The sequence below is a fragment of the Pseudomonas sp. AE27 genome (assembly GCF_037113495.1).
GTDB classification, from domain to species: Bacteria; Pseudomonadota; Gammaproteobacteria; order Pseudomonadales; family Pseudomonadaceae; genus Aquipseudomonas; species Aquipseudomonas palmensis.
The window spans coordinates 454328-915700 of the sequence record NZ_CP146966.1 but is presented as its reverse complement, the minus strand read 5'-3'; the positions used below and the strand labels follow the sequence as shown (position 1 = coordinate 915700).

Annotated in this window: 424 protein-coding genes, 17 tRNA genes, 5 pseudogenes and 1 riboswitch (1 of these 447 running past the window's edge); of the genes and pseudogenes, 194 read left to right on the top strand and 252 right to left on the bottom strand. The window is 62.8% G+C overall.

Translation table 11 applies throughout. The annotated features are described in order from the left end of the window. The 3 genes from V9K84_RS04330 to V9K84_RS04320 all read left to right on the top strand — a co-directional run. Positions 1–300, top strand: the 3' portion of a protein-coding gene (locus V9K84_RS04330) for a hypothetical protein (RefSeq protein WP_338794051.1). 309 nt of this gene lie to the left of the window's left edge; 300 of the gene's 609 nt are visible here — the last part of the coding sequence; its start codon lies off the left edge, out of view; it ends in the stop codon at positions 298–300. Between the two features lie 435 nt (positions 301–735). Then, the gene (locus tag V9K84_RS04325) at positions 736–900 is read left to right on the top strand and encodes a hypothetical protein (RefSeq protein WP_338794049.1); all 165 of its coding nucleotides are present in this window, start codon (positions 736–738) and stop codon (positions 898–900) included. 57 nt (positions 901–957) lie between these two features. After that, positions 958–1230, top strand: coding sequence for a hypothetical protein (locus V9K84_RS04320; RefSeq protein WP_254506344.1), 273 nt, complete (start codon positions 958–960; stop codon positions 1228–1230). 311 nt (positions 1231–1541) lie between these two features. On the opposite strand, the gene V9K84_RS04315 is transcribed toward V9K84_RS04320, so the two are convergent. After that, positions 1542–1790 carry a hypothetical protein gene (locus tag V9K84_RS04315; RefSeq protein ID WP_338794044.1) on the bottom strand — a complete coding sequence of 83 codons (249 nt, stop codon included), beginning with the start codon at positions 1788–1790 and terminating at the stop codon, positions 1542–1544. A 17-nt stretch (positions 1791–1807) separates the two neighbouring features. Here V9K84_RS04315 and V9K84_RS04310 point away from each other — a divergent pair, with 17 nt between their 5' ends. From V9K84_RS04310 to V9K84_RS04220, 19 genes are all read left to right on the top strand, one after another. Continuing rightward, complete coding sequence (locus V9K84_RS04310) at positions 1808–2092, top strand: hypothetical protein (RefSeq protein WP_338794043.1); 285 nt, start codon at positions 1808–1810, stop codon at positions 2090–2092. Between the two features lie 20 nt (positions 2093–2112). Beyond that, on the top strand, positions 2113–2367 hold the full coding sequence (locus tag V9K84_RS04305) for a hypothetical protein (RefSeq protein WP_338794041.1): 255 nt from the start codon (positions 2113–2115) through the stop codon (positions 2365–2367). Beyond that, positions 2364–2810, top strand: a complete 447-nt coding sequence (locus V9K84_RS04300; RefSeq protein WP_338794039.1) for a hypothetical protein — start codon at positions 2364–2366, stop codon at positions 2808–2810. Before V9K84_RS04305 ends, V9K84_RS04300 begins: the two co-directional genes overlap by 4 nt. 286 nt (positions 2811–3096) lie before the next feature. Beyond that, positions 3097–4221, top strand: coding sequence for a hypothetical protein (locus tag V9K84_RS04295; protein WP_338794037.1), 1125 nt, complete (start codon positions 3097–3099; stop codon positions 4219–4221). A gap of 8 nt (positions 4222–4229) precedes the next feature. After that, positions 4230–5045, top strand: a complete 816-nt coding sequence (locus tag V9K84_RS04290) for an ERF family protein (protein ID WP_338794035.1) — start codon at positions 4230–4232, stop codon at positions 5043–5045. Further along, a complete protein-coding gene (locus V9K84_RS04285; RefSeq protein WP_338794033.1) occupies positions 5042–5809 on the top strand; it encodes a lambda exonuclease family protein in 768 nt (255 codons plus the stop codon). Before V9K84_RS04290 ends, V9K84_RS04285 begins: the two co-directional genes overlap by 4 nt. Continuing rightward, positions 5806–6312, top strand: a complete 507-nt coding sequence (locus V9K84_RS04280) for a hypothetical protein (protein ID WP_338794031.1) — start codon at positions 5806–5808, stop codon at positions 6310–6312. The genes V9K84_RS04285 and V9K84_RS04280 overlap by 4 nt, the downstream gene beginning before the upstream one ends. Before the next feature lie 81 nt (positions 6313–6393). After that, positions 6394–6753 (top strand): hypothetical protein, encoded by a 360-nt coding sequence (locus V9K84_RS04275; protein WP_338794029.1) that lies wholly within the window; start codon positions 6394–6396, stop codon positions 6751–6753. 62 nt (positions 6754–6815) lie between these two features. Continuing rightward, a complete protein-coding gene (locus V9K84_RS04270; RefSeq protein ID WP_338794027.1) occupies positions 6816–7397 on the top strand; it encodes a DUF1566 domain-containing protein in 582 nt (193 codons plus the stop codon). Between the two features lie 66 nt (positions 7398–7463). Beyond that, a complete protein-coding gene (locus tag V9K84_RS04265) occupies positions 7464–8084 on the top strand; it encodes a DUF1566 domain-containing protein (protein ID WP_338794025.1) in 621 nt (206 codons plus the stop codon). A 52-nt stretch (positions 8085–8136) separates the two neighbouring features. Further along, on the top strand, positions 8137–8493 hold the full coding sequence (locus V9K84_RS04260) for a four helix bundle protein (RefSeq protein WP_210014837.1): 357 nt from the start codon (positions 8137–8139) through the stop codon (positions 8491–8493). Positions 8494–8695: 202 nt separating this feature from the next. Further along, positions 8696–9850, top strand: a complete 1155-nt coding sequence (locus V9K84_RS04255) for an RNA-directed DNA polymerase (RefSeq protein ID WP_338794021.1) — start codon at positions 8696–8698, stop codon at positions 9848–9850. A 49-nt stretch (positions 9851–9899) separates the two neighbouring features. Continuing rightward, positions 9900–10409, top strand: coding sequence for a hypothetical protein (locus V9K84_RS04250; protein WP_256582830.1), 510 nt, complete (start codon positions 9900–9902; stop codon positions 10407–10409). Continuing rightward, the gene (locus V9K84_RS04245) at positions 10406–10675 is read left to right on the top strand and encodes a hypothetical protein (RefSeq protein ID WP_088514775.1); all 270 of its coding nucleotides are present in this window, start codon (positions 10406–10408) and stop codon (positions 10673–10675) included. Before V9K84_RS04250 ends, V9K84_RS04245 begins: the two co-directional genes overlap by 4 nt. Continuing rightward, positions 10672–10995, top strand: coding sequence for a hypothetical protein (locus tag V9K84_RS04240; RefSeq protein ID WP_088514776.1), 324 nt, complete (start codon positions 10672–10674; stop codon positions 10993–10995). Before V9K84_RS04245 ends, V9K84_RS04240 begins: the two co-directional genes overlap by 4 nt. Then, positions 10992–11384: a phage protein NinX family protein gene (locus tag V9K84_RS04235; RefSeq protein ID WP_338794015.1), complete on the top strand. Its 393-nt coding sequence runs from the start codon at positions 10992–10994 to the stop codon at positions 11382–11384. The genes V9K84_RS04240 and V9K84_RS04235 overlap by 4 nt, the downstream gene beginning before the upstream one ends. A gap of 43 nt (positions 11385–11427) precedes the next feature. Further along, on the top strand, positions 11428–11913 hold the full coding sequence (locus V9K84_RS04230; protein WP_338794013.1) for an SAM-dependent methyltransferase: 486 nt from the start codon (positions 11428–11430) through the stop codon (positions 11911–11913). A 50-nt stretch (positions 11914–11963) separates the two neighbouring features. Beyond that, positions 11964–12320 (top strand): DUF5406 family protein, encoded by a 357-nt coding sequence (locus V9K84_RS04225; protein ID WP_054915259.1) that lies wholly within the window; start codon positions 11964–11966, stop codon positions 12318–12320. Positions 12321–12567: 247 nt separating this feature from the next. Then, positions 12568–13659: a site-specific integrase gene (locus V9K84_RS04220; protein WP_338794010.1), complete on the top strand. Its 1092-nt coding sequence runs from the start codon at positions 12568–12570 to the stop codon at positions 13657–13659. Between the two features lie 9 nt (positions 13660–13668). Here the strand turns inward: V9K84_RS04220 and V9K84_RS04215 are convergent. The 3 genes from V9K84_RS04215 to V9K84_RS04205 form a co-directional block, all read right to left on the bottom strand. Continuing rightward, a tRNA-Leu gene (locus V9K84_RS04215) sits at positions 13669–13753 on the bottom strand. A 53-nt stretch (positions 13754–13806) separates the two neighbouring features. Then, a tRNA-His gene (locus tag V9K84_RS04210) sits at positions 13807–13882 on the bottom strand. Between the two features lie 41 nt (positions 13883–13923). After that, positions 13924–14000 (bottom strand) — tRNA-Arg (locus V9K84_RS04205). A 285-nt stretch (positions 14001–14285) separates the two neighbouring features. Between V9K84_RS04205 and folD the strand changes: the two genes are divergently transcribed. From folD to V9K84_RS04150, 11 genes are all read left to right on the top strand, one after another. Beyond that, the gene (folD, locus tag V9K84_RS04200) at positions 14286–15140 is read left to right on the top strand and encodes a bifunctional methylenetetrahydrofolate dehydrogenase/methenyltetrahydrofolate cyclohydrolase FolD (protein ID WP_043864505.1); all 855 of its coding nucleotides are present in this window, start codon (positions 14286–14288) and stop codon (positions 15138–15140) included. 118 nt (positions 15141–15258) lie between these two features. Continuing rightward, positions 15259–15461: riboswitch (cobalamin riboswitch) on the top strand. A 120-nt stretch (positions 15462–15581) separates the two neighbouring features. Then, positions 15582–17516, top strand: a complete 1935-nt coding sequence (locus tag V9K84_RS04195) for a TonB-dependent receptor (protein ID WP_058541314.1) — start codon at positions 15582–15584, stop codon at positions 17514–17516. A 98-nt stretch (positions 17517–17614) separates the two neighbouring features. Further along, positions 17615–17956 (top strand): (2Fe-2S) ferredoxin domain-containing protein, encoded by a 342-nt coding sequence (locus V9K84_RS04190; protein WP_043864507.1) that lies wholly within the window; start codon positions 17615–17617, stop codon positions 17954–17956. Further along, positions 17953–18879 carry an ABC transporter substrate-binding protein gene (locus V9K84_RS04185; protein ID WP_088515234.1) on the top strand — a complete coding sequence of 309 codons (927 nt, stop codon included), beginning with the start codon at positions 17953–17955 and terminating at the stop codon, positions 18877–18879. The genes V9K84_RS04190 and V9K84_RS04185 overlap by 4 nt, the downstream gene beginning before the upstream one ends. A gap of 133 nt (positions 18880–19012) precedes the next feature. Further along, entirely contained in the window at positions 19013–19930 is a 918-nt protein-coding gene (locus V9K84_RS04180; protein ID WP_054915323.1) for an arginine deiminase-related protein, read from the top strand. A gap of 23 nt (positions 19931–19953) precedes the next feature. Continuing rightward, positions 19954–21000 carry an ornithine cyclodeaminase gene (locus V9K84_RS04175; protein WP_043864509.1) on the top strand — a complete coding sequence of 349 codons (1047 nt, stop codon included), beginning with the start codon at positions 19954–19956 and terminating at the stop codon, positions 20998–21000. Between the two features lie 274 nt (positions 21001–21274). Next, positions 21275–22054: an ABC transporter substrate-binding protein gene (locus tag V9K84_RS04170; protein WP_088515235.1), complete on the top strand. Its 780-nt coding sequence runs from the start codon at positions 21275–21277 to the stop codon at positions 22052–22054. A 155-nt stretch (positions 22055–22209) separates the two neighbouring features. Beyond that, a complete protein-coding gene (locus tag V9K84_RS04165; RefSeq protein WP_229589447.1) occupies positions 22210–22854 on the top strand; it encodes an ABC transporter permease subunit in 645 nt (214 codons plus the stop codon). Next, on the top strand, positions 22851–23564 hold the full coding sequence (locus tag V9K84_RS04160; RefSeq protein WP_043864512.1) for an ABC transporter permease: 714 nt from the start codon (positions 22851–22853) through the stop codon (positions 23562–23564). The genes V9K84_RS04165 and V9K84_RS04160 overlap by 4 nt, the downstream gene beginning before the upstream one ends. A gap of 3 nt (positions 23565–23567) precedes the next feature. After that, positions 23568–24410, top strand: a complete 843-nt coding sequence (locus V9K84_RS04155; protein WP_256582853.1) for an ATP-binding cassette domain-containing protein — start codon at positions 23568–23570, stop codon at positions 24408–24410. A 12-nt stretch (positions 24411–24422) separates the two neighbouring features. Next, positions 24423–24917, top strand: coding sequence for an Lrp/AsnC family transcriptional regulator (locus tag V9K84_RS04150; RefSeq protein WP_043864513.1), 495 nt, complete (start codon positions 24423–24425; stop codon positions 24915–24917). A gap of 49 nt (positions 24918–24966) precedes the next feature. Here V9K84_RS04150 and V9K84_RS04145 read toward each other — a convergent pair whose 3' ends face one another. Both V9K84_RS04145 and V9K84_RS04140 read right to left on the bottom strand, forming a co-directional pair. Continuing rightward, complete coding sequence (locus V9K84_RS04145) at positions 24967–26664, bottom strand: GGDEF domain-containing phosphodiesterase (protein ID WP_088515236.1); 1698 nt, start codon at positions 26662–26664, stop codon at positions 24967–24969. Positions 26665–26685: 21 nt separating this feature from the next. Continuing rightward, on the bottom strand, positions 26686–28251 hold the full coding sequence (locus tag V9K84_RS04140; RefSeq protein WP_088515237.1) for a PAS domain-containing methyl-accepting chemotaxis protein: 1566 nt from the start codon (positions 28249–28251) through the stop codon (positions 26686–26688). Positions 28252–28437: 186 nt separating this feature from the next. Here V9K84_RS04140 and V9K84_RS04135 point away from each other — a divergent pair, with 186 nt between their 5' ends. The 5 genes from V9K84_RS04135 (at position 28438) to V9K84_RS04115 (ending at position 32271) form a co-directional block, all read left to right on the top strand. Next, on the top strand, positions 28438–28752 hold the full coding sequence (locus V9K84_RS04135) for a helix-turn-helix transcriptional regulator (protein ID WP_043864657.1): 315 nt from the start codon (positions 28438–28440) through the stop codon (positions 28750–28752). 251 nt (positions 28753–29003) lie between these two features. Continuing rightward, positions 29004–30317: a C4-dicarboxylate transporter DctA gene (locus V9K84_RS04130; protein WP_043864516.1), complete on the top strand. Its 1314-nt coding sequence runs from the start codon at positions 29004–29006 to the stop codon at positions 30315–30317. 36 nt (positions 30318–30353) lie between these two features. Beyond that, positions 30354–31058, top strand: a complete 705-nt coding sequence (locus V9K84_RS04125) for a FadR/GntR family transcriptional regulator (protein ID WP_043864517.1) — start codon at positions 30354–30356, stop codon at positions 31056–31058. Positions 31059–31072: 14 nt separating this feature from the next. Continuing rightward, a complete protein-coding gene (locus V9K84_RS04120) occupies positions 31073–31759 on the top strand; it encodes a GntR family transcriptional regulator (RefSeq protein WP_043864518.1) in 687 nt (228 codons plus the stop codon). A 146-nt stretch (positions 31760–31905) separates the two neighbouring features. Continuing rightward, the gene (locus tag V9K84_RS04115; protein ID WP_063612014.1) at positions 31906–32271 is read left to right on the top strand and encodes a hypothetical protein; all 366 of its coding nucleotides are present in this window, start codon (positions 31906–31908) and stop codon (positions 32269–32271) included. A 17-nt stretch (positions 32272–32288) separates the two neighbouring features. On the opposite strand, the gene V9K84_RS04110 is transcribed toward V9K84_RS04115, so the two are convergent. From V9K84_RS04110 to V9K84_RS04095, 4 genes are all read right to left on the bottom strand, one after another. Beyond that, complete coding sequence (locus V9K84_RS04110; RefSeq protein WP_088515252.1) at positions 32289–34640, bottom strand: TonB-dependent siderophore receptor; 2352 nt, start codon at positions 34638–34640, stop codon at positions 32289–32291. Positions 34641–34813: 173 nt separating this feature from the next. Further along, entirely contained in the window at positions 34814–35788 is a 975-nt protein-coding gene (locus tag V9K84_RS04105) for a FecR domain-containing protein (protein WP_088515238.1), read from the bottom strand. Between the two features lie 4 nt (positions 35789–35792). Then, positions 35793–36323 carry a sigma-70 family RNA polymerase sigma factor gene (locus tag V9K84_RS04100; protein WP_043864521.1) on the bottom strand — a complete coding sequence of 177 codons (531 nt, stop codon included), beginning with the start codon at positions 36321–36323 and terminating at the stop codon, positions 35793–35795. An 84-nt stretch (positions 36324–36407) separates the two neighbouring features. Further along, positions 36408–36848 (bottom strand): PACE efflux transporter, encoded by a 441-nt coding sequence (locus V9K84_RS04095; protein WP_043864659.1) that lies wholly within the window; start codon positions 36846–36848, stop codon positions 36408–36410. Between the two features lie 99 nt (positions 36849–36947). Between V9K84_RS04095 and V9K84_RS04090 the strand changes: the two genes are divergently transcribed. From V9K84_RS04090 to V9K84_RS04040, 11 genes are all read left to right on the top strand, one after another. Beyond that, entirely contained in the window at positions 36948–37838 is an 891-nt protein-coding gene (locus V9K84_RS04090; RefSeq protein ID WP_043864522.1) for a LysR family transcriptional regulator, read from the top strand. Positions 37839–37982: 144 nt separating this feature from the next. Beyond that, on the top strand, positions 37983–39863 hold the full coding sequence (locus V9K84_RS04085; protein WP_058541318.1) for a methyl-accepting chemotaxis protein: 1881 nt from the start codon (positions 37983–37985) through the stop codon (positions 39861–39863). 155 nt (positions 39864–40018) lie between these two features. Then, complete coding sequence (locus V9K84_RS04080) at positions 40019–40804, top strand: sulfite exporter TauE/SafE family protein (protein ID WP_043864524.1); 786 nt, start codon at positions 40019–40021, stop codon at positions 40802–40804. A 479-nt stretch (positions 40805–41283) separates the two neighbouring features. Beyond that, the gene (locus tag V9K84_RS04075) at positions 41284–41610 is read left to right on the top strand and encodes a DUF485 domain-containing protein (RefSeq protein ID WP_088515239.1); all 327 of its coding nucleotides are present in this window, start codon (positions 41284–41286) and stop codon (positions 41608–41610) included. Continuing rightward, complete coding sequence (locus V9K84_RS04070; RefSeq protein ID WP_088515240.1) at positions 41607–43265, top strand: cation acetate symporter; 1659 nt, start codon at positions 41607–41609, stop codon at positions 43263–43265. Before V9K84_RS04075 ends, V9K84_RS04070 begins: the two co-directional genes overlap by 4 nt. 84 nt (positions 43266–43349) lie before the next feature. Further along, positions 43350–44618 (top strand): OprD family porin, encoded by a 1269-nt coding sequence (locus tag V9K84_RS04065; protein ID WP_088515241.1) that lies wholly within the window; start codon positions 43350–43352, stop codon positions 44616–44618. A gap of 134 nt (positions 44619–44752) precedes the next feature. Further along, entirely contained in the window at positions 44753–45055 is a 303-nt protein-coding gene (locus V9K84_RS04060) for a type II toxin-antitoxin system HigB family toxin (protein WP_054915303.1), read from the top strand. A 4-nt stretch (positions 45056–45059) separates the two neighbouring features. Then, positions 45060–45449, top strand: a complete 390-nt coding sequence (locus tag V9K84_RS04055) for a transcriptional regulator (RefSeq protein WP_043864529.1) — start codon at positions 45060–45062, stop codon at positions 45447–45449. A gap of 37 nt (positions 45450–45486) precedes the next feature. Further along, on the top strand, positions 45487–46191 hold the full coding sequence (locus tag V9K84_RS04050) for a hypothetical protein (RefSeq protein ID WP_043864530.1): 705 nt from the start codon (positions 45487–45489) through the stop codon (positions 46189–46191). 38 nt (positions 46192–46229) lie between these two features. Then, positions 46230–48107 (top strand): DUF294 nucleotidyltransferase-like domain-containing protein, encoded by a 1878-nt coding sequence (locus V9K84_RS04045; protein WP_088515242.1) that lies wholly within the window; start codon positions 46230–46232, stop codon positions 48105–48107. Beyond that, a complete protein-coding gene (locus tag V9K84_RS04040; RefSeq protein WP_043864532.1) occupies positions 48104–48814 on the top strand; it encodes a 3'-5' exonuclease in 711 nt (236 codons plus the stop codon). Before V9K84_RS04045 ends, V9K84_RS04040 begins: the two co-directional genes overlap by 4 nt. A gap of 139 nt (positions 48815–48953) precedes the next feature. Here the strand turns inward: V9K84_RS04040 and V9K84_RS04035 are convergent, their stop codons facing one another. After that, positions 48954–50624: a BCCT family transporter gene (locus V9K84_RS04035; RefSeq protein WP_054915306.1), complete on the bottom strand. Its 1671-nt coding sequence runs from the start codon at positions 50622–50624 to the stop codon at positions 48954–48956. 203 nt (positions 50625–50827) lie between these two features. Here V9K84_RS04035 and V9K84_RS04030 point away from each other — a divergent pair, with 203 nt between their 5' ends. Further along, positions 50828–51175: a hypothetical protein gene (locus tag V9K84_RS04030; RefSeq protein ID WP_058541323.1), complete on the top strand. Its 348-nt coding sequence runs from the start codon at positions 50828–50830 to the stop codon at positions 51173–51175. A gap of 6 nt (positions 51176–51181) precedes the next feature. Here the strand turns inward: V9K84_RS04030 and V9K84_RS04025 are convergent, their stop codons facing one another. Further along, positions 51182–52147: a GlxA family transcriptional regulator gene (locus tag V9K84_RS04025; RefSeq protein ID WP_054915308.1), complete on the bottom strand. Its 966-nt coding sequence runs from the start codon at positions 52145–52147 to the stop codon at positions 51182–51184. Between the two features lie 127 nt (positions 52148–52274). Here V9K84_RS04025 and V9K84_RS04020 point away from each other — a divergent pair, with 127 nt between their 5' ends. Then, positions 52275–52916 (top strand): HD domain-containing protein, encoded by a 642-nt coding sequence (locus V9K84_RS04020; protein ID WP_088515243.1) that lies wholly within the window; start codon positions 52275–52277, stop codon positions 52914–52916. Positions 52917–52925: 9 nt separating this feature from the next. On the opposite strand, the gene V9K84_RS04015 is transcribed toward V9K84_RS04020, so the two are convergent. Then, complete coding sequence (locus tag V9K84_RS04015; RefSeq protein ID WP_256582854.1) at positions 52926–54164, bottom strand: divalent metal cation transporter; 1239 nt, start codon at positions 54162–54164, stop codon at positions 52926–52928. Positions 54165–54606: 442 nt separating this feature from the next. Here V9K84_RS04015 and V9K84_RS04010 point away from each other — a divergent pair, with 442 nt between their 5' ends. The 9 genes and pseudogenes from V9K84_RS04010 to V9K84_RS03970 all read left to right on the top strand — a co-directional run bounded on the left by V9K84_RS04010 (position 54607) and on the right by V9K84_RS03970 (position 69817). Next, positions 54607–56511 (top strand): hypothetical protein, encoded by a 1905-nt coding sequence (locus V9K84_RS04010; protein WP_143516657.1) that lies wholly within the window; start codon positions 54607–54609, stop codon positions 56509–56511. Between the two features lie 639 nt (positions 56512–57150). Next, on the top strand, positions 57151–58161 hold the full coding sequence (gene dusA, locus V9K84_RS04005) for a tRNA dihydrouridine(20/20a) synthase DusA (protein WP_088515245.1): 1011 nt from the start codon (positions 57151–57153) through the stop codon (positions 58159–58161). Between the two features lie 120 nt (positions 58162–58281). Continuing rightward, positions 58282–59208 (top strand): transaldolase, encoded by a 927-nt coding sequence (gene tal / locus V9K84_RS04000; RefSeq protein ID WP_043864539.1) that lies wholly within the window; start codon positions 58282–58284, stop codon positions 59206–59208. Between the two features lie 174 nt (positions 59209–59382). Further along, positions 59383–60315: pseudogene (locus V9K84_RS03995) on the top strand (alkaline phosphatase family protein); the annotation flags it as partial. Between the two features lie 1675 nt (positions 60316–61990). Further along, a complete protein-coding gene (locus V9K84_RS03990) occupies positions 61991–63253 on the top strand; it encodes a TolC family protein (RefSeq protein WP_004574340.1) in 1263 nt (420 codons plus the stop codon). Further along, positions 63250–64710 (top strand): efflux RND transporter periplasmic adaptor subunit, encoded by a 1461-nt coding sequence (locus tag V9K84_RS03985; protein ID WP_004374629.1) that lies wholly within the window; start codon positions 63250–63252, stop codon positions 64708–64710. The genes V9K84_RS03990 and V9K84_RS03985 overlap by 4 nt, the downstream gene beginning before the upstream one ends. Continuing rightward, positions 64707–67856 carry an efflux RND transporter permease subunit gene (locus tag V9K84_RS03980; protein ID WP_004374632.1) on the top strand — a complete coding sequence of 1050 codons (3150 nt, stop codon included), beginning with the start codon at positions 64707–64709 and terminating at the stop codon, positions 67854–67856. Before V9K84_RS03985 ends, V9K84_RS03980 begins: the two co-directional genes overlap by 4 nt. A 145-nt stretch (positions 67857–68001) precedes the next feature. After that, positions 68002–68334: a DUF2790 domain-containing protein gene (locus tag V9K84_RS03975; RefSeq protein ID WP_004574339.1), complete on the top strand. Its 333-nt coding sequence runs from the start codon at positions 68002–68004 to the stop codon at positions 68332–68334. 157 nt (positions 68335–68491) lie between these two features. After that, positions 68492–69817 (top strand): OprD family porin, encoded by a 1326-nt coding sequence (locus V9K84_RS03970; protein WP_024616830.1) that lies wholly within the window; start codon positions 68492–68494, stop codon positions 69815–69817. 177 nt (positions 69818–69994) lie between these two features. On the opposite strand, the gene V9K84_RS03965 is transcribed toward V9K84_RS03970, so the two are convergent. The 6 genes from V9K84_RS03965 to V9K84_RS03940 all read right to left on the bottom strand — a co-directional run bounded on the left by V9K84_RS03965 (position 69995) and on the right by V9K84_RS03940 (position 74911). Next, complete coding sequence (locus V9K84_RS03965) at positions 69995–70438, bottom strand: DUF411 domain-containing protein (protein ID WP_024616829.1); 444 nt, start codon at positions 70436–70438, stop codon at positions 69995–69997. Further along, on the bottom strand, positions 70428–71270 hold the full coding sequence (locus tag V9K84_RS03960; RefSeq protein WP_024616828.1) for a cytochrome c: 843 nt from the start codon (positions 71268–71270) through the stop codon (positions 70428–70430). The genes V9K84_RS03965 and V9K84_RS03960 overlap by 11 nt, the downstream gene beginning before the upstream one ends. Before the next feature lie 9 nt (positions 71271–71279). Beyond that, positions 71280–72371, bottom strand: a complete 1092-nt coding sequence (locus tag V9K84_RS03955; RefSeq protein ID WP_024616827.1) for a copper resistance protein B — start codon at positions 72369–72371, stop codon at positions 71280–71282. Next, entirely contained in the window at positions 72361–72675 is a 315-nt protein-coding gene (locus tag V9K84_RS03950; protein ID WP_024616826.1) for a hypothetical protein, read from the bottom strand. Before V9K84_RS03950 ends, V9K84_RS03955 begins: the two co-directional genes overlap by 11 nt. A gap of 12 nt (positions 72676–72687) precedes the next feature. Next, positions 72688–74511 (bottom strand): copper resistance system multicopper oxidase, encoded by a 1824-nt coding sequence (locus V9K84_RS03945; RefSeq protein ID WP_024616825.1) that lies wholly within the window; start codon positions 74509–74511, stop codon positions 72688–72690. 193 nt (positions 74512–74704) lie between these two features. Next, entirely contained in the window at positions 74705–74911 is a 207-nt protein-coding gene (locus V9K84_RS03940; RefSeq protein WP_003139535.1) for a co-regulatory protein PtrA N-terminal domain-containing protein, read from the bottom strand. Positions 74912–75201: 290 nt separating this feature from the next. On the opposite strand from V9K84_RS03940, the gene V9K84_RS03935 reads away from it, so the two are divergent. From V9K84_RS03935 to V9K84_RS03920, 4 genes are read left to right on the top strand one after another with little or no spacing between them, the layout of a single operon-like run. Next, the gene (locus tag V9K84_RS03935; protein WP_004577564.1) at positions 75202–75462 is read left to right on the top strand and encodes a membrane protein; all 261 of its coding nucleotides are present in this window, start codon (positions 75202–75204) and stop codon (positions 75460–75462) included. A gap of 44 nt (positions 75463–75506) precedes the next feature. Next, positions 75507–76343 (top strand): DUF692 domain-containing protein, encoded by an 837-nt coding sequence (locus V9K84_RS03930; RefSeq protein WP_024616824.1) that lies wholly within the window; start codon positions 75507–75509, stop codon positions 76341–76343. Continuing rightward, complete coding sequence (locus V9K84_RS03925) at positions 76340–77131, top strand: DNA-binding domain-containing protein (RefSeq protein WP_024616823.1); 792 nt, start codon at positions 76340–76342, stop codon at positions 77129–77131. The genes V9K84_RS03930 and V9K84_RS03925 overlap by 4 nt, the downstream gene beginning before the upstream one ends. Before the next feature lie 51 nt (positions 77132–77182). Next, positions 77183–77536, top strand: coding sequence for a hypothetical protein (locus tag V9K84_RS03920; RefSeq protein WP_075044229.1), 354 nt, complete (start codon positions 77183–77185; stop codon positions 77534–77536). On the opposite strand, the gene V9K84_RS03915 is transcribed toward V9K84_RS03920, so the two are convergent. Genes V9K84_RS03915 through V9K84_RS03905 form a run of 3 tightly spaced genes read right to left on the bottom strand, consistent with a single transcriptional unit; the run spans position 77505 to position 80228 of the window. Then, positions 77505–78794 carry an ISL3-like element ISPpu12 family transposase gene (locus V9K84_RS03915; RefSeq protein WP_004574636.1) on the bottom strand — a complete coding sequence of 430 codons (1290 nt, stop codon included), beginning with the start codon at positions 78792–78794 and terminating at the stop codon, positions 77505–77507. The two genes, V9K84_RS03920 and V9K84_RS03915, sit on opposite strands and share 32 nt — an antisense overlap. Before the next feature lie 21 nt (positions 78795–78815). Next, positions 78816–79328 (bottom strand): signal peptidase II, encoded by a 513-nt coding sequence (lspA, locus tag V9K84_RS03910; RefSeq protein ID WP_003821921.1) that lies wholly within the window; start codon positions 79326–79328, stop codon positions 78816–78818. 3 nt (positions 79329–79331) lie between these two features. After that, positions 79332–80228 (bottom strand): cation transporter, encoded by an 897-nt coding sequence (locus V9K84_RS03905; protein WP_004364974.1) that lies wholly within the window; start codon positions 80226–80228, stop codon positions 79332–79334. A gap of 95 nt (positions 80229–80323) precedes the next feature. On the opposite strand from V9K84_RS03905, the gene cadR (V9K84_RS03900) reads away from it, so the two are divergent. Continuing rightward, entirely contained in the window at positions 80324–80731 is a 408-nt protein-coding gene (gene cadR / locus V9K84_RS03900) for a Cd(II)/Pb(II)-responsive transcriptional regulator (RefSeq protein ID WP_010794431.1), read from the top strand. Between the two features lie 273 nt (positions 80732–81004). Here the strand turns inward: cadR (V9K84_RS03900) and tnpC are convergent, their stop codons facing one another. The 9 genes and pseudogenes from tnpC to V9K84_RS03855 all read right to left on the bottom strand — a co-directional run bounded on the left by tnpC (position 81005) and on the right by V9K84_RS03855 (position 92017). Beyond that, a complete protein-coding gene (gene tnpC / locus V9K84_RS03895; protein WP_017849612.1) occupies positions 81005–81367 on the bottom strand; it encodes a Tn3 family transposase post-transcriptional regulator TnpC in 363 nt (120 codons plus the stop codon). Continuing rightward, positions 81367–84384 (bottom strand): Tn3 family transposase, encoded by a 3018-nt coding sequence (locus tag V9K84_RS03890; protein WP_046787890.1) that lies wholly within the window; start codon positions 84382–84384, stop codon positions 81367–81369. The genes tnpC and V9K84_RS03890 overlap by 1 nt, the downstream gene beginning before the upstream one ends. A gap of 152 nt (positions 84385–84536) precedes the next feature. Then, positions 84537–85664, bottom strand: a pseudogene (locus tag V9K84_RS03885) (UvrD-helicase domain-containing protein); the annotation flags it as partial. After that, positions 85654–87381, bottom strand: a complete 1728-nt coding sequence (locus V9K84_RS03880) for an ATP-binding protein (protein ID WP_046787889.1) — start codon at positions 87379–87381, stop codon at positions 85654–85656. The pseudogene V9K84_RS03885 and the gene V9K84_RS03880, both read right to left, overlap by 11 nt. A 173-nt stretch (positions 87382–87554) precedes the next feature. Beyond that, a complete protein-coding gene (locus tag V9K84_RS03875; protein ID WP_168186813.1) occupies positions 87555–89918 on the bottom strand; it encodes a heavy metal translocating P-type ATPase in 2364 nt (787 codons plus the stop codon). A 5-nt stretch (positions 89919–89923) separates the two neighbouring features. Continuing rightward, positions 89924–90172, bottom strand: coding sequence for a DUF2933 domain-containing protein (locus tag V9K84_RS03870; RefSeq protein ID WP_003246761.1), 249 nt, complete (start codon positions 90170–90172; stop codon positions 89924–89926). Positions 90173–90251: 79 nt separating this feature from the next. After that, a complete protein-coding gene (locus V9K84_RS03865) occupies positions 90252–90785 on the bottom strand; it encodes a cupredoxin family protein (protein WP_003246762.1) in 534 nt (177 codons plus the stop codon). Between the two features lie 147 nt (positions 90786–90932). Further along, positions 90933–91490 carry a plastocyanin/azurin family copper-binding protein gene (locus V9K84_RS03860; protein WP_024616818.1) on the bottom strand — a complete coding sequence of 186 codons (558 nt, stop codon included), beginning with the start codon at positions 91488–91490 and terminating at the stop codon, positions 90933–90935. Positions 91491–91657: 167 nt separating this feature from the next. Then, complete coding sequence (locus V9K84_RS03855; RefSeq protein WP_024616817.1) at positions 91658–92017, bottom strand: co-regulatory protein PtrA N-terminal domain-containing protein; 360 nt, start codon at positions 92015–92017, stop codon at positions 91658–91660. 207 nt (positions 92018–92224) lie between these two features. Between V9K84_RS03855 and V9K84_RS03850 the strand changes: the two genes are divergently transcribed. Together V9K84_RS03850 and V9K84_RS03845 are read left to right on the top strand one after the other, a co-directional pair. Further along, positions 92225–92902 (top strand): heavy metal response regulator transcription factor, encoded by a 678-nt coding sequence (locus V9K84_RS03850; RefSeq protein WP_004374688.1) that lies wholly within the window; start codon positions 92225–92227, stop codon positions 92900–92902. 2 nt (positions 92903–92904) lie between these two features. Continuing rightward, positions 92905–94281: a heavy metal sensor histidine kinase gene (locus tag V9K84_RS03845; RefSeq protein ID WP_016487036.1), complete on the top strand. Its 1377-nt coding sequence runs from the start codon at positions 92905–92907 to the stop codon at positions 94279–94281. Between the two features lie 36 nt (positions 94282–94317). On the opposite strand, the gene V9K84_RS03840 is transcribed toward V9K84_RS03845, so the two are convergent. Next, positions 94318–94932 (bottom strand): DUF6088 family protein, encoded by a 615-nt coding sequence (locus tag V9K84_RS03840; RefSeq protein ID WP_046787888.1) that lies wholly within the window; start codon positions 94930–94932, stop codon positions 94318–94320. Between the two features lie 315 nt (positions 94933–95247). Here V9K84_RS03840 and V9K84_RS03835 point away from each other — a divergent pair, with 315 nt between their 5' ends. Continuing rightward, positions 95248–95535: a hypothetical protein gene (locus V9K84_RS03835; protein ID WP_016487034.1), complete on the top strand. Its 288-nt coding sequence runs from the start codon at positions 95248–95250 to the stop codon at positions 95533–95535. 28 nt (positions 95536–95563) lie between these two features. Here the strand turns inward: V9K84_RS03835 and V9K84_RS03830 are convergent, their stop codons facing one another. Continuing rightward, positions 95564–96523 (bottom strand): site-specific integrase, encoded by a 960-nt coding sequence (locus V9K84_RS03830; protein WP_004374696.1) that lies wholly within the window; start codon positions 96521–96523, stop codon positions 95564–95566. A 181-nt stretch (positions 96524–96704) separates the two neighbouring features. Between V9K84_RS03830 and V9K84_RS03825 the strand changes: the two genes are divergently transcribed. The 8 genes and pseudogenes from V9K84_RS03825 to V9K84_RS03790 all read left to right on the top strand — a co-directional run. After that, on the top strand, positions 96705–97607 hold the full coding sequence (locus tag V9K84_RS03825; protein WP_046787887.1) for a DNA-binding protein: 903 nt from the start codon (positions 96705–96707) through the stop codon (positions 97605–97607). Between the two features lie 134 nt (positions 97608–97741). Then, on the top strand, positions 97742–98386 hold the full coding sequence (locus tag V9K84_RS03820) for a DUF6036 family nucleotidyltransferase (RefSeq protein ID WP_004577577.1): 645 nt from the start codon (positions 97742–97744) through the stop codon (positions 98384–98386). Next, entirely contained in the window at positions 98367–98846 is a 480-nt protein-coding gene (locus V9K84_RS03815) for a hypothetical protein (protein WP_004374702.1), read from the top strand. The genes V9K84_RS03820 and V9K84_RS03815 overlap by 20 nt, the downstream gene beginning before the upstream one ends. 572 nt (positions 98847–99418) lie before the next feature. Next, positions 99419–100000 (top strand): annotated as a pseudogene (locus V9K84_RS03810) (thiamine pyrophosphate-dependent enzyme); the annotation flags it as partial. Between the two features lie 264 nt (positions 100001–100264). Continuing rightward, a complete protein-coding gene (locus V9K84_RS03805; RefSeq protein ID WP_046787886.1) occupies positions 100265–100570 on the top strand; it encodes a hypothetical protein in 306 nt (101 codons plus the stop codon). Positions 100571–101235: 665 nt separating this feature from the next. Next, positions 101236–101370 carry a hypothetical protein gene (locus V9K84_RS03800; RefSeq protein WP_256212454.1) on the top strand — a complete coding sequence of 45 codons (135 nt, stop codon included), beginning with the start codon at positions 101236–101238 and terminating at the stop codon, positions 101368–101370. Between the two features lie 588 nt (positions 101371–101958). Next, positions 101959–103109 (top strand): IS3 family transposase gene (locus V9K84_RS03795; RefSeq protein WP_095160079.1). Its coding sequence is split into 2 segments (ribosomal slippage): positions 101959–102202 and positions 102202–103109, totalling 1152 coding nucleotides; the frame shifts between segments, so codons are not numbered across the junction. Positions 103110–103405: 296 nt separating this feature from the next. After that, positions 103406–104365, top strand: a pseudogene (locus tag V9K84_RS03790) (alkaline phosphatase family protein); the annotation flags it as partial. Between the two features lie 40 nt (positions 104366–104405). Here the strand turns inward: V9K84_RS03790 and rssC are convergent. Both rssC and rssB read right to left on the bottom strand, forming a co-directional pair. Beyond that, positions 104406–104888: an anti-sigma factor antagonist RssC gene (rssC, locus tag V9K84_RS03785; RefSeq protein WP_043864541.1), complete on the bottom strand. Its 483-nt coding sequence runs from the start codon at positions 104886–104888 to the stop codon at positions 104406–104408. Further along, positions 104885–106069, bottom strand: a complete 1185-nt coding sequence (gene rssB / locus V9K84_RS03780; protein ID WP_043864542.1) for a two-component system response regulator RssB — start codon at positions 106067–106069, stop codon at positions 104885–104887. The genes rssC and rssB overlap by 4 nt, the downstream gene beginning before the upstream one ends. Before the next feature lie 270 nt (positions 106070–106339). Between rssB and V9K84_RS03775 the strand changes: the two genes are divergently transcribed. Further along, the gene (locus V9K84_RS03775; protein WP_043864543.1) at positions 106340–106639 is read left to right on the top strand and encodes a PilZ domain-containing protein; all 300 of its coding nucleotides are present in this window, start codon (positions 106340–106342) and stop codon (positions 106637–106639) included. Between the two features lie 50 nt (positions 106640–106689). On the opposite strand, the gene V9K84_RS03770 is transcribed toward V9K84_RS03775, so the two are convergent. After that, complete coding sequence (locus V9K84_RS03770; RefSeq protein WP_043864544.1) at positions 106690–107394, bottom strand: VacJ family lipoprotein; 705 nt, start codon at positions 107392–107394, stop codon at positions 106690–106692. Between the two features lie 206 nt (positions 107395–107600). On the opposite strand from V9K84_RS03770, the gene V9K84_RS03765 reads away from it, so the two are divergent. Together V9K84_RS03765 and V9K84_RS03760 are read left to right on the top strand one after the other, a co-directional pair. Beyond that, positions 107601–108188 carry a hypothetical protein gene (locus tag V9K84_RS03765; RefSeq protein WP_054916180.1) on the top strand — a complete coding sequence of 196 codons (588 nt, stop codon included), beginning with the start codon at positions 107601–107603 and terminating at the stop codon, positions 108186–108188. Positions 108189–108312: 124 nt separating this feature from the next. Then, positions 108313–108576 carry a DUF4404 family protein gene (locus tag V9K84_RS03760; RefSeq protein WP_043864546.1) on the top strand — a complete coding sequence of 88 codons (264 nt, stop codon included), beginning with the start codon at positions 108313–108315 and terminating at the stop codon, positions 108574–108576. Between the two features lie 49 nt (positions 108577–108625). Here the strand turns inward: V9K84_RS03760 and queF are convergent, their stop codons facing one another. Continuing rightward, the gene (gene queF / locus V9K84_RS03755; RefSeq protein ID WP_088514226.1) at positions 108626–109456 is read right to left on the bottom strand and encodes an NADPH-dependent 7-cyano-7-deazaguanine reductase QueF; all 831 of its coding nucleotides are present in this window, start codon (positions 109454–109456) and stop codon (positions 108626–108628) included. Positions 109457–109513: 57 nt separating this feature from the next. After that, positions 109514–110035: a cupredoxin family protein gene (locus V9K84_RS03750; RefSeq protein ID WP_088514227.1), complete on the bottom strand. Its 522-nt coding sequence runs from the start codon at positions 110033–110035 to the stop codon at positions 109514–109516. Positions 110036–110187: 152 nt separating this feature from the next. Here V9K84_RS03750 and V9K84_RS03745 point away from each other — a divergent pair, with 152 nt between their 5' ends. Both V9K84_RS03745 and V9K84_RS03740 read left to right on the top strand, forming a co-directional pair. Continuing rightward, a complete protein-coding gene (locus V9K84_RS03745) occupies positions 110188–110868 on the top strand; it encodes a heavy metal response regulator transcription factor (protein ID WP_043864549.1) in 681 nt (226 codons plus the stop codon). Beyond that, complete coding sequence (locus V9K84_RS03740; protein ID WP_088514228.1) at positions 110865–112223, top strand: heavy metal sensor histidine kinase; 1359 nt, start codon at positions 110865–110867, stop codon at positions 112221–112223. The genes V9K84_RS03745 and V9K84_RS03740 overlap by 4 nt, the downstream gene beginning before the upstream one ends. A gap of 102 nt (positions 112224–112325) precedes the next feature. Here V9K84_RS03740 and V9K84_RS03735 read toward each other — a convergent pair whose 3' ends face one another. The 3 genes from V9K84_RS03735 to V9K84_RS03725 form a co-directional block, all read right to left on the bottom strand. Next, on the bottom strand, positions 112326–113570 hold the full coding sequence (locus V9K84_RS03735; protein ID WP_043864660.1) for a lipoprotein-releasing ABC transporter permease subunit: 1245 nt from the start codon (positions 113568–113570) through the stop codon (positions 112326–112328). Positions 113571–113642: 72 nt separating this feature from the next. Continuing rightward, a complete protein-coding gene (gene lolD, locus V9K84_RS03730) occupies positions 113643–114326 on the bottom strand; it encodes a lipoprotein-releasing ABC transporter ATP-binding protein LolD (protein ID WP_173925058.1) in 684 nt (227 codons plus the stop codon). Between the two features lie 7 nt (positions 114327–114333). Further along, positions 114334–115584 carry a lipoprotein-releasing ABC transporter permease subunit gene (locus V9K84_RS03725; RefSeq protein ID WP_054916186.1) on the bottom strand — a complete coding sequence of 417 codons (1251 nt, stop codon included), beginning with the start codon at positions 115582–115584 and terminating at the stop codon, positions 114334–114336. Between the two features lie 94 nt (positions 115585–115678). Here V9K84_RS03725 and V9K84_RS03720 point away from each other — a divergent pair, with 94 nt between their 5' ends. Together V9K84_RS03720 and V9K84_RS03715 are read left to right on the top strand one after the other, a co-directional pair. Next, the gene (locus V9K84_RS03720) at positions 115679–116266 is read left to right on the top strand and encodes a PilZ domain-containing protein (protein ID WP_043864553.1); all 588 of its coding nucleotides are present in this window, start codon (positions 115679–115681) and stop codon (positions 116264–116266) included. Between the two features lie 27 nt (positions 116267–116293). Further along, a complete protein-coding gene (locus V9K84_RS03715; RefSeq protein ID WP_043864554.1) occupies positions 116294–117016 on the top strand; it encodes a glycerophosphodiester phosphodiesterase in 723 nt (240 codons plus the stop codon). Between the two features lie 42 nt (positions 117017–117058). Here the strand turns inward: V9K84_RS03715 and sthA are convergent, their stop codons facing one another. The 3 genes from sthA to V9K84_RS03700 form a co-directional block, all read right to left on the bottom strand. Next, positions 117059–118453 (bottom strand): Si-specific NAD(P)(+) transhydrogenase, encoded by a 1395-nt coding sequence (gene sthA / locus V9K84_RS03710; protein ID WP_043864555.1) that lies wholly within the window; start codon positions 118451–118453, stop codon positions 117059–117061. A 187-nt stretch (positions 118454–118640) separates the two neighbouring features. Further along, positions 118641–119552: an FAD:protein FMN transferase gene (locus tag V9K84_RS03705; RefSeq protein ID WP_080922958.1), complete on the bottom strand. Its 912-nt coding sequence runs from the start codon at positions 119550–119552 to the stop codon at positions 118641–118643. 166 nt (positions 119553–119718) lie between these two features. Next, positions 119719–121182 (bottom strand): glyceraldehyde-3-phosphate dehydrogenase, encoded by a 1464-nt coding sequence (locus V9K84_RS03700; RefSeq protein ID WP_043864557.1) that lies wholly within the window; start codon positions 121180–121182, stop codon positions 119719–119721. 180 nt (positions 121183–121362) lie between these two features. On the opposite strand from V9K84_RS03700, the gene mfd reads away from it, so the two are divergent. The 3 genes from mfd to V9K84_RS03685 are packed head-to-tail and all read left to right on the top strand — an operon-like array spanning position 121363 to position 128054. Then, complete coding sequence (mfd, locus tag V9K84_RS03695) at positions 121363–124812, top strand: transcription-repair coupling factor (protein ID WP_043864558.1); 3450 nt, start codon at positions 121363–121365, stop codon at positions 124810–124812. 10 nt (positions 124813–124822) lie between these two features. After that, complete coding sequence (locus tag V9K84_RS03690; protein WP_088514229.1) at positions 124823–125395, top strand: CsiV family protein; 573 nt, start codon at positions 124823–124825, stop codon at positions 125393–125395. A gap of 4 nt (positions 125396–125399) precedes the next feature. Next, positions 125400–128054 (top strand): DEAD/DEAH box helicase, encoded by a 2655-nt coding sequence (locus V9K84_RS03685; protein ID WP_088514230.1) that lies wholly within the window; start codon positions 125400–125402, stop codon positions 128052–128054. A 73-nt stretch (positions 128055–128127) separates the two neighbouring features. Here the strand turns inward: V9K84_RS03685 and nagZ are convergent, their stop codons facing one another. Genes nagZ through V9K84_RS03670 form a run of 3 tightly spaced genes read right to left on the bottom strand, consistent with a single transcriptional unit; the run spans position 128128 to position 130432 of the window. Continuing rightward, positions 128128–129126, bottom strand: coding sequence for a beta-N-acetylhexosaminidase (nagZ, locus tag V9K84_RS03680; RefSeq protein ID WP_173925092.1), 999 nt, complete (start codon positions 129124–129126; stop codon positions 128128–128130). 22 nt (positions 129127–129148) lie between these two features. Next, the gene (locus V9K84_RS03675) at positions 129149–129673 is read right to left on the bottom strand and encodes a L,D-transpeptidase (RefSeq protein ID WP_178075059.1); all 525 of its coding nucleotides are present in this window, start codon (positions 129671–129673) and stop codon (positions 129149–129151) included. Positions 129674–129718: 45 nt separating this feature from the next. Further along, the gene (locus V9K84_RS03670; protein ID WP_043864562.1) at positions 129719–130432 is read right to left on the bottom strand and encodes a TetR/AcrR family transcriptional regulator; all 714 of its coding nucleotides are present in this window, start codon (positions 130430–130432) and stop codon (positions 129719–129721) included. A gap of 228 nt (positions 130433–130660) precedes the next feature. Here V9K84_RS03670 and lexA point away from each other — a divergent pair, with 228 nt between their 5' ends. Next, positions 130661–131269, top strand: coding sequence for a transcriptional repressor LexA (gene lexA, locus V9K84_RS03665; RefSeq protein ID WP_043864563.1), 609 nt, complete (start codon positions 130661–130663; stop codon positions 131267–131269). Between the two features lie 18 nt (positions 131270–131287). Further along, the gene (sulA, locus tag V9K84_RS03660; protein ID WP_054916190.1) at positions 131288–131770 is read left to right on the top strand and encodes an SOS-induced cell division inhibitor SulA; all 483 of its coding nucleotides are present in this window, start codon (positions 131288–131290) and stop codon (positions 131768–131770) included. Between the two features lie 66 nt (positions 131771–131836). On the opposite strand, the gene V9K84_RS03655 is transcribed toward sulA, so the two are convergent. From V9K84_RS03655 to V9K84_RS03620, 8 genes are all read right to left on the bottom strand, one after another. Then, positions 131837–132073 (bottom strand): hypothetical protein, encoded by a 237-nt coding sequence (locus tag V9K84_RS03655; protein ID WP_043864565.1) that lies wholly within the window; start codon positions 132071–132073, stop codon positions 131837–131839. Between the two features lie 50 nt (positions 132074–132123). Continuing rightward, complete coding sequence (locus tag V9K84_RS03650) at positions 132124–132645, bottom strand: DUF6586 family protein (RefSeq protein ID WP_054916191.1); 522 nt, start codon at positions 132643–132645, stop codon at positions 132124–132126. Positions 132646–132734: 89 nt separating this feature from the next. After that, the gene (locus V9K84_RS03645; protein ID WP_078479602.1) at positions 132735–133487 is read right to left on the bottom strand and encodes an HAD-IB family hydrolase; all 753 of its coding nucleotides are present in this window, start codon (positions 133485–133487) and stop codon (positions 132735–132737) included. Between the two features lie 139 nt (positions 133488–133626). Next, complete coding sequence (gene topA / locus V9K84_RS03640) at positions 133627–136233, bottom strand: type I DNA topoisomerase (RefSeq protein WP_043864567.1); 2607 nt, start codon at positions 136231–136233, stop codon at positions 133627–133629. A 100-nt stretch (positions 136234–136333) separates the two neighbouring features. Next, a complete protein-coding gene (locus tag V9K84_RS03635) occupies positions 136334–136585 on the bottom strand; it encodes a DUF1653 domain-containing protein (protein WP_043864568.1) in 252 nt (83 codons plus the stop codon). A 79-nt stretch (positions 136586–136664) separates the two neighbouring features. Next, positions 136665–137840: an acetyl-CoA C-acyltransferase FadA gene (fadA, locus tag V9K84_RS03630; RefSeq protein WP_043864569.1), complete on the bottom strand. Its 1176-nt coding sequence runs from the start codon at positions 137838–137840 to the stop codon at positions 136665–136667. 29 nt (positions 137841–137869) lie between these two features. After that, the gene (fadB, locus tag V9K84_RS03625) at positions 137870–140017 is read right to left on the bottom strand and encodes a fatty acid oxidation complex subunit alpha FadB (protein ID WP_043864570.1); all 2148 of its coding nucleotides are present in this window, start codon (positions 140015–140017) and stop codon (positions 137870–137872) included. A gap of 438 nt (positions 140018–140455) precedes the next feature. After that, positions 140456–140893, bottom strand: coding sequence for a hypothetical protein (locus V9K84_RS03620; RefSeq protein WP_088514231.1), 438 nt, complete (start codon positions 140891–140893; stop codon positions 140456–140458). A gap of 108 nt (positions 140894–141001) precedes the next feature. Between V9K84_RS03620 and V9K84_RS03615 the strand changes: the two genes are divergently transcribed. After that, complete coding sequence (locus V9K84_RS03615) at positions 141002–141445, top strand: universal stress protein (protein ID WP_043864572.1); 444 nt, start codon at positions 141002–141004, stop codon at positions 141443–141445. A gap of 42 nt (positions 141446–141487) precedes the next feature. Here V9K84_RS03615 and V9K84_RS03610 read toward each other — a convergent pair whose 3' ends face one another. Further along, complete coding sequence (locus tag V9K84_RS03610) at positions 141488–143407, bottom strand: ATP-binding cassette domain-containing protein (RefSeq protein ID WP_043864573.1); 1920 nt, start codon at positions 143405–143407, stop codon at positions 141488–141490. Between the two features lie 210 nt (positions 143408–143617). On the opposite strand from V9K84_RS03610, the gene V9K84_RS03605 reads away from it, so the two are divergent. After that, a complete protein-coding gene (locus V9K84_RS03605) occupies positions 143618–145546 on the top strand; it encodes a transglycosylase SLT domain-containing protein (protein WP_043864574.1) in 1929 nt (642 codons plus the stop codon). Positions 145547–145627: 81 nt separating this feature from the next. On the opposite strand, the gene V9K84_RS03600 is transcribed toward V9K84_RS03605, so the two are convergent. Together V9K84_RS03600 and V9K84_RS03595 are read right to left on the bottom strand one after the other, a co-directional pair. Next, positions 145628–146431: an MOSC domain-containing protein gene (locus V9K84_RS03600; RefSeq protein WP_088514232.1), complete on the bottom strand. Its 804-nt coding sequence runs from the start codon at positions 146429–146431 to the stop codon at positions 145628–145630. A gap of 75 nt (positions 146432–146506) precedes the next feature. After that, complete coding sequence (locus tag V9K84_RS03595) at positions 146507–147442, bottom strand: chemotaxis protein CheV (protein ID WP_043864576.1); 936 nt, start codon at positions 147440–147442, stop codon at positions 146507–146509. 397 nt (positions 147443–147839) lie between these two features. On the opposite strand from V9K84_RS03595, the gene V9K84_RS03590 reads away from it, so the two are divergent. The 3 genes from V9K84_RS03590 to V9K84_RS03580 all read left to right on the top strand — a co-directional run bounded on the left by V9K84_RS03590 (position 147840) and on the right by V9K84_RS03580 (position 150306). Then, entirely contained in the window at positions 147840–148301 is a 462-nt protein-coding gene (locus V9K84_RS03590; protein WP_043864577.1) for a hypothetical protein, read from the top strand. Positions 148302–148760: 459 nt separating this feature from the next. Then, entirely contained in the window at positions 148761–149657 is an 897-nt protein-coding gene (locus tag V9K84_RS03585) for a sensor histidine kinase (protein WP_043864578.1), read from the top strand. Further along, positions 149647–150306, top strand: a complete 660-nt coding sequence (locus tag V9K84_RS03580; RefSeq protein WP_043864579.1) for a response regulator transcription factor — start codon at positions 149647–149649, stop codon at positions 150304–150306. The genes V9K84_RS03585 and V9K84_RS03580 overlap by 11 nt, the downstream gene beginning before the upstream one ends. Here the strand turns inward: V9K84_RS03580 and yegS are convergent. Further along, the gene (gene yegS / locus V9K84_RS03575) at positions 150290–151189 is read right to left on the bottom strand and encodes a lipid kinase YegS (RefSeq protein WP_043864580.1); all 900 of its coding nucleotides are present in this window, start codon (positions 151187–151189) and stop codon (positions 150290–150292) included. The genes V9K84_RS03580 and yegS overlap by 17 nt on opposite strands. A 299-nt stretch (positions 151190–151488) precedes the next feature. Here yegS and V9K84_RS03570 point away from each other — a divergent pair, with 299 nt between their 5' ends. After that, positions 151489–152943 carry a mannose-1-phosphate guanylyltransferase/mannose-6-phosphate isomerase gene (locus tag V9K84_RS03570; protein WP_088514233.1) on the top strand — a complete coding sequence of 485 codons (1455 nt, stop codon included), beginning with the start codon at positions 151489–151491 and terminating at the stop codon, positions 152941–152943. A 65-nt stretch (positions 152944–153008) separates the two neighbouring features. Continuing rightward, the gene (locus tag V9K84_RS03565; RefSeq protein ID WP_043864582.1) at positions 153009–154253 is read left to right on the top strand and encodes a glycosyltransferase family 4 protein; all 1245 of its coding nucleotides are present in this window, start codon (positions 153009–153011) and stop codon (positions 154251–154253) included. Here V9K84_RS03565 and glp read toward each other — a convergent pair. Continuing rightward, positions 154242–155468: a gephyrin-like molybdotransferase Glp gene (gene glp / locus V9K84_RS03560; RefSeq protein ID WP_088514234.1), complete on the bottom strand. Its 1227-nt coding sequence runs from the start codon at positions 155466–155468 to the stop codon at positions 154242–154244. The two genes, V9K84_RS03565 and glp, sit on opposite strands and share 12 nt — an antisense overlap. Continuing rightward, positions 155452–155991, bottom strand: coding sequence for a molybdenum cofactor biosynthesis protein B (gene moaB, locus V9K84_RS03555; protein ID WP_043864584.1), 540 nt, complete (start codon positions 155989–155991; stop codon positions 155452–155454). The genes glp and moaB overlap by 17 nt, the downstream gene beginning before the upstream one ends. 200 nt (positions 155992–156191) lie before the next feature. Between moaB and V9K84_RS03550 the strand changes: the two genes are divergently transcribed. After that, positions 156192–156413 (top strand): YgdI/YgdR family lipoprotein, encoded by a 222-nt coding sequence (locus tag V9K84_RS03550; RefSeq protein ID WP_043864585.1) that lies wholly within the window; start codon positions 156192–156194, stop codon positions 156411–156413. Positions 156414–156492: 79 nt separating this feature from the next. After that, positions 156493–156569, top strand: a tRNA-Pro gene (locus V9K84_RS03545). A 142-nt stretch (positions 156570–156711) separates the two neighbouring features. Here the strand turns inward: V9K84_RS03545 and mqo are convergent. The 3 genes from mqo to V9K84_RS03530 all read right to left on the bottom strand — a co-directional run bounded on the left by mqo (position 156712) and on the right by V9K84_RS03530 (position 162261). After that, positions 156712–158298 (bottom strand): malate dehydrogenase (quinone), encoded by a 1587-nt coding sequence (mqo, locus tag V9K84_RS03540; RefSeq protein ID WP_054916197.1) that lies wholly within the window; start codon positions 158296–158298, stop codon positions 156712–156714. 363 nt (positions 158299–158661) lie between these two features. Further along, positions 158662–160287: a methyl-accepting chemotaxis protein gene (locus V9K84_RS03535; RefSeq protein ID WP_058541334.1), complete on the bottom strand. Its 1626-nt coding sequence runs from the start codon at positions 160285–160287 to the stop codon at positions 158662–158664. Between the two features lie 210 nt (positions 160288–160497). Next, positions 160498–162261, bottom strand: coding sequence for an ABC transporter transmembrane domain-containing protein (locus tag V9K84_RS03530; protein WP_088514235.1), 1764 nt, complete (start codon positions 162259–162261; stop codon positions 160498–160500). A 248-nt stretch (positions 162262–162509) separates the two neighbouring features. Here V9K84_RS03530 and V9K84_RS03525 point away from each other — a divergent pair, with 248 nt between their 5' ends. After that, positions 162510–162680, top strand: coding sequence for a PA1571 family protein (locus tag V9K84_RS03525; RefSeq protein WP_167400204.1), 171 nt, complete (start codon positions 162510–162512; stop codon positions 162678–162680). A gap of 119 nt (positions 162681–162799) precedes the next feature. Here the strand turns inward: V9K84_RS03525 and pdxB are convergent, their stop codons facing one another. Continuing rightward, positions 162800–163942 (bottom strand): 4-phosphoerythronate dehydrogenase PdxB, encoded by a 1143-nt coding sequence (gene pdxB / locus V9K84_RS03520; protein ID WP_088514236.1) that lies wholly within the window; start codon positions 163940–163942, stop codon positions 162800–162802. A gap of 136 nt (positions 163943–164078) precedes the next feature. On the opposite strand from pdxB, the gene V9K84_RS03515 reads away from it, so the two are divergent. Next, positions 164079–165488: an MATE family efflux transporter gene (locus tag V9K84_RS03515; protein ID WP_088514259.1), complete on the top strand. Its 1410-nt coding sequence runs from the start codon at positions 164079–164081 to the stop codon at positions 165486–165488. Here the strand turns inward: V9K84_RS03515 and tusA are convergent. After that, positions 165485–165727, bottom strand: coding sequence for a sulfurtransferase TusA (gene tusA / locus V9K84_RS03510; RefSeq protein WP_043864590.1), 243 nt, complete (start codon positions 165725–165727; stop codon positions 165485–165487). The genes V9K84_RS03515 and tusA overlap by 4 nt on opposite strands. Before the next feature lie 59 nt (positions 165728–165786). Continuing rightward, positions 165787–166851: a 23S rRNA (cytidine(2498)-2'-O)-methyltransferase RlmM gene (gene rlmM / locus V9K84_RS03505; RefSeq protein WP_088514237.1), complete on the bottom strand. Its 1065-nt coding sequence runs from the start codon at positions 166849–166851 to the stop codon at positions 165787–165789. Positions 166852–167102: 251 nt separating this feature from the next. Between rlmM and acnA the strand changes: the two genes are divergently transcribed. Together acnA and V9K84_RS03495 are read left to right on the top strand one after the other, a co-directional pair. Then, on the top strand, positions 167103–169844 hold the full coding sequence (gene acnA / locus V9K84_RS03500) for an aconitate hydratase AcnA (protein WP_088514238.1): 2742 nt from the start codon (positions 167103–167105) through the stop codon (positions 169842–169844). Positions 169845–170156: 312 nt separating this feature from the next. Next, positions 170157–171722 (top strand): PAS domain-containing methyl-accepting chemotaxis protein, encoded by a 1566-nt coding sequence (locus V9K84_RS03495; protein WP_043864593.1) that lies wholly within the window; start codon positions 170157–170159, stop codon positions 171720–171722. Between the two features lie 40 nt (positions 171723–171762). Here V9K84_RS03495 and V9K84_RS03490 read toward each other — a convergent pair whose 3' ends face one another. The 4 genes from V9K84_RS03490 to V9K84_RS03475 form a co-directional block, all read right to left on the bottom strand. After that, positions 171763–172647: a pseudouridine synthase gene (locus V9K84_RS03490; RefSeq protein ID WP_043864664.1), complete on the bottom strand. Its 885-nt coding sequence runs from the start codon at positions 172645–172647 to the stop codon at positions 171763–171765. Positions 172648–172697: 50 nt separating this feature from the next. Next, positions 172698–173009 carry a hypothetical protein gene (locus V9K84_RS03485; protein WP_043864594.1) on the bottom strand — a complete coding sequence of 104 codons (312 nt, stop codon included), beginning with the start codon at positions 173007–173009 and terminating at the stop codon, positions 172698–172700. Between the two features lie 70 nt (positions 173010–173079). After that, positions 173080–173511 carry a D-Ala-D-Ala carboxypeptidase family metallohydrolase gene (locus tag V9K84_RS03480; RefSeq protein WP_058541337.1) on the bottom strand — a complete coding sequence of 144 codons (432 nt, stop codon included), beginning with the start codon at positions 173509–173511 and terminating at the stop codon, positions 173080–173082. A 126-nt stretch (positions 173512–173637) separates the two neighbouring features. Further along, positions 173638–173874, bottom strand: coding sequence for a glutaredoxin family protein (locus V9K84_RS03475; protein ID WP_043864595.1), 237 nt, complete (start codon positions 173872–173874; stop codon positions 173638–173640). A 160-nt stretch (positions 173875–174034) separates the two neighbouring features. Here V9K84_RS03475 and V9K84_RS03470 point away from each other — a divergent pair, with 160 nt between their 5' ends. The 8 genes from V9K84_RS03470 (at position 174035) to V9K84_RS03435 (ending at position 184452) form a co-directional block, all read left to right on the top strand. Continuing rightward, positions 174035–175993: a monovalent cation:proton antiporter family protein gene (locus tag V9K84_RS03470; protein ID WP_043864596.1), complete on the top strand. Its 1959-nt coding sequence runs from the start codon at positions 174035–174037 to the stop codon at positions 175991–175993. A 261-nt stretch (positions 175994–176254) separates the two neighbouring features. Next, complete coding sequence (locus V9K84_RS03465) at positions 176255–176560, top strand: YqjD family protein (RefSeq protein ID WP_043864597.1); 306 nt, start codon at positions 176255–176257, stop codon at positions 176558–176560. A 10-nt stretch (positions 176561–176570) separates the two neighbouring features. Next, positions 176571–176939: a phage holin family protein gene (locus V9K84_RS03460; RefSeq protein ID WP_043864598.1), complete on the top strand. Its 369-nt coding sequence runs from the start codon at positions 176571–176573 to the stop codon at positions 176937–176939. Then, positions 176936–177271, top strand: a complete 336-nt coding sequence (locus V9K84_RS03455) for a hypothetical protein (RefSeq protein WP_043864599.1) — start codon at positions 176936–176938, stop codon at positions 177269–177271. Before V9K84_RS03460 ends, V9K84_RS03455 begins: the two co-directional genes overlap by 4 nt. Before the next feature lie 97 nt (positions 177272–177368). Further along, entirely contained in the window at positions 177369–178532 is a 1164-nt protein-coding gene (locus V9K84_RS03450; protein WP_088514239.1) for an EAL domain-containing protein, read from the top strand. 62 nt (positions 178533–178594) lie between these two features. Then, positions 178595–179926: a deoxyguanosinetriphosphate triphosphohydrolase gene (locus V9K84_RS03445; RefSeq protein WP_088514240.1), complete on the top strand. Its 1332-nt coding sequence runs from the start codon at positions 178595–178597 to the stop codon at positions 179924–179926. A gap of 237 nt (positions 179927–180163) precedes the next feature. Next, on the top strand, positions 180164–180790 hold the full coding sequence (locus V9K84_RS03440; RefSeq protein ID WP_043864602.1) for a response regulator transcription factor: 627 nt from the start codon (positions 180164–180166) through the stop codon (positions 180788–180790). An 8-nt stretch (positions 180791–180798) separates the two neighbouring features. Then, a complete protein-coding gene (locus V9K84_RS03435; RefSeq protein WP_088514241.1) occupies positions 180799–184452 on the top strand; it encodes a transporter substrate-binding domain-containing protein in 3654 nt (1217 codons plus the stop codon). Between the two features lie 42 nt (positions 184453–184494). Here the strand turns inward: V9K84_RS03435 and V9K84_RS03430 are convergent, their stop codons facing one another. Next, complete coding sequence (locus V9K84_RS03430; RefSeq protein ID WP_043864604.1) at positions 184495–184839, bottom strand: YggL family protein; 345 nt, start codon at positions 184837–184839, stop codon at positions 184495–184497. Between the two features lie 215 nt (positions 184840–185054). Between V9K84_RS03430 and dacB the strand changes: the two genes are divergently transcribed. Continuing rightward, on the top strand, positions 185055–186518 hold the full coding sequence (gene dacB, locus V9K84_RS03425) for a D-alanyl-D-alanine carboxypeptidase/D-alanyl-D-alanine-endopeptidase (protein WP_043864605.1): 1464 nt from the start codon (positions 185055–185057) through the stop codon (positions 186516–186518). A gap of 84 nt (positions 186519–186602) precedes the next feature. Here dacB and rlmKL read toward each other — a convergent pair whose 3' ends face one another. Further along, positions 186603–188801, bottom strand: coding sequence for a bifunctional 23S rRNA (guanine(2069)-N(7))-methyltransferase RlmK/23S rRNA (guanine(2445)-N(2))-methyltransferase RlmL (gene rlmKL / locus V9K84_RS03420; RefSeq protein WP_078479588.1), 2199 nt, complete (start codon positions 188799–188801; stop codon positions 186603–186605). 540 nt (positions 188802–189341) lie between these two features. On the opposite strand from rlmKL, the gene V9K84_RS03415 reads away from it, so the two are divergent. After that, a complete protein-coding gene (locus V9K84_RS03415) occupies positions 189342–189557 on the top strand; it encodes a ribosome modulation factor (RefSeq protein WP_078479587.1) in 216 nt (71 codons plus the stop codon). A 93-nt stretch (positions 189558–189650) separates the two neighbouring features. Here the strand turns inward: V9K84_RS03415 and V9K84_RS03410 are convergent, their stop codons facing one another. From V9K84_RS03410 to ppsA, 9 genes are all read right to left on the bottom strand, one after another. Next, complete coding sequence (locus tag V9K84_RS03410) at positions 189651–190676, bottom strand: quinone-dependent dihydroorotate dehydrogenase (protein ID WP_043864607.1); 1026 nt, start codon at positions 190674–190676, stop codon at positions 189651–189653. A 154-nt stretch (positions 190677–190830) separates the two neighbouring features. Beyond that, a complete protein-coding gene (locus V9K84_RS03405; RefSeq protein ID WP_043864608.1) occupies positions 190831–191874 on the bottom strand; it encodes an OmpA family protein in 1044 nt (347 codons plus the stop codon). Between the two features lie 109 nt (positions 191875–191983). Beyond that, positions 191984–192574 carry an RNA polymerase sigma factor SigX gene (gene sigX / locus V9K84_RS03400; protein ID WP_026001337.1) on the bottom strand — a complete coding sequence of 197 codons (591 nt, stop codon included), beginning with the start codon at positions 192572–192574 and terminating at the stop codon, positions 191984–191986. Between the two features lie 88 nt (positions 192575–192662). Further along, positions 192663–193487 carry a mechanosensitive ion channel domain-containing protein gene (locus V9K84_RS03395; protein WP_043864609.1) on the bottom strand — a complete coding sequence of 275 codons (825 nt, stop codon included), beginning with the start codon at positions 193485–193487 and terminating at the stop codon, positions 192663–192665. 2 nt (positions 193488–193489) lie between these two features. After that, on the bottom strand, positions 193490–193744 hold the full coding sequence (locus tag V9K84_RS03390) for a CrfX protein (RefSeq protein WP_173925061.1): 255 nt from the start codon (positions 193742–193744) through the stop codon (positions 193490–193492). A gap of 92 nt (positions 193745–193836) precedes the next feature. Next, positions 193837–194832 (bottom strand): zinc transporter ZntB, encoded by a 996-nt coding sequence (locus tag V9K84_RS03385; RefSeq protein ID WP_043864611.1) that lies wholly within the window; start codon positions 194830–194832, stop codon positions 193837–193839. 27 nt (positions 194833–194859) lie between these two features. After that, a complete protein-coding gene (gene rraA, locus V9K84_RS03380; RefSeq protein ID WP_043864612.1) occupies positions 194860–195348 on the bottom strand; it encodes a ribonuclease E activity regulator RraA in 489 nt (162 codons plus the stop codon). A gap of 91 nt (positions 195349–195439) precedes the next feature. Next, positions 195440–196432 carry an alpha/beta fold hydrolase gene (locus V9K84_RS03375; protein WP_043864613.1) on the bottom strand — a complete coding sequence of 331 codons (993 nt, stop codon included), beginning with the start codon at positions 196430–196432 and terminating at the stop codon, positions 195440–195442. A gap of 108 nt (positions 196433–196540) precedes the next feature. Continuing rightward, positions 196541–198916, bottom strand: coding sequence for a phosphoenolpyruvate synthase (gene ppsA / locus V9K84_RS03370; protein WP_043864614.1), 2376 nt, complete (start codon positions 198914–198916; stop codon positions 196541–196543). Between the two features lie 177 nt (positions 198917–199093). Between ppsA and V9K84_RS03365 the strand changes: the two genes are divergently transcribed. Continuing rightward, the gene (locus V9K84_RS03365) at positions 199094–199912 is read left to right on the top strand and encodes a pyruvate, water dikinase regulatory protein (protein ID WP_043864615.1); all 819 of its coding nucleotides are present in this window, start codon (positions 199094–199096) and stop codon (positions 199910–199912) included. A 90-nt stretch (positions 199913–200002) separates the two neighbouring features. Here V9K84_RS03365 and V9K84_RS03360 read toward each other — a convergent pair whose 3' ends face one another. Then, positions 200003–204868, bottom strand: a complete 4866-nt coding sequence (locus V9K84_RS03360; protein WP_054916210.1) for an NAD-glutamate dehydrogenase — start codon at positions 204866–204868, stop codon at positions 200003–200005. A gap of 248 nt (positions 204869–205116) precedes the next feature. Between V9K84_RS03360 and V9K84_RS03355 the strand changes: the two genes are divergently transcribed. The 14 genes from V9K84_RS03355 to V9K84_RS03290 all read left to right on the top strand — a co-directional run bounded on the left by V9K84_RS03355 (position 205117) and on the right by V9K84_RS03290 (position 222278). After that, complete coding sequence (locus V9K84_RS03355; RefSeq protein WP_043864617.1) at positions 205117–205470, top strand: hypothetical protein; 354 nt, start codon at positions 205117–205119, stop codon at positions 205468–205470. Positions 205471–205488: 18 nt separating this feature from the next. Then, a complete protein-coding gene (locus V9K84_RS03350) occupies positions 205489–206256 on the top strand; it encodes an amidohydrolase family protein (RefSeq protein WP_088514243.1) in 768 nt (255 codons plus the stop codon). A 56-nt stretch (positions 206257–206312) separates the two neighbouring features. Further along, positions 206313–207023, top strand: coding sequence for a FadR/GntR family transcriptional regulator (locus tag V9K84_RS03345; RefSeq protein WP_043864619.1), 711 nt, complete (start codon positions 206313–206315; stop codon positions 207021–207023). A gap of 97 nt (positions 207024–207120) precedes the next feature. After that, a complete protein-coding gene (lhgO, locus tag V9K84_RS03340) occupies positions 207121–208314 on the top strand; it encodes an L-2-hydroxyglutarate oxidase (protein WP_088514244.1) in 1194 nt (397 codons plus the stop codon). 69 nt (positions 208315–208383) lie between these two features. Next, a complete protein-coding gene (locus V9K84_RS03335) occupies positions 208384–209712 on the top strand; it encodes an MFS transporter (protein WP_043864621.1) in 1329 nt (442 codons plus the stop codon). A 195-nt stretch (positions 209713–209907) separates the two neighbouring features. After that, positions 209908–210867, top strand: a complete 960-nt coding sequence (locus V9K84_RS03330; protein ID WP_043864622.1) for a MoxR family ATPase — start codon at positions 209908–209910, stop codon at positions 210865–210867. A gap of 4 nt (positions 210868–210871) precedes the next feature. After that, positions 210872–211816: a DUF58 domain-containing protein gene (locus V9K84_RS03325; protein WP_054916213.1), complete on the top strand. Its 945-nt coding sequence runs from the start codon at positions 210872–210874 to the stop codon at positions 211814–211816. Beyond that, the gene (locus V9K84_RS03320; RefSeq protein WP_043864624.1) at positions 211813–212307 is read left to right on the top strand and encodes a DUF4381 domain-containing protein; all 495 of its coding nucleotides are present in this window, start codon (positions 211813–211815) and stop codon (positions 212305–212307) included. Before V9K84_RS03325 ends, V9K84_RS03320 begins: the two co-directional genes overlap by 4 nt. After that, positions 212300–213376, top strand: coding sequence for a VWA domain-containing protein (locus V9K84_RS03315; protein WP_054916214.1), 1077 nt, complete (start codon positions 212300–212302; stop codon positions 213374–213376). The genes V9K84_RS03320 and V9K84_RS03315 overlap by 8 nt, the downstream gene beginning before the upstream one ends. Further along, positions 213373–215091 carry a tetratricopeptide repeat protein gene (locus V9K84_RS03310; protein ID WP_088514245.1) on the top strand — a complete coding sequence of 573 codons (1719 nt, stop codon included), beginning with the start codon at positions 213373–213375 and terminating at the stop codon, positions 215089–215091. The genes V9K84_RS03315 and V9K84_RS03310 overlap by 4 nt, the downstream gene beginning before the upstream one ends. Continuing rightward, positions 215088–216710: a BatD family protein gene (locus V9K84_RS03305; protein WP_088514246.1), complete on the top strand. Its 1623-nt coding sequence runs from the start codon at positions 215088–215090 to the stop codon at positions 216708–216710. Before V9K84_RS03310 ends, V9K84_RS03305 begins: the two co-directional genes overlap by 4 nt. A gap of 92 nt (positions 216711–216802) precedes the next feature. Beyond that, on the top strand, positions 216803–218044 hold the full coding sequence (locus V9K84_RS03300) for an exonuclease SbcCD subunit D C-terminal domain-containing protein (protein ID WP_078479577.1): 1242 nt from the start codon (positions 216803–216805) through the stop codon (positions 218042–218044). Continuing rightward, complete coding sequence (locus V9K84_RS03295) at positions 218041–221688, top strand: AAA family ATPase (RefSeq protein WP_088514247.1); 3648 nt, start codon at positions 218041–218043, stop codon at positions 221686–221688. The genes V9K84_RS03300 and V9K84_RS03295 overlap by 4 nt, the downstream gene beginning before the upstream one ends. Next, on the top strand, positions 221685–222278 hold the full coding sequence (locus tag V9K84_RS03290) for a glutathione S-transferase (protein WP_043864630.1): 594 nt from the start codon (positions 221685–221687) through the stop codon (positions 222276–222278). Before V9K84_RS03295 ends, V9K84_RS03290 begins: the two co-directional genes overlap by 4 nt. A gap of 48 nt (positions 222279–222326) precedes the next feature. Here the strand turns inward: V9K84_RS03290 and V9K84_RS03285 are convergent, their stop codons facing one another. The 11 genes from V9K84_RS03285 to V9K84_RS03235 form a co-directional block, all read right to left on the bottom strand. After that, positions 222327–222506 (bottom strand): hypothetical protein, encoded by a 180-nt coding sequence (locus V9K84_RS03285; protein WP_043864631.1) that lies wholly within the window; start codon positions 222504–222506, stop codon positions 222327–222329. Positions 222507–222627: 121 nt separating this feature from the next. Next, on the bottom strand, positions 222628–223746 hold the full coding sequence (locus tag V9K84_RS03280) for a lactonase family protein (protein ID WP_088514248.1): 1119 nt from the start codon (positions 223744–223746) through the stop codon (positions 222628–222630). After that, positions 223712–224002, bottom strand: a complete 291-nt coding sequence (locus tag V9K84_RS03275; protein ID WP_088514249.1) for a DUF5629 family protein — start codon at positions 224000–224002, stop codon at positions 223712–223714. Before V9K84_RS03275 ends, V9K84_RS03280 begins: the two co-directional genes overlap by 35 nt. A gap of 131 nt (positions 224003–224133) precedes the next feature. Next, positions 224134–226530 carry an RND family transporter gene (locus V9K84_RS03270; protein ID WP_043864634.1) on the bottom strand — a complete coding sequence of 799 codons (2397 nt, stop codon included), beginning with the start codon at positions 226528–226530 and terminating at the stop codon, positions 224134–224136. Then, positions 226527–227540, bottom strand: a complete 1014-nt coding sequence (locus V9K84_RS03265; RefSeq protein ID WP_256582772.1) for a YCF48-related protein — start codon at positions 227538–227540, stop codon at positions 226527–226529. The genes V9K84_RS03270 and V9K84_RS03265 overlap by 4 nt, the downstream gene beginning before the upstream one ends. A gap of 241 nt (positions 227541–227781) precedes the next feature. Continuing rightward, the gene (gene pepN / locus V9K84_RS03260; protein WP_088514251.1) at positions 227782–230439 is read right to left on the bottom strand and encodes an aminopeptidase N; all 2658 of its coding nucleotides are present in this window, start codon (positions 230437–230439) and stop codon (positions 227782–227784) included. A 12-nt stretch (positions 230440–230451) separates the two neighbouring features. Next, a complete protein-coding gene (locus V9K84_RS03255; RefSeq protein ID WP_058541350.1) occupies positions 230452–231282 on the bottom strand; it encodes a DUF2797 domain-containing protein in 831 nt (276 codons plus the stop codon). Continuing rightward, complete coding sequence (locus tag V9K84_RS03250; RefSeq protein ID WP_054916681.1) at positions 231279–231539, bottom strand: DUF1315 family protein; 261 nt, start codon at positions 231537–231539, stop codon at positions 231279–231281. Before V9K84_RS03250 ends, V9K84_RS03255 begins: the two co-directional genes overlap by 4 nt. 14 nt (positions 231540–231553) lie before the next feature. Continuing rightward, positions 231554–232426, bottom strand: a complete 873-nt coding sequence (locus V9K84_RS03245; RefSeq protein ID WP_088514252.1) for a rhomboid family intramembrane serine protease — start codon at positions 232424–232426, stop codon at positions 231554–231556. Then, positions 232423–233397 carry a metallophosphoesterase gene (locus V9K84_RS03240; RefSeq protein WP_173925093.1) on the bottom strand — a complete coding sequence of 325 codons (975 nt, stop codon included), beginning with the start codon at positions 233395–233397 and terminating at the stop codon, positions 232423–232425. Before V9K84_RS03240 ends, V9K84_RS03245 begins: the two co-directional genes overlap by 4 nt. Further along, on the bottom strand, positions 233394–234284 hold the full coding sequence (locus V9K84_RS03235) for an NAD(+) kinase (RefSeq protein ID WP_043864641.1): 891 nt from the start codon (positions 234282–234284) through the stop codon (positions 233394–233396). The genes V9K84_RS03240 and V9K84_RS03235 overlap by 4 nt, the downstream gene beginning before the upstream one ends. 134 nt (positions 234285–234418) lie before the next feature. Between V9K84_RS03235 and V9K84_RS03230 the strand changes: the two genes are divergently transcribed. The 3 genes from V9K84_RS03230 to cybB all read left to right on the top strand — a co-directional run bounded on the left by V9K84_RS03230 (position 234419) and on the right by cybB (position 237028). Beyond that, positions 234419–235363 (top strand): DUF1853 family protein, encoded by a 945-nt coding sequence (locus tag V9K84_RS03230; RefSeq protein WP_088514260.1) that lies wholly within the window; start codon positions 234419–234421, stop codon positions 235361–235363. Positions 235364–235499: 136 nt separating this feature from the next. Beyond that, positions 235500–236363, top strand: coding sequence for a hypothetical protein (locus V9K84_RS03225; RefSeq protein ID WP_088514253.1), 864 nt, complete (start codon positions 235500–235502; stop codon positions 236361–236363). A 113-nt stretch (positions 236364–236476) separates the two neighbouring features. After that, entirely contained in the window at positions 236477–237028 is a 552-nt protein-coding gene (gene cybB, locus V9K84_RS03220) for a cytochrome b561 (RefSeq protein WP_058541353.1), read from the top strand. Here cybB and V9K84_RS03215 read toward each other — a convergent pair whose 3' ends face one another. The 11 genes from V9K84_RS03215 to V9K84_RS03165 all read right to left on the bottom strand — a co-directional run bounded on the left by V9K84_RS03215 (position 237029) and on the right by V9K84_RS03165 (position 252221). Then, on the bottom strand, positions 237029–237925 hold the full coding sequence (locus tag V9K84_RS03215) for a pyridoxal-phosphate dependent enzyme (RefSeq protein ID WP_054916685.1): 897 nt from the start codon (positions 237923–237925) through the stop codon (positions 237029–237031). Positions 237926–237982: 57 nt separating this feature from the next. Next, entirely contained in the window at positions 237983–240019 is a 2037-nt protein-coding gene (locus tag V9K84_RS03210; RefSeq protein WP_088514254.1) for an NADPH-dependent 2,4-dienoyl-CoA reductase, read from the bottom strand. Positions 240020–240184: 165 nt separating this feature from the next. Next, complete coding sequence (locus tag V9K84_RS03205; RefSeq protein WP_058541355.1) at positions 240185–240685, bottom strand: DUF2199 domain-containing protein; 501 nt, start codon at positions 240683–240685, stop codon at positions 240185–240187. Positions 240686–240750: 65 nt separating this feature from the next. Then, a complete protein-coding gene (locus tag V9K84_RS03200; protein WP_088514255.1) occupies positions 240751–241524 on the bottom strand; it encodes an alpha/beta hydrolase in 774 nt (257 codons plus the stop codon). Between the two features lie 111 nt (positions 241525–241635). Beyond that, positions 241636–241935 carry a hypothetical protein gene (locus tag V9K84_RS03195; protein ID WP_054916689.1) on the bottom strand — a complete coding sequence of 100 codons (300 nt, stop codon included), beginning with the start codon at positions 241933–241935 and terminating at the stop codon, positions 241636–241638. Positions 241936–242236: 301 nt separating this feature from the next. Continuing rightward, positions 242237–242521 (bottom strand): hypothetical protein, encoded by a 285-nt coding sequence (locus tag V9K84_RS03190; protein ID WP_143516621.1) that lies wholly within the window; start codon positions 242519–242521, stop codon positions 242237–242239. Positions 242522–242745: 224 nt separating this feature from the next. Beyond that, positions 242746–243045 carry a hypothetical protein gene (locus V9K84_RS03185; RefSeq protein ID WP_143516622.1) on the bottom strand — a complete coding sequence of 100 codons (300 nt, stop codon included), beginning with the start codon at positions 243043–243045 and terminating at the stop codon, positions 242746–242748. A 388-nt stretch (positions 243046–243433) separates the two neighbouring features. Further along, positions 243434–243901, bottom strand: coding sequence for a DUF6714 family protein (locus V9K84_RS03180; protein ID WP_088514257.1), 468 nt, complete (start codon positions 243899–243901; stop codon positions 243434–243436). Further along, on the bottom strand, positions 243898–248661 hold the full coding sequence (locus V9K84_RS03175; RefSeq protein WP_338793862.1) for an RHS repeat-associated core domain-containing protein: 4764 nt from the start codon (positions 248659–248661) through the stop codon (positions 243898–243900). The genes V9K84_RS03180 and V9K84_RS03175 overlap by 4 nt, the downstream gene beginning before the upstream one ends. Next, entirely contained in the window at positions 248658–251615 is a 2958-nt protein-coding gene (gene tssI / locus V9K84_RS03170; protein WP_338793860.1) for a type VI secretion system tip protein TssI/VgrG, read from the bottom strand. The genes V9K84_RS03175 and tssI overlap by 4 nt, the downstream gene beginning before the upstream one ends. Positions 251616–251702: 87 nt before the next feature. Further along, a complete protein-coding gene (locus V9K84_RS03165) occupies positions 251703–252221 on the bottom strand; it encodes an Hcp family type VI secretion system effector (RefSeq protein ID WP_043859617.1) in 519 nt (172 codons plus the stop codon). Positions 252222–252688: 467 nt separating this feature from the next. Here V9K84_RS03165 and V9K84_RS03160 point away from each other — a divergent pair, with 467 nt between their 5' ends. From V9K84_RS03160 to V9K84_RS03150, 3 genes are all read left to right on the top strand, one after another. Further along, the gene (locus tag V9K84_RS03160) at positions 252689–253069 is read left to right on the top strand and encodes a RidA family protein (protein WP_043862834.1); all 381 of its coding nucleotides are present in this window, start codon (positions 252689–252691) and stop codon (positions 253067–253069) included. A gap of 170 nt (positions 253070–253239) precedes the next feature. Further along, a complete protein-coding gene (locus V9K84_RS03155; protein WP_088514335.1) occupies positions 253240–254361 on the top strand; it encodes a carbon-nitrogen hydrolase family protein in 1122 nt (373 codons plus the stop codon). Between the two features lie 3 nt (positions 254362–254364). Next, positions 254365–255405: an AraC family transcriptional regulator gene (locus V9K84_RS03150; RefSeq protein ID WP_043862838.1), complete on the top strand. Its 1041-nt coding sequence runs from the start codon at positions 254365–254367 to the stop codon at positions 255403–255405. Positions 255406–255692: 287 nt separating this feature from the next. Here the strand turns inward: V9K84_RS03150 and V9K84_RS03145 are convergent, their stop codons facing one another. Continuing rightward, positions 255693–256571: a DUF2242 domain-containing protein gene (locus V9K84_RS03145; RefSeq protein WP_088514334.1), complete on the bottom strand. Its 879-nt coding sequence runs from the start codon at positions 256569–256571 to the stop codon at positions 255693–255695. Between the two features lie 303 nt (positions 256572–256874). On the opposite strand from V9K84_RS03145, the gene V9K84_RS03140 reads away from it, so the two are divergent. Continuing rightward, positions 256875–258752: a methyl-accepting chemotaxis protein gene (locus tag V9K84_RS03140; protein ID WP_088514333.1), complete on the top strand. Its 1878-nt coding sequence runs from the start codon at positions 256875–256877 to the stop codon at positions 258750–258752. Positions 258753–258910: 158 nt separating this feature from the next. Here the strand turns inward: V9K84_RS03140 and V9K84_RS03135 are convergent. From V9K84_RS03135 to leuC, 19 genes are all read right to left on the bottom strand, one after another. Continuing rightward, positions 258911–258987: transfer RNA gene (locus V9K84_RS03135), tRNA-Asp, on the bottom strand. A gap of 95 nt (positions 258988–259082) precedes the next feature. Then, positions 259083–259159: transfer RNA gene (locus V9K84_RS03130), tRNA-Asp, on the bottom strand. A 77-nt stretch (positions 259160–259236) separates the two neighbouring features. Further along, positions 259237–259312: transfer RNA gene (locus V9K84_RS03125), tRNA-Val, on the bottom strand. A 181-nt stretch (positions 259313–259493) separates the two neighbouring features. Next, entirely contained in the window at positions 259494–260252 is a 759-nt protein-coding gene (locus tag V9K84_RS03120; protein ID WP_167400232.1) for an SDR family oxidoreductase, read from the bottom strand. A gap of 11 nt (positions 260253–260263) precedes the next feature. Further along, a complete protein-coding gene (locus V9K84_RS03115; protein WP_043862841.1) occupies positions 260264–261475 on the bottom strand; it encodes an O-succinylhomoserine sulfhydrylase in 1212 nt (403 codons plus the stop codon). Positions 261476–261491: 16 nt separating this feature from the next. Continuing rightward, on the bottom strand, positions 261492–262997 hold the full coding sequence (gene purF / locus V9K84_RS03110; RefSeq protein ID WP_043862842.1) for an amidophosphoribosyltransferase: 1506 nt from the start codon (positions 262995–262997) through the stop codon (positions 261492–261494). Between the two features lie 41 nt (positions 262998–263038). Further along, positions 263039–263593, bottom strand: coding sequence for a CvpA family protein (locus tag V9K84_RS03105; protein WP_043862843.1), 555 nt, complete (start codon positions 263591–263593; stop codon positions 263039–263041). 101 nt (positions 263594–263694) lie between these two features. Further along, positions 263695–264339 (bottom strand): SPOR domain-containing protein, encoded by a 645-nt coding sequence (locus V9K84_RS03100; RefSeq protein ID WP_043862844.1) that lies wholly within the window; start codon positions 264337–264339, stop codon positions 263695–263697. Beyond that, positions 264323–265630, bottom strand: a complete 1308-nt coding sequence (gene folC, locus V9K84_RS03095; protein WP_088514332.1) for a bifunctional tetrahydrofolate synthase/dihydrofolate synthase — start codon at positions 265628–265630, stop codon at positions 264323–264325. The genes V9K84_RS03100 and folC overlap by 17 nt, the downstream gene beginning before the upstream one ends. Further along, positions 265627–266547: an acetyl-CoA carboxylase, carboxyltransferase subunit beta gene (gene accD, locus V9K84_RS03090; RefSeq protein WP_043862846.1), complete on the bottom strand. Its 921-nt coding sequence runs from the start codon at positions 266545–266547 to the stop codon at positions 265627–265629. Before accD ends, folC begins: the two co-directional genes overlap by 4 nt. Before the next feature lie 283 nt (positions 266548–266830). Continuing rightward, complete coding sequence (locus tag V9K84_RS03085; RefSeq protein WP_088514331.1) at positions 266831–267451, bottom strand: phosphoribosylanthranilate isomerase; 621 nt, start codon at positions 267449–267451, stop codon at positions 266831–266833. 38 nt (positions 267452–267489) lie between these two features. Further along, positions 267490–268335, bottom strand: a complete 846-nt coding sequence (gene truA / locus V9K84_RS03080; RefSeq protein WP_054916657.1) for a tRNA pseudouridine(38-40) synthase TruA — start codon at positions 268333–268335, stop codon at positions 267490–267492. 119 nt (positions 268336–268454) lie between these two features. Beyond that, on the bottom strand, positions 268455–271331 hold the full coding sequence (locus tag V9K84_RS03075; protein WP_088514330.1) for a FimV/HubP family polar landmark protein: 2877 nt from the start codon (positions 271329–271331) through the stop codon (positions 268455–268457). A gap of 175 nt (positions 271332–271506) precedes the next feature. Beyond that, positions 271507–272517 carry an aspartate-semialdehyde dehydrogenase gene (locus V9K84_RS03070; RefSeq protein WP_043862849.1) on the bottom strand — a complete coding sequence of 337 codons (1011 nt, stop codon included), beginning with the start codon at positions 272515–272517 and terminating at the stop codon, positions 271507–271509. A gap of 148 nt (positions 272518–272665) precedes the next feature. Continuing rightward, positions 272666–273778: an aspartate-semialdehyde dehydrogenase gene (asd, locus tag V9K84_RS03065; protein WP_043862850.1), complete on the bottom strand. Its 1113-nt coding sequence runs from the start codon at positions 273776–273778 to the stop codon at positions 272666–272668. A 64-nt stretch (positions 273779–273842) separates the two neighbouring features. Then, the gene (gene leuB / locus V9K84_RS03060; RefSeq protein WP_043862851.1) at positions 273843–274925 is read right to left on the bottom strand and encodes a 3-isopropylmalate dehydrogenase; all 1083 of its coding nucleotides are present in this window, start codon (positions 274923–274925) and stop codon (positions 273843–273845) included. Between the two features lie 55 nt (positions 274926–274980). Continuing rightward, positions 274981–275748: a class I SAM-dependent methyltransferase gene (locus V9K84_RS03055; RefSeq protein WP_043862852.1), complete on the bottom strand. Its 768-nt coding sequence runs from the start codon at positions 275746–275748 to the stop codon at positions 274981–274983. 44 nt (positions 275749–275792) lie between these two features. Beyond that, positions 275793–276437 (bottom strand): 3-isopropylmalate dehydratase small subunit, encoded by a 645-nt coding sequence (gene leuD, locus V9K84_RS03050; protein ID WP_043862853.1) that lies wholly within the window; start codon positions 276435–276437, stop codon positions 275793–275795. After that, positions 276434–277867, bottom strand: coding sequence for a 3-isopropylmalate dehydratase large subunit (gene leuC / locus V9K84_RS03045; protein WP_043862854.1), 1434 nt, complete (start codon positions 277865–277867; stop codon positions 276434–276436). The genes leuD and leuC overlap by 4 nt, the downstream gene beginning before the upstream one ends. Positions 277868–278009: 142 nt before the next feature. On the opposite strand from leuC, the gene V9K84_RS03040 reads away from it, so the two are divergent. Together V9K84_RS03040 and V9K84_RS03035 are read left to right on the top strand one after the other, a co-directional pair. After that, a complete protein-coding gene (locus tag V9K84_RS03040) occupies positions 278010–278888 on the top strand; it encodes a LysR family transcriptional regulator (protein WP_043862855.1) in 879 nt (292 codons plus the stop codon). A 62-nt stretch (positions 278889–278950) separates the two neighbouring features. Further along, positions 278951–282247, top strand: coding sequence for a PAS domain S-box protein (locus V9K84_RS03035; protein ID WP_088514329.1), 3297 nt, complete (start codon positions 278951–278953; stop codon positions 282245–282247). 110 nt (positions 282248–282357) lie between these two features. Here V9K84_RS03035 and V9K84_RS03030 read toward each other — a convergent pair whose 3' ends face one another. From V9K84_RS03030 to gltX, 10 genes are all read right to left on the bottom strand, one after another. Continuing rightward, positions 282358–282801: an Hsp20 family protein gene (locus tag V9K84_RS03030; protein WP_043862857.1), complete on the bottom strand. Its 444-nt coding sequence runs from the start codon at positions 282799–282801 to the stop codon at positions 282358–282360. 115 nt (positions 282802–282916) lie between these two features. Then, on the bottom strand, positions 282917–283876 hold the full coding sequence (locus tag V9K84_RS03025) for a tRNA-dihydrouridine synthase family protein (protein ID WP_088514328.1): 960 nt from the start codon (positions 283874–283876) through the stop codon (positions 282917–282919). 49 nt (positions 283877–283925) lie between these two features. Beyond that, positions 283926–284363 (bottom strand): thioesterase family protein, encoded by a 438-nt coding sequence (locus V9K84_RS03020; protein WP_043862859.1) that lies wholly within the window; start codon positions 284361–284363, stop codon positions 283926–283928. A gap of 44 nt (positions 284364–284407) precedes the next feature. Then, entirely contained in the window at positions 284408–285241 is an 834-nt protein-coding gene (locus tag V9K84_RS03015) for an alpha/beta fold hydrolase (RefSeq protein WP_088514327.1), read from the bottom strand. A gap of 14 nt (positions 285242–285255) precedes the next feature. After that, entirely contained in the window at positions 285256–285795 is a 540-nt protein-coding gene (locus V9K84_RS03010) for a TetR/AcrR family transcriptional regulator (RefSeq protein WP_078479730.1), read from the bottom strand. 161 nt (positions 285796–285956) lie between these two features. After that, positions 285957–286032 (bottom strand) — tRNA-Glu (locus tag V9K84_RS03005). A 44-nt stretch (positions 286033–286076) separates the two neighbouring features. After that, positions 286077–286152: transfer RNA gene (locus V9K84_RS03000), tRNA-Ala, on the bottom strand. 53 nt (positions 286153–286205) lie between these two features. After that, positions 286206–286281, bottom strand: a tRNA-Glu gene (locus V9K84_RS02995). 78 nt (positions 286282–286359) lie between these two features. Further along, a tRNA-Ala gene (locus V9K84_RS02990) sits at positions 286360–286435 on the bottom strand. Between the two features lie 297 nt (positions 286436–286732). Further along, a complete protein-coding gene (gltX, locus tag V9K84_RS02985; RefSeq protein WP_088514326.1) occupies positions 286733–288214 on the bottom strand; it encodes a glutamate--tRNA ligase in 1482 nt (493 codons plus the stop codon). Positions 288215–288357: 143 nt separating this feature from the next. On the opposite strand from gltX, the gene V9K84_RS02980 reads away from it, so the two are divergent. Together V9K84_RS02980 and V9K84_RS02975 are read left to right on the top strand one after the other, a co-directional pair. Then, positions 288358–289398: an HlyD family secretion protein gene (locus V9K84_RS02980; RefSeq protein ID WP_043862863.1), complete on the top strand. Its 1041-nt coding sequence runs from the start codon at positions 288358–288360 to the stop codon at positions 289396–289398. A 49-nt stretch (positions 289399–289447) separates the two neighbouring features. Beyond that, positions 289448–290938, top strand: coding sequence for an MDR family MFS transporter (locus tag V9K84_RS02975; protein WP_173925078.1), 1491 nt, complete (start codon positions 289448–289450; stop codon positions 290936–290938). Positions 290939–291041: 103 nt separating this feature from the next. Here the strand turns inward: V9K84_RS02975 and uvrB are convergent, their stop codons facing one another. Then, positions 291042–293057, bottom strand: a complete 2016-nt coding sequence (gene uvrB, locus V9K84_RS02970) for an excinuclease ABC subunit UvrB (protein ID WP_088514325.1) — start codon at positions 293055–293057, stop codon at positions 291042–291044. Between the two features lie 294 nt (positions 293058–293351). Here uvrB and V9K84_RS02965 point away from each other — a divergent pair, with 294 nt between their 5' ends. Together V9K84_RS02965 and V9K84_RS02960 are read left to right on the top strand one after the other, a co-directional pair. Beyond that, positions 293352–294548, top strand: coding sequence for an amino acid aminotransferase (locus V9K84_RS02965; protein WP_043862866.1), 1197 nt, complete (start codon positions 293352–293354; stop codon positions 294546–294548). Positions 294549–294609: 61 nt separating this feature from the next. Next, positions 294610–294685, top strand: a tRNA-Asn gene (locus V9K84_RS02960). A 124-nt stretch (positions 294686–294809) separates the two neighbouring features. On the opposite strand, the gene V9K84_RS02955 is transcribed toward V9K84_RS02960, so the two are convergent. The 16 genes from V9K84_RS02955 to V9K84_RS02880 form a co-directional block, all read right to left on the bottom strand. Further along, the gene (locus tag V9K84_RS02955; RefSeq protein ID WP_043862867.1) at positions 294810–295370 is read right to left on the bottom strand and encodes a DUF1285 domain-containing protein; all 561 of its coding nucleotides are present in this window, start codon (positions 295368–295370) and stop codon (positions 294810–294812) included. A 10-nt stretch (positions 295371–295380) separates the two neighbouring features. Further along, positions 295381–295983, bottom strand: a complete 603-nt coding sequence (locus tag V9K84_RS02950; RefSeq protein ID WP_043862868.1) for a DUF4823 domain-containing protein — start codon at positions 295981–295983, stop codon at positions 295381–295383. 78 nt (positions 295984–296061) lie between these two features. Continuing rightward, on the bottom strand, positions 296062–297030 hold the full coding sequence (locus V9K84_RS02945) for a radical SAM protein (protein ID WP_043862869.1): 969 nt from the start codon (positions 297028–297030) through the stop codon (positions 296062–296064). Between the two features lie 105 nt (positions 297031–297135). Beyond that, positions 297136–297774 carry a TetR/AcrR family transcriptional regulator gene (locus V9K84_RS02940; protein ID WP_054915804.1) on the bottom strand — a complete coding sequence of 213 codons (639 nt, stop codon included), beginning with the start codon at positions 297772–297774 and terminating at the stop codon, positions 297136–297138. A 434-nt stretch (positions 297775–298208) separates the two neighbouring features. Then, on the bottom strand, positions 298209–298997 hold the full coding sequence (locus V9K84_RS02935; protein ID WP_054915805.1) for a TatD family hydrolase: 789 nt from the start codon (positions 298995–298997) through the stop codon (positions 298209–298211). Between the two features lie 43 nt (positions 298998–299040). Then, on the bottom strand, positions 299041–300027 hold the full coding sequence (locus V9K84_RS02930; RefSeq protein ID WP_058541076.1) for a DNA polymerase III subunit delta': 987 nt from the start codon (positions 300025–300027) through the stop codon (positions 299041–299043). Continuing rightward, a complete protein-coding gene (gene tmk / locus V9K84_RS02925) occupies positions 300020–300652 on the bottom strand; it encodes a dTMP kinase (RefSeq protein ID WP_054915807.1) in 633 nt (210 codons plus the stop codon). Before tmk ends, V9K84_RS02930 begins: the two co-directional genes overlap by 8 nt. A 19-nt stretch (positions 300653–300671) precedes the next feature. Beyond that, positions 300672–301823 (bottom strand): endolytic transglycosylase MltG, encoded by a 1152-nt coding sequence (gene mltG, locus V9K84_RS02920; RefSeq protein ID WP_054915808.1) that lies wholly within the window; start codon positions 301821–301823, stop codon positions 300672–300674. Between the two features lie 3 nt (positions 301824–301826). Next, positions 301827–302642, bottom strand: a complete 816-nt coding sequence (gene pabC, locus V9K84_RS02915) for an aminodeoxychorismate lyase (protein ID WP_088514324.1) — start codon at positions 302640–302642, stop codon at positions 301827–301829. Continuing rightward, a complete protein-coding gene (gene fabF, locus V9K84_RS02910; RefSeq protein WP_043862876.1) occupies positions 302642–303886 on the bottom strand; it encodes a beta-ketoacyl-ACP synthase II in 1245 nt (414 codons plus the stop codon). Before fabF ends, pabC begins: the two co-directional genes overlap by 1 nt. A 104-nt stretch (positions 303887–303990) precedes the next feature. Continuing rightward, entirely contained in the window at positions 303991–304227 is a 237-nt protein-coding gene (acpP, locus tag V9K84_RS02905; RefSeq protein WP_003175607.1) for an acyl carrier protein, read from the bottom strand. A 195-nt stretch (positions 304228–304422) separates the two neighbouring features. Beyond that, complete coding sequence (gene fabG, locus V9K84_RS02900) at positions 304423–305163, bottom strand: 3-oxoacyl-ACP reductase FabG (protein ID WP_043862877.1); 741 nt, start codon at positions 305161–305163, stop codon at positions 304423–304425. Positions 305164–305179: 16 nt separating this feature from the next. Further along, complete coding sequence (gene fabD / locus V9K84_RS02895; RefSeq protein WP_088514323.1) at positions 305180–306118, bottom strand: ACP S-malonyltransferase; 939 nt, start codon at positions 306116–306118, stop codon at positions 305180–305182. Positions 306119–306244: 126 nt separating this feature from the next. After that, positions 306245–307225 carry a phosphate acyltransferase PlsX gene (gene plsX / locus V9K84_RS02890; RefSeq protein WP_043862879.1) on the bottom strand — a complete coding sequence of 327 codons (981 nt, stop codon included), beginning with the start codon at positions 307223–307225 and terminating at the stop codon, positions 306245–306247. A 30-nt stretch (positions 307226–307255) separates the two neighbouring features. Next, entirely contained in the window at positions 307256–307438 is a 183-nt protein-coding gene (rpmF, locus tag V9K84_RS02885) for a 50S ribosomal protein L32 (protein ID WP_010223221.1), read from the bottom strand. Between the two features lie 13 nt (positions 307439–307451). Further along, positions 307452–307979 (bottom strand): YceD family protein, encoded by a 528-nt coding sequence (locus tag V9K84_RS02880; protein WP_054915811.1) that lies wholly within the window; start codon positions 307977–307979, stop codon positions 307452–307454. Positions 307980–308074: 95 nt separating this feature from the next. Between V9K84_RS02880 and V9K84_RS02875 the strand changes: the two genes are divergently transcribed. Then, positions 308075–308653: a nucleoside triphosphate pyrophosphatase gene (locus V9K84_RS02875; protein ID WP_058541072.1), complete on the top strand. Its 579-nt coding sequence runs from the start codon at positions 308075–308077 to the stop codon at positions 308651–308653. A gap of 64 nt (positions 308654–308717) precedes the next feature. Here the strand turns inward: V9K84_RS02875 and sppA are convergent, their stop codons facing one another. From sppA to rluC, 3 genes are read right to left on the bottom strand one after another with little or no spacing between them, the layout of a single operon-like run. After that, complete coding sequence (gene sppA / locus V9K84_RS02870; RefSeq protein WP_088514337.1) at positions 308718–309701, bottom strand: signal peptide peptidase SppA; 984 nt, start codon at positions 309699–309701, stop codon at positions 308718–308720. A gap of 6 nt (positions 309702–309707) precedes the next feature. Next, complete coding sequence (locus V9K84_RS02865; RefSeq protein ID WP_054915813.1) at positions 309708–310385, bottom strand: HAD-IA family hydrolase; 678 nt, start codon at positions 310383–310385, stop codon at positions 309708–309710. Continuing rightward, a complete protein-coding gene (gene rluC, locus V9K84_RS02860; RefSeq protein ID WP_088514322.1) occupies positions 310375–311331 on the bottom strand; it encodes a 23S rRNA pseudouridine(955/2504/2580) synthase RluC in 957 nt (318 codons plus the stop codon). The genes V9K84_RS02865 and rluC overlap by 11 nt, the downstream gene beginning before the upstream one ends. Before the next feature lie 743 nt (positions 311332–312074). Here rluC and rne point away from each other — a divergent pair. Further along, positions 312075–315287 carry a ribonuclease E gene (gene rne / locus V9K84_RS02855; protein ID WP_088514321.1) on the top strand — a complete coding sequence of 1071 codons (3213 nt, stop codon included), beginning with the start codon at positions 312075–312077 and terminating at the stop codon, positions 315285–315287. Between the two features lie 127 nt (positions 315288–315414). Here rne and murB read toward each other — a convergent pair whose 3' ends face one another. The 8 genes from murB to V9K84_RS02815 all read right to left on the bottom strand — a co-directional run bounded on the left by murB (position 315415) and on the right by V9K84_RS02815 (position 322237). Continuing rightward, positions 315415–316434 (bottom strand): UDP-N-acetylmuramate dehydrogenase, encoded by a 1020-nt coding sequence (murB, locus tag V9K84_RS02850; protein WP_088514320.1) that lies wholly within the window; start codon positions 316432–316434, stop codon positions 315415–315417. After that, complete coding sequence (locus tag V9K84_RS02845) at positions 316431–316895, bottom strand: low molecular weight protein-tyrosine-phosphatase (RefSeq protein ID WP_054915815.1); 465 nt, start codon at positions 316893–316895, stop codon at positions 316431–316433. Before V9K84_RS02845 ends, murB begins: the two co-directional genes overlap by 4 nt. Beyond that, on the bottom strand, positions 316895–317659 hold the full coding sequence (gene kdsB / locus V9K84_RS02840) for a 3-deoxy-manno-octulosonate cytidylyltransferase (RefSeq protein WP_043862888.1): 765 nt from the start codon (positions 317657–317659) through the stop codon (positions 316895–316897). Before kdsB ends, V9K84_RS02845 begins: the two co-directional genes overlap by 1 nt. Beyond that, complete coding sequence (locus V9K84_RS02835; RefSeq protein ID WP_003247142.1) at positions 317656–317841, bottom strand: Trm112 family protein; 186 nt, start codon at positions 317839–317841, stop codon at positions 317656–317658. The genes kdsB and V9K84_RS02835 overlap by 4 nt, the downstream gene beginning before the upstream one ends. 37 nt (positions 317842–317878) lie before the next feature. Beyond that, on the bottom strand, positions 317879–318889 hold the full coding sequence (lpxK, locus tag V9K84_RS02830) for a tetraacyldisaccharide 4'-kinase (protein WP_088514319.1): 1011 nt from the start codon (positions 318887–318889) through the stop codon (positions 317879–317881). Continuing rightward, on the bottom strand, positions 318889–319320 hold the full coding sequence (locus V9K84_RS02825; protein ID WP_054915817.1) for a biopolymer transporter ExbD: 432 nt from the start codon (positions 319318–319320) through the stop codon (positions 318889–318891). Before V9K84_RS02825 ends, lpxK begins: the two co-directional genes overlap by 1 nt. Continuing rightward, positions 319317–319952, bottom strand: coding sequence for a MotA/TolQ/ExbB proton channel family protein (locus tag V9K84_RS02820; RefSeq protein ID WP_162484877.1), 636 nt, complete (start codon positions 319950–319952; stop codon positions 319317–319319). Before V9K84_RS02820 ends, V9K84_RS02825 begins: the two co-directional genes overlap by 4 nt. A gap of 62 nt (positions 319953–320014) precedes the next feature. Next, a complete protein-coding gene (locus V9K84_RS02815) occupies positions 320015–322237 on the bottom strand; it encodes a DNA internalization-related competence protein ComEC/Rec2 (RefSeq protein WP_178075061.1) in 2223 nt (740 codons plus the stop codon). A 140-nt stretch (positions 322238–322377) separates the two neighbouring features. On the opposite strand from V9K84_RS02815, the gene V9K84_RS02810 reads away from it, so the two are divergent. After that, on the top strand, positions 322378–322917 hold the full coding sequence (locus tag V9K84_RS02810; RefSeq protein ID WP_043862892.1) for a DUF2062 domain-containing protein: 540 nt from the start codon (positions 322378–322380) through the stop codon (positions 322915–322917). On the opposite strand, the gene V9K84_RS02805 is transcribed toward V9K84_RS02810, so the two are convergent. The 3 genes from V9K84_RS02805 to V9K84_RS02795 all read right to left on the bottom strand — a co-directional run bounded on the left by V9K84_RS02805 (position 322885) and on the right by V9K84_RS02795 (position 325361). Further along, complete coding sequence (locus tag V9K84_RS02805; RefSeq protein ID WP_058541067.1) at positions 322885–323664, bottom strand: ABC transporter permease; 780 nt, start codon at positions 323662–323664, stop codon at positions 322885–322887. The genes V9K84_RS02810 and V9K84_RS02805 overlap by 33 nt on opposite strands. Then, positions 323661–324593, bottom strand: coding sequence for an ABC transporter ATP-binding protein (locus V9K84_RS02800; RefSeq protein ID WP_043862894.1), 933 nt, complete (start codon positions 324591–324593; stop codon positions 323661–323663). The genes V9K84_RS02805 and V9K84_RS02800 overlap by 4 nt, the downstream gene beginning before the upstream one ends. 144 nt (positions 324594–324737) lie before the next feature. Then, entirely contained in the window at positions 324738–325361 is a 624-nt protein-coding gene (locus tag V9K84_RS02795; RefSeq protein ID WP_058541066.1) for a glutathione S-transferase, read from the bottom strand. 187 nt (positions 325362–325548) lie between these two features. Between V9K84_RS02795 and V9K84_RS02790 the strand changes: the two genes are divergently transcribed. After that, complete coding sequence (locus V9K84_RS02790; RefSeq protein ID WP_088514317.1) at positions 325549–327996, top strand: acyl-CoA dehydrogenase; 2448 nt, start codon at positions 325549–325551, stop codon at positions 327994–327996. Between the two features lie 76 nt (positions 327997–328072). Continuing rightward, the gene (locus V9K84_RS02785; protein ID WP_043862897.1) at positions 328073–328486 is read left to right on the top strand and encodes a PA2817 family protein; all 414 of its coding nucleotides are present in this window, start codon (positions 328073–328075) and stop codon (positions 328484–328486) included. A 192-nt stretch (positions 328487–328678) separates the two neighbouring features. Here the strand turns inward: V9K84_RS02785 and V9K84_RS02780 are convergent, their stop codons facing one another. The 11 genes from V9K84_RS02780 to V9K84_RS02730 form a co-directional block, all read right to left on the bottom strand. Continuing rightward, the gene (locus tag V9K84_RS02780) at positions 328679–330676 is read right to left on the bottom strand and encodes a nucleoside-diphosphate sugar epimerase/dehydratase (RefSeq protein ID WP_088514336.1); all 1998 of its coding nucleotides are present in this window, start codon (positions 330674–330676) and stop codon (positions 328679–328681) included. A gap of 103 nt (positions 330677–330779) precedes the next feature. After that, a complete protein-coding gene (locus tag V9K84_RS02775; protein WP_143516623.1) occupies positions 330780–332078 on the bottom strand; it encodes a UDP-glycosyltransferase in 1299 nt (432 codons plus the stop codon). Between the two features lie 152 nt (positions 332079–332230). Continuing rightward, positions 332231–333226, bottom strand: a complete 996-nt coding sequence (locus V9K84_RS02770; RefSeq protein WP_088514315.1) for a hypothetical protein — start codon at positions 333224–333226, stop codon at positions 332231–332233. 10 nt (positions 333227–333236) lie between these two features. After that, the gene (gene asnB, locus V9K84_RS02765; protein WP_043862899.1) at positions 333237–334991 is read right to left on the bottom strand and encodes an asparagine synthase (glutamine-hydrolyzing); all 1755 of its coding nucleotides are present in this window, start codon (positions 334989–334991) and stop codon (positions 333237–333239) included. A gap of 1 nt (position 334992) precedes the next feature. Next, complete coding sequence (locus tag V9K84_RS02760) at positions 334993–335547, bottom strand: sugar transferase (protein ID WP_052504286.1); 555 nt, start codon at positions 335545–335547, stop codon at positions 334993–334995. Position 335548: 1 nt separating this feature from the next. Continuing rightward, a complete protein-coding gene (locus tag V9K84_RS02755; RefSeq protein WP_088514314.1) occupies positions 335549–337072 on the bottom strand; it encodes a lipid II flippase MurJ in 1524 nt (507 codons plus the stop codon). After that, positions 337073–337906 (bottom strand): aldolase/citrate lyase family protein, encoded by an 834-nt coding sequence (locus V9K84_RS02750; protein WP_088514313.1) that lies wholly within the window; start codon positions 337904–337906, stop codon positions 337073–337075. A gap of 349 nt (positions 337907–338255) precedes the next feature. Continuing rightward, a tRNA-Gly gene (locus V9K84_RS02745) sits at positions 338256–338331 on the bottom strand. Positions 338332–338334: 3 nt separating this feature from the next. Next, a tRNA-Glu gene (locus V9K84_RS02740) sits at positions 338335–338410 on the bottom strand. Between the two features lie 102 nt (positions 338411–338512). After that, positions 338513–338588 (bottom strand) — tRNA-Gly (locus V9K84_RS02735). A gap of 2 nt (positions 338589–338590) precedes the next feature. Then, positions 338591–338666 (bottom strand) — tRNA-Glu (locus V9K84_RS02730). A gap of 333 nt (positions 338667–338999) precedes the next feature. On the opposite strand from V9K84_RS02730, the gene V9K84_RS02725 reads away from it, so the two are divergent. Continuing rightward, a complete protein-coding gene (locus V9K84_RS02725) occupies positions 339000–339767 on the top strand; it encodes a hypothetical protein (protein ID WP_043862749.1) in 768 nt (255 codons plus the stop codon). Positions 339768–339841: 74 nt separating this feature from the next. On the opposite strand, the gene V9K84_RS02720 is transcribed toward V9K84_RS02725, so the two are convergent. Both V9K84_RS02720 and V9K84_RS02715 read right to left on the bottom strand, forming a co-directional pair. After that, positions 339842–340324, bottom strand: coding sequence for a GAF domain-containing protein (locus tag V9K84_RS02720; protein ID WP_054915824.1), 483 nt, complete (start codon positions 340322–340324; stop codon positions 339842–339844). Further along, positions 340324–341211: an ATP-binding protein gene (locus V9K84_RS02715; protein WP_088514082.1), complete on the bottom strand. Its 888-nt coding sequence runs from the start codon at positions 341209–341211 to the stop codon at positions 340324–340326. The genes V9K84_RS02720 and V9K84_RS02715 overlap by 1 nt, the downstream gene beginning before the upstream one ends. A 76-nt stretch (positions 341212–341287) precedes the next feature. On the opposite strand from V9K84_RS02715, the gene V9K84_RS02710 reads away from it, so the two are divergent. Continuing rightward, positions 341288–343654 (top strand): response regulator, encoded by a 2367-nt coding sequence (locus V9K84_RS02710; RefSeq protein ID WP_081315148.1) that lies wholly within the window; start codon positions 341288–341290, stop codon positions 343652–343654. Here the strand turns inward: V9K84_RS02710 and V9K84_RS02705 are convergent. Together V9K84_RS02705 and msrB are read right to left on the bottom strand one after the other, a co-directional pair. Further along, entirely contained in the window at positions 343651–344139 is a 489-nt protein-coding gene (locus V9K84_RS02705; protein ID WP_043862745.1) for a glutathione peroxidase, read from the bottom strand. The genes V9K84_RS02710 and V9K84_RS02705 overlap by 4 nt on opposite strands. Positions 344140–344165: 26 nt before the next feature. After that, positions 344166–344561 carry a peptide-methionine (R)-S-oxide reductase MsrB gene (gene msrB, locus V9K84_RS02700; protein ID WP_043862744.1) on the bottom strand — a complete coding sequence of 132 codons (396 nt, stop codon included), beginning with the start codon at positions 344559–344561 and terminating at the stop codon, positions 344166–344168. 165 nt (positions 344562–344726) lie between these two features. On the opposite strand from msrB, the gene V9K84_RS02695 reads away from it, so the two are divergent. Both V9K84_RS02695 and htpX read left to right on the top strand, forming a co-directional pair. After that, positions 344727–345938, top strand: a complete 1212-nt coding sequence (locus V9K84_RS02695) for a pyridoxal phosphate-dependent aminotransferase (protein ID WP_043862743.1) — start codon at positions 344727–344729, stop codon at positions 345936–345938. 203 nt (positions 345939–346141) lie between these two features. Beyond that, a complete protein-coding gene (gene htpX, locus V9K84_RS02690) occupies positions 346142–347029 on the top strand; it encodes a protease HtpX (protein ID WP_043862742.1) in 888 nt (295 codons plus the stop codon). 51 nt (positions 347030–347080) lie between these two features. Here htpX and V9K84_RS02685 read toward each other — a convergent pair whose 3' ends face one another. Further along, complete coding sequence (locus tag V9K84_RS02685) at positions 347081–347734, bottom strand: thiopurine S-methyltransferase (RefSeq protein WP_088514081.1); 654 nt, start codon at positions 347732–347734, stop codon at positions 347081–347083. 105 nt (positions 347735–347839) lie between these two features. Here V9K84_RS02685 and V9K84_RS02680 point away from each other — a divergent pair, with 105 nt between their 5' ends. Further along, positions 347840–348607 (top strand): class III extradiol ring-cleavage dioxygenase, encoded by a 768-nt coding sequence (locus V9K84_RS02680; protein WP_088514080.1) that lies wholly within the window; start codon positions 347840–347842, stop codon positions 348605–348607. Positions 348608–348712: 105 nt separating this feature from the next. On the opposite strand, the pseudogene V9K84_RS02675 reads toward V9K84_RS02680, so the two are convergent. Both V9K84_RS02675 and V9K84_RS02670 read right to left on the bottom strand, forming a co-directional pair. Continuing rightward, positions 348713–350414 (bottom strand): annotated as a pseudogene (locus tag V9K84_RS02675) (DEAD/DEAH box helicase). Between the two features lie 322 nt (positions 350415–350736). Then, the gene (locus tag V9K84_RS02670; protein ID WP_043862738.1) at positions 350737–351492 is read right to left on the bottom strand and encodes a spermidine synthase; all 756 of its coding nucleotides are present in this window, start codon (positions 351490–351492) and stop codon (positions 350737–350739) included. Positions 351493–351620: 128 nt separating this feature from the next. On the opposite strand from V9K84_RS02670, the gene V9K84_RS02665 reads away from it, so the two are divergent. Continuing rightward, on the top strand, positions 351621–352967 hold the full coding sequence (locus tag V9K84_RS02665; protein ID WP_054915827.1) for a 3-deoxy-7-phosphoheptulonate synthase class II: 1347 nt from the start codon (positions 351621–351623) through the stop codon (positions 352965–352967). Positions 352968–353015: 48 nt separating this feature from the next. On the opposite strand, the gene V9K84_RS02660 is transcribed toward V9K84_RS02665, so the two are convergent. Further along, entirely contained in the window at positions 353016–353765 is a 750-nt protein-coding gene (locus V9K84_RS02660) for a sulfite exporter TauE/SafE family protein (protein ID WP_043862736.1), read from the bottom strand. 105 nt (positions 353766–353870) lie between these two features. On the opposite strand from V9K84_RS02660, the gene V9K84_RS02655 reads away from it, so the two are divergent. Both V9K84_RS02655 and V9K84_RS02650 read left to right on the top strand, forming a co-directional pair. Continuing rightward, positions 353871–354827: a LysR family transcriptional regulator gene (locus V9K84_RS02655; protein ID WP_054915829.1), complete on the top strand. Its 957-nt coding sequence runs from the start codon at positions 353871–353873 to the stop codon at positions 354825–354827. 51 nt (positions 354828–354878) lie between these two features. Continuing rightward, positions 354879–355337, top strand: coding sequence for a MarR family transcriptional regulator (locus V9K84_RS02650; protein ID WP_043862734.1), 459 nt, complete (start codon positions 354879–354881; stop codon positions 355335–355337). Positions 355338–355415: 78 nt separating this feature from the next. Here the strand turns inward: V9K84_RS02650 and V9K84_RS02645 are convergent, their stop codons facing one another. Further along, a complete protein-coding gene (locus V9K84_RS02645; RefSeq protein WP_043862733.1) occupies positions 355416–355988 on the bottom strand; it encodes an elongation factor P in 573 nt (190 codons plus the stop codon). 48 nt (positions 355989–356036) lie between these two features. Beyond that, positions 356037–357170: an elongation factor P maturation arginine rhamnosyltransferase EarP gene (earP, locus tag V9K84_RS02640; protein WP_043862732.1), complete on the bottom strand. Its 1134-nt coding sequence runs from the start codon at positions 357168–357170 to the stop codon at positions 356037–356039. A 137-nt stretch (positions 357171–357307) separates the two neighbouring features. Here earP and V9K84_RS02635 point away from each other — a divergent pair, with 137 nt between their 5' ends. Next, positions 357308–357700 (top strand): hypothetical protein, encoded by a 393-nt coding sequence (locus tag V9K84_RS02635; RefSeq protein ID WP_043862731.1) that lies wholly within the window; start codon positions 357308–357310, stop codon positions 357698–357700. A 1-nt stretch (position 357701) separates the two neighbouring features. Continuing rightward, positions 357702–358184 (top strand): GreA/GreB family elongation factor, encoded by a 483-nt coding sequence (locus V9K84_RS02630; protein WP_043862730.1) that lies wholly within the window; start codon positions 357702–357704, stop codon positions 358182–358184. A 38-nt stretch (positions 358185–358222) separates the two neighbouring features. On the opposite strand, the gene V9K84_RS02625 is transcribed toward V9K84_RS02630, so the two are convergent. Then, the gene (locus V9K84_RS02625) at positions 358223–359110 is read right to left on the bottom strand and encodes a LysR family transcriptional regulator (RefSeq protein WP_054915830.1); all 888 of its coding nucleotides are present in this window, start codon (positions 359108–359110) and stop codon (positions 358223–358225) included. A gap of 106 nt (positions 359111–359216) precedes the next feature. Between V9K84_RS02625 and V9K84_RS02620 the strand changes: the two genes are divergently transcribed. After that, entirely contained in the window at positions 359217–360407 is a 1191-nt protein-coding gene (locus tag V9K84_RS02620; RefSeq protein WP_088514079.1) for an MFS transporter, read from the top strand. Positions 360408–360510: 103 nt separating this feature from the next. Next, positions 360511–362670 carry a TonB-dependent siderophore receptor gene (locus tag V9K84_RS02615; RefSeq protein WP_088514078.1) on the top strand — a complete coding sequence of 720 codons (2160 nt, stop codon included), beginning with the start codon at positions 360511–360513 and terminating at the stop codon, positions 362668–362670. 88 nt (positions 362671–362758) lie between these two features. Here V9K84_RS02615 and V9K84_RS02610 read toward each other — a convergent pair whose 3' ends face one another. The 3 genes from V9K84_RS02610 to V9K84_RS02600 all read right to left on the bottom strand — a co-directional run bounded on the left by V9K84_RS02610 (position 362759) and on the right by V9K84_RS02600 (position 363635). Further along, positions 362759–363274, bottom strand: coding sequence for a hypothetical protein (locus V9K84_RS02610; RefSeq protein ID WP_088514077.1), 516 nt, complete (start codon positions 363272–363274; stop codon positions 362759–362761). A gap of 78 nt (positions 363275–363352) precedes the next feature. Further along, positions 363353–363442 (bottom strand) — tRNA-Ser (locus tag V9K84_RS02605). Then, entirely contained in the window at positions 363438–363635 is a 198-nt protein-coding gene (locus tag V9K84_RS02600) for a hypothetical protein (RefSeq protein WP_143516616.1), read from the bottom strand. Before V9K84_RS02600 ends, V9K84_RS02605 begins: the two co-directional genes overlap by 5 nt. 75 nt (positions 363636–363710) lie before the next feature. On the opposite strand from V9K84_RS02600, the gene V9K84_RS02595 reads away from it, so the two are divergent. The 3 genes from V9K84_RS02595 (at position 363711) to V9K84_RS02585 (ending at position 366305) form a co-directional block, all read left to right on the top strand. Further along, positions 363711–364400, top strand: a complete 690-nt coding sequence (locus tag V9K84_RS02595) for a crotonase/enoyl-CoA hydratase family protein (RefSeq protein WP_043862725.1) — start codon at positions 363711–363713, stop codon at positions 364398–364400. Positions 364401–364546: 146 nt separating this feature from the next. Next, positions 364547–365290, top strand: coding sequence for a 1-acylglycerol-3-phosphate O-acyltransferase (locus tag V9K84_RS02590; RefSeq protein ID WP_043862724.1), 744 nt, complete (start codon positions 364547–364549; stop codon positions 365288–365290). A gap of 43 nt (positions 365291–365333) precedes the next feature. Further along, positions 365334–366305, top strand: a complete 972-nt coding sequence (locus tag V9K84_RS02585; RefSeq protein ID WP_043862723.1) for a magnesium and cobalt transport protein CorA — start codon at positions 365334–365336, stop codon at positions 366303–366305. A gap of 3 nt (positions 366306–366308) precedes the next feature. Here V9K84_RS02585 and V9K84_RS02580 read toward each other — a convergent pair whose 3' ends face one another. After that, entirely contained in the window at positions 366309–367037 is a 729-nt protein-coding gene (locus V9K84_RS02580) for an amidotransferase (RefSeq protein ID WP_043862722.1), read from the bottom strand. A 547-nt stretch (positions 367038–367584) separates the two neighbouring features. Here V9K84_RS02580 and V9K84_RS02575 point away from each other — a divergent pair. After that, the gene (locus V9K84_RS02575) at positions 367585–368400 is read left to right on the top strand and encodes a cytochrome c (RefSeq protein WP_078479747.1); all 816 of its coding nucleotides are present in this window, start codon (positions 367585–367587) and stop codon (positions 368398–368400) included. 42 nt (positions 368401–368442) lie between these two features. Here V9K84_RS02575 and V9K84_RS02570 read toward each other — a convergent pair whose 3' ends face one another. The 6 genes from V9K84_RS02570 to V9K84_RS02545 form a co-directional block, all read right to left on the bottom strand. After that, positions 368443–368772 carry a ribonuclease E inhibitor RraB gene (locus V9K84_RS02570; protein ID WP_088514076.1) on the bottom strand — a complete coding sequence of 110 codons (330 nt, stop codon included), beginning with the start codon at positions 368770–368772 and terminating at the stop codon, positions 368443–368445. Positions 368773–368970: 198 nt separating this feature from the next. Beyond that, positions 368971–369207 carry a hypothetical protein gene (locus V9K84_RS02565; RefSeq protein WP_043862719.1) on the bottom strand — a complete coding sequence of 79 codons (237 nt, stop codon included), beginning with the start codon at positions 369205–369207 and terminating at the stop codon, positions 368971–368973. 73 nt (positions 369208–369280) lie between these two features. Continuing rightward, positions 369281–370615 (bottom strand): T6SS immunity protein Tli4 family protein, encoded by a 1335-nt coding sequence (locus V9K84_RS02560; protein ID WP_088514075.1) that lies wholly within the window; start codon positions 370613–370615, stop codon positions 369281–369283. Beyond that, on the bottom strand, positions 370612–371670 hold the full coding sequence (locus V9K84_RS02555; RefSeq protein WP_088514074.1) for a hypothetical protein: 1059 nt from the start codon (positions 371668–371670) through the stop codon (positions 370612–370614). The genes V9K84_RS02560 and V9K84_RS02555 overlap by 4 nt, the downstream gene beginning before the upstream one ends. After that, a complete protein-coding gene (locus V9K84_RS02550; RefSeq protein ID WP_088514073.1) occupies positions 371648–371944 on the bottom strand; it encodes a hypothetical protein in 297 nt (98 codons plus the stop codon). The genes V9K84_RS02555 and V9K84_RS02550 overlap by 23 nt, the downstream gene beginning before the upstream one ends. A 125-nt stretch (positions 371945–372069) precedes the next feature. Beyond that, positions 372070–374157 (bottom strand): LTA synthase family protein, encoded by a 2088-nt coding sequence (locus V9K84_RS02545; RefSeq protein ID WP_088514072.1) that lies wholly within the window; start codon positions 374155–374157, stop codon positions 372070–372072. 186 nt (positions 374158–374343) lie between these two features. On the opposite strand from V9K84_RS02545, the gene V9K84_RS02540 reads away from it, so the two are divergent. Further along, positions 374344–374817: a methylated-DNA--[protein]-cysteine S-methyltransferase gene (locus V9K84_RS02540; protein ID WP_054915836.1), complete on the top strand. Its 474-nt coding sequence runs from the start codon at positions 374344–374346 to the stop codon at positions 374815–374817. A 49-nt stretch (positions 374818–374866) separates the two neighbouring features. Here V9K84_RS02540 and V9K84_RS02535 read toward each other — a convergent pair whose 3' ends face one another. Further along, entirely contained in the window at positions 374867–375058 is a 192-nt protein-coding gene (locus tag V9K84_RS02535; RefSeq protein ID WP_043862715.1) for a PLDc N-terminal domain-containing protein, read from the bottom strand. Between the two features lie 129 nt (positions 375059–375187). Between V9K84_RS02535 and V9K84_RS02530 the strand changes: the two genes are divergently transcribed. Beyond that, the gene (locus V9K84_RS02530; RefSeq protein ID WP_043862714.1) at positions 375188–376129 is read left to right on the top strand and encodes a ZIP family metal transporter; all 942 of its coding nucleotides are present in this window, start codon (positions 375188–375190) and stop codon (positions 376127–376129) included. Here the strand turns inward: V9K84_RS02530 and V9K84_RS02525 are convergent. After that, positions 376126–376656 (bottom strand): hypothetical protein, encoded by a 531-nt coding sequence (locus tag V9K84_RS02525; RefSeq protein WP_043862713.1) that lies wholly within the window; start codon positions 376654–376656, stop codon positions 376126–376128. The genes V9K84_RS02530 and V9K84_RS02525 overlap by 4 nt on opposite strands. A gap of 59 nt (positions 376657–376715) precedes the next feature. Beyond that, positions 376716–377240 carry an ankyrin repeat domain-containing protein gene (locus tag V9K84_RS02520; RefSeq protein WP_054915837.1) on the bottom strand — a complete coding sequence of 175 codons (525 nt, stop codon included), beginning with the start codon at positions 377238–377240 and terminating at the stop codon, positions 376716–376718. A 273-nt stretch (positions 377241–377513) separates the two neighbouring features. On the opposite strand from V9K84_RS02520, the gene V9K84_RS02515 reads away from it, so the two are divergent. Further along, positions 377514–377786 carry a DUF3509 domain-containing protein gene (locus tag V9K84_RS02515; protein ID WP_043862711.1) on the top strand — a complete coding sequence of 91 codons (273 nt, stop codon included), beginning with the start codon at positions 377514–377516 and terminating at the stop codon, positions 377784–377786. Between the two features lie 92 nt (positions 377787–377878). Here the strand turns inward: V9K84_RS02515 and V9K84_RS02510 are convergent, their stop codons facing one another. Genes V9K84_RS02510 through aroC form a run of 3 tightly spaced genes read right to left on the bottom strand, consistent with a single transcriptional unit; the run spans position 377879 to position 380684 of the window. After that, entirely contained in the window at positions 377879–378406 is a 528-nt protein-coding gene (locus V9K84_RS02510) for an acireductone dioxygenase (RefSeq protein WP_088514070.1), read from the bottom strand. Continuing rightward, the gene (locus V9K84_RS02505) at positions 378403–379554 is read right to left on the bottom strand and encodes an MFS transporter (protein ID WP_088514069.1); all 1152 of its coding nucleotides are present in this window, start codon (positions 379552–379554) and stop codon (positions 378403–378405) included. Before V9K84_RS02505 ends, V9K84_RS02510 begins: the two co-directional genes overlap by 4 nt. Before the next feature lie 38 nt (positions 379555–379592). After that, positions 379593–380684 carry a chorismate synthase gene (gene aroC, locus V9K84_RS02500; protein WP_043862708.1) on the bottom strand — a complete coding sequence of 364 codons (1092 nt, stop codon included), beginning with the start codon at positions 380682–380684 and terminating at the stop codon, positions 379593–379595. A gap of 145 nt (positions 380685–380829) precedes the next feature. Between aroC and V9K84_RS02495 the strand changes: the two genes are divergently transcribed. Together V9K84_RS02495 and V9K84_RS02490 are read left to right on the top strand one after the other, a co-directional pair. Next, positions 380830–381792, top strand: coding sequence for an alpha/beta fold hydrolase (locus V9K84_RS02495; RefSeq protein WP_088514068.1), 963 nt, complete (start codon positions 380830–380832; stop codon positions 381790–381792). A gap of 106 nt (positions 381793–381898) precedes the next feature. Further along, positions 381899–382696: a hypothetical protein gene (locus V9K84_RS02490; RefSeq protein ID WP_088514067.1), complete on the top strand. Its 798-nt coding sequence runs from the start codon at positions 381899–381901 to the stop codon at positions 382694–382696. An 87-nt stretch (positions 382697–382783) separates the two neighbouring features. Here the strand turns inward: V9K84_RS02490 and prmB are convergent, their stop codons facing one another. Next, positions 382784–383692 carry a 50S ribosomal protein L3 N(5)-glutamine methyltransferase gene (gene prmB, locus V9K84_RS02485; protein ID WP_054915841.1) on the bottom strand — a complete coding sequence of 303 codons (909 nt, stop codon included), beginning with the start codon at positions 383690–383692 and terminating at the stop codon, positions 382784–382786. 190 nt (positions 383693–383882) lie between these two features. On the opposite strand from prmB, the gene V9K84_RS02480 reads away from it, so the two are divergent. The 5 genes from V9K84_RS02480 to V9K84_RS02460 all read left to right on the top strand — a co-directional run bounded on the left by V9K84_RS02480 (position 383883) and on the right by V9K84_RS02460 (position 386522). After that, positions 383883–384473: a cysteine hydrolase family protein gene (locus V9K84_RS02480; RefSeq protein ID WP_054915842.1), complete on the top strand. Its 591-nt coding sequence runs from the start codon at positions 383883–383885 to the stop codon at positions 384471–384473. A 73-nt stretch (positions 384474–384546) separates the two neighbouring features. Then, positions 384547–384864 carry a hypothetical protein gene (locus tag V9K84_RS02475; RefSeq protein WP_043862703.1) on the top strand — a complete coding sequence of 106 codons (318 nt, stop codon included), beginning with the start codon at positions 384547–384549 and terminating at the stop codon, positions 384862–384864. A gap of 52 nt (positions 384865–384916) precedes the next feature. Next, positions 384917–385474, top strand: coding sequence for a Smr/MutS family protein (locus V9K84_RS02470; RefSeq protein ID WP_043862702.1), 558 nt, complete (start codon positions 384917–384919; stop codon positions 385472–385474). 69 nt (positions 385475–385543) lie between these two features. After that, positions 385544–386089: a GTP cyclohydrolase I FolE gene (folE, locus tag V9K84_RS02465; RefSeq protein ID WP_054915843.1), complete on the top strand. Its 546-nt coding sequence runs from the start codon at positions 385544–385546 to the stop codon at positions 386087–386089. Between the two features lie 61 nt (positions 386090–386150). After that, the gene (locus V9K84_RS02460; protein WP_088514066.1) at positions 386151–386522 is read left to right on the top strand and encodes a glutathione S-transferase N-terminal domain-containing protein; all 372 of its coding nucleotides are present in this window, start codon (positions 386151–386153) and stop codon (positions 386520–386522) included. 43 nt (positions 386523–386565) lie between these two features. Here V9K84_RS02460 and V9K84_RS02455 read toward each other — a convergent pair whose 3' ends face one another. After that, entirely contained in the window at positions 386566–387168 is a 603-nt protein-coding gene (locus V9K84_RS02455; RefSeq protein ID WP_043862699.1) for a glutathione S-transferase family protein, read from the bottom strand. Between the two features lie 145 nt (positions 387169–387313). On the opposite strand from V9K84_RS02455, the gene V9K84_RS02450 reads away from it, so the two are divergent. Continuing rightward, the gene (locus V9K84_RS02450; RefSeq protein WP_043862698.1) at positions 387314–388507 is read left to right on the top strand and encodes a benzoate/H(+) symporter BenE family transporter; all 1194 of its coding nucleotides are present in this window, start codon (positions 387314–387316) and stop codon (positions 388505–388507) included. Between the two features lie 38 nt (positions 388508–388545). On the opposite strand, the gene V9K84_RS02445 is transcribed toward V9K84_RS02450, so the two are convergent. Continuing rightward, positions 388546–389307: an SDR family oxidoreductase gene (locus tag V9K84_RS02445; RefSeq protein WP_088514065.1), complete on the bottom strand. Its 762-nt coding sequence runs from the start codon at positions 389305–389307 to the stop codon at positions 388546–388548. 228 nt (positions 389308–389535) lie between these two features. Here V9K84_RS02445 and V9K84_RS02440 point away from each other — a divergent pair, with 228 nt between their 5' ends. Then, positions 389536–390540 (top strand): NADP-dependent oxidoreductase, encoded by a 1005-nt coding sequence (locus tag V9K84_RS02440; RefSeq protein WP_088514064.1) that lies wholly within the window; start codon positions 389536–389538, stop codon positions 390538–390540. Between the two features lie 72 nt (positions 390541–390612). Here V9K84_RS02440 and pyrF read toward each other — a convergent pair whose 3' ends face one another. Further along, positions 390613–391314: an orotidine-5'-phosphate decarboxylase gene (gene pyrF, locus V9K84_RS02435; protein WP_054915847.1), complete on the bottom strand. Its 702-nt coding sequence runs from the start codon at positions 391312–391314 to the stop codon at positions 390613–390615. 181 nt (positions 391315–391495) lie between these two features. On the opposite strand from pyrF, the gene V9K84_RS02430 reads away from it, so the two are divergent. Next, positions 391496–391663, top strand: coding sequence for a DUF2897 family protein (locus tag V9K84_RS02430; RefSeq protein WP_078479756.1), 168 nt, complete (start codon positions 391496–391498; stop codon positions 391661–391663). Between the two features lie 107 nt (positions 391664–391770). Here V9K84_RS02430 and V9K84_RS02425 read toward each other — a convergent pair whose 3' ends face one another. After that, the gene (locus tag V9K84_RS02425) at positions 391771–392097 is read right to left on the bottom strand and encodes a helix-hairpin-helix domain-containing protein (protein WP_088514063.1); all 327 of its coding nucleotides are present in this window, start codon (positions 392095–392097) and stop codon (positions 391771–391773) included. 197 nt (positions 392098–392294) lie between these two features. Between V9K84_RS02425 and V9K84_RS02420 the strand changes: the two genes are divergently transcribed. Both V9K84_RS02420 and V9K84_RS02415 read left to right on the top strand, forming a co-directional pair. After that, on the top strand, positions 392295–393143 hold the full coding sequence (locus V9K84_RS02420) for a lipopolysaccharide kinase InaA family protein (protein WP_088514062.1): 849 nt from the start codon (positions 392295–392297) through the stop codon (positions 393141–393143). Positions 393144–393196: 53 nt separating this feature from the next. After that, the gene (locus tag V9K84_RS02415) at positions 393197–393910 is read left to right on the top strand and encodes a metallophosphoesterase (protein ID WP_235384284.1); all 714 of its coding nucleotides are present in this window, start codon (positions 393197–393199) and stop codon (positions 393908–393910) included. 53 nt (positions 393911–393963) lie between these two features. Here the strand turns inward: V9K84_RS02415 and V9K84_RS02410 are convergent, their stop codons facing one another. From V9K84_RS02410 to V9K84_RS02320, 19 genes are all read right to left on the bottom strand, one after another. Continuing rightward, positions 393964–395958: a nucleoside-diphosphate sugar epimerase/dehydratase gene (locus V9K84_RS02410; RefSeq protein ID WP_088514061.1), complete on the bottom strand. Its 1995-nt coding sequence runs from the start codon at positions 395956–395958 to the stop codon at positions 393964–393966. A gap of 165 nt (positions 395959–396123) precedes the next feature. Beyond that, positions 396124–396843 (bottom strand): acylneuraminate cytidylyltransferase family protein, encoded by a 720-nt coding sequence (locus V9K84_RS02405; protein ID WP_088514060.1) that lies wholly within the window; start codon positions 396841–396843, stop codon positions 396124–396126. Next, positions 396840–397490 (bottom strand): imidazole glycerol phosphate synthase subunit HisH, encoded by a 651-nt coding sequence (hisH, locus tag V9K84_RS02400; protein WP_088514059.1) that lies wholly within the window; start codon positions 397488–397490, stop codon positions 396840–396842. Before hisH ends, V9K84_RS02405 begins: the two co-directional genes overlap by 4 nt. After that, entirely contained in the window at positions 397483–398244 is a 762-nt protein-coding gene (locus tag V9K84_RS02395; RefSeq protein WP_088514058.1) for an imidazole glycerol phosphate synthase cyclase subunit, read from the bottom strand. Before V9K84_RS02395 ends, hisH begins: the two co-directional genes overlap by 8 nt. Next, entirely contained in the window at positions 398244–399554 is a 1311-nt protein-coding gene (locus tag V9K84_RS02390) for an N-acetyl sugar amidotransferase (protein ID WP_043862689.1), read from the bottom strand. The genes V9K84_RS02395 and V9K84_RS02390 overlap by 1 nt, the downstream gene beginning before the upstream one ends. Positions 399555–399582: 28 nt before the next feature. Next, a complete protein-coding gene (locus V9K84_RS02385; RefSeq protein WP_043862688.1) occupies positions 399583–400638 on the bottom strand; it encodes a nucleotidyltransferase family protein in 1056 nt (351 codons plus the stop codon). After that, on the bottom strand, positions 400635–401327 hold the full coding sequence (locus tag V9K84_RS02380; protein ID WP_088514057.1) for an acetyltransferase: 693 nt from the start codon (positions 401325–401327) through the stop codon (positions 400635–400637). Before V9K84_RS02380 ends, V9K84_RS02385 begins: the two co-directional genes overlap by 4 nt. Further along, on the bottom strand, positions 401324–402409 hold the full coding sequence (gene neuB / locus V9K84_RS02375) for an N-acetylneuraminate synthase (protein ID WP_088514056.1): 1086 nt from the start codon (positions 402407–402409) through the stop codon (positions 401324–401326). The genes V9K84_RS02380 and neuB overlap by 4 nt, the downstream gene beginning before the upstream one ends. A gap of 3 nt (positions 402410–402412) precedes the next feature. Then, positions 402413–403567 carry a UDP-N-acetylglucosamine 2-epimerase gene (gene neuC / locus V9K84_RS02370; RefSeq protein ID WP_088514055.1) on the bottom strand — a complete coding sequence of 385 codons (1155 nt, stop codon included), beginning with the start codon at positions 403565–403567 and terminating at the stop codon, positions 402413–402415. Further along, a complete protein-coding gene (locus V9K84_RS02365) occupies positions 403564–404715 on the bottom strand; it encodes a LegC family aminotransferase (protein WP_088514054.1) in 1152 nt (383 codons plus the stop codon). Before V9K84_RS02365 ends, neuC begins: the two co-directional genes overlap by 4 nt. Positions 404716–404723: 8 nt before the next feature. After that, the gene (locus V9K84_RS02360; RefSeq protein WP_088514053.1) at positions 404724–405704 is read right to left on the bottom strand and encodes an NAD-dependent 4,6-dehydratase LegB; all 981 of its coding nucleotides are present in this window, start codon (positions 405702–405704) and stop codon (positions 404724–404726) included. A 692-nt stretch (positions 405705–406396) separates the two neighbouring features. Beyond that, positions 406397–407740: a Wzz/FepE/Etk N-terminal domain-containing protein gene (locus V9K84_RS02355; protein ID WP_178075057.1), complete on the bottom strand. Its 1344-nt coding sequence runs from the start codon at positions 407738–407740 to the stop codon at positions 406397–406399. A 172-nt stretch (positions 407741–407912) separates the two neighbouring features. Continuing rightward, complete coding sequence (locus tag V9K84_RS02350; protein WP_088514051.1) at positions 407913–408965, bottom strand: Wzz/FepE/Etk N-terminal domain-containing protein; 1053 nt, start codon at positions 408963–408965, stop codon at positions 407913–407915. A 45-nt stretch (positions 408966–409010) separates the two neighbouring features. Beyond that, positions 409011–409226, bottom strand: a complete 216-nt coding sequence (locus tag V9K84_RS02345) for a hypothetical protein (RefSeq protein ID WP_143516615.1) — start codon at positions 409224–409226, stop codon at positions 409011–409013. A 398-nt stretch (positions 409227–409624) separates the two neighbouring features. After that, positions 409625–409867: a lipopolysaccharide assembly protein LapA domain-containing protein gene (locus V9K84_RS02340; RefSeq protein ID WP_088514050.1), complete on the bottom strand. Its 243-nt coding sequence runs from the start codon at positions 409865–409867 to the stop codon at positions 409625–409627. A 24-nt stretch (positions 409868–409891) separates the two neighbouring features. Next, positions 409892–410185, bottom strand: coding sequence for an integration host factor subunit beta (gene ihfB / locus V9K84_RS02335; protein ID WP_043862681.1), 294 nt, complete (start codon positions 410183–410185; stop codon positions 409892–409894). 156 nt (positions 410186–410341) lie between these two features. Beyond that, positions 410342–411631: an ISL3-like element ISPpu12 family transposase gene (locus tag V9K84_RS02330; RefSeq protein WP_004574636.1), complete on the bottom strand. Its 1290-nt coding sequence runs from the start codon at positions 411629–411631 to the stop codon at positions 410342–410344. Between the two features lie 21 nt (positions 411632–411652). Continuing rightward, complete coding sequence (gene lspA / locus V9K84_RS02325; protein WP_003821921.1) at positions 411653–412165, bottom strand: signal peptidase II; 513 nt, start codon at positions 412163–412165, stop codon at positions 411653–411655. A 3-nt stretch (positions 412166–412168) separates the two neighbouring features. Beyond that, positions 412169–413065, bottom strand: a complete 897-nt coding sequence (locus V9K84_RS02320) for a cation transporter (protein ID WP_004364974.1) — start codon at positions 413063–413065, stop codon at positions 412169–412171. Positions 413066–413160: 95 nt separating this feature from the next. On the opposite strand from V9K84_RS02320, the gene cadR (V9K84_RS02315) reads away from it, so the two are divergent. Then, positions 413161–413568 carry a Cd(II)/Pb(II)-responsive transcriptional regulator gene (gene cadR, locus V9K84_RS02315; protein WP_010794431.1) on the top strand — a complete coding sequence of 136 codons (408 nt, stop codon included), beginning with the start codon at positions 413161–413163 and terminating at the stop codon, positions 413566–413568. Between the two features lie 313 nt (positions 413569–413881). On the opposite strand, the gene rpsA is transcribed toward cadR (V9K84_RS02315), so the two are convergent. From rpsA to mtnA, 7 genes are all read right to left on the bottom strand, one after another. Next, the gene (gene rpsA, locus V9K84_RS02310; protein ID WP_043862680.1) at positions 413882–415558 is read right to left on the bottom strand and encodes a 30S ribosomal protein S1; all 1677 of its coding nucleotides are present in this window, start codon (positions 415556–415558) and stop codon (positions 413882–413884) included. A 124-nt stretch (positions 415559–415682) separates the two neighbouring features. Continuing rightward, on the bottom strand, positions 415683–416369 hold the full coding sequence (gene cmk / locus V9K84_RS02305) for a (d)CMP kinase (protein ID WP_088514049.1): 687 nt from the start codon (positions 416367–416369) through the stop codon (positions 415683–415685). Further along, positions 416366–418603 carry a bifunctional prephenate dehydrogenase/3-phosphoshikimate 1-carboxyvinyltransferase gene (locus V9K84_RS02300; RefSeq protein WP_043862678.1) on the bottom strand — a complete coding sequence of 746 codons (2238 nt, stop codon included), beginning with the start codon at positions 418601–418603 and terminating at the stop codon, positions 416366–416368. Before V9K84_RS02300 ends, cmk begins: the two co-directional genes overlap by 4 nt. Positions 418604–418643: 40 nt before the next feature. Continuing rightward, a complete protein-coding gene (pheA, locus tag V9K84_RS02295) occupies positions 418644–419738 on the bottom strand; it encodes a prephenate dehydratase (RefSeq protein WP_088514048.1) in 1095 nt (364 codons plus the stop codon). Further along, complete coding sequence (gene serC / locus V9K84_RS02290) at positions 419738–420823, bottom strand: 3-phosphoserine/phosphohydroxythreonine transaminase (RefSeq protein ID WP_043862751.1); 1086 nt, start codon at positions 420821–420823, stop codon at positions 419738–419740. The genes pheA and serC overlap by 1 nt, the downstream gene beginning before the upstream one ends. Positions 420824–420922: 99 nt before the next feature. Beyond that, on the bottom strand, positions 420923–423562 hold the full coding sequence (gene gyrA, locus V9K84_RS02285) for a DNA gyrase subunit A (protein ID WP_054915857.1): 2640 nt from the start codon (positions 423560–423562) through the stop codon (positions 420923–420925). 257 nt (positions 423563–423819) lie between these two features. Then, positions 423820–424896 (bottom strand): S-methyl-5-thioribose-1-phosphate isomerase, encoded by a 1077-nt coding sequence (mtnA, locus tag V9K84_RS02280; RefSeq protein ID WP_078479774.1) that lies wholly within the window; start codon positions 424894–424896, stop codon positions 423820–423822. A 109-nt stretch (positions 424897–425005) separates the two neighbouring features. On the opposite strand from mtnA, the gene V9K84_RS02275 reads away from it, so the two are divergent. The 4 genes from V9K84_RS02275 (at position 425006) to V9K84_RS02260 (ending at position 428625) form a co-directional block, all read left to right on the top strand. Further along, on the top strand, positions 425006–426337 hold the full coding sequence (locus V9K84_RS02275) for a TRZ/ATZ family hydrolase (RefSeq protein ID WP_088514047.1): 1332 nt from the start codon (positions 425006–425008) through the stop codon (positions 426335–426337). Between the two features lie 61 nt (positions 426338–426398). Beyond that, complete coding sequence (gene ubiG, locus V9K84_RS02270) at positions 426399–427097, top strand: bifunctional 2-polyprenyl-6-hydroxyphenol methylase/3-demethylubiquinol 3-O-methyltransferase UbiG (RefSeq protein ID WP_043862673.1); 699 nt, start codon at positions 426399–426401, stop codon at positions 427095–427097. A gap of 2 nt (positions 427098–427099) precedes the next feature. Then, positions 427100–427771 carry an N-acetylmuramic acid 6-phosphate phosphatase MupP gene (mupP, locus tag V9K84_RS02265; RefSeq protein WP_043862672.1) on the top strand — a complete coding sequence of 224 codons (672 nt, stop codon included), beginning with the start codon at positions 427100–427102 and terminating at the stop codon, positions 427769–427771. 113 nt (positions 427772–427884) lie between these two features. Beyond that, positions 427885–428625, top strand: coding sequence for a YciK family oxidoreductase (locus V9K84_RS02260; RefSeq protein WP_088514046.1), 741 nt, complete (start codon positions 427885–427887; stop codon positions 428623–428625). A gap of 3 nt (positions 428626–428628) precedes the next feature. On the opposite strand, the gene V9K84_RS02255 is transcribed toward V9K84_RS02260, so the two are convergent. The 7 genes from V9K84_RS02255 to V9K84_RS02225 form a co-directional block, all read right to left on the bottom strand. Then, positions 428629–429432 carry an iron-containing redox enzyme family protein gene (locus V9K84_RS02255; protein WP_088514083.1) on the bottom strand — a complete coding sequence of 268 codons (804 nt, stop codon included), beginning with the start codon at positions 429430–429432 and terminating at the stop codon, positions 428629–428631. Between the two features lie 38 nt (positions 429433–429470). After that, positions 429471–431930: an EAL domain-containing protein gene (locus V9K84_RS02250; protein ID WP_088514045.1), complete on the bottom strand. Its 2460-nt coding sequence runs from the start codon at positions 431928–431930 to the stop codon at positions 429471–429473. A gap of 122 nt (positions 431931–432052) precedes the next feature. Then, complete coding sequence (locus V9K84_RS02245; RefSeq protein WP_043862669.1) at positions 432053–433885, bottom strand: ABC transporter ATP-binding protein; 1833 nt, start codon at positions 433883–433885, stop codon at positions 432053–432055. Next, positions 433878–434510, bottom strand: coding sequence for a DsbA family protein (locus V9K84_RS02240; RefSeq protein ID WP_088514044.1), 633 nt, complete (start codon positions 434508–434510; stop codon positions 433878–433880). Before V9K84_RS02240 ends, V9K84_RS02245 begins: the two co-directional genes overlap by 8 nt. 3 nt (positions 434511–434513) lie before the next feature. Next, on the bottom strand, positions 434514–435449 hold the full coding sequence (locus V9K84_RS02235; RefSeq protein WP_088514043.1) for a rhodanese-related sulfurtransferase: 936 nt from the start codon (positions 435447–435449) through the stop codon (positions 434514–434516). Positions 435450–435558: 109 nt separating this feature from the next. Beyond that, complete coding sequence (locus V9K84_RS02230) at positions 435559–435858, bottom strand: BolA family protein (protein WP_043862666.1); 300 nt, start codon at positions 435856–435858, stop codon at positions 435559–435561. 12 nt (positions 435859–435870) lie between these two features. Next, a complete protein-coding gene (locus tag V9K84_RS02225) occupies positions 435871–436398 on the bottom strand; it encodes a DUF2059 domain-containing protein (RefSeq protein WP_043862665.1) in 528 nt (175 codons plus the stop codon). Positions 436399–436552: 154 nt separating this feature from the next. Between V9K84_RS02225 and V9K84_RS02220 the strand changes: the two genes are divergently transcribed. Beyond that, positions 436553–437947 (top strand): class II fumarate hydratase, encoded by a 1395-nt coding sequence (locus V9K84_RS02220; RefSeq protein ID WP_088514042.1) that lies wholly within the window; start codon positions 436553–436555, stop codon positions 437945–437947. A gap of 97 nt (positions 437948–438044) precedes the next feature. Here V9K84_RS02220 and pap read toward each other — a convergent pair whose 3' ends face one another. Continuing rightward, positions 438045–439535, bottom strand: coding sequence for a polyphosphate:AMP phosphotransferase (gene pap / locus V9K84_RS02215; protein WP_088514041.1), 1491 nt, complete (start codon positions 439533–439535; stop codon positions 438045–438047). Positions 439536–439635: 100 nt separating this feature from the next. Between pap and mnmC the strand changes: the two genes are divergently transcribed. The 5 genes from mnmC (at position 439636) to V9K84_RS02190 (ending at position 446794) form a co-directional block, all read left to right on the top strand. Beyond that, the gene (mnmC, locus tag V9K84_RS02210; RefSeq protein WP_088514040.1) at positions 439636–441639 is read left to right on the top strand and encodes a bifunctional tRNA (5-methylaminomethyl-2-thiouridine)(34)-methyltransferase MnmD/FAD-dependent 5-carboxymethylaminomethyl-2-thiouridine(34) oxidoreductase MnmC; all 2004 of its coding nucleotides are present in this window, start codon (positions 439636–439638) and stop codon (positions 441637–441639) included. Between the two features lie 104 nt (positions 441640–441743). After that, positions 441744–443531 carry an N-acetylglutaminylglutamine amidotransferase gene (locus V9K84_RS02205; RefSeq protein WP_088514039.1) on the top strand — a complete coding sequence of 596 codons (1788 nt, stop codon included), beginning with the start codon at positions 441744–441746 and terminating at the stop codon, positions 443529–443531. A 3-nt stretch (positions 443532–443534) separates the two neighbouring features. Then, the gene (gene ngg, locus V9K84_RS02200; protein WP_058541030.1) at positions 443535–445280 is read left to right on the top strand and encodes an N-acetylglutaminylglutamine synthetase; all 1746 of its coding nucleotides are present in this window, start codon (positions 443535–443537) and stop codon (positions 445278–445280) included. A gap of 22 nt (positions 445281–445302) precedes the next feature. Next, a complete protein-coding gene (locus V9K84_RS02195; protein ID WP_043862659.1) occupies positions 445303–446487 on the top strand; it encodes an osmoprotectant NAGGN system M42 family peptidase in 1185 nt (394 codons plus the stop codon). A 73-nt stretch (positions 446488–446560) separates the two neighbouring features. Next, on the top strand, positions 446561–446794 hold the full coding sequence (locus V9K84_RS02190; protein ID WP_043862658.1) for a YheU family protein: 234 nt from the start codon (positions 446561–446563) through the stop codon (positions 446792–446794). Here the strand turns inward: V9K84_RS02190 and csrA are convergent, their stop codons facing one another. The 3 genes from csrA to V9K84_RS02175 all read right to left on the bottom strand — a co-directional run bounded on the left by csrA (position 446795) and on the right by V9K84_RS02175 (position 448305). Next, positions 446795–446983, bottom strand: coding sequence for a carbon storage regulator CsrA (gene csrA / locus V9K84_RS02185; RefSeq protein WP_043862657.1), 189 nt, complete (start codon positions 446981–446983; stop codon positions 446795–446797). 125 nt (positions 446984–447108) lie between these two features. Continuing rightward, positions 447109–447441 (bottom strand): YnfA family protein, encoded by a 333-nt coding sequence (locus V9K84_RS02180; protein WP_054915866.1) that lies wholly within the window; start codon positions 447439–447441, stop codon positions 447109–447111. A gap of 48 nt (positions 447442–447489) precedes the next feature. Next, positions 447490–448305 carry an SDR family oxidoreductase gene (locus V9K84_RS02175; protein ID WP_088514037.1) on the bottom strand — a complete coding sequence of 272 codons (816 nt, stop codon included), beginning with the start codon at positions 448303–448305 and terminating at the stop codon, positions 447490–447492. 221 nt (positions 448306–448526) lie between these two features. Here V9K84_RS02175 and V9K84_RS02170 point away from each other — a divergent pair, with 221 nt between their 5' ends. Then, positions 448527–448679 (top strand): DUF3309 family protein, encoded by a 153-nt coding sequence (locus tag V9K84_RS02170; RefSeq protein WP_010224169.1) that lies wholly within the window; start codon positions 448527–448529, stop codon positions 448677–448679. Between the two features lie 68 nt (positions 448680–448747). On the opposite strand, the gene V9K84_RS02165 is transcribed toward V9K84_RS02170, so the two are convergent. The 3 genes from V9K84_RS02165 to V9K84_RS02155 form a co-directional block, all read right to left on the bottom strand. Beyond that, positions 448748–450406, bottom strand: coding sequence for a cation acetate symporter (locus V9K84_RS02165; RefSeq protein ID WP_043862654.1), 1659 nt, complete (start codon positions 450404–450406; stop codon positions 448748–448750). Next, positions 450403–450714 (bottom strand): DUF485 domain-containing protein, encoded by a 312-nt coding sequence (locus V9K84_RS02160; RefSeq protein ID WP_043862653.1) that lies wholly within the window; start codon positions 450712–450714, stop codon positions 450403–450405. The genes V9K84_RS02165 and V9K84_RS02160 overlap by 4 nt, the downstream gene beginning before the upstream one ends. Before the next feature lie 191 nt (positions 450715–450905). Further along, a complete protein-coding gene (locus V9K84_RS02155) occupies positions 450906–451754 on the bottom strand; it encodes a glycine betaine ABC transporter substrate-binding protein (protein ID WP_054915868.1) in 849 nt (282 codons plus the stop codon). 176 nt (positions 451755–451930) lie between these two features. On the opposite strand from V9K84_RS02155, the gene V9K84_RS02150 reads away from it, so the two are divergent. Beyond that, positions 451931–453484, top strand: coding sequence for a beta (1-6) glucans synthase (locus tag V9K84_RS02150; RefSeq protein WP_088514036.1), 1554 nt, complete (start codon positions 451931–451933; stop codon positions 453482–453484). 91 nt (positions 453485–453575) lie between these two features. Here the strand turns inward: V9K84_RS02150 and V9K84_RS02145 are convergent, their stop codons facing one another. Continuing rightward, a complete protein-coding gene (locus V9K84_RS02145) occupies positions 453576–453938 on the bottom strand; it encodes a hypothetical protein (RefSeq protein ID WP_043862650.1) in 363 nt (120 codons plus the stop codon). Positions 453939–454178: 240 nt separating this feature from the next. Here V9K84_RS02145 and V9K84_RS02140 point away from each other — a divergent pair, with 240 nt between their 5' ends. Both V9K84_RS02140 and V9K84_RS02135 read left to right on the top strand, forming a co-directional pair. Continuing rightward, complete coding sequence (locus V9K84_RS02140) at positions 454179–455477, top strand: serine/threonine protein kinase (protein WP_043862649.1); 1299 nt, start codon at positions 454179–454181, stop codon at positions 455475–455477. Next, positions 455470–456255: a VacJ family lipoprotein gene (locus V9K84_RS02135; protein ID WP_054915870.1), complete on the top strand. Its 786-nt coding sequence runs from the start codon at positions 455470–455472 to the stop codon at positions 456253–456255. The genes V9K84_RS02140 and V9K84_RS02135 overlap by 8 nt, the downstream gene beginning before the upstream one ends. A gap of 3 nt (positions 456256–456258) precedes the next feature. On the opposite strand, the gene V9K84_RS02130 is transcribed toward V9K84_RS02135, so the two are convergent. Next, positions 456259–457425 carry a patatin-like phospholipase family protein gene (locus tag V9K84_RS02130; protein WP_088514035.1) on the bottom strand — a complete coding sequence of 389 codons (1167 nt, stop codon included), beginning with the start codon at positions 457423–457425 and terminating at the stop codon, positions 456259–456261. 114 nt (positions 457426–457539) lie between these two features. Further along, positions 457540–458460, bottom strand: a complete 921-nt coding sequence (locus V9K84_RS02125; protein WP_043862646.1) for a lipid A biosynthesis lauroyl acyltransferase — start codon at positions 458458–458460, stop codon at positions 457540–457542. 111 nt (positions 458461–458571) lie between these two features. Between V9K84_RS02125 and minC the strand changes: the two genes are divergently transcribed. The 4 genes from minC (at position 458572) to V9K84_RS02105 (ending at position 461240) form a co-directional block, all read left to right on the top strand. After that, positions 458572–459339 carry a septum site-determining protein MinC gene (gene minC / locus V9K84_RS02120; RefSeq protein WP_054915872.1) on the top strand — a complete coding sequence of 256 codons (768 nt, stop codon included), beginning with the start codon at positions 458572–458574 and terminating at the stop codon, positions 459337–459339. Positions 459340–459437: 98 nt separating this feature from the next. Further along, on the top strand, positions 459438–460250 hold the full coding sequence (gene minD / locus V9K84_RS02115; RefSeq protein WP_043862644.1) for a septum site-determining protein MinD: 813 nt from the start codon (positions 459438–459440) through the stop codon (positions 460248–460250). Positions 460251–460253: 3 nt separating this feature from the next. Continuing rightward, positions 460254–460508 (top strand): cell division topological specificity factor MinE, encoded by a 255-nt coding sequence (gene minE, locus V9K84_RS02110; RefSeq protein WP_019693048.1) that lies wholly within the window; start codon positions 460254–460256, stop codon positions 460506–460508. Between the two features lie 96 nt (positions 460509–460604). Next, positions 460605–461240, top strand: a complete 636-nt coding sequence (locus V9K84_RS02105) for an RluA family pseudouridine synthase (RefSeq protein ID WP_054914663.1) — start codon at positions 460605–460607, stop codon at positions 461238–461240. Positions 461241–461373: the final 133 nt, after the last annotated feature.

Genomic DNA, 461373 nt, shown 5'->3' with positions numbered 1-461373 from the left:
AAATACATGGACACTTCGCTGCGCGATGGCGAGTGCACGCCATGCATCGTCATATCCACAAGCTCTTCCAAGGAATCGGGGTCATTTGCTGTCATTGACTATCCAACTGGTGATGGGCTAAAGCGTGGAATTGCCACGTTCCCGAGCGAGCGTGTTCCCCAGGGCGTAGCCGGAAAATTATGCGCCGCCCTGATCGGGCCGCCTGTCGATGCCTTAGGGCCGCCTGCTTTTCTGGTCTTCGCAGAGCTTGAGCCAAGCTGGATAGATGGAGCTTGGCAAATCAAGACCAGGTTTAGTTAATCTCGCCGAATTCCCACAGCCCGCCTAGCGCGGGCTTTTTCATGCCTTCCGAAAAAATATCAACCTGAGGTTGTTGACTTTCATCAACCGCTGGTTGATATTTGCCTCACAGCCGGCGCACACCACCCGGCCAGGCCCTCACCGGCCGCCGCTCTTTAACAACCCGAAGACGAGCCACCAGGCGCCGAGTGAATCCGGCCGTTGAGCCCTGGTGGACAGTACGCAACACAGCAGACTCCCTTGCTCGACATGTCGGCTCGCTGGTCTGTTGAGAGTTACCAAATTCAGCTGCTGCGCCCGGCACGCCGACGCAGCGGCCAGTAAAGACAGAACGATTTGAGCCAGCGACCGACGCCAGTAGCGGGTCGCGGCAGATTTCCTCGGTGCCCTTCTCGCGAGGGGCATCAGGGAAATCAACCGAAAGAGGCATCCAGCATGTGGCCGAAACACCCAAGCGTAGAGTTCCTGATCCGTAACTTCAGCAAGGCACGAGTTCTGGTTGCGGCGCCAGCAAACCCTGTTGCCAAGCAGCTCGGCATTCAGCGCGAAATTACTGACGCCGACGCGGTAAACGCAATGGTGAAGAAGTACGCGAAATGACTTCGCCGGCTGGCCTTGGCGACAGGGCCAGACGGGAAATCAACCGAGGAACGCAGCATGCAGATCAACCAGCAAAAAACGGTTCAGGTCGATGTGACCGAGCTACGCCTTCACATCAAGGTGCGCGATGGCTTTGCCGCAGGCCTACAGGACGCTCAGGGCGAAGAGGTGGGCAGCTACGAGGGCTACGTGCCCGACTTCTTCCCGGGTGACCACTACGGCGATTACCTGATCCTGAACATCGACCTTGAGACAGGCCAGATCAAAAACTGGAAGAAGCCGGTCGCCGCCGACATCGAAAAGATGCTGGCCCAGGGCGAAGACGACTGAACAACCAGCGCCACGTCAGCCTGACGTTAACTGCCCGATGCCCTGCTCCCCATCGCAGGCTGCATCGGAGTGTGAACTGAATCCTGCCGCCAAGCAGCACAGCTTCTATCCAGCGAGATCGGGAGGAACGAACACCGGTCGATGCAGAGATTGGCTCCTGCCAGTTCACACCCCGATGCATCCCGCATCCCCTTCCCTTCACATACGACCGCATTAGGCAGGTGCCAGGCCACCTTTCAAGGTGGGTTTGGTCACCCGCGCCTGGCTCCTGGCCAATGCGGTTGGCTACCGAGGTTCACGCTATGAGCGAATCACCACTTATGGTCACCTGCCCTGACTGCGGCGGTGACGGCAAGGAGACTTGCCACAACCCCGATCACGGCCTGATAGGCGCTCTGGGATTCCACGACATTGGACGGATCGGCTGCCCCTGCTGCGGTCACGATGAGCGCCACAAGGTCAAAAATGGCGGTGCTTGCGACACGTGCGCCGGAGAGAAGCAGGTTACGGAAGGGGTCGCCCGCCAGTTCTGCCAGGACCTTGATTACGACTTCGAGCACGTGATGGGGATGCTGGCATGAGCGGCTGGCAGCCGATCACTTCGGCTCCACGCGACGGCACTGAGGTGCTGCTTGCATCGATTGGCCAGAAGTTTGACGGCGTGCTTATCCCAGATCGGGTGACGCTGGGGCATTACACCGTAGGCGACGAGCTTCTGAAGCACGTAGGCGACTGCGGCGGTGTGTGCCGCTGCCCTGAGTACGAAGACATCGAGCCCTTCTGGATGTCATGGGACGGTGGTTTCACCGACGAGAACCCGCCTACCCACTGGATGCCACTTCCGGCACCACCCACCGAGTAACCCACCACCTGGAGGCGACCATGCACCCAAGCATCCAAACCCGGCGCGACATTCTTTCCGTGCTCAAGGAGCGCTCTGTGATTGCCACTGCCGAGTTCTACGAGAAGGTTGGCCGGGTGATGCCGGTGATCCTGTTCCGGCTCCAGGTGAAGCCTGCGGGCCGGGACTTCTTTCATGTGGTGGACAGTGCCAGCGGCAAGGTTGTTGGCTTCCGCCGAGATCACAATGAGGCCTGTGCGTTGGCGCGCCGGCTGGAGACGGAGACAAGGTCATGAGCAACTTCCTCGAAACGCCGGAAGGCCCGAACTGGCTGCACGACTCGATCAACAAGCTGATCTGCGGCGAGAACGTCACGGCGCCGCGCCCGTTTGGCAAAGAGGTCTCGCTGGTAACCCCCCAGTCACTATACGAGGCCCTCGCGGAGCACTTGGGCGCACAGGAGCACATCGCGCCGCTGCTGACCGACAACCGCGAGTACCCGATTGAGCGGATGATCTGTGAGGTCATCGCCGACGGTCGCGGTATTCACCGCAAGGCGCACGATCTTGCCTGCGAGGCGGTAGGCCCATCCAAAGCGGGCCACCCTACTGCCCTGCATGACGTGGCCGAAGCCCTGATTCGGCCGTGGGCCAATGAGTATGGCCGGGCCCTAGCCGAAGAGGTCGCTGCTGACCTGGCTATCGATCGGTACGAGCAGGCCAAGGCTGACGCAGCATGACAGGTCTTCAGCGCGCCCGCCGCTTCGCCTTCTGGCGCGGCAGCTTCACCACCCTCTTCATCTGCACTGCCTGGATGCTCGCAAGCGCCCTGGCCGGCACCCTCACTTCCTGAATTCACACCCGGCGCACGGCGGGCCTTCGGGATAACCGTACCCCTCCGGGAGCGTAAGCGGCGAGAGCGCGCAACCATCCACCGCAGCCAGGGCCTGGAGCGTACCTCCAATCTGGGTGACCTGGCATTTCCCTATTCCAACTGACGGCGCCGGCCTGGCGCGAGGTTTTCCAATGTCCGCAGAACAGAAACTGATCGCGATCGAAGAGATCAGCGAGGCGAACGCCCCGGCCATCTACGTGGCCGGCGGCCTGCAGCAATTCATCGACCTGGTGAAGGGTGAGGTGCTGGGCGAGGTTCCCGACCTGAAAACCCGCAAGGGCCGGGAGCGCATCGCCAGCCTGGCCGCCAAGGTCAGCAAGTCGAAGACCGCCGTCGAGAAGCCCGGGCGCGACTACCTGCGGCGACTCAAGGAAATGCCGAAGGTGGTCGAGGCTGAGCTTCGCGACTTCGTGACCAAGATGGACACGCTGCGGGATGAAACGCGCCGGCCGCTCACCGAGTGGGAAGCTGCCGAGGATGCTCGGATCGATCGCCACAACGACGCCATCGACCACATGAAGGGGCTGTCCACCGAACTGGGCGCGCTGGATGCCGAGCAGCTGCAGGCTCGCATCACCGAGCTGTCCGCATTCCAGTTGGGCGAAGCTTGGGAGGAATTCGAAGCTGAGGCGGCCCGGGTCAAAGAGTCGTCTATGAGCGCCATCCAGGCAGCAATCACAGCCCGGCAGAAGTACGACACCGAGCAAGCCGAACTGGCCCGCCTGCGCCGTGAAGCAGAAGAGCGCGCCGAGCAAGACCGCATCCGTCTGGCACAGGAAGCCGCCGTCGAGGCAGAGCGCGAGCGCGTGGCTCAGGCGCAGCAGGCCGAGCGTGAAGCCGCCGCCCGCCGCGAGCAGGAGCTGATCGACCAGGCCGCCGCACAAGAGCGCGAAGCCGAGAACCAGCGCCTGCAACTCAAGCTGCAAGCCGAACAAGCCGAGCGCGCCCGGATTCAGGCAGAGGCCGACCGCGTTGCTACCGAGCAGCGGATGGAGCAGGAGCGCCAGGACGCCGCTCGACGGCAAGAAGAGGCAGCCGAGCAGGCGCGCCAGGAAGAACGCCGCCGCGCCGATGCCGCTGCAGCCGAGATCCTCCGGAAGCAGGAAGCCCGCGAGCGCGACGAGGCCCACCGACGCAGCATCAACCGTTCAGCGCTGGAAGCTTTCATCGCCGGCGGCATGCCAGAAGCCTGCGCAAAGCAAGCGGTCACCCTGATCGCGCAGCGCAAGATCCCGAACATCGCCATTTCCTACTGAGGTACGCCATGAGCGCCACAGCTATCGCCGAGCACCGCGAGTCTCGCCAAATCGCCGCGGCTGCGGCCACCCCTGAAGCCACCGCCATGCTGACCATGGTCCAGCGCGCGGCTACCGACCCTTCGTTCGATACCGAGAAGATGCAGGCCATGATGGCCATGTATGAGCGGTACACCGACCGATCTGCTGCGGCCGCCTTCAACGCTGCCATGGTGCGCGCCCAGTCCGATATCGGGCCGGTCTTCCGCGACAAGTACAACAGCCAGACCAACAGCTCCTACGCCGCCCTGGAGTCGATCGACAAGAAGATCGCGCCAACCTACACCCTTCACGGCTTTTCGCTGTCGTTCGGCACCGATGACAGCCCGCTGGCCGGGCACATCCGGACAGTTTGCGACTGCATGCACGAGGCAGGGCACACCAAGCGCTACCACGTCGACTTGCCCATCGACTCGACGGGCATCAAGGGCAGCGTCAACAAGACTGGCGTGCACGCCAATGGCTCCACCTACAGCTACGCCAGGCGATACCTGACGATGATGATCTTCAACGTCGTGCTGACGAACGAGGACAACGACGGGAACGGCGACGGTGACCAGCCTCAAAGCCTCGGCGAGCTGATGAATGAGTGGGTCCCGAAGGCCTACGCAGCTGAATCCAAAGATTCGCTCACGGCCGTCTGGCAAGCGGGCGTCAAGTTCGCCCAAGACCTAAAGGCCACTGACAAGAAGACGGCCGACGAGCTGTACGAGGCCTTGAAAGTAGCGGTTAGCGCTCGAGGCTCTCAGCTCAGCGCGGCCCCACAAGCAGGAGCAAGCCAATGATCATCGTCAATTGCACCCAAGGGTCTCCCGAGTGGCTGCAAGCCCGCGCTGGAGTGATCACTGCCAGCATGTTCAGCACCGCCCGCTCCAAGGTGAACGGCTTGACCGCGCAACAGCGCACCTACGTTGACGCTATCTTGGCCGGGCACAGCGAAGCCAAAGCACGCGACGTTGCCGGATACAAGGCAGGGCCGAAGGCGGAGGTGGTTCAGAGGGCGCTGGATGGGGAAAAGGTCGGAGAGCCATCAAATGCCGCCCTCACCTACGCCTTCGAACTGGCGGTCGAGCGTATTGGTGGTGCCCCTCTCGATGGCGGGTTCGAGACCTGGCAGATGCGCCGCGGCCACGAACTGGAGCCGGAAGCCCGTATGGAGCATGAAATTCAGACGGGCCTGATCGTCAGGCAGGTCGGCCTGGTCAAAACAGACGACGGCTCGTTCGGCGCCAGCGCGGACGGCTTCATCGGTGAGGATGGCGGCAGCGAGTACAAATGCTTCCTGGCCCCGGACAAGCTCCGAGCATTCCACATCGACAACGACGCCAGTGATGTTATCGACCAGGTGCAGGGTTGCATGTGGATCACCGGCAGGAAGTGGTGGCATATCGGGATGTACTGCCCGCTCCTGAAGCCCGTCGGGCGCCAGCTTTGGTTGCAAGAGTTCAAGCGTGATGACGACTACATCGAGAAGCTCGAAGAAGACCTCTGGCAGTTCAAGCTGCTGGTCGACCAGTACGAGACCAAGCTGAGGAGCAAGGCAGCATGATCGATAACCATATCATCACCGGCGCCCAGCGCCAGGCAGAACTGGAGGCAGCCAAGGCTGCCTTCTTCGCATCTGGCGGCCGGGTGGTCGAGCTCCAAGGGTTCAACTACAAGCCCCGCCCGCCCAAGGCAGCTGGCTCCGATCAGATCTTTTCCATCAAGTCGGAGGCCCAGAAGAAGCGCGCGGCAGAAGCCAGGCGAATCGCGGAAATCCGCGAAATGTCGAAAACCATGACGCAGGCCGAAGTGATGGAGGCCACCGGGTTATCCAGGAAGCAGCTGTTCAAGCTCTCTGAAAAGTACGGCATCGCTTTTCAGTCGGCCAAGGCCCGAGAGCACGAAGAATGCCGGCGGCGCCGGGAAGCGCTTTCAGGCTTCGTGCGGTACTGCGCCGAAGAGCAGGGCATGAACAAAACTGATACCGCCGAGGCACTGGGCGTCAGCCGGGCACTGATCTCGACCATCCAGAAAGAGTTCGACATCAAATTCCAGGCGGCCCAATGAGGCGCATCAACAACCGAGTGCAGCAGCGCCGCCGGCAGCTGCACATTCACTTGCCGCCCAGCGGCTTGAAAGAGGTGCCGTATGGCGATGACGCCGCAAGAGCGCGACGAGAAGCGCAGAAAGAAAGAGGCCAAAGTCGGCATTGAAGACCTGCGGATGAAGGCCGGCCAAGGCACCCGCCAGGCCCTGGCCGAAATCATGGAGTGGGCCGAGGTCGAGGAAAACGGCGAGGCAATGACCCTGCTGATCCACCGCATCCATGAATTAGGGCCTGAAGCGGCCCGCCACTTCCTCAGTGCTCCGCGCCACGAAATCAAGCTTTCGAGTTCCGTGGTGCGCAAGCTCGACCGGTTCCGACTGAGCCGCGAACTGCGCGCGCCGGACCTTCTGCTGGGCGATGACCCCGACGACACCGGCCTGTTATTGCTCGGCAACGGCTGAACAAAAACTTCACTTACCCATATGCCGCCCCAGGCAGGGCTGCTCACTCCTGAGAGATGCTCATGAAATCTGAAATGGTAAAGCTTGAACACAACGGTCTGCACTTCAAGGTGGCCCGCCCGAAGCTCGCCGAACTTGCCCTGGTTAGCGCTCTGGCCGGCCTGTCGTCCGCCAACGCCCCGAGCAACATCGCTGTGCCGCCAGTCGGCCAGCCTTGGCCGGGCCAGGGCGGTATCAACGGAGGATTCGTGCCGGCCATCGGTGACGTGCCGGCGCACTACCTCATTTTCGCCCACGAAGACATCGGTGAGCACGAGTGGGGCGGCCGCAATACTGAGTCGAAAGCCACCAGTCGGCACGACGGCAAGGCCAACACTGACATCCTGATAGCAGAGGGCGGCCATCCTGCCTCTGAAGCAGCCCGGGCATACCGCGCTGACGGACATGCCGACTTCGACCTTCCGGCCGCATCTCAGCTCTACCAGGCTTGGGTCCACGGACTGATCACCGAAGGGGCTTACTGGAGCAGTTCGCAGCGCTCCGCCCACTACGCATTCGGCATGAGCTTCGATGATGGCTGTCAGAGCACCGGCGGCAAGGGCGGCGAGCTCCGTGTCCGCCCCGTCCGCAGATTCTTTATTTGATCCTTCATTCATTCGAACAAGGGCGCATCAGCGCCTTTTTTGTTGCCTGCACACAAGGAGCAGCACATGAGCGCAGTTGAGAAAGCAGCACAGCCCGCCAACATCCCCGCCATCGGCGAGGCCTACGGCGGTGGCTTCGTTACTGGCATCGCTCGCGACCAAGATACCGGCGCGCGTCACCTGTGGATCACCGCCGGCGCCGAACATGAGCTTCAAGGGCGCTGGGGAGAGTACGGCGTGAAGATCGAAGGCGTCGACAGCTTCACCAACAGTCGCGCCAACACCGAGGCTATGGCCGCATCTGGCAGCGAGCTGGCCAAGCAGGTCCTGGCTCTGGAGATCGATGGCTTCACAGACTGGGCCATCCCAGCGCGCGACGTGCAGGAGCTGCAGTACCGCCACTTCAAGCCGACCACCGAAGAGAACTGGGCCGGCCGGCGCGACGGTGACAACCCTCACAGCGAGCCAGTAGGCCTGCTGTACAGCGAGGAAGACCCCAAACAGACCGCTCACGAAGCTTTCCAGGCCGGCGGCCCCGAGGCGTTCCGCGATACCTGGTACTGGTCGAGTTCGCAGCGCTCCGCCTACCACGCATTCGGCATGTACTTCGGTGATGGCTCTCAGGGCTACGGCGACAAGAGCGGCGAGCTCCGTGTCCGCCCCGTCCGCAGCGAGCTTATTCAGTAATTTTTTCATTTAACCGGCCGCTTGCGGCCGGCCGCCCAAGGAGGGGCATGACATGGCAATGCACACCGAGCTTTCGATCTACAGGGCCGCCAGCGGCCTTTTGCAGATGGCCACGAACCTCACCAGGAACATCCCGCGCGAGCTCAAGCAGTCGCTGGGCCGGCGCGTGATCGACGAGTGCATTGACGTGCTCATGCTCATTGCCCGGGCAAACGCGACGCAGGACAAGCGTCCACACCTGTCGGTACTGGTCGAAAAGGTCCAGGTGATCGAACTGCTCATGCGCCTCTTCAAGGACAACCGCTTCATCAGCGCTGACCAGCACGCCAGAACGATGGAGGTCACCACATCGATCGGCAAGCAGGCCAACGCCTGGAAACGCTTCACCCCATCCGCGCCCGCTGCCTGAAGGTTACGGCTTCCAGGCCTGTGCGAATTGAATCTGGTCGTGCCGCTGACCTTGGGTCACCGCCATGCGCACCATGGATACCGCCGGTCTAAAGCGTCCGTGTAGGTCCAGCGCAGTTTGTCCGCCGAGCAATCGGCAGGCCGACGTAGATAGCACGACAGGTCGCAGCGCTCCGCCAACAACGCATTCAACATGAACTTCGATGATGGCTATCAGAACAACAACGACAAGAACAACGAGCTCCGTGTCCGCCCCGTCCGCAGATTCAACGCCCTACCCGTTCAGCGAACTGGTCCAGGCCTACTACGACTGCCGGCGCTCCAAGCGCAACAGCAACAGCGCGCTGGCATTCGAAGTGAACCTGGAGCGGAACCTGACGGAGCTGCACCGCGCCCTGGTCACCGGCCAATACCGGCCAGGCCGCTCTATCTGCTTTGTGGTCACCCGGCCAAAAGCCCGCGAGGTGTGGGCCGCCGACTTCCGCGACCGCATCGTGCACCACCTGCTGTACAACCGCATCGGCCCCGGCATCGAAAGCAGCTTCATAGTGGACAGCTGCGCCTGTATCCCAGGTAGAGGCACGCTGTACGCCGGCAAGCGCCTTGAGGCGAAGATCCGGAGCCAGACGCAGAACTGGTCGAGGCCTGGCTTCTACCTGAAGTGCGACCTGGCAAACTTCTTCGTCGCGATCGACAAGCGCGTGCTGGGCCGCCAGTTGGTAGCCAGGGTCACCGATCCATGGTGGCAGCAGCTGGCCCTGCAGGTGCTCACGCACGATCCGCGCGAGAACTACGACGTGCGCAGCCCGGCGCACTTGTTCAACCGGGTACCGCAACACAAGCGACTGACCGCGCAGCCAGCCCACCTGGGCCTGCCCATCGGTAACCTGTCCTCGCAGTTCTTCGCCAACGTCTACCTCGACGCGCTGGACCAGTTCTGCAAGCACGAACTGCGCGCTAAGCACTACATCCGCTACGTCGACGACTTCGTGCTGCTGCACGACTCAGCGCAGCAGCTGAACGAGTGGCTGCACAGGATCGAGCAGTTCCTGCCAAGCCTGGGCGCAAGGCTCAACCCGTCGAAAACGATCCTGCAGCCAATTGACCGCGGCGTTGATTTCGTCGGGCACATGATCAAGCCGTGGCGCCGAACCACACGTAAGAGATCAGTGGCCCAGGCCATGAAGCGCACCGCAGCCGCGCCGGCTGAAGAGCTGCGCGAGACGGCCAACAGCTACTTCGGTTTACTCAGCCAGGCCAGCCACAGCCAGAAAGACCGCGCAGCGCTGGCGAACCTGATCCTGCGCCGGGGCCATTCGGTCAACGGCGACCTGACAAAAACCTACCTCAAGCGATAACCCCTCTCCCCTCTATTCACTGCCGCGATATGGCGGCCAAGGAATCCGTATGCCCAGCGCACAAACGGCGGCACGTTGGTGCCCGGACGAATGCCCGATAACAGGGCGCAAGTTCTTCATGTGGATTGAGCACCCCGATGGCGGGATGGTGCCGACCTATGGCGGCCCTTTCGACAGCTACACGATCCCGACCCGCGACGGCGAAGAAGGCTTCTTCTGTGAACGATACGACCACGATTACGGTGGTTGGCGCGACGACGAAATGGTCGGCTTGAAGCTGATCGATGACCAAAGCGACGAATGCGAGCACGGCCAGGTTGCCGAGCTGCGGGAAGAAATTGAACGACTCAAGGGTCAGAGCCGCACCATTACGCTCTCCGGCTGCGAGTTCACCGAAGACGATCTGCTCCGCACTGCGGTCCGCATGGTGCGTGGCACCACCAGAATGAAGCAGCCACGCTGGGTGCTCATGAAGGATGCCTTCTGCTGTGGTTCTGGCGTGGCGCACGCGCTGTGCCGGCGTTTCGGCTTCGACCCAGACGAGGGCCTGCGCAAATGACCCGCCTCGCCCTCTGCCTCCTGCTGCTGGCCACCGGCGCCAGCGCAACCGAACTGCCGTCAGGTGTCTGGTACTTCGAGGACAAGCCCCGCGGCGTCGTGTGCTACGTCATGAACTCGCTGGGCAACAACGCCATCAGCTGCGTGAAGGTCTGGCTGCCGCAAGTGGCCGGCAACCAGCGCCAGCTCTCCCCGCACGAAACACAACCCGAGCATACACCCGCACTGGCGCCTGGGCGCTGGATTGATGAGAGGTATCAGCTGTGAGCAAGAAGAAAACGAGCTTCACCATCGTATCCAGTGATGAACTGGAAGAGCTGCGCCGCGACCGCGACAGGCTTAGCGCCCTGGAGTCGTGCTGCTGGGATGTTCGTTTCGAGAGTCATTCGAATGGCATGGACGGCGACTACACGATCGGCATTGAGATCATCGGCCATTACATGGGCAAGCCATGCGCTCGGGTGCTGGGCGAGAACTACAACGAGGACCTGCGCGCCGCCATCGACCAGGCGCTCACCGCTGAGGCATATCCGCCAGAGCGCCCGGAGTACGACCTGTATGGTAATCCCGAACGGAGGCGCGCATGACCGACCTAATCGAAGTGAAGACGGCCGACCTGGTGGGCGAGCAGTTGGCCTGGGCGGTCGCCAAGGCCGAGGGGCTGGATGTGCATGTGGCCAAGCCGCACTACGGCGCGCCGGCCAGGGTGTTCGTGAACTATCGCGGCGAGGCAACCGAGCGGTGCGAGCGGTACAATCCGCAAGAGAGCTGGGCGCTTGGAGGGCCGCTTGTCGAGAAATACAAGCTGGATCTTGGTGCACCAATGGAAACGAAGCTGGGCCCCTGGAACGCCAACACTGAATGGGGGCACCCGCTTGGCATGAAAGGAGAGACCGCTCTGATCGCTTCATGCCGCGCAATCGTCGCCGCCAGACTAGGAGACCCAGTCCAGGTGCCGAAGGAACTGATGCCATGATCGCCCTCGCCTATATGGCCTACCTGATCTACAGGGGGCCGCGATGAGCGCCGCAGCCAAAGTGCTCGATCCGTGCAGCGCCAGCCGCATGATGTGGTTCGACAAGCAAGACCAGCGCGCTTTGTTCGGCGACATCCGCGACGAGGAGCACCTGCTCTGCGACGGCCGGGTGCTCAAGGTTGAGCCGGATGTGCTGATGGACTTCCGGCAGTTGCCCTTCGAGGATTCGGCCTTCCGCCTGGTGGTGTTCGATCCGCCGCACCTCACCCGCGCCGGTGTCGACAGTTGGATGCGCGCCAAGTACGGTCTGCTCACCAGCGACTGGCGCGAAGACATCCGGCAGGGGTTCGCCGAGTGTTTCAGGGTACTGGAACCTGAAGGAATCCTGATCTTCAAGTGGAACGAAACCCAGGTGCTGGTCAGCGAACTGTTGGCCCTCACCGATGAAAAGCCCCTGTTTGGCCACAAGTCCGGCAAGCGCGAAAAGACGCACTGGATGACCTTCATGAAGCGCCCCGCTTCAGCCTAACCCCCCCCCTACAACTCAAGCCCGCCGACATGCGCGGGCGAGGATTCCCTATGTCCGCAATCATGAACTACGACCCCAATCTGACCTGCAGTGGCAGCATGGCCAGCCAAACAGTTCGCCTCACATTCGCACTGTGGCAATACCGCGCGCAAGCCGAGGTGATCATCGGCGGAAACTGCACCGGCCTGGAGGTGATATCCGCAGCGGTGGGTTCCGTTTACGAAAAGCTCGAGCAGCGGTCCATCTACAACAGCGCTGACACCTACGCGGTGCTTTTGATGGCAGATCCGAATGATCCGACTCAGACGCTCGAGTGTGGCGATGACGACCCTGATGGCGCGACAGGCGACGACTGGCTGAGCAACATGCTAATAGCCGCCGAGATCATTGCCATCGCGCCGAGGTAACAACCAACCTGCCGCCACCGGCGGCGTGGAGACCATCCATGAACCTGCGACTGATTTCAGTCACCCAGGCGGCTGAGATGCTGGGAATCGGTCGCTCAACTGCCTATCGCCTCGCGAAGGACGGAAAAATTCCATGCGTGCGGGGCTTCGGGCCGCTGCGCGTTCACTATCAAAAGCTCGTTGAGATGATCGAGGCTGGCATCCCTGCTACCCTCGCCGCCGCGGGCGTCGTATCCGAGGAGAGGATATGCCGTACAAACGAGGAAAGGTGTGGTGGATCAGCTACACCGCGTCAGATGGAACGTACGTTAGACGCTCTTCTGGCACCGAGGACCATGCCGCAGCCAAGGCTTTAGAGCAGGAACAGCGGAGCCAGGCGTGGCGGGAAAAGGAGATGGGGGTCGATCGCCAGCGGACGTTTGAGGAAGTGATGGTTGAGTACCTGAACCATGCGGCCCAGACGCAGCGCAGTTTCGAAACCACGCAGCACCGGGTGAAAGCACTTCGCACGTTCTTCGCCGGCCGAATCATGAACGACTTGGCCGGTAAGGACATTCGGGAGTACTCGTCCCTTCGGATCAAGGCCGGGAAGTCGCCGGCCACCATCAACCGGGAGCTGGCCGCGCTGTCTGCGGCAATCAACTGGGGCATCACTGAACTGGAGTGGGGTCTTCCCAACCCGGTGAAGGGTCGAACGATGCGGGAGCCAGAAGGCCGGGTGCGCTGGATTACTAGATCGGAGGTTGACGCCCTGTGCCGCGTGGCCAGATCGCAGCGCCATGGAGATGTGCTGGACGACTTCATCCGCCTGGCGGTAAACACCGGCTGCCGCAAAGAAGAGATGCTCGGGCTTGAATGGCGACGGGTGGACATGGCCAACCGGCTGATTTTCCTGGAGGGGGAAAGAACGAAGGCCAAGAAACGCCGCAGCATCCCGCTGAACGAGGCCGCTATGGCGGTGATGCGCAGCAGGATGGCCGATCGGGCCGAGCACTGCCCATCTTCACCCTGGGTGTTCTCGCGTCGCAATGGGGAAAGGGTCGCTGATCCGTCTACCGGGTTCGATTCAGCAACAAAGAAGGCAGGCATTACCGACTTCACCATCCACGACCTGCGGCATACATGCGCAGCTTGGCTGGTGACAGCTGGGGTACCGATGATGGAGATAAGGGATTTGCTAGGGCATTCGTCGGTGCAGATGACCGAGAAATATGCGCACCTCGCACCGGCCAGGGTGCGAGATGCGGTCAGTGTGCTCGACAAGCCAATGTCACAATCTCGCTACACTGATAATCCAGCGTGTCGAGCGGAGGGCGCTCTAAAGCTGGTAAGTACTTGATTTACAAGGTGGTGCGGACGAAGAGACTCGAACTCTTACAGCTTGCGCCGCTGGAACCTAAATCCAGTGTGTCTACCAATTTCACCACGTCCGCGTGAAGCTTTTAAAGCAAAGGCGCCGGATTTTCATCGGGCGCCTTTTAGAATATGGGGTGGACGATGGGGATCGAACCCACGACAACAGGAGTCACAATCCTGTGCTCTACCAACTGAGCTACGCCCACCATATTGCTTTACTGCTTTTACTTGTGCCAGCTGCCTGTATTGGCGCACCCGGCAGGACTCGAACCTGCGACCATCCGCTTAGAAGGCGGATGCTCTATCCAGCTGAGCTACGGGCGCATATTTAATCTGCTTTCTGTTAGGATTACAAATTAACTTTTAGTCATACCGAACAAGCTATCAAAACCACTCATTCTGCCTGACCTTGCTAACCAGTGCTAGGCTCTGCCCGACAAGTGCGATGAATGTTATAGACGAGCGGCAAAGACGTCAACACCTTTTTGAAAAAAATTCATTTTATTTAAGGGGTTAGGGGAATTGCCAGACCAAGCGCCTTTGCCCTGCGCCCCGGTCATGCGAGAATGCGCGCTCTTTTTATTCCCTCTCGATGGTTAATCACGCGTCATGACTGCACAACTTATCGACGGCAAGGCGATCGCCGCCAGCCTGCGCCAGCAGATCGCCCAACGTGTCGCGCAACGTCGCGAGCAAGGCCTGCGCACCCCCGGCCTGGCAGTGATCCTGGTAGGCAGCGACCCCGCCTCCCAAGTCTATGTTTCGCACAAGCGTAAAGACTGTGAAGAGGTCGGCTTCAACTCCCAGGCCTATGACCTGCCCAGCGACACCACCCAGCAGGCGCTGACCGACCTGATCGACCGCCTAAATGAAGACGCCGACATCGACGGCATCCTGCTGCAACTGCCACTGCCGGCGCACCTGGATGCCTCGCTGCTGCTCGAGCGCATTCGCCCCGACAAGGACGTGGACGGTTTCCACCCTTATAACGTAGGCCGCCTGGCCCAGCGCATCCCGCTGCTGCGCCCGTGCACCCCCAAAGGCATCATGACCCTGCTGCACAGCACCGGTCAGGACCTGTACGGCATGAATGCGGTGGTAGTGGGCGCCTCGAACATCGTCGGCCGCCCCATGGCCATGGAGCTGCTGCTGGCCGGCTGCACCGTGACCGTGACCCACCGCTTCACCAAGGACCTGGCCGGCCACGTCGGTCGCGCCGACCTGGTGGTGGTGGCTGCCGGCAAGCCGGGGCTGGTCAAGGGTGAATGGATCAAGGAAGGCGCCATCGTCATCGACGTGGGCATCAACCGCCAGGAAGACGGCAAGCTGGTGGGCGACGTGGTCTACGAGACCGCCCTGCCCCGCGCCGGCTGGATCACTCCGGTGCCAGGCGGCGTCGGGCCGATGACCCGGGCGTGCCTGCTGGAGAACACCTTGTATGCGGCCGAAGAGCTGCACAAGTAAGGCTCGATCGGCAGCATCAGATAACGGCACCTGAGAAGGTGCCGTTTTTTTTGGCCTGAAACAAACGCACGCTCGTCAGCAAAGGCCGTCAGGTTGACGAACTGTCATGACAATGGTCAGATGCGGCCCAGTTTCAGGTGCCTGCTGCCGCCGTGCAGCAGGTGAAACGGGAAGCCGGTGCGTCTTGCATGACTAGTCCGGCGCTGCCCCCGCAACGGTAAGCGAGTGAAGCATCCAACGGCCACTGTGCGCAACGCATGGGAAGGCGGATGACTTCGAGCCTCGCAAGCCCGGAGACCGGCCTGCAAACCCACGACTGTTGAAAGGATGCGTTCAGTCATTTTGGCAAACCTGCGGTGGGCGGGCACGAGCCGGTATTCTGGCGCGCGTTCGCCGGAACCCTCCTGTGCGCTTCCCGAAAAATCCTTTTTCGAGAAGTAGATGAAGACACGTCGTTTTACCCTGATCGGTTGCCTGATCGGCAGCCCGGCCCTGGCGGCCAGCGAACCCCTGACCCTCGACCAGCAGATCGTTTCCGCACCCTCGGTGGAGTCCACCACGGTGGCCGAGATGGCGCGCTATGGCAGCAAGGTGGAGGTCGTGGACCGCGAGCAGATCGAGCGCGCCGGCCCCAGCGCCGACATCACCCGCGTGCTGCAGATGTTCGTGCCCGGCCTGTATGTGGCGCCCAAGCAGGGGCCGTTCGACTATGGCACCTATTCGCTGCTGGGCGGGCGCAACGACGACACGCTGATCATGCTCGACGGGGTGCGCCTGAACAACCGCCTCTACGGGGGCATCTATATAGACACCCTGCCCGCCGCCGCCATCGAGCGCATCGAGGTACTCAAGGGCGGCCAGAGCCTGCTGTTCGGCACCCAGGCCGTGGCCGGGGTCATCAACATCGTCACCCGTTCGGCCCATAGCCGCGACCCCTCGGGCCAGGTCAACCTGGGCGTCGACAGCTTCATGGGGCGCAACGGCGATGCCCGTATCGAGCGCATCTTCAGCAACGGCCTGGGCGACCTGGGGCTGCTGGCCTACGTCAGCCACAACGTGTCCGAGGGCTATCAGCCCTACCACAGCAGCCAGATCACCTCGACGGTCAGCGACAAGAAGCGCAGCTACGAGGTCAACACCTTCGGCGCCAAGGCCGCACAAAGCCTGGGCGATGACAGCCGCCTGGAGCTGTTCTACCAGTACAGCGCCGCCAACCTGGACTTCCTGCGCCCGGACGCCAACCGCCGTACCACCAACGACCGCGTGCAGCAGATCGCCACGGCCACCTTCGAGCAGCGCCTGAACCCCGGCTTCAGCTACTTCGTCAAAGGCCACATGAACGATTGGGATACGCGCTACACCCGCATCTACAACAACACCGACGGCAGCACCCGCACCCTCAACCACGATGACTACTGGGGCTTCAGCGACTGGGGCATGCAGGCCGAAGGCAAGGCCGTGCTCCCCGGCGAGCACACCCTGGTGTTCGGTACCGACAACCAGTGGTTCAAGGGCAAGGACGACGTGCTCAAGATCGACAACAACCAGGCCGAGGCCCATGCGCTGTATGTGCAGCTGCGCCCTGTCATCGACGCCCTGCCTGACTGGCACCCCAGCATCGGCGTGCGCCGCGAGCACCTGAGCGGCGGTGACAGTGCCACGGTGGGCATGCTCACCTCGCTCTACGACCTGACCGACCAGCTCAAGCTGCGCGGCCAGTTCGGCACCGCCTACAAGCTGCCCAACGCCGAGCAACTGTACGTCAACGAGCCGGGCGACGAGATGGGCAACCCCAACCTCAAGCCAGAGAAGAGCCGCAATGCCGAACTGGGCCTGGACTACACCGGCCTGATCCAGGGCCAGCCTTACAGCCTGAGCGGTACGCTGTTCACCCGGCGCATCGAGGACCTGATCACCATCGTGGATGCACAATGGGTCAACGGCGATGGCGAGATCCAGGTGCGCGGCGTCGAGGTCAACGGGCAGTTCCAGCTCAGTGACCGCTGGCAGCTGGCGGCAGACATGACGCGCAACCTGAGCGAGTCGCGCAACGGCGCCACCCTCAACAACATTCCCGGGTTCTTTGCACGCAGCCGGCTGGGGTACGAGTCGGGTGACCGGATGTGGGGCGCAGGCGCGGCGGTGCGCTACATCGGCACGGTGAAAAGCCCGCGGGATGTGGACTACGGGCATTACACCGTGGTGGACGCCGATGCCTACCGCTACCTGGACGGCGCCCGCCAGCATCGCCTGAGCCTGCTGCTGGAGAACCTGCTGGACCGCGACTACACCACCAGCATGGACAGCGGCGCGCGCAAGGTGCAGAACCTGGGAAGGCCGTTCACCAGCGAAGTGCGTTACACCTACAGCTTCTAGAAGCAGCGCGGGTCAAGCCCGCTCCCACAGGCTCATCCGTCACCTGTGGGAGCGGGCTTGACCCGCGAAAGCCGCACCACGGACTCAAGGACAAGCCCATGCCCATCCCCAGCAAACCCGAGTGGTCGCACATTCCCGCCCACGCCCGCCACGTGATGCTGTGCACCGGCCCGCGCTGCACCCAGCGCGGCGCGCAGCAGGTGTGGAAAGTGGTGCGCAACGAACTGCTCGCCGCCCAGCGCATGGAAACCGCCGACGGCGTGCTGCTGACCCGCACCCACTGCCAGTTCCCGTGCAACCTGGGCCCGGTCGCCACCGTCTACCCCGAGCGCTGCTGGTACCGCATCGCCAGCGCCGACGATGCCCGCCGCCTGGTGCGCGAGCACCTGGTCGCAGGTACCCCGGTCAGCGCACTGCTGCTCAATGGTGATACCCCATGACGCGCCTGCTCTGCCTGCTGTTGTGCCTGCTCGGCACCACGGCCCACGCCCAGACCTACCGTAACTGCGGCCAGGACTGGACCCTGCCGCACGCCCCGCCGCAGCGCATCCTGGCGCTCAACCAGCATGCCGCCGACCTGCTGCTGGCCCTGCAGGTCGGCCCGTCGCTGGTTGCGGTGAGCTACATCGATGACGACCCCGAGGCGCTGGCCTCCCGGCGCTACCGCGGCGTGCCCCTGCTGTCGCGGCTATATCCCTCGCCGGAGGTGTTCTATGCCCAGCGCTACGACCTGGTGGTCGGCGGTTTCGCCAGCGCCTTTCGCGATGGCGTGGGCGCCCGTACCCACCTGACCCGCAATGGCATCGGCAGCTATCTGCTGGAGAACGCCTGCGACCCGCGCCCGGCCTCCGGTTTCGCGGCCATCGAAGACGACCTGCGCAGCCTGGGCAAGCTGCTGCAGCGCGAATCCCAGGCCGCTCGGCTGATCGCGCAGCAACGAGCAGACCTGGACCGCGCCCGCCAGCTCGCCGCGCAGCATGCCCCGCTTTCGGTGTTCTACCTGGACAGCGAGCACCAGGGCCTCGACAGCGAGGGCAGCCGCGGCTTCATCACCCAACTGATCCAGGTTGCCGGTGGGCGCAACCTGTTCGCCGACGTCGACCTGCACCGCGTGACCGTCGACCCCGAAACCCTGCTGCAACGCGACCCGGACGTGATCATCCTGGCCGACGCCGTCTGGTCGCCGGCCCGGCGCAAGCGCGAGTACCTGCACAACCACCCGGCCCTCTCGAAGTTGCGTGCGGTGCGCGAGGGCCGGCTGATCGACCTGCCCTTCACGCACCTGGTGGCAGGCGAACACAGCGCCCGTGCTGCCGTCGCGCTGGCCAACCAGTTGCGTGACATGGCCGAGCACCTGCCCTGAACCGGCACAGCCGATTACGCTGCAATACCCCGCTTTTCAGCTTTCCCCGCTGAGCGCCCCGCGCGCTTCAGCCGGGATTGCAGCGCCACTGCATCGACAATAGACGCACTGCCAACCCCGGATGCGTGCCTCGATGCAAACCACCAATACAGTCTTGATGATCCGCCCCGCGCGGTTCGCCTTCAACCCGGACACCGCACTCAACAACCGCTTCCAGCAGCCTGCGCTGGACCCCGACCAGGCACAGCATAAAGCGCTGGAAGAGTTCGACGGCTATGTGGACACCCTGCGCCAGCATGGCGTCGAGGTGCTGGTGGTGCAGGACACGCCGGCCCCGCACACGCCTGACTCGATCTTCCCCAACAACTGGTGGAGCAGCCACGCCGACGGCAGCCTGGTGCTCTACCCGATGGAGGGCCACAACCGCCGGCTGGAACGCGACAAGGGCGTGCTGCAGGTGCTCGCCGACCGTTTCAGCATTCACAACACCATCGACCTGAGCCCGCTGGAGCAACAGAGCATGTTCCTGGAAGGCACCGGCAGCATGGTGCTCGACCGCGAACACCGCATCAGCTACGCCTGCCACTCCGGGCGCACCCACACCGAAGCACTGCGCCAGTTCGCCGACAGGCTCGACTACCGCCTGTGCCTGTTTCACGCCGTCGACCGGCACCGGGCGCCCATCTATCACTGCAACGTGATGATGAGCGTGGGCCGCGGGCTGTCGGTGGTGTGCCTCAAGGCACTGCCCGATGCCGACGAGCGCCGTACCCTGGAACACAGCCTGCGCGCCACCGGCAAGGACATCCTGGCCCTGGACTTCGACCAGCTCGAAGGCTTCGCCGGCAACATGCTCGAAGTGCACGACAAGCAAGGCCAGCCGCTGCTGGTGATGTCGCGCAGTGCCTGGCGCTCGCTGCACCCCCAGCAGCGCCGCCAGGTCGAGCGGCACACCCACCCGGTGGTGGTGAACATCGACAACATCGAACGCATCGGCGGCGGCAGCGCGCGCTGCATGCTCGCCGAAGTGCACCTGCCGGTGCGCAATTGACCGACCACAAGAAGGAGCTCCCCATGACCCGTTACATCGACGTCAACGACCTCAGCCAACTGGTCGCCCGCAAGGGCCTCACTACCTGCCTGGAAGAAATGGCCGAGTACATCCGCCAGGACTACCTGCGCTGGCACGACTTCGAAAAGTGCGCGCGCCTGGCCAACCACTCGCCAGACGGGGTGATCGAGCTGATGCCGGCCTCCGACGCCAACCTCTACGCCTTCAAGTACGTCAACGGCCACCCGAAGAACACCCAGCGCGGCATGCTCACCGTGATGGCGTTCGGTGCGCTGGGCGATGTCGACACCGGCGCGCCATTGCTGCTCAGCGAAATGACCCTGACCACCGCGATCCGCACCGCCGCCACCTCGGCCCTGGCCGCACGCTACCTGGCGCGCCCCGACAGCCGCAGCATGGCGCTGATCGGCAACGGTTCGCAGAGCGAGTTCCAGGCCATCGCCTTCCACGCGCTGGTGGGCATCGAGGAAATCCGCCTGTACGACCTGGACCCACAAGCCACGGCCAAACTGGCCGCGAACCTTCGCGCCTTCCCGGCGATCAAGGTGGTACTGGCCAGCTCCGTGGCCGATGCGGTACGCGGCGCCGACATCGTCACCACGGTCACCGCCGACAAGGCCTACGCCACCATCCTGACCGCCGACATGATCGAGCCGGGCATGCACCTGAACGCGGTGGGTGGCGACTGTCCGGGCAAGACCGAGCTGCACCGCGACATCGTCGACGCCGCACGGGTGATCGTCGAGTACGAACCGCAGAGCCGCATCGAGGGCGAGATCCAGCAGATGCCAGCCGACTCGCCGATCACCGAGTTCTGGCAAGTGGTCAACGGCCAGGTGCTCGGCCGCGAGAACGACACCCAGGTCACCCTGTTCGACTCGGTGGGCTTTGCCATCGAAGACTACTCGGCCCTGCGCTATGTGCTGGATGTGGCCAAGGCCCTGGATATCGGCCATGAAATCGACCTGGTGCCGGCCCTGGAAAACCCCAAGGACCTGTTTGCACGGCTGCTGCCCAAGGTTCAGGCGGTGCACAAGAAACGCGCCTAGACCGGGCCTGCACGTCAATCCAGGCGGCCGTGCACCTTGCACGGCCGTACACAGCAAGCTGCCCCGAAGCCAAAACAGGAGGTCATGCAGCCGATTCGGCTGACACCGAATCGCCAACAGCAGAATCCGGCAGCCAGCGCCGGCCCAAACGACACAAAAAAAATGCTGCCTTCACGCATTCTGACGCCAGACCGAAGAGTCACACACAGACCAAGGCTCAGGCCAACGAAGCGTTCACTGCCCTACATCAACTACAAGACACAGGGATACCTTTATGACCTCGCTGCGAAAGCTGCTCAGCGTGCTGCTCCTGCCCATGTGCGCGAGCACAGTCCAGGCCCAGGAATGGAAAGAAATCCGTTTCGGCGTGTTCCCCGAATACCCGCCCTTCGAATCCGTCGCCGCCGATGGCAGCCTGCAAGGTCTCGACATCGAGCTGGGCAATGCCATCTGTGAAAAGCTGCAGGTCAAGTGCACCTGGGTGCACAACGAATTCGACGGCATGATCCCGGCCCTGCGTGCACGCAAGTTCGACGCAATCATGTCGTCCATGGCGGTGACGCCGGCCCGTCAGAAGCAGATCGAGTTTTCCGATCGCCTGTTCCTCAGCCCCACCTCGGTGATCGTGCGCAAGGGCGCCGACTTCGGCGACACCCCCGAATCGCTCGAGGGCAAGACCGTTGGCGTGTTGCAAGGCTCGCTGCAAGAGGCCTACGCCCGCGCCAAGCTGGCGCCGCTGGGCGCCCGGGTCAAAGCCTACCAGGCCCAGAACCAGAACTATGCCGACCTCATGAACGGGCGCCTGGACGCCACCCTCACCGACAAGCTCGAAGCGCAGCTGAACTTCCTCAACACCCCCGAAGGCGCCGACTTCAAGAGCGGCCCGGCAATCAAGGACCCCACCCTGCCCCTGGACATCGCCATGGGCCTGCGCAAGAACGACGCCGAGCTCAAGGCGCTGATCGACAAGGGCATCGCCGCGGTGCTGGCCGATGGCACCTTCGCCAGGATCCAGCAGAAGTACGTCGGCGACCTCGATATCTACAACGAGTAATCGCCTGCAGAGCCCGGGCCTGCACGGCCCGGTGCGCTGTCGCACCCGCCTTTGGTCCTACCGAGAGTTTTCCCGTGAACGACTTCCTCACCTCCACCGGCTTGCAGGCGCTGAGCCTGCAGGGCTTCGGCCCGCTGTTGCTGCAAGGAACCTGGATGACCCTGCAACTGGCCTTTCTGTCACTGGGCCTGAGCCTGCTGCTGGGCCTGATCGGCGCCAGCGCCAAGCTGTCCTCGCTGCGCCTGCTGCGCATTCCCGCCACCCTCTACACCACGCTGATTCGCAGCGTGCCCGACCTGGTGCTGATCCTGCTGATCTTCTACACCCTGCAGCTGTGGCTCAACGACCTGACCGAGCTGCTTGGCTGGGATTACGTCGAGATCAACCCGTTCATGGCCGGCGTGATCACCCTGGGCTTCATCTATGGCGCCTACTTCACCGAGAACTTTCGCGCAGCGATCCTCAGCGTGCCCCATGGCCAGCTGGAAGCGGCTACCGCCTACGGGCTGAGCCGCGTGCAGCGCTTCCAGCTGGTGCTGTTCCCGCAACTGATGCGCTTCGCCCTGCCGGGGCTGGGCAACAACTGGCTGGTGCTGCTCAAGTCCACCGCGTTGGTGTCGATCATCGGCCTCTCCGACCTGGTAAAGGCTGCGCAGAACGCCGGCAAGACCACCAATGAGCCGTTGTACTTTCTGCTGTTCGCGGGGCTGGTCTACCTGCTTATCACCACCCTTTCCAATCGCCTGTTCAAGGTGCTGGAACGGCGCTACAACACCGGCATCAAGGGGTTGGCATCATGATCGAACTGCTTCAGGAATACGGCCGGGCCTACCTGTACAGCGATGGCGCGGGCATGTCGGGGCTGGCCATGACGCTGTGGCTGTTCATCGTGACCATGGTGCTGGGTTTGGTGCTGTCGTTGCCACTGGCGCTGGCGCGGGTGTCGCGCAAGCGCTGGCTGCGCTGGCCTGTAGAGCTGTACACCTTCGTGTTTCGCGGCACCCCGCTGTATATCCAGTTGTTGATCTGCTACACCGGGCTGTACGGGCTGGAGGTGGTGCGTGACAACGCGCTGCTCGACCAGTTCTTGCGCAATGCGCTCAACTGCACGCTGCTGGCCTTTGTGCTCAACACCTGCGCCTACACCGTGGAGATCTTCGCCGGGGCCATTCGCAACATTCCCCATGGCGAGATCGAGGCCGCCCAGGCCTACGGCCTGCATGGCTGGCGCCTGAACCTGTTCGTGGTGCTGCCGGCAGCCCTGCGCCGTGCGCTGCCGGTGTACAGCAACGAGCTGATCCTGATGCTGCATGCCACCTCGCTGGCGTTCACCGCCACCGTCGCCGACGTCCTCAAAGTGGCCCGCGACGCCAACGCCGCGACCTTTCTGACGTTCCAGGCCTTCGGCATCGCGGCCATTCTGTACATGCTGCTGTCCTTCGCGCTGGTCGGGCTGTTTCGCCTGGCCGAACGCCGCTGGATGCGTTTCCTTGTTCCTGCCCGAGGCTGACCCATGACCCTTTGCGCACACCCCCTGCCGGCCCATGGCCAGGCCCTGTACGAAACCCCCACCGCCCCGCGCGTCAGCAGCGCCGCCATCAAACTGAGCGTGGATGCCCTGCACAAGAGCTATGGCGATCACCAGGTACTCAAGGGCGTCTCGCTGCAGGCGCGCAAGGGCGGCGTGATCAGCCTGATCGGCGCCAGCGGCTCGGGCAAGAGCACCATGCTGCGGTGCATCAACTTTCTCGAACAGCCGGACTCGGGCGTGATCACCCTCGACGACCAGAGCATCGAGATGCACCAGGGCCGCGCCGGCACCCGCGCGCCGAACCCGGCCCAGCTGCAGAACCTGCGCACGCGCCTGGCCATGGTGTTCCAGCACTTCAACCTGTGGAGCCACATGACCGTGCTGGAGAACATCTGCCTGGCGCCGCGCCGCGTGCTTGGGGTGAGCCCGCGCGAAGCCGAGGCCCGCGCCCGCGCCTACCTGGACAAGGTCGGCTTGCCAGGGCGCGCGGCCGATCAGTACCCGGCATTCCTGTCTGGCGGGCAACAGCAGCGCGTGGCCATTGCCCGGGCGCTGGCGATGGAACCGGAGATCATCCTGTTCGACGAACCGACCTCGGCACTGGACCCGGAACTGGTTGGCGAAGTGCTCAAGGTGATACAGACGCTGGCCGAGGAAGGCCGTACCATGCTGATGGTCACCCACGAGATGGGCTTTGCCCGCCAGGTGTCTAGCCAGGTACTGTTCCTGCACCAGGGCCGGGTCGAGGAACAGGGCGGCCCGCAGATGCTCGACCAGCCGCAGAGCGAACGCCTGCAGCAATTTCTTTCCAACCGTTTGAAGTGAACCGACGCCACCATGGACACCAAGGCCAACCGCTTGCATGACACGCCGCCTCTGGATCGGATCGACGAGGCGATCATCGACGTACTGCGTCACAACGGGCGCATCACCTACGAGAAGCTGTCTTCGCTGGTGCACCTGACGCCCAGGCCTTGCCTGGAGCGGGTGCGCAAACTGGAGCGACGCGGGGTGATACGTGGTTATGGCGCGATCATCGATGTGCAGCGGGTGTCGCCAGGGTTGTCGCTGCTGGTGCTGGTGGCGTTGTCCAACCAGAGCGGGCGCTCGGCCCAGCGGGCCTTCGAGGCCTGCATGAAGGCCTGCCCGCAGGTATTCGAGTGCCAGCTCATCAGCGGGCATTTCGACTACAGCCTGCGCATGCGCTGCCGGGACATGGAGCATTACCGGGTGCTGAGCGAAACCTGGATGAACAACGACGAGCTGCACATCGACAAGCTGGTGGCGCACCCGGAACTGGCGGTGGTGAAGAACACGGCGCCGCAGTTGTAGCGCCGGCCCTGCAGGAGCCGGCCTTGCCGGCCAAGGGCCCGATGCGGCATTACGCCTGGCGCAACACCACCCACTCATGCGGCTGCACATACTCGCGCACCCATCCCACCACCTCCGCCGCCGGCATCGGCCGGGCGATGCCGTAGCCCTGCGCCACATCGCAGCCAAGCCCCATCAGCACCTCGCCATGCTCCACCGTCTCCACCCCCTCGGCGATCACCTGGCGCCCGAAGGCCCGTGCCAGGCCGATCACCGCGCGGGTCAGGGCCAGGTCATCCTGGTCATGCAGGATGTCGCGCACGAACGACTTGTCGATCTTGATCGCCTGGGTGGGCAGGCGCTTGAGATAGCTCAGCGACGAGTAGCCGGTGCCAAAGTCATCCAGTGAAAACTGCACCCCCAACTGCTGACACGCCTCCAGGCATTCGCTGACCCGCTTGATGTTCTCGATTGCCACCGACTCGACGATCTCAAGGTCGAGCATGCGCGGCGCAACCCCGTCATGACGCACAAGCAACAGGCGCAGGCGCTCGACGAAGTCAGACCGTTGAAAGTGGCGCGCCGCGATGTTCACGCTCACCGACCAGCGATACCCGGCGTCCTGCCAATGCTGCATCTGCGCCATCGCGCGGTCGATCACCCACTCGCCGATGTCCACGATCAGGTCGGTCTGCTCGATCAACGGCAGGAACTCCGCTGGCGGCACCAGCCCCTTGACCGGGTGCTGCCAGCGCAGCAAGGCCTCGAAGCCCAGCACCTCGCCACTGCGCATGTTCACCTTGGGCTGGTAGAACAGGCGCAGCTCGCCATTCTTCATGGCGCGGCGGACCCGCTCAACCGTCTGGTGCGTGGCCTTCACTTCCTGGTCCAGCGATACGTCGAACAGGTGGAAGCGGTTGCGTCCGCTCTGCTTGGCCACGTACATCGCCTGGTCGGCATGGCGCAGCAGGGTGTCGGCATCATCGTTGTCGGCCGGGTACAGGGTCACGCCGATACTGGCGCTGACACTGATCTGCTGGCCACGAATCGAATACGGCGCCGCCACCGCCGACAGCACCCGCCCCAGCACCGTGCGCAACTGCGCCTGGCCCTCGACATGGCGCAGAATCAGCACGAACTCGTCACCAGACAACCGCGCAACCGCATCGCCGCCACGCAGTATGCCCTTGAGCCGCGCCGCCACCTCGACCAGCAGCAGGTCGCCGCAGGCATGCCCATAGCCGTCGTTGACCGCCTTGAAGCCGTCCAGATCGAGCATGCACACCGCCAGCGGGAACTGCTCGGTGCGCGAGAATTCCAGGGCCTGGTTCAGCAGGTCCGAAAGGAATGCGCGGTTGGGCAGCCCGGTGAGCACGTCATGCCCCACGCGCCATTGCAGGGTGTGCACCAGCTGGCGTTTCTCGCTGACGTCGAAGCGGATCGACACATACTTGCGGACCTTGCCGGTGGCCGGGTCCAGCAGTGGCACCATGGTGCTGTCGACCCAGTACAACGAGCCGTTCTTGGCGCGGTTGCAGATCTCGCCCTTCCAGACCTTGCCGGCTACCAGCGATGCCCACATGCTCTCGAAGAAGTCACTGCCGTGCAGGCCGGAATTGAGGATGCGGTGGTTGGCCCCCAGCAGCTCTTCACGGCTGTAGCCGGAGATGCTGCAGAACTGCTGGTTGACGTAGGTGATGCGTCCGGCGAGGTCGGTTTCGGAAAAGATCGCGGCCGCGTCGACGGCCGCGCGGTAGTTGTCATCCATGCTCGTTCACTCGCCTGGCGGCTATCGGTTGAAGCGTTCAACCAAGGCACGCAGGCCGCTGGAAATATGCTCAAGCTCGCCACCACGGGTGGCGGCGGCATTGGCGTTGTCGGCAGTCTTCTGCACCGTGCCGGCTACCCGATTGATCTGCTGCGACACGTCCTCCGCCACGTAGGACTGCTCCTGCGAGGCGGCCGCCATCTGCTGGGTCATATCGGTGATGCGTGCCACCGCCTCGCGAATGCCTTGTAGTGCGCGTTGCGCCTCGACCACCTGCGCCACGCCCTGCTCGGCCTCCTGGATGCCCAGGTTGGCGATGCTCACCGCGTCATCGGCGCCGCTGCGCAGGGTCTCGATGATGCCCTGGATCTGCTGGGTCGACTGGCGGGTCTTGCCCGCCAGGGCGCGCACCTCATCGGCCACCACGGCAAATCCGCGGCCCTGCTCGCCAGCACGCGCCGCTTCGATGGCAGCGTTGAGCGCCAGCAGGTTGGTCTGGTCGGCAATCGCCTGGATCACGCTGGCAGCCAGCATGATGTCCTGGGTCTGCCCGGCCAGGTGGCCGACCGCCTGGTTGATCTGGGTGACGGTGCTGGCCAGCAGCTGGATCGCCTCGCGCGAGGTACCGGCCACCTGGCTGCCCTGTTCGGCCAGCTGGTTGGCCGTGCCGGCCTCGCTGGCGGTCTGCTGTACATGCACCGCCACTTCGGCGATGGATGCCGCCATCTCGGTCATCGCCGCCGCGGTCATGTCGGTTTCGGCGCGCTGGTCGAGCAGCGCCAGCTCGGTGGCATTGGACAGCCGGCTGGAATCGCTGGCGGCCACGGCCATCTGGTTGGCCAGGTCGCTCAGGCGCGTCAGCGCGGTTTTCAGGCGCGCCTCTTCACTGATCAATACCATCTGCAGTTGCGCGGTCGGCCCCAGCGCTTCGCTGTAGGCCAGCGCACTGATCGGGTCGGAGAACGTGTTGGGGGTGCTGCGCACGATCTGGCGCACTTCATGGCGCAGGCGATTGTGCCCCCACAGGCCCACCGCCACGAACAGCGCCAGCGTGATGCCCTGCCCGCCCCAGCCCGGCAACAGCCGGTTGGCGCCCATGGCCAAAGCGGCTGCCAGCAACGGCAGCGCAAGCACGCGGCCCTGCAGGGCCAGGCGACGCCCGAAGGGCACGGGGGGCTTGCCTTCACGCAGACGGGCATACAGCGCTTCGGCGCGCTGCACCTGATCGCGAGTGGGCTTGACCCGTACCGATTCGTAGCCGACCAGGCGGCCGTGCTCGAGCACCGGTGTGACGTAGGCGCTGACCCAGTAGAAGTTGCCGTTCTTGCAGCGGTTCTTGACGATGCCCATCCAGCTCTGGCCGGCCTTGAGGTACTGCCACATCAGGGCAAATACGGCAGGTGGCATGTCCGGGTGGCGCACCAGGTTGTGCGTGCTGCCGATCAGTTCCGCCTGGCTGAAGCCACTCATGGCGGCGAATTCGGCATTGCAATAGGTGATGTTACTGTCGGTATCGGTGGCGGAAATCAGCCGCTGATGGTCCGGAAAGGTCTGTTCGACAGCCGTGACCGGCAGATTGAGACGCACGTTAAAACTCCCTGAAGCGCACGCTAAAGCCTTGTCCAGCGGCCCTGAAACCTGCAGCGTAAATGTCGGTCCAAGTGAACGATTCTACGAAATACATCACATTTTGCAAGGAAAGGTGATGAAACGTGGCGTTGTGCAATGCCAATATTTATCGTTAAGTTCTTGATTCTAAATGGGAATCGAGCGATGGAATTATCTAGTTTGGGTCCAGCCATCAGACGCTATCGCAAGGTAGCCGGGCTTACTCAGGCTGAACTTGGCGAAAAAACCGGTTTTGACCCCAAAACCATAAGCCGCTTTGAAACCGGCACCTACACCCCCAGTGTCGAAGCGCTGTTCACCTTTGCCGACGTGCTGGGCGTCAAGCTCAATGCCTTTTTCGCCGACCTGGAAGATGCGGACGAGCAACGTGCCTACTTGTTCGGTGTTATTCACAAAGCTCCACCCAAGGACCTGGGAAAGCTGATTGCAGCGGTAGACCTGGCCCTTTCCAAGCCTTGATCACTGCCCTCGCAAAAGCGTGACAGGCGCCTGCCACTGTTGCTTGAAGCGCTTTTGTCGTCGATAAGTACTGCAACTGGTCAGACCGGTAAAACCGATCTGATGCCCTGGATTCGCGAAATACTTGCAAACCCGCAAAAACCCCGCATACACTGCGCCTGCACTGGACATACCGGTAAGACCACAATAATTAAGTCTGTCGCTCGGCGCTTGTTGCCAGAAGCACGGACACCGACCAGAGATCCCTCCCCATGCTCAAATGGTGCTCGCGTTCGATCTTCCTCCAAGTGGTGCTCGGCCTGATGCTCGGCATCGCCTGCGGCCTGAGCTTTCCTGAAGTTTCCCTCCAACTCAAACCCCTCGGTGACGGCTTCATCAAGCTGATCAAGATGCTCATCGGGCTGATTGTGTTCTGCGTGGTGGTCAGCGGCATTTCCGGTGCCGGCGACCTCAAGAAGGTTGGCCGCATCGGCCTCAAGTCGGTGATCTACTTCGAAGTGCTGACCACCATTGCGCTGGTGCTGGGGCTGGTACTGGCATTCACCTCAGGCATCGGTACCGGTGCCAACATCCACCTCGACCAGTTGTCGACCGCCGATGCCGGCGCGCTGGCCGAGCGTGGCCAGCATATCCAGGGTACGGCAGCGTTCCTCATGGGCCTGATACCCAATTCGGTGCTCGGCGCCTTCGCCGACAACAACATCCTCCAGGTGCTGCTGTTCTCGGTGCTGTTCGGCAGCGCCCTGAACCTGGTGGGCGAGGCCGCGTCGGGCATCACCCGGCTGATAAACGAACTGAGCCATGTGATCTTCCGCATCATGGGCATGATCGTGCGCCTGGCGCCGATCGGCGTGTTCGGCGCCATCGCCTTCACCACCAGCCAGTACGGCCTGGACTCGCTGCAACACCTGGGCGGCCTGGTGGCGCTGTTCTACGTGACCTGTGCAGGCTTCGTGCTGGTGATCCTGGGGACAGTGATGCGCGTCTCGGGCCTGAAGCTGTTCCCGTTCCTCAAGTACATGCGCGAAGAACTGGGCATCGTGCTGGGTACTGCTTCGTCCGATGCGGTCCTGCCGCAGATCATGCGCAAGCTCGAACACCTGGGCATCGGCAGCTCCACCGTCGGCCTGGTGATCCCCACGGGCTACTCCTTCAATCTGGACGGGTTCTCGATCTACCTCACCCTGGCCATCGTGTTCATCGCCAACGCCACCGGCACGCCGCTGGCCATGACCGACCTGCTGACCATCCTGCTGGTGTCGCTGATCACCTCCAAGGGCGCCCACGGCATTCCGGGGTCGGCGCTGGTGATTCTGGCCGCCACCCTCACGGCAGTACCGGCCATCCCGGTGGTGGGCCTGGTGCTGGTGCTGGCGGTGGACTGGTTCATGGGCATCGGCCGCGCGCTGACCAACCTGATCGGCAACTGCGTGGCCACCGTGGCCATCGCCCGCTGGGAAAAGGACATTGATCTGGAACGCGCCAACAACGTACTCAACGGCAAGCAGGGCTTCAGCTTCCAGACGCGCAAGCTGCCCACCCCTGCCCATCAACAGGAATTCTAGGCAACGACGTATGCATGTGTTTTCAGGGAGCAAACAGTGATTACCTCATCGACGGTAGTGAATGCGGTAGTGGAGAAACTGCGCCAGGCACTGGCCCGTGGCCAGTGGCGCTCGGGCGAGATGCTCCCGGGTCAGCGAGAACTGGCCGAGCAACTGGGCATCAGCCGGCCAAGCCTGCGCGAGGCGGTCACGGTGCTGGAGACCCTCGGCCTGGTGCGTTCCATGCCAGGCAAGGGAGTGCTGGTGCTCGACCCCGGTACCCAGGAGCTGGTACAGGCCCCCGCGGCCGTGGCCGGAGCCAGCCTGGAGGACGTACTGCAGCTGCGTTACACGCTGGAGCCGTTCATTGTCGGGCTAGTGGCGCAGTCGGTCAGCAGCAAGGAAATCGGCCAGTTGCGCCTGACCCTGATGGACATGCGCGAGGCCCTGGAGGCCTGCGACAGCGAAGCCGGGGTGCGCGCCTACCTGGCATTTCACGAAGAGCTGTTCGCACTGACCGCCAACCCGATTTTCCAGAGTGTGGTGCAGCAGACCAGCAATGCCCTCAAGCAGAGCGCCCAGGTGCTGCACAACTCGCCCGAGCACCTGGCCGCGCGCCTGGAAGAGAACGAGGCGGTGGTGCGCGCCATCCGCAACAAGGACAGCGCCCAGGCCAGTGCGCAGATGCGCCGGCACATTCTGCAGGAAGGCCTGCGCATGGGCATCGAATTGACCATTCCGGATGAACACCCGGGCAACTGACCAGGAGAGCGACCATGAACGCCTGCCCTGCTACCCCGTCCGCGATCGCCCTGCCCGCGCTGCTGGCGGCCGGCGAGCAGCGCCTGAGCGCTGACGAGATCTACCCGCGCCTGTTCGATGCGATCCTCGAACAGCGCCTGGCGCCAGGTACCGCGCTGACCGAGCAGGCGCTGGGCCAGGCCTTCGGCGTGAGCCGCACGGTGATCCGCCGCGTGCTGGGGCGCCTGTCCGACCAGCAGGTGGTGGTACAACGCCCGGCGCACACCGCCCGGCTGGCCGCACCCGACCCGCAGCAGGCGCGCCAGGTGCTCAGTGCCCGGCGCCTGGCTGAAACCACGCTGATCGGGCTGGCGGCGCGGCGCACCAGTGCCCCACGCATCCGCCAGTTGCGCGAGCTGATTGCCCGCGAGCGCAAGCACCACGAGCAGGGCCATCGGTGCACGGCGATTCGTCTGGGGGGCGAGTTTCACCTGAAGCTGGCGGAGATGGCCGACAATGCCCCGTTGACGCGGTTTCTCAACGGGCTGGTGCCCATGACGTCGCTGATCATTGCCCAGTACGAGACCCAGCCTTGCGAACACTGCGCCTGGCAGGAACATGCAGCCCTGGTGGACGCACTGGAGGACGGCGACAGCGAGGCGGCGCTGCAGTTGATGCACCAGCACCTGGACCGCATCGAGGCCAAGCTGAGCCTGGATTGAGAATGGCGGTGCGCCTTTCGCCGGCAAGGCCGGCTCCTGCAGGAGGTGTTGTGCAGGAGCCGACCTTGCCGGCGAAGGGTCTTGCTGCGCTTGACCTGCCAACGACAAACCGCGCAGCATCGGGCATCCCCACAAGAGCCCGCCCCGTGACCCCAGAACAACGCCACAACGTCCGCGCCCTGCTCTCCGAGTCGTTCGTCGACAGCTGGGTGGACTACGCCTGGATCGCCCGCGAACTCGAACCCTTCGACCTGGCCGAGCTCAAGCGCATCTTCTACGAGGAAGTCGCGCCGGTCTGCTACTACAACATCGTGGCACCGGTACCACCGGTATGGACCGGTTTCGAGCCGGTATCGCTCAACGAAGAAATCGAAGAGCTGCTGGAGGCGCGCCGACGCAACCCGTTGCGCCGGCATTGGGACCGACTGTGGGCCGCCACCTGGATCCGCCTGTGGAGCCAGGAATGCTGGGACGCGATCCACCAGGCCTGCCTCGCCCAACGGCAGGCCTGACACCTCGGCACGCTGGCTCAGAAGTCCCAGCGAGTGGTCACCATCACGTTGCGCGGGTCGCCATAAGAGGCCGAGTTGTAGAAGCCGATATTGGTGAAGTAGGCCTTGTCGAACACGTTGTTGACGTTCAGCGTGGCCGACAGCTGCTCGCTGATCTGGTAACGCGCCATCAGGTCCACCAGCCAGTAAGGGTCCTGGGCAAACTCTTCGTCGCGCTTCTTGACGTTGTTCGACAACACCTGCCAGCCCTTGCCCTGCCAACGCGCACCACCGCCGATGGTCAAGCGGTCGAGCGCCCCCTTGAGCTTGTAGCTGGTGTAGAAACTGACCTGGTCCTCGGGCTCCCAGGTCGACACCTTCTTGCCCTGGTCATCGCGGATCACCTTGTGGGTGTAACCCCCCTGCAGTTGCCAGCCCTCAGCCAGTTCGCCGGAGATCTCTGCCTCATAACCCTTGGTCTTGGCCTTGATGCCTTCGTAGGCATACTCGACCGCCGGGTTGGTCGGGTTGCCGTTGTAGGCCCGGTCCTCTTCGCCCCGGCTGCTCTGGTGAATCTCGAAATACGCCAGGCTCGCATTCAGGCGCCCGTCCAGGAACTCACCCTTCAGGCCCACCTCGTAGTTCTGCCCTTCATCCGGGTCGAGCAGGCGGTTGTTGCGGTCGCGGTACCAGGCATCCTGCGGCATGAAGATATCGGTGTAGCTGGCGTACAGCGACAGGTAGTCATTGAGGTCGTACACCGCCCCCAGGTAGGGCAGCAGGCGATCGTCCTCGCGGCCGTTGGCGGTCACGCCGTTGATGCGGTAGTTGGCCAGGCGTGCACCGAGCAGCAGCGTCAGGTCGTCGGTGGGGTGCAGGCGGGTGGTCACGTAGGTGCCGGTCTGACGCACGCGGTCATCCACGGTCTGGGTCTGCTCCCCCCAGTCCGGTTCGGGGGTGTTGCCGTTCCAGCTGCCGTAGTCGACGGAGTTGCCATTGGGGTACCGGGCGCTCCACCAGCCCTTGCCTTCCCAGTGAGACTGGGCAAACGAGGTACCGATCACCAGTTCGTGCTCACGCCCCAGCAGCTCGAACGGCCCGCTGGCGTAGAGGTCGGCCGAATTGCTCACCGTCTCGCCCGTGTATTTGGCCGAATAGAGGCTGGCGGTGCCGTCGGCGCGCGGGTAGTAACCCTGGATCGAGCCCAGCGGCGCGTCATAGCCGTTGATCTTGTGGTCCAGCTGCGCCTTGGCAACCCAGCCGTTGGCCAGGTGATGCTCCAGGCTGGCAAACACGGTGCGGGTGTACTGGTTCCAGTGGCTCCACTTGGCGCCGTTGTTGAAGTGGCGTGGCAGGTCGTTGCGGTTGCCCTGGGCATCGAACAGCGGAATGCTGCCCGACCAGCTCGAGCCTTCCGGCTTGTTGTCCTGGTAGTCACCGCCCACGGTGAGCAGGGTGTCCGGGCTCAGGTCGAATTCGAGGATGCCGTAGTAGACGTTGGTCTTGCGCTGGTAGTGGTCCATGAACGAGTGCTTGTCCTGGTAGGCCGCCACCGCACGGCCGCGCACGTTGCCGCTGTCGGTCAGCGGGCCGCCCACGTCGAGTTCGCTGCGATAGTTGTCCCAGCTGCCGGCGCCCAGGGTGAAATGCCCCTTGAAATCGGCAGTCGGCTTCTTGCGCACCAGGTTGATCGTGGCCCCCAGCGACCCCGCGCCGGTGAGCAGGCCGGTAGCGCCCTTGAGCACTTCCACGCGGTCATAGATGGCCATGTCGCTCAAGGTGTTGCCGGCCGAATAGCCGACGTTGCGCGCCGTCGAGGGGATGCCGTCGTACTGGAAGTTGTTGATCGAGAAGCCGCGGGCATAGTAGCTGGTGCGGTCGCTGTCGAAGGCCGACACGGTGATGCCCGGGGTATGGCGCATCACATCGTCGATGTTGTTGAGCCCGAAATCGTCCATGTGCTGACGGGTGACCACGGTGATGGTCTGGGGCGTTTCGCGCGGTGTCAGCACCAGCCGTGTGGCGGTGGCGATGGTGCCTGGCGTGTAGGAGCCGCTGTCTTCGGTGATGGTACCCAACTGGTTGCTGGTGACTTCGGTCACGCCCAGGTTCAGCGCCCCGGCAGTTTGCGGCAGCGGGGCCAGGCTGTAGCGCCCGTCGTCTTCACGCACGGCCATCAGGCCATTGCCCTCGAGCAACGCCTGCAGGCCCTGATCGACACTGTAACGCCCGTGCAGGCCGGCGCTGGTCTTGCCCGCGGTCAGGCTCGGTGCGAACGACAGCACCACGCCGGCCTGGGCGGCGAAGCGGTTCAGAACCTGACCCAGGTCGCCATGGTCGAGGTTGTATTCGGTCGGTGTGGTGCTGTCGGCGTGCGCAATGCCCGGCATCGCCAGCGGCCACAGCAGGGTGGAGCACAACAGCGTGGTACGCAGCCTTGCCGCGACCGGTGATCGGGTATTCATCGGTTCTTTTCTCTTCTGGTTGGCAGTCAGGCCATCACGCCTGCATGCCTAGAAGTCGAACGAAGGAGCGAATACCTATCATTTACGAAAAATATTTTTCAGGTCGTGAGGGGTTCGATGCTTACCCAGTATTTTGTGCGCCGCTCGACCCGCACCGGCAGGGTCTTGCCGATGGCGCGCAGAATCTGCTCGGTGTCGTCGAGCTTGAAGGTACCGCTGATACGCAGGCTGGAAACCTCGTTGGCACATTTGAGCCAACCGGCGCGATAACGCCGCAGCTCGGCGATGAATACCCCCAGCATCTGGTCGTTGGCAATCAGCAGCCCCCTGCGCCAGGCATCGCGGTCGGGCTCCAGTGGCGAGCCAAGCACGAACTTGGGGTGTGAAAACCGCACCTGATCCCCGGCATCGACCACCGCCCCCCCCATGCCATCGCGCGGCATCACGCCCACCTGGCCCTGGTACACCGCCAGTTGCGTGCTGCTGGCGTCGCTGTCGCGGCGCACCAGAAAGCGCGTGCCCAGCGCTTCGACGGTGCCGTTGACGGTCTGCACCCGCAACGGGCGCCCGGCCTTGTCGGCGGCGCTGGTGATCATCACCTCGCCCTGGCGCAGTACCAGCAGGCGCTGCTGGTTGTCGTAGCGCACATCCAGGGCAGTGTCGGTGTTGAGTTCGAGCCGGGTGCCATCGGCAAGGGTCAATGCCTGACGCTTGCCGACGCGGGTATGGTAGTCCGCCGTCCACGGCCCGCTGCTCAGCTCTCGGTAGCCGGCCCAGCCCAGGCCGCTGGTGCCGGCCAGCACCAGTATGCCCTTGAGCACGCCGCGCCGCGGGATCGCGGCAGGCTGCCCGGCGATGTCCAGGGTACGCCCGGCCAGCCCGCCAGATAGCTGGCCAAGCCGCTGCTGAACCTGGACGACCTGTTGCCAGGCCCAGCGATGCTGGTCGTGGGCGTCCAGCCAGGTCTGCCACGCTTGCCGGTCGGTATCATCCACGGCATCAGCATTGAGGCGGGCGCGCCAAAGCGCAGCCTGTTCCAGCGCGGCGCGCTGGAGAGGGTCGAGAGTAGCCATGGGGTCACGAGTCGGCTTGCAGGCTGTACAGCGTACAGTGGTGAAAGGCCTTGGCGATATAGCGGGTGACCGTCACCTCGGAAACCCCCAGCTCCTCGCCAATCAGCCTGTAGGTCATGCCATCGAGCTGCGACAGCAGAAAGGCCCGGCGTATGCGCGGGCCGAGCCCCGCCAGCATGGCATCCAGCTCGCACAGGGTCTGCAGCAGGATCAGCCGCTCCTGCTCGGATATCTCCACCGCTTCGGGCTGCTCGGCCAGTGCCTGCAACCAGGCCCGCTCGAGGCGGGCACGGCGAAAGTAGTCGATCATCAAACGTCGCGCGATGGTGGCCAGGTAGCCGCGTGGTTCGCGTACCGCGCCGAGCCGGTCGCTGGCGTCCGGGGCGCTGAGCACCCGCACGAACACGTCCTGCATCAGGTCGGCCGCCAGGTGCCGACAGGCCACCCGCGGACGCAGCCAGCCCTGCAACCAGCGGTGGTGGTCCTGATAGATACGGCTGACCTGTTCGCGCAACGCGGGATCGGGAGTGGACATGGGCGACCGGGGGTACGAATGAGAATTCCTATCATTCTATGCCTAGCCGACGCTCAGAAGCAAAGCATCGCGGGCCTGCACGACCTACACGGCGGGCGATACCTGTGCCGATGCCGAACTCGGCAGCCCGAACACCCGATCGAACAGCCAGTTGTAGAGGAACGTGTAGCACGGGATCAGGATGATGAACGCCAGGTCCACCACGAAGGCCTCCCACAGCGAAATCCCCAGCCACCAGGCAATCAGCGGGATCAGGTACACCACCAGGGTCAGCTGGAACCCGATCGCGTGCGCCACGCGCCGGGCCACGCTGCGCCCCCGTGTGGCCTGGCGGCTCTCCCAGTACTCGAACAGGGTGTTGTAGATGAAATTCCATACCATCGCGATGGTGGTGATCATCACGGCCAGCGGCCCGGTGTTGCTGGGCGCGGTGCCGGACAGCAGCGCCAGCCCGAGTGTCGACAGGCACAGCCCGATACCTTCATAGGCCGTTACATACACCAGCTTGCGTTTCAGACCTTGCACCTTTTCACCCCTCGGCAAATCAAATTCGGCCGGCAGGATGCGTCAATCTTCTTGACAGAAAAAGTCAGCAGCTATCAGATCTACTGAAAGGAGAGGCTGATGAATTTTTCCAGCGACACTATCGAACTGTTTCTTGCAGTGCTCGACCGCGGCTCGTTCTCGGCTGCCGCCCGGGCATTGGGGCGGGTACCCTCGGCAGTCAGCATGGCCATCGCCAACCTGGAGGCGGAGCTAGGCTTTGCCCTGTTCGAGCGTACCCACCGTGAAACCCGCCCCACCCCGCTGGCTCTGGCGCTGGAGCCCCATGCCCGGCTGATCGCCGACCAGCTGACGCAGCTTCAGGTGCACGCCATCGAGCTTTCCCAGGGCCTGGAAAGCACCCTGGCCATCGGCGTGGTGCCCGACATCGATCACCAGCCGCTGCTCCAGGCCATCGGCCAGATCAGCCAGCGCCACCCGCTGCTGCAGGTGGAGGTGCTCAGCGCCCCGCAGGAAGATGCGCTGCACCTGCTGCACGAGGGTCGCGTGCAGCTGTGCCTGGCGTTTGCCGGGCTGACGGTCGACCCGCGCCAGCGCTTCGAACAGGTCGGCATGGAGTCGCTGACCGCCACCCTCTCGCCCCATCACCCCGCGCTGGGCGAGCAGGTGCGCTACCTCGAAGACCTGGTCAACGTGCGCCAGATCGTGGTGGCCAGCCGCGATTTGCCGATGCTCGACCCCCGCGTGCTGATCGGTGCCTCGCACTGGCGCACCGATAGCCTGAGCATGGCCATCGAGATGGTCGAGGCCGGGCTTGGCTGGGGCGACTTCCCGCTGTCGCGCATTGCCCCGCTGCTCAAGGCCGGGCGACTGGTGCAACTGGATTTTCGCAACACCCGCAATGAACTGCGCCTGCCGGTGCATGCCTTCTGGCTCAAGCAGCAGCCGCTGCAACGCGCTGCCCAGGAGCTGGTGAGGTTGCTGAGACAGACCGCAGCCCTGGCCGACTGACCCCGCGTCAAAATGGTACGTAAATATTTCGTGGTTTCAGCCGATACCTGAAAGGTCAGTCGCGTGCAATTCACGATGGCGGTGCTCACAAGGCTCCGACCCGTGACGCCGTCACTTCCCCTATCTGGCTAAAGGTCTCGAAACATGAACCTGAAATTTCGCCACAAGATCCTGCTCAGCGCCGGCGCAGTCGTCGTGCTGGCCTTTGCACTGTTCACCCTCTACAACGATTACCTGCAACGCAACACCATCCGCCAGAACATCGAATCGTCGGTCAACCAAGCCGGCGCGCTGACAGCCAGCAGTGTGCAGAACTGGATGAGCGGGCGCATCCTGGTGCTGGAAAACCTGGCCCAGAACATCGCCCACCAGGGCGCCAATGCCGACTTCCCAGGGCTGGTCGACCAGCCCGCCTTCACATCGAACTTCCAGTTCACCTATGTGGGCCAGACCAACGGCGTGTTCACCCAGCGCCCGGACGCGAAAATGCCCGACGGCTACGACCCGCGCCAGCGTCCCTGGTACACCGCCGCTGTCGCCGCCGGCAAACCCATGCTCACCCCACCCTACCTGGCGGCTGTCGGCGGGCTGGTGGTGACCATTGCGATGCCGGTCAAGAGCAACGGCGAACTGGTCGGCGTGGTGGGCGGCGACCTGAGCCTGGCCACCCTGGTGGACATCATCAATGCCGTGGACTTCGGCGGTATCGGCCACGCCTTCCTGGTCGACCGCGACGGGCAGATGATCGTCAGCCCGGACAGCGACCAGGCCATGAAGAACCTCAAGGACATCTACCCCGGCAGCAACCTGCAGGTCGCCGCCGGCCTGCACGACGTGACCCTCAACGGCGAACAGCGGATCATCTCGTTCGCCCCGGTCAGCGGCCTGCCGTCGGCCGACTGGTACATCGGCCTGTCCATCGACAAGGCAAAGGCCTACGCCCCGCTGAGCCAGTTCCGCACCTCGGCCATCATCGCCATGCTGATCGCCGTGGCCGCCATCGCCGGCCTGCTGAGCCTGCTGATTCCGGTGCTGATGCGCCCCCTCACCACCATGGGCCGCGCCATGCAGGACATCGCCCAGGGCGAAGGCGACCTGACCCGGCGCCTGACCGTGGAAAACAAGGATGAATTCGGCGAACTGGCCGGTGCCTTCAACCAGTTCGTGGAGCGCATCCATGCATCGATTTCCGAAGTGGCCTCGGCCACCCGCCAGGTGCACGACCTGTCGGAACGCGTGATGAGCGCCTCCAACGCCTCGATCATCGGCTCCGAGGAACAGAGCCTGCGCACCAACAGCGTGGCCGCTGCAATCAACGAACTGGGCGCCGCCACCCAGGAGATCGCGCGCAACGCCGCCGATGCCTCGCAACATGCCAGCGGTGCCAGCGACCAGGCCAACGATGGTCGCCAGGTGATGCAGGAGACCATCAGCGCGATGACGGCGCTGTCGCAGAAGATCAGCGAGTCGTGCGAGCAGATCGAAACCCTCAACGCCAGCACCGATGACATCGGCCAGATCCTCGACGTGATCAAGGGCATCTCGCAGCAGACCAACCTGCTGGCACTCAACGCCGCCATCGAGGCAGCACGGGCCGGTGAAGCCGGTCGCGGCTTTGCCGTAGTGGCCGACGAAGTGCGCAACCTGGCGCACCGTACCCAGGAATCGGCCGAAGAGATCCACAAGATGATCACCACCCTGCAGGTGGGGTCGCGCGAGGCAGTGCACAACATGAACGCCAGCCAGGTGTCCAGCGAGCAGAGCGTGCAGGTCGCCAACCAGGCCGGCGAACGCCTGACCAGCGTGACCCTGCGCATTGGCGAGATCGACGGCATGAACCAGTCGGTAGCAGCCGCCACCGAGGAACAGACCGCCGTGGTCGAGAGCCTGAACCTGGACATCACCCAGATCAACGTGCTCAACCAGCAGGGTGTGGCCAACCTCAACGACACCCTCAAGCACTGCGATGACCTGGCGCGTCAGGCCGGGCGCCTCAAGCAACTGGTAGACAGCTTCAAGATCTGACCCCCGCCCTCGCCCATCGGCCGCCCAGGCGGTCGATGGCACCCTCGCCTGCTGCGTTACGGTTATAAACTAATAACGAACAAGTCTATTTGGCTATAAAAAAACCTTTATGCTGGCGCCATCCGATCACGGGCTCGCTGGGTGTTTAGGTATTTATGGATGTAGGTTCTTTTGGTTTCACCATCGCAGGCCTGGTTGTTGGGTTCATTGTCGGCATGACCGGCGTTGGCGGTGGTTCGTTGATGACCCCGATCCTGCTCTGGTTCGGCATCAACCCGGCCACTGCAGTGGGCACCGACCTGTTGTATGCGGCCATCACCAAGGCCAGTGGCGTCTGGGTGCACAGCAAGCAAAAGAACATCGACTGGAAGATCACCGGGCTGCTGGCCATGGGCAGCGTGCCAGCGGCGGCCTTGACCCTGTGGTTTCTGAGCACCCTGCATACCGACACCCAGACGCTCAACGGCGTGATCAAGCAGGGCCTGGCGGTGGTGCTGATCCTCACGGCGCTGGCCATCCTGTTCAAGTCGCGGTTGCAGGCGTTTGCCAGCAAGCACGCCGGTGACCGCTACCACCTCAGCGAACGCAGCCTCAACGCCCTGACCGTGGTCACTGGCGTGGTGCTGGGCGTGATGGTGTCACTGACCTCGATTGGCGCGGGCGCCCTGGGCACTGTCGCGCTGTTTCTGCTGTACCCGTACCTGGTCACCCGGCGCCTGGTGGGCACCGAGATCGCCCACGCCGTACCTCTGACCCTGGTCGCCGGCCTGGGCCATGCGAGCATGGGCAACATGGACTGGTCGTTGCTGGGCTACCTGCTGCTGGGCTCGTTGCCGGGGATCTACCTGGGCAGCCACCTGACCGGGCGCATTTCCGACAACGTACTGCGCCCTTGCCTGGCGGGGATGCTGTTGCTGATCGGGTACAAGCTCGCGTTCTGAGCGCATCTTTCCGACAGCGCGTCGACGCCATTCGCCGGCAAGGCCGGCTCCTACCGTGATCATGTAGGAGCCGGCCTTGCCGGCGAAGCTTTTTTATGACGCAACGTATAGTAGTATTACCATACGTCGCAGGTAGTACTTCCATAACAACCCGACATTGTTATATAAGATGCCCGGAGCCATCTGCGCTGCCGCCACCGACAAGGGGGCAGCTGACATCAAGAGCTAACAATCAGCCAACGGGTGCCACACATGTCGAATTCTCACCAGGGCCTCGCCCCTGCCTGTACGAGCCTGCTCAACCTCGGCTCACCCCCGCGCACGTTACCCCGCCCCGCGACCTGATCGCGGCGCGCCGGCGCCTGCCCCACCGCATTTACCGTCTGGCTGCGAGCCCTGCCCGCCGCCCTGACGCCCCACACCCGCAACAAAGTCGATGGCCCGCCCCAGGCAATAAAAACAACAAAGGAGCCCCACCCATGACGCACGCCCCAACCGATCACGCGCAGAGTTGCGACCGCATCCGCGCCAACCCCAAATTCCAGCAACTGGTGCGCACCCGATCGCGCCTGGCCTGGTCACTCAGCGCCGCAGTGCTGGGTGCCTACTACCTGTTCATGCTGGTGGTGGCGTTCTACCCGCAGGTGCTGCACACACCGCTGGGGGACGGTCGCCAACTGACCCTCGGCATTCCCGTGGCCTCGGCACTGATCGTGCTGTCGTGGCTGCTGACCGGCTGGTACGTGCGCAGAGCCAATACCCGCTTCGACAGCCTCAGCGCACAGGTACTGGAGGAGTCGAAATGAACCGCACCGCACTGCTAGTGCTGAGCAGCCTGCTGCTGACCCCGGCGGCTTTCGCGGCGCCGCTGGTGGCCGACAAACAACCGGTCAACCTGCACGCCATCGCGATGTTCTTCGTGTTCGTGCTGGGCACCCTGGCGATCACCTGGAGGGCCGCGCGCCAGACCCGCTCCACCTCCGACTTCTACACCGCCGGCGGCGGCATCAGCGGTTTTCAGAACGGCCTGGCGATTGCCGGCGACTACATGTCGGCGGCCACCCTGCTGGGCCTGTCGAGCCTGGTGTTCGCCAAGGGCTACGACGGCTTCATCTACACCGTGGCGTTCTTCGTCGGCTGGCCGATCATCACCTTCCTGATGGCCGAGCGCCTGCGCAACCTGGGGCGCTACACCTTTGCCGACATCGTGTCGTACCGCCTGGACCAGACCCGCATCCGCACCTTCGCCGCCTTCGGCTCGCTGACCGTGGTGTGCTGCTACCTGGTGGTGCAGATGGTGGGTGCCGGGCAACTGATCAAGCTGCTGTTCGGCCTGGACTACAGCACCGCAGTGATGGTGGTGGGCGCCCTGATGCTGGTGTACGTGATCTTCGGCGGCATGATCGCCACCACCTGGGTGCAGATCATCAAGGCCGTGCTGTTGCTGGCCGGTGGCACCACCCTGGCGCTGCTGGCCATGGCCGAGTTCGGCTTCAGCCTGGAAACCCTGGCCAGCCGCGCAGTGAACGTGCACAGCACAGGCTGGAGCATCATGGGCCCCGGCTCGATGCTGGCCGACCCGATCAACGCCGCGTCGCTGTCGCTGGGGCTGGTGTTCGGCATCGCCGGGCTGCCGCATATCCTGATGCGCTTTTTCACCGTGCCCAACGCCAAGGAAGCACGCAAGTCGGTGTTCTACGCCACCGGCTTCATCGGTTTCTTCTTTCTGGTGGTGATGGTGCTGGGCTACGCGGCCATCGTCATCGTCGGCACCGACCCGCAGTTCTACGTGGACGGCGACCTCAAGGGCGCGCTGATCGGTGGCGGCAACATGGTCGCCATGCACCTTGCAAAGGCGGTGGGCGGCAACCTGTTCCTGGGCTTCCTGTCGGCGGTGGCCTTCGCCACCATTCTCGCGGTGGTGTCGGGCCTGGCACTGGCCGGTGCGTCGGCCATCTCCCATGACCTCTACGCCACCGTGTGGAAAAAGGGCACCGCCAGCGAAAAGGACGAGATGCGCGTGACCCGTATCGCCACCGTCGGCCTGGGCATCATCGCGATCCTGCTGGGCATCCTGTTCGAGAAGCAGAACGTGGCCTTCCTGGTGGGCCTGACCTTCGGTATCGCGGCCTCCACCAACTTCCCGGTGCTGATCATGGCCATGTACTGGAAAGGCCTGACCACCCGCGGCGCGCTGGCCGGCGGCTTTGCCGGGCTGATCACCGCGCTGGGGCTGGTGATCCTGTCGCCGGCGGTGTGGGTGTCGGTGCTGGGCAACGCCCAGGCGATCTATCCCTATGACCATCCGGCACTGTTTTCCATGCCGCTGGCGTTCCTGGTCACGGTGATTGTGTCCAGGCTCGACCGCAGCGCCCGCGCAGCCCGCGAACGTGCGGCCTTCGACGACCAGTTCGTGCGCGCACAGACTGGCCTGGGCGCCGCTACCGCCGTCAGCCACTGAACCACTGCAACCCCTGTCACGGGCCGCTACGGCGGCCCGTGCGGGCATCGCTGCACCTCATAAAAACAAAAAAGAGGATTTACCATGCACCGCACTTTCCCACCGTTCAGCCTTGGCCTGCTGGCCACGGCAACACTCGCCGGCGTTTGCAGCACGGCCAACGCGGCCTTTGTCGATGACAGCAAGGCCAGCGTGGAACTGCGCAACTTCTACTTCAACCGCGACTTTCGCCAGCACGAGGCCCCGCAGTCCAAGGCCGAGGAATGGGCCCAGGGCTTTGTGCTGCGCTACGAGTCCGGCTTTACCGAGGGCACCCTGGGCGTTGGGGTGGACGCCATCGGCCTGCTCGGGCTCAAGCTCGATTCCAGCCCCGAACGCAGTGGTAGCGGCCTGCTGCAGCGTGACCGCGAGGCACCGCGCCGTGCCCAGGGCGAGTACAGCGAGCTGGGCCTGACCGCCAAGGTGCGCGCCAGTCACAGCGTGTTGAAGGTCGGCACCCTGATACCCAGGCTGCCGGTGCTGATGCCCAACGACTCGCGCCTGTTGCCGCAGACCTTTTCCGGCGGGCAGTTGAACGTGCAGGAGCTGGAGAACCTGAACCTCGACATCGGCCGGCTGCGCCAGGTCAACCAGCGCGACTCCACCGACTACGAGGACATGGGCGTGACCACGGGCGCGGCAAAAAACATCGTGGCCCGGCGCAGCGACAGCGATCGCTTCGACTTCGCCAGCCTTAGCTACAAGTGGACCGACAGCCTGACTACCAGCTACAGCTACGGTGCGCTCGACAACCTCTACCGCCAGCACTTCGTGGGCCTGAACCACACCTGGGCGCTGGGCGAGGGGCAGTCGCTCAAAAGCGATGTCCGGTTCGCCCGCTCCAGCGACGACGGCGCCAGCAACGTCGACAACAAGGCGCTGGGGGCGATGTTCACCTATGGCATACAGGGCCACGCCTTCGGTGTGGGCTACCAGCGCATGCGCGGCGACACCGGCTTTGCCTACCTCAACGGTGCCGATGCCTACCTGGTGAACTTCGTGCAGATCGGCGACTTCGCCAACAAGGACGAAACCTCGTGGCAGGCCCGCTACGACTTCAACTTCGCCAGCGTGGGCCTGCCGGGGCTGACCTTCATGACCCGCTACCTGCGCGGCGACGGCATCGACCTGGGTGCGGGGCGGCCCGATGGCAAGGAGTGGGAGCGCGACACCGATATCGGCTACGTGGTGCAAAGCGGCCCGCTGAAAAACGTCGGCGTGAAGTGGCGCAACGCCACGGTACGCTCCACGCATTTCGGCAACGACCTGGACGAGAACCGGCTGATCCTGTCGTACACCGTTGCACTCTGGTAATTGAACATTGGCCATTCGCCGATAACACTCAGGCGTTGCTCGTGGTCCAGAGGGCAACGTCTGACGTCATCAAGCGACGAACAACTGGAAGTCGCGCTTGAAAAAGTCCCACCTTGGGACCAGAATGGGGCCTTATGAGAATCATTGCCATCAGTCACCTGAAAGCATTTTCCGAGAAGCATCCTGCATCCAAGCAACCCTTGCTCTCATGGATTGACGAAGCCAGGCAGGCAAGATGGTCCACGCCTGCGGATATCAAGGCGCAGTTCGGCAATGCCAGCATCCTCAAAAGTCGCAGAGTGGTGTTCAATATCAAAGGCAATGACTATCGGATCGTGGCTGCCGTGGCCTATCGCTTCGAAGCCATCTACATCAAGTTTGTCGGTACTCACGAACAATACGATGGCATTGACGCCGACACCGTTGAGATGGAGTGATCCTGTGAACATTCACCCAATTCATACCGAGCAGGACTACAAGGCCGCGTTGAACGCAGTGTCCGAGCTGTTCGACAACGAGCCGGAACCCGGCACGCCCGAAGGTGATTACTTCGATGTCATGGTCACGCTGATAGAGGCGTATGAGACCAAGCAGTTTCCGCTCGACCTGCCCGACCCCATCGAGGCTATTCGCTTCAGAATGGAGCAGTCCGGCCTGAGCGCCGCCGACCTGGTACCGGCAATCGGCCGGAAGAACCGGGTCTACGAAGTACTCAATGGAACGAGAGCGCTGACACTGCCGATGATATGGCGGTTGCACGAAATGTTCGGAATTCCGGCGCAAAGCCTGATAAAACCTCGACAAGTACAGGGCGTCGACACTACACGTTGACTGCTTGCGCAGAGCTATCGAGCCATGGAGGCCCGGCATGTTGCACGTTCTGTTCCACCGCTTTCCTCTTGCCCTTGCCCTGAGCGCCCTGCTCGTCGCCTGCGTGCCCTACCCGCGAGAGCGCCCGGCCTATGCCGACCTGTGCGAGTCGCGCCAGGTGTTCGAGGTGCCGACCGCGCACGGGGTCAAGACCTTCTACCTGTACACCTACCTCTACGACCATGCGCTGATGTGGAGAGATCGACCCTACACGCAGGGTTACTTCAGCGTGCCCCATGGCTCGCCACAGCGCGAGTTCTACGTGCAGGTGATCGGCTTCAACAAGAATCGCCAGCAGCCTCTCAAGCCAGGGTCGGGCGAAGCGCCCATCCCCATGCTGTACGACAGCCGCAAGGCCTACCTGACCTTCGAGAATGGCCAGCGCCTGGCGGCCCGCCCGGACCTTTACCTGGGCGCGCTGAACAACGACTTCCCGCTTTCGGGCAAGGACTACGTGCGCCCCTCGCCGTTCGACATCAACAGTGACGAGGTGCACCGGCGCATTCCCAAGCTCACCAACAACAGCCGCTATGGCTCGGTCTACGTCGCGTTCAACACCCCGGACTTCAACGCCGACGCCAAGTGGACGATCAACCTGGGCACGTTGGAAATCGACGGGCAGTCGGTTACCGTGGCGCCACTGCAACTGTGCCACCACCCGAAAAAATCCTGGATCGGCGTCGAGCCGTTGATGCGGCCCTGAGCCCCGGTCCACTTCACGCCCACATTCAGCGAGGTTGCATGCAGATCGAGCTTCTGGAGGTTCGCGATCACCTCCACCGTTTCGCCCCTTTCGACGCCCTGCCCGAAGAAACCCTCAACGGCATTGCGCCACGAATCCAGGTGAGCTATTTCAAGGCCGGTAGCACCATCCTGGAAGCAGGCGCCAGCATCCAGGACCTGCACTACGTGCGCAGCGGTGCGGTGGAGATCTACCGGCGCAACGGCGAGCTCTACAACCGCCTGGGCGAAGGCGACATCTTCGGCCAGGCCGGGTTGCTGCGCAGCAACAAGGTGCGTTTCCCGGCCAAGGCGCTGGAAGACAGCCTGATCTACTTCATTCCGGCAGACCTGTTTGCCGAACTGTGCGAGCAGCACGACAGCTTTGCCGAGTTCGTCGAGGCCGAAGGGCATTCGCGCCTCAAGTCCGCTGTCGAAGGCCAGGGCCGCGCCAGCGAGCTGATCCAGCTCAAGGCACGCACCCTGCTCTCGCGCAGCCTGGTGTGGGTGAGCCAGGACACTTCGATTCTGGACGCGGCGCGCCTGATGGCCGCCGAAAGCGTGTCGTGCGTGGCAGTGGTCGAACCGGTACCGGATGCCCCCGACAGACTGCTGGGGCTGGTCACCGACCGGGACCTGCGCACCCGCGTGCTGGCCGCCGACCTCAGCAGCAGCCTGCCCATCAGCACGGTGATGTCGAGCGATCCGGTGGTGATCCAGGCCAACGACTCGGTGTTCGAAGCCATGCTGTGCATGCTGCGGCGCAACATCCACCACCTGCCGGTGGTGCACAAGGGCCGCACGCTGGGGCTGATCAACCTGTCGGACATCATCCGCCACGAGTCTCAGAGCAGCCTGCACCTGGTCAACAGCATCTCCAACCAGAACAGCGTGGCTGGCCTGCGCTCGCTGCTGCGCGACCTGCGCGGCACCTATGTGCGCATGGTGCGCGATGGCGCCACGGCGCACATGATCGGCAGCGCGATTTCCGGCATCGGGCGCGCCTTCACCCAGCGCCTGCTGGAACTGGCCGAACGCGACCTGGGCCCGCCGCCAGTGCCGTACTGCTTCATGGCGCTGGGCTCGATGGCGCGGGACGAACAGTTGCTGGTCACCGACCAGGACAACGCCCTGGTGCTGGACGACAGCTTCGACCCGGTGCAGCACGACGCCTACTTCCTCAAACTCGCCACCTTCGTCAGCGACGGCCTGGCCGCGTGCGGCTACAGCTACTGCAAGGGCGGGATCATGGCCACCAACGACCAGTGGCGCCAGCCGCTGCGGGTATGGAAGGGCTACTTCACCCAGTGGATCGACAAACCCAACGCGGCCACCCTGCTCAACAGCAGCATCTTCTTCGACCTCGACGGGGTGTATGGCCAGCTGGAACTGGTGGAAACCCTCAAGACCCTGTGCGCGCAGAAGTCCAGCGCCAGCCCCGCCTTTCTTACCGCCATGGCGCGCAATGCACTGAACCGTACGCCGCCGCTGGGGTTCTTCCGCACCTTCGTGATGGAAACCGACGGCCGCCAGAAACAGATCATCAACCTCAAGGGCCGCGGCACCGCACCGCTCACCGACCTGATTCGCGTACATGCCCTGGCCTGCGCCAGTACCGCGCAGAACTCGGTCGAGCGCCTGGAAGCCATCAGCGCCACCAAGCTGATGCAGCCGGCGGCCATCGAGCACCTGCGTTATGCGCTGGAGTTCCTGTCGATGGTGCGCATTCGGCACCAGGTGGACGCCCTCGAAAACGGCCAGCAGCCAGACAACTACATCGAGCCCGAGCGCTTCTCCAGCAGCGAGCGACACAACCTCAAGGAAGCGTTCCAGGTGCTGAGCCATGCGCAGAAGTTCCTGCGCTTTCGCTACCCTGGCATCGTGCGGCACTCGCGATGAAGCCGCGTGGTATCGACCGTATCGACTGGGCAACGCGCTTTCAGGCACTGGCAGCCCAGGCGCGCAACCCGCTGCTGAAGAACTTCTACGCCGCCGGCGTGGTGCCGGCTGGCACTCCCCTGGAGCAGGTGCCGTTGCTGGCGCTGGATGTGGAAACCACCGGGCTGGATGCGCAGAAGGACGCCATTGTCAGCATTGGCCTGATGCCCTTCACCCTGCAGCGCATCCGCTGCGCCGAGGCGCGTTACTGGGTGGTTAAACCGCGCACCGAACTGAGCGACGAGTCGGTGACCTTCCACCACATCACCCACAGCGACATCCGCCATGCGCCCACCCTGCCCCATGTGCTCAACGCGTTGCTGGGGGCCATGGCCGGGCATGTGATGGTGGTGCATTACCGCAACCTGGAGCGCGGGTTTCTCGACAATGCGGTGCGACGGCACCTGGGTGAGGGGCTGGAGTTTCCGGTGATCGACACCATGCAGCTGGAAGCGCTGCTGCACCGTGGCAAACGCAGTTGGCGGGACCGCCTGCTGCGCCGGCCGCCAGCCTCCATACGCCTGGCCGACAGCCGCGCACGCTATCACCTGCCGCCCTATCACGCGCACCATGCCCTGACCGATGCGTTGGCCACGGCCGAGCTGTTGCAGGCACAGGTGGCACATCGGTTCGAAGCGGGAATGGAAATCGGGCGGCTGTGGGATTGAACGCCAGCAAACTGGCTTTGTGCAGAAGCCAGCCTTGCTGGCGATGCCCGGCTACGCCGGGCCAGGGGCGCCATGCACGCCATCGCCGGCAAGGCCGGCTGCTACGCCCCCACAATAAAGTTGCTGCGCCGGGCGGGCTTTAACCGCGCGGCTCCGACATCAGTCCCTTGACCAGCGACACACAGCCGAGCAGCAACACGATGGCGAACGGCAGGCCGGTCGACACCGCCATCGCCTGCAGCGCAATCAAGCCGCCACCGAGCAAAAGCGCAATCGCGATCACGCCCTGCATCACCGCCCAGAACACCCGCTGCGGCACCGGTGCATCCACCTTGCCACCGGCGGTGATGGTATCGATCACCAGCGAGCCGGAGTCGGACGAGGTGATGAAGAACACCGCCACCAGCACGATGCCGATGAACGAGGTGATCTCCTTGAGCGGCAGGCCGCTGAGCATCGCGAACAGCTTGAGCTCCAGCACCGCATCGGTCACGCCGGCAAAGTGCTGGTTCACGGTCTGATCGATGGCGGTGCCGCCGAAAGTGGTCATCCACAGCACCGACACCAGCGAGGGCACCAGCAACACGGCGATGAGAAACTCGCGCACCGTGCGGCCACGGCTGACACGGGCGATGAACATGCCCACGAACGGCGACCAGCTGATCCACCAGGCCCAGTAGAAGGCAGTCCAGCCCTGGGTGAACTCGGCATCCTCGCGCCCCACCGGGTTGGACAACGCCGGCAGGTACTCGATGTAGGCCGTGAGGTTTCTGAAGAAGCCGGTGAAGATCGCCAGGGTCGGCCCGACCACGATGATGAACACCAGCAGCAGCAACGCCAGGCCCATGTTCACCTGGGACAGCATCTTCACGCCCTTGTCCATGCCGGCCAGCACCGAGCCCAGGGCGATGATGCTGATGCCGATGATCAGCAGCACCTTGCTGACATTGGTCGAGGGGATCGCGAACAGGTATTCGAGCCCGGCTGCCGCCTGCTCGGCACCGATCCCGAGGGAAGTGGCCAGGCCGAACAGCGTGGCGAACACCGCCAGGATATCGATCACATGCCCCGGCCAGCCCCACACGCGCTCACCCAGCAACGGGTAGAACACCGAGCGGATCGACAGCGGCAAGCCCTTGTTGTAGGTGAACAGCGCCAGCGACAACGCAACGATCGCGTAGATCGCCCACGGGTGCAGGCCCCAGTGGTAGATGGTGGCCGCCATCGCCATGTCGGCCGCCACCTTGGCATCACCGCCTGCACCGCCCAGCGGCGCCCAGTCGGTACGCACGCCGTTGGCGTCGAGGGTGACCCCGCCCATGGCGGCCGAGAAGTGCGACATCGGTTCGGCCACGCCATAGAACATCAGGCCGATACCCATGCCGGCGGCGAACAGCATCGAGAACCAGCCCACATAGGAATGGTCCGGCACCGCTTCGCGCCCGCCCAGGCGCACCTTGCCCAACGGCGAAACGATCAGGCCCAGGCACAGCAGTACGAAGATGTTCGCGGTGCTCATGAAGAACCACGCCAGGTTGGCGGTCAACCAGCTGCGCATGGCGCTGAACACCGGCTCGACTTCGTTCTGCAAGGCCAGGGTGAGGATGACGAACAGGAAGATGGTGGCGGCAGAGATGAGGAACACCTTGCCGTGGATGTCCAGCGAGAAGGAAAACTCGCCCTTGAAATTGTCCTGGCCGACGACGTAGTCGGTATCGATCAGGTTTACTTCACCGCTGGGAGCTGGAATGCCGTCGACGGTCGGCGGCTGAGAATGCCCGGGTGTGTCGTTGGAGGGGGTTCTTCCCACGAAATAGCTCCTTGAATTGCTGGCACGCTTCGACGTGCAGTGATCTGATAGCCCCGCTGTTCCTATGGCAAAACGAGAAATGTGAAGGCCACAGGGTAGCAGGCCTGAGGTCGGACCGCCGCACCCGTCATCGGTTCAAGGCTTTTTGCCATTATTTGCATTCACCTTGCCGGCCCTTTATTGCACGACTCAAGCGAGCCCCCATGTCCCGATACGCCATCGCCGTCACCGCCGCCGACCACAAGCCAGGGATCGTCAAGCTGCTGCGCCAGTGGTCTGCCGACAGCATCGGCGAGCTGATGCGCAAGGTGGGCACGCAAACGCCGGTCGTGCTGTTCGATACCACGGACTTCGCCCTGGAGGTGCCCAGCGAGCAAGGCACGGTGACGCAGCAGCAAACGCTGCTGGCAATCATCGATGCGCTGGAGCAGGCCGGCGCCAGCCTGCGCATCACCCACCATGCGGGCACGCTGGTGGAGCCGCTGACGCGTGAGATGCTGGAGAACCTGTTCGAAAGCGAGCTGCTCTACCTGGGCCAGGAGCACGACTGAGCGTTGCTACGCCCCGCCGTGCCCGTAACGCTTGCGGTACTCGGCAGGTGTCACCCCCACGTGCTTGAAGAACGCTCGGCGCAAGGTGTCGGCGTTGGCGAAGCCGCATTTGGCGGCGACCTGCTTGGGCGCATCACCACCGGCCTCCAGCAGGGCGCGTGCAGCGGCCACCCGCGCCGACTCCACCCAGGCCGCGGGGGTGACCCCCACCTCGGCATGAAACAGCCGGGCAAAATGCCGGGGGCTGAGGCCGGCATGTTCGGCCAGTGCCTCGACTGTCAGCGCCAGCTGCGGGTTGGCGGCCACCCAGCGCTGCACTTGCTGCAACACCGAACGCCCGGCTGGCTGCGCCTCGCCCTTGCGGCTGAACTGCAACTGCCCGCCCGGGCGCTTGAAGAACATCACCAGTTGCGCCGCTACCCGCAGCGCGATTTCACGGCCCAGGTCTTCCTCCACCAGCATCAGCGCCAGGTCCAGCCCGGCAGTGACCCCGGCGGCTGTGCGCAGCTTGCCGTCGCGCACATACAGCGCATCCTCTTCCACGCTCAGGCTCGGGTAACGCTGTGCCAGGGCCTGTGCCGCGGCCCAGTGCGTGGTCACCCGCCGCCCATCCAGCAACCCGCTGGCCGCCAGCGCGAAGGCGCCGGTGCACACCGAGCCGAAGCGGCGCGACTGGCCCGCGCAGTCGCGGATCCAGGCCAGCAGCGTGTTGTTCAGTTGCATCCGCGCCGCATCCGGTGCCCCGGCCACCAGCAAGGTGTCGAAGCACTGCCCGGGCTCACCTGCCACCAGGTCGGGCAACAGCCGCGCACCGGACGAGCTGTGAATGGGCCCTGGCTCGCACGCCACCACCTGCAACGTGTAGACCTGCCGACCCGCCTCGACATTGGCCTGGGCGAACACATCCAGCGGGCCCGACACATCGAGCAGCTGAACACCGGGCAGCGCCAGTACGGCAATGGTTCTGGTCATGGCGAAGGGGCGAACCTCAAGGCGTCGTGATTTCACGTGAAATGGCAGTATATGGCGTATCACGCCATTTGAGGACAGCAGTGTCGAGCCTGACAATGAAGGCGAACCCCAACCCGGAGCCTGCCCCATGACACTCGACATCCACGGCATCAAGATCCCCGACAGCCACCTTGCCCGCGAAATCACCGAGGTGGTACGCGATACGGCCTCGCCCCTGCTGTTCCACCATTCCAGCCGCGTGTTCTACTTCGCCGCCCTGGCGGGCCAGAAGCGCGGCCTGAAGTTCGACGCCGAGCTGCTGTACTGCGGCTGCATGTTCCACGACATGGGCCTGACCCATCAGCACAGCAGCGCCTGCGAGCGTTTCGAAGTGGATGGCGCCAATGCCGCACGCGACTTCCTGTGCGGCCACGGCATCGCCCAGCAGGACATCGATACGGTATGGACCGCCATCGCTCTGCACACCACCCCAGGCATACCCGAGCACATGCACCCGGTGGTGGCGCTGGTGACAGCAGGGGTCGAGATGGACGTGCTGGGGCTGACCCACGGCCAATACAGCGCTGCCGAGCGCGAAGCCATCGTCAGCGCCCACCCGCGGGGCGAGCACTTCAAGGAAGACATCATCCAGGCCTTCTACGACGGCATCCGCCACAAGCCGCAGACCACCTTCGGCAACGTCAAGGCGGATGTGCTGGCCGACAAGGACCCCGCCTTCAAGCCCGGGAATTTCTGTGCGGTGATTCGCGGCTCGAAGTGGGCGAGCTAGGCACCTGCTCTACAGCGTCACCAGCATGCAGGCCACGGTGATGGCCATGACCCCGGTGGCAATCCACCCAAGCCAGCGCAACCGCGGCCTGATCACGTGCTCGCCCATCGTTTGCGGTCGCGATGCCAGCAGCATCATGACCACCATGATGGGCACGGCGATCACGCCGTTGAGCACTGCCGACCAGAACAGCTCCTTCACAGGGTCGGTGGGCGTGAAGCACAGGATCACCCCGCCGACGGTCGCGGCGGCGATCAAGGTGTAGAACGCACGCCCTTCGCCCCTGTCCAACCGCGCGCTGAGGCTGCCCGACCACCCCGCTGCTTCGGCCACGGCATAGGCGGCCGACCCCGCCAGCACCGGCACCGCCAGCAGCCCGGTGCCGATGATGCCCAGGCTGAAGATCAGAAAGGCAAAGTCCCCCGCGAGCGGGCGCAGCGCCTCGGCCGCCTGGGCCGAGGTCTGGATATCCGTGATACCGGCGGCACGCAGGGTTGCCGCCGTGCTCAGGATGATGAAGAACGCGATCAGATTGGAAAACGTCATGCCCACCACCGTATCGACCCGGATGCGCAGCAGGTGCCGGCGCACCTCGCGCCTTGCCGGCACCTGCTGGCCCGTGGTGGCGTCTTCCATTTCCTGTGCGGCCTGCCAGAAGAACAGGTAGGGGCTGATGGTGGTACCCAGTACCGCCACCACCATCAGCAGGGTGTCATGGTTGAATGCGATATCGGGGAACACGATACCCCGCGCTACCGCGCTCCAGTCCACGTGCACCATGAACGCCACCGCCACGTACGACAGCAGCGCCAGGGTCAGCCATTTGAGCCAGCTGACGTAGGCGCGGTACGGCATGAACACCTGTAGCACCAGGCACAGCAGGCCGAACGTGACGGCATAGATATGCGCCGACCCGCCCACCAGCAAGCGAAGGGCCTCGGCCATGGCTGCGATGTCGGCCGCCAGGTTCAGCGTATTGGCCACCAGCAGCATGCCCACCACGGCCCACAGCACGCTGGCGGGAAAGCTCTGCTTTATATTGGCGGCCAGTCCGCGACGGGTGATGTAGCCGATGCGTGCGCTCACCAGCTGAATCGCGATCATCAGGGGCAGGGTCAGCACCACGGTCCACAGCATGGAGAAGCCAAACTGTGCGCCGGCTTGCGAATAGGTGGCGATACCGCTCGGATCGTCGTCGGCGGCGCCGGTGATCAACCCGGGCCCAAGCCGTCGCAGGCTGCGGCGCAATCCGATTTTCCTGACAGGCTTCATGGCCGCGCCTCGATTCACCTGCGGGGGTGGGCCGAACATTGCGCAGGGGATAGCAACAGACTAGCCCGCCCACGGCCGTTTGGGCGCCGGCATGACAGGCTTGCAGGCGAAGCTTGCAGACTCTTGGTAAACTGGCGCACTTGTTTTTTTGGGGCTGGCCGTGTGACGCGGTGTCAGCGCAGAACGCCCATCGCCCGAAACATCCGTGGACCCCGCTGGCTTATCGGATTGTCTCAGCGATCACTACTTCAAGAGCCACGCCGAATGCCCTCCGCCTTCGTCATACCTTGGGTGGTGACCGGAGTGTTCGCAGTAGGACGATTCGTACTTCTCTCATGCGCCACAACAGTCCATTACCGTATTCATAATCACCCCGAAATTTGATACGATTTCTAGTTAATCCAAGGTAGGACCATTAATGAAAAAGCTACTATTTGCATCGGTTTTAGTTCTGAGCGGCTGCGGAGACACCGCACCGAAAGGCATAATTTTGGGTGATGTAATATTTGGTATTGATTCTTCCAAGCCAATGCCAGTAGAAAACGCAAGGCTTAATTACCCGGAAGACGCAGTGGAAGCACGTGATGGGACTATCTATGTTTCGGATACGCACTTGCACGTGATCAGAAAAATCAAAGACGGCGTAGTGGAAAACTTCGCAGGCACTTTTGAATCAGGATTCAATGGTGATGGGCCCAGAGAATCTGTCATGCTCAATCTTCCTACGGCGTTGCTTATCTCCGACGACCAGAAGTATCTGAATTTCGCAGACAGCGGCAACAATCTAATTAGAAGAATAAACATAGAAAGCGGTGAAGTCTCAACAATTGCCGGAATTCGTGGCGGAGAAGAGCTGCCTAACGTTGGCACAGCAGCCACCGCCTCTCCAATTGGATACACAGCCTCTCTAAAATATGATGAAAATGGCAATTTATGTTTTCCCTCAACCCGCATGATAAACGGAATTTCTGTTGAGGGTGGCATTTTCTGCATCGACAAATCTCAGACAATAATATCCAACACCACGACAGCTACTCAAAAATTCGAAAAAGCAAAAGACATCCTGATAGGAGAGAATGAATCCTATGTTACGGAACTGAACAAACTCTACAAATTCAAGCAAGATAAAGAGACAGAAGTTCTTACAATGCAAAGTGGGTACGGAAAGGGGCTTGCGAAACTTGGCGACACTCTTTTCGTAGGAAACCATACATTGCTTTACGCGGTAGACGAGAACTTTAACTCAAAAATTGCAGCATCTGGGTTTGCTAACATCTCAAATGTCAAACCCTACCATGGCGGTTTACTGATTACCGACTCCGACCAAGGTGTTATCTATTCGTTCGATGGTGTAAACAAAACCCAGCTCACTGGCACGAGCGCTAATGCGATAGGTGCTCTTACCAGTGTTGCACAGTATGGTGAAGGGAAGCTTTTAATACTCGACAATCAGCGACCAAGAATTTTTATACTTGATATAGCTACGGGCGAGTCGTCCGTTTGGGCTGGTACTGGAGAGCAGGGCTGGGCATCGATTAACGTAGATAAACTAAATACGAAATTTTACTACCCTACTACACTGGCAGTAGACAAGAACCTCAATGTGTTTGTATCAGAACAACATCGAATCATGAAGATTGATGCAAACGGGCAGGTAAGCAGATTCGCTGGCCATGACTCCTACGGCGATATTGACGATGACAACCCTGAAAATGCTCGCTTCAAATCTATTGCTGGAATGTCATTCGGTGCAGATGGGACCCTCTACGTAACGGATACATATAACCACAAGATTCGAAAGATAAGCCCTACCGGTAAAGTTACTACGTTGATAGGAACTGGAAGTGCAGGCGTTCCTGTCATAGGGGGCGCGGCAAATACTTCAAAGCTAAATCACCCTCTCGGTGCTATTGCGCTGAAGAACGGTGATGTGTTGATCGCGGACGGCTGGAACAACTCCGTGCTGAGAGTCGATACAAATGGAATAGTACATAGCTTTGCCGGGAAACAAAAATATTCAATTTATCAAGGCATGGGGTCTTTCGCTGGTGACAATGGCTTGGCTGTGGATGCCGAGCTTAATACGCCAACCAAACTTGCCGCAGATGAACATGGAAACGTGTTTATCACAGACCAGTTCAATCACAAAATCAGGATGGTCACTGGCACTGGAAAAATCTTGACAATTGCTGGCGAAGCACAAGGCTTTGCACCTCACGGAAAAAGGCTGAACTTCCCTAATGGCATTCAGGTCATTGATGGATATCTCTACGTGGCAGATAGCGGAAACCGAGTGACACTGAAGTACAAAATAGGTAAGTAGCAAGCGACAAAAATAATGGCAAGATATAATAATCTTGCCATTTTTAAAGCCTGAACATATCTGTCAGTGCTTATCTGAGCGTTTGTGCGATGGGTAGTTATTACATATACCCAGCCGATTGAACTACTGGGCGCGGTGTAGAAGCGTTTGGATTGCCTTTAGGCGGTTTTGACAGCTTGCGTCAAGGGCCACATCCTGAGCCACCAATCCTACACCGCCCGCCTGTAAGTGCAGGCTTGACCTCGTCATCACCTTGATGGGGTTGAGAGTAGCCCGCTTGGTATTTCCCAACGCAGCTTCTCGTGGTTCAGGTGCCGCTCGCTCGTCTCCTTGATCGTTACACCCGCCCAACTAGCCTTCTCGATACCTCTTGGCTCGTACAGTTTCGCCTCGCGCTTACTGATCCAGGCTTGGGGTCGTTGCATCCGATCGAGGGTTTGGGTTTCCTGATAGACTGTCTCACCCTTTTTCACGGTCCGGATCTGCACGGTATTCGCTGTCGATCCGTCCTTGCGCTTGCGCTGCGTGATGGTTCCCGGGGTTTTGCTACATGACTGCTTGAGGCTACTACCTTGTAACAACAAGCAAAGCAAAACCAGCAAGAACCGGAATAATTCGGCATCAATCAGAGATACAGAAATGCAACAGATTCAAGCGGAAAACCCAACAGCCCCAGGCAATACGGTCGTCAGGAGGTTTTCTGTTGCACCCATGATGGACTGGACCGACCGCCACTGCCGCTTCTTCCTGCGCCTGCTGTCGCGCAATGCCTTGCTCTACACCGAAATGGTCACCACCGGCGCCCTGCTGCATGGCGACGCCGAGCGTTTTCTGCGCCATGACGAAGCCGAGTACCCGCTGGCCCTGCAACTGGGTGGCAGCGTGCCGGCGGACTTGGCCGCCTGCGCCGTACTCGCGCAAAACGCCGGCTACAACGAAGTGAACCTCAACGTCGGCTGCCCCAGCGACCGCGTGCAGAACAACATGATCGGCGCCTGCCTGATGGGCCATCCGGGGTTGGTGGGCGATTGTGTGAAGGCCATGCTCGACGCAGTGCAGATCCCGGTCACGGTCAAGCACCGCATCGGCATCAATGGCCGCGACAGCTACGCCGAGCTCTGCGACTTCGTCGGCCAGGTACGCGACGCAGGCTGCCGCAGCTTCACCGTACACGCGCGCATCGCCATCCTCGAGGGCCTCTCGCCCAAGGAGAACCGCGAGATCCCGCCACTGCGCTATGACGTCGCCGCGCAGCTCAAGGCCGACTTCCCGGACCTGGAGTTCATTCTCAATGGCGGCATCAAGACCCTCGCCGAATGCCAGCAGCACCTGCAGACCTTCGACGGCGTGATGCTCGGCCGCGAGGCGTACCACAACCCTTATGTACTGGCCGAAGTCGACCAGCAGCTGTTCGGCAGCGACGCCCCGGTGATCAGCCGCAGCGAAGCGCTGGCCAGGCTGCGCCCGTACATCGCCCAGCACCTGCAGAACGGCGGCGCCATGCATCATGTCACCCGGCATATCCTCGGCCTGGGCCAGGGCTTCCCCGGCGCTCGCAAGTTCCGCCAGCTGCTGTCGGTGGACATCCACAAGAGCACCGACCCCCTGGGCCTGCTCGACCAGGCGGGGCTGCTGCTGGAAGGACGCTAGGAACCTGCGCGCGGCTGGACACTCCAATCGTTACCCTCCCCCGATAGCCTGCCGCACAGCCCTTGAGCGGCCGGCAGCGCTCGGGTAATGTCGTCCAACCGCACAGGACAGAGCACGCTCATGACTTCCAAGCTGGAACAACTCAAGCAGTTCACCACGGTCGTCGCCGACACCGGCGATATCGATGCGATCAGCCGGCTCAAGCCGGTCGACGCCACCACCAACCCGTCCCTGTTGCTCAAGGCCGCCGCCATGCCCGGCTATGCCGAGCTGCTCGATGACGCGCTCAAGCACAGCAAGGGCGACCTGGGCCTTGCCTGCGATGCATTCGCGGTATCGGTGGGCAGCGGAATTCTCAAGGTGATCCCGGGCCGTATTTCCACGGAAGTGGACGCCCGACTGTCCTTCGACCAACCTGCCCTGCTGTCCAAGGCGCGCCAATTGATCGAGTTGTACGACAAGGCCGGCATCGGCCGCGACCGCGTGCTGATCAAGCTGGCCTCCACCTGGGAGGGCATCCGCGCCGCCGAGGTGCTGGAAAAGGAAGGCATCCAGACCAACCTGACCCTGCTGTTTTCCTTCGCCCAGGCGGCTGCCTGTGCCGATGCCGGGGTGTTCCTGATTTCGCCGTTCGTGGGCCGTATCTACGACTGGTACAAGAAATCGACCGGCAAGGAGTATGTCGGGGCCGAAGACCCGGGCGTGAAGTCGGTCACGCGTATTTACGATTACTACAAGGCCAACGGCTACGACACCGTGGTCATGGGCGCCAGCTTCCGCAACATCGGCCAGATCGAGCAGTTGGCCGGCTGCGACCGCCTGACCATCAGCCCTGAGTTGCTGCAGCAGCTCAGCGATGACCAGGGCACCCTGGCGCGCAAGCTCACCCCGGGCAAGGCTGGCGAGCCACGCCTGACACTCGACGAAAGCCAGTTCCGCTGGCTCTCCAACGAAGATGCCATGGCCACCGAGAAACTCGCCGAGGGCATCCGCCAATTTGCGCGGGATCAGGAGAAACTCGAGGCGTTGTTGGCTGCAAAGGCCTGATACAAATACGGTTTGCCAGGCAAGGTGTGAAGGCGGAGCATTAGCGGTTTTGCACGCTGGATCTTGCAGACCTCTTCGCCGGCAACGCCGACTCCTACAGGGCTGCACGATACTGTAGGAGCCGGCATTGCCGGCGAAGCGCCGAAGGCGCACCCATCCATCTTCGAGTAATCAATGCCCGAAAACACCCCGCTGCCCCTGGTACTGGCCGGCCCGTTGCTGCGCCGCCTGGAGCCTGCGCGCATGGTCCTGTGGCTGGTCGGCTCACAGCCGTTGCAGCCCGAACTGCACCTGCAACACTCCACCGAATACACCCTGAGCTGTCAGGTCATCCCCATCGGCCAGCACGCCTTCGTGCACCTGCTCGATATCCAGCTGCACACTCCACTGCCCACCGACGTGCAGATCGACTACGACGTGCTGATCGGCGGCCAGGGCATCGCCACCTGGGCCCCACACCTGTTGTATGAAGGCGCCCGCCTGCCCAACTTCGTGATACGCGAGCGCCTCGACCAGTTGTTGCATGGCTCGTGCCGCAAGCCGCACCACCCCGCCGCCGATGGCCTGTTGTGCGCCGACCGCCTGCTGGCCGCGCCCCACGCACCCGCCGAGCGCCCGGCGCTGCTGATGATGAGCGGCGACCAGGTGTACGCCGACGATGTCGCCGGCCCCATGCTGCGGGCCATCCACGGGCTGATCGAACGGCTGGGCCTGTACCACGAGCACCTGGAAGGCGCCGTGGTGCAGAACAGCGCCGAGCTGTACCGCCACCCGGCCAGCTACTATCACCGTGCCGACCTGCTGCCAGCCCTGGAAAGCAACGAAACCCTGCGCGAGCGCTTTTTCGGCGGCACGCGCAAACCCATCTTCACCAGCAGCAACGCCGACAACCACCTGGTAACCCTGGCCGAGATCATGGCCATGTACCTGCTGGTCTGGTCGCCTGTGCCCTGGACCTTGGTCGACACCCCCATGCCATCAGGCCTGACCACCCAGCGCCAGGCCCGCTACCAGCGCGAACAGCACTGCCTGAAGGGCTTCGTCGAAGGGCTGGACGGCGTGGCGCGGATACTGGCGCACCTGCCCAGCCTGATGATCTTCGATGATAGTCCGAACGTAGGGGTGCGGGCAGCGTAATCCGAACGTACAGCAGTTATGGACACCATCTAATCTCTGCCTCTCTGGGAAAGACCTTCAACGTCCTGATTTCCATCCATGCGAACATGAGTGACTACAACTACGTTAAGTCGGTGAACGTCTAGAAATGCTTCGGCTAGCCTACGCTCCGTCCTGGAGCCTGTATGCTGAAAGCGAAAGTCAGGGGCATTTGTAGGAATCAGCGATGAAAATAACCGGAAGAGCTGAGGTCGAGACCGTTACAGACGTCGTGTGCGATGTATGCAGTTGCTCCACCCGCTTGGATACTGACGGGCATCAGTTCGGCACACTGGGGCTATGGCACTGCCCATGATGGGGAGCGCTATGAGCTGCACAGCTGTCATACCCATATTGAATGGAGCCCACTGCAGGAGCCAAGCTACTCTGGCTGGCGTAACCAGGGATTACGAGATCCTCTCAGTTGTAACTGGTGCCCCAGGCCCTACGGGCGGAGATATGCGATGAAGGGTCGACGGAAAATAAAGACTGACAGATGGCTTCTAAAATCGACAATTGAAGACGGCGCACGAGAGATTCTGCTTGCTCGGTCTGAGAAACAAGGAAGATTGCTCGACATTGCCGCGCAAAGTGGCAAAAAAATGGAGCCCGCTGGGCGACTGTGTGGCTGAAAGGCAGGATTCACCTTTGAGGGGTGCAACATGAACAAAACTGAAATAATCGCGTTTTGCCCCATTGCACCATTGGGTTGCTGGAGCTTCGTCCATCGGTGTTTCGTTGGAAGGTGCCAGCAGGCATTAGCACTAGCTACGCATGTGCTTGGATCTCGAACGCTTGCCGTACTCTGGCTGTACAAGCCCGCCATCGGATTAGCACATCAAGTGCCTTGCAGCATACTGATGACTAGATCGGGCTATGAGCAAGTGAACACGCTTTTGGGGCGAATTGAACATTGTGTATACATTTAACGCCTTCAGCCCGGGGCAGACGCGCAATGAGCTCTTCTATGGCGCCGACTCGTCCAGCGGCAGCCTATGGCCTTAACCAAGTGGATCAATGGATCGAGCTCAGTCATTTACAAATTTCAGCAATCGACACGTAGTACACGTCCGCATCATTACGACCTCAACCTCCCACACATGTCACACGCTTGCGGGGCACGTCGAAGTGCACTCATGCCTCGAGGCAATCTGCTATAGTCGCCCTATAGCCCCGCTTGGTGAATTGCTGTGCGTCGGATTGGATTGATCCTGGTAATGATTGCTAGCCTCGTGCTGCCGACCTTCGGCGGTATGGCTTTCAGCATGCCGGCACAACCTTGCCCGATGCAGAGCGCCGATCATCAGGACCATGCAACGGCCGATGCTCCGTGCTGCGAGCAAATGGACACGTCTGATGGGGTGGCCAATAAGTCTCCCTGCAAATCCGGCCAGGAATGCAAGACCGGAGGACTTCTCCAGACCAATGTGATCAAGAGCATATCCCCTCTTCCCTCACGCCCCGAAATATTGCTGACACAGTCGGTGATTAAGCGAGAGCCAGCAGGACTCTGGCGCCCTCCTCGTTTCGTCTAATGCAGTGATCATCCCGCGCCTTACAGTCAGGCGCATCGTCGCGGCCACGTTTCGTAGCTGCGACCTCGATCAATCGCATTGGAGGCGAAAGCATGTCCGCTTTCCTTTTTCCACGCCGTGGCTATCTCGGTGTGTTGGCTGCCGCATTCTGGGCAGCTCCCTGGCTTGCCGCGCAGGCGCAGCCCCTAACCTTCGAACGAGCCCAAGCTCTGGCCGAGCAGAGTGCCCCTGAGAACCTCGCGCGCCAGGCGCAGGTGGCTTCGGCACAACAGGCTGTAGGGCCCGCAGACGCCCTGCCCGATCCCAAGCTGATTCTAGGCATCGACAACCTGCCGATCGAAGGCCCTGACCGTTACACACTTAATCGTGACTCCATGACCATGCGCCGCATTGGGCTCATGCAGGAAGTCCCCAACAGTGACAAGCGTCAGGCTCGGCGCCAGGTGGCCGAGGCTTCAGTTGTCCGAGCCGAGGCCGAGCAGCGTGCCATGCAGTTGGAGATCAAGCGCCAGACAGCAGTGAGCTGGCTGGACGTGTACTACGCCGAACGCAGTGTTGGCCTCTTCGATCAACTGGACCGTCAGATCGAGATGCTCCGCTCGACCGTGCAATCGCTGATTGCCGGCGGTAGTGCTCAGCCTGGCGAGCTGTTGCAGGCCGACCAGGAAGCTTTGGCGTTACAAGATCGGCGAGATGAACTGAATCGCGATGTGGCAGTAGCTCGTGCCAAGCTGCGCCGCTGGATAGGCAACGAGGCTGACCAGCCTTTGCAAGGAGGTGTTCCCAATCTGAACCTGGTGGTACCGCACCTGCAGCAACGCATTGCCTCACACCCTGAGTTGCGCGCTGCCTCCGCCCGAGTCGGCGAGGCTAGCGCCGAGCTGAACGAGGCCATCGCCGAGAAGACCCCCGACTGGGGTGTTGAGTTTGCCTACAACAATCGCGACAACCAATTCGGCGATATGGTGATGGTGCAATTTACCTTCGACCTGCCGTTGTTCGTAGGCACACGTCAGGGGCCCAAGATCAACGCCAGACAACAAAGCGTGTCGCAGATGGAAGCCGAGCAGGAAGCATTACTGCGCGCCCATCAGGCTGAGCTGGAAGGCGGTATTGCCGAGCTTGAGCAACTGCGCAGGACCTTGTCACGCACCGAAAAAACCTTGATCCCGCTTGCAAGCAAACGTGCCGATCTCGAACTTGCCGCTTACCAGGCCGGCAACAGCCAGCTGACATCCGTCCTCACCGCCCAGCGCGACCTGATCGAGGCTCAGCTACGGCAGATTGAACAGCAGCGCAAGCTGAGCCAGCTCTCCGCAAGCCTGTACTACGCCTATGTGGAGGGACTGAAATGAAGATATCGGCATTTGGTTTTGCGGTCGCCTTGCTGGCCGTGGGCATTGGCGCGGCGGGCGGTGGCTACTGGCTGGCCCAGCGGCAAGCCAAACACGAGATCCTGCCTAGCTCCGCACCGACGGACGAGCGCAAGGTGCTCTATTGGTACGACCCGATGCAGCCTGAGCAGCGCTTCGATAAGCCGGGCAAGTCACCTTTCATGGATATGGAACTTGTCCCTAAATACGCAGGATCCGAGCAGGATCCGTCTGTCCTGAGCATCCCCGCTCAAGCCGTGCAGAACCTCGGAATGCGAACCTCGATGGTGATCCGAGGTGTACTGCCCTCGGATATCGAGGCGGTGGGTTCCCTGGCCTATAACCAGCGAGAAGTGGCGAACCTCCAGGCCCGCGCCGGCGGATTCGTCGAGCGGGTTTACGGTCGCGCCCCGGGCGATGTGCTGCCTGCCGGAGCCCCCCTGGTCGACCTGCTGATTCCCGAATGGTCCGCCGCGCAGTTGGAGTTCCTGGCGGTACTGCGTACCGCTGACACTCGCTTGATAAGTGCGGCCCAAGAGCGCCTGCGCCTGCTTGGCATGCCTCAAACGTTGATCGAGCAGGTCCGCCGCAGCGGCAGACCACGGGCGGTGCAAACCCTCACCACACCTATCAGCGGCGAGCTCCAAGCCTTGCAGGTACGCGCCGGGATGACCGTCGAAGCCGGGCAGGATCTGGCGTTGATTAACGGGCTATCCAGTGTCTGGCTCGATGCGGCGATACCCGAGGCCATGGCCGGAAGTATCCAGGTCGGGGACGAGATCCGCGCCAACCTGACGGCCTTTCCTGATCGACCGCTGCTGGGCCGCGTCATAGCCTTGCTGCCGAGTGCCGATCCGCAAACACGCACGCTCACGGTACGCAGCGAGCTACCCAACCCTGCCGGTAAGTTGCGCCCCGGCATGTTCGCCGCCGTACGCCTGAACAGTGCCGTCGAACAATCCACGCTTCTTGTGCCGAGTGAAGCCGTGATTCGCACCGGGAAGCGTGCGTTGGTGATGCTGGTAGAAGGCGATGGGCGCTACCGCCCCCTGGAAATAACCTTGGGCCGCGAGGCTGATGGGCGTCTGGAGGTGTTGTCCGGTCTTGAGGAGGGTCAGGCGGTCGTTACCTCCGGCCAGTTCCTCATCGATTCGGAGGCCAGCCTACAGGGTGTCATGGCCAGCCATGCCGAGCAGGACAATAAGAAGGAACTACATGAGGCCCATGGTGTGATTCGTGCTCTGGACGCGGAGTCAGTCACCCTGGAGCACGGGCCCTTCGAGAGCCTGAATATGCCAGGTATGACCATGGCTTTTCCATTGGTCAGCTCAGAAGTAGCTGTGGGACTTAAGCCAGGAGATCACGTACGTATCGGCGCCCGCCAGAAAAACTCCGGCCTGATGATCGAGCAGCTCAGCAAGGAAGGAGACCAGCCATGATCGCACGCCTGATCCACTGGTCTATCGGCAATCGCTTTCTGGTGCTGCTGGCGACCCTGTTCATCACCGCCCTGGGCATCTGGTCGCTGCGCAACACGCCGTTGGATGCACTGCCGGATCTGTCCGACACCCAGGTCATCATCCGCACAAGCTTCCCCGGGCAGGCACCGCAGATTGTCGAGAACCAGGTGACCTACCCGCTGGCCACCACCATGCTCTCGGTGCCGGGGGCGAAGACAGTGCGCGGCTACTCGTTCTTCGGCGACTCCTTCGTTTATGTGCTGTTCGAGGACGATACCGACCTCTACTGGGCACGCTCGCGGGTGCTGGAGTACCTCAACCAGGCGCAGGAACGCCTGCCCGAGGGTGTTACCACCACCCTTGGGCCGGATGCCACCGGCGTGGGCTGGATCTACCAGTACGCCTTGGTCGACCGCAGCGGCCAGCATGATCTTGCCCAGCTGCGGGCACTGCAGGACTGGTTCCTTAAGTACGAACTCAAGGGCCTGCCCAACGTAGCCGAAGTGGCCACCCTCGGCGGCATGGTCAAGCAATACCAAGTGCTGCTCGATCCCCAGAAGCTGGTGGCTTATGGGGTAACTCAGCAGGAGGTCGAAGCGGCGCTGAAGAGCGCCAATCAGGAAACCGGCGGCGCCATCCTGGAGCTGGCAGAGCGCGAGTACATGGTCCGGGCTTCAGGCTATCTAGAGAGCCTGGCGGATTTCCGCAATGTGCCGCTGCGGGCTTCGGCCAGCGGAGTTCCGGTGCTGCTGGGTCAGGTGGCCACCATTCAGTTGGGGCCAGAGATGCGTCGTGGCATTGCCGAGCTGGATGGCCAGGGTGAAGTTGTAGGTGGCGTGGTCATCTTGCGCTCCGGAAAGAATGCCCGCGATACCATCGCCGCGGTGAAGACCAAGCTGGACAGCCTGAAGGGCAGCTTGCCGGCCGGCGTCGAGGTGGTCACCACCTATGACCGTTCGCAATTGATCGACCGCGCCATCGATAACCTCAGCTACAAGCTGCTGGAAGAGTTCGCGGTGGTTGCCCTGGTTTGCCTGATCTTCCTCTGGCACCTGCGCTCGTCGCTGGTCGCGATCATCACCCTGCCCCTGGGCATCCTGATGGCCTTCATCGTCATGCGCTACCAGGGCGTCAATGCCAACATCATGTCGCTCGGCGGGATCGCAATCGCCATCGGCGCCATGGTCGATGCCGCCGTGGTGATGATCGAGAACGCGCACAAGCACATCGAGGCCTGGAAGGCTCGACACCCCGGTGAACCGCTTCAGGGCGAGGCGCACTGGCGGGTGATCGGCGAAGCTGCGGCCGAGGTCGGGCCGGCGCTGTTCTTCAGCCTTTTGATCATCACCCTGTCTTTCCTCCCGGTCTTCACCCTGGAGGCCCAGGAGGGTCGCTTGTTTGGCCCGCTGGCATTCACCAAGACCTATGCCATGGCTGCCGCTGCTGGCCTCTCGATCACCTTGGTACCGGTGCTGATGGGCTATTGGATTCGTGGGCATATCCCCAGCGAACAACAGAACCCCTTGAATCGTTGGCTGATCGGTGCATACCGGCCGGTGCTGGAGTGGGTGCTGGCTTGGCCTAAGGTGACCCTAGCGCTGGCCTTGCTAGTGTTTTTGTCCAGTCTCTGGCCCCTCAGCAGACTCGGAGGAGAGTTTCTACCGCCGATGGACGAGGGCGACCTGTTGTACATGCCATCAGCCCTGCCCGGCTTGCCGGCCAGCAAGGCCACCCAGCTGCTGCAGCAAACCAACCGGATGATCCTCACGGTGCCCGAAGTGGCACGGGTATTCGGCAAGGCCGGGCGAGCAGAGACCGCCACCGATCCAGCACCGCTGGAAATGTTCGAGACCACGGTGCAGTTCAAACCACGCGATCAATGGCGCGCGGGGATGACACCCGAAAAGCTGATCGAGGAACTGGATCGCGCGGTAAAAGTTCCGGGGCTGTCCAATATCTGGGTGCCGCCCATCCGCAACCGCATCGACATGCTGGCGACGGGGATCAAGAGCCCCATTGGGGTGAAAGTGTCCGGAACCTCCTTGGTCGACATCGAGCGCATAACGCGCGATATCGAGGCCGTGGCCAAAGAGGTGCCTGGGGTGAGTTCGGCCTTGGCAGAACGCCTTACTGGCGGCCGTTACGTGGACATCCAGATCGATCGACTGGCCGCGGCGCGCTATGGCCTGAGCATCGCCGATGTGCAGGCGGTGGTATCGGGCGCCATCGGCGGCAGCAATATTGGTGAGACGGTTGAAGGACTGGCCCGCTTCCCGATCAACCTGCGCTATCCCAAGGAGTGGCGAGACAGTCCGCAGGCACTACGGCGTATGCCGATCCTCACGCAAGCCGGCCAGCAGATCACCTTGGGCACCGTCGCCCAGGTTAGTCTGACCGAAGGGCCGCCAATGCTGCGCAGCGAGAACGGGCGTCTGTCCGGTTGGGTCTATGTCGATGTCCGTGGGCGCGACCTGGCATCGACCGTGCGCGAGTTGCAGCAACGCGTAGCTGAGCAGGTACAACTCGATGCTGGCATGACCGTCTCCTACTCCGGTCAGTTCGAGTTCCTGGAGCGCGCCAATGCACGGCTGGCCTGGGTGGTACCGGCGACCTTGTTGATCATCTTCGTGCTGCTTTACCTGACCTTCAGCCGCTTCGGTGAGGCCCTACTGATCATGGCAACCCTGCCCTTCGCCCTATCGGGCGGCATCTGGCTGCTCTACTGGTTCGGCTTCAACCTGTCGGTTGCCACTGGGGTCGGCTTTATCGCCTTGGCCGGCGTCTCGGCGGAATTTGGGGTGATCATGCTGCTGTACCTGAAGAATGCCTGGCATGCACGTATGGATGCCGGGCGCAGCGGTGACCCGGCACTACTGGAGGCAATTCGTGAAGGCGCAGTGCTGCGCGTGCGGCCCAAGGTGATGACGGTGGCCGTGATCATCGCCGGCCTGTTGCCAATCCTCTGGGGCGGAGGTGCCGGATCTGAGGTGATGAAGCGCATCGCCGCGCCCATGGTCGGCGGCATGATTACCGCGCCGCTGATGTCCATGTTGGTTTTGCCGGCCGCGTACTGGCTGATGCGAAGGCAGCGTACACAGAAGGTTCGCGCACCGCAGGAGCTATAGCTTTACAAACCCGGGCAAGCCACGCGCCAAGCTGACTCGCCCGGGTAACGCGGCAGGAAGCATTACGGCGATGTAACTTTGACTTCATTTTTATGACAGGTTGAGCGGATATATTTTAATCACCACCTTGAAGGAGTGATTAAACATGAAAAGCCTCAAAGTTATTGCAGCCCTTGCCGCTATGGTTGTTTCCTCTGCCACTCTGGCAGAAGGCGGCGCTGATCGTGTTTATGGTCGGATGATTCAGGCCAATGAGCAGGCCATGCAAGAGTATGCTGCCGCTAACGGAAAGAATCCGCCTGAAGTTATTCATTACCGCTACGGCATGAAACTCGATATCGCCAGGGTCGTGGCCACTACCCCGACGGACTCTAGCTGCGGTGTGATGCCGGCCCAGATGACCTACGAGGACTCCAATGGCGATCTGAATATTCTTGAATACCGGGCAGCCGGGACAGGTTGCCGTAATCAAAACTAGATAAATGACATCGCGCTGACTGAAATGTAATTTCCAAGTCACCCTGACGTTATTTGGCATGTGGAAATATGACCAAGGCGTGCCTGGCTATGCCCGGCGCGCTTGGCACATATATGCGACCACACAATGACAACTGCCAATAACATCAGGAGCATTTATGAATAACAGAACCCTGTTAGGACTTTCTCTGCTCACTCTGAGCGTCAGTACCGGGCAAGCTGCAATGGCCGCCGGCGAGAAAGGCGAGGGATTTATCGAAGGCAGCAGCCTGACCATTCTCAATCGAAATCTCTACTTCAACCGCGATTTCCGTAAAGGCCAGTCCAGCAGCTCGGGTAATGGCTATTCGGAAGAGTGGGCGCATGGCGTGATAGGCAGATTCGAGTCTGGTTTCACCGAGGGCACCATAGGCTTTGGTGTCGATGCCTTTGCCATGCTAGGGCTCAAGCTTGACACCGGCGACGGCCGTTCTGGAGCAGGCGGCTCAGTCGACGTGATGCCTTACAACAGCCTCGGGCAGGCTGAGGACAACTACTCAAAACTGGGGGGCGCGGTGAAAACTCGGTTCATGGATACCGAGATCAAGGTAGGCGACGTCTTTCCCGTCAGCCCGGTCGTCCAATACGGTGATGCACGGCTTTTACCGGAGAGTTTCCGAGGTGTCACCGTGGTCAACAGCAGCGTGGAAGGACTGTCGCTTCAGGGCGGTCGCCTCCACTCGATGAGCCAACCCAATACCAGCAGCATGCGCGACGGCTTCGCTACCTTCTACGCGGGCGAAGTGGACTCGCCATGGATCGCCTATTTCGGTGGTGATTACACGCTTAATGACAACGTCGGCTTTAGTCTCTACACCAGCCGCCTCAAGGATGCCTGGAATCAATATTACGCGGGCACCACGCTGAGCTACCCGCTTGCGGACGATGTCGCCTTGATCGGCGGGCTGAACTACTACAAGGCGGTCGATGAAGGGAGGCAGCTCCTCGGGAGCTTCGATAACAACATCTGGAGCGGCAAGGTCGGCATCCAATTCGGCGCTCATACAGTGCTGGTGGGTCTCCAGCGCAACAATGGCGATGATGACTTCGACTACTTGCGCCAATCGGACTCCATCTACCTCGACAACTCCATCCAGTACAGCGACTTCAACTCGCCGAAGGAGAAGTCATGGCAAGTGCGCTATGACCTGGATATGGAGCCTTTCGGTGTGCCTGGATTGAGCTTCATGACTCGATATGCCCAGGGCTGGGATGCCGACTACAGCAACGCCAACGAAGTCTATATGCGCCGTGATGACAACGGCGATCCGTTGACCAACCAGAAGCGCTGGGAGCGGGACATCGAGGCCAAGTACGTTGTGCAGTCTGGGTCGTTGAAGGACATGTCCTTTCGCATTCGACAAGCCACGACTCGCGCCACCGACTTCGAGTCGGATTTGGATGAGTTCCGCCTGATTGTCGAGTACCCGCTGGAAGTTCTCTAACCCTGGCAAGCGAGCGGGTTGATTGCCCGCTCGCTCCTTGGTCCTGCTGTCCCCTCGTAGTGCTCCTTTGGTTTGGAGACAGCCCTTGGCGCCCTAGGGCGCCTTTTTTACTTAGGTTAAAGGACGTATGAAAATGAGTCGGCCACTACACACAAGCGGCCGTGCTGGCAGGCAGTACTACTGGGCGGGATATTCTGCAACGACCTGATCAGAACCCGTCTTGGTCAAGCCAATGACCTGGTAGGCATGCTGTACGCCATCGACTTCCATGCCGGGGGAGCCCGCCGGCATCCCGGGAACAGCGATGCCCAGCAGATCATCGCGCTTGGTGAGTTCGATGACCTGAGCCGCCGGCACATGACCTTCGACGAACTTGCCGTCAATCACCGCGGTGTGACAAGACGCCAACCGCGGCGCAACGCCCAGACTTTGCTTCACTGCCGTCATGTTGCTTTCGACATGGTCGACGACTTTGAAGCCATTCGCTTCGAGGTGTGAGATCCACTTCTTGCAACATCCGCAATTAGCATCACGATGGACATCAATCGTCAGGGCATCAGCGGCTTGAACTGCAGATGTGACGGAGAGAGCGGCCAGCAAGGCCAGATATTTAGCTTTCATGCACGTGCTCTTTGCCATCGGCGTGGGTATGGGTCTTGGGCGAGGCATTCGGAGTTTGCTCGGAATGATGGTCTCCGCCGCTTGGGGCGGCCTCATCCCCGGCATGGTGGTCATCGCTACTCATGTCCGAATGGTGACCTGCCTCAGGTGCGGAGCCACCCTCGCTATCAGTAGCCGCGGCATCGTGATGGCCAGGCTCTCCGGCATCACCTGTTCCATGATGGTCTTCGCCACCGCCGCTATTGCCATGATGGCCAGGCTTGTTGTCGCCGTGCTGACCTTCATGATTGTGCATTTGCGTTTCCCCACCACCATGCTGATGGCCGCCACTGGATGCGACGAGTGCTTGGTATTGCTTGGCATCCATCGCCGGCAATTGGTCAAGGAAGGCAACCATGCCCCAGATGTACTCATCGCCCATGCTCTTGCCCCACGCAGGCATACCCGTTGCCTTGATGCCATGCTTGATCACCCAGAACGCTGCTGACGGATTGCCATCGACACCGATTTTGGCGAGGTTGGGAGGCGCAGGATAAAGCGATTGGCTTAGCTCGGTCTCCGCCACACCTGGCGCCAAATGACAGCCGATACACATGGAGTTGTAGTTGCCCGCACCGGCGCGAATAAGAGCTTGATCATCCAGGTTGGGAACCTCGATGTTCCGCGAACGGACTTCGATAGAGCGGTCACGGGCCATCGTGAGAAACGCATGCACTGCAGGAAAATGGGGATCGTCGGCCCCCACGTTGACCACGCCAAAGTAGGCACCGGCCAGGACAGCTGTGCTACCGACCACGCCGGCCGCCACCAAAGTTTTAATTGTTCTTTTCATGTCAGGTTCTCAAAACCACATCCGGATACCGGCGACAAAACGCGCCTCGTCTACATCACCGCCCTCGTCGCGCACCATGTCTGCCGTGTTGCCATAGGAGCGGCTCCAAGAAACCCCGATATAGGGGGCAAACTGCCGGACAATCTCGTAACGCAGACGTAAACCGAGCTCGGTATTGGCCAACCCGGACCCCACACCTCGCTCAGGATCGTTCTTGCCGTAGAAGTTCATTTCGGCAGTTGGCTGGAGAATCAGCCGGTTGGTCAGCAGAATGTCGTACTCGCCCTCCAGTCGGGCAGCAGTTTGGCCATTCTCGCCGACGAAGGCCGTGGCTTCGGCCTCAAAGGCGTAAAGCGCCATGCCCTGGATACCGAAGGCGGCCCAAGTCTGCGGCGACTCCGGTTTGAAGTCCTGGCGGACGCCCGCGACGACATCCCACCAAGGGCCGATCGAGCGGCCGTACAGCAGCTGTAATTCAGCGTCCTCGGTAACGCCGTTGGTACGCTCGCCTTCGGAGCGGAACCAGACCCGGTTGATATCACCGCCTACCCAACCCGACGCATCCCAGGCCAGGGTGCTGCCCTCATCTGCGTCTTGGTATTCGAGCTGATCGAGCAGGAAAAAGCTGTTGATGGCGCTGTCATGCACCTTGTGGCCAGGCAGTGGCGGGAAAGCCGCTTGGCGATCAGCATCCGTCAGAACGGGAATCGGCGTACGACTGGTAGTTCTCGGGGCTTCAGCGGAGCCATGGTTCATCTTCGAATGATCCATGCCCTCCATCTGTCCCTGCATGGTGCCGTGTCCCATCTTGCTGTGGTCCATGGCTGGGGCCTTCTCTTGGCTCTGGCTGTGGCCCATCTGGCTATGGTCCATGCTGCCCGATTCGCTCTGCATGGCACCATGATCCATCTTGCTGTGATCCATGCCCTCCATCGGCGCTTTGGCGGAACCGTGGCCCATCTGGCTGTGGTCCATCGACATGGAGCCGTGCCCCATTGCCGAATGATCCATTTCTTCCGCAGCCTGGGTAACGCCGCCGCTGAGTGCACTCAGCGACACGACCAGCGCTATGAGGGACGGGCGTGAAAACCTAGTGGTCATGGTTCGAACCTGCTTCGGCTTCGGTGCCGCCATGCTTATCCATCATCTTCTCGTGCCCCATATCGTCATGGTTCATGCCCTCATGATCCATGGTGCCATGATCCATCTGCTGGCCAGCGGCCTTGCCTTTCGATTGATCTGCAGGCTTGTCACTGATGGCCTCGGGCGCAGCCGACTCGGCAGCATGTTGTTCGTGCTCGCTGTGCCCCTCACCTGCCAATGACGTCGGCGCGTACAAAGCAGCCAAAAAACTGAACATCGCTGCGCTGCCAAACAGGGCATTACGCTTCATAAAAGTACTCATCAGAAATCTCCTTTACTCATCCACACGGACTTCACGGAACATGCCCATTTCCATGTGGAGCAACAGGTGGCAGTGGTAGGCCCAACGCCCCAACGCATCGGCGGTCACCCGATAGCTGCGCTTGGAACCTGGCGGCATGTCGATGGTGTGTTTACGCACCAGGAAATTGCCGTTCGCATCCTCCAGATCACTCCACATGCCATGAAGATGGATCGGGTGAGTCATCATGGTGTCGTTGACCAGCGTGATGCGAACACGCTCGCCGTACTTGAGGCGTAGAGGCTCGGCGTCAGAGAACTTGATTCCATCGAAGGACCAGGAGAATTTCTCCATATGCCCGGTGAGGTGCAGCTCGATGGTGCGACTTGGCTCACGCCCGTCCGGATCAGGGAAGGTGCTGCGCAGGTCAGAGTACGTCAGCACGCGCCGGCCGTTATCACGCAGGCCGATACCTGGGTCGTCCAGCTTGTGCGTCGGCGTCATGGTCTGCATGTCGACCAAAGGATTGTTGGTCTCTGAGGCCGGGTGTGCCTGCATGTTGCCAGCCATGCCAGCCATGCCAGCCATGCCAGCCATGTTTGAATGATCCATTCCGGCCATCTGGCTGTGATCCATACCAGCCATGCCACCCTGCATGCTGCCATGATCCATTCCCGCCATATTGCCCTGATCCATCCCGGCCATGTTCCCGTGATCCATACCGCCCATGCTGCCGTGATCCATACCCATGTCGCCCATGGCAATCAGCGGACGCGGGTCGGGGCTGGGTACTGGTGCACTCAACCCCTCCTGTACAGCAAGGGTGCCGCGCGCATAGCCAGTGCGATCCATGGATTGTGCAAACACGGTATACGCCTGTTCGCTGTCTGGTTCGACGATCACGTCGTAGGTCTCGGCCACGGCGATACGGAACTCGTCGACGCTGACCGGTTTGACGTGCAGACCATCGGCCGCAACCACAGTCATCTTCAGGCCCGGGATGCGCACATCGAAATAGGTCATCGCCGAGGCGTTGATGAAGCGCAGGCGGATCTTTTCGCCTGGTTTGAATATGCCGGTCCAGTTGCCATCAGGTGCCTGGCCGTTCATCAGGTAGGTGTAGGTGTAGCCACTGACGTCGGCGAGATCAGTCGGGCTCATCTTCATTTCGGCCCACATCTTACGGTCGGCTACGGCGGCGGACCAACCCATCTCGCTTACGTCATCGATGAAGTCACCAACGGTGCGTTTGTGCTGGTTGTAGTAGTCCGACTGTTTCTTGAGCTTGGCCAGTACCCGCGTTGGATTTTCATCCGTCCAGTCGCTCAGCAACACGACGTAATCACGGTCGTAACTGAAGGGCTCGGGCTCCTTGGCATCGATGACCAGCGCACCGTATACGCCGACCTGCTCCTGGAGCCCAGAATGGCTGTGATACCAGTAGGTGCCGTTCTGGTTGACCTTGAACTTGTACTCATACATGCCATCAGGGGCGATGCCATGGAAGCTCAGGCCAGGAACGCCATCCATGTTCGCCGGCAGGATGATGCCGTGCCAATGGATGGAGGTGTCCTCCTTGAGGCGGTTGCGCACGCGCAATGTGACGGTATCGCCTTCGCGCCAACGAAGAATCGGCCCAGGGAGCGAGCCGTTGATGGTCATGGCCGTGCGCGCTGCGCCGGTGATGTTCACCGGGGTTTCACCGATGAATAGGTCGAATTCGTTACCAGTCAGTACGTTGGGCTGGCCGGGGCTGTTCACCGCCCAGACCGGCGTGCGCCACAGGCCAAGTCCGCCGATAATACCGGTGGCTGCCAGGCCTTTGACGAAGGTGCGCCTTGTGGTTTTGCTTTGCATGCCGTTTTGTCCAATCCGTCAAATGAGCCGGTGATGGTGTGCCCGGTCTCGGGTTCATGGCTGCTTCAATGTCGGGGATTTACCCCTCAACTTTCCACGTCGGTGCATTGCACAAGCCTTACCGACGATGAGCAGTATGAAACTGCCATATCCCAACCATCCGGGTGATTACATTTCTGTAAGGTAGATGACTTCAGCAGTTGGTGTGCTCTGCTTGCTCGGTTGGACTGCTGGCTACAGGAGCCTCAACTTTCTGCTGCTGGGCCACCCGGTAGGCCTCCAGAGACGTCTGGCGTGCCTGCTCCATGCGCGCGAAGGTTCGGTCAGCACCACCTTCAGCCATTGCCAAGCTGGAGATGCTCAGAGCAGTAACTACAAGCAGAGCTTTGATCGATTTCATTTTGGGTATTCCTCGTAAGTTAAGTGGTCCCTGCAACTGCAGAGGCCGAGCTTTAGGCTCGATGTCACGTTAACTAAGAGGGCCTGTCAGCAACCTGAGCCGAACATTACAGTTCTGTCAGGTTGCTATTTCTTTCTTGTAGCCCATCCAGAAGGCTCGGTACTGTCTTTCATGCCCTCATAAAGCCTTGCGAATTTCTTGAGAGGGCATGCTCGGCAGCGATGCCTAAGCTACTCAGGGTCATTCGCACCCGCGGATAAGACCACCAACAATTAAGAGAGATTGTCACTATGTCGAATAAATCCAACGTCGCTACCGGTGCCGCTCTGGCTCTCGTGGCCGCCAGCCTGTTTGCTACCCTGCCTGTCCAGGCCGCCCAGGACACCAAAGCAGCTGAAGTGAAGTGCTTCGGCGTCAACGGTTGCAAGGGCCAGAACGACTGCATGACCGCCAAAAATGCCTGCAAAGGCCAGGGAGAATGTAAAGGCCAGGGTTTCAAGCTGATGACTCAGGCCAAGTGCGATGAGGCCGGTGGTAAGACCAGCGAATAATGCCGTTGCGGGGAGTGCCTGCCACTCCCCTGCTGGAGTCTTGAATGAGTAAGCACAAAACACTGGGGTTCGGTCTTGGCCTTCGCAGTGAGTATTACCAGCAGATTCTTGAACAGCGACCTGCGGTCGACTGGTTTGAGATCATTTCCGAGAATTACCTGGTGGGCGGTGGCAAGGCCCTCTACTTTCTCGATGCGATTGGCGAGCAATACCCGTTGGTGATGCACGGAGTATCGCTGTCGATCGGCGGTTCACATAACCTGGACATGGGCTACCTACGACAGCTCAAGCAACTGGCGGACCGGATACAGCCCCAGTGGGTTTCCGACCACTTGTGCTGGAGTCGCGGCAACGCCCATCAACTCCACGACCTGCTGCCGCTGCCATTTACCCAAGAAAGCCTGCTGCATGTCGCCGCGCGGGTGCGTCTAGTGCAGGATGTTCTGGAACGTCCCATTGTGCTGGAGAACGTTTCCTCTTACGTGCAGTGGAAGACGTCCAGCATGAGCGAATCGCAGTTTCTCTCGGAACTGAGTTTCCTGACCGGTTGCGAATTGCTCCTTGACGTGAACAACGTCTACGTCAGCGCACGAAATCAGGATTTTGACCCATGGCAGTTCATCTTGGAATTGCCGCACGAGCGGATTCGTCAAATTCATCTGGCCGGGCATAGCGATTACGGGCAATACCTCATCGACACCCACGACCAGCCCATCGCTGACCCGGTTTGGGCGCTCTACAGCAAGACTTTGAGCTACTTGGGTCCAACGTCGACGTTGATCGAGCGGGATGATCATTTTCCACCGTTCGAGGATCTGTTATCCGAGTTGGAGCATGCCCGAGCTATCGCCAATGGCGTGATATCGAGGGCAACCCTTTGAGCCTGAGCGCCTTACAGACTGCATTTGAAACTTACCTGACAGATGGTGCCCTGCCCTCCAACGAGCTTTTGGAGCAAGTCCGGGGTTGCACTGCGCTGAGTGCCCTCGAAGGCCTGCGGATCTACCATAACGCCTATCGCTCGCGCCTGCTGGCGGTGCTGCGCGAGGATTTCCCGGCGCTGCAGCAATGGCTGGGAGAAGAGTCGTTCGAGCAACTCGCACTGGCCTATTTCACCGCCTGGCCACCACGGCATTTCAGCATTCGCTGGCTTGGTGAGAAGCTGCCCGAGTTTATTGGCAGCTACATTGCGGAACCTCAACTTTCACCGATTCGCGAACTCGCGGAGCTTGAGTGGGCTTTTACACTGGCTTTCGATGCGCAGGACGTCGAAGCGCTTTCACTGCAGGCCATCAGTGAGTTTTCGGCTGAAGACTGGGTTTCATTCAGGGTTTCCCTGACTCCATCTGCCAGATGGCTGCGATTGCAGTACAACACCCTGGCGCTGTGGAAGGCTGCCAAGTCTGGGGATCTGCTTCCCGTTGCCACCCAACCAGCCGGGAATCGAGACTGTCTGGTCTGGCGTCATAACCTCGTATGCCAGTACCGAAGCCTGGAGCCAGAAGAGGCGTCAGCATTGCGGTTTTTCGTCGAGGGTGGATCGTTCGCCGAACTCTGCGAGTCATTGAGCGCAACACATGGAGAGCAAGCCCCCCTGCAGGCCGCAACTTGGTTGAAATTGTGGGTCAACGAAGGTTTGCTAAAGCTCAGGGCAACTATTCACGAATGACCCGGAACCTATAGGCTAGCGACTTCTCTTTGGCCACTCCCGAGCGCGTCTATGACACACCGCATCATTCATTTCAAACAGCAAGCCTTGCTGGACCCAGAGACTTACCAGGCGATGCTGGCCGACGGCGTAGGTCATTGGGAGGCGCTTGTAGGAAAAGTCGTCGGAATAGAAGACGAGAAAAGCCACGAGTTCGCCGCATTGAAAAGCCTGTTCAAGCGAAAGCGCTACTCCTATGACACGCTGGAAATGCGCGAGCCAGGCAATCACTCAAACTGGCTTCGCGGCCGAGATGGGGAAGAAGGTATTACTAACGGGTATACGGATTTAATGGTTGATGGGGCACCTTCACCCCATCAATCTGATACCACCCTCAGATGGTTGATAGATCGACTCCGTAGTTGAGTTCCTCTGCGAAGTCCGGCAGTCCGTAACCGATGGTTTTCTTGTAGAAAGGAGAGACCTTCGCAGTCGGTGCCTTCTTCTTGTGCTTCGTGGTGTAGAGCATTCGTGCCCGCATCACCTCGAAGGAGTAACCGCGCCCTTCACGGTTCTTGTCCTTGGCCAGTCGGTTGATGGACTCCGTGTAAGCGTTGGTGACGGGCATGTCCGTCTCGAAGTAGGTCATGGTCTCTTCGCGCCAGTTTCCCACTGCCCTGACCAGATCGCTCCAGACTTCCTTTTGGCCCTTCGGGATGGTGGCTATCCACTCGTCCAGGGCGGCTTCTGCCTGGAGCCGTGTGGTGGCGTCCCAGATGCCGTAGAAGCGCTCCTTGTGCTCGTAGGCGGCCAGCAGTTGCGGGAACGCGCCTGTCCAGGTCTCCATGATGAGGCGCTCCCGGTCTGAGACTTCGTGAGCGCGTTTCAGCAGGATTTTCCGGTCTCCCTTGAGAGTCCGGCTCTGGGACGGTTTCAGCTCCTTTCTGAGGCCCTTGCGCACTCTCTCTAGGGCATCGTTGGCCATGCGCACCACATGGAACTTATCGACCACGATACGGGCCTGGGGCAGCACAGCCTTGACCGCTGCCCGGTAGGGGTTCCACATGTCCATGCTGACGATCTCGACCTTCTGCCGGTCTTTCAGCTTCATCAGGTAGTTGGTCACCACGTCCTGGCGGCGGGTGGCCAGCAGGTCGAGCAGGGTTCGCTCCTCAATGTTGGTCAGAATGCAGCGGTAGCGCTTGTTCAGGTATAGCTCGTCAATGCCCAGGATGCGGGGCGTCTCGAAGCGGTGCCAGCGCCCCAGGAACTCGGCGCGGGCGTTGAAGATGTCGCGCACCGTCTTCTCGTCCAGGCCGGTCTGTGCCGCCACAAAGGTGTAGGGGTGGTTGAAGGATTCCTTCTCCACGTACTCATGCAGCCGCAGTGTCATACGGAATCCGTCCACCATCTCCGGTAGCTGGGGCCTGAATGTTGTCTTGCAGGCCCGGCAGGTGTATCGGCGGCGGACCACCCAGAGAGTGACCCGCTTGCCGTGGATGGGCAGATCACGATAGGGAACGTCACGCTTGCCGAACCGTACGAACTCACCCTGCACGCCGCATTCCTCGCAGGCGATGGGATCGGGCACGTCCACCTGGAAGTGCATTTCGTCGTCGGTTGATTTGCAGCCCAGTACTTGGTATTGCGGCAGGTGAAGGATGTTGTCGGGAAGTTCGGTCATGGTGTTGTATAGGCGTAGGTGTCAGTCAGATCCATCCGACTCGGCATTGGTGTTTGCTTTTTTACCCAACAAGCTGCTGGAAACGAAAAGTAAGGCACCGAGGACAATTGCAATATCAGCCAGGTTGAAGGCCGGCCAATGCCAGTCTCGCCAATAGAAATCAAAGGAATCCACAACATAGCCGCGAAAGACCCGGTCAATCAGGTTGCCCATGGCGCCACCGAGGATAAGACTGTAAGCGATGGCTTCTCCTTTATGACGATTTTCAAGGATCAGCTTGATCAGAAAAATCGAGACCACTACCGCGATTCCGATAAAAAAGTAGCGCTGCCAGCCTCCACCATTCGCAAAAAGACTGAATGCGGCACCGGTGTTCCATAGGTGCACCCAGTTAAAGAACGGGGTCACCGAAACATACTCGCCATAGGCCATTGATTGCTGCACCAGCCACTTTACAGCCTGATCAGACGCTGCCAGCAGGCCCGATATGGACAATAGGGCATACGGCGAGAGCTTTTTGCCAATAATGAGCATTATTTAACCCTTCAACGCCAAAATGCGTCTGGCACCGTTAAGTACAATGCCCCCCGCGATGGTGCCGATAATCAGATCCGGATAATTGGAACCGGTCCACGCGACCAGGGCGCCGGCGGTGATGACCCCCAGGTTGATCACCACGTCGTTGGCCGAGAATATCCAGCTTGCCTTCATGTGCGCCCCGCCTTCCCGATGTTTGGATATGAGCAGCAGACAACTGGTATTGGCAATCAATGCGACGAATGCGATAGCCATCATCACCAGCGATTCAGGCTCACTACCGAATACAAAGCGTCTCACCACCTCTACGAGCACGCCCACAGCCAAGATCAGTTGCAGTACACCAGCAAGATGCGCGGCACGTACCTGCATTTTCACGCTATGTCCAACCGCATAAAGGGCAAGCCCGTACACCGCCGCATCGGCAAAATTGTCCAGGGATTCTCCAATCAGGCCGGTGGACCGGGCGATCAGACCGGCAGTCATTTCCACCACGAACAGAAGTGCATTGATGCCGAGCAACCAGCGCAGGGTCCCGGATTCTTGCTTAGCAGAAGCTGCCGAAAACTCGGCGGCCTTGATGGTCTCCGGATTTGCAGCGACGGTTTCCTGAAGCGAGGCGCCTAGCCCCAAGGTCTTCAGTTTCGAGGTGACGGGCTCGACCTCGCCGTCATGCACGACCTTCAGCCGGCGGTTCGACAAGTCGAAGGACAGCGCCCGAATCTCCTCAAAGCCGTTCAGGGCTAGGCGAATCATTCGTTCTTCTGATGGACAGTCCATCTTCGGCACGGCATAAACACTGACCCATCTCCCTGGCGCCTCGGAGGAGGCCTGTATATCGGTATCCGCTGCGGACGTTGCATCACCGCCACAGGCGCCACCACAGGATTTGCTCATGATACGACTCCACTTGAACAATGTTGTGGTACCATTTAAAACTATAAAGCTACTATAAGGTCAATAGAGTAAAGAATCCGTTGGGGAGGAGGCTGATGCGCATTGGTCAGTTGGCGCAGTTGGTAGGGGTCGAAACACAGACGATCCGCTTCTATGAACAGCAGGGCTTGTTGCCGCCGCCTGATCGGCAGGACAACGGTTACCGTGTCTATACCGAGAAACACGTTGAGCGGCTGGCCTTTATTCGTCGCTGCCGCATCCTGGATCTGTCACTGGCAGAAATTCACGAACTAAAGCGCTATCAGGACGACCCTCATCAGCCTTGTACCGCCGTCAACGCCTTGCTCGATGATCACATCTCTCATGTGCGGTCGCAGATAACCGCTCTGCAAGCGCTTGAGAAACAACTCGTTTCACTGAGAGCGAGTTGCAACGATGACCGGGAAGTTGAGGCGTGTGGGGTTCTTGCTGGAATTAGCGAAGGAAACATGCACCAGCAGTAGGTGAAGCATCAACCAGATAATCCGATGAGATGCCGGTCTGTCTCACTCTCATGCAAAGGTAAGATCAACCATTTAATCCGCTTACCCGTTTTATCTAGGCCGATGCCCGGGAGGATGGCAGCGTGCCTACAGGGCGTCAAAACCGGCTACCCAGAGTCAAATTCACCCCACAGTACAGCGATGCTATAGAGTTACTCGTCAGTCCTGCAGCATCAGTTTTACTCTGCACCTCCATTGTATTCAGTCTGCCGGCAGCCCATTTGCACGAATAGTCTAGTCCTGATAGTCAGGAGCAAGCGCTGCCAAAGGAGCAACGTGTTTAGAACCCGCCTGCAAGCATGAACATAAAGCAGAAATATCCTCTTGAAGGGCCATCGCCTGCGCCCAAATACTGTCGACATCACTGGTAGCCACAGTGAGGGGGAAACCTTCCAGTACCGTCATGGCCATGCCATGCAGGCGTAGGAAGTCTTCTCGAATGCTGCCGACCCCTCCGATTTCAGCAAGGCAGGCATCCAGCCGGTCGACCAAGTTGAGCAACTGAGCGGTGTCGTAGCTTGCACGCAGAGAGTCGAGTACCTTGGTATCGACGTCCCCATAAGGTGTCACGCGGAACGAAGCTGGCGGGATATGCATCAGTTCGTCACCTCAACGTTGCTGTCAGACATCTGTTTCGCACGCATTGATCCCGCAGCCTGCTGGAAAATGGAATCCTTGATCCAGGGTTCCGGTGGGCGTTTGAGTTTCAGGTTGAACTCCCCAAAACGTTTGACATTGCTGGTTAGGTAGGGGCTGAGAAACGATACGTCGTCGTCAGTGAACTGCCAGCCATCACGGGCGAGCTTCTGCAGGATGCGCATCATGTCCACGGTGTTCTGCAGGATCACCGACGAGGCCACCATGTCGTTGTAGCGCAGGCGTTTCTGTTGCTCGTCCGGATCGTTTTCGGCGATCACGTCACCGCCAAAGGACAGCCACTTAGAGAAGCCGTTGTAGGACTCGATCTTATTGGTGTTGGCGGTGACTTCCTGGCGCAACTCGCGGCTGCCGATCCAGTTGAGTAGGAAGATCGTCCGGATCACGCTGCCCAGCGCTTGCGCGGCATGATAGAGCTTGTTGCGCCGACTGTAGGAGCCAAGTTTGCGCAGCAGCATAGGTGAGGAAATCTTGCCGGCCTGGATTGACAACGCGACCTGCATCAGATCCTGCCAGTGGGTTTCGATCAGGTGCCAGTCGGCGGTGTCGGTGAACAGACGGTTGATGTGTTTATACGAAACGCCGCGATCTGGCCGGCACATCACCAGGTCGCGCCAGTTGCGGATACGCGGCATCAGATTGATGCCCAGCAGATGAGTGAAGGCGAACACCGTGGCCGACTGGCCCTGGGTGTCAGAGTACACCGTATCGGGTTCGACGCTGAGGTCGACCTTGAGCAACCCCTCAATCACATAGATTGCCTCCCAGATACCAGGCGGGATGAAGTGCTGGAACACCGCGATGTAGTTATTGGCCACGTGTCGGTACGCCACGGCCCCCATCTTGCGATAGCGGAAGTGGTAGCCGGCCAGCAGATTGTCGTCATAGAAGTCGAACTGCGTACCGTCCGCGGCCACCGCCTTGCCATCGCCCCAGAGCTTGGGCAGGTCAAGTTGCAGATAGAGTTCCACCAGCTCGCGGTTAGCCTTGTCTAACTTCTCAAGCGAGAGATGGCGGCGATTCGTATAGGACAGCATGTGCGGCGTGACATTACCGGCCAGATGCCGTGCGGCCTGGTTGGGGCCAAGGTTGCAGCCCATGGCGAAGATCGTCATCAGGTAGCGCTCGGCCGGTTCTTTGAGCTTTGGCTCGTTGCCGGACATCGGCCCGAAATGCCGAGTGAACTGAATCCAATGCTCAATGTTGGCCATGATGTCGAGCACGTGCCTGGCCGGCATGCGCTGCATAAGCGCCGTCTGTAGCGAGATGGCCGAAGGCGGGATGTCCCGCGCTATCACTCGGCGTAGCACCGGTTCGCCGGCTTCATTGATCGATACGTCACCTCGGCAAGAAGGGAATTTTTCATCCAGATGCTGCGCGGTTTCCTCCAGCTGAATCTTGAGGGAGGCGACAAACTCCTTCGCCGTGCCAGGCAGCCCCACCTTTTCGCAGTAGGCCGGTAGACGATGGAAACATTCTTCCCAGGGCAGCAACTGCTTACGGTAGTCGGCGAAAGATTCCGACCCCAGCACGCACATATCACCCGAGCGCAGCTCACTGGCCAGGTAAGAGAACACGCAGACTTCCAGATAGCGCCGGTTGGTAGGTGGCCCTTCACTGGCAGGACGACGCACGACCTTAACCCAGCGCTCCGACGCAAACGACAAGTCGACATGCTCGTCGATCCACTCGCGGTGTAGATTTTCGCTGTCCTGGATGAGCTGAAGCGCCTGGATAAGTGAGCGATCCTGAGTCGTGGGTTCCAGTTGAAGAAGGTGGCTCAGACGGAACAACAGCGAGCGATGGGACTTGAAGTGCTTCCAGATCAGCGGCAGGTAGTTGTTACCGCCCGTAGCCTGGACTTCGGCGCAAGTCTCGCGCAACCGATCCAGGTTGCCATCGGGAGAGAGGAATTCCCGGATCAGACTGCCAGCCTCCTGGTCATCCGGTTCCTGAACAAGAATCTGCACCACGCCATCCAGGGTGGCCGCCAGTTGCTCCAGCTTCTGGCGTTGCCGCGCCTGGATTTGCTCCAACTCCTCCTTGGCGCGTTTGTGGATCGTCGAAATCCGTCGGATGAACATCTCGGCCAGGTGATCCCGAGTTCGCACCCGCATCCGATAGATCAAGGCCAGCATCAGTGTGTAGCGTTTCGGCAGCGAGCAGTCCTTCAGCTCGGCGACGTCCGACGCGGCGGCTTGGGTGGCGAAGTGGCGGATCTTAGCATCGACGACCCCCTCAAGAATGGCATCCAGATCTCCGAAGCTCTCTAACCACGCCAGGTGGTCGATCAACACCTCCAGGTGCTTGCGGGAAGGCTTCTTGGGTGCCTGCTTGAGTGCGTTGAAGTCACTCTGCCGACGCCCGAAATCCGTGTCGAGCAGCTCCTTTAGCTTGTAGATCACCTCGATTGGCGCTCGGAGCACGATCAGGTTGAAGGTAACTTCCTGAGCACTCGCCAAAGCGGTTTCTGCGATGTTGTTGAGCGTCGAATAAGCCGGAAGCTCATAGCCACGCTGAATCAGCTCATCAAGCATGGCATTAATGAGATCGACTCGCTGCTCAAGCACTACAGCGCAGTCACGTGCGATTTCCTCAGTGATCGCTAGCCCGTCGCTGCTATAGAAGGGTGTAACCTGCAGGTACTGCCGAACCGCCGCTTGGTGTCGGTAAAGGGTGCGGGGGTTGCTGTAGCGCGGAGCTATTCGTGCGCCGTAGCGAAGGCATTGTCGGACATGACTGATGAGCTCCTGAGGAAGCTCCTCGAACGGAACAAAATAGTGTAGCTGCTGAAACACCTTTAGTTGGATTGCCAGCCCAATCGATAGCGCTGGACTCTTAGCGGTGTTATTGACCCATTCGATCTCTGAATCAGACAGGGAATAGCATCGATGCAGCTCCTTAGCTGGCAACTGACTGGGCAAGAGCCGGTAGGCTGTCCTTTCCACCGAAGCCATTGAGTTCATCCCCCAAGTAAGGCAAAACATCAGCATAGACGGCTAGTCAGGCGGGGGATGACCAGCAATCAAGAACTCAATAAATTTCCTTTTAGTTCAATATCTTGCAGAACGAATGTCCTAATTTTTGCCTTATCTCGGCATAACCCCTACACCCGTGCCCCCGGCTGTTCGGCGAGGGCGTTGAGCACAAGGAGTGCTCGCTGCGGTGTTGGCTCCCCGACGAATGCGACGGCCTCGGCCTCGGCCGGGGTCGGTGGCGTTCGGGCACGTCCTGTGCGCAGAGACTCCACACGCGTTCGCAGGTTTGCTGCACCTACCCCCGTCATCACGCTTGAAGCAAATTCCGCAAGTTGTGCCAGAGCATTGGCACCCTGCAGGTTAAAGTTCCTGGCGAAGTTGACGAGGTCCCTTAGGTCGACGGCTTCGACGGCCATGGCGCCGGGTGTCTGGCTCGTGAGCTGATGGCGACCTTGCACGTTGATGGAGTCCCCGATGATGAGGACGCTGCCCCGAGCGTTGGGTGACTCGGTTCTAGCGGCCACCAGCCGCTGCTGGACTTCGGTCCCGGCGTTGAGCTGCACCCAGCGCACTTCAGCCGGAGCCGTGCGCAGATCCACCGGCTGGCCAGCTTGAAGTTGTTGCCGTATGGCGAGCAGCCACTGCCCGAGGTTCTCAGCGCCGGCCAGTCGCCAGCGCCACGGCGTCCCCAGTTCTCCCGCTGCCGGGAATTGGGGTAGTACCTCGTTCGTCCAATGCACCAGTCGGTTGCCACGGAAGTCGAAGATGGCTTGCATTGGATCACCGAGCACGCAGGTCGGAAGCACCTGGGCTAAACCTGAAACGATAGCGTGCTGGACCACATTGCAGTCTTGGTACTCGTCGACAAGCAACCGCGCGTAGGTGGCACGGAGAGACTGAGCAAGGTGGCCAGCGTGCAGTAACTGCCTGGCAGCCTCTCGAATTGCAGGGTAGTCAGTGTTGGGCTGGTGGAGCTCCAAGATTTGCGGGTTATGGCCGCTTCGCGCCGGGAACTTGGCGATGAGGCGCATCGAGAATCCGTCGATGGTGGATACTCGATAGGCGGAGCTAGGGACGCCGGCGCGTCTCAGGCGTGCCCGTAAGGCCGCAACGCCTGCGTTCGTATGCGTTAGTACGAGGATGGGTTTGCTCTGTCTATGCGCGATGAGCGTCTCGGCAATCAATTGCGTTTTTCCACAACCTGCGGGGGCTGTTATGGAGCCACGCTCGATAGCAAAAAGATCAATCTCAAGGGGCACTTGTAAACGTCCAGAGCTGATTCGTGACTGCCATGAAGCCCGGGTCGGCGTTCTGTAGAGACGGGCCGACGATGTCCCTTGCAACCTCCTGATAGGTTGTCAACGACTTGAACCACCCGCTGTTGCGGATACGAGATGCAGCTCCCAACAGCTCTCGCGTCGCGGGCGAGTAGCCCTGAATAAATCTTTCAGATTTGATGTCATGTAGTGTCACACGTCCTTGGGACTTCGACTGGATGTGTGCGTTCATCAGCTCTGCACCCACTATTGCTTCGGCTTTCGCCAGAAGTGCATCGAGTGCTTGGTCACTGAGATGGCGGAAGATCTCGTCCTCCAAAGTGAGGCTTGGTCGCCATGTAAGAATTTGTCCGCCTGCGGCCAAGAATGCTTCAGGGAGCCCCGCGGTCGAAGGCTTGTCGGCGTCTACAAAAACCATCACGCGATAGCCTAGGTTCTGAAGTGCTGTTCCACGGATAAGACTGTTATCGGGACTTCCTCCGCCGGCGTCCACATAAGCGCCGCCATGAGCCAGGAATGAGGTAGCGCCAAGACTGACCCACCATTGATCAAGGCCACGCGCGAAGCCAACCTCGCTGGCACCCTCGCAAACGATAATGGATTTGGCGAGGAATGCCTCTGGGTCCTTCCGAAGGGTACTTTGTACTTCGTTGGCCTCCCCTGCCGCCATAACGCTGTGGCGTTGAGGCCCAGACCGAACAACGAATAACTGGCTGCCGGACAATTCGCGCAGCGCGACCGGTGAGTGAGTCGTCATGAAGACCTGCAGCGGAGCGGCAGCGTCCTTTGCGCCCAGGGAGTCCAAGAATCGCATGAGCCGATGAGGTTCAAGCCCATATTCCACCTCATCGACAAGAGCAATTGGCGCGGCGCTAGCTGCAGCTCTTTGCAACCCTGCCACTAGCAATCGCGACGAGCCCGTGCCAAGGGAGCGAAGGGGAATGCCTGTGTCGCTGTGCAGCGCGATCGCACCCTCGCCAATCGACACAGAATGTGCGTCAAGGAGTGCTTGTGGCATCGCTCCAACCGAAACCCCAAGATGCTGAGCCGTGCGTTGCACCACCTCAAGCGTCTGAGTTAGATGTCCGGCGGCTTGATTGCCAAAGTTCGCTCTTGCTTGCCTCGCGGCGCGCGCAAGTTCGGCACCTAGCTCTGCACGCTCGTCAGTAAGTCGATTGAGCACTGAGCCACGACTCCACGACAAGTTCGAACTCGCAAAGCTGCCGATACGGGCGGGTGCTAGTGCCGCTCGTTCCTTCCAGGGAAGAGTGCGTTCGAGTTGCTGCTGCTCCGCACGCTCAGAAAAAAGTGTCCAGGTAGGTTCCAAATCGGCACCAACTTGCAGAAGCAAGGTGATAACGGTCTCCAGCCCCGCTCGCGGTTCGTCGTCGACTTCTCCCGTTCCTGGATTGAATCCACGCAAGAACTCGCCGTAAACATCGATATCCATCAGCGATACCGGCAAATCGCCAAGCGTCACACTGATGGTGATGGGTGTTTCGACGTTCAGAGCGAAGAAGTCCATGTCGCCGAACGTGCCGCCCCGGCGGGCACCGACGCAAAGGTCAATCGCATCTAGAATGCTGGACTTTCCACTATCGCCAGGACCTATGAGGCAGTTAATTCCTGGGGCCGGCACCCAGTCGAGCGCCTGGATAGATCGGAAGTTGCTGATAATCAGTCTGCGAATGCGGGCCACGGAGAGTCCTCATGGGTTAACGACGACCAGTCTCCTACCCGCAGCGGCAACAGTCCATAGAACGTCACCTCGTCACTATGTGTTGCGACAGATAGGTCGGACCGGAAACTACCGTACGGCATTTTCCGGTCAGATGCGCTTCTGAATAATCACCTGGTCGGTGGTATGGAAGCCTATCCCATGTCCGTTGATTTCAACCTCAGAGCATTGAAGACCACCGACGCCGAGCTGACACTCATCGCCAGCGCAGCAATCAAGGGCGACAGAAGATGCCCCGTCAGCGGGTACAGCAGCCCCGCTGCTAGCGGGATTCCCATCGCGTTGTAGATGAACGCAAAGGCGAGGTTCTGCCTCATGTTTTTCACGGTTGCCACTGACAGGGTGCGCGCTCGCAGGATGCCGATCAGATCTCCCTTGACCAGCGTCACTTGGGCGCTGTTCATCGCCACATCGGTACCGGTGCCCATGGCGATACCTACGTCAGACCTGGCCAGGGCGGGCGCATCGTTGATACCGTCACCCGCCATGGCGACACGACGGCCATAGCCCTGCAAATCGGCGACTAGTTTCTCCTTATCCTGCGGTTTGACCTCACCATGCACTTCCTCGATTCCGAGCTGCTGCGCCACGGCTCTTGCTGTGGTGAGGCCATCACCAGTGGCCATGATGACCTTTACGTCTTCGCTTTGAAGCTTGGAGACAGCCTGTTGAGAAGTAGGCTTGATCGGATCGGAAACGGCCAGTAGTCCCGCCAGGCGGCCATCAACGGCCAAATAGATGATGCTGATGCCTCCCAGACGCAGTTGCTCGGCGCGATTGCGCAGCGGGGTAATATCGACGCCCGCCTCGTCCATCAGTGCGGTGTTGCCGAGCTGCAGCTGATAGTCATCGACCTGGCCGCGCACACCAATACCCGAGCCAGATTCGAAAGTGTCCGGTTTGACCAGTGCAATGCCCTGACCGCGCGCATGATCGACTATGGCATGAGCCAGCGGGTGCTCACTACCCTGGTCGAGACTAGCAGCCAGGCGCAGCACTTCATTGGAGTCGTAACCGCCTGTCCCTTCCGCACTATGGAATACGGGACGCCCCTCAGTCAGGGTTCCAGTCTTGTCGACGATGAGCGTGTCGATCTTGCATAGATTTTCGATGGCGCTGGCATCGCGGAACAACACACCGCTGCTAGCGGCCTTGCCAGTCGCAACCATGACGGACATCGGGGTTGCCAGACCCAGAGCGCAGGGACACGCAATGATTAGCACCGCCACCGCATTGATCAGGCCAAATACCCAGCCTGATTCCGGCCCTAATAGCCCCCAGCCGAAGAGGGTCAGAATCGCGATCAGGATCACCCCGACCACGAAATACCCTGCCACCGCATCAGCCATACGCTGCATGGGGGCCTTGGAACGTTGGGCTCTGGCCACCATCTGAACGATCTGCGACAGCATGGTCTCGGCACCGACCTTCTGCGCCTCCATCACCAGGCTTCCATGGGTGTTCATGGTGGCACCGATAAGGGCATCCCCTACCCGCTTGGTCACGGGTAACGGTTCTCCGGTAAGCATCGACTCGTCGACGGCGCTCTCCCCCTCTAGAACCGTACCGTCCACCGGGACTTTCTCTCCCGGCCGGACACGTAGGTGGTCGCCCTGATGGACATGTGTCAGCGGAATATCTTCTTCCTGGCCATCGTGCTTGATGCGACGCGCAGTCTTTGGTGCCAGCCTCAGCAGTGACTTGATGGCTGCCGAAGTCTGCGAGCGGGCCTTGAGTTCGAGCATTTGGCCCAACAGCGTGAGTGAGATAATCACTGCGGCTGCTTCAAAATAGACGCCGATACGTCCGTCCTGGGCAAAGGCCGCCGGAAACCACTGCGGAACCAAGGTAGCGGCCACGCTGTAGAGGTAGGCAGCGGCCGTTCCCAAACCGATCAGGGTCCACATGTTGGGGCTGCGGTGGCGGATGGAGTCAATGCCGCGGGTGAAGAATACCCAGCCACCCCATAGCGTCACGGGCGTCGCCAGAGCCAGCTCGACCCAGTTCTGGGTCGTGCCATGAAACAGTTGCAAGGAATGGCCGGCCATCGCCAATACGGTCACGATGACGGTCAACGGTAGGGTCCACCAGAACCGCAGCGAGAAGTCCTTCAGCTCTGGATTTTCCTCCTCTTCCAGCTCCGGGATGACAGGTTCCAGCGTCATCCCGCAGATCGGGCAGTTTCCGGGAGCCGGTTGACGGATTTCTGGATGCATCGGGCAGGTGTATTCAGCACCTACAGGTGTCGATGTGGGTGCTGGAGTCGCGTGCTGGTGATGCTCCCCATGAGACTGATGGCTCATGTACTGATGAGGATCTGCTTGGAATTTCTCTAGGCACTTCGCACTGCAGAAATGATAGGCCTTCCCTTCAAAGCTCTCGCGATAAGGGCCATCAGGTTTGACCTCCATGCCACACACCGGGTCGCGCTGGCTCTCGGAGTGGGCGTGCGAGTTATGTGAATGATCCTGGTCATGATGGCAGGAGGTCTTTTGCATGCGATCTATGTCCTTTCTTCGTCCTTGGAAACAGCGGTGCTGCTGGAGTGGGAGTGCCCGCCGTGATTGTGGCCAAACAGATGCATCAGCGGGCATAGCAGCAGGATGAGGTACGGCAGGGCCTGCGAAAGATGACCGTAATGCTCACGCGCTACATAGAAGATGCCGATTACGGCCAGCATGATCAGCGCAATGCCAATCTTGCTCTTCCAAAAAGGCGGCTCAGTGGTACTGGTGTGATGGGTATGGTCCACGACAATAGCCTCGTTTCAATGGCGGCCGGATCAGTATAGGTGTCTCAGACTGGACGGAGTTGGCGAGTATCAATAAACGTCAGCGTACGGTCACCTTACCGACCATTCCCGACTGATAATGTCCTGGAATATTGCAGGCGAACTCCAGTTCGGTGGCGGCGGAGAAGGTCCAGATCAACTCTTCGCGTGCTCCAGGTTCGACAAGAACACTGTTGGGGTCATCGTGTTCCATACCGACCATCTTCATGCCGCCCATGGCATGGCCCATATTGCTCATGTCATGTGCACCTGTAGGGGACAGCGTGCCGTTCTGAAACATCGCGGCCATCTCTTTCTGGTGCGCGGCATGAGATGCCGCTTTGCCAAGATTGAATTCGTGTAGCAGTGCACCGTCATTTTTCAGGACGAAGCGAACTGTCTCGCCTGCTTTGATCTCCATTGCTTTGGGTTCGAAGAAGATGTCCCCCATCCGGACTTCGATGGTGCGATCTACTGCCTGACCGTCTCCCGGTTGCCCAATACTGTCTTTCTTGTGGCCCGGGCTGGCCAGCGCATTGGCAGCACTGAGCAGCAAGCCAAGGGTGGTGATTATGAAAGCGGGTCTGAGTTTCATGGTGTGCCTCTGAGGTGTTGAGGAGGGATGAGTCCCGATGCTAATGAGGTGCAGCTGGCGGTACGCTGACGTGAAAACTACATCGCAGTAAGGTTCGTCAGATCGGTGCTACCCAGCCCGCTGCCAACGGGTAGCACCGATGCCGGACTAACGCAGAGCAAACTCACCGACCATCCCCGCCTGGTAATGCCCAGGCAATGTACAGGCGAAGCTCAAACTGCCCGCCTTAGGGAAGGTCCACACGAACTCTTTGGTTGTGCCGGGCTCGACGAGAACCGCGTTCGGGTCGTCATGCTTGGCTTTGATGACTTCCGGATAGCCTGGAGGGTTGGAGTCTCCCGTGCCATAACGCTCATGCCAGACAATGCGCTCGGCCATGCCGGTCGGGGTCAGTGTGCCGTCCTTGAACAAGGACGCCATCTTGCGCTGGTGCTCCAGCTGGGACGCTGCCTGCCCGATGTTGAACTCGTGCATCAACGCGCCCTCGTTCTTCAGAACGAAGCGCACGGTTTCACCTGGCTTCACATCGATCGTTTTCTGGCTGTAGTTGATGTCGTCCATCTTTACCAAGATGGTACGAGTCGCTGGCGTCGCCTGGGCCTGCTGCCCAATGCCATTGCTACTGTCGCTGGTCTCGGCAAATGCCGGAAAAGTGGTGCTGATGAACAGTGTGCTGATCAGCAGCTTAAGAGGGATGCGTTTCATGGTGAGACCTCGCTAGGTAGGCTGGAAATCTCATGCTATTCCCCGCTTCCTGCCAGGCCGCTGACCCCAAAACTACAATTGCGTCAGCTGGAAAAAAGCACGGCGCCATTGAGGCGCCGCTAGGCCAAAGGAGCAATCACGGAAGGCCTGGAAGATGGGGGAAACTCTTACTTATGGCACTCTTTGTCGGCCATCATCAGCTTGTGCTCGCGAATCATTTGACCCAGCACGTCGTCTACTAACTTGTCGTGTTTTTCCATCCAGGCCAAATGATCTTCGGCAGACATGCCTGGAGCAGGATGTTCATTGTGCAGCTGACTCATGAGGTCTTCGAGCATGTTCATGTGCTCCTTCATATGCACATGCCGCTCGCCGACTGGGGCCTTCTCTGCCTGGATCAGCACGGCTTCCGCTTTGTCGCGCATCTGCTGCATGCGCTCAAAGGTACGATCACCCCCCCCTTCGGCCCAGACCATAGAAGAAAGCAGCAGCGAACCAACCAGAAGTAAAGGTTTCAGCGATTTCATGGGGCAGTCTCCATCAGTGCTAACTATGGCCGGCACCTCTGCTTTTGGTCTGTCGAGGGCCGAGAGCACAACCTAGTGCTCATGCTTGCACCCTAGACAAGCCACCCTGTCAGTGAGCTGAAGTCAGAATTACATTTTCGTAAGCTTCTGGTTGGGGCCGCGGTTTGCCTGCAAACTCAGGCCACCCGACTTTTGGAGTCTGCACACATGAAACTACTGGTAGCTGAAGACGAACCCAAAACCGGTACGTACCTCCAGCAAGGTCTCACCGAGGCTGGGTTCAATGTCGACCGGGTTATGACCGGTACAGATGCCCTTCAGCATGCACTTAGCGAAGCCTATGACCTGCTAATTCTGGATGTAATGATGCCTGGGCTGGACGGTTGGGAAGTGCTGCGCATGTTGCGCGCAGCAGGAAAAGACGTCCCCGTACTGTTCTTGACGGCACGCGATGGTGTGGAAGACCGCGTTAAAGGGTTGGAGCTGGGTGCGGACGACTACCTGATCAAGCCATTTGCTTTCTCAGAGCTTCTGGCCAGGGTCAGAACGCTGTTGCGCAGAGGTAATGGTTCGCCGACGCAGACCACCATGAAAATTGCCGATCTGGAAGTCGATCTGATGAAGCGGCGTGCGATCCGTGGCGGGAAAAGAATTGACCTGACCGCGAAGGAGTTTTCACTGCTGGAACTGCTACTGCGCCGGCGCGGCGAGGTGCTCCCGAAGTCGCTGATTGCCTCTCAGGTTTGGGACATGAATTTCGACAGCGACACCAATGTCATTGAGGTTGCGGTACGCCGGCTACGCGCAAAAATCGATGACGATTTCGATCTCAAGCTGATTCATACCGCCCGCGGCATGGGATACATGATGGATGCGCCGGAGTGAATATGAAGCACCTTTCGCTGACAGCACGCATGAGCCTGATGTTCATGTCCGCGGTAATTGCAGTCCTGACGGTAGCAGGGCTGAGTTTCAATATGCTCAGCCAGCACCACTTCAAGATGCTGGATCGGCAGGCCCTGGTGGAGAAACTCGAATCCGCCAAACATATCCTCAACAATGCTCGCGGTGAAGCGAGCCTTTCGGAAGAATTACCGCAGTTGCGAGCCTTGCTGGGAGCCCATCAGGATCTGGCGGCCACTATCCTGGCCAGTGACGGTTCTGTACTGTTCTCCGACCCCAGAGCAGTCGAAGTACCAGAGCGTTTCAGACGTGAAAATGAGCAGAGCATGTGGGAGTGGCAGAACGGCCAACACATGTACCGCGGCATGACGGCGCAAATCTCGGTAGCCGATCAGGCTGAGCCGCTCACAGCTTTGCTGATTCTTGACGTCACCAATCACACACACTTTTTCGACACGCTGCAACGATGGTTCTGGATTGGATTGGTCATCAGTGCCCTGTTCAGTGCCGCGCTCGGCTGGGTGGTTGCTCGCAGCGGCCTTAGGCCTCTGCGGCAAGTCACTCATGTGGCCTCCGGGATGTCCGCTCGCTCGTTACAGGAACGAATCCCTCTCGAACCAGTGCCGCGGGAACTTCAGCAACTGGTTCTATCCTTCAATGCGATGTTGGCTCGGCTAGAGGATGCCTTCGTTAGGCTCTCCAATTTTTCGGCCGACATTGCCCACGAGCTACGCACGCCCGTTAGCAACCTGATGACCCACACCGAGGTCGTGCTGAGCAAGAAACGCGATATCAATGCCTATGAAGAGAATCTCTACTCCAACCTGGAGGACTTGAAGCGCATGTCTCGGATGATTGATGACATGCTTTTCTTGGCCAAGGCTGATAATGGCCTGATCATCCCCGAGCAGGCCAGGATCGAACTGGCTGACGTAGTCTTCAAGCTGTTTGACTACTACCACCTTCTGGCCGAAGAACATGGCATTGAACTATCGCTCACAGGCACAGGCCAAGTGCTGGGAGATCGGCTGATGCTTGATCGTGCACTTTCCAACTTGCTGTCCAATGCACTGCGCTACACGCCGGTGGGACATACAATTTCGGTTTTGATCCGCGAGACAGCGGACTCCACAACCTTCAGCATCGAGAACCCAGGGGACACAATTAGCTCAGAGCATTTAGAGAAGCTCTTCGACCGCTTTTACCGGGTCGACCCCGCTCGGCGGGAGGGAAGCCCGAGCAACGCCGGGCTCGGACTTGCCATCACCCGATCCATCATTGAGGCTCACAAAGGCCGCATCTGGTGCACCTCAGCCGCCGGCCTCACGGGCTTTCACATCGAATTGCCCCATTCCAGATGATGCCGATCTGGCGGTAAGTAGGCTACAGCTAAACCGCTAGCCCAACTTGACAGGGTGGGTGCAACTCGACTGAGCGCAGATTGCATTCGCCATCCGGATAGGTAACGAGCGGTGAGCTGACACCAGATCACCCCATTCGCTCTCGGGTAGTAGTTTATGAAGTTTGAAAACGGCATACCCCACGCTTGCCTCGCCAATCCAATCCAATGCTCGAATGGCTTCCCCCGCTCCAGTAGCGCCTAGAGCCATCAACCATCGAGGCGCATACCGAATCGACACGGTGGTCTTGCCTACCTGAAGCTCCCTAGAGCGTCCGTCGGTTAGAAAGACATAGCGAACTGGAACCTGTGTGCTCAGCCCTAATTTATTCGCGGCACGAGCCCCGTGGTCGACCAGCACTTCACCCAGCGCATTAGCCAGCGAGTGGACAACCTTCTCCGGTGCCGGCGGGCGCACGCCGAACCGAGTTTCGACTGCGGCAACATAAATGCCCCGAGCAACGCGAAACAGCTTTCCACCTTCGACCAGGCGAGAGAGTCCTCGCTGCACAGCATGGCGAGAACCATGATGCAGGAATCTGCTAGGTGTCAGAACCTCACCTTCTGGAAGCTGTTGAATGATGTCCAGGATTTTCTCGGGAAGAGCCTTCATTGTCCTGTCAAACCTCGTGAGTGGCCCTGCCAAGAACCACCAGAGGTGGCGACCATCTCATGCGGGACACATCATCGAACAATAGACCTGGTGCTTGGCTCCGTCCTGTGAGTACAGGCAATCTCTGTGCGAGTAGGTCTGGCCTGATGCCGTTTGGAAGTCGTAGCCCAAGACTCGTTCGTCCCGGTCATAGACCCTTATCAGCTCGGTCAGCTTCTCCATCGTCCAGTCATTGGATCCATTCAGCCTCGCAGGCAGTACAACCTGGACTGCCTCGACCAGCGTTCCCTCAGCGCGTCTTTGTAGCATGAACACTTGACCATTTCACTCAACGCGGGCGAATGGGAAGAGAAAAAACTAACGCCTTACCAGGTGGTCGTCCTTTGGAGCGAGTGGTCAGCAGCTGCCCGCGGGCGACTGAAAAATGAGCTGGAAATAGCCCGGCAAGAGAACATAAAAGCCAAAAAAGACAAGCAGGCATCCCGCAGTTACCTCTTCTTTGTGGGTGCCCAGGATGCCAAGAACCCTGCAATTTTCCATGTGCTGGATCATCGACTCATTTGCACCGCACATGACGAGCTGGTGTTCCCAGTGCGCAGCTAGGTGCAGATCGGGGCCGCGGAAGGCGGTCTTATGGCAGTCCCTCGGGCCAGTTTGAGATGTGTTGTAGCGCACTCAGTTGCCCAGGGAACACTCCTGTGCTCTCGACATAGCGCAATGCGGATTGCCCATCGCTCCAGCCTACGTACTGCATCAGCGCTTTGATATCCCAGCCGCTGCGGGTGGCCCAGGTGGCAAACCCGCGGCGCAGCGAGTGGCTACTGTACAGCTCCGAAGGCAGCCCTGCTGCCTGCAGTACGGCGCGCATGAGTGGGACAACGCTATTTGGGTGCAAGCCCTGCTCACCTAAGTGCCCCCAGCGATCAATTCCACGGAATACCGGCCCGCGTGCGATACCCGCAAGACTGATCCAGTCGACGTAGGCTTGTACTGGGCACAGCCTGGCCAGCGCCGGCGCGTTGAAGGTCTGGCCTTGGTTGTCCCGATCACCTTTGCTCCAGGGCAGGAACAGTTGCATGCCCTCCCCGGTCCGCACCTGGATGTGCTCGACCTGTAGGCGACATAGCTCATCACTGCGAAAGGCCCGCCAGAAGCCGATCAGTATCAGAGCGCGATCGCGGCAACAGCGCAGTAGCCGTGGCAAGTCGTCTTCCGCGCGGGCCTGCTCCAAAGCTTGTTCCAGCCACAACACGCACTGTTCGAGCTGGCGCAGCTGCAAAGGTTCGGCCTGCTTCTCTTGGCGTGGGTGCAAAGTACGAATGCCCTTGAGGATCTGGCGGACCAGCGGAGTCTTGGTCGGATCCGGGAAGCCTTGGCTGACATGCCACTGCGCCAACGCCGCGAGGCGCAACTTCAAGGTATTGCTGGACAGGGTGGCGGCGTGATCGACCAGATAGCGCACGACTGTATCGCTAGTCGCCGGCAGAAAGCCACCCCACGTCACCTCGAAGTGCTCAAGCGCCTGCTGATAGCTCCGCCGGGTGTTGGCACGAGTGCCGGCCTGCAGGTACCGCTCGATCTCCTGGCTCATCTGAGCGCATCCCCTTGGTGTACCGGTGAGCGACTGCCAAACGACAAAAACACCGCATCACCTTGGATAATTCATGATTATCCAATTCTAGAATACGAGCGGAAAAAAACGAAGTTCTTGATAATATGCTATGTATTTACATAGTACATACCACAGAACGAAATCGTCAGGAGTTCCACTTATGGCCCGCGGTGGCATCAACAAAGCAATCGTGCAGAAAGCCCGGAATTCTCTACTCGCCCGCGGTATCCACCCCAGTATTGATGCGGTGCGCATCGAGCTGGGCAATACCGGTTCAAAGACCACCATTCACCGCTACCTGAAAGAGCTTGAAGACGCCGAGCGCGGCCGGGATGCGGCCTTGATCCCGCTCAGCGAACAGTTGGCCAATCTGGTCAGCCAACTGGCAGATCAGCTAGAGGAGGAGGCGCAGGCCGCCGTGGCCCAGGAGCGCGAACAACTGGCCCGCGAACGGCTCGATTACCAGCATCGGTTTCGACAGGCCGAAAACCGCATCCAACAACTGGAAGGCCAGACCGCGCTCGACGCGGAACGACTTGAGACCACTCATCACGAGTTGCAGCAGGCACGCGAGCAACGGCAGCAGGCCGAGATCGAGAACGCCCGCCTACAGCAGGCTAATCGCGACCTGGAGGAGCGGCACAAGGATCGCGACGCACAGATCCACTCGCTGGAGGAAAAACACCGACATGCGCGCGACACCCTGGAGCACTACCGGCAGGCCAGCAAGGAACAGCGTGAGCAGGAACAACGCCGACACGAGTCGCAGATACAACAATTGCAACTAGAACTGCGGCAACTGCAGCAGACCTTGATAATCAAGCAGGACGAACTGACGCAACTGAACCGCGACAATGCACGCTTGCTCACCGAGGCGCGGCAGTTGCAAAAAGAGCGACATGCACAGCAACAGCTAGTGGCGCAGAAAACTCAGGCCCTGGAGGCTCTGCAGAGCACGCTGGCCGGCTCCGAACGCTCGAATGAAGCCCTTGAACAGCGTTGTCGCACATTGCAGGAGGAGGTGTCCCGGCTGAGCGAAGCATCCGCGCTTCAGGTGCAGTAGACGCAGGGCCTGCAGGAGCGCTTGGTCGAAGCCACTACACAGCTAAAGCTACTCGGGGTGCCGCTTGTGAACAGCGATGGCGCACGTAGCACATGAACCGGCACACTGAGCCTATGCACTGAGCGGAGGTGGAGATGACACTACTTGAGACTGCCGATGAGGGGGCTGCGGAACCTGTCCGGCTGACTACGCCGCTGGGCCAGGCCATTGGTAATCTGTTCGCCCGGGCCTTGCCGCTACTGGATGGCAATCCGCCAGGCTCACTCAAGGTCTTCGTCTTCGGCGGCTGCGCGGTGCACCTGCTCACCCATGCGCGTGGTAGTGCGGACATCGATGCGGAGATCGAGGCGGCCCGTGTGCTGCGTAAGGACGAGATCATGGCCGTCTACACACCGCCAGAGGGATATGAGGACGGCGACGGCCGCGACTTGCAGGTGTACCTGGACCAGAACTACACCAATGCCCTCGGGCCACTGCACGAGGATTACCGCGAGCGCGCCATCCCCATGGAGGGTTTCGAGGGTGAGCAGCCGCTACATATCTTCGTTGCCGCCGGCGTGGATCTGGCCATCTCCAAGCTCGGCCGCTTTACGGAAAACGATCAATCTGATATCGAACAGCTCATCGAATGTGGCCGTGTCGATGTCGGCCAGTTTGTTACACTAGCAACAGAGGCAATCGATTATGCCGTGGGCAACCGAAGTGCAATGCTAGGCTGCCTGAAACTGGTCACAGCGAAGTACCTGGAGGATGGGCGAGATGCCACGTCTGGATCGTAAACAAAGCTTTGGCACGCTTCTGGAGACTGTCACCCAGCAGCGTCTTAGCCAAGTTGCGTCCGATGCTCTTGTGGAGCTCGCCAAGCAGTTGTGGTACGAAGAGCGCGACCTCGTGCCAGTACTGCAGCGTGAAGTGGCAGGCAAGCTGCGCGAGCCTGAACAGAAGCTGCGTGCCCTCTATCTCGTCGACCTGCTGCGTCGCTTTCCCTGTGTATCAACGGACAAAGCCGCGCGCCTAAAAGGCTTTGTCAGCAGTTGGTCAAACCTGAAACCAGCAGAGCGCTCACCGCGTGCGACCCAGCTTGTCTCTCGCTACCAACTCGACAAGCTGGCCTATGAATGGGGGCTTGAAGAGGACGTCAGCAAGCAGATGCAGGATGTCCTGGCTTTCCAAACCCGCCATTACGCGGCCACCCAGGGCGTGAAGACGGGCTATTCAGAGCCAACGCCCGTCAGCTAGCAGCAGAGCACGGCAAAATGGACGGGGAATGGCCAATTCAATAAATCACGACCAACGACTCGCTGATCTAACACGCGAGGCATTGGCCGACGTGAGCGAGGGTTTGGTGATCGATCACGCATTGGTCGAGACTTGGGCTCAGAGCCTTGATACCGACACCCCAGTACCTTTGCCAACTCCAGATCGGCCTACTTAATTCGCAGCAGGCCGAACTGATCCTCAGCGGTATCTGGCTGAAGCCATTACGCTAAGCGCGCCTTCGCTTGAGCAGGATTTCCAATCTGTTCGTTTAAGTGCGGCAAGTTACAGAGCGAATGCCCTAATTTTTGCCTTATCTCGGCACGCCCTCTTGTCGAAATAAACTCATTAATAACAATGAGTTACAGGACAAATGAGTGAATTTCCCCCTTGCCTCGGCATAACCTCAATCAGGCGTTCAGAGCCGTTTCTATAATTGACTATAAAAGCCTATAAAGCCCACCCTGAGCAGCTCAGCGACGCTAGAAAAATATTTAAATACAATCAGTTGCAGCGCGTATGTCCTAATTTTCCTTTATCTCGGCATGACCCCTTTCCCGATCTATCCGCAACGCCTGGTCGCCGATATCCGCCGTGTACTGCCCCCCGAAGGCATTGTTGCCCTGGACAACGGCATCTACAAGATCTGGTTCGCCCGCAACTACAAGGCGCACAACCCGAACACCGTGCTGCTGGACAACGCGCTGGCAACCATGGGAGCCGGCCTGCCATCGGCGATGGCGGCGCACCTGGTGCACCCGGACCGTCCAGTGATCTCGGTCTGCGGCGATGGTGGTTTCATGATGAACAGCCAGGAACTGGAAACCGCCGTCCGTATGGGCATGCACATCACCGTGGTGATCCTGCGCGACGACGGCTACGGCATGATCCGCTGGAAGCAAGCCAACATGGGCTTCACCGATTTCGGCCTGGACTATGGGAACCCGGACTTCGTTAAATACGCCGAGTCCTACGGCGCCAACGGTTACCGTGTAGAAAGCGCTGATGCTTTGCTACCGCTGCTCGATCGCTGCATTTCCAACCCAGGCGTGCACGTGATCGACTGTCCAGTCGACTATAGCGAAAACGATCGAATTTTGAATACCGAACTCCGAGAGCGGGCAGTAGCAATCTGACCACGACGGCTTCCGCGTGCGAGCAATATTCGCAGAGAGATCTCTCACAGGCCATCGACAGCCACCTTCGCCAAACCCGGCTAGCGATCTTGCGCAGTAGACTGCGTTCGCCCGGCACAGCGCCCGAGGTGCAACCACTTCTCAGCGTAGCGGTGAGCCGCTGCGCAGCCTGACCTGTAAGGCCTTAGGCCTTGCGACCGATGGCCCAGTGCGCAAGCCGCCAACTTCTACGCTTAAAGTTACGCTGACGAACGAGATAACCTCATGAAGATCCTGGGACGCGTGGAACAGGAGGCCGTGACCGATTTGCGCTGTGATATCTGTGATGAGTCCACTCGGCAGGCGAGCGGCAACCTGCAGTTCGGGACGTTGGAAGCTCAGTGGGGTTATGGGACGGCGCACGACGGCGAGCGCTATGAAGTGCACCTGTGCGAGCGCTGCTTCTTTACCCCCCTCGCCTGTCTCAAACAGGAGCGGCGGACAGCGCATCTGTTCGAAAGCAACCCCATCCCCAGCGAAGTGGAACTGGGCCTGGCCAGCCGGAACGATTGGTTCCGCGACGGTGAATGACGGGTTTTTCCTAGACCCACCATGCCTTGATTTAGTCGTATACGGTGTGGCAAACCAGCAGCAAGCACCCCACTGGCCCCCAGTTGTCGCCAAACTGGAGTATGCTATGAGGGCTGGCTCCGAGATTTGTTGGCGCTCCGCCTCCCCTTGGAGACAATTGATAAGCCCGCCGATTTCGGCGGGCTTTTTACTTTGACCGCTCGCCAGAATTAGAGCCAAAGGCGACCGCCTGGAAACGTCAGTGACTGTCGTAGGTGCCTTGCGCTAGTGTGGATCTGGTACCTCGAGGCTCGCCATCAATTGCTGTAGGCACAACCCAATGCGGCGCACCAAGCAATTGCTCGCCTGGCTGACAGCCGATACCGGGTAAAGGTAAGCACTCATAATGCTGATGAACTGCATGACGTGCCGGCAGTCAGCGCGTCGTGTATCTGCATGGCAGTCTGATGACGCCCAAATGATTCGCCTCTCGTCGTACCGCCGCCCTCAGCAACGTTGAGCAGATCGTCACCCTGGACGGCTAACTGGCCGAGCCGTCGCGCTGTATCCACTGCAATGGCCAACTGCGTCTGGCATGGTGTGGTACGGCGAGGCCCTGGAAGGCCGGCACGCAGCCGACGCGGCATTTTGTCACTCTGCTGGCGATTGTCTCCTCAAGGGGAGTCATGCAAGCCGCCTGTTTTTCCGACCTCGCATTGGCGGCGTGCGTCGTGGTCATCCACATCAACCCGATCGACTGCAGCATAGATAAGCCCAAGGAACTGATGCTGATTGACAAAGCCGCTCAACTTTTACTATGACTTGTGGAAACTTTCGACGAAGGCTTCCTCCTAGGACCGTTTGCCCCCGTGATGCAATTTACAATTTGGTTCGGCTTATGATCAGTCGAATCAACCTCGAACAATCATATTTACTCTACCGTTACGACAAGCGGAATGCTTCATGGCACGTTCCGGCATCAATAGACACCAGTGCAGAGAGTACTGGACCACTACGCCCTCTGTTGGAAAAATCAGCATCACATCAAGCCAACGTTGCCGTCTCCGTAACATAGCCCATTGCATCCCAAATTCAAGCTATCAATAAAGGAACGCCTGAGAATATTGGCACTTATAAACCGTTTAGAACAGAGCCAGCCCGGTATATTCACCAGCCCTACATGCCAGTTTGCGCCTAGCCATATTTTGAATCAGAAATATATATTTGCATGGAAAAACCCAGAGTGAATACAGCAGCTCACGGAGCGGGTTTATCAACATCGCTAACCCCCTGAATTACAGACGCGGCCTATGATATCCAGATGTGCTCAAACCATACTGCATGCATGAATCGCCCCTAGTTTCGTAGACACCTCCAAGCCTCATAATGAGGCCCAAATAGGAGGAGCCATGAGTCGTCAGCGTTACCCCGAAGAATTCAAGATCGAAGCGGTCAAGCAAGTGACCGAGAAAGGCAAACCTGTCGCCGATGTCGCCCAGCGCCTGGGTATGTCCGTGCACAGCCTTTACGCCTGGATCAAGGTCTACAGCAAGCCCCAAGAGCAGCGTCAGCAAGACGACGATCAGCAGGCCGAACTGCGCAAGCTACGCGCTGAACTCAAGCGCGTGACGGAAGAGCGAGACATCTTAAAAAAGGCCGCCGCGTACTTTGCCAAGGAGTGCGGCTGAAGTACGCCTTCATCAAGAAGCACTCGACTGATTACCCGGTGCGGCGCCTTTGCCATACCCTCAAGGTGCACCCCAGCGGTTATTACGCCTGGCTGGCCGAGCCTCAATCTTCCCGAGCAAAAGAAGATCAACGTCTGCTTGGCTTGATCAAACACGCTTGGCTGGAAAGCGGAGGTGTATACGGCTACCGCAAAATTCACGATGACCTGCGTGAGCTGGGAGAGGAATGCGGTCGAAATCGAGTCGGGCGCTTGATGCAGGCGGAGGGGCTGCGTTCTCAAACGGGCTATCGGCGGCGTCCAGGGTTCTATGGTGGAAAACCAACAGTGGCCTCGCCCAACCACCTCGCGCGGCAGTTCAAGGTCAGTGAGCCGAACAAGGTCTGGGTGACAGATATCACTTACATCCGCACCTATGAAGGGTGGCTCTACCTCGCGGTAGTGCTGGATCTGTTCTCACGCCAAGTAATTGGTTGGTCAATGAAGCCAAGGATGAGCAGCGACCTAGCTATCGACGCGATGTTGATGGCTGTTTGGCGACGCAAGCCTCAGCAGCAAGTGATGATTCACTCAGATCAAGGCAGTCAGTTCAGTAGCTCGGATTGGCAAAGTTTCTTGAAGGCCAACAATGTAATCAGCAGCATGAGCCGGCGGGGAAACTGCCACGACAATGCCGTAGCCGAGAGCTTTTTCCAGCTTTTGAAGCGGGAGCGAGTCCGACGAAAGATCTACACAACCCGTGAAGAAGCCCGAAGTGATATTTTCGATTACATCGAGATGTTCTATAACCCTAAACGCCGACACAGCAGTGCTATGCAGCTGTCTCCAGTAGAGTATGAGAAACGCTATTTCCTGAGCTTGGAGAGTGTCTAGGAAACCAGGGGCGATTCAGACTCAATCCTGACAAATGCCAAATCAGACTAACCAACCGGAGGCTTTGGCGAATGCGAAATCCCCCACCATAGGTAGGCTGCAACGGAATGCTTTTGTACTAGCGCAGATTCCCGTAGCGAGTGACCACTGCTCTGAGCGAGGCAGAGCCCCTATGGACAATTCTGTAAAAAATGTCCATATTTGAGCTAGTCCATATGGACTAGCTGTGATTTCGACGGAAACGCTGCATTTTCTAGCTTCCAGTTGCTGTCCATACTCCTCAGGCTTCCGACTGAGACGCCCACGACATCACCGACGACTGGAACCTCTCGGCCCAATGGGAAGAAACCGCCTACGGGCACGCCTTCTCGCGGCGCATCATCGGCAACGCGCTGATCGGCTACATGCTCTGCCAGGGCTGGGGCAACAACCCGGACGTGTTTGGCGAGCTGCTGCAAAGCTGCCAGGCCCTGAGCCACAGCGCCGATGACGACGGCTATTTCGACCGCGCTGCGCAAGATGGCCTGATCAAACAGCTGCTGCGCTTTCAGGAATGGCACTTCGTGCTGCCCACCCAGCCTGCGCTGCTGGTACTCGATACCCGCACACGTCGCTGGCGCAGCGAGAGCAAGCTGCAAAAGCCCTCCGGGCTGCTGGACTGGGAAGCGCTGTGCGAACTACAGCAGGCCTTGCTGGACCACCCCTCGGCCATCATCGTCTCCCCCGCCCCGCTGTTTGGCGTGAAGCTGATCGAAACCATCCAGCGCGTGTTCAGCTGGTGCGGCTATCCGCTGCTGGTGGACGCCGAGAACTGGATGGCGCACCGGGGGGCGGCACAGGTGATCCTGAATATCTTCCGTCACTCGCGCACGCCAGGGCATTACGTGATCCTCTCGGGCGACGTGCACTATTCTTTCGTTTACGAGGTAATGATTCGTCACAAACGCGGCGCCCCGCACCTGTGGCAGATCACCAGCAGCGGCATCAAGAACGAATTCCCGCGCCGGCTGCTCGATGTGTTCGACCGACTCAATCGCTGGCTCTACGCCCCACGATCACCGTTGAACTGGTTCACCAAGCGCCGCCTGATGCAGGTGGTGCCGCGTACACCCGCGCACAGCAAGGCCGGCGAGCGCCTGTGGAACAGCGCCGGGCTGGGCCAGGTGTTCTTCAACGCGCAGGGGCAGCCCGAGCGCATCTTCCAGCTCAACGCCAACGGCGCGCCGCCCACGGAGTTTCCCCGCGAGGCTGAATGAAAAGGTGAGTTCGGCGCCCGCTACAGGGCGCCAGGATCGATCAGGTCCGCTCCAGGGCGTTGACCAGGTCGTGGAAGGCTTCGCGGTTGGAGTCGTTCAGGCCCATGAGGATCTTGTGCGCTTCCAGCACCTTGGCGCGCACTACCTCTTCGTTCTGGTCCTGGGACGGCAGATCGGTCAGGCACTCGGGGCACGGGATTGGACGATCGACGATGTTGAACACCTGATCGAACCCCATCGACTGCAGAAGCCGGGTGATATCGGCATGGGTAGTCACCACCGTGGGCAGCAGGCCGACCTTCTGCCGCGACAGGATCGACAACTTGGCCAGCAGGCCCAGAGTGGTGCTGTCGATACTGTTGGTTTCGGTAAGATCGATGACGATCGCCGAGAAATTCAGCGCCGTGAAGATCTTTTCAATCGTTGCATCCAGCGCCGAACACAGGGTCAGACGCACTTCACCGACGAACTTCAGAACAAAGGTGCCATTCTGCTCGGCAAACTGGATTCTTCCAGTACTCATTGAAGGTTCCTGCTCAACACCATTAGGGCGATATCATCCGGCATCTCCCCAAGCGTAGCCAATTCGAATCGTTGGCGCAGCCCATCCAGGCTGCCACCTGCTGCCTTGATGATTTCAGGCAAGGCAGCCTCCTTATCTTTGAGTGTGTCGCCAGGCAAAAGGTCCAGAATGCCATCAGACAGCAATGTGAGGCTGAACTGCGGCGGCAACTCCAGAACGTGATCCTGGTAGGTGGCCTCGTCGAACAGCCCCACCGGCAGGCCGCGCCCTTCGAGGTACCGGGTGTCGTCCGGGGTGTACAGCACCGGCAACGGCAGATGGCCGCCGATGCTGTAGGTCATCAGGCCGGTGTGCTCGTCGATCACGCCGCCCACCATGGTCACGTGCTTGCCCAGCCTGCAATTGATCAGGCCGCGGTTGATATGCCCGAGCACCTCGGACGGCTTGAACTCGGGCAAGGTGCCGGCGCGCTTGAATTCGAACAGCAGGCGCGTGGTCATGAACTTGAGCAGCACAGTCACGAACGCCGAGGAGGCACCATGGCCGGACACGTCGGCCAGGTAGAACGCCACGCGTCGCTCGTCGACACGAAAGTAATCGGTGAAATCGCCAGACAGGTACAGAGACGGAATGATCTGGTGTTCGAAACGCAGGTCTCCGGCCTTCCAGGGGTTCTCCGGCAGCATGTTCATCTGCACCTGGCGCCCGGCAGTCTGGTCTTCCTGCAGCAGGTGCAGGCTGGCCTCCAGCTCACGGTTGGCGGTTTCGAGCTTGTCGCGGTAACGCTGGTTTTCCAGTACCAGATGCGCCCGATCCAACGCCCGGCGAACCGAGTGCTCCAGCACTGCCAGGTCTTCCAGGGGCTTGATCAGGTAGTCGGCAGCACCCAGGCGCAACGCTTCGACGGCATCGTTCATCACGCCCGCGCCCGACACCACGATCACCGGCAGGTCGGGGGCACGCTCGGTAACCTGGCGAATCAGCTCCAGGCCGCCCATTTGCGGCATGCGCAGATCGCAGATCACCAGATCAGGCTGTTCCTGCTCGAAGACCTGGAGACCCTGCTGGCCGTTGCTTGCCTGCAGGACGCTGAAGCCGCTGTCTTCCAGGTAGGCGGCGAGGCTCGCACGCACTACATCGTCATCATCGATTATCAGCAGCGTTGCACTGTTTTTCTGCATGTGGGCAAACGGCGCCAGAAATAGGTTGGGGTAGGCGGCCAGGCAAAACGAGGCCCGCTTACTGGATTCACTTCTAGCCACTCTTGCATTTCAGGTGTAGGACAAAAGGCCTGCCCGGCAAATGTCAGAGGTGCCCTGTAAGGCGCAGACGGTACTCCCATCCGCCGGGGGTTTCAAGCATGCACCGATGGTCGCCTGTGCTCTTTACAGCACAAATCACCGGGAGTTATAAAAACCCCTTCTATCGCAACCCAATGGAAGGATGCAGGCATGAGCCAGAACCACGCCGACTATAGCGAGAAGCGTGATTTCATCAGGATGCGGGTAGATACCGACGTTACCCTGATACATGCCGAGCAAGTGATTGCGGCGGTGTGCCTGGACCTCTCGAGCAGCGGCATGCAGGTACAGGCAGCGAAAACCTTTCAGGTTGGAGACAACCTCAGCGTCAGCATCGATTCGGACCACCCTTCACTCAAGGGCCTGCACGCCACAACGCAAGTGGTGTGGATTGCCGATCAGCCCCAGGGCCAGCAGAAGCTGGGCCTCAAGATCCTTGCGATGAGCTGAACAGCAGGCATGAAAAAGGCGGCCATGGCCGCCTTTTTCATGCATCACGATCAGAAATCGTCTTTTACATCCCCGTCCTTGACCTTGAACTCGCGGTTCTGCAGGTAGGCGTTGCGGATGAAGCTGTACTTGTCGCCACGGATCATCTTCTCGGCTGACAGCAGGCTGGCACGGGTGTCCACCACGTCCACCGCGATTGCGGTGTTGCGGGTGGGCACATGGTCCATGTAGCGGTAGGGTTCGGTGTAGGTGTCCGGGTACTTGGCGATCGCATCGCGCACGGTGCTCGGCCCAAGCAGCGGCAGCATCACGTACGGGCCACTGCCTACACCCCAGTAGCCGAGGGTCTGGCCGAAGTCCTCGTCGCTGCGCTGCAGGCCCATCTTGGTACCCACATCGAAGAAGCCGGCCAGGCCGAAGGTGGTGTTGACGATCAACCGCGCGGTATCCACGCCGGCTGCGTGGGGCTTGAGCTGCAACACGTTGTTGGCAAGGTTGGTCACGTCACCGAGGTTGCGGAACATGTTGTGGATGCCGTCCTCGAGAAACTGCGGCGTCACCCACTGGTAGCCCTGGGCCAGCGGCTTGAGCGCGTAGGTATCGATCGTGTCGTTGAACCGGAAGATCGGCCGGTTGATGCTCTCCCACGGGTCTTCCTCGGTCGCCGCCTGGGCCAGTACCGGCGCCAGCAGCAGGCTCGCGCAGACACAGGCACGGGTCATACGATCGATCACGCCAGCACCGATCCCACGCATAAAATTTCTCCTAGGCAAACATTGCACTGCGCCGGCATCAGGCCGTCGACAGCCAAAAGGAAACAAGTATAAAGCCTCTCTGGCAGATTAGGCAGCTTCCTCCAACCTGCGTCGATATTTTGTGAAAGCCGCCTGAAGGTCATCAAAGCGTCACGCCACGGTCACACCCCGACGTTAGGCTTGCTGGTTATTTCAGGGACGTTGCCATGCCCCATTCCCCCGCCTTCACCGCCGTGCTGTTCGGCCTGCGCGGCTGCCTGGTCGACTTCGGCGCACGATGCCAGGCGCCCGGCAACGCACCGGCCAGGCCTACACCAGGCGCCCTGCCCGCCCTGCACTGGCTGCGGGAACACGGCGTGCCCTGTGCCTGGCTCGACGAACTGCCGGCTGCCCTGGGCCAGCACCTGAGCCAGGCGCTGCCCGCCTGGGTGCGCCGACCGGATACCACCGGCCACGCGCCCTGGCCCGCGCCGGATGCCTGCTGGCACGCCCTGATGCAGCTCAAGGCCGACCGGCTCGATGGCTGCGTGCTGGTCAGCGGCGAGCCGCGCCTGCTGCAGGCCGGGCTCAACGCCGGGCTGTGGACCGTGGGCCTGGCCTCGTGCGGCTCGCTGTGCGGGCTGGACGAGGCTACCTGGCAGGCACTGGAGGAACGCGAGCGCGAACTCAAGCGAGGCAAGGCTACCGTTCACCTGTTCGGGCTGGGGGTGCATTCGGTGATCGACCAGCTGGAACAACTGGCCGATTGCCTGGCCGATATCGGCCTGCGCCGCCTCAAGGGCGAAAAACCCTGATACAGGCACATTGATCAGGGTCATGCAAAGCGGCGCCGGGTGGATTAACCTGAACAGCGAGGCACGGACCTTTCGCCCGCGCGCGGGGTCCATGTCTGAGCCTATTCATAGAGGGAGAACACCCATGCCTGCCCGCGAACTTCAAGCGCAACTCGACGCCCTGCGCGAGCAACTGGAGCAAAACCCACCGCTCTCGGAACAGGAGCGTGTCGAGCTGCACGAACTGATGGCGCAGATCCAAGCAAAAATCGAACTGGAGGCCGTAACCCCGGACAACAACCTGGTCGACGGCGTCAACCTCGCCGTCGAACGTTTCGAGGTCGAGCACCCGGGCCTGACCGCCACCCTGCGCAACATCGTTCAGAGCCTGCAAAGCATGGGCATCTGAACCCCGCGGCAAAAACGAAAGCCCCGTCACACTGGACGGGGCTTTTTCGTTACTGGCGAACCAGGCGCAGGTTCTTCAGGGTGACCGGCCCGGTGCTGCGGTACGGGTTGATGTCCAGCCCGCCCCGGCGCACGTAGCGCGCATACACCGTGAGGGTTTCGGGGTTGAGCAGGCGCTTGAGGTCCAGGTAGATACGTTCCACGCATTGCTCGTGGAAGTCGGCATGCTGACGGAAGCTGATCAGGTAGGTCAGCAGGCTGGCATGGTCCAGCGCCGCGCCACGGTAATGGACGGTCACGCTGCCCCAGTCCGGCTGCCCGGTCACCGGGCAGTTGGATTTGAGCAGATGGCTGTGCAGGGTCTCTTCCACCACACGCTCGGCATCGCAGCACAGCAGCTCCGGTTGGGGCTGCTCGTAGTTGCTGATGCTGACCTCCAGGTCATCGATGCAGGTGCCCGGCAGCGCCATCACACCCTCGCGCTGAACCTCGGCCAGGCTGCGGATACGCACCCCTACCGGCTTGCCGGCTGCCGCAGACAGGTCCTTGACCAGACAGGCCTGCACCGCCTGCGCCGAGGCGAACTCGGTCTGGTTCAGCGAGTTCAGGTACAGCTTGAACGACTTGGACTCGATGATGGCCGGCGAATCGGCCGGGATGGCGAACTCGCCGATGGCCACCACCGGCTTGCCCGAAGGCAGCAGCCAGGACAGCTCGAAGCAGTTCCAGTAATCCACACCCGACCACGGCAACGTTTGCGCGGTGACCCCAAGCTCGGCCCATTTGGCTGCACGCGGGATGGGGAACAGCAGCGACGGCGTGTAGGTGCTGATGTATTCACTGGACTTGCCCAGTGGCGAATGTTCGGCGGCGGGATGCATGGCTCAAACCTGAAGGACGAAATTGGTCTAGTTTATCGGGTTTGCGCGCTGCATTGGTCATTTGGCGATAGTCAGCTTGCCCACCATGCCAGCCTGGTAATGCCCCGGCACGTTGCAGGCGAACTCGATCGGCGTGCTCTGGCTGAAGGTCCAGGTCAGTTCGGCGCGCTTGCCCGGCGCCACCATCACCATGTTCGGGTCGTCATGCTGCATGTCGCCGCTACCCATCGCACCATGATCATCACCGCCATGATTCATGCCGCCATGTCCCATTGCCGAATGATCCATCTGCCCCTGCATGGCGAGCATCTCCTGCTGGTGCCGGGCGTGCATGGCCGCATCCCCCAGGTTGAACTCGTGGGGCACCTGGCCGTTGTTCACCAGCACGAAACGCACCGTTTCGCCGGCCTTGACCTGCAGCGCGCGCGGCTCGAAGTACATGTCGCCCATCACGACCTCCACCGTGCGCGTGGCCTGCGCCGCCGCAGCCGGCTTGCCGAAGGCGTACTCGTGCCCGGGTGCCGCCAGCAGCGGCAAGCTCCACAGCGCCAGGGCGCTCGCGATCATCAAGCGTTTCATCGTGCATCCTCTATCATGTGCAAGCTCATGCCCCGCACTGTAGAAAACTGCCGCTGGCAACCACCTGACGAAAACATTACAACTTTGTCAGCTTTGCCCCGCGCACCCTGCCACAGGGTATAAACCCAGCCCCCAACGCTGCCGAGAAGCCCATGAAACTGTTGATCGTCGAAGACCAGCCCAAGACCGGCCTCTACCTGCGCCAGGGCCTCAACGAAGCCGGCTTCAGCACCGAACTGGCCACCGACGGCGATACCGGTCAGCACCTGGCCCTGAGCGGCGACTACGACCTGCTGATTCTCGACGTGATGCTCCCCGGGCGTGACGGCTGGCAGATTCTGCAGGCCGTGCGCGAGGCCGGCTTCGACACCCCGGTGCTGTTCCTCACGGCCCGCGATGCGGTAGAGGACCGCGTGCATGGCCTGGAACTGGGCGCCGACGACTACCTGATCAAACCCTTTGCGTTCTCCGAACTGCTGGCGCGGGTCCGCACCCTGCTGCGCCGCGGCGCCAGCCCGCCCCAGGAAACCACCCTGAACCTGGCCGACCTGCGCCTGGACCTGATTCGCCGCCGGGTGGAACGCGCCGGGGCACGCATCGACCTCACCGCCAAGGAGTTCGCCCTGCTCGAACTGCTGCTGCGCCGCCAGGGCGAGGTGCTGCCCAAATCGCTGATCGCCTCGCAGGTGTGGGACATGAACTTCGACAGCGACACCAACGTGATCGAAGTGGCGATCCGGCGCCTGCGCCTGAAGGTCGACGATGGCCACGACAACAAGCTGATCCACACCGTGCGCGGCATGGGCTACGTGCTCGAGGAGCGCCCGGCGTGATGCGCAGATTGTCCCTGGGCGCACGCCTGGCGCTGTTGTTCGCCGCCTGCACGGCGGCGGTATCACTGGCGGCGGGGCTCCTGTTCAGCCGGGCCAGCGAGGCCCACTTCATCGAGCTCGATCAGCAGTTGCTCGACAGTCGCCTGTCGGTACTGCGCCAGGCACTTGTCGGCGTGCACGACCGCCCGAGCCTGGCAGCGCGGCTACCGCTGCTGCGCGGCGAGCTGAGCCACCAGGCCGACCTTGCACTGCGCATTCGTGGCAGCGACGGGGCGCAGTGGTTTGCCAGCCGCCCCGGCCTGCCTGACGCACCCGACACACCGGGCCTGAGCACCCTGCGCAGCGAGGGCATGGATTTTCGCAGCCTGTGCGTGGTGCTTGAAGGCGGCAGCCGGCTCACCCTGTTTCTGGATATCACCCACCACCAGCACTTTCTGCAACGCATGCAGCGCCTGATCTGGCTGACGATGGGCCTTTCGGCGCTGGCCACCGCGCTGCTCGGTGCCTGGGCCGTGCGCCGTGGCTTGCGTCCGCTGCGCCGGATGGGCGAGGTGGCAGCCGGCGTTTCGGCGCGCTCGCTGACCACACGCCTGCCCCAGGCCCAGATGCCGCCAGAGCTGGCGCAACTGGCCGGCACCATGAATGCCATGCTCGAACGTCTGGACGATGCCTTCCAGCGCCTGTCGGCCTTCTCGGCCGACATTGCCCACGAGCTGCGCACGCCGCTGTCCAACCTGCTGACCCACACCCAGGTCACCCTCACCCGCCCGCGCAGCCTGGAGGAGTATCGCGAGGCATTGCACGGCAACCTCGAGGAACTGCAATGGATGGCGCAACTGGTCAACGACATGCTGTACCTGGCCAAGGCTGACCACGGCCTGCTGATGCCCAATCGCGAGCCCCTGGCGCTGGACCAGGAGGCCGATGCCTTGATCGAGTACTACGCGCCATTGGCCGAGGATGCACAGATCAGCCTGAGCCGCGAAGGGCTGGCCGAGCTGACGGGAGACCGCAACATGCTGCGACGGGCCCTGTCCAACCTGCTGGACAACGCGCTGCGCTTTACCCCGGCACAGGGCGAGATACGGGTCGAGATTGCGCAGGGTGATGGCAGGGTTCGCCTGGTGGTGGCCAATCGCGGGGCGCCGATCGATGCAGCGCTATTGCCGCGGCTGTTCGACCGGTTCTACCGGGCCGACCCGGCACGCCGGGAAGGCAGCAGCGAACATGCGGGGCTGGGGCTGGCGATCACCCGTTCGATCGTGCAGGCGCACGGTGGGGTGATCAGTGCCGAATCGGCGCAGGGGTGGACGCGGTTCCTGATCGACTTGCCGGAACACAACGCAGCCCTGTAGGAGCCGGCGTTGCCGGCGAATCGGCGCATGCGACATGCCTGAACATGGCCAGGCAGTGTGTCCGCTTCGCCGGAAACGCCGGCTCCTACAAGAGCGGTGGCATCACTCGTACCGCAAGGCGTACGCCGGCTCGACCTGCGAAGCACGCCACGCCGGATACAGGGTGGCCAGAAAGCTCATCACCAACCCCGCCGTGCAGATCAGCGCCACATCGCCCCATTGCAGTTCCGATGGCAGCGTACTGATGAAGTACACGTCCGAGGTAAAGATATGCTGCCCGCTGACCCGCTCCAGCCAGCCGACGATCTGGCTCACATTGAGCGCCGCGATCACGCCGAGCACACCACCGATCAAGGTGCCCACCACACCGATCAGGCTGCCCTGCACCATGAACGTACCCATTATCTGCGCCGGCGTCGCGCCGATGGTACGCAGGATGGCGATGTCCGCGCCCTTGTCGTTCACCACCATGATCAGGGTGGCGATGATGTTGAACGCCGCCACCGCAATGATCATCATCAGCAGCAGGCCGATCATGGTCTTTTCCATCTTCATGGCACTGAACAGGCTGCCCTGGGTGTGGGTCCAGTCATCGGCACGGTACTGCTCGCCCAGTTCGCCCACTATCGCCCTGGACACCTGCGGCGCGGCATACAGGTCCTTGACCTTGAGCCGCACGCCCTGCACCTGGTTTGGCGCCCAGCGCTGCATGCTCGCCGCATCGGCCATGTGGATCAGGCCCATGGAGCCATCCAGCTCGGCGCCCACCTTGAACACGCCGACCACGTTGAGGCGCTGCATGCGCGGGGTGATGCCGCCAGGCGCGGTGCTCACCTCGGGCACGATCAGGGTCAGCTTGTCACCGACCCTGAGGCCAAACCGACGCGCCGTCATCTCGCCTACCACCACGCCGAACTCGCCCGGCTTTAGGTCGTCGAGCCGGCCCTGAACGATGTGGTCGGCCACGATCGAGACCTTGCCTTCCTGCGCAGGGTCGATGCCGCTGATCTGGATCGGCTGCATCGCGCCCTTGTAGGAGAGCATGCCTTCCATCTCGGTCAGCGGCGCAGCGGCCAGCACTTCGGGGTTCTTCAACGCGGCATCGGCCACCGCCTGCCAGTTGTCCAGCGGCTGGGCGCCCAGCACGGCGGCATGCGGCACCATGCCCAGGATCCGCGCACTCATTTCACGCTGGAAGCCGTTCATCACCGACAGCACCACGATCATCGCCAGCACGCCCAGGGACAGGCCGATCATCGAGGTCATCGAGATGAACGAGATGAAATGGTTGCGGCGCTTGGCACGGGTGTAACGCGCACCGATGAAAATTGACAAGGGTCTGAACATGAACTGAAGCACCCAGGTAAAGAAAAGAGACAAGGGGCCCGCCATGCACGGCGGGCCACCTGTACTGCCAGGTCAGATCGAAACCAGACGCCCGTCTTCCAGGCGCAGCACACGGTCCATCTGCCGCGCCAGGTTGAGGTCGTGGGTCACCACCAGGAACGCGGTCTGCGAGGAGCTGCTCAGCTCCTGCATCAGGTCCTGGATGCCCTGTGCGGTGTGGTGGTCGAGGTTGCCGGTAGGCTCGTCGAGCATCACCAGCCCGGGCCGGTTGACCAGCGCCCGGGCAATCGCCACGCGCTGACGCTCGCCGCCGGACAGCTCGGATGGCTTGTGCGTCAGGCGATGGCCCAGGCCGACACGCGTGAGCAGCGCCTCGGCACGTTCGCGCGCCTCGGGGATCGGCGTGCGGCCGATCAGCAGCGGCATGCACACGTTCTCCAGCGCGGTGAACTCCGGCAGCAGGTGGTGGAACTGGTAGACGAAGCCCAGTGCGCGGTTGCGCAGCAGGCCACGTGCACGCTCGCCCAGCGCCGACAGCTCTTCACCGGCCAGCCATACGCTGCCCTGGGTCGGGGTATCGAGGCCACCCAGCAGGTTGAGCAAGGTACTCTTGCCCGACCCTGAACTGCCGACGATCGCCACGCGCTCACCCGGGTGCAGCTCCAGCTGCAGGCCCGACAACACTTGCACCGACTCCGGGCCTTCCTCGTAGGACTTGCCCAGGTTGCGGCAACTCAGCACTGCTTTATCACTCATGCCCAACTCACTCATAACGTAGCGCCTCCGCAGGCTGGGTGCGCGCCGCACGCCAGGCCGGATACAGGGTGGCGAGGAAACTCAGGACCAGCGCCGCACCGCAGACCATCCACACGTCTTCGGCCATGACCTGGGACGGCAGGTAGTCGATGAAGTACACGTCGGCGTTGAGGAACTTGTGCCCCATCAACCGCTCGAGGCCGGCAATCGCTGCACTCACGTTGAGCGCGGCGGCGATGCCGACCACGGCGCCGATCAGGGTGCCGACCACGCCGATCACGGTGCCCTGCACCATGAAGATGGCCATGATCTGACCCGGCGTGGAGCCCAGCGTGCGCAAGATGGCGATGTCGCCCTTCTTGTCGTTGACCACCATCACCAGGGTGGAAATGATGTTGAACGCCGCCACCGCGACAATCAGCAGCAACAGCAGGCCGATCATGGCTTTTTCCATGCGGATGGCCTGGTACAGGTTGCCATGGCTGCGGGTCCAGTCACGGGCGTAGAACTCGTGCTCGCCCAGCTTCTGGGCGATGTTCCAGGCCTCGCGGGGTGCCTGGAACAGGTCGTCGAACTTCAGGCGCAGGCCCTGCACCTGGTCGGCCTTCCAGCGGTGCAGGCGCGACAGGTCCGACAGGTTGGTCAGGCCAAGGTAGCCGTCGATCTCGCCGGCGCCCACGTGGAAGATGCCGACCACGGTGAAGCGCTTCATGCGCGGGAACATGCCGGCCGGGGTCACGGTGACCTCGGGGGCGACGAAGGTCAGCTTGTCGCCGATGCCCACGCCCAGCTTGGCTGCGGCCTTGTCGCCGATCATGATGCCGAAGCTGCCCGGCGCCAGCGCGTCGAGCTTACCCTCGCGCACGAAGTCGTCGATGATCGACACCTTGCGCTCTTGCGCCGGGTCAATACCGTTGAGCAGCACCTTCTGTACCTTGCCGTCATGGGTAAGCAGGCCCTGCATCTGGGTGAACGGCGCCACCGCCAGCACCGCCGGGTTCTGCTTTACTGTATCGGCAAGGGCTGGCCAGTCGCTGATCGGCTGTCCGGTCTCGAGGGTGGCATGGGGCACCATGCCCAATACGCGGGTACGCATTTCATGATCGAAGCCATTCATCACCGACAGCACCACGATCATCACCACCACGCCCAGGGCGAGGCCGATCATCGAGGTCAGCGAAATGAACGAGACGAAGTGATTGCGACGTTTGGCACGGGTGTAACGCGTACCGATAAATACGAAAAGAGGTCTGAACATGTCGGGGCTTGTTCGGAGGAAAGAGGAACGTCCTTGTGGCGGGGCTTGAATAGCAGCTTTACACTCAGACCACCGCCGCTACCATGGGTTCGCCATGTCGACATTAGATGAAGAAGATCGCCGCGAATACTACCGTATCGAGGACAGGATCGCACTGGAAATTACCCCTCTGAGCGCCGCCGAGGCCTTGGGCGGCGAGTTGTTGCAAGATGCTTCACCACTCTTCAACCTGCTCAGCGAACTGCACCTGAGCGAGTTCGAGTCCCAGCACCTGCTGCGCCAGCTCAGTGACAAGGACCGCACCCTGGCAGCTTTTCTCAAGGCCCAGAACAAACGCATCGACCTGCTCAGCGCCGTGGTTGCGCAAACCCTGCTGGGGCAGATCGGCGAGGCGCGCCCGGTGACTCTCTCCGAAGGTGGCGTCGAGGTGCACCAGGCCCAGGCCATCACCGCCGGCAGCCGCGTCTCGGTGAAGATGGTGCTGATGCCCCAGGCCCTGGGCCTGCTGCTGCGGGCCAAGGTGACCCACTGCGACAAGGCCGCTGATGGCCTGTTCGACATCGGCGCCGAATTCGTCGAGATGACCGACGCCCAGCGCCAGTTGCTGGCGCGCTATATCCTGCAGAAACAGGCACTGCAACGCCGCCAGGCACTGGAACAGAACACCCCGCCTGCCTCCTGATTTTCCGTCTTGCTTGAAGGAACGAACGTGACCCTGATTTACGGCCACCGCGGCGCCAAGGGCGAAGCCCCCGAGAATACCCTGACCAGTTTCCAGCAATGCCTGAGCCACGGCGTTCGCCGTTGCGAGCTGGACCTGCACCTGTCCTCCGACAACGAGCTGATGGTCATTCATGACCCCAGCCTCAAGCGCACCACCGGCCGTGGCGGCAAGGTGGTGGAGCACAGCGCCGCCGACCTGGTGACCTACGATGCGCGCAAGGGCGGCCCGGGCTGGGTCAACCCCTGCCCGATCCCACGCCTGGAAGAGCTGTTCGAGAAATGTGATTTCGACCACTGGCAGCTGGAGGTCAAGAGTGCCTCGCGCACCCGCGCTGCCACCACGGTGCTGGCGATTCGCGAAATGGCCCAGCGCTTCGGCCTGCTGGACAAGGTCACCATCACCTCAAGCTCGCGGGAGGTGCTGGGCGCCGCCCTGGAGCTGACCCCGGACGTGTCCCGCGGGCTGGTCGCGGAATACACCTGGCTCGACCCGTTGAAGGTCGCGCAGAACTACGGTTGCGAACTGCTGGCGCTGAACTGGACGCACTGCACCCCCGAGCGCCTGGCCAAGGCCCAGCGCCAGGGGTTGCATGTGTCGGTGTGGACAGTCAACGAGCCGGCGCTGATGCTCCGACTCGCCGACTTCGGCGTAGACAGCCTGATTACAGACTTTCCCGGTTTGGCCAGCGCCACCCTCGAGAATCGCTGAAATCGGTCTCCCCGGCCGGCTCAGGCCACCGGCCGGAGCCGCTCAAAAAAGCCGGTTGAGACCGTCGTAGGCGGCAACCCGATAGGCTTCGGCCATGGTCGGGTAGTTGAAGGTGGTGTTGACGAAGTACTTCAGGGTGTTCTGCTCGCCCGGCTGGCCCATGATCGCCTGACCGATGTGCACGATCTCCGAGGCCTGGTAGCCGAAGCAGTGCACGCCGAGGATCTGCAGCGTCTCGCGGTGGAACAGGATCTTGAGCATGCCTTGCGGCTCGCCGGCGATCTGCGCCCGGGCCATGCCCTTGAAGAACGCCTTGCCCACTTCGTACGGCACCTTGGCCTGGGTCAGCTCCTGCTCGTTCTTGCCGATCGAGCTGATCTCCGGAATGGTGTAGATGCCGGTCGGCACGTCGTTGACGAAGCGCCAGCTGCCATTGTCGACGATGCTGCCGGCGGCCGAGCGGCCCTGGTCGTGGGCGGCACTGGCCAGGCTTGGCCAGCCGATCACGTCACCGGCACCATAGATGTTCGGCACGCAGGTGCGGTAGGCCTCGTCCACTTCGATCTGGCCACGGCTGTTGACCTTCACGCCGATGTTTTCCAGGCCCAGGCGGTCGGTGTTGCCGGTACGCCCGTTGCACCACAGCAAGGCGTCGGCCTTGATCTTCTTGCCCGACTTCAGGTGCAGGATCACACCGTTGTCCAGGCCTTCGACGCGCTCGTACTCTTCGTTGTGGCGCACGGTGATGTTGTTGTTGCTGAAGTGATAGCTCAGGGCCTGGGAGATTTCCGAGTCCAGGAAGCTCAGCAGCTGGCCGCGGTTGTCCACCAGCTCCACCAGCACGCCCAGGCCGCTGAAGATCGAGGCGTACTCGCAGCCGATCACGCCGGCGCCGTACACGATCAGTTTGCGCGGGGTGTGACCCAGGCTCAGGATGGTGTCGCTATCGTAGATGCGCGGGTGGTGGAAATCGATATCGGCCGGGCGATACGGGCGCGAGCCGGTGGCGATGATGATGTGCTTGGCTACCAGCTTCTCGACCACACCGTTGGCGCAGACCACTTCGATGGTCTGCTCGTCGGCGAAGCTGCCGGTGCCGAAGAACACGTCAACGCGGTTGCGGGCGTAGTAGCCAGTGCGCGAGGCGACCTGCTTGGAGATGACCTTCTCGGCGCTTTTGAGCACGTCGGGGAAGGAGAACCAGCGCGGCTCACCGATGGCCCGGAACATCGGGTTGGTGTTGAACTGCATGATCTGGCGCACCGAGTGACGCAGGGCCTTGGACGGGATGGTGCCCAGATGGGTGCAGTTACCGCCGACCTGGCGACGGCTATCGACCATCGCTACCTTGCGTCCTGCTTTGGCGGCGTTCATTGCCGCCCCTTCTCCTGCCGGGCCGGAACCCAGCACCACTACGTCGTAGTTGTAGACAGCCATGCGTACTCCTTCAGAACAGGCCCGGACGCCAGATTGACCTCCGGGGCTACATCATGCCGCCATCGGCGCCATGCAAAAATTCGGGTGCAGTCTAATCAAGCTTGAACGCCGCGCACATTAACCCTTGGTCGCGTCGTAGGCTATTTTTCTCTGCACTACATGTAGGCCGCCTTGCTGGCGAAGCCTTTCATTTCCCCGCAATGCTGTTGAATGCTGGCGTGGCCCGGGAAACGAACCCACCCTCGACCCGATTCACGAACACTGCCGCAATCCGATGCTCGACCGCGAAGCGCCAACCCTGCTCCGGGCCCAGGATCAGCAACAGGGTCGAGTACCCGTCAGCCATCAGCGCAGTGGGCGCCAGCACCGTCACCGCCGCCAGCGCATGGGCCACCGGGGTGCCCAGGCGCGCATCGAAGGTATGCGAATAACGCTGGCCATTCTCCTCGAAATAATTGCGGTAGTCACCCGACGTGGACACCCCGTACCCCTCCAGCGGCAACACCTGCTGGGCTATCTGCAGATCGTCGCGCGGCAGTTCGAGTGCAATGCGCCAGGCACTGCCATCGGGTTTGCGCCCCATTGCCTTGAGCTCACCGGTAGCTTCCACCAGAAAGCTTTCGACCCCCAGAGCTTGCATCCGTGCCACGATCAGGTCGACCGCATGCCCGGCGGCGATGCTGTTGAAGTCGACCTCGACGCCAGCGTCCTTGCACAGTTGCTGGCCTTCGATACGCAAGTGGGTATACCCCACCCGCTCGCGCACCTGCGCCAGCCGCCGGGCATCGGGCACCTTCTCTTCACGCGCCTGGGGGCCGAAGCCCCACAGGTCGAGCAGCGGCTCCACCGTGAGATCGAAGGCCCCGTCACTCTGGCGCGAGAGCTGCTCACCTACCCGCACAAGCTGCAGCACGTCGGCCGGCATCGCCTGGCAGCGGTGGGCGGGCAACTGGTTGAACTGCCCCACCAGTGAATCGCTGCGGTAGGTGGAGAAGCGCTGGTCGATGCCCTGCAGGATCGCCTCGACCTCCTGCTGCACCTGCCCAGGCGTCGGGCCGCCGGCCTTGCGCACGTACTGCACGGTGTAGCTGCTGCCCATGGTCGGGCCACTGATGCGCTCGATCGAATCCCTGTGCTCGCAACCGACCAGCAATGCCACCAGGGCAGGCAGCGCAGCCCATCCCTTTTTCACACGACGCCTCCTTTTCTGAAGCCAAAAAAAACGGGAACCCGCAGGCTCCCGTTCTTTCAACGCAACGTGATGCTTAGCGTGGGAACGCTGGCGGGTTGACCCCGGCCATGTCTTCCATCACGCGCACTACCTGGCAGCTGTAACCGAACTCGTTGTCGTACCAAACGTACAGTACAACGCGGTTGTCGTTGCAGATGGTGGCCTCGGCATCGACCACACCGGCGTGACGCGAGCCGACGAAGTCGCTGGAAACCACTTCCTGCGAGCTGACGAAGTCGATCTGCTTGTGCAGGTCCGAGTGCATGGCCATCTGGCGCAGGTACTCGTTGATCTCGTCGCGGCTGGTGGCCTTTTCCAGGTTCAGGTTCAGGATCGCCATCGAGACGTTCGGCGTCGGAACGCGGATCGCGTTACCGGTCAGCTTGCCCTTGAGCACTGGCAGCGCCTTGGCGGCGGCAGTGGCGGCGCCGGTCTCGGTGATGACCATGTTCAGCGCAGCGGAACGACCACGGCGGCTGCCCTTGTGGAAGTTGTCGATCAGGTTCTGGTCGTTGGTGTACGAGTGAACGGTTTCGACGTGACCGTTGACGATGCCGAACTTGTCGTTGACTGCCTTGAGCACCGGCACGATGGCGTTGGTGGTGCAGGAAGCCGCCGAGATGATCTTGTCGTCAGGGCTGATGTCGGCGTGGTTGATACCGTGCACGATGTTCTTCAGCGCGCCCTTGCCCGGTGCGGTGAGGATAACGCGTGCGGCACCCGGGCAGGCCAGGTGCTGGCCCAGGCCGTCGGCATCGCGCCAGACGCCGGTGTTGTCGACCACCAGGGCGTTCTCGATACCGTACTGGGTATAGTCGACTTCGCTCGGGTTCTTCGCGTAGATAACCTGGATCAGGTTGCCGTTGGCGGTGATGGTGTTGTTTTCTTCGTCGATGGTGATGGTGCCATCGAACGGACCGTGCACCGAGTCACGACGCAGCAGGCTGGCACGCTTGATCAGGTCGTTCTCGGCGCCCTTGCGTACCACGATGGCACGCAGGCGCAGGCCGTCGCCACCACCGGTCTTCTCGATCAGGATACGCGCCAGCAGACGGCCGATACGACCGAAGCCGTACAGGACCACGTCGGTGCCCTTGCGTGCGGAGGCGTTCTGCTGGCCAACCACGTCGGCCATTTCTTCACGCACGAACTGCTCGGCGCTGCGGCCGTTGCCTTCTTGCTTGAACTTGTTGGCCAGCTTGCCCAGGTCGACCGAAGCGGCGCCCAGCTTGAGCTCGCTCATGGCCTTGAGCAGCGGGAATGTCTCGTGGACAGACAGTTCGGTTTCGTCGGTCTGGCGATGACGGGCAAAGCGGTGGGCTTTGAGGATCGCGATCACCGAACGGTTGATCAGGCTACGGCCATAGATCGAGCTCACCACATTGTTATTGCGGTAGAGCTGACCGATAAGCGGGATCATCGCTTCTGCAAGCGCTTCACGATCGATCCACTCACCAAGACACTGGTCGGGCTTCTGAGTCACGGGAACCTTCCACATGTAGGGACAGAAAAAAGGGGCTACATTATGACGCCCCGCGTCGCTTCGAGCAATGAGCGCCTGTCGCCGGCGCCGCACGGCATGATCCAGGCCCCACATTCAGGCGGCTGAAACCTGACAGCAATGCCCCGCGCCCGGTACAATCGGCGTTTTGTCGCAACGCTTGGAGCTCGACCTCCCGTGCCTGTTCTGCGTCTACCTCACCTGCCGGCCAGTGCCGGCAAACACACCTGGGGCAACCTGCCCGGTGCCGCCCTGAGCCTGGCCATCGCCGAGGCCGCCAGCGCCGCGAAGCGCTTCACCCTGCTGCTGACCGCCGACAGCCAGAGCGCCGACCGGCTGGAGCAGGAGCTGCGTTTCTTCGCCCCGGAACTGGCCGTGCTGCCGTTCCCCGACTGGGAAACCCTGCCCTACGACCTGTTCTCGCCGCACCAGGACATCATTTCGCAGCGGATCGCCAGCCTGTACCGGTTGCCGGAGCTGGACCACGGCATCCTCGTGGTGCCGATCACCACCGCACTGCACCGCCTGGCGCCCACGCGCTTTCTGCTGGGCAGCAGCCTGGTGCTGGACATCGGCCAGAAGCTGGATGTGGAACAGATGCGCACGCGCCTGGAGGCCAGCGGCTACCGCTGCGTCGACACCGTGTACGAGCATGGCGAGTTCGCGGTGCGCGGTGCCCTGATCGACCTGTTCCCGATGGGCAGCAAGCTGCCGTACCGCATCGACCTGTTCGATGACGAGATCGAGACCCTGCGCACCTTCGACCCGGAGAGCCAGCGCTCGATCGACAAGGTCGACTCGGTACGCCTGCTGCCGGCCCGCGAGTTCCCGCTGCAAAAAGACGAAGTCACCCGTTTCAAAGCGCGCTTTCGCGAGCGCTTCGACGTGGATTTTCGCCGCAGCCCGATCTTCCAGGACCTGAGCAGCGGTATCGTGCCGGCCGGCATCGAGTACTACCTGCCGCTGTTTTTCGAGGAAACCTCGACCCTGTTCGACTACCTGCCGGAAAACACCCAGGTGTTCTCCCTGCCCGGCGTGGAACAGGCCGCCGAGCACTTCTGGAGCGATGTACGCAACCGCTATGAAGAGCGGCGCATCGACCCTAACCGCCCTCTGCTGCCGCCTGCCGAGCTGTTCATGCCGGTGGAAGACTGCTTCGCCCGGCTCAAGGGCTGGCCACGGGTGGTGGTCAGCCAGGACGACATCGACGCCGGCCCCGGCCGCGAGCGCTTTGCCGCGCAGACGCTGCCCAACCTCGCCATCGAAGCCAAGGCCAACCAGCCCCTGGCGGCGCTGTCGGGGTTCCTCGAGCAATTCCCCGGTCGTGTGCTGTTCACCGCCGAATCGGCCGGGCGCCGCGAAGTACTGCTGGAACTGCTCGAACGCCTGAAACTGCGCCCGCAAACCGTCGATGGCTGGCACGAGTTCGTCGCCAGCAAGCAGCGCCTGGCAATCACCATCGCACCACTGGACGACGGCCTGCTGCTGGACGATCCGGCCCTGGCGCTGGTTGCCGAGAGCCCGCTGTTCGGCCAGCGCGTGATGCAGCGGCGGCGCCGCGAGAAGCGCAGCGACGTCAACAACGACGCGGTGATCAAGAACCTTACCGAGCTGCGCGAAGGCGCCCCGGTGGTGCATATCGACCATGGCGTGGGCCGCTACCTGGGCCTGGCGACACTGGAGATCGATGGCCAGGCCGCCGAGTTTCTCACCCTTGAATACGCCGAAGGCGCCAAGCTGTACGTGCCGGTGGCCAACCTGCACCTGATCGCGCGCTACACCGGCAGCGACGATGCGCTGGCACCGCTGCACCGTCTGGGCTCCGAGACCTGGCAGAAGGCCAAGCGCAAGGCGGCCGAACAAGTGCGCGACGTGGCTGCCGAGCTGCTCGACATCTATGCCCGGCGCGCCGCGCGCAAGGGCTATGCGTTTGCCGACCCGTCGGTAGACTACGCCACCTTCAGTGCCGGCTTCCCGTTCGAGGAAACCCCGGACCAGCAGTCGGCCATCGAAGCGGTACGCGAGGACATGCTCGCCGCCAAGCCGATGGACCGCCTGGTGTGCGGCGATGTCGGCTTCGGCAAGACCGAAGTGGCCATGCGCGCCGCCTTCATCGCCGTGCACGGCGGGCGCCAGGTCGCGATACTGGTGCCCACCACCCTGCTCGCCCAGCAGCACTACAACAGCTTCCGCGACCGCTTTGCCGACTGGCCGGTAACCGTCGAAGTGATGAGCCGCTTCAAGTCGGCCAAGGAAGTCGGTGCCGCCGTGGCGGACCTTGCCGAAGGCAAGATCGACATCGTCATCGGCACCCACAAGCTGCTGCAGGACGACGTCAAGTTCAAGGACCTGGGCCTGGTCATCATCGACGAGGAACACCGGTTCGGCGTGCGCCAGAAAGAGCAGCTCAAGGCGCTGCGCAGCGAAGTCGACATCCTGACCCTGACCGCCACGCCGATCCCGCGCACGCTGAACATGGCGGTGGCGGGCATGCGCGACCTGTCGATCATCGCCACCCCGCCGGCACGCCGGCTGTCGGTGCGCACCTTCGTGATGGAGCAGAACAAGAGCACCATCAAGGAGGCGCTGCTGCGCGAACTGCTGCGTGGCGGCCAGGTGTACTACCTGCACAACGACGTGAAGAGCATCGAGAAGTGCGCCGCCGACCTCGCCGAACTGGTACCCGAGGCGCGCATCGGTATCGGCCACGGGCAGATGCGCGAACGCGAACTCGAACAGGTGATGAGCGACTTCTACCACAAGCGCTTCAACGTGCTGATCGCCTCGACCATCATCGAGACCGGCATCGACGTGCCCAGCGCCAACACCATCATCATCGAGCGTGCCGACAAGTTCGGCCTGGCCCAGCTGCACCAGTTGCGCGGCCGCGTGGGGCGCAGCCACCACCAGGCCTATGCCTACCTGCTGACGCCCCCACGCCAGCAGATCACCCCCGACGCCGAAAAGCGCCTGGAGGCCATCGCCAATACCCAGGACCTGGGCGCAGGCTTCGTGCTGGCCACCAACGACCTGGAGATCCGCGGCGCCGGTGAACTGCTGGGCGAAGGCCAGAGCGGGCAGATCCAGGCGGTGGGCTTCACCCTCTACATGGAAATGCTCGAACGCGCCGTCAAGGCGATTCGCAAGGGTACCCAGCCCAACCTCGACCAGCCCCTGGGCGGCGGCCCGGAGATCAACCTGCGCGTACCGGCACTGATCCCCGAGGACTACCTGCCCGACGTGCATGCGCGCCTGATCCTGTACAAGCGCATCGCCTCGGCGGTGGACGAAGATGGCCTGAAGGATCTGCAGGTGGAGATGATCGACCGTTTCGGGCTGCTGCCCGAGCCGACCAAGAACCTGGTGCGCCTGACCCTGCTCAAGCTGCAGGCCGAGAAGCTGGGCATCAAGAAGGTCGACGCCGGCCCGCAAGGCGGACGGGTGGAATTCGAGGCCGAGACCCCGGTCGACCCGCTGGTGCTGATCAAGCTGATCCAGGGCCAGCCCAAGCGCTACAAGTTCGAAGGCGCGACGATGTTCAAGTTCATGGTGCCCATGGAACGCGCCGATGAACGCTTTACTACAGTGGAGGCGCTGTTCGAACGACTCGCCCCGAAACCCGCTTGAAGGATGATCCATGCGTGCAATTCGTAGCTTGACCCTGCTGCTGGCGCTGATTGCGCCGGCCGCCTTTGCCGACAGCCAGTACCAGGTCGAGATGTTCCTGCTGCGCCAGAATGCGGTGCCCGCGATCACCAGCCAGTTCGCCCCGGAAGACTGGCGCCAGGGCGCCAAGGCCCCCAGCGACTACGACGTGCGCAAGCCGGTGCTGACTGCACAGGCCGAAAAGCTGGCCGCCGACAGTAACTACACCGTGCTGCTGCACAGGGCCTGGCAGCAGCAGGTAGGCAGTGAACCGTCGCGGGTTGCCATCAGCGAGGGCCAGGAGCAGTTCGGCCACTTCCCGGTCGAAGGCAATGTCAGCCTCAGGCAGGGCCGTTTCATCGAAGTGCAGGCCAACTTCTGGGTCAACCAGCTCGATGGCAATGGCAGCGTGATCCAGAGCGAACAGCTCAGGCAGGTCAACAGCACGGTGAAGAACAACGAACTGACCTTCCTCGATGGCGGGCACCTGGCGGTCCTGTTCAAAGTGATCGCCGCCGGCACACGCACCACCTCTCCTGCTGAAGCGGAGATGATGGAACAGTAGAGCCATGTCGACCACACTGCAGCGCGCGCTCAAGAGCAAGCTCTGGCGCGAACAATTCGGCCCCAAGACCCTCACCCGAGGGCTTGACTATGCAGACAACAAGCGCGTCAGGCTCGTTTCGGTTGACGACAAGGGCGCGACAACCCTGTGCCACGGGTCCGGCGGCAACCTCTACCGTCAGACCCTGCTGATCGAAGGCGACGTTCACCCCCTCCTGATCGCCACCTGCAGCTGCCCTGTCCGCCAGAACTGCAAGCATTGCGCAGCGGCGCTGTACACCCTGACGGAGCGGCTGACGGCCAACGACTTTCCGCCGCCTCCAGCCACGGCGACCTACCAGAACCAGGTCATCGAAAATGTACCGGCTGTTGCGCACCTCACCCTGGGCAGCTACGAATTCACCGCCTACATGCCCAAGACCGGCAAGATGCAGCGCCAGTTGCAACACCGTGCGGCACTGGCGTTCACCTATGACGGGCAGCGCACCAGCGACAAGAGCAGCAGCGAAGTCATCCGTATCGACGGCAACGTCCGCCAGCGTATCCAGCGTCAGCCAGACGCCGAAAAGGCGCTGCGCCAGACCTTGAAGAAAATGGGCTTCAGCGTTGCCACGCGCCAGAGCAAGGCATTGCCCGACAGCGCCGGCGAAATGCTGCAGATGGCCGACGACCAGGCCTGGCTGCAGTTCGCCCGCACCGGCATCGATACCCTGCGTGCAGCCGGCTGGGAGGTGGAAGTGAGGCCCGACTTCGCCTTCAACCTGCATGACATCGACGACTGGTACGCCGATGTCGAGGAAGCGCCGGGGCGCGAATGGTTCGACCTGGAGCTGGGCATCGTGGTCAACGGCCAGCGCCACAGCCTGCTGCCGATCGTGCTGCACCTGCTGCGCAGCAACCCCGAACTGCTGCGCCCCAGCGAACTGGCCCGGCGCAGCGACGACGAGTACCTGCTGATCGACCTGAACCGCGCCCGCCATGACAGCCCGGCGCTGCGCGTGGCCTTGCCCTACGCACGCATCAAGCCGCTGATGGCCACCCTGGGCGAGCTGTACCTGGGCAATGACAGCGGGCCTTCGCTGCGCCTGGCAGCGCCGGATGCCGCGCGCCTGAGCAGCATCGACGACATGGCGCTGACCTGGCGCGGCGGCGACCGGGTACGCGACTTTGCCCGCCGCCTGCGCGAGTCCAGGCGTACCGACATCGCCGCCCCCGAGGGCCTGAACGCCACGCTGCGACCCTACCAGCTCGAAGGCCTGAACTGGTTGCAGACCCTGCGCGAACTGGAGGTCGGCGGGATCCTAGGCGACGACATGGGCCTGGGCAAGACCCTGCAGACCCTGGCGCACCTGCTCACCGAAAAGAACGCGGGGCGCCTGCAGCGCCCTGCCCTGGCCGTGATGCCGACCAGCCTGATCCCCAACTGGCTCGACGAGGCGCAGCACTTCACCCCGCAGCTGCGCGTGCTGGCCCTGCATGGCCCCGGCCGCACCCGACACTTCGCCGACCTTGACCAGTACGACCTGGTACTGACCACCTACGCCCTGCTGCCCCGCGACCTGGCTCACTTCACCGCGCAGCCCTGGCACCTGCTGATTCTGGATGAAGCGCAGAACATCAAGAACGCCAACAGCAAGGCCGCCGAAGCGGCGCGCGAGATCCAGGCCAACCAGCGCCTGTGCCTGACCGGCACACCGATGGAAAACAACCTGGGCGAACTGTGGTCGATCTTCCACTTCCTGCTACCCGGCTGGCTGGGCGACAGCAAGGCCTTCAGCCGCGATTACCGCACCCCTGTCGAACGCCATGGCGACGTCGAGCGCATGGCGCATCTTGCCGCGCGCATCAAGCCATTCCTGCTGCGCCGCACCAAGGAACAGGTGGCCCGCGAACTGCCGGCCAAGACCGAGATCGTGCATTGGGTGGAGCTGAGCGACGCGCAGCGCGACACCTACGAAACGGTGCGGGTGGCGATGGACAGGAAGGTCCGCGAGGAAATCACCCGCAACGGCGCGGCACGCAGCCAGATCGTGATTCTGGATGCGTTGCTCAAGCTGCGTCAGGTGTGCTGCGATCTGCGCCTGGTCAAAAGCATTGCGCCAAGAACCACCCATTCGGACAAGGGCAAGCTGGGCAGCCTGATGCAGATGCTCGACGAACTGCTCAGCGAAGGGCGACGCATCCTGCTGTTCTCGCAGTTCACCTCGATGCTCGAACTGATCGAGCAGGAGCTGCACAAGCGTGGCGTCCGCTACAGCCTGCTGACCGGTGAAACCCGCGACCGGCGCACCCCGGTGCAGCAGTTCCAGAGCCTGCAGACGCCACTGTTTCTGATCAGCCTCAAAGCGGGCGGCACCGGCCTCAACCTCACCGCGGCCGACACGGTGATCCACTATGACCCGTGGTGGAACCCGGCCACCGAAAACCAGGCCACCGACCGCGCCTACCGCATCGGCCAGGACAAGCCGGTGTTCGTCTACAAGCTGATTACACGGGGCACGGTGGAAGAGAAGATCCAGAAGTTGCAACAGGAGAAGGCAGCGCTGGCTGCAGGCTTGCTGGAGGGGCGTCAGGCGGGGGACTGGAAGCTGGCGGATGAAGACATTGATGCGCTGTTTGCGCCGTTGCCCGGGAAGCGGCAGGCCGCGAAAATTAGTTGAGCCTTTCGCCGGCAAGGCCGGCTCCTACAGGTATCGCAGCACCTGCAGGAGCCAGCCTTGCCGGCGCAGGACCTCAGTCGATCAGTTGTGCATCCTTCAGCGCGCCAAGCGCCTCCAGCCAGCGGGGCTGCTGGCGGTAATCGGTACGCGCAAAACCCTGCCCGCGCATCTGCGCGATCCGCGGCGACGGCCTCACCCTCAACCGCTGCGCCGCGGACAACGCAAGCTCGGCAGCCGCCCGATCATTGCACACCAGGCCCATGTCGCAACCGGCACTCAGCGCCGCCTCGATACGGCTGGCGGCGTCCCCCACCACATGCGCACCGGCCATCGACAGGTCATCGCTGAAGATCACCCCGTCAAAGCCCAACTCGCCACGCAGAATCTCCTGCAGCCAGCGCCGCGAGAAGCCGGCCGGCTGGTTGTCGACCTGTGGATAGATCACATGCGCCGGCATCACCGCCGCCAACTGCCCGCTCAGGCGCGTGAACGGCACCAGGTCGGCTGCGCGGATCTGCTCCAGGCTGCGCTCGTCTGTGGGTATCGCCACATGCGAATCCGCCTCGGCCCAGCCATGCCCCGGGAAGTGCTTGCCGCAGGCCGCCATGCCCGCCGCGTTCATGCCGCGAATGAAGGCACCGGCAAGCAAGGTGGCGCGCTGCGGGTCACCCTCGAAGGCGCGACTGCCAACCACCGCGCTGCGCTGGTGGTCAAGGTCCAGCACCGGGGCAAAGCTCAAGTCGAGCCCTACCGCCAGCACTTCGGTTGCCATCAGCCAGCCGCAGTGTTCGGCCAGGCGCTCGGCATTGGGGTTGTCGGCAATCGCACGCATCGCGGGCAAGCGCACGAAGCCCTGGCGCAGGCGCTGTACGCGACCACCCTCCTGGTCCACGGCCAGGATCAGGTCCGGGCGCACGGCACGGATCGACGCACTCAGTTCGCGCACCTGGCGCGGGCATTCGATGTTGCGGGCAAAGATGATCAGGCCGGCCACTTCGGGCTGACGCAGCAGGTGGCGGTCTTCGGCAGTCAGCCAGGTGCCGGCCACGTCGACCATCAGGGAGCCTTGCAGGCGGGTACTCATAAATGATCCTTCAGTTGAGGGGCGCGCTCGCCCACTGGGGGCAGGCGGCTTCTTCGATCTGTACCGGGCAATGCACAGACACCCGGTCGAACAGCGCTACCAGGTCGGCGTTGCGCAGGCGTATGCAGCCGTGGGACAACGGCACACCCATGGGTTCGCTGTCGGGCGTGCCGTGCAGGTAGATATAGCGGCGGAACGTATCCACCGGCCCGAGGCGGTTGCGCCCCGGCTCGCGACCGCTGAGCCAGAGAATGCGCGAGAGGATCCAGTCGCGCCCAGGGAACTGCGCGTGCAGGTCGGGCGTCCAGACCTCGCCGGTCCAGCGACGCCCGCGCAGCACCGCGCCCTGGGGCAAGCCCGCGCCGATCTTCGCACGCACCTGATGCAGCCCGCGCGGTGTACAACCGGAGCCGTTGTGCTCGCCCGGGCCATTGAGTGCGGTGGACACCGCAAGACGCACCGCCAGTCGCCCCTGGGCGAACCCATAAAGGCACTGGTCGGCGATGGAAATGTGCAGCAAATCGAGAATAGGCATGGGCGCTAGCTTAGCCGAAGCCGGCTGTGCCGCCCAGCCGGGGAATCAGGCCTTTGCCGGCACCGGGGCGTGGCTGGTCTTGCTGCGCGGACGCAACTGCGCCGCCGCCATCGCCTCGTCCGTGACCCCGCTGTCGGCACGCATGCCGGCGGCCAGGAACGGCACCATCAGGCGCATGACCTGCTCGATCGAGGTATTGACCCCGAAATCGGTCTCGGCAATCGCGCGCAGGGCCTTGATGCCCGACATGCTGAACGCTGCAGCGCCGAGCATGAAATGCACGCGCCAGAACAGTTCAAGGGGAGGAATCTGCGGCGCGGCCTCGTTGACCAGCAGCATGTAGCGGCGGAACACCTTGCCGTACATGTCTTCGAGGTAACGACGCAAGTGGCCCTGGCTCTGGCTGAAGGCCAGGCCCAGCAGGCGCATGAAGATCGACAGGTCATTGCCGCTGCGCGGCTGCACCACCAGCGCCTGCTCGACCAGCATCTCCAGCAGTTCTTCAAGGCTGGGCTTGTGCTCGGGGCGCGCCTGGCGCCGCTCGAGCTCACGCTCCAGGCTCTGGCAGAACGGCCCTAGAAAACGCGAGAAGACCGCCTGAATCAGCGCCTTCTTCGAACCGAAATGGTAGTTCACCGCCGCCAGGTTGACGCCGGCCTTGCTGGTGATCAGCCGCAATGAGGTTTCGGCAAAACCTTTTTCCGCGAACAGCTGCTCGGCAGCATCGAGAATGCGTTCAACGGTTTCCGACTGGGCCATGACTACTCCGCGAGACAAACACTTGTTTGAAACATACGTTTCAAGGCAGGGTTCTGTCAAGTACGCACGGGCGTTTTGTGCCCGGCCGGTCATGGTATTGAAGGCAGCGACAAGCCACAAGCCGGAAGCGGCAGGCAACTGCGGGCACGCTTGGAGCTTGCCGCTTGTAGCTTGCCGCTATCACTGTATATAATCCCAGTCACTGTATAAAAAGACAGAGCGATCGACATGCTAAAACTGACGCCACGCCAAGCTGAGATTCTGGCTTTCATCAAGCGCTGCCTCGAAGACAACGGCTTCCCGCCCACCCGCGCGGAAATCGCCCAGGAACTGGGGTTCAAATCCCCCAACGCCGCCGAAGAGCATCTGAAGGCACTGGCCCGCAAGGGTGCAATCGAGATGACCCCTGGTGCCTCGCGCGGCATCCGCATTCCGGGGCTCGAGAGCAAGCCCGATGAAAACGCCCTGCCCATCATTGGCCGCGTGGCCGCGGGTGCCCCTATCCTCGCCCAGCAGCACATCGAGGAATCCTGCGCCATCAACCCGGCCTTCTTCCACCCCCGCGCCGACTACCTGCTGCGCGTGCACGGCATGAGCATGAAGGACGTCGGCATCGTCGACGGCGACCTGCTGGCCGTACACACCTGCCGCGAAGCGCGCAATGGTCAGATCGTCGTAGCCCGCCTGGGTGACGAAGTCACGGTCAAGCGCTTCAAACGGGAAGGCAACAAGGTCTGGCTGATCGCCGAGAACCCCGAATTCGCCCCTATCGAAGTCAACCTGAAAGAGCAGGACCTGGTCATCGAGGGCTTGAGCGTCGGCGTTATCCGCCGCTAATGCTAATAAGGAGGCGTCATGCAGTTCCCCCACGTACCACAGCAAGCACAGTTGCCCTTGTTCGAAGCATTCCTGGCCCAGCCGGTACTGCCGCGGGTCAAAACCAGGCAGCCCGCCCGGCAAAGCAACAAGCCGCAGGCATTCAGCGAGCTGTCCTTGCGTGGCGCGCTGGAGCACTGCCAAAGCCTGCTGGCACCGGTGCTACGCGACCTGAGCGAGCTGAGTGAAGAGCATGACGCCCGCTGGCTTACCCTGATCGCCCCACCCGGTAGCCTCACCCAGGCCTGGCTGAGGGACGCAGGGCTCAACCGCGAACGCATACTGCTGCTGCAGCCTCGCGGCAACCAGAGTGCGCTGCAACTGGCCTGTGACGCCCTGCGCCTGGGGCGCAGCCATACGGTGGTCACCTGGTTCAATCCGGTCAGCAACGGCGCCCGCCTGCAACTGACCAATGCTGCCCGTGCGGGTGACGCACAAAGCCTGAATATCCGCCTGGGCTGATACTCGCTGAACGCTCGAAGGGTATGCAGCAGGCTTCCTCAGGACGAGGAAGCCGGATACTGACGGTCAGTGCAGAACCCGTGGGCCTGCATGTTCCTGTTCGATCTCGCCTTCAACCAACTTGCCGGCCATCTGCACACCAACGCTGAGCATGGCCTTGGCCACCTCGACGTGTTGGCCCTGCAGGAACGCCTTGGCATCTTCCGAAAAATCCAGGGTTACCAACGACCCCTCGTCCTCGGCGCGGCGCAACTCGATGCGACCGTCAGGCAACTCTACAATTTCTAGAAAGGACGTGGGCATAAAAGACTGTTCTCCAGGAAAGGCCGGCATTGTACCAGCCACTGGCAGGATCAGCACTCACTCAGACCTTCGCGAAAACGCACCACGAGGCGTTTGAGATTCTGCCGCCAGCTCTCCAGTTCTTCGCGCGACAGCGCTGGCGCCTCGGGTTCATCCAAGCTCACGGCCTGAATCAACGGTTGGGTCACATCACCTTTGGGCGCCTTGCTCGCGACAGGTGGTCGGAACAAATCGGCATAAGCCCTGAGCAGTTGCGCCAGCCAGGTTTCAGGCTGTTCGGCGAGTTCGACCAGTTCAGCCAGCTCGGGAATGGCGATGGTCGCCAGTACTTCACGGCTCAGCAGTTGCTCGGCACGCAGCGCGCCGGCCTGGGGCAAGCGATAATAGCCACCGATCTCATGACACAGCCCCAACAGCGCACCATACAGGTGAAACAGCGCAGACTCCCGCTCGGCCTGGGTCTGCGCCTGGGCGTTCATGGCGCGACTGTCCTGCGCCTTGCCCAGTGCCTCCAGGGCCAGACCGGCGAAATAGATCTTCTGGTTGGTACGGGTATAGAGTTCCTGGGCCATCGAGGCGCGCTCCGAGGGAGTGTGAGGCGGGGGCTCAGTTTCTGTGATGGATCGCAGGCGCGCAAGCTGAATCACCGCAGGCGTGAGGCTCAACCGCCCTTGCGGTCATCGTTGCGCGGCAAACCGCCAACCGTGGTTGCAGCCGACTCTTTCGACGTGGCCGGGGTGACCGGGCCGTAGATCTTTTCGATGCGCAGGCGGCCACGCTGCCACGCGGGATGAAAGTGCCGCCAGTGTGCGTCCTGAGCCGCGGCCAGCAGCTCATGGTCGCCCCGCGTGTCGCCCCAGGCGCGCATGCGGTACTGCGTCAGCACCCCGTAAACCGCCTCCAGGCGCAGAACCTTGGCTTCGCAGCGGCAGTTGTCGCCACTGATCCTGCCGGTCAGCACGCCATCGATCACCTCCAGCTCGGTGCCGATCAGCTTGATGCCCAACTGTTCGGCAAAGGGCTTGAGCACCAGCGCCGGCGATGCCGAACAGATCGTCACCTCAGCACCAGAGGCCAGTTCCTGTTTCACCGAAATCACGCCCTGCGGGCGCATGAGCCGGGCCCACGCCTGCGACTTGAACGCCACCGCCTTCTGCGCGACCCATTGCTCTTTCACACCCGCAAGAAACGTCTGGATCAACTGGGCCTTGAGTTCATCGCGGCTGATCCGCCGCCCCATATAGCGCAGGCTTGGCCAGATCATCCGCAGCATGCGGCGAGCAAAAAAGCCGTTGCCGAAAGCGAATCTCAAAAAAGGTACAAAGCTGTCACGGCGGGTCAGCGTGCCATCGAAATCGAACACCGACAGGATTCTGGCCGACTGCGGCCCTGCTTCCAACATTTCCTGACTCATCTGCTTGCCTCTGCTCGATGGTGTACAGCCCTGGCGGAGAAACGTCCCGATCAAACCTCACAACCGTTCGCTGACCTGACTAAAAAAAAGGCTGCGTCCAGGATCACCAGATGCAGCCTCTTGTAGCCGATTCTATCGCTTAGCGCTTGTCTTCCACCTTCCACGCCTTGCCGTCATAGAACGCTCGCCAGCCGGTCGGCTTGCCGTCGACCTCGGTCTGCACATACTGCTCCTTGGTCTTGCGGCTGTAGCGGATCACCGTCGGGCGACCGTCCGGGTCCTTCTTCGGCGCTTCACAGAGGAAGTGATACTTCGGATCGATCTCGTCCTTGTGCGGCACGATCTCCATCACCAGGGGGGCGCGGGTCTCGCGGTTCTTCGGGAACTGGCTGGCGGCCAGGAACAGGCCCGAAGCCCCGTCACGCAACACATAGGTGTCGTTGACCTTCTCGCACTTGAGCTCCGGCATCTTCACCGCGTCCATCTTCGGCGGCGCCGCCTCGCCGCTCTTGAGCAGCTTGCGGGTGTTCTTGCACTCCGGGTTGGTACAGCCGAAGAACTTGCCGAAACGACCGGTCTTGAGCTGCATCTCGCTGCCGCACTTGTCGCACTCAAGGCTCGGGCCCTCGTAGCCCTTGATGCGGTAGCTGCCTTCCTCGATCTCGTAGCCCGTGCAATCGGGGTTGTTGCCGCAGATGTGCAGCTTGTGTTTCTCATCGAGCAGGTAGGCGTCCATCGCCGTGGCGCAGATCGGGCAGCGGTGCTTGCCCAACAGCACGCGCGACTCGGACTCGCCCTCGTCGTCGGCGGCAATCTCGTCACCTGGCACCAGGTTCACGGTGGCCTTGCAACGCTCTTTGGGCGGCAGGCTGTAGCCCGAGCAACCGAGGAACACACCCGTGGAGGCTGTGCGGATCATCATGTGCCTGCCGCATTCCTTGCAGGCAATGTTGGTCGGGGTCGGCTGGTTGGCACGCATGCCCTTTTCGGCATCTTCAGCCAGTTGCAGCTTCTTGCTGAAGTCGCCATAGAACTCGTCCAGCACGTTTTTCCAGTCGCGCTCGCCCTGGGCCACATCGTCGAGGTTCTCTTCCATGCCGGCGGTGAAGCCATAGTCCATCAGGTTGGAAAAGCTCTCGGACAGACGCTCGGTCACGATGTCGCCCATCTTCTCGGAGTAGAAGCGGCGGTTGTGCAGGGTCACATAGCCACGGTCCTGGATGGTGGAGATGATCGCCGCGTAGGTCGATGGGCGACCGATACCGCGTTTTTCCATTTCCTTGACCAGGCTCGCTTCCGAGAAACGTGCTGGCGGCTTGGTGAAGTGCTGGCTCGGGTCGAGCTTGATGAGCTTGAGCACTTCGCCCTGGTTCATTTCCGGCAGTACATCGTCATCGCCCGGCTTGCTCTGCTGCGGCAACACACGGGTGTAACCGTCGAACTTGAGGATACGGCCCTTGGCACGCAACTCGAACTCGCCCGCCGTGACGCTGACGGTGGTCGACAGGTACTGCGCCGGCGGCATCTGGCAGGCCAGGAACTGGCGCCAGATCAGCTCGTACAGACGCTCGGCATCACGCTCCATGCCGCTGAGCTTGGTCGGGTGCGTGGCCACATCCGAAGGTCGGATCGCTTCGTGCGCTTCCTGTGCGCCTTCCTTGCTGCCGTAGACGATCGGCGCTTCTGGCAGGTACTTCTTGCCGAACTCGCTTTCGATGTAGCTGCGCGCCATTTCCACCGCATCGACCGAAAGGTTGGTCGAGTCGGTACGCATGTAGGTGATGTAGCCGGCTTCGTACAGACGCTGGGCCATCATCATGGTCTTCTTCACCCCGAAGCCGAGGCGATTGCTCGCCGCCTGCTGCAGGGTCGAGGTGATGAACGGCGCCGAGGGCTTGCTGCTGGTCGGGCGGTCTTCACGCTTGGCAATGGTGTAGCTGGAAGCCTTGAGCTTCTCCAGCGCGGCCATGGCCTGGGCTTCGTTGAGCGGCTTGAAGGCCTCGCCGTTCTGGCGAGCCACCTCGAAGCGCACCTTGGCGTCCTTGGCAGTACCCAGGTCGGCGTGCACTTCCCAGTACTCTTCGGGGATGAATGCGCGAATCTCGCGCTCACGCTCCACCACCAGCTTCACGGCCACCGACTGCACCCGGCCGGCCGACAGGCCACGGGCGATCTTCTGCCACAGCAGTGGCGAGACCATGTAGCCCACCACGCGGTCGAGGAAGCGACGCGCCTGCTGTGCATTGACACGGTCGATGTCCAGCTCGCCCGGCTGGGAGAAGGCCTCCTGGATGGCCTTCTTGGTGATTTCGTTGAACACCACGCGCTTGTAGCGGCTGTCATCCCCACCGATGGCTTCGCGCAGGTGCCAGGCAATGGCTTCCCCCTCGCGATCCAAGTCGGTTGCGAGATAGATGGTGTCGGCATCCTTGGCCAGGCGGCGCAACTCCTCGATGACCTTTTCCTTGCCCGGAAGGATCTCGTACTTGGCCTTCCAGCCGTGGTCCGGGTCGACGCCCATGCGCGCCACCAGTTGCTTGCGCGCCTTTTCTTTCGGCGACAGCGCGGGTGCCTCGCCGGCAGCAGCCTTGCCGCGCTTGGCAGCAGGCTCCTTGCTGGCGGAACCGCTGGTGGGCAGGTCTCGGATATGGCCGATACTCGACTTCACCACGTACTGGTTGCCCAGGTACTTGTTGATGGTCTTGGCCTTAGCCGGGGATTCCACAATGACCAGCGATTTGCCCATGGATCGGAAAATTCCTGAATAACGAAAATAAAAACACGGCAGGTACCTGACGTGGCACCGCTATATATAGTGGCAACAGAGTGAGGTCAAGCGCCGAAGGTTAGCCCACTTGCGCATCGGCACGCGAAAACCGCTCGGGTTCGGCCTCGACCAAAGCAAAGCGCGGCACGTGCTCGCCGTCAACCTCGACCGACTCGGTGAACATCGAAAGCGGGCGTACCCACAGGCCGAAATCGCCGTACAGGGCCTGGTAGAACACCACCCACTCCTCGGTCTCGGAATGGCGCGCGGCACCGAATACACGATACTCAGGCCCTTTGTAATGCCGGTATACGCCTGGTTGTATCTGCATGCTGCCAACCCTCTTGAAAAAAAATCTGCAAAAAGCAAAAAACCGGGGCACAAGGCCCCGGCTTCCGACAACGAAACGCTTAGATGCGTTCGAAGACGGTGGTGATCCCCTGACCAAGGCCGACGCACATGGTCGAAACACCCAGGGTACCGCCATTCTGCTTCATGACATTGAGCAGAGTGCCGGAAATCCGCGCACCGGAGCAACCGAAAGGGTGACCCAGGGCGATTGCGCCGCCGTGCAGGTTAACCTTCTCATCCATCTTGTCGAGCACTTTCAGATCCTTGAGCACCGGCAGGGCCTGTGCAGCGAAGGCTTCGTTGAGCTCGAAGAAGTCGATATCGGCAATGCTCAGGCCCGCACGCTTGAGGGCTTTCTGGGTTGCCGGCACCGGGCCGTAGCCCATGATCGCAGGGTCCACGCCGGCCACCGCCATCGAGCGGATCACCGCCAGCGGCTGGATGCCCAGGTCCTGGGCACGCTGGGCCGACATCACGATCATGCACGAGGCGCCGTCGGTGATCTGCGAGGAGGTACCCGCTGTCACGGTGCCGCCCTTGGGGTTGAACGCCGGCTTCAACGCCGCCAGGCTTTCCAGGGTGGTGTCCGGGCGAATGGTTTCGTCGTAGTCGAAGACCTTGAGGAAGCCGTTCTCGTCATAGCCCTGCATCGGGATGATTTCGTCCTTGAACTTGCCTTCGACCGTCGCCTTGTGGGCGAGCTGGTGCGAACGCAGACCGAAGGCGTCCTGCTGCTCACGGCTGATGCCATGCATCTTGCCCAGCATCTCGGCGGTCAGGCCCATCATGCCCGAGGCCTTGGCCGCATACAGCGACATGTGCGGGTTGGGGTCCACGCCGTGCATCATGCTCACGTGGCCCATGTGCTCGACACCGCCGACCACGAACACATCGCCGTTGCCGGTCATGATCGCCTGGGCAGCCGTGTGCAGCGCGCTCATCGACGAACCGCACAGGCGGCTGACAGTCTGGCCGGCCGCAGTGTGCGGGATCTGGGTCATCAGCGAAGCCATGCGCGCGATGTTCCAGCCCTGCTCCAGGGTCTGGTTCACGCAGCCCCAGATCACGTCCTCGACTTCACTCGGGTCGACCTTGACGTTGCGCTCCAGCAGCTTGCTGATCAGGTGCGCCGACATGTCTTCGGCGCGGGTGTTGCGGTGCATGCCGCCCTTGGAGCGGCCCATCGGCGTACGACCGAAGTCGACGATCACGACGTCTCTTGGATTCAAGCTCATACAATATTCTCGCTCTAGTCGTTGGGCGCTTAACCGAAGAAGCTCTGGCCGTTCTTGGCCATCTCGCGCAGCTTCTCGGTGGGGTGGTACAGCGCGCCCAGGTCGGCGTACTGGTCAGCCAGGGCAACGAACGCGGCCACACCGATCGAATCGATGTAGCGCAGTGCACCGCCACGGAACGGAGGGAAACCGATGCCGTAGACCAGGCCCATGTCGGCCTCGGCCGCCGTCTCGACGATGCCGTCTTCCAGGCAGCGCACGGTCTCCAGGCACAGCGGGATCATCATCCAGTTGATGATGTCCTCGTCGCTGACTTCACGCTGCTCGTAGACAATCGGCTTGAGCACTTCGAGCACCGACGGGTCGGCAACCTTCTTCTGCTTGCCGCGCTTGTCGGCCTCGTAGGCATAGAAACCTTTGCCGTTCTTCTGGCCCAGGCGCTTGGCTTCGTAGAGCACGTCGATGGCCGAACGACGGTCATCCTTCATGCGGTCCGGGAAGCCCTCGGCCATCACGTCGCGGCCATGGTGGCCGGTGTCGATGCCGACCACGTCCATCAGGTACGCCGGGCCCATCGGCCAGCCGAATTTTTCCATGATCTTGTCGATGCGCACGAAGTCCACACCGGCGCTCACCAGCTTGGCGAAACCGCCGAAGTACGGGAACAGCACGCGGTTGACCAGAAAGCCCGGGCAGTCGTTGACCACGATCGGGTTCTTGCCCATCTTCTTGGCATAGGCAACGGTAGTGGCCACCGCCAGTTCGCTGGACTTCTCGCCACGGATCACTTCCACCAGCGGCATCATGTGCACCGGGTTGAAGAAGTGCATGCCGACGAAGTTTTCCGGACGCTTGAGGGCCTTGGCCAGCAGGCTGATGGAAATGGTCGAGGTGTTGGAAGCCAGGATGGTGTCCGCCTTGACCTGGTCTTCGACCTCGGCCAGCACGGCCTGCTTGACCTTGGGGTTTTCGACCACGGCTTCCACCACCAGGTCCACATGACCGAAGTCGCCGTAGGACAGGGTCGGACGGATGCCGTTGAGCACTTCAGCCATTTTCGCGGCGGTCATGCGACCCTTGTCGACGCGGCTGACCAGCAGCTTGGCGGCTTCGGCCAGGCCCTGCTCGATACCGTGCTCGTTGATGTCCTTCATCAGGATCGGCGTGCCTTTGGAGGCCGACTGATAGGCGATGCCGCCACCCATGATGCCGGCGCCGAGTACGGCGGCCTGCTTCACGTCCTGGGCGATCTCGTCGTAGGCCTTGGCCTTTTTCTTCAGTTCCTGATCGTTCAGGAACAGGCCGATCAGGCTCTGGGCTGCCGAGGTCTTGGCCAGTTTGACGAAGCCGGCGGCCTCGACTTCCAGTGCCTTGTCACGCCCGAAGTTGGCGGCTTTCTGAATGGTCTTGATGGCTTCGACCGGCGCCGGATAGTTCGGGCCTGCCTGACCTGCCACGAAACCCTTGGCGGTCTCGAAGGCCATCATCTGCTCGATGGCGTTGAGCTTGAGCTTTTCCAGCTTCGGCTGGCGCTTGGCCTTGTGGTCGAGCTCGCCGCTGATGGCGCGCTTGATCAGTTCCAGGGCAGCTTCCTGAAGTTTCTCCGGGACCACCACTGCATCGACGGCACCGACTTTCAGTGCGTCTTCAGGGCGGTTCTCCTTGCCGGCGGCAATCCATTCGATGGCATTGTCGGCGCCGATCAGGCGCGGCAGGCGTACGGTACCGCCGAAGCCCGGGTAGATACCCAGCTTGACTTCAGGCAGGCCGATCTTGGCTTTGGTCGACATGACGCGGAAGTCGGCCGCCAGGCACATTTCCAGGCCGCCGCCCAGCGCGATGCCGTTGATGGCGGCAACGGTCGGTACATCGAGATCTTCGAAATCGCTGAAGATTCTGTTGGCTTCGAGGTTGCCTGCAACCAGCTCCGCATCCGGCAGCTTGAAGTTGTCGACGAATTCGGTGATGTCGGCGCCGACAATGAACACGTCCTTGCCGCTGCTGACGATCACACCTTTGATCGACGCATCTGCCTTGATGGTGTCTACGGCCTGACGCAATTCATTCAGGGTAAGACGGTTGAACTTGTTGACGGACTCACCCTTGAGGTCGAACTTCAGTTCGACGATGCCGCTTTCAAGAGCCTTAACCGTGATGGCTTTACCTTCGTAAATCATCAACTGATCTCCACGATATGGAAGCTGAACTGTACACGCCGAACGCTGGCACGAAATTCGGCACCAGGCACACCCGTCAGCGCGATAGTCGGGATTCTGCGAGCGTCATGTGACATACAAACGCTCAATTCATACGCCCGTTTGATTTGGGTACGGACACATTCACCGAAAAGCCTGCCGTTGTCAAATACCCAAAAGCACGAGCAAAACGCGACTTTACGGTCATTTTGAGCGAAGGGGTGCGGGTTCAGCCTGTAGGTGATTGGCCATCATTCATGCAGGTGATCGGCCATGGATACGCATGAGAGAAGCAGCGAAGGGATAAAGCGCAGCTACACTGAGGGCATCGAAGAAGTTTCCGGCCTGCCTGGCCTTTTTTATTCAGTTGCCGGCCCCGCCATGGGGCTGGCCCTGGCGTTCAATCACACGACTCACGGGTCACGCCAGCGCCTTGAGCAACCGGGCAATGTCCTGCAACACTGCGGCATCCCCCTTCTCTCCCCAGCACAACGCGATCATCTGCGGGTTGGCCTCGACCTTGTAGACACTCGCCGGCAGGCGCGACAGGTGCTCGAGCACGCGCGCATCCTCGCAGGGCTCGCGCCACTGGTTGAGCCACACCCCTGGTGTCACCTGCCAGTAGCTCCAGCTGTCGGCATGCCCGCGACGGCGCGCACAATGATACTGCGCGCAGGTGTGCGGCGGCTCTTCGGGCAGCCAGTGCGGCCAGGTTTGCGGGGTAAGCTGCATGGCCAGCCCCATGCGCCGCGCCTCCAGGCGCAGGGCCATGCGCCCGCTGGTGCGACGCGAGGGCAACAGCCAGACCATGGGGCTGAGCATCAGCGCAAGGATTGACACTACTACCCAGAACGTCATATCTGTTATTCCTATAAAGACTTTGCAAATGAGCTGGTTAGCCGACATCGATGCGATCAGCCTGAAACCGACCATACTTTAACTATCGCGATTGTCAGGAGAGCCCTCATGCCCTACGAACACATTCTGGTCGCCGTCGACCTGACCGAAGAATGCGACCCGGTGATCAAGCGCGCTCGCGAGCTGGCCACGCCCAACGGCACCAAGGTTTCCCTGGTACATATCGTCGAGCCCATGGCCATGGCCTTCGGCGGCGACGTGCCGATGGACCTGTCGCAACTGCAGCAGCAACAGTTCGACCAGGCCAAGGAGCGCATGGACCGCCTGTTCAACAAGTATCCGGAGATCAACCGCGGCGATTCCCACCTGACCTACGGCCAGCCTCGCCAGGAGATTCACCAGTTGGCCAAGGACCAGAAGTGCGACCTGATCGTGGTCGGCAGCCATGGCCGCCACGGCCTGGCGCTGCTGCTGGGCTCCACCGCCAATGACGTGCTGCACGGCGCACCGTGCGATGTGCTGGCGGTACGCCTGCAGAAGAAGGCCGACTGATACCAGAAGGCCCGCTGTTGGACACAGCGGGCCTTCTTCATATCAGCTGTCGAGCTCGGCCCAACGCTCCACCAGTGTGTCCAGCTCGCCCTGCAGCTTCTCGAGGCTGGCCAGCACGGCGGTGGTCTGGTCGATTGGCCGCTGATAGAAGCCTGCATCGGAAATCTCCGCCTGCACCGCAGCCATCTTCTGCTCCAGGGCATCGATCTGCCCCGGCAGAGCCTCCAGCTCGCGCTGCAGCTTGTAGCTGAGCTTCTTCTTGCCTTCATTGACCACCGGCGCTGCCGCAGGCTCGGGTGCAACGGCCTCGACCACCGCACTGTTGAGCTCGGACTTGCCCGACTTGCTTTCGGTCACGCCGAGCAGCTTGGGCGAACCGCCCTGGCGAATCCAATCCTGATAGCCGCCCACGTACTCACGCACCTTGCCCTCGCCTTCGAACACCAGGGTGCTGGTGACCACGTTGTCGAGGAACGCCCGGTCGTGACTGACCATCAGCACGGTGCCCTTGAAACCCGCCAGCACCTCTTCGAGCAGCTCCAGGGTTTCCACGTCCAGGTCGTTGGTCGGCTCGTCGAGCACCAGCAGGTTGGCCGGCTTGCTGAACAGCTTGGCCAGCAGCAGGCGCGCACGCTCGCCACCGGACAACGCCTTGACCGGCGTGCGTGCACGCTGGGGGCTGAACAGGAAGTCGCCCAGGTAGCTCAGTACGTGACGGTTCTGCCCATCGATCTCGATGAAGTCACGGCCTTCGGCCATGTTCTCGATCACGGTCTTTTCCAGGTCAAGCTGATGGCGCAACTGGTCGAAGTAGGCCACTTCGAGACGCGTGCCCGACTCCACCTTGCCCGAGCTTGGCTCCAGGTCGCCCAGCATCAGCTTGAGCAGCGTGGTCTTGCCGGTACCGTTGGCACCCAGCAGGCCGATACGGTCCTCGCGCTGCAGGACCATCGAGAAATCCTTGACCAGGTAAGGGCCATCGGGGTGGGCGAAGCTGACGTTTTCCAGCACCATCACCTGCTTGCCGGACTTTTCCGCCACGTCGAGCAGGATGTTGGCCTTGCCCTGGCGCTCGCGACGCTCGCTGCGTTCCACACGCAGTGCCTTCAGGGCGCGCACGCGGCCTTCGTTGCGGGTACGCCGGGCCTTGATGCCCTGGCGGATCCACACCTCTTCCTGGGCCAGTTTCTTGTCGAACAGCGCGTTGGCAGTCTCTTCGGCAGCCAACGCAGCTTCCTTGTGCACCAGGAAGCTGGCGTAGTCGCCGTTCCAGTCGATCAACCCGCCTCGGTCCAGTTCGAGGATGCGCGTGGCCAGGTTCTGCAGGAAGGAACGGTCGTGGGTAATGAACAGCACGGCGCCGCCAAAACCGCTCAGGGCATCTTCAAGCCAGGCGATGGCACCGATGTCCAGGTGGTTGGTCGGTTCGTCGAGCAGCAGCAGGTCGGGCTCGGACACCAGCGCCTGGGCCAGCAGCACACGCCGACGCCAACCACCGGACAGCTCGGCCAGGGTCTTGTCGGCCGGCAGCTGCAGGCGGCTCAGGGTGCTGTCGACCAGTTGCTGCAAGCGCCAGCCATCGCGCGCCTCAAGGTCGCTCTGCACGTGCATGAGCTTTTCCAGGTCGGCGTCGGTGTGAATGTTCTGGCTCAGGTGGTGATACTCGGCGAGCAATGCACCGACACCGTCCAGGCCTTCGGCAACCACATCGAACACGGTGCGCCCGTCGGCCACCGGCAGTTCCTGCGGCAGCTCGCCGATCTTCAGGCCCGGGGCACGCCACACATCGCCTTCGTCGGGCTTCTGGTCGCCCTTGACCAGGCGCAGCATGCTCGACTTGCCCGTGCCGTTGCGGCCGATGATGCAGACCCGCTCACCACGGGCGATCTGCCAGGACACCTTGTCCAGCAACGGCATGGCGCCGAACGCAAGGGACACATCGCTTAATTTGAGCAGGGTCATGATCTTCTCCAAAAACCGGGGGCGCATTCTACCTGAGTTGCGCCTGCTTCACATTAAGCGCGACCGGCGTGCCGACCGCAGTCCTGCATTACATGCCGATACAAGCACAATGCTTTCTTCCGCCCCCGGCAAACGGCTAAGCTTAAGCACGTAATCCCACCAGTGCTGGCGCCGCCGACACTCGTTTTGGTCAAACTGTCCGGAAGTATCATGCGCCGCAGCCTGCTCAGCCTCGTATCCTGTCTGCTTTTTTCCGCCACCGCGGCCAGCACCGTCCAGGCCGCCGATCTCACCCAGCAACGCCAGTACTACGATGAAGCCAAGCGTGCCCTGGCCAAGGGCGACAGCGGCCCTTACCGCCGTTACGAACAGGCCCTGCGTGATTATCCGCTGGAGCCCTACCTGGCCTACGACGAACTGACGGCGCGCCTCAAGAGCGCCAGCAACGCCGAGATCGAGAAGTTTCTTGCCGAGCATGGCGACCTGCCCCAGGCCAACTGGATGAAACTGCGCTGGTTGCGCTGGCTGGCAGAGCGCGGCGACTGGCAACCCTTCGTCAAGTACTACGACCCCAAGCTGAACTTCACCGAGCTCGACTGCCTCAACGGCCAGTATCAGCTCAGCCACAACCTGCGCGCCGAGGGCTATGCCACCGCCGACAAGCTGTGGCTGGTGGGCAAGTCTCAGCCGGCGGCCTGCGACGTGCTGTTCGACCGCTGGGCCGCCGAGGGCCAGCTGACCGAACAGAAGCGCTGGGAGCGCATCAAGCTCGCGGCCCAGGCGCGCAACTACGCCCTGGCCAACACCCTGATCAAAGGCCTGAATACCCTGGGCCCGCAAGGCCGCCTGCTGGTGGATGTGGCGCAGAAGCCCGAACTGCTCAACAACCCCGGGCGCTTCACCCCGGTCAACGAAGCGATGTCCGACGTGGTCAGCCTGGGCCTGCGCCGCCTGGCGCGCCAGGACCCGGAGCGGGCCATGGCGCTGCTCGACGACTACGCCAATCGCATGCATTTCTCCCGCGACGAGAAGGTGGCGATCGCCCGCGAAATCGGCCTTACCCTGGCACGGCGCTACGACCCCCGCGCCCTGGGCCTGATGACCCAGTACGACCCCGAGCTGCGCGACAACACCGTGACCGAATGGCGCCTGCGCCTGCTGCTGCGCCTGGGCCGCTGGGAAGATGCCTACGAGCTGACCAAACGCCTGCCCCAGGACCTGGCCACCACCAACCGCTGGCGCTACTGGCAGGCGCGCAGCCTGGAGCTGGCGCAGCCGAAGAACCCGCAGATTCCACTGTTGTACAAGACGGTAGCGCGAGAGCGCGACTTCTACGGGTTCCTGGCCGCCGATCGTGCACAGACCCCCTACCAGCTCAACAACAAGCCGCTGGTGCTCAGCCAGCAACTGATCAACAAGGTACGCAACACGCCCGGCGTGCGGCGCGCGCTGGAATTCCATGCCCGCGGCCAGATCGTTGACGGGCGCCGCGAGTGGTACCACGTCAGCCGTCATTTCAGCCGCGACGAGATGGTCGCCCAGGCGCGCCTGGCCTATGAAATGCGCTGGTACTTCCCGGCCATCCGCACCATCAGCCAGGCCCAGTACTGGGACGACCTGGATATCCGCTTCCCGATGGCCCACCGCGACACCCTGGTACGCGAAGCCAAGGTACGCGGCCTGCACTCGAGCTGGGTATTCGCGATCACCCGCCAGGAAAGCGCCTTCATGGACGATGCCCGTTCCCACGTGGGTGCCAGCGGCCTGATGCAGCTGATGCCGGCCACCGCCAAGGAGACGGCGCGCAAGTTCAACATCCCGCTGGCTTCGCCGGCGCAGGTACTGAACCCGGACAAGAACATCCAGCTGGGCGCCGCCTACCTGAGCCAGGTGCACGGCCAGTTCAACGGCAACCGGGTGCTGGCCTCGGCCGCCTACAACGCCGGCCCCGGACGCGTGCGCCAGTGGCTGCGCGGCGCCGATCACCTGAGCTTCGACGTATGGGTGGAGTCGATTCCGTTCGACGAGACCCGCCAGTACGTGCAGAACGTGCTGTCGTATTCGGTGATCTACGGGCAGAAACTCAATTCACCGCAGCCACTGGTGGATTGGCACGAGCGGTTTTTCGACGATCAGTAAGCGGTGATCAGCGCTTCGCCGGCAACGTCGAAGCGCAACCTTGTGGAGGCGACGGTGCGTGTGCAGGGGCCCGGCCCGTCGCTATTCCAGCACCTCGACCGCCATCCCCACCTCCAGCACGCCCTCGCCGTCGGCCACCAGGTTCTGGCCGAACAGCACATCCCCCTCCTTCTGCCGATAGGTCTTGAGCGTGGTCAAGGGTTCGCGATCGGGGCTGCGCTCGCCGGTCTGCGGGTCGAGGGTGGTGAGGATGCAGCGCGTGCACGGGGAAAGCACCCGAAAGGTCTGCTGGCCAATGCGAATGCGCTTCCAGCCATCCTCGGCATATGCCGCACTGCCCTCGACCACCAGATTGGGCCGAAAGCGCAGCATCTCCAAGGGGCGCCCAACCCGCTGTACCAGGTCGTCGAGCGACGCCTGGCCGATCAGCAGCAAGGGGAAACCATCGGCGAAGGCCACACGGTCGCTGTTCTCACCGTAGCCGGCCGGCAGATAGCGGGTACGCGGCTCGGGCACATGCACCAGGCGCACCGGCTTGCCGATGAAGCGGCTCAACCAGTCGGCCGCCGCATCGCCTGCATCCGGTACGCGCAGGGTGTCGCGCCAGATGGTCGCCCCACGCAGATTGGCGTCCGCTTGCGGCACCGCCACCGGCAAGGGGTCAAAACCCGGGGCACTGAGCACCAGCCCGCCATCGGCGTCGTACAGCGCCGATAACTGGCTCATCTGCGGGTAGGCGCGCTGGGTCAGGAAACGTCCGTTGTCCTGCTCCACCAGCATCCAGCGCCGGTCACCCAGCAAGCCCAGCAGGCCGCACGGCGACTGGCCCATGGCTTGCGCCTGGGCCGACTTGAGTGGGTAACGATACAACGCGCTCAGACGCATGGGCCGGCTCCGGATGATAAAGGCGCAAGCTTACACCGAGGGCCGGGCAACCGCTGCCCGGCAGTCGATAACGGCTCAGACGGTCGCTTCGTCCAGCATCAGGCGCTGGCGTACCACATCCACCAGCTTGTCGGGCTGGAACTTGGACAAAAAGTTGTCACAACCGACCTTCTTCACCATCGATTCGTTGAAGCTGCCCGACAAGGACGTGTGCAGTACCACGTACAGGCTGCGCAGGCGCGGGTCGTTGCGGATCTCGGTGGTCAGGCGGTAGCCGTCCATTTCCGGCATTTCGGCATCGGTGAAGACCATCAGCAACTTCGAGCACACGTCCTCACCGGCATCCGCCCAGCCCTTGAGCAGGTTGAGTGCCTTGAGGCCATCGCTGGCCACATGCATCTTCACCCCCAGCTGGCTCAGGGTTTCACGCAACTGCGCCAGGGCCACGGTGGAGTCGTCCACCAGCAGCACCTCCCGCCCTCGCGCCTGCGCCAGTACTGGGTCTTCCAGCTTGTCGCGGGACACCTTGGCGTTGTACGGCACGATTTCGGCCAGTACTTTCTCCACGTCGATGATTTCTACCAGTTGCTCGTCGACCTTGCTGATGGCCGTCAGGTAATGCTGACGCCCGGCACTGGTGGGCGGCGGCATGATCGCCTCCCAGTTCATGTTGACGATACGATCCACGCCTCCCACCAGGAACGCCTGCACCGAGCGGTTGTACTCGGTGACGATGATGGTGCTGTTGGGCCCCGGCTCCAGTGGGCGCATGCCGATGGCCTGGGACAGGTCGATCACCGGCAGGGTCTGCCCACGCAGGTTGACCACGCCGCACACATACGCATGGCGTTGCGGCATCAGGGTCAACTTGGGCATCTGCAGCACTTCCTGCACCTTGAACACGTTGATCGCGAACAATTGGCGCCCGGCCAGGCGAAACATGAGGATTTCCAGACGGTTCTCGCCTACCAGCTGCGTCCTTTGGTCTACCGTGTCGAGAATGCCAGCCATTAAACAACCCCCAGGCGTGTCGCAAAAATTGAATTATCAACCGTGTATCGGCCGCGTTCGTCTTGGCTTGACCCCCCAAAATAAAATGCTGCGGGGGGCATTGATGTCACTTTAGCATCATGGTTTACTGCGCTGACAGTTTTGCAGTCGCGGCAGGTCATCAGCGATCACACCAAGCCAATGCCATCAGGGAAACCCCTAGCCACAATCGGGCGAGACCTGATGTTCGCAATATCCTTTAGCCATTAATGTGACGCCATTCTCATTGCATGAATGGAGTCAGGCTTTTGCTCGCTACTGCCTTGTTGTCCACAACCAATGCTAGCGTCTTGCCAAAACACCGGCTCCAGGGCGTTTCAGCCCCCATCCGCAGTCTGCGCCTGGCAGGAAACGACTGATGTCCGACACCACTGCGGACATCAGCGCCCTACACGACTTTCAGGTCGATGCCCACGTACTGCTGACCCGCGCTCAGGAGTGCCTGTCGCACCTTGACCTGATCGGCCACGATACCGACGCGTGCGACTGCCTGCTGAACACCCTCGGCACACTGGCCGAGCGTGCCCACCTGCAGGCCCAGACGCAGATCGCCGACTTCTGTCGCCAACTCTGTCATGTGCTCGAACCGCAGCAATGCCGCGCGCGCCTTCACGCTGCACTGCCCAAGCTGAAAGCCTGCCTGAGCCTGCTGGCCTGGCAGCTTGAACTGATCGACCCGCACACCGGCCAATTGAACCTGGACCCCCAGGAGCAACTGGCCTTGCTGGAGGAACTGGAACAGACCTTCCGGCAGTTGCACGCAGAACCGGCCAAGGCGACCGCCACACCCGCCGCCCCTGCACCCGCCCTGGGCGCATGAAGTTGCACAACTAACCGGCGTGGGAAATTTCCCCGCCGCACATCATTTCAAAGCACTTTCCCACAACACTAAGCATTAACTTACGCGTGGGCGGCGAGTTTCTGTCAGCTGTATACAAAAACAATATCAGCGCATATAGGACAAGTTGTGTATCGCCACCAGTGATAGCAAAGTGCTAGACTTTGCGCCATCCGGAACGACCGTACCAGCCCGTAAAACTGACAGTTCGGACATCTTTCACGCCCCGCGACCATTTCCAAGCGAAGTGATACTATGCCCGACGCAAATTGCACACCGACAATGCACGGTGCTGAAGTTTGGCGTTTTCAGCACACTTGAAATCGTCTGATTCCAGTGTTGGCAAAACTGCACAAAGTTAAATCCAGGCGTTGCCCCAAACGTCTGTTGGGCGATATTCGACCGGCTTTCAACAGCGATACTTCAGTGGCTTCATTCCCTATGCTCTCAAGCCTCAAGACACTCAAGCGCGGCCCTCCGGGCGCTTCTCTGCTGCATTGGCTGAGCGCCCTGCTGTGCCTGGTGTCGGCGGCGGCCAACCTGTACCTGTACCTGCGTGCGGCACCGATGCCCGGCAGCCTGCTGGCACTGCAGCTGGCCGCCCTGCTCGGAATTGGCTGGCAATTGCGCCAGGCCGCGCGCTCGATCGCCATGCGCCCCCAGGAGCTGGCCCACCGCCTGCTCGAGGTGCAGGAGAGCGAACGCCAGCGTCTGAGCCGCGAACTGCATGACGATATCGGCCAACTGCTGACAGCCGCCAAGCTGCAGGCAGACTGGCTGCAACGGCGCATGCCGGCCGACCTGCAGGAACACTGCGCCACATTGCGCAGCACCCTGGACGACACCCTGGCCAATGTGCGTGATGTGTCGGCGATCCTCAACCCACGCCAACTGGCCAGCCTGGGGCTTGAAGCGAGCCTGCGCGCGCACCTGCTGCGCACCCTGGAAAACACCGACGTGCACTGGAGCCTGGAGTGCAGGCAGCGCCTGGGTGGCATTCCGGAAGACATGGCCATCGCTGCCTTTCGCATTACCCAGGAAGCCGTCACCAACATTCTGCGACACGCCCGGGCGCGCAACCTGAGCGTGCGCATCGAGCGCACCCCCGAAGGCCTGGCGCTATCGATCAGCGACGACGGCCAGGGCTTCACGCCTGCTGCCGCCCCCGGCGAGGAGGGCCAGCGCGGCATGGCCGGCATGAGCGAACGGGTCAACCTGCTCAATGGCCGGCTGAGCGTGAACAGCCAACCCGGCCAGGGCACCCACATCGACGTACTGTTCCCCTGGCCACCGCGTGCCCGTGAACGCGCCAATACAAGTAAACCCCATGATCTGTAATCTGTTGCTGGTGGATGACCACTCCCTGATTCGCGCCGGCGTACGCGCCCTGGTCGCCGACATACCCGGCTACGCCGTGGTCGGCGAGGCCAACGACGGTAGCCAACTGCTCGAACTGGTGCAGCGCCTGGACCCGGATATCGTGCTGCTGGACATCTCGATGCGCTCGACCGGGGGCCTGGAGGCCCTGGGCCGCCTGAAGGCTGCCGGCTGTCGCAGCAAGGTGCTGATCCTGTCGATGCACACCGACCCCGAGCTGATCATGCGCGCACTGGAAATCGGCGCCCATGGCTACCTGCTCAAGGACACCACCGCCACCGAACTGGAGCAGGCACTGGCCGCGCTGCGCAGCGACGAGCGCTACCTGAGCCCGGCCATCGCGCATACCGTGATCAACCAGGCGTTACTGCGCGCCCAGAGCAGCAAGCCCGAGGCCGTCGAGAACCACAACCTCACGGCGCGCCAGCTGGAAATCCTGCGCCTGATCGTGCGCGGCAAATCCACCCGTGAAATCGCCAACGGCCTGGGCCTGAGCATCAAGACCGTCGAGACCCACCGCTCGCAGATCATGAAACGCCTGCAGATCTACGACGTGGCGGGCCTGGTGCTGTTCGCCGTGCGCGAACAGATCATCAGCCTGGACGACTGAGCAGCGGCGACTCGGCGGGCAGGTGCACGCGCAGCGCCCCCGGCAGCGCACTGAAGCGCCAGCTGTCGCCTTGAAGCGGCTCGCCATCGAGGTTGATGTCCAGGCCTTCGGCGCTCTTGATCTCGACCCACGGCAGGCGCGCGCGAACAAACAGATTGTCCAGCCCCAGGCCCTCGCTCAGCAGGTCACGCAAAGTGCCGACCACCTCCTGCGGCGCCGGCAGGATGCTGATATCGAGCAGCCCGTCGTCCACCTGCGCCTGCGGGCACAGCACATGCCCGCCGCCGGCCTGGCGGCCGTTGCCGATTCCCAGGGCCAGCAACTGACCTTGCCAGTGAAAATCCGGACCTTGCAGCTCCACCGAGGCCGCACGCAGCTCGCTGAAACGCGACAGCCCGGTGAACAGATAGGCCGCGGCACCGATCACCTTCTTCAGGTCCTCGGAAGTGCTGGCCGTGACCTGGCTGCCGAAACCGCCGGTGGCCATGTTGAGGAACACCTGCCCGCCCACCTCGCCCAGGTCGATCGCCCGCGCCGGCAACTCCAGCAGGTTCAGAGCCTGGTCCGGCTCCAGCGGCACACCGGCAGCCCGTGCGAAATCGTTGGCGGTACCCAGCGGCAATAGCGCCAGGCTGGCATCACCCCGGGCCTGGGCCAGCGCCTCTGCCACATCGCGCAGGGTACCGTCGCCACCACCGGCCACCAGATGCGGGTACCCCGCCGCCAGCGCCTCGTGCACCAGGCGCTGGGCATCGCCCCCCTCCCAGGTGAGTCGAACATCGAGCTGCCAGCCGCGCTCGCGCAAGCCCATTACCGCCGCGCGCACCTCGTCGTTCATGGCCTGCTTGCCATGCAGAATCAACAATGCCCTGCGCTCACCCATAACTGCTCCCCCGCATTGATCACCGCCGACGGCGGTGCCGCGTCAGATGACGCCCGTGTATATCGACCGATTACAACACGGTTCCGTTGCATGCGGACCACGTCAAAAACAGCGCTTTCACACAATTGCCATTGAAAGATTCTCAATCGATGTGCATCATTCGACAAATATTTGGCCTTCACGGACGATGCCAGTGATAAAAGTCACTTTTTTGACTCATTGAGCAAAGCGCCTGCCAGGTTCACCTTTTCCCTGTTATCACACCGCCTAGCGGTGCCCAGAACACGAGGCTGAGTGAAATGAGCACACTGATCCCTTGCATCATTGCCGGTGGAGCCGGCACCCGATTGTGGCCGGTTTCACGCGAGGCCATGCCCAAGCCCTTCATGCGCATGCCCGATGGCCAGAGCCTGCTGCAGAAAACCTTCCTGCGTGCCTGCGCACTCAAGGATGTGGCCCGCGTACTCACCGTCACCAATCGCGAAGTGTTCTTCCGCACCCAGGATGAATACCGCCAGCTCAAACAGCCCGGCATCGCGCTGGACTTCATTCTCGAGCCCTGCGGGCGCAACACGGCCCCGGCGATTGCCGCCGCCGCCCTGCACTGTGCCCGTGAATACGGCGAAGACGCCCACCTGCTGGTGCTGCCCGCCGACCACCTGATCACCGACCAGGCAGCCTTCGAAGAGGCCGTGGAACGCGCCCGCGCCCTGGCCGAGCAAGGCTGGCTGACCACCTTCGGCCTGGTGCCCACCCAACCGGAAACCGGCTTCGGCTACATCGAGAAGGGCCAGGCCCTGGATGCCCATGGCTATCGCGTGGAGCGCTTCGTCGAAAAGCCGAACGCAGAGATCGCCCAGCGCTATGTCGAGGGCGGCCAGCACCTGTGGAACGCCGGCATGTTCTGCATGCGTGCAGATGCCATCCTGCGCGAGCTGCAGCAGCACGCACCGCAGGTTCTGGATGCGGTCGGCGAATGCCTGGGGCTGAGCCAGAGCAAACAGGGCAACAACAGCCTGCAACTGGAACTGGATGCCACCAGCTTCGCGCAGGTTGCCGACATCTCCATCGACTACGCCGTGATGGAGCGTTCCACCCAGGTGGCAGTGCTGCCCAGCCAGTTGGGCTGGAGTGACATCGGCTGCTGGCGGGCGGTGCGCAGCCTGGCCCAGGGCGATGCCCAGGGCAACCAGTGCAACGGCGAGACCGTGCTGCACGACGTGAGCAACTGCTACATCGATTCGCCTCGCCGCCTGGTGGGCGCCATCGGCCTGGACAACCTGATCATCATCGACACCCCCGACGCCCTGCTGATCGCCGACGCGAGCCGCAGCCAGGAGGTCAAGCTGATTGCCCAGCAGCTCAAGCGCCAGGACCACGACGCCTATCGCCTGCACCGCACCGTGACGCGCCCCTGGGGCACCTACACCGTGCTCGAGGAAGGCCCGCGCTTCAAGATCAAGCGCATCATGGTACGCCCGCAGGCCTGCCTGTCCCTGCAGATGCACCATCACCGCAGCGAACACTGGATCGTGGTCAGCGGCATGGCCTGCGTGACCAACGGCGAAGAGGAATTTCTGCTCGACACCAACGAGTCGACCTTCATCAAGCCGGGGCGCGAGCATCGCCTGAGCAACCCCGGGGTGATCGATCTGGTAATGATCGAGGTGCAAAGCGGCGAATACCTGGGCGAGGACGACATCGTGCGCTTTACTGATATCTATGGACGCGCCCCGGCAGCAGCGATCGGCTGAGGCCCGCCAGGCGCGTTTTCGCATTCAGCCTGTCGACGCCGCTGCGGCAAGAGAGGAAGTGGGTCATGCGCGTACTCTGGACACTGCCTTACCTGCCCTGGCCCACCACCAGCGGCAGCAAGGCCCGGCAATACCACCTGTTGCGTGGCCTGGCTGAACGCGGGCACAGGATCACGCTGCTGGTGCACTCGAAAGTTCCGCTTGGCGAGGCAGCCCGACAGGCACTGGAGCCACTGCTCGAGCGACTGATCGTGTTGCCGCGAAGGCCTTTGCGCAGCCCGCTCAACCTGCTGGCGGCGCTGTACGTCGGCTACCCGATGCGGGCCAGCACCAACGGCCTGGCGCCCCACCTGCGCCACTGCTTCGAAACGTTGCTGCGCGAGCAGTGGGATGTGATCCAGATCGAGCACAGCTACAGTTTCCAACCCTTCGAAAAGGCCCTGCAAGCCAGCGGCCTGCCTTTCATGGTCAGCGAGCATCATGTGGAGTCGGACACCGGCGCGGTGTGCCAGGACCGCCTGCCTCTGTGGCTGCGCCCGTTCAACAGCTTCGACCGCTGGCGCTACCGGCGCTGGGAGTCGCGGGTGCTGCGCCAGGCCAGCGAAGTGGTGGCCGTCAACCCGCGCGATGCCGAACAGATCCGCCAGTTCACCGGCCGCCCTGCCGAGGTGGTGATCAACGGCGTGGACTACGAGTACTACCAGCACATCAGCGCCTGCCCGCACAGCCAGCGCCTGCTGCTGGTGGGCAACTTCGAGTACGGCGCCAACCTGGAGGCGCTGGAGTGGGCGCTGGAGGAGATCCTGCCGCAGGTATGGCTGAGCAACCCGGCCGTGCGCCTGGCGGTGGTCGGACATGCCCTGCCCACCCAGTGGAAGCTGCGCTGGAACGACCCACGCATCGAATGGATCGGCTACCTGCCCGACCTGCGTGAGCTGCAACGCCACTCGGCGCTGTTCTTTGCCCCGCTGCGTCATGCCGGTGGGTGCAAGATCAAGTTGCTCGAGGCCATGGCCGCAGGCCTGCCGGTGGTCACCACCACCCAGGGCGCAGCGGGGTTGGCAGTGCGCAACGGCGAGCATTACCTGGGTGGGGACGACACCGACACGCTGGCACTGATCATCACCCGCCTGCTGAGCCACCCGACACGCATGCAGCAGTTGTCCGATGCCGCGCGCCAGTTCGTGCGCGAGCAGCATGACTGGAGCAGGGCCGCCGCGCAGCTGGAGAGCGTGTATGCGCGCCTCGCCGCGCAGGCCCCACTGGGCAACGACCGGGTTGCCCGGGGCCTGCTGCCGTCAGCCGAGTAGCTCGCTGAGGGGGATGAACTGCACGCTGTCGCCCTTGCCGGGCGCAGTGCCCTCGCGCACCTCCACCAGGCCCTCGGCCCACGCGGCGCTGCGCAGCACACCCGAGCTCTGGTTCTTGTAGATCAGCGCCTGGCCCTGCTCCATGCGCGCGCGCAGGTATTCGCGGCGATTGCCTGGCTTGGGCCAGTCGAAACCGGCAGGCACGCTGAACTGCAGCGGTGTCACGTCGTGCACACCCTGGCGGCGCAACAGGTACGGTCGGGTGAGCAGGCCGAAGGTGACCAGGGTCGACGCCGGGTTGCCTGGCAGGCCGATCACCGGCACCCCGCGAAAATGCCCGAAGGTCAGCGGCTTGCCGGGCTTGATCGCAAGCTTCCACAGCGACAGCTCACCTTCTTCGCGCAGGGCGATACCCAGGTAATCGGCCTCGCCCACCGATACACCACCGGTGGACAGAATCAGGTCCACGTCCTTGAGCTGGCCCAGGCGCTCACGGGTCAACGCCAGATCATCGGGCAGGATGCCGGCGTCCTTCACCTCGCAGCCCAGGCGCTGCAGCCAGCTGACCAGCAGGCGCCGGTTGCTGTTGTAGATCTGCCCGGGGCCCAGGGGCAGCCCCGGCTCGACCAGTTCGTCGCCGGTGGAAAGCACCGCCACCCGCACCTTGCGCACTACCGACAGCACCGCGCAGCCGAGCGAGGCAGCCAGGCCCAGCTCGACCGGCCCGAGGCGGGTCCCGGCGTCCAGCACGGTTTCACCTGCCCGGGTTTCCTGGCCCTGCGGGCGCACGTTGAGCCCGGCACTGAGCGGCTCGGTGAAACACACGCGTTGATCGGGCTGAACGTCGGCGTTCTCCTGCATCTCGACGCAGTCGGCCCCTGCCGGCAGCGGCGCACCGGTAAAGATGCGCGCACAGGTACCCGGCTCCAGAGGCGCAGGCGCCTGCCCGGCCTGAATGCGCTGGCTCACCACCAGCGGCGTGCCCTGCCAGTCGGCGTGGTGCAGTGCGTAGCCGTCCATGGCGCTGTTGGGCCAGGGCGGCAGATCAAGGCCGGCGACCAGCGCCGTGGCCAGCACACGGCCCTCGGCAGCAGCCAGTGGCACCTCTTCGCAGTCTTCGATGCGCGCCGCTTCGGCCAGCGCCAGCAAGCGCTCCAGTGCCTGCTCCACGGGCAGCAGCGGCTTTGCCGCAACAGGCTCAGCCACGGCTTTCACACGGCGCCGCCTGCTTGAGGTGCGCGACGAAATTGCACGGGCGATGGCGTACATCCAGTTGCTCGGCAAGAATCCCGTCCCAGCCGGTGCGTACCGCGTTGGTCGAGCCGGGCAGGCAGCACACCAGCGTACCGTTGGCCAGCCCGGCCAGGGCGCGGGACTGCACGGTGGAGGTGCCGATATCGGCCAGGGAGATATGCCGGAACAGTTCACCGAAGCCGTCGACCTGCTTGTCGAGCAGGCAACCGACCGCCTCGGGGGTGCTGTCGCGGCCGGTGAAGCCGGTGCCGCCCGTGATCAGTACCACCTGCACCTGCTCGTCGGCGATCCAGGTGGCGACCTGCGCGCGAATCTTGTAGAGGTCGTCCTTGAGCAGTACACGGGCGGCCAGCGCGTGGCCGGCAGCAGTCAGGCGGTCGACGAACACCTGGCCGGAGGTATCGGTTTCCAGGGTGCGGGTATCGCTGACGGTCAGCACTGCAATGTTCAGCGGCACGAACGGTACATCAGCCTTGGCTTTCATGAGGAAGGTGAATCCATGACAGGGAAAGAATGCCGCCAGTTATATCACAGCCCTCCCCGCGCCCGCCCGCCAGCGGCCGATTGCATTGTTCCCGATCAATGACGCGGTTCAGCCGCTATGCTCAAGTTGCGAGGAACTTGCTGGGACGCGATGCGTCTCAATGACATGACCCGCAACTTCCCCCTCAATGGAGAAAGAATATGATTCAACGGACCCTCCCCGCTTTCCTGCTCGCCCTGGGCCTGGGCACCCTCGCCGGGTGTGCTTCGCCTACCGTGATCACGCTGAATGACGGACGTGAGATCCAGGCGGTCGACACCCCCAAGTACGATGAAGATTCGGGCTTCTATGAAATCGAACAGCTCGACGGCAAGAGCACCCGGATCAACAAGGACCAGGTCCGCACCGTGAAAGAGCTGTAAAAGGCAGTACAGACGGCAAGCTTCAGGCCCCTCGCCGGGGCTTGCCGGTCGCGTTTTTTTTTGAGTAGAATTTTGTCATCGGAGTGTAGCGCAGCCAGGTAGCGCGTCTCGTTCGGGACGAGAAGGCCGCAGGTTCGAATCCTGTCTCTCCGACCAGATCGGCAAAAACCACAAAGCCCGCTTTTGCGGGCTTTGTGGTTTCTGGCTGTACTGCATCCGCTGTGGCTCAAACCCGCCCCCACAAGGATGTCAATCATCCGATGGGGGCGGGCTCGATCCGCGAAGCGTCAACCCGACGTTACTGCGCGGCCACCGCCGTCTCGTCCGGCAGCACCGGCACGAACAGCAGGTTCAGGCGCGAGCTGCTCCACTCACGGGTCTTGTTGGTCAGCTCGAGGTTGTTGTTGAGCTTCTGACCATAGGTCGGCACGATCTGCTTCAGCTTGGCCTGCCATTCAGGGGTCTTGATACGGTCCTTGAAGGTCTTTTCCAGCACGGTCAGCATGATCGGTGCGGCGGTGGAGGCACCTGGCGAGGCGCCCAGCAGCGCGGCGATGGTGCCGTCCTGCGAAGCCACCACCTCGGTACCGAACTGCAGGATGCCACCGTGCTCGGGATCCTTCTTGATCACCTGGACGCGCTGGCCGGCCTGCAGCAGTTTCCAGTCTTCGTTCCTGGCGTTGGGGAAGTACTCGCGCAGGGCATGCATGCGGTCTTCGAAGCTCAGCATCAACTGGCCCATCAGGTAGGTGCTCAGGTCGATGTTGTCGATACCGGCATGGGTCATCGGCATGATGTTGTGGGTGGTCAGTGCCGAGAACATGTCCAGCAGCGAACCGTTTTTCAGGAACTTGGTGGAGAAGGTCGCGAACGGGCCGAACAGCAGCACTTCCTTGCCATCGATGACACGGGTGTCCAGGTGCGGTACAGACATCGGCGGCGCACCGACCGAGGCCTTGCCGTACAGCTTGGCCTTGTGGCGTTTGACGATGTCCTGGTTGTCGGTCATCAGGAACTGGCCGCCCACCGGGAAGCCGGCATAGCCGTCAGCTTCCGGGATGCCCGACTTCTGCAGCAGCTTGAGCGCGCCACCACCGGCACCGATGAACACGAACTTGGCCTTGACGCTGGTTTCGACGCCCTTGTTGGCGAGGTCGGCGACCACCACGGTCCAGGTGTTGTCGGCGTTGCGCACGATGTCGCGCACTTCGTGCGAGGTGTGCAGCTTGACGTTGTCATGCTGGGTCAGCGAAGCGAACAGCTGGCGGGTGATCTCGCCGAAGTTCACGTCGGTACCGATCGGCATGCGCGTTGCGGCAATCTTCTGGTCGGCGGCACGGCCTTCCATCACGATCGGCACCCACTTCTGGATCTGCGCGTGGTCTTCGGAGTACTCCATGCCACGGAACAGCGAACTGTGCTGCAGGGCCGCATGACGTTTCTTGAGGAACTCGACGTTCTTGTCGCCCCACACAAAGCTCATGTGCGGCACGTTGTTGATGAACGAGGTCGGGTTGTTCAGCACCTTCTGCTCGACCTGGTAGGCCCAGAACTGCTTGGAGATCTCGAACTGCTCGTTGACGCCCACCGCCTTGCTGATGTCCATCGAACCGTCAGCCGCTTCGCTGGTGTAGTTCAGCTCGCAGAACGCAGAGTGGCCGGTACCGGCGTTGTTCCAGGCGTTGGAGCTTTCCTCGGCCACCTTGTCCATGCGCTCGTACACGTCGATGGACCAATCCGGCTCCAACTCGTTGAGGTAGGTCCCCAGGCTTGCACTCATGATGCCGCCGCCGATCAGCAGCACGTCGACGGTCTTTTCCGGTTCACTGGGCTTGGAGCAACCCATGACGCTCAGGCACAGGAGCGTCAGCAGGATTTTTTTCATAGTTCAATCCAATTGAAGTGAAGTGATTGGCAATGACCATCACGCCCGCAGTGCACGCCCGTCTCTTGTGGTTCTGCGCGCGCAGGCCATGGCTCAAGGCATGGCGTCCAGGCCTTCGAGGCTGGCTGGCGGCTGGGGTATCGAGGGTGCGGGGAACGGTCTGACGCCATGGCTGCCGTAGCAGCCCTGAATGTTTCGCAAGGCTTAAGCCTGGGTCGCCTTAAGCAGAAAGCGGGCCAACTTTCACAAGACCAACGGCTAATAGCTAGGACCTGTGGTCGCACCCCATCGTTGATGGTTTTGCTGGCGACAATCCGCCACATTGCCCGACATAAAGGCCGGCAGGTGGCGGATTTCCCCCGGTCAGGCCCGCAGGCGCGCCGTCACCTCGCCCAACCGACCCGACAGGTCGTGCAAGTGCTGCCCGGCCTGCTCGGTCCGCTGCACGGCGCCCTGATTGGCGGTGGCGATGCGGGTGATTTCCACCAGGTTGCAGGACATGTCTTCGGCCACGCTGGTCTGTTCCTCGGCGGCGGTGGCGATCTGGCGGTTCATGTCGCGGATGGCCTCCACCGCCTGGGTGATGCGCTGCAACATGGCACCGGCACGCTGTACCTGGTCGGCCCCCTCCTCGCTGCGGGCCTGGCCGTTCTCGATGGCCTTGACCGCCTCCAGCGCGCCCGACTGCACGGCGCTGATGATCTGGTTGATCTCGGCGGTGGACGCCGCCGTGCGCTGGGCCAGGTTGCGCACCTCGTCGGCCACCACCGCGAACCCGCGACCGGCCTGGCCGGCACGGGCCGCCTCGATGGCAGCATTGAGCGCCAGCAGGTTGGTCTGCTCGGCGATAGCGCGGATCACCTCCAGCACCTTGCCGATACGGGCGCTGTCCTGTTCCAGATGGCGAATCACCGCCGCCGTGCCGGCGATGTCCCGGTTGACCGCGTCGATGGTGGCAATGGTCGACTGCATCACCTGTTCGCCGGCCTGGGCACTGTGGTCGGCATCATCCGCGGCGCGCGCCGCGTCCGCTGCATGGCGGGCCACCTCCTGGGCAGTGGCGGACATTTCCTGCATGGCCGTGGCCACCTGGTCGGTCCGCTGGAACTGGTCTTCGGTGCCCCGCGCCATGCCGCCGGCCAGGCTGCGCAGCTCGCCGCTGGCGGACTCCAGCTCCCGGGCGTTGTCCTGCAGGCGCCCTACCGTGTCGGCCAGAAAATCGCGCAGGGTATTGGCAGCCACCGCCAGGCGCCCCAGCTCGTCATGGCGTCCGCAGGCCACGCGGGCATCGAAGCGGCCCTGGCTCAGGTGTGCCACGTATTCGATCAGGCGTCGAATCGGCTCGATCAGGCTGCGATCAACCAGCCACAGGCTCAGCAGCGCAATCAGCAGCGCCGAGCCGAGCATCACCAGCAGCCCCAGCCACACCGTACGCTGCGCGCGGGCATCGATGGCCGCCGCCTGCACCTGGGCATCGGCACGCAACTGGCTGACCAGTTCGCTCATCTGTTCGCTGGCCGCGCGGTCCACGCCCTTCACTGCCTGGTCCCCGACAGCGGGGTCGGCCCCTGCCGCGATGAACGCATCGCGACCGCGGGCATAGGCAGCACCCAGTTGCGCGTGGCTGTCCTTGAGCGCCTGCAGACGCGCTCTGAGCCCCGCATCGTCGGCGTTGGCCCGCACCAGCTGGGCCAGCAGCGCCTGCACCTGCTGTTCACGCGCCGAAAACTGCTGCCAGTACTTGTCCCGCTCGACCGGCTGCTTGCCGCGCAGCAATACGTTCTTCCATTCCTGCACCTGCACCTTGAACTGCAGGTTGGCTTCGTCGATCAGTTGCGAAGCCAGTATCGGCCCCTCCACCAGCTGGCCATAGCCACGCACGCTGGCCGACAGGAACTGAAAGCACACCAGGGCGATCAGCAACATCGCCAGCAGGCTGCCAGCCAGCAGGGCGAGAATTTGCAGCCGCAGGGATTTACGCACGAACATCGCAAGGGTCTCGGAACAAGAGGATAGGAAAGCTGGCGCGCCACCTGCCGCACCAGTCAAAGACATCCTTGTCCTCGTTCACCGGGCAAAAAAAAGCTGCCATCGAGCGATGGCAGCAAACTGCATTGAGCATTACGCAACAGCTGATCCGATACTCTCAGGGGATTGCTACAGAAATGTTACAGACGTACAAAATCTGTAACATTTCCTTCATGCGCTGTTGAACTGCAAGGCGGCAAGCCGCGCATACAGCGGGTTCTCGGCAATCAGCTGGCGATGGGTGCCCACCGCGACCAGCCGGCCCTGGTCGATCACGGCGATACGGTCGGCGTGCTGCACCGTGGCCAGGCGATGGGCGATGACCAGCGTGGTGCGCCCGGCCATGAGGGCTGGCAAGGCCTGCTGGATCAGGTGCTCGCTTTGTGCGTCGAGGGCACTGGTGGCCTCGTCCAGCAGCAGGATCGGCGCGTCCACCAGCAACGCCCGGGCAATGGCCAGGCGCTGGCGCTGACCACCAGAAAGCCCAAGCCCGGCATCGCCCAGGTGCGTCTGGTAGCCCTGGGGCAACTGCAGGATGAATTCATGGGCATGCGCGCTGCGCGCCGCTGCCTCGACCTCGGCACTGGTAGCCTCGGCACGCCCGTAGCGGATGTTGTCTTCGACCGTGCCGAAGAACAGCGCCGGGTTCTGCGCAACCAGTGCAAAATGCCGACGCAGGTCCTGCGGGTCGAGCCGGGTCAGTGGCTGGCCGTCGAGCAGTATCTGCCCCTGCTGCGGGTCGTAGAAGCGCAGCAGCAGGTCGAACAGCGTCGACTTGCCCGCCCCCGAGGGCCCGACCAGGGCCAGGGTCTCGCCAGGCACCACCGTCAGGCTCAGGCCGTCGATAGCCGCTGGGGTGGGCCGCGAGGGGTAGGCAAAATGCACCCCCTGCAGTTCGAGGCGGCCACTGACCCTGGGAGGCAGGCGCTCCAGCCCTTCGTCGGGGGCGTGGATCTCGCTGCGTGCCGCCAGCAGCTCGGCGATCCGCTCGGCTGCGCCCGCGGCCCGTTGCAGCTCGCCGATCACTTCGCTGAGGGTGCCGAAGGCGCTGCCGACGATCAGGCTGTAGAACACGAACGCCGCCAGCTCGCCGCCGGAAATACGCCCGGCGATCACGTCCATGCCACCGACCCACAGCATCACCCCGACCGCCCCGAGCACCAGCACGATCACCAGGGTGATCAGCCAGGCGCGCTGCACGATTCGCTGGCGGGCGGTGGTAAAGGCAGCCTCCACGGTCAGGCCGAAACGCTGCTGGTCACGGGCCTGGTGGTTGTAGGCCTGCACGGTCTTGATCTGGCCGAGGGTTTCGGCCACGTAGCTGCCCACGTCGGCGATGCGATCCTGACTCTGGCGCGACAGGCCGCGCACCCGCCGGCCGAAGATCAGGATCGGCGCCAGCACCAGCGGCAAGGCCAGCACCACGATGCTGGTGAGCTTGGGGTTGGTGACAAACAGCAGCACGATGCCGCCCAGCACCATCAGGGCATTGCGCAGGAACAGCGAGAGCGACGAGCCGATCACCGATTGCAGCAGCGTGGTGTCGGTGGTCAGGCGCGACTGGATCTCCGAACTGCGGTTGCTTTCGAAAAAGCCCGGGTGCAGGTAAACCAGGTGATCGAACACCTGCTGGCGTATATCCGCCACGCACCGCTCGCCGATCCACGACACCAGGTAGAAACGACTGAAGGTACCCACCGCCAGTGCCAGCACCAGCAACATGAACAGGCCGATGGACTGGTTGAGCAGGTGTGGCGACTGGGTCATGAAACCCTGGTCCACCAGCAGGCGAATGCCCTGACCCATGGACAGCGTGATGCCTGCAGTGACCACCAGCGCCAGCAGTGCGGCCATGGCCTGTTTGCGGTAAGGGCGAATGAAACGCCAGGCCAGGCGCAGGGCCTGGCGCTGGCGAGCAGAAAGAAGGCTGGGCATGAAGGTCTTCGTTTATCCGGAGTATGCAGGTCAGCCTACACCCGACCACCGGTCAGGCGCCAAGGAACTCTGCAGCGCGTGGGGCATCACTGACAAGACCAGGCAACAAGTTCACTAGAGCGTTTCGTTCTAAAGTGCCGCTGGAGATTTGTCTGACTTTCTGTTGGACTGGAGGTGTGACAGGGCTGTCATGGTGCGGTCATGTCGCGGATCTAGTCTGAGCTTGCAACCTGATGAGGAGACAGGAAATGAGCTTGCAAAACAGCAATACCCAAGCGCAACGCCCAAGCCATCCGAACCCGGCGTGCGGGTCGATCATCGATGCCCAGGGTCGGGAAATCGAGATCACCGAAGACATGATCAGAAAAGCCTGCGAGGACCTGGAGAAAAGCCGGGTAGAGCTCGCCAAGAAAGCCTGACCCCTATTCAAATCAACCCGGCCCTGGTGCCGGGTTTTTTATGCCTGGTGTAAAGCCCGCTTCGCCGGCAAGGCCGGCGCCTGCAGGGAGACCCGTTGCCGGCCGGCGAAAGCAGTACCTCACACCAACAGGCCACCCAACGCCTTGACCATCTGCTGCAACTGCGGCGCATCACCCTCGATGCGCACCATCAGCCCCTCGATCTCGCGCCGCGGCGGGTACTGTTTGCGCAACACATCGAAGGCCGCGCGCTGGGCCTGCGGGTCACGGTCAAGGCTGCGACGAAAATCTGCATCGTCGCGGCGCGGGTCGTACACCGCACGGCACAGTGTGGCCAGAGCCCAGGCCGGATCGGTTTCGGCCTGCAGGCTGAGCTGCGCCAGCCATGGGCGCGGCAGCAGGTCGGCCAGGCGCACCGTTTCGGCCTCGCCCCGCCAGGCGCAGAACGCCTGGTAGATCTGCGCCGTGCCGCGCTGCTTGCCATCCAGGCTGTAGCCGGCGATATGCGGGGTGGCAATCACGCACAGGTCGGCCAGCGCCTGATCGACCTGCGGCTCGCCCTCCCACACATCCAGCACCGCCTGCACATCGTCACGCGCCTGCAGCAGGCTGCGCAATGCCGCATTGTCGACCACCGGGCCGCGGCTGGCGTTGATAAGCCAGGCGCCGGGGCGCAGTTGCGCCAAGCGCTCGGCGTCCAGCAGGTGCCAGGTCGAATGCTCGCCGCCCTTGGTCAAGGGCGTGTGCAGGCTGATCACATCGCACTCGGCCAGCACCTGCTCCAGGTTCACGTAGTCCCCCCCCTCCTGCGCCTGGCGCAGCGGATCGCATACCCGCACAGTCCAGCCCAGCCCGCGCAGCACCTCCACCAGGCGCCCGCCGACTTCACCGGCGCCAACCACCCCGTAGGTGCGCCGCGCCAGGTCTGCGCCATCCAGCTCGGCCAGGGTCAGCAGGCTGCCCAGCACATAATCCACCACGCCCCGCGCATTGCAGCCCGGCGCGCTGGACCACTGGATACCGGCCTGGGCAAAGTAGTCCAGGGCCAGGTGATCGGTGCCGATGGTGCAGGTGCCGACGAAGCGCACCTTGCTGCCTTCGAGCAGGGCCTGGTCGACGTTTGTCACCGAGCGCACCAGCAATACATCGGCGTCCTGCACGCAGGCGCGGTCGATGCTGCGGCCCGGGTAACGGCGGATCTCGCCGAAGCCTGCGAAGAAGGCATCGAGCAGCGGTATATTCTCGTCGGCAACAATCAGCATGGCGCTCTCCTGTAAGGGAGCGCAGTGTAGGCCCATACACCCGGCTCGATCCAGCCGAGATAAAGCCCGCCGGTGTATTTCCTGACCCATGCGTCAAGGCGTAGACTAGGCGGTTTTCCGCGCCTTTATTGTGGACATCCGCCCCGTGACACAGTCGAACACCGCTACCACCCGCCTCTCCCGCCCAGCCAGGGTCGGCACTGAAGTACGCAGCCTGCTGCAGTTGGCCACGCCGATCATCATCGCCCAGCTGGCCACCACCGCCATGGGCTTCGTGGATGCCGTGATGGCTGGCCGGGTCGGCCCGCGCGACCTGGCAGCGGTTGCCCTGGGCAACTCGATCTGGGTACCGGTGTTTTTGCTGATGACCGGCATCCTGCTGGCCACCACGCCCAAGGTGGCGCAGCGCTTCGGTGCCGGTCAGCATGCCGAGATCGGCCCGCTGGTGCGCCAGGCCCTGTGGCTGGCCGGCGTGGTCGGCCTGGGCGGTTGCGGCCTGCTGCTCAGCGCCGAGCCGGTACTGCACCTGATGAAGGTCGACCCGGAACTGATCGCACCGTGCATGGGCTACCTGCAAGGCATCGCCTTCGGCCTGCCGGCGGTGGCGCTGTACTACGTGCTGCGCTGCAGCAGCGACGGCCTGGGCCGCACCCGGCCGAGCATGGTGATCGGGCTGAGCGGGCTGATGCTAAACATCCCGCTGAACTACGTGTTCATCTACGGCCACCTGGGCGTGCCAGCCATGGGCGGCGTGGGCTGCGGCTGGGCCAGCGGCATCGTGATGTGGTTCATGGCCCTGGCCATGGCGCTGTGGGTCGGCCGTGCAGCGGCCTATCGCCAGGCCCAGGTGTTCGCCCGTTTCGACTGGCCGCAATGGTCGGAGATCAAGCGCCTGCTCACGGTCGGCCTGCCGATCGGCATCGCGGTGTTCGCCGAATCGAGCATCTTCGGCGTGATCGCCCTGTTGATCGGCAGCCTGGGCTCCACCGTGGTGGCCGGGCACCAGATCGCCCTGAACGTGAGTTCGCTGGTGTTCATGATCCCGTATTCGCTGGGCATGGCGGTAACCGTGCGGGTCGGCCAGGCCATCGGTGCCGGCGACCCGCGCCAGGCGCGCTTTGCCGCCGGGGTGGGCATGGGTACGGCGCTGGCCTACGCCTGCTTTTCGGCCAGCCTGATGCTGTTGCTGCGCGAGCCTATCGCCAGCATCTACACCACGGACCTGGCGGTGATCCAGATCGCCTCGATGCTGATCGTGTATTCGGCGCTGTTCCAGTTCTCGGACGCGATCCAGGTGACTGCGGCCGGCGCCCTGCGCGGCTATCAGGACACCCGCGTGACCATGATCCTGACCCTGTTCGCCTATTGGGGCATCGGCCTGCCGGTGGGCTACCTGCTGGGGCTTACCGACCACTTCGGGCCGGCCAGCGGCCCCAGCGGGCTATGGGAAGGCCTTATCGTGGGGCTGACCTGTGCGGCGCTGATGCTGTCGGTGCGCCTGGCGCGCAGCGCACGCAAGCGCATCCGCCAGCAGCGCCGGGGTTAGGCGAGTTTCTTGCGGATCCAGTACAGGTAGGTGCCGGCATCTTCCTGCTGCTGCACCAGTTCATGGTCCAGAAACACACAGAACTTGGGGATGTCGCGGCGGGTCGAGGGGTCGGTGGCAATCACCTTGAGCAGGCCGCCGGGCGCCAGGTCGCGGATGTGCTGGTGCAGCATCATGACCGGCTCGGGGCAGTTGAGGCCGGTGGCATCCAGGGTGGCGTCGGGGGTGAGGTCGGTCATCAGGTACTCCGGGGTCAGCGGTTGTTCGGTGTTGATTGAAGGCCTTGCCGGCGAGGGTCTCAACGCGGTTTCAGATCCAGACGACGCAGGTGACACGTCACCTCTTCACGGTCGTGATACAGCTGCTTGCAGCCGATCGACACCTTGACCTTGCGCGCCTTGAATCCGTCCTCGATACGCTCGAGCAGCCGCCGCACCTCGGCATAGCGCTGCTTCATCGGCAGCTTGAGGTTGACCACTGCCTCGCGGCACAGCCCTTCCCCCAGCCAGGTTTCCAGCAGCGCCGCGCTGCGCGCCGGCTTCTCGACAATGTCGCACACCATCCAGTCCACGGTCTGCCTGGGCTTGTAGGTAAACCCGTCGGCCATCAGGTGCTGCACCAGCCCGGTATCCATCAGGCTCTCGGCCATCGGCCCGTTGTCGATCGCGGTCACCAGCATGCCGCGCTTGACCAGCTGGTAGGTCCAGCCACCCGGTGCGGCGCCCAGGTCGACCCCGGTCATGTCGCCCGACAGGCGCTGATCCCACTGCTCACGCGGGATGAAGTGGTGCCAGGCCTCCTCGAGCTTGAGGGTCGAACGGCTCGGCGCCTCGCGCGGAAACTTCAGGCGCGGGATGCCCATCGGCCACATCGCCGAGTTGTCCGCTGCGGCCAGCCCCACGAACACGCGCCGGCCACTGACGAAGGTCAGCAGCAGACGCGGCCTGGCCGGGTCGTCAACCAGCCGGCCAGCCTTGTTCAAGGCCTTGCACAACGGCGCCTCGAACTTGCGGCAGAAGGTAGACAGCTCTTTGCCGTCATTGGTGTCCATCACCTCCAGCCACACGCTGCCACACACCGGGTAGGCGGCCAGGTGCTCGAGCAGCACGCTGATACGGTCGGTTTCGGGCAACTCGACGAAGCTGCCGCGGGCCCACTGGCGCGGGAAGATCAGCTGCTTGAAACGCAGCTCGCGCATCAGGCGCTCGGCGCCCTCGGCGTCGTTGCACACGAACTCGGCACAGGCGCTCTGCGGCTTGCCCTTGGCATAACCAGCAACCCCCAGGCGTGCGGCATGCTCGGCGATCTCGGCGCACACTTCACCCTCGAAACCGGGCCGGCAATGCATAAACAGGGTATTCATCAACTACTCCAGAACGGCTGGCCTGCACGCCAACCCTGACCGGGCGCAACACCTGCACACGGCAAATCGGCGAATGATAAAGCAGTTTAGGAACTGGCGACACGCCCCGCCGGTCCAGTACATGGTCAGGTCCGCCAAACAGGGCTAACCTGACCGCTTAGCCAGGTCCGTGCCGTGCGGACCGTCACAGAGGCGGTGAACTGGCGACTGCAAGGATGATTGCCAGGCACCGACGCAGAAGGAGTTGGCAGATGCCCTCGCTCGACAGCCTGAAAACCCTCAAGACCCTGACGGTGGAGAACCGTGAATACCATTACTACAGCCTGACCGAGGCCGCCCGCAGCCTCGGCGACCTGCAGCGCCTGCCGATGTCGCTCAAGGTGCTGCTGGAAAACCTGCTGCGCTGGGAAGACGGCAAGACCGTCACCGGCCAGGACCTGCACGCCCTGGCCGAATGGCTGCAGCAGCGCCGCTCGGACCGCGAGATTCAGTACCGCCCAGCACGGGTGCTGATGCAAGACTTCACCGGCGTGCCCGCCGTGGTCGACCTGGCCGCCATGCGCGCCGCCATGGCCAAGGCCGGCGGCGATCCGCAGCGCATCAACCCGCTTTCCCCGGTCGACCTGGTGATCGACCACTCGGTGATGGTCGATCGCTACGCCACCGCACAGGCCTTCGGCGAGAACGTCGACATCGAGATGCAGCGCAACGGCGAACGCTATGCGTTCCTGCGCTGGGGCCAGAACGCCTTCGACAACTTCAGCGTAGTGCCGCCGGGCACTGGCATCTGTCACCAGGTCAACCTGGAGTACCTGGGCCGCACCGTGTGGACCCGCGAGGAAGACGGACGCACCTATGCCTTCCCCGACACCCTGGTCGGCACCGACTCGCACACCACCATGATCAACGGCCTGGGCGTGCTGGGCTGGGGCGTGGGCGGCATCGAGGCAGAGGCGGCCATGCTCGGCCAGCCGGTGTCGATGCTGATCCCCGAGGTGATCGGGTTCAAGCTGACCGGCAAGCTGCGCGAAGGCATCACCGCCACCGACCTGGTGCTGACGGTGACGCAGATGCTGCGCAAGAAGGGCGTGGTGGGCAAGTTCGTCGAGTTCTACGGCGACGGCCTGGCCCAGTTGCCCCTGGCCGACCGCGCGACCATTGCCAACATGGCGCCGGAGTACGGCGCCACGTGCGGTTTCTTCCCGGTGGACGACGTGACCCTGGACTACCTGCGCCTGTCCGGTCGCCCCGCCGCCACCGTGCAACTGGTGGAGGCCTACTGCAAGGCCCAGGGTCTGTGGCGCGAGGCGGGCCAGGAGCCGGTGTTCACCGACACCCTGGCACTGGACATGGACGAAGTCGAAGCCAGCCTGGCCGGGCCCAAGCGCCCGCAGGACCGTGTGGCGCTGTCCCAGGTGGCCCAGGCATTCAACAACTTCATCGGCTTGCAACTGAAGGTGTCGACCAAGGAGGTCGGGCGCCTGGAAAGTGAAGGGGGCGGCGGCGTCGCGGTGGGCAATGCCGACCAGGCCGGCGAAATCGAATACGAGCACGAGGGCGCCAATCACCTGCTCAAGGACGGTGCCGTGGTGATCGCCGCGATCACCTCCTGCACCAACACCTCCAACCCCAGCGTGATGATGGCTGCCGGGCTGGTGGCCAAGAAGGCCGTGGAAAAGGGCCTGCAGCGCAAGCCCTGGGTCAAGACCTCACTGGCCCCCGGCTCCAAGGTGGTGACCGACTACTACAAGGCGGCCGGGCTGACCCCTTATCTGGATGCCCTGGGCTTCGACCTGGTCGGCTACGGCTGCACCACCTGCATCGGCAACTCCGGCCCGCTGGCCGAGCCGATCGAAAAGGCCATCACCCAGGCCGACCTTACCGTCGCCTCGGTACTGTCGGGCAACCGCAACTTCGAAGGCCGGGTACACCCGCTGGTCAAGACCAACTGGCTGGCGTCGCCGCCGCTGGTGGTGGCCTACGCCCTGGCCGGCAGCGTGCGCGTCGACCTGTCCAGCGAGGCCCTGGGCCTGGGCAAGGACGGCAAGCCGGTGTATCTGCGCGACATCTGGCCCAGCCAGCAGGAAATCGCCGAAGCCGTGGCCAAGGTCGATACCGCGATGTTCCACAAGGAGTATGCCGAGGTGTTTGCCGGCGACGCACAGTGGCAGGCCATCGAGGTGCCGCAGGCAGCGACCTATGTGTGGCAGGAGGACTCCACCTATATCCAGCATCCGCCATTCTTCGACGACATCACCGGCCCGCTGCCGGTCATCGAAGACATCCACGGCGCCCGGATACTCGCGCTGCTGGGCGATTCGGTGACCACCGACCACATCTCGCCCGCCGGCAACATCAAGGCCGACAGCCCGGCCGGACGCTACCTGCGCGACAAGGGCGTGGAGCCGCGGGACTTCAACTCCTACGGCTCGCGTCGCGGCAACCACGAGGTCATGATGCGCGGCACCTTCGCCAACATCCGCATCCGCAACGAGATGCTCGGTGGCGAGGAAGGCGGCAACACGGTGCATGTGCCCAGCGCCGAGAAGCTGGCGATCTATGACGCGGCCATGCGCTACAAGGCCGAAGGTACACCACTGGTGGTGATCGCCGGGCAGGAATACGGCACCGGTTCCAGCCGCGACTGGGCCGCCAAGGGCACCAACCTGCTGGGGGTCAAGGCGGTACTGGCCGAAAGCTTCGAGCGTATCCACCGCTCCAACCTGGTGGGCATGGGCGTGCTGCCCCTGCAGTTCGCCGAGGGCCAGACGCGCAAGACCCTGGGGCTGACCGGCCATGAGCGCATCGACATTCTCGGCCTCAGCCAGACCCAGGTGCAGCCACGCATGACGCTGACCCTGCGCATCACCCGCGAAGACGCATCGACGCAGCAGATCCAGGTACTGTGCCGCATCGATACGCTCAACGAAGTGGAGTACTTCAAGGCTGGCGGCATTCTGCACTACGTGCTGCGCCAGTTGATCGCGAGCTAGCCTGAAGCAGGCCCGGCGCCGTTGCGCCGGGCCTGCACTGGCCCGCCGTGTGGCCACTGAGTTCGACCTGAACCAGAGGCACTGTGCGGCGTTGCCCGCCCGCTACCTGCCCCCGCGTGAACACCAGGTCACTAGCTGACTAACATGACAAATATATGAAAGAATGCAAACAAGTTGCTTGACTTTGCAGCCTTTCAACTACAACACGAACAGCTAAGGCACCTTGAGCCGGATCAATATTCTTTAAATATCCATTCAATAAAAACGCCTGTCTGCCGATACACCACGAAAGCCTTCCGGATAGAACAGCTTATGCGTAACAATCAGCCGATTACCCAGCGCGAACGGACTTTCCCTGCCCAACAACGTCTGATATCGACCACCGATGCCAAGGGTGTGATCACCTACTGCAACGATGCCTTCGTCGAGATCAGCGGCTTTTCGCGGGAGGAGCTCATTCGTGCGCCACACAACCTGGTCCGGCACCCGGATGTGCCGCCGGCTGTGTTTGCGCATATGTGGAGTACGCTCAAGCAGGGCCTGCCGTGGATGGGCATCGTCAAGAACCGCTGCAAGTCGGGTGATCATTACTGGGTCAACGCCTACGTCACCCCCATCTTCGAGAACAACCAGGTAGTCGGCTACGAGTCGGTGCGGGTCAAGCCCAGCGCCGAACAGATCCGTCGCGCCGAGGCGCTGTATCACCGCATCAATCAGGGCAAGCCACCCATTCCGCGTCGCGACCGCTGGCTGCCGGTACTGCAGGACTGGCTGCCGTTCATCCTGGTCAGCCAGGTCGGCTTCCTGATCGGCAGCTGGCTGGGCCACTCCTGGGGCTTCGCCGTGGCGGCCGCCCTGTCGGTACCGCTGGGGCTGCTGGGCCTGAGCTGGCAGCAGCGTGGCCTCAAGCGCCTGCTGCGCCTGGCCGAACAGACCACCTCCGACCCGCTGATCGCGCAGATGTACACCGACAGCCGCGGCGTGCAGGCTCGCCTGGAAATGGCCATGCTCAGCCAGGACGCGCGCCTCAAGACCTGCCTGACCCGCCTGCAGGACACCGCCGAGCACCTCAACGAGCAGGCGCGCCAGTCCGACACCCTGGCCCACAACAGCTCCTCGGGCCTGGAGCGCCAGCGCGTGGAGACCGAGCAGGTGGCCGCTGCCGTCAACCAGATGGCCGCCACCACCCAGGAAGTGGCCAACCACGTGCAGCGCACCGCCGATGCCACCCAGGAAGCCAACCGCCTGACCGGGCGCGGCCGCGACATCGCCGGCGAAACCCGCGATGCGATCCAGCGTCTGTCGGCTGCCGTGGGCGAAACCGGCCTGACCGTGACCCAGCTGGCCCGCGACAGCGACGAGATTGGTGGCGTGGTCGATGTGATCAAGGGCATTGCCGACCAGACCAACCTGCTGGCGCTCAACGCCGCCATCGAAGCGGCACGCGCCGGTGAAATGGGCCGCGGCTTCGCGGTGGTGGCCGACGAAGTGCGTCAGCTGGCGCAGCGCACCAGTGAATCGACCGGGCAGATCCACGGCCTGATCGCCAAGCTCCAGCAAACCGCCAGCAATGCCGTACAAACCATGGAAACCGGCCATCGCCAGGCCGAGGAAGGTGTGGCACGGGTGATGGAAGCCGACCAGGCGCTGGTGGGCATCAGCGAGGCGGTGGCCAACATCACCGACATGACCACGCAGATTGCCGCCGCTACCGAAGAGCAGACCGCAGTGGCCGATGAAATCAGCCGCAACATCAGCACCATCGCCCAGCTTGCCGACCAGACCTCCGAGCAGGCCCAACATTCGGCGCTGCTCAGCGAGGAACTGACCCTCACCGCCACCACCCAGTATTCCCTGGTGGAGCGCTTCAACCGTTGACCCGGTGGCGCACAACCTCTGGTTGTGCGCCCACAGCGGTCTACCAGTCCAGTGTCAGCCGGCTTTCGAAATAGCGCTCCTGCCCATCGAGCGGGTCGTTGAAGCGCAGGTTGTGGGCCAGCAGCTTGAGTGGCCTTGCGTAGTCATCGGGCCCCTGCACGATCTGCGGGTAGAACGGATCATTGCAGATACTCGCCCCCAGCGCCGTCATGTGCACCCGCAACTGGTGGGTCTTGCCGGTGACCGGTGACAGGCCGTAGCGCCACCACTCGCCGTTTTTTTCCAGAACCCGGGCAATGGTTTCGCTGTTGCTGACGCCGGGCACCTCCTGCATGCGAAAGAACGGCTCGCCATTGACCAGCCGGCTCTTGTGCACCCGCGGGAACTCCAGCTGCGGCAAGGCGCGGGCAATGGCCTGGTAGTGCTTGTCGATCTGTCGGGTGGGAAACAGCTGCTGATAGGCCGAACGGCTTTGCGGGTTGGCCGAGAACAGCACCAGGCCTGCCGTGTGCCGGTCGATGCGGTGCAATGGCACCAGGTGCGGGTTGTCGAGCCGGCGAATCAAACGGCGCAGCAACGTGTGCTCGACATATTCGCCAGTGGGCGTCACCGGCAGAAAGTGCGGTTTGTCGGCCACCACCAGGTGCTCGTCGACGTGCAGGATATGCTCCTGCACCGGGATCGGCTTTTCGTTGGGTACTTCGCGAAAATAGTGGATACGCAGGCCTGGCTTGTAGGCAAGGCCCACGTCAATCGGCGCGCCCTGGGCATCCAGCACCCGCCCACGGGCGATGCGATCGAGCCATTGTTCACGGCTGATCGCCTTGAAGTGGTCGCACAGGCAGTCGAGCACGGTGGCCCAACTGCCCGGTGGCAGGCAGACAGTGCTGGCCTGGTGCTGGGCCGGATCGAAAGGGACACTCATGGACATGCTCGCCAGTTGGGGGCCGTCCATTATCCGGCATGCCTGCCGGCTCAGCCAGCCCGGGTTGCCGCAGCCTCGGTAAACTCCTTGAGCCAGCGCAGCACATCCACCGCCTCCCAGCGGCCCGGATCGTACAACGCATACATCAGGCCCTGATAACCGACCACATCCAGCGCCCGGTGGTAACCGGCGCGCTGGAACAATGCCTCGATCTCGGCAAAGCAGGTATTGAAGTGGATCTTGCTGAAAGGGGTCTTGCCCTCGGTGACCAGGCCATCGAGGCGCAATTCGAGCACGGCCTCGCGCACCTGTTCGACAGCCATGCGGTTGACGCTGTATTTCAATTGTTCGACGTTGACCATCGTCCGGCCCCTCTGGCGCAAGCGCTCACCCGATTACTGTATTTGCATACAGTGTATGAATGAACAGTACTCACTGCAACCCCGGCAGGTAGCCGGTACCCTCGCGCACCGTCAGCACCTGCTTGCGCCCTGCCCCTTCGGCGATGGCCAGGTGAACCCAGCGGTCGAACTCCAGAATGAGCTGGTCGAACGCCAGACCGCTGTCCAGGATACGTTGCGCCACCACCAGGGGTGAAAGCGCCGCCACGCTGATATCGGCTGCCAGCCCGAGGGTATGCGCACTGCCGCTCACCCCGCCGACACGACGGTTGAGCTCGTTGCTGCGGTAGGCACTGTTGACGCGGATGGGATGCCCGAGCAGGCTGCGTACCTGCTCCAGGGTCTGGCTCAGACGGCGCAGGTTGGCCAGGGCATCGGGGCCGGGCTGGTTGGTCAGGCCTTCACGCCGGGCAGTTTCGGAAGCAGTCAGTTCTTCCAGTGTGAAATGCGGACTCAGGTGCATGGTTCGCCACTCCTTGGCGGATGAGACTTCGTCACGGGTGTATGCTGCGCTGGCGATTCTCCAACAGCACCTGCGCCGTTGCATCACAGATTGTGCATCGGCATGTGAACACCCCGCTGGCGACGCTCAGCTCAGAAACGCGACCACCTGCTCGGTATCGAACGGCCAGAGCAGCTCGGCACCGGAGTCACAGCGACGCAGCACCGGAATCAGCAGGCCGTAGCGCTCGACATCGGCCGGATCATCGGCAATATCGACCAGCTCGACCAGCAGCCCGTGCTCGACAAGCGGCATCAGAATGGCCTCGGCCACCTCGCACAGGTGACAGCCCAGGGTGCCGAGCAGTTGAGTTTCAGGAAGCATGGGAAGTACCGTGAAACGTGAAAAGCGGACCCGTATTCTAGGCCCGTACACCTGGCGGGTCGAGACACCAACGACTGACCTGGGTCAGCCTGCGTGGCCTCGAGCGCTGTAGACTGACAAATTTTTTCGCGCCCGTCGGCATTGCAATGGAGTGTATTGAGTGTTTGCCAACCTGCTGATCATCCTGGCCTCGTCACTGGTGGTCATCGCCATTTTCCGGCGCCTGCAACTGCCCCCCGTGCTGGGCTACCTGTGCGTCGGCCTGTTCGTCGGCCCCACCGCCCTGGACTGGGTCAATGAAAGCGAAGAACTGCCCGACCTCGCCGAAATGGGCGTGGTGTTCCTGCTGTTTTCCCTGGGCCTTGAATTCTCTCTGAGCAAGATGCTCGCCCTGCGCCGCGTGGTCTTCGGCCTGGGCAGCCTGCAGGTGATCTGCTCGGCGCTGCTGCTGGCCGGCCTGCTGGGGCTGCTTGGCATGCCGGCCGGGGCTGCCCTGCTGCTGGGCGGCGGCCTGGCGCTGTCGTCCACCGCCATCGTCAGCAAGGAGCTCACCAGCCTCGGCGAAATCTTCAGCAGCCACGGCCAGAACGCCATTGGCGTGCTGCTGTTCCAGGACGTGATTGCGGTACTGCTGCTGACCCTGGTGCCGGTGTTCGCCGGCCAGGGCGGCCAGGCCTGGTACTGGGCACTGCCGCTGACCCTGGGCAAGACCGTGATCCTGTTCATCGGCCTGCTGCTGGCCAATCGCTGGCTGCTGCCGCGCCTGTTCCACGAGGTGGCCCGCTCGCACTCGGCCGAGCTGTTCGTGCTGCTGGCGCTGGTGATCGTGCTGCTGACCGCCTGGCTTACCCACCTGCTGGGCCTGTCTCCTGCACTGGGGGCGTTCCTCGCCGGGATGCTGCTGGGCGAAAGCAACTATCGCCACCAGATCGAAGCCGATATCCGCCCCTTCCGCGACATCCTGCTGGGGCTGTTCTTTGTCAGTATCGGCATGCTCATCGACCTGCAACTGTTTGCCAGCCACGGCCTGGAAATCCTCGGCCTGACCCTGGCCCTGCTGGCCATCAAGGGCGTGGTGGTGGCGGTGCTGGTCAAGCTGCGCGGCAGCGACAGCGAAACCGCCTGGCGCAGTGGCGTGGCCCTGGCCCAGGGCGGCGAGTTCTGCTTCGCACTGATGGCGCAGATGCAACAGACCCGCCTGCTGCCCGAAGACCTCGGGCACCTGCTGCTGGCCGCCACCTTCTGTTCGATGCTGGTCACCCCGCTGATGCTGCGCGGCGCTCCGGCGCTGGCCGCCCGCCTGCATCGCAAACCCAACCAGGAGGTGCAACTCGAAGAGATCCAGGCACAAAGCGCCTCGCTCAGCGGGCACGTGCTGATCTGTGGTTATGGCCGGGTAGGCCAGTCCATCGGGCGCTTCCTGCGGCGCGAACAGCTGGCCTTCATTGCCCTGGACGACGACCCGGTCAGGGTGCAGGAGGCCGCCGCCGGCGAGCAGCGCGTGCACTACGGCGACTCGCGACGCGGTGAACTGCTGGCGGCCATCGGCCTGGAGCGTGCCCGGCTGCTGGTGATCGCGGTAGACAAGACCGATGTCGCCATGAGCGTGCTCAAGGCCGCCCGTCACTTCAACACCCAGGTGCCGATCCTGGTGCGCACCCGCGACGACAGCCTGCGCGACGAACTGCGCGCCGCAGGTGCCACGGCGGTGGTGCCGGAATTGCTGGAGTCCAGCCTGATGCTCGCCTCCCATGCCCTGGTCATGCTCGGCGTACCCCAGGAGCGCGTACAGCAACGTATCGACGAGGTGCGCCAGAGCCGCTATCGCCTGCTGCACGGGTTCTACCAGGGGGCGCAGACCAGCCCGGTCGACAGCGAAGGCCTGCCCAAGGTCATGCTGCATGCGGTCAACCTGGGCGCCGATGCCTATGCCTGCGGTCGCCCGCTGACCGAGCTGGGCCTGGACCTGCTCGGGGTGGAAGTACAGGCCGTGCAGCGCGATGGCGAGGAAGTGGCACTGGCCACCGATACCTGCCTGCATGCCGGTGACGCGGTGCTGCTGAGCGGCCCCTCCAACGCCATCGATGCCTGCCAGGCCCGACTGCTGACCGGGCGCTAGCGGCTGCCGTGCGCACTACCCTGGCCCGCCATGTGGGGGCCGGGGGCGCGAATGCAGCGCTGACGTGGAGTTTTTTCCGGGGTTTGTCGTGGATTGGGTTATGGTTTATCGACCGGCCGTCGTTTCGCGCCCTGATCTGGCGCGGCCGCCAGGCCTGCTGCACCAAGGCAAGGCAAATGCTGTACCACTGCCGATTGCACTGAACCTTACGCAGCGCTCGGCACTCGAAATGCCAGACGCCCACTTGACACGGAGAGACCCATGGCCCGCAAAACTGCAAAAGACATCCTTCAGGCAGACTTCGAAATCCTGGTACAGGATGCCGAAAAACTGCTGGAGCACTCCGCGACCCTGGCCGGCGATCAGGCCGACGAGTTGCGCAGGCAGATCGAGGAAAGCGTGTCGCGTGCCCGCGAGACCCTCAAGCAGACCCAGGACTCGGTACGTGAACGCAGCCAGGCTGCACTCAGCGCCACCGAGGACTACGTGCAGTCCAACCCCTGGCAATCCGTCGGCATCGCCGCTGGCGTGGGCTTTCTGATCGGCCTGCTGGCCAGTCGTCGCTGAGGTACGGGGTATGGAAACCGAAACCACCGGCTCGTCTTCACGGCGCCTTGGCGCCGCCATCCTTGGTCTGCTGCACGGCCACGTCGAACTGTTCGGCATCGAACTGCAGGAACAGAAGGCGCGCACCCTGAGCCTGCTGCTGTTCGCCGGGCTGGCCCTGGTGTTCGCCCTGCTGTTGCTGACGGCCTTGTCGGCGCTGCTGCTGATTCTGCTGTGGGACAGTTATCGCCTGGCCGGCATCATCGGCCTGTGCGTGTTCTACAGCCTGGCGGCGGTGTTCTGCGGGCTGCGCCTCAAGGCAGCGGTGTTCGACGAGTCCTCGCCGTTCCATGCCACCCTCGAAGAACTTGCCAAGGACCGGGAGCGCCTGTTGCCATGAGCCTGCCTGAATTGCCGCAAACCACCGACCGCCGCGAACTGCGCAAGGCCCTGGTACGCCTGCGCCTGGAAATGCGTCGCCAGGAAATCCGCCACGAATCCGGGCAACTGCTCAAGCCGCTGACACGCCTGCGCGGGGTGGGCGACTCCCTGCAAGGCGGGCTGCAGGGCGGCCTGGGCATCAAGCACGCGCCCCTCTGGGGTATCGGCGCCGTGGTGCTGCTGGGCTTTCTGACCGGCAAGGGCGCACGCAACGGCAGCCTGACACGGCTGGCCGGTGTGGGCAGCAGCCTGACCCCGCTGATACGCCTGTTCATGCAGTCAAGGCGCTGAACGCAAACTGGCTGCATTCTTGCAATACGAGGCGGCGGGCCGCAGGCTTGCCGTGCTGAGCATCCGGCCAGCCGTCTCGTAAAAACAAGGAGCCGCCGTGTACGACGGGCACCCGCTCGCCTGCTATCAACCCTTCATCGATACGGCCACTGGCCGCATCGCCGGTATCGAAGCCCTTGGCCGACTGGTTCAGGCCGACGGCCACCTGCGCTCGGTCGGCCCGCTGTTCATTGACCCGCAAATGCCCACCGCAGCCCTGCGCACCCTCGATCGCACGCTGCGTGGCCAGGCCCTGGCAACCTTCAGCCAGGCACCGGGCGACTGGTTTCTGAGCCTGAACATCTCGCCCCGCTGGATCAGCGAGCTGGCTGCCGACGAGCCCTTGCCCAGCCTGATGCAGGTACGTCAGCACGGCATCGATCCACGCCGGGTGGTCTTCGAGATCACCGAACAGGGCGGCGACCTGCAGCGCCTGGCCGATGTGGTCACGCGCTATCGCCAGGCCGGCGCACGCATCGCCATCGATGATTTCGGCGCCGGCTACTCGCAGCTGGACCGGGTGCTGGCGCTGCAGCCAGACATTCTCAAGCTCGACATGCGCCTGTTCCAGGCCGCCGCCCGCGGCGGGCCCAGCAGCGAAGTGGTCAAGGCCCTGGCCCAGATGGCCGAGAAGACCGGGTGCTGGATCATTGCCGAAGGCGTCGAGAACGAGGCCGAGCTTGACTTCGCCCTGGAATGTGGCGCGCGTTACCTGCAGGGCCACCTGTTCGCCCAGGCCCAGGCCGGTTTTTTCGCCAGCGATGCATTCGTCACCCGCTTCGGCCACCTGCGCGAGCGCTACGTGCAGGGCAAGCTGGACGAGCGCGCACGGCTGATGCAACGCCGCCAGCAACTGGCCGAACTGATGCCCCGGCTGCAGGCCTGGGCGCAGGCCCAGGCCTCGGTCGAACAGTTGCCGAACCTGCACGCCTACCCTTGGGTGCTGCGGTTTTTTCTGTGTGACCGGCACGGCACCCAGCTCACCCCCAATCTGGAATGGCACGGCCAGCACTGGCACGTGAACAACGGCTACCAGGGCCACAACTGGTCATGGCGGCCCTACTTTTATCACCTGCTGGCCGAGGGCTGGGATGAGCGCCGGTTGATTCTGTCCAGCACCTACCGCGACGCCACCACCAACCAGTACTGCATGATCGCCGGCCAGTTCTTCGACGACGGGCGCCGCCTGCTGCTGATCGACCTGGATGCCGATGGCCTCTGAGGGTTGCGGCCACGTCCGGGACACGGGAAGCTAGGGGCCTGCCCCGCACTGGAGAACCGGCCTTGGACTGGCACACACTGCTTACCCGCGAACGCCTCGGCAAAACCCTGCACAGCCCCGAAGAACTCGGGCGCAGCCCCTTCCACAAGGACCACGACCGGATCATCTTCTCGGGTGCCTTTCGCCGCCTGGGGCGCAAGACCCAGGTACACCCGGTCACCAGCAACGATCACATCCACACGCGCCTGACCCACTCGCTGGAGGTCAGTTGCGTGGGCCGCTCGCTGGGCATGCGGGTGGGCGAGACACTGCGCGACAGCCTGCCGGACTGGTGCGCGCCCAGCGACCTGGGCATGGTGGTGCAGTCTGCCTGCCTGGCCCACGATATCGGCAACCCGCCGTTCGGCCACTCCGGCGAGGACGCAATCCGGCACTGGTTCCAGCAGGCCGCCGGACGCGGCTGGCTGGATGCGATGAGCGATGCCGAACGGGGCGACTTCCTCAATTTCGAAGGCAATGCCCAGGGCTTTCGCGTGTTGACCCAACTGGAGTATCACCAGTTCGATGGCGGCACGCGCCTCACCTACGCCACCCTGGGCACCTACCTCAAGTACCCCTGGAGCGCCCGCCACGCCGATGCCCTGGGCTACAAGAAGCACAAGTTCGGCTGCTACCAGAGCGAGCTGCCGTTGCTGGAGCAGATCGCACGCAAGCTGGGCATGCCGCAACTCGAGCCGCAACGCTGGGCCCGGCACCCGCTGGTGTACCTGATGGAGGCCGCCGACGATATCTGCTATGCGCTGATCGACCTGGAAGACGGCCTGGAAATGGAGCTGCTCGACTACGCCGAGGTAGAAGCGCTGCTGCTGGGGCTGGTGGGTGACGACCTACCGCAAACCTACCGCCAGCTGGGCCCCGGGGATTCGCGCCGGCGCAAGCTTGCGATCCTGCGCGGCAAGGCGATCGAGCACCTGACCAACGCCGCCGCGCGGGCATTCGTCGAGCAGCAGCAAGCCTTGCTGGCCGGCACCCTGCACGGCGACCTGGTCGAGCACATGCACGGCCCGGCCAAGCGCTGTGTGCTGCAGGCAAAGGACATGGCGCGCAAGAAGATCTTCCAGGACAAGCGCAAGACACTGCATGAAATCGGTGCCTACACCACGCTGGAGATTCTGCTCAATGCATTTTGCGGCGCAGCGCTGGAACAGCACGGCGGACGCACGCCCTCGTTCAAGCACCGGCGCATCCTTGACCTGCTGGGCAACAATGCGCCCGACCCCAACAGCACATTGCACAGCGCCTTCCTGCGCATGATCGACTTCATTGCCGGCATGACCGACAGCTATGCCAGCGAAATGGCCCGCGAAATGACCGGGCGTTCAAGCCCGGTCTGATGCAGTTGACCCGATCAATACGCTGCAACTTCCACGTATGTAACGTAGGCGATTGCAGCCGTATTGATTAGTGCGCAAAACGATATGGCGCGCTAGAAAATCAACTATTTGTAGCTTTACGCCCAACTTATTGTAGGAATTTTCCCATATTAAGTTTGAGCGCAACTCTATTTACGTGCACGCCTTCCAACTGGGCTATGGTGCGGCTTCTTTATGGCCCCTACCTGGAAGGTGATTATGCACTCCGTATTTATTGTCGACGATCATCCCGTCATTCGCCTGGCTGTACGCATGTTGCTGGAGAACGAGGGTTATCGGGTCACCGGCGAATCCGACAATGGCGTGGACGCCATGCAGATGACCCGCGAAACCGTGCCCGACCTGATCATCCTCGACATCGGCATCCCCAAGCTGGATGGCCTGGAAGTGCTGTCACGCTTCAACAGCATGGCCGTACCGATGAAGGTTCTGGTGCTGACTGCGCAATCACCCGTACTGTTTGCAACACGCTGCATGTTGTCGGGCGCCTGCGGTTATGTATGCAAGCAGGAGGACCTCAGCGAGTTGCTCAGTGCCATCAAGGCGGTACTTTCCGGTTACAACTATTTCCCCAGCCAGGCAATAAACCCACTTCGCCATCAGGACAGCGGCGACAGCGAGATGGAACTGTTCAAGACCGTCAATGATCGCGAACTGATGGTTCTGCAACTGTTTGCCCAGGGCAAGAGCAACAAGGAAATTGCGTCCGGCATGTTTCTCAGCAATAAAACCGTGAGCACCTATAAAAAACGCCTGATGCAGAAACTCAAGGCCAACTCGCTGGTGGAACTGATCGAGATGGCCAAACGCAACGCGCTGGTATGAGTGCGAGCATGGCCAAACGTCTTCTGTTGTTCTGCCTGCTGTTCGCCGGGGCCTGTCTCGCCCCTTCGCTCTGCGCCAATGAACCCGGCGAGCGCAGCTACGAGCTGCTCAGCCGCAGCGGCCTGGCGGCCATGGCTGTAACCCCCACACCGGCCCAGGCCGACTGGCTCGACAAGCATGACGTGCTGGTACTGGGCACTTCGGCACCGGACTACGCGCCGTTCGACATCACCGCCAGTGGCCGCGATTACGAGGGCCTGACCGCCGACTACGCCGGCCTGATCGGCAATACCTTGAACCGGCCCATTCGGGTCAAGCGCTTCGCCAACCGCGACAAGGCCCTGCAAGCCCTGATAGACGGGCACATCGACCTGCTGGGAAGTGCCAATGGCTACGATGCCGCCCTCCCCGAGGTGGCCCTGTCGCGCCCCTATGCCGAAGACCTGCCGGTGCTGGTCACCCGCGAAAATGAAACCCGGGCACTGGACAACGGCCTCAAGGGGCTGCGCCTGAGCGTGGTTGCCCATTACCTGCCATTGAGCGAGGTTCGCGCCACCTACCCCAACGCAACGGTGCAGACCTACAGCTCCTACCACAATGCCCTCAACGCGGTGGCCTTCGAACAGGCCGACGTGTTCCTGGGGGACGCCTTGTCGACCTATTACCAGATCAACCAGGGCTACCTGAAAAACCTCAAGATGGTGAACTTCGGCAAACACGAGCCTGTGGGCTTCAGCTTCGCCCTGCGCGCCGACAACCCGCTGCTGCTCGAGCTGGTCAATACCACCCTGGACGCGGTCACCAGCGCCATGCGCACCAGTATCTTCCAGCGCTGGAGCATCGGCGACGGCATGCTGCTGACTGATCGCAAGCTGCAACTTTCCCCACGCGAACAACGCTGGCTGGCGGCACACCCGGTGGTGCGCGTGGTGGTGGACGAAAACGCCGCGCCGCTGTCGTTCTACGACAGTGCCAACAACCTGCGAGGTATCGTTGCCGACCTGCTCGAGCTGATCCGTCTGCGCACCGGCCTGCGTTTCGAGATCCATCGCAGCGCCGGCATCAGCGACATGATCGACCAGTTGCACCAGGGTCGCGCCGACGTCATCGCCACCATCACGCCCAGCACACAGCGCGAAGCCACCCTGAACATCAGCCGGCCCTACCTGGAGAACGCCTACGTGCTGGTCACGCGCAAGGGCGAGGACGAACCTGCATCGCTGCGCCAGCTGTATGGCAAGCGCCTGGCCGTGACCCGCGGCAGTACGCTCAACGACGGGCTGCGCATTCGCCATGGCGGCATCGAGCTGGTTGAAACGGAAAGCCCCGCAGCCTCCGCCGAACTGCTGTCGCGTCACCAGGTGGACGGCATGGTCACCGCGCTGATCAATGCCAATTTCAGGCTCACCACCCAAAAGCAGCTGATCATCCGCGCCAACATCGGCGACGAGCCGGCGACCTACTCCATGGCCACCGCCCAGGGCGCCGACGAACTGACCTCCATCCTCGACAAGGCCCTGCTTAGCATCCCGCCCCAGGAGCTGGGCGCAATCAATGGCCGCTGGCGCGATTTCAGCGGCGAACCCAGCTCCTACTGGCAAAGCCACCAGCGCTTCATCATTCAACTGGTGCTGGGCACTGGCCTGCTGCTGATCCTGTCGCTGGCCTGGAACGGCTGGATGCGTCGCCAGATCAAGAAGCGCGAGCAGATCGAGCGCGCCCTGGGCGACCAGCTCGAGTTCATGCGGGCGCTGGTCAACGGCACGCCGCACCCGATCTACGTGCGTGACCGCCAAGGCCTGCTCAAGAGCTGCAACGACAGCTACCTGCAGGCCGTTGAGGCGCGCGCCGAAGAGGTACTGGGCAAGTCCATCCACGATGCGCCGCTCACCGATGCCGACAATGCCAGTCAGTTTCAGGCGGACTACCAGCAGGTGATGAACGAAGGCCTGCCATTGATCGTCGACCGCCCCATGATGCTGAAGAACCGCGAGCTGACCATCTACCACTGGGTACTGCCGTACCGCGACTCGCTGGGCGAGGTACAGGGCATCATCGGCGGCTGGCTGGACATCAGCGACCGCCGCCAGCTGATCCAGGAACTGCGCCAGGCCAAGGAGCAGGCCGATAACGCCAACCGCGCAAAAAGCAAGTTCCTGGCCACCATGAGCCACGAGATCCGTACCCCCATGAACGCGGTGATCGGCATGCTCGAGCTGGCACTCAAGCGCGCCGATGCCGGGCACCTCGACCGTCCCGCCATCGAGGTGGCCTACAGCTCGGCCAGGGACCTGCTGTCGCTGATCGGCGATATCCTTGACATCGCGCGTATCGAGTCCGGCCACATGAGCCTGAGCCCCCAGCGCGTCAACCTGGGTGAGCTGGTGGAGTCGGTGGGTCGGGTGTTCGAGGCCCTGGCCCGGCAGAAGGACCTCAGCCTGAGCCTGGTCATCGACGAGAGCGCCTGCCGCGACGTGCTGCTCGACCCGCTGCGCTTCAAGCAGATCCTCTCGAACCTGGTCAGCAACGCGATCAAGTTCACCGACCAGGGCCAGGTACGCGTGGACCTGGCCCTGCAACCGGGCGCCGGGCCCGATACCCTGCAACTGCTGCTCTCGGTCAGCGACAGCGGTATCGGCATCAGCGCGACCGACCAGCAGTACCTGTTCCAGCCCTTCGCCCAGGTCGCCCCCGACAGCCCGCTGGCACGCAGCGGCACCGGCCTGGGCCTGGTCATCAGCCGCAGCCTGTGCGCCATGATGGGCGGCCAGCTGACGCTGCATAGCGAACCGGGCACCGGGACCGAGGTGAAGATCAGCATGCCGCTGACGGGGCTGGCAGCCTGCGAGAAGCTCGCCGACCCCGTGCCCCAGCCGACCTTGCCGGCGCCGGCGGTGAAGGTGCTGGTGGTCGACGACCACCCGGCCAACCTGCTGCTGATGGGCCAGCAGCTGGACTTTCTCGGCGTGCAGCACACCAATGCCGACAGCGGCCTGAGTGCGCTGCAGGCATGGCGCCTGGAGCCTTTCGACGTGTTGATCGTGGACTGCAACATGCCGCAGATGGACGGCTACCAGTTGGCCCAGGCCGTACGCGAGGAAGAGCGCATACTCGGGCGCGCGCCCTGCACCATCCTGGCCTACACCGCCAACACCCAACCTGAAGTGCGTGATCGCTGCCACGCCGCGGGCATGAACGACTGTCTGCTCAAACCCATCACCCTGCATGAACTCAGCCAGCGCCTGAACGACGCTCCCCTGTCGGCAGGACGCGCCCGTGGTGACATGCCCCTGATCGACCTGATGGGGCTGGGGCCGATCATCGGCAACGACCCAGGCGAACTGCGCCGCCTGCTCGAACAGTTGCTCAGTTGCGCCCCGATCGACCGTCAGCAGCTGCTCGACGCCGATACTCGCGGCTCGCCGGCAATACTCAGGGACGCTGCACACAAGGTGCTGGGGGTGGCGCGCATGGTGCAGTCCGAGGCGCTGATGCTGGCCTGCGAACGGCTGGAAGCGGCGTGCGAGGACGCTGCGCCAGAACCTGTGCTCAGGCGACGCAAACGGCAGGTGCTAAGGGCAATGAGCGAGGTGGATCAGGCGTTGCGCGATACGCTGGAGGCGCTGTCGCAGCCCACGGGAACGGGGCCGATGCAGGGGTAGAACGCAAGCGACAGCCACCAGGGCTGCCGCTTTGACGAGGTATCAGCTAGCCGGGTTGACCGGCTTTTCCGGATACCAGGCATCCAGCAACGGGCTGACTTCGATCTTGGTCAGCTCGCTGCGGCCTTTGAGCCATGCCTGCACTGCAGCACGCTGCTCTTCGGTGACCGAGCCACGATCTGCCTTGCAGACCAGACCGAAGTCGTCGCCGCCGACGTAGTCCAGGCCGTTGGCATCCATGGCTTCATCCAGGAAGGCGTCGAGGAAAGCGTCAATGGCTTCGTCGGACAGGTCTTCCTTGAACTCCAGGTTCAGTTCGAAACCCAGCTCCTGGAACTCGTCTACACACAGTTTTTTACGCAGACGGCGGGAACGGTTGGTCGCCATGAAACAATCCTCTTAAGTAATAACGCGCGGCACTTTACCAGTTCCACCGCGAAACTGCCTGAATAAAACCCGAAAAATCGCCGCACTGACAGGCATTGTTAGGCACATGGGCAGCATGCGTGGTGCATAATGCGCGCTATATTTTTCCATACCGGGGCCGTCACCCTATTGCGCTCTGGTTTTTTTCACCCCTCGCCTGCAGGGTTTCAGTGCAAATGACCACATCTCTACGTTCACTGCTGTTCGCCGGCCTGCTGCTGCCACTGGCCATGCCGGCCCACGCCGCCCCCGTCAACACCACCCTTTCGCCCAAGGTGCAACAGGCCCTCAAGACCAACAAGCTCGACGGCTCCGCGCTGTCGCTGGTGATGCTGCCGCTCAATGGCCCGGGCACACCCACGGTGTTCAACGCCGATGTGTCGGTCAACCCGGCCTCGACCATGAAACTGGTCACCACTTATGCCGCGCTGGAAATGCTCGGCCCGACCCACCAGTGGAAAACCGAGTTCTACACCGACGGCACCCTGAGCAACGGCACCCTCAACGGCAACCTGTACCTCAAGGGCGGCGGCGACCCCAAGCTGAACATGGAAAAACTCTGGCTGCTGATGCGCGACCTGCGCGCCAACGGCGTACAGACCATCAATGGCGACCTGGTGCTGGACCGCAGCCACTTCGTGCAGCCCCAGCTTCCCCAGTTCAACGACGACGGCGGCGATGAAAACAAGCCGTTCCTGGTCAAGCCCGACTCCCTGCTGGTCAACCTCAAGGCCTTGCGCTTCGTGGCACGCAACGATGGCGGCAAGGTCCTGGTATCGGTAGAGCCGCCCATCGCCAGCATCCGCATCGACAACCAGGTCAAGGCGGTACCGGGTAACCAGTGCAAGGGCGAAGTGCGCTACAACCCGGTGACCCAGGCCGACGGCGTCAGCGTGGTGGTCAGCGGCCAGTTGGCTGACGGCTGCAACTCCCAGACCTACCTGGCACTGCTCGACCACCAGACCTACGCCGCCGGCGCGGTACGTGCCATCTGGAACGAACTGGGCGGGCGCATCATGGGGGCTGACCGGGTTGCCGAAGTTCCCAAGAGTGCACGCCTGCTGGCCCGCGCATTCTCCCCGGACCTGGTGGAGGTGATCCGCGACATCAACAAATACAGCAACAACACCATGGCCCAGCAACTGTTCCTGAGCCTGGGCGCGCAGTACCGCACCGATGCCGACGGCGACGATGCCCGTGCCGCACAGCGCGTGGTGCGCCAGTGGCTGGCGAAGAAAGGCATCACCGCGCCGCATCTGGTCATGGAGAACGGTTCAGGGCTGTCCCGTGCCGAGCGTGTCAGCGCCAGGGAAATGGCCACCCTGCTGCAGGCAGCCTGGAAGAGCCCCTACGCTGCCGAATTCATCAGTTCGATGCCGCTGACCGGCATGGACGGCACCATGCGCAAGCGCCTCAAGCGCACCGCCATGACCGGTGAAGCACACATCAAGACCGGCACCCTGAATACGGTGCGTGCCATCGCCGGCTTCAGCCGCGACAGCAACGGCAACACCTGGGCGGTGGTGGCAATTCTCAACGACCCAAAACCCTGGGGCGCCTCGGCAGTGCTCGACCAGGTGCTGCTGGACCTGTACCGCCAGCCAAAGCTCAACAGCAGTACCGCAGCGCTGCAACCCTGAGCCGGGCTCAGGGCTCCACCCGGGCGTGTAGGCGGTGGCTGCAAGGTAGCCACCCCCACACGCCTGATCACATCCTGCGCGCCATCAGCGCGCCTGGATGCGCCATGCGCGGTGGATCTTGCTGTTGCGCGCGAAGTCCGGGTCCAGGGTCTGGGCGGTGATCTCCTCGACCGCGTAACGCTCCTGCAAGTGTTCGTCGAGCTGGAACTTGCGGAAGTTGTTGGAGAAATACAGCACGCCACCCGGTGCCAGGCGCGCAACGGCCAGGTCAAGTAGCTCCACATGGTCACGCTGTACGTCGAACACCCCTTCCATGCGCTTGGAGTTGGAGAAGGTCGGCGGGTCGATGAAGATCAGCTCGTACTCCTCGCGGCAGGCCTGCAGCCACGCCATCACGTCGCCCTGCTCCAGGCGGTTCTTGTCCGAGAAGCCGTTGAGCGAGAAGTTGCGCCGCGCCCAATCCAGGTAGGTTTTCGACAGGTCGACACTGGTGGTGCTGCGCGCGCCACCCTTGGCCGCATGCACGCTGGCCGTGGCGGTATAGCAGAACAGGTTGAGGAAGCGTTTGCCGGCCGCCTCGCGCTGGATGCGCATGCGCATCGGGCGATGGTCGAGGAACAGCCCGGTATCGAGGTAGTCGGTCAGGTTGACCAGCAGCTTGACGCCGCCTTCGCTCACCTCGGTGAACTGACCCTGGCTGCTCTGGCGCTCGTACTGCTTGGTGCCGGATTGCCGCTCGCGCCGCTTGATCACCACGCGGCTCTGGTCGATGTTCAGCGCCTGGGGGATCGCCGCCAAGGCATCGAACAGGCGCGCCTGGGCTTTTTCCGGGTCGATCGAGCGCGGCGCGGCGTACTCCTGAACATGCACCCAGTCATGGTAGAGGTCGATGGCCAGCGCGTATTCCGGCATGTCGGCATCGTAGACGCGGTAGCAGGTTATGTTCTCGCGCTTGGCCCACTTGCCCAGCTGCTTGAGGTTCTTCTGCAGGCGGTTGGCGAACATCTGCCCGCCTTCGCTCAGACGCGCCGGCTCGCTGGCGACTGAAACCACGGGCTCGCTCGGCTCGCTGCCCCGCTCGCGCTCTGGCTGACGACGCTCGCCGGTGACGAACTGATCGGGCTGCACCCTGATCAGCAGCAGCTTGCACGGCAGCGCGCCGTTCCAGAAGGCGTACTGCTTGTGGCTGCGAATACCCATGCGCTTGCCCAGATCGGGCGCGCCGGTGAATACCGCCGCCTCCCAGTTCAGGCAGGCCTGGCGCAGGCGTTCGCCCAGGTTCTGGTAGAGATACAGCAGGCTGGCTTCATCACCCAGACGCTCACCGTAGGGCGGGTTGCAGATTACCAGGCCCTTCTGGTTCTGGTCGGGACGCGGCTCGAAGCTGCCCACTTCGCCCTGGTAGATCTTGATCCAGTCGCTCAGGCCCGCACGCTCGACGTTGTTGCGCCCTGGCTGGATCAGCCGCGGATCGGCCTCGTAGCCGCGGATCCACAGCGGCGGACGTGCCAGCCCGGCTTCGGCGCGCGCCTTGGCCTCGTCGTGCAGCTTGCGCCACAGCGCCGGCACGTGACCCAGCCAGGCGCTGAAGCCCCAGCGCTCGCGGCGCAGGTTCGGCGCGATATCGGCGGCAATCATCGCCGCCTCCACCAGGAAGGTACCCACACCGCACATCGGGTCGGCCAGCGCGCCGCCCTGGGCGGCAATACGCGGCCAGCCGGCACGGATCAGCACGGCAGCGGCAAGGTTTTCCTTCAGTGGCGCAGCCCCCTGCTGCAGACGGTAGCCTCGCTGGTGCAGGCTGTGGCCGGACAGGTCCAGGGACAGAATCGCCTCGCCGCGTTCCAGGCGCAGGTGCACACGCAGATCGGGGTTGAGCTTGTCTACCGAAGGCCGCTCGCCCGCCGCATTGCGCAGCTTGTCGACGATGGCATCCTTGACCTTGAGCGCGCCGAAGTGGGTGTTGTCGATGCCCGAGCCGTGCCCGCTGAACTCCACGGCCAGGCTGCCAGTGGCTTCCAGGTGATCCTGCCAGTCGACGGCGTTGACCCCGTCATACAGGTCATCGGCGTTCTTCATGTTGAAGCGCTTGAGCACCAGCAGTACGCGGTTGCCCAGACGCGACCAGAGGCACAGGCGATAGGCGGTTTCCATGTCGGCTTCGCCGCGAATGGCCGAGGTGTGCTCTCGCACATCCTCCAGGCCCAGCCCACGGGCTTCTTCGGCAAGCAGGCCTTCCAGGCCCTTGGGGCAGGTGAGATAGAGTTCGAAACGGTCCGACATGAGTAATCCAAGCCTTGAGCAATAGGTGAAAAGGCAAGCGCATCGCCCCTTCGCTGTTTGATCGAACGCCTTCCAGCAGGCGTTCGAATGGCGCTGACATGGCGCCGGGCCGCCGGACAACGGCCATTTACCCCAGGGTAAAAAGGCTTTGATCGTCCGGCAGAATGAAAAATTCTAGTAAAACTGCGACTTTTTATGACCCTTCGTCGTTTTGAGCCCCTGCGTTGGAAGTGATTCTCAACGATGGCGTTCTGACCTGAGCCATGAGCAAAGCCTGATCATAGCTGGCTTTGCCTTCATTTCGCCGCTGAAGCAATTTTTTACTTATCCCCTGACCCTTGGAAAGGTTACGTCCTTATGACAAAACGATCATTCACACTGTGACCTGCATTGGTTAGAACTCGTATCAGGTTGTCCTGCAACGGGGCAACACTTCCAGCTCGCCACGCCGGCAGCGAGCGCATAACCGGCAGAACGACTCTGCCCGGCCTCAGCCGAGGCCGACGGGACATTACAGTCAACAAGTGAGGGCAACACCCTATGAGAAGACTTAAGCGTGATCCGTTGGAAAGAGCATTTTTACGTGGCTACCAATATGGGGTCACCGGCAAATCCCGCGAGCTTTGCCCTTTTACTCTACCGTCAGTACGCCAAGCCTGGGTCAACGGCTGGCGCGAGGGACGTGGCGACAACTGGGACGGTATGACCGGCACTGCGGGTATCCATAGACTCAACGAACTTCACGCCGTTGGCTGAACGAGGATCTGAATTCTAGTCACCATGCACGCTCTATCCGAGCGGCGGGCTGCGGCCCAGGGGCCCCTTTTGAGGGGCCCTTTTTATGCCCGCTCAGCGTGGCCCCATGGCGGCGATGGCGTCCACCGACTCGCGAATCAGCGCAGGCCCCTTGTAGATGAACCCGGAGTAGATCTGCACAAGGCTTGCACCGGCAGCGATCTTCTCGGCGGCGTGCTTGCCTTCGGTGATACCGCCTGCTGCGATGATCGGCAGCTTGCCACCCAGTTCGGCGGCCAGCATGCGCACCGTGTGGGTACTCTTGTCGCGTACCGGGGCGCCCGACAGCCCACCGGCCTCGTCAGCATGCGCCAGGCCTTCCACACCTTCGCGGCTGAGGGTGGTGTTGGTCGCGATCACTGCGTCCATGCCAGTGGCCAGCAAAGCCGACGCCACCTGTGCGGTTTCCTCATCGCTCATGTCCGGGGCAATCTTGATGGCCAGTGGTACGCGCTTGGCATGGGTCAGGGCCAACGCCTCACGGCGCTCGGCCAGGGCCTGGAGCAGTTGCTTGAGCGAATCGCCAAACTGCAGGCTGCGCAGGCCCGGGGTGTTGGGCGAACTGACGTTGACGGTGACGTAGCTGGCGTGACCGTAGACCTTCTCCAGGCAGATCAGGTAATCGTCCACTGCCCGCTCCACCGGGGTATCGAAGTTCTTGCCGATATTGATGCCCAGCACGCCATGGTAATTGGCCGCACGCACACGCTCGAGCAGATGGTCGACGCCCAGGTTGTTGAAGCCCATGCGGTTGATGATCGCCTCGGCTTCAGGCAGGCGGAACAGCCGCGGCTTGGGATTGCCTGGCTGCGGGCGCGGGGTCACGGTGCCGATCTCGACGAAACCGAAGCCCAGTTGAGCGAAGCCGTCGATGGCGGCACCGTTCTTGTCCAGCCCCGCTGCCAGCCCGACCGGGTTGGCGAACTGCAAGCCCATGACGGTTACCGGCAACTGCGCCGGCGCCTTGGTCAACAGCCCGTTGAGGCCCAGGCGCCCACCTGCACCGATCAGGTCCAGCGACAGGTCGTGGGAGGTTTCCGGGGACAGTTTGAACAGCAGCTGGCGGGCCAGGGTATACATGGGCAGGCTTAGCTCGAGGTGTGGGAAGGCAGCGATTATAGCGGTGCAGCCGCCACGAAGACAGGCCCGCGTACGCCTTGCACCCACCGCCCGATCAAATCGCAGGCAAAGAAAAGCCCGGCCGGAGCCGGGCTTTTCTCAAGCGTCAGACCAATTACTTGGCTTGGGCTTCTACTTGAGCTTCAACGCGACGGTTGACAGCGCGACCAGCTTCGGTGGCGTTGTCAGCTACCGGACGGGTCTCACCGTAGCCAACCGATTCAACGCGGTTCGACTCAACACCGTACTGGTTGGTCAGAACCTGCTTCACGGCGTTTGCACGACGCTCGGACAGCTTCTGGTTGTAAGCGTCAGGACCGACGGAGTCAGTGTGACCTTCAACAGTGGTGGTGGTGGATGGGTACTGCTTCATGAAGTCAGCCAGGTTCTTGATGTCGCCGTAGCTGTTTGGCTTGACGACCGACTTGTCGAAGTCGAACTTGACGTCCAGCTCTACACGAACGACTTCAGCAACAGCCGGGCAGCCATCAGCGTCAACGGTGACGTTGGCTGGGGTGTCAGGGCACTTGTCGACGTTGTCGCACACGCCATCGTTGTCGCTGTCGGAGCAGACTTCAGCTACTGGAGCTGGCGCAGGAGTCGGTGCAACCTTGCCACCGCTACCACCGAAGTTCAGACCCAGACCCAGGGATGGGCCCCACTCGGTGTTGCCGTTGTCGATGTTGTACATCGCTTCAACGCCAGCACGGGCGAACAGGTTGTCGGTGATGTACCACTTGGCGCCAGCGCCCAGGTTGGCGAAGGTGGAGTGATCGCGACCGTTACGGGTAGCTTGGCCCAGGCTCTCGTGAGCGAAACCAGCCGATACGTAAGGACGGATTGCGTCACCAACGGTACCCAGGTGGTAGGTGGCGTCCAGCTTGGCCTTGGAACCTTTGATGTCCTTGTTGAACACGTCGCCACGAGCGTTGTGAGTCTCGTTGTAGCCCAGGTCCAAGGACACGTCGTCGGTCAGGAAGTAACCGAGGCGAACACCAGGATTGGTGCCGTCGTTCTTGAAGTTACGCTCGCTGTCGTAGTACTGCTTGGTGACGTTGCCTTCAATTTCGACTGCGCCTTGGCCTTGTGCCAGAGCGCCGAAGGAAGTTGCGGCAACAAAAGAACCAATGGCCAAGCCCAAGGTGTTTTTCAATTTCATCCGTTAAATCCCCATCTGGTGATTGTTAAGTAGTCCCACCAAACCCGGGGGACAACTCGTCGACAAGTTTAGCAGACCTTGTCGATACGTTAGAGATATTTGCGACTCACTAAGTTTCGGTGAGGCCCGCAAATTTCTCGCGTAGCTTGTCGAGCGCACGCTTGTAGCGCATTTTCGTGGCGCTCAGGCCCATGTGCATGATGTCGGCGATCTCCTGGAACTCCAGCTCTGCGACAAATCGTAGCACCAGGATTTCGCGGTCGATCGGGTTCACATGAACCAGCCATTTATCCAGCCCGCCTTTCTCTTCCGGTTTGGGGGCCTTCTCTTCAGAGGCCTCCTCGAGCGGATCGAGACTTAGCGCATCCATCAAACGACGTTTGCGCCGCTCCTTGCGGTACTGGGTGATGCATTCGTTGTAGGTGATGCTGTAGAGCCAGGTCTTGAATTTCGACTTGCCTTCGAAATTCTTCAGGCCGTACAGCACCTTCAACATCACCTCCTGACAGACATCGTCAGCATCCCGATCGTTCCCCAGATAACGTGCACACACGTTAAAAAGGGTCCGCTGGTAGCGCCGCATGAGCTCTTCATAGGCGCGAGTAACATGAAAAAGCTCCTCATGCGAACGCGCCACCAACTCCTCATCAGTGAGCTCGCGGGGGTCGTAACGCATGGGCAGCGAGTGAACTTTATTCAAAACAAATCTGGCCGACAGTCAGGTCATTGTCGCCGCTCGCCCTGCCTGGGCGATTTTGCGGCGGCATACATTAGCAGGATTTGCCCGGTTAGCGGCTACTGACCCGCTGCTCCAGGAGGATCCGGTTCGACAGCGATACCAGTTCACCCTCGTCGGTGAGCACGGTCGTCTTGACCGTGCCGATCTCTTCGATCTGCCCCTCGACCTCGCCAATCTGGACCTGCTGGCCGACCTGATAGAGCTCACGTACGTAAATTCCAGCCAGGATCTGCCCGGCGATTTCACGGCTGCCCAGGCCCATGGCCAGCGCAACTGCCAGACCAACGGTAATCAACCCGATGACAATCACGTGGTTGAGCAGGTCGGTCTTGACCTCCAACTGGCTGATGGCCACCGAAATGCTGATGATGATGACCAGGCCCTGGGCGATACGCCCGACCCCTGCGGCGTATTCCAGGCCGATGCCCTCGGCGGCACCGCGCACCAGGCCGTTGACGATCTGGGCCAGCAGCACACCGGCCAGCAGCACCAGCGCACCGCCAAACACCTTGGGCAGGTACAGCGCCAGCATGTCCAGGGTCGCCGAAACACGTTCAAGCCCCAGGGATTCGGCGGCCGAAACCAGGAAGATCAGCAGCACGAACCAGTAGACGATCTTGCCGATCAGCGTCGAGATCGGCACCTGGATGCCCACCCGGCTGAGCATCTTGGTCAGGCCGGTGCCGCCCATCAGGCGATCCAGGCCAAGCTTGGCCAGCAGCTTGGACAACAGGGTATCGAGCAGCTTGGCAACCACAAAGCCCAGCAGCACCACCACCAGCGCCCCAAACAGGTTGGGGATGAAGTTGGCGACTTTGGTCCACAAGGCGGTCATCGCCGCCACCAGGCTCTGGGTCCAGAGATCAAGTTCCATAATCAATCAGCCTTATCAGCTTTACGGGCAGAAGCGTTACGACGCACCGGCGCGACATGCGCCGAGCCATTGTTCACGGCGATCATCAGCGCCTGGCTCCAACGGCCGAGCAGGCTGAACAGATCGCCCGCGCCTACCTGACGGTTGGCGGTCTTGAGGACCCGGCCCAGGCAGGCGTCGTCGTCGCGGTCTTTGCCGGACGGCGAGGCCTTGAGCAGGTCCCGCAGGGATTCTTCAAACGGATCGTGCATGGGCACCTCGCGCAATGTCTGTCAAAGACGAGACGCTCATAGGGCGGGTCACATGAACAATCTGCGCAAATGTTGTAGGAAATTTCAAGAAAGTGCCCCTATACCCAGCGAAGACGGCGAAACAGCCACCATTGGCCCAGGGCCAGCACGAGCACCAGCAAGCTGGCATAAAGGAAGCCATAGGGGTTTTCCGAACCCGGAATGCCCCCCACGTTGATGCCCAGCAAGCCGGTCAAAAAGCTCATGGGCAGGAAGATACAGGTGATGATTCCGAAGCGGTACATGGTCTTGTTCATGCGTTCGCTCAGGCGCCGGTCCTCGCTTTCAAGCACCAGCGCCACGCGCTCGCGGGTCAGTTCCAGCTCTTCGAGGTAGCGGATCAGGCTGTTGTTGAGCTCGTTCCAGTAGTCGGCATCGTCCGGCGCGAACCATGGCCATTTGTTGCGCGCCAGCTGCGCATAGATTTCCCGCTGCGGCGCCAGGAACCGACGCAGGCCGGCGGCGCGCCGCCGCATCTGCTGCAGGCTGCCGTGCTCAGGCGTATACCGTTCGTCGGATTCGAGTTTTTCTTCCTCTTCATCCACCACTTCGGACAGGTCCGACACCAGCGCCTGGACCTTTTCGGTCAGCAACTGGGCCAGGCTCAGCAACAGCTCGGAGGCCGTGGTCGGGCCACGCCCCTCGTCCAGTTGCTGAAGCAGCTCGTCGGTGGCCCGCAGCGGCCGCAGGCGCAGCGAAATCACCCGCTGCGCCTGGGCGAAGATACGCACCGACACCATGTCTTCGGGTTCGGCGCCCGGGTTGAGGTTGACCCCGCGCAGAAACAGCAACATCTGCGCATCCGGTAAAGGCACCAGGCGCGGCCGGGTGTTTTCCTCCAGCAGCAGGTCACAGGCGAAGGGGCTCAGGCCGCTGTCATGGCGCAGCCAGGTCTGGGTTTGCGGGTGGCTGCGATCCCAGTGCAGCCACAGGCTCTGCTCCGGCTGCAACTGCAGATCGTCCAGTTCGGTTCGAGCGATCGAACGCGCACCGCCCTTGCCATCGAGTACCAGGGCATGCACCAGCCCCCACTGCGCGTTTTCTTCCTCGAACATCCCTACCCCACGCACCGTCAGCGAAAATTACTCGGGCATCTTCAACGGGCTGGGCGACACGATGACACCGTTGTTGTCAGCGTACACGTACTCCCCCGGCCGGAAGGTCACACCAGCGAACGTGACCACCACATTCAGGTCACCAATGCCGCGCTTGTCGGTCTTCATCGGGTGGCTGGCCAGCGCCTGCACACCCAGATTGGTTTGCGCCAGCGCATCCACGTCACGCACGCAACCGTAGATCACCAGCCCTTCCCAGCCATTCTTGGCGGCCTTCTCGGCAATCATGTCACCCAGCAGCGCCCGGCGCAGCGAACCGCCGCCGTCGACCACCAGCACCTTGCCCTTGCCATCCAGGTCGGCTTGCGCCTTTACCAGCGAGTTGTCCTCGAAGCACTTGACGGTGACGATCTGACCGCCGAACGAATCGCGGCCGCCGAAGTTGCTGAACATCGGCTCCAGCACCTGCACCAGGTCCGGGTAGGCGTCACACAAGTCGGGGGTAAGGTAATGCATGGGAAACTCCTGTCGATGGCCAATTGAATGGAAAGCGGATTTCACACGTTCACTGAAAAGACGAAGCCGGCGCACCGGCGTTTAACCAAGGCTACACGCCGACGGGCTGCGGGTCACCTGTCTCGGCCGGGGCCAGCATGGCCTGCGGGTCGCTCAGCCAGCGCTCCACCAGCGGCCACACCTGGGCCTGGGCCGGTTTGCTGACCAGCATATCGACATGACCGAAATTGTCGAAGCCTTCCTCGCGCCCCAGCCGCACGAAACGCTTGTGCTCGCTGCCTATTTGCTCGAACAACTTGCGACAGGCCCACACCGGGTCCTGGTGATCTCCGGCCCCAGCCACCGCCAGCACTGGCACGCGCACCTCGGCAAGCCCGGCCCACCAGTCGCTCTGCTTGTCGCCAAAGCGTCCGAACAGGCCGAACCAGCGCATGCTTTCCAGCGCCAGGCCGATGGGCTCATCTTCGGGCCCGCGCTTGAGCCGCGAACCTGACAGGTGTGCAAAGCGCTTGAGCAGCAGGCGCCCGCCCCACTCCACCGGTGGGATTTTCAATGGCCAGTAGGTACGGCTGACCTGAGTGCCGAAAAAGGCCGCACTGGCGACCTGCTCCTGGGCCAGGTAAGCCCCGCCCAATGCTGCCGCCAGCGTGGTACCGCCCAGCGAGTGGCCAAGCCAGTGCGGGGTGCGCCCGCTCACCTCGCACACGAACGCGGCAATTGCCGGCAGATCGTAACGGGCATAGTCCGCCACACGGTTGTGGCGGTAGTCGCGGTTGCGGGGTGACAGCCCATGGCCGCGCATTTCCGGTATCCACACGTCGAAACCGGCGCGTGCCAGGGTCGCGCCCAGGCCGATACCGCGCGGCGAGAACCAGAAGCGCCGGTTGGAAAAGCTGCCATGCAACAGGATGACCGGGGCACCGCGCACCTCGCTCTGGTCGGCCATGCCAAGGCGTGTCAGCGCCAGCTCGACCGTACGGTCGGGGCTGTTGCCGGCCTTGAGCCGATACACATCTTCGCTGAGGTCGCCGCGCCGCTCGGCACTGAGCAGGGCAACGGGAAAAAGAGTACTGCTGCTTTGCATAGGTTACTTGCACAAAAAAGGGCGAGCCCATCACTGGATCACGCCCTGAAAATCCGTTGAAGCGGCCGCCCGACGCCTCCTGGCTGGCGGCCGCTCCTCTTCAGCGCATCAGGCCTGGGCCTGGCCCTCGGCCAGGAAGAACCAGGTTTCGAGCACCGAGTCAGGGTTCAGCGAGACGCTTTCGATGCCCTGCTCCATCAGCCACTTGGCCAGGTCAGGGTGGTCGGAAGGGCCCTGGCCGCAGATACCGATGTACTTGCCGGCCTTGTTGCAGGCCTGGATGGCGTTGGCCAGCAGCTTCTTGACCGCAGGGTTACGCTCGTCGAACAGGTGCGCAATGATGCCGGAGTCGCGGTCCAGGCCCAGGGTCAGCTGGGTCAGGTCGTTGGACCCGATGGAGAACCCGTCGAAGTACTCGAGGAACTCATCGGCCAGGATCGCGTTGGAGGGCAGCTCGCACATCATGATCACACGCAGGCCGTTGACGCCACGGCCCAGGCCGTTCTCGGCCAGCAGGTCGACCACCTGGCTGGCTTCGCCCAGGGTCCGTACGAACGGCACCATGATCTCGACGTTGGTCAGGCCCATTTCGTCGCGCACGCGCTTGAGTGCACGGCACTCGAGCTCGAAGCAGTCACGGAACGATTCGCTGATGTAGCGCGAGGCGCCACGGAAGCCCAGCATCGGGTTTTCTTCTTCCGGCTCGTACAGCTTGCCGCCGATCAGGTTGGCGTACTCGTTGGACTTGAAGTCCGACAGGCGCACGATGACCTTCTTCGGCCAGAACGCTGCGGCCAGGGTGCTGATGCCCTCGACCAGCTTCTCGACGTAGAAACCGACCGGATCGCCGTAGCCGGCAATGCGCTTGTCGACGCTTTCCTTGAGCTCGGCCGGCAGGCCGGCATAGTTGAGCAGTGCCTTGGGGTGCACGCCGATCATGCGGTTGATGATGAATTCCAGGCGCGCCAGGCCGACACCGGCGTTGGGCAGCTGGGCAAAATCGAATGCGCGATCCGGGTTGCCGACGTTCATCATGATCTTGAACGGCAGGTCGGGCATGGCATCTACCGAGTTCTGGCGAATGTCGAAGCCCAGCTCGCCTTCGAAGATGAAGCCGGTATCGCCTTCGGCGCACGACACGGTCACGCCCTGGCCATCCTTGAGCAGCTGGGTGGCGTTGCCGCACCCGACCACCGCTGGAATGCCCAGTTCACGGGCAATGATCGCGGCGTGGCAGGTACGCCCGCCACGGTTGGTCACAATGGCGCTGGCGCGCTTCATCACCGGTTCCCAGTCCGGGTCGGTCATGTCGGACACCAGCACGTCGCCGGGCTGGACCTTGTCCATCTCCGAAACGTCCTTGATGATCCGCACCTTGCCGGCGCCGATGCGCTGGCCGATGGCACGGCCTTCCACCAGCACGGTGCCGGTTTCCTTGAGCAGGTAGCGCTCCATGACGTTGGCCTGGGCGCGGCTCTTCACGGTTTCAGGGCGCGCCTGCACGATGTACAGCTTGCCGTCGTCACCGTCCTTGGCCCACTCGATGTCCATCGGGCACTTGTAGTGCTGCTCGATGATCATGGCCTGCTTGGCCAGCTCGCTGACCTCTTCGTCGCTCAGGCAGAAACGGGTGCGGTCGGCCTTGTCGACATCGACGGTCTTGACCGAACGACCGGCCTTGGCCTCGTCGCCGTAGATCATCTTGATGGCCTTGCTGCCCAGGTTGCGGCGCAGGATGGCCGGGCGCCCGGCTTGCAGGGTGCCCTTGTGCACGTAGAATTCGTCGGGGTTGACTGCGCCCTGCACGACGGTTTCGCCCAGGCCGTAGGCGCCGGTGATGAACACCACGTCACGGAAACCCGACTCGGTGTCCAGGGTGAACATCACGCCGGCGGTGCCGGTTTCGGAACGCACCATGCGCTGCACGCCGGCCGACAGGGCCACCAGCTTGTGGTCGAAGCCCTGGTGCACGCGGTAGGAAATGGCGCGGTCGTTGAACAGCGAGGCGAACACTTCCTTGGCCGCGCGGATCACGTTGTCCACGCCGCGGATGTTCAGGAAGGTTTCCTGCTGCCCGGCAAACGAGGCGTCCGGCAGGTCTTCGGCAGTGGCCGAGGAACGCACGGCGACAGCCATGTTCGGGTTGCCCTGGGACATTTCGGCGAAGGCGGTACGGATTTCGGTGTTCAGCCGCTCGGGGAATTCGGCTTCCATGATCCACTGGCGGATCTGTGCGCCGGTGCGGGCCAGGGCATTGACGTCATCCACATCCAGCGCGTCGAGGGCGGCATGGATCTGGGCGTTCAGGCCGCTCTGCTCGAGAAAGTCACGGTACGCCTGAGCCGTAGTGGCAAAGCCGCCGGGGACCGATACACCGGCGCCCGCGAGATTACTGATCATCTCTCCGAGGGATGCGTTCTTGCCCCCCACATGCTCTACATCATGGACGCCGAGCTTATCGAGGGAAACTACGTACTCTACCAAGGTGATCTCTCCACTAACTGTGTTGGAAAAGCTCATGACGCCGGTCAGTTCGCTGTGACCGTACCGGGCGTTTGTGGCCTGGACCTGGAAAATAAGTGAGAATGCCGACCAGGGATGTTCGGCAAACCGAACGTATCATATCCAAGAATCGTCACCAGCTTAAGGCCCAAGGCGCAAATGAAACGATCTGCTTTCTTTATTTCCGACGGCACCGGCATCACTGCCGAAACGCTGGGACAAAGCTTGTTGGCACAATTCGAGAGCATCGGGTTCAACAAGTTCACGCGACCGTACATCGACACCGTGGACAAAGCGCGCACCATGGTACAGCAAATCAATACCGCCGCAGAACGCGACGGCGTGCGCCCGATCATCTTCGACACCATCGTCAACCAGGATATCCGCGAGATCCTGGCTACCTCCAACGGCTTCATGATCGACATCTTCTCGACCTTCCTGGCGCCGCTGGAACAGGAGCTGACCGCCCATTCGTCGTATTCGGTGGGCAAATCGCACTCGATCGGCGGCAACTCCAACTACATGGAGCGCATCGAGGCGGTGAACTTCGCCCTGGACAACGACGACGGTGCGCGCACCCACTACTACGACAAGGCCGACCTGATCCTGGTGGGCGTATCGCGCTGCGGCAAGACCCCCACCTGCCTGTACATGGCCATGCAGTTCGGCATTCGCGCAGCCAACTACCCGCTGACCGAAGACGACATGGAGCGCCTGCAGCTGCCACCGGCCTTGAAGAACCACCAGCACAAGCTGTTCGGCCTGACCATCGACCCCGACCGCCTCACTGCCATTCGCCACGAGCGCAAGCCCAACAGCCGCTACGCCAGCTTTGCCCAGTGCGAGTTCGAGGTGCGCGAGGTGGAGAACCTGTTCCGGCGCGAGAACATTCCCAACATCAACTCCACGCATTTTTCGGTGGAAGAGATATCCGCCAAGATCCTGGTGGAGAAAGGCGTGGAGCGGCGCTTCAAGTAAGCCGCCCGGCCGGCCTTGCCGGCGCAGCGGCCCACCCCGCCAAAAGAAAGCCCCGGCACAGGCCGGGGCTTCTTTTTACCTGCTACACACTCACGACGGCACCGCCGCCGACTGCCCGCTCAGCGCCAGGTCAACCAGCTCGCGGTTGGCCACCGCGTACATGGCGTAATCGGTGCCGGTGGCCGCACGCAGCTCATCGAGCATCGCGCGCCAGCGCTCCACCATCACCGCATGCTGCGCCAGCCACAAGGCTACCCGCGCATCCATGTCGGCAGGCGCATCGACCATCTGCAACACGGAGATGGTGATGGCGCGCTGCTGCAGGTCGATATCATCGCGAAACGCTTCACGTGCCAGTGCCTGCCAGTTGTTCTCCACCGGCAGGTTGCTGATTTCCTGCAGGTACCAGGTCAGGTCCAGCGCGCTGCCCACGGCGAAGAACGCCTTGGCCACCTCGGCCGGGTCCTGGCCGGTCACATCGGAAGCCTCGATGATCGGCAACAGGGTGTACAGGTGCGTGGTTCCGGCCACCATGCGCGCCAGCAGCTCCGGCACGCCGGCTTCGACGAAGCCCTGGTAGCGGGTCATCCAGCGCTCGCGGGTCGGCCCCTCCAGCAGTTCGTCCAGCTTGAGCCCCAGCGCCGCGATCTTGGGCCCGAAGTGGGCCACGTCACGCCCGGCATCCTGCTCGTTGCGACGGCTGCGCAGGAACCAGCGCGTGGCCCGGCGGCCCAGGCGCATCAGCTCGTCCATCAGCGTCAGCTGCACTTCGGCGGGCACCAGGTAGTCCAGCGCCTCGATCTGGCGGAACCAGTGCGGCAGGTGGAAGATGTCGCGCACGATCACGTAGGCACCGGCCACGTTCGCCGGGCTCATGCCCGTGGACTCCTTGAGCCGCTGCACGAAGGTGATGCCCATGTTGTTGACCAGGTCGTTGGCGATCTGGGTGCTGACGATCTCGCGCTTGAGGCGATGGCGACGCATGGCCTCGGCGAACTTGTTCACCAGCGACGGCGGGAAGGCCGTCTCCATGTCGCGGGTCAGGTAGTCGTCATCCGGCACCAGCGACTGCAGCAGGGCTTCCTTGAGGTCGATCTTGCTGTACGAGATCAGCACCGACAGCTCGGCCCGGGTCAGGCCCTGGTTGGCCGCAATGCGCTCGGCCAGTTGCTCTTCGGTAGGCAGGAACTCGATGGCCCGGTCCAGCTTGCCGCGACTTTCCAGGTCGGCCATCAGGCGCTTGTACTCGGAAATCCGCTCACGCGCCCGGCGCGCCGCCAGCGACAGTGCCTGGGTCTGCTTGTAGTTGTTGCCCAGCACCAGCGCAGACACTTCGTCGGTCATGCTGCCCAGCAACTGGTTGCGCTGCTTCTCGGTCATGTCACCGGCCTGCACCACCTCGTTGAGCAGGATCTTGATGTTGACCTCGTGGTCGGAGCAGTCCACGCCACCGGCGTTGTCGATGAAGTCGGTGTTGGTCGCGCCGCCGTTGAGGCCGAACTCGACCCGACCCAGCTGGGTCATGCCCAGGTTGCCGCCCTCGCCCACCACCTTGCAGCGCAGCTCGTTGCCGTCCACGCGCAACGCGTCGTTGGCTTTGTCGCCCACATCGGCGTGGCTCTCTTCGCTGGACTTGACGTAGGTGCCGATGCCGCCGTTCCACAGCAGGTCGACCGGCGCCTTGAGCAGCGCATTGAGCAGCTCGGTCGGGGTCAGCTTGTCGGCCTCGATGGCAAAGCGTTCCTTCATCTGCGGGCTGATGGCGATGCTCTTGGCACTGCGCGAGAAGATCCCGCCACCTTCGGACATGATGCTGGTGTCGTAGTCGCTCCAGGCCGACCGCGGCAGGTCGAACAGGCGCTTGCGCTCGGCAAAGCTGCTGGCAGGCTCCGGGTTCGGGTCGATGAAGATATGCAGGTGGTTGAAGGCAGCCACCAGTTGCAGCTTGTCGGACATCAGCAGGCCGTTGCCGAACACGTCGCCGGCCATGTCGCCCACACCGACCACGGTGATCGGGTCCTGCTGCACGTTGATGCCACGCTCGCGGAAATGGCGCTGCACGCCAACCCACGCACCACGGGCGGTAATCCCCATCTTCTTGTGGTCGTAGCCGGCCGAACCGCCCGAGGCAAAGGCGTCGCCCAGCCAGAAGCCGTAGTCGATGGCGATGCCGTTGGCGATATCCGAGAAGGTCGCGGTGCCCTTGTCGGCCGCCACCACCAGGTACGGGTCGTCATCGTCGTGACGCACCACGTTGACCGGCGGCACCAGCACGCCGTCCTTGAGGTTGTCGGTAATGTCCAGCAGGCCGGAAATGAAGATGCGGTAGCAGGCGATGCCTTCGGCCTGGATATCGTCGCGGCTGCCGCCCAGCGGCAGGCGGCGCGGCAGGAAGCCACCCTTGGCACCCACCGGCACGATCACCGAGTTCTTCACCTGCTGCGCCTTCACCAGGCCCAGCACTTCGGTACGGAAGTCCTCTTCGCGGTCCGACCAGCGCAGCCCGCCGCGTGCCACGTTGCCAAAGCGCAGGTGCACGCCCTCGACCCGCGGCGAATACACGAAGATCTCGAACTTGGGCACCGGCTTGGGCAGCTCGGGAATCAGCCTTGGGTTGAACTTGAAGCTGAAGTACGACTTGGCCTGGCCATTGGCGTCGGTCTGGTAGAAGTTGGTGCGCAGGGTGGCCTTGATCAGGTCCAGGTAGCGACGAAGGATGCGGTCTTCGTTGAGCACCTGCACGTCGTCCAGCGCGCTCAGGATCGCCTGTTCCAGACGTTGCTGCTTGTCGTCCAGGTCATCCCCGGCCAGCTTGCGCGCCAGGTAGAAGCGGGTCTTGAACAGTCGGGTCAGCTCGCGGGCGATGTCGGTATGGTTGTTCAGGGTGCTGGCGATGTAGCCCAGGTCGAAGCCCAGGCGAATCTGCTTGAGGTAGCGGGCATAGGCGCGCAGCAGCGCCACGTCGCGCCACGGCAGGCCGGCGGTCAGCACCAGACGGTTGAACGCATCGTTTTCGGCGTCGCCGTTGACGATGTGCACGAAAGCATCCTGCAGGGTGTCGTTGAGCTGCTGGATATCCAGGTTCAGGCCTTCGCTGTAGGTGAAGGCAAAGTCATGAATCCAGAACTCGCGGCCATTGCTGTGGCGAAGACGGTACGGGAACTCGCCCAGTACGCGCAGGCCCAGGTTTTCCAGGATCGGCAGCACGTCCGACAGCGCCAGCGGGGTGTCGGCGTGGTACAGCTTGCAGTGCAGCTGCTGTTTGCCGGCCTGGGTGAGCGGCTGGTAGAAGCTCATCACCAGCGGCTTGCTGTCGGACAGGGTCAGCAGGTGCTGCATGTCCACCACCGCCGAATGCGCGGCAAAGCGCTCGCGGTAGCCAGCCGGGAAGCCTTTGGGGAAGTCGGCCAGAACATTGGTGCCCTGGGCCTCGCCGAAGCTCTCGACGGTCAGGCTGGCATAGTCGTCCTGCCACGAACGGCAGGCCTGCACCACTTCGTTTTCCAGCTGCTGGGGGTCGATGTCGATGCGGTTTTTCGGGTCGACTCGCAGAATCAGTTGCACGCGGGCCAGCACCGACTCGGAGAAGAAGGTCCAGAACTCGCAGTCGCTGGCCTTCAGGCGCTCCATCAGCACCTGCTGGATCTTCTGGCGCACCTCGGTGGAATAGATGTCGCGCGGCACATAGGCCAGGCAGTAGCAGAAGCGCCCGTAGGGGTCCTTGCGCAGGAACACGCGAATCTTGTTGCGCTCCTGGATCTGCACGATCGACATCACGGTGCTGAACAGCTCGTCCACCGGGGTCTGGAACAGGTCGTCGCGCGGCAGCACCTCGAGTACCTGGGCCAGCTCCTTGCCCAGGTGGGCCTTGGCGTCGAAGCCCGAACGGCGCTCCACTTCGGCGACCTTGCCGCGAATGTACGGGATCACCCGCACACTTTCGCCATACACCGACGAGGTGTACAGGCCCATGAAGCGGCATTCCTTGATCACCTTGCCGTCGGCGTCCAGCTGGCGGATCGACACGTAGTCCGGGTAGGCCGGGCGGTGCACGCGGCTGGGGTGCGCGGCCTTGGCGAACGACAGCAGCAGCGGCTCGTTGAGGTAATTGACGGCGTAGTCTTCGATGCGCAGGTCGTCGGCGCTGAGGCCGCTGCGCAGGCGGCGGGTCAGGCCGAGGAAGGACTGCTCGTCATACTCCAGCTGGCCGCCCTGGGCGTCGGCCTTGACCACGAACTCTTCGTAGCCCAGGAAGGTGAAATGGTTGCTCACCAGCCATTGCAGGAAGCTCTTGACCTCGTCCTTCTCGGCAGCGGCCGGGGCGTAGGCCGTGTGGTCGATCAGCTCGAGCAGCTCGCGCACCTTGGCCTTCATCGGCTCGAAATCGGCCACCACCACGCGCACTTCGGCCAGCACCTGCTCCAACTCGCGGGCCAGCAGGTTGAGCTCGGCGGCATTGGCGCAGCGGTCGATCTCCAGGTACATCAGCGATTCCTGCAGGATGCCCTCACCCTGGGTGCCCTTGGGCAGAATCTCCAGCAGCTCGCCCTTGGCCCCGCGACGCACGCTGAGCACGGTGGTCTGCAGGGTATGGATGCTGTAGCCGCGGCGGTTGAGCTCGGTACGCACCGAGTCGACCAGAAACGGCAGGTCATGGTGCAGCACTTCCACGGCCGTGTGGGTGGACTGCCAGCCGTGGCGTTCGTAATCGGGGTTGTAGACCCGAACCTGGGGTTCGGTGTGGTCGAAGCGTTCGATGATGCGCCAGGCCGAGAGGGTGCAGCCGGCCAGGTCGGAGAGGCGACGCTGGGTCAATTCGTCAAGAGAGATGATGCCAAAGAACTGCTCGGCAAACAGCGCCACTTGTGGCAGTGCCTGTTCCCCGATGTGCTGCGCCAGGGCCGCCTGCAGTTGATGCTGGAAGTCGGCTTTGCTGGCTGCGGTGAAAAACGCCATCTGTGGTACTCCGCTTGGGCTTGTTATTGAGTGAAGCGTCGCGCACATGCCGTCATGCTCGGATCAACCATAGCCAACCACACGCTGGGTGTCGTCGGGTTGTCCATCGACAGGGCAGCTTAACGACTGGCCGGTCACCCCTGCTTGCGATGCTGCGACATATTCGGTCAATCAGCGGCAGGCGGCGATTTATCCATTGACCGAAGACTGGCACACTCGCGTTTCACTTCTTGACCACCGAGCCGTCCATGCAACTGACCACCCCCCTGCTCTTCGCCACCCCCTGCGATGATGAAGAAGACAACATGGCCACCCTGTGCTGCCACAGCGACAAGGGCCAGATGTTCCTCATGACCCGCTACCCGGACGAAGACACGGTGGACATCACCCTGGATGACGAACCGAGCACACTGGACGGCATCAAGGTCACCCTCAGTGCCAGGCGCCTGCTGATCGAAGTGGCACCGGGAGACGCCGACGTGTTCAACGGCGCCGATCATCTGGAAATCACCCTCAGCAGCGACGGCACCGACCTCGCCGAAGTCGAGCAGACCCTGCAGAACATCCTCAAGGGCACCGGCACCTACGTCAGCGAGCTGTAACCCCGTCAAGGAGCCCCCATGCCCCAGCCGATCTTCGACGCCCACTGCCACGTCATCGACCCGCGCTTCGCGCTGGTGCCCAACAACGGCTACCTGCCCGAGGCCTTCACCACCGAAGACTACCTGGCGGTCGTCACGCCGCTGGGCATCTGCGGCGGCGCGGTGGTGTCGGGCTCGTTCCAGGCCTTCGACCAGGGCTACCTGCTGGCCGCCTTGAAACAGCTGGGCCCAGGCTACGTGGGGGTGACCCAGGTGCCGGCCGGCATCAGCGATGCCGAGCTGCTCGCGCTGGATGCCGCCGGCGTGCGTGCGCTGCGCTTCAACCTCAAGCGCGGCGGCTCGGCGCAGGCCGATCAGCTCGAAGCCATGGCCCTGCGCGTGTTCGAACTGGCCGGCTGGCACGTCGAGCTGTACGTCGATTCGCGCGAGCTGGGCGAGCTGACCCCGCTGCTGCGCCGCTTGCCGGCGGTGAGCATCGACCACCTGGGCCTGCGCCGCGAAGGCCTGCCGGCGCTGCTGCAACTGGCCGAGGCAGGTGTGCGCATCAAGGCCTGCGGCTTTGGCCGGGTTGATTTCGACGTAGCCAAAGCACTGCGCGACATCGATGCCGCCAACCCCCACGCCCTGATGTTCGGCAGCGACCTGCCCTCCACCCGCGCACCGCGCCCGTTCGACCCGGCCGATATCCAGCTGATCCGCCACACGCTGGGCAGCGCCAGTGTCGAGCGCGTGCTGTGGGGTAACGCACGGGCGTTCTATCGCCTGCAACCCCAGGCACAATCTTGACAACATGCGGCTGCACGGGCATTGTCTGACAACCTGACCTACTGGCTTTATCCTTCATGCTCGAGCTTCAACGCCCCGACACCCTGGTGGAACGCGTCGTCAGCGCCATCCGCACCGAGATCGACTCGGGGCGCCTGGCTGCCGAAGCACGCCTGCCCACCGAGCAGCAACTGGCCGAACAGCTGAATGTCAGCCGCTCGGTGGTGCGCGAGGCGATCTCCCAGCTCAAGGCCGATGGCGTACTGATCGCCCGGCGCGGGCTGGGCTCGTACATTTCGCAGAATCCGACCGGCACGGTGTTCCGCTTCCCCAGCAACAACGGGCGCAGTGCCGACCTGGTGCAGATGTTCGAAGTGCGCCTGTGGATCGAAACCCAGGCCGCTTCGATTGCCGCCCAGCGCCGCGACCAGGCAGACCTGGCGCGCATGGCCAAGGCCCTGCAGGAGATGATCGACAAGCGCAGCCAGTTCGACGTGGCCGCGGCTGCCGACGTGGAGTTTCACCGCGCAATTGCCGAAGCCAGCAAGAACGACTACTTCGTCGCCTTCCATGACTTTCTGCGCGGCCAGCTGGCTGCCGCGCGCAAGACCGCGTGGGAGAACTCGGCGGCGCATTCGGTAGGCGGCTCGGCCGACGCCAATCGCGAACACCAGGCGCTGTACCAGGCGATTGCCGACGGTGACCGCCAGCGCGCCGCGGCCTGCGCCGAAGCGCACCTGCGGGCCTCGGCCAAGCGCCTGAAGCTGGACCTGCCAGCCATGGAATGAACATCACGTGACGGGCGCTGCGGGTCAGCGCCCTTTTCTTCGCACTACTTAGTCTGACAACCTGATAACCAGATAAGAATACCAAGGTGACCCCTGCATGATTTACGACTACTGCATCATCGGCGGCGGCATCGTCGGCCTCGCCACCGCCATGGCGCTGCTCAAGCGCCAGCCTGGCGCCTCGCTGGTCATCCTGGAGAAGGAAACCACACTGGCCCGGCACCAGACCGGCCATAACAGCGGGGTCATCCACGCCGGCATCTACTACGCACCCGGCAGCCTCAAGGCCGACCTGTGCAAGCGCGGCGCCCAGGCCACCAAGGACTTCTGCGACACCCACGCCATCAAGTACGAGGTGTGCGGCAAGCTGCTGGTGGCGTCCAACCCGCTCGAGGTGCAACGCATGCAGGCGCTGTACGAGCGCTCGCAACAGAACGGGCTGAAGGTCGAGCGCCTGGATGCCGCCGAACTGCGCCGTCGTGAGCCGAACATCGTCGGCCTGGGCGGGCTGTTCCTCGATGCCACCGGCATCGTCGACTACAGGCAGGTGTGCCAGGCCATGGCCAAGGTCATCCAGGCCGCCGGCGGCGAGATCTGCCTGGACACCCGCGTGGCGGCGATCGCCGAAAGCGGCGACAGCGTCACCATCAGCAGCGAAGACCGCGTATGGCGCGCCAGGCAGCTGGTCGCCTGCGCCGGCCTGCAGTCGGACCGCCTGGCGGCGCTGGCCGGGGTCAGGATCGACCACCAGATCATCCCGTTTCGCGGCGAATACTTCCGCCTGCCAGCCACCAAGAACCAGATCGTCAATCACCTGATCTACCCGATCCCCGACCCGGAGCTGCCGTTTCTGGGCGTGCACCTCACTCGCATGATCGACGGCAGCGTCACTGTCGGGCCGAATGCGGTGCTGGGCCTGGGCCGCGAGAACTACGGCAAGTTCTCGATCAACTGGCGCGACGTGGCGCAGTACGCCCGCTTCCCCGGCTTCTGGAAAACCCTGTGGAACAACCTCGGTTCGGGCACCACCGAGATGAAGAACTCCCTGTTCAAGCGCGGCTACCTGGAACAGTGCCGCAAATACTGCCCTTCGCTCGAGGTCGACGACCTGCTGCCCTACGAGGCGGGCATCCGCGCCCAGGCAGTGATGCGTGACGGCACCCTGGTGCACGACTTCCTGTTCGCCGAGACCCCGCGCATGGTCCACGTGTGCAACGCACCGTCGCCGGCAGCCACCTCGGCCATCCCGATCGGCGAAATGATCGCCGACCGCCTGCTCACACCACGCTGATCCGCATTGCTGCACGGGCGCCCGCCGCCCGCTTGAAAATAACTACAAAGACCAACAAGGAATCTCTCGATGTCGGTACATGAAGCGGTCACCACCGCAACCGAAACCCCGGAACAGAACAGGAAGCGCCTGCGCAAGGTCGCGGCGGCCACCATCTTCGGCTCGATGCTGGAGTGGTACGACTTCTACCTGTACGCCACCATGGCGGCCATCGTGTTCTCGAAGATCTTCTTCGACGCCAGCAACCCTCAGGTTGCCTCGCTGCTGGCCTTCTCCACCTTTGCCATCGGCTTTATCGCGCGCCCGTTCGGCGGCGTGCTGTTCGGCTACCTGGGCGACCGTTTCGGGCGCAAGCAGGTACTGGTGGTGACCTTCTGCATGATGGGCCTGTGCACCACCCTGATCGGCCTGATCCCCAGCTACGCCAGCATTGGCATCTGGGCGCCGATCATCCTGGTGCTGGTGCGCATCATCCAGGGCCTGGGCGCGGGCGCCGAGCTGTCCGCCGCGGCCGTGACCAGCTACGAACATGCCAGCGAAGGCAAGCGCGGCAGTCAGGGTGCCTGGCCTGCGCTGGGGCTCAACCTGGGCCTGCTGCTGTCGTCGCTGACCGTGTACCTGCTGACCATGAACGGCAACGACTTCCTGCTCTCGGGCGGCTGGCGCATCCCGTTCATCTGCAGCATCGTGCTGGTGGGCGTGGGCTTCTGGGTACGCCGCAGCATTCCGGAAACCCCGCAGTTCGCCGAACTCGAGCAGGCGCCGAAAAAAGCCAAGGTGTCGCCGCTCAAGGCGCTGTTCAAGAACGACCTCAAGGGCCTGGCCGTGGTGTTCTTCGTGGCCATCGGCTACAACGCCCTGAGCTATATCTTCAAGACCTTCTCGCTGGCCTACCTGACCCAGTTCAAGGGTGTGGAGGCCCACGTGACCTCGCTGTCGGTGACCATTGCCAGCCTGGTGGCGATCGTGGCGGTGCCATGCTTCGGCTGGTTGTGCGACAAATGGAGCAGCAAGGCCGTGCTGATCATGGGCGGTCTGTTCTCGGTACTGTTCGCGTACCCGTTCATGGCCCTGCTCAACACCGCCGAGCCGCTGATGATCTACATCGCCATCGCCATTGGTACCGGCCTGCTGGCGCCGATGATGTTCGCCCCGCAGGGTTCGTTCCTCAGCCGCCAGTTCCCCACGGCCACGCGCTCTTCGGGCTTTGGCACCGGGCGCGAGATCGGCACCGCGGTGGCCGGTGGCCTGGCGCCACTGGGCGGCCTGGCACTGGTGGCCAGCTCGCCGACCCATTCGACCGACGGCGTGGTGGCGATCCTGGCGATTGCCGCGGTGTTCGTGGTGGTGTTCGCCCTGTGTGACCAGGGGCGCAAGCACTCCAGCTTCAAGAACTGACTCGCTCTTCGCCGACAAGGCCGGTTCCTACAGCGGTTACGCATTGCCTGTAGGAGCCGGCCTTGCCGGCGAGGAGGCCCACCGCACAAATTTGCGACCCACCATTAGTCGCCACACCCCCGGATGGATTAAAGTATCAGCCCCTGCCCGGGCGTTGTTGCCCTCCCCCCGGGCGCACGCCCAGGAACCGTCCCGATGGAACATCGTGAAGCGCTCATCGCGCTGCGCACCTTTCTCTCCACCCAGATTCTTGGCCAGGAAAAACTGGTCGAGCGCCTGCTCATCGTGCTGCTCGCCGATGGTCATATGCTGGTGGAGGGTGCGCCGGGCCTGGCCAAGACCAAGGCCATCAAGGAACTCGCCGAAGGCGTCGAGGCGCAGTTCCACCGCATCCAGTTCACCCCCGACCTGCTGCCCGCCGACATCACCGGCACCGAAATCTATCGCCCTGAAACCGGCAGCTTCGTGTTCCAGCAGGGTCCGATCTTCCACAACCTGGTGCTGGCCGACGAAATCAACCGCGCCCCGGCCAAGGTCCAGTCGGCCCTGCTCGAGGCCATGGCCGAGCGCCAGGTCAGCGTGGGGCGCAGCACCTACGAGCTGTCGCCCCTGTTCCTGGTGATGGCCACGCAGAACCCCATCGAGCAGGAAGGCACCTACCCGCTGCCCGAAGCCCAGCTCGACCGTTTCCTGATGCACGTGAAAATCGGCTTTCCCGATGCCGCCGTGGAGCGGCGCATCCTGCAGCAGGCGCGCGGCGAGGCGCTCAACGGCGAAACCAAGCCCGAACGCCGGGTCAGCCAGCAGGCGATCTTCGCCGCACGCAAGGAGATCCTCGGCCTGTACATGGCCGACGCAGTGGAGGAGTACCTGGTGCAACTGGTGATGGCCACCCGCACCGGTGCCAAGTACGACGCCGAACTCGGCGACTGGATCGCCTACGGCGCCAGCCCGCGCGGCTCCATTGCCCTGGACCGCTGCGCACGCGCCCACGCCTGGTTGGCCGGACGCGACTTCGTCAGCCCCGAAGACATCCAGGCGGTGCTGTTCGACGTGCTGCGCCACCGCATCATTCTTTCGTTCGAGGCCGAAGCGGCCGGTATCGACCAGGACCGGGTGATCCAGCGCATCCTCGACGTCGTCGCCGTGGCCTGAAGCCATGCCTCTTTCAGCGCAGGCCGAGCCCGGCATCCGCATCGGCCTTTCCGAGCTGATCGAGATGCGTCATCGCGTGCGCGAGGTGCAGCTGTTCTCCGCCCCTGGGCAACGCAGCCCGCTGGTGGGCCTGCATCACTCGCGCCTGCGCGGGCGCGGCGTGGACTTCGACCAGGTGCGCGTGTACCAGGCCGGCGACGATGTGCGCAACATCGACTGGCGAGTCACCGCCCGCACCCAGGAACCCCACACCAAGCTGTTCCACGAAGAGCGCGAGCGGCCCATTTTCATCCTGGTCGAACAGAGCCGGCGCCTGTTCTTCGGCTCCGGGCTGATGTTCAAGTCGGTACTTGCCGCCCAGGCCGCCGCCCTGATCGGCTGGGCCGCGCTGGGCCACAACGACCGCATCGGCGGCCTGGTGTTCGGCGACAACGAGCACTATGAAATCAAGCCACGGCGCAGCAAGCAGAGCCTGCTGCAACTGCTCAACCGCCTGGCGCGGGTCAACCAGTCGCTGCACACCGAGGCCCAGCCCCAGGGCGACAACCTCAACATCGCCCTGCGCCGCGCCCGCGAAGTGCTGCGCCCGGGCAGCCTGGCCATCGTGATCTGCGACGAACGCGCGCTCACCCCCGGGGTGGAGCAACAGATGAGCCTGCTGGCGCGCCACTGCGACCTGCTGCTGCTGCCGGTATCCGACCCACTCGACCACGCCCTGCCCGCCGCCGGCTTGTTGCGCTTTGCCCAGCGCGGCGCACAGCTGGAGCTCGATACCCTGGATGCCAACCTGCGCAAGAGCTATCGCCAGCAGAGCGAGGCACGCATCGAACGCTGGGAACTGCTGGCCCAGAAACTGCGCGTGGTGCTGATGCCCTTGAGCACCCAGAGCGAAATGATCGAGCAACTGCGCGAATACCTCGACCCGCAACGCTCGGGTAAAAGCCGATGAACCCACTGGACGCACTGCAACCGCTGATCGCCCCCGCCCCCATCGGCGCGTGGCCGCCCGCGCCGGGCTGGTGGGTGCTGCTGGCATTGCTGCCCGTGCTCGCCTGGGGCCTGTGGCGGCTGCGTCACTGGCGCCCGCGCAAGGCCCCGCTGCCACGCGCCGAACAACCGCTGGAACCGATCCGCATCGCCGCCCTGGCAGAGCTGGCGGCGCTGCCCAAGCCCTACGACGGCGCACCGGCCGGTGCCTGGCTGCAGCAGATCAACGCCCTGCTCAAACGCCTGTGCCGCAACCACTACCCCGACAGCCACAGTCACACCCTCAACGGGCGCAAGTGGTTGGCGTTTCTCGACAACCGCTGCCCGGCCGCCGGCCTGACCCGCTGGATGGTACTGGTGGAAGGCGCCTACAAGCCCGAGTGCCGGCTTGACGACAAGGCCATCGCCGGGCTCAACCAGGCGGTCGACACCTGGATTCGCAAACATGTTTGAACTGGCCTGGCCGTGGGTCTTCGCGCTGTTGCCGCTGCCGTGGCTGGCCCGTCTGCTGCTGCCGGCCGCCGACAGCGGCGAACCGGTGCTCAAGGTGAGCTTTCTGGACGAACTCGAAGGCCTGGCCGGGCGCCGCGCGCGGCTCAACCTGCCGACCTGGCGCCAGCAGGCGCCGTTCGTGCTGGTGTGGCTGCTGTTGCTGTGCGCCGCCGCACGCCCGCAATGGCTGGGCGAGCCGCTGCCGGTGGCCGCCAGTGGGCGCGACCTGCTGGTGGCGGTGGACGTGTCCGGCTCGATGGACTTCCCCGACATGCGCTGGGACGACGAGGACGTCAGCCGCCTGACCCTGGTCAAGCAACTGATGGGCGACTTTCTGCAAGCGCGTGAAGGCGACCGCGTGGGGCTCATCCTGTTCGGCAGCCAGGCCTACCTGCAGGCCCCGCTGACGTTCGACCGACGCACCGTGCGCAGCTTTCTCGACGAGGCGCAGATCGGTATCGCCGGCAAGAACACCGCCATTGGCGATGCCATCGGCCTGGCGGTCAAGCGCCTGCGCATGCGCCCTGCGCAAAGCCGCGTGCTGATTCTGCTGACCGATGGCGCCAACAACGGCGGGCAGATCCATCCGCTGACCGCCGCGCGCCTGGCCGCCCAGGAAAGCATCAGGATCTACACCATCGGCATCGGCGCCGACCCGGACGAAACCGGCACCGCCGGCATGCTCGGGCTCAACCCGAGCCTGGACCTGGACGAAGCCTCGCTCAGGGAGATCGCCGAGGTCACCCACGGCGCCTACTTCCGCGCCCGCGACGGCAACGAACTCAACGCCATCGGCCAGACCCTCGACCGCCTCGAGCCGGTAGCCCAGCAACCGACCCAGGCGCGTACCGCGCATGCCCTGTACAGCTGGCCGCTGGCCCTGGCGCTGGGCCTGAGCGTACTGCTGGTGGTGCGCGATCGCTGGCCCGACAACCTGCTGCAACGCCTGCTGCGCCGGCCGCACTTTCTGCAGCCGCACCCCGAATGGCGCGAGCGCCTCAAGCGCCTGCGCCTGCGGAGGCGTCGATGATCGAGCTCTGGCCCCAATGGTTGCGCCCGGCCTGGCTGTTGCTGCTGCCGCTGCTCGGCTGGCTGCTGTGGAAGCTGTGGCACCGACAAAAGCGCGCCGGACGCTGGCAGATGATCCTGCCCGCGGCGTTCCATGCCGTGCTGCTGGGCGGCGGCAATGGCCGCGACAGCAAGCTGCCGTGGATCGCCCTGGGCCTGGCCTGGCTGCTGGCCGTGCTGGCCCTGGTCGGCCCCAGCTGGGAGCGCCTGGAAGAGACCCGCCAGCGCGCCGCCGACCCGCTGGTGGTCATGCTCGAACTGACCCCGCAGATGCTCGCCGACGACACCCCGCCCAACCGCCTGCAGCAGGCCAGACGCAAGCTGCTCGACCTGCTCGAACACCGCCGCGACAGCCAGACCGCGATCATCGTGTATGCCGGCAGCGCACACACCCTGGTGCCGCTGTCCGACGACCTGGCCACCAGCCGCAACCTGCTCGACGCCCTGGACCCCGCCATCATGCCGCAACCTGGTCAGCGCGCCGACCTGGCGGTACGCAAGGCGCTGGCACTGCTGGCCCAGGGCGCGCTGGGCCAGGGGCGCCTGCTGCTGATCGGCTCCTCGCTCAGCCCGCAGGAACGTCAGGGCATCACCCAGGCACTGGGGCGTCATGGTCCCAAGCTGCTGATGCTGGGCGTGGGCACCCCCGAAGGCGCGCCGGTCAGGCAGACCAACGGCGAATACCTCAAGGACGCGGACGGGGCAATCCTGGTTCCGCGCCTGGACAGCGCCGAGCTCAAGGCCTTCATCAACAGTACCGGCGGGCGTTACCGCAAGGCGCGCATCGACGACCTCGACCTGCGCGGCCTGGGCCTGTTCGACAATCCCCAGGCGCTGCGCGCCGACGGCCAGACCCTGCAACTGGACAGCTGGGCCGACCAGGGCTACTGGCTGCTGATCCCGCTACTGCTGCTGGCCGCGTGCGCTGGCCGGCGTGGCTGGCTGTTCTGCCTGCCGCTGCTGCTCGGCCTGCTGCCGCAACCGAGCCATGCCTTCACCTTCAACGACCTGTGGCTGCGTCCTGACCAGCAGGGCCAGCGCCTGCTCGAACAGCAGCGTCCGGCCGAGGCCGCCCGCCACTTCGAAGACCCGCAATGGAAAGGCATGGCGCTGTACCAGGCTGGCGACTATGCTGGCGCCGCCCGTGAATTCGCACGGGCCAGCAGCGCCAGCGCCCATTACAATCGCGGCAATGCCCTGGCCCGCAGCGGCGAACTGGAGGCGGCCGTGGATGCCTGGGAGCAGGCCCTGGAGCTGGAGCCCGAGCTGGAAGCGGCCCAGGCCAACAAGGACCTGGTCGAGCAGCTGCTGCGCCGCCAGCCCGAACAGCCCCAGCAACCGCCGGCCACCGAAGACCCGCCTCAGGGCCGGCCCGACCTGCCGACCGATTCGGCCAGCAACGGCCAGCAATCGAACAGCAGCGACAGCAGCCAGGGCGATGCCAAGGCCGGCGCCGGCGAAGACACCGCCACCGCGCCAGAGCACGCGCACAACGCCAGCGAGCCGCCGGACGAAGACACCACCCGGCCACCGCAGCGCCCCGTCGACAGCACCCTGGATGCCGAGCAGCGCCAGGCCCTGGAACAATGGCTGCGCCAGATCCCGGACAACCCGTCCGAGCTGTTGCGCCGCAAGTTCTGGTACGAACAGCAACTGCATCAGGAAAGCCCCAAATGATCCGCGTCTGCGCCCTGGTTTTCAGCTTCTTGTTCGCCCTGCAGGTGCAGGCGGCGACGCTGCTCGCCAGCGTCGACCGCAGCCGCCTGATCGCGGGCGAAACCCTGGAGCTGACCCTGGAAATCGAAGACGTGACCCAGTTCGGCAAGCCCGACCTGACCCCGCTGCAGGCCGACTTCGAAGTGCGCGACACGCGCCAGGTCAACAGCCTCAAGAGCCTCGACGGCCAGACCCAGGCCAATACCCGCTGGATCATCACCCTGCGCCCGCGCCAGAGCGGCACGGTCCAGGTGCCGGTGCTGCACCTGGGCGAGGCGCAGAGCCAGCCGGTGACGTTGCAGGTACTGCCGGCCGAGGCGGCCAGCGACATCAGCCAGGCGCCGGTGAGCATCGATGCCAGCCTGGACGCAGACAGCGTGTACGTGCAGGCCCAGGCCGTACTGACCCTGCGCATCTACCACTCGGTGTCGCTTTACGATGACAGCAGCCTCAGCCCGCTGGTGATCGCCAATGCCCGGGTCGAACCGCTGGGCGAGTCGCGCACCTATGAAAAACTGATCAACGGCGTGCGCTTTGGCGTGATCGAGATGCGCTACGCGATCTTCCCCCAGCAAAGCGGCGCACTGAGCATACCCGCCCTGACCTTCAGCGCCACCAGCGCCGACGAGCCGGCCCAGGGCGACAGCGGCGCGGCACGTGGCAAGCAGGTACGGGTCAGTTCCACGCCGCTGCCCTTGCAGGTGCTGCCGATACCGGCCGAGTACCCCGCCGACCAGCCGTGGCTGCCGGCACGCAGCCTGAGCCTTGAGGAACGCTGGAGCCCGGACCCGGCGCAGACCCCGACCCAGATCGGCGACTCGCTGACGCGCAGCGTGATCCTCAGCGCCGACGGGCTGTCCAGTGCGCAACTGCCACCGCTGCCCGCCACCGAAGTCAACGGCCTGCGCCGTTACCCGGATCAGCCGCAACTGCGTGAAGAGGTCAGCGAACGCGGGCTGGTAGGCCTGCGCGAGGAACGCGAGGCGCTGGTGCCGACCCACAGTGGCGCACTGGAACTGCCGAGCCTCGAGGTGGTGTGGTGGAACACCCGCGAACAGCACGTGGAGCGCACCAGCCTGCCGGCGCGCGGGTTGAAGATCGAAGACAACCCCGCCCTCACGGCAGACACCCCGGCCAGCGTCGTCAACCTCGAGAACCGGCCGCTATGGCCGTGGCAACTGAGCACGCTGCTGCTGGCCCTGACCACCCTGCTCGGCTTCGCCCTGTGGTGGCGCGCACGCTCGCAGCCGGCGGTAATGCGTGCGGCGCAGAGCGGGCCGAGCCCGCGCACCCTGCTCGACGACCTCAAGCGTGCCTGTCAGGCCAACGACCCGCAGGCCACCCGCCAGGCGCTGGATGCCTGGGCCCGCCAGCAGCCCGAGACCCTGGCCGAGATGGCGGCGCGCTTCGTGCCGCTGTCGGATGCGCTGGACGGGCTCAATGGCGCGCTCTACAGCGAGAGCGGGCAATACTGGCAGGGCGATGAACTGTGGCGGGCGATCGGCACCATTCCCGCAGCCGAGCAGGCGCAGCCAAGCGCCGCCGAGAACGGCAGCCTGCCGCCGCTCTATCCCAAATAACGCGGCGCCTGCGCAAGGGTTATCACAGCCCCCAAAACCTGCCACCCGCGTTACCATAGCCGGCTACCGGCTCGACCTTCACGGGACTTCCAATGCGTCTGTTTCACACCTCCGACTGGCACCTGGGGCAAACCCTGCATGGCCAGGAGCGCGACTTCGAACATGCCTGCTTTCTCGACTGGCTGCTCGGCCAGCTCAAGCTGCGCCAGCCTGACGCGCTGCTGATTGCCGGCGACATCTTCGACACCGTCAACCCGCCGGTCAAAGCCCAGGAGCGCCTCTACGACTTCATCGTCCAGGCCCACGAACAGCAGCCCAGGCTGAACATCGTGATGATCGCCGGCAACCACGACTCCGGCTCGCGCATCGAATTGCCCGCACCGCTGATGCGCCGTCTCAGGACCTACGCCCTGGGTCGCGTGCACTGGCTCGACGACGGCCAACTCGACAGCGAGCGCCTGCTGGTGCCGCTGACCAACGCCAAGGGCAAGGTGACCGCCTGGTGCCTGGCCCTGCCCTTCCTGCGCCCGGCCGAAGTCACCGGCGCGCACCTGGGTGACGACTACCTGCGCGGCATCGGCCAGGTGCACGAATGGCTGATCGAGGCCGCCCTCAAGCAACGCAAGCCTGGCCAGGCGCTGATCGCTGTGAGCCACGCACACATGGCCGGCGGCTCGGTATCGGAAGACTCCGAGCGCAGCCTGATCATCGGCAACGCCGAGGCCCTGCCCGCCAGCCTGTTCGGCAGCCAGATCAGCTACGTCGCCCTGGGCCACCTGCACAAGCCGCAGAAGGTCAACCGCGAAGACCGCATCCGCTACAGCGGCTCGCCGATTCCGCTGTCGTTCTCCGAAATCGGCTATCAGCACCAGATCCTCGAAGTCGAACTCGACGGCGCCACCCTGACCAGTGTCGAACCGCGCCTGATACCGCGTGCCGTGCCCCTGCAACGCCTGGGCCCGGCGCCGCTGGTGGAGATTCTCGAACAACTCGGGCAACTGCCCCAGGTCGACCTGCTCGACGACCCGCAGCGCCAGCCCTGGCTGGAGGTGCGGGTGCGCCTGGACGAACCGCAGCCCGACCTGCGCCAGCAGCTCGAAGCCTGCCTGCAAGGCAAGGCCGTGCGCCTGGTACGCATCGCCGCCGAATACGCCGGCACCGGCGCCAGCGACGGCGAGGACGACACCCGCCTGATCGAGCTGGGCCAGCTCAGCCCCCACGACCTGTTCAGCCGTGCCTGGGAACAGGCCTACGGCACCAGCGTCGACGAACAGACTTTGGCCGACTTCGCCCTGCTGTTGCAGGACGTGCAGCAGGAGGAGGAACAGCCATGAAGATTCTTGCCATTCGCCTGAAGAACCTCGCCTCCCTGGCCGGCCCGTTCGAGATCGACTTCACCTGCGAGCCGCTGGCCAGCGCCGGCCTGTTCGCCATCACCGGGCCGACCGGGGCCGGCAAGAGCACCCTGCTCGACGCCTTGTGCCTGGCGCTGTTCGGCGCGGTGCCGCGGCTGAACAACATCGGCCGCGAGACCAAGCTGCCCGAGGTCGACAGCGAAATACTCACCAGCGACCCGCGCACTCTTCTGCGCCGCGGCACGGGCAGCGGCTTTGCCGAAGTCGACTTCGTCGGCATCGACGGGCGCCATTACCGCGCCCGCTGGGAAGCCAACCGCGCCCGTGACAAACCCACCGGCAAGTTGCAGGGCAGCCGCCAGAGCCTGCACGACCTGGACAGCAACCAGTTGCTGAGCAACCAGAGCAAGCGCGAATACGAGCAGATGATCGAGGCCCGCCTGGGCCTGAACTTCGAACAGTTCACCCGCGCCGTGATGCTGGCGCAGAGCGAATTCAGCGCGTTCCTCAAGGCCGACGACAAGGAACGCAGCGAACTGCTCGAAAAGCTCACCAACACCGCCATCTACAGCCAGCTGGGCCGGCGCGCCTACAGCAAGAGCAAGGAGGCCGAAGAGACGCACAAGGCGCTTACCGACCAGGCCCAGGGCGTGATGCCGATGGCCGACGAGGCACGCGCCGAGCTCGACCAGCGCCTCGCCGAGGCGCAGCGCCAGCTCAAGGCCGAACAGGCCCGCCTGCGCCTGCTCGAACAGCAGCGCAGCTGGTTCGCCGAACTCAAGCATCTGCAGGACCAGCAGGCCGCCGCCAGCGAGCAGTTGCACAGCGCCCAGCAACAGTGGGCGCAGTTGCAGGGCGAACGCCTGAACCTGAGCCGCCTCGAACAACTCGCCCCGCAGCGCCATCAGTTCGCCCGCCAGCGGGAACTGGCCAGCCAGCTCAGCCCACTGGCAGCGAGCATCCAGCAGCAACGCCAGCAGCAGGCCGAGTTGCAGCAACGCCTGCAGCAGCTTGAACAGGCGCAGCAAGCCGCCGGTGAGCACCTGGCCACAGCCCTGGCCCGGCAGACCGAGTGCGCGCCGCTGCTGCGCCAGGCCTTCGCCGAGCAGCAGACGCTGGCGCGCCTGGAGCAGGAACTTGACCAGCGCAACGTTCAATGTCAGCAGGCCGAACAAGCCAGTCGCCAAGGCCAGCAGCAGATCCAGGCGCTGATCGAGCGTCAGCAGCTCACCCACCAGCGCCTGGCCCAGGTCGACGAGCAGTTGAGCCAGAGCGCTCACCTGGCCAGCATCGGTGATGCCTGGAACGCCTACCGCGCCCAGTTGCAGCAACTGATGCTGGTCGGCAACCGCCTCAGCCAGGGCCGCGAGGAGCTGCCCGGCCTGCAGCAGCGCGCCGATGAGTGCGCACGCCAGTTGCAGGCACACCGTGAAAGCCTGGCCCTGCTCTACCACGAGGCCGGCGCCGAGCCCGAGGCGCTGGCCGAACAGATCGACCTGCTCGGCACCCTGCTGCAGGACAACCGCAAGCAGCAGCGCGCCGTCGAAGAGCTGTCCCGCCTGTGGGCCAGCCAGCAGGAGCTGACGCAACGCGCCCAGGCCCTGCGCGAGCGCCAGCAGGCAGCCCAGCAACAGCGTGAAGGCCTGATCGCCGAAGGCCTGCAGGGCAAGACCGAGCTGACCGCCGCCGAACAGGCCCTGCAGGTCACCCGCCAGGTGCTCGAACGTCAGCGCCTGGCCCGCAGCGCCAGCGTCGAGGAACTGCGCGCGCAGTTGCAGGACGACCAGCCCTGCCCGGTGTGTGGCAGTCAGGAGCACCCCTATCACCAGCCCGAAGCCCTGCTGCAAAGCCTCGGCCGGCACGACCAGACTGAAGAGGCCGGCGCCCTGCAGGCGGTGGAGGCGCTCAAGCTCAAGCTCGACGAACTGCGCAGCACCCTGGGCGGCGTGAATGGCCAGATCAAGGAGTACCTGCACCAGCAGGAACAACTGGCCGTCCAGCAGCAGGCACTGGCTCCTGGCCTGGAGGCGCACGCGCTGTATGCGCAACTCTCGGCACAGGATGTGGGCGAGCGCTCGGCCTGGCTGGAGCATCAGCTACGCCGCCTGAACGACGACATCGCCCGCGACGAGCAACGCCTCGCTACCCTGCTGACCCTGCAGAAAGACGCCGCCCGTGTGCAGCAGCAGGTGCAGGCGAGCGTCGAGGCGAACCAGCAGGCCGCGCAGCACCTGAGCCAGCAACAGCATGCGCTGCAGGCCGACGACGAACACCTGGAGCAGGCGCTGGCCGGCTTCGCCACGCTGCTGCCAGGCGACATTCTCGACGCCTTGCGCCAGGAGCCCGCCGCGACCTTCCTGCAACTGGACCAGCAACTGGCCCAGCGCCTGGAGCTGCTGGACCGGCAAAAGGACGAGCAGCAGGAGCACGCCGAGCGTCAGCAGCAGCTTGAAAAGACCCAGGTGCAGCAACAGGCGCTCGAACTCAGCCATCAGGCCGTGCAGCAGCAGGTCGATGCCCTGCGCACCCAGCAGCAACAGGCCCGCGACGCCCTGACCGCGCTGATTGGCGAGCATGCCGGTGCCGAGCACTGGCAGCAGCACCTGGAACAGCAGGTCGAGGCAGCGCGCAGCGCGCAGGCAACGACCGGCCAGCAGTTGCAGCAGGCCCAGGCCCAGGCCATCGAGCGGGCGGCCGAACTCAAGGCAGACGAACAGCGTCTGGGCGCCCTGGAGCAGGAAAACCAGCAGCTCGACCACGCCATCGGGCAATGGCGCCAGGGTCACCCGGAACTCGACGATGCCGGGCTGGACCAGCTGCTGGCGGTGGACGACGAGCAGGTCAGTCAACTGCGCCAGCGCCTGCAACAGGCAGAAAAGGCCATCGAGCAGGCCGGCGTGCTCGTCGCAGAGCGCGAACAGCGCCTGCAGCAGCATCAGGCCCAGGCCAGCGGCGAGGTACCCGCCGAGCAGCTGGAGCAGGCGCTGAGCGAGCTGCAGCAACACCTGGTGATCAGCGAGCAGCAGTGCGCCGAACTGCGCGCCGAGCAGGCCGACGACCAGCGCCGGCAACTGGCCTACCAGGCCCTGGCCGAGCGCATCGCCCAGGCCTATGCCCAGTGGCAGCGCTGGGCACGCCTGAACGCGCTGATCGGCTCGGCCACCGGCGACGTGTTCCGCAAGATCGCCCAGGGCTACAACCTCGATCTGTTGGTGCACCACGCCAATGCCCAGTTGCGCCAGCTGGCGCGGCGCTACCGGCTCAAGCGTGGCGGCAGCGCGCTGGGGCTGCTGGTACTGGATACCGAGATGGGCGACGAACTGCGTTCGGTGCACTCGCTGTCCGGCGGCGAGACCTTCCTGGTGTCGCTGGCACTGGCGCTGGGCCTGGCCTCGATGGCCTCGAGCACCTTGCGCATCGAGTCGCTGTTCATCGACGAAGGCTTCGGCAGCCTCGACCCGGAGTCGCTGCAACTGGCCATGGACGCGCTGGACGGCCTGCAGGCCCAGGGCCGCAAGGTGGCGGTGATCTCCCACGTGCAGGAAATGCATGAGCGGATCCCGGTGCAGATCCAGGTGCGGCGCCAGGGCAATGGGTTGAGCACGGTGGAGGTCAGCGGATGATCCTGTATTCGTTCCGCCGCTGCCCCTACGCGATGCGTGCGCGCATGGCCTTGCGCTACGCCGGTTGCCCGGTGCAGATCTGCGAAGTGAGCCTGAAGGCCAAGCCGGCCGACATGCTGGCGCTGTCGCCCAAGGGCACGGTGCCGGTGTTGAGCGTGGACGGTGAGGTACTGGAGGAAAGCCTGCAGATCATGCACTGGGCGCTGGCCCGGCATGATCCGCAAAACTGGGCGCTGCGGGACGACCCGAACGCAGCGCAGCAGGCCACGCAACTGATCGAGCGCAATGACACGCTGTTCAAGCAGCAGCTCAATCACTACAAGTATGCCGAGCGTTACCCGGAGCAGTCGCGCGAGACGTATCGTGCGCTGGCCGAGGCGGTACTGCTGGACCTGGAACAGCGCCTCGAGCGGCAGGCCTACCTGGTGGCGGCGCACCCGAGCATCGCGGACGTGGCGCTGATGCCATTCGTTCGCCAGTTTGCCGGGGTCGAGCCTGACTGGTTTGCCACAGCGCCCTACCCGCGCTTGCGCGTGTGGTTGCAGGGGTGGCTGGAGTCGGCGCTGTTCAAGGCGATCATGGCACGCTGACCAGCGAAGGGGCCGGTACTGACGCTACAAGGTCAGCACCGGAAACGATCAGTGCTGGACCTTGTGATCCAGCGCCGCATAGAAATTCGCGCTTTGCTGCAGGTACTTCTGGGTGTAGCTCGGGGTGGAGGATTTTTTCTCGCGGATCTCGACCTGGGCGCCGGCAGGCAGCACCACGGAGGCAGAAATGGCCGAAGCCGCGATAACCGAAAAAAGATTGAAGTTCATGGCAATGCCCTCGAAAGCGTCAGGTTGAAGTGGCCGGTTGGGCCGTGGTTCAAACCTACGCCGCTGCCGGCGCACTGAAAAATTCATTGCGCCAGTAGCGAATATCAAGGCGATTGATAGTTCAGTCGACGAACTTGAGGTCCGAAGGCGATTGCAGTGCCAGCGTCTGCACCACCTCGCCCAGCTGGCCTGTCTGCGCATCGCGCCGGATCACCACGATCTGGTTGCTCTGCTGGTTGCCGACCAGCACGTAGCCCCCGGTCGGGTCCAGGGTGAACTCGCGCGGGTGATCACCCTCCACCGAACGGCGCTGCACCTGGCGCAGGCTGCCATCCTGACGGTCGATGGCGAACACGATCAGTTCGTTGCGGGTGCCGCGGTTGCTCACGTACACGAAGCGCCCGTCGGCGGACACATGCACCGCGCTGGCCGCCTTGGCCGCGGCATCGGCCTGTTCGGTCAACGGCAGGATCTGGCGCTGGCTCAGCGTGCCGTCGTGGTAGTCGAACACCACCAGCTGTGCACTCATCTCCAGGGTCAGGTAGGCATGCTTGCCGTTTGGACCGAACGCCAGGTGACGCGGCCCGCTGCCCGGCGGCAGGACGACCGGGGTTGCCGCGCCCAGTGGCCGGGTCGGGGTCTGGGGCTGGTAGCGGTAGCCGATCACCTGGTCGGCGCCAAGGTCGCTGGCAAACAGGTATCGCCCGTCCGGGGACGGCACCACCGAATGCACATGCGGCCCGGCCTGGCGCTCGGGGTTCACCCCGCTGGCCACATGGCGCACCTGCTGCACCGACGCCGACAAACGGCCATCGGCAGCGACCGGCAACACGCTGAGGCTGCCGCCCGGCTCAGGCTTGACGCCGTAGTTGGCCACGAACAGATAACGCCCATCCAGGCTCAGGCTCGAGTGGGTCGGTTCGTCACCGTCGCTGGACACCTGGCTCGACAGGCTCAGTTCACCGCTGTCATGCGCCCGGGCAAAGCTGCTGACCTGGCCCTGGCCGTCACCGTTCTCGTTCACCGCGAACACGTTGCGCCGGTCCGGCGACAGCGCCAGCCAGGACGGGTTGCTGCTTCTGAGCACTTGCAGGGGCGTGGGGTCGAGCTGGCCGCGCTGGCTGTCGAAGCGGTAGCGGTAGATCCCGTCATGGGTGCCCACCAGCAGTTCATGGCCGTGGGCGTTGAGCGTCAGCGCCATGGCACTAGCGGTCAGCAGGGACATCAGCTGGCGTTTCATCGTCGTCCTCTTCAGAAGCGCGCAAGGCACTCATGCAGACTAGTTGATGCTCGCCCGTGTCGTCGCTGAGCTGCCAGTGCTCGCCGGCAAGCGTCGCGCTGCCGATCTGCTCGGGGCTGAACTGCCATTTCTTCAACGCACGGCCGTCCATCAATTCGATGCGCAGGCCCGTATCGTCGAAGGTGAAGTCGAATGCGTGCAGGCCATCGATCAACAGCATGTCGCAGGATTCAAGGGCTTGGGCAAGGGTGGTCATGGGGGGTATCCCTGATTAAACACGCATGATACCCCAACCTTAAAAGCATCGCGGGTCAAGCCCGCTCCTACAAGGACCGCGGTAGCCATTGTGGGAGCGGGCTTGACCCGCGATGAAAACGACGCAGTGTGTCAGTGCGCGAAAATCGACTTGCTCTGGGTGCCCGCCATCTTCTCCGGCTTGATCAGGAAGCGTGCCAGCGCCGGCAACAGCCACAGCGCGCCGAACATGTTCCACAGCAGCATGAAGGTCAGCATCAGGCCCATGTCGGCCTGGAACTTGATGGCCGAGAAGATCCAGGTGCACACCCCGATCGCCAGGCACAACCCGGTGAACAGCACCGCCTTGCCGGTGGAGCGCAGCGTCTGGTAGTAGGCCTCCTGCAACGGCAGGCCGGCGCGCAGGAAGCTCTCCAGGCGGCTGTAGATGTAGATCCCGTAGTCCACGCCGATGCCCACGCCCAGCGCCACCACCGGCAAGGTCGCGACCTTGACGCCGATGCCCATGAACGCCATCAGCGCGTTGCCCAGCACCGAGGTCAGCACCAGCGGCAGCACGATGCACAGGGTGGCAGCAAACGAGCGGAAGGTGATCATGCACATCACCGCCACGCACAGGTACACCAGGATCAGGATGGTCAGCTCGGCCGACCGGATCACCTCGTTGGTGGCCGCCTCGATCCCTGCGTTGCCCGCCGCCAGCAGGAACTCCAGGCCCTCCTGGTCATGCTCGGCAGCGAATGCCTTGACCGCATCCACCACGCGGTCGAGGGTCTCGGCCTTGTGGTCGTTGAGGAACACCAGCACCGGCGCCAGCGAGCAGTCGGCGTTGTACAGGCCCTCGGCACGCGACACCGAGGTGTTGAGGATGTCCGGGTTGCGCGACAGGCTCTCCCATTTCAGGTTGCCCTCGTTCATGCCCTTGATCATCTGCTTGGACACGGTCACCAGCGAGATCGCCGACTGCACCCCGGGGGTGTTCTCCATCTTCCACATCAGCTCGTCGACCGGCGCCATGGTCTTGTACACCGAGCAGCCTTCGGTCGGGGTCTTGACCATCACCACCAGCACGTCGGAGCTGGTGGAGTAGTTGTCGATGATGAAGGCGTTGTCCTTGTTGTAGCGCGAATCCGGACGCAGCTCCGGCGCACCCTGGTCGAGGTCGCCGATCTTCAGGTTCTGGCTGTACCACAGGCCGCCACCGAACATCGCCAGCGCCAGCAGCACCGACACCGGCGCCACCTTGGGGCTGGCGAAGCTGGACAGCAGGCGCCAGAACGGATGCTCGCGGGTCGCATCCTTCTTGCTGCGTTCGATGGCCTTCTTGCTGATGCCCACATAGGAGATCGCCACCGGCAGCAGGATCAGGTTGGTGAACACGATCACCGCCACGCCGATCGAGGCACCGATGGCCAGTTCACGGATGACCCCGATGTCGATGATCAGCAAGGTGATGAAGCCCACCGCATCGGCCAGGATGGCGATCATGCCCGGCAGGAACAGCTGGCGGAAGGTACGCCGCGCCGCAGTCAGCGCGTTCTCGGCCTCGCTGGACTGCAAGGCGATGCCGTTGATCTTCTGCACCCCGTGGGAGATGCCGATGGCGAAGATCAGGAACGGCACCAGCATCGAATACGGGTCGAGCCCGAAGCCCACCGCGTGCATCAGCCCCAGTTGCCACACCACCGCCACCAGGGTGGTGATGAGCACGGCAATGGTGCTGCGGATGCACCAGGTGAACCAGTACAGCAGCACCCAGGTGATCACCAGGGCGATGCCGAAGAACATCACCACCATCATCAGGCCGTCGATCAGGTCGCCGACCTTCTTGGCAAAGCCCACGATGTGGATCTTGACGTTGGGGTTCTGCGCCTCGAACTTGTTGCGGATCAGGTCTTCGAGCTGGTGCGAGAACGCCTGGTAGTCGAGCTTGATCTGGCGCCCCGGGTCGTTGGGGTCGGGGTAGGATTCGAGCAGCGGCACATCGACGATGCTCGACTTGAAGTTGTTGGCCACCAGCCGGCCGACCTGACCGGACTTGAGCACGTTGTTGCGCAGTTGCTCCAGGCTGTCGGGCGAACCGTCGTAGGTCTGCGGGATCACCTCGCCACCGGCGAAGCCCTCCTCGGTCACCTCGGTCCAGCGCACGCTGGGGCTCCACAGCGACTTGAGCGCCGAACGATCGACGCCAGGAATGTAGAACACCTCGTCGTGGATCTGGCGCAGGGTCTCCATGTACGCCTTGCTGAAGATGTCACCGTCCTTGGCCTCCACCGAGATCCGCACGGTGTTGCCCAGGTTGGCCAGGTCGTTGCGGTGCTCGATCATGTTCTGGATGAACGGATGCTCCAGCGGAATCATCTTCTCGAAGCTGGTGGACGGGCGAATCAGCATGGCCTGCCAGAACAGGAACAGGCTCACCAGCACACAGATGCCGATCACCGCCGGGCGGTTGTTGAATATCAGGCGCTCGAGCAGGCTCGCCTTGTCCTGGTTGTGCTGCATGTTGAACGACTCCTGACTGCTCATGGTTGCGCCCTCGCGGCGCCGGTGGCGGTAGCCAGGCGTGCCCCGCCCTGGCCGACCAGGATCAGCTGCCCATCGGCCTGACCGCTCACGCCCGAAAGGGCGATACGGTCGGGCCGGTTGAACACGCTGAAGCTCTGGCCGTCATCGGTGCTGCGCAACACGCTGCCGCCGTTGCCCACCAGCACCAGGCTGCCGTCTTCGAGTAGCGTAGCGCTTGCCAGGCCGAATTCGAGCGCACCGCGCTCGCCCTGGAGCGCGATGGCCTGCCAGGTGCTGCCGAAATCGCTGGAACGGTACAGGTTGCCGCGCAGGCCGTAGACCAGCAAGGTATCGGCGCGGGCGGTACCGATCGCTCCGAACAGCGAGCCCTCGTAGGGGCCGTCGAGGTGTTCCCAGGTCTGCCCGGCATCGCGGGAGCGGAACATGCTGCCCTGTTCGCCCACGATGAACAGGCCCGCGTCCTTCACGGCAGCGATGCCGTTGAGGTGGTACTGATCGGGGTTGTCGAGGCGCTCTGCGACGTCCTGCCAGTGCGCGCCGCCGTCGGTGGTTTCGAACAGGCTGCCATAGGCCCCCACGGCCAGCCCGTGCCGGGTGTCCTGGAACCAGACATCCAGCAGCGGGGATTCGCGGGACGGGTCTTCGAACTGTTTGCTCCAGGTGGCGCCGCCGTCGCTGCTGGCGAGGATCTGCGCATCATGGCCCACCGCCCAGCCGTGCTTGGCATCGGCGAAGTACACGGCAGTGAGCAGTTGGCGGCTGGGGACGCGGGCCTGGGTCCAGCTCTGGCCCTGGTCGTCGGAGAAGAGGATATGCCCGCGTTCGCCCACCGCCACCAGGCGCGGCCCGGCCTTGGCGATGTCGATCAGCAGGCTGTGGGAGGCCTTGTTCGAGGTCTGTGAATACACCGTCTGCGGTGTCGGGCCGTCATCGGCAGCCCCGGCGGTTGCGGCGAACAGCCCCAGGCCCAGGCTCAGGCTCAGCAAGACGCTGGCCGTGAATACATTCATAGTCCTCTCCCACATTATTGTTATTCGGTGCTACTGGCGGGGCTGGAAGCGGCAATCTAGAGCCCCGCGAATGCTGGCCTCAAGCTAGCAGGCTTTGGAAATGGATGACAACGTACAACGCGTTATGTTTTGTTAAGCGCGGCCTCTGGATCGTGGATGTCGCGTTGTCCGCCCGCACCTTCATCATAAAAAAGGGGGCTGCCCCGAAAAGGCCAGCCCCCTGTTCAACCTGCCCTCAACCTCAGGCCAGGCTCTTGCTCACCACCTCGAACACATCGCTGGACAGCCCGCCCGAGCCGCGGATGCGCTCCAGCTCGGCCTTCATCAGCGCCTGGCGCGCGGCATCGTACTTGCGCCAGCGGGTCAGCGGCGCCAGCTGGCGCGAGGCGATCTGCGGGTTGAAGCCGTTCAGTTCGATCACCAGGTCCGCCAGGAAGCGATAACCCGAGCCATCGGCCGCATGGAAGTTGACCAGGTTCTGCCCGGCGAACGCACCGATCAACGCGCGCACCTTGTTCGGGTTCTTCAGGGTGAACGCCGGGTGCTCCATCAACGCCCGCACTCGCGCCAGGCCGCCCGGCAACGGGCTGCCCGCCTGCACGCTGAACCACTGGTCCATCACCAGCGGGTTGTCCTTGAAGTGCTCGGCAAAACTTTGCAGTGCCCTGGCGCGCTCTTCCTGGAACGGCGAATTGACCAGCACGGCCAGTGCGGTCAGGCGTTCGGTCATGTTGTCGCACGCCTCGAACTGCTCGAGCGTCGCCTCCAGCACCTGCGCCCGGCCCGTGAGCATCAGGTACGACAGCGCGATGTTCTGCAGGCTGCGCCGGGCAAAGTGCTCGGCCTCGGCCACATAGGCGGTTTCGCGCGAGACCGCACGGTTGGCCTGGTAGCGCGCCCACAGCCCGTCGAACAGTTGCTCGGCCAGTTGCTGGCGGGCAAAGTCGCGGGCCGCGTGAATCGCGTCCACATCGGCCACTTCGCTGATTTCGGTGAGGTAGGCCTCACTCGGCAGCGAGAGCATTTCGGCGACCATGGCCTGGTCGAGTGCCTCGTTGGCCAGCACGCTGCCCAGGGCAGTGACCAGGCGCTGATCGAGCACCAGGGCTTCACCGCGCTGATGCTGCGCGATCAGTTCCTGCAAGACCTGAACCGACAGTTGCTGGCCGGCTTCCCAGCGATTGAAGCCATCGCTGTCGTGCTGCATCAGGAACATGAGTTGGTCGCGGTCGTACGGGAAGCTCAGCTTGACCGGCGCACTGAAGCCGCGCAGCAGCGACGGCAACGGCCTGGCGGCCACGTCGACGAAGGTGAAGGTCTGCTCGGCCTCGGTCACCGACAGCACCCGCGTGGTCGCGCCCGCCTGCGTTTCGCCTTGCAGGCGCAGGGCAATGTCGTTGCCCTGGGCATCGAGCAGGCCCAGTTCGACCGGGATCACGAACGGCTGCTTCTCGACCTTGTCCGGGGTTGCCGGGCAGCTCTGGCTGAAGGTCAGGCTGTAGGTCTGGGCAGCGGCGTCGTAAGCCTCGCTGACGTTCAGGCGCGGCGTGCCGGCCTGGCTGTACCAGCGCTTGAACTGGGTCAGGTCGACGCCGTTGGCGTCTTCCATGGCCTTGATGAAGTCGTCGCAGGTCACGGCCTGGCCGTCATGGCGTTCGAAGTACAGGTCGCTGCCCTTGCGAAAGCCTTCGGCACCCAGCAGCGTGTGCACCATGCGCACCACTTCCGAGCCCTTCTCGTACACGGTCAGGGTGTAGAAGTTGGAAATCTCGATGAAGCTGTCCGGGCGCACGGCGTGGGCCATGGGGCCGGCGTCTTCGGCGAACTGGTGGGTACGCAGGTAGGCCACGTCCTCGATGCGCTTGACCGTGCGCGAGTTCATGTCGGCGCTGAACTCGGAATCGCGGAACACCGTGAAGCCTTCCTTGAGCGACAGCTGGAACCAGTCGCGGCAGGTCACGCGGTTGCCCGACCAGTTGTGGAAGTACTCGTGGGCCACCACCGCCTCGACCCGCTGGTGCGCGGCATCGGTGGCGGTCTCGGCACGCGCCAGCACGCAGCTGGAGTTGAAGATGTTGAGGCCCTTGTTCTCCATGGCGCCCATGTTGAAGTCGTTGACCGCCACGATCATGAAGATGTCCAGGTCGTATTCGCGGCCATACACCTCTTCGTCCCAGCGCATGGACTTCTTCAGGCTGACCATGGCGTGCTGGCACTTGTCGATGTTCTCCGGCTCGACATAGATGCGCAGGGTCACGTCGCGCCCCGACTGGCGGGTGAAGGTGTCTTCGACGCACCACAGGTCGCCGGCCACCAGTGCGAACAGGTAGGCCGGTTTCTTGAACGGGTCTTCCCAGGTGGCCCAGTGCCGACCGTCCTGCTGCGGCCCGCTGCCGATGGGGTTGCCGTTGGACAGCAGGACCGGGTAGCGATGCTGCTCGGCGATCACCGTGGTGGTGAAGGTGCTCATCACGTCCGGGCGGTCGAGGTAGTAGGTGATCTTGCGAAAGCCCTCGGCCTCGCACTGGGTGCAGAACATGCCGCCAGACTTGTACAGGCCCTCGAGCGCGGTGTTGGTCTCGGGGTGGATCTTCACGCTGGTGTCCAGGGTGAAGCGCTCGGCAGTGGGCTGCAGGGTCAGGTGGCTGTCGTCGAGCTGGTAGTCGTCAGCGCCCAGCGGCTGGTCGTCCAGCGCCACGCTGAGCAGTTCCAGCTGCTGGCCGTCGAGCACCAGCGCCGGCAGGCCGGCACCGCGCGCCGGGTTGCGGCGCATGACCAACTGCGCGTGGACCAGGCTGTGGTCCTCGAACAGTTCGAAGGTCAGGTGCGTCTCGTCGATCAGGTACTCGGGTGCCTGATAGTCCTTGAGGTAGATCACTTGCGGCTGTTCGGTACGCATGTGGCGGTCCTTTTACTGATGCACGGCCAGCTGGTAGGCCGTGTACTTGCGAATATTGATCACGCCGGTATCGAAAATCAGGTACTGGCCCTTGATCCCCAGCAGGGTGCCTTCGGCGACAGGGTTCTTGTCCAGGTTGAAGCTCACGATCTTGCTCGGGTACGCCTCTACCGGGTAGCGGATTTCAATCGGCTCGACGTCGGTCAGCGGCTGGATCGCCTGCAGGCCGAAGCGGTCCTGCAGGCCCTTGAAACCTTCACTGCAGCTGTCGAACAACTGCTCGCGCACGGCCACCAGGTCGACCGCCTCGGCGTTGCCCTTGAGCAGTGCGCGCCAGTTGGTGCGGTCGGCCACCTGGCTGCGGAACAGGTCCTCGACCAGCCCGGACTGCTGCCGGGTGGCCACCCGCACGATCGGCAGGGCCTGGCTGGCGCCCTGGTCGAGCCAGCGCGTGGGCAGCTGGGTGGCGCGGGTGATGCCGACCTTGATACCCGACGAGTTGGCCAGGTACACCACGTGGTCGGTCATGCAGAACTGCTCGCCCCAGGCCGGGTCACGGCAGGTGCCGTGCTCGTAGTGGCAGCGCTCGGGGCTCATGATGCAGGTGTCGCATTGCGCCAGCCTGGTCATGCACGGGTAGCAGTAACCCTGGCTGAAGCTGGTCTTGGTCTTGCGCCCGCAGTGGGTACAGTGGATCGCGCCCAGGTATTCGAGACGCACGGTCTTGCCCAGCAGGGGGTTGACCGGCACTTCGACGTCGCCCAGGCGAAACGCGTATTGCACGACCGGCTGCTCGAGGCGCGCCGTCATCTTGCTGATGGAACCACGGCCGAGTTCGATCAATGGATCGCGTCCGACTTGAACAGGATGTTGGGCACCGGCGCGGACTTGGAGGCGCATTCCTGCGGGCCCATGTAGCCGGTACGCTGGTCTTCGGGCAGGTTCTGCATCTCCCAGGCGATCACGGCCTGCAACGACAGCTCCTTCTGCTCGGCGGTGAGCTTGCGCCCGTCGGACCATTTGCCGATTTCCACGGCCAGTTTCAGGCTGGCGTAGATCTCCGGGGTGATGTTTTCGATCATTTGCGCAAAAGTGGACATAGCGTCTCCAAAAATCAAGCTGACAGTTTACGCCGGGCCAGTGCCCCGCCCAAGAGCCCGCTGAGGCAGCCGACCAACAGCCCACCCACGTGGGCGGCGTTGGCGATCGCGCCGAAGCCGAGCAGGGTGATCAGCCCGGACAGGCACAGCAGCAGCCATACCAGCATCATCACCAGCACGCCGCGCGGCATGCGATACACCGGGTTCGGCGCCAGCCACTGGTACAGCCAGATGTGCCCGAGCAGGCCGTACAGCACCCCGGACAAGCCGCCGAACAGGCTGGGCCCGCCGAACACGAACTGCGCCACGTTCGACACCAGGCTGAACAGCAGGGTCAGCGACAGCAAGGCCAGGGTGCCCTGACGCAGCTCGATGCGCCGCCCCAGCTCCCAGTACCACAGGCCGTTCATGGCCAGGTGCAGGATGCCGAAGTGCACCAGCATCGGGCTGAACAAGCGCCACCACTGGCCTGCATCGAGGCTGGTCAGCAACGGGGTGAAATACAGGTAGTCGCCCTGCACGCGAAAATCCAGGAAGGTCAGCCAGCTCAAGGTGGCGAAGTTGTCGCCCAGGCCGGTCAGTGCCGCCACCACCACGCACAGCAGCAACACCGCTGCAGTGGCCTTGCTGGCCTTCGCCTGCGCGGCCAGGCTCGGGCGCGGTGGGGCCGGGGGCTGCGCCAGGGGCGGCAGTTGCACATCGGCATTGCCCTCCGGAAAGCGCTGGTACAGCTGGCGAACATCTTCCACCAGGTAGTCGGCGGTCCACAGTACCTGCTCCTCGCCCTCCTCCGAGACCCGGTGCGGCACCTGCAGGTGCTTGAGCAGCTCGACAAAGCCGCTGAGGTCGACGCTCAGGGGCAGGCGCATCACCATTGCCGCACTCATTGACTGGCCTCCGGCCGTTCGACATCCACCCATACGAACTTGTGCGGGTCGATGCGGGTTTCATCATCCAGCCGATAGGCCACCAGCTTCCCGTAGAGCACCGCACTGTAGTCCAGGCACGCCAGGTTGGCGCGGATGGGTGCGGGCCGGCCGCTGCGCCAGTAATGGCCGACGAACAGCAGCGGCTCGTCGTCACCGTAGCGCAGCAGCGCGTTCTTCTGGCTGCGACTGAGCGGCGCATTGGCCACTTCGGCCGGCAGCGCATCGGGCTGGAACACGATATCGCCGTAGGTCTGCGGGTCTTCCTCCCAGAACTTGGTGCGAAAGAATGCGCGGGTCAGGCCGTCGCCGCCGGTCAGGGTGAGGCCGTCGGGCAGGCGCATGTCGGTGCCGCGCAGCAGCCGGTTGCACACGGTGTGGGCAAAGCTGCCGGCCACGGCCGAGGCCTGCACGAAATGCTCGTCGATGCGCCCGTCCGGATGCTGCTGGCGCAGCGGCTCGATCAGGCGCGCGTCCCAGCAGGCATGTACCACGCGAAAGCGTCCGGCATCGATGAACAGCGGCAGCTCGTAGAACCAGCCGAGAAAGTCGTGCCAGTCGTGGGGGTGGTCGGCGAACTGGGTCAGTGTCTCTTCGATCAGCCGCGCATGGCGCGGGTTGTGCTCGCGCACGAACTGCTTGCCGCTGCCCGGCAGCGCCGGCGTGGTCCAGCCCAGTGCGCTGAATTCGTGGTTGCCCATGATGCAGTGGGCCTGACCGGCTTCGACCATGTCGTGCACGATGTGCAGGGCCTCGCGAATGCGCGGGCCGCGGTCGATGATGTCGCCAAGGAAGATCGCCTGACGCTGCGCATGCCGCCACACCCCGCCCTGACGCTTGTACCCCATGGCGTCGAGCAGACGCTCCAGGGTGTGGGCACAGCCGTGGACATCGCCGATCAGGTCGTAACTGCGCGCGGGATCGAGCATCAGTCGCCTCCACCACCCAGACGGCTGCCCCAGCCGAGCTTGGTCCGGCAGACCTCGTAGTAGTTGTGGTCCAGCGGGTGGATCAGGCGCAGCTTCTGCGGCTTCTTGTTCACCGTGATGGTGTCGCCGGGGGCACAGGTGAAATGGTTCTGGCCATCGCACGAGACTTGCGGGTACAGCTGCAGGTCACGCGATACCACGATCTTCAGCTCGCTGTTGCCATCGACCACGATCGGGCGTCCCGACAGCGTGTGCGGGTACATGGGCACGATCACGATGGCGTCGAGCTTGGGGTGCATGATCGGTCCGCCGGCCGACAGCGCGTAGGCGGTCGAGCCGGTCGGTGTGGCGACGATCAGGCCGTCGGCCTTCTGGCTGCACACGAACTGGCCGTCGATGTAGATCTCGAACTCGATCATGCGGTTGGACTTGCCAGGGTGCAGCACCACGTCGTTGAGCGCGTCGCCCTGGCCGATGGCCTCGCCGTGGCGGCGGACTTCGGCCTGCAGCAGGAAGCGGTTTTCCACCAGGTAGTGGCCGTCGAGCACTTCGGCCACCTTGACCTCCAGCTCGTCGGGGCGAATGTCGGTGAGAAACCCCAGGCTGCCGCGGTTGATGCCCAGTACCGGGATGTTGTGGCGCGCCAGTGCGCGGGCGGCGCCGAGCAGGCTGCCGTCGCCGCCGACCACGATGACCATGTCGCACACCTCGCCCAGCAGCTTGCGCGAGGAGGTCTGCAGGCCGTGGCCGGGCAGCACGTCGGCGATGGTGTCCTCGAGGATCACGTGCAGGTGCCGCTCGAGCAGGAATTTTTTCAGTCGGCGAATGGTATCGAGCACCTGCGAACTGCCAAGGCGGCCGATGATACCGATATTGCGAAATTGCTCCATGGGGCTCCTGCGGGGCACTGCGGCGTTGAATGGGCCGGTTGGCCAAAGCGTTGATTATGGGCGAAAGCGCCGGGCAGCGGCAAACGCCGCAGTTTTTTGCACAAGGCGCCGGGGCGGGCGGCTATGCTCGCAGGATGATGCCCTTTACAGACCTTTGCGACCTGCCCAACCGCCTGCGCCAGCCCCCGGTGCGGGACCTGGCGTGGGTAATCCTTGCGCCCCCCATGCTCGCAGTGACGCCCTGGCCGCAGCGCCACCCGTTGGCCGGCAGCGACTGGGTGGCCGCACCGGCGCTGCTGCGCGACTGGCTGCTGGCGCTGGACCACGACAGCCGTGACCTGCAGGCCTGGCTGGCACAGGCCGCCAGCCGGCGCCTGGGGTTGTACTACGAGCGGCTGTGGCAGTTCGCGTTGCGCCATGCTCCTGGGGTGGAGCTGCTGGCGGCCAACCTGCCGATCCGCGACGGCGGGCACACCCTGGGCGAGCTGGACATCCTGCTGCGTGACCGCGACGGGGTGCATCACCTGGAGCTGGCCATCAAGCTGTACCTGGGCCCGCAGCACGGTGACGGGCGCAACCCGGCGCAGTGGCTTGGGCCGGGCTGCCATGACCGGCTGGACCGCAAGCTGGCGCACCTGAACGACCATCAACTGCCGATTTCGGCGCGGGCCGAGGGGCGCGAGGCGCTGGCGGCGCTGCACATAGACAGCTTCACGGCTCAGCTTTGGCTGGGCGGGTATCTGCTGTATCCATGGCCGGGGCCGGCGCAGCCTCCGGCGGGTGCGCACCCACAACACTTGCGCGGGCGCTGGCTGCATCAGCGCGACTGGGCCCGGTTTGCGGCGCAGGCCGACCCCGGGTGCTGGCAGCCGTTGCCGCGCCAGGCATGGCTGGCGCCGGCGCGGTACACGCAGGAACAGGCCTGGGGCACGGAACAGTTCCAGGCCTGGCTGCAAGCGCTGGACCCGATGGCCCCCGCGCAGTTGCTGGTGCGGCTGGTGCCTGGGGATAGCGGGGATTGGGTAGAGGCTCAACGCTTGTTTCTGGTGGCCGATGCCTGGCCGAACCTGGCGGGTTAGCATGCACTGGCTGGACCGCCCCCCACATGAACGTACGCCCCCGTGGGAGCCGGCCTTGCCGGCGAAGGGGCCAGCGCTGACAACATTCTGCTAACCTCGCCCCCCCTCACCCAGCACCCGCACAAGGAACCCACCCGTGCCCGGCAATCTTCTCGCCCTGGCGCTCGCCGTCACCCTGGTCTGGCCCGCAAGTGCCAGCGCAGCGCCTGCCCCAGGTCTGGACCAGGACAACGACCTCGCCCTGCTGAGCGACAGCTTCTGGCGCCAGGCGACGCCCACCGACCTGGACACGTGGCTGGCCCCGCGCAGCCAACCCGGCGAGTATCCACCCGGTGTGGTCACCCGCAATACCACGGCCTTTCACCTCGCACTCGAAAACAACGCCTCGCTGGCCATGCTGCAACACCTGCGTGCCGCGCTACCGGCCATGGTCGGGCTCGGCGACTACCCCGAATCGCTGCTGTCCACGGCCATCAAGCACAACCACCCCACTGCCACCATCGAATGGCTGCTGGCCCAGGGCGCGCCGGTGGAAGCCGGCGACTACCACAACCCACGCCCGCTGCTGCTGGCCATCGCCCAGGGCGCCGATGCCTCGCTGATCGACGCCCTGGTCAAGGCCGGCGCCGACACCTCCTACTTCACGCGCAGCGACAGCAACATGGACGCCTTCGACGCCGCAGTGCTGACCGAGCACAGCGCCACGCGCCGGGCCGTCGCCCGCCATCTGCCACTGCCCGAGGCCGGCAGCGAAACCATGGAAGCGATCCTGGTCGAGCTTTCGCGCCAGGGTCGCGACGGGCCCGACGCCCCGCACGTGAGCTACGACATCCTCAGCGTGCTGCTCGAGCGCGGCATGAGCAGCACCGGCACCTACTGCGACCCGCACAAACCCTACTGCCTGGCCGACGACAGGAGCGACCTGATGGACCTGGCCATCCGTATCGAGGACCCGCAACTGGTCGACTACCTGCTCGGCAAGGGTCTGAAGGCCCGCTAGCACACTTTTTTGCCCCAGCGCAGGTGCAGGGCACGCGCAAGCGATTAGAGTTATCCGCACAGCGCCATCAAGAGCGCGGCCATTGACCTGATTGTCCGATATGAGGAACCACCATGACCCTGACCAATACGCAGGCACGCTACGGCAGCCTGTCGATCGCCCTGCACTGGCTGATGCTGATTCTGCTGGCGGTGGTATACGCCTGCATCGAACTGCGCGGCATCTTCCCCAAGGACAGCGCCGAGCGCGACCTGATGAAAAGCCTGCACTTCATGCTCGGCCTGAGCGTGTTCGTGCTGGTATGGCTGCGCCTGATCCTGAAGGTCACCCACCCCACCCCGCGCATCGAACCCAAGCCGCCGGCCTGGCAGACGGGTCTTGCGCACCTGATGCACTGGGCGCTGTACGCCCTGATGATCGGCCTGCCGCTGGCCGGCTGGGTGATCCTCAGCGCGGCCGGCAAGCCGATCCCGTTCTTCGGCCTGGAGTTGCCCGCCCTGGTAGCACCGGACACCGACCTGGCCAAGTTCGTCAAGGGCTGGCACGAGTGGTTCGGCGCACTGGGCTACTGGCTGATCGGCCTGCACGCACTGGCCGGCCTCTACCATCACTACGTGGTCCGCGATAACACCCTGCTGCGCATGCTGCCGCAAAAAGGTGACTGACTAGGCGAACCCGCGGCGGCCCTGCAAGCCGCCGGTGTGAACGAAGATCAGCCGCGTGCCGGCCACGAACGCGCCAGCCAGCACACGCTCCTGCAGGGCCAACAACGCCTTGCCGGTGTACAGCGGTTCCAGTGGCAGGCCCGATTCGGCCTCGCTGGCCTGGATGAATGCCAGCAAGGCCGGGTCGACCTTGGCAAAGCCGCCCCGGCTGGCGTCGTGCAGGCGGTAAGTGCCCGGCGCCAGCACCTCGACCTCGCCTTCCACCCCGTGCCCCGGCGGCACGGCCAGCGCGCCGTGCACCGGGTGGGCGCCCGCTTCGGCCTGGGCCAGCCCCACCAGCGTGGTACCGCTTCCCACCGCCAGCCACCAGGCGTCGTAATCGGCCCAGCCCACGGCCGCCAGCTGCGCCCGCGCCTGGGTCACGATCTGTGCGCAGCCTTCGGTGCCCAGTGGCCCCGCGCCGCCTTCGGGCACGCAATGCCATGCCGGGTAGAGGGCTTGCCAGGGCTGCCAGAAATCCGCCTGATGCCGCGCCCTGTATCCGGCGTACCCCAGCCAGTGCAGGTGCATGCCCAGTGCTTGCAGGTCGTGCACGGTGGGGTTGCTGTGCGGGTGCCCACGCAACAGCCCGGCCGTGGCAAAGCCGAAGCGCTTGCCGGCCGCCGCCAGGGCATGCAGGTGGTTGGAATAGGCGCCGCCCAGGCTGATCACCCCCGGGGCACCACGGGCATGGGCAAGGCGCAGGTGCCCCTGCAGCTTGAACCATTTGTTGCCGCTGATCAGCGGGTCGATGAGGTCCAGACGCAGCACTGCCACCTCGACCCCGGCGCGCGCCAGCCAGCCTAGGGCCAGCGGTTGCAGGGGTGCCAGTGGCAGGTCATCGAAAGCGGCAGACATCGAACAGGCTCGGCAGAACGGGAGCGCGCAGTCTACCAGCGCACCCCCGCCACCGCTTTACAGCTCGGCCGCCAGGCGTGAACCCTGGTTGATCGCGCGCTTGGCGTCCAGCTCGGCGGCGACGTCCGCGCCGCCGATGAGGTGCACCGACTGCCCGGCGGCCAGCAGGCCATCCTGCAGCTCGCGCAGCGGGTCCTGGCCGGCGCAGATCACCACGTTGTCCACCGCCAGTACCTGCGGCTCGCCTTCGGCGATACGGATATGCAGGCCGGCGTCGTCGATCTTCAGGTAGTCGACGCTGTTGAGCATCTGCACCCGCTTGTTCTTCAGGCCTGTGCGGTGGATCCAGCCGGTGGTCTTGCCCAGCCCGTCGCCAACCTTGGTCTTCTTTCGCTGCAACAGGTACACCTGGCGCGCCGGAGCATGGGGCTGGGCCTGGATGCCCGCCACGCCGCCGCGCGCTTCGAGCCGGGTGTCGATGCCCCACTCCCTCCAGAACGCCTCGCGGTCCTGGCTGGTGGCAACGCCCTGGTGCACCAGGAACTCCGACACATCGAAGCCGATGCCGCCGGCACCGATCACCGCGACCTTCTGCCCCACCGGCTTGCGCGCCAGCAGCACGTCCAGGTAGCTCAGCACCTTGGCGTGATCGATACCGTCGATGGCCGGCAGGCGAGGCGCGATGCCGGTCGCAAGGATGATCTCGTCGTAGCCGCCCTCCACCAGTTGCTCGACATTGACGCGGGTGTTCAGACACAGCTCCACGCCGGTGGTCTGCAGCTTGCGCTTGAAGTAGCGCAGGGTCTCGAAGAACTCCTCCTTGCCCGGCACGCGCTTGGCCACGTTGAACTGCCCGCCGATCTCGCTGGCCGAGTCGAACAGGGTCACCTGGTGGCCACGCTCGGCGGCCACGGTAGCGGCGGCCAGGCCGGCCGGGCCGGCGCCGACCACGGCAATACGCTTGGGCTGGGCCACCGGCAGGTAGTTGAGTTCGGTTTCATGGCAGGCCCGCGGGTTGACCAGGCAACTGGTCAGCTTGCCGCCGAAGGTGTGGTCCAGGCAGGCCTGGTTGCAGCCGATGCAGGTGTTGATCTCGTCGCCGCGCCCGGCGGCGGCCTTGTTGACGAAGTCCGGATCGGCCAGGAACGGGCGTGCCATCGACACCATGTCGGCGTCGCCTTCGGCAAGGATCTGCTCGGCGACTTCCGGGGTGTTGATGCGGTTGGTGGTGATCAGCGGGATCTGCACCGTGCCGCGCAACTTGGCGGTGACCTTGCTGAACGCGGCACGCGGCACCTTGGTGGCGATGGTCGGGATACGCGCCTCGTGCCAACCGATGCCGGTGTTGATCAGCGTGGCGCCGGCCTGCTCGATGGCCTGGGCCAGCTGCACGATCTCCTGCCAGTTGCTGCCGCCTTCCACCAGGTCGAGCATCGACAGGCGGAAGATGATGATGAAGTTCGGGCCGACCGCTTCGCGCACCCGGCGCACGATCTCCACGGCCAGGCGCATGCGGTTCTCGTAGCTGCCCCCCCAGCGGTCGGTGCGATGGTTGGTGTGGGCGGCCAGGAACTGGTTGATGAAGTAGCCTTCGGACCCCATGATCTCGACGCCGTCGTACTCGGCGCTCTGGGCCAGCGTGGCGCAGGTGACGAAGTCCTGGATCTGCTTCTCGATGCCCTCTTCGTCCAGCTCGCGGGGCTTGAACGGGTTGATCGGCGCCTGGATCGCGCTGGGGGCCACCTGCTTGGGGCTGTAGGCGTAGCGCCCGGCGTGGAGGATCTGCATGCAGATCTTGCCGCCGGCCTCGTGCACCGCCTGGGTAACGATACGGTGCTTCTGCGCTTCTTCGGCCGTTGTCAGCTTGGCCGCGCCGGAGTACACCCCGCCCTCTTCGTTGGGCCCGATGCCGCCGGTGACCATCAGGCCGACGCCACCACGAGCGCGCTCGGCAAAGTACGCCGCCATGCGCTCGAAACCGCCGGGTTTCTCCTCCAGGCCGGTGTGCATCGAGCCCATCAGGGTGCGGTTGCGCAGGGTGGTGAAGCCCAGGTCCAGCGGGGCAAGCAGGTGCGGGTATTGAGCGGCGGTCATGGTGAACTCCACAGCGAACTGATCACGGAATGCGGGCGCCTCGCTGCGTGCAGCGGGGCCCGTCGGTTATCTGTGAGGGACAGTAATGCGCCTGGAAGTGAGGCTCAATGACCGAAAGTTACAAGTTAATGACCGTAACTGACAGTGCGTGAGGCGCTGGCCTGTTCACGGATGCAGGCAGCGTTCGGCCAGTTGCCGAGCCTGATCGTGGGTGATGCCGGTGTTTTGCTGCAGGGCGAGCGGGTGATCGCCCGCGTCCACGAACACCAGCGGGCGGTCGCCCAGGGCCTGGGTCTGCAGCGTAGCCTTGAGGTTGAGGGTCGAAACCTCATAGGGGAACTCGCTTTGCACACGTGCCGCATAAGGTGGTTCGCGCTCGCGACCTGGGGTTTCCCACAGTTCGCTGGTGCGGTAGAAATCCGCCTCGCTGACCGTCACCCAGGTCAGCCACACGAACGGCTCGGGTGAGCCGATGATCGGGATTTCCAGGCGCCCGAGCACGAAGTGGTGGGTGTCATCGATGATGCACTGATCGCTGGACAGTGGCGCACGCTGCTCGCGCTCTGCCTCCGGCAGGTCATACCAGGCGGCAGGGGCTGGCGCGCCGAAGGTGGTGGGCAGCTCGTCGTGATACTCGCCACAGGTGGCGCAATGGAAGCCTTGCATGGTGGGTGCTCCTTGAACACTTAAGGCCGGATCAAGCCGCGCGGCGCGCAAACGGCAGCGTCATGTTACAGGCCCAGCAGTGCCTTGAGCGCAGGCATTACCCACTGGGGGTGATCCTCGTGCGGCGAATGCCCGGTAAACGGGATGTTCAGCAGTTGCGCATTCGCCACCCGATCGGCCAGCTCGCAGGCGTTGGCCCGCGTTACCAGGCGGTCTTCATCGCCATGAATCACCAGCAAATCGGCGGTGATGCCGCACACCGTTTCATTCGGGTAGCCCTGCTCGCCTGAATCCAGCCACAGCTCGCGCAACGCCACGGCCAGGCGGTCGAAATCGGGTTCGGGGTTCAACTGCAGGTAGCGCTCGTAGCTGTGCGGGAACAGCTCACGCCAGCGCGCGCCGGTCACGCAGCTGTACATGCCGCGCACGGGATCATCTGCTTTCAGTTGCCAGTGGGCACCGATCGTCACCAGTTTGTCGATGCCAGCACTCCCGGCAGCCGCGATGCGCAGCGCTGCAATGCCGCCATCGCTGTGGCCGACGAGGCTGAAGCGCTCAAGCCCCAACTGCCGGGCAACCGCCTCCACATCCAGTTGCAAGCGCTGGTAGGTCAGCGGCAGGTGCCCCAGGGTCGATTTGCCCTGGCCGCGGCTGTCGATGCCGATCAGGCGATAACGTTCGGCCAGGGCCGGCGTGATGGCATTGAAGGTTTCGATATCGCCAAAGCCACCGTGCAGAAAAACCAGTGCCGGGCCCTGTGGGTTGCCTTGCTGTTCACAATAGAGGCGTGCCCCGGCAACTTCGACGTACTGGCCGTCCTGGTGATTGAATGTCGTCATTTGAGGGTCCCTTGTTTGTGTCGCGGAGGCAATTGTCGGCGGCAGTTTAATGCGTTGCGCCTTCGACGCGGTACCCCCGATGCCCTCATTGCCAGGTATGAAGTCCTTTGCTTAACGCATCGTCCTGTCATTGATCGGAAAGACACAACCCTGGCTTTGGCCCCAATGCGTTAGTATGAGGATGACGATTGCCAGTACCGCACCTCCATAGGCTGATGTCAGCAACATGATTGAAAGCTTTTTATTTTCGAATCTGAAAACCATACCCCACACTTCAAGCATGCCCGAAAAAGTGTTCATATTGATACCCTTTTTCTTGCTGCAGCGATTTGCGTATATCACCGAAACCGTCAAAAACAACCACCCCACAAAAAACAGAAAAATACGGAAGAACTGGATCGTATCGCACATGAATTTCTTCTGACCACGCTGATGGCACAAGACTAAAGATAGAACGCTGACCACAAAGCGAACTGAGCTACATCACCGCATGGCAGTACTGAAATATGGCCCACCCCACCAAACCGCCCATCAACTACAAAACACAGCCTTTCGACCGTCCCCAATAAAACAATAAACACCAAGCAAAATACAAATTTCCTGTAAAAAATCAAGACATCACAGTTGCGACTTAAAACACACTTCTTCGGCGCCAAACACGCACCAGTAAAAACTTGCCGAGCCATACTTCAGCTCTTGTTTCTCCTTTCGCTCACCCTAAATTAACCACTACATCAAGCGCACACCCCTGAGATCGCGCGTAAAACACCAAAGAAGCCAACCCGACTCCTGCGGCCGCTCCGCCGTAAACAGTTGTAAGAACCACCCACGAAAGCATCTTATTTTTAAATGAAAAAACATGCCTATACATCTCAAAAAGCCCTGCAAAGGTATTCATATTTATGCCATTACGCTTGCAGTATGCATTTGCATAAAAAACCGTTAAAAAAACCACCCCAAACAAAAACCAGAAAATTATTTCAATCAATAAAGCCATCCAAAAGCACACAATACGCCCTCAATCTTTCAGTGGAATAATTACAGTGGAAAATAGAGGTGCGCCCCGGCAACTTCGACGTACTGGCCGTCCTGGTGAGTGAATGTCGTCATTTGAGGGTCCCTTGTTTGTGTCGCGGTGGCAATTGTCGGCGGCAGTTTAATGCGTTGCGCCTTCGACTCGGTACCCCTGATGCCCTCATTGCCATGTATGAAGTCCTTTGCTTAACGCATCGCCCTGTCATTGATCGGAAAGACACACCCCTTACTCTGCCCCCAAAGGGTCAGTACGAAAATAGCGACAATCATGAGTGCCCCGCCATAGGTTGCAGTCAGCATGATGAATGACAGCTTTTTATACTCAAACTTGAAAACCATCGCCCACATTTCAAATATGCCAGAAAAAGTTTTCATATTTACGCCTCTCTTTTTGCAAAATTGATTTGCATAAATCACCGCCGCCGCCATTGAAACACCACAAAAAGCAAACAAGGAAATTCTGAAAAACTGAATCGTGTCGCACATAACTCACCTAGAATAATGGGGCTGGTACATCACGACAGACAAAACATTCTCGTTTTTCGCCTTACACTGCGCACAACATGATAGTCATCACGAGCGAAAAGTTTTTGATCACCCTTGACGCTTAGTACAAAAAATAACCAGCAACCAAGCACACAGTGGAACCAAGCCCGTCACAAAAATAGCATGCCGAATTACTTAAATAGGTGTGGGTTAATCCAGACCCGCGAGCAATGCAAGTAAACAGAAAGAAAGATAGGCAATTACTACCATGGCAGCGAGAGCGAGCTTCACACCTAACAAAACGCGCGACTAACTCACCGCGACCTCATAATCAACTAAACAAACTGAATCATAAACCACCAGCCTTCACCAATGGCATGCTCAACCATCATAGAAACTTACCCCAAAAAAACTCTAACGCTTCGTAAGCATCCTCATCGTCATAGGCCTGAACCAGAAACTCAAGCACCTGCGCAACCGCCGCCTGCTTCGCGTCATCCATACATTTTATCTTATAAAGATCATTATCTCTGGCATACATCAGCAGCCTTGATGGCAGTTCCTTGGAAATTACATCACCTTCATCATATTGCTCACATGCGATCAAAAGGTAAGCTGGCAAATAATACCTCATCCCGACGGGGGCCATGAATGACAAACATGCAGATGCATCTCCAACATATTCATCTACCAATATATCTAGCGTAACATCCCACCAATTCCGACCCTTGAAAAAATCCCTGATCTGAAGGGGCTCAGGATAAGAAGACGCTACAATCTGAGAGGCCTCCGGCGGCGCTGTACACTTAAAAGCGAGCTTTATTTGTTCTCTAATTCTGAGCTGCTCCATTTTCATCGAATCTTCTTCTCGCATAGCGCTACACTCTCCCACGCTTTGATTGCTTCATTTCGGTGTTGTTTATCCCCACCAGCGAAACATCGATTATTTACAGCATCACGAGCTAACGCACACTCCAGATTCACCTCACGCAGAATTGAAGCTTGCACAGGATCGGTAACTCCCTTGCAGGTACGACGTCCCCCTTTACAGGCCCTGTCAACTTCGTCCTGCATTTTTCGGTGCTCACCAGGCGTACAATTTCCCGGCGATGGCATACCAATTGATAATGGGCTTACCTTCAAATTTGCATCATCACGTATCTCTCCACTCTGTTTGGCAGAGTCGCCTGAAGTCGTTAGAACTGCACCGACCGCGACACCTCCGGCAACGGCACCCACAATTGCTCCAGCTCCACATCCAAATGGCCCCGCCCAAGATCCAAGTACGCATCCCGCAACAGGGTTTAGTCCGAGAGGATCAACATAACCAAGCGGATTTCCAGACGCGTAATTATAGAAATTAATCCCTCCCCGCAGACCTGAAGGGTCTTTCGATATATAACGATAGGTCTTCGGTTCATAGTAGCGAAAACGGTTGTAGTGCAGCCCAGCCTCACGGTCGTGATACTGCCCCTGAAACCGTAGCGGGTTACTCAGCCCTACCTGCCTTGCCCAAACCGACCGCTCCTCACGCACCTCCCCCCACGCCTTGTACTGCCCCGCCCACGCCATCTCGCCATTATGGTCGGTCAGCTCCATCGGCGTGCCCAGGTGATCGCACTGGTACCACGCAAGCGCGTCAAACGCCTGCGGCTGCATGTGCGTGTGCCACAACGGGTCCAGGTCGAAGTCGTAGTGGCGGCCGCTCCAGTCCGGCTGCTTGTGCAGCCGCACCGGCCCCCTGCGCAGGGCCTGGGCCACCGGCACAAAGCTGCCCGGCTCATACAAGTAATGCACCGTACGGCCCGTATCGCCTTCATCACGCGGCGGGGAGCTTTCCCACGCCAGTGTGTCGCCGTCCCAGCCAAACAGCGTGAAGCCACAGTCCAGCTCACGCTGGCGCTTGGCCCGTTCGAGTTGATTCCAGCCCGTGCCGGCCTGCGGCTTGTTCGAGTAATGCGCAACCGAGTGTTTGTGCAATCGCCGCCCGAGGGCGTCATAGCTGTACTCGACCTTGAGCTTGTCATCGCTGTAGCTCTCCAGCCGGTCGAACAGGTCCCAGGTGAACTGCGCACGCACGCCGTTGTGCAGCCGTTCGGCGAGGTTGCCGCGCACGTCGTAGGTGTAATGGGTGCCGGCGTATTCGCGCAGCAGGTTGTCCATCAACCTGTTGCGTTTGGGGGCCTGGTCCAGCGGGCGGTTGAGCTGCTGCGTCTTCTCGTCCAGCAAGTTACCCGCCGGGTCGAACGCGAATGTCTCCACCCCCAGGCGACTGCTGGCCTGCAACAGGCGACCGACAGGGTCGTACTGGTAGGCCAACTGACCACGCCGGCTGTCGTGAATGTCGGTGAGTTGCCCGGCGCCATCGTACTGGTACTGACGCTTGAGCAACGTGGACTTGCCGTCGTGGCTGCCTAGCAGTTGCTCCTGCAGCCGTCCGGCCGGGTCCCAGGCCTGGGTCTGCATCAGCTTGTTGCCCTGATGGCGCGCCACTTCACGGTGCAGGTCATCGCGCTCGTAGCTGAGCATGTCGTGCTGGTCGAGCTTCATGCCCAGCAGGTGGCCGCTGCCGTAGGTCAGCCAGCTGACCGTATGGCCATCGGGGCGCACGGTTGCGATGCGCTGGTTGAGCACGTCGTACTCGTGCGTCCACACCGCCACCACCGGCTGCTGCAACCCCAGGTAATGCTGATGCTCGCGGGTCAGATTGCCCGCCTCGTCATGGAACCACTGCAACTGGCTTGCCGCGTTGATCGCCTGGATCAGCCTGCCGTTGCCGTCATAGGCAAAGCGCTCGGTCTGGGACTGATCGTCCAGCCTGGCGGTACGCTCGGCCAGCCGACCCATGGGGTCGAAACGCAGGTCGATGCGGCGCTGGCCGACCTGGGTCGAGGCCAGGCGACCGCTGTACGGGTCGTATTGATAACGGGTGGTCAGGCCATCGAAGCCGGTCTCCTGCAACAGGCGACCGACCGGGTCGTACACGAAGCTCGCCTGGCTGGTGTTTTCGTTTTCCAGGCCAATCAGCCGGCCCAGTTTGTCCCAGCGATAGCGCAGGGTGTGCTCGTTGGCGTCGACGCGCTCGGCCAGAAGCCCGGCGTCGGAATAGGTCCAGGTGGTGCAGCGGTCGAGCGCGTCGAGGTACGCCAGCAGACGGCCTTCGGCATCACGCTCGAAGCGCTCTTCGGTGTCGTCTGGATGAATCACCTTGGCCAACTGCCCCGCCTTGTATTCGTACTGCGTCTTGTCGCCCGCCGCATTCGCGGTTTCCACCAGTTGCCCGAATTCGTTGTAGTGCCACTGGCTGGTCTTGCCCGAACAGTCGGTGTATTCGAGCATCTGCCCGGCCTCGTTGTACCCGAGTTTCTTCTCGTTGCCGTGAGCATCCTTGATTGCCTTGACCTGGCCTGTGGCGGTGTAGGCAAACTCGGTCTTGTTGCCCAACGGGTCGACCGTCTCTACCAGATTGCCGCGCTCGTCGTAGTCCCGTCGCCACAGCCCACCTTCAGCATCCCGAACCTTGATCAGCTGATCATCGTCGCTGTACGCGTAATGCACCACGCTATGGTCGGCACGAATGTGTTGCAGCCGGTTGCTTCGCTCGTCGTAGGCAAAACGATCCTGGCTGCCGTCGGCATGAAGGTGGCGAATCAGGTTCTTGCGCTGGTCGCGAAACAGCCACTCCGAGCGCCCATCCGGGTACTCGATACGATAGGTGTAGCCCTGCGCATCGTAATAGTGACGGGTCTGCTGGCCATACGCGTCAGTCACCGTTGTCAGGCGAATGTGTTCATCCCAGGTGAGACGAGTCTCGAAGCTGCCGTCGTCTGCCCATTCGTGCACGGCCCTGGCGCGAGGGCCGCTGCCGTCCCAGCGCAAGTTGAGACCACGACCGGTACGGTCGGTATAGCGCGTGATCAGGTGGTGCTGGTACGCGTACTGCCAGGCAGCGCCATGCTCGTCCTGGGCGGTTACCAGGTCGCCAAGCTGATCGTGGTGATAAGCGCAGAGCTGGCGCAGCGGCTTGCCATCGACCACCTGCCAGAGCCCCTGGATACGGCCATGCCCGTCAAGCACGGTGCCGAGTTGCAGGTGTACCTTGGCGGGGTCATTCTCCTGGTAGGTGTTGATGTCCGAGAGTACCGGGCGCCCCTGATGACGGTGCTCGTAATGCAGCATGGCTCCTGCGCCACTGCGCAGCACGATATGCGTGAGGAGGAAGCGCCCCCCTGCCCGCTCATAGGTTTCCTTGCGCCCCAGCCCGCGCATGAGAATCAGCTGACTGTCGGTGGTGCGTACCAGGGCGTTGTACTCCACCGGGTCATAGTGCGACATACCGATCTTGGGCAGCGGGTAGGCATGGCTGCGGCCATCCACGTCGTGGAACAGCACGCCGTCATCCAGCACATCGATGCACGTGGTGAATTCGGTGATCCAGCGTGCGCCCAGGCTGGCGCTGTCGAGGGCATCGAGGCGCGAATGATAGGTACGCGTCCACACGATCGGAAACGGCCCCGGCAGGCTGAAGTCGGTGTGCTGAAGCGTCTCGCTACCTGAGGCGAAGTTGATGCGGTTGCACGTGCTGGTGGGCGCGCCATTCTTGCACTGGTTGGCCTCCAGGCTCGCCGGGCTCTGCATCTTCTGCGTTTCGACCTTACCGTCGGCAGCCTGGTGCTGGGCCGTGCTGATGGCTGCGGTCTTGACGTTGGCCACCACAACCTGGGGGTTGCGCGTGCGCCATTGCTCTACGCTGCTGGCCAGCTTCATGCGCAGGCCTTCAATGGAGCAAGGGCAGCCGGGATCGGAAAGTTCAAGGATTTCAGCACGCACCTGTGGCGCCAGTTCCCGCAGGCGCGCAATCTGCGCCAGTAGGCCAGCTTTGCCCTCGTCCCCCAGTGCAACGCTGACAGCAGCACTGGTCATGCCTTTGCCGGCCGCCTTGTAGGCATCAAAGGCTGCCCGGAGATAGTTGTCGATGCTCGCCGTCGGGTCGTGGACAAGCCGGCTTCCAGCTGGCGCCGAGACCGGGCTGGCCACACCCACAGCAGTGCCGGCAACCAAAGCACCGAGGCCTGAGGCGATGTCGAGAATGATCTGTTCGCCCAGAATTGCTGCCTGGGCCAACGCCTCCTTGAGATTGCCCTGGGACTGCTCGACGAAGTCATCCAGGCTACCGACGATGTCAGCATTCAAGTGGCCCGCCATCAGCTCTATCAGCGCATCACCCAGCGCCCGCTTGCCCTCCTGGCGCACGATGAACAGCATCGGGCGCAAGGCCATGCGTGCTGCGGTCATGCTCGCAGGGGAAGCCACCAGACCGATCAGGTTGAGCCCGAAGCTCGCGCAATCAAAGGGCTCAGGTACGTTGCTGCGCGCCAGCGCGACAACATCACCCAGCGCGTCGACCAAGGCAATGATATTGCCTGCCATGGGCACACTGCCGGCGACACCGCTGATGCGCTCGAGGGTGGCAAAACTGGCACTGACCTCACGTAGCCAGGCATCGAAGACCACGGCGCCACGACCAACGTCCTCTATCTGGATTTCGCGAAGCGGGGTGATGGCTACCTGCGAGGCGCGGGAGTGGTCGTCGCAAGCGTAGGTATGTTCAGTCATGAGATCAGTTCACCTGGCAGCAAATCGGTAACAGTGTTCAGGCTGTGAGCCTTGAGTTCAGCCAGCTTGGGTACTGGCAACCTTGGCAGGCCGGCCAGGCCCGCCGCACTCAGCGCGGCCGAGGCGGCAGGCAGCGTAGAACCGACGGCACTGGAAGCGCTGACCCGCTGTGCCAGCCCACCCATGCCGCCCTGCATTGCGCCCCGCATCTGCTGCATGCCTTGGAGCGCGCTTTGGCCGGTGTTGAGCAAGTCACTGCCGGCCTTTGCTGCATGCATGCCCTTGCCGGCGAGTTGCTTGGCCTCTTCGATCAGGCTGCCGCCAGGATCAGGCTTGAGCTTGTCGAACATCGCACCGAGCATCGACGGCGTGCCCTCTTCGAGGGCCGACAGGCTCGGCCAGGGCAGGCCCTTGGTAAAACTGCCAAGGCTCCAGGTGTTGACCGTATCGAGACCAAACCTGACCCACGCCGGCCCCGGCGCAACCCCCGACACGGCATTGAACCCCTGGCCATCGAGGCTGCCCTTGAGCACCGTGCCCAGCGCATCGGTCACTTCGTAATCGCCGGCCTGGATGCCCTTGGCATTGGCGTACAGGTTGAACAGCTCCAGGTTGCCCTTGCCCGGTTTGGGCGGCTCGGGAAAGGTCCCGGCCAGGCTCTTGGGCCCCACATGGGCGAAGTTCGCCGCGTGCGCGGTGTACGGCCCGGTGGTCACGTGGGTGATGCCACTGGCGTTGTAGGTGGTGGCACTGCCGCCGCCCTGCACCACCAGTTCGGTCTTGGCTGTCAGCGTGATGCGATCGGCATTGGCAGTGATGTCGAGCTTGGCCAGCAGGTTGATGCTGTTCTTCAGGGCCCGGAAGTCGATATCTCCTGATACGGCAATCAGCCGCCAGCCCATGTTCTGCACGAACAGCCGCATGCCCTGGCTGGCACTGGCCAAGAGGCGCTTGCCGATCGACAGGCTCGTATGCCCGGTGCTGCTCAACGCCAGATGTTCGCCGGTGGCGACATGGGTCGAGCGCGGCGTGGTCAGGGCGATGCCCGCCGGGCTGGCCAGCACCAGGTGCGGTTCGCTGAACTCGGGAAACTCGTTGGCGCTCTGGTTGGTCGGGCCGCTGCCGACAATGCCCTGGTGCTGGGCATGCAGGGCCTTGGCCACCTCGTCCTGATCGCCCGCCTCCTGCGCCTGCACCTCGCGCGCCTGCTGGCCGAAGCCGTCCTGCTGCTCGCTGGCGGTGGCCAGGCGTTCGGCGGTTTCGGGCAGGTCCTTGTGGTGCTTGGCTTCGTGATGCCGGGGCTCGGTGGTCAGCAGCAGGCCCGCCGCCGCACGCACGGCGCCATGCCGGTCGGTGCGCAGTTCGAAACCCTCCCCACGCGGCTGGCCGCCCGAGGGGCGCGGGTGGGTCAGGTAGCCCAGGTTGATCGCACTGGCGCCATGGTCGCTGCGCAACGCGATGCTGATCTCGCTGGTGGTGTCGTCGATGCGCAGCTCGTTGCTGCGGCTGCCCTTGTATTCCTTGCTCTTGACCGTGGCCAGGGTCTTGAAGTCCGGCAACCGGTACGGCGGCAGGTTGGCGCCGTGGTACAGGCAACCGGTGATCAGCGGCTGGTCGGGGTCGCCTTCCAGAAAGGTGATCAGCACCTCCATGCCGATACGCGGCAGCGAGATGGCGCCGAAGCTGCTCTGGCTGGCCCAGTTGGAGGCCACGCGCATCCAGCAGGTGGTCTTGTCGTCCGATTGGCCTTCGCGGTCCCAGAAGAACTGCACCTTGACCCGGCCGTACTCGTCGCAATAGATCTCCTCGCCTTCCGGGCCGGTCACTACCGCACGTTGCGCACCCAGCACTTTGGGCTTGGGATGCCTCAGCGGCGGCCGATACGGCACGTCCCACGGCGTGGCGCAGAAGCGGTTGCGATAGCCCTGGTGAAAGTCGTCCTTGAGGTCGGTGACGTCGCTGCTGATCACCTCTTCGAGCACTTGCGGCTGCTTGCCTTCGTGGATGATTTCGGTGAGCAACCACAGGTCGTTCCAGGCCGGGTTGGCGTGTTCGGTCAGGCTCAGAAAATGCCCGCTGACCAGGCTCGGCTGGTCGCTGCGGCCCTCGGCCAGGCGGTAGTCGCTGCGGTGGCGCTCCAGGGCGCGGGTGGCCAGGTGCTTGCCGCGCGCGCGGTCGCTGAAGCGCGCCGGGTAGTCGTAGTCTTCCAGGTCCGGCGCAGCACCGCTGTCGGCGTCGCTTTCGAGCTGGATGCGCGGTTTGGTGAAGTCGTAGTCGCGCCGCGTGGTGCGGCTGGTGCGCGTGGCCAGGCGCAGGCCGAAGCGCTTGATCACCGGTACGTCGGCCACCAGCCCGGTGTCCTGCTGGTAGGCCACCGGGGCCAGTTTGGGGAATACGGTCTGGTCGTCGCCGAACACCAGCGCATGGCCCTGCGGGCTGTGCTGGAAGTGGTAGTGGATACCCTCCTCCTCGCACAGGCGCTGGATGAAGTGCAGGTCGGACTCGTCGTACTGCACGCAGTACACCCGCTCGGGGTACACCGCGCCGAGCACGAAGCGGTGGTCGCTGGCGAGGATGCCGTGCTCTTCGAGCACCTGGGCGATGATCTGCGGCACCGTCTTGTGCTGGAAGACGCGCTGGTTGATGCGGTGTGCCAGGTACGCCAGCTGCGGGCGCAGCACCAGCCGGTAGCGCGACAGGCGCCGCCCCGCTTCGCCCTGCGCGGCGCTGTAGACCAGCCCGTGAATGCCGCTGCCGCTGGGCGACAGCTGCAGGAAGGCGAGCGTGTGCAGGAGGGATTCGAGGTTCAGCGACGCCCGTTCACTGACCAGTTCCAGTTCGAATTCGAACGGCTGGCTGAGCGCTTCGCGCCCGCTGAACGACAGCACCTGAAAGTCGCTGTCGACCCCGTCCAGGGTCAGGGTGAAATGGGGCTGGTTGGCCGCTGAGAACATCCGATGTTCCTCCCGCTGCAAAAACTGGGGTGACAGGCTGCCCCGGCCGGCCATGCTGGCTGGCCGGGGCAGTGAACCAACGCAGGCTTAGCCGGCGACCGGGGTACGCCAGTCGTCCGAGCCGGAGGTACCGGACACTTCGTGGGTCCAGGTGATCTTGCGGTAGGTGAAGTGCACGTCTTCGAGGTGGGTGAAGTGCGCGTTGGCCGGGTCCTGGCAGTTGTGCATGTAGTCCTTGATGTCGACGATGATCGCGTCTTCGAGCTTGGTGGTGAAATAGTGCTCCTGGGTGCCGGCCGCCGAGGTGCGGTACCAGTGGATGACGATTTCGGTCAGGCGCTCGCCGGAGGTCAGCGCGGCCAGCAGCAGGGGCGACGCCTTGTCGAAGACCTTGGTGATGACCACCGGCTTGTGCACGCGCTGGCCGGTCGGCTGACCGGACTGCGGGTCGCGTGGGATGATCACTTCGTGGTTGAAGCCCTGGACCATGACCTGGTCTTCGTGGCCTTCCTGGTAGGTGTTGCCGACCGAATCGGCGGTGAAGGCACCGGCGGTGATCAGGCCTTGTTTGGTGCCGGTGACGGACATGTAGGCAGGTGTTGCCATGGGGGTTTGCTCCTTGCAAAAAATGAAGCCGAACAGGCGAAAAATGCCGTGCGACTGCAAGGAGACAGTTCAAGACCCGTGCCAACTGAAATTTAGTTGTTTTTAATCAGTAGCTTGTGTTTTTGCTGTACGTTTTTTGAGCACTTTTACGCGAGAAAACCCGAAAAAGTGCGCAACTTCTTGCGCAGTACTGTGCAAGAAGTTGCGCAGTTGGCTGCAGGCCAAGTTTATTATGGCCCGCAGCAATGTATGCACAGGGTTATCCACATTTGAGTGCGCAAGAAGTTGCGCAGTTGGGGAAATCGGCCGGGAGCATTTCAAGAGGCAAAACGAGCGTCGACGGACCGATCGATCGTCGCCGACAGGCGCCCACTCACTGACGACTGAATGCGCTCGCCATCGCACCTCATGTGCCATGACCCTGTAAACTGTCGACCAACTTGTCCCCCCTCAAACGAGAGCTGCCCATGGCCAACCACGACCTCACCTTCGTTCCCGATCTCGATGCCGACTCCATCTCCTCCGACGTTGTCGGTTTCGGCGGCGTGCTGGTCTCCACCCAGATCCCGACCCGGGCCGACGGCAGCCTGGAACTGGGCGACATCACCCTGCAGAGCGAATGCACCCTGCAAGCCCTGAAGGTGGCACTGGAGCGCGCCGGCAGCTCGATGGACAGGGTCATGCACCTGACCATCTACCTCACCGACATGGCCGACCGCGCCGCCTTCAATGCGGTGTACCAGCGCTTTTTCGCCAAGCCATGGCCAGTGCGGGCCGCAGTTGGCGTGGCCGCCCTTGCGGTCGAAGGCATGCGCGTGGAAGTGACGGCCATGGCGGCCAAGGGCTGAGACCAGCCGTAGGCGGTCGCCTGGCTCAGGACCGCGGCAGGCAGGCCAGCATCTGACGGATACGCTGCTGGGTATAGCCGGCTCGCGCAGCCCCGGTGCGAGCAGGATATGTTTCACCAACCCCCTGTTTCCAGTACCCTCGACGCAACTGCGGATATACATCTGATTCCATGCGAAAACTTCTGCTCGGCGCCCTGGCGCTTGTTCTGACTGCCATGCTCCTGGGCTATGGCCTGTGGACCGAACAACGCCCGGCCGGCCATTACCTGTCCGACCTGCGCGTTGAAGTGGCGCTGAACCAGGGCGTGCCCGCCGACAAGGGCAATCTGCTGGGCATCGAGCCACTGCTGTATCCGGGCGACTACCAGAACCTGGCCCTGCTGCACCGCAAGCTCGCCGCCTACCTTGAACACGCTCGCACCCAGGGCCTGGTCGGCCCGCGCACGATCGTGGTGCTGCCCGAGCATATCGGCACCTGGCTGTGGGCCCGCGGCGAAAAGAAAGAGCTGTACCAGGTCACCCGCCTGCAGGAAGCTTGGCAATGGCTGGAGCTGAGCAACCCGCTGCGCTACGGGCTGGCGATGTTCAACGCCGAGGGCGACGACCGCCGCGCCGATGCGCACCTGCGCATGAAGGCCACGCAGATGGCAGCCGACTACCAGCAACTGTTCGGCGGCCTGGCCAGGGAGTTCGGCGTGACCCTGGTGGCCGGTTCCATCGTGCTGCCCACCCCGTATGCAGAGCAAGGCATCCTTCACAGTGGCAGCGGCGCGCTGTACAACAACGGCGTGGTATTCGCCAGCGACGGCAAGGTGATCGGCCAGCCGCAACGCCAGCAATACCCCGACAGTGAAGTGCGCCGCTTCATCCGCAGCGGCGATGCCTATCCGCTGCAAGTATTCGATACACCCGCAGGCCGCCTCGGCGTATTGGTGGGCAGCGACAGCTGGTACCCGGCCAACTACCAGCAACTGGCCGCGCAGTCGGCGCAACTGATCGCGGTACCCGCCTTCATCAGCGGCCGAGACAGCTGGACCACCCCCTGGCGCGGCAACCGCCACCAGCCGATGGCCGTGAGCCTGCCGCTCAAGGCCGGCCAGGTCGAGGAAGGCCAGGCCTGGCAGCGCCTGATCGGCCACGGCCAAAGCGCCGATACCGCCCTGCTGAGCGTGTTCCTGCGCGGCCAGTTCTGGGAAATTGCCGGCGACGGCCTGGGCTTCACCAGCCGCGACGGGCACTACGTCAGCGCCAGCAGTCATCCCGGCGCGCGCCTGCTCAACCTCTGGCTGTAACCGATGAACCGACCACGGGTACGCCTGGGGGATCTGTCGGTGGGGTTCATCCAGAGCCTTGCGCAGGCGCTGCAGCAACTGGGGCATGATCCGGCCCCCCTTCTGCAACGCTACGGGCTTGTGCCTGCACGGCTGGCCGAAGCCGGTGCGCGCCTGTCGATTCCGCGCTACATGCACCTGGGGCATGCCGCCATTGCACTCAGCAACGAACCGGCGCTGGGCTTGCACATGGGCCGCCTGAGCCGCCTGAACCAGGCCGGCCTGGCCGGTGTAGCCGCCGCCCAGGCCCCCACCCTGGGCGAGGCCGCGCGTACGCTGGTGCGTTTCGAGCCGCTGTACGCCGCCAACTACCGTGGCCAGTCCAGCCTCCATGAGGACAATCAGGGCGCCTGGCTGCGCTTCTATTCGATCAGCCCGTACAACGACTACAACCGCTTCGTGGTCGACTCGGTACTGGCCGGCTGGCTGGCACAACTGTCGGGGCTGGTGGGGGTGGCAGTGCAGGCGGAGCGCATGGAGATCGAGTTTTGCGCGCCCGCCTATGCCGACCGTTACCAGGCCCTGTGCAGCAGCCCGGTGCAGTTCGGGGCCACACATAATCAGTTGCGCCTGGACCGCGCCAGCCTGGCGCTGCGCAACCCGGCCCATTGCCCCAGCACCTGGCAGCACCTGTTGCAGCTATGCGAGCAGGAACTGGCGGAGCGCACGCGCATGCGCAGCCTGGCTGAGCGTATCGCCCACCTGCTGGGGCCGTTGCTCAACGGCGGACGTGAACCGGACCTGGGTGAAGTGGCGGCGCAGCTGCAACTGCCCACTTGGACCCTGCGGCGCAAGCTGGCCGAGGAAGGCACGCAGTTTCGGGCGATTCTGAACGACACGCGCCGCGATCTGGCTGTGACCTACATCCGCGACACGGAGCTGGCCTTTGGCGAAATAGCCTACCTGCTGGGGTTTGCGTCGGCAGAGGCCTTCCAGCGCGCATTCAAGCGCTGGAACGGCGTGACGCCGGGGGACTTTCGCCGCAGCCAGCGGCGGGGCGCATGAGCCCGATCAGAGCTCGGTAGCGTCTTCGGCCGGCTCTGGCGGGTCGAGTTCGAGTGCGCGGTATTCCAGCAGTTCTTCTTGATAGTCGTCCATTGCCTGCTCCTTGGTTTTCTCGATCATGTCATTGAGTCGTGCTTCACCCTAAAGTGCCCAGGTGAAGAAAAAATGACCGTGACGTGACAGGCTGGCGCAAGGTGGCTCGCCCTTCGCTGGCAAGCCAGCGAAAAGCACAAGCGCTCAGCCCATTGAGATAAACGTAGCAGGCAATCGATGATTTATCCGATGCGTCACAGCGGCGCAGGTGCGTCGGGCGTCGGGGCCGCTGGAGGCTGCGCCGGTGCGGCGGCAGGCTCGGTGGGCGGTGCAGTCTGTTCGACCGTGATCGGCGCCGCATCCTGGGGCGGCGCCACAGGCTGCGAGCTCTTGCTGTCGTCGACCAGCGGTGCAGCCGGCGCTTGCGCTGCCGGTACCGCCACCACCGGCGCTGCAACCTCGGCAGGTGCCGCAGGGGCCGGAGCCTGCACCGGCGCGGCCTCGACGGCCGGAGCGCTTGGCGCAGCAGGTGCAGGCTCGGGCACTCCCAGGTCGAGAGCCGGCTTGGCGGGTTCGGCCTTGGGCTCGACCTTCGCCTTCTTGCTCGGCTTGGGCAGGAAACTCTCGACCAACGCAAAGTAGCGCTCGTAGAACTTGGGCGAGGTCACCGTTTCGCTGGCCACTTTGACCATGGAGTCGTCCGACGAGCCGATCGGCATCGACACCGACCCCAGCACACCCACCCCGAGGCTGGCCGAAGTGTTGGATTTTTTCAGCGCATAACGGTCCTGCAGGGCATTGGCGAACATGGTCGAGCGCTGACCGGAACCGGTGTCGTTGGCACAGACCACATTGAAGCTGATCTGCAGGTGCGAGTCGCCCGTCTGCTGGAAGCTCTTGTTGCCATTGACCTGGCCCGGTTCGCTGGTGGTGATGATGTAGCCCTGGCTGAGCAGCGCGCGCCGGGCAGCCTCGCAGGTACCTGCTTCGCTGACCGGAAAGCTGCGCGAGAAGGTGCCCGAGTCGTCGAAGTTCTCGTGTTCGTAGATGGCGGCTTTCTTCGAGGAACAGCCGGCAACGCCCGCCAGCACAAGGGCCAGCCCGAGCGCAGTGAAGACGGTTGACTTTGACATTGAAAATCCTGCGAAAAACGGTCGGCGCCTATTGTGCATCACATCCGCAGATGACTGAAACCGCAACCGGGCGATCCGGCACTAAATTTCACCTGCACAGCGGCTGGCCTGCGCTACACAGCCGTCCTGAACCATTGGTCGCGATTTTTTTCGCTCACTATTTAACCAGCTTTCCCACGTCAAACCGGGAAATGTCTGACTCCCCGCTACACCTTGAGCCCATCGATACTGGCCTGGCATGCGACAGAAAATGGCAATACGCCACTACGTCAGCCACTGACCATCGACCCAGGAGCATTCAAGGTGAAAAACATATCGGTGAAAGTGAAGCTGGCCCTCGGTTTCGCGAGTATCGTGCTGCTGATGGCGCTCCTCGCCGTGATCGGCATTCGCAGCCTCAACACCCTGACCACCCGTGCCGATCGGCTGGTGTCGGTCAATCACGTGCTCGACCACACCAATGACATTCGCGCCGCGCGCCTGTCGTATGAACACCACGGCGATGAAAACCTTGCGGCGCAGTTGAATACCTCGTACAGCACCCTGGTGGCGCTGATCGAGGAGAACCTCCAGCGCCTGGACGACGCAGTGTCCAGGCAGCAGTTGCAACACGTGCTGGAAAACATGCAGGGCTATATGCAGCAGTTTCGCCAGCTGCAAACCGCCCAGCAGGACATAGGCCGCATCCAGGCCGATTCCGAGCGTCTGGGCAGCAGCCTGCAGACCGATGTACGGACACTGACACAGGCGCTGTACCAGGACGACGCCGGCAACGTCCGTCGCGACCTTGCCACCCTCAACGACGCCCTGAGCGACCTGCGCCAGAACAGCCTAGCCATGATGCGCGAGGGCAGCACCAAACGCCTGGACACGGTGCGTGAGGCCCACACGCACGCCAATGACAGCGTGAAGCGCCTGGGCAGCCGTCACCCGCAACTGGGTAGATTGCCCTCCGACCTGGACCAGTACCTGCAACTGGCCGAGCGCTTTGCCCGCGATGTCGAGCAGCAGGCCCGCAGCCGTACGGTGCTGGTGAGCAATATCGAAACCAGCCTGGAAGCGATCAATACGCTGATCGCACACCAGAATCAGCTCAGCGTCGACGAGTCCAGCCACAGCCGTGCGCTGATGCTCGGGCTGCTGGTTGGCGCCATGCTGCTGGGCGGTGCGATCGGCTGGGTGATCATCCGCCAGATCACCCAGCCGCTGCAGCAGGCCGTAGTGATCGCGCGTCGTATCGGTGCCGGCGACCTGAGGGATAACAGCAGCGAGCTGCGCCGTGACGAGTTTGGCCAGTTGCTCCTAGCCCTCTCCCAAAGCGGCGACAACCTGCGCGGTGTGCTGGGCCAGGTGGGCACCGTTACCGCTCAGTTGTCAGCTGCGGCCGAGCAGCTCTCGGCCATCACCGAACAGACCCGTGCCGGCGTCGACAGCCAGAAACTGGAGACCGACCAGGTCGCCACGGCCATGAGCGAAATGGTAGCCACGGTGCAGGAAGTGGCGCGCAATGCCGAGCAGGCCAGTAACGCCACCTGCCAGGCCAACAGCCAGGCCAGCCAGGGCAATCTGGTGGTACAGCGCGCACTGACCCAGATCGACCAGTTGGCCGACGACATCGGCACCTCCGCCGACGCCGTCGGCAGGTTGTCCGAAGAGAGCGAACGCATCGGCAGTGTGATGACGGTGATCAATGCCATCGCCGAGCAGACCAACCTGCTGGCGCTCAACGCCGCCATCGAGGCGGCACGTGCCGGCGAGGCCGGGCGTGGCTTCGCCGTGGTGGCCGATGAGGTGCGCGGGCTGGCCCGACGCACCCAGCAGTCCACCGCAGAGATCGAGACATTGATCGGGTCATTGCAGCAGGGTGCGCAGAGGGCTGCAGAACGCATGCACACCAGCCAGGGCATGGTCGGTACGACAGTCGGGCTGGCCAATGAGGCAGGCGTGGAGCTGCAGGCCATCACACACACGGTCACGCACATCCAGGCCATGAACGTGCAGATCGCGACCGCCGCCGAACAGCAGAGCGCGGTAGCCGAAGAGATCGGTCGCAGCGTGATCAATGTGCGTGATGTGGCCGAACAGACGTCCACCGCCTCGGCGCACACTGCCACCTCGGCGGCAGAGCTGGCGCGCCTGGGCACTGAGCTGCAAGGGCTGCTTTCGCGCTTCAAGGTCTGAGGGGCATATTCTTTCGCCAGCAAGGCCGGCAACTGCAGGCAGTGCCTCGCCAGCAGGTGCCAGCCTTGGCGGCCAGGCTTTTCTGCAGGCACAAAAAAAGCGACCCTAAGGTCGCTTTTTTTGTTGCTTCGAGGAGTTCAAGGGCCTCGAGGCGGATATGGCGCAGCGGACGGGACTCGAACCCGCGACCCCCGGCGTGACAGGCCGGTATTCTAACCGACTGAACTACCGCTGCGTATCGCACAGGCTTTCACCTGCTTGAAACTGGGATCTGGCCTGAAGCCTTGGCTTCGGACCTCAAACCGGTTGTTGAACCGATCTGGAGAAAAGTGGCGCAGCGGACGGGACTCGAACCCGCGACCCCCGGCGTGACAGGCCGGTATTCTAACCGACTGAACTACCGCTGCGCATAGTGGACTTGCGTCCTGTTCCTCTCTGGTAACACCGTCTTTCGAAAGTGTCGGGCCAGGAACATCTCAGGAAGTGGTGGGTGATGACGGGATCGAACCGCCGACCCTCTGCTTGTAAGGCAGATGCTCTCCCGGCTGAGCTAATCACCCGTGTGCTTCGCTGAGGTGGTGAAATTTACGCAGGTATCGAACCTAAGTCAATACCAGTGTTGAAGTTTTTTTCACTTTCGTAAAAAAACAGCTGCAGGCTTCAAGCAACAAGCTGCAAGTAAAAGCAGAATCAAAAGCCGATTGCACAGGTTCTTGCAGCGTGCCGCGTGAAGCCTGCCGCTTACGTGTAAATCATCTTCTTGGTCATGCCACCGTCCACCACGAACTCCTGGCCGGTGACAAAACCCGCGTTGCGCGACAACAGCCATGCCACCATCGCCGCCACATCTTCCACGGTTCCTACCCTGCCCGCCGGGTGCTGCGCATGGTCGGCCTCGCTCAAGGGCTCGGCACGGCGCAGCGAAGGGTCCCGCGCATCGATCCAGCCAGGGCTGACAGCATTGACGCGGATCTCCGGGCCCAGGCTCATGGCCAGTGCGTGGGTCAGGGCCAGCAGCCCGCCCTTGCTCGCAGCATAGGCCTCGGTATCGGGTTCGGACTGTGCCGCACGGGTGGACACCAGGTTGACGATGGCGCCGCAATGCGCGCGCAGGTAAGGTGCACAGTGCTTGGCCAGCAGCATCGGGCCACCCAGGTTGACCGCCAGCACGCGGTTCCAGTGGTTCAGGCTGAGGCTTTCGAGGGTGGTATTGTGCGGGTCGGCAATCGCCGCGTTGCACACCAGCGCATCCAGGCGCCCGAACTGCCCCAGCACCTCGGCCACGCCCACCGTCACCTGGGCCTCGTCGGCCACGTCCATGCCGACGAACCAGGCGTTGTCACCGAGCACCTTGGCCACCTTCGCGCCACGGGCCCGATCCAGGTCGGTGAGCACCACTTGCCAGCCCTCGCTGATCAGCCAGGCCGCGATGCCCAGGCCGATCCCGCGTGCAGCGCCGGTTACCAGCGCCACACGCCCGTTGTGGCTGCTCTCGCTCACCGACCAGTCGATCACAGCGCCGCCAGACCGCGCGCCAGGTCGGCCTGCAGGTCGCCCACGTCTTCCAGGCCCACGGCAACCCTGATCAGGCTGTCGCGAATCCCGGCGGCCTCACGCTCCTGCGGCGCCAGACGGCCGTGGGAGGTGGTGGCCGGGTGGGTGATGGTGGTCTTGCTGTCACCCAGGTTGGCGGTGATCGAGATCAGCCGCGTGGCGTCGATGAAGCGCCATGCGCCCTCCTTGCCACCCTTGACCTCGAAGCTCACCACCGCACCGAAGCCGCGCATCTGGCGCTTGGCCAGCTCGTGCTGCGGGTGGCTAGGCAGGCCGGCGTAATGCACCTTCTCGACACCGTCCTGCTGCTCCAGCCACTCGGCCAGGGCCTGGGCATTGGCGCAATGGGCGCGCATGCGCAGGTTCAGCGTTTCCAGGCCCTTGAGGAACACCCAGGCGTTGAACGGGCTCAGCGTCGGCCCCGCAGTACGCAGAAAGCCCACCACTTCCTTCATGTGCTCGTTGCGTCCGGCGACCACGCCGCCCATGCAGCGGCCCTGGCCGTCGATGAACTTGGTCGCCGAATGCATGACGATGTCCGCGCCCAGCTTCAATGGCTGTTGCAGGGCCGGAGTGCTGAAGCAATTGTCCACCACCAGCAGCGCGCCCCGGGCATGGGCGATCTCGGCCAGCGCGCCGATGTCCACCAGCTCGGCCAGCGGATTGGACGGCGACTCGACGAACAGCAGCCTGGTGTTGGGCTTGATCGCCTGTTCCCAGCCAGCCAGGTTGGCCAGCGGCACGTAGTCGACCTGCACGCCGAAGCGCTTGAAGTACTTCTCGAACAGGCTGATGGTCGAACCGAACACGCTCTGCGAGACCAGCACATGGTCGCCAGCGCTGCACAAGGCCATCACCAGCGACAGGATCGCGGACATGCCTGTGGAGGTGGCGACCGCCTGCTCGGCGCCTTCCAGGGCGGCGATGCGCTCCTCGAAGGCCCTTACGGTCGGGTTGGTGTAGCGCGAATAGACGTTGCCTGGAACCTCGCCGGCGAACCGCGCAGCGGCATCGGCCGCCGTACGGAACACGTAGCTGGAGGTGAAGAACAGCGGGTCGCTGTGCTCACCTTCCGGCGTGCGATGCTGGCCGGCGCGTACCGCCAGCGTATCGAAAGCGACCCCGTCGAGGTCGCTGTCCAGGCGCCCGGCATCCCATTGCTGTGTCATGCCGTTGCTCCCCTTGTCAGTTGTTGTAAAGGTCGATGATCGCGCTGACCGCCTGGTTCTTGACCTTGGAGGCGTCGTTGCGCGCCTGCTCGATCTTGTCCAGGTAGGCGGCGTCGATGTCGCCAGTCACGTACTGGCCATCGAACACCGCGCAATCGAAATGCTCGATCTTGATCTTGCCACCACCTACAGCCTCGATCAGGTCCGGCAGGTCCTGGTAGACCAGCCAGTCGGCGCCGATCAGTTCGGCCACGTCCTGGGTGCTGCGGTTGTGCGCGATCAGTTCATGAGCGCTCGGCATGTCGATGCCGTAGACGTTGGGGAAACGCACCGCTGGCGCGGCGGAGCAGAAGTAGACGTTCTTCGCGCCGGCTTCGCGGGCCATCTGGATGATCTGCTTGCAGGTGGTGCCGCGCACGATCGAGTCGTCGACCAGCATCACGTTCTTGCCGCGGAACTCCAGCTCGATGGCATTGAGCTTCTGGCGTACCGACTTCTTGCGCGCGGCCTGGCCGGGCATGATGAAGGTACGGCCGATGTAGCGGTTCTTGACGAAGCCTTCACGGAACTTCACGCCCAGGTGGTTGGCCAGTTCCAGCGCCGCGGTACGGCTGGTGTCGGGAATCGGGATGACCACGTCGATGTCGTGCTCGGGACGCTCGCGCAGGATCTTCTCGGCAAGCTTCTCGCCCATGCGCAGGCGCGCCTTGTACACCGACACACCGTCGATGATCGAATCCGGGCGGGCCAGGTAAACGTGCTCGAAGATGCAGGGGGAAAGCTTGGGCGCGATGGCGCACTGGCGGGTGTGCAGCTTGCCTTCTTCGGTGATGTACACCGCTTCGCCCGGCGCCAGGTCGCGGATCAGGGTGAAGCCGAGCACGTCCAGCGAGACGCTTTCGGAGGCGATCATGTATTCGACGCCTTCGTCGGTGTGACGCTGGCCGAACACGATCGGGCGGATGCCGTTCGGATCGCGGAAGCCGACGATGCCGTAGCCGGTGATCATCGCCACCACCGCGTAGCCACCCACGCAACGGTTGTGCACGTCGGTCACGGCGGCGAACACGTCTTCCTCGGTCGGTTGCAGCTTGCCGCGCACCGCCAGCTCATGGGCGAATACGTTGAGCAGCACTTCGGAGTCGGAGTTGGTGTTGACGTGGCGCAGGTCGGACTCGTAGATCTCCTTGGCCAGTTGCTCCACATTGGTCAGGTTGCCGTTGTGCGCCAGGGTGATGCCATACGGCGAGTTGACGTAGAACGGCTGGGCCTCGGCCGAGGTCGAGCTGCCCGCGGTCGGGTAGCGCACATGACCGATGCCCATGTGGCCCACCAGACGCTGCATGTGACGCTGCTGGAACACGTCACGTACCAGGCCGTTGTCCTTGCGCAGGAATAGTCGGCCATCATGGCTTGTAACGATACCGGCAGCATCCTGGCCGCGGTGCTGGAGCACGGTTAGCGCGTCATACAGCGCCTGATTGACGTTCGACTTACCGACGATACCGACGATGCCACACATGCGACGCAACCCCTACATTATGAAACTTGACGGATCAGCACTCAGGGCGCTTTGGGCCCAAGCAACTGTTCTTGAAACGGGAGATCAGCCGGTGCGCTGATTCCGCTGGCTAGCCACTGGCTGGTCAGCCCCAGAATGAGGTTTTTCGACCAGTCAGCCACCAATAGAAATTGTGGCAGCAGGCGAGACTCCTGCCACCACGGGTCCTGTTGTACCGGCCCCAGGCTCAGCAGCCCGACCGCCACCACGACGAGCAGGGCCCCGCGAGCGGCGCCGAACGCCATGCCCAGGAAGCGATCGGTCCCGGACAACCCGGTGACGCGAATCAGCTCGCCGATCAGAAAATTGATCATTGCCCCCACCAGCAAGGTGGCGACGAAAAGAATGGCACATCCGGCTATCACCCGCGCCGACGGCGTCTGGATGTAGCCTTCAAGGTACTGCGAGATACCGCCACCGAACATCCAGGCGACCGCACCGGCGATGATCCAGGTAAGCAGCGACAAGGCTTCCTTGACGAAACCGCGCTTGAGACTGATCAGCGAAGAAACGGCGATGATCGCGAGAATCGCCCAGTCGACCCAGGTAAATGCCACAGTGCTGCCTGCAAACGGATAAGGCGGCGCATTTTACCAGAGCGGTGGGCTATCGGTAAGCGGTGATTTGCCGTCCGGCGGCGGCCGGACGGCGGGGGGGGTCAGCTACGTTCGGGCTGGAAGCGCACCACAAAACCCTTGAGGTTCTGCTGGCGGTTGATCACATCGCGCAGGCGCTCGGCTTCGGCACGCTCGATCAGCGGCCCGACGAACACCCGGTTGGTACCTTCGGCCGAGCGAATATAGGCGTTGTAGCCCTGGCTACGCAGGGTTTTCTGCAGATTCTCGGCATTGGCGCGGTTGGACAGGCTGGCCAGTTGCACCGACCAGCTCACCGGCAGGCCATTGCCATCGACCTTGGCAGGTGCACTGGCAACCGGCTTGGCCGGGGCCGCCGCAGGCTTGCTGACCGGCGCAGGCGTGGCCGGCTTGGCCTCCGTCACCGGCGCGGCGGGCGCTGGGGTGGGTGCAGTCACCACCGGTGCCGGGGCAATGGGCGTGCTCGGTGCGCTGGGTTCCTGGGCGGTGAGCGCCTCATCCTGGATCACCTGCGGCTCGGGCACCTCCACCGGTTCCACCTGCACCTGCGGCAAGGCCGGCACAGCCGGGGCGGCGGGCGCCTCGACATGCACCTGGCGCAGCTCGTCCTCACGGGTGAACAGCATCGGCAGGAAGATCACCGCCAGTGCCACCAGCACCAGCGCGCCCACCATCCGCTGCTTGACGACTTTATCCAGCAACGCCATTTGCCCCGTCCTCCATGGTCTGCCGGCTCAGCCACTGCAGGGCCTCGCCGACACAGAAAAATGATCCGAACAGCAGGATCTGGTCGCCTGCCGTCGCTTGCGCGCACTGCCCGTCAAGGGCGTCGGCGACGCTTGCATACGACTTCACGTCGGCGCCAAGGTTCTGCAACGCGGCCTGCAACTCGCTTGCAGGCCGGCTGCGGGCGGTGTCCAGTGGCGCAACCGCCCAGTGGGCCACTTGCGCATGCAGCGGTTCGATCACCCCGGCCAGGTCCTTGTCGGCCAGCAGGCCGAACACCGCCAAGCGCCTGCCGGGCACCGGGCGCGAAGCCAGGCGCTGAGCGAGGTACTGGGCCGCATGTGGATTATGGCCGACGTCGAGCAGAATGCTCAGGTGCTTGCCCTGCCAGATGAACTGGCGACGGTCGAGACGCCCGACGATACGGGTGTCGCGCAGTGCCTGGGCGATCTGCGCGGCATTCCAGGGCAGGCCGGTCAGCAGGTAGGTCTGCAACGCCAGCGCCGCGTTTTCCATGGGCAGATCGAGCAACGGCAGGTCGTGCAGCTCGACGGCATTGCCGTGCGCATCCACGCCCCGCCACTGCCAGTACTGGTCGGTGCTGGACAGGTCGAAGTTGCGTCCGCGCAGCAGGAACCGGCAGCCTAGTTCGCGTGCCTTGTCCAGCAGCGGCTGCGGCGGGTCGAGGTCGCCACACAGCGCCGGCTTGCCGGCACGGAAAATCCCGGCCTTCTCGAAGGCCACCGACTCACGGGTATCGCCAAGGAAATCGCAATGGTCGACACCGATACTGGTGACCACGGACAGGTCGGCGTCCACCAGGTTGACGGTATCGAGCCGCCCGCCCAGGCCCACTTCAAGCACCACGGCGTCCAGCGCCGACTGCTGGAACAGCCAGAACGCCGCCAGGGTACCGGCCTCGAAGTAGGTCAGGGAGGTCTCGCCACGCGCCGCTTCGACGGCGGCGAATGCCTGGCACAGCTGCGCATCGCTGGCTTGCTGGCCGTCGATCTGCACCCGCTCGTTGTAGCGCAGCAGGTGCGGCGAGCTGTAGACCCCGACCTTCAGGCCCTGGGCCTGCAGCAGGCTGGCCACGAAGGCACAGGTAGAGCCCTTGCCATTGGTGCCGGTAACGGTAATCACCCGAGGCGCGGGCTGGCCCAGCCCGAGGCGCGTTGCGACCTGCCGCGAACGCTCCAGGCCCATGTCGATTGTCGACGGGTGCAACTGCTCGAGGTAGGCGAGCCACTCGCCCAGGGTGCGCTGGGTCATACGTTGGCAGGCACCGGTGGTACCACGATCGGCTCGATCACGGGGGCGACGAACTTCGGCGTCGGCAGGCCCATCATCTGTGCCAGCAGATTGCCCAGGCGCGGGCGCAGTTCGGATCGGGCGATGATCATGTCGATGGCACCGTGCTCCAGCAGGAACTCGCTGCGCTGGAAGCCTTCAGGCAGTTTTTCGCGCACGGTCTGTTCGATAACCCGAGGGCCGGCAAAGCCGATCAGCGCCTTGGGCTCGCCTACGATCACGTCGCCGAGCATTGCCAGGCTGGCCGAAACGCCGCCGTAAACAGGGTCGGTGAGAACCGAGATGAACGGAATGCCTTCTTCGCGCAGGCGCGCCAGCACGGCGGAGGTCTTGGCCATCTGCATCAGCGAGATCAGCGCTTCCTGCATGCGCGCGCCGCCCGAGGCCGAGAAGCAGACCATCGGGCAGCGGTTTTCCAGGGCATAGTTGGCGGCACGCACGAAACGCTCGCCGACGATGGCACCCATCGAACCGCCCATGAAGGAGAACTCGAACGCACTGACCACCACCGGCATGCCCAGCAGGGTACCGCTCATGGAAACCAGGGCGTCCTTTTCGCCGGTCTGCTTCTGCGCAGCAACCAGGCGGTCCTTGTACTTCTTGCCGTCGCGGAACTTCAGGCGGTCGACCGGCTCCAGGTCGGCACCCAGCTCATTGCGGCCTTCGGCGTCGAGGAAGATGTCGATGCGTGCACGTGCGCCGATGCGCATGTGGTGATTGCACTTGGGGCACACATCCAGGGTCTTTTCCAGCTCCGGACGATACAGCACGGCCTCGCAGGACGGGCATTTGTGCCACAGCCCTTCGGGTACCGAGCTCTTCTTCACCTCGGAACGCATGATCGAAGGGATCAGTTTGTCTACCAACCAGTTGCTCATGCTTTCTTTCTCCAGTAGCGGCGACCGGCAGGCAAAAGTTGCCGGGTCACGCGTATGCCCTTGAGCTCAATTCGTGTATGACGCGATGATGAACCGTGGCCGGCGGTGCGCGTTCAGCGCGGTACCACCCTGCCCCAGCTTCATCGTCAACCTGTAAAGGCGACGCCGGTGGCGCCACCCGGTAATTTCGATCGACCCGTGGGCGCGATCCGGCAGCAACGGGCTGCGAAAGCTATGGACGATGGCGCACCGCCAGCCGTCACATCGAGCATTCGCCCGCCCCTCACGCCTGGCGCACCGCGCGCATGAACGCCTCGATGCGGGCCGGATCCTTGATGCCCTTGGCCTGCTCCACCCCACCACTGACGTCCACTGCATAAGGACGCACCTGGGCGATGGCCGCCCCGACATTGTCGGCCGAGAGGCCGCCAGCCAGGATGATCGGCTTGCTCAGGTGCTCGGGTATCAGGGACCAGTCGAACGCCTCGCCGGTTCCGCCCGGAATGCCGGCCACGAAAGTGTCGAGGAGGATGCCGCTGGCCTTGGCGTACTGCTGGCAGCCGGCCTCCAGGTCATCCCCGGGGCGAACCCGCAGGGCCTTGATCCAGGGACGGTGGTAGCCGTCGCAGTCGGCCGGGGTTTCGTCGCCATGAAACTGCAGCAGGTCCAGCGGCACGGCGTCGAGGATCTCGTTGAGCTCACAGCGGCTGGCGTTGACGAACAGGCCCACGGTGGTGACGAAGGGCGGCAGTGCAGCGATGATCGCCCGCGCCTGCTGCACGTTCACCGCCCGCGGACTTCTGGCGTAGAACACCAGCCCGATGGCGTCGGCGCCCGCCTCGGCCGCGGCCAGCGCATCCTCGATGCGGGTAATCCCGCAGATCTTGCTGCGAACGGCGGACATGGCCTGTGAACCTCAGCTGAACCGGAAAGCTCCGGATGTTAGCAAATGCCTTGCGGGCCGTCAGCCGTCAACGACTCGTAACCCGTAAGGAAATGTGGCCCGATGAAACGCTCGGGCAGTTCGAACTCGTCATGGTATTCCACCTGCACCAGGTACAGCCCGAACGGGTGCGCGGTCACCCCGCCGGTACGACGCACGCGGCTTTCGAGCACTTCCCTGGCCCACTCGGGCGGACGCTCGCCGGCGCCGATGGTCATCAGCACGCCGGCAATGTTGCGCACCATGTGGTGCAGGAAGGCGCTGGCACGGATATCCAGCACGATCATGCGCCCATGCCGGCTCACCCGCAGGTGATGGATCTGCTTGATCGGCGACTTGGCCTGGCACTGGCCGGCGCGGTAGGCGCTGAAGTCATGGGTGCCCACCAGGTAGGCTGCGGCTTCGGCCATGCGCCCGGCATCGAGCGGGCGGTGATTCCAGGTGACCTGGTCGCCCAGGTGCGCCGGGCGGATCTGGTCGTTGTAGATCACGTAGCGGTAGCGCCGGGCAATGGCCTTGAAGCGCGCGTGAAAGTGCGCCGGCATCTGCCTGGCCCACGACACGCTGACGTCATGCGGCAGGTTGATGTTGGCGCCCATGGTCCAGGCCTTCATGCTGCGCACCGCCCGCGTGTCGAAATGCACCACCTGGCCGCTGGCATGCACGCCAGCATCGGTACGCCCGGCGCACTGCAGCGACACTGGCGAGTCGGCGACCTTCGACAGCGCCTCCTCGAGGGTCTGCTGCACGCTCGGCACGCCACTGGCCTGGCGTTGCCAGCCACGGTAGCGGGTGCCTTTGTATTCCACGCCCAGCGCGATTCTGAAAAAGCCTTCGGCGGCCATTTCGGCTGCGGCGTTATCGATGATTTCCAAGGGGATACAGCCTGTCGGTTTACGCAATGGCGCGGATTATAACGACAACGGCAGCCACGAGGGCTGCCGTTGGCCTTTCAGGTGGGCGTTCAGCTCATCTGCGAACGCAGTTCGATGGCTTCCTTGCGCTGGGTCTCGGTACCTTCCTTCATCACTTCGTCGAGTATCTCGCGGGCGCCGTCGTTGTCGCCCATGTCGATGTAGGCACGTGCCAGATCAAGCTTGGTGGCGGCTTCGTCGGTACCGGAGAGGTAGTCGAACTCCGGCTCGTCGAGCATCAGGTCGGAGGCGTCCTCGGCGGTGAAGTGCGGCGCGATGGAAGGCTGCTCGAGGTTCTGCGAGAGCTTGTCGAGCTCGGCGTTGACGTCGTCCAGCTCGGCGGCAAAGCTGGCGTCCAGCGGGTCCGGCTCGTCGGCCAGGGACAGGTCGAAATCATCGGCCAGGTCCGGGAAGCTGTCGTCCAGCCCCAGTGAGTCATCGAACGCGGCCAACTGGGCCTCGATATCCAGTGGCGCTTCAGGCGTAGCGGCGGGTGCAGCTTCAGGCGCCGGTGGCGCAAGGTCGGCGCCCATGTCGAGGTCGAAGTCGGACAGGTCATCCAGGATTGGCTCGGGCTCGACCGGTGCAGGTTCGGGCATCGGCTCGGCAGGCACCTCGGCGGGTGTCTCGGCCGGCACTTCAGTCACTGCCTGCTCCTGCACGTCGGGCACTTGCGGCGCTGGCGTCTCGGCCTGGGCCTGGGCCTGGGTCTGCTCTTGCAGCAGGGTATCGAAATCGAGGTCGTCGAGCGCCGCGATATCGGCAGGCGGCGTGGCCTGCGGGGCCTGCGGATCATCGATCTGCAGGTCTGCCAGGCCCTCGAGACCTTCGAGGTCTTCAAGACCTTCCAACCCCTCCAGGTCATCCAGGCTCAGGTCGAAGGCGCTGTCCAGGTCGTCTTCGCCCGGCAACTCGATTTCCGGCTCGGGCTGCGGGTCGTCCTGCAGCAGGTCCTGCACATACTGGGCATCCAGCTCGGCGGCCAGGGCCGCAGCGCTGACGCCCGCTGCGGCCACGCCGAGCATGGCCGGGTAACGCTGCTTGAGCGACTCGACATCGGCGTGGTTCTGACCATTGGCAACCAGTTGGCGCTCGTGGCCGACAAAGGCGTCACGGTCGCCCTGGCGGGCATAGACTTCCATCAGCTTCAGGCGCAGGTCGGCGCGCTCGGGGGCCTGCTCCACCGCAGGCTCCAGCAGCTCGGCGGCATGGTTCAGACGACCGCGGGCAATGCTCAGGTCGACTTCCGCCAGCAGGGCATCGTCATTTGGCGCGGGGGCGTCCTCGGCTGGTGCCTGCACGGCAGCCGCGATGACGGCCGGTGCCACCACCGCAGCCGGGGCCGGAGACGGAACCTCTACCGGCTCGGGCGCGGGCTCGACCAAGGGGGCCGGCTTGGGCTCGAATTCCGGCTCCAGCTCCAGCTCGGACTCCGGGTCCAGCCTGTCGTAGGCGGGTGCTACCTCGGCAGCCGCAGCCGCTGCAGCGGAGGCCGCCACCACACCCGGCGCCAGGGTCACGCTCGGCGCGGAGACCTCCAGGCCCTCGAAACTGCTTTGCGGCAGGTCCATGTCCGGCCCCAGGCCCAGGTCGCTTTCCTCGGCCAGGGCTCGCGCCATGCGCATGTGCTTTTCAGCCTCCTGCTGGGCACGACGCTTGCGCGCCAACAGCAGCAGAAGCAACAACAGCACCAGCAAGGCTGAACCTGCGATCAGCGCCAGCAGCCAGCTGTTGCCCAGCAGGTCGTCGAGCATCTTGTCCGAATCGCTCGGGGTAACGGCAGCCGGCGGCGTTTCGGCCACCGGCGCGGTATCCACGGCAGCCGGCGCCGGGGACACCACCGCTTCGCTCGGTACCGCCTGCTGCAACTGGGCATCGATCGCCGGCTGCTCGGGCGCAGGCACGCTCGCCGGCGCGGCGCTCTGGGCTTCCAGGCGCGCCAGCTGGTCGTTCTTCAGTTCGATCAGGCGCTGCAGCTTGTCCAGCTGGCTCTGCAGATCCGCCACACGGCTTTTCAGCTCGGCGTTGTCACGCCGGGTGGTGTCGAGGCTCTCTTCGGCCATCGCCAGCTTGTCGGCCAGGGCCTTGCTGTCGCCAGCCGCACCTTTGCCGCCGGGTGCCACCAGCTTGAGGTTGTCCTGCTGGGCGATACGCGCCGGGGCGGCGCCGGCCGCGTCACGCCGGGTGGCGTCGAGCTGGCGCGCACGCGGGCCCAGACGGCGCCCCTCACGCCAGGCCGCATACTGCTCGGCCACTTCCTTGACGGCCTGGCCCTGGGGGATGGCGGCGATCTGCTGCTGGTCGGGCAGGCGCAGTACCTGGCCAACCTTGAGCTGGTTGATGTTGCCGTTGTAGAAGGCATCGGGGTTGAGCGCCTGGATCGCCAGCATGGTCTGCTGCACCGATCCACCCTGGCGCGCCTTGGCGGCAATCTGCCACAAGGTGTCGCGACGCACGGTGGTGTGGCGGGCGGGCGCGGTCACCGCAGGGGTGACGCCCGAAGCCGCCTGGGCCGCTTCGGGAGAGAATTTGGAGGCGTCGATCAGTACGCTGTAGTCGCGCAGCAGGCGGCCCTGGGGCCACATCACCTGCACCAGGAACTTGACCATAGGGGCCGGCAGCGGCTGGCTGGAGGTCACCCGCAGCACGCTCTTGCCACTGGGGTTGATCACCGGGGTGAAGGTCAGGTCGTTGAGGTACGCCTGGCGTTCGACCCCGGCCTTGCTGAACTCTTCGGCCGGCGCCAGGCTGGGCACCACTTCGGCGGGAGTGAGGTCACGCACATCGAGCAATTCGATCTCGGCATCCAGCGGCTGGTTCTGCCCCGACTTGAGGGTCAGCTCGCCCAGCCCCAGCGCATGCGCCATACCCGAGGACAGCGCCGATGCCGCGGCTATTGCTAACACCAGTTTGCGAATTCGAAGCATGACCTCATCCTTTGTATGAACCTTCCCCGGCTACCGAGAAGAAAGTGAAAAACCGCCGTGAGGCATTTGACTGGCATGACCACCGGATCATGTTGGCAAGGTGCCCCGCAAGCGCGTGACGGCCGCTCACTTCCAGTATTTCAGAAACAATGTGCAAATCGTCGCCAAGTATCTTTTACGCAAGGTGTTTTATCAACAACTCCGCCAGCTGTACGGCGTTCAACGCCGCGCCTTTGCGCACGTTGTCGGTGGTCAGCCAGAGATTGAGCTGTTCGGCCTCGTCGACACCGCCACGCACCCGCCCGACGTACACCACATCCTGGGCCACCGCATCACCGACCGGGGTCGGGTAGTCACCCGCCTCCACCAGCTCGACACTGTCGGCGTGCTCCAGCACGGCGTTCACCGCCGCCAGATCGACCGCCTTGCGACTGTGCACGGCCACAGTGTAGCTATCGCCGAAAAACACCGGGACTTGAACACAGGTCACGGAAATCTTCAGCGAAGGCAGGCCAAGCAACTCGCGCAGCTCACTCACCAGGCGACGTTCCAGCGCGCCATGGCCCTCGCTGTCGCTGGTGCCCACCTGGGCCAGCAGGTTGAACGCCACCTGGCGATCGAAGAAGCGCGGCTCCAGCGGGCGCGCATTGAGCAACTCGGCAGTTTGCCGGGCCAGTTCGCCCACCGCCTCGCGGCCCTGGGCCGACACCGCCATGCACGCCGTCACGTTGACCCGTTCCAGTTCCAGCAGGTGCTTGAGCGGGGCCAGCACCACCGCCAGGGCAACCGCGGCAGCGCTCGGGCTGACCAGTTGCACGGGCAGGCTCTGACTGTCGATGGCCTGTGGATTGGCCTCGGGCACCACTGCTGCCACCTGTTCGGCCGACAGCGCGCCGGACAGATCGATCACCGCACACCCGGCGGCACGCGCCTTGGCGGCGAAACTGCGAGTAACCGCAGGGCCTGCGGCGAAGAACGCCAGCTTGACCTGGCTGAAGTCGAAGGCATCGACTTCGCGCACGCGCAGGTTCTTGCCACGGTAGTTCACCGAGCTGCCCGCCGACTCATTGCTGGCCAGCAGGTGCAGGGTGCCCAGGGGAAAATCGCGCTCCTCGAGGATTTGCACCAGGGTCTCGCCGACGGTGCCGGTGGCGCCGATCACGGCGATATCGTAGGTCTGAGTCATGGACAGTGCCTCTGGCAGAACGGGGGGAGCGGCACTTTACTCGGATTGCCGCAGCGAGACCACCCGGTGCCGGCAAAGGCATCAGGCCACCACAAAAAAGCCCCCTGCGTCGCAAGACGAGGGGGCCTGTTCTACCGCGCAGCAGCGATCAACGCTCCAGCAGGATCCGCAGCATGCGACGCAGCGGCTCGGCCGCGCCCCACAGCAGCTGGTCGCCCACGGTGAAGGCGCCCAGGTACTGCGACCCCATGTTCAGCTTGCGCAGACGCCCTACCGGGATGTTCAGCGTGCCGGTGACGTTGGTCGGGCTCAGCTCCTGCATGCTGATCTCGCGCTGGTTCGGCACCAGCTTCACCCAGGGGTTGTGCTGGCTGATCATGCCTTCGATGTCGGCGATCGGCACGTCCTTGTTCAGCTTGATGGTCAGCGCCTGGCTGTGGCAACGCATGGCGCCGATGCGCACGCAGATGCCGTCGACCGGGATCGGGTTCTTGAAACGACCCAGGATCTTGTTGGTCTCGGCCTGGGCCTTCCACTCTTCACGGCTCTGTCCGTTGGGCAGTTCCTTGTCGATCCACGGGATCAGGCTGCCGGCCAGCGGCACGCCGAAGTTCTCGGTCGGGTAGGCGTCGCTGCGCATGGCCTCGGCAACCTTGCGGTCGATGTCGAGGATGGCCGCCGCCGGGTTGGCCAGGTCATCGGCAACCGCCGCATGGGTAGCGCCCATCTGCTTGATCAGCTCGCGCATGTTCTGCGCGCCAGCGCCGGAGGCCGCCTGGTAGGTCATGGCGCTCATCCATTCGACCAGACCGGCTTCGAACAGGCCGCCCAGGCCCATCAGCATCAGGCTGACGGTGCAGTTGCCACCGATGTAGTTCTTGGTGCCGGCGTCCAGCTGCTGGTCGATGACCTTGCGGTTGACCGGGTCCAGCACGATGACCGCGTCATCCTGCATGCGCAGGCTGGAAGCGGCATCGATCCAGTAACCCTGCCAGCCGGCTTCGCGCAGCTTGGGGAACACCTCGTTGGTGTAGTCGCCACCCTGGCAGGTCAGGATCACATCGAGGGTCTTGAGCTCTTCAATGCTGTACGCATCCTTGAGCGGAGCAATGTCCTTGCCCACGGATGGCCCCTGGCCCCCGACATTGGAGGTAGTGAAGAACACCGGCTCGATCAGATCGAAATCCTGCTCTTCGAGCATCCGCTGCATGAGCACGGAACCGACCATACCGCGCCAACCGATCAGACCTACACGTTTCATCGCAACTACACCTTCGCTAAAAGTGGGCCGCCGCCTGGAAGAAACCAGCGGCGGGCCCGAAAGATTACAGATTCCGCAGCGCTGCGACTACTGCGTCGCCCATTTCCTGCGTACCTACCTTGCTGCAGCCCGCCGACCAGATGTCGCCGGTGCGCAGGCCCTGATCCAGCACCAGGCTCACGGCCTGTTCGATGGCCTCGGCCGCCGCCTGCTGGTTGAAGCTGTAACGCAGCATCATCGATACCGACAGGATGGTCGCCAGCGGGTTGGCGATGCCTTGCCCGGCGATGTCCGGGGCCGAACCGTGGCACGGCTCGTACATGCCCTTGTTGTTGGCATCCAGTGACGCCGACGGCAGCATGCCGATGGAACCGGTGAGCATGGAAGCCTCATCCGACAGGATGTCGCCGAACATATTGTCGGTGACCATCACGTCGAACTGCTTGGGCGCGCGCACCAGTTGCATGGCGGCGTTGTCGACGTACATGTGGCTGAGCTCGACATCCGCGTAGTCCTTGGCCACGTCCTCGACGATTTCACGCCACAGCTGGCTGGAGGCGAGCACGTTGGCCTTGTCCACCGAGCACAGCTTCTTGCCGCGCACGCGGGCCATGTCGAAACCGACACGGGCGATGCGGCGGATTTCGCTCTCGCTGTACGGCAGGGTGTCGTAGGCCTGGCGCTCGCCGCCTTCCAGTTCGCGGGTGCCGCGCGGCGCACCGAAGTAGATGCCGCCGGTCAGCTCGCGCACGATCAGGATATCCAGGCCGGCGACGATTTCTGGCTTGAGCGAGGACGCATCGGCCAGCTGCGGGTAGAGAATGGCCGGACGCAGGTTGGCGAAAAGGCCCAGTTGCGAACGGATTTTCAGCAGGCCGCGCTCAGGGCGGATATCACGCTCGATCTTGTCCCACTTCGGCCCGCCCACCGCGCCCAGCAGCACGGCGTCGGCCTGGCGCGCACGTTCCAGGGTCTCGTCGGCCAGCGGCACGCCGTGCTTGTCGATGGCCGCGCCACCGATCACATCGTGCGCCAGGCTGAAGCCGAGCTGGAACTTGTCGTTGGCCAGTTCCAGCACCTTGACCGCCTCGGCCATGATTTCCGGGCCGATGCCATCACCTGGGAGAATCAGAATCTGCTTGCTCATGGGTTCCTCATCATTCAATTCAAGCGGTGCGCCGCACTGGCGTACCGGGGAAAACTCAGCGTTGGGCCCAGAGCACGATCACGTCGGTGCTGAAGGAGCCATCGGCTTCTATCTGGTAATGCTGGCGAACTTCGTCGCCCATCGCCTGCTGCAACTGGCGAATCGCCGCACGCATCGGCTCGGGGGTGCGCATGCGCTCCACCCACGAGGTGTATTCCAGGCGCAGGCGCTGGCGCGTGTGGCTGCGGGTGCACAGGCCGGCTTCGCTGACCTGTTGCAGCCACTCGCCGGCAGAATAATCGCGCACGTGGCTGGTGTCGCGCAGTACTTCGACGCTTTGCAGGTAGGTGTCGAGCAGCGGGCTGCCCGGCGACATGACGTCGACGAACGCCGCCACGCCGCCGGGCTTGAGCACCCGGCGCACCTCGCGCAGGGCCAGGCCCAGGTCGCTCCAGTGGTGCGCCGAGTAGCGGCTGAAGACGAAATCGAACGAGGCGTCGGCGAACGGCAGGCGCTCGGCGGCGCCACGCTCGGTGACGATGTTGTTCAAGCCGCGCTCGATGGCGGCGGCGCCGACCACGTCGAGCATCTGCTGCGACAGGTCATAGGCGACCACTTCGGCCACCAGCGGGGCGACATGGAAGCTCACGTGACCGGCACCGCAGCCCAGGTCCAGCAGGCGGGCGTCGGCGTGCCCGGCAAGCTCGGCCTGCAGCAGGGCGAATTCGCTACCCTGGGCATGCACGGCGCTGCTCAGGTAGGCAGAGGCTTGTTCGCCGAACTGGCGCTGGACGACTTCGGTGTGGGCGGTGCTGCGGGTCATCATGGATCTCCTGGGGCGGCTTGGCCGGCACATCACTGCATCATTCAGGCGTCGCGAAACAACCAGGGCTGGCTAGCACGGTGCCTGGCTTCAAACGCTGCAATCGCATCGCCATCCTGCAAGGTCAGGCCGATGTCATCCAGGCCGTTGAGCAGGCAATGCTTGCGGAACGCGTCGATCTCGAAGTGGAGCACCTTGCCGTCCGGCCGCGTCACGGTCTGCGCCTGCAGGTCGATGGTCAGCTGGTAGCCCGGGTCCGCCTCAACCTGCTTGAACAGCTCGTCGACTTCCTCGTCGCCGAGGATGATCGGCAGCAAGCCGTTCTTGAAGCTGTTGTTGAAGAAGATGTCGGCGTAGCTGGGCGCAATGATGCTGCGAAAGCCGTACTCTTCCAGCGCCCAAGGCGCATGCTCGCGGCTCGAACCGCAACCGAAGTTCTCCCGCGCCAGCAACACGCTGGCCCCCTGGTAACGCGCATGGTTGAGCACGAAATCCTGGTTCAGCGGGCGCTTGCTGTTGTCCTGGTAGGGCTGCCCCACGTCCAGGTAACGCCATTCGTCGAACAGGTTCGGGCCGAACCCGGTGCGCTTGATCGACTTCAAGAACTGCTTGGGGATGATCTGGTCGGTGTCGACGTTGGCACGGTCCAACGGGGCGACCAGGCCGGTGTGCTGGGTAAAGGCTTTCATGCTGCGCTCCCTTGGATCAACTCGCGTACATCGACAAAACGACCGGTTACTGCGGCAGCCGCCGCCATTGCCGGGCTTACCAGGTGGGTACGCCCACCGGCGCCCTGGCGCCCCTCGAAGTTGCGGTTGGAGGTGGAGGCGCAATGCTCGCCACTTTCGAGGCGGTCCGGGTTCATCGCCAGGCACATCGAGCAGCCCGGTTCACGCCATTCGAAACCGGCCTCGAGGAAGATCTTGTCCAGGCCTTCCTGCTCGGCCTGCGCCTTGACCAGGCCCGAGCCCGGCACCACGATGGCCTGCTTGATGGTCGAGGCCACCTTGCGACCCTTGGCGATCACGGCCGCGGCGCGCAGGTCTTCGATGCGCGAGTTGGTGCAAGAACCGATGAACACGCGGTCGAGCTGAATGTCGGTGATCGCCTGGTTGGCGTTCAGGCCCATGTACTTGAGCGCGCGTTCGATGGAACCGCGCTTGACCAGGTCGGCCTCGGCAGCCGGGTCCGGCACGCGCTGGTCGACCGCCAGCACCATCTCGGGCGAGGTGCCCCAGCTGACCTGCGGCTTGATCTGCGCCGCGTCCAGCTCGACCACGGTGTCGAACACCGCGTCGCTGTCGGACACCAGGTCTTTCCAGGCTTCGACGGCCAGGTCCCACTGCTCGCCCTTGGGCGCATACGGACGACCCTTGACGTAGGCAACGGTCTTCTCGTCGGTGGCCACCAGGCCCACCCGCGCACCGGCCTCGATGGACATGTTGCAGATGGTCATGCGGCCTTCGACCGACAACTCGCGAATGGCGCTGCCGGCAAACTCGATGGCATGCCCGTTGCCGCCGGCGGTCCCGATCTTGCCGATCACGGCCAGCACGATGTCCTTGGCAGTGACGCCGAACGGCAATTGCCCTTCGACGCGCACCAGCATGTTTTTCATCTTCTTGGCCACCAGGCACTGGGTAGCGAGCACGTGCTCGACCTCGGAGGTGCCGATGCCGTGGGCCAGGGCGCCGAACGCGCCGTGGGTGGAGGTATGCGAGTCGCCGCAGACCACGGTCATGCCGGGCAAGGTGGCACCCTGCTCCGGGCCGATGACGTGGACGATGCCCTGGCGCACATCGTTCATCTTGAATTCGGTGATGCCGTATTCGTCACAGTTTTCGTCGAGGGTCTGCACCTGCAGGCGCGACACCTGGTCGGCGATGGCCTCGATGCCGCCCTTGCGCTCTGGCGTGGTGGGCACGTTGTGGTCGGGGGTGGCGATGTTGGCATCGATGCGCCAGGGTTTGCGGTTGGCCAGGCGCAGCCCCTCGAAGGCCTGCGGCGACGTCACTTCGTGAATGATGTGACGGTCGATATAGATCAGCGCCGAACCGTCGTCGCGCTGCTTGACCAAGTGCGAATCCCAGAGCTTGTCGTAGAGCGTTTTGCCAGCCATCAGACTTTCCTCATCAGTCTTTCTATGCCAATAACCCCTTGGCTTGTACGGACGATGCTATGGGGTTAGATTGAATAACTCAAATTCATATTTTTTATGCTTTGGATAACTTTCAGGAATCCAAACCCGAGGAACTCATTCCGTGGACCTGGCCAACCTTAGTGCCTTCATCGCCATCGCTGAAACCGGGAGCTTTTCCGGTGCCGGCGAGCGCCTGCACCTGACCCAGCCGGCCATCAGCAAGCGCATTGCCGGGCTGGAGCAGCAGCTGGATGTGCGCCTGTTCGACCGCCTTGGCCGCGAGGTGAGCCTGACCGAAGCCGGCCGTGCCCTGCTGCCGCGCGCCTACCAGATCCTCAACGTGCTGGACGACACCCGGCGGGCCCTGACCAACCTCACCGGCGAGGTCAGCGGTCGACTGACCCTGGCCACCAGCCATCACATCGGCCTGCACCGCCTGCCGCCGCTGTTGCGGGCGTTTACCCGTCAGTACCCGGCTGTGGCTCTGGACATCCAGTTTCTGGACTCGGAAGTGGCCTACGAGGAAATTCTGCACGGGCGCGCCGAAATCGCCGTGATCACCCTCGCCCCCGAGCCCCACAGCCTGGTGCGCGCGGTGCCGGTATGGGACGACCCGCTGGATTTCGTGGTCGCCCCCGAGCACCCGCTGGCCTGCAAGGGCGCGGTGGGCCTGGCGGACATTGCCCACCACCCGGCCGTGTTCCCCGGCGGCAACACTTTCACACACCATATTGTGCAGCGTCTGTTCGAGGCCCAGGGCCTGGTCCCCAACATCGCCATGAGCACCAACTACCTGGAAACCATCAAGATGATGGTGTCGATCGGGCTGGCCTGGAGTGTGCTGCCGCGCACAATGCTCGATGAGCAGGTTGCATCCATCGACTTGCCGGGCATACAGCTGTCGCGCCAGCTAGGCTACATTCTGCACACGGAACGAACGTTATCGAATGCGGCCAGAGCCTTCATGGCCCTGCTCGACAGTCACGCAAGCCCGGCGTAGCCCGCCCCTGCCCCGGGCGGCCCGCCACCAAGGACGTATCACCCGCCAAAGGTCTGGTACCGATGCCCAAGTCAGCCAATCGTTTTGCGCGCCTTCCCCGTATCCACGCAGCAGACCCCCAGGAGCTGGAACAGGCCTGGGAGAGTGCGCCGCAGTTGCTCGCGGCACTCAATGGTGCGCACCTTGGCGCCTGGGTGTGGGATGTGGGCAGCGGGCGCATCAACTGGTCACGAGGCACCCAGGCGCTGTTTGGCTTCGATCCGCATCAACCGCTGACCCACGACATCGACTACCTCGACCTGCTGCCGGAAGAGGACCGCGCGCGCATGCGCCAGGCCTTTCATGCAGTGCTCAACGGCGAGCCGGTGGACCAGGCCCTGCGCCATCGCATCCGCTGGCCGGACGGCAGCCTGCACTGGCTGGAAGTGAACGGCAGCCTGGCCACCAACCGCGACGGGCGCCTGCAGATGATCGGGGTGGTGCGCGAGATCACCCGCCAGCGCGAACGCGAAACCGCACTGATCAACTCCGAAAAGCGCTTTGCCACGCTTTTTCACCTGAGCCCGAACGTGGTGCTGCTGACCCGGCGCGCCGACGGGCTGATCCATGAGGTCAACCAGCACTTCGAGAACATTCTTGGCTGGCCCGGCGCCCAGGTGATCGGGCGTACCACGCTGGAACTGGGCCTGTGGGCCAACCCCAGGCAGCGTGACCAGGTGCTGGAGGCCACCAGCGGCAACAACGGCCCGGTGACACTGGAAGTGCAGTTTCGCGCCAGCAGCGGGCAGGTCCACGATGGCATCCTCAGCACCCAGGCCATCGAACTCGAAGGTGTCACCTACCTGCTCAGTACTTTCGTCGACACCAGCGAGCGCAAGCGTGCCGAACAGGCCCTCAAGGACAGCCAGGAGCGCCTGGACCTGGCACTGGACTCTGCCCAGCTGGGTACCTGGGACTGGCACATCCCCAGCGGCATGCTGTACGGCTCGGCCCGCGCGGCACAACTGCATGGCCTGGCGCCGGTGCCGTTCCACGAGTCGTTCGAGGCGTTTTTCGAAGGCGTGCCCGAGCTTGAGCGCAGCGGCATGCGCCAGGCCTATCGCAGCCTGCGCGAAGGCCCTGCGGGCAACTACCAGATCACCTACCGCATCCAGCTGGAAAACGGCGCCACACGCTACCTGGAGAGCCGCGCACGGCTGTACCGTGACGACCAGGGCAACCCGCTGCGCATGGCCGGCACCCTGCTGGACATCACCGAACAGGTTGAACGCGAACAGCGCCTGACCAGCTCGGAGGAAAAGTTCGCCAGCCTGTTCCAGGTCAGCCCCGACCCCATCTGCGTCACCCGCCAGGACACCGGCCAGTTCATCGAGATCAACCAGGCGTTCACCCAGACCTTCGGCTGGTGCGCCGACCAGGTACTGGGTCGTACCGCCGAACAACTGGGGCTGTGGGCCGAATCGGCCGCCCGCGCACGACGCATCGAGCAGGTGATTCGCGACCAGGCGTTGAACAATGTCGCGGTGGTGGTCAATCACAAGGATGGCCAGCCCCTGACCTGTGTGATTTCCAGCCGCCTGATCAAGGTCGACAACCAGCCCTGCAGCGTCACCACCCTGCGCGACATCACCCAACAGCAACGCGGCGAAGCCGCACTCAAGGCCAGTGAGGAGAAGTTCGCCAAGGCCTTCCACTCCAGCCCCGACGCCATCACCATCACCGAGCGCGACAGTGGCTGCTACCTGGAGGTGAACGACGGCTTCTGCCGGCTCACCGGCTACAGCGCCGACGAGGTGATCGGCCAGAGCATGGCTCAGATCGGGTTGTGGGCCGACGACAAGCAGCAGACCCTGCTGTTCGGTGAAATGCGTGAGCGCGGGCGGGTGCACCACCGCGAAATGCTGGGGCGCAACAAACGCGGCGAAATCCTCACCGTGGAGGTGTCGATGGAGCCGATCACCCTAAACGAGACAGACTGCCTGCTGCTGACTGCCCGCGACGTCAGCCAGCTCAAGAATGCCCAGGCGCAGATCCGCCACCTGGCCTACCACGACCCGCTGACCAACCTGCCCAACCGCGCCCTGCTGATGGATCGCCTGAGCCAGCAGATCGCCCTGCTCAAACGCCAGAACCTGCGCGGTGCCCTGCTGTTCCTCGACCTCGACCACTTCAAGCACATCAACGACTCGCTGGGCCACCCGGTGGGCGACACGGTGCTCAAGATCATCACAGCCCGGCTTGAAGCCAGCGTGCGCCTGGAGGACACCGTGGCGCGCCTGGGGGGTGACGAGTTCGTGGTGCTGCTGAGCGGCCTGGAAGGCAGCCGCGAAGAGGTCACCGACAAGGTTCGCCAACTGGCCGACACCTTGCGCGAACTGCTGGCCGAGCCGATGTCGCTGGACGGCCAGCGCCTGCAGGTAACCCCCAGCATCGGCGTGGCACTGATCCCCGATCACGGCACCACGCCGGCCGACCTGCTCAAGCGCGCCGACATTGCGCTGTACCGCGCCAAGGATTCGGGTCGCAACACCACGCAACTGTTCCACACCACCATGCAGAAGGCCGCCAGTGAACGCCTGCGCATGGAGAGCGACCTGCGCATGGCCCTGGCCAGGGGCGAACTGGCGCTGCACTTCCAGCCCCAGGTGGATGCCCGTGACAACCGCATCGTCGGGGCCGAGGTGCTGCTGCGCTGGCACCATCCGCTGTTGGGCCAGCAGCCGCCCAGCCAGTTCATCCAGGTGCTGGAGGAAAGCGGGCTGATCCTGGAGGTGGGCAGCTGGATACTCGACGAAGCCTGCGATGCCTGCTCGCGCATGCTGCAGGACGGGCTGATCGATCCGATGGATTTCAGCCTGTGCGTGAACATCAGCCCGCGCCAGTTCCGCCAGAACGATTTCGTCGAGCGGGTGCGGCGCAGCCTGGACGACTACCGCCTGCCCTACCAGATGCTCAAGCTGGAGATCACCGAGGGCATCGTGATCCAGAACCTGGAGGACACCATCAGCAAGATGCGCGAGCTGAAGGCGTTCGGGGTGAGCTTTGCGATGGATGACTTCGGCACCGGCTACTCGTCGCTCACCTACCTCAAGCGCTTGCCGGTGGATGCGCTGAAGATCGATCAGTCATTCGTGCGCGATGCACCGCTGGACCCCAATGATGCAGAGATCGTCAAGGCCATCGTGGCCATGGCCAGAAGCCTGGACCTGGCAGTGATTGCCGAAGGGGTGGAGCTGTCGGAGCAACTGGAGTTTCTGGAGCGGCTGGGGTGCCATCTGTACCAGGGGTACCTGCACAGCCGGCCATTGCCGCTGAACGAGTTCAGGGCGATGCTGCTGCAGGCACCGGCGGACTACTGACACACCGCAGTACGGCAGTTGCCAGCAAGGCTGGCCCCTGCAGTGAAGAGCCGCGCGAACCGGGCACAAAAAAGGGCACCCGAAGGTGCCCTCTTTCACTCAGCCCGCACTCAGTTCAGCGCAGGTTTCTCGCCGTTGATCGGGATGCGCTTGGCCTTGGCTTCTTCAGGCACAACACGCAGCAGATCGACACTGAGCAGACCGTTGGCCAGGCCCGCCGACTTCACTTCGATGTGGTCAGCCAGGCGGAAGGACAACTTGAAGGCCCGCTGGGCGATGCCCTGGTGCAGGTAGGTGACGCTTTCACCACTGCTGTCACGCTTGCCGCCACTGACGGTCAGAACGCCTTTTTCCACTTGCAGGTCGAGGTCCTCTTCCTGGAAGCCAGCTGCAGCAACGACGATTCGGTAGTGGTCTTCGCCATGTTTTTCAACATTGTAGGGTGGGTAGGTGCTACCCGACTCGCTACGTGCCGCGGATTCGAACAGGTCGTTGAAACGGTCGAAGCCAACGGATTGACGGAACAGTGGAGCCAGAGAAAATGCGGTAGTCATGGTACATCTCCTGAAATATCAGCGAGTTGGTGATTGCGCGACCCGACTTCGGCATCGCGTACTCCCTAGATAAGGACCCGCCCTAACATTTCAAGCATCGACCACAAAAATTTTTTCAGGCCGCCTCGCTGACCGGAATACCCAGCAGCCGCGCCACGCGATCACAGTCGGTCTCGCGGCGCAGTTCGGTAAACAGTGCCGTGGCTTCGGGGTAGGTACGGGTCAGCATCGCCACCCACTGCTTCAGTCGCCCCGGTGCCTGACGCTCGGTCATCTGTTCCCGGGCCTGCACCCAGAAGTCCTGCAGCAGCGGTTGCAGTGCCTGCCAGTCCAGCGGCACGAACTCGATGCCCTGGCGCTCGGCGGCAATCTGCCGGGCCAGGTCCGGGCGCGACACCAGGCCGCGACCGAGCATGATGTCCTCCACGCCGCTGACCTCGCGGCAGCGGCGCCAGTCTTCCAGCGTCCACACCTCGCCGTTGGCGAACACCGGCACCTTCACCAGCTCTTGCACCCGCGCCACGTACTCCCAGTGCGCCGGCGGCTTGTAGCCGTCGACCTTGGTGCGTGCGTGCACCACCAACTGGTCGGCACCGCCTTCGGCCAGGGCGCGGGCGCAGTCCAGCGCACCGTCCGGGCTGTCGAAGCCCAGGCGCATCTTGGCGGTGACCGGGATATGCGCAGGCACAGCCCGGCGCACTTCGCGCAGGATGGCATGCAGCAGCTCGGGCTCCTTGAGCAGCACCGCGCCGCCGCGGGACTTGTTCACGGTCTTGGCCGGGCAACCGAAATTGAGGTCGATGACGGGGGCCCCCAGCTCGCAGGCCAGCACCGCGTTATCGGCCAGGCATGCCGGGTCGGAGCCCAGCAACTGCACACGCAAAGGCACGCCGGCGGCGGTTTGCGCACCGCGGCCAAGCTCCGGGGCCAGCTTCTCGTACACATGCGCCGGCAGCAACCGGTCGCACACGCGAATGAACTCGGTGACACACCAGTCGATGCCGCCCACCTGGGTCAGTACGTCGCGAAGGATGTTGTCGACCAGCCCCTCCATGGGGGCCAGGGCAATTTGCATGGCGTGGGTCTCGCGCGAAAAAGGCCGGCAGTCTAGCAAAAACCGTGGCTTATCGGGCTCCGGCCATCGCGGCGCCGTAGCCCTCGATGAATTCTGCCGGCATGCGCCTGGGCTTGCCGGTGGACAGCTCGATGCACACGAAGGTGGTCTGCGCCCGCAGCAAGGTGGTGCCGTCGCTTGGTCGCACCAGCTGGAAGTGACGGGTCATCTTCAGGCGCTGGTCCCAGTCGACGATCCAGGTGGCCAACTGCAGGATGTCGTCCTCATAGGCGCTGGCCAGGTAGTCGATCTCGTGACGCACCACGGCCATGGCGCGGTCCAGGCGCCGGTACTCGGCCAGGTCCAGCCCCAGGCGCTGGGAATGACGCCAGGCGCAGCGCTCGAGCCAGGTGACGTACACCGCGTTGTTGGCGTGCCCCAGGCCGTCGATATCCTCGGCACCGACCTGCAGGTCGATGGTAAATGGCGTTGCCCGATCCCAGCTCATGCCCGCTCCCGATCTGTAGTGAACGGGCAGAGTGTAACGGATGCTCAGGCCGATTGGCGCACTGGCCGGGCACTGCGTTGCAGCAGCGCAAGCACGCCGTCGACCAGTTGCGGGTCGGACAGCACACGCATATGCCCGCCCTGGGGCAACAGCAGCAGCTGGCTGTCGAACCACGCCTGATGAATCAGCCGCGCCTCGCTGACGGCGACCAGCGGGTCGTCCTCGGCATGCACGATGAAACCGGGCAGTTCCAGCTGGTAGACGGCCACGTCCAGGCGCGAGATCGGCACCCCGACCTCTCGCTCCACCTGGCGAATGAAGGCTGCCCGCGCCCGCGCCGGCAACCCCAGGTGCCGCGCCATGCCGCGCAGCACCTCGAGCAGGCGCGCTGGCGCGGCGATGCTCACCGCCACCTCGGTACGCAGCCCCCACTGCAGGGCCAGCAGCGCACTGGCACCGCCCATGGAATGGCCGATCACCCCGTGCAATGGGCCCAGCTCGCCGGCCGCCTCGAGCAAGGCGTGGGCGAACGACACCACGTTGGCCTTGTTTCCACGCGAGCGGCCGTGGGCCGGCCCTTCGAGCGCCACCGCACAATAGCCGGCGGCCACCAGGGCCTCGATCAGATGGGCGAACTGGGTGGGGCGCCCCTCCCAGCCGTGCATCAGCAGCACCGTGGGGCCTTGCCCCCAGCGCAGCGCACTCAGGCCAAAGCGCAGGGTAATGCGCTCGGCACGCGCCAGCAGCGGCAGTTCCCAGTCGCGTGGCGGCAAGGTGCGCGGGCTCATGAAGGCCTGGCGCATCTGCCCGGCCACCCGATTGGGTGCCAGGCGTCCAACAGTGGCGTTGATACCACGAATCCAGCTCAGGCTGTTCATCACGTCGCTCCAGATCAGATCACCGCGGACTTGGCGGCACGCAACACACGGTCGGACAATTCGCTGGTACCCAGCGCTCGCGCCAGGGCCAGGCCGCCGACCATCAGGGCCAGGTCGGCCAGCACTTTGTCGGCGTCTTCGGGGGTGTCGGCCAGGTTGGCCATCATCAACTCGATATGCTCGGTCAGCACCGCGCGAAAGGTCGCCGGCAACTGATTGATCTCGCCCAGAGAGCTGGGCAGCGGGCAGCCGCTGTCGACGGCATCGCGGTGTTTGCGCGACAGGTAGAAGGCCGCCACCAGGGCACGACGCGCCTCCCCGTCCAGCGACGCGTCGACCTGTGCCAGCAAGGCCCGGCGCTCGCCAAGCAACTGGCAAAAGGCTTCGAGCATCAGCGCATCCTTGTTCTCGAAATGCGCATAGAACCCACCCACGGTGAGCCCCGCAGCGCCCATCACCTGCTGCACACTGGGATCGGCCGGGCCGTTAAGGATCAGCGCACTGCGCGCCGCATCCAAAATGCGCTGGCGGGTCTGGGCTTTTTTGTCGTGCATGGCAGGCCTCCAAATATTATGTAGGTAATATTATGCTCATAATATTTATTGGCAAGCACTTTCTCCTGCGGCCCAAGCGCGCAAGAGATTTTTTCGAGGGAAAAAACAAAAGGCTCATTCAATAATCGAATGAGCCTTGAAATCCCGCAAAGCGGGTAAAATGGCGTCCCCTAGGGGACTCGAACCCCTGTTACCGCCGTGAAAGGGCGGTGTCCTAGGCCACTAGACGAAGGGGACTTGTAACCTTCGTGCAGGCTCGTTTTCACGAACCCTGGCAAAATTGGTGGAGCTAAGCGGGATCGAACCGCTGACCTCCTGCATGCCATGCAGGCGCTCTCCCAGCTGAGCTATAGCCCCAGATTTCTAGCCTCGCGGCCCAGCGATGTCTTGCAACATCACTTGTGTAAAACTGGCGTCCCCTAGGGGACTCGAACCCCTGTTACCGCCGTGAAAGGGCGGTGTCCTAGGCCACTAGACGAAGGGGACGAACCTTCTTACCACACAACCCGGCTGCTGGAACCCGGTTGAACCCTGAGTTGTATGACCAACTCCGGATAGGGAATTTGGTGGAGCTAAGCGGGATCGAACCGCTGACCTCCTGCATGCCATGCAGGCGCTCTCCCAGCTGAGCTATAGCCCCACAATGTCGCTTTGAACTGAATCGCTTGGCTGGGTGCTTCGCGCTTCGTTTCGTTCATCGCTGTGGACGGGGCGCATATTAAGATCGGATTGAAGACCTGTCAAATAAATTTTCAACAAAATCCAAAAGAAATTTCCGAGATAACAAACACTTACCGGCCTGGGTCAGGAGAGCCCCCGCAAACTCGGGGGTCTCGCCCTTGCAGGAGCCGGCCTTGCCGGCGAAACAGGCGCTGCGCAATACCGGGTACCGCAGCGCTTTGTTCGCCGGCAAGGCCGGCTCCTACGGGAAAAATGCTCAGTAAATGGTGCCCAACAGCTTTTCCCATTCCTTGTTTTCTTTCTTCGACACACCACCCAGCAGGTCCAGCGCCTGGCGCAGGCGGTAGCGGGTCAGGTCCGGCCCGAGGATCTCCATGGCATCGAGCACCGACACCGAGCTGGCCTGGCCGGAAATCGCGGCGAACATCAGCGGCATCGCGTCACGCAGCTTGAGCTCCAGCGCCTCGACCACCGCCTGGATGCAGCCGGTGATGCGATCCTTCTCCCACTGGCGCAGCCCCTCGAGCTTCCACAGGATCAGCTGGATCACCTGGCGCACCTGGTCGGCCGACAGTTTCTTGTGCTCGAACAGCTTGGCGTCGAGCTTGAGCGCACCTTCGAAGAAGAACCCACCCAGCGGCGCAATCTGGCTGAAGGTCTCTACCCTGCCCTGCACGTGCGGCGCGATCTTCATCATGTAGTCGCTGTTGAACGCCCATTTCTGCACGCGCGCGGCAAACTCTGCGACAGGCAGCTCACGCAGCCACTGGCCGTTGAGCCACGACAGCTTCTCGATGTCGAAGATCGGGCCGCCCAGCGACACTCGCGACAGGTCGAAGTGCTCGACCATTTCGGCCAGCGAGAACTTCTCGCGCTCGTCCGGCATCGACCAACCCATGCGGCCCAGGTAGTTGAGCATGGCTTCGGGCATGAAGCCCATGCGCTCGTAGAAGGTCACCGAGGTCGGGTTCTTGCGCTTGGACAGCTTGCTCTTGTCGGGGTTGCGCAGCAGCGGCATGTAGCACAGGGTTGGCTGCTCCCAGCCGAAGTACTCGTACAGCTTGATCAGCTTGGGCGCCGAAGGCAGCCACTCTTCGCCACGCAATACGTGGGTGATGCCCATCAGGTGGTCATCGACCACGTTGGCCAGGAAGTAGGTCGGCAGGCCATCGGTCTTCATCAGTACCTGCATGTCCATGCGATCCCACGGAATCTCGACGTCGCCGCGCAGCATGTCCGGTACCACGCACACGCCTTCGGTCGGAACTTTCATGCGGATCACATGGGGCTCGCCGGCGGCCAGGCGACGCTGCACTTCTTCAGGCGAGAGCAGCAAGGCGCGCCCGTCATAGCGCGGGGTTTCGCCGCGGGCCATCTGCTCGGCACGCATCTGGTCCAGTTCTTCGGCAGTGCAGAAGCACGGGAAGGCATGGCCCAGATCGACCAGTTGCTGGGCGTACTGCTTGTAGATCTCGCCGCGTTCGCTCTGCCGGTACGGGCCGTGCGGGCCGCCGACATCCGGGCCTTCGCTCCATTCGATACCCAGCCAGCGCAGGGCATCGAAGATCTGCTGCTCGGACTCGCGGGTGGAGCGCAGCTGATCGGTATCTTCGATACGCAGGATGAATTCGCCACCGTGCTGCTTGGCGAAGCAGTAGTTGAACAGGGCGATGTAGGCGGTGCCGACATGGGGATCGCCAGTCGGCGAAGGCGCGATACGCGTGCGAACGGTGGTCATGAGAGTCTCGAACAAGAGGTGAAACAAAGGCTGGATGTTAACAGCACGGGGCCACCCGGCTCCAGCAATGGGCACGATCGGCGCTTGTGTTTGCCAAGGCAAACCTTGTTAAATTTGCTTACATTTTTGGAACGATCGTACCCATGCCTGCCCAACTCAAGCGTCGCCTGCTGATTTTCCTGACCCTGGTTCTGCTCATCGGCCTGGGCTTTCTGGCCCACTGGTACTTCAAGGGGCGCTTCTACGAGAGCACCGACAACGCCTACGTGCAGGGCGAGATCACCCGGGTTTCCAGCCAGTTGGGCGCGCGCATCGAGCAGGTGCTGGTCGAGGACAACCAGCATGTGGCCAAGGGCGACCTGCTGGTACGCCTGGAAGGCAACGACTTCCAGTTTGCCGTGGAGCGCGCCCGCGCCACCCTGGCCACCCGCGAGGCCGAGCGCCTGCAAGCCGACAGCCGCCTGACGCAGCAGGCGAGCCTGATCGCCGCCGGCCAGGCACAGGTGTCGGCCAACCAGGCCACGCTTGGGCGTACCCAGCTGGACCTCAACCGTGCACAGGCGCTGCGGAAGCCAGGCTTTGTCTCGGAAGAACGGGTGACCACCCTGTCGGCCGAAAGCAACGTGGCACGCTCCCAGGTGAGCAAGGCCCAGGCCGACCTGCAGGGTCAACGCCAGCAGGTCAACGCACTGGCTGCCGAACTCAAGCGCCTGGATGCGCAGATCGCCACCGCCCGCACCGACCTGGCCCAGGCCGAGCTGAACCTGAGCCGCAGTGAAATTCGCGCGCCGATCAGCGGCATGATCGGCCAGCGCGCGGCACGCAACGGCCAGTACGTGCAGGCCGGCGCCTACCTGCTGTCGATCGTGCCCGATCAGGACATCTGGGTGCAGGCCAACTTCAAGGAAACCCAGATCGGCAAGATGCAGCCCGGCCAGCGTGCCGAGTTGGTGTTCGACAGCTACCCCGACACGCCGATCGAAGGCCGCGTCGACAGCCTGTTCGCCGCTTCCGGCGCGCAGTTCAGCCTGCTGCCACCCGACAACGCCACCGGCAACTTCACCAAGGTCGTGCAGCGCATCCCGGTCAAGCTGACCTTCGCCGCCGACAACCCGCTGCACGGCAAGATCCGCCCGGGCATGTCGGTGACCGCCACCGTCGATATCCGTACCGATGGCCGGTGATCAACTGATCCGTCCCGCCGGCGAACCCAGCCGGCGCGACTGGATCGCGGTGATGAGCGTGATGCTCGGCGCGTTCATGGCAGTGCTCGACATCCAGATCACCAACTCGTCGCTCAAGGACATCCAGGGCGCCCTGTCGGCGACCCTGGAAGAAGGCTCGTGGATCTCCACCTCCTACCTGGTGGCCGAGATCATCATGATCCCGCTGACCGCCTGGCTGGTGCAGCTGCTGTCGGCGCGGCGCCTGGCGGTGTGGGTGTCGGCGGGTTTTCTGGTGTCGTCGCTGCTGTGCTCGATGGCCTGGAACCTGGAAAGCATGATCGTGTTCCGCGCCCTGCAGGGTTTTACCGGCGGCGCCCTGATCCCGCTGGCCTTCACCCTGACCCTGATCAAGCTGCCCGAGCATCACCGCGCCAAGGGCATGGCGATGTTCGCCATGACCGCCACCTTCGCCCCGTCCATCGGCCCTACCCTGGGCGGCTGGCTGACCGAGAACTGGGGCTGGGAATACATCTTCTACATCAACATCCCGCCCGGCCTGATCATGATCGGCGGCTTGCTGTACGGCCTGGAGAAGAAGGAAGCACACTGGGAGCTGCTCAAAAGCACCGATTACACCGGCATCCTGACGCTGGGCGTCGGGCTTGGCTGCCTGCAGGTGTTTCTTGAGGAGGGGCATCGCAAGGACTGGCTCGAGTCGGGGCTGATCGTCACCCTGGGCAGCATTGCCCTGGTCAGCCTCATTACCTTCGTGATCGTGCAGTTCTCGAAACCCAACCCGCTGATCAACCTGCGCATCCTGCAGAACCGCAATTTCGGGTTGTCGAGCATTGCCAGCCTGGGCATGGGCGTGGGGTTGTACGGTTCGATCTACCTGCTGCCGCTGTACCTGGCGCAGATCCAGAACTACAACGCCCTGCAGATCGGCGAAGTGATCATGTGGATGGGGGTGCCGCAGCTGTTCCTGATCCCGCTGGTGCCGCAACTGATGAAGGTGATTTCGCCGAAGATCCTCTGCACCATCGGCTTCGGGCTGTTCGGGCTGGCGAGTTTCAGCTCGGGGGTATTGAACCCGGACTTTGCCGGCACCCAGTTCAACCATATCCAGATCATCCGTGCGCTGGGGCAGCCGATGATCATGGTGACCATCTCGCTGATTGCCACGGCCTATATCCAGCCGCAGGACGCAGGCTCGGCGTCGAGCCTGTTCAACATCCTGCGCAACCTGGGCGGGGCCATCGGCATTGCGCTGCTGGCCACGCTGCTGGATGCGCGCACCAAGGTGTATTTCGACTACCTGCGCGAGGCGGTGGTACCGACCAATGCCGCAGTGGCCGAGCGGCTGACCTTGCTGACCGAGAAGCTGGGCAGCGAAGGGGCAGCACTGGCCAGGCTGAGCGAGATCACCCATCAGCAGGCGATGATCATGGCGTACAACGATGCCTTCCATTTTGTCGGCATCGGGCTGGCAATCAGCATGGTGGCGGTGCTGTTGACGAAGAAGCTGCCGCAGGGGTTGAAGGCGGGCGAGGCGCACTAGACCGCGTTGAAGTCTTCGCTGGCAAGCCCGCTCCCGCAGGTACTCCATTGCCCTTGGCGTCAATGTGATCCTGTGGGAGCGGGCTTGACCCGCGAAAGGCCCGTCAGACCGTGAGCAGTCGCTCACGCAACTGCGCGATCTCGTCGCGCATCTGCGCTGCAGCCTCGAACTCCAGGTCCCGCGCCAGCTGGTACATCTTCTCTTCCAGCGCCTTGATGCGCTTGGCGATCTCGCCAGGCGAACGCAACTCGGCCTCGTAACGCTCGCGCTCCTCGGCGGCCTTGGCCATGCCCTTGCGCTTCTTGCTGCGCGAGCCGGGCACGTTGGCGCCTTCCATGATGTCTGTGATGTCCTTGACCACGCCCTTGGGCACGATGCCGTTGGCCTCGTTGAAGGCCATCTGCTTGTCGCGGCGACGCTCGGTTTCGCCGATCGCCCGCTCCATCGAGCCAGTCATGTTGTCGGCGTACAGGATCGCGCGGCCGTTGAGGTTGCGCGCCGCGCGCCCGATGGTCTGGATCAGCGAGCGCTCCGAACGCAGGAAGCCCTCCTTGTCCGCATCCAGAATCGCCACCAGCGAGACCTCGGGCATGTCCAGGCCCTCGCGCAGCAGGTTGATACCCACCAGCACATCGAAGGTGCCCAGGCGCAGGTCGCGGATGATCTCGACTCGCTCAACGGTATCGATGTCCGAGTGCAGGTAGCGCACCCGCACATCGTGATCGGCCAGGTAGTCGCTGAGGTCTTCGGCCATGCGCTTGGTCAGGGTAGTGACCAGCACCCGCTCCTCCACCGCCACACGCTTGCGAATCTCCGACAGCAGGTCATCCACCTGGGTCGTGGCAGGACGCACCTCCACCTGGGGGTCGACCAGACCGGTCGGGCGCACCACCTGCTCCACCACACGGCCGGCATGCTCGGCCTCGTAGTTGCCCGGCGTGGCCGAGACGAAGATGGTCTGCGGGCTGACCGACTCCCATTCGTCAAAGCGCATGGGCCGGTTGTCCAGCGCCGAAGGCAGGCGAAAGCCGTACTCCACCAGGGTTTCCTTGCGCGAGCGGTCCCCCTTGTACATGGCCCCCACCTGCGGAACGCTGACGTGGGATTCGTCGATCACCAGCAACGCATCCGGCGGCAGGTAGTCGTACAGGGTCGGCGGCGGCGCGCCGGCCGGACGCCCGGACAGGTAGCGCGAGTAGTTTTCGATGCCGTTGCAGTAGCCCAGCTCCAGGATCATCTCCAGGTCGAACCGGGTGCGCTGCTCCAGGCGCTGGGCCTCGACCAGCTTGTTGTGCTTGTGCAGGTACTCCAGGCGTTCCTTGAGCTCCGCCTTGATCCCGTCCATGGCCTCGAGCAGGGTTTCGCGCGGGGTCACGTAGTGGCTCTTGGGGTAGAAGGTGAAGCGCGGCAGCTTGCGGATCACCTCGCCGGTCAGCGGGTCGAAGGCCGCGATGTTCTCCACCTCGTCATCGAACAGCTCGATGCGGATGGCCTCCAGGTCCGATTCGGCCGGGAAGATGTCGATCACGTCGCCGCGCACACGGAAGGTGGCGCGGGCAAAGTCCATGTCGTTGCGGGAGTACTGCAGGTCGGCCAGACGGCGCAGCAAGGCCCGCTGGTCGAGCTTGTCGCCACGGTCCACGTGCAGCACCATCTTCAGGTAGGTTTCCGGGCTGCCCAGACCATATATGCACGACACCGTGGTGACGATGATCGCGTCACGCCGCTCCAGCAGCGCCTTGGTCGCCGACAGGCGCATCTGCTCGATATGGTCGTTGATCGAGGCGTCCTTCTCGATGAAGGTATCGGAGGACGGCACGTAGGCCTCGGGCTGGTAGTAGTCGTAGTAGGAAACGAAATACTCCACCGCGTTGTTCGGGAAGAATGACTTGAACTCGCCATACAACTGGGCGGCCAGGGTCTTGTTCGGCGCCAGTACCAGGGTCGGGCGCTGCACCTGGGCAATCACGTTGGCGATGCTGAAGGTCTTGCCCGAACCCGTCACCCCGAGCAGGGTCTGGTGCGCCAGCCCGGCCTCGATCCCCTCGACCATCAGGCGAATGGCTTCGGGCTGATCACCCGCCGGCTGGAAACGGGTGACGAGTTGAAACTCGGACATGGTGAACCCCTGGAAATGAACGGATACAGGCAACTGTATTTACAGACAGTACTTATACCCAATTGGCGGTGCCCGGCGCCAGTTTCAAGGCAAACCACGGCCTGTTTCACAGTATTGACCGGCGCAAGCGACTGACGGTCGAAAAATATTCGCGAAAACAGCAGTAAAAGCTGCGACAGACTGTCGCCGTGACCGATGGGTATCACTATACTGACTCCCCGTTTGTGCACCGCTTCAGTGCATTCGGCTGGAGCGTGCGACCTCTATCACTCTCCATTCAGAGCCAAGGTAAAAATGAGCCTGTTTTCCGCTGTCGAGCTGGCACCCCGCGACCCTATCCTGGGCCTCAACGAAGCGTTCAATGCCGATACCCGCACCCACAAGGTGAACCTGGGCGTTGGTGTTTACTGCAACGAAGAAGGGCGTATCCCACTGCTGCGTGCAGTCATCGAAGCCGAAACCCAACGCGCCGCCCAGCACGCCTCCCGCGGCTACCTGCCGATCGACGGCATCGTGGCCTACGACCAGGCCGTGCAGAAGCTGCTGTTCGGTGCCGATTCGCCCCTGCTGGCCGCCGGCCGTGTGGTCACCACCCAGTCCGTCGGTGGTACCGGCGCCTTGAAGATCGGCGCTGACTTCCTCAAGCAGCTGTCGCCCAATGCCACTGTCGCAATCAGCGACCCGAGCTGGGAAAACCACCGCGCCCTGTTCGAAACCGCCGGTTTCCCGGTCAAGAACTACCGCTACTACGACGCCGCCACCCATGACGTCAACCGTGCCGGCATGCTCGAGGACCTGAACGCGCTGCCGTCCGGCTCGATCGTGGTACTGCACGCCTGCTGCCACAACCCGACCGGCGTCGACCTGACCCCGGCCGACTGGAACAACGTGCTCGAGGTGGTCAAGGCCAAGGGTCACATCCCGTTCCTGGACATGGCCTACCAGGGCTTTGGCCAGGGCATCGCCGAAGACGCCGCTGCCGTGCGCCTGTTCGCCGAATCGGGCCTGGACTTCTTCGTCTCCAGCTCGTTCTCCAAGTCGTTCTCGCTGTACGGCGAGCGCGTCGGCGCCCTGTCGATCGTCACCGAGTCCAAGGAAGAGGCCACTCGCGTGCTGTCGCAGGTCAAGCGCGTGATCCGCACCAACTACTCCAACCCGCCGACCCACGGCGCGACCATTGTCGCCACCGTGCTCAACAGCCCCGAGCTGCGCGCAATGTGGGAAGCGGAACTGGCCGAGATGCGCCAGCGCATCCACGGCATGCGCAAGCAGATGGTCGAGCTGCTGGCCCAGTACGGCGCACAGCAGGACTTCAGCTTCGTCGGGCGTCAGTGCGGCATGTTCTCCTACTCGGGCCTGACCGTCGAGCAGGTGGCACGCCTGAAGGACGAGCATGCGATCTATGCTCTGGATACCGGTCGTATCTGCGTCGCCTCGTTGAACCAGAACAACATTCACGTGGTGACCAAGGCGATCGTCGAGGTCCTGTAACACCTGATTGCTCAGGGGGAGCTTGACTTCCCCTTAGCAATCAGTAAGATACGCCCCAGATTCCGCGATAGCTCAGTCGGTAGAGCAAATGACTGTTAATCATTGGGTCCCAGGTTCGAGTCCTGGTCGCGGAGCCAAACATCGTTTCAGAGCGTGCTTGCACAGCCTCTGAAATACTCGAAAAACCCGCCTTTTGGCGGGTTTTTTCGTTTTGGTATTCAGCCCGGACCAGGGCTGCCTGGCGATACAGGCTGCGACAGGCTATTGCTGCCCGATCGGAAAGAACTGCCCCGCACTCCATACGCCCAGCCATGGCTGCCCATCGATGTCACGTGTTACAGCCAGCTCTACCAGCTGGTAAAACACGCTGCGATGGATCAGCGCCTCGAGGTTGTTGCGCATGTGCACGTAAGGCGAAGGCTCCTGTGTCAGCGGGTCGATCACGAAACGCAGCGGGTGCTCGGGCCCGGCCTCGACCACATCCTCCACATTACTGGTGAAGCGCAGCACCTGCTGCTCACCACTGCCCTGCACGTCCATGAGCACCGCCACGAACGGCGCATCATCGACCTGGATTCCGACCTTTTCCACAGGCGTGACCAGAAAGTAGTCATCCCCGTCGCGACGGATGATGGTGGAGAACAGACGCACCATCGGCTTGCGACCAATCGGGGTGCCCAGGTAGTACCAGGTACCGTCGCGGGCGATTCGCATGTCGATGTCGCCGCAGAAGTCCGGATTCCACAGGTGGACCGGCGCCGGACCTTTGCCGACCTTCGGGAGTTGCGCCAACAGGTCATTGGCCTTGCCGGTATCCACCATCATCTGCTCCTCAGCGGCTCATGCCCAACAAACTGCGAGCGTAATCCTCAAGCGGTGCCGCAATCAAATCCTGCGGCTGATTGTCGTGGAACGTCAGCAAACCGCCACGGCTGCGGATGCTCACGGTATCGATCAGATAGCGGGTACTGGTTTCGATCAGCATCAGCTGAATTCTTCCGGTGTCGACACCCAGGCGGTCCACCGCCTGCTCGTCGTACCACTCGTCACCATTGCCGATACGGTTGTCGGCCTTGGCAAAACGCGCATACAGCAGGTAATGCGCGCCCACGTCGCGCGCCTGGGACAAGGCATCCTCCAGCCCCAGCGGACCCTCGGCACGTCGCACCAGCGGGAAGTACTCGACAAAGGCCTTGAAGGCTTCCTCGGCCACCACGTTGGGCCGCGGATAGGCATTGCCCGGCGGCACGAACACGCCCTGACCGATGAAGACGAACGAGTCGGGCTGCAGGCGCACCGACAACGAACGGCGGGTTTCGCTATGGTCGAGCAGGCCGGCGTCGCTCATGTGGTAGCGCACACCTTCGCCCATATCGCTCACATTCATGCAGCCACCCAGCGCCATCAGCGCCAGCAGCAGAACCAGGCTACGCATCTTTCCTCCAGAAGCCGGTGACGGAAAACCGGCGAACAGCCGCCAGATGCAGGTTTTGCGCCAGCTGGAGGGTATGGCTCAACCGCCGATGATCTTCATCACCGTGGCACCGCCTGAAAAAGCCACGGCCTGCTTGTCGCCCAGGGCCTTCATCAACATGCCCTGCAAGGCCGGCAACGCCTGGTGGCGCGGCTTGTCGAGCAGGTCACCGATGAAATGCCGGTTGCTCGACGACAGGCAGCCATGCAGCCACCCGGTAGAAGACAGACGCAGGCGCGAGCAGGTTCGGCAGAACGGCACGCTTTCGTTGGCGATCACGCCGAAGTGGCCTTGCCCCGGCACCCGGTAGCGCAATGCAGTGGCGTCCACTGGCGCATCGGCCTGGGCGTACTCGTGATGCTCGCCGATCAGTTGCAGCAACTGCTCCAGGCTCACGAACTGCTGCAGGAAAGCGTTGTGGTCGCTGGCCAGGTGCCCCATGCGCATCAGTTCGATAAAGCGCAGTTCATAGCCACGGGCCAGGCAGTAGTCGAGCAGCGGCAGCACCTGATCGAGGTTGCGCCCGCGCAGTGGCACCATGTTCACCTTGATCTTCATGCCGGCGTCGCTGGCCTTGTGCATGCCATCGAGCACGCTGGCCAGATCCCCGCCACGGGAGATCCCGCGAAAGGCATCGGCGTCGAGGGTATCAAGGGAGACGTTCAGGCGCCGGATGCCGGCATCCAGCAGCAATGGCAGCTTGCGCGCGAGCAACTGGCCATTGGTGGTCAGGGCGATGTCATCGAGGCCGAGCACCGACACGCCAGCCAGGAAGGCTTCGAGCTTGGGACTGACCAGGGGTTCGCCACCGGTGATACGCAGGCGCTCGATACCGGCAGCTTCGATCAGCCAGGCCACCCCACGCACCATGGCCTGGGCCGAGAGCTCATCCTGCGCTGCGACCAGACGCTTGCCGTCCGGCACGCAATAGGTGCAGGCATAGTTGCACGCCGCGGTGAGGCTGACGCGCAGGTTGCGAAAACGTCTGCCTTGACGGTCGACGATCATGGAGCACTCCGGCAAGTGTGAATCGGGCCTGCAAAACCTGACTCAGAAATCAGTTTTTTGCAAGCCTCTTACCTGAGTATATGCCTGCACGGCGCCAGCGAGCATTCAGCTGCCAGATGGCTCCGGGTCGCGCTTGCGCTTGTTGCCCATGCGCACGCCAATGTCCATGAGGAACTGGAAGAAGCCTTCCTGGTCCTCCAGCACATTGCTCCAGAACGGCGAGTGATACAGTGCCACCGCGCCATGCACCAGGGCCCAGGCTGCGCAGTAGTGGAAATACGGCGGCACGTCCTCGAGCTTGCCCTCGGTGATGCGACCCTTGATCAGCAGGGTCAGGCGCTCGAAGTTGGAGGCACGGATCTTGTGCAGCTCCTCGACCATTTCCGGCACCTGGTTGCCTTTGACCACCTTCTCTTCGAGGCGGTCGAACAGGCGGTAGCGCTGCGGGTCGCGCATGCGGAATTCGAAGTAGGCACGCGACAGGGCCTCCTTGTCGCGATCCACATCGGCAGAGTGCAGCAGTTCGTTCAAATCGCGCTCGTAGTCGAGCATCAGGCGCAGGTAGATCTCCGCCTTGGACTTGAAGTGCTTGTAGATCGTGCCTTTGCCGATACCCACGGCGTCAGCGATCATCTCGACGGTGACACTGTCTTCACCCTGTTCGAGAAACAGCTTGAGCGCGGTATCGAGAATCTCTTGCTCTCGGCGACGAAACTCACGGACCTTACGAGGTTCTTTCTGCATAAGAAGGACTGGATCAAAATCGAAGCCCGTTATTATGCCTAACTTGCGCAAAAATGCACGGATCATCCGCGCATGCCTATGTTTCTTGATGAGTTTGAACAGGCCGGCGACCCGGTTGCCCGAAGCGGACCTCCCCTTCCCCCTGCCCCAGACGTGCAATCCAGGCGGTCAGGCGCACGGCAGAGCAATGCGTGCTCAGCAGGGCCGCACGTATTCCAAATCTGTTTAAAAAACGATCAACCCTTGGTGGAATCGCGGCGAACCTGACCAATACTTGAGGTGTTGGCGCGACGCATCCCCCCAAGTGACGCGCCGATAAGGGTGAACACGGACCGCTCGCCTTTGTTTTACTCCTAATGGTCTTAACCCGGATTCCCCCCCAGAACCCGGGTTTTTTTTGCCCGCGCGACCGCCACGGCGCCCGCGCAGCGGGGTCAGGCCACCCGCACCCGCGCCAGGGGGAACAGACGCCTGAAGTTCTCGGTGGTCTGTTGCGCCAGCTGCTCGTAACGCTCCCCCCGCACCAACGCGATGAACTCCGCCACGTCACGCACATACTCCGGCAAGTTCGGCTTGCCGCGGTGCGGAATCGGCGCCAGGTACGGTGAGTCGGTCTCTACCAGCAAACGATCTGCCGGCACCTGCCGCGCCACGTCACGCAACGCGTCGGCATTGCGGAACGTGACAATCCCCGACAACGAAATGTAATACCCCAGGTCCAGCGCTGCCTTGGCCATCTCCCAGTCTTCGGTGAAGCAGTGCAGCACGCCTGCCTGCGGCAATGCCGCCTCGCGCAGCAGGGTCAGGGTATCGGCGCGCGCCGCACGGGTGTGGATGACCACCGGCTTGCCGGTGAGCCTGGCCGCCTCCAGGTGCAGCCGAAACGATGCCTGTTGCAACTGTGCAGCCTCGGGTTCGTAGTGATAGTCCAGCCCGGTCTCACCAATGGCCACCACCTCGGGGTGGTTCAGTTCGCCGAGCAGCCAGTCCAGCGCCGGCGCTTCGCCTGGCGCCAGGTCCAGCGGGTGGATGCCGACCGAGCAGTCCACATCAGGGTAGCGCGCTGCCAGCGCCCTGACCTGGGCCGCATTGTCGGCACTTACGCCGATGCACAGGAAATGCCCGACGCCCCGTGCCCGCGCGGCATCCAGCGCGGCATCCAGGGAGCCACCATGGGCGGCGAGGTCGAGACGGTCGAGGTGGCAATGGGAATCTACAAGCATGGGCGTAATGACAACACTGAAAATGGAGGATCGAAAGGCCAGCTCAACGCTGGCCCGGCAACAGGGCCCAGGAGGCCAGCAACGCTTCGAGCAACAGCACGCGGTTGAGGTTGGCCTTGTTCAGCACCTTCTGGCGCTGCACAAGAATCCAGTCCTGGATATCCAGCACCTTGCCCTGCGGGCTCTTCTGGGCAAGGTACTGCACGACCTTGCGCATGTCGGCCAGCCCCAGGCCCTCTTCGTCCTGGGTCAGCTGATAGCGCAGGATCAGGTTGGACCAGTCGCAGAACCAGTCGAACAGCAACAACAGCGGGATGCTGTTCCAGCCTTCGGCCAACTGGGTCGCGGACTGCTGCTGCTTGAGCAGCTTCTTGACCCCCTCGACCACCTGCGCGCGCTGCTCGCGCACACCCTGGGCCTGCAGGCTGACAGCCAGCAGTGGCGAACCTGCTGCAAGGCTCAGCAGTTCGTGGCGCTCGGCCTCGTCACTGTCGGGTAACGCGGCTGCCAGCCACGCCTCGCTCTGCGCCTGACTTGGCAACGGGCAGGCCTGTTGCTGGCAACGGCTCCTGATGGTCGGCAGCAACCGGCTGGGCTGGTGACTGACCAGCAACAGCACGGTATCGCCCGAAGGCTCTTCGAGGCTCTTGAGCAAGGCGTTGGCAGCGTTGATGTTCATTGCCTCGACCGGCTCGATGAGAATCACCTTGCGTCCGCCCATCTGCGCGGTCTGCACCACGAAGCTGACCAGGTCACGCACCTGGTCGACCTTGATCGGCTTGTCGGCCTCTTCAGGTTCCAGGATGTAGTTGTCCGGGTGACTGCCCGCCTTCAGCAACTGGCACGACTTGCAGTGCCCGCACGCCTCAAGCCCCTCGGGCTGGCGGCACAGCAGAAACGCCATCAGGCGCTCGGCCAGCGCCCGCTTGCCGATGCCTTGCGGGCCGTGCAACAGGTACGCATGGGCATGCTGTGTGCGCCCGGCCAGTTGCTGCCAGAGCGTCGCCTGCCACGGGTAGGCCTCAGCCACGGCAACGCTCCAGGATCTGCGGCAGCAACGCATCCAGGGCGAGTTGAACCCGGGCCAGCGGTTGCGCGGCATCGACCAGGTGATAGCGCGCCGGGTCGGCGGCTGCGCGGGCCAGGTAGGCCTGGCGAACAGCCTGGAAAAACGCCTGGCCTTCCTGCTCGAAGCGATCCAGCCGCCCGCGCGCCGCTGCGCGCGAAAGGCCGACCTCCACCGGCAGGTCGAACACCAGGGTCAGGTCGGGGCGCAGGTCGCCCTGGACGAAGGTTTCAAGGGTGGCAATGCGCTCGACCGACAGCCCGCGGCCACCGCCCTGGTAGGCATAGGTGGCATCGGTGAAACGGTCGCACAGGACGATGGCGCCCCGCGCAAGCGCCGGGCGGATCACCTGGGCCAGGTGCTGGGCGCGCGCGGCGAACACCAGCAACAGCTCGGTGTCGGCATCCATCGTCTCATCGCTGGGGGCCAGCAACAGTTCGCGGATGCGCTCGGCCAGCGGGGTGCCGCCCGGCTCGCGGGTCAGCACCACATCCAGCCCGTGGGCGCGCAGGTGCTCGGCCAGGTACTCGCGATTGGTGCTCTTGCCCGCGCCTTCGGGACCTTCCAGGGTGATAAACAAGCCGCTCACAGGCAGTCCTTAATCAGGGTCATTGCGGGGTAGGTTCGCTGGCCGGGGGAACATCCGGCTGCACCGAGGGCTCGGCAGGCTGCGGTGCAGCCTGGGGCGCCTCGGATGCAGGAACCTCGTTCGGGGTGTCGCCGGCGCTTGGCGCCGGGCTTGAACGGTAGTCGGCACGCCGCTTGATCTGGTACTCGCGCACGGCTGAATTGTGCGCCCCCAGGTCGTCGGAGAACACATGACTGCCATCGCCCCGCGCGACGAAGTACAGGCTGCTGCCCGGCTCCGGGTTCAAGGCCGCGTGAATGGCTTCACGCCCGACCATGGCAATCGGCGTCGGCGGCAGGCCGGCGATCACGTAGGTGTTGTAGGGCGTGGGCTCACGCAGGTCGGCGCGGGTGATCTTGCCGTTGTAGCGTTCGCCCATGCCATAGATCACGGTAGGGTCGGTCTGCAGCAGCATGCCGATCTGCAGGCGACGCACGAAGACGCCGGCGATCTGACCACGCTCCTGTGGCACGCCGGTTTCCTTCTCGACCAGCGAGGCCATGATCAGCGCCTGGTAAGGGTCGCGATAGGGCGCAGCCGGGGAGCGCTCGTTCCACTCCTTGGCCAGCACCTCCTCCAGGCGCGCGTACGCCTGCTGCAGGAACTCGACATCGCTCATGCCGCGCACGAACCGATAGGTGTCAGGGAAGAAGCGCCCCTCGGGGAACACGCCCGGGTGCCCGAGCTTGTCCATGACCTCGCTGTCGCTCAGGCCATCCAGGGTCTGGCGGATCTTTTCATGTCTGGCCAGTGCCGAGCGCACCTGGCGGAAATTCCAGCCCTCGACCAGGGTCAGGCTGTACTGCACCACGTCACCACGCCGCCACGCCTCGAACAGGTCGCGCACGTTCATGCCGGGGGTCATGCGGTACTCGCCGGTATGCAAAGCCACGCTCGGCATGTTGAAGCGCCAGTAAAGGCGCAGCCAGAAGGCGTCGCGAATCACGCCGTCCTGCTGCATGCGGTAGAACATGCGGTTGGGCGTGGTGCCGGTAGGAACATCGAGCAACCGCTCGCCGGTCAGGTGCAGCGGCTGCTCCAGCGCCGAGTGCACCTTCCAGGCCGAGAAGCCCAATAGCAGGCCGGCCAGGATCAACCCAGTCTCCAGCAGCACCAACAATTTACGTCTCACGAATCAGGCATCCAGTAGCGTACGGGCAATGGCCTGCAGTTTACGGGTGAGCGGCCCCGGCGACCAGTTCAGCGATGCAAATGCACGCACCGGCCATACGCCATACACGCTGTTGCACAGCAACACTTCGTCGGCCTGCTCGAGATCGGCCAGCGCCAGGTCGACCACACGGGCCGTGATACCGTGGCGCGGCGCCTCGTCCAGCAAGGCAGCGCGCATTACCCCGGCCACGCCGCAACGCGCCAGGTCGGCGGTGTACAGCACGCCATCGCGCACCACGAACAGGTTGCTGTAGACACCTTCGATCACGCGCCCGGATACATCACGCATCAAACCTTCAGCGTACTCGGCGCCCTGCCACTCGGCCCGTGCCAGTACCTGCTCCAGGCGATTGAGGTGCTTGAGCCCGGCAAGCAAGGGTTGCTCGGCCAGGCGGGTCTGGCAGGCAAACAGCCTTACCCCCTGCTCGGCGTTCTGCGGCGGGTAGCTGGCGGCGGGGCTGGCCTGAAGAATGCGACGCGGCGGTGCACCGGCAGCCGGGGCATAGCCGCGCTGACTGTCGCCACGGGTGAGAATGAGCTTGAGCACGCCATCACCCAGCAAGCCGGCATAACGGCATACCTCGTCGCGGATGAGTGGGTGATCGGCGTCGATCGCCAGGCGCTGGCAACCCAGCGCCAGGCGATCGAGGTGATACGTCAGCAGCGAGGGCCGCCCGGCCCGCACGGCGATGGTCTCGAACAGACCATCGCCATAGGCCAGCCCGCGGCTGCTCAACGTCAGGACGTCAGCCGGCAGGCCATCGACCCAGCTGTGCATCACTCGGCGAACCGGCGGAACACCAGCGAGCCATTGGTACCGCCAAAACCGAAGGAGTTCGACAGCACGACCTCGATCGGCATGTTGCGCGGCTGGTGCGGCACGAAGTCCAGGTCGCAGCCTTCATCCGGCTCATCGAGGTTGATGGTCGGCGGCGCCACTTGCCCATTGATGGACAGCACGCTGAAAATCGCCTCTACCGCGCCGGCAGCCCCCAGCAGGTGACCAGTCATCGACTTGGTCGAGCTCACGGCCAGCTTGTAGGCGTGCTCGCCGAACACCGACTTGATCGCTGCCACTTCGGCCAGGTCGCCGGCAGGCGTCGAGGTACCGTGGGCGTTGATGTAGCCGACTTCGCTGGGGTTCACGCCCGCATCGCGCAAGGCGTTGGCCATGCAACGGGCCGCACCGGCACCGTTGTCGGGTGGCGAAGTCATGTGGTAGGCGTCGCCGCTCATGCCAAAACCAACCAGTTCGGCATAGATGGTCGCACCCCGCGCCTTGGCGTGCTCGAGCTCTTCGAGCACCAGCGCACCGGCACCGTCGGACAGCACGAAACCGTCACGGCCCTTGTCCCACGGCCGGCTGGCACGGGTTGGCTCGTCGTTGCGCGTCGACAGCGCACGCGAAGCGCCAAAACCGCCCATACCCAGGCCACAGGCCGCCATCTCTGCGCCACCGGCGATCATCACGTCGGCTTCGCCGTAGGCGATATTGCGCGCCGCCATGCCGATGCAGTGCGTGCCCGTGGTGCAGGCAGTGGCAATGGCGTAGTTGGGCCCCTGTACACCCAGGTGGATCGACAGGAAACCGGAAATCATGTTGATGATCGAGCCTGGCACGAAGAACGGCGAAATGCGCCGCGGGCCTTGCTCGTGCAACGTCCGGCTGGTTTCTTCGATATTGGTCAGGCCGCCGATGCCCGAACCCATGGCCACGCCGATACGCTCACGGTTGGCATCGGTGACTTCCAGCCCGGCATTGCGCACCGCCTGGAACCCGGCCGCCAGGCCGTATTGAATGAACAGATCGAGCTTGCGGGCTTCCTTGACCGACAGGTACTGCTCGACTTCAAAGCCCTTTACCGAGCCGCCAAAACGGGTGGAGTAGGCAGACAGGTCAGTATGCTCGATCAGACCTATGCCACTGCGGCCAGCCAGAATGCCTTGCCAACTGCTTGGCACATCCGTGCCCAGTGGCGACAGCATACCCATACCGGTGACCACGACGCGTCTACGCGACACAGCACTCTCCTTATTCTATGGTCTACATCTCATGCAAAGAAAAAACCGCACGCCAGTAACGGCAGTGCGGTTTTTCCATGACAAGAAGCGACGACTACAAAGTCTTAAGCCTGGTGGCTGGTGACGTAGTCGATGGCTGCTTGAACAGTAGTGATCTTCTCGGCTTCTTCGTCAGGGATTTCGGTCTCGAATTCCTCTTCCAGAGCCATCACCAGCTCAACGGTGTCAAGGGAATCGGCACCCAGATCTTCTACGAAGGAAGCGGTGTTGACCACTTCTTCTTCTTTAACGCCCAGTTGCTCGGCGACGATTTTCTTGACGCGTTCTTCGATGGTGCTCATACCTAGTTTTCACTCCTAATGGATATATGTCAGGCAGCTGGCCGGTGTGTAAGTTTATAGAAAGACGCCCGCTTTTCAAGCGTAATGCATCCCTCGAACTTCACACCCACCTGCCGCCTAGAATTTGGTTGCAGCTTTATAACGGATTTTAGACAGCTCGTATGACATTTTTTTGAAGCAATCCGTCACATTTAACTACATGTACATCCCGCCGTTGACCGGGACAGTCGCACCGGTCACGTAAGCTGCGCCGTCAGAGGCCAGGAACGCAACCACTTTCGCGATTTCGTCGACCTGGCCCAGACGACCCAGCGGAATCTGGTTTTGCAGCGCTTCACGCTGCGCCTCTGGCAGTTCGCGGGTCATGTCGGTATCGATGAAACCCGGCGCTACCGAGTTCACGGTGATCGCACGGGAGCCGACTTCACGCGCCAGGGCGCGGCTGAAGCCTTCCAGGCCGGCCTTGGCGGCGGCGTAGTTGACCTGGCCGACGTTACCCATGGCCCCAACGACCGAACCGATGCTGATGATACGACCCCAGCGCGCCTTGGTCATGCCGCGCAGCACGCCCTTGGACAGACGGTAGAGGCTGTTGAGGTTGGTATCGATGACGTCGAACCACTCGTCGTCTTTCATGCGCAGCATCAGGTTGTCGCGGGTGATGCCGGCGTTGTTGACCAGGATGGTCGGCGCACCGAACTGCACCTGGATAGATGCCAGGGTGGCGGTGACCGACTCGTCGCTGGTCACGTTCAGCTCCAGCCCGGTACCGGCGATGCCGTGCTCCTTGAGGGTCGCGGCAATACGCTCGGCGCCGGAGGCGGACGTGGCGGTACCGATGACGGTGGCGCCCAGACGCCCCAGTTCCAGGGCGATCGCCTGGCCAATGCCACGGCTGGCGCCGGTGACCAGTGCAACTTTACCTTGCAGGCTCATGCAAGTTTCTCCTAAATCAGGCCAGCGCCGCACGGGTGGCGGCGAAAGCATCCGGGGTATTGAGGTTGAAGGTGTTCACGCCGTCGGCGCAGCGCTTGTTCAAGCCGGCCAGCACCTTGCCGGGGCCGCACTCGACCAGTTGCACCGCGCCATTGGCGGCCAGGGTCTGCACGCATTCGACCCAGCGTACCGGCTTGTACAGCTGCTCCAGCAGGTCGCGTTTAAGGGTTTCGAGATCGCCAGCCACGCCCGCACTGACGTTCTGCACCAGCGGGATCTGCGGGGCCTGCCAGTCGATGGCATTCACCGATTCGGCAAACCGCTCGGCGGCCGGGCGCATCAGCTCGCAGTGCGACGGCACGCTGACCGGCAGCGGCAGCGCACGTTTGGCGCCGGCGGCCTTGCAGGCTTCCATGGCGCGCTCTACAGCAGCCTTGGCACCGGCAATGACAACCTGGCCCGGGGAGTTGAAGTTGACCGCACTGACCACCTCACCCTGCGCGGCCTGAGCACACAGGTCCACGACCACGGCGTCATCCAGGCCCAGAATCGCAGCCATGGCGCCCTGCCCGGCCGGCACGGCCTCCTGCATGAGCTCGCCGCGACGCTTGACCAGCTTGACCGCCTCACCCAGGCTCAGGCTGCCGGCAGCCACCAGCGCACTGTATTCACCCAGGCTGTGCCCGGAAACGAATGCAGGGCGCGCGCCACCTTCGGCCAGCCACAGGCGCCACAGGGCGATCGAGGCGGTCAGGATGGCCGGCTGGGTTTTGTCCGTCTGGTTGAGTTGTTCTTCCGGGCCCTGCTGGGTCAGTGCCCACAGGTCGTAACCGAGAGCCTCGGAGGCCTCACGGAAGGTATCGATGACCAGCGGGTACTGGGCGCCCAGCTCGGCAAGCATGCCGAGCGACTGCGAACCTTGGCCAGGAAAGACGAATGCGAGGGATGCAGACATTGAACAAGCCCCTAATGATCTTGTCGTCGAAAATAGCGCCCAGCCGGGGCTGAGCGCGAGAAAACTGACAATTGGATGGTAACGAGAACCAAGCGGTCACATTTATGCACGTCGTTGTGCCGATGCCTAAGGCAGCAGATCCTCCAGACGGCCGTGCAAGCGCTGCGGCAAGTTCTCCTGGATCTCGATCAGCGCCCGCTGTATCGCGCTCTGGAACCCCTGCACACCCGCCGAGCCATGACTCTTGATGACGATGCCCTGCAGGCCGAGAAAACTCGCGCCATTGTGGCGCGCCGGCGCAAGGTCGGCCTTCAGGCGACTGAGCAGCGGCATCGCCAGGGCCCCCACCGCCCGCGCCATCAGGCCACGCTTGAACAGCGCCTCGATGCGCCCACCGATCATGGTGGCCAAGCCTTCGCTGGACTTGAGCAGGATATTGCCGACAAAGCCGTCGCACACCACCACATCCGCTTCGCCACGGTACAGGCCATCGCCTTCGACAAAGCCGATGTAGTTGAGGCCGCGGGCATTTTGCAGCAGCGTCGCAGCCAGCTTGACCTGCTGGTTGCCCTTGATGTCTTCGGTACCGATGTTGAGCAGCGCCACACGCGGCCGGGAAATGCCCAGCGCTTGCGCCGCCACCGAGCCCATCACGGCGAACTGGAACAGGTGCTCGGCGCTGCAGTCGACGTTGGCCCCCAGGTCAAGCAGCTGGCAATAGCCAGTCTGGGTCGGTATGGCCGCCACCATCGCCGGCCGATCGATGCCGGGCAGGGTCTTGAGCACATAGCGCGACAACGCCATCAGCGCGCCGGTGTTGCCGGCGCTCACGCAGGCCTGCACCTTGCCATCACGCAATAGTTCGAGGGCCACGCGCATCGACGAGTCGGGCTTGCCACGCAGCGCCTGGGACGGCCGCTCGTCCATGCCGATCACTTCGCTGGCCGGCACAATATGCAGGCGCGCGCGATCCGCTGCCGACTGGCCAGCGATCAGATCTTCAAGGAGGGAGGGTTGACCGACGAGGGTCAGGTGCAGCGAGGGAGTAGCCGACAGGCAAGCAATGCTGGCCTGAACAATGCTGCGGGGACCGAAGTCCCCGCCCATTGCGTCAATCGCGATCTGAGCGGACAAGGATTACTCGTCAGCGCCCTTGTCGATCACTTTGCGACCACGGTATACGCCTTCTGGCGATACGTGGTGACGCAGGTGCACTTCACCAGTGGTTTTCTCTACGGACAGAGCGTTTTCCGAGAGAGCGTCGTGCGAACGGCGCATGTCACGGGCAGAGCGGGATTTTTTGTTCTGCTGAACAGCCATAATTGATTAACTCCTAAACGTTTGGGTCACGCTTTAACTGCGCCAATACACTGAACGGGTTGGACCGCGTTACCTCGTCCTTGCTCGGTTCGGGCTCATCGGCGCCCGCCGGCTGCTGGCATTCTTCCGGATGATGAGCAGGCACGATGGGCAAGGCGAGCAGAAGCTCTTCCTCGACCAATGCTTGCAGATCCAAAGGATCTTCGCCCAGTTCCAGCACGTCATAACCTTTCGGTAACGACTGGGTATTCGCACCCTCTTTCACCACAGCATATGTAGATTCGCTGTGGATCGGCAGGGTGACCAGCTCAAGACAACGCTGGCAAACCATCTTGACCTCGACGGTCAGAGCACTGTGGATAACCACGGTTTTCTGTTCGTCTCGCTCAAAATCGAATTTAGCCTGCACCGTACCGACATCGTCGGAAAGCGGGTCGCAGAGTCTCTCCAAATCGGCGAGTAGCAGCGTTCCTTCGAGAGAAACACCACGATCGGCCAATTTGCGCGGGTCAACGTGAGGTGGAATCGGGTCATTCAACATAGGCGCAGCATTCTAGGGATGCCCCCCGCCCCTGTCAAAGGAAATTCGGCCCCGTTCAACATGTTAGAATCGGCGCACCTGCTCAGGAGTTCATCATGCTGCCCTTGTTACTGGCTTCCAGCTCACCCTACCGGCGCGAATTGCTGGCGCGACTGCAACTGCCCTTTGCCTGGGCAGCGCCCGATATCGACGAACAGCGCATCGGCGAAGAGCCCGCCCCAGAGCTGGTCAAGCGCCTGGCCAGGCACAAGGCCGAGGCATTGGCCGCCAGCCATCCGGGGCATCTTATCATTGGCTCCGACCAGGTTGCCGTGCTGGGCGAACAGATTCTGGGCAAGCCACACACCTTCGAAAAGGCCTGCGAGCAATTGCTGGCTGCGAGCGGCAATCACGTCACCTTCCTGACCGGCGTGGCGCTGCTCAATACTCAGAGCGGCCACTGCGAGGTCGATTGCGTGCCATTTACCGTGCACATGCGCGAACTGGACCTGCCACGCATCGAACGCTACCTGCGCGCGGAACAACCCTACGACTGCGCTGGCAGCTTCAAGTGCGAAGGGCTGGGGGTGAGCCTGTTCCAAAGCACCCACGGCTGCGATGCCACCAGCCTGGTGGGACTGCCGCTGATCCGACTGGTCGACATGCTGCTCAAGGAAGGGGTGAGCATACCGTGAGGGCAAGGCAATACCGGCAATAAAAAAACCGGCCATCTGGCCGGTTTTTCATTAATTAGCACTCTCAGCGCAGTACCGGCCCCTGAAAGCCCATCCACATGGCAAGGTGCTCGGCGACGCTGGCACCCAGGCGCTTGGAGAAGCGATCAAACGGCGACTCTTCGACGGTGAAATCAACCAGGGTCTTCTCCCCCACCACCTCACGCGCCACATAATCGGCATTGCCCAGGGCGTCCACCAGCCCCAGCTGCACGGCCTGCTCACCCGACCAGATCAGCCCGCTGAACAGCTCGGGATGCTCCTTGTCCTTGAGCCGCTCGCCGCGCCCCTGCTTCACACTGGCAATGAACTGCTTGTGGGTGGTGTCCAGCACACCCTGCCAGAAGGCCGTTTCGTCCGGTTTCTGCGGCTGGAATGGATCAAGGAAGGCCTTGTGCTCACCCGCCGTATAGGTACGACGCTCGACACCCAGCTTCTCCATGGTGCCGACAAAGCCGTAGCCAGCTGCCGTCACACCAATCGAGCCCACCAGGCTGGCCTTGTCGGCATAGATCTGGTCAGCCGCACTGGCGATATAGTAGGCACCCGACGCACCCAGGTCGCTGATGACCGCGTACACCTTGACCGCCGGCTTGGCGGCCTGCAGACGACGAATCTCGTCATAGATGTAGCCAGACTGCACCGGGCTGCCGCCCGGACTGTTGATACGCAGCACCACCGCCTTGGTCTTGACGTCGTCGAAGGCCGCACGCAGGCTGGCTATCACGTTGTCGGCGCTGGCCGGCTCCTTGTCCGCAATGATCCCGCGCACCTCGATCAGCGCCGTATGGCTCGCGCCACGGGCGGCGGTCTTGTCGATATCCATCAGCGGCGAAAACAGGGCCAGGATGCCGAACAGGTACACGAACGTCAGCAGCTTGAAAAAAATACCCCAGCGCCGGGCCCGACGCTGCTCCTGCACGCCCGCCAGCAAGGTCTTCTCGAGCAGCTTCCAGCTGGTGCGCTCTTCGTTCTTTTCGGCGTCAGGCGCCTTCCACTCGTCAGTCATGCTCACCTACCCTGGAAATTCGATTGCAGCGGTTCGGCCTAGCCACGCCTGCAATTGTGAAAAGTGCTGTATGGACAACTGCGGCTCGTAAACGCTCAATGCCTCGAGCGAGAGCGCCCCATGCCCCACCGCCACCGAATGCATGCCGGCATTGCGCGCCATCAGCAGGTCGAACGACGAATCGCCCACCATCAACGCACGGCTCGCCGGCACCTGGCAATGGGCCAGGATCTCCTCGAGCATGCGCGGGTGCGGCTTGCCCATGGTTTCGTCGGCAGCCCGGGTAATGTCGAAGAACGTTTCCCAGCCATTGGCCACCAGCACCCGGTCCAGGCCGCGACGCGCCTTGCCGGTAGCGACTGCCAGGCGATAGCCATCGGCCCTGAACGACTCGAGGGCCTCGACCACGCCGGGATACAACGGCGACGGCTGGGTATCCAGGGCCATATAGATGTCGGCGTAATGCTGACGAAACGCCATGACTTCAGGCTGATCCAGATGCGGGTACAGCGTGCTGATCGCCTCGGGCAGCGCCAGGCCGATGATGCCCTTGACCGCCTCGTCCGAGCACAGCGCATAGCCGGCACGCTCGGCCGAGCGATGCATCGCTTCGACGATGCGCCCGATCGAATCGGCCAGCGTGCCGTCCCAATCGAAGATCAGCAGGTCGTAATCACGGCGCACTCAAACGCTCCACGGTCTTGGCCCACATGTCGTCCACCGGCGCCTCCAGCTTCAGCTCGCCGCCATCGGGCAACGGCACGGTCAGCGCATAGGCATGCAGGAACAGGCGCTTGCCGCCCAGCTCGCGGATCTCGCGAGTGAAATCCTCGTCGCCATACTTGCTGTCGCCGGCGATGCAATGCCCGGCATGCAGGGCATGCACGCGAATCTGGTGGGTACGGCCAGTAATCGGGCGTGCCTCGACCATGGTCGCGAAATCGCCGAAACGGCGCAGCACGCGAAACAGGGTGAGCGCCTCCTTGCCTTCGTCGTTGATTTCCACCATCCGCTCGCCGGAACGCAGGTTGCTCTTGAGCAGCGGCGCATTGACCTGCTTCTTGGCCGTGGCCCAGTGACCACGCACCAGCGCCATGTAGCGCTTGTCGACGCCGTCACCGCGCAACGCGGCATGCAGATGGCGCAACATGCTGCGCTTCTTGGCGATCATCAGCAGACCGGAGGTATCGCGATCGAGCCGATGCACCAGCTCCAGCTCCTTGGTATCCGGGCGCAACTGACGAAAGGCTTCGATCACACCGTAGTTCAGCCCGCTGCCGCCGTGCACGGCGATGCCAGCAGGCTTGTTGAGCACGATCAGGGCCTTGTCTTCGTACACGATGGCCGCTTCGAGTCGCTGAAGCAGGCCCTGTGCCAGCGGCACCGGCTCGTCACGCTCAGGCAGACGAACGGGCGGCACGCGCACGATATCACCGGCCTGCAATTTGTACTCTGGCTTGATCCGCCCCTTGTTCACCCGCACTTCGCCTTTGCGCAAAATGCGATAAATCAAGGTCTTGGGAACGCCCTTGAGTGCAGTGATCAGGAAGTTGTCGATCCGTTGGCCGGCAAGTTCCGGCGCGACCTCGATCAGCTGGACGCCGGAGGTCGGAGGGGTAGTAGTCGTCATTTGCGAATCATAACAATTTTTTATGGATTTGAAGCACTTAATGATTGCTGCTATAGTCGCGAACGCCGCCAAAAGCGGCTGGCCAGCGGACCAATGGCTTTGAGCCGGCCCTGACCTACGCAATTCTCGAGGACGCGAGGCCGTCCGACGGGGCTTTCGCCAGTTTACAGAAGTGCCTGGAATCGCTACCAGCGCCGATGAGAGAAGACCGATAAAAAACAACAAGAGCGGTGTTTGACCCTCCTGCACGTTTTTTTCGATGCCCACTCCTTCAGTGCAGTCGCTTTCACGCAGTCACGGCGAATGCTTCGGAAATACCAGCCTTAGCCATAGAAAGCGCGGGCTCCCGTATGGAGCTGGCGATAACTGCAACCCGTTGCGGATTCAGCGCGCGGCAGCACCCGAATTATCAGGGATACGTGTAGGGTGGAGATGCACAACCGTCGGACCGTGTAGCACTGCGTCCAGTCCACAGGCCCTCTGGCCCGCGACCGGACCCGGTCTTGATCAAGATGCCCCAGGGTGTCCACGGCCGAAGGCTGATTCCTCCTCCTGACTGAGTGCATTTGACACCACAGCTAGCAGGACGCGTCGTCGCGACTTCGGCAGCACTGGGCGACCAGTCCGACCGCAAGCCGCTGGACACGGGATGGTCCGCCACCCCTGACGCACCCTGACACCGACCGTGAGAAGTCGTGTGTGCCGAACGCCGTTTCCGGCAGCCCGGAAACCGACGGTACTACATGAAAAGAATGCTGATTAACGCGACTCAACCTGAAGAGTTGCGTGTTGCTCTGGTAGACGGCCAGCGCCTCTACGATCTGGACATCGAGTCCGGTGCACGCGAGCAGAAAAAAGCCAACATCTACAAGGGCAAGATCACCCGCATCGAGCCCAGCCTTGAAGCCGCCTTCGTCGATTTCGGCTCCGAGCGCCACGGCTTTCTGCCCCTCAAGGAAATCTCCCGCGAATACTTCAAGAAGTCGCCCGAAGGCCGGGTGAACATCAAGGAAGTGCTGAGCGAAGGCCAGGAAGTCATCGTCCAGGTCGAGAAGGAAGAGCGCGGCAACAAGGGCGCCGCCCTGACCACCTTCATCAGCCTGGCCGGTCGTTACCTGGTCCTGATGCCTAACAACCCGCGTGCCGGCGGCATCTCCCGTCGCATCGAAGGCGAAGAGCGCAACGAACTGCGCGAAGCGCTCAACGGCCTGGTTGCTCCTGCCGACATGGGCCTGATCGTTCGCACTGCCGGCCTGGGCCGCAGCAGCGAAGAGATGCAGTGGGACCTGGACTACCTGCTGCAACTGTGGACCGCCATCAAGGAAGCGTCCCTCGACCGCGCAGCGCCGTTCCTGATCTACCAGGAAAGCAACGTCATCATCCGCGCCATCCGCGACTACCTGCGCCAGGACATCGGCGAAGTGCTGATCGACAGCGTCGACGCCCAGGAAGAAGCCCTGACCTTCATCCGCCAGGTGATGCCGCAGTACGCCAGCAAGATCAAGCTGTACGAAGACAGCGTGCCGCTGTTCAACCGCTTCCAGATCGAAAGCCAGATCGAGACCGCCTTCCAGCGCGTCGTCGACCTGCCATCGGGCGGCTCGATCGTGATCGACCCGACCGAAGCCCTGGTGTCCATCGACATCAACTCGGCGCGCGCCACCAAAGGCAGCGACATCGAGGAAACCGCCCTGCAGACCAACCTGGAAGCGGCCGAGGAAATCGCCCGCCAACTGCGTCTGCGTGACATCGGTGGCCTGATCGTCATCGACTTCATCGACATGACCCCGGCCAAGAACCAGCGCGCCGTCGAAGAAAAGGTGCGCGAGTGCCTGGAAGCCGACCGTGCCCGCGTACAGGTCGGCCGCATTTCGCGCTTCGGCCTGCTGGAAATGTCCCGCCAGCGCCTGCGCCCTTCCCTGGGCGAAAGCAGCGGCATCGTCTGCCCGCGCTGCAGCGGCACCGGCATCATCCGTGACGTCGAGTCGCTGTCGCTGGCAATCCTGCGCCTGATCGAGGAAGAAGCCCTGAAGGATCGCACTGCCGAGGTGCGTGCCCAGGTACCGATCCCGGTCGCCGCGTTCCTGCTCAACGAAAAACGCAACTCGATCACCAAGATCGAACTGCGCACCCGGGCGCGTATCGTCATTCTGCCGAACGACCACCTGGAAACCCCGCATTTCGAAGTGCAGCGCCTGCGCGACGACAGCCCGGAAGCCCTGAACAACCAGTCCAGCTACGAAATCGCTGCGACCGAAACCGAAGAAGTGCAACCGGCTGCCGCCACCCGCACCCTGGTTCGCCAGGAAGCCGCGGTCAAGACTGCACCGGCCCGCGCCAATGCTCCGGTACCGGCTCCGGAAGCCCCTGCTGCCCCAGCCGCCCCGGTACACGCCCTGCCAGAGCCAAGCCTGTTCAAGGGCCTGGTCAAGTCGCTGGTCAGCCTGTTCGCCGGCAAGGAAGAACCTGTGGCCGCCGCACCGGTGGTAACCGAAAAGCCCGCCACCGAGCGTCCTCAGCGCAACGAGGAGCGTCGCAACGGTCGCCAGCAGAGCCGCAACCGCAACGGTCGTCGCGATGAAGAGCGCAAGCCACGCGAAGAGCGTGCCGAGCGCGCGCCACGTGAGCCGCGTGAAGAACGCCAGCCTCGCGAAGCCCGTGAAGAGACCTCGACCCGCGAGGAACGCGCACCACGCGCCCCGCGTGAAGAACGTCAGCCTCGTGCCCCACGCGAAGACCGTCGCCCACGCGAAGATCGCCCGGTACGCGAACTGCGTGAGCCTCTGGATGCCACCCCGGCCCCGGCCGTCCGCGAAGAACGTCCTGAGCGCGCCCCGCGCGAAGAGCGTCAGCCACGTGAAGAGCGTGCACCGCGTGAAGAGCGCGCACCACGTGAAGAACGTGCCCCTCGCGAGGAGCGCGCACCGCGTCCGCCACGCGAAGAGCGTCAGCCACGCCCGGCCGAGCCGGTCGAGGATGCGGCCGAAGAGCAACTGCCAAACGAAGAGCTGCTGCAGGATGACAACCAGGAAGGCGCCGAAGGCGATCGTCCACGTCGTCGCTCGCGCGGTCAGCGTCGTCGCAGCAACCGTCGTGAGCGTCAGCGTGATGCCAACGGCAATGTGGTCGAAGGCAGCGAAGACGGCACCGAAGAAGGCGCCGAACAAGCTGGCGAACAACCTGCTGCTGCGGAAAAACGCAGCGAAGGCAATGCGCAGCCTTCGGGCGTGGAACTGGCTGCCGGCCTGGCCGTGACTGCCGCCGTTGCCACCAGCAACATCAGTGCCGACGCCGAGGCCCAGGCCAACGCTCAGGCCGAGCGTGCAACTGCCGCTGTCGATGACACCCCAGCCGTCGTGGCCGAAACGCCTTTCGAGGCCGGCACCGTCGAGCCAGTGGTTGTCGAAACCAGCACCGAGTCGAACGAAACAGCTCGACAGCCCGCTGCCGAAGAAGCTGTTGCTGAACAAGCGGCCATCGCCCCTGTGATCGAACAACCGTTCGAAGCACCGGTGCAGGCAGTCGAGTCGAGCATCGAGCCTGTCGTCGAAGTTGCTCCGCAACCAGTCGAGGCCCAGATCGAGGCCGAGGCCAAGATAGAGGCCCTGGTGGAAGCACCAGCTCAAGCCCCTGAGCAGGCGCCAGCTGTCGAAGCGCCCGTCGAGGCACCTGTAGCTGCCGAGCCGGTCATCGCCCTGCCGAGCGAGCCTGAAGCGCCGGCTGCAGTCGAAGCCGAGCCGGTCATTGCCGCTGAGCCAGCACCGGTCGCCGAGGCACAGGCACCGATCGCCGAGCCTGCCGAGGTTGAGGCACCGGTCGTCACGCTGGCCAACGGCCGTGCACCGAACGACCCGCGTGAAGTGCGTCGCCGCAAGCGCGAAGCTGAAGCCGCAGCGGCCGCCGCTGCTGCCGAGCAGTCGCAGGAAGCTGCAGAAGAGCATAAACCGCTCGTCTGACGGCCATTAAAAAGCCCCGCCAGTGCAAACTGGCGGGGCTTTTTATTGCCTGATGCCTGGTGGTGGATGTGTCACCAACAACGCCGAACCCGCAGGAATCGGCGCTGCCAGCGAACAAGTCGCCCAGTCAATACAAGTTGGGTTCCATCTCCAGCGCGACGCCGAAGCGCGCCAGCACATCAGCCTGAATCCGCTGCGCCAGCGCATGCAACTGCTTGCCACTGGCCTGCCCGTAGTTCACCAGCACCAGCGACTGCAAACGGTGCACCCCGGCATCGCCCTCGCGAAACCCCTTCCAGCCCGCCTGCTCGATCAACCACCCCGCCGCCAGCTTTACCTGACCATCGGCCTGTGGATAACCTACCGCATCCGGATACGCCTCGCGCACGCGCTGCGCCAGCTCGGCGCTCACCACCGGGTTCTTGAAGAAGCTTCCGGCATTGCCCAGCTCGGCCGGGTCTGGCAGCTTCTCGCGACGAATGCTGCAGATGGCATCGCTGACATTCTGTGCGGTCGGCTGACCGATGCCCTGCTCACTCAGCCGCTGGCGTACCGGGCCGTAGTCCAGGTGCAGGTGCTCGGCGCGATTGAGCACGAAGCGAACCCGCAGGATCAGCCAGCGCCCGGAATTACGCTTGAACACACTGTCACGGTAGGCAAAATCACACTGTTCCAGCGCAAACTCGTGCAACTGGCCGGTTTCCCGATCCAGTGCCGTCAGCCCGGCAAACACGTCCTTGATCTCCACGCCATAGGCGCCGATGTTCTGCATCGGCGCCGCCCCGACGGTACCGGGGATCAGGCTGAGGTTTTCCAGCCCCGACAGTCCCTGGGCCAGGGTCCACTGCACGAAGGGATGCCAGGGCTCACCCGCCTCTGCCTCGACCACCACGCGCTGGCCATCATCCGACAGTATCCGCACACCGACACTGGCCATGCGCAGCACCAGCGCCTGGATATCGGCAGTCAGCAGCAGGTTGCTGCCGCCACCGATCACCAGCACCGGCAGGTGCTGTTCGGCTGCGTGCGCCAGCAGCTGGCGCACTTCGTCATCGTTGTGTGCCTGGGCGAAATACTGCGCCTTCACCTCGATTCCGAAGGTGTTGTAAGGCTTGAGTGAAACCTGCGATTGCACCTGCACGCTCATAGCCGGCCCTTCAGCTCGACCACCAGCTTGCTACAAGCCAGCTCAATGAGATCAAGCACCTGTTCGAAGCCCTCTTCGCCGCCGTAGTACGGGTCGGGCACTTCATCCAGCTCACCCTCGTAGCGGCGCAGGAACAGGTCCAGTTCGGCGGTACCGGCAGACGGTTGCAGCGCCTTGAGGTGGCCGAGATTGCTGGTGTCCATTGCCAGGATCAGGTCGTACCGGCTGAAGTCCTGCGCGCTCACCTGCTGTGCACGCTGTGCGGACAGGTCGTAGCCGCGCGCCAGCGCAGCGCGGCGGGTTCGGCTGTCGGGCGGCTTGCCCACATGCCAGTCTCCCGTACCCGCCGAGGCCACTTCGACCTGATCCTCGAGGCCTGCCAGCTTCAACTGATGGCGCAACACGCCCTCGGCCGTCGGCGAGCGGCAGATGTTGCCCAGGCATACGAACAGGACGCGCATCAGGCCTCCAGCAAGCGCCGAACGCGCTCCAGGTCTTCAGGTGTGTCGACGCCCACAGGCGGCGCCTGCAAGGCATCGGCCACGTGGATGCGCACGCCATTCCACAGCGCACGCAACTGCTCCAGCGACTCGGTCTGCTCCAGGCCGCACGGGCCCCAGGCGACGAAGTCCTGCAACAGGCCTGCGCGATAGGCGTACATGCCGATATGCCGGCGATAAGGCACACCCGCCGGCAATTGCTCGCGGCTCTGGGCAAACGCATCACGCGCCCACGGCAAGGGCGCACGGCTGAAGGTCAGGGCCAGGCCGTTGCGGTCGGTGCTCACCTTGACCGCATTGGGGTTGAACAGCACTTCGACGTCTTCGATCGGCTCGGCCAGCGTGGCAATGCCCGCTTCAGGATGCGCCGCCAGGTTGGCCGCCACCTGGTCGATGATCGCCGGGGGAATCAACGGCTCGTCACCCTGCACATTGACCACGATCGCATCTGCCGACAGGCCCAGCTGGGTGGCGACTTCGGCCAGGCGGTCGGTGCCCGACTGGTGGTCCTCACGGGTCAGCAGCACCTCGGCGCCAAACCCCTGGCATGCAGCGACGATGCTCGGGTCATCGGTGGCAATCACCACGCGGGTGGCGCTGCTTCTGCGCGCCTGCTCCCAGACGTGCTGCACCATCGGCTTGCCGGCAATCGACAGCAATGGCTTGCCCGGCAGACGGGTGGAGCGCAGACGTGCTGGAATCACAACGGTGAAATCCAGGCTCATTTGTCCAGGCGCTCGTCATCGGTCAGGGTTCGGGCTTCGCTCTCGAGCATCACCGGGATACCGTCACGAATCGGGTACGCCAGGCCGGCCCCCTTGCTGATCAGCTCGGTCTTGTCGGCGCTGAGCTTGAGCGGGCCTTTGGTGATCGGGCAAGCAAGGATATCGAGCAATTTGGTGTCCATGGATATTCCTCAGGCCTGTGGCCGGAAAAAGAAAATGTCAGTGCTGGCGAGGCCCGGGCAGCAGACGCGCCAGCTGCGCGTCGAGCCAGGCCACGAAGGCCGGCGAAGGCAGTGCGTCGACCGCAAGATACCACCAGTCATCGGCGGCGAAAGCACGGCATTTCACCGCATCCTTCTCAGTCATGACCAGCGGCAATGACGGGGTGAAGCTCAGGGCCTGGGCGTTGTACGCCGCATGGTCGGCAAACGCATGCGGCACAGGCTGCCAGCCCAGCCCCTGCAGGGTGTTGAAAAATCGCTGAGGGTTGCCAATGCCGGCCACCGCGTGCAATGCCTGGCCCGGCGCAAAATGCTCCAGGCCTCGGCGCTCGCCGCTGCGCAGGTTGACCAGTGCCGTAGGGGCCAGGGTGAAGGCAAATCCATCATCACGGTCGCTGAGGGCGCCGTTGTAGAGCACGGCGTCCACTTCATCCAGGCGCTCCACCGGCTCACGCAGCGGCCCGGCAGGCAGGCAGCGGCGATTGCCGAGGCCGCGGGCCGCGTCGATCAGCACCAGCTCGAGATCACGCGCCAGGCGGTAGTGCTGCATGCCGTCGTCGCACAGGATCAGGTCCAGCGGCTCGGCGTCGAGCAAGGCGCGCACCGCCTGGCTGCGATCGGGGTCGATCATCAGCGGCACGCCGGTGCGCTGCACGATCAGCAAGGGTTCGTCACCGGCCTGTTCGGCCGGTTGATCGGCACGCACGCGCCACGGCAGTTGCGGCGCAGTGGCCCCATAGCCTCGGCTGACCACCCCCACGCGCAGGCCGCGCTGGCGACAGTGCTCGATCAGAAACAGGATAAGCGGGGTCTTGCCGGTGCCACCCACGGTGATGTTGCCCACCACCAGCACCGGCACCGGTGCGCGATAGATGTCGCCCTGCCCGGCCAGAAAACGCTCGCGCTTGCCCCGCACCACCCGGCGATACAGGGCCTCGAGCGGGCGCAACAATACCAATGCCGGGTGGCCGGCATACCAGGCATGCAACAGGCGATCGGCAAGCGCCATCAAGGTGTCCCCTGGGCGGCCTCGACCGTGGTCATGCGCAACTGGCTGAAGCCGAGCTTGCCAGCGGCATCCATGGCGGTGACCACGGCCTGGTGCGGAGTCTTGCCGTCAGCGCTGATCGACAGCGGCATCTTGGTGTCGCCCTGTGATTCCTTCTGCAGGGCCTCGGTCAGGGTGCCCAGGTCGCTCTTGGGCAACAGGTGGTTGTTGACCGAGTACACGCCTTCGGCGCTGATGGTGATTTCCAGCTGCTTGGCCTCGGCGTCGGGCGCCGGAGCGCCGCTGACCGCCTCGGGCAGTTCGACACGCAACTGGGTTTCACGGGTGAAGGTGGTGGTCACCACGAAAAACAGCAGCAGGATGAACACCACGTCGATCAGCGAAGCGAGGTTGATGTCCACGGTCTCCCGTGGCTTGCGCCGGAATTTCACGCCTTGCCCTCGCTCAGGTCGACATCACGGTCCCCCTGGACCACTTCCACCAGCTTGATGGCCTCCTGCTCCATGCCCACCACCAGCTCATCGATGCGCCGTTGCAGGAAACGATGGAAGAATACTGCCGGGATACCCACCATCAGGCCGGCTGCGGTGGTGATCAACGCCTTGGAGATCCCCCCCGCCAATACCGAGGCATTGGTGGTCATGCCGGACCCGGTGAAGGCACTGAAGATATCGATCATGCCCAGCACGGTGCCCAGCAGGCCCAGCAGCGGCGCCATGGCCGCGATGGTGCCCAGTGCGTTGATGTAGCGCTCCAGCTCGTGGATGACACGGGCGGCGGCTTCCTCGATGCACTCCTTCATGATTTCGCGACCATGGCGGGAGTTGGCCAGGCCTGCGGCCAGGATCTCGCCCAGCGGCGAGTCGGCGCGCAGGGTCTTGAGCTTCTCGCTGGTGAGCTGTTTGTCCTTGATCCAGCGCCACACCTGGCCAAGCAGGTGCGGCGGGGTGACACGACTGGCGCGCAGGGTCCACAGGCGTTCGGCGACGATAGCCATGGCAGCGATGGAACTCAGAATGATCGGCAGCATCATCCAGCCACCGGACTTGACCAATTCCCACACAGTAGCGACCCCCTCGAAAAAGTCCGCCACTTTACCATAGGGGGCCACGGGGCCGAACAGCGTCATGTCGGCTCCCGCCAGAAGCGCCGCTGGCTGCGTTGCCCGACCGCCTGGCCAAAGCTGCCCAGCACCAGGCGCACCGCCCCGTGCAGGGCGCTGTCGTGCACGGTGATACCCAGCGCCTGGTAACGCGCCATCACCTGTGCGTGCGGATGCCCGAATGCATTGTGGCGCCCTCGCGAAATCAACACGCCCCGTGGCCGGGTTCGCTCGAGAAAGGCCTGGCTCGACGAGGTGCGGCTGCCATGATGGGGCGCCTGCAACCAGTCGACCGGGCCGGCTGTCGACTCGCGCAGCCAGGCGCGCTCGGCCTGGGCATCGATGTCACCGGTAAGCAGCAGGGTTTCCCCGCCGGCATCCACGTGCAACACACAGGAGCGCTGATTGCTGTCGCCGGCCTGCTGCCAGCGCCACAGGCTGAAGAGCACGCCATCCCACTGCCATTGCTCGCCACTGGCGCAGGCCTGGGCCTGCAGTTGCCCGGGCAGCTCATCCGGGTCGCCGCCCACCACACGCACCAGCGGCACGCTGCGCTGCACCGCCAGGGCGCCGCCGGCATGGTCGGCATGGGCATGGCTGATCAGCGCCAGGTCCAGCTCGCGCACCCCCAGCTTGCGCAGAGTCGGCACGACCACCCGCTCCCCCAGGTCGCTACCACGGGTGGCCGGGCCTGCGTCATACAGCATTGCATGGTGACGGGTACGCAGCACAAACGCCTGGCCCTGGCCGACATCCAGCTGCCACACCTCCAGTTGCCCATGGGCGATCTCGTTGCGAGGCGCACAGCCGGCCAGCAGCAGCAAGGGCCAGCCCAGCACCCGCATCGGCAGCCCGCCCGGCAACAGCAGCAGTACCGCGCCACCACCCACCATCAACCATGCCCATATCGGCAAGGCGACCGGTGTCCAGGCCGGTTGCCAATGCGCCACCTGTGCCAGTGTCCAGAACAAGGCTGCCAGCGAACCTCCAGCCAGCCACAACAGGGCCTCCCCCAGCAACGGGAGCCCCTGCAGCAGTGTGCCGGCCAGCGCCAGGGGCAACACCGCGATACTGACCCAGGGCACCGCAACCATATTGGCCAGCGGTGCCGAGAGACTGATCGGCAGCCCCAGCGCCAGCAGCACCGGCAACAGGCCGATCGCGATCAGCCATTGGGCCCGGCACCATGCCAGCCAGGGGTTCCAGGCCCCCAGCCGGCCGCCGAACACATACACCAGCACCGCCACCGCCGCGAACGACAGCCAGAACCCCGGCTGCAGGCTGGCCAATGGCTCCACCAGCAATACACCGTTGAGGGCGAGCAGCAAGGGAATCCAGGCCCCAAGGTGGCGAAAACGCAGGCGCCACAACAGCACCACCGCCAGCATGATGCAGGCGCGTCGTACCGGTACCTGAAAGCCCGCCATCAAGCCGTACGCCAGGGCCGCCGCAAACGCCAGGCCGCACGCCCAGGGTAGCCAGGGCAGCGCCCTGGGCCATGCCCCCACACGTGCCAACCCGGCCACCAGGCCGTACACCAGACCGGCCAGCAAGCCGATGTGCTGACCGGAAATCACCAGCAGGTGCATCGTGCCGGTTGCCTGGAGCACCTGCCAGTCCTCCTGTGCCAGCGCCCCGCCGTCACCCAGCACCAGCGCCGCCAGCGCACCTTCGCGCCCATGGGCCTGAGCCCCGAGCAGGCGTTGGCGCACCGAATCACGCCACGCATGGCTGGCCGGGGCCAGTCGTTCACCTGCCCTTACACGGCCGGTGGCACCGATTCGCCGGGCCAGCATGGCGGCTTCCTGGTCAGGCCCATGGGGGTTGAGCAGGCCGGAGGGGCGCTGCAGCTGTACCGCCAGGCGCCAACGCTCGCCACTGTTGACCGACGGCCCGCCAAACCAGCTCAGGCTCAGCCGCTGCGGCAACTGGGCGCGGCGCGAGGAGGCTTCGGCCAGCTCGAAACGCACCGAATGTGCGCCCTGCTGCGCCAGGCCCACTACCCGACCTTCCAGCCACAGGGTGCGCCCCTCCAGCTCGGGCCGCAGTCGATCGTCCAGCGCCCATTGCGCCGAGCAACAGGCCCAGGCAAAACCAAGCAGGAACAGACCGGGCACTGCCCATCGACACACCAGGCATAACACGCCCGTCATGCCGATGCCCCAGAGCCAGCCGACCGACGGCAAGGCAGGTAGCACGTTGAGCGCCAACAGCCCCAAGGCCAGCGCCAACATCCTTGTGCGCATGGGTAAAGCTCCTGAGCAGATCTCACCCCAGAGGCTTAGATCACCCAGGCCCGCACCTTGCTTATTAATTGTCACAAAGTCTGAATTGGCGCTGTTTACAATCCGTGCATACTGGCCACTTCAGAACGCCGAGAGCCCACATGCCGCGTCGACTTTTCAAACGCTACATGCCAGATCCGACGAGCATTCGGGAACATAAATCCTTACGCTTTCTCGGCCGGCTGCTGCACGACCCCAACCTCTGGCACCTGAATCGCCATTCGGTGGCACGGGCCATGGCTGTAGGCCTTTTCGCAGCCTTCATCCCTATCCCGATGCAGATGCTGCTGGCCGCCAGCCTGGCGGTTCTGGTGCGCGGCAACATGCCCATCGCCGTCAGCCTGGTGTGGCTGACCAACCCCATCACCATGCCGCCGGTGTTCTACTGCACCTACCAGGTGGGGGCATGGCTGATGCAGATACCGCCACGCACGCTGCCTGAGGAACTCACCTTCGAATGGATCACCGACCAGCTGTCGACGCTGTGGCAGCCCTTTCTGCTGGGCTCGGTGGTGTGCGGCGTGCTGCTGGGGGCGCTGGCCTACTGCCTGACCATGCTCTATTGGCGCTGGTGGGTGGGCAGGCAGTGGCGCAGGCGCAAGCAGAAATCAGCTGCGCATTCCTCGCCCGCTGACCAGTAGGCGCACGCAGCCGATGTACAGCACCGCGGTGGCCACCAGCATGAAGGTGATGGCCACGCCGATGCGGATGTCCGAGACGCCCAGGATGCCGTAGCGGAACGAGTTGACCATGTGCAGCACCGGGTTGGCCAGCGACACGGTCTGCCAGAATGGCGGCAGCAGGGTGATGGAGTAGAACACCCCCCCCAGGTACGTCAGCGGCGTGAGCACGAAGGTCGGGATGATCGAGATGTCATCGAAGTTGCGCGCAAACACTGCGTTGATGAAGCCCAGCAGCGAGAAGATCGTCGCGGTCAGCACCACCACCAGCACCGTCACGCCCAGGTGATGCACCTGCAGATGGGTGAAGAATAGCGACAGCAGGGTCACGATCACCCCCACCGCCAACCCGCGCAGCACGCCGCCCAGGGTGTAGCCGATGAGGATGGTGTGCGGCGACACCGGCGACACCATCAGCTCCTCGATCGAACGCTGGAACTTGCTGCCGAAGAAACTCGACACCACGTTGCCGTAGGAGTTGGTGATCACCGACATCATGATCAGGCCCGGCACGATGTACTCCATGTAGGTGAAGCCACCCATGTCGCCGATCTGCCGGCCGATGAGGTTCCCGAAGATCACGAAGTACAGCACCATGGTAATCGCCGGGGGCAGCAGGGTCTGCGGCCAGATCCGCGTGAACCGCCGCACTTCTCGATAGACGATGGTATTGAGGGCAACCAGGTTGGCGCGCAGTTCCGAACTCATACCGCCACCTTCGCCAGGTTTTTTTCCACCAGGGACACGAACAGCTCCTCGAGACGATTGGTCTTGTTGCGCAGGCTCAGCACCTCGATGTTCTGCAGGGCCAACTGGCCGAACAGCGCGGTGATGCCCACGTCCTTGTCCACCTGCACTTCCAGGGTGTGCGGGGTGATCAGCCGGCACGGGTAGCCGGCCAGTTGCGGCGCCTGGGCCAGGTCATGCTTGAGGTCGAGCAGGAAGGTCTCCACATGCAACGTGCCCAGCAACTGACGCATGCTGGTGTTCTGCACGATGGTGCCGTGGTCGATGATGCCGATGTTGCGGCACAGCTGCTCGGCCTCTTCCAGATAGTGGGTGGTCAGGATGATGGTGATGCCCTTCTGGTTGAGCTCGGTCAGAAAGCTCCACATCGAACGGCGCAGCTCGATGTCGACGCCAGCGGTAGGCTCGTCGAGGATCAGCAGGCGCGGTTCGTGGATCAGCGCGCGGGCAATCATCAGGCGGCGCTTCATGCCGCCGGACAGCGAGCGCGATGGCACGTCACGCTTGTCCCACAGGCCAAGCTGGGTCAGGTACTGCTCGGCGCGCTCCCTGGCCACCTTCATCGGGATGCCGTAGTAACCCGCCTGGGTCACGACGATATCGAAGGTCTTTTCGAACTGATTGAAGTTGAACTCCTGGGGCACCACGCCGATGCAGCGCTTGAGCGCGGCAGGCTCTCGGTCCAGGTCATGGCCGAACACATTCACCGTGCCGCTGGTCTTGTTGACCAGGGTCGAGAGAATGCCGATGGTGGTGGATTTGCCGGCGCCATTGGGGCCGAGCAAGGCGAAGAAATCACCTTCGGCGACATCCAGGTCGATGCCCTTGAGGGCCTGGAAGCCATTGCCGTAGGTCTTGGTTAGCTGCCGAATGGACAGAGCAGAACTCATAGCAGGTCTACACACCAGGTTGAAGGGTTCACAAGGCAGGCGGTCAGACAGGGCCGACCGCGACGAATGTGGCCATGGTGCTTGTCCAGGCCACGCAAGTACAGTGAAGTGTATCGATATTGACTATCAGGGTAATCGACAGGTTCAGGTCAGCGCGGTCATTACCGCCGCCTGGTAGGCCGGCCGTTGCCTGAGGCGCTCGTACCACGCACGCAGGTGCTTCATTTCCGGACGCTCGATGGGCATCTCGAACCAGGCATACACGAAGCAGCCCAGCGGGATGTCGCCCATGCCGATCGCTTCTCCCGACAGGTAGGGTTGCGTGGCCAGGGCCTGATCGGCGATCGACAGCAGTTCGGCGCACTGCTTGTGCGCGGCGTTGATCTGCACCCAGTCCTGCTGGTCAGATGGGGTACGCAGGATGCCCCAGAACAACGGGCGGAATGGTGTAGCCAGCGATGACGTGGTCCAGTCCATCCACTTGTCTGCGCTGGCCCGGGCCGCCGGGTCGGCGGGGTACCAGTCAGTGTTTGGGGCATACCGGCCACACAGGTAGCGAACGATGGTATTGGATTCCCACAGCACCAGCTCGCCATCCTCGATCATCGGCACCCGGCCGTTGGGGTTGAGGGCACGGTAGTGCGGCTCGTCGACCACGCCGAACTCGCCACCGGCATCGATCGACTGGTAACCCAGGCCCAGCTCCTGGGCGCACCACAGCGCCTTCCTGACGTTTGACGAGTTCTTGCGTCCCCAGATCTTCAGCATGACGACTCCTGACATAGGCGGTGGGCACTCAGTCTACCCGAGCTGGCGAGGCTGACAATCGCTGGCCCGCGGCCCGAAACCGCGAACTTCCACAGGTCACGTCCTGTCACTGTTCTGACGGGTTGTTTGGCACAGGCGGTCTAAGCTCTGTCGGATAGCTATTTCTGGAGCTCACGGAGGAAAGCATATGTTGCTGTTGTGGTTAGTGGTGCTGGTGGTCGGTATTGCCTACCTGGCGCACCGGCGGGTTGCCCCCCTGCCCGCACTGGGCGTAGTTGCCGTCTACCTGGTGGCGATGGGCGCATTCAGCCATGCCCCCGGCTGGCTGTTGACGATCTTCTGGCTGCTGCTGGTGGCCACTGCCGTGCCCCTGGTGCTGCCCGATCTGCGCCGCAAATGGCTGACTGCCCCGCTGTTCGGCTGGTTTCGCAAAACCTTGCCGCCGATGTCGCAGACCGAGCGTGAGGCCATCGATGCCGGCACGGTCTGGTGGGACGGCGAGCTCTTCAGTGGCCGCCCCGACTGGAACACCCTGCTGGCCTATCCCAAGGTGCAACTGAGCGCTGAAGAGCAAGCCTTCATCGACGGGCCCACCGAGGAGCTCTGCGCCATGGTCAGCGACTGGCAGATCGGCCAGGACATGGACCTTCCCGCCGAAGCCTGGGCGCACATCAAGACCCATGGCTTCTTTGCCCTGATCATTCCCAAGGAATACGGCGGCAAGGGCTTTTCCGCCTTCGCTCATTCACAGGTCGCGATGAAACTGGCCACCCGCAGCGGCGACCTGGCCTCCACGGTGATGGTGCCCAACTCGCTCGGCCCGGCCGAACTGCTGCTGCACTACGGCACCGACGAGCAACGCAACCATTACCTGCCCCGCCTGGCCCGCGGTGACGACATCCCGTGCTTCGCCCTCACCGGTCCGCTGGCCGGCTCCGACGCCGGCGCCATGCCCGACACCGGGGTCATCTGCAAGGGCCAGTGGCAGGGCGAGGAAGTACTGGGCCTGCGCCTGAACTGGGAGAAGCGCTATATCACCCTGGGCCCGGTGGCGACGCTGCTGGGTCTTGCGTTCAAGGCCTACGACCCCGATCACCTGCTGGGTGACAAGGAGGAGCTGGGTATCAGCCTGGCTCTCATCCCGACCGACACCCCAGGTGTCGAGATCGGTCAGCGCCATCTGCCGCTGGGCGCCGCGTTCATGAACGGTCCCAACAGCGGCAAGGATGTGTTCGTCCCGCTGAGTTTTCTGATTGGCGGGCAGGAGATGCTCGGCAAGGGCTGGATGATGCTGATGAACTGCCTGTCGGTGGGGCGCTCGATCTCCCTGCCGGCAGTCGGTACCGGCGCCGCCAAGTACACCAGCCTGGTAACGGGCCAATACGCACAGGTACGCGAGCAGTTCAACGTACCGCTGGCCGCGTTCGAGGGCATTCAGGAGGCTCTGGCCCGCATCGGCGGCAATGCCTGGCTGATGGACAGCGCGCGCATGCTCACCGCCAACGCGGTGGACCTGGGTGAAAAACCCTCGGTGCTTTCGGCGATCCTCAAGTACCACCTCACCGAACGGGGGCGCGAATGCATCCAGCACGCCATGGACGTGCACGGGGGCAAGGGCATCATCATGGGCCCGAACAACTACCTGGGTCGCAGTTGGCAGGGGGCACCGATCTTCATCACCGTCGAGGGCGCCAACATCCTCTCGCGCAACCTGATGATCTTTGGCCAGGGGGCGATTCGCTGCCACCCGTTCGTGCTCAAGGAGATGGCCCTGGCCGCACGTGAAGACCACGACCAGGCGCTCAAGGAGTTCGACGCCCTGCTGCTCAGGCATGTGGGCTTCGCGGTGGGTAACGCGGCCAGCACGCTGATCCTGGGGTTGGGCCTGGGGCGCTTTGAAAAGGCACCCGGCGATGCATTGAGCCAGGGATACTTTCGCGCACTCGATCGCCAGGCGGCGGCCTTCGCCCTGCTGGCCGACCTGTGCATGATGCTGCTCGGTGGCGAGCTGAAACGCCGTGAGCGCCTGTCGGCGCGCCTTGGCGACGTATTGAGCAACCTGTACCTGGGTTCGGCAGCCCTAAAGCGCTACCACGACCTCGATTCGCCCGAGTATCTGCGGCCGCTGTTGCGCTGGGCCATGGAAGAAAGCCTGGGCCAGGCCGAAAAAGCCCTGGACCGCCTGCTCGACAACTTCCCCAATCGGTTCCTCGGTGGCGCGCTGCGCCTGGTGGTGTTCCCGTTCGGGCGCCGTCATACCGGCCCGTCGGACGAACTGGATGCCGAGGTTGCTGCGCTGCTGGGTCGCGCCAAGGGTGATCCGGCACTCGAACAACTGCTGGCTGGCTGCTATCGCCCCACCGATGCAAGCGACCCGGTGGGCGCGTTGCAACAGGCCAGCGACCTGCTAAGGGCCAGCGCCCCGCTGCACAAGAAGCTGCACCAGGCCCACAAGGGCGGCCAATTGGCGCCGGCTCCCGGCGAATCGCTGATCGACGCAGCCCTGCACGCCAACACCTTGCAGGCCGGCGAAGCTCAAAGCCTGCACGAGGCCGAAGCCGCACGGCGCCGTGTGATCGACGTGGATGCGTTCAGCAAGGACGAGCTGCTGCCCACCGAGGGCAAGGTGCGCTGAGCATCACTCCAACGGGACATCGGGCGCGGGGAGCCTTATACTCCCGCGCCCGATTTTGCTCTAGAGGATCGCCCGCATGGCCAACGCCACTGCTCAACTGGAATACCACCTCGCCCTGCTCACCCACCTGCGCACCATCCTTGCAGCCTTGGGTGAGGCCGAACAGGTACCGGAAGAAAGCCACGCGCTGTTTCTGGAGCGTTTCGACGACCTGATGCAACAGTTGCCGGTCGACCCGGAGAGCACCTACCTGGGTCAGGACCTCATCTGCCAGGTCATCCAGCGCTACCCGCAGATCGCGCACCTTATCCCCCGCGACCTGCTGTGGTTCTTTGGCGGCGATTGCCTGCACTACATGCCGGAAGAAGAACTGGCCATGTACCAGGAGCTGGAAGAACGCCGCTACGAAGCCGAGCAGAACGACGAACCGTTCGACTGGAACCAGGAGAAGCAGTTGTTGAGCATGTCGGGCGACGACAGCAAGCACTGAGACATTTGCTACGCATGGCCTGCTACCCATCCTCAAGCGCAGCAAAAGTGCGACATGTCTGCGCTGATAGGCTGGCCATTTCCCAGCCAAGACATACGGGGAGAGCTGCCAGATTGACGGCCCTGCAACAGCAAATTTTTATCGAGACAAAAACGCCGTTCACATGAACGGCGTTTTTTCAGCTGGAAGGCGTCAATGAAGTGATTCGCCACCTCCACAGCGTTGCTGATAGATCCAATCGACTATGTCGTCGTCAGGCGTGTATCCAGTGACCATTTCCAGCAACAAGGCTCGAATGCGCGGATAGTCATCGGCATCCACCGCGGCGTTCATCTTGGCGAGTATCGCCTTGAGCGCCTCCCAGGTGAGGTGTTCCTCATTGGCACACATGATCATGGGATGCTCGGTGGAGTTGACGTTCTCACCGATCAGTAACTCTTCGTACAGTTTTTCACCGGGGCGCAATCCGGTGAATTCCAGTGCAATATCCCCAGTCGGGTTCTTGTGACAACGCACGCTCATACCAGAGAGATGGATCATTTTTTGCGCCAGATCAGCGATAAGCACCGGCTGGCCCATGTCCAGCACAAACACGTCTCCACCCTGTCCCATCGAGCCCGCCTGAATCACCAACTGCGCGGCTTCCGGAATCGTCATGAAATAGCGGGTAATCTTGGGATGCGTCACGGTAACCGGGCCACCCGTGCGGATCTGTTCATGGAAACGCGGAATTACCGAGCCGGAAGAGCCCAGCACATTTCCGAAGCGCACCATTGTGAAGCGTGTCTTATTGACGTGATGCACAGCCTCATCATCCCCAAAAAGCACCGGTGCCTGCTCGTGGCTGAGAGCCTGCAGGATCATTTCCGCTACACGCTTGGTACTCCCCATCACATTGGTCGGGCGCACAGCCTTGTCAGTGGAAATCAGCACGAAATTCGTCACCCCTGCCTTCACCGCCGCCTGGGCCGTATGCAGCGTACCGAAGATATTGTTCAGCACTCCCTCGGAGACGTTGTGCTCCACCATCGGCACATGCTTGTAGGCAGCCGCATGATAGATCGTCTCCACACCCCAGGTGTGCAGAACATCGAGCATGCGGGACGGGTTTCGAATCGACCCCAGGATAGGAATCAGTCTGGTGGGCAGTGACTCGCTGGAGATGCGTCGCTCCAGCTCCATGTGCACCGCGTACAGATTGAACTCGCTGTGTTCAAACAGCAACAATACGCGCGGCTGACTGAACAGGATCTGCCGACACAGCTCCGAACCGATCGAACCTCCCGCCCCGGTTACCATCACCACCTTGTCACGAATACATTGCTGGAACAGGGCCTGCAGTGGCGGAACCGATTCTCGCCCGAGCAGGTCGCTGATATCCACCTCCTGGATATCCTCCACCTTGACCCGCCCGCTGGCCAGATCCATGAAACCGGGCACGCTGCGCACGTGCAACGGGAAAGATTCGAGCGCCAACAGAACCTCACGTCGACGCGCCCGGGTCGCCGAAGGGATCGCCAGCAGTATCTGGTGTGCACCGGTTTCGTCGAGCATCTGCTGAATATGCTTGGCCGAATACACCCGCAACCCGGCAATTGCACGATTGTACAAGCTGGGGTCATCATCGATGAACGCTACCGGACGCATTACCCGACCTAACCTCAGGGCGGCGACCAGCTGATTGCCCGCCGCACCTGCGCCATATACCGCGACCTTGGGCAGACAAGCGTCCTTGTTTCTCAAGCGCAAGGGGGAGCCTGGGGAAAACCATTCACCAATAAAGTACTGGCGCAACCCCAGACGCAGCCCACCGATCAGAAAAATGCTCAGCCACCAGTAGTTGAATACCATCGAACGGGGCAATGGCTTGGGCGCATCAACGTGCCAGTAGATGGATAGCGCCAGAAGCAATGCAGAAATGGACACAGCCTTGACGATGGCGATCAGCGCATCGTTCCCCATGTAGCGCATCACCACCCGATACAGGCCAAAGCACCCGAACAGTGGAATGGCAAACAGCGGAGCGAGGGCAAACAACCAGGCATGTTTGCCAAACACATCGATTTCGTCCGCATCGCCAAGGCGCACCACAAAAGCCAGCCACAACGAGACCCACACAAGTACGACATCCGCCAGTACAAGAATGATCCGTTTCTGCTTACGGGGCAGATCAATCAAGCGACGCCGCATCTGTTCAGCAAGCCTCAACACCACAACACTCCTTTTCTTCAATTGATCGACCCAGGGGTACTCCCCCGCGACCTGCTTGGTATCCTCCAAGCCATGACCCGTCTTACGAGAGGGGAGAAACCGTGCCTTCTGACCCTAGCAGCGATTCGGCTAGCTCGACGATGTTATGCGTGGCGCTGGCCTTCAAGGGACCAGCCGAAACCATTGATGGGCGCTGCTCAGACTTGAGCTGGACGCGGCTCAGCGCCGCACCAAGCCCTTCAGGTGAGCTCACTTCAGTGGCAATGCCCATTTTTCCGTAGGGCGCATCCTGATTGAAAACAGATCCACCCACAGAAAGAACACAACGCCCGGCCAGATGCGCTTCGAGGCCCACCGTGGAACTGGTCACTACCACGATATCGAGAGCATGCAGCAAGGTTGCAAGATCTTCACTGGGTGGACTGAGCTCGACACGCTCCTGGCCTGATTGGAACTGGACACTTTCACTGGGGTGATAGCGCAACACCAATCGGTACTTTGCATGAGTGCTGACAAACTCCCGCAAGACTGCCTCGATCCTGCGCGGCAATGTCGGATCGCCGATTCGCCCATCGAAAGGATGGCGCTCGGGCTCAACTTGCGAAGCCCACAGAATGACGGTTTCGTCCTTGCTCCAACCTTTGGCAGCACGCATTGCACGTCCCGCTTCCTGTACCTGAGGCTGCTGCAACCGATCGAACGCCGGATTGCCAGTGACAACTATCGCGTCGGGGTGACAGCCTTTTTCCACGAACATATCCCGTACCTTCTGATTCAGTACACAGATTCGACTCGCATAACCGGGGCGGTTGATCCACTGGATTTCCTGCAGACCAAAAAGATCCACGGCACAGATCGAAGCAATGCCCAGCGCGCTGGCGGCTTCGAGTACGGCTCGCTCGCTACGCGGAGCACTGGTTGCTATCACCAGCGACGGGCGCAGCTCGGCCAGCCACCGCTTGAACAGACCGATTGGACAGAACACCCGGCGTCCGTGCTCGGCGAACAATTGTGCTGCACCTTCCAGACCATGTTCTGCCACCAGTTCGCGATAATTCAGCCCCATGTAGGCGACCGATTCGGCCAGCTCAATGCTGCCACCAGACGGTAGTTCGCTGGTCAGCTTGCGCCCCCATGCCACGACATCAGCCTGGTCGGCACCCGGCAGGTGCCGGTAGCCAATAAATGGAATGCCCGCTCGTTCCAGATACCCGACAGCGGTAGTCAAAGCAAGAACCAACACCGGATGTCCCTTTGCTATAAGGCTACGTGCCACCGGCGTCAGCATGGCAACGTGTCCGCCGCCATAGGTAACTATCAAAATCGGGTTTTTCTCTGCAACAGGCAAATCGGCAACAGCTACAACGTCATCACTTGTCATCTAGGGTGCTCATAATACGATCGGCCTGACCTAGTGCAATGCACGGGTACAGGACTCCTCAATCAAACAGTTGCAATCACTCACGCTGTGCTACCCATGAATACTGCATGCAATCAGGCAAACACCTTAAAAGGGTATGGGATCCCTTGCAATCAATCAGTCACATTCAAACCACGGGCACCGACCACTGGAGCAACAGGTTGACGCCGCAGTCCGAGAAATCTCAATACTCGTCTCATGGCACTGCCGGCTTCACACAGCAAGAGCGGTATGGCAAGAGTAAGCACAGTAAAACCGAACAGCCCCCCCGCCATCGAGATGATCAACAGCTTGCGTACAGGGCGTATGCGGGGGCCGAAAAAGAAAAACAGAGCTCCCAGCGCACCGACCGGTAGGGCTAACAGCAACAGGATCAGACCCAGACCGCCGCCTGCAAAGAAGATCTTGCCCATCCCATGCTTGAGCATGAGCATCAAGCCCTGCATACCGCCACCGTAGAAGTCCAGGTTCTTCTCGATCGCCACAATGAAGTAGGACAAGAACACATAACCGCAGAGCACCAGCAGTATCAACGCCATCAGCCCGCTGAAGTTCCTGAGCTTGACGCCGCCTGCTTTCCAGCGCTCGAGAAAGAAAAGGAAGATGGCGAACAGCACGATGACGAATACACCTGTGCTGACGGTCCCCAGGAAACAGGCAACGGCACCTCGCACAACCGGCCATTTTATAGGAACCTGCGCCCGACTCATGTCAATGCACAACGAGACGCCCAAAAGCCAGGCGCTCCAGGCGATCACACCCCGCCCGTTCATGAACATATGAACCAGGAAAAACAAACCCCAGATCAGGTAGGAAGGACTGACCTGGTGAGTCTTGCGCACGATGGCCGACCACACCGATGCATTGAGCAGCATGAAAAGGCAGCAGTACAGTGAGAATCCAAGCCCTGGATAGTCCCGCTCCAGCATCAACCCCGGATAGGCGACCATGTACCGGAAAAAATGCGGATGCCCGGTCAGAGTCGCCGGGTCTGCCTGCTGCAGCCACAGGTCCAAGACCTGCGGCCACGCTGAAAACTCCTTCACACCGGACAACGTAATGCCCAACAGCAGCAACAGAATCACGAGCGTTGAGATACGTACTTTCATGCGTCAGGCCCTAGCAGTTCTTCTGCCAATGGCTCAAGGCAATAAGCGCACGAATTTCCCGCGTCCTGTTCTCCTCACCTGAAATATGCGCCTCATTCATGCGGGACATCGCTGCCTGGTCAAACACGCCGACAGGCATGTTCTCACGACAATAATCCGCTTTGGTGGTCTTGAACCACTCGCCGACTGGCACCGTGAACATCTGCTTCTTGCGGTAGGCCAGGTTATCGCCGATCAGCGGCGCGACCGCTTTTTTGTACAGATACTTTGTGATGCCGTCCTTGAGTTTGAGCGAACCCGGCATGCGGAAGGCGAACTCCATCATGCGGTAGTCCAGGAAAGGCGTACGCGCTTCGAGCGACACGGCCATGCCCATTCGGTCGGGCTTGACCAGATTATTGCCCGAAAGCAGCAACTGCATGTCCAGATACAAGGCCTGGTTGATTCGATCCTGGTGCGCCACCGCCTTGAAGTAAGGCGCTGCTACGTCGAAGGAATCTATTGCTTCTAACCGCGCCGCGCGCTCTGGCGTGTACAAGGCCTGTTTACCGTGGTGGGTAAACAGCGAAATACTGTCGAAATAGTTGCGTTGAAACTCTTCGTCGGACCAGGTGGCCGCTTCAGGACGCGCGAAGAAATCTCGATGCTTATCATAACCGGCAAACAGTTCGTCGCCGCCATCACCGGTCAGCACTACCTTCACATGTTTGGCGGCCAACGCTGAAACGCGATAGGTGGGCAGGAATGAAACATCCCCATGGGGCTGGTCGCAGTGATAGGTAGCCATTGGCCATAGATCAAGCATGTCAGGCTCTACCCGCTCCATGACGTGCTCGGCCCCAAAACGCTCGGCAGCTTCCTGCGCGTAGGCTGACTCATCGTAGCGCGGGTCGTCGAAACCGATACAAAAGGTCTTCACCGGATCGGTCATGTGTCGAGCCATCAAGCCAACGACGGTGCTCGAATCAACGCCGCCGGAAAGAAACGCACCGAACGGTACATCGCAACGCAGCCGCAAGCGCACGGCGTCGTCCAAAATGGCGTTGAATTCTTCGATCCATTCCTCCTCGCTGCGTCCGTGAACGGGCTGGACCGCCGCAAGGTCCCACCAGCACGACACCTCGACACCCTGCGAGGTGATCTTCATCAGGTGACCCGGCATCAAATGACGCACACCCTGATACAAGGTGAACGGCGCCGGCACGTAGTTGAACGTGAGGTAGTGGTGCAAAGCCTCTTCGTCCATTGGCGGATGTGGCATGCCAGCCTTGAGCACCGACTTGATCTCCGACGCAAAGGTGATCTGCTCGCCATCATCGTGTACATACAGCGGCTTTACCCCGATGCGATCACGCACCAGGTACAACGCCTGCTCGCGGGCATCGTAGATGGCGATGGCGAACATCCCATTGAGTTTCTCGACAAAGGCAATACCTTCACGCTCGTAAAGGCGCAGCAGCACCTCGGTGTCCGAATGCGTACGACAAGCGTACGGCGTGCCTTCCAGCTCCTGCGCCAGCTCAAGGTGATTGAAAATTTCACCATTCTGTACAACGACGATGTTCTGGTCATCGGAAATGAACGGCTGATGCCCACCAGCCAGGTCGATGATGGACAGGCGCTGGTTGCCCAGCGCCACACCCGGAGCACTGAATACACCCTGATCATCTGGTCCGCGATGACGAATCGACTCTCCCATCGACCGCACCGTGTCAGGGGCCAGCGACTTGCCCCGGCGATTAAAATATCCAAAAATTCCGCACATTTCAGTTGCCGCCTTTTCCGAAAACCTGTTTGAACGTCAGCATGATGATTTCAAGGTCCTTCATCAGCGACGCCTCTTGGGCATATTGCAGATCCAATTGCTTGCGCTGCTGCTCGGTTGCAGCCGAGCGCAAAGTCGCCTGCGCAAGCCCGGTGATACCCGGTCGCACACTATGTCGCACGCGCCACTCTTCTTCCGTGTATAGCGGACGCTGCGCGGGCACATCCGGGCGCGGCCCGACCACGCTCATGTCACCCAGCAATACATTGAACAACTGCGGCAGTTCATCAAGGCTGGTACGCCGAATGAACCGACCAACCCGGGTGATCCGCGGATCGCCTTCTGCAGTGGAGAACCCGCCGAGACTCTCGGCATTGAGCACCATGCTTCGGAACTTGTAGATGAAAAACTCACGCCCTGCACGCCCGACCCTTCGCTGCTTGAACAGCACTGGTCCGAAGTCGGAGAAATAGATGACTGCCGCGACCCCGAGTAAGATCGGCGACAACACCACGATAGCCCCACCAGCACAAAACAAGTCAAAAAGCCTTTTCACGTTATCTCCCACGCCTGTCAGCAAAGCGCAACACCAATAGACCCGCAGCCACTGCGCCAGCAAAGACACCACCCGCGAGCAGCACGCGCCAAATATCAAGGGAACCGGGCAACAGCACGGCAAATGGTTTCACTACCAGAACGTCAGTGAGCCAGCCGACGATCGCGACACTGCCGATGGCGAACAAACAGCCCAAAACTCTATACAACTGCGCACGAGCAGACCGCGCGCCCGCGCGACCCAAGGCCTGCATAAGGCTGATCGCCAGGATGCAATGAAACACCGGCAGTGCCCCCATCAGCGCAATGGGGTCGGCCATCAGCAACCCTGGCAAGCACAACAATGGGAACACCAGCATGATCAGGGCAGTTCGGCGCAGCACCTGCGCCGGCAGCCTACGCGCGTTGAGTGCCGCTGCCGCCAGGCTGGCTATACCCACCCACGGCACACTCAGCAGGGCGACCTGGGTAAGGCTGGTGATGTGCGCCAGCCCATCGACACCGACACGCCCCGCACCGAAGAGTATCCCCACCACCGCATCGACAAACGGTACTCCGCACAGCACAACGGCAAAAGACAACACCAGCGCACGCTGCAGGCCCGATTTCAGGAGACCGTCGAAGGCCGTCAAGTCGTTGTGATCGTGAGCCTCACTCAGGCGTGGAAATGCCACGGTGGCCAAGGTGGTGATCAGAATGCCCAGCGGCAGCTCGACCAGCTTTATTGCATAGTTGAACGCTGCCAATTCCCCCTTGCCCAGCCAACTAGCCCCCGCACGCAAAGCCACCGGCACCAGAATCAGCAACGATGCCGAAGCCAGCCCGGCGACGAAGCCCTGTATCAAACGACGGTCTAGCAGCAGACCATGATGTGCCTGCATTACCCGTGGTGCGCCTCCACGCAGCGCAATCCACTGGCTGACCCAGCGCAGCAGCGCTCCTGCCAGGATGCCCGCGCAGAGCAACGACAGGTAACTTCTGGACCAGAACATGGCCATCAGTAACGCGGCAATGATGCTCAGATTAAAGAATAGCGTGCCGCACCCGGCCACGAAGAAACGGTCACGGGCGTTGAGCGCTGCTGTGCTGACGCCAGAGAGCGCGGCAAGCGGAATCGCCAGCGCAATGGCATAGATCATCCAGCTGTCCAGCCATTGCGTGGGCGCTTGCAAGCCTGGCGCGAACAGCCAAAACCACAATCCCGGCAGCAACGCAAAACACAGGCCGAACACTGCGAACAAGGCGCCAAATGCCAGCGAAGCCTGCCTGAAAAGGGCCGCAGCCTGTGCCGGGCTTGCCGCGCGCAGCGCCGGGACCAGAGCCACACCGATGCCACCGGAAAGCAGGAGGTTGACCAGCAGATCAGGCACCGTCAACAGCACGATGGCGATATCGGCCTGCTCGGACAATCCCAATGATGATGCCAGCAACACCTCGCGCCCGAAGCCAGCCAGACGCCCAGCCATCAATGCCAGACTCAGGAACAGCCCTGCACTCAACAAACTACGCTGTCCTGGCGACGTCATTCAACCATTCACCCGACGAGCCCGGATCGCGGCGACAATCGCCTGCACACCCGTCTGCACGCTAGCATGAGCGGCTTGCAACTGCTCCGGTGCTGCGCATCGATAGTGCTCATAGACGTCGCGTAACTTCTGCACTTCGCCTGCAAAATCCATCTCGGCCCGGATCTGTTCCACCGAGGAGGCATTGCGATGGAAGGCTCTGGACAGAATTGCCGCGCTGGAGCCAAGCCGTGCATGTTCCGCCACCAGCAATTCGGCCGGCAGCATGCCGTCACCCACCCGCGCAAGACCACCGATACCGAACGGCAGGCCGGCATCGCGCAGTACCGCCGCCAGACCATCTACCGTGCCGTTGGCTACCAGCTCGAACATGAAGTCCAGCCCCTGTTCGAGGTGAAGGTCGTTCAGACCGATATGCACCTCGTCCACGCCCGGCACCCGCACACATTCTGCCAGCGTTGCAGCCGCACCCACTGTCTCGACCAGCAGACTGCAGCGCACCCTGCCCCGTACCGCCTGAGTGAACGTGCGAACTTCGTCAGGCCCCCTGAACATGGGAAGCATCAGGATATCGGCCCCTGCATCAATAGCCTGATCGATCTCGGCCTGGCTGCCTTCGTGGACAGGATTGATGCGCACAAGCAAACGACCTGACGGCACGGCGGGCCTGACGCGCCGCACGTCATCGAGGTTGTGCTTGCTGATAACTGTGTTCAGGTGGCCCTGACGTGCCTCTTTGCCAGTGATTTCCGTGTCCACGAAAATGCGGTCTACACCATTCTCGACAGCGAAGCCTGCCATCTGCGGGCAGTTGGTGATCATGAGAAGCTTCATTAAGGCTCCCTTGTGCCAGTAATGGGTTTAGCCTGATCTATATGAAAATAGAGGCCACGATTTTCGACGCTATGATTAAGTCCATTAATCTTTCGAGTGAACAAACAGGCGCAGGACAAGCAGCGGGCACCTGTCGGGGTGATCGGCTTCACCTGCATCGAGGGGGCTGAAAATCAACCAGAGCAAGTTCGCACGACCGACAAATAAGAGCGGCATTCTACCTCAATCCGAAGTGTCGGACAGCCCCGCACCACCTGCATCGGAACACCTTCCTACAGACTTGCGAAAAAAGAACTTTAATCGAGACAAAAAAAAACGCCGTTCATACGAACGGCGTTTTCTTTGAATTTGGAGCGGGAAACGAGACTCGAACTCGCGACCCCGACCTTGGCAAGGTCGTGCTCTACCAACTGAGCTATTCCCGCAAATGGCGTCCCCTAGGGGACTCGAACCCCTGTTACCGCCGTGAAAGGGCGGTGTCCTAGGCCACTAGACGAAGGGGACACTGCCTGAAACACCATGGTGTAGTGTTTCAGTTCCAGAAATACACCCGAAGATGCTTTCTGGTTTCACTCAGCCCCGCCCTGAAGCAAAGCTGCTTAAAATTGGAGCGGGAAACGAGACTCGAACTCGCGACCCCGACCTTGGCAAGGTCGTGCTCTACCAACTGAGCTATTCCCGCAATGGCGTCCCCTAGGGGACTCGAACCCCTGTTACCGCCGTGAAAGGGCGGTGTCCTAGGCCACTAGACGAAGGGGACACGCTACAACATTCACTCCCTGCCGCGTTTCGCTGTGTGCTTTACGCTGCAAGTGGCGCGCATTCTAGGGGTGCTTTGAGAAGTCGTCAACCCCTAGATATAAATTTATTTAAATCAATGACTTCGCCCTGCTTTACGCTGCCACGGGGGCCGCAGCGCGCCTGAGCCTTGACGATTATTTTCTGACGCACATACGCGACGCGGCCCAGTGCTGGCGGCACCTCAAGGCAAAATGCCAGCAATCCGCCCTGCTCAACTGCCAAACAGCTCTATCCGGGCAAAAGCGAAGCCACTACACTCAAACGGCAAACCTTCCTGTATGAGGCGTTAACGGTGACACCACTTCTGATCACCCTGCTTATAGTAGCGGGTATCGCACTCTTGATCGTGATTGGCTACCTGAACAATGTAGTCGAGAGCAACAAGCTGGAACGAGCCCGTCTCAAGATCGAGCTGGCCGACCGCTTGCGTCGTTGTGGCGAAATCACCGAAACCTTCCCCGGCCAGTTGATGACCCCGGCACTCAAGCTGCTGCTGACCCGCCTCGAACTGAACCTGAACCAGCGCCGCCTGGCCCTGGACAAGCACAACCGTGAAATCCAGGCACGCATCAGCGAGCTCCAGGGCCTGATTGCCCTGGGCGATGGCATACCGGTGAACAACCCTCCCGGCCCGATCCAGACCGAAGCCCGTGCCAAGGATGTACGCTTTCTGCTCGAAGCCCTGCACAGCCAGGTGGTGCGCGCCTCCCAGGAAGGCTTCCTGCCGACCAACGAAGCCAAGTACTGGGTAAAGGAAATTCGCCATATCCTGGTGCTGCTGCACATCGAGTTCTTCAACAACCTGGGGCAGCATGCGCTGCAGCAGAACCAGCCGGGGCAGGCCCGCCTGGCGTTCGAACGGGGCGTGCAGTACCTGCGCAAGCAACCTGATCCGGTGCTCTACCGCGAGCAGCTCGACTATATGGACAAACTGCTGGCACGCGCCAACGCCATGGTACTGAGCCAGAACCAGCCAACCGAAGACGAGGTCAACCCACTGACCGAAGGGCTGAAGTCCGACACCGAAGAAGACTGGAAGAAGAAAGTCATCTACGACTGATTGCAACACAACCCATTCGCCAGCACCCCCGACAGGAGCCTTGCTGGCGAATGGGCGTAACGCCTCTACCCGCCTCAGCAGTCCGTCGAATCCAGGAAAATCCGCGCCAGACGCTCCAGCCCGGCCTGATCCTGCTCACCAAAGCGTGCAAGTACAGGGCTGTCCAGGTCCAGTACGCCGATCAGCGCTCCGTCCTTGACCAGGGGGATCACCAACTCGCTGTTGGAGGCGCTGTCACAGGCAATATGCCCCGGGAAGGCATGCACATCCTCCACACGCTGGGTCTGGCGTGTAGCCGCCGCAGCCCCGCACACCCCGCGCCCGAACGGGATGCGTACACACGCCACCTGCCCCTGAAACGGCCCCAGCACCAGCTCTTCACCGCGCGCCAGGTAGAAACCTGCCCAGTTCAGGTCTTCGACCTGGCTGTACAGAAAGGCGGAAAGCTGCGCAGCGTTGGCAATGAAATCCCGCTCCCCGTCCAGTAGCGCCTCCAGCTGCGCCGCCAGCAGGTCATAGCCGCACTGGCCGCCCCCCACTGCATTCAAATCGATCATTACTGTTGCTCCAGCAGTTTCAGGCCCACCCAATAGCGGGCAAATTGATAGGCGCAGCGGCCATTGCGATTGCCGCGGCCGGTTGCCCAGCGGATCGCGGCCTTGTCCAGCTCTTCATCCCGTGCCCAGACCAGACCTGGCGCCAGCGCCAACTGGGTGATCCAGTGCTCGACCACATCAAGGAAGTGCTCCTGGGTGAACGGGTAGAACGACAGCCACAGACCGAAGCGGTCCGACAGGGCAATCTTGTCCTCGACGGCCTCGCTGGGGTGCAGCTCGCCGTCGACCATCTTCCAGTTCTCGTTGTCGCTCTGCTTTTCCGGCACCAGGTGCCGACGGTTGGAAGTGGCATACAGCAGAACGTTGTCCGGCGCCTGCTCAAGTGAGCCGTCCAGCACGCTCTTGAGCACGCGGTAGTCGCCCTCCCCGGCCTCGAACGACAGGTCATCGCAGAACAGCACGAAACGCTGTGGCAGTTTGTGCAGTTGCTCCACCACCCGCGGCAAGTCCGCCAGGTGGTCACGCTCGATCTCGATCAGGCGCAGCCCCTGTGGGGCGTACTCTGCCAGCAAGGCACGCACCAGCGACGACTTGCCGGTGCCGCGCGAGCCCCACAGCAGCGCGTGGTTGGCCGGCATGCCGTCGATGAACTGGCGGGTATTGCGGCCCAGTTGTTCACGCTGCCTGTCGACACCGATCAGGTCGGACAGGCGCATGTCCAGGCTGACCTCGAGCGGCAGCAGAAAACCGCTGCGCCCTTCGCGCTGCCAACGGGCAGCCAGGCACTGGGTCCAATCGATGCTGGGGCGCAATGCCGGCAGCAGCGGTTCCAGACGCGCCAATACCGATTCGGCGCGCTCCAGGAAAGCATTCAAGCGAGAGTCCACGTTATGTCCTCGACACAGATTCTTGGGAAAGCCTGAATGTGCGACAGTACCTGCCAGCTACCGGGGGTGATCGGCTATGCTTGCGCAGCGCACGGAAAGTGGAACTGGCTCGGGATACATGGATATCAAGTTCACCAATCGCCTGTCTTACAAGCAAGCCCGGCTGACGGTCCTGGTCGGTTTCATCCTGGGAACATTGCTCAGTCTCATCCAGATCGGCATCGATTATGCCAGCGAAGACGCCTCTATCAATCGCGAGATGCAGGCACTGCTGCAAATCAGCCACAACCCTGCCTCGCGCATTGCCTACAACCTCGATGCGGAACTGGCCAACGAACTGACCCTGGGCCTGCTCAAATCTCCCGCCATCACCCGTGCGCGCCTGATCGACAACACCGACAGCGTGTTGTCCGATGTGCAGCGCCCGCGCGAACAAAGCAGCTATCGGATGTTGAGTGATTTTCTCTTCGGCCAGAGCCGGCAGTTCCAGGATCGCCTGATGCTCGACCAGATGCCCAGCGAATACCTCGGCACCCTGTATCTTGAAGTCGACACCTTCGCCTTCGGCAGCCGCTTTCTGAAGCGGGCCGAAGTAACGCTGCTCAACGGGTTCGTGCGCAGCCTGGTGCTGACCGGCATCCTGCTGGCACTGTTCTATTTCATGCTGACCAAGCCGCTGGTGCGGGTGATCAGCGCCCTTAGCAACAGCAATGCACGCGCGCCCAACCAGAACAAGCTGGCCTTCCCGCCCGGTCACGAACAGGACGAGATCGGCGTGCTGGTCAAGGTCGCCAACCAGCAGTTCGTGAGCATGGCCACCGAGATCCAGCAGCGGCGCAACGCCGAAAACCGCCTGACCGACTACCTCAACGAGCTGGAAAACATCGTTTCGGCCCGTACCAACGAACTCAAGTCCAGCAACACCCGCCTGAGCCAGTCCAACGAGGAACTGGAGCAGGCGCGACGCCGGGCACTGGACATGGCCCAGGCCCGTGCCGCATTCCTGGCCAACATGAGCCACGAGATCCGCACCCCGCTCAATGGTCTGCTGGGCATGATCGCGCTGTCGCTGGACAGCCCGCTCAACGCCGAACAACGCCAGCAGCTGTCCATCGCCCACGACTCGGGCAAGGTACTGGTGGAACTGCTCAACGATATTCTCGACCTGTCCAAGTTCGACGCCGGCCAGCTGGAGCTGGAGCGCATCCCCTTCGACCTCGGCGCCCTGGTGGAAGACACCGCCAACCTGCTGTCGCAGAACGCGGCGCCCAGCGTGGAGCTGACCTGCCTGATCGATCCGCAGTTTCCCAGCAGCGTGCTGGGTGACCCCACGCGGGTGCGCCAGATCGTCAGCAACCTGCTGTCCAACGCGCTCAAGTTCACCCGGTTCGGGCGTGTCGACGTTCGCCTGGGCACCTACCCCGGCGGCGTGCGCCTGGAGGTCTGCGACACGGGCATCGGCATCCCGCTGGAAGCCCAGGTCAGGATCTTTCAGCCTTTCACCCAGGCCGGTGCCGGCATTACCCGCCAGTATGGCGGCACCGGCCTGGGCCTGGCGCTGACCCGCAACCTCTGCGAAGCCATGCAGGGGCGCCTGAGCATCAGTTCGGAAGCTGGCTTCGGCAGCCAGTTCAGTGTCGAGCTGCCGCTGGCCTCCCACACCCCGGCGATTGCACCCGCCCCCCTGCGCGGCAAGGTGGTGGCGATCAGCAGCGCCAGCAGCGGCCTTGCCGAACTGCTGCAGAGCCTGCTGCCACGTTGGGGGCTGACGTACTCGCGCCATGACAGCATCGACAGCCTGGTCGACCTGGAGCCCGACCTGCTGGTCACCGACAACCTGGATGGCCTGTTCGGCCTGCGTCCGTCACTCAAGGCGCCAATCCTGCTGGTGACCGCCTATGGCAACTTCCTGCCGGGGGAAGAAGCCGCCCAGTTGGCACCGCTGCAGCAGCAGGCCCGCCCGCTGGCCCGCAACGCCCTGTACCAGACCTTGCAGCGCATTCTGCAGGGCAGTGACGATGCAGGCCCGGTCGCCCAGGCAGGCACCCAGACCAGCGAGCGTCGTGCCCGCATCCTGCTGGTGGAAGACAACCCGGTGAACCAGCTGGTCGCCAAGGGCATGCTGGGCAAGCTGGGCTGCGAGGTGATCGTGGCCGCCCACGGCGGGGAGGCCCTGGAGCAGTTGGAGCAAGCCGCCTTCGACCTGGTGCTGATGGACTGCAACATGCCGGTGATGGACGGCTACGAGGCCAGCCGACGCATACGCCAGAGCGGACGCTGGCCCGACCTGCCCATCGTGGCACTTACCGCCAACGCCATGCCCGAGGAACGCGAACGCTGCCGGGCGGCAGGCATGAACGACTACCTGGCCAAACCCTTTCGCCGCGAAGAGTTGCTGGCGCTGATCGATCACTGGGTGCCGCCAACAGCCCCTGAAACCTAGCGCAGCAGCTTTTCGATATCGCCCGCCAGCGCCTCGGGCTTGGTGCTGGGCGCATAACGGCTCACGGCACCCGACTGCGGATCGACCAGGAACTTGGTGAAATTCCACTTGATCGCCTGCGAACCGAACAGGCCGGGAGCCCTCTGCTTGAGCGCGGCGAACAGGGGATGCGCGCCCGCCCCATTGACCTCGACCTTTCTGAACAGGGGAAAGCTCACGCCAAAGTTGGCTTCACAGAACTGCGATATCGCCAGCTCATCGCCCGGCTCCTGCTTGCCGAACTGGTTGCAGGGAAAGCCCAACACCACCAGGCCGCGCTCGCGATAGCGCTGCCATAGCGACTCCAGGCCCTTGTACTGTGGCGTGAACCCGCACTGGCTGGCGGTATTGACCACCAGCACCGCCCTTGCCGGGTAATCCGCCAGGGTTTTCTGCTCGCCCCGCAGGGTGGTGCAGGGAATATTGAGCAAACTGTTGTCGGCCATGACCGCGTCTCCTGCGTTCGGGTGGGTTACTGTCGCGGCACCAGGTCAAGGCACACCGAGTTGATGCAGTAGCGCAGACCGGTGGGCGGCGGGCCGTCGGGAAACACATGGCCCAGGTGGGCATCGCAAGTGGCGCAGGTGACTTCGGTGCGAATCATGCCATGTGAGGTATCGCGGATCTCGACCATCGCGTTGTCGGCGATAGGCTCGTAGAAGCTGGGCCAGCCGCAGCCGGAGTCGAACTTGGCCCTGGAATCGAACAGCGGCTTGTTGCAGCAGATGCAATGGTAGACGCCATCGGTGCGGGTGCTGTTGTACTTGCCGCTGAACGGGCGCTCGGTGCCCTTCAGGCGACACACGTTGTACTGCTCGGGGTCGAGCATCGCACGCCATTCTTCCAGGGTTTTCTCGATCTTTTCCATCACCAGGCCTCGCTGAATTAAAAACCCCGCACTGCGTCTTTTCGACAACGCGGGTGGCACGTATTATTGCGCCTCATCAGACGTCAGTCTGGCACCCGCGTTACACGCATTTCAAACGTTTTCACAGCGCAATGCGCGGCGATCTTTTCTAATCGGGATCACATCATGCAGGTCAGCAAATCGAACAAGCTCGCCAATGTCTGCTACGACATTCGCGGCCCGGTGCTCAAGCACGCCAAACGCCTGGAGGAGGAAGGCCACCGCATCCTCAAGCTGAACATCGGCAACCCGGCGCCCTTTGGTTTCGAGGCGCCCGACGAGATCCTCCAGGATGTGATCCGCAACCTGCCCACCGCCCAGGGCTACAGCGACTCCAAGGGCCTGTTCAGCGCGCGCAAGGCGGTGATGCAGTACTACCAGCAGAAGCAGGTCGAAGGTGTCGGCATCGAGGACATCTACCTGGGCAACGGCGTGTCCGAGCTGATCGTGATGTCGATGCAGGCCCTGCTCAACAACGGCGACGAGGTGCTGATCCCGGCCCCGGACTACCCGCTGTGGACCGCTGCGGTGAGCCTGGCCGGCGGCAACCCGGTGCACTACCTGTGCGACGAGCAGGCCGACTGGTTCCCCGACCTTGCCGACATCAAGGCCAAGATCACCCCCAACACCAAGGCCATGGTGATCATCAACCCGAACAACCCCACTGGCGCGGTGTACTCGCGCGAGCTGCTGCTGGGCATGCTGGAAATCGCCCGCCAACACAACCTGGTGGTGTTCTCCGACGAGATCTACGACAAGATCCTGTACGACGATGCCGTGCACATCTGCACCGCCTCGCTGGCCCCCGACCTGCTCTGCCTGACCTTCAACGGCCTGTCCAAGTCGTACCGGGTGGCGGGCTTCCGCTCCGGCTGGCTGGCGTTGTCCGGGCCCAAGCAGCACGCCCAGAGCTATATCGAAGGCATCGACATGCTGGCCAACATGCGCCTGTGCGCCAACGTGCCGAGCCAGCACGCCATCCAGACCGCACTGGGCGGCTACCAGAGCATCAATGACCTGGTGCTGCCGCCAGGTCGCCTGCTGGAGCAGCGCAACCGCACCTGGGAGCTGCTCAACGACATTCCAGGGGTCAGCTGCGTCAAGCCGATGGGCGCCCTGTATGCCTTCCCGCGCATCGACCCGAAGGTCTGCCCGATCTTCAACGACGAAAAGTTCGCCCTCGACCTGCTGCTGTCGGAAAAACTGCTGATCGTGCAAGGCACCGCCTTCAACTGGCCGTGGCCCGACCACTTCCGCGTCGTGACCCTGCCACGTGTCGATGACCTGGAGCAGGCGATCGGTCGCATCGGCAATTTCCTCAAGACCTACCAGCAGTAAGCCCGAATGCCTGCCTGCGCCAGCCCTGGCGCAGGCCACGGGCCAACCTCAAGCCTGCCGCTCTGGCTCGCGCACCTGGCATTCTCCGCGCCTGCCCGCACAAGTACACAGTTTGAAATAGTCGCCCGGTTGAATACACGGAGCGCGCACCTTATATACCCCGCATACGCAAGCTTTCTATCCGTCAGGAGAACGTAACAACCATGATGCGCATTTTGCTGTTTGTGGCCACCAACCTTGCGGTCGTGCTGATTGCCAGCATCACCCTGAGCCTGTTCGGCTTCAACGGGTTCATGGCGGCAAACGGGGTTGACCTCAAGCTCGACCAGTTGCTGATTTTCTGCGCTGTGTTCGGCTTTGCCGGCTCGCTGATCTCGCTGTTCATCTCCAAGTGGATGGCGAAGATGAGCACCGGTACCCAGATCATCACCCAGCCGCGCACCCACCATGAGCAATGGCTGCTGCAGACCGTCGAAGAGCTTTCCCGCCAGGCAGGCATCAAGATGCCCGAGGTGGGCGTCTTCCCGGCCTACGAGGCCAACGCCTTCGCTACCGGCTGGAATCGCAACGATGCACTGGTCGCGGTCAGCCAGGGCCTGCTCGAGCGTTTCTCGCGTGATGAAGTGCGCGCCGTGCTGGCCCACGAGATCGGCCACGTCGCCAACGGCGACATGGTGACCCTCGCGCTGGTACAGGGTGTGGTCAACACCTTCGTGATGTTCTTCGCACGCATCATCGGCAACTTCGTCGACAAGGTGATCTTCAAGAACGAAGAAGGCCAGGGCATTGCCTACTACATCGCGACCATCGTTGCCGAACTGGTCCTGGGTATCCTGGCCAGCATCATCGTCATGTGGTTCTCGCGCAAACGCGAGTTCCGCGCCGACGAAGCCGGCGCCCGCCTGGCCGGCACCAACGCGATGATCGGCGCGCTGCAGCGCCTGCGTTCTGAACAGGGCGTGCCTGTGCACATGCCTGACACCCTGAATGCCTTCGGCATCAATGGTGGCCTGAAGCAGGGCCTGGCAGGCCTGCTGATGAGTCACCCGCCGCTGGAAGATCGTATCGAAGCCCTGCGTCGTCGCGGCTAAGCGAGCAGCAGGCACACAGTAAGGGCGACCCACGGGTCGCCCTTTTTCATTTCAGCGTTGCAGACGGTACACCCGCTCCAGCAGCCGATCAGCACCCGCCTTGATGAACCTGGGGCTCTGCGCCAACACGTCGTCCTGCGCGGCGATCGCCAACTGCCAATGCTCGCCGAACAGGCGCTCGACCTCTTCATCGGGCACGGCAAAGGGCGGACCGTCAGTGACCGCCTGATCGTAGTCAAGAGTGATCAACAGGCCCTTGCAAGGCGACGGCAGGAGCTGCTGCAGATGCGCCACATACCGCTCGCGCATGGCAGGCGGCAAGGCGATGATCGCGGCACGATCGTAAAGGCCCGCACAGCCCCGCACGTCACCCGCGGTCAGTGCGAAGAAATCGCCACACCACAACTCGATGCCCTCGCTGCGGTAGACCATGAAGGCCCCCTGCTGCGAAACCTGCGGCTCCTGCTCATGCTCGGAAAAAAAGTCCTTCACCGCCCGCTCGGACAACTCCACCCCAAGCACGTCATGGCCTTGCGCGGCCAGCCACGCCATGTCCAGGCTCTTGCCGCACAGCGGCACCAGTACCCGGGCACCAGGCGCAATGCCCAGTGCGGGCCAATGCTGCTGCAGATACGGGTTGACCTGCTGCTGGTGAAAGCCGATCAGATCGTTCTCCCAACGGTTGTGCCAGAACGCGGGCTGCATAACCTTACCTCGATAAATTCGATTAAATACCGCAAAAACTTATATTAGATTTAGATCAATGATCTGCCTGAAGATGGCTGCATATTAACCTTCAGGACCACCCCGATGCTGCCCAGCCTGTTTATCTCCCACGGCTCTCCCATGCTGGCACTGGAACCGGGTGCCAGCGGCCCGGCACTTGCGCGCATGGCGGCGCAACTGCCGCGCCCCAGAGCGATCGTCGTGATGTCTGCGCACTGGGAAACCACCGAACTGCGCGTGACAAGCAACCCGCACCCACCCACCTGGCACGACTTCGGCGGCTTTCCGGCCGCATTGTATGCCGTGCAGTACCCAGTCCCCGGCGACCCACAGCTCGCCGAACAGGTAAGGCAACGGCTCAATGAAGCCGGGCTGCCCACAACACTCGACGCCAAGCGGCCTTTCGACCATGGCGCGTGGGTGCCCCTGTCGCTGATGTACCCGGCGGCCGATATCCCGGTGGTGCAGGTATCACTGCCCAGCCAGCACGGCCCGGCGTACCAGCAACAGGTAGGCCAGGCACTGGCGGCCCTGCGCGAGGAAGGCGTGCTGCTGATCGGCTCCGGCAGCATTACCCACAACCTGCGCGAACTCGACTGGCATGCCGGCCCCGAGAGCGTAGAGCCCTGGGCACTGGCGTTTCGCGACTGGATGATCGACAAGCTGGCTGCGGGCGACACGCCGGCCCTGCATGACTATCGCCGGCAGGCGCCGTTTGCGGTGCGCAACCACCCGAGCGACGAACACCTGCTGCCGCTGTACTTTGCCCGCGGCGCGGGCGAACGGTTCGCGATCGAGCACCAGGGCTTCACCCTGGGAGCACTGGGAATGGATATCTATCGGTTCGACTGAGGCGGCAGCCCTTTCCCCGGCAAGGCCGGCCCCTACAAGCGAAACAGGCCGCCCAGGCAAAAAAAATCCCCGAACCAGTCGGGGATTTTTCATTTCACTCGAAGATCAATCTTCGCGATAACGACGCAGCTTCAGCTGCTTGCCGGCAACGCGAGTGTCCTTGAGCTTGGTCAGCAGCTTCTCGAGGCCATCTTCCGGCAGCTCGACCAGGCTGAAGCTGTCGCGCACCTGGATGCGACCGATCGCTTCGCGGGCCAGGCCGCCTTCGTTGAGGATCGCACCCAGCAGGTTCTTGGCCGCGATACCGTCACGCGCACCCAGCGCGGTACGGCAACGTGCACGACCTTCACCCAGTGGCATCGGCGCGCGACGCTCACGCTCGCCACGCTCGGAGCGCTCACCGGCAGGACGATCACCACGTGGGGCCGAAGTCGGCACCAGCGGCTGCTCTTTCTCGACGGCTTCCAGGGTCAGCGCCTGGCCATTGGTGGCCTTGCGCAGCAGGGCCGCGGCCAGGGCACGCGGGCTGCAACCGATGTCGGCAGTCAGGCGGTCGAGCAGATCACCGTGGGTAGCTTCTGCATCGGCAACCAGCGGCGCGAGGCTGTTGGTGAGCTTCTTGATGCGCGCGTCCAGTACGGCCTGGGCGTTGGGCAGACGAACTTCGGCAACCTTCTGGCCGGTCACACGCTCGATCACCTGCAGCATGCGGCGCTCACGCGGGGTGACCAGCAGCAGTGCACGACCTTCGCGACCGGCACGGCCGGTACGGCCGATACGGTGAACGTAGGACTCCGGATCGTACGGCATGTCGACGTTGAACACGTGGGTGATGCGCGGTACGTCCAGACCACGGGCAGCGACGTCGGTAGCGACGACGATGTCCAGGCGACCATCCTTGAGCGAGTCGATGACGCGCTCACGCTGGTTCTGGGCGATGTCACCGTTGAGCGCGGCAGCCTTGTAGCCTTTGGCTTCCAGGGCGCTGGCCAGGTCCAGGGTGGCTTGCTTGGTACGTACGAAGGCGATCAGTGCATCGAACTCTTCGACTTCCAGCAGGCGCAGTACCGCCGAGACCTTCTGGTCGGCGTGGACCATCAGGTGTGCCTGCTCGATGGCAGTCACGGTCTGGGTCTTGGTCTGGATCTTGACGTGTTTCGGGTCACGCAGGTGACGCTCGGCGATCGCACGGATCGACTGCGGCAGGGTGGCCGAGAACAGTACGGTCTGGCGGGTTTCCGGCATGGCCTTGAAGATGACTTCCAGGTCGTCCATGAAGCCCAGCTTGAGCATTTCGTCAGCTTCGTCGAGCACCAGGTGATTGACGGTAGCCAGCACCTTCTCGTCGCGACGCAGGTGGTCGCACAGACGGCCAGGGGTAGCGACGACGATCTGCGCGCCGTTACGGATTGCTTTGAGTTGTGGGCCCATCGGGGCACCACCGTATACCGCTACCACGGTAACGCCCGGCATCTGCTTGGCGTAGGTTTCGAATGCGGTAGCTACTTGCAGCGCCAACTCACGGGTTGGCGCCAGGATCAGGGCTTGCGGCTCGCGCTTGCTCGGGTCGATGCGGTGCAGGATTGGCAGAGCGAAGGCAGCGGTTTTACCGGTACCTGTCTGCGCCTGACCGATCATGTCATGACCGGCAAGAATAATCGGGATCGATTGCTGCTGAATGGCCGATGGCTCTTCGTAGCCAGTGGCGATAACGGCGGCAACAATACTTGGATGAAGATCGAGAGCGGCGAAGCCGCCGGTTTCCTGGGTCATGGGTCTGCCTCTAAGTGCATCCGCAAAGACCCATGCTCCAAAGCTGCACATGCCTTGTAAGACCCGAAGGTCACCCTGGCAGCTTTGTCGGCGGGGATTTGCGAAAACGATTGAAGAAAAAAAGGAACGTCAAGGCAGAGTCCGCGGTGCGGACGCGCAGCCGAAGCTGGCTTCGGGGAATTGCACTACCTGAACGAGGTCCGGTAAAAGACCGGCGCGTACTATACCCGATTTCCTGCATCGCGTGAGACTTTTTTACAGGGAAGAGAAGCCCGGAGGCCTCGAATCGACAGCCCTTGCCGATGATCGAGGCCCACGCGTCTGTTGGCGGCGCGGCCGGAGCTGAAACGATTTATTCAAGATGCCGGTCGGATCACCTCGATCAGGCGCTGCAGGGAGTAGCCCAGGCGCGGTTCAAGAGCCCGGGCGCGCGCGGTGAGCGCCTCCCGGTCGAGGGTCTGGTCGAGGTCGGCGGGCACCAGCAGGATGACGTTGCCCTCCTTCACCGGCAGCTCCCAGTAATGGCGGTGATACAGCCCGCGCAACAGCGCAGCGCCCAGCGGCTTGCCGTCATCGGTGGCCCACTGGTTGATGACCAGCCAGCCGCCGGGGTTCAGGCGCTTCTGGCAGTCCTCGAGAAACTTCCAGGCCAGGTGGCCGACGCCGGGCCCGTGGTCGGTGTAGAGGTCGACGAAGATCAGGTCGGCAGGCTCGGCCGTCTCCAGCAGCTCGACCGCATCACCCACGCGGATGTACAGGCGCGGATCATCGTCCAGCCCCAAGTACTCGATGGCCAGGCGCGGCACCTCGGGACGCAGCTCGATGGCCTCCACGTCCTCCAGGGGTAGGAACTTCAGGCAGGCCTGGGTCAGGGTACCGGCACCCAGGCCGAGAAACAGCGCGCTTTCAGGCTCGCAGTGGCACAGCGCGCCCACCAGCATGGCGCGGGTATAGTCGTACTCCAGCCAGCTCGGGTCGGCAGTGAATACGCAGCTCTGCTCGATGGCCTCGCCAAACTCGAGAAAGCGGTAGTCCTCGACTTCCAGCACGCTGATGGTGCCGAACTCGTCGTGCACCTGCGCCAGCAGCCGCTCTACCCGTTCCTCTGTCATGCTCTCTCCCGACACCTGCATGTGCCCAAGCAAAAACGACCATTGTCCGTCAATACAGGCGATGCAACAAGGCAGGGTCCAGGTGTTAGCATGTTCACAGCCCTTTTCCGATAGAAACCGAGCCTGTGATGAGCCAACCCTGGAGTCCCGATAGCTGGCGTGCCCTGCCGATCCAGCAGCAACCGCACTACCCCGATGCAGCGCACCTGCTCAAGGTCGAGCAGACCCTGGCCAGCTACCCGCCGCTGGTGTTCGCCGGCGAGGCGCGCGAGCTGCGCCGCCAGTTCGCCGAAGTGACCGAAGGCCGTGCCTTCCTGCTGCAGGGCGGCGATTGCGCCGAAAGCTTTGCCGAGTTCTCGGCAGCGAAAATCCGCGACACCTTCAAGGTGCTGCTGCAGATGGCCATCGTCATGACCTTTGCCGCCGGCTGCCCGGTGGTCAAGGTGGGGCGCATGGCCGGGCAGTTCGCCAAGCCGCGCTCGTCCAATGACGAAACCATCGGCGAGGTGACCCTGCCGGCCTACCGGGGCGACATCGTCAACGGCATCGGCTTCGACCCTGCCAGCCGCGTGCCCGACCCGGAGCGCCTGCTGCAGGCCTATCACCAGTCCACCGCCAGCCTCAACCTGCTGCGCGCCTTCGCCCAGGGTGGTTTCGCCGACCTGCACCAGGTGCACAAGTGGAACCTGGACTTCATCGCCAACTCGGCGCTGGCCGAAAAGTACAGCCAGCTGGCCGACCGCATCGACGAGACCCTGGCCTTCATGCGCGCCTGCGGCATGGACAGCTCGCCGCAACTGCGCGAAACCAGCTTTTTCACCGCGCACGAGGCGCTGCTGCTCAACTACGAGGAAGCCTTCGTGCGGCGCGACAGCCTGACCGGCGACTACTTCGACTGCTCGGCGCACATGCTCTGGATCGGTGATCGCACCCGTCAGCTGGACGGCGCCCACGTGGAGTTCCTGCGCGGGGTGAACAACCCGATCGGGGTCAAGGTGGGCCCGAGCATGAACACCGAGGAGCTGATCCGCCTGATCGACATCCTCAACCCGGCCAACGACCCGGGCCGGCTCAACCTGATCGTGCGCATGGGGGCCAACAAGGTCGGCGAGCACCTGCCGGGGCTTATCCGCAGCGTCGAGCGCGAGGGGCGCAAGGTACTGTGGAGCTCCGACCCGATGCACGGCAATACCATCAAGGCCAGCAGCGGCTACAAGACCCGCGATTTCGCGCAGATCCTGGGCGAGGTCAAGCAGTTCTTCCAGGTGCACCAGGCCGAAGGCAGCCATGCCGGTGGCATTCACATCGAGATGACCGGTCAGAACGTCACCGAATGCATCGGCGGCGCCCGGCCGATCACCGAAGACGCGCTGTCGGACCGTTACCACACCCACTGCGACCCGCGCATGAACGCCGACCAGTCGCTGGAGCTGGCGTTCCTGATCGCCGAAACGCTCAAGCAGGTACGGCGCTGACACCTGCACGGCCCTCGACGGCCGTGCCGGCTCGACCCGCGGCGGGCTTCAGACCCTGAAGCCCAGCATCAACGCGCACACCACCAGAAACACACAGAACAACGAGCGCAGGACCTTTTCCGGCAGCGCATGGGCCAGCTTCACGCCCCAGCTGATACTCAGCAAGCCGCCCAGTGCCAGCGCGATGCCCATGTTCCAGTCCACATGCTGGTGCAGCCCGTAGGTCAGCAGCGTGACCGAGGTACTGGGCGCCGCCAGTGCCAGCGACAGGCCCTGGGCAACCACCTGGGTGGTGCCGAACACACTGGTCAGCACCGGTGTGGCGACCACCGCGCCCCCTACCCCGAACAGCCCGCCGACCACACCGGCCCCCCCGCCCAGCACACCCAGCCAGGGCCAGGGCTGGCGCAACTCGGTCGAAGGCGGCGCGTTGCGAGTGAACATGCGCACCAGGTTCCACACCGTCAGCGCCACCAGAAACACCACGAAGCCGACGCGCATGGCCTGTGCATCCAACCCCACTGCCCAGATCGAGCCGAGCCAGGCGAACACGAAGCCGGCCAGCGACAAGGGCAATGCATGACGCAGCTCGATGCGATTGCGCTGGTGATAGCGCCACAGCGCCAGCAACACGTTCGGCACCACCATCACCAGCGCGGTGCCCTGGGCCAGTTGCTGGTCAAGGCCGAACAGCACGCCCAGCACGGGGATCGCGATCAGGCCGCCGCCGATCCCGAACAGCCCGCCCAGGGTACCCAGCCCTGCTCCCAATACGATGTACATCAACCACTCGACCATGCTCGCCTCTCTGCTCTGCAATAGCGCCATGCTACCGATGGCGGGCTAGCGGGGAAACGCACAGCAACGCACAATGGCTGTGCCCAATTCGCACAAGCAATCACCATGACCCCGGACGCCCTCACCCAACACCTGAGCCTGTTTCTCGATGTGCTCGAAAGCGGCAGCTTTTCTGCCGCAGCGCGGCGCCACCCGCTGACCCCTTCGGCGGTGGCCCGACGCATCGATACCCTGGAGGCCGCCGTGGGCAGCCGCCTGTTCGTGCGCAGCACCCATGCGGTACGCCCCACGCCCGCCGGCAATGCATTCGCCGAACGCGCCCGGCGTATCGTCGAAGAGCTGCGTCTGGCCCGCGCCGAGGCCGTGTCGCTGAGCAATGCACCGGAGGGCCTGATCCGCATCGATGCGCCTTCGGCGTTCGGCCGCCGCCACCTGGCACCGGCCATCGCCGATTTCCTGGTGGCGTACCCGGGCCTGGATGTACAACTGCGCCTGATCGACAGCTTCGTCGACCTGCAGGGCGCGCACCTGGGCGAAGTCGACCTGGTGCTGCGTGCAGGCCCTCTGGCCGATACCCGGCTGGTGGCAACACCACTGGCGTACATGGTGCGCATTGCCTGCGCCAGCCCCGCCTACCTGCAGGCCCGTGGCGTGCCTGCCAGTCCCTGCGACCTGCCAGAGCACGACGGGCTGGACTGGGATGGCCTGGCCCCACCCTTCGCCTGGCGCTTCGCGGTGGACGGGCAGATGCGTCTGCTGCGCCCCTCGCGCATGCGCATGAGCGCCAACAACGCCGAGACCCTGCTGTTCGGCGCCCTGGCGGGCCTGGGCATCGCGCACCTGCCCACCTGGCTGATCAGCGAGTACCTGCTGCGCGGCGACCTGCTGCCGCTGTTCTGCGAGAACGGGCTGCCCCCGGCCGAAACCAGCGGTGTCTATGCATTGCGCCTTGAACATGAAACGAACTCTCGCAGCCGTTTGCTGCTCGAATTCCTCAAGAGCCGCTTCAGCCCCATCCCTCCCTGGGACCTGGCACTGCAGAGCGAGCTGCGCTGGCAATAGCGCGCATAGCATGCGCGCCACCATTTCATGGACCAGATAGAAAGGAGCCGCATGAACGCCACCTCCAAAGCGCCCGTTTACGATGAGCTGCTGCTCGACAATCAGGTGTGCTTCGCCCTGCACTCCACGTCACTGCTCATGACCAAGGTGTACAAACCACTGCTGCAGGCACTGGGCCTGACCTACCCGCAGTACCTGGCCATGCTGGTGCTATGGGAGCAGGACGGGCTGACCGTCGGCGAAATCAGCCATCGCCTGCTGACCGACCCCGGCTCGCTCACGCCCTTGCTCAAACGTCTGGAAGCCGAGGGCCTGCTAAAGCGCACCCGCAGCCGCGAGGACGAGCGCGTGGTGATCGTGCAACTGACTGCCCAGGGGCGTGCCCTGCAAGCGCAGGCACGCTCGATACCGCCGTGCATCCTGGGCGCCAGCGGCCACTCGCTGGAGCGCCTGCAACGCTTGCAGGCCGAGCTGCTGGCGCTGCGCGACAACCTGCAGAACAGCCTCTGACGGCGCCGCAGCCGCGCACGCAGGGCATAAAAAAACCCGGCCTTGGCCGGGTTTTCGTGTTCGCGCAGATCGCCAGGTTTAAACCTTGGCGCGGCCCTTGTAGGAGCCACCTTCGCGGGTGTCGATCTCGATCCAGTCACCGATCTCGATGAAGTCGGCAACCGACAGCTCGGTACCGTTCTTCAGTTTGGCAGGCTTCATGACCTTGCCGGAGGTATCGCCACGGGCGGAACCTTCGGTGTAGTCGACCTGACGCACGATGGTGGTCGGCAGCTCTACGGAAACCAGGCGGTCTTCGAAGAATACGGCTTCGCACACATCGGTCATGCCTTCTTCAACGAAAGGCAGAACGCTTTCGATGTCTTCGGCGTTCAGCTCGTACATGGTGTAGTCGGTGGTGTCCATGAACGTGTAGGTGTCGCCGCTGATGAAGGACAGGGTCGCTTCTTTGCGGTCGAGGATCACGTCGTCCAGCTTGTCGTCGGCGCTGTAGACGGTTTCGGTCTTGTAGCCGGTCAGCAGGTTTTTCAGCTTGGTCTTCATGATCGCGCTGTTACGGCCCGATTTGGTGAATTCAGCTTTCTGAACCAGCCAAGGGTCGTTGTCGATACGGATCACGGTACCGGGTTTCAGCTCTTTACCAGTTTTCATTGCGAGATATCCGAATTTGGATGGATTTACAAAAATCGAGGCCGCATATCATAGCGAATTTCGACAAAACTGTACCAGCGCCGTGGCAAGGTCCGGCTGAGCGGCCTGCGCGGCGCACCAGCGCTCGGCGTGGGCGCTCAGTTCCGGCCAGTGCGCCAGCAGCTCGCGCCACGCCTGGCCCATGTCGCGATCCATGTTCCAGGCCCGCCACAGCGCCACCAGCGCGGCGGCTGCCGGGGCCGACAAGCCCTGGGTGTAATGGTCCAGAAAGGCCTCGAGCTTTTCCCAGTGGGCGTACTCTTCCTGCACATAGATATGCCACAGCAGTGGCCGCCCGGCCCACTGAGCACGCACGAACGAGTCCTCGCCGCGCACTGCATTGAACTCGCAGCACCACAGCAGCCGATCATAGTCATCCTGGCTGACGAAGGGCAGGATCTGCACCGTCAGCGCCCCACGCTGCGTCACACTGCCCACCCCCAGCCCGCTCTCGCCCAGCCAGGCCTGCACATCCCCCAGGATGCGCCCCTCGGGCACCAGCAGGTGACTGGGGCGGGTGTCGGCGGCCAGCACATCGAGCCAACTGGCCAGGCCCGGGTTCTCATAGGCGAACAACGAGATCAGCCGTGCACCCTCATGCACCCTCACGCCCAGGCCGCGCAGGAATGCCTGACGGGCCTGCGGGTCGTCTTCGAACGCCTTGCGCCGCGTCAGCAACGTGGCTTCGCGCAGCAACCCGCCGGTACCGGGCGTGAACCCCGGAAAGAAGAACACCTTGCGCAGGCCATTGGCCTGGGGCGACGGCAGGCCGTGGCAGCCTTCCACCCAGCCCTCGGCGCTCAGGTACTCCAGGTTCAGCCACACTGCCGGCACGGTGCGGTCCTGCATGGCCTGGACATAGGCCGCTGGCAAGTGGCAGCCGAAGGCGCCGATCACCACGTCCGGCACTGCCGTCGGCTGCCAGTCGGCCGGCCACAGGCACACCTCGACACCTTGCTGCCATTGCTGCCGGGCCTGGGCGTCCGCCTCGGGGCACAGGCGCACGAAGGCCGCCAGTTCATCCACCCACAGGCGCACCGCCACGTCGTGTTCGGCCACCAGTTGCCGGGCCAGGCGCCAGGTGACGCCGATGTCGCCATAGTTGTCGACGACGCAACAGAAGATATCCCAGGTCGGTTTCATGGCAGGCACCTCACGTTGAGCCGGAAACAAAAAGCGCCGATTGTCCGGGTTAATCATTGCAGACAACAGTAGCGAGGCTGAATAAAACCCGCGCTGCATGCGACAATCGCCGCCATTGTCCTGGCCAGGAGGCTGCCATGTCGTACCGTGCGCGTCGCCGTGAACTGAAAATTTCGCAAAACCCGCTGCAACTGATCCTGTGCGTGGCCATCGGCCTGTGGCTGGGCTTCGTTGCCATCATGCTGACCCTGTGGCTGGGCTGGCAGTACCTGCCCGACCTGCGCCAGCCCCTGCACGAGGTGATCGCCCCGCCCGCGCCGGCCGTGGCGCCGCAGCAGTCGCCGGAGCAGAACCGCATGTTCGAGCAGTACAAGCAGATCCTGCACGATCAGGCGGTGCAGCAGGCCGAGGAGCAGGCCCAGGGCAGCCCGCGCAACCTGTCCAACCCCAGATGCCAGTTCTGGCTGCAACAGAACCGTACCGCCCCCACCGAGAAAAGCCGCGCCAATGTCCTTGAGTTCTGCAACTGAGATGAATAAGACCGACCTGCTGGCGCGCATCATCGAGCGCCTGGGCGTCGACCTCGACGTGGCGCAACGTGCTGCGCAGACCGCGTATGAGGCGGCCACTGCCGAGGAGAACATCGCCGAGAACAAGTACGACACCCTCGGCCTGGAAGCCTCGTACCTGGCCACCGGGCAGGCCCGGCGCATGGAGGAGATTCGCCAGGCACGGCTGGCGTACCAGCAACTGACCCTGCGCGACTACGACCCCGAGGCCGGCGTGCAACTGAGCAACCTGGTGCTGCTGGCCGACGAACAGGATCGCCAGCAGCGCGTGTTCCTGGGGCCGGAAGCGGCAGGGCTGAAAATCGGCGAAGGGCAGGCGCTGATCACGGTGATCACCCCGCGCTCACCTTTGGGGCAAAGCCTGATGGGCAAGCTCGAGGGCGACGAGGTGGTGCTGGTACTGGGCAATGGGCGCCAGGTCTACGAACTGGTGGAAGTGCTCTGAAGCACTTCGCTGGCTTGCCAGCAAAGAGGCTGCCACGGCTAATGGCTTGCCCTTGCCGCCAGGTTCTGCTCCAGCAACTGGACGAAGGCCCGCGCCGCCGGCGTCGGGGTGGTCGACCAGATCGCGTACAGGTGGCGCACCGGGGCATCGCACACCGGTACTGCGGCAACGCCCTTGAAGCCTGCGGCGATCCTTGCCGGTACCAGCCCCAGGGCCAGGCCACGCTGCACGAACTTCTCGATCAGGCCGATACTGCCCACCTCGAACTGCACCCGATGACGCACCCCTGCGGCGGCAAATGCCTCGTCGGTCTGTCGACGCGCGCCGCTGCCAGCCTGGAAGTCCACCAGGGGCTGGTCTTCCAGTTGCTCCAGCGCCAGACGCCCGATGCCTGCCAGCGGGTGCTGCAGCGGCAGCACCGCCACCAGTTCCTCGGCCGCCAGCAGGCGCGACGCCACCCCCGCCAGCGGTTCCCCCGGCCAGACGCCGATGAACGCCACATCCAGGCGCCGTTCGCGCACATCGGCAATCAGCAGCTCGCTCTTGCCGATCAGCCAGCGAATGTCCACCTGCGGGTACTGCCCGTGAAAACCGGCCAGCAGGTCCACCAGGTCCAGCTCGGTCAGCGAGCTGATCTCGCCGATGGACAAGCGCCCGCGCACTTCGCCACAGGCTGCGGCCACGTCCTCGGCGATGCGCCGGGTGGCCTCCAGCGCCGTGCGTGCGCTGAGCACGAAGGCTTCGCCGGCAGGTGTAAGGCGCACCCGGCGCGAGCTGCGCTCGAACAGCAAGGTGCCCAGTTGCGACTCCAGGCGCGCCACCTGATGACTCAAAGCCGACTGCACCACATGACAACGTTCGGCCGCACGGGTGAAACTACCGGTATCGGCCACCGCCAGCGCGTATTCGATCTGCTTGAGGTTCATCTTTCCATCTGTACAAGAGATTGATGGGATCTAAACGATTCATTGGCGTCATGCTAGCGCATTTTCGATAATGCACTCCCCTTCCCCCCTGACAACGAGACGGTCCATGGCTCCCGCCACAACTCACCTGAGCCGCGCCCTGATTCTGCTGATGGCCACCGCCACCGGCCTGGCCGTGGCCAGCAACTACTATGCGCAGCCCTTGCTGCACAGCATCGCTCAGCATTTCGGCCTGACCACCGCCACCGCCGGCAGCATCGTGATTGCCGCCCAGCTGAGCTACGGCGCCGGCCTGTTGCTGCTCGCGCCGCTGGGTGACCTGTTCGAACAACGCCGCCTGATCGTCAGCATGATCGCCATCGCCACGGTCGGCCTGCTGATCAGCGCCTTCGCCCCCAGCCTGATGTGGCTGCTGATCGGCACCACCCTGACCGGGCTGTTCTCGGTGGTGGCGCAGGTACTGGTGCCGATGGCCGCCGGCCTGAGCGACCCGTCCGAGCGCGGGCGAGTGGTCGGCACGCTGATGAGCGGTCTGCTGCTGGGCATTCTGCTGGCGCGCACCGCTGCCGGGTTCATGGCGACCCTGGGTGACTGGCGCAGCATCTACCTGCTGGCCGCTGCGCTCATGGCCCTGAGCGCCATCGCCCTGGCCAGGGCCCTGCCCGAGCGCCACCAGCACGCCGGGCTCAAGTACCCCGCACTGATCGGTTCGGTGTTCCGCCTGTTCGTGGATGAGCCGGTGCTGCGCCTGCGCTCGTTGCTGGGGCTGCTGTCGTTCTGCCTGTTCGCGCTGTTCTGGACACCCCTGGCGTTTCTGCTGGCAGCCGAGCCCTACCACTACTCCGATGCGGTGATCGGGCTGTTCGGCCTGGCCGGTGCTGCCGGCGCGCTGGCCGCGAACTGGGCCGGGCGCCTGGCCGACCGCGGCAAGGGCTCGCTGGGCACCACCGTGGGGCTGCTGGCCCTGGTGCTGGCCTGGGTACCGCTGGCCTTCGCCCAGGTGTCGCTCGCCGCCCTGCTGATTGGCGTGCTGGTGCTCGACCTGGCGGTACAGCTGGTGCACGTGAGCAACCAGAACGCGGTGATCGCCCTGCGCCCCGAGGCGCGCAACCGACTCAATGCCGGGTACATCACCTGCTACTTCATCGGTGGCGCACTGGGCTCGCTGCTGGGTACGCAGTTGTTCCAGGCCAACGGCTGGAACGGCATCGTGGTGGCAGGGCTGATGATCGGCGGCGTGGCGCTGGTGGTGTGGCTGTGGGTGGAGCGCCGCTCGGCTCAGGTGAAGGCCGCGTAACGGCGTTCGCCAACAAGGCTGGCTCCTACCCGCAGGCCCCCTTCAGGTAACATGGCGCCCCGCCTGCCGGCGCGCCTGTTGCTGGCCTTCAAGGAACCTGCGCATGACCCTGCACCACCCTCGCCTGCCCCTGGGGCTGCTGAGCCTCGGCCTGGCCCTGAGCTCGTCCACCACCCTGGCCGACAGCGGCATCACCCTCGCGCCCCTGAGCGTGTCCGATGTGCTCGAGGACGGCTACCAGCCGCGCCAGGCCTCGGTGGCCGGCTTTGGCGCGGCGCCGCTGCTCGACACCCCCGCCTCGGTATCGGTGTTCACCGAACAGTTGCTGCAGGACCGCCAGGTGCGCCTGCTCAGCGAGGTGCTGCAAAGCGATGCCTCGGTCGGCGAGAGCTATGCGCCCATCGGCTACTACGAGAACTTCAACGTGCGCGGCTTCGAACTGGACGCCGCCCACAGCTACACCATCAACGGCCAGACCATCGCCGGCGAGCAGAACGTGGCGCTGGAGAACAAGCAGCAGGTCGAGTTGCTCAAGGGGCTGTCGGGCCTGCAAAGCGGAGTAGCCGAACCCGGCGGGCTGATCAACTATGTGACCAAGCGCCCGCAGGACATCCGTTCGCTCACGGTATCGAGCACGGCCCTGGGCGAGCGCTACATCGCCACCGACCTGGGCGGCTGGTTTGGCAGCGAACGCCAGTTCGGCCTGCGCGCAAACCTGGCCCATGAAGATATCCGCTCCTACGTCGACCATGCCGACGGCCAGCGCGACTTCGCTTCTCTGGCCTTCGACTGGCAAGTGAACCCGGATGCGCTGCTGCAACTGGATGTCGAGTACCAGCAGCGCGAGCAGCGCTCGGTGCCCGGCTACCAGTTGCTCGGCGGCAACCGCCTGCCCCACGGCATCGACCCCGACGATCGCCTGGCCTATCAGCACTGGGCCAAGCCGGTGCAGATCGACTCGCTGAACCTGGGCGGTCGCTTCGAATACCGCTTCAGCGACACCTGGACCGGCAGCGTGAGCGCTTCGCGCAGCCGCGTGGTGATCGACGACTACAGCGCGTTCGCCTGGGGTTGCTACGGCGCCGCCAGCTGCGCAGGCTCGAAGGTGCCGAACTACTTCAGCCCCGAGGGCGACTACGACATCTACGACTACCGCAGTCCGGACGATACCCGGCGCACCGACGAGGCACAGGTCACTCTCAACGGCTTGTTTGCCCTGGCGGGCCTGGAGCACGAGCTGACGGTCGGCAGCAGCGCGCAACGGCGAACTGTCGACCAGCGACCGACGTTCAACGAGTGGATCGGCAGCGGCAACATCTACCAGCCTACGCCTGCACTGGAGCCCTTCGACGGCAGCCCGGGCCACCGCGAACGCCGCCTCGACAGCCGCCAGTACGGCCTGTTCGCCAGCGACCGGATCAGCTTCGACGAACACTGGCAGACGGTACTCGGTGCGCGCGTTGTACGCCTGGACGAGCAGGCCTTTGGTGAAGACGGCAACCTGCGCCGGCATACCCGGCAATATGAACTGCTGCCCAACGCCGCACTGATCTACAAGCCGCGCGCGGACATTTCGCTGTACGCCAGCTACAGCAAGGGGCTGTCGTCGGGCAATGCCGCGCCGTGGTTCGCGCTCAACAGCCAGGACATCCTGGCCCCCACCACGTCACGCCAGCTCGAACTGGGTATCAAGCGTGAATGGCAGCGCATGAGCCTGAGCGCGGCGCTGTTCCAGCTGCGCCAGGGGTATCAGTATGCCCAGCCGGATGGCAGCGGTGACTTCACCTACGTGCAGCAGGGGCAGCAGAAGAACACTGGCCTGGAGCTGGCGGCCAGCGGCTGGGTAACGTCGAACCTGCAGATCAACGCCAGTGCCGCGGCCATTCGTGCACGGGTCGGCGGCAGCGGCACGCGGGCGTACGACGACCATCAGGCGCTGAATGTGCCGAACCTGCGCGCGGCGCTGCAGGCCGACTACAGCCTCCCGCGAGTACCGGGGTTGGCGCTGCTGGGTGGGGCGCGCTACAGCGCGAGCAAGTATGCCAACCAGGCAGGTACGGTGGCGGTGGGTGGCTATGCGGTGTTCGACATTGGCAGCCGCTATCGCACGCGCATCGGCGGGTATGACACGGTGCTGCGCCTGACAGTGGATAACGTGTTCGATCGGCGCTACTGGAGGGACGCGGGGGAGTATCTGGGCGACGGCTACCTGTTTCAGGGCGCGCCGCGAACTGCGCGGGTGTCGGCTGCTGTGAGCTTCTGAGAATGCGTTCGCCGGCAAGGCCGGCTCCTGCACAGGCGTTCGCGTTGCCTGCAGAAGCCAGCCTGGCTGGCGAACAGCGCGCCGCCGATCAGAACGGCTCGCTGCCCTCGCGGAACTGCACTTCCAGTATCCCGGCGATTTCGCTCAGGTCGGCCGCCGCGGCCGGGGTGGTGATGAAGCCGCTGTAGCAGTCCTCCAGCGTCGACCAGTTCCACAGCACCAGGCCCTGCTTCTGAAGCTCGGCATGGGCCAGCGCCATCAGTTGCGACACGCTGTGGTTTTCCAGGAAGTCTTCATCTTCCGGGTCATCCACGCCAAAGGTCACCTGGGCGTCACGTGCTTCTGCCAGTTGCTGGACGCTTTGCACGAACGACTCGGTGTCCTTCCAGTCGACGTAGAACACCGACTCCCAGTCGGCGATGTCCTTGACCATCCACATCAGTTGCTTGGGATCGTCCTCGAACTCTTCGATGTCATCCTCGTCCAGCTCCAGCTCGCGAAACGCCTGAAGATGCTCGGCGGCCATTTCGGGCGTGGGGCTGACAAGAGCAATCAATTGCTCGGCGGCAAGAATCTGCTGTTCGGAAAAGCACTCTGCAAGCATCTGAAACTTCCTTTTCAATGGCCCAACAAAAAGCCCCCGGACTCTTTCAAGTTCGGGGGCTCTTCGCGTATCTGAATATGGCGGTGAAGAAGGGATTCGAACCCTTGATACAGTTTCCTGTATACACACTTTCCAGGCGTGCTCCTTCAGCCACTCGGACACTTCACCGGTTCTCGCCAAGCTGTTCAGCCTGTCGAGGCGCGCTAATGTAGTCGAAAGCACTTTGAATGGCAAAGGTTTTTTTCAGAATATTCATGCGCTTAAGCCAGCAGTGGCAAAGCTGCCAATCTCTGGCGTGGTTCGGCTGTGGTCCATGCACGAAGCCCGTGGTGCCGGGGCCGGCGTGCTGCGCCTGACTCATCGGTCAGCCTTGGTGCTTTACCTGACCGCGGCAGCTGGGTAACGTCAGCCCCACTCCACCTAAAGGAACTCTGTCATGAGTGAGCTGGTTACCTACCAACTGGAAGACGGCATCGCGACGCTGACCCTGAACAACGGCAAGGTCAACGCCATTTCACCGGACGTGATCGCTGCCTTCAACGATGCACTGGACCGTGCCGTGCAGGATCGCGCCGTCGTCATCCTCACCGGCCAGCCGGGCATCCTCTCCGGTGGCTACGACCTCAAGGTGATGACCTCTGGGCCACAGGCCTCCATCGCGCTGGTGACCGCCGGCTCGACGCTCTCCCGGCGCCTGCTGTCGCATCCGTTCCCGGTGATCGTCGCCTGCCCTGGCCACGCCGTGGCCAAGGGTGCATTCCTGCTGCTGTCGGCCGACTACCGCATCGGCGTCGAAGGCCCGTTCCGCATCGGCCTGAATGAAGTGCAGATCGGCATGACCATGCACCACGCCGGCATCGAGCTGGCGCGTGATCGCCTGCGTCGCTCGGCCTTCCACCGCTCGGTCATCAATGCCGAGATGTTCGACCCGGCCAGTGCCGTGGATGCCGGCTTCCTCGACAAGGTGGTGCCGGTGGAGCAGTTGCACGCAACCGCCCTGGCAGCGGCGCAGCAACTCAAGACCATCAACATGAACGCGCACAAGAAGACCAAGCTCAAGGTGCGCAAGGCGCTGCTGGACCTGCTGGACGACGCGATCATTCGCGACCAGGAACACCCGGTCTGATAGCGGGTCGCGCCATTCGCCGGCAAGGCCGGCTCCTGCAGGGGACGCAACCGTTGCAGGAGCCGGCCTTGCCGGCGAAGCTTTAAGTTTGCCCCGGGCTGTGCACAACCGTACACTGCGCCGCGTTTTGTCCGGGGTTAACCACAATGCTGTTTCTGATCCGCATGCCCCTCCTGGGCCTGCATTTTGTTCTGGTAGGCATACTGGGTGTGCTCATCGGCCTGTGTCGGCCTTTCAACCCCGACAACAGCCGCGTGTTCGCGCGCCTGTATGGCTGGCCCGCCACCTGGCTGATGCGCCTGCAGGTACAGGCCGAAGTCGGCCCGCTGTTCGACCAGCCCCCGGGCTGCGTGATCGTGGCCAACCACCAATCCAACCATGACCTGTTCGTGCTCGGTCACGTGGTGCCGCCGCGCACAGTGTGCATCGGCAAGAAGAGCCTCAAATGGATCCCCCTGTTCGGCCAGCTGTTCTGGCTGGGCGGCAATGTGCTGGTCGATCGCAGCAACGCCTACCAGGCCCGACGCGCCATGCAGACCACCACCCGCACCCTGCAGGAACAGGACACCTCGATCTGGGTATTCCCCGAGGGCACGCGCAACGCCGGCGATCGGTTGCTGGCCTTCAAGAAGGGCGCGTTCCACATGGCCATCGAAGCCGGCGTGCCCATCGTGCCGGTGTGCGTGAGCCGCTACGCCAGGCGCCTGAACCTCAACGGCTGGCGCAAGCAGAAGGTGATCATCCGCTCGCTGGCGCCGATCTCCACCACCGGCATGACCCACCAGGATGTTCCCGCCCTGGCCGAGCAGTGCCGCGAACAGATGCAACGCTGCATCGACCTGATGGAAAAAGAATTGCAGGCCAGCCGCGCAGTTGCCGATTTGTCGTAGTCATACCAAGCTAGGGGCATGACAACGGGGGAAAGGCACAACCATGGGTCGAGTCGTAGCGGCAGCGGTCTACAGCGCCGGTAGAAAAGTCACCAACATCAGCCTCGACGAGGGCGCCGAGTGGGCCAGCAAACCGGGGCACTTCGTGTGGATCGGGCTGGAAGAGCCCTCCGCGCAGGAACTGGCCAATCTGCAGCGCCAGTTCAACCTGCATGAACTGGCAATCGAGGATGCGCTGGAAAAGCACAGCCGGCCCAAGCTTGAAACCTTCGGCGATGCCTTGTTCATCGTGACCTATTCGCCGGTACGCCAGGACGGCAGGCTGGAGTTCATCGAAACGCATATCTTTGCCGGCAACGGCTACATCATCACCTGCCGCAACGGCCACTCCAAATCCTATGCCCTGGTACGCCAGCGCTGCGAGGCCCGGCCGCTGCTGCTCGAGCACGGCGAAGACTTCGTGCTGTATGCACTGCTCGACTTCGTCACTGAAAACTACCAGCCGGTGAGCGAGGCGATTCACAGCGAGATCGAAGAGTTGGAAAACAACGTACTCAGCAGTTCGCTGCAGGAAGACGATATCCGCCGCCTGCACGGCCTGCGTCGCGACATCCTGCGCTTGCGCCGCTATGTGGCACCGATGGTCGAGATCAGCGAAGAGCTGCAGCGCCTGGCCTTCCCCTTCATCGACAAGAACATGCGCCCGTATTTTCGCGACGTGCAGATCCACGTGACGCGGCAGATGGAAGACCTGTCGAGCATCCGCGACATCGCCAGCCAGACCATCGAGATCGGCATGCTGCTGGAGTCGTCACGCCAGAGCATCACCCAGCGCAAGTTCGCCGCGTGGGCGGCGATCCTGGCCTTCCCCACCGCCGTGGCGGGTATCTACGGGATGAACTTTCAGAACATGCCGGAGCTGAGCTGGCACTACGGCTACTTCACCGTGCTGGGGGTCATCGCCCTGGGCTGCACGGCACTGTTCGCCAGCTTCAAGCGCTCCGGCTGGCTGTAGGCCTCAGGCCGCGCTGCCCTGTGGCTTGTGCGCGACAAAGCGCATCATCCACTCGGCCACCGTGGTGCCCTGGTGTTGCTGGTCGAGGCTGGCCACGCCCTTGCTGTAGACCTCCGGGCCCAGGTGCTGCTGGCGCAGCTCGAGCAAGGCACGGGAATAGTCGTGGATGAACTCGGGGTGGCCCTGGAAGCACAGCACCTGGTCGCCAATGTGATAGGCGGCATAGGGGCAGAAGTCGCTGGAGGCGATCACTGTGGCGTTTTCGGGCAACTGGGTAACCTGGTCCTGGTGGCTGATCAGCAGGGTCAGTTCCTCCACCTGCGGGCTCATCCACGGCGCCTTGGCCGCCATCACGTAGCGGTGGGTTCCCACCCCCCAGCCCTGGTGCGCGCGCTCGCTGCGCCCGCCCAGCAACAGGGCCAGCAACTGGTGGCCGAAGCATACGCCCAGCAGCTTGTCGCCGCGCTTGTAGCGGTCCAGCAGAAAGGTCTTGAGCCTGGCGATCCACGGGTCGTCGCCAAACGAGTCGGCCTTGCTGCCGGTCACCAGGTAGGCGTCGAACACCTCGTCGTCGTCGGGGTATTCACCGTTCATCACGTTGTACACGCGAAATTCGGCGGCAATCGGCTGATGGGTGAACAGGTGCTCGAACATCCGTCCGTAGCCCTGATACTGATCGACCAGCTCGGGTCGCAGGACATCGGTTTCCAGGATGCAGATGCGTAACGACATAGATTTAGTCCCGAACGACATGAGGCACAAAGTGTCGCTAGAGCCTGCCGCGAATGGCGCTCGGAGGCAAGTGTTCACTCGGACGAACGGTCACACTGTGCAGGCCATGCCCCGGAGCGCACGCACGTGTCTAGCTGAAGGGATGGTCGCCGGATGGCCCTTGGCCTCATAGCCGTAGTGCCTTAGAACCCACCATTTAATACGAAAGCGTTCTAAAACACGGGTGACGTTGACCCTAAGGTTAGTTGTAATCGAAGCAAAGCAGGTCCGATGCGGGGGCAACGCGGACATTTCGACAGCGCTCGCGGGTTATCACGGACCCTGGCCAAGGACGCCACACGGCATTCAGGAATAACAACAAAAAGGCAGACCGCCATGTTCAAGCACTCCAAAGTACGTCAAGCCGGCCTCATCCTCTTCGCCACGACGCTGCTGCTGATCGTGCCCAACCTCACACGACTGTTCGGCTGAAGCCCACCCGTTCTGTAACCAGGCATCATCGCAACGCTGGTGTATCCTGCCGGCCTGAATGGTTGGAGAGCACCCGATGCGTCATTGCCTTGCCCTGATCCTGCTGTTGAGCCTGCCCCTGCACGCCGCACAGCTGACCCTGAACCTGGGCGGCGCCGAGCGCCAGTGGAGCACCGCTCAACTGCTGGCTCACCCGCAGGCGCGGGATATCCGCATCGACGGTGACGTTTCCTACAAGAAGACCATGCACTACCGCGCCGTGCCCATGGTGGCGCTGCTGGAGGGCGTAGCCCCCGGCGATCATCTGCAGGCCGTGGCGCTGGATGGCTTTGCCGCCGAACTGCCCGCTGCCCCGTTGCTCGGCAACGGCCCGGCACGCGCCTGGCTGGCCATCGAGGACCCCGCCCACCCATGGCCAGCTCTGAGCAAGGGCAAAGGCAGCGCCGGGCCCTTCTACCTGGTGTGGACCCAACCGCAGGCAGGCCGGATCAGCCCCGAACAATGGCCTTTCCAGCTTGCCACCATGCGCCGCCTGGCCCCTGTGGCATCGCGCTTCCCGGCACTGCTGCCAGACCCGCAACTGCGTGAGAACGACCCGGTCAACCTGGGCTTTGCCGTGTTTCAGAAAAACTGCCTGGCCTGCCACCGACTCAACGGTGCCGGCGATGCGCAGTTCGGGCCCGACCTGAACATGCCCTTCAACCCCACCGAGTACTTCCAGCCGGCGTTCTTGCGCCGTTACATCCGCAACCCGCAAAGCCTGCGCCAGTGGCCACAGGCGCGCATGCCCGGCTTTGCCGAAACGGTGATCAGCGACGCAGAACTGGACCAGTTGCTGGGGTACCTGGCGCACATGGCCAGCCGCAAGCGGTCCGGGGTGGAAGTACCCTGAAAATGGATGGGGGCGGCATGGCCGCCCCGCGGATACACAGGTTCAGGCGAGCAGTCGCTCCTGCTTGACGCCCCAGCCCTGTATCTGGCCGCCCAAAGGGGAAACTGCCAGCTCGAAGTCATGCTCGAACTCGCCGATGCCGCCATAGGTGGCGAACATCAGTTTGCTCAACTCCAGCTGCCACCCCTCGTCGCTTTCGCGTATCTGGGTGTTGATCGATTCACCACGAAACTTGCCTGCGGCCCTGCGCGCCCGCTCCTCGTCCGGGAACACCGCATAGAACTCGATGGGATGGATCTGGGCAAAATCGAAACCGCCTTCTTTCATGCGGCGTAGAACCGTGCTGCTGATGTCCTCATACGGGCTGCTCATGAATCGTCCTCCTCGTCGCGATGGATAGACTTTCAGTGCATTACGCACTGACCCACCCTGCCAAACGTGGGTGGGCAACTCGAGCGGATGTAGCGGATGCAGCGATGGTTTAAGGGAAAAGGGCCGGCTGGGTAAATAACCCGTGACCCTGGCTGCAGACTAGCGCCAATCACAAGGGTATGCCAGTAGCGCGAGCGCTCAGGGCTGTTCTTTGATTTCCTTGATCTCCACGCCGCTGTCCTGCTTCAGCCATTCGGCAGTGGGCATCGACACGCGGCCCTCGAAATCATTGAGGTCCGCCTTGTCCACGACAGGATAGAGGTGGGCGCGAATCACCCGAGCCGCCTCTTCGATACTGGGCTGCTGCTCGGCGTCAAACGACAGCGAGGTCCTTTCGCCTTTCTGGTCAACAAAGGTAATTACCCACGCTTTCATTGGATTCTCCTCAGTAACGCGACTCAGGGTGAATCAGCCTTACCTTCCGTTGACCCCGCGCCTGGGCGGTTGTTCAGTCGGCCTGCGGCGCAAAACGATGGCCGCCCGGCAGCGCCCGGATGCTTTTCAGGGTCTGCAGCATATCGACGCGGGTGCGCTCGAACGCAAGCTGCGGCTGGGAATGATCATCGAGCACCGTCAGCCCCACGCCAGGCTGGTATCCAGTGGGCGGAGCGTCGCCGTCGAGCGTGAACGTTTCGTAATCCACCGGCTTGTGGTACGCATCATAGGCCTTGTAGCGCGCACCGCGAAGGTTGCCGTCGAGGGCCCCGACAAGCACGCGCAGCGGGCCGAACATGTCGGTCTGGACGAGCGTCGGAAACCGCCTGGAAATCACCTGCTCCAACAGCTTCGGCATGAAATCGGCGTCTTTCCTGATCTCGCGCCCCATGCTCAGGCGGTGCAGCAGGTGCGGGTTGCCCACGGGGTTGAAGCCCAGCGTTATCGAATGATGCGGGGCGCCATCGTCGGCAATGAACCCGAACGGCAGGCAAAAGCCGCGCTGCTGCGGGATTTCGTATTGCTCGCGGGTTCGAAAGGCCGCCAGCAAGGCACGGGCCCTGGGCTCGACACGTTCCAGTGAGACCGGTACGCCGGCAGCGTCCGACCCTGCATGAAATACAAAGCGATAGATGCGCTGGTTACGCCAGAGATGGGCCGTCATCTCACCCGGCACCCAGTCGGCGAACGTATCTGCAATCCCCAGGTCCAGAAAGCGCTCTTGCTCGAACAATGCGTCGGTCGGCCACTTGGCCTGTTCCTCGAGATAAGCTGCGCGTTCAGCCTCCAGTTTGACGGTGGGGCGCCCCGTGGCCGAGAACTCGCGGATCATGTCGTTGAGTACGAACAACTCGGTGCTCACCCAGTTGATTCGCGTAATGGTGTCGTCCAGGGCGCGATGCTGTTCAAGCAACGTGGAATAGTCTTCGTCGTCAGCCTTTTTTGCATCGATCTGGGCTTGCAGCGCGTCGATCTGCGCACGTACCACGCGTGTTTGCGCCGAACCGCGATTAGGCCCGTGGATAAGCTGCAGGCGATCGAAGACATTGCGATCCGTCACGGGGCTCACTTCGATCTTCACCAGGTAGGTCTGCTCGGGTGTCACGCCCTCGCCATACATGATCTGCTGGCCACCCGGGGCGATGGTTGGGCGCACGGGTTCGAAGTCCGGCTTTTGCCAGTAGCCGCCGGCAAGGTGCCAGGCAATCTCCTTGGGCACATCGAACTGCACCCGCCCCATGCACTCGGTACGCCAACCCGGCGGCGTCTGGTAACCCGGCTCACCCAGCGCCGACAGGGGCGCTGCCAGCAACGCCAGCCACATCCAGCTCATGTGTAACGACTTCATGTACGTTTCCTTTTCTGTGCCACTTGCGGTGCGTTCGGCAGGGCCTGTACCTGCCCCAGTATCTCGACGGCTTCTGTCTCCAACAGCTTCAGGCTCAGGCCGTCGCGGCTGTGCAACTGGTCCACCTGCAGGATCATCGAAGGAACGGGCGAGGCGCCCAGGTGCGCTGCGCGCAGCTGGAATGTTTCGCGGCGATCCGTTTCGTGTTCGAGGTACCACTTGGTCAGCGTGGTGGTTTGCAGGATGGTCATCTGCCCCAGCCGGAACTGGCGTTCCGGCAGTTGCTCAAGTACGGGGAAATCAGCGCGATCGAGCGACAGGTCAGCGGCCCGCCGGGCCTCGAACTGCTCGCGCAGCGACTGGCTGGCCACCTGAAGGTCGTAGCGGACCGCCTCCTGGTGCCGCCCGAACCACGCGGCGCGCACCACATAGGGGGCTGTACCGTCATCGGCCAGAAAGCCGAACGGCAGGCATATACCCGGTTGTCGAGGCACTTCGAAGGCGGCGCGTGGACGCAAGGCGGCGAGCACACGGCGTACATGCGGGTCCAACCGCTGCAGCACCTGCTCGTTGCTCACTCCACGTTCGATGTAACCGAAGTTGAGCTTGTAGACGCGCGACTGGCGCCACAGCACCACGGTCAACCCATGCTCGTTGTACACCGCATAGCCATCCTCCAGGGCAAAGTCCGGCAGGACTTGCCACTTGAAGCGATCGGAGACGGGGTACACCGCGTCTTCACGGTTGAGCCGCTCAAGCCGCGCCTGCAGCGTGTCCACTGGCCAGCCCTTGCCCGCGAAGTCGGCGATCATCGCCTCGAGCGACGCCCGTTCACCGGGGATCTTGTCGATGCGCTCGAAGGTGCGCGCTAGTGCCTTGTACCGTTCGTTCAAGGCGTGGTACTCGCTCGGCTTCTGGGCCTTTAGGTACGGGGTCATCAGGTTCCCGATACGTGTCTGCTCGGCCATGATGTACTCGCCCTGCGCATTGGCCCGGCTCAGGACCAGACGATCCTTGAGGCGGTCGTACAGCTCACGGGTAGTGAGCGGGCTCACGGGTAGTGAGCGGGCTCACATCGATGGTGACCAGGTGCGATTCCCCGGAGAACGCCGGTGCGCCGTAGTCGGCCTGCCACGTATCGCCACCAGGCATGAAGCGGGCGAACGGCTCGCCCAGGCGAAGACCGCTCATTTGCCACTCCAGGCTGGCCGGTACCACAAAGTGCGAGCGCCCTACACATTCCTGAGCCATCTCGGGCGCAGGCGATACGGCATCAGCCACCGCCTGGATCGAATGGCACAGGCAAACCAGCAACACGAACACACGCACGCAAACATCCTTTTTGCGGGACCGCTGTCGGCCCCTCTTGCTGAGGCGCGTGATTTGAGCACCCACGGCCCGAAAAGCCAAGACCCCGGCAAGCCGGGGTCCTGGTCAGTGCAACAGCCCGTGCGTCATTGCGGCGTGCTGTGGGTCACGCCGGCAGTGTTGTCCAGCAGGCTCTTGGTCGCGGTCTGGATGTAGGACTCCAGCTTGCGGCTCAATTGTGCCTGGTCCGGGCTTTCGATCACCTCGGCCTTGAAGTTGGCCCCAAGCTGGTAACGGTACATGCGCGGCGACATGTCCTTGGACTGGATCAGAATGCGATCGCCCTGCACCAGGCCGACGATCTGCTCACTGCCCGATGGCTTGATCATGCCGATGCCTTCATCGCCGGCCGGCAGGTTGAGCAGGTCACGCCCCCAGCACTGATGACGGGTTTCGCCCCCCAGTCGGCCCATGATGGTCGGCACGATGTCGACCTGGGTGCCCACGGTGTGGCTGACCGCACCGAACTTTTCCTGGATACCCGGCGCAATCAGCAGCAGCGGCACGTTGAAGCGGCCCAGGTCCAGCTCGGTGACCTGCTGGGCATTGCCGAAGCCGTGGTCGCCGACGATCACGAACAGGGTCTCCTTGAAGTACGGCTCCTTGCGCGCCTTCTCGAAGAACTGGCCCAGCGCCCAGTCCGAGTAGCGCATGGCGGTCAGGTGCTCGTTCAGGCGGCCCTGGTCGGTCACCGGCTGCACCGGCAGGTCCTTGGGCAACGCATACGGAGTGTGGTTGGACAGGGTCTGCAGCAGGGCATAGAACGGCTTCTTGCCATAGTTGTGCGCAAGCTCCTGTGCACCGCGGTCGAACATGTCCTGGTCGGACACCCCCCACGTCGGGTCGGAGAACACCGGGTTGACGAAGTCATTGCGGCCGATGAAGGTGGTCATGCCCTGGTTGCCGAAGAACCCGGACTGGTTGTCCCAGGCGAAGTCGCCGTTGTAGACGTACACGTCGTCATAGTCGCGGGCGCTGAGCAGCGCCGGCAGGCCGGACAGCTTGTGGCCGCCTTCCGGCGTCTGCATCAGGTATTCGAAGCCTGGCAGGTTCGGGAAGCAGGCCATGGTGGCGAACATGCCCTGGTGGGTATGGGTGCCGTTGGAGAAGAAACGGTCGAACAGCAGACCTTCCTTGGCCAGCTTGTCGAAGTACGGGGTGATGTTGGTGGTACTGCCCAGCGCGCCCACCGAGTGGCCGGCGAAGCTCTCCATCAGGATTACCACGACGTTCTTGATCGGCAGGCTGTTGGCCGCAGGCGGGGTGAAGTCACGGCGGATCGCCGCGCTTTCGGCATCCACCAGCTGGTCGTGCTCGGTCAGGATCATGTCGCGCACGGTCTGCTGGGCCTGGCTCTGGTCGAGGGTGGCCTTCCAGATGTTGCCGCGGTCTTCGCCAAAACGGCTGTGGGCGGCGTCGATCAGGGTCAGGGTGCCGTTAAGGCCCAGCTGGTTGACGAAATTGGAGTCGGTAGTGAACGCGTCACCCCAACGCATCGGCGGGCCCTGGCGCAAGGTGCCACGGGCGGCGATCACGGCCACCAGCAGGATCACCACGAATACCGCGCCACGCAGGTACCAGGGCGCCACGCTGCGCAGGCCGGCGACGTTGCTGGAGTACTCGCCGCGCGGGCGGGTAAGACGGTCGATGCCCTTGAACAGCAGGCTCAGCACCCAGGTGCCAAAGGCCCAGGCCAGCAGGTAGCGCACCACCGGAAAGCCGTACCAGAGCATGCTCAGAACGGTCTTGGGGTCTTCCTTCACATACTGGAACACCAGGCCGTTGAGACGCTGGTGAAACTCGCGGTAGAAGTCCATCTCCATCAGGCCGAGGAACATCACCACGCTGGAAGCCAGGGTCAGCCATACGCGAAACAGGCCACGGGCGGCCATGGCGCGAGCGCTGAGGATCGCCAGCAGCAGCGGAATGCTCAGGTATACCACCACGCGCAGGTCGAAGCGCAGGCCGTTGAGGAAGCCTTCGGCGACGGTCGAGAGCGGGGTGTCACCGATCATGTCGCTGTTGTAGAGCAGCAGCGCCAGGCGCACGAGGCTCAGCATCAGCATGATCACCAGGCCGCACAGCAAGGTATAGGCGAGGTGTGATTTGAGCGTTGGTTGCAGCAACGGGCGCGAAGCGGCTCGCTGATGACTCAAGGCATCCGTGTTAGCCATGGACAGGAAGATCCCTAGGGTTCAGATTTTTATGAGGGCCGGGACATTGCGTGGCCCTTGGACGAACGGAAATTCGCGCGCGGATTGTCAGCAATCGAATGTGAAAATTATGTTGAAGACCGCGCCTCGAACAATAGCTCAGTGTTCGGGTATCGTGTGGGCCAGACATGCCCGGAGCCACTCACCATGTACTTTCGCTACCACCCCAGCCCTATCGGCCAGTTGCTGCTGGCCGGTGATGAACAAGGTCTGCACCTGCTGCACATGGACAGCGCCCACCCCTGGCAACTGGCCGAAAGCTGGCAGCCGGCGGGCGCGCAGCTGGATACGGTGGCGCGACAGCTCGATGAGTATTTCGAAGGTCGGCGCCAGCGTTTCGAGCTGCCCCTGGCGCCACGGGGTACCGAATTCCAACGTGCGGTGTGGTGGGCGCTGCAGCAGATTCCGTATGGCACCACCACCAGCTATGCACAACTGGCGCAGCGCGTCGGGCGGCCGAAGGCGATACGCGCGGTAGGCACGGCCAACGGCGCCAACCCGGTGGCGGTGATCGTGCCGTGCCACCGGGTGATTGGCAGCGACGGCAGCCTGACCGGGTTTTCAGGTGGCCTGGAGCGCAAGCAGCAGTTGTTGCAGCTTGAGGGCGCCTGGTTGATCTGAGCCGCCGCATCGCCGGGCAGGCCCACGCCCACAAGAGCCTGGACTGGCGCTACAGCCTTACGTTGCCCCGTGGCCCGGCAATCGCCCAGATGATAAGGCCCAGCACCGGCAGCAGCAGGATCAGCAGGATCCACAGCACCTTGGCCCCGCCACTGGCGCCGCTCTTGATCACGTTGATGATCGCCCAGATATCCAGCGCCAGAATGACCAGCCCCACCAACCCATTGAACGTCGACCCCATGGTGATACTCCCATGATTGAACCTGCCTTCAGCGTAGCTGGCTATCGGCCCCATAGCGGCGAACCGCTCGTCGCACACGCCGCGCAGTGATTACACTCGATTGATCGACTCCGTACCACAGAGGCCTCCATGCCACCCGCCCAAAGCTCCGCCAACGCCAACCCGACCTCCCTGCGCAGCGCCTGGCTGCACCAGGTTCAGGCCACCCCATGGCTCAGTGCCGGCCTGGCCCTGAGCCTGCTCGCCGTGCTCGGCCTGCTGGTCGCCAGTGCCTGGAACGCGGTGCATGGCGACAACAAGGACAACCTGCACATGGCCCTGCTCGGCGGCCTGGCAGGGTTTGGCGCCACGGCGCTGGGCGCGGTACTGGCGGTGGTGCTGCGCGACGTCAGCGCCCGCTCGCAGGATGTGATGCTCGGCTTCGCCGCCGGCATGATGCTCGCCGCCAGTTCGTTTTCGCTGATTCTGCCGGGCCTGGAGGCTGCGCGTGAAATCACCGGCAACGGGCCTTTCGCGGCCTTGACCGTGGTGGTCGGCATGGGCCTGGGGGTGCTGCTGATGCTGGGCCTGGACCGCTTCACGCCCCATGAGCACGAAAGCACCGGCCCCTGCGGCCCACAGTCGGAACGCATCAACCGGGTGTGGCTGTTCGTGCTGGCGATCACCCTGCACAACCTGCCCGAGGGCATGGCCATCGGCGTGGGCTTTGCCAACGGCGACCTCAACGTGGGCCTGCCGCTGACCACCGCCATCGCCATCCAGGACATTCCCGAAGGCCTGGCCGTGGCACTGGCGTTGCGCGCCACCGGCCTGTCCAACCTCAAGGCTGCGCTGGTGGCGGTCGGCTCGGGGCTGATGGAGCCGATCGGGGCAGTGATCGGCCTGGGCATTTCCACCGGTTTTGCCATTGCCTACCCGGTGAGCATGGGCCTGGCGGCCGGGGCGATGATTTTCGTGGTATCCCACGAGGTGATCCCCGAAACCCACCGCAATGGCCACCAGACCTCGGCCACCCTGGGCCTGATGGGCGGCTTCGCGGTGATGATGTTCCTGGATACCGCGCTGGGCTAGACGTGTACCGCGACCCGCAGCGCCTCCAGGGCAGGCGCCGCGGCGATGCCGACCTCGGCGCACAGCTCCAGCACCCGCGGCACGTCGTTGCCGTACACCAGCACCATCTGCAATTCGTCGTCCAGCAACTGGCTGATGTTGACCAGGGTGTAGCCGCCGTTTTCCTTGTTCATGCTGCCCATCTGCACCTGGATGCGGTTGAGTGCCGTGAGCGGCTCGACCTTGACCAGTTGCTTGGGCTTGATGTTGAAGGCAACGTCCTTGCCGAACGAGTCGGTGATCTGCTGGAACAGGTCACTGTAGGTGTCGGCCTGGAACAGCACGGTATCGGGCAGGCTGCCGATCACCACCCACTCCCCCAGCGGGATCGGGAAGGTGTCGTCGTAGTTGATGTCGGGGTTGGCCGCCAGGAACGCCTGCGGGTCGGCATAGGCCTGCGCCGCTTCATCGGCGATGCGCTCGATTTCGGCGTCCGGAAGGCAGCCGGAGCTGATTTTGCCGATGAGTTCGACCAGTTGGTTTTTCATGCGGGGGCCCTGCGAGGCGAAAAAAGTCGCCAAGGATAGCCGCAAAAGCCCCCTGGCAGTTAGCCGGCCAGCGCCTGCAACTGGGCGACGGTGTCGGGTGCGCCCATGGTTTGCGCGGCAACCAGTGCGGTGGCGCCCTGCGCGTCGCGGTGATTGGGGTTCGCGCCCTTGCCGAGCAAGTAGGTGACGATGGAGGTGCGGTTGAACATCGCGGCCAGCATCAGCGCGGTACGGCCATCGGCAGACGCTCCATCGATCAGCGCGCCCTTCTCCACCAGCAGCTCGATCATCGCCTGGTTGCCCTTGAAAGCGGCACCGGCAATCGGCAACTGGCCCTTGTCATTGGCAATCTGCGGGTCTGCGCCGTGCTCAAGCAGCACCCTCACCGCTTCAAGGTGGCCGTGGTAGCTGGCAAGCATCAGCAGCGTGTCGCCGTTGCCATTGCGAAGGTTGACCGGCAGGCCCTTCTCCAGCAGACGGCCAAGCATGTCGGCGTCCCCCTTGCGCGCCCGATCGAACACTTCTTCGGCAAAGGCTGCGGCTTCATCGTCGTTCATCGGGGTGGGGGTTGGGTGGTCGGTCATCGGGAACCTCCTGGCTGCGGTAGAGCCCAAGTCTTTGTCAGGGAAGGCTTTGGGTCAACCTCGCAAATCCCATGAGGACGACAGAGCGAATCTATTGGCCGCAGGGCACTGCAAAATGCACTGTGCAAATTGCACGACCATGCAGAATGCACGGCACCCCTTCTGTACGCTAACTTTAAGTCATTGTTTTATAAGCTTTTTTTAATCAAGGAAAACTGGCACGGTCGCTGCACCTATCACTTCATGTCTGCCACACAACAGTCAGGAGCTGATATGGACCTCATCCAGCAAAAATTCGCCTCGGTATTTTCCGCCTACGACGTCACCACCCAGGCTCGCCCTGATGGCGGTGTACTGCTGACGTTGCGCGCCGCCGACGGCAAACAGGTCAAGCGCTCGATTTCGTATGGCCAGCTGCACAGTGCCGAGCAACTGTCGTGGGCGATCAGCGCGATCCGCCGCGACCTGGCCGAGCAGGCCAGCGAGCTGCCGGTGATCTCGATGCTGCAAAGCCAACAGCGGTTCGCACTACCGACCTATCGCTGAATCGCGTAGCGGCCTTTGCTGGCAAGCCAGTGCCAACAGGATCACCTTGGTTCCTGTGAGCGCTGGCTTGCAAGCCAGTGGCCTCGGCGTGATCAATCGTCCAATCGCGCGTAACGCTCGGCCAGCTTCTCCCCCGTGAACTGCGCCACTACCCCTTCAGGCCGATTGAACAGTCGCACCGCCACGAAGTGCGGGTTGTCCCCGCCATCTATCCATACCCGCAACCCCGCCGGCACCACGATCAGATCCCCCTTCTCGCACACCACCGCATGCACGTAATCCCCTGCCCGCACGCTGACCAGGCTGCGCCCGGCTGCGAAGAAACGCACCAGGTCATCCGAATACACATGTTCGTCCAGCAGTTCGCTCATCGGATCGCCACTGGCGCTGATCACGTCGACGGCGCGGTAACCGCCTTCGTGTTGCAGCCGGTGGATCTGCACCTGGTAGGCGGCCAGCACACCGGCCTTGCCAGCATCGGCCTGCACAGGCGACTGCGCCGTCCAGCGCTCGAACCTTATTCCCTGCTCGGCCAGTGTCGCGGCGATGTCTTCAAGGTGGGTCAGCACCTTGTTGGGAATGTCCGGGGTGGACTGGTGAAACACGCTCAGGCTGCTCATGGGGCCTTTTCCTCTGTCATTCGAAACGCAATGATAACGGCTGCGACCAGCGCCGCGACGCTGGCAATACTAAAGGTGATGGTGGCGCCCAGGGCGTTCCAGCTGTAGCCCGAATACAGGGCACCCAGCGCACCGCCGGTACCGGCCAGGGCCGCATACAGCGCCTGCCCCTGGCCCTGCTGGCGAGCGCCGAAGCTGCGCTGCACGAAGGCGATGGCGGCCGCGTGAAAACTGCCGAACGTGGCGGCGTGCAGCAACTGGGCGAACAGCAGCACGCCCGGATGCTCGGCAAAGGTCCCCAGCAGCCACCAGCGCAAGGCCGCCAGTAAGAGGCTCGCCAACAGCACCCGACGCAACGAGAACCGCGCCAGGATCCAGCTCATGGCCAGGAACATCAGCACCTCGGCCACCACCCCCAGCGCCCACAACATGCCGATGGTGCCGCGGGCATAGCCCAGGCGCTCCAGGTGCAGGGTGAGAAAGGTGTAATACGGGCCGTGACTCAACTGCATCAATGCCACGCACACGTAGAACGCGGCCACGCCAGGGCTGGCCAGTTGCCTGAGAAAGCCGCCACCACCGCTGCGCTCGTGCTGGCCTGGCGGCTGGGCATTGGGCACCCACAGGCTGGCCAGCACGATGCCAGCCATGATCGCCACCAGCGCCACCGGGTAGATGTCCAGGCTCAACCATTCGAACAATCGCCCCAGGGCCACCACGGTGAGGATGAAACCGATCGACCCCCACAGCCGCACCTGGCTGTAGCGGGCAGTCTGACCTTGCAGGTGGGCCAGGGTGATGACCTCGAACTGCGGCAGTACCGCATGCCAGAAGAACGCGTGCAGGGCCATTACCAGCGCCAGCCAGGCGTAGCTCTTGGCCACGAAGATCAACGAGAAGCTGGCCAGGGTGCACAAGGCCCCCAGACGCACGATCAGCAGGCGCTGGCCGCTGCGATCGCCCAACCAGCCCCACAGGTTCGGTGCCACGCAGCGCATCAGCATGGGGATGGCCACCAACTCGCCGATGCGCGCGCTGGAAAACCCCAGGTGATCGAAATACAGCGCCAGAAACGGCGCTGTCGAACCCAGCAAGGCGAAATAGAACAGGTAGAAGCTGGACAGCCGCCAGTAGGGAATCGGCGCCACGGCTCAGCGGGCCGTGGCGTCGACGTCGGGCAGGTGCACTACAGCTGGCCCAGTACCGGGGTGGCTACCCGCACATCGGCGTTCTGGCCGCGGTGGCGCAGCAGGTGATCCATCAGCACGATGGCCATCATCGCCTCGGCGATAGGGGTGGCACGGATGCCGACGCAGGGGTCGTGACGGCCCTTGGTGATGACCTCCACCGGGTTGCCATCCACATCGATGGAACGGCCCGGCGTGGTGATGCTGGAGGTCGGCTTGAGTGCCAGGTGCGCAATGATCGGCTGCCCCGAGGAGATGCCCCCCAGGATGCCGCCGGCATTGTTGCTGAGGAACCCTTCGGGGGTGAGTTCGTCACGGTGTTCGGTGCCGCGCTGGGCCACGCTATCGAAGCCGGCACCGATCTCCACGCCCTTGACCGCGTTGATGCTCATCAGCGCATGGGCCAGCTCGGCGTCGAGGCGGTCGAAGATCGGCTCGCCCAGGCCGGGCATCACGCCTTCGGCGACCACGGTGATCTTGGCACCCACCGAGTCCTGGTCACGGCGCAGCTGGTCCATGTAGGCCTCCAGCTCCGGCACCTTGTCCGGGTCGGGGCTGAAGAAGGCGTTGTGCTCCACCGACTCCCAGGTCTTGAACGGGATTTCGATAGGACCCAGCTGGCTCATGTAGCCGCGGATGCGGATGCCCTGGGTGGCCAGGTACTTCTTCGCGATGGCACCGGCAGCCACGCGCATCGCGGTTTCACGGGCCGAGCTGCGGCCGCCGCCACGGTAGTCGCGCTCGCCGTACTTGTGGTGATAGGTGTAGTCGGCGTGGGCCGGGCGGAACAGGTCCTTGATCGCCGAGTAGTCCTTGGACTTCTGGTCGGTGTTGCGAATCAGCAGGCCGATGGCGCAGCCGGTGGTACGGCCCTCGAACACGCCAGAGAGAATCTCGACCTCGTCGGGCTCCTGGCGCTGAGTGGTGTGCCGGCTGGTACCGGGCTTGCGCCGGTCCAGGTCGTGCTGAAGATCGGCCAGCGAAAGCTCCAGGCCCGGAGGGCAGCCATCGACAATGGCGACCAGCGCCGGACCATGGCTTTCGCCAGCGGTGGTGACAGTGAACAGCTTGCCGTAGGTATTGCCGGACATGCAGGGCGCTCCGCGTTCAGCCTGATTTTTAACTGGATGGTAACAAGGCCAACCAGTATACGCAGGGTATACCCTTAGATCACCTCCGGGCGCGAACCTAATGCCGCCGGACGAGTCAAAACGCCACCTCCTCGCTAATGGCCTGATGATGCTGCGCACGTTCGCCCTGTTGTTCCTCCTGTTTACCGGCCTGGCCCAGGCTGCTGCCCCCACGGTACTGCAACGACCGATCAGCCTGGTGACCGACGACGGCACCCTGCACGGCAGCCTGCTGTTGCCGCGCAGCGACACGCCGCCACCGGTGGTGCTGATCATCGCCGGCTCCGGCCCCACGGACCGTGACGGCAACAATCCCGCCGGCGGACGTATCGACAACCTCAAGCGCCTGGCCCTGCTGCTGGCCAACAACCGCATTGCCAGCGTGCGCTACGACAAGCGCGGGGTGGCCGCCAGCCGCGCGGCAACCCCCGACGAGCGCAACCTCAGCGTCGAGCGCTATGTGGCCGATGCCGTTGCCTGGGGCCATCTGCTCAAGGCCGACCCGCGCTTCGGCCCGCTGATCGTGCTGGGTCACAGCGAGGGCGCACTGATCGCCAGCCTCGCGGCCGAACAGGCCGGCGCCAGCGCGGTAATTTCAGTGGCAGGCAGCGGGCGCCCGGTCGATCAGGTACTGCGCGAGCAACTGGGTGAACGCCTGCCGGCGACCGAGCGAGCCCAGGCCGTACGCCTGATCGAGCAGCTCAAGGCCGGCCAGCCCAGCACCCAGGTACCGCTGCACCTGCGCGACGTGTTTCGCCCCAGTGTGCAGCCGTACCTGATCTCGCTGTTTCGCCAGGACCCGGCCGCCGCCTTCGCCCGCCTCCACTTGCCGGCGTTGATCGTGCAGGGGCGCAACGACGTCCAGGTCGAGGTCGAGGATGCCGAGCGCCTGCACGCTGCCAAGCCGGACGCCGAACTGGCACTGATCGACGGCATGAACCACATGCTGCGCATCAGCCCGCGTGAAATGAGCCAGCAGCGCGACAGCTACAACAACCCCGAGCTGCCCCTGGCCAGTGCCCTGGGCGAGCGGATCGTCGAGTTCATTCGTCGATTGCCGGCGGCATGAAGCGAATTGGCGCAAATTGTGTCTCCAGTCTTGCGCAAAGCGGCCGATAAGCCGGTGCAGGCGTCGCCCTTGCGACCCGCCTGCTGTGCACAAAAGGACCGCCGTGATGACTGAAGCCACCCCCCAGGACGCCCCAGACGCGACCGACGAATCGCCAGCCCCGGAAGCGGCCTCGCTGCCCTGGGCGGATGTTGTGCCCGAGCATTTCCAGATGCTGCGCCTGTCCCCGCAGCCCACCGACCGCAACACCGGCGCGCGGCCGCTGCGCTTCGTGCAGTACGGTTATGCCGAACGGCACAACAAGACCCACAGCCTGCTGCGCATGGAAGTGCGCCTGCCTGGGCAGAAGGTGCGCAAGGAGCAGAATCGCCTGGATATCTGGGTGGACCACGAGTTGCACCAGATCAAGATCGGCCCCGACAGTGGCTTGCAGATCGAGCCGGTCAGCCGTGGCCTGGGGCGCTTCCTGTTGTCGCAGGCGGTGCACTGGGTACAGCGCAAGTGGTCGCACTACCGGGTCGAGGGCATGGCCCTGGCCAACAAGGACGCACTCAACGAAGACACACGCCTGCGCCGCGACCAGGTGCTGCGCAGTCATGGCCTGGAGGTCGAGTACGCCGATGCGCAGCACCTGAAGGGACGCTGCGTGGAAGTCCAGGCAGGTCAGCTCAAGGGTGGCTGGAATACCGACAAGGTACAGAAGGTAGACATCCTGGATGCTGCGGGCATGCTGCAGCAGGCCGAGCAGAACCTGCAGGAGAAGGAAGCACAACTGCGCGAGCGCGATGAGCGGGTCAACAAGTACCGCCGCGAAGACAGCGGGTTGCGCTTCACCATCACCTGCCTGGTGGCCTTTGCGGTATTCCAGGCCGGGCTGCTGATCTGGATTGCCACCAACCGCTGAAAGCGTTGCGGGTCAAGCCCGCCCCAACACGGCAATGCGCCCTGTTGGGGCGGGCTTGACCCGCGACAGGCTTGAAACCTGTATCCCTTACACCCGCGAAGCAAACAGCGCCTGATGCTGCCGGCATTGTTCGGCCGTGAGCATGAACACCCCGTGCCCGCCACGTTCGAACTCCAGCCAGGCGAAATCCACCTCCGGGTACAACTGCTCGACATGCACCTGGCTGTTGCCGACCTCGACGATCAGCAGGCCCTTCTCGGTCAGGTGATCCGCCGCCTCGGCCAGCATGCGCCGTACCAGGTCCAGACCGTCATTGCCGCAGGCCAGGCCCAGCTCCGGCTCGTGGTGGTACTCCTGGGGCATGTCGGCGAAATCCTCGGCATCGACATATGGCGGGTTCGACAGGATCAGGTCGAAACGCTGCCCCGGCAACCCCTCGAACCCATCGCCCTGCACGGTGAACACACGTTCCTCAAGACCATGGCGCTCGATGTTCTGGTTGGCCACTTCCAACGCCTCGAACGACAGGTCGGCCAGCACCACCTCGGCCTCGGGGAACACGTCAGCGCTGACGATGCCGATGCAGCCGGAGCCGGTACACAGGTCGAGTATGCGCGCGGGTTCGGCAGCCAGCCATGGCTCGAAGCGTTTTTCGATCAGTTCGCCGATGGGGGAGCGCGGGATCAGCACGCGCTCGTCGACGATGAACGACATGCCACAGAACCACGCCTCGCCAAGCAGGTACGCGGTCGGCACGCGTTCTTCGATACGTCGCTTGAGCAGGCGCTGCAGCTTGACCAGCTCGTCGTCTTCAAGACGGCAATCGAGATAGGCGTCGGCCACTTCCCATGGCAGATGCACCGAACCCAGCACCAGCAGGCGTGCCTCGTCCCAGGCGTTGTCGGCGCCATGCCCGAAAAACAGCCCCTGCTCATGAAAACGGCTGACAGCCCAACGGATGTGGTCGCGCAGGGTGCGCAGGCGGGAAGTGATCACGGGCAGACTCCTTTAAAGACGACCGGCAATTCTAACAGCCTGGAACACAAATGGGCCCGCCAATACGCCTCTGGCCGCAATTGTGCTCATGCCTGCAGGCCGCTATCCACACCACATGCACGCTAAGCCATTCACATAAGTCGCCAAGCAGGGGACAATAGGTGAAAAGCCCTATCCAAAGGAGCCCCTGATGTCCGTTCCAACGACGATGTTCCACCTCAGCGGTCGCGGTTATCCGCCGGCCAAGCTGAGCAACGCCAGCCTGGTGATTATCGATGCGCAAAAGGAGTACCTGAGCGGGCCCCTGGCGCTGTCGGGCATGGACGAAGCGGTGGCCAACATCGGCAAACTGCTCGAGGCTGCACGCAAGGCTGGCCGGCCCGTGGTGCATGTGCGCCACCTGGGCACCGTGGGTGGCCTGTTCGACCCACAGGGCTCGCGCGGCGAGTGGATTCCGGGCCTGGAGCCGCAGGGCGATGAAGTCGTCATCGAAAAACGCATGCCCAACGCTTTCAAGAACACCACCCTGCACGAGACGCTGCAGAAGTACGGCCACCTGGACCTGATCGTGTGCGGCTTCATGAGCCACTCCAGCGTCAGCACCACCGTGCGCCGCGCCAAGGACTACGGCTATCGCTGCACCCTGGTCGAAGACGGCTGCGCCACCCGCGACCTGCCGTTCAAGGACGGCGTGATCCCGGCCGCACAGATCCAGCAGAGCGAAATGGCGATCATGGCCGACAACTTTGCCTGTGTCGCACCCGTCAACAGCCTGATCTGACCACCCGACAGGCAAGTGGAACCACTCTGGGGCGTTCGGGTCCAACCCCGGATACCCTTTGAGGAAAGTCGGAATGAAGTTATCCAGTTTCGACGCCAGGCGCCTGCGTCCCCGCGAACAACGCAATTGGGGCGCACGCCTGGCCACGGCGTTCTCGGCACTGCTGGCGATACTCGGCGTGCTCCTGACCATGGCCGGCGTCGCTGGCCTGCTGGGCCATGCCGAGGCGCTGGGCGAGCTCAACAACAACCGCCCCGGCGCTGCCGTGGTGCTGGGCCTGGGCTTGCTGTCGCTGTACCTGGGCGTCTGGTCCTGGCGCCGCAGCCGGTTGCGCCTGCGCCGTGCCAGGGGGCTGAACCTGTCGCCGCACCTGATGAAGAAACACGATTGACTGCAACCCTGTGGGGAGTCGCGTAAACTGCGCCGCCCAGGCGGAGGCTTACATGCAAGACGACGATTTTTCCCTGTTCAAGAGCCAGATGCACGGCGTCAAGCCGATCCGGCATGATCGTGCCGACACCGGCAAACCCAAGGCCGACCGCAAGCAGCTGGCCAGCCTGCGCCAGGCCGCGACCGTGCGCAGCGACCAGACGGTGATCGACGGCCTGTCCGATCAGTTCGTCATCGACGTGGGCCCGGAAGACGACCTGCACTGGAGCCGCGATGGCGTGCAGGAGAGCCAGATGCGCAAGCTCAAGCTTGGCCAGATCGGTTTCGAAGGCAGCCTGGACCTGCACGGCATGACCGTGGAGAAAGCCCGCGAGACCCTCTGGGCATTCCTGGCAGAGGCCACGCGCTTCGAGGTGCGCTGCGTGCGAGTCACCCACGGCAAGGCGGTGCGGCTCGATGGCAAGCGTCCGATGATCAAGAGCCACGTCAACACCTGGCTGCGCCAGCATGCCCAGGTACTGGGTTTTACCTCGTGCCAGGCGCGCCACGGCGGCACCGGCGCGGTGTATGTCATGCTCAAGCGGACCATGCTCGAAGGGCGTGACGAGTAACGCCGCGCTTGCAGCGCCGTCACAGCCGCCGTACCCTTCGCTTTTGCGATAAATCCCACAGGTAGATCCATGTCCCTGGAACAGCACTACACCGCGATTCTCGGCCAACTCGGCGAGGATGTTTCCCGCGAGGGCCTGCTCGATACGCCCAAGCGGGCTGCGAAGGCCATGAAGTACCTTTGCCGCGGCTACGACCAAACCCTGGAAGAGGTGACCAACGGCGCCTTGTTCAGCTCCGACAACAGCGAAATGGTCCTGGTCAAGGACATCGAGCTGTACTCGCTGTGCGAACACCACATGCTGCCGTTCATTGGCAAGGCGCATGTCGCCTATATCCCGAGCGGCAAGGTGCTGGGCCTGTCCAAGGTGGCACGCATCGTCGACATGTACGCTCGCCGCCTGCAGATCCAGGAAAACCTCAGCCGCGAGATCGCCGAGGCGGTTCAGCAGGTGACCGGCGCGCTGGGCGTGGCCGTGGTGATCGAAGCCAAGCACATGTGCATGATGATGCGCGGTGTGGAAAAACAGAATTCGTCGATGATCACCTCGGTGATGCTCGGCGCCTTCCGCGACAATGCTGCCACCCGCAGCGAGTTCCTCAGCCTGATCAAGTAATCGGCCGAGGTTCTGCGAGCCGACCTGCCCAGGTCGGCTTTTTTCATTGTGAGGAGTTGCCATGATCGTCAAAGCACTGCGGGTTGGCCTTGGCCAGTTGATCGTCTTCCTCGACTGGGTCAGCCGCCCGAGCAAACTCAAGCGTGATGAGGCCGCCCAGGCGAATGTCGAGCAGCAGGCCAAGGGGCTGAGCCTGTATCAGTTTCACGCTTGCCCCTTCTGCGTGAAGACCCGCCGCACACTGCACCGCCTGAACGTGCCGGTGGCACTGCGTGACGCGAAGAACAACGAACAGGATCGCCAGGCCCTGCTGGAGCAAGGCGGCAAGATCAAGGTGCCGTGCCTGCGCATCGAGGAAGACGGCAAGACCACCTGGATGTACGAGTCCAAGGTGATCATCGACTACCTGAACCAGCGGTTCTCGGCGGTCTGACAGCGCTTGGCCGGCAGGGCTGCTCCCTGCCGGCAAAACACCATCAATCGATCATGGGCACATGCCGCGGATGCGAGGCCACGCGTTCCAGCCAGGCGCGAATCTTCGGGTAATCATTCAGCAGGAAGCCGGCTTCGTGGGCCACATGGGTGTAGGCATACAACGCCACATCGGCAATCGAGTACTGGTCACCGACCAGGTAGGGTGTTTCCTGCAACTGTTTCTCCATCACCTTCAGCGCCTTGTGCCCGCCCTTCTGCAACGACTTGTATTCATCGACACGATCTTCGGGCATGCCCAGATAGAACTGGATGAAACGTGCCACGGCAATGTAGGGCTCATGGCTGTACTGCTCGAAGAACTGCCACTGCAGCACTTGCGTACGTAAACGCGGCTCACTCGGCAGGAACAGGCTACCTTCGGCGAGGTAGTTCAGAATGGCGTTGGACTCCCACAGATAACTGCCGTCCTCCAACTCCAGCACCGGCACTTTGCCGTTAGGGTTCTTGACCAGAAACTCAGGGCGCTCGGTCTCGCCATTGAGGATGTTCACGGGACACCATGTGTACGGAATATCAAGCAAGTGCAACATCAGCTTGACCTTGTAGCAGTTGCCCGACTGGTAATCCCCGTAGACCTTGTACATTGTTCCCCCCTCTCCAAAGCTGAAACGAAACCGCCGTCCATAGTTGGCGACTGTACGGTTAAATGCAATGGTTGCTGTATGGCAAAACTCGCCCTATCGCAGCGTAGTCTGAAAAACCCGCTTACACCCGCACAAGGATTACTGCATGCCTGACGCCACCTCTGCGCCAATGCGTCCGCTGGCCGACACCTCCCCCTCGGCGGTGGTCGCCGGTTTCATTGCCATGCTCACGGGCTATACCAGCTCGCTGGTGCTGATGTTCCAGGCGGGCCAGGCGGCCGGCCTGACCACCGCGCAGATTTCCTCGTGGATCTGGGCGCTGTCGATCGGCATGGCGGTATGCAGCATTGGCCTTTCACTGCGTTATCGCACGCCCATCACGGTCGCCTGGTCGACCCCCGGCGCAGCCTTGCTGATCACCAGCCTGGGCGGCGTGAGCTATGGCGAGGCAATCGGCGCCTACATCACCTGCGCCGTACTGGTGGTGATCTGCGGGCTCACAGGCAGTTTCGAACGCCTGGTACGGCGCATTCCGGCATCGCTGGCCGCGGCCCTGCTGGCCGGCATTCTGTTCAAGATCGGCAGCGAGATCTTTGTTGCCGCCCAGCATCGGACCGCCCTGGTACTGGGGATGTTCTTCAGCTATCTGCTGATCAAGCGGCTGTCGCCGCGCTATGCGGTACTGACCGCGCTGGTGGTGGGCACCGCGATCGCCGCAGTGATGGGGTTGCTGGACTTCAGCGGCTTCCACCTGGAGGTGGCGACACCGGTATGGACCACGCCGTCGTTCTCGCTGGCCGCGACCATCAGCATCGGCATCCCGCTGTTCGTGGTGGCGATGACTTCACAGAACATGCCGGGTGTGGCGGTGCTGCGTGCGGACGGGTACCAGGTACCTGCCTCGCCGCTGATTTCAGTGACGGGCCTGGCCTCGCTGCTGCTGGCCCCGTTCGGCTCGCACGGCATCAACCTGGCGGCCATCAGCGCCGCGATCTGTACCGGGCCGCATGCCCATGAAGACCCGAGCAAGCGGTACACCGCGGCGGTCTGGTGCGGGATTTTCTATGGCATTGCCGGCGTGTTCGGCGCCACCCTGGCGGCACTGTTCGCCGCGTTGCCCAAGGAGCTGGTGCTGTCGATTGCCGCACTGGCGCTGTTCGGCTCGATCATGAACGGCCTGACGGTGGCGATGAGCGAGGCCAGGGAGCGCGAGGCGGCCTTGATCACATTCATGGTCACGGCCTCGGGCTTTACCCTGTTCTCGATCGGCTCGGCGTTCTGGGGGATTGTGGCGGGGGTACTGACGCTGATGATCCTGAACTGGCGCAAGGCTGCCTGATCGGTACGGGAGGGCCTGGCCCTCCCCTGCCCCACCCGCTAGATAGCGGTGGCACCACCATCGATTGCCAGAGCCTGGCCAGTGGTGAATGCCGCACCGTCGCTGCACATGTAAAGGACCGCTGCAGCGACTTCCTCGACCTTGCCCACGCGACCGACCGGGTGCATGGCGGCGGCGTATTCAGCCTTGCGTGGATCGGCCTCGTAGGCACGGCGGAACATGTCGGTGTCGATCACCGCCGGGCACACCGCATTCACCCGGATCTGTTTCTTGGCGTACTCGATGGCGGCCGACTTGGTGAGCCCGATCACGGCATGCTTGGATGCGCTGTAGATGCTCATCTTGGGCGCAGCCCCCAGGCCGGCGACCGATGCGGTGTTGACGATCGCACCGCCGCCCTGGGCGAGCATCAGCGGCAACTGGTGCTTCATGCACAGCCACACGCCCTTGACGTTGACGCCCATGATCGCATCGAATTCGGCTTCGCTACCGTCGGCCAGGCGCCCCTGCTCGATTTCTATACCGGCATTGTTGAAGGCGTAGTCCAGACGACCGTATGCCTCGACAGTGCGCGCCATCAAATGCTGCACGTCCTGCTCGCGGGTAACGTTGCAAGGTACGAACAGTGCCTGGCCGCCGGCGGCCTGAATCAACCCGACCGTGTGTTCGCCACCGGCGACGTCCATGTCTGCCACCACGACCTTCAGGCCTTGTGCGGCAAATGCCAGCGCCGTGGCCCGGCCGATGCCGGCGCCGGCCCCGGTGACCAGGGCAACCTGGCCGGAAAAAGTCATGCTCATCGATAACTCCCGCAACGTAGTGAGGACAATGGCGGGAGTCTAGTCATCGGCGGTGGCTCCTGGGCAGCATCATCAGGCACGCAGTGAACACACCATCGAACCGGGTGATTTTAGCTGCTAGGCTCAATCATCCAGATGGATCAATCACCATTCGCCACAAGGCTGGACCTTGCCGATTTGCCGATGCAGGCCTATCAACAGGGTTTGCCTTCCAGAGAGAACCTTGCCATGACCGACAGGACCAACCGCCGCTTCCTGCTTGCCAAGCGCCCCACCGGGGCAGTGACACGTGATGACTTTACCTTTGAAACCGTGCCTGTGAGCGAGCCTGTCGAGCGACAGGTAGTGGTGAAGAACCTGTACCTGTCGCTGGACCCGGCCATGCGCGGGTGGATGAACGAGGGCAAGTCCTACATTGCGCCTGTAGGTATCGGCGAGGTCATGCGCGCACTGGGTGTCGGTGAAGTGGTGGCGTCCAGGCACCCTGACTATGCCGTGGGTGATACGGTAAGCGGAGCCCTTGGTGTACAGGATTACTTCATTGGCGAGCCCAAGGGCCTGCATAAGGTCGACCCTAGGCTGGTACCGTTGCCACGCTATCTCTCCGCCCTGGGCATGACCGGAATGACGGCCTACTTTGCCCTGCTGGAAGTGGGTGAGCCCAAGACGGGCGAAACCGTGGTGATCTCGGGTGCAGCGGGAGCGGTCGGCAGCATTGCCGGGCAGATCGCCAAGCTCAAGGGCTGCCGTGTGGTCGGGATTGCCGGCGGCGAGCAGAAATGCCGCTATCTGGTCGATGAACTGGGCTTTGACGGGGTTATCGACTACAAGGCCGAAGACGTACTGGAGGGACTCAAGCGCGAGTGCCCCAAAGGGGTGGATGTGTACTTCGACAACGTCGGCGGGGACATCCTCGATGCAGTGCTCAGTCGCCTGAATTTCAAGGCGCGGGTGGTGATCTGTGGTGCCATCAGCCAGTACAACAACAAGCAGGCGGTCAAGGGCCCGGCCAACTACCTGTCGCTGCTGGTAAACCGCGCGCGCATGGAAGGTTTCGTGGTGATGGACCATGTGGCCAAGTACGGCACCGCAGGCAACGAAATTGCCGGCTGGCTGGCCAGCGGCAAGCTCAAGAGCAAGGAGGATGTTATCGAGGGGCTGGAGACCTTTCCCGAAGCGCTGCTGAAGCTGTTCAGCGGGGAAAACTTTGGCAAGCTGGTGTTGAAGGTATAAGGGGAACGCCTTCGCCAGCAAGGCCGGCTCCTCCTTGTAGGAGCCAGCCTTGCTGGCGAAAAACCGGGTCGCTTAGCCGCGAATTTCGGCTACCACTGCAGCCAGCGCTTGAGCAGGGTCAGCCGCCTGACTGATCGGGCGACCGATTACCAGGTAGTCGGAGCCGGCGTCCAGCGCCTGGCGCGGGGTAAGGATACGACGCTGATCGTCCAGGGCGCTGCCGGCAGGACGAATGCCCGGAGTCACCAGCTGCAACGACGGGTGCGCGGCCTTCAGGGCCGGGGCTTCCAGGGCGGAGCACACCAGGCCGTCCATGCCGGCCTTCTCGGCCAGGGCGGCCAGTCGCAGCACCTGCTCCTGCGGCTCGATGTCCAGGCCAATACCGGCGAGGTCTTCACGCTCCATGCTGGTCAGCACGGTCACACCGATCAACAGCGGCTGTGGCCCGCTGCGCTGGTCCAGCACGTCGCGACAGGCCGCCATCATGCGCAGGCCGCCAGAGCAGTGCACGTTGACCATCCACACGCCCATTTCGGCTGCGGCCTTCACGGCCATGGCGGTGGTGTTGGGGATATCGTGGAACTTGAGGTCCAGGAACACTTCGAAGCCCTTTTCACACAGGGTTTCAACGATGCCCGACGCACTGCTGGTGAACAGCTCCTTGCCGACCTTGACCCGACACAGCGCGGGGTCCAGCTGATCGGCCAGTTTCAGGGCGGCGTCACGGGTAGGGAAATCCAGGGCGACGATGATAGGCGTCTGACAGGCGGACATGGGCAGGCTCTCTGGGCAAGTCGAAATCGGCGCGCATTGTAGCCGATGCGCAGTGCCAATGGGGGCCGGTGATCGCGAATTCGCCCCCAGGTGGTGGGCCTCTTATACTTGAACCATCGACGCTCGTGTCGAGTCCAACATCACAGAGGCGGCGCCATTCGCCGTCGATAAGGAGAAGCTCATGCCCTGGTATGCCTGGTTGATCTTGCTGGTTGCCATCGGCTCGATTGTCGGTGGTTTGATGATGCTGCGTGATACGGCGAAGAAGCTGCCCTTGACCGAAGAGCAACTCAAGCGCGTGCATGAGCGCAATGCCGAAGCCGATGCCAAGGACGCGCAAGACCGATAAACGTGGCGCTTCCCCGCCTTCTGCAGGCGCCGGCATTGCCGGCGATGGGCCCATGCCATTTGATGATAAAAACGGATCGAGCATTGCCCGACCCGCCCCTCCTCAGGTCACTTGACCGCCAGTTTGTCCCGGTTGCGCTCGATCAGCGCCTGGCCTATCCCCTTCACCTCCAGCAACTCATCCACTGACTCGAACGCGCCGTTGGCTTCGCGGTAGGCCACGATCGCTTCAGCCTTGGCCTTGCCGATACCTGCAAGCGACGACTGCAGTGTCGCCGCATCGGCAGTGTTCAGGTTGACGGTGGTTGAGGCGAGCGCTGCGCTGACTGTAGTGACTGGCGAGTCGCCCGCGGCCTTGGTGGCCGCCGCAAACGACGGCAGCGAGAACGCGCTGAGCAGCGCGAGCAGCAGAGAAACAAGAAAGGTATTGCGCATAACGGTGGCACTCCTTGGTGTGTGAGCTTGCTAAGGCAGCGATTCCTTGGCTGCCTGTGAAACCTAGCGGGTGGTTGCTCGCACATCCAGAGTCAATAGCAAATCGATTAAAACAAGATGTGAAAAATATGTAAAAATCTGTAGGAAATGTTACATTTCGGCGACCTAATAGCAATTGGCCACAGGGTGTAGTACTGGTGCTTGACGATAGCAAGAGCCTGCTGGATGGTTACCCATTTACCTTTAAACATCAGCGCTCAACCTTCCACCTGAAGGTGCCGTTCAATTCGGTGGTAGCCCAGGCTTTCGAGCAACTGCTCAGCCTGAACGATCTGGCGAAACGCACAAGCGCCCCAATTGCCGGCAGCGCTGGCTCCCTGTTCGCCAAACGTCAAGTACTCGAGACCTTCCCGAAAAAATTCCGCTTTGCCCGCGGTGCGCGCAAACGCTGCGGCATGTACGATTGGCCGATCGAAGAACTGCTCAACACTTCGGAAGCGCATCGCCGCGGTGCGCGCGTCCCAGCCGTGGTGGGCTATGGCTACACCAAATCCAGGCTGGGCCTGGTGAAAGATTTCTTTATCATTACCGAGATGCTGCAGGGCTACACGGATGGTTACCAGTGGATGCAGTCAAAGCCTGAAGAAATTCACCGATTGATTGAAGCGTCCTTTGAGTTGTTGTTTTCGCTCAACAGCAACGGCATCTATCATATGGACCTGTGGGCGGCGAATGTCATGATTAGCAACGATGGGACAGCCCCGACCTACGCGATCGATCTAGAGAACTGCTTTGCGCAGAACACTGAGTGTCTTAGCGAAACTCTTGGATTCCAATTCGGATTCTTCTACAGACGCGAGGTTTACAGGTACATCACCGAAGCGGCCTATGACGCCTTGGTCGAATCAGCCCTTGCCGCATACGCTGGTGTTGACCCAAACCGTTTCGAACAGGTGTACAAGCAGAGCAAGCACCTGGACGTGGGCCGCAAGGAGCGTCGTTTTTTCTTCGGCCCGGTTTCGCTACCAACCAGGCCTCGCATCTAAAATGCCTGCTATCAGTGTATGGCAGGCCAGATAACCTTCACCCGAGTACCGAATTGCACCACACCTCCACCAGTGCGCATCTGCGTTCATTTGACCTCAACAACGCAGGGCGCGATTTCATCGTAGGCGACATCCATGGGCACTTCGAGCAGCTCGAGGCGCTACTGTTGCGCCATCGCTTCAATCCCAGCCTCGATCGAGTGTTCTGTACCGGGGATCTCATTGATCGCGGCCCTTTTTCCGAACAGGCCGTGGATTGGCTGAAGCATCCCTGGTTCCATGCAGTGCGAGGGAATCACGAACAGATGGTTCTCGATCACGCAGCAGGCACGGGCGACGCCGCCAGACATGCGCGAAATGGCGGCGCATGGTTCTATCAGCTTGACGCAAAGCGCCAGCAGATTGTGATCGATGCACTCGCTAAACTGCCCATGGCCATTGAAGTTGCAGTGGGTAATCAACGAAAAATCGGCGTGATTCACGCCGAGCTGCCCGGCTGGGAAGACCAACTGGACTGGAACAGCGCTGTGGCACTGCTGTGCTCCGAGCACACCCCCACACGCCTTGCGGCATACCAGCAAGCCATGTATTCAAGGACCAGGATAACTCGACAGGACCCGACCCCGATCAGCGGAGTCGAGCGTCTGTATGTAGGGCACTCGACCGTACCGGGGATAACGGAACTGGGCAATGTCGTCTATGTCGATACCGGCTGCTCGTTCCCCGATGGGGCTTTGAGCGCCGTGCAACTACGCATAAAAGGCTGAAGCTGCCTATCTCATGTTGCGGCCCAGGGGATGATAAGCGCCTGGCTACAGGTTCACGGCTCCAGACGGCGCTGCTGGTGAATCCAGTCGACGATTTCACCATCGGGCTTGTAACCGCTTACTGTTTCGCGCAACAGCTGACGAACTCGCGTGTAATCATCCTCGGCAAGAGCCGCCAACAATACACTGAGGCGCTCCTTAAGCTCGTCCCACGGCAGATGGTCCTCCTGAGCACTCATGATCATCGGGTGGCGGGTAGAGGCCACCTCATCGCCTATAAGCAGTTCTTCGTACAGCTTTTCCCCAGGGCGCAGTCCGGTGAACTCGATAGCGATATCTCCGCGAGGATTACCATCGGATTTGATACTCAGACCTGAGAGGTGAATCATTTTTTCTGCCAACTCGACGATCTTCACCGGCTCCCCCATGTCCAGCACGAACACATCCCCGCCCCGCCCCATTGAACCTGCCTGGATAACAAGCTGTGCAGCTTCCGGGATGGTCATGAAGTAACGCGTGATCTTGGGGTGAGTGACCGTCAACGGGCCACCGGATTGGATTTGCCTGTAGAACAACGGAATTACCGAACCCGAAGAGCCAAGCACATTGCCGAAACGCACCATAGTGAAACGCGTCTTGTTGACATGCGACACATTGCTGCTGTCTTCGAACAAGACTGGCGCCAGCTCGCGACTCAGCGCCTGTAACGTCATTTCGGCCAACCGCTTGCTGCTGCCCATGACATTAGTGGGGCGTACTGCCTTGTCAGTTGAAATCAGAACGAAGTTGGCAACCTGCGCCTGCAATGCTGCTTGAGCGGTATACAACGTACCGATTACGTTGTTCAGCAGCCCTTCCGACACATTGTGCTCAACCATCGGCACATGTTTGTAAGCAGCCGCATGATAAACCGTCTCGACATGCCAGGCCTTCATTACGTCGAGCAACTGCGCCGGGTTTCGAACGCTGCCAAGAATGGGCAGCAACCGCGTGGATAGCGAACCTCGCGATACACGCTGCTCCAGCTCCGAGAGGATGCTGTACAGATTGAACTCGCTATGCTCGAACAGAACCAGCACCTTGGGCCTGAGCATCAGGATCTGCCGACACAGCTCCGAACCAATCGACCCTCCGGCCCCCGTGACCATGACTACCTTTGCGCTGACGCAACGTTCAAGCAGGTCATCCTGTGCTGGTACGGCATCTCGGCCCAGCAGGTCGGCAATATCCACTTCCTGCAGATCTTCGACTTTTACCCGCCCGCTGGCCAAGTCCATGAAGCCGGGAACGCTGCGCACATGCAGCGAAAGCCCCTCGAGAAAGCCCAGGATTTCACGTCGGCGAGCACGTGTCGCGGAAGGAATAGCAAGCAGCACCTCCTCTACACCGGTTACCTCGATCATTTTCTCGATATTTTCAGGTGTATAGACCGTCAATCCGGAGATAACCCGATCGGCAATACTTGCATCGTCGTCGATAAAGGCCACCGGTCGCATCAGCTTGCCCATGCGCAAAGCGGCAATCAATTGATTGCCTGCGGCGCCTGCTCCGTAGACGGCTACCTTGGGCAGACCGCCATTGCGATTGGTAAAAGGCACATGTTGCGTGGCGGCAAACCAGTCACCAAGAAAGTACTGGCGAACGGCCAGACGTAACCCGCCCACCATTACCAGGCTCAGCCACCAGTAATTGAAAATGATCGAGCGCGGCACGATGCGTGTGTGATCGCTGTACCAGTAAACAATCACCCCCAGCACCAATGCAGAGAGGCTGACGGCCTTGAAGATTGCGACCAATGCGTCATTGCCGAAATAGCGCATCACCGCTCGATACATGCCAAAGTAGACAAACATGGGGATGGTCACGATCGGGGCGCATGCAAACAGCCACAGGTGCGCCTTGATCGGCGCAACGTACTCATCAATACCCAGCCGGACGATGAACGCCAGCCAAAGCGCAACCCACACCACCAGTACATCCACAAGCATTTGAAGCAGGCGCTTGCGGCGCCTCGGCAGCGCCAACAGTGAGGCTCGTAACTGTTCCATATCACCTTCGAATACTTTGTAACGTGTTGGGCAAGACCATCTGCTTGCACACTGCTGCGGTCAGACTGCTTGAACAGCCCATGGCGCAAAAACGCACCCACAGCTCAGACAGCAGCGCTGCGTGCCTGCCTTGATTGAGCATAAATCCAGCATGCCCAAACCAACTCAATCCCCTCGCGCGCCCACTGGCTCCGTCGATGACAGGCTCTCCAAGGCCAGCAGCGCCGCGCTCCAGTCTTCAGGGGTATCGATATCAATTGACTCGAGGCTGTCGCAAACCATCATCGGCACTGTGCCGGGCAGCACGAAACGCCTGTGCTCACGTAGCACATCGGGGGCAATCAGGTAGATCGAACCGCTGAGCGTCCAAGCAGGCTCAAGGTCCTGGGACCGCCTGGAGAGATTTTCCCACCCCAGAAAAGGCTCCATGGAATCGCCTTCGAGCCTGAAGCACCAGGCAGGGTGCGTGCTGGCGGCACACACACTGACCAGCGGGCGAGAGACATCTTCCCGGAACAGTGCGACCGCTCGGCGTATCGATTCTGCAGTGCGAAACGGAGATGTAGGCTGCAATAGCAACACTCCATCTACCTGACCATGGTCTGCCTCATATACATCGAGAGCATGCAGTACAACGTCGACACTACTCGCTGTATCCGTGGCCAGGTGCGCAGGCCTCAATCCCGGCACGCTTGCGCCGAAGGCCTGCGCAACAGCGCCGATCTGAGCATCATCGGTCGAAACCAGCACTGCACAGGTCGCGTCGCTCTGCAACGCAGCCTCGATAGTCCAGCCAATTAACGGCCGTCCACCCAGCAACTTGATGTTCTTTCCGGGCAAGCGCTTCGAGCCGCCTCTGGCCGGTACTACTGCAAGAATCTTCATTGCATTGCCACAAAGCTGGAAAGGATAGAAAGGCCTACCTTGCCACTCTTTTCGGGATGGAACTGTGCGCCCCACACATTATTGTGGCCTATCACCGCAGCAATCAAAGTGTCGTCATGCTGGCAATTGGCAATTCGGTGAGAAGGATCGGTGGGAACAGCCATGTACGAATGTACGAAGTAAACCGCACTGCTTTCAGGATTGACCGATGCCAATGGGGTTTGCTCCCAGCTTGTTCGGCCTGACGGGAATGTGAGGCTGGACCAGCCGATATGCGGAACCTTCGAGCGCTGCCCATTGCTGTCGAGGGTAGGGATAGGCTCGACCGCCCCCGGAATCAAACCCAGCCCAAAGGAGTGACCATGCTCGCAGCTGCTATCGAGCAGCAATTGCATGCCCAGGCAGATACCCATCAGCGGCCGCCCGGAGCTTGCGAACTCGATAATCGCCTGGTGCATGCCATTGGCAGCCAGGTTGCCCATGGCATCAGCAAAGGCACCCACACCAGGTAGCAGGACTTTGGTGGAGTCTTTTAACCTGTCTGGATCAGACACCACGTTGACCGTAGCGCCGCAATGCTCGAGCGCCCGTCGGACGCTGAACAGGTTGCCAACGCCATAATCAATAACCGTAACAACTTCACTCATAGGACCGCACCCGTACACCAGCAGCAGAAACGTCACGCCGAATCTCAGCGATGCAAGCACGTTGGTAATGCAGGATGTCAGCCATAGCCACGGCGTCCGCCCCCGCCCCTACCACACTGATCGCATGCGCGGAGCTGCCCATGCCGCCACTGGCGATCACGGGAATGTCCACAGCCTCGGTAACAGCCGTGACCAGTTCAAGGTCGAACCCCTTGCGTGTCCCTTCACGGTCCACGGAAGTCAACAGCACTTCGCCAGCACCGAGCCGGGCAGCTTCACGCACCCACTCCAATAGATCCTTGCCAGTGGATTCGCGGCCGTTATCGGTAAATACTTCCCAACGCTGCATACCCACGCTTTTGGCCTCGACCGAAAGTACCATGCACTGGCTGCCGAAACGGCGGGCGATCTCGGTAATCAATCCCGGCCTGGCAACGGCGGCAGTATTGACCGCCACCTTGTCGGCGCCACAACGCAGCAGATGCGCAACGTCATCCACCGACCGTACGCCACCACCGACAGTAAGGGGAATGAACACGTTTCTTGCCGTGTTCTCGATCAACTCGCTCAGGCTGTTGCGCCCATAAAGGCTCGCAACGCAATCCATGTAGATAAGTTCATCGATACCCTGCTCGTAATAGCGTATGGCAAAATCGTTAGGCACACCGATTTTGCGCAACCCTTCGAGGTGAATACCCTTAATCAGGTCCTTGCCCTTTACATCGAGTCGGGCAATAAGGCGGGTGTTACTCATTAAGCGTTGCCCTGCGGAGCCCAAGGGGTGTAGCGAAGTTTCCACTCGCCATCGACAACATGCCAAAGGTGCGGCGAGCGGAACTTGTCGCAGGTTGCCAAGAACTCTTCACGCGTCATGCTGATGTAATCTAGAAACTCTTTTTCATAGCGTGAAGGGTATTCACCCTCATAACGCTGCATCAGCGCGATTGCTTCGTCCTTGTCGATGTGATGATTACGAATCTCTTGGGCGGAATCCATCATCGTGCGGCCGACACCGAACTTGATCCAGCGTGTGAAATAGAAGAAACCATCAACCTTGTCATCGAGGCTGTTGTATTTGGAGTAAGTGCCTTCGGTACGTACCGGGTTGGCCTCGAAACCGGTGTGTTCCACCGCGTAGTAGTAGGCTTCCTGAGGGACCCACTTGGTGTAGTACCCCAGGTACTTGAAGTCGATACCTTTCTTCTCGAGTACGTCGGGCGCCATTGGCAGATAGCTGGCCAGGTCGACCATAGGCACGCCGTCGTCAAGGTATTCACCAATGGCTTTGCCACCCAGGTATACATCGCGAATGTCCTTGTCGCCCAGGTAGTCGAGCGAGAAACCTTCACTTTCCACTTCCTGATCTTTCGCGGCATAGCTGGAGGTCTTGTGAGAAATCTTCTCACCGTACTCACCCGGCATTTCCCCGTAAAAAATCAGTGGAATATTAAACTTGGCGGCCATTTTAGCCACAAATGTCTTCTGGCCGAGGATGAACGGCTGGAACGGGTGTAGCAGGTTGATCGTCGCATTGCGGGTCAGCAAACGATGGATCTTACCGTTGGGCGTGTACAGGAAGTTGTCAAACCCACCAACGTGCAACCAATTCTGAAAGTTCTTCCAGCCGATATCGGTGTACAGGTGCGGGGACCAGGTCACGGTCAGTGGATTCATACCGTACTTGTACTTCAACAGGTGGGACTGCATCGCGCTGTCCTTGCCACCGCTACCGCCCACGATGCAGTCGTAGGAGCCGTCGTTCTTGCGGTACTGATTGCACAGTTCCACAAGCTCGCGCTCGCGCTCGGCCCAGTCGATTTCACCTGTTTCCTTGAGCTTGTTGAAGTTACAGGCATGGCACACGCCATTTTCGTCAAAGCTCAGTGTTGTCTTGGTTGAGCTATGGCTATGCGCATACTCGTTGCTCGACATCGGCTGCTGGTTGGACATGTTGCAGATTTTGCAAAATTTGACATCCCGCGGCAGGCCGTAAAAAACCTCAAGCTCGCCTTTGGGCAGAGAAAACTTCGATAGATCAAAAGACGCGTTAGGGGAAATCTTCAACGTAACTCTCCAAGAGAAAAATCAACAACTAGACAGGATACTTATTACGAGCCAGTTGCAGGTCGTCAGGACGCCCCACATCAAGCCAAGGCTCGTGCATCGGGTATGCAATCGTACTTTCGCCCTTCTGCTGGACACGCTCGAACAGCGTAGGCATGTCGCATTGACCGCCCACAACCAACTCGTCAAGTGCTGCAGGGTCCAAGACGTAGATACCGGCATTCACATGAGTTTTATAGATAGGCTTTTCATCAAAACCAACGATTTTGATGCCCTCCGTACGAATCACCCCGAATGGGTTCTGCCACTCATGAAGCCTAACTGCCATTGTTGCCAACGCTCCATGTCTTAGGTGGAAATCAAGAATTTCACCGTAGCGTATATCACTCAATACATCGCCATTCGTTACAAGGAACGGCAGGGTTGGGCGCGGCGACAACAAACTGATAGCGCCCGCAGTGCCAAGAGGTGAATCTTCATGAAGGTAAGTGATCTTCACTCCCCACTTGTGGCCATCTCCAAAATAGTCCTCGATCATGTGCCCGAGGTAATGCACAGACACAATGAAATTAACGAAACCATCTGCCTTCGCGCGCTCGATAATCAGCTCGAGCATGGGCCTGCCGCCCACCGGCAACATGGGCTTGGGGCAGTCTTCGGTGAGTGGCAGCAAACGCTTGCCCAAGCCACCGGCCATGATCACCATGGTGTTTTCGCGTTCAGCAGGTTCCAGCACTTCATCCCACAGGTGCAAGCCCACAACGCGACGCTCTGCATCTATGATCGGTAGTTGATGGACCTTGTTGGCTTGCATCAGGTGCAGAACCATATCGCGCGCCATCTCAGGCGGCACAACCAACGGGCTGAGCGCCATGATCTGCTCCACAGGGCTGCCGAGTTCAAGCCCACGCAGCAAGCCGCGCCTGACATCACCGTCGGTGACACTCCCTTGCAAGCGACCTTGCGGACAAACGACGAGCGCGATTTGCAACCCGGAAGCATCCAGGTTGCTGATCGCCTGCTGAATACTCGAGCCCTGGGCAATCAACACTTTGCGCCAGAGTTGCTGATCTAGTGGTTTCATGTTTTTTCTGGCCGACTCACATATTTCGATTCATGGATTCGTACTGACGCACTCGTTACCACATGACCTGCGGGTAGGTCTTTTACCAAGGTAGCACCCGCTCCGACGATACCGCACTGACCTATCGATACGCCTTGTATGGTCACGGAGCCGGCTCCGATGAAGGACTCACTTGCCACGCTGACTGCTCCACACAGCACTGCGGAGGGGGCCAAGTGAATATGGCTGCCCAGTATACAGTCGTGATCGATTCTGACCCCGGTATTTATGATTGAGTTAACGCCAATCGTAGTATCGGCCTGGATAATTGCACCCGCCATGACCTGTACCCCGTCGCCCAACTTCACACTCGGGTCAACCCAGGCAGAGGGATGAACGAGCGACGGAAAGTGAAAGCCTCGTGCGGTCAACTTCAAAAACATATCCCGGCGAAGTGACGAACCCAGCACCTGACCAATACCGTTGACCAGTCCGACTTGCTCAACATCAAACTGTTCGAGCACCTCATCCCCACCCAGGACATCCACGCCACGCCAGGACGCAATAGAAGCCACAGCAAGAGCGGGATCACAAACACCAAGTACATCGACGCCCACCGCGCGCAGCAATGACAACAGCACTTTGGCATGCCCACCTGCCCCGAGCAGAAGCACCGGACACGATGTGCCATCCATCAGCGCCGTCGTCATTCAACTGCCTCGCCGGCTCGATAGTCGCGCGAAGCCGCTATACCGACCATTCCCCACAAGGCAGTAGCCGGCAGCCCCCCACCACAACGCGCGGTAGCCAGGTCAGTACGAGTAAATCGCTCACCGGCTACGATATCTCGCGTAACCACCACTTGCTGACGTGCGGCATTACGTGTATCCCATTCACTGGGTTGCGGTGACTTTGAGGACGAGCCCAGCGCTTGCTCCAGACCGCGGATCTGCGCAACCATCTCGGCGAGCTCGGTCGGCTCCAGAGAAGCCTTGTGATCCGGGCCAGACATCGTTCGGTCCAAGGTGAAGTGTTTTTCAATCACTTTAGCGCCACGGGCGACAGCTGCCAGCGGAATCAACAAGCCCTGAGTATGATCAGAGTAACCGACCTCTAGACCAAAGGCGTGTTGCAGGGTATCCATCGCCCGCAGGTTCACTTCCGTAAGCGGCGTTGGATACTGCGAGGTGCAGTGAAGCAAGGTCACATGCCCCTTCAGACGCTCCCGCGCCTGGGCTTTGCTCCAGCAACGCCAAACCTGATCCATGCCCAGAGGCTCCTGATCATTGGCCAAAGCGTGCGCAATGATTGCCAGCCCCTGCTCCACCTCACTCAATGTCGCCATACCAGTGGAAAGAATCAGTGGTTTGCCCGTACGCGCAAACTGCCACAGCAGCGGGCCATTGGTCAGCTCACCGGATGGTATCTTGAAGAACGGTATGTCCAGCGTACACAGAAATTCGAGACTGTCCCCATCGAAAGCGGTACTGATGAACTCGATTCCCTTGGCCTTCGCATGCGCCTGCAGGTCCGCATGCCAAGCCCTGGGCAATTCCAATTTCTGAAGCATGGCTAACTGACTTTCAGCAGCATCGGTGGTCTTCTGCTGATAAAGCGCCTTGGGTGCAGTGGCCGACGCCAGCTTCCGAGCATCGAAGGTCTGAAACTTTACCGCGTCCGCGCCTGCGCGCGCGGCCAACTCGACCAATTGAAAAGCCAGGTCGCGCTGCCCATTGTGGTTAACGCCGGCCTCGGCAATAACGTATACGCCTTCCTCGTTTAATTTTTTCATACGTCAACTCAAATCATGAAATGACTTGTGACCTGAGACGTCACAAGTTTCGAGGATCTGCACGATCTGCTTGGCAGCATCGCCTTGTCCATAAGGGTTTTCAACTCGCTTGCAAGCGGCTGAAAAAGGTTGACTCAAAGCCGTTTCAAGGGCGGCGACAATACACGCTTTTTCCGGTAGGCAGTGGACGACGGACTCTGCACACAGACGACCTTGCTGGCGCGCACCAATATTCACGGTCGGCACACCGAAGGACGGCACCTCAATGAGCCCACTGGACGAGTTGCCCACAACCGCTGCGGCCTTGCCCACCACACTGAGATAACGGCGAAAACCCAGCGACGGGATCGCCAGTACACGACCGGGATTGGAAGCCGCATAATCTTCAATCATGGGAATGAGATCCCGTCCGCCATTATCGGCGTTGGGATAGGTGAGCACTACACCGTAATCGGAAAATTCGTCCAGTGCTCCCAGTAGCGCAGCAAAACTGGAGGCAGGGTCTTCCTTCAGAAGCGTTACCGGATGATAGGTCACCAGCAGAAACGGCGAGTTGAAATCAAACGACAACGTCTCTGCCAGCTCAGGCTCGGACAGAACGGGCGTGCGCTTGATATGATCCAGGCCCACAGCCCCTACATTGAACACACGCTCTGGCGCTTCGCCCATCTGGATGACGCGTTGACGATAGGGGTGCGCCGCGACGAAATGCAGATAGGCCATCTTGCTTATAGCGTGCCGAATCGCGTCATCATAGGCCCCTTCGGTAACCTCACCACCATGCAGATGGGCGACCGGAATTCGCATGATCAAGGCAGCCTGAACGATACTTAGTGCCTCAAACCTGTCGCCCAACACCACTAGGATGTCAGGCCGCAGTCGATCAAGCGCATCAGCGAAACCCAGCGTACCCAGGCCCATAGACTTGACCGTACCGACATCGGTGTTGGATGACAGCAGCATTTCGACCTTGGCGTCGATGACGAAACCATCGTCTCTAATCTGCTGCCAGGTATTACCAAACTCCGGAGACAGGTGCATGCAACTAACAATAACCTGCAGTTCCAGCGACGAACTGGCCTGGATCTCCTTCATCAGCCAATACAGAAGGCCGTACTCTGCCCTGGTACCGGTGAATACGGCGATGCGCCGACTCATGAAGCTCCACCGGCGGGCACGCTGCTGGGCAGGTTCACCACCCTGGCCTCAAGCCACTGGGCATTGCTCAAATCCCCGGCGATGCACTCGCGATAAGCCGGCAGATGATTCATCAGGCGCCATATAGGGCGCGTCATCACACCGCTGTCATTGGTGGCCTTGAGCAGCGCATCCCGCTGCTCCAGATCCTGGCAGACAACCGCATTCAACCAGTAATTGGAACGACAGCCCTCGGGCTCGAGCACAAATTGCAAGTCGCTACCGGCCAGTTCATCAGCGTAGCGCATCGCCAAAGCGCGCTTGGCTTCTAGGAATGCATCGAGTTGCTCGAGCTGAGCACAACCCAAAGCCGCGTTGATATTCGGCAAGCGATAGTTGTAGCCCACCTCATCATGCACGTACTCGTAGGGATGTGGCTGCTTGGCGGTTGTGGTCAAGTGTTTGGCCTTATTCCCGAGAGCCTCGCCTGCCAACAGCATGCCGCCACCACCGGTAGTGATGACCTTGTTGCCGTTGAAGCTCAGGGTGCCGATCAGACCGAAGGTGCCGGTATGCTGCCCCTTGTAGGTGCTGCCCAGCGATTCGGCAGCATCTTCGACCAATGCAAGCCCCCAGCGACGACACACATCGACCAACTCATCCAGGGCCACCGGATGACCGAAGGTGTGCATCGGCAAGCAGGCCCTGATGACTCGTTCATCCTTTTTCAGACGGCACTGGCCGTCGGCATCGATGAACGCCTCGGCCTCGAGCCACACCACGAGCGCCGATGGAGAAAGGCCCAGAGTTTCACGGTCCACATCCACAAACACCGGCTGTGCCCCACAATAGGCGATGGCATTGCAGGTAGCCACAAACGTCAGCGACTGGGTAATCACCAGTTCACCGGGTTTGACACCCGCAAGCAACAACGCAATGTGCAGCGCAGCGGTTCCATTGACGGTTGCAACTGCCCGCGGGCTTCCTGTGTAGCTCTGCATGTCACGTTCGAAGCGATCAACAAAGGCACCTACGCTGGAGACAAACGTAGACGTGATTGTATCGGCCACATACTGCTGCTCGTTGCCCCCAAATACCGGCGCGTGCAACGGTATGAATTCATTGGTGCGATATTGTTCGCGTACAAACCTGACAAGCGAGTCGAACATACCGAACCTCAAACGTTATAGATATTGGCTTTGTATTTGGCCAGATTCTGTGGCTGCGAGAACCATTCCACCGTCTTTTCCAGACCTTGGCGAATGGAGTACTCAGGCTTGAATCCGGTCAAACCATGAATCTTGGAGTTGTCACACCACAGACGGAAAACCTCGGACTTTTCTGGACGAATACGCTGATCATCCGTCAGAAACTCGACCTCGCTGCCCATCAGTTCACGGATCAGGCTGAGGGTGTCACCAACGGAAATCTCAAAATTCGAACCGATGTTGACGGTTTCACCGATCGCACGCTCGCAGCGCGCAAGCTCAAGGAATCCTCGGCAAGTATCAGCAACATAGTTGAAGTCGCGAGTAGGGGTTACGTCGCCCAGCTTGATCTGTTTCTGACCGGCGGCGATCTGACTGATGATGGTCGGAATAACTGCCCGAGCGGATTGGCGAGGGCCATAGGTATTGAACGGACGAGCGATGGTCAACGGCAGATCAAAGGCATTGAAAAAGCTCATCGCCATCGCATCAGCACCAATTTTTGACGCACTGTAAGGCGATTGTGCCTGAAGCGGGTGCTTCTCATCGATCGGCACATACTGTGCGGTCCCGTACACTTCGCTTGTGGACGTGTGAATGATGCGCTTGACGCCGTTCTCCAGCGCAGCCTGGCAGATGTTCAGGGTCCCCTTGACATTGGTATCCACGTAGCTGTCAGGGGCAACATACGAGTATGGAATGGCAATCAGTGCCGCGAGGTGAAAGACAATATCCACATCTTTGGTAATGTGCTTGCAATAATGAGGATCCCTCACGTCGCCGTTAAGCACTTCAACATGTGAAAGACAGTCAACGTCTTCAAGCCAGCCCCAATAGTTGAATGAGTTATATTGGGAAAGCGCCTTAACCTTATAACCTTCGCGCACCAGCAACTCGGTCAAATGCGAGCCGATAAATCCGTCAGCGCCGGTCACCAAAACTGTAGTCATCGTTAAACCCTTAAAGTCTCTTTCCCTGACACTTGCTCAGGGGCGACAAAGATATGAATGTACCATCGAAGAAGCTCGCCAAGGGACCTTGGCGCAGCGACTCAACTGATCGTAAGATGCTGCCTGATCTGCATCCCCAGCGCCCCTTCGCCACTGCTTGCTCGAGAGAGCTCAGCGGCCGGGACGTGCTGCGCCATGCCGCCATGCAAGGCTCACCAATAGCCCTGCTGCCGCGGCTCCAACACCAACGCTGCACAAAGCATCAAAAGCGAGCTTTATGCAGCACAAAATTTTCGAACCACTATACACAAAGACAGAACGCTTCTCCATTGTCCCGCTCTGTCAGCCTACCCCACGGAGCGGTAGAGGGTTTACGCGAACGCAATAGGAGCCCTGAATAAACAGACCCTATGTTCCGCCCAGCAGCGATGATTACCTGAGTAACTGTCCAGTTAAAACAACTATCGACAAGGCTCATCCCAATCAACGAAACATTCACCCGCAGGATCGCATCGCTTATCAGACCACCTTCCATGCTTAACCTATTGCGCACGACAGCAAACATCTGAAAATTCCTAACTCAAGAACGATCACTTCCGACGCGGGATTTTCGCTAGAAAAACTCACCGAAGCCTAGCAGGCAAAATGCCGCAATGGAGCCTGCGCACCCGAGCCTACAGGCCATCAACGACCTACCGACCACTTTCAGGCAGCGAAGGCGCCTGCGTCTTGGCGACCACGGGCACCGCCATTGAAACCTCTTGTGAAAGATGAAGGCGACGCACGACCAACAAATTCCGCATAATCGCCAGAAAAATGCCGCAGACGACACCTACTACCAAGCCCGCCAAGACCAGGATCAACTTTTTCGGCTGCACCGGTGCCACGGGTGCCATTGCAGGCTGATCAATGCTTACCAATCGCATACTGCTTGCGTCCGCCCCCATACTCTCAAGTCGCACTCGCTCGGCTCGCAGCGCCTCGATTCCTTTCAGGAACAGCTCGTCATTATCGCGCTTGCGCAATACTTCGACCTCGCGATTATTGGCGAGCACCAAAAGCTGCTTGCGAATCTCTGCAACTTTGGGATCGGAAAAATCGTCCGACTCACGACGGCGCATTACCTGGCGCTCCGCCTCCAGTGCATCTACACCCATGAAGTACAGAGGGATCTGCTGGTTGGTGACCTCGGTGCGATTAATCGTACCGGAGGAATCGCTATTGGCCATGGAAGAAGGCGTTGAAGGCCTCTTCAAACCCAGGGAACGCGCAATTGTGATTGCCTCATTCAACTGGGCAATACGGTCCTCCCTCAGCAGCTTGAGCTGGCTACGCAACGCCTTCAACTCATCCTGCAACTGCGCGCGCTTCAGACGATCAGCCTCCAGCAACTCGGCGATCCGCCCCTGCTTCGTAGCATCATAGTTGCTGCGTGCAGCAGCTAGCTTTGCATCCACTTCAGCCAGCCGATTGCTGACGATAACCTTTAGGTCGTCAGAAATATGTCGGCGCTCGTTATCAATTGCGTACTCAATCAGTCCGTTGAGCGCATCAGGGCCACTGATACCCTGCGGGTAGCGCATCTGCATATTTACGCTTGTGGCGAACGCGGCGGACTTCTGAACGTCCGTCTGCACCTTCATCTGCAGATCGCGGTTAAACCTCTCGAATGCATGCGTTGGTGCACTGTAGGCCCCAACAAACTGCTCCTGCAACTGAGGATTGGCCTTATAGAAGCCAAGGCGGACCTCATAAGAATCCAGGGCAGACGCAACCCGCATCAACGCCTCATCCGGCGACAGCGAGTAGACACCTGACCGATTCAATGCATCCAGATCATTCAGTGCAACAGAACGCAGCACTGCACTGGTTTCATACTCTGGCGTGGCTGTAAAAGCGTAAATGCCCCCCAGAGCAGCGAACATCAGCGAGAAAGCGACGATCAATTTTTTCTGCTGCCAAACCACCTGGGCGGTCGCCAGAAAATCAAATTCACCTTGTGCGATGACCGGGGGAATACGGGAAACACTTGTCACATTTAAACCTGCTCTGGCTGAAATATACGTACCGTGTCTGACAGACAAGCACCTATACGCTATTGGCGAACTCGCCGAATAGAGCCACAGGGCACACTGCCGCGTCAATTTGCATGCATTGTGCCACCTAATCGCGCCGCGCTCCATACAGGACGCGGCAAGCGCGCTTCACCTAAGAGCGTACGCCTTGATTACTCAACCATACATGCTTCACCAGCGCCAAGATCACCCCCAGGAATAGACCAACCAAAACCCCCAATAGGATGATCAACGCCTTCTTCGGATTGACCGGCATGTCAGGCGACTCGATCCCTCCATCCTGCCGATAGACTTCTACAGTGGCCGGATCGATAGCCAACGACTGATAGAATTCGAAATCAGCCTGTTGCTCACGCAATGTGGAGATAAAAGGATCGTCCGAACTCCGTCGCTCCAAATTACTAATTTCTGCCTCCAGCGCCTCGCTCCCCCGCATATAGGTCAGTGCCCCGTCCATATTTGCAGAAAGCTCCTTGGCGATATCTCCGCTGATGATCGGCGGTCTTACCAACCCAATGGACTTGGCGATAATCAACGCCTCCTTGAGTTGTGCAATTCGGTCCTCTCGCTTGTGCGCCCCAGTCTCGCGCGCCAAGGCAATCTGCCGCTCAAGGTTATTTGCCTTGACCATAGCGTCAGCCTTCACATCCTTGAGCACCTCGTTCTTCGCGCGCTCTCCTGCCATTTGCACATAGCGCATCGCCCACTGTGCAGCCAAGTGCGGATCGGATAGCTTGACAGCAACGGAGTAACGCCCTGGTGACTCGGGATTCACAAGCTCTAGCACGAGCACCTTGCTCATCTGGTTATAAAGGTCATCTTGGGAACGCCGCCCCTCTCGCTGAGTCACCCAAGGCAGGTAATTCGATTCGAAAAACTCACGACGCAATGACTCGGACTGCAGCACGCGCGAGTACACACCGGAAATGTCTTTTACTGACAGCATCATCAACCCCGAGCTACCACCGCGACCGTAGTTGAGATGAGCAATATCATTCTGGGTGGGAGGCTGCACAAACACCTTGGCTTCGTAGGTCGGAGTAACCAGCATGCTGTACGCCACAGCAACTGCCCCCACCAGCAGTGTCGTCACGAGAACCAATAGCCTATGGCACCACAATCGAGCCATCAGCTCCACAAGATCAATTTCATCATCTCTAATCACTCGCTCACGGTCGTTGGACATTTATTTTGTGATTCCCTAGGTCCATTTTCTTTTGAAACCAACCATTTAGATTGGAAGGTCAGTAAACAGCAGATAGCAAAATGATGTCATTGGCATATAATTCTTTAATAAATCATAGCTTAGTGACGTTTTGGCAACCTGCCTGGTGACGACGACATTTTCTTTACGCGCATGCGGCACCGATGCAGAGGCATCTGATAAGGCAACATTCAGATAAGTTCCCAGCGCAGAAGCAAAAGCCACAACACTACTTTCACCCACCTGGCTCACATGCCGAAACACAATGGCAATACTTTGGACAGTACGTAGCCGGCATCGAGCTCAGCATGTGCCAGCATAATCTGCTGCAGCATGACCGTTGAAAGCATGATCAATCGACGGGCCCCAGATTAATGCGAGGTGGACAGCGGGCCCGAGCGCCCACCCGGCATACCGATGCGCAAACCAGAAGAGAGGAGAAACAAAGAGGAAGGAGGGCTTGATAATAGGCTGAAACGCCATAGATGGCGCGGTGGTGAGGAATCGAGAGAAAACATGCGCGATCCATTCCAGGGTATTCAATGGAGCGCCATTACCCCATAAAAGATGGCCGCCGCCACGTGGCATCTTCGCTCAGTAGCTGTAGGAAGATTCTGCATTTTGCAGCCAGGCGGGCTGCGTTACCGACTCATACGCCGGGCACGACCTCTGGCACGCACTGCAACATATGCCCCCATCACCGGCCCAACCAGCAACCCACCCACCAAGGCAACCAGCACCACAACCGACAACGGCAACGCCGGCGCAGCCCACCCAAAAAGCACCAATGCCACCGACTGCTGGTTCTCCAGCACAAACAGCAGCACCACCGCCGCAACGGCCAGCACCACCAGCGCCAGCACTACACGCTTGAGGTTACGCATGACTTGCTCCTTGCTCAGCGGCCATCATGCGCCCTCCTCCTCATCGTTGACCCGATCACGCAGCTCTTTACCGGGCTTGAAATGCGGCACGAACTTGCCGTCCAGACTCACCGACTGACCCGTCTTCGGGTTACGGCCCAGGCGCGGCGCCCGGTAATGCAGCGAGAAGCTGCCAAAGCCGCGGATCTCGATTCGATCCCCTGTAGCCAGGCACTGGGACATCTGCTCAAGCATGGTCTTGATGGCCAGCTCCACATCCTTCGATGAAAGCAGCCCTTGATGGGTGACAATACGTTCGATCAGCTCCGACTTCGTCATATTTTTCCCTTCTTTATCAAGCAGCTAGATCATTGCTTACTCTGTTTGTAGCACGCCCTAGCTGATTTGAACAGGGTGGTTCTTGACTTAATAAAATTGGGTATACGGATTTAATGGTTGATGGGGCACCTTCACCCCATCAATCTGATACCACCCTCAGATGGTTGATAGATCGACTCCGTAGTTGAGTTCCTCTGCGAAGTCCGGCAGTCCGTAACCGATGGTTTTCTTGTAGAAAGGAGAGACCTTCGCAGTCGGTGCCTTCTTCTTGTGCTTCGTGGTGTAGAGCATTCGTGCCCGCATCACCTCGAAGGAGTAACCGCGCCCTTCACGGTTCTTGTCCTTGGCCAGTCGGTTGATGGACTCCGTGTAAGCGTTGGTGACGGGCATGTCCGTCTCGAAGTAGGTCATGGTCTCTTCGCGCCAGTTTCCCACTGCCCTGACCAGATCGCTCCAGACTTCCTTTTGGCCCTTCGGGATGGTGGCTATCCACTCGTCCAGGGCGGCTTCTGCCTGGAGCCGTGTGGTGGCGTCCCAGATGCCGTAGAAGCGCTCCTTGTGCTCGTAGGCGGCCAGCAGTTGCGGGAACGCGCCTGTCCAGGTCTCCATGATGAGGCGCTCCCGGTCTGAGACTTCGTGAGCGCGTTTCAGCAGGATTTTCCGGTCTCCCTTGAGAGTCCGGCTCTGGGACGGTTTCAGCTCCTTTCTGAGGCCCTTGCGCACTCTCTCTAGGGCATCGTTGGCCATGCGCACCACATGGAACTTATCGACCACGATACGGGCCTGGGGCAGCACAGCCTTGACCGCTGCCCGGTAGGGGTTCCACATGTCCATGCTGACGATCTCGACCTTCTGCCGGTCTTTCAGCTTCATCAGGTAGTTGGTCACCACGTCCTGGCGGCGGGTGGCCAGCAGGTCGAGCAGGGTTCGCTCCTCAATGTTGGTCAGAATGCAGCGGTAGCGCTTGTTCAGGTATAGCTCGTCAATGCCCAGGATGCGGGGCGTCTCGAAGCGGTGCCAGCGCCCCAGGAACTCGGCGCGGGCGTTGAAGATGTCGCGCACCGTCTTCTCGTCCAGGCCGGTCTGTGCCGCCACAAAGGTGTAGGGGTGGTTGAAGGATTCCTTCTCCACGTACTCATGCAGCCGCAGTGTCATACGGAATCCGTCCACCATCTCCGGTAGCTGGGGCCTGAATGTTGTCTTGCAGGCCCGGCAGGTGTATCGGCGGCGGACCACCCAGAGAGTGACCCGCTTGCCGTGGATGGGCAGATCACGATAGGGAACGTCACGCTTGCCGAACCGTACGAACTCACCCTGCACGCCGCATTCCTCGCAGGCGATGGGATCGGGCACGTCCACCTGGAAGTGCATTTCGTCGTCGGTTGATTTGCAGCCCAGTACTTGGTATTGCGGCAGGTGAAGGATGTTGTCGGGAAGTTCGGTCATGGTGTTGTATAGGCGTAGGTGTCAGTCAGATCCATCCGACTCGGCATTGGTGTTTGCTTTTTTACCCAACAAGCTGCTGGAAACGAAAAGTAAGGCACCGAGGACAATTGCAATATCAGCCAGGTTGAAGGCCGGCCAATGCCAGTCTCGCCAATAGAAATCAAAGGAATCCACAACATAGCCGCGAAAGACCCGGTCAATCAGGTTGCCCATGGCGCCACCGAGGATAAGACTGTAAGCGATGGCTTCTCCTTTATGACGATTTTCAAGGATCAGCTTGATCAGAAAAATCGAGACCACTACCGCGATTCCGATAAAAAAGTAGCGCTGCCAGCCTCCACCATTCGCAAAAAGACTGAATGCGGCACCGGTGTTCCATAGGTGCACCCAGTTAAAGAACGGGGTCACCGAAACATACTCGCCATAGGCCATTGATTGCTGCACCAGCCACTTTACAGCCTGATCAGACGCTGCCAGCAGGCCCGATATGGACAATAGGGCATACGGCGAGAGCTTTTTGCCAATAATGAGCATTATTTAACCCTTCAACGCCAAAATGCGTCTGGCACCGTTAAGTACAATGCCCCCCGCGATGGTGCCGATAATCAGATCCGGATAATTGGAACCGGTCCACGCGACCAGGGCGCCGGCGGTGATGACCCCCAGGTTGATCACCACGTCGTTGGCCGAGAATATCCAGCTTGCCTTCATGTGCGCCCCGCCTTCCCGATGTTTGGATATGAGCAGCAGACAACTGGTATTGGCAATCAATGCGACGAATGCGATAGCCATCATCACCAGCGATTCAGGCTCACTACCGAATACAAAGCGTCTCACCACCTCTACGAGCACGCCCACAGCCAAGATCAGTTGCAGTACACCAGCAAGATGCGCGGCACGTACCTGCATTTTCACGCTATGTCCAACCGCATAAAGGGCAAGCCCGTACACCGCCGCATCGGCAAAATTGTCCAGGGATTCTCCAATCAGGCCGGTGGACCGGGCGATCAGACCGGCAGTCATTTCCACCACGAACAGAAGTGCATTGATGCCGAGCAACCAGCGCAGGGTCCCGGATTCTTGCTTAGCAGAAGCTGCCGAAAACTCGGCGGCCTTGATGGTCTCCGGATTTGCAGCGACGGTTTCCTGAAGCGAGGCGCCTAGCCCCAAGGTCTTCAGTTTCGAGGTGACGGGCTCGACCTCGCCGTCATGCACGACCTTCAGCCGGCGGTTCGACAAGTCGAAGGACAGCGCCCGAATCTCCTCAAAGCCGTTCAGGGCTAGGCGAATCATTCGTTCTTCTGATGGACAGTCCATCTTCGGCACGGCATAAACACTGACCCATCTCCCTGGCGCCTCGGAGGAGGCCTGTATATCGGTATCCGCTGCGGACGTTGCATCACCGCCACAGGCGCCACCACAGGATTTGCTCATGATACGACTCCACTTGAACAATGTTGTGGTACCATTTAAAACTATAAAGCTACTATAAGGTCAATAGAGTAAAGAATCCGTTGGGGAGGAGGCTGATGCGCATTGGTCAGTTGGCGCAGTTGGTAGGGGTCGAAACACAGACGATCCGCTTCTATGAACAGCAGGGCTTGTTGCCGCCGCCTGATCGGCAGGACAACGGTTACCGTGTCTATACCGAGAAACACGTTGAGCGGCTGGCCTTTATTCGTCGCTGCCGCATCCTGGATCTGTCACTGGCAGAAATTCACGAACTAAAGCGCTATCAGGACGACCCTCATCAGCCTTGTACCGCCGTCAACGCCTTGCTCGATGATCACATCTCTCATGTGCGGTCGCAGATAACCGCTCTGCAAGCGCTTGAGAAACAACTCGTTTCACTGAGAGCGAGTTGCAACGATGACCGGGAAGTTGAGGCGTGTGGGGTTCTTGCTGGAATTAGCGAAGGAAACATGCACCAGCAGTAGGTGAAGCATCAACCAGATAATCCGATGAGATGCCGGTCTGTCTCACTCTCATGCAAAGGTAAGATCAACCATTTAATCCGCTTACCCATAAAATTTTCAAGATTTGCGCACAAGGGTGACAAGTGAGTGCCGCTGCCCGCAGGTGAGGCGGGGCATGGGATTGGCGCATTTGCTTCGCCCTGACATGGACGAATGCGCCCTGGCGGAACACAGGAAGGCATGGGACCCCCTGCAGACTCATCGGCAAACAGACATGAATCGCAGGCACAAAAAAGGGCGACCGAAGTCGCCCTTTTTAATGATCAAGCAGAACTCAGTTCTGTTTGGCCATTGCTTCGCGCAGCAGTGCAGCCATGGTGGTATCGGCGGCAGCTTCCGGAGCGGCTTTCAGGCTCTGGATTGCTTCTTTCTCTTCAGCATCGTCTTTCGACTTGATGGAGAGGTTGATTACGCGGCTCTTGCGGTCAACGCTGATGATCTTGGCTTCAACTTCTTCGCCTTCCTTCAGAACGTTACGCGCGTCTTCAACGCGGTCACGGCTGATTTCGGAAGCTTTCAGAGTGGCTTCGATATCGTCGGCCAGGGTGATGATAGCGCCCTTGGCGTCAACTTCTTTAACGATACCTTTTACGATAGCGCCTTTGTCGTTGACAGCAACGTAGTTGGAGAACGGATCGTCTTCCAGTTGCTTGATACCCAGGGAGATACGCTCGCGCTCTGGGTCAACCGACAGGATGACGGTGTCCAGCTCGTCGCCCTTCTTGAAGCGACGTACGGCTTCTTCGCCCACTTCGTTCCAGGAGATGTCGGACAGGTGAACCAGACCGTCGATGCCGCCGTCCAGACCAATGAAGATACCGAAATCGGTGATCGACTTGATGGTGCCGGAGATCTTGTCGCCCTTGTTGAACTGGCCAGAGAAGTCTTCCCATGGGTTCGACTTGCACTGCTTGATGCCCAGGGAGATACGACGACGCTCTTCGTCGATGTCCAGAACCATGACTTCCACTTCGTCGCCGACTTGTACGACTTTCGAAGGGTGGATGTTCTTGTTGGTCCAGTCCATTTCGGAAACGTGTACCAGGCCTTCCACGCCTTCTTCCAGCTCTGCGAAGCAGCCGTAGTCGGTCAGGTTGGTGACGCGCGCCATGACGCGGGTGCTTTCTGGGTAACGTGCCTTGATAGCAACCCATGGGTCTTCGCCCAGTTGCTTCAGGCCCAGCGAAACGCGGTTACGCTCACGATCGTACTTCAGTACCTTGACGTCGATCTCGTCGCCAACGTTGACGATTTCCGACGGGTGCTTGATACGCTTCCAGGCCATGTCGGTGATGTGCAGCAGGCCATCAACGCCGCCCAGGTCAACGAATGCGCCGTAGTCGGTGAGGTTCTTGACGATACCCTTGACTTGCTGGCCTTCCTGCAGCGATTCCAGCAGAGCTTCGCGCTCGGCGCTGTTTTCGGCTTCCAGGACACTGCGACGGGAAACGACAACGTTGTTGCGCTTCTGGTCCAGCTTGATGACCTTGAATTCCAGCTCTTTGCCTTCGAGGTGGGTGGTGTCGCGCACTGGGCGGACATCAACCAGGGAGCCCGGCAGGAACGCACGGATACCGTTAACGTCGACAGTGAAGCCGCCTTTAACCTTACCGTTGATAACGCCCTTGACCACTTCTTCGGCGGCGAAAGCTGCTTCCAGAACAATCCAGCACTCGGCGCGCTTGGCTTTTTCACGGGACAGCTTGGTTTCGCCAAAGCCGTCTTCGACCGCGTCCAGCGCAACGTGAACTTCGTCACCGACCTTGATGGTCAGCTCGCCAGCTTCGTTGTAGAACTGCTCGAGCGGGATGACGCCCTCGGACTTCAGACCGGCGTGGACAGTAACCCAGTCACCGTCGATATCGACAACGATACCGGTGATGATCGCACCTGGTTGAAGGTTGAGGGTTTTCAGGCTTTCTTCAAAGAGTTCTGCAAAGCTTTCGCTCATTTTAATTCCTGTAGATTAGGGCGAGACATACGCCCATCAGCCACATTCCAGACAATGTGGGTTTCGTTCATATAAAGGGAAAGCCTGCAGGACGTTGACTGGTGCCCCTGCATGCCGCCCTGTATCAGGCGATATCGCGAAGTGCGATCTCGCTTCTGATGCGTTGCAACACCTGTTCGATGGACAATTCCGTGGAATCCAGCTGGATTGCATCGGCCGCCGGCTTGAGCGGGGCCACTGCGCGCTGGGTGTCGCGCTCATCACGCGCACGTATCTCATCTAGCAGACTCGACAGACTAACATCATCGCCCTTGCTCTTCAACTGCAAGTAACGACGACGCGCCCGCTCCTCGGCGCTGGCCGTGAGGAAAATCTTCAAGGGCGCGTCTGGAAACACCACCGTCCCCATGTCGCGCCCATCGGCGATCAGGCCGGGAGACTCCTGAAACGCCCGCTGGCGCTGCAGCAGCGCATCACGCACCGCCGGCAGCGAAGCCACCATCGATGCGCCAGCGCCCACGGTTTCGGTACGGATCACATTGCTCACATCATCCCCCTCGAGGATGATCTGCTGCAACTTGCCCGGCTCGGCGGCGATGAACTGCACGTCCAGATGGGCGGCCAGCTTGACCAGCAGCTCTTCATTGGTCAGGTCGACACCGTGGTTGCCGGCGGCGAATGCCAGGAGGCGGTACAGAGCACCGGAATCCAGCAGCTTCCAGCCCAGCTCGCGGGCCAGCATGCCGGCAACGGTACCCTTGCCAGAACCGCTAGGCCCGTCGATGGTGATGACCGGTGCCAGGGCGTTCACGACTTGCCCTCTTCAGCTACGCGGATGCCGACTTCGGCACACAGCGCGAGGAAGTTGGGGAACGAGGTGGCGACGTTGGCACAGTCATGGATGCGAATCGGCGCGCAAGCGCGCAGCGAGGCGACGCTGAAGGCCATGGAGATACGGTGGTCGCCATGCCCATGCACTTCGCCACCACCAATGCTGCCGCCGTCGATGATGATGCCGTCCGGGGTAGGCTCGCACTTCACGCCCAGCGCCAGCAGGCCGTCGGCCATGACCTGGATGCGATCCGACTCCTTCACCCGCAGCTCTTCGGCGCCGCGCAGCACGGTACGCCCTTCGGCACAGGCCGCAGCCACGAACAGCACCGGGAACTCGTCGATCGCCAGGGGCACCAGGTGCTCCGGAATCTCGATACCCTTGAGCCTGGCGCCGCGCACTCGCAGATCGGCTACCGGCTCGCCGCCGACTTCACGCTGGTTTTCCAGGGTGATATCGCCGCCCATCAGTTGCAGAATGTCGATGACACCGGTGCGGGTCGGGTTGATGCCGACGTGCTCCAGTACCAGCTCCGAACCCTCGGCAATCGAGGCCGCGACCAGGAAGAAGGCCGCCGAGGAGATATCGGCCGGCACCTCGATGTGGGTGGCGGTCAGCTTGCCACCCGACTCCAGCGAGGCGGTAGGGCCATCGACGCTCACGCTGTAGCCAAAACCGCGCAGCATGCGCTCGGTATGGTCACGGGTAGGCGCAGGCTCGGTGACGGTAGTCTTGCCCTGGGCATACAGGCCGGCCAGCAACAGGCAGGATTTGACCTGGGCACTGGCCATCGGCAGTTTGTAATCCAGCGCCTTGAGCGTATGGCCACCGCGGATGGTCATCGGCGGGCGGCCCTCGGCGGCGGTCTCGATGACCGCACCCATTTCGCGCAGCGGGTTGGCCACACGGTTCATCGGGCGCTTGGACAGCGAAGCATCGCCGGTCAGCACGGTGTCGAACGGCTGCGCGGCCAGCAGGCCGGACAGCAGGCGCATCGAGGTACCCGAGTTACCCAGGTAGATCGGGCCAGGCGGCGGCTTGAGGCCATTGAGCCCCACCCCGTGAATGGTCACGCGACCATGGTGCGGGCCTTCGATGACCACGCCCATGTCGCGGAACGCCTGCAGGGTCGCCAGCGCATCCTCACCCTCGAGGAAGCCTTCCACCTCGGTGGTGCCTTCGGCCAGGGAGCCGAGCATGATCGAGCGGTGAGAAATCGATTTGTCGCCTGGTACGCGAATACGGCCGGACAGGCGGCCACCAGGTTGTGCCAGGAAAATCAGGTCGTTGGAGTTCATAGCGTCCACATAGGCCCGACGGGCCAGGATTTTACTGAAATGCTCGCGGGCAACCCGGGCGCGGGTGAAAACGCCCAGCAGCTGGTGCCCATCCCCTGCATCGACCGCGTCGCGCAAGGCGTCGAGGTCGCTGCGAAATGTATCCAGTGTGCGCAGGACAGCCTCGCGATTGGCGAGGAAGATGTCATGCCACATGACCGGGTCGCTTCCGGCGATTCTTGTGAAATCGCGGAACCCACCGGCAGCGTAACGGAAGATATCGAGGTTTTCATTGCGCTTGGCCAGCGAATCGACCAGGCCGAAAGCCAGCAGATGCGGCAGATGACTGGTTGCCGCCAGCACTTCGTCGTGGCGCTCCACCTGCATGTGCTCGACATCGGCATCCAGTGCACGCCACAGGCGATCGACCAGAGCCAGGGCGGCCGGGTCGGTTTCTGCCAGCGGCGTGAGAATCACCTTGTGACGACGGAACAGGGCGGCATTGGAGGCCTCCACCCCACTCTGCTCGGAGCCCGCGATCGGATGGCCAGGTACGAAACGCGGCAGTTTCTCGGCAAAGGCTTCGCGCGCAGCACGCACCACGTTGCCCTTGGCGCTGCCCACATCAGTCAGCACCGCTGCACCCAGATCAAGCTGCGCCAGGCGCGCCAGGAGCTTTTCCATGGCCAGGATCGGCACCGCCAGCTGGATCACGTCAGCCCCGACACAGGCCGCAGCCAGGTCCTCTTCACAACGGTCGACCACACCCAGCTCGACCGCCAGCTTGCGCGACTGCGGGTCCAGGTCGACACCGACCACCTCGCGGCACAGGCCACTTTCACGCAGGCCCTTGGCGAACGAGCCGCCAATCAGGCCCAGGCCCACCACCACCAGCCGGCCAATGACGGGCCCGCCTTGCTTTACGACTTCAACCACGGAGCAGGACCCTGTTCAGAACATCACGCATTGGCATACCTCAGAGCACCGCCTTCGGATACGAGCCCAGTACCTTCAGGGCCACCGCCTCCTGGCTGATCTGCTCCAGCACCGCCTTGATCAACGGGTCACGATGGTGGCCGACGAAGTCGATGAAGAACACGTAGGTCCACTTGCCGCTGCGCGACGGACGGGTCTCGATGCGGGTCAGGTCGATGCCGTTCTCGTGGAACGGTACCAGCAGTTCGTGCAGCGCACCCGGCTTGTTGCTCATCGAAACGATGATCGAGGTCTTGTCATCACCGGTCGGCGGCACTTCCTGGTTGCCGATCATCAGGAAGCGCGTGGCATTGTCCGGACGGTCTTCGATTTTCTCCGCCAGGCGTGTCAGACCGTACAGGCCGGCCGCCATGTCACCGGCGATCGCCGCCGAATTCCACTCGCCCTTGACCCGCTTGGCAGCTTCGGCATTGCTCGATACCGCCACCCGCTCGACGTTCGGATAATGAGCATCCAGCCACTTGCGGCACTGGGCCAGCGACTGGGCGTGGGAGTAGATACGGCTGATGCTGTCGGTCTTGGTATTCTCGCCCACCAGCAGGTGGTGGTGAATGCGCAGCTCGACTTCGCCGCAGATCACCATGTCGTGCTCGAGGAAGCTGTCCAGGGTGTGGTTGACCGCACCTTCGGTGGAGTTTTCCACAGGCACCACGCCGAAATTGACCGCGCCGGCGACCACTTCGCGGAATACCTCGTCGATGGCCGCCATCGGCTTGCTGATCACGGCATGGCCGAAGTGCTTCATGGCTGCGGCCTGGGTAAAGGTGCCCTCAGGCCCCAGGTAGGCGACCTTGAGCGGTTGCTCCAGGGCCAGGCACGACGACATGATTTCACGGAACAGCCGGGCCATTTCCTCGTTGCCCAGCGGGCCCTTGTTGCGCTCCATCACGCGCTTGAGCACCTGCGCCTCGCGCTCGGGCCGGTAGAACACCGGCACCTCGCCATCTGCCAGGGTCGCAGTCTTGACCCGGGCGACTTCCTGGGCGCAGCGCGCACGGTCGCTGATCAACTCGAGGATCTTCTCGTCGAGGCTGTCGATGCGCACGCGCAGGGCCTTGAGTTCCTGTTCGGACATCAGGCGTGTTCCTTCTCGAATTCACCCATGTAGGCCACCAGTGCCTCCACGGCATCCAGGCCCAGGGCGTTGTAGATCGAGGCACGCATGCCGCCCACCGAACGGTGACCCTTGAGGTTGAGCAGGCCACGCTCGTCGGCGCCCGCCAGGAACGCCTTGTCCAAGCGCTCGTCGGCCAGGCGGAACGGCACGTTCATCCAGGAACGGGCATTGCTGCTGATCGGATTGGTATAGAAGTCGCTCTTGTCGATGAAGCCGTACAGGCGGTCCTTCTTGGCGCGGTTGCGCTGCTCCATGGCAGCGACGCCGCCCTGCTCCTTGAGCCACTCGAACACCAGGCCCGAGAGGTACCAGGAATAGGTTGCCGGGGTGTTGTACATCGAGCCGTTGTCGGCCGCGACCTTGTAGTCGAGCATGGTCGGGCAGCTGCTGCGGGCACGGCCCAGCAGGTCTTCACGCACGATCACCACCACCAGGCCGCTGGGGCCGATGTTCTTCTGCGCACCGGCGTAGATCAGACCGAACTGCGACACGTCGACCGGACGCGAGAGGATGTCCGAGGACATGTCCACAACCAGCGGCACGTCACCGGTCTGCGGCACCCAGTCGAACTCCAGACCACCGATGGTCTCGTTCGAGGCGTAATGCAGGTAGGCGGCGTCCTTGGTCAGGTTCCACTCGTTCTGACCCGGGATGGCCAGGTAATCGTAAGGCTTGGCGCTGGCGGCGACATTGATGTTGCCGTAGCGACGCGCTTCCTCGATCGCCTTTTTCGACCAGATGCCGGTCTCGATGTAGTCGGCCGTACCGCCCTCGGGCAGCAGGTTCAACGGGATCTCGGCAAACTGCTGGCTGGCGCCGCCCTGCAGGAACAGCACCTTGTAGTTGGAGGGGATGGACATCAGGTCGCGCAGGTCCTGCTCGGCCTTCTCGGCAATGGCCACGTAGTCGTCGCTACGGTGGCTCATCTCCATGACCGACAGGCCTTTGCCGCGCCAGTTCAGCATTTCTGCCTGGGCACGCTGCAGCACAGCTTCAGGAAGCGCAGCAGGGCCTGCGCAGAAGTTAAAGGCTCGTTTGCTCACATCCACTCTCGCTCTGCTCTTGATGTCTGTGGGAGCAGACACCGCAGTGGCGGGCCTGCCCGCCCCCACAGCCGCTCCCATAGGTTGCGCTACTACAATTTATTCCTGCGGCGTCTCTTCGTCAGCTGCAGCGTCCAGTGGCGACCCTTCGCCGGCGTCCACGTCAGCCTCGGCATCCGCCACGAAGTCTTCGTCGTCTTCCTCGTCGGACGGCTCCTGCACCCGCTCCAGACCCACCAGGGTCTCGTCGCTGGCCAGCTTGATGAGCGTCACGCCCTGGGTATTGCGGCCCAGGCTGGAGACTTCGCCGACACGGGTACGCACCAGGGTGCCCTGGTCGGAAATCAGCATGATCTCCTCGCCTTCCTGCACCTGTACCGCACCGACCAGACGGCCGTTGCGATCGTTGCTGACCATGGCGATGACGCCCTGGCCGCCACGCTTGTACTCGGGGAACTCGGCGATGGCGGTACGCTTGCCGAAACCACGCTCGGAAGCGGTGAGGATCTGGCTGCCTTCTTCGGGGATGATCATCGAAATCAGCTTCTGCCCCTCGGCCAGGCGCATGCCGCGCACACCGCGGGCGGTACGCCCCATGGCACGCACGTCGGACTCCTTGAAGCGGGTGACCTTGCCGGCATCGGAGAACAGCATGACCTCGCGCTCACCATCGGTGATGGAGGCGGAAATCAGGATGTCGCCTTCGTCCAGCTCCAGCGCGATCAGGCCGACACTGCGCTGACGACTGAACTGCTCCAGCGGGGTCTTCTTCACGGTGCCGTTGGCGGTGGCCATGAAGATGAAGTGGCCTTCGGTGTATTCCTCCACCGGCAGCATGGTGGTGATGACCTCGCCCTCGCCCAGCGGCAGCAGGTTCACCAGCGGACGACCACGTGCGGCACGCGACGCCTCGGGGATTTCGTAGGTCTTGAGCCAGTACACCTTGCCCTTGCTGGAGAACAGCAGCAGCGTGGTGTGGCTGTTGGCGACCAGCAGGTGCGAGATGTAGTCCTCGTCCTTGACGCCGGTGGCCGACTTCCCCTTGCCGCCACGGCGCTGGGCCTGGTAGGCCGCCAGCGGCTGGGTCTTGGCGTAGCCGCCGTGGGAGATGGTCACCACGCGGTCTTCTTCCGGGATCATGTCACCCAGGGTCAGGTCCAGGCGTGCATCGAGAATCTCGGTGCGGCGCACGTCGCCATATTCGGCACGGATCAGCTCCAGCTCTTCGCGGATCACTTCCATCAAGCGCTCGGCGTTGTTCAGGATGCGAATCAGCTCGCCGATCTGCTTGAGAATCTCCTGGTACTCGGCCAGCAGCTTCTCGTGCTCCAGGCCGGTCAGGCGGTGCAGGCGCAGGTCCAGGATGGCCTGGGCCTGTTCGGGCGAAAGGTAGTACTTGCCATCACGCAGGCCGTACTGCTCGTCGAGGGTTTCCGGGCGGCAGGAATCGGCGCCGGCGCGCTCGACCATCACCTGCACGGCGCTGGACTCCCACGGCGTGCCGATCAGCGCTTCCTTGGCCTCGGACGGCGTCGGCGAAGCCTTGATCAGGGCGATGACCGGGTCGATGTTGGACAGTGCGACCGCCTGGCCCTCGAGGATATGGCCGCGTTCGCGGGCCTTGCGCAGCTCGAACACGGTACGGCGGGTGACCACCTCGCGGCGGTGACGCACGAACGCCTCGAGCAGGTCCTTGAGGTTCAGCACCCGCGGACGGCCGTCGATCAGCGCCACGATGTTGATGCCGAACACGGCCTGCAGCTGGGTCTGGGCGTAGAGGTTGTTGAGGATCACCTCCGGCACTTCGCCACGGCGCAGCTCGATGACGATGCGCATGCCGTCCTTGTCGGACTCGTCGCGCAGCTCGGTGATGCCCTCGAGTTTCTTTTCCTTGACCAGCTCGGCGATCTTCTCGATCAGCCGCGCCTTGTTCAGCTGGTACGGCAGCTCGGTGATCACGATCTGCTGGCGGCCACCGACCTTGTCGATGTCCTCGACCGTCGAGCGGGCACGCATGTAGATGCGCCCGCGACCGGTGCGGTAGGCCTCGATGATGCCCTGGCGACCGTTGATGATCGCGGCAGTCGGGAAGTCCGGCCCCGGGATGAACTGCATCAGCTCATCGACCGTGATGTCGGCGTTGTCGATCAGCGCCAGGCAACCGTCGATGACTTCACCGAGGTTGTGCGGCGGAATGTTGGTCGCCATGCCCACGGCAATACCGCTGGAGCCGTTGACCAGCAGGTTCGGGATCTTGGTCGGCATGACCGCCGGAATCTGCTCGGTGCCGTCGTAGTTGGGCACCCAGTCGACGGTTTCCTTGTGCAGGTCTGCCAGCAGCTCGTGCGCCAGCTTGGTCATGCGCACTTCGGTGTATCGCATGGCCGCGGCATTGTCGCCGTCCACCGAACCGAAGTTGCCCTGGCCGTCCACCAGCAGGTAGCGCAGCGAGAACGGCTGGGCCATACGGACGATGGTGTCGTAGACCGCGGTATCACCGTGGGGGTGATACTTACCGATCACGTCACCGACCACACGGGCGGATTTCTTGTACGGTTTGTTCCAGTCGTTACCCAGTTCACTCATCGCAAACAGAACGCGGCGATGCACGGGCTTCAAGCCATCACGCGCATCGGGCAGTGCACGCCCGACAATGACGCTCATCGCGTAGTCGAGGTAGGACTGTCTCAGTTCGTCTTCGATATTGACCGGTAGGATTTCTTTGGCCAGTTCGCCCATGAGAAGCCTGATTCCTTTTTCTGGTGAAACCTCGTCACATCCATATGGGACGAACGAAGCTCGCCGCTGCAAGCAGATGACCGGCAGCGACTTACGACAAATCAACGAGTTATGCCATGGATCTGCGCAGTAAAGACCGCCTCGGGAGGCGGTCTTGGAAACCGTCGGATGTTACCACAGTCCCGATAGGCTTGGGAGTATGGCAAACCGCCGCCCGATCTGAGGCTGGCTTGCCGGCAAAGGGCGCGGCGCGGACCTCAATGCAACCGCTTGCGGCACATCAACTGCGCCATCTTGGCCGCGTCCGGACGCTCGACGATGCCCTTTTCGGTCACGATCACGTCAATCAGGTCTGCCGGCGTCACATCGAACACCGGATTGAAGGCCTCTACCCCGGCCCCGACCCGTTCGCCGCCCACCTCCAGCAGCTCGCTGACATCCCGCTCCTCGAGCATCACCTCCTCGCCACTGGCCAGGTTGAGGTCGATGCTCGAACTGGGCGCCACCACCATGAAGCGAACCCCATGGTGCATGGCATTGACCGCCAGCTGGTAGGTGCCGATCTTGCTGACCACGTCGCCATTGGCAGTGATGCGGTCGGCGCCGACGATCACCCAGGTGATGCCTTTGGTCTTCATCAGGTGCGCGGCGGCGGAATCCACGCCGATGGTCACCGGCACCCCTTCGCCAGCCAGCTCCCAGGCGGTCAGCCGCGACCCTTGCAGCCAGGGCCGGGTCTCGGCCACGTACACCCGCTCCACCATGCCTTCCAGGTACGCGGCGCGAATCACCCCCAGCGCAGTGCCGAACCCGCCCGTGGCCAGCGCGCCGGCATTGCAGTGGGTGAGGATGGCCTGCTCGCTGCCCTGGTGCCTGCGAATCAGCTCGGCGCCCAGCTGGGCCATGGTCAGGTTGGCTTCACGGTCGCTCTCGTGAATGGCCTCGGCTTCGGCCAGCATGATCGCCAGCACGTCATCCCCGGCCTTGATCCGCAACAGCCGCTCGCGCATGCGGTTCAGTGCCCAGAACAGGTTGACGGCGGTGGGACGGGCTTCACCCAGCAGCTCGAAGTCCTCTTCCAGAGCCATTTCCCAGTCATCGCCATCCGCCAGGCGCTGGCGCAGCGCCAGCACCAGGCCATAGGCCGCACTGATGCCGATGGCCGGGGCGCCGCGCACCACCATGGTGCGGATGGCCTCGGCCACCCCGACGGCATCGGTATACGCCAGCCAGCGCTGCTCGAACGGCAGCGCACGCTGGTCGAGCAGATACAGGGCACCATCCCGCCAATCGATGGCCGTCACCTTCTCCGCAGCCAACAGTCGATCGCGCATGCCTCACCCCGTCATTCGGACATCAAAAGCGCACGATTATAACGAGCCCCAGCCGCGGACGCTCGGGTATACTTCGCCCCCACCTTCTGCGATACCGGGATTTTCGCACATGCCCAAGCCTGCACCTCCCCTCGACCTGTTGCTCCTGCCCTCGTGGCTGGTGCCCGTCGAACCGGCCGGGGTGGTTCTCAAGGGCCACGGCATCGGTATCCGCGACGGCCTTATCGCCTTCATCGGCCCGCGCGAAGACGCCCTGCGCGTGCAGGCCACCGAGGTGCGCGAGCTGCCCGGTTGCCTGCTCGCGCCCGGCCTGATCAACGCCCACGGCCACGCAGCGATGACACTGTTTCGCGGCCTGGCCGACGACCTGCCGCTGATGACCTGGCTGCAGGAGCACATCTGGCCCGCCGAAGCCCGCTGGGTCGATGAAGCCTTCGTGCGTGACGGCACCAACCTGGCCATTGCCGAACAGCTCAAGGGTGGCATCACCTGCTTCTCGGACATGTACTTCTTCCCCAAGATCGCCAGCGAATGCGTGCACGACAGCGGCATGCGCGCGCAGATCGCAGTGCCGTTGCTGGACTTCCCGATTCCCGGCGCCCGCACCTTCGACGAAGGCCTGCACCTGGGCGTGGAGCTGTTCGGCGACCTGCGCCACCATCCGCGCATCACCGTGGCCCTGGGCCCGCACGCACCGTACACGGTCAGCGACGCCAACCTGGAAAAGGTCCGGGTGATCGCCGAAGAGCTGGACGCGCCGGTGCACATGCACCTGCACGAGACCGCCTTCGAGGTGCAGCAGTCCATCGACCAGTGCGGCGAGCGGCCATTGGCGCGCCTGGCACGCATCGGCCTGCTGGGCCCGCGCCTGCAGGCCGTGCACATGACCCAGGTCAGCGACGACGACCTGGCCCTGCTGGTAGAAAGCAACACCAGCGTGGTGCACTGCCCTGAATCCAACCTCAAGCTGGCCAGCGGCTTCTGCCCGGTGGAACGCCTGTGGCAGGCTGGCGTCAACGTAGCCATAGGCACCGATGGCGCCGCCAGCAACAACGACCTCGACCTGCTGGGCGAAACCCGTACCGCGGCCCTGCTGGCCAAGGCCGTGTCAGGTTCGGCCAGCGCCCTGGATGCCCATCGCGCATTGCGCATGGCAACCCTCAACGGCGCCCGCGCCCTGGGCCTGGAGGCCGTAACCGGCTCGCTGGAGCTGGGCAAGGCTGCCGACCTGGTGGCATTCGACCTGTCGGGCCTGGCCCAGCAGCCGATCTACGACCCGGTCTCGCAACTGGTGTATGCCAGCGGGCGGGACTGCGCAAGACACGTCTGGGTGGCCGGCCGGCAACTGCTCGATGAGCGCCGCCTCACCCGGCTCGACGAACAGGCCCTGCATGCCAGCGCCTGTGGCTGGGGCCAGCGTATCGGCGGCCAGCACGAATAACCCGTCGGCAGCCACGGCTGCCGACCTGTAGCGAATTATCAAAGTTTCTGAGGACCGTTCCATGAGCAACGTCGACCACGCCGAAATCGCCAAATTCGAAGCCCTGGCCCACCGCTGGTGGGACCGCGAAAGCGAATTCAAGCCACTGCACGACATCAATCCGCTGCGGGTCAACTGGGTCGACGAGCGGGTCAAGCTGGCCGGCAAGAAAGTGCTCGACGTCGGTTGCGGCGGCGGCATTCTCAGCGAGGCCATGGCCCTGCGGGGTGCCACCGTCACCGGCATCGACATGGGTGAAGCGCCGCTGGCCGTCGCCCGCCTGCACCAGCTGGAGTCCGGCGTCGAGGTGGAATACCGGCAGATCACCGCCGAAGCCCTGGCCGAGGAAATGCCCGAGCAGTTCGACGTGGTCACCTGCCTGGAGATGCTCGAGCACGTACCCGACCCCTCCTCGGTGATCCGCGCCTGCTACCGCATGGTCAAGCCCGGCGGCCAGGTATTCTTCTCCACCATCAACCGCAACCCCAAGGCCTACCTGTTCGCCATCATCGGTGCGGAATACATCATGAAGCTGCTGCCGCGCGGCACCCATGACTTCAAGAAATTCATCCGACCGTCCGAACTGGGCGCCTGGAGCCGCGAAGCGGGCCTGAGCGTCAAGGACATCATCGGCCTGACCTACAACCCGCTGACCAAGCACTACAAACTGGCCAGCGACGTCGACGTCAACTACATGATCCAGACCCTGCGCGAGGAATGAGCATGCGTTTGCGAGCAGTACTTTTCGACATGGACGGCACCCTGCTCGACACGGCGCCGGATTTCATCGCCATCTGCCAGGCCATGCTGGCCGACCGCAGCCTTCCGGCAATCGACGACGAACGGATTCGCGAGGTGATTTCCGGTGGCGCCCGAGCCATGGTCGCCGCCGCGTTCGCGATGAGCCCCGAAGCCCCCGAGTTCGAGGCGCTGCGCCTGGAATTCCTCGAGCGCTACCAGAAGGATTGCGCGGTGCACAGCAAGCTGTTCGACGGCATGGCCGAGCTGCTGGCCGACATCGAAAAAGGCAACCTGCTGTGGGGCGTGGTCACCAACAAGCCGGTACGCTTCGCCGAGCCGATCATGCAGCAGCTGGGCCTGGCCGAGCGTTCGTCGCTGCTGATCTGTCCGGATCACGTGAAGAACAGCAAGCCCGACCCCGAGCCGCTGATCCTGGCCTGCAAGACCCTGAACCTGGACCCGGCCAGCGTGCTGTTCGTGGGTGACGACCTGCGCGACATCGAGTCGGGCCGCGACGCCGGCACCCGCACCGCAGCGGTGCGCTACGGCTATATTCATCCAGAGGACAACCCCAACAACTGGGGCGCGGACGTGGTGGTCGATCATCCTCTGGACCTGCGCAAGGTGCTCGACAGCGCCCTGTGCGGCTGCTGATCGCCGACACCCGCCAAAAGCTTCGCCGGCACGGCCGGCTCCTACAACACCGCATCGATTTGTAGGAACCGGCCGTGCCGGCGAATGCCTCACCACGATCTCGAGGGAATCCCATGTTCGACTACACCGCCCGCCCCGGCCTGCTCAACGGTCGGGTCATCCTGGTCACCGGCGCCGGTCGCGGCATCGGCGCCGCTGCTGCCAAGGCCTACGCCGCCCATGGCGCCACGGTACTGCTGCTGGGCAAGACCGAAGCCAACCTCAACGAGGTGTACGACCAGATCACCGCAGCCGGCCATCCGGCACCGGTGGTCGTGCCCTTCAACCTCGAAACCGCCCTGCCCCATCAGTACGATGAGCTGGCAGTGATGGTGGAAAACGAATTCGGTCGTCTCGACGGGCTGCTGCACAACGCCTCCATCATCGGCCCGCGTACCCCGCTGGAGCAGTTGTCGGGCGAGAACTTCATGCGCGTCATGCACATCAACGTCAACGCCATGTTCATGCTCACCAGCACCCTGCTGCCGCTGCTCAAGCTGTCTGAGGATGCCTCGGTGGTGTTCACCTCCAGCAGCGTCGGGCGCAAGGGCCGGGCCTACTGGGGTGCCTATGGCGTATCGAAATTCGCCACCGAAGGCCTGATGCAGACCCTCGCCGACGAGCTGGAGAACGTTGCCCCCGTGCGCGCCAACAGCGTCAACCCGGGCGCCACACGCACCAGCATGCGCGCCCAGGCCTACCCTGCCGAGGCACCGGAGAACAACCCGCTGCCCGAGCAGATCATGCCGGTCTACCTCTACCTGATGGGCCCGGACAGCAAGGGCATCAACGGCCAGGCGCTCAACGCGCAGTAGGCCTCAGGCGCCGACCAGGGCCGAGCGCGACCGGGCAGCGGAGCCCGGCTCGGCCTGTGGGGACTGCTCCAGCTGCAGACAGCGCTCCAGAAACAGGTACATGTAGTCGTAGCTCTTGCAGATCGCACGACGCAGCTGGGTCTGCAGCGCCTGTGGTGGGTTGTTGCCCGCCAGCGTGCAGATGATCTCCAACGCCTCCCAAGGGTGCTCGTCGTCATACTGCGCGTGCATCCTCAGCCATTTCATGGCGCGTTTGCGCCCGCTTTCGGGAAAGCCGTTGGCGTAGGTATCCGTCGAACACACCAGCGCCGACCATTCCCCCACCGCGCCTTCGATCGCATAGTTGGTCGCGGCCATGGCCACGATCAGCGAATCGGCTGCACAGGTATGCCAGCACCAGTCACTCAGCGCCTGCAACTCGGCCGGCACGTTCTGCTCGTTCAGATCGTCCAGGCTGACCCCGTGCGCCTGGGCCCAGTGCACCCAGTAGTCGGCATGGTTGAGCTCGACACGGATATTGCGCATCAGCCAGCGACGCGCCATGTCTTCCCCCGGGTGGCGGGCAAAACTGGTCTTGGCCAGGTTCTGCGCCATGTACACCGAAAACTGTTCGACTACCGGCCAGCCGCCGATCAGATACTGGCGCAGGGTGCGCTGGCTCAGCTTGCCGTCGCGCAGGCGGTGATAGATTTCATGCTCTACCACCCGCTGCTTGCTCGCACTGCAATCCTCGATCAGTTTCTGAGCCCAGAGTGGATAACTTTGCGCGTCCATCAATGGACCCACTCGCTCAAATGCATCAATCACTGTCATATCCCTACATCCTTGTGATTTGAAGTGAACGTTCAGCGAAACGTCCCCGGCGTCTTGAACAGCAAGGGCCGAGAGCGGATACGCCGGCGTTGCAAGCTTTCACAGGTGAACACCTGCGGCCGCTCGATCAGGTAGCCCTGGGCGTAATCGACACCAATTTCATGCAGCGCCTGTTCGATCAGGGGCGTCTCGACAAACTCGGCAATGGTGCGCTTGCCCATGACGTGGCCAATATGGTTGATCACTTCGACCATAGCCCGGTTAATAGGATCGTCAAGCATGTCCTTGACGAAACTCCCGTCGATTTTCAGGAAGTCCACGGGCAAGTGTTTGAGGTAGGCAAACGACGACATGCCGGCGCAGAAGTCGTCCAGAGAAAAGTGGCAACCCAGCCCTTTCAATTCGTTGATGAAACGAATGGCGCTGCCCAGGTTGGCAATCGCACTGGTTTCGGTGATCTCGAAACAGATCATTTCAGGCGGTATGGCGTACTCGACGAACTGACGCTGCAGATAATCCAGAAACTTGTCATCGCCGATACTGCTGCCCGACAGGTTGATGGCGCACATTGCCAATGGCCCCTTTCGCCCCTCGTCCAGCGCCTGGCGAATCACCTTGAACACTCTGTTCACCACCCAGCGATCCAGGGCCATCATTAGCCCATAGCGTTCGGCGGCCGGGATGAAGCTGTCGGGCAGGATGATGCGCCCGCTCTCATCATGCAGGCGCAGCAGTATTTCCAGATGACCGGCATCCGACTCACCGGCCGCCAGTGGTGCGATTTCCTGGGCATACAGGCAGAAGCGGTCTTCCTCCAGGGCGATGTGCAGGCGCTGGATCCAGGCCATCTCGCCAAAGCGCATGGACAGCTCGGTGTCGTCGGGGTGGTACACCTGCACCCGGTTGCGCCCCTTCTCCTTGGCCATGTAGCACGCCATGTCGGCCGCACGCAGCGAGGCCTCCAGCGTATGGGGTGCCAGTTGCAGGTGGACCAGGCCCACGCTCACGGTGGTCATGAACGGGCGCCCCTTCCACACGAAGTGCAGGCTCTGCACGGTCTGGCGCAGGTTCTCGGCAATGCGCTCGGCCTGCTCGGGCAGGCAGTTCTCCAGCAGGATACCGAACTCGTCGCCGCCCAGGCGCGCCAGGGTATCGCCCTCGCGAACGCCCGCCTGCAGCACCGCGCAAATGTGACGCAGCAATTCGTCGCCCGCCGCATGGCCACAGGTGTCGTTGACCAGCTTGAACTGATCCAGGTCCAGAAACAGCAGGGTGTGGCGCGCCGCCTGGCGGCCCAGGTCGCCCAGTGCCAGCTCCAGCCGGTATTCGAATTCGCGCCGGTTGGCCAGCCCGGTGAGGGCATCATGGGTGGCCTGCCACGACAGGTTGGCGATGTACTGGCGCTCCTGGGTCATGTCGTGCAGCACCAGCACGATGCCGCTGACCTGACCGTCACTGATGATCGGCGAGCCCACCAGGGCCACCGACACCGTGCTGCCGTCCAGCCGCTGGATCAGCTTGGCGTGCTCGCTGCCGCCCTTGAGGGTACCGCTCAGAATGCGCTCGGTAAGGGACAGGCTGTCTTTTTCGGCGTTGTCGTCCAGCAGGCTGAACAGCGCCGCCAGCGGCAGGCCCTGGGCCTGTCCGGCGCTCCAGTGGGTCAACTGCTCGGCGGCAGGATTCATGTAGGCGATGCAGCCCTCGACATCGGTGGTGATCACCCCATCGCCAATCGACTGCAAGGTGATCTGCGCCCGATCCTTCTCCACCTGCAGGGCGCTGGCAAAGGCCTGACGCTGCGCCAGCAGCTTGTGCGTACGCAGGCAGGCCAGCGCAATCAGAAACAGTGCCGTGGCCAGGTTGACCACCAGCAGCAGGCGCAACAGCATGCGCGATCCTTCGCCCAGTGCATCGCTGAACGCCATGGCAGCGGGGGTTACCGCGTCGTTGATCGCGGCGATCTCACCCTTCCAGGCGGCAACCCGCTGCGCAGTGACATTCCCGGTGACGATGCCCTGGTGGATCCGGTTGGCCAGCGCATCCAGCTGCTGCAGGTAGTCGTCCCCCACCGACCAGCGTTCGATGGCGCGTTCCATGTAGCTGACATGACGGAAATTCAGGTAAAGCCAGATGACGCTGTCGATGTCATCCGGGTGGTTGCCGCCCCTGAGGATGCCCTGGCGCGCAGCGGCCAGGTCCAGGGGCTTGGCGTCCAGCGCGGTGCGCAGCTGGTGCCCACCCTGGGGGATGGCGATGGCCTGCCGGTACTTCTGGTAGGCCGCCTCGTCGCGGCTGTCGGTATACAGGCTCAGGAAGTAGATGGCGTCCTTCTGCCCCTTGGACCACAGGCTCTCGCCCGCCACATAACCGCGCACGGCCGACAAGGCATAGAGGCTGATGCCCCCCAGCAAGGCCTGGAACAGTACGACCGCCACAAAAGGCCAGATGATGCCCAACAACCTGGGCGCTTCGAGAGTCCGTTTCTGCTTCATGAGGTCCCTTGCAGCAATGCGCAGCCCGATGAGTCTCATCCTGCACAGACACAGCCTAGGCCATTTGCCACCTGCCATCAGGCCCTTTTTCACCTGTACAACAGTTGTACAGTAGAAGGCCCTCAGCTCTGTTGCAAATGCCCATAGAGCTTGGCGTACAACCCGCCCTCGGCGATCAGCTGCTGGTGACCGCCATCCTCGGCGACATGCCCGCCGTCGAACACCAGCACGCGGTCGGCCTGCTTCACTGCCGACAGGCGGTGAGCGATGATCAGGGTGGTACGGGCGCTGAGGAAGCGGCTCAGCGCCTGGTGCAGGTTGTACTCGGTGGCCGCGTCCAGCGCCGAGGTGGCCTCATCGAGAATGACGACCTTGGGCTCGGCCAGCACCATGCGCGCAATCGCCAGACGCTGGCGCTGCCCGCCGGACAGACGCACGCCCGAACGTCCCACCACACTGTCCAGGCCCTGCGGCAGCGCGGCGATGGTGGCGTCGAGCTGGGCAATGCGCAGAGCCTGCCAGCAGGCCTCATCGGTACTCTCGCGGCCCATGGTCAGGTTGGCGCGCACGGTGTCGTTGAACAGCGACGGGTGCTGCAACACCACCGCCACATGCTCGCGCAGGGTTTCCAGGCCGATCTCCTGCAAGGTCGAACCGCCGAAGCGGATGCTGCCGGCCTGGGCGCTGTACAGGCCCAGCAACAGCTGCACCAGGGTGCTCTTGCCGCCGCCGCTGGCGCCGACGATGGCCACCTTCTCGCCGGGTGCGATGGACAGGTTCAACTGGTCCAGCACCGGCTCCTCGCCATAGCCGAAACGCAGCCCGCGCACCTCGATGCCCACGGTGGTCTGCCCCGCGAAAGGGTCGATGCCGCCGGGATACTGCGGCTCGTCGCTGCGCGCCAGCAGCTCGTTGATCCGGCTCAGCGCACCACCTGCCGCGTAGTAGGCGTACTGCAGGTTGAGCAACTGCTCCACCGGGCCGATCATGAACCACAGGTAGCTGAACACCGCCAGCATCTGGCCGATGCTGAGGTCGGAAAACAGCACCGTGAGCATGGCCGCTGCGCGAAAGATGTCGATGCCGAACTGGAACAGCAAGCCACTGGCGCGGCTGCTGGCATCGCTCTTCCATTGCGAGGACACCGCATAGTTGCGCACCTCCTGGGCACGCATGCCCAGGCGCCCGAGAAAGTAGCCCTGGCGGTTGCCGGCACGGATTTCCTGGATCGCATCCAGGGTTTCGGTCAGTGCCTGGGTGAAGCGCGAGGTGCTGTCGTTCTCGAGTTTCTTCAGGTGCTTGACCCGCTTGCCCAACTGCACCGTGGCAAAGATCACCAGCGGGTTGAACAGCAGGATCAACAGCGCCAGCTGCCAGTGCATCCACAACAGGATCGCCGAGGTGCCGGCCAGCGTGAGCATGGCCACCAGAAAGCGGCTGAGGGTTTCACCGACGAACTTGTCCACGGTGTCCAGATCGGTGACCAGGTGCGTGGTCACCGTACCGCTGCCCAGGCTCTCGTACTCGCTCAGCGAGATGCGCTTGAGCCGCTCGATCAGGCGGATGCGCAGCCGGTAGACGATGTCCTTGGCCAGCCCGGCGAACAGCTTGGCCTGCACCACGTTGAAAGCCAGTGCCGCACAGCGCAGCGTCAGGGTGAAGACCAGCATCAGGCCGATGTAGCCGGCCGCCACCTGCCAGCTGGCGGGCAGCAGGTTATTCATCCACTTGAGCGCCGCATCGCCGTGCCCCAGCAGCACTTCGTCGACCAGCAACGGCAGCAGCAGCGGAATCGGCACACTGCACAGGGCCGCCAGCACGGCCACGCCGTTGGCAGTCCATAGGGCTTTCTTGTGGTGTTGCGCCAGGCGCCGGATCTCGGCCCAGCTCAAGCGATCGACAGGTGCTGGCGTCGGCCCGGGCACCGGGTCGGGGGAGCCAGGCAGGTCAAGCATTGACCGCATGCTCCAGCCAGCGCCCCAGCAGCGGCTGCAGCGCCCCCAGGGCCTGGTAGCCGTTGGTCAGCAGGGCCAGTTGGCCATTGCGCTCGGCGAGCAGGGTCGGGAAGCCCGCGATGCCCAGGTCCTGCACCCAGGTGAAGTCGGCGGCGGTGGCGCTGCGGGTGTCGCCGCTGCTGAAGGCCTCGGCGAAGGCGGCGCGGTCGAAACCGGCCTGCTCGGCCAGCTCCACCAGCTTGACCGGCAGGGTCACGTCTTCGCTGCGCTGGTAGAACGCCTGCTGGATCATCCCCAGCAGCGTCCAGGCCCGCTGCGGGTCGAGGCTGCGTGCAGCCACCAGCGCGCGGCAGGCAGGTTCGGTGTCGTAGACAAAGCCTTCGGGCATCGCGCCCTCAAGCTTGAACGGCTGGCCGGTGGCCTGGTTGACCGCCTGCCAGTGTTCAAGAATGTAGCGCCGGGTGGAGGCATCCAGCGCACTGCTGCCCGAGCGCAGGCCGCCGGGCACCAGGTGGGTGTCCACGCCGGCCTCGCGCGCCTGCCGTATCAGGGCCTCGGCCACGGGTGCGAAACCCCAGCACCAGGAGCACATCGGGTCCATTACATACAGCAGGCGAGCGGTCATCCATCACACCTCGGCTTTGCGATAGTTGTGGCCGATCGGGTGCGGCATGTTGCGGGCCTTGGCCAACTCGATCTGCTTCTGCCGATCGATGGCGCTGCGCCGGGTCTTCTCGCTCAGGCTGTCCCAGCAATGCGGGCAGCTGATGCCTGGCGAATAATGCTCGGAGGCCCGTTCTTCCACGCTGATCGGGGTACGACAGGCGTGGCACTGGTCGTAGTCGCCTTCGCTGAGGTCGTGACGCACGGTCACGCGGTTGTCGAAGACAAAGCAGTCGCCCTGCCAGCGCGTTTCTTCCTGGGGGACCTCCTCGAGGTACTTCAGGATGCCACCCTTAAGATGATAGACCGCTTCGAAACCCTCGCCGAGCATATAGCTGGAGGCTTTTTCGCAGCGGATGCCACCTGTGCAGAACATCGCCACCTTCTTGTGCCGGGCAGGGTCGAAGTTGGCCTTGATGTACTCGGGAAACTCGCGAAAGGTGGTGGTCTTGGGGTCGATGGCGCCCTCGAAGGTACCAATCGCCACTTCATAGTCGTTGCGGGTGTCGATCAGCAGCACTTCGGGGTCGCTGATCAGCGCGTTCCAGTCCTTGGGCTCGACATAGGTACCGACCGTCCGGTTCGGGTCCACGCCCGGCACGCCGAGGGTCACGATCTCTTTCTTGAGCTTGACCTTGGTGCGGTAGAACGGCTGTTCGTCGCAGTACGATTCCTTGTGATCGATGTCCACCAGGCGTGCATCGCTGCGCAGCCAGGCCAGCAGGCCATCGATGCCTTCGCGGGTACCCGACACGGTGCCATTGATACCCTCTTCGGCCAGCAGCAGGGTGCCCTTGACCCCGTTGCGCTCCATGGTCTCGAGCAGCGGCTCGCGCACCTCGACGTAATCTTTCAGGGTGACGAACTTGTACAGCGCCGCCACGACGATAGCTTGGGTCATGCCTTGATTCTCCAGGTGGTCACCCTCGCAAAGGGCGGACCGGGTCGACAATAAAAAACGCGCCGACAGGCGGCGCGTTGCGGATTCTAGCAAAAACCTGAAAGGGATTTCAGTGTTTGCTGCCTCCGGCGCAGGTGGGCGAAGCCGGCGCGCTGCCGACTTTCTGCCATTCCTGCGGGGTGTAGGTGTGCAACGCCAGGGCATGGAACTGCCCCATCAGGTCACCCAGGGTGGCGTAGACCTTCTGGTGGCGCTTGACGCTGTTCAAGCCATCGAACTGTTCGCTGACCAGCACGGCCTTGTAGTGGGTCTGCTGGCCCCGGCTGTGCATGTGGCTCTCGTCCAGCACCTCGAGGTGCTGCGGGGCGAGCGCCGCCAGGCTCTGTTCGATCTTCTGCTGCATCGACATGCTGGGCTCCGCTTAAGGTTTCTTGGCCGGTGCGGCCGCCTTGCCGGCGGACGGGTCCAGCTCGTTGGTCATGTCGGCCAGCAGCTTGTTGACCACCGGCACGGCGCTTTCAAGCTTCTGCTGGGTCAGCTGGGCTGACTGCTGGGTAACGGCAGGCATCTTTTCCAGGACTTTCTTGCCCAGTGGCGACTGGTAGAAGGCGACCAGGTCCTTGAGCTCGGATTCGCTGAAGGTGCTGGTGTACAGCTTGATCATGTCCGGCTTGAGCTTGTTCCAGCCGATGGCCTGGTCCAGGGCGGCGTTGGCCTTGGCCTGGTAGGTTTCAAGCACGGCCTTTTTGGACGCCGGCGCCTTGGTCTGCTCGAAGCGCTGGGCAAACATCTGCTGCACCTGCATGTAGACCGGGGTACCCAGTTTGTCGGCGTGCGCCATCACCAGGAATTTTTCAGCGCTGGCGTTGTGGCTGGCGGTATCGGCGAGTGCCTGGCCGCTGGCGCAGACCAGCGCGACAGCCGTGCAGAGGGCGCGAAGACGGGTCATCGAAATTCCTTAAAATAAAAAGAGGGCGTACCCAGAGTAGAGCATTCTGCGCCGACTGGGGCAGCCTGCTCAAGAGGGACGACAGGCAATGGAACCGCCATGCCGAATCAGGGCCTAAACTGCGCAAACAAGCCATTGAAGGAGTGCGTACCGCATGAGCCGTATCGAAACTGACAGCCTGGGCCCGGTTGAAGTTCCTGACGAGGCCTACTGGGGTGCCCAGACCCAGCGCTCGCTGACCAACTTTGCCATCGGCAAGGAACGCATGCCGCTGGCGGTACTGCACGCGCTGGTGCTGATCAAGAAGGCCGCAGCGCGGGTCAATGACCGCAACGGCGACCTGCCGGCCGACATCGCCCGCCTGATCGAACAGGCCGCCGACGAGGTGCTGGCCGGCGAGCATGACGACCAGTTCCCGCTGGTGGTGTGGCAGACCGGCAGCGGTACCCAGAGCAACATGAACGCCAACGAAGTGCTGGCCGGGCGCGCCAACGAGCTGGCCGGCAAGGGCCGCGGCGGCAAGGTGCCGGTACACCCCAACGACCACGTCAACCGCTCGCAGAGCTCCAACGACTGCTTCCCGACCGCCATGCACATTGCCGCCGCACAGGCGGTCAACCAGCAACTGCTGCCGGCCATCGCCGAGCTGTCGGGCGGGTTGGCCGAACTGGCCGCACGCCACATGCAACTGGTCAAGACCGGGCGAACCCACATGATGGACGCCACCCCGATCACCTTCGGCCAGGAGGTCTCGGCCTACGTGGCCCAGCTGGACTACGCCCAGCGCGCCATCCGCGCGGCGCTGCCGGCGGTGTGCGAACTGGCCCAGGGCGGTACCGCCGTGGGTACCGGGCTGAACGCGCCGCACGGGTTTGCCGAGGCGATCGCCGCCGAGCTTGCCGCCTTGTCGGGGCTGCCGTTCGTCACCGCGCCCAACAAGTTTGCCGCGCTGGCCGGGCACGAGCCGCTGATCACCCTGGCCGGTGCGCTGAAAACCCTGGCCGTGGCCCTGATGAAGCTGGCCAACGACCTGCGCCTGCTCGGCTCCGGGCCGCGCGCGGGGCTGGCCGAGGTGCGCCTGCCGGCCAACGAGCCGGGCAGCTCGATCATGCCCGGCAAGGTCAACCCGACCCAGTGCGAGGCACTGTCGATGCTGGCCTGCCAGGTGCTGGGCAACGACACCACCATCGGCTTTGCCGCCAGCCAGGGCCACCTGCAGCTCAACGTGTTCAAGCCGGTGATCATCCATAACCTGCTGCAGTCGATCGAACTGCTGGCCGATGGCTGCCGCAACTTCCAGCAGCACTGCGTGGCGGGCATCGAACCGGACCCGCAGCAGATGGCCGAGCACCTGGAGCGCGGGCTGATGCTGGTGACGGCGCTCAACCCGCATATCGGTTACGACAAGTCGGCGCAGATCGCCAAGAAGGCCTACGCCGAAGGCACCACCCTGCGCGAGGCAGCGCTGGAACTGGGGTATCTGACCGATGCGCAGTTCGATGAATGGGTAAGGCCGGAGCAGATGCTCGAGGCCGGCGGCAAAGGCTGAAAAAAGGTCTGCTATGCAGCCGTCGCGGGTCAAGCCGCTCCCACAAGGCTGATGGAGTTCCTGTGGGAGCGGGCTTGCCCCGCGATGCGGCCAATGATCACTTCTTGTCTTTCTTGAACGCCGCCTCCAGCGCCTCGTTGATGGTGCGCAGCACCTTCACTCGCGCCCAACGCTTGTCATTGGCCTCCACCAGCGTCCAGGGCGCCACTTCGGTGCTGGTGCGATCGACCATGTCGCCCACCGCCTCGGAGTACGCGTCCCACTTGTCGCGGTTGCGCCAGTCTTCCTCGGTGATCTTGAAGCGTTTGAACGGTATCTGCTCGCGCTCCTGAAAACGCTCCAGCTGGGTCTGCTCGTCGATCGACAGCCAGAACTTGACCACCACCACGCCAGCGTCGTGCAGTTGCTCCTCGAAATCGTTGATCTCGCCATAGGCGCGCATCCAGTCGGCCTGGCTGCAGAAGCCCTCGATGCGCTCCACCAGCACCCGCCCGTACCACGAGCGGTCGAACACCGTGAACTTGCCGCGCGCCGGAATGTGCCGCCAGAACCGCCACAGGTAGGGCTGCGCCCGCTCCTCCTCGGTAGGGGCGGCAATCGGCACGATGCGGTACTGACGCGGGTCCAGCGCGGCGGCCACGCGCCGAATGGCACCGCCCTTGCCCGCCGCGTCGTTGCCCTCGAACACCGCCACCAGCGCGTGGCGACGCATGCGCTTGTCACGCAGCAGGCCCGCCAGACGGGCCTGCTCGACAATCAGCTGCTCCTGGTAGTCGTTCTTGTCCAGGCGCAGGGTCATGTCCAGGCTGCCCAGCAGGCTGCGTCCGTCGATGGATTCGCCCAGCGGCGCGATGTTGGTCTGGCGTCCCAGGGCCTTGGCCTTCAAGGCGTTCTGCAGGCCCTCGAGCAGGATCTTGCCCACTGCCAGGCTGCGGTAGTTCGGGTCCACGCCCTCGATGATGTGCCAGGGTGCATAGTCACGGCTGGTGCGGCGCAGCACCCGTTCGCCGAAGCGCACGAACCGGTCATAGGTCTGCGATTGCTGCCAGTCCAGCGGGCTGATCTTCCAGCTGTGCAGCGGGTCATCCTTGAGCGACTTGAGCCGCGCCTTCATCTGCTTCTTGGACAGGTGAAACCAGAACTTGAAGATCAGCGCGCCTTCGTCGCACAGCATCTTTTCCAGCCGTTCGGCACCGTTGATGGCCTGGTCGAGCACCGCGTCCTTGAACTGGCCATGCACCCGCCCCTGCAGCATCTGGCTGTACCAGTTGCCGAAGAAGACGCCCATGCGCCCCTTGCTCGGCAAGGCCCGCCAGTAGCGCCAGGCCGGCGGCCGGGCCAGCTCCTCGTCGGTCTGCTGGTCGAAGGTGCGCACCTCGATCAGGCGCGGGTCCATCCACTCGTTGAGCAGCTTGACGGTTTCGCCCTTGCCGGCCCCCTCGATGCCATTGATCAGCACGATGACCGGAAAGCGAGACTGCTGCTTGAGCTCGAACTGGGCTTCGAGCAAGGCTTCGCGCAACGCCGGCACTTCGGCGTCATAGGTTTCTTTGTCGATGGCGTGACCAATTTCGGCGGATTCGAACATACCAGGCTCCCTTCTTGGATAAGCAAGACTAGCGGATCACGCAGCCCTTTGTCGCAAGGCGATCGGCTAGAATGCACGCTTCGCTGTTGCCGAGCCGAACATGAACGACACCCCCGCCACCCCGACCCAGTACGCCCAGATCGAGTGGGATGAACAGGGCCGCCCGTATTCACGCCAGTACGACGACATCTATTTCTCCAAGGAGCAGAGCCTGGAGGAAACCCGTCATGTGTTCATCGAGCAGAACGACCTGCGCCAGCGCTTCGCCGCGATGGCCGACGGCAGTTGCCTGGTGATCGGGGAAACCGGCTTCGGCACCGGCCTGAACTTCTTCTGCGCCTGGCAGGTGTTCGCCGACTGTGCACCGGCCGGGGCACGCCTGCATTTCGTCAGCGTCGAAAAATACCCCCTCAGCCATGCCGACCTGGCCAAGGCCCTGGCCCTGTGGCCCGAGCTGACGCCGTTCAGCCAGCCACTGCTGGCGCAGTACGTGGCGGTGCACGAAGGTTTCCAGCAGTTCGTCTTCGACCAGGGTCGGGTGACCCTGACCCTGATGATCGGCGATGCGCGGGAACAGCTGCCGCAGTTGGACGCCCCCATCGACGCCTGGTTTCTCGATGGCTTTGCCCCGGCCAAGAACCCCGACATGTGGACCCCCGAGCTGTTCGCCCAGCTCGGCCGCCTGTCGGCGCCGGGTGCCACCCTTGGCACCTTCACCAGCACCGGCTGGGTGCGTCGCGGGCTGATTGCGGTGGGCTTCAAGATGAAGCGCATTCCGGGTATCGGCAAAAAATGGGAAGTGCTGCGCGGCGCATTCACCGGCTGGCCCGCCGAGCAAGCGCCGCTCGCGCCGGTTGCCCCATGGTTCGCGCGCCCCGCGCCGCTGGCCGGCCCCCGCGAGGCGCTGGTGATCGGCGCCGGCCTGGCCGGTTGCGCCACCGCCGCCAGCCTGGCGGCGCGCGGCTGGCAGGTACGCCTGCTGGAGCGCCACGCCGTCCCTGCCGGTGAAGCCTCGGGCAACCCCCAGGGCGTGCTGTACCTGAAGCTGTCGGCCCACGGCACCGCACTGTCGCGGCTGATCGTCGCCGGCTTCGGTTACACCCGCCGCCTGCTCGAACAGTTGCAGCGCGGCACCGACTGGGACGCCTGCGGGGTGCTGCAACTGGCCTTCGACGACAAGGAAGACCAGCGCCAGATCAAGCTCGACCAGGCGTTCAGCGACACCCTGCTACGGCGCCTCGACCAGCCGCAGGCCGAAGCCGTGGCCGGGGTCGGCCTGCCCAGTGGCGGTCTGTACTACCCCGAGGGCGGCTGGGTGCATCCGCCCGCGCTGTGCCAATGGCAGGCCGGGCAACCGAACATCACCCTGCTGCCCCACCATGACGTGGTACAGCTGCGCAAGGTCGACGGCTTGTGGCAGGCATGGGACGGCGAGCGCCTGCTGGCCAGCGCGCCGCTGGTGGTGCTGGCCAGCGCAGCGGACATCCATCGTTTCGAGCCGTGCGCCGAGCTGCCGCTCAAGCGCATCCGCGGGCAGATCACCCGCCTGCCGGCCACCAACGCCAGCCGCGGGCTGGGCACCGTGGTGTGCGCCGACGGTTACGTCGCGCCGCCGCGCCTGGGCGAACACACCCTGGGGGCGAGCTTCGACTTCCACGGCACCGACCTCGCCCCCACCGCTGCCGAACATGCGAGCAACCTGGAGCTGCTACGGGAAATCTCCGGCGACCTGGCAGAACGCCTTGGCGCTGGCGAGCTGGAACCTGCCAGCCTGCAGGGCCGCGCGGCGTTTCGCTGCACCAGCCCCGACTACCTGCCGATCGTCGGCCCGTTGGCCGACAAGGCGGCGTTCAACCAGGCGTATGCCGTGCTCGGCAAGGACGCGCGACAGCTGCCGGACACTCCGTGCCCCTGGCTGGAGGGCCTGTATGTGAACAGCGGCCATGGTTCGCGCGGCCTGATCACCGCGCCTCTGGCGGGTGAACTGATCGCCGCCTGGGTCGACAACGCACCCTTGCCGGTGCCGCGCGACGTGGCCGAGGCCTGCCACCCGAATCGTTTCATGTTGCGCGAACTGATACGCGGCAAGGGCAAGCAAGGCTGAAGGCTTATAACAGATTGATCTAAAACTCACAGGATCCGCACCGGTCAGTTCCTATGTGCCCGAATTCAGGGCACCTTCCCCAACGGAAAAACCGGTAAGGACTTATGTGCGGATTAGCTGGAGAGTTTCGTTTCACCCCTGTAGCCAACACACCACGCCCGGCGGACCTGGCCGCGGTCGAACGGATGACCCATCACCTGGCGCCCCGCGGCCCGGATGCCTGGGGCTTCCATAGCCAGGGGCCCATCGCCCTGGGCCACCGACGCCTGAAGATCATGGACCTGTCCGACGGCTCGGCCCAGCCCATGATCGACAGTCAGCTGGGCCTGTCGCTGGCATTCAACGGCGCCATCTACAACTTCCCCGAGCTGCGCGCCGAACTCGAAAGCCTGGGCTATGCCTTCTACTCGGACGGCGACACCGAAGTGCTGCTCAAGGGCTACCACGCCTGGGGCGCCGATCTGCTGCAGCGCCTGAACGGCATGTTCGCCCTGGCGATCTGGGAACGTGACAGCCAGCAGCTGTTCCTCGCCCGCGACCGCCTAGGGGTCAAGCCGCTGTACCTGTCGCGCACCGGCGAACGCCTGCGCTTCGCATCGAGCCTGCCGGCCCTGCTCAAGGGCGGCGACATCAACCCGGTGCTCGACCCGGTGGCACTCAACCACTACCTGAACTTCCACGCCGTGGTGCCCGCCCCGCGGACACTGCTGGCGAACATCGAAAAGCTGCCACCGGCCACCTGGATGCGCATCGACGCCCAGGGCCGCGCCGAGCAGCACGTGTGGTGGAACCTGCACTACGGCCCACGCACCGATGAACAGCACCTGACCCTGGAAGACTGGCGCGACCGCGTGCTCGACAGCACCCGCGAAGCCGTTGCAATCCGTCAGCGCGCAGCCGTGGATGTCGGCGTGCTGCTCTCGGGCGGCGTCGACTCCAGCCTGCTGGTCGGCCTGCTGCGCGAAGTCGGGGTCGAGGACCTGTCGACCTTCTCCATCGGCTTCGAAGATGCCGGCGGCGAACGTGGCGACGAGTTCCAGTATTCGGACCTGATCGCCAAGCACTACGGCACCCGCCACCACCAGTTGCGCATCGACGAGCGCGAAATCATCGAGCAACTGCCGGCCGCGTTCCGCGCCATGAGCGAGCCGATGGTCAGCCACGACTGCATCGCCTTCTACCTGCTCTCGCGGGAAGTGGCCAAGCACTGCAAGGTGGTGCAGAGCGGCCAGGGTGCCGACGAGCTGTTCGCCGGCTACCACTGGTACCCGCAGGTGGACGGCGCCAAGGACCCGTACGCGGCCTACCGCGAGGCCTTCTTCGACCGCAGCTACGACGAGTACCGCGACACCGTGCAGCCGGCCTGGCTGCTGGGCAATGACGCCGCCGGCGACTTCGTGCGCCAGCACTTCGCCCAGCCCGGCGCCAGCGCGGCAGTCGACAAGGCCCTGCGCCTGGACAGCACGGTGATGCTGGTCGACGACCCGGTCAAACGGGTCGACAACATGACCATGGCCTGGGGCCTGGAGGCTCGCACCCCGTTCCTCGACTACCGGCTGGTGGAGCTGTCGGCGCGGGTGCCGGCCCAGTTCAAGCTGCCCGATGGCGGCAAGCAGGTGCTCAAGGAAGCCGCGCGATTGGTCATCCCCAGTGAAGTCATCGACCGCAAGAAGGGCTACTTCCCGGTACCGGGCCTCAAGCACCTGCAAGGCGCCACCCTGGACTGGGTACGCGAGCTGCTGCTGGACCCGAGCCAGGACCGCGGCCTGTTCAACCCGGCCATGCTCGACCGCCTGCTCAGCGACCCGCATGGGCAACTGACGCCGCTGCGCGGCTCCAAGCTGTGGCAACTGGCCGCGCTGAACCTGTGGCTCAGCGAACAAGGAATCTGATCGATGAAAGCCCATGCCTCACCCTATGGCCAGCGCCTGCTGCGCGGCCAGGTGCCGTCCTATGAACGCCTGCAGGCGCAACTGGCCGGCGACGGCAGCGACCCGCACGACCAGCCGCGCTGGTTGCATTGTGGTTGGGGCCGGCTGCTGATCGGCCACACCTACCCCGACCCGGCCAGCCTGGCGGCGGCCCTGGCCAAGGAGCAGCCCGGCGAGCGCGATATCGCGCTGTACGTGGCCGCCCCCCAGCAGGTACTGGCCCAGGCGCCGCAACAGCTGTTTCTCGACCCCTCCGACACCTTGCGCCTGTGGTTCAGCGACTACCGCCAGGCGCAGCGAGTGTTTCGCGGCTTTCGTATCCGCCGCGCACAGAGCGACAGCGACTGGGCAGCCATCAACGAGCTGTACGTGGCCCGTGGCATGCTGCCGGTCGACCCGGCGCTGATCACTCCGCGCCACCAGGGCGGCCCGGTGTACTGGCTGGCCGAAGACGAGGACAACGGTGCGGTGATCGGCAGCGTGATGGGCCTGAATCATCAAAAGGCCTTCGACGACCCGGAGCACGGCAGCAGCCTGTGGTGCCTGGCCGTGGACCCCAACTGTACCCGGCCCGGGGTCGGCGAAGTACTGGTACGCCACCTGATCGAACACTTCATGAGCCGCGGGCTGAGCCACCTCGACCTGTCGGTGCTGCACGACAATCGCCAGGCCAAGCGGCTGTACGCCAAGCTGGGCTTTCGCACCCTGCCCACCTTCGCGGTCAAGCGCAAGAACGGCATCAACCAGCCGCTTTTCCTGGGGCCGGGGCCGGAGGCCGGGCTCAACCCTTATGCGCGAATCATCGTCGAGGAAGCCTACAAGCGCGGCATCGATGTGCAGGTGGACGATGCCACCGCCGGGCTGTTCACCCTCAACCACGGCGGACGCCGGGTGCGCTGCCGCGAGTCACTCAGCGACCTGACCACCGCCGTGAGCATGACCCTGTGCCAGGACAAGAGCCTGACCCACAAGGTGCTCGAAGCCGCCGGCCTGAGCCTGCCGGCGCAACAGCTGGCGGGCAACGCCGCCGACAACCTGGCCTTTCTGGAAGACCACGGCGCGGTGGTGGTCAAGCCGCTGGATGGCGAACAGGGCAACGGCGTGGCGGTCAACCTGACCTGCCTGCAAGACCTGGACGCCGCCATCGAGCACGCGCGCCAGTACGACAGCCGCGTGCTGCTGGAAAGCTTTCATGAAGGGCTGGACCTGCGCATCGTGGTCATCGGCTACGAGGTGGTGGCCGCCGCGATTCGTCACCCTGCCTCGATCGTCGGCGACGGCCAGCACGCCATCGGTGCGCTGATCGAAGCCCAGAGCCGCAGGCGCCAGGCCGCCACCGGTGGCGAAAGCAAGATCCCGCTCGACGCCGAGACCCAGCGCACCCTGCACGCCGCCGGGGTCGACTACGACACCATTCTGCCCGCCGGCCAGCGCCTGGCCGTACGGCGTACCGCCAACCTGCACACCGGCGGCTGCCTGGAAGACGTCACCGCACGCCTGCACCCGACCCTGGTGGATGCCGCCGTGCGGGCCGCCCGCGCCCTGGACATTCCGGTGGTCGGCCTGGACCTGATGGTCAAGGCCGCCGACCAGCCCGACTACGTGTTCATCGAAGCCAATGAACGGGTGGGCCTGGCCAACCACGAACCCCAACCCACTGCCGAACGCTTCGTCGACCTGCTGTTCCCGCACAGCCGGCCGGTGCCGTGACAACGCCCCACGAGGAGTCCGCATGCCTGATCAATTGCCCGAACCGGACCTGACCTATCTGCAGAAGGTCCTGCTGGAAATGCTCGCCATCCCCAGCCCCACCGGCTTCACCGACACCATCGTGCGCTACGTGGCCGAGCGCCTGGAAGAACTGGGTATCCCCTTCGAGCTGACCCGGCGCGGCACCATCCGCGCCACCCTCAAGGGCCGCAAGAGCTCGCCCGACCGCGCCGTTTCGGCACACCTGGACACCATCGGCGCCAGCGTGCGCACCTTGCAGGACAACGGCCGCCTGGGCCTGGCCCCGGTCGGCTGCTGGTCGAGCCGTTTCGCCGAGGGCAGCCGGGTCAGCGTGTTCACCGACACCGGCGTGTTTCGCGGCAGCGTGCTGCCGCTGATGGCCAGCGGGCACGCCTTCAATACCGCGGTCGACCAGATGCCGGTGAGCTGGGAGCACGTCGAGCTGCGCCTGGATGCCTACTGCACCACCCGCGCCGACTGTGAAACCCTGGGCATCGGCATCGGTGACTTCGTGGCCTTCGACCCGTTGCCCGAGTTCACCGAAAGCGGCCATATCAGCGCCCGCCACCTGGACGACAAGGCCGGCGTCGCGGCGCTGCTGGCCTCGCTCAAGGCCATCGTCGAAAGCGGCATCCAGCCACAGATCGACTGCCATCCGCTGTTCACCATCACCGAAGAAACCGGCTCGGGGGCCGCCGCCGCATTGCCGTGGGACGTCAGCGAATTCGTCGGCATCGACATCGCCCCGGTCGCCCCCGGCCAGCACTCCAGCGAACACGCGGTCAGCGTGGCCATGCAGGACTCCGCCGGCCCCTACGACTACCACCTGTCGCGCCACCTGCTGAGCCTGGGCCGCGAGCACAACCTGCCGGTGCGCCGCGACCTGTTCCGCTACTACTTCAGCGACGCGCATTCGGCGATCACCGCCGGGCATGACATCCGTACCGCGCTGCTGGCGTTCGGCTGCGACGCCACCCACGGCTACGAGCGCACCCATATCGACAGCCTGGCTGCCCTCAGCCGCCTGCTCAGCGCCTACCTGCTCAGCCCGCCGGTGTTCGCCAGCGATTCCAAGCCCACCGGCAGTTCGCTGGAAAGCTTCAGCCACCAGCTGGAACACGACGCACAAATGGAAAGTGATACCCGCGTACCGGCGGTGGACAGCCTGGTTGGCCAAAAAGGCTAGCCACATGCAGGCCACATGCAGGAAAGGTTTCGCGTAGCATGTGCGAAACCTTTCCTGATTCTGTAGCTTTTTTATGTTGATACCCTACGACCAGCTCGAAGCCGACACCCTCACCCGCCTGATCGAAGACTTCGTCACCCGCGACGGTACCGACAATGGCGACGACACCCCGCTGGAAACCCGTGTACTGCGCGTGCGCCAGGCGCTGGCCAAGGGGCAGGCGGTTATCCTGTTCGACCTGGACAGCCAGCAGTGCCAACTGCTCGCCAGGCATGAAGTGCCCCGCGAGCTGCTCGACGATCAGTGATCAGGCGCCCAGGCCGCCCTTGCCCAGTTGCTCGGCGATACGCCGATAGATTTCTGCACGGTGCACCTCCACATCGCGTGGTGCGCAGATGCCGAAACGCACCGTGTTGCCGTCTACCGACAGCACCTTGATCTTGATGTCGTCATCGATGGTGATGACCTCGCCGACTTCGCGCCCTATGACCAGCATTCTCCAATCCTCCACATCAGGGGAGAGTGAAGACTGAACCGGGTGCTGAAACGGTTCAACGCTCTGACAGGCAAATAGACAATTCCCACAACTTAGCGGGAATTTGCCTACAAGATCCTACCCGCTCAACTGTTTTGCAGACGTGGTCCGATCACGATGATGGTGGCGCCGATCACGCACAGCAACGCACCGAGCCAGTCGCTGCCCATCGGCCGGGCACGCTCCACCACCGCCAGCCACAGCAGCGAAGTGACGATATAGATGCCTCCATAGGCGGCGTAGGCGCGCCCGGCGTAGGCCGCCTCGACGCGGGTCAGCAGCAGGCCGAACAGGGTCAGGCTGAGCAGCGCGGGGGCGATCCACCAGCCGCTCTTGCCCAGCCGCAGCCACATGTAGAAGGCATAACAGCCGGCGATCTCGAACACCGCCGCCAGAAAGAACCACACATAATTCATCACGTCCGCTGCTACCTGCGCAAAAGCGCCTAGCATACCGTAGCGAACAGCCTACGCCTGCGTCTGACGCCCCTTGGCACGCATTCGCACGGCCATCTCGGCCATTTCGTCATACAGCGCCTGCGGGTCGCGCTGCTTGAGCTGCCAGGCCAGGCGCCCCTGCTCGTGGGGCAGAATCATGAAGTCACCGCGCGCCACCCCCTCGTAGATACAGCCGGCAATGTCGCTGGCGCTGATCGGCGAGCTTTCCAGCAGTTTGCCCACCTGGGCCTTCATTGCCGGGGTGGGGCCGCGGAACGAATCCAGCAGGTTGGTCTGGAAGAACGACGGGCACACCACATGCACCGCCACCTGTTGCTGGCGCAGCTCCACCAGCAGGCTTTCGGACAGCGCCACCACCCCGGCCTTGGCCACGTTGTAGTTGCTCATGGCCGGCCCCTGCATCAGCGCCGCCATGGACGCGATGTTGATGATGCGGCCCTTGCTGCGTTCGAGCAGCGGCAGGAACGCCTTGCAGCCCTTGACCACGCCCATCAGGTTGATCGCGATCTGCCAGTCCCAGTCTTCCAGCGACAGCTCGGCAAAAAAACCGCCCGACGCCACCCCGGCGTTGTTGACGATCACATCGATGCCGCCGAGCTTTTCTTCGCAGGCCTGGGCCAGGGCGGTGAGCTGGCTGTAGTCGCGCACGTCGCAACGCTGGACGAAGCCCTCGCCGCCCGCCTCGCGCACCAGCGTGAGGGTCTGCTGCAGGCCGGCCTCGCCGATGTCGCTCAGGGCCAGTTGCCAACCCTCGCGGGCCCAGCGCAGGGCAATCTCGCGGCCAAGGCCGGACCCGGCGCCAGTGATCATCATGCGGTTTTGCATAGCCGGATGCCTTGTTCCTGAAGTTGAAGGCCAGTGTAGCGAAGGGTGCAGCGACGCCCACGCTGTATCAGGATGCTGAATGGCGCGGGCAAACACATATCGAACTAAACTTTTAGTTGCCTGTGGGAGTCCGATTTAACAGGCGGACATGAACGTCATGACCGAAGAGATGGATCGCAACTGCACACGCTGATTACCGTACTCAACAAAAGGACTCTGCCATGGGCACCATACTTATCATCATCCTGATTTTGCTGTTGATCGGTGGCTTACCCGTTTTCCCGCACTCCAGAAGTTGGGGCTACGGCCCGTCCGGCATCATTGGTACCGTGCTGATCATCCTGTTGATCCTGTTGTTGCTCGGCAAGATATAGAAACCCGGGGGTGCAATGGCCCCCACATAAAAAAACGGCCCGAAGGCCGTTTTTTTATTGCTCAGAACTCAGTGCGAAACAGCACCGCTTGCCCCCAGGCCGGTTTGCGACCGGACAAACTGCGGGAAGAACAGCGCACGCTCGTCATCCGCTGCCTTGGACTTGTCGGTAACCGAGAAGAACCAGATACCGGCAAAGGCAATCAGCATCGAGAACAGCGCCGGGTACTCATACGGGTAGATGGCTTTCTCGTGACCCAGGATCTGCACCCAGATGGTCGGACCGAGCACCATCAGGCCCACCGCACTTACCAGCCCCATCCAGCCGCCGATCATGGCGCCACGGGTGGTCAGCTTCTTCCAGTACATCGAAAGCAGCAGTACCGGGAAGTTGCAGCTGGCCGCGATCGAGAACGCCAGGCCGACCATGAACGCGATGTTCTGGCTTTCGAACAGGATACCCAGGCCGATGGCCAGCACACCCAGTGCGACGGTGGTGATCTTCGACACGCGGATCTCGTCCTTGTCGTTGACCTTGCCCTTGCGCCATACGCTGGCATACAGGTCATGGGACACCGCCGAGGCACCGGCCAGGGTCAGGCCGGCAACCACTGCCAGGATGGTGGCGAAGGCCACTGCCGAGATGAAGCCCAGGAAGATGCTGCCGCCCACGGCGTCGGCCAGGTGCACCGCAGCCATGTTGTTGCCGCCCAGCAAGGCGCCTGCTGCGTCCTTGAAGTCCGGGTTAGTGCTGACCAGCAGGATCGCGCCGAAGCCGATGATGAAGGTCAGGATGTAGAAGTAGCCGATGAAGCCGGTTGCGTACAGCACGCTCTTGCGCGCTTCCTTGGCGTCGCTCACGGTGAAGAAGCGCATCAGGATGTGCGGCAGGCCAGCGGTACCGAACATCAGCGCCAGGCCCAGCGAGAACGCGGAGATCGGGTCTTTGACCAGGCCGCCCGGGCTCATGATCGCCTCACCCTTGGGGTGAACCTTGATCGCCTCGGAGAACAGCGCATTGAAGTCGAAGTTGACGTGCTTCATCACCATCAGCGCCATGAAGCTGGCACCGGACAGCAGCAGCACCGCCTTGATGATCTGTACCCAGGTGGTTGCGAGCATGCCGCCGAACAGCACGTACATGCACATCAGGATACCCACCAGGATGACCGCCACGTGGTAGTCCAGGCCGAACAGCAGCTGGATCAGCTTGCCGGCGCCGACCATCTGCGCGATCAGGTAGAACGCCACCACCACCAGCGAGCCGGAGGCCGACAGGGTGCGGATCTGCTTTTGCCCGAGGCGATACGAGGCCACGTCGGCAAAGGTGTACTTGCCCAGGTTGCGCAGGCGTTCGGCGATCAGGAACAGAATGATCGGCCAGCCCACCAAAAAGCCGATCGAGTAGATCAGGCCGTCGTAGCCGGAGGTGTATACCAGTGCGGAAATACCCAGGAAGGAGGCTGCCGACATGTAGTCGCCGGCAATCGCCAGGCCGTTCTGGAAGCCCGTGATTCGCCCGCCTGCGGCGTAGTAGTCAGAGGCCGACTTGTTGCGCTTGGAAGCCCAGTAGGTGATGCACAGGGTGGCACCGACGAAGGCGACGAACATCAGGATCGCCGAGACGTTCAGGGGTTGTTTGTGCACCTCGCCGGTCAGGGCGTCGGCGGCCCAGACGGCAGGCGCGAAAGCGCCAAAGGCCAGTGTTGCCAGTAGACGCCGGATCATTGCTGAGCCTCCTTCAGGATCGCGTTGTTCAGCTCGTCGAACTCACCGTTGGCACGACGTACGTAGATGCCGGTCAGCACGAAAGCCGAAACGATCAGACCCACACCCAGCGGGATACCCCAGGTAATCGAGGAGCCGGGGCTGAGCTTGGCGCCCAGAATCTGCGGGCCGTAGGCAATCAACAGGATAAAGGCGGCGTAGAGGCCGAGCATGATCGCCGAGAGAATCCAGGCGAAGCGTTCACGTTTTGAAACCAGCTCCTTGAACCGCGGGCTGTTTTGTATCGAGAGATAAATGCTGTCGTTCATTGTTTTTGTCCTCGCAGCACAGATTGGGTAGTACCACGCCACTTTATGCTGCCTTGGGACGCACTCCAGACGACCTTAGTCTTAGATGTAAAACTCTTTTACCGGCTACGTAACAGCCGCCCATGCAAAGGGCCGCGCGGTGGCAAAACACCGCGCGGCCCTGGAAGGTGCCAGATAGAGGCCTTAGGCCATTATTTTGCGGTCCACTCGGCGACCCGCTCGGGGTGCTTGGCGACCCACTCCTTCGCCGCAGCGTCCGGCTTTGCGCCTTCCTGAATGGCCAGCATGACTTCGCCGATCTCGTCCTTGGATTGCCACGAGAACTTCTTCAGGAACGCTGCGACTTCCGGCGCCTTCGTATCGAGTTCCTTGCTGCCGATGCTGTTGACCGTCTCGGCGGCGCCGTACACGCCTTTGGGGTCTTCGAGAAAGCGCAGCTTCCACTTGGCGAACATCCAGTGCGGCACCCAGCCGGTGACCACGATGGGCTGCTGCTTGGCGTAGGCGCGCCCCAGTTCAGAGGTCATGGCAGCGCCGGAGCTGGCCTGCAGCTTGTAGCCGGCAAGGTCATAGTCCTTGATGGCCTGGTCGGTCTTGAGCATCACCCCGGACCCGGCGTCGATGCCGACGATCTTCTTCTTGAAGCCGGCATCGCTTCCGAGGTCGGCGATCGACTGCGCCTTGACGTATTCGGGCACGATCAGGCCAATCCTGGCGTCCTTGAAGTTGGGGCCGTAGTCGACCACGTTGTCCTTGTTCTTGGCCCAGTATTCGCCATGGGTCACCGGCAGCCAGGCCGACAGCATCGCATCGAGCTTTCCGGTGGCCACCCCCTGCCACATGATGCCGGTGGCCACCGGCATCAGCTTGACGTCATAACCGAGCTTCTGCTTGATCACCTCGGCCGCCACATGGGTGGTCGCCACGCTGTCGGACCACCCATCGACGTAGCCGATGCTTACTTCCTTGGCCATGGCCAGGCTGGTGCCCATGGCCAGTATCAGGGCAGTGCCCGCCCCCAGGAGTCGTCGCATTTTCATCAAGGCATCCCCTCGTCACGTCACGGAACCTGCATCATCAACCGCCACTGGCGGCCAACCTGCTCTGTCAGCGACGTCGAAACATCGAGAAACGACATCACAACGCCAGCCAGGCCCGCTACCGGCCGGCATTTGCAGGTAGTATTGGCGGCTTTGTTTCCTGACCGGTCCGCGCCATGCCCTCGACTGCCCGCTTCCCGCTGCTGCCCTACCTGTTTGCCTGCCTGCTTGGCCTGTTCGCGTTGGGCGGGCTCTGGTACGGGCTCGGCAAGCCGGTATCGCTGCCGGACGCCGCCAGCCCCACACACAAGCTGCAATGTGTCTCCTACACGCCCTTCGACAAGGACCAGTCGCCGTTCGACCAGCCCTTCACCCTGCGTCCGGAGCGCGTGGAGGCCGACCTCGCCCTGCTTGCACAGCGCTTCGAATGCATCCGCACCTACTCGATGACGGGCCTGGAAGCGATCCCGCAGCTGGCGCGCAAGTACGGCCTGAAGGTGATGTTCGGGGCCTGGGTGAGTGCCGACCCGCTGGTCACGGCCAAGGAAATCAAGGCCCTGATCGCCACCGCCAATGCCAACCCGGACATCACCCGCGCCGTGATCGTGGGCAACGAGGTGCTGTTGCGCAAGGAAGTGACGGGCGATCACCTGGCCGATCTGATCCACCAGGTGAAAAGCCAGGTGCAGGTACCGGTGACCTACGCCGACGTGTGGGAGTTCTGGCTGCAGCATCCACAGATCGCGCCGCAGGTGGACTTCGTGACCATTCACCTGCTGCCCTACTGGGAAGATGATCCCAAGGGCATCGACGATGCGCTGGCCCACGTAGGCGAGATCCGCCAGGTGTTCGGCAACCGCTTCGCGCCCAAGGACGTGATGATCGGCGAAACCGGCTGGCCCAGCGAAGGGCGCCAGCGCGAGACCGCCCTGCCCAGCCGGGTCAACGAAGCGCGCTTCATTCGCGGGTTCGTCGCCATGGCCGAGCAGAATGGCTGGCATTACAACCTGATCGAAGCCTTCGACCAGCCGTGGAAGCGCGCCAGCGAAGGCGCGGTGGGCGGTTACTGGGGGCTGTACGATGCCGACCGGCAGGACAAGGGCATACTCGAAGGCCCGGTGAGCAACCTGCCGTTCTGGCCGCAGTGGCTGGGTATCGGCGTGCTGCTGTTCGCCGCCACCCTGGCCCTGGCCGGGCCGGTGCGCGGCGTGCGTGGCGCCCTGGCGCTGCCCTTGCTGGCCGCACTGGGGGCCGCCAGCCTGGGGTTGTGGGGCGAGCTGGTACGGGTCAACAGCCGCTTCGTTGGCGAGTGGTTGTGGGCCGTGCTGCTGGCGGGGCTCAACCTGGTGGTACTGGCCCATGGCGCGCTGGCGCTGGCACAGCGCAGTGGCTGGCGTGAGCGCCTGTTCGCCTGGCTGCAGGCGCGTGCCGGCTGGTGGGTGATGGCGGCCGGCTTCGCGGCGGCGGTGAGCATGCTGGCGCTGGTGTTCGACCCGCGCTACCGCAGCTTCCCGAGCCCGGCGCTGGTGCTGCCGGCGGTGGTGTACCTGCTGCGACCGGTGCGGGTAGCGCGCGCCGAGGTGGCCTTGCTGACCTTCATCGTGGGCGCCGGGATTGCGCCGCAGCTGTTCATCGAGGGCTTGAGCAGCCAGCAGGCGCTGGTGTGGGCCCTGGTGAGCGCGCTGATGACCGCGGCGCTGTGGCGCTGCCTGCGGATCAGGCAGGGCTGAGCGTCGGCTCTTCGACGGCAAGGCCGGCTCTGCAGGGAGACGTTGAACCCGGTAGGCGCCGGCCTTGCCGGCGAACGATACAGCGTGAGCCTCAGGCCGTGCGCCGCACCAGCCGCAACCCCGCCAGCACCAGCGCGAACGCCGCCAGGCTCACGGTATACAGCGCCAGTGCCGGCAGCCCGAACACCAGTGACAGCACCGCCAGCCACCAGCCGGCCCGACGCGGCACCAGCGTCGCCACCACGGCCAACCCCAGGGCGACCCAGCCCAGCACCCGCAAGTGGATCATCAGGCCCAGCGTGGCGCGCAACTGGCACTCCCAGCTCACCTGGGGCGAGCTGCACACACCGACCCACCTGACATCCTCCATGAAGCCGTAACGCACCCCATAGCAGGCCGCAGCCCACAGCGACAGGCACACAAGCAAGGCAATCAGCGGCAAACGGCGGGACATGACAACTCCGGAAACAGGAAAACGGCGCCCAGCATAATCCCCCACCGGGCCTGTGCAAGGCAAAAGCGGCGGCCTGAGCTACTTTTATCAGCAAAGAAACAAAACCCGCTGTTGCCCTGGCACTGGCCAGCACGGCAACATCGGGGACGGTAAATGCCGGGGCACAAGGCAACTTTGCCGATAGCACGAGTGTCCTAGCCTGCAGTACACACTTTGCCTTGCCTTTCCTGGGGATCCGTCATGCTTCGATCACTGCGCCTTGCTGCCCTGCTGGGTGGCCTCTTGATGAGTGCGGCCGCGTCTGCGGTGGATGTCGATGCGGCCACCTATGGCTACCCGCTGACCAATCCCTTCGAGGCGACGATCGCCTCCACACCGCCCGACCTGCGCCCCGAACTGCCGACCGACGATGACATCGATCAGTCCGACTACAGCCTCAACCTGCGCCCCGAACGCGAGTTCACCCTTCCGGACAACTTCTGGGCGGTCAAGAAGCTGCGCTATCGCCTGGCCCGACAGGACCACGAGGCGCCGCTGATCTTCCTGATCGCCGGTACCGGCGCGCCCTACACCAGCAGCCTCAACGAGTACCTCAAGCGCCTCTACTACAAGGCCGGCTACCACGTGGTGCAGCTGTCATCGCCCACCAGCTTCGACTTCATCAGCGCCGCCTCGCGCTTCGCCACCCCGGGCGTGAGCGCCGAAGACGCCGAAGACCTGTACCGGGTGATGCAGGGCGTGCGCGCCCAGCACCCGCGCCTGCCTGTCAGCGAGTACTACCTCACCGGCTACAGCCTCGGTGCCCTCGACGCAGCCTTCGTCAGCCACCTGGACGAAACCCGGCGCAGCTTCAACTTCAAGCGCGTGCTGCTGCTCAACCCGCCGGTCAACCTCTACACCTCGATCAGCAACCTCGACAAGCTGGTGCAGACCGAGGTCAAGGGCGTGAACAACAGCACCACCTTCTATGAACTGGTGCTGACCAAACTCACCCGCTACTTCCAGCAAAAAGGCTACATCGACCTCAACGACGCACTGCTCTACGACTTCCAGCAGTCGCGCCAGCACCTGAGCAACGAGCAGATGGCGATGCTGATCGGCACCTCGTTCCGCTTCTCGTCCGCCGATATCGCCTTTACCTCCGACCTGATCAACCGCCGCGGCCTGATCACCCCGCCCAAGTACCCGATCACCGAAGGCAGCAGCCTCACGCCGTTCTTCAAGCGTGCGCTGCAATGCGACTTCGACTGCTACCTGACCGAGCAGGTCATTCCCATGTGGCGCGCGCGCACCGATGGCGGCAGCCTGCTGCAGCTGATCGACCAGGTGAGCCTGTATGCCCTCAAGGACTACCTGCAAAACAGCCCGAAAATCGCCGTGATGCACAACGCCGACGATGTGATCCTGGGCCCCGGCGACATCGGCTTTCTGCGCAGCACCTTTGGCGACCGCCTGACCCTGTACCCGCATGGCGGGCACTGCGGCAATATCAATTACCGCGTCAACAGCGACGCGATGCTGGAGTTTTTCCGTGGTTAAAAAACTTCTGATCGTGACGGCGTTGCTCGCCGCAGGCCTGGTACAGGCCGATGAGATCCCGGCGCGAGCCAGCGTGATCGAAGCCGACGGCTTCACCGATCCGCTCAAGGAACTCAAGTTCAACCCCGGCCTGGACCAGCGCGAGTTCGAGCGTTCGACCCTGACCGCGCTGAACGTCTACGACCCGTTCGAGTCGGTGAACCGCCGGCTGTACCACTTCAACTACCGCTTCGACCAGTGGGTGTTCCTGCCGGTGGTCAATGGCTACCGCTACATCACCCCAAGCTTCGTGCGCACCGGGGTCAGCAACTTCTTCAGCAACCTGGGCGATGTGCCCAACCTGCTCAACAGCCTGCTGCAGTTCAAGGGCAAGCGCTCGATGGAGATCACCGCGCGCCTGCTGTTCAACACCACCCTGGGCGTCGCCGGCCTGTGGGACCCGGCGACCAAGATGGGGCTACCGCACCAGAGCGAAGACTTCGGCCAGACCCTGGGCTTCTATGGCGTGCCGGACGGCCCGTACCTGATGCTGCCGATCCTGGGCCCGTCGAACCTGCGCGACACCGGCGGGCTGGTGGTGGACTACAGCGCCGAGAACTGGATCAACTTCCTCAACATGGCCGAGGTCAGCAGCGACAACCCGGAGGTCTGGGTACTGCGCGCCATCGACAAGCGCTATACCACCAGCTTTCGCTACGGCCAGCTGAACTCGCCGTTCGAGTATGAAAAGGTGCGCTACGTGTACACCGAGGCACGCCGCCTGCAGATCGCCGAGTAGCGCTCAGGGCCGGGGCAGCGGCAGGCCGAGAAAGCGGCACAGCTCGCCCTGCTTGGTCAGCGCGTCGCGCCGGCCCAGTTCGATCAGTTCGCTGCAATAGCCGGCTTCGAACAACAGGTAGCTGAGCACCCCGGCGCCGCTGGTCTTGGTCGCCCCCGGGCCGCGCAGGAACATGCGCAGCGCGGCGGGCAGTTCACGCCGATGGCGGGCGGCAATCTCGTCCAGCGGCTGGCTGGGCGCAACCACCAGCACCTCCACCGGGGCCAGGCCCAGGCGCCGGGGCTGCACGTCGCTGGGCAGCAGGTGGCTCAGGTGGTTGAGCCGCTGCAACAGCTCCAGGTCGTCTTCCAGGCTGTCGATGAACGTGCTGTTGAGCAGGTGCCCGCCGATCTGCGCCAGGCTCGGCTGCTTGCCGCTGAACACCCGTTCGCGTGGATCACCCGGCGTCGGCCCCTGGGGGTTGCCGCTGACCCCCACCACCAGCACGCGGTTGGCGCCCAGGTGCAGCGCCGGGCTGATCGGCGCCGACTGGCGCACCGCACCGTCACCATAGAATTCGTGGCCCAGCCTGATCGGCGCAAACAGCAACGGGATGGCCGAACTGGCCAGCAGGTGCTCGACGCTCAGGCGGGTCGGCATGCCGATGCGTCGATGGCGCAGCCACGGGTCGATGGCGCCCTTGCCCTGGTAGAAGGTCACCGCCTGGCCCGACTCGTAGCCGAACGCGGTCACCGCCACCGCGCGCAGGTGCTGCTGGTCGATGGCATGGCCGATGCCGTCCAGGTCCAGGTGCTGGTTGAGCAGTTTGCGCAGCGGCGAGCTGTCGAGCAGCGCCACCGGTACCTGGGCCCCCAGGCCCAGCAGGCTGTGGCCGACGAAGCGGCCGGCCTGGCGGATCACCCCGGGCCAGTCGCTGCGCAGTACCTGGTGGCTGCGAAAGCCCTGCCAGAAGCCGGTGAGGCGGCGGATGGCGTCGGCAAAATGCATCGCACCGCTGGCCAGGGTCACCGCATTGATGGCCCCGGCCGAGGTGCCGACGATCACCGGGAACGGGTTGCCGGCGCCGGCGGGCAGCAGGTCGGCGATGCCGGCGAGCACGCCGACTTGGTAGGCGGCACGGGCGCCACCGCCCGAGAGGATCAGGCCGGTGACCGGTTGGGGTGCTGGCATGGGGTACTCCCTGAAGTCTGTGTCGCTGCCTTCGCCGGCAAGGCCGGCTCCTACCGGTACCGCACACCTATGTAGGAGCCGGCATTGCCGGCGAAAGCCACACCGCGATTCGTCCTAGTACAGCTTGGGCGCCCCCGGCGGGCGCGACTTGAAGCGTCGGTGTGCCCACAGGTACTGCTCGGGGCATTCGCGCAGCACCGACTCGATCCACTGGTTGATGCGCAGGCAGTCGGCCTCTTCGCTCTCCCCCGGAAAATCCTGCAGCGGCGCATGGATCACCAGCCGGTAGCCACTGCCGTCCGCCAGGCGCTGCTGGGTGAACGGGATCACCCGCGCCCGCCCCAGGCGGGCGAACTTGGTGGTGGCGGTCACGGTAGCCGCCTCGATCCCGAACAGCGGCACGAACACGCTCTGCTTGGCGCCGTAGTCCTGGTCGGGCGCATACCAGATGGCGCGTCCCGAGCGCAGCAGCTTGAGCATGCCGCGCACGTCCTCGCGCTCCACGGCCAGCGAGTCGAGGTTGTGCCGCTCGCGCCCGCGGCGCTGCACGAAGTCGAACAACGGGTTCTTGTGCTCGCGGTACATGCCGTCGATGGTGTGTTCCTGGCCCAGCAGCGCCGCACCGATCTCCAGCGTGGTGAAGTGCAGGGCCATCAGGATGGCCCCCTGCCCGTCACGCTGCGCCGCCTGCAGGTGCTCCAGCCCCTCGATGTGCGCCAGGCGCGCCAACCGGGCCTTTGGCCACCACCAACTCATGGCCATTTCGAAGAAGGCGATGCCGGTGGAGGCGAAGTTTTCCTTGAGCAGACGGGTTCGTTCGACAGACGGTAATTCGGGGAAACACAGTTCCAGGTTGCGCGCAGCAATGCGTCGACGGTCACCGGCAACACGGTACATCAGCGCGCCCAGCAGGCGGCCCAGCACCAGCAAAGCCCGGTAGGGCAGCTGCACGATCAGCCACAGCAGGGCCAGGCCCAGCCACAGCGGCCAGAAGCGTGGATGAAGAAAATAAAGGCGAAAACGCGGGCGATCCATTAAACATTCCGCAAAGACGATGGCCGGGCATTCTACAACGGTTCGCTGCGGGTTGCGGCTAACCGGCGTTCTCGTTATAAGTCTGAGCACTTTTTCGTAACAAGCTGCCTTATGCCAACCATGAGCCAAACCCAGACGCCAGACCAAGCCCCCGTGTTCCAGCTCAAGGGCAGCATGCTCGCCATCACGGTGCTCGAGCTTGCGCAGAACGACCTCGAAGGCCTCGATCGGCAACTGGCGGCCAAAGTCGCCCAGGCCCCCAACTTCTTCAGCAACACCCCGCTGGTGCTGGCGCTGGACAAGCTGCCGGCCGGCGAAGGCGCGGTCGACCTGCCCGGGCTGATGCGCGTATGCCGCCACCATGGCCTGCGTACCCTGGCCATTCGCGCCAGCCGTATCGAGGACATCGCCGCCGCCATTGCCATCGACCTGCCGGTGCTGCCGCCGTCCGGTGCCCGCGAACGTGCGCTGGAGCCTGCGGTGGAGGTGCCACCGGCGCCCAAGCCCGAGCCGGCCCCGGCCCCGGCCCCGCCGCCGGAGCCTGCGGTAAAACCGACAAAAATCATCACCTCGCCGGTGCGTGGCGGCCAACAGATCTATGCTCAGGGCGGCGACCTGGTGGTACTGGCTTCGGTCAGCCCCGGTGCGGAACTTCTGGCCGATGGCAACATCCATGTTTACGGCGCGATGCGCGGTCGCGCCCTCGCCGGTATCAAGGGCAACACCAGGGCACGTATTTTCTGTCAGCAGCTGACCGCCGAAATGGTCTCGATCGCCGGGCAGTACAAGGTGGCCGAAGACCTGCGTCGCGACCCGTTGTGGGGGGCCAACGTGCAGGTCAGCCTGTCCGGTGACGTGTTGAACATCACCCGTCTTTAACGGATACTTGCCGCCATTTTCAGCGCAACTTTTCCATATGTTGCCGGTTTGGATATTTCTGGGACCTCAACGTCCTTTTTCTTTAGGGGTGATACACCTTGGCCAAGATTCTAGTGGTTACATCCGGCAAGGGTGGTGTGGGTAAGACCACCACCAGCGCCGCTATCGGTACCGGCCTCGCACTGCGCGGCCACAAGACGGTCATCGTCGACTTCGACGTCGGCCTGCGTAACCTCGATCTGATCATGGGCTGCGAACGCCGCGTGGTGTACGACTTCGTCAACGTGGTCAACGGCGAAGCCAACCTGCAGCAGGCCCTGATCAAGGACAAGCGCCTCGAGAACCTGTACGTGCTGGCCGCCAGCCAGACCCGTGACAAGGATGCCCTCACGCTCGAAGGCGTGGAGCGGGTCCTGATGGAGCTCAAGGAGCAATTCGAATACGTGGTCTGCGACTCGCCGGCCGGTATCGAGAAAGGCGCCCACCTGGCCATGTACTTCGCCGACGAAGCCATCGTGGTGACCAACCCGGAAGTCTCCTCGGTACGTGACTCGGACCGCATGCTGGGCCTGCTGGCCAGCAAGTCGCGCCGTTCCGAACGCAACGAAGACCCGATCAAGGAACACCTGCTGATCACCCGCTACCATCCAGAGCGCGTGAGCAAGGGCGAAATGCTCGGTGTCGAGGACGTCAAGGAAATCCTCGCCGTCGCGCTGCTGGGCGTGATCCCCGAATCCCAGGCGGTGCTCAAGGCATCCAACCAGGGCGTGCCGGTGATCCTCGACGACCAGAGCGATGCCGGCCAGGCCTACAGCGACACCGTCGACCGCCTGCTGGGCAAAACCGTGGAACACCGGTTCCTCGATGTACAGAAGAAGGGATTCTTCGAGCGCCTGTTTGGAGGCAACTGACCAATGAACCTTTTTGACTTCTTTCGTGCCAACAAAAAAGTAAGCACCGCGTCGGTCGCGAAAGAGCGTCTACAGATCATCGTGGCGCACGAGCGCGGCCAGCGCAGTACTCCGGACTACCTGCCAGCCTTGCAGAAGGAACTGGTCGAGGTGATCCGCAAGTACGTCAACATCGGCTCGGATGATGTGCACGTCGCTCTGGAGAACCAGGGCAGCTGCTCCATCCTGGAACTCAATATCACCCTGCCCGATCGTTGATCGGCGCACAGGGGTAACCTGCCACGGCGGCGGCCGGGCCCGGGCTCATACAGCCCGGGCCCGGCCGCCGCCGTTGGCGTTTGCAGAGAACACGCAATGCCGCTGTCCAACGTTCACATCCTTCACCAGGATGCCGCCATCCTGGTGGTCAACAAGCCGACCCTGCTGCTGTCCGTGCCGGGGCGCGCCGACGACAACAAGGATTGCCTGATCACCCGCCTGCAGGAAAACGGCTACCCCGACGCCCTGATCGTGCACCGTCTGGATTGGGAAACCTCGGGGATCATCCTGCTGGCGCGCGACGCCGACAGCCACCGCGAGCTGTCGCGCCAGTTCCATGACCGTGAAACCGAGAAGGCCTACACCGCACTGTGCTGGGGCCAGCCTGCGCTGGACAGCGGCAGCATCGACCTGCCGTTGCGCTACGACCCGCCCACCAAGCCACGGCACGTGGTGGACCACGAGCAGGGCAAGCATGCGCTGACCTTCTGGCGCATCGTCGAGCGCTGTGGCGATCATTGCCGGGTGGAGCTCACGCCGATTACCGGGCGTTCGCACCAGTTACGCGTGCACATGCTGTCGATCGGGCATCCACTGCTGGGGGATCGACTGTACGCCTACCCCGAGGCCCTGGCGGCGCATGAGCGGTTGTGCCTGCATGCCAGCATGCTGAGCTTCACCCACCCGGTGAGCGGCGAGCGACTGCGCTTCGAATGCCCGGCGCCGTTCTGATACACCGCGGCGCGGCCATCGCGGGTCAACCCGCTCCCACAACGATCACCCTGAACGCTGTGGGAGCGGGCTTGCCCCGCGATAGGGCCCACGCAAATCCGTGATCAATACGTTAAACTCGCGCCACTGCTGT

Coding starts and splice junctions, on each gene's coding strand:
- V9K84_RS04325 (WP_338794049.1), top strand. CDS start 736: ATGTGGCCGAAACACCCAAGCGTAGAGTTCCTGATCCGTAACTTCAGC.
- V9K84_RS04320 (WP_254506344.1), top strand. CDS start 958: ATGCAGATCAACCAGCAAAAAACGGTTCAGGTCGATGTGACCGAGCTA.
- V9K84_RS04310 (WP_338794043.1), top strand. CDS start 1,808: ATGAGCGGCTGGCAGCCGATCACTTCGGCTCCACGCGACGGCACTGAG.
- V9K84_RS04305 (WP_338794041.1), top strand. CDS start 2,113: ATGCACCCAAGCATCCAAACCCGGCGCGACATTCTTTCCGTGCTCAAG.
- V9K84_RS04300 (WP_338794039.1), top strand. CDS start 2,364: ATGAGCAACTTCCTCGAAACGCCGGAAGGCCCGAACTGGCTGCACGAC.
- V9K84_RS04295 (WP_338794037.1), top strand. CDS start 3,097: ATGTCCGCAGAACAGAAACTGATCGCGATCGAAGAGATCAGCGAGGCG.
- V9K84_RS04290 (WP_338794035.1), top strand. CDS start 4,230: ATGAGCGCCACAGCTATCGCCGAGCACCGCGAGTCTCGCCAAATCGCC.
- V9K84_RS04285 (WP_338794033.1), top strand. CDS start 5,042: ATGATCATCGTCAATTGCACCCAAGGGTCTCCCGAGTGGCTGCAAGCC.
- V9K84_RS04280 (WP_338794031.1), top strand. CDS start 5,806: ATGATCGATAACCATATCATCACCGGCGCCCAGCGCCAGGCAGAACTG.
- V9K84_RS04275 (WP_338794029.1), top strand. CDS start 6,394: ATGGCGATGACGCCGCAAGAGCGCGACGAGAAGCGCAGAAAGAAAGAG.
- V9K84_RS04270 (WP_338794027.1), top strand. CDS start 6,816: ATGAAATCTGAAATGGTAAAGCTTGAACACAACGGTCTGCACTTCAAG.
- V9K84_RS04265 (WP_338794025.1), top strand. CDS start 7,464: ATGAGCGCAGTTGAGAAAGCAGCACAGCCCGCCAACATCCCCGCCATC.
- V9K84_RS04260 (WP_210014837.1), top strand. CDS start 8,137: ATGGCAATGCACACCGAGCTTTCGATCTACAGGGCCGCCAGCGGCCTT.
- V9K84_RS04255 (WP_338794021.1), top strand. CDS start 8,696: ATGATGGCTATCAGAACAACAACGACAAGAACAACGAGCTCCGTGTCC.
- V9K84_RS04250 (WP_256582830.1), top strand. CDS start 9,900: ATGCCCAGCGCACAAACGGCGGCACGTTGGTGCCCGGACGAATGCCCG.
- V9K84_RS04245 (WP_088514775.1), top strand. CDS start 10,406: ATGACCCGCCTCGCCCTCTGCCTCCTGCTGCTGGCCACCGGCGCCAGC.
- V9K84_RS04235 (WP_338794015.1), top strand. CDS start 10,992: ATGACCGACCTAATCGAAGTGAAGACGGCCGACCTGGTGGGCGAGCAG.
- V9K84_RS04230 (WP_338794013.1), top strand. CDS start 11,428: ATGAGCGCCGCAGCCAAAGTGCTCGATCCGTGCAGCGCCAGCCGCATG.
- V9K84_RS04225 (WP_054915259.1), top strand. CDS start 11,964: ATGTCCGCAATCATGAACTACGACCCCAATCTGACCTGCAGTGGCAGC.
- V9K84_RS04220 (WP_338794010.1), top strand. CDS start 12,568: ATGCCGTACAAACGAGGAAAGGTGTGGTGGATCAGCTACACCGCGTCA.
- folD (WP_043864505.1), top strand. CDS start 14,286: ATGACTGCACAACTTATCGACGGCAAGGCGATCGCCGCCAGCCTGCGC.
- V9K84_RS04195 (WP_058541314.1), top strand. CDS start 15,582: ATGAAGACACGTCGTTTTACCCTGATCGGTTGCCTGATCGGCAGCCCG.
- V9K84_RS04190 (WP_043864507.1), top strand. CDS start 17,615: ATGCCCATCCCCAGCAAACCCGAGTGGTCGCACATTCCCGCCCACGCC.
- V9K84_RS04185 (WP_088515234.1), top strand. CDS start 17,953: ATGACGCGCCTGCTCTGCCTGCTGTTGTGCCTGCTCGGCACCACGGCC.
- V9K84_RS04180 (WP_054915323.1), top strand. CDS start 19,013: ATGCAAACCACCAATACAGTCTTGATGATCCGCCCCGCGCGGTTCGCC.
- V9K84_RS04175 (WP_043864509.1), top strand. CDS start 19,954: ATGACCCGTTACATCGACGTCAACGACCTCAGCCAACTGGTCGCCCGC.
- V9K84_RS04170 (WP_088515235.1), top strand. CDS start 21,275: ATGACCTCGCTGCGAAAGCTGCTCAGCGTGCTGCTCCTGCCCATGTGC.
- V9K84_RS04165 (WP_229589447.1), top strand. CDS start 22,210: ATGACCCTGCAACTGGCCTTTCTGTCACTGGGCCTGAGCCTGCTGCTG.
- V9K84_RS04160 (WP_043864512.1), top strand. CDS start 22,851: ATGATCGAACTGCTTCAGGAATACGGCCGGGCCTACCTGTACAGCGAT.
- V9K84_RS04155 (WP_256582853.1), top strand. CDS start 23,568: ATGACCCTTTGCGCACACCCCCTGCCGGCCCATGGCCAGGCCCTGTAC.
- V9K84_RS04150 (WP_043864513.1), top strand. CDS start 24,423: ATGGACACCAAGGCCAACCGCTTGCATGACACGCCGCCTCTGGATCGG.
- V9K84_RS04145 (WP_088515236.1), bottom strand. CDS start 26,664: ATGGATGACAACTACCGCGCGGCCGTCGACGCGGCCGCGATCTTTTCC.
- V9K84_RS04135 (WP_043864657.1), top strand. CDS start 28,438: ATGGAATTATCTAGTTTGGGTCCAGCCATCAGACGCTATCGCAAGGTA.
- V9K84_RS04130 (WP_043864516.1), top strand. CDS start 29,004: ATGCTCAAATGGTGCTCGCGTTCGATCTTCCTCCAAGTGGTGCTCGGC.
- V9K84_RS04120 (WP_043864518.1), top strand. CDS start 31,073: ATGAACGCCTGCCCTGCTACCCCGTCCGCGATCGCCCTGCCCGCGCTG.
- V9K84_RS04110 (WP_088515252.1), bottom strand. CDS start 34,640: ATGCCGGGCATTGCGCACGCCGACAGCACCACACCGACCGAATACAAC.
- V9K84_RS04105 (WP_088515238.1), bottom strand. CDS start 35,788: ATGGCTACTCTCGACCCTCTCCAGCGCGCCGCGCTGGAACAGGCTGCG.
- V9K84_RS04100 (WP_043864521.1), bottom strand. CDS start 36,323: ATGTCCACTCCCGATCCCGCGTTGCGCGAACAGGTCAGCCGTATCTAT.
- V9K84_RS04090 (WP_043864522.1), top strand. CDS start 36,948: ATGAATTTTTCCAGCGACACTATCGAACTGTTTCTTGCAGTGCTCGAC.
- V9K84_RS04085 (WP_058541318.1), top strand. CDS start 37,983: ATGAACCTGAAATTTCGCCACAAGATCCTGCTCAGCGCCGGCGCAGTC.
- V9K84_RS04080 (WP_043864524.1), top strand. CDS start 40,019: ATGGATGTAGGTTCTTTTGGTTTCACCATCGCAGGCCTGGTTGTTGGG.
- V9K84_RS04075 (WP_088515239.1), top strand. CDS start 41,284: ATGACGCACGCCCCAACCGATCACGCGCAGAGTTGCGACCGCATCCGC.
- V9K84_RS04070 (WP_088515240.1), top strand. CDS start 41,607: ATGAACCGCACCGCACTGCTAGTGCTGAGCAGCCTGCTGCTGACCCCG.
- V9K84_RS04065 (WP_088515241.1), top strand. CDS start 43,350: ATGCACCGCACTTTCCCACCGTTCAGCCTTGGCCTGCTGGCCACGGCA.
- V9K84_RS04060 (WP_054915303.1), top strand. CDS start 44,753: ATGAGAATCATTGCCATCAGTCACCTGAAAGCATTTTCCGAGAAGCAT.
- V9K84_RS04050 (WP_043864530.1), top strand. CDS start 45,487: ATGTTGCACGTTCTGTTCCACCGCTTTCCTCTTGCCCTTGCCCTGAGC.
- V9K84_RS04045 (WP_088515242.1), top strand. CDS start 46,230: ATGCAGATCGAGCTTCTGGAGGTTCGCGATCACCTCCACCGTTTCGCC.
- V9K84_RS04040 (WP_043864532.1), top strand. CDS start 48,104: ATGAAGCCGCGTGGTATCGACCGTATCGACTGGGCAACGCGCTTTCAG.
- V9K84_RS04030 (WP_058541323.1), top strand. CDS start 50,828: ATGTCCCGATACGCCATCGCCGTCACCGCCGCCGACCACAAGCCAGGG.
- V9K84_RS04025 (WP_054915308.1), bottom strand. CDS start 52,147: ATGACCAGAACCATTGCCGTACTGGCGCTGCCCGGTGTTCAGCTGCTC.
- V9K84_RS04020 (WP_088515243.1), top strand. CDS start 52,275: ATGACACTCGACATCCACGGCATCAAGATCCCCGACAGCCACCTTGCC.
- V9K84_RS04010 (WP_143516657.1), top strand. CDS start 54,607: ATGAAAAAGCTACTATTTGCATCGGTTTTAGTTCTGAGCGGCTGCGGA.
- dusA (WP_088515245.1), top strand. CDS start 57,151: ATGCAACAGATTCAAGCGGAAAACCCAACAGCCCCAGGCAATACGGTC.
- tal (WP_043864539.1), top strand. CDS start 58,282: ATGACTTCCAAGCTGGAACAACTCAAGCAGTTCACCACGGTCGTCGCC.
- V9K84_RS03990 (WP_004574340.1), top strand. CDS start 61,991: ATGTCCGCTTTCCTTTTTCCACGCCGTGGCTATCTCGGTGTGTTGGCT.
- V9K84_RS03985 (WP_004374629.1), top strand. CDS start 63,250: ATGAAGATATCGGCATTTGGTTTTGCGGTCGCCTTGCTGGCCGTGGGC.
- V9K84_RS03980 (WP_004374632.1), top strand. CDS start 64,707: ATGATCGCACGCCTGATCCACTGGTCTATCGGCAATCGCTTTCTGGTG.
- V9K84_RS03975 (WP_004574339.1), top strand. CDS start 68,002: ATGAAAAGCCTCAAAGTTATTGCAGCCCTTGCCGCTATGGTTGTTTCC.
- V9K84_RS03970 (WP_024616830.1), top strand. CDS start 68,492: ATGAATAACAGAACCCTGTTAGGACTTTCTCTGCTCACTCTGAGCGTC.
- V9K84_RS03965 (WP_024616829.1), bottom strand. CDS start 70,438: ATGAAAGCTAAATATCTGGCCTTGCTGGCCGCTCTCTCCGTCACATCT.
- V9K84_RS03960 (WP_024616828.1), bottom strand. CDS start 71,270: ATGAAAAGAACAATTAAAACTTTGGTGGCGGCCGGCGTGGTCGGTAGC.
- V9K84_RS03955 (WP_024616827.1), bottom strand. CDS start 72,371: ATGACCACTAGGTTTTCACGCCCGTCCCTCATAGCGCTGGTCGTGTCG.
- V9K84_RS03950 (WP_024616826.1), bottom strand. CDS start 72,675: ATGAGTACTTTTATGAAGCGTAATGCCCTGTTTGGCAGCGCAGCGATG.
- V9K84_RS03945 (WP_024616825.1), bottom strand. CDS start 74,511: ATGCAAAGCAAAACCACAAGGCGCACCTTCGTCAAAGGCCTGGCAGCC.
- V9K84_RS03940 (WP_003139535.1), bottom strand. CDS start 74,911: ATGAAATCGATCAAAGCTCTGCTTGTAGTTACTGCTCTGAGCATCTCC.
- V9K84_RS03935 (WP_004577564.1), top strand. CDS start 75,202: ATGTCGAATAAATCCAACGTCGCTACCGGTGCCGCTCTGGCTCTCGTG.
- V9K84_RS03930 (WP_024616824.1), top strand. CDS start 75,507: ATGAGTAAGCACAAAACACTGGGGTTCGGTCTTGGCCTTCGCAGTGAG.
- V9K84_RS03920 (WP_075044229.1), top strand. CDS start 77,183: ATGACACACCGCATCATTCATTTCAAACAGCAAGCCTTGCTGGACCCA.
- V9K84_RS03915 (WP_004574636.1), bottom strand. CDS start 78,794: ATGACCGAACTTCCCGACAACATCCTTCACCTGCCGCAATACCAAGTA.
- lspA (WP_003821921.1), bottom strand. CDS start 79,328: ATGCTCATTATTGGCAAAAAGCTCTCGCCGTATGCCCTATTGTCCATA.
- V9K84_RS03905 (WP_004364974.1), bottom strand. CDS start 80,228: ATGAGCAAATCCTGTGGTGGCGCCTGTGGCGGTGATGCAACGTCCGCA.
- cadR (WP_010794431.1), top strand. CDS start 80,324: ATGCGCATTGGTCAGTTGGCGCAGTTGGTAGGGGTCGAAACACAGACG.
- tnpC (WP_017849612.1), bottom strand. CDS start 81,367: ATGCATATCCCGCCAGCTTCGTTCCGCGTGACACCTTATGGGGACGTC.
- V9K84_RS03890 (WP_046787890.1), bottom strand. CDS start 84,384: ATGGCTTCGGTGGAAAGGACAGCCTACCGGCTCTTGCCCAGTCAGTTG.
- V9K84_RS03875 (WP_168186813.1), bottom strand. CDS start 89,918: ATGCAAAAGACCTCCTGCCATCATGACCAGGATCATTCACATAACTCG.
- V9K84_RS03865 (WP_003246762.1), bottom strand. CDS start 90,785: ATGAAACTCAGACCCGCTTTCATAATCACCACCCTTGGCTTGCTGCTC.
- V9K84_RS03860 (WP_024616818.1), bottom strand. CDS start 91,490: ATGAAACGCATCCCTCTTAAGCTGCTGATCAGCACACTGTTCATCAGC.
- V9K84_RS03855 (WP_024616817.1), bottom strand. CDS start 92,017: ATGAAATCGCTGAAACCTTTACTTCTGGTTGGTTCGCTGCTGCTTTCT.
- V9K84_RS03850 (WP_004374688.1), top strand. CDS start 92,225: ATGAAACTACTGGTAGCTGAAGACGAACCCAAAACCGGTACGTACCTC.
- V9K84_RS03845 (WP_016487036.1), top strand. CDS start 92,905: ATGAAGCACCTTTCGCTGACAGCACGCATGAGCCTGATGTTCATGTCC.
- V9K84_RS03840 (WP_046787888.1), bottom strand. CDS start 94,932: ATGAAGGCTCTTCCCGAGAAAATCCTGGACATCATTCAACAGCTTCCA.
- V9K84_RS03830 (WP_004374696.1), bottom strand. CDS start 96,523: ATGAGCCAGGAGATCGAGCGGTACCTGCAGGCCGGCACTCGTGCCAAC.
- V9K84_RS03825 (WP_046787887.1), top strand. CDS start 96,705: ATGGCCCGCGGTGGCATCAACAAAGCAATCGTGCAGAAAGCCCGGAAT.
- V9K84_RS03820 (WP_004577577.1), top strand. CDS start 97,742: ATGACACTACTTGAGACTGCCGATGAGGGGGCTGCGGAACCTGTCCGG.
- V9K84_RS03815 (WP_004374702.1), top strand. CDS start 98,367: ATGCCACGTCTGGATCGTAAACAAAGCTTTGGCACGCTTCTGGAGACT.
- V9K84_RS03805 (WP_046787886.1), top strand. CDS start 100,265: ATGAAGATCCTGGGACGCGTGGAACAGGAGGCCGTGACCGATTTGCGC.
- V9K84_RS03800 (WP_256212454.1), top strand. CDS start 101,236: ATGCAAGCCGCCTGTTTTTCCGACCTCGCATTGGCGGCGTGCGTCGTG.
- rssC (WP_043864541.1), bottom strand. CDS start 104,888: ATGAGTACTGGAAGAATCCAGTTTGCCGAGCAGAATGGCACCTTTGTT.
- rssB (WP_043864542.1), bottom strand. CDS start 106,069: ATGCAGAAAAACAGTGCAACGCTGCTGATAATCGATGATGACGATGTA.
- V9K84_RS03775 (WP_043864543.1), top strand. CDS start 106,340: ATGAGCCAGAACCACGCCGACTATAGCGAGAAGCGTGATTTCATCAGG.
- V9K84_RS03770 (WP_043864544.1), bottom strand. CDS start 107,394: ATGCGTGGGATCGGTGCTGGCGTGATCGATCGTATGACCCGTGCCTGT.
- V9K84_RS03765 (WP_054916180.1), top strand. CDS start 107,601: ATGCCCCATTCCCCCGCCTTCACCGCCGTGCTGTTCGGCCTGCGCGGC.
- V9K84_RS03760 (WP_043864546.1), top strand. CDS start 108,313: ATGCCTGCCCGCGAACTTCAAGCGCAACTCGACGCCCTGCGCGAGCAA.
- queF (WP_088514226.1), bottom strand. CDS start 109,456: ATGCATCCCGCCGCCGAACATTCGCCACTGGGCAAGTCCAGTGAATAC.
- V9K84_RS03750 (WP_088514227.1), bottom strand. CDS start 110,035: ATGAAACGCTTGATGATCGCGAGCGCCCTGGCGCTGTGGAGCTTGCCG.
- V9K84_RS03745 (WP_043864549.1), top strand. CDS start 110,188: ATGAAACTGTTGATCGTCGAAGACCAGCCCAAGACCGGCCTCTACCTG.
- V9K84_RS03735 (WP_043864660.1), bottom strand. CDS start 113,570: ATGTTCAGACCCTTGTCAATTTTCATCGGTGCGCGTTACACCCGTGCC.
- lolD (WP_173925058.1), bottom strand. CDS start 114,326: ATGAGTGATAAAGCAGTGCTGAGTTGCCGCAACCTGGGCAAGTCCTAC.
- V9K84_RS03725 (WP_054916186.1), bottom strand. CDS start 115,584: ATGTTCAGACCTCTTTTCGTATTTATCGGTACGCGTTACACCCGTGCC.
- V9K84_RS03720 (WP_043864553.1), top strand. CDS start 115,679: ATGTCGACATTAGATGAAGAAGATCGCCGCGAATACTACCGTATCGAG.
- sthA (WP_043864555.1), bottom strand. CDS start 118,453: ATGGCTGTCTACAACTACGACGTAGTGGTGCTGGGTTCCGGCCCGGCA.
- V9K84_RS03705 (WP_080922958.1), bottom strand. CDS start 119,552: ATGGGCAGCAGCTACACCGTGCAGTACGTGCGCAAGGCCGGCGGCCCG.
- V9K84_RS03700 (WP_043864557.1), bottom strand. CDS start 121,182: ATGTGGAAGGTTCCCGTGACTCAGAAGCCCGACCAGTGTCTTGGTGAG.
- V9K84_RS03690 (WP_088514229.1), top strand. CDS start 124,823: ATGCGTGCAATTCGTAGCTTGACCCTGCTGCTGGCGCTGATTGCGCCG.
- V9K84_RS03685 (WP_088514230.1), top strand. CDS start 125,400: ATGTCGACCACACTGCAGCGCGCGCTCAAGAGCAAGCTCTGGCGCGAA.
- V9K84_RS03675 (WP_178075059.1), bottom strand. CDS start 129,673: ATGCCTATTCTCGATTTGCTGCACATTTCCATCGCCGACCAGTGCCTT.
- V9K84_RS03670 (WP_043864562.1), bottom strand. CDS start 130,432: ATGGCCCAGTCGGAAACCGTTGAACGCATTCTCGATGCTGCCGAGCAG.
- lexA (WP_043864563.1), top strand. CDS start 130,661: ATGCTAAAACTGACGCCACGCCAAGCTGAGATTCTGGCTTTCATCAAG.
- sulA (WP_054916190.1), top strand. CDS start 131,288: ATGCAGTTCCCCCACGTACCACAGCAAGCACAGTTGCCCTTGTTCGAA.
- V9K84_RS03655 (WP_043864565.1), bottom strand. CDS start 132,073: ATGCCCACGTCCTTTCTAGAAATTGTAGAGTTGCCTGACGGTCGCATC.
- V9K84_RS03650 (WP_054916191.1), bottom strand. CDS start 132,645: ATGGCCCAGGAACTCTATACCCGTACCAACCAGAAGATCTATTTCGCC.
- V9K84_RS03645 (WP_078479602.1), bottom strand. CDS start 133,487: ATGAGTCAGGAAATGTTGGAAGCAGGGCCGCAGTCGGCCAGAATCCTG.
- topA (WP_043864567.1), bottom strand. CDS start 136,233: ATGGGCAAATCGCTGGTCATTGTGGAATCCCCGGCTAAGGCCAAGACC.
- V9K84_RS03635 (WP_043864568.1), bottom strand. CDS start 136,585: ATGCAGATACAACCAGGCGTATACCGGCATTACAAAGGGCCTGAGTAT.
- fadA (WP_043864569.1), bottom strand. CDS start 137,840: ATGAGCTTGAATCCAAGAGACGTCGTGATCGTCGACTTCGGTCGTACG.
- fadB (WP_043864570.1), bottom strand. CDS start 140,017: ATGATTTACGAAGGTAAAGCCATCACGGTTAAGGCTCTTGAAAGCGGC.
- V9K84_RS03620 (WP_088514231.1), bottom strand. CDS start 140,893: ATGACGTTCTGGGTAGTAGTGTCAATCCTTGCGCTGATGCTCAGCCCC.
- V9K84_RS03615 (WP_043864572.1), top strand. CDS start 141,002: ATGCCCTACGAACACATTCTGGTCGCCGTCGACCTGACCGAAGAATGC.
- V9K84_RS03610 (WP_043864573.1), bottom strand. CDS start 143,407: ATGACCCTGCTCAAATTAAGCGATGTGTCCCTTGCGTTCGGCGCCATG.
- V9K84_RS03605 (WP_043864574.1), top strand. CDS start 143,618: ATGCGCCGCAGCCTGCTCAGCCTCGTATCCTGTCTGCTTTTTTCCGCC.
- V9K84_RS03600 (WP_088514232.1), bottom strand. CDS start 146,431: ATGCGTCTGAGCGCGTTGTATCGTTACCCACTCAAGTCGGCCCAGGCG.
- V9K84_RS03595 (WP_043864576.1), bottom strand. CDS start 147,442: ATGGCTGGCATTCTCGACACGGTAGACCAAAGGACGCAGCTGGTAGGC.
- V9K84_RS03590 (WP_043864577.1), top strand. CDS start 147,840: ATGTCCGACACCACTGCGGACATCAGCGCCCTACACGACTTTCAGGTC.
- V9K84_RS03585 (WP_043864578.1), top strand. CDS start 148,761: ATGCTCTCAAGCCTCAAGACACTCAAGCGCGGCCCTCCGGGCGCTTCT.
- V9K84_RS03580 (WP_043864579.1), top strand. CDS start 149,647: ATGATCTGTAATCTGTTGCTGGTGGATGACCACTCCCTGATTCGCGCC.
- yegS (WP_043864580.1), bottom strand. CDS start 151,189: ATGGGTGAGCGCAGGGCATTGTTGATTCTGCATGGCAAGCAGGCCATG.
- V9K84_RS03570 (WP_088514233.1), top strand. CDS start 151,489: ATGAGCACACTGATCCCTTGCATCATTGCCGGTGGAGCCGGCACCCGA.
- V9K84_RS03565 (WP_043864582.1), top strand. CDS start 153,009: ATGCGCGTACTCTGGACACTGCCTTACCTGCCCTGGCCCACCACCAGC.
- moaB (WP_043864584.1), bottom strand. CDS start 155,991: ATGAAAGCCAAGGCTGATGTACCGTTCGTGCCGCTGAACATTGCAGTG.
- V9K84_RS03550 (WP_043864585.1), top strand. CDS start 156,192: ATGATTCAACGGACCCTCCCCGCTTTCCTGCTCGCCCTGGGCCTGGGC.
- mqo (WP_054916197.1), bottom strand. CDS start 158,298: ATGAAAAAAATCCTGCTGACGCTCCTGTGCCTGAGCGTCATGGGTTGC.
- V9K84_RS03535 (WP_058541334.1), bottom strand. CDS start 160,287: ATGTTCGTGCGTAAATCCCTGCGGCTGCAAATTCTCGCCCTGCTGGCT.
- V9K84_RS03530 (WP_088514235.1), bottom strand. CDS start 162,261: ATGCCCAGCCTTCTTTCTGCTCGCCAGCGCCAGGCCCTGCGCCTGGCC.
- V9K84_RS03525 (WP_167400204.1), top strand. CDS start 162,510: ATGAGCTTGCAAAACAGCAATACCCAAGCGCAACGCCCAAGCCATCCG.
- pdxB (WP_088514236.1), bottom strand. CDS start 163,942: ATGCTGATTGTTGCCGACGAGAATATACCGCTGCTCGATGCCTTCTTC.
- tusA (WP_043864590.1), bottom strand. CDS start 165,727: ATGACCGACCTCACCCCCGACGCCACCCTGGATGCCACCGGCCTCAAC.
- rlmM (WP_088514237.1), bottom strand. CDS start 166,851: ATGAATACCCTGTTTATGCATTGCCGGCCCGGTTTCGAGGGTGAAGTG.
- acnA (WP_088514238.1), top strand. CDS start 167,103: ATGCCCTCGCTCGACAGCCTGAAAACCCTCAAGACCCTGACGGTGGAG.
- V9K84_RS03495 (WP_043864593.1), top strand. CDS start 170,157: ATGCGTAACAATCAGCCGATTACCCAGCGCGAACGGACTTTCCCTGCC.
- V9K84_RS03490 (WP_043864664.1), bottom strand. CDS start 172,647: ATGAGTGTCCCTTTCGATCCGGCCCAGCACCAGGCCAGCACTGTCTGC.
- V9K84_RS03485 (WP_043864594.1), bottom strand. CDS start 173,009: ATGGTCAACGTCGAACAATTGAAATACAGCGTCAACCGCATGGCTGTC.
- V9K84_RS03480 (WP_058541337.1), bottom strand. CDS start 173,511: ATGCACCTGAGTCCGCATTTCACACTGGAAGAACTGACTGCTTCCGAA.
- V9K84_RS03475 (WP_043864595.1), bottom strand. CDS start 173,874: ATGCTTCCTGAAACTCAACTGCTCGGCACCCTGGGCTGTCACCTGTGC.
- V9K84_RS03465 (WP_043864597.1), top strand. CDS start 176,255: ATGGCCCGCAAAACTGCAAAAGACATCCTTCAGGCAGACTTCGAAATC.
- V9K84_RS03460 (WP_043864598.1), top strand. CDS start 176,571: ATGGAAACCGAAACCACCGGCTCGTCTTCACGGCGCCTTGGCGCCGCC.
- V9K84_RS03455 (WP_043864599.1), top strand. CDS start 176,936: ATGAGCCTGCCTGAATTGCCGCAAACCACCGACCGCCGCGAACTGCGC.
- V9K84_RS03440 (WP_043864602.1), top strand. CDS start 180,164: ATGCACTCCGTATTTATTGTCGACGATCATCCCGTCATTCGCCTGGCT.
- V9K84_RS03435 (WP_088514241.1), top strand. CDS start 180,799: ATGGCCAAACGTCTTCTGTTGTTCTGCCTGCTGTTCGCCGGGGCCTGT.
- V9K84_RS03430 (WP_043864604.1), bottom strand. CDS start 184,839: ATGGCGACCAACCGTTCCCGCCGTCTGCGTAAAAAACTGTGTGTAGAC.
- dacB (WP_043864605.1), top strand. CDS start 185,055: ATGACCACATCTCTACGTTCACTGCTGTTCGCCGGCCTGCTGCTGCCA.
- rlmKL (WP_078479588.1), bottom strand. CDS start 188,801: ATGTCGGACCGTTTCGAACTCTATCTCACCTGCCCCAAGGGCCTGGAA.
- V9K84_RS03415 (WP_078479587.1), top strand. CDS start 189,342: ATGAGAAGACTTAAGCGTGATCCGTTGGAAAGAGCATTTTTACGTGGC.
- V9K84_RS03410 (WP_043864607.1), bottom strand. CDS start 190,676: ATGTATACCCTGGCCCGCCAGCTGCTGTTCAAACTGTCCCCGGAAACC.
- V9K84_RS03405 (WP_043864608.1), bottom strand. CDS start 191,874: ATGAAATTGAAAAACACCTTGGGCTTGGCCATTGGTTCTTTTGTTGCC.
- V9K84_RS03395 (WP_043864609.1), bottom strand. CDS start 193,487: ATGGAACTTGATCTCTGGACCCAGAGCCTGGTGGCGGCGATGACCGCC.
- V9K84_RS03385 (WP_043864611.1), bottom strand. CDS start 194,832: ATGTTCGAGGAAGAAAACGCGCAGTGGGGGCTGGTGCATGCCCTGGTA.
- rraA (WP_043864612.1), bottom strand. CDS start 195,348: ATGCATTACCTTACCCCCGACTTGTGTGACGCCTACCCGGACCTGGTG.
- V9K84_RS03375 (WP_043864613.1), bottom strand. CDS start 196,432: ATGCAAAGCAGCAGTACTCTTTTTCCCGTTGCCCTGCTCAGTGCCGAG.
- V9K84_RS03365 (WP_043864615.1), top strand. CDS start 199,094: ATGAAACGATCTGCTTTCTTTATTTCCGACGGCACCGGCATCACTGCC.
- V9K84_RS03360 (WP_054916210.1), bottom strand. CDS start 204,868: ATGGCGTTTTTCACCGCAGCCAGCAAAGCCGACTTCCAGCATCAACTG.
- V9K84_RS03355 (WP_043864617.1), top strand. CDS start 205,117: ATGCAACTGACCACCCCCCTGCTCTTCGCCACCCCCTGCGATGATGAA.
- V9K84_RS03350 (WP_088514243.1), top strand. CDS start 205,489: ATGCCCCAGCCGATCTTCGACGCCCACTGCCACGTCATCGACCCGCGC.
- V9K84_RS03345 (WP_043864619.1), top strand. CDS start 206,313: ATGCTCGAGCTTCAACGCCCCGACACCCTGGTGGAACGCGTCGTCAGC.
- lhgO (WP_088514244.1), top strand. CDS start 207,121: ATGATTTACGACTACTGCATCATCGGCGGCGGCATCGTCGGCCTCGCC.
- V9K84_RS03335 (WP_043864621.1), top strand. CDS start 208,384: ATGTCGGTACATGAAGCGGTCACCACCGCAACCGAAACCCCGGAACAG.
- V9K84_RS03330 (WP_043864622.1), top strand. CDS start 209,908: ATGGAACATCGTGAAGCGCTCATCGCGCTGCGCACCTTTCTCTCCACC.
- V9K84_RS03325 (WP_054916213.1), top strand. CDS start 210,872: ATGCCTCTTTCAGCGCAGGCCGAGCCCGGCATCCGCATCGGCCTTTCC.
- V9K84_RS03320 (WP_043864624.1), top strand. CDS start 211,813: ATGAACCCACTGGACGCACTGCAACCGCTGATCGCCCCCGCCCCCATC.
- V9K84_RS03315 (WP_054916214.1), top strand. CDS start 212,300: ATGTTTGAACTGGCCTGGCCGTGGGTCTTCGCGCTGTTGCCGCTGCCG.
- V9K84_RS03310 (WP_088514245.1), top strand. CDS start 213,373: ATGATCGAGCTCTGGCCCCAATGGTTGCGCCCGGCCTGGCTGTTGCTG.
- V9K84_RS03305 (WP_088514246.1), top strand. CDS start 215,088: ATGATCCGCGTCTGCGCCCTGGTTTTCAGCTTCTTGTTCGCCCTGCAG.
- V9K84_RS03300 (WP_078479577.1), top strand. CDS start 216,803: ATGCGTCTGTTTCACACCTCCGACTGGCACCTGGGGCAAACCCTGCAT.
- V9K84_RS03295 (WP_088514247.1), top strand. CDS start 218,041: ATGAAGATTCTTGCCATTCGCCTGAAGAACCTCGCCTCCCTGGCCGGC.
- V9K84_RS03290 (WP_043864630.1), top strand. CDS start 221,685: ATGATCCTGTATTCGTTCCGCCGCTGCCCCTACGCGATGCGTGCGCGC.
- V9K84_RS03285 (WP_043864631.1), bottom strand. CDS start 222,506: ATGAACTTCAATCTTTTTTCGGTTATCGCGGCTTCGGCCATTTCTGCC.
- V9K84_RS03280 (WP_088514248.1), bottom strand. CDS start 223,746: ATGAAACGCCAGCTGATGTCCCTGCTGACCGCTAGTGCCATGGCGCTG.
- V9K84_RS03275 (WP_088514249.1), bottom strand. CDS start 224,002: ATGACCACCCTTGCCCAAGCCCTTGAATCCTGCGACATGCTGTTGATC.
- V9K84_RS03270 (WP_043864634.1), bottom strand. CDS start 226,530: ATGAGCAGTCAGGAGTCGTTCAACATGCAGCACAACCAGGACAAGGCG.
- V9K84_RS03265 (WP_256582772.1), bottom strand. CDS start 227,540: ATGAATGTATTCACGGCCAGCGTCTTGCTGAGCCTGAGCCTGGGCCTG.
- pepN (WP_088514251.1), bottom strand. CDS start 230,439: ATGCGTACCGAACAGCCGCAAGTGATCTACCTCAAGGACTATCAGGCA.
- V9K84_RS03250 (WP_054916681.1), bottom strand. CDS start 231,539: ATGTCCACTTTTGCGCAAATGATCGAAAACATCACCCCGGAGATCTAC.
- V9K84_RS03245 (WP_088514252.1), bottom strand. CDS start 232,426: ATGAGTGCGGCAATGGTGATGCGCCTGCCCCTGAGCGTCGACCTCAGC.
- V9K84_RS03235 (WP_043864641.1), bottom strand. CDS start 234,284: ATGGAGCAATTTCGCAATATCGGTATCATCGGCCGCCTTGGCAGTTCG.
- V9K84_RS03230 (WP_088514260.1), top strand. CDS start 234,419: ATGATGCCCTTTACAGACCTTTGCGACCTGCCCAACCGCCTGCGCCAG.
- cybB (WP_058541353.1), top strand. CDS start 236,477: ATGACCCTGACCAATACGCAGGCACGCTACGGCAGCCTGTCGATCGCC.
- V9K84_RS03215 (WP_054916685.1), bottom strand. CDS start 237,925: ATGTCTGCCGCTTTCGATGACCTGCCACTGGCACCCCTGCAACCGCTG.
- V9K84_RS03210 (WP_088514254.1), bottom strand. CDS start 240,019: ATGACCGCCGCTCAATACCCGCACCTGCTTGCCCCGCTGGACCTGGGC.
- V9K84_RS03205 (WP_058541355.1), bottom strand. CDS start 240,685: ATGCAAGGCTTCCATTGCGCCACCTGTGGCGAGTATCACGACGAGCTG.
- V9K84_RS03200 (WP_088514255.1), bottom strand. CDS start 241,524: ATGACGACATTCAATCACCAGGACGGCCAGTACGTCGAAGTTGCCGGG.
- V9K84_RS03195 (WP_054916689.1), bottom strand. CDS start 241,935: ATGTGCGATACGATCCAGTTCTTCCGTATTTTTCTGTTTTTTGTGGGG.
- V9K84_RS03190 (WP_143516621.1), bottom strand. CDS start 242,521: ATGGCTTTATTGATTGAAATAATTTTCTGGTTTTTGTTTGGGGTGGTT.
- V9K84_RS03185 (WP_143516622.1), bottom strand. CDS start 243,045: ATGTGCGACACGATTCAGTTTTTCAGAATTTCCTTGTTTGCTTTTTGT.
- V9K84_RS03180 (WP_088514257.1), bottom strand. CDS start 243,901: ATGAAAATGGAGCAGCTCAGAATTAGAGAACAAATAAAGCTCGCTTTT.
- V9K84_RS03175 (WP_338793862.1), bottom strand. CDS start 248,661: ATGACTGAACATACCTACGCTTGCGACGACCACTCCCGCGCCTCGCAG.
- tssI (WP_338793860.1), bottom strand. CDS start 251,615: ATGTTCTCAGCGGCCAACCAGCCCCATTTCACCCTGACCCTGGACGGG.
- V9K84_RS03165 (WP_043859617.1), bottom strand. CDS start 252,221: ATGGCAACACCTGCCTACATGTCCGTCACCGGCACCAAACAAGGCCTG.
- V9K84_RS03160 (WP_043862834.1), top strand. CDS start 252,689: ATGGCCAACCACGACCTCACCTTCGTTCCCGATCTCGATGCCGACTCC.
- V9K84_RS03155 (WP_088514335.1), top strand. CDS start 253,240: ATGCGAAAACTTCTGCTCGGCGCCCTGGCGCTTGTTCTGACTGCCATG.
- V9K84_RS03150 (WP_043862838.1), top strand. CDS start 254,365: ATGAACCGACCACGGGTACGCCTGGGGGATCTGTCGGTGGGGTTCATC.
- V9K84_RS03145 (WP_088514334.1), bottom strand. CDS start 256,571: ATGTCAAAGTCAACCGTCTTCACTGCGCTCGGGCTGGCCCTTGTGCTG.
- V9K84_RS03115 (WP_043862841.1), bottom strand. CDS start 261,475: ATGACACAGCAATGGGATGCCGGGCGCCTGGACAGCGACCTCGACGGG.
- purF (WP_043862842.1), bottom strand. CDS start 262,997: ATGTGTGGCATCGTCGGTATCGTCGGTAAGTCGAACGTCAATCAGGCG.
- V9K84_RS03100 (WP_043862844.1), bottom strand. CDS start 264,339: ATGGCGTTGCTGGATAAAGTCGTCAAGCAGCGGATGGTGGGCGCGCTG.
- folC (WP_088514332.1), bottom strand. CDS start 265,630: ATGACCCAGCGCACCCTGGGCGAGTGGCTCGCCTACCTCGAGCAGTTG.
- accD (WP_043862846.1), bottom strand. CDS start 266,547: ATGAGCAACTGGTTGGTAGACAAACTGATCCCTTCGATCATGCGTTCC.
- V9K84_RS03085 (WP_088514331.1), bottom strand. CDS start 267,451: ATGTCCGCCGTTCGCAGCAAGATCTGCGGGATTACCCGCATCGAGGAT.
- truA (WP_054916657.1), bottom strand. CDS start 268,335: ATGGCCGCCGAAGGCTTTTTCAGAATCGCGCTGGGCGTGGAATACAAA.
- V9K84_RS03075 (WP_088514330.1), bottom strand. CDS start 271,331: ATGCTTCGAATTCGCAAACTGGTGTTAGCAATAGCCGCGGCATCGGCG.
- V9K84_RS03070 (WP_043862849.1), bottom strand. CDS start 272,517: ATGACTCAGACCTACGATATCGCCGTGATCGGCGCCACCGGCACCGTC.
- asd (WP_043862850.1), bottom strand. CDS start 273,778: ATGAAACGTGTAGGTCTGATCGGTTGGCGCGGTATGGTCGGTTCCGTG.
- leuB (WP_043862851.1), bottom strand. CDS start 274,925: ATGAGCAAGCAGATTCTGATTCTCCCAGGTGATGGCATCGGCCCGGAA.
- V9K84_RS03055 (WP_043862852.1), bottom strand. CDS start 275,748: ATGACCCGCAGCACCGCCCACACCGAAGTCGTCCAGCGCCAGTTCGGC.
- leuD (WP_043862853.1), bottom strand. CDS start 276,437: ATGAAAGCCTTTACCCAGCACACCGGCCTGGTCGCCCCGTTGGACCGT.
- leuC (WP_043862854.1), bottom strand. CDS start 277,867: ATGGCTGGCAAAACGCTCTACGACAAGCTCTGGGATTCGCACTTGGTC.
- V9K84_RS03035 (WP_088514329.1), top strand. CDS start 278,951: ATGCCCAAGTCAGCCAATCGTTTTGCGCGCCTTCCCCGTATCCACGCA.
- V9K84_RS03030 (WP_043862857.1), bottom strand. CDS start 282,801: ATGACTACCGCATTTTCTCTGGCTCCACTGTTCCGTCAATCCGTTGGC.
- V9K84_RS03025 (WP_088514328.1), bottom strand. CDS start 283,876: ATGCAAATTGCCCTGGCCCCCATGGAGGGGCTGGTCGACAACATCCTT.
- V9K84_RS03020 (WP_043862859.1), bottom strand. CDS start 284,363: ATGAGCTGGGATCGGGCAACGCCATTTACCATCGACCTGCAGGTCGGT.
- V9K84_RS03015 (WP_088514327.1), bottom strand. CDS start 285,241: ATGAACAGCCTGAGCTGGATTCGTGGTATCAACGCCACTGTTGGACGC.
- V9K84_RS03010 (WP_078479730.1), bottom strand. CDS start 285,795: ATGCACGACAAAAAAGCCCAGACCCGCCAGCGCATTTTGGATGCGGCG.
- gltX (WP_088514326.1), bottom strand. CDS start 288,214: ATGACCACCGTTCGCACGCGTATCGCGCCTTCGCCGACTGGCGATCCC.
- V9K84_RS02980 (WP_043862863.1), top strand. CDS start 288,358: ATGCCTGCCCAACTCAAGCGTCGCCTGCTGATTTTCCTGACCCTGGTT.
- uvrB (WP_088514325.1), bottom strand. CDS start 293,057: ATGTCCGAGTTTCAACTCGTCACCCGTTTCCAGCCGGCGGGTGATCAG.
- V9K84_RS02965 (WP_043862866.1), top strand. CDS start 293,352: ATGAGCCTGTTTTCCGCTGTCGAGCTGGCACCCCGCGACCCTATCCTG.
- V9K84_RS02955 (WP_043862867.1), bottom strand. CDS start 295,370: ATGGTGGATACCGGCAAGGCCAATGACCTGTTGGCGCAACTCCCGAAG.
- V9K84_RS02950 (WP_043862868.1), bottom strand. CDS start 295,983: ATGCGTAGCCTGGTTCTGCTGCTGGCGCTGATGGCGCTGGGTGGCTGC.
- V9K84_RS02945 (WP_043862869.1), bottom strand. CDS start 297,030: ATGATCGTCGACCGTCAAGGCAGACGTTTTCGCAACCTGCGCGTCAGC.
- V9K84_RS02940 (WP_054915804.1), bottom strand. CDS start 297,774: ATGCAGAAAGAACCTCGTAAGGTCCGTGAGTTTCGTCGCCGAGAGCAA.
- V9K84_RS02935 (WP_054915805.1), bottom strand. CDS start 298,997: ATGCTTGTAGATTCCCATTGCCACCTCGACCGTCTCGACCTCGCCGCC.
- pabC (WP_088514324.1), bottom strand. CDS start 302,642: ATGCACAGCTGGGTCGATGGCCTGCCGGCTGACGTCCTGACGTTGAGC.
- acpP (WP_003175607.1), bottom strand. CDS start 304,227: ATGAGCACCATCGAAGAACGCGTCAAGAAAATCGTCGCCGAGCAACTG.
- fabG (WP_043862877.1), bottom strand. CDS start 305,163: ATGAGCCTGCAAGGTAAAGTTGCACTGGTCACCGGCGCCAGCCGTGGC.
- fabD (WP_088514323.1), bottom strand. CDS start 306,118: ATGTCTGCATCCCTCGCATTCGTCTTTCCTGGCCAAGGTTCGCAGTCG.
- plsX (WP_043862879.1), bottom strand. CDS start 307,225: ATGGGCGGGGACTTCGGTCCCCGCAGCATTGTTCAGGCCAGCATTGCT.
- rpmF (WP_010223221.1), bottom strand. CDS start 307,438: ATGGCTGTTCAGCAGAACAAAAAATCCCGCTCTGCCCGTGACATGCGC.
- V9K84_RS02880 (WP_054915811.1), bottom strand. CDS start 307,979: ATGTTGAATGACCCGATTCCACCTCACGTTGACCCGCGCAAATTGGCC.
- V9K84_RS02875 (WP_058541072.1), top strand. CDS start 308,075: ATGCTGCCCTTGTTACTGGCTTCCAGCTCACCCTACCGGCGCGAATTG.
- sppA (WP_088514337.1), bottom strand. CDS start 309,701: ATGACTGACGAGTGGAAGGCGCCTGACGCCGAAAAGAACGAAGAGCGC.
- rluC (WP_088514322.1), bottom strand. CDS start 311,331: ATGACGACTACTACCCCTCCGACCTCCGGCGTCCAGCTGATCGAGGTC.
- rne (WP_088514321.1), top strand. CDS start 312,075: ATGAAAAGAATGCTGATTAACGCGACTCAACCTGAAGAGTTGCGTGTT.
- murB (WP_088514320.1), bottom strand. CDS start 316,434: ATGAGCGTGCAGGTGCAATCGCAGGTTTCACTCAAGCCTTACAACACC.
- V9K84_RS02845 (WP_054915815.1), bottom strand. CDS start 316,895: ATGCGCGTCCTGTTCGTATGCCTGGGCAACATCTGCCGCTCGCCGACG.
- kdsB (WP_043862888.1), bottom strand. CDS start 317,659: ATGAGCCTGGATTTCACCGTTGTGATTCCAGCACGTCTGCGCTCCACC.
- V9K84_RS02835 (WP_003247142.1), bottom strand. CDS start 317,841: ATGGACACCAAATTGCTCGATATCCTTGCTTGCCCGATCACCAAAGGC.
- lpxK (WP_088514319.1), bottom strand. CDS start 318,889: ATGGCGCTTGCCGATCGCCTGTTGCATGCCTGGTATGCCGGCCACCCG.
- V9K84_RS02815 (WP_178075061.1), bottom strand. CDS start 322,237: ATGCGCACAAGGATGTTGGCGCTGGCCTTGGGGCTGTTGGCGCTCAAC.
- V9K84_RS02810 (WP_043862892.1), top strand. CDS start 322,378: ATGCCGCGTCGACTTTTCAAACGCTACATGCCAGATCCGACGAGCATT.
- V9K84_RS02805 (WP_058541067.1), bottom strand. CDS start 323,664: ATGAGTTCGGAACTGCGCGCCAACCTGGTTGCCCTCAATACCATCGTC.
- V9K84_RS02800 (WP_043862894.1), bottom strand. CDS start 324,593: ATGAGTTCTGCTCTGTCCATTCGGCAGCTAACCAAGACCTACGGCAAT.
- V9K84_RS02795 (WP_058541066.1), bottom strand. CDS start 325,361: ATGCTGAAGATCTGGGGACGCAAGAACTCGTCAAACGTCAGGAAGGCG.
- V9K84_RS02790 (WP_088514317.1), top strand. CDS start 325,549: ATGTTGCTGTTGTGGTTAGTGGTGCTGGTGGTCGGTATTGCCTACCTG.
- V9K84_RS02785 (WP_043862897.1), top strand. CDS start 328,073: ATGGCCAACGCCACTGCTCAACTGGAATACCACCTCGCCCTGCTCACC.
- V9K84_RS02780 (WP_088514336.1), bottom strand. CDS start 330,676: ATGCGGCGTCGCTTGATTGATCTGCCCCGTAAGCAGAAACGGATCATT.
- V9K84_RS02775 (WP_143516623.1), bottom strand. CDS start 332,078: ATGACAAGTGATGACGTTGTAGCTGTTGCCGATTTGCCTGTTGCAGAG.
- V9K84_RS02770 (WP_088514315.1), bottom strand. CDS start 333,226: ATGAAAGTACGTATCTCAACGCTCGTGATTCTGTTGCTGCTGTTGGGC.
- asnB (WP_043862899.1), bottom strand. CDS start 334,991: ATGTGCGGAATTTTTGGATATTTTAATCGCCGGGGCAAGTCGCTGGCC.
- V9K84_RS02755 (WP_088514314.1), bottom strand. CDS start 337,072: ATGACGTCGCCAGGACAGCGTAGTTTGTTGAGTGCAGGGCTGTTCCTG.
- V9K84_RS02750 (WP_088514313.1), bottom strand. CDS start 337,906: ATGAAGCTTCTCATGATCACCAACTGCCCGCAGATGGCAGGCTTCGCT.
- V9K84_RS02720 (WP_054915824.1), bottom strand. CDS start 340,324: ATGATCGATTTGAATGCAGTGGGGGGCGGCCAGTGCGGCTATGACCTG.
- V9K84_RS02710 (WP_081315148.1), top strand. CDS start 341,288: ATGCTTGCGCAGCGCACGGAAAGTGGAACTGGCTCGGGATACATGGAT.
- V9K84_RS02705 (WP_043862745.1), bottom strand. CDS start 344,139: ATGGCCGACAACAGTTTGCTCAATATTCCCTGCACCACCCTGCGGGGC.
- msrB (WP_043862744.1), bottom strand. CDS start 344,561: ATGGAAAAGATCGAGAAAACCCTGGAAGAATGGCGTGCGATGCTCGAC.
- V9K84_RS02695 (WP_043862743.1), top strand. CDS start 344,727: ATGCAGGTCAGCAAATCGAACAAGCTCGCCAATGTCTGCTACGACATT.
- htpX (WP_043862742.1), top strand. CDS start 346,142: ATGATGCGCATTTTGCTGTTTGTGGCCACCAACCTTGCGGTCGTGCTG.
- V9K84_RS02685 (WP_088514081.1), bottom strand. CDS start 347,734: ATGCAGCCCGCGTTCTGGCACAACCGTTGGGAGAACGATCTGATCGGC.
- V9K84_RS02680 (WP_088514080.1), top strand. CDS start 347,840: ATGCTGCCCAGCCTGTTTATCTCCCACGGCTCTCCCATGCTGGCACTG.
- V9K84_RS02670 (WP_043862738.1), bottom strand. CDS start 351,492: ATGACAGAGGAACGGGTAGAGCGGCTGCTGGCGCAGGTGCACGACGAG.
- V9K84_RS02665 (WP_054915827.1), top strand. CDS start 351,621: ATGAGCCAACCCTGGAGTCCCGATAGCTGGCGTGCCCTGCCGATCCAG.
- V9K84_RS02660 (WP_043862736.1), bottom strand. CDS start 353,765: ATGGTCGAGTGGTTGATGTACATCGTATTGGGAGCAGGGCTGGGTACC.
- V9K84_RS02655 (WP_054915829.1), top strand. CDS start 353,871: ATGACCCCGGACGCCCTCACCCAACACCTGAGCCTGTTTCTCGATGTG.
- V9K84_RS02650 (WP_043862734.1), top strand. CDS start 354,879: ATGAACGCCACCTCCAAAGCGCCCGTTTACGATGAGCTGCTGCTCGAC.
- V9K84_RS02645 (WP_043862733.1), bottom strand. CDS start 355,988: ATGAAAACTGGTAAAGAGCTGAAACCCGGTACCGTGATCCGTATCGAC.
- earP (WP_043862732.1), bottom strand. CDS start 357,170: ATGAAACCGACCTGGGATATCTTCTGTTGCGTCGTCGACAACTATGGC.
- V9K84_RS02635 (WP_043862731.1), top strand. CDS start 357,308: ATGTCGTACCGTGCGCGTCGCCGTGAACTGAAAATTTCGCAAAACCCG.
- V9K84_RS02630 (WP_043862730.1), top strand. CDS start 357,702: ATGAATAAGACCGACCTGCTGGCGCGCATCATCGAGCGCCTGGGCGTC.
- V9K84_RS02625 (WP_054915830.1), bottom strand. CDS start 359,110: ATGAACCTCAAGCAGATCGAATACGCGCTGGCGGTGGCCGATACCGGT.
- V9K84_RS02620 (WP_088514079.1), top strand. CDS start 359,217: ATGGCTCCCGCCACAACTCACCTGAGCCGCGCCCTGATTCTGCTGATG.
- V9K84_RS02615 (WP_088514078.1), top strand. CDS start 360,511: ATGACCCTGCACCACCCTCGCCTGCCCCTGGGGCTGCTGAGCCTCGGC.
- V9K84_RS02610 (WP_088514077.1), bottom strand. CDS start 363,274: ATGCTTGCAGAGTGCTTTTCCGAACAGCAGATTCTTGCCGCCGAGCAA.
- V9K84_RS02600 (WP_143516616.1), bottom strand. CDS start 363,635: ATGAGTCAGGCGCAGCACGCCGGCCCCGGCACCACGGGCTTCGTGCAT.
- V9K84_RS02595 (WP_043862725.1), top strand. CDS start 363,711: ATGAGTGAGCTGGTTACCTACCAACTGGAAGACGGCATCGCGACGCTG.
- V9K84_RS02590 (WP_043862724.1), top strand. CDS start 364,547: ATGCTGTTTCTGATCCGCATGCCCCTCCTGGGCCTGCATTTTGTTCTG.
- V9K84_RS02585 (WP_043862723.1), top strand. CDS start 365,334: ATGGGTCGAGTCGTAGCGGCAGCGGTCTACAGCGCCGGTAGAAAAGTC.
- V9K84_RS02580 (WP_043862722.1), bottom strand. CDS start 367,037: ATGTCGTTACGCATCTGCATCCTGGAAACCGATGTCCTGCGACCCGAG.
- V9K84_RS02575 (WP_078479747.1), top strand. CDS start 367,585: ATGCGTCATTGCCTTGCCCTGATCCTGCTGTTGAGCCTGCCCCTGCAC.
- V9K84_RS02570 (WP_088514076.1), bottom strand. CDS start 368,772: ATGAGCAGCCCGTATGAGGACATCAGCAGCACGGTTCTACGCCGCATG.
- V9K84_RS02565 (WP_043862719.1), bottom strand. CDS start 369,207: ATGAAAGCGTGGGTAATTACCTTTGTTGACCAGAAAGGCGAAAGGACC.
- V9K84_RS02560 (WP_088514075.1), bottom strand. CDS start 370,615: ATGAAGTCGTTACACATGAGCTGGATGTGGCTGGCGTTGCTGGCAGCG.
- V9K84_RS02545 (WP_088514072.1), bottom strand. CDS start 374,157: ATGGCTAACACGGATGCCTTGAGTCATCAGCGAGCCGCTTCGCGCCCG.
- V9K84_RS02540 (WP_054915836.1), top strand. CDS start 374,344: ATGTACTTTCGCTACCACCCCAGCCCTATCGGCCAGTTGCTGCTGGCC.
- V9K84_RS02535 (WP_043862715.1), bottom strand. CDS start 375,058: ATGGGGTCGACGTTCAATGGGTTGGTGGGGCTGGTCATTCTGGCGCTG.
- V9K84_RS02530 (WP_043862714.1), top strand. CDS start 375,188: ATGCCACCCGCCCAAAGCTCCGCCAACGCCAACCCGACCTCCCTGCGC.
- V9K84_RS02525 (WP_043862713.1), bottom strand. CDS start 376,656: ATGAAAAACCAACTGGTCGAACTCATCGGCAAAATCAGCTCCGGCTGC.
- V9K84_RS02520 (WP_054915837.1), bottom strand. CDS start 377,240: ATGACCGACCACCCAACCCCCACCCCGATGAACGACGATGAAGCCGCA.
- V9K84_RS02515 (WP_043862711.1), top strand. CDS start 377,514: ATGGACCTCATCCAGCAAAAATTCGCCTCGGTATTTTCCGCCTACGAC.
- V9K84_RS02510 (WP_088514070.1), bottom strand. CDS start 378,406: ATGAGCAGCCTGAGCGTGTTTCACCAGTCCACCCCGGACATTCCCAAC.
- aroC (WP_043862708.1), bottom strand. CDS start 380,684: ATGTCCGGCAATACCTACGGCAAGCTGTTCACTGTCACCACCGCTGGC.
- V9K84_RS02495 (WP_088514068.1), top strand. CDS start 380,830: ATGATGCTGCGCACGTTCGCCCTGTTGTTCCTCCTGTTTACCGGCCTG.
- V9K84_RS02490 (WP_088514067.1), top strand. CDS start 381,899: ATGACTGAAGCCACCCCCCAGGACGCCCCAGACGCGACCGACGAATCG.
- V9K84_RS02480 (WP_054915842.1), top strand. CDS start 383,883: ATGTCCGTTCCAACGACGATGTTCCACCTCAGCGGTCGCGGTTATCCG.
- V9K84_RS02475 (WP_043862703.1), top strand. CDS start 384,547: ATGAAGTTATCCAGTTTCGACGCCAGGCGCCTGCGTCCCCGCGAACAA.
- V9K84_RS02470 (WP_043862702.1), top strand. CDS start 384,917: ATGCAAGACGACGATTTTTCCCTGTTCAAGAGCCAGATGCACGGCGTC.
- folE (WP_054915843.1), top strand. CDS start 385,544: ATGTCCCTGGAACAGCACTACACCGCGATTCTCGGCCAACTCGGCGAG.
- V9K84_RS02460 (WP_088514066.1), top strand. CDS start 386,151: ATGATCGTCAAAGCACTGCGGGTTGGCCTTGGCCAGTTGATCGTCTTC.
- V9K84_RS02455 (WP_043862699.1), bottom strand. CDS start 387,168: ATGTACAAGGTCTACGGGGATTACCAGTCGGGCAACTGCTACAAGGTC.
- V9K84_RS02450 (WP_043862698.1), top strand. CDS start 387,314: ATGCCTGACGCCACCTCTGCGCCAATGCGTCCGCTGGCCGACACCTCC.
- V9K84_RS02445 (WP_088514065.1), bottom strand. CDS start 389,307: ATGAGCATGACTTTTTCCGGCCAGGTTGCCCTGGTCACCGGGGCCGGC.
- V9K84_RS02440 (WP_088514064.1), top strand. CDS start 389,536: ATGACCGACAGGACCAACCGCCGCTTCCTGCTTGCCAAGCGCCCCACC.
- pyrF (WP_054915847.1), bottom strand. CDS start 391,314: ATGTCCGCCTGTCAGACGCCTATCATCGTCGCCCTGGATTTCCCTACC.
- V9K84_RS02430 (WP_078479756.1), top strand. CDS start 391,496: ATGCCCTGGTATGCCTGGTTGATCTTGCTGGTTGCCATCGGCTCGATT.
- V9K84_RS02425 (WP_088514063.1), bottom strand. CDS start 392,097: ATGCGCAATACCTTTCTTGTTTCTCTGCTGCTCGCGCTGCTCAGCGCG.
- V9K84_RS02410 (WP_088514061.1), bottom strand. CDS start 395,958: ATGGAACAGTTACGAGCCTCACTGTTGGCGCTGCCGAGGCGCCGCAAG.
- V9K84_RS02405 (WP_088514060.1), bottom strand. CDS start 396,843: ATGAAGATTCTTGCAGTAGTACCGGCCAGAGGCGGCTCGAAGCGCTTG.
- hisH (WP_088514059.1), bottom strand. CDS start 397,490: ATGAGTGAAGTTGTTACGGTTATTGATTATGGCGTTGGCAACCTGTTC.
- V9K84_RS02395 (WP_088514058.1), bottom strand. CDS start 398,244: ATGAGTAACACCCGCCTTATTGCCCGACTCGATGTAAAGGGCAAGGAC.
- V9K84_RS02385 (WP_043862688.1), bottom strand. CDS start 400,638: ATGAAACCACTAGATCAGCAACTCTGGCGCAAAGTGTTGATTGCCCAG.
- V9K84_RS02380 (WP_088514057.1), bottom strand. CDS start 401,327: ATGACGACGGCGCTGATGGATGGCACATCGTGTCCGGTGCTTCTGCTC.
- neuB (WP_088514056.1), bottom strand. CDS start 402,409: ATGAAAAAATTAAACGAGGAAGGCGTATACGTTATTGCCGAGGCCGGC.
- neuC (WP_088514055.1), bottom strand. CDS start 403,567: ATGAGTCGGCGCATCGCCGTATTCACCGGTACCAGGGCAGAGTACGGC.
- V9K84_RS02365 (WP_088514054.1), bottom strand. CDS start 404,715: ATGTTCGACTCGCTTGTCAGGTTTGTACGCGAACAATATCGCACCAAT.
- V9K84_RS02360 (WP_088514053.1), bottom strand. CDS start 405,704: ATGACTACAGTTTTGGTGACCGGCGCTGACGGATTTATCGGCTCGCAT.
- V9K84_RS02350 (WP_088514051.1), bottom strand. CDS start 408,965: ATGTCCAACGACCGTGAGCGAGTGATTAGAGATGATGAAATTGATCTT.
- V9K84_RS02340 (WP_088514050.1), bottom strand. CDS start 409,867: ATGCGTAACCTCAAGCGTGTAGTGCTGGCGCTGGTGGTGCTGGCCGTT.
- ihfB (WP_043862681.1), bottom strand. CDS start 410,185: ATGACGAAGTCGGAGCTGATCGAACGTATTGTCACCCATCAAGGGCTG.
- V9K84_RS02330 (WP_004574636.1), bottom strand. CDS start 411,631: ATGACCGAACTTCCCGACAACATCCTTCACCTGCCGCAATACCAAGTA.
- lspA (WP_003821921.1), bottom strand. CDS start 412,165: ATGCTCATTATTGGCAAAAAGCTCTCGCCGTATGCCCTATTGTCCATA.
- V9K84_RS02320 (WP_004364974.1), bottom strand. CDS start 413,065: ATGAGCAAATCCTGTGGTGGCGCCTGTGGCGGTGATGCAACGTCCGCA.
- cadR (WP_010794431.1), top strand. CDS start 413,161: ATGCGCATTGGTCAGTTGGCGCAGTTGGTAGGGGTCGAAACACAGACG.
- rpsA (WP_043862680.1), bottom strand. CDS start 415,558: ATGAGCGAAAGCTTTGCAGAACTCTTTGAAGAAAGCCTGAAAACCCTC.
- pheA (WP_088514048.1), bottom strand. CDS start 419,738: ATGTCCGAACAGGAACTCAAGGCCCTGCGCGTGCGCATCGACAGCCTC.
- gyrA (WP_054915857.1), bottom strand. CDS start 423,562: ATGGGCGAACTGGCCAAAGAAATCCTACCGGTCAATATCGAAGACGAA.
- mtnA (WP_078479774.1), bottom strand. CDS start 424,896: ATGCGCGATCGACTGTTGGCTGCGGAGAAGGTGACGGCCATCGATTGG.
- V9K84_RS02275 (WP_088514047.1), top strand. CDS start 425,006: ATGCCCAAGCCTGCACCTCCCCTCGACCTGTTGCTCCTGCCCTCGTGG.
- ubiG (WP_043862673.1), top strand. CDS start 426,399: ATGAGCAACGTCGACCACGCCGAAATCGCCAAATTCGAAGCCCTGGCC.
- mupP (WP_043862672.1), top strand. CDS start 427,100: ATGCGTTTGCGAGCAGTACTTTTCGACATGGACGGCACCCTGCTCGAC.
- V9K84_RS02260 (WP_088514046.1), top strand. CDS start 427,885: ATGTTCGACTACACCGCCCGCCCCGGCCTGCTCAACGGTCGGGTCATC.
- V9K84_RS02250 (WP_088514045.1), bottom strand. CDS start 431,930: ATGAAGCAGAAACGGACTCTCGAAGCGCCCAGGTTGTTGGGCATCATC.
- V9K84_RS02245 (WP_043862669.1), bottom strand. CDS start 433,885: ATGCTTGACCTGCCTGGCTCCCCCGACCCGGTGCCCGGGCCGACGCCA.
- V9K84_RS02240 (WP_088514044.1), bottom strand. CDS start 434,510: ATGACCGCTCGCCTGCTGTATGTAATGGACCCGATGTGCTCCTGGTGC.
- V9K84_RS02235 (WP_088514043.1), bottom strand. CDS start 435,449: ATGACCCAAGCTATCGTCGTGGCGGCGCTGTACAAGTTCGTCACCCTG.
- V9K84_RS02230 (WP_043862666.1), bottom strand. CDS start 435,858: ATGTCGATGCAGCAGAAGATCGAACAGAGCCTGGCGGCGCTCGCCCCG.
- V9K84_RS02225 (WP_043862665.1), bottom strand. CDS start 436,398: ATGACCCGTCTTCGCGCCCTCTGCACGGCTGTCGCGCTGGTCTGCGCC.
- V9K84_RS02220 (WP_088514042.1), top strand. CDS start 436,553: ATGAGCCGTATCGAAACTGACAGCCTGGGCCCGGTTGAAGTTCCTGAC.
- pap (WP_088514041.1), bottom strand. CDS start 439,535: ATGTTCGAATCCGCCGAAATTGGTCACGCCATCGACAAAGAAACCTAT.
- mnmC (WP_088514040.1), top strand. CDS start 439,636: ATGAACGACACCCCCGCCACCCCGACCCAGTACGCCCAGATCGAGTGG.
- V9K84_RS02205 (WP_088514039.1), top strand. CDS start 441,744: ATGTGCGGATTAGCTGGAGAGTTTCGTTTCACCCCTGTAGCCAACACA.
- ngg (WP_058541030.1), top strand. CDS start 443,535: ATGAAAGCCCATGCCTCACCCTATGGCCAGCGCCTGCTGCGCGGCCAG.
- V9K84_RS02195 (WP_043862659.1), top strand. CDS start 445,303: ATGCCTGATCAATTGCCCGAACCGGACCTGACCTATCTGCAGAAGGTC.
- V9K84_RS02190 (WP_043862658.1), top strand. CDS start 446,561: ATGTTGATACCCTACGACCAGCTCGAAGCCGACACCCTCACCCGCCTG.
- csrA (WP_043862657.1), bottom strand. CDS start 446,983: ATGCTGGTCATAGGGCGCGAAGTCGGCGAGGTCATCACCATCGATGAC.
- V9K84_RS02175 (WP_088514037.1), bottom strand. CDS start 448,305: ATGCAAAACCGCATGATGATCACTGGCGCCGGGTCCGGCCTTGGCCGC.
- V9K84_RS02170 (WP_010224169.1), top strand. CDS start 448,527: ATGGGCACCATACTTATCATCATCCTGATTTTGCTGTTGATCGGTGGC.
- V9K84_RS02165 (WP_043862654.1), bottom strand. CDS start 450,406: ATGATCCGGCGTCTACTGGCAACACTGGCCTTTGGCGCTTTCGCGCCT.
- V9K84_RS02160 (WP_043862653.1), bottom strand. CDS start 450,714: ATGAACGACAGCATTTATCTCTCGATACAAAACAGCCCGCGGTTCAAG.
- V9K84_RS02155 (WP_054915868.1), bottom strand. CDS start 451,754: ATGAAAATGCGACGACTCCTGGGGGCGGGCACTGCCCTGATACTGGCC.
- V9K84_RS02150 (WP_088514036.1), top strand. CDS start 451,931: ATGCCCTCGACTGCCCGCTTCCCGCTGCTGCCCTACCTGTTTGCCTGC.
- V9K84_RS02145 (WP_043862650.1), bottom strand. CDS start 453,938: ATGTCCCGCCGTTTGCCGCTGATTGCCTTGCTTGTGTGCCTGTCGCTG.
- V9K84_RS02140 (WP_043862649.1), top strand. CDS start 454,179: ATGCTTCGATCACTGCGCCTTGCTGCCCTGCTGGGTGGCCTCTTGATG.
- V9K84_RS02130 (WP_088514035.1), bottom strand. CDS start 457,425: ATGCCAGCACCCCAACCGGTCACCGGCCTGATCCTCTCGGGCGGTGGC.
- V9K84_RS02125 (WP_043862646.1), bottom strand. CDS start 458,460: ATGGATCGCCCGCGTTTTCGCCTTTATTTTCTTCATCCACGCTTCTGG.
- minC (WP_054915872.1), top strand. CDS start 458,572: ATGCCAACCATGAGCCAAACCCAGACGCCAGACCAAGCCCCCGTGTTC.
- minE (WP_019693048.1), top strand. CDS start 460,254: ATGAACCTTTTTGACTTCTTTCGTGCCAACAAAAAAGTAAGCACCGCG.
- V9K84_RS02105 (WP_054914663.1), top strand. CDS start 460,605: ATGCCGCTGTCCAACGTTCACATCCTTCACCAGGATGCCGCCATCCTG.